The 461,373-nt window shown below is 38.2% G+C and carries 412 protein-coding genes, 1 tRNA gene and 5 pseudogenes (2 of these 418 only partly in view); 236 read left to right on the top strand and 182 right to left on the bottom strand.

Features of this window, described 5'->3' with window-relative positions; genetic code table 11:
• Window positions 1-897, bottom strand: the 5' end (the start) of a protein-coding gene (locus AC0L7T_RS02585; protein WP_473340913.1) for a TonB-dependent receptor domain-containing protein. 1,356 nt of this gene lie to the left of the window's left edge; only the first 897 of its 2,253 coding nucleotides appear in the window; its start codon is at window positions 895-897; its stop codon lies off the left edge, out of view.
• A 149-nt stretch (window positions 898-1,046) separates the two neighbouring features.
• Between AC0L7T_RS02585 and AC0L7T_RS02580 the strand changes: the two genes are divergently transcribed.
• Entirely contained in the window at window positions 1,047-1,589 is a 543-nt protein-coding gene (locus AC0L7T_RS02580) for a gluconate 2-dehydrogenase subunit 3 family protein (protein ID WP_473340912.1), read from the top strand.
• A gap of 14 nt (window positions 1,590-1,603) precedes the next feature.
• Window positions 1,604-3,307, top strand: a complete 1,704-nt coding sequence (locus tag AC0L7T_RS02575) for a GMC oxidoreductase (protein ID WP_473340911.1) — start codon at window positions 1,604-1,606, stop codon at window positions 3,305-3,307.
• 1,708 nt (window positions 3,308-5,015) lie between these two features.
• Here AC0L7T_RS02575 and AC0L7T_RS02570 read toward each other — a convergent pair.
• Window positions 5,016-5,765, bottom strand: a complete 750-nt coding sequence (locus AC0L7T_RS02570) for a helix-turn-helix domain-containing protein (protein ID WP_473340910.1) — start codon at window positions 5,763-5,765, stop codon at window positions 5,016-5,018.
• A 242-nt stretch (window positions 5,766-6,007) separates the two neighbouring features.
• Between AC0L7T_RS02570 and AC0L7T_RS02565 the strand changes: the two genes are divergently transcribed.
• From AC0L7T_RS02565 to AC0L7T_RS02545, 5 genes are all read left to right on the top strand, one after another.
• The gene (locus tag AC0L7T_RS02565; RefSeq protein WP_040417113.1) at window positions 6,008-6,403 is read left to right on the top strand and encodes a type III secretion system chaperone family protein; all 396 of its coding nucleotides are present in this window, start codon (window positions 6,008-6,010) and stop codon (window positions 6,401-6,403) included.
• A gap of 12 nt (window positions 6,404-6,415) precedes the next feature.
• Complete coding sequence (locus AC0L7T_RS02560; RefSeq protein ID WP_473340909.1) at window positions 6,416-7,129, top strand: PspA/IM30 family protein; 714 nt, start codon at window positions 6,416-6,418, stop codon at window positions 7,127-7,129.
• 3 nt (window positions 7,130-7,132) lie between these two features.
• Window positions 7,133-7,837 (top strand): hypothetical protein, encoded by a 705-nt coding sequence (locus AC0L7T_RS02555; RefSeq protein WP_473340908.1) that lies wholly within the window; start codon window positions 7,133-7,135, stop codon window positions 7,835-7,837.
• 9 nt (window positions 7,838-7,846) lie between these two features.
• Window positions 7,847-9,913, top strand: a complete 2,067-nt coding sequence (locus AC0L7T_RS02550; RefSeq protein WP_473340907.1) for an SPFH domain-containing protein — start codon at window positions 7,847-7,849, stop codon at window positions 9,911-9,913.
• A gap of 163 nt (window positions 9,914-10,076) precedes the next feature.
• Window positions 10,077-14,945, top strand: coding sequence for a DNA repair ATPase (locus AC0L7T_RS02545; protein WP_473340906.1), 4,869 nt, complete (start codon window positions 10,077-10,079; stop codon window positions 14,943-14,945).
• A 442-nt stretch (window positions 14,946-15,387) separates the two neighbouring features.
• On the opposite strand, the gene AC0L7T_RS02540 is transcribed toward AC0L7T_RS02545, so the two are convergent.
• The 7 genes from AC0L7T_RS02540 to AC0L7T_RS02510 all read right to left on the bottom strand — a co-directional run bounded on the left by AC0L7T_RS02540 (window position 15,388) and on the right by AC0L7T_RS02510 (window position 28,476).
• Complete coding sequence (locus AC0L7T_RS02540) at window positions 15,388-16,032, bottom strand: lipoprotein signal peptidase (RefSeq protein WP_473340905.1); 645 nt, start codon at window positions 16,030-16,032, stop codon at window positions 15,388-15,390.
• A gap of 3 nt (window positions 16,033-16,035) precedes the next feature.
• Window positions 16,036-19,410, bottom strand: a complete 3,375-nt coding sequence (gene ileS, locus AC0L7T_RS02535; protein ID WP_473340904.1) for an isoleucine--tRNA ligase — start codon at window positions 19,408-19,410, stop codon at window positions 16,036-16,038.
• 662 nt (window positions 19,411-20,072) lie between these two features.
• A complete protein-coding gene (locus tag AC0L7T_RS02530; RefSeq protein WP_473340903.1) occupies window positions 20,073-20,468 on the bottom strand; it encodes an endonuclease domain-containing protein in 396 nt (131 codons plus the stop codon).
• An 827-nt stretch (window positions 20,469-21,295) separates the two neighbouring features.
• Window positions 21,296-22,624 (bottom strand): dGTP triphosphohydrolase, encoded by a 1,329-nt coding sequence (gene dgt / locus AC0L7T_RS02525; protein ID WP_473340902.1) that lies wholly within the window; start codon window positions 22,622-22,624, stop codon window positions 21,296-21,298.
• Window positions 22,625-22,675: 51 nt separating this feature from the next.
• Window positions 22,676-24,097 carry a TolC family protein gene (locus tag AC0L7T_RS02520; RefSeq protein ID WP_473340901.1) on the bottom strand — a complete coding sequence of 474 codons (1,422 nt, stop codon included), beginning with the start codon at window positions 24,095-24,097 and terminating at the stop codon, window positions 22,676-22,678.
• Between the two features lie 11 nt (window positions 24,098-24,108).
• Window positions 24,109-27,288 (bottom strand): efflux RND transporter permease subunit, encoded by a 3,180-nt coding sequence (locus AC0L7T_RS02515; RefSeq protein WP_473340900.1) that lies wholly within the window; start codon window positions 27,286-27,288, stop codon window positions 24,109-24,111.
• 3 nt (window positions 27,289-27,291) lie between these two features.
• On the bottom strand, window positions 27,292-28,476 hold the full coding sequence (locus tag AC0L7T_RS02510; protein WP_473340899.1) for an efflux RND transporter periplasmic adaptor subunit: 1,185 nt from the start codon (window positions 28,474-28,476) through the stop codon (window positions 27,292-27,294).
• A 257-nt stretch (window positions 28,477-28,733) separates the two neighbouring features.
• Here AC0L7T_RS02510 and AC0L7T_RS02505 point away from each other — a divergent pair, with 257 nt between their 5' ends.
• The 7 genes from AC0L7T_RS02505 (at window position 28,734) to AC0L7T_RS02475 (ending at window position 34,261) form a co-directional block, all read left to right on the top strand.
• Window positions 28,734-29,795: a carbohydrate-binding family 9-like protein gene (locus AC0L7T_RS02505; protein ID WP_473340898.1), complete on the top strand. Its 1,062-nt coding sequence runs from the start codon at window positions 28,734-28,736 to the stop codon at window positions 29,793-29,795.
• Between the two features lie 61 nt (window positions 29,796-29,856).
• Window positions 29,857-30,657: a DUF4382 domain-containing protein gene (locus AC0L7T_RS02500; RefSeq protein ID WP_473340897.1), complete on the top strand. Its 801-nt coding sequence runs from the start codon at window positions 29,857-29,859 to the stop codon at window positions 30,655-30,657.
• A gap of 16 nt (window positions 30,658-30,673) precedes the next feature.
• A complete protein-coding gene (ribD, locus tag AC0L7T_RS02495; protein WP_473340896.1) occupies window positions 30,674-31,708 on the top strand; it encodes a bifunctional diaminohydroxyphosphoribosylaminopyrimidine deaminase/5-amino-6-(5-phosphoribosylamino)uracil reductase RibD in 1,035 nt (344 codons plus the stop codon).
• Window positions 31,701-32,171, top strand: a complete 471-nt coding sequence (locus AC0L7T_RS02490) for a GAF domain-containing protein (protein ID WP_473340895.1) — start codon at window positions 31,701-31,703, stop codon at window positions 32,169-32,171. Before ribD ends, AC0L7T_RS02490 begins: the two co-directional genes overlap by 8 nt.
• A 248-nt stretch (window positions 32,172-32,419) precedes the next feature.
• Window positions 32,420-33,193, top strand: a complete 774-nt coding sequence (locus tag AC0L7T_RS02485) for a hypothetical protein (RefSeq protein WP_473340894.1) — start codon at window positions 32,420-32,422, stop codon at window positions 33,191-33,193.
• Window positions 33,190-33,486 (top strand): radical SAM protein, encoded by a 297-nt coding sequence (locus AC0L7T_RS02480; RefSeq protein WP_473340893.1) that lies wholly within the window; start codon window positions 33,190-33,192, stop codon window positions 33,484-33,486. The genes AC0L7T_RS02485 and AC0L7T_RS02480 overlap by 4 nt, the downstream gene beginning before the upstream one ends.
• A complete protein-coding gene (locus AC0L7T_RS02475) occupies window positions 33,443-34,261 on the top strand; it encodes a radical SAM protein (RefSeq protein WP_473343412.1) in 819 nt (272 codons plus the stop codon). Before AC0L7T_RS02480 ends, AC0L7T_RS02475 begins: the two co-directional genes overlap by 44 nt.
• A 443-nt stretch (window positions 34,262-34,704) precedes the next feature.
• Here the strand turns inward: AC0L7T_RS02475 and AC0L7T_RS02470 are convergent.
• From AC0L7T_RS02470 to AC0L7T_RS02460, 3 genes and pseudogenes are all read right to left on the bottom strand, one after another.
• Window positions 34,705-35,907: pseudogene (locus AC0L7T_RS02470) on the bottom strand (IS91 family transposase).
• 17 nt (window positions 35,908-35,924) lie between these two features.
• Window positions 35,925-36,455, bottom strand: a pseudogene (locus AC0L7T_RS02465) (tyrosine-type recombinase/integrase).
• A gap of 51 nt (window positions 36,456-36,506) precedes the next feature.
• Complete coding sequence (locus AC0L7T_RS02460) at window positions 36,507-36,782, bottom strand: hypothetical protein (RefSeq protein WP_473343411.1); 276 nt, start codon at window positions 36,780-36,782, stop codon at window positions 36,507-36,509.
• Between the two features lie 377 nt (window positions 36,783-37,159).
• On the opposite strand from AC0L7T_RS02460, the gene AC0L7T_RS02455 reads away from it, so the two are divergent.
• From AC0L7T_RS02455 to AC0L7T_RS02390, 14 genes are all read left to right on the top strand, one after another.
• Entirely contained in the window at window positions 37,160-37,453 is a 294-nt protein-coding gene (locus AC0L7T_RS02455) for a type II toxin-antitoxin system HigB family toxin (protein ID WP_473340892.1), read from the top strand.
• Between the two features lie 2 nt (window positions 37,454-37,455).
• Complete coding sequence (locus AC0L7T_RS02450; RefSeq protein WP_072766087.1) at window positions 37,456-37,812, top strand: helix-turn-helix domain-containing protein; 357 nt, start codon at window positions 37,456-37,458, stop codon at window positions 37,810-37,812.
• Between the two features lie 244 nt (window positions 37,813-38,056).
• Window positions 38,057-38,206, top strand: a complete 150-nt coding sequence (locus tag AC0L7T_RS02445) for a hypothetical protein (RefSeq protein WP_473340891.1) — start codon at window positions 38,057-38,059, stop codon at window positions 38,204-38,206.
• Window positions 38,207-38,321: 115 nt separating this feature from the next.
• A complete protein-coding gene (locus AC0L7T_RS02440) occupies window positions 38,322-38,957 on the top strand; it encodes a hypothetical protein (protein WP_473340890.1) in 636 nt (211 codons plus the stop codon).
• Between the two features lie 667 nt (window positions 38,958-39,624).
• Window positions 39,625-41,208, top strand: coding sequence for an IS21 family transposase (istA, locus tag AC0L7T_RS02435; RefSeq protein ID WP_473340889.1), 1,584 nt, complete (start codon window positions 39,625-39,627; stop codon window positions 41,206-41,208).
• Complete coding sequence (gene istB, locus AC0L7T_RS02430; RefSeq protein WP_473340888.1) at window positions 41,195-41,914, top strand: IS21-like element helper ATPase IstB; 720 nt, start codon at window positions 41,195-41,197, stop codon at window positions 41,912-41,914. The genes istA and istB overlap by 14 nt, the downstream gene beginning before the upstream one ends.
• 429 nt (window positions 41,915-42,343) lie before the next feature.
• Window positions 42,344-42,934 (top strand): TetR/AcrR family transcriptional regulator, encoded by a 591-nt coding sequence (locus AC0L7T_RS02425; protein ID WP_473340887.1) that lies wholly within the window; start codon window positions 42,344-42,346, stop codon window positions 42,932-42,934.
• Window positions 42,935-42,983: 49 nt separating this feature from the next.
• Window positions 42,984-44,231: a beta-ketoacyl-ACP synthase II gene (gene fabF / locus AC0L7T_RS02420; RefSeq protein ID WP_473340886.1), complete on the top strand. Its 1,248-nt coding sequence runs from the start codon at window positions 42,984-42,986 to the stop codon at window positions 44,229-44,231.
• 448 nt (window positions 44,232-44,679) lie between these two features.
• Window positions 44,680-45,555, top strand: a complete 876-nt coding sequence (locus tag AC0L7T_RS02415) for a hypothetical protein (protein ID WP_473340885.1) — start codon at window positions 44,680-44,682, stop codon at window positions 45,553-45,555.
• A gap of 113 nt (window positions 45,556-45,668) precedes the next feature.
• Window positions 45,669-46,406, top strand: a complete 738-nt coding sequence (locus AC0L7T_RS02410) for a hypothetical protein (RefSeq protein ID WP_473340884.1) — start codon at window positions 45,669-45,671, stop codon at window positions 46,404-46,406.
• 204 nt (window positions 46,407-46,610) lie between these two features.
• Window positions 46,611-47,447: a helix-turn-helix domain-containing protein gene (locus AC0L7T_RS02405; RefSeq protein WP_473340883.1), complete on the top strand. Its 837-nt coding sequence runs from the start codon at window positions 46,611-46,613 to the stop codon at window positions 47,445-47,447.
• A gap of 76 nt (window positions 47,448-47,523) precedes the next feature.
• Window positions 47,524-48,171, top strand: coding sequence for a class I SAM-dependent methyltransferase (locus tag AC0L7T_RS02400; protein ID WP_473340882.1), 648 nt, complete (start codon window positions 47,524-47,526; stop codon window positions 48,169-48,171).
• Window positions 48,172-48,957: 786 nt separating this feature from the next.
• Entirely contained in the window at window positions 48,958-51,900 is a 2,943-nt protein-coding gene (locus AC0L7T_RS02395; protein WP_473340881.1) for a hypothetical protein, read from the top strand.
• Window positions 51,901-52,452: 552 nt separating this feature from the next.
• Window positions 52,453-53,643 carry a patatin-like phospholipase family protein gene (locus tag AC0L7T_RS02390; RefSeq protein ID WP_473340880.1) on the top strand — a complete coding sequence of 397 codons (1,191 nt, stop codon included), beginning with the start codon at window positions 52,453-52,455 and terminating at the stop codon, window positions 53,641-53,643.
• Window positions 53,644-54,180: 537 nt separating this feature from the next.
• On the opposite strand, the gene AC0L7T_RS02385 is transcribed toward AC0L7T_RS02390, so the two are convergent.
• From AC0L7T_RS02385 to AC0L7T_RS02370, 4 genes are all read right to left on the bottom strand, one after another.
• Entirely contained in the window at window positions 54,181-54,318 is a 138-nt protein-coding gene (locus tag AC0L7T_RS02385; RefSeq protein ID WP_473340879.1) for a group II intron maturase-specific domain-containing protein, read from the bottom strand.
• Window positions 54,319-54,380: 62 nt separating this feature from the next.
• Entirely contained in the window at window positions 54,381-54,941 is a 561-nt protein-coding gene (locus tag AC0L7T_RS02380; protein WP_473340878.1) for a reverse transcriptase domain-containing protein, read from the bottom strand.
• Complete coding sequence (locus AC0L7T_RS02375; protein WP_473340877.1) at window positions 54,931-55,119, bottom strand: hypothetical protein; 189 nt, start codon at window positions 55,117-55,119, stop codon at window positions 54,931-54,933. Before AC0L7T_RS02375 ends, AC0L7T_RS02380 begins: the two co-directional genes overlap by 11 nt.
• The gene (locus tag AC0L7T_RS02370; protein WP_473340876.1) at window positions 55,116-55,361 is read right to left on the bottom strand and encodes a hypothetical protein; all 246 of its coding nucleotides are present in this window, start codon (window positions 55,359-55,361) and stop codon (window positions 55,116-55,118) included. The genes AC0L7T_RS02375 and AC0L7T_RS02370 overlap by 4 nt, the downstream gene beginning before the upstream one ends.
• A gap of 720 nt (window positions 55,362-56,081) precedes the next feature.
• Between AC0L7T_RS02370 and AC0L7T_RS02365 the strand changes: the two genes are divergently transcribed.
• The 4 genes from AC0L7T_RS02365 (at window position 56,082) to AC0L7T_RS02350 (ending at window position 63,362) form a co-directional block, all read left to right on the top strand.
• Window positions 56,082-57,305 carry a PIN-like domain-containing protein gene (locus AC0L7T_RS02365; RefSeq protein ID WP_473340875.1) on the top strand — a complete coding sequence of 408 codons (1,224 nt, stop codon included), beginning with the start codon at window positions 56,082-56,084 and terminating at the stop codon, window positions 57,303-57,305.
• Window positions 57,306-57,706: 401 nt separating this feature from the next.
• Complete coding sequence (locus AC0L7T_RS02360) at window positions 57,707-59,650, top strand: hypothetical protein (RefSeq protein WP_473340874.1); 1,944 nt, start codon at window positions 57,707-57,709, stop codon at window positions 59,648-59,650.
• 776 nt (window positions 59,651-60,426) lie between these two features.
• Window positions 60,427-62,214 carry an eCIS core domain-containing protein gene (locus tag AC0L7T_RS02355; protein WP_473340873.1) on the top strand — a complete coding sequence of 596 codons (1,788 nt, stop codon included), beginning with the start codon at window positions 60,427-60,429 and terminating at the stop codon, window positions 62,212-62,214.
• A 65-nt stretch (window positions 62,215-62,279) separates the two neighbouring features.
• Window positions 62,280-63,362 (top strand): ligand-binding sensor domain-containing protein, encoded by a 1,083-nt coding sequence (locus AC0L7T_RS02350; RefSeq protein ID WP_473340872.1) that lies wholly within the window; start codon window positions 62,280-62,282, stop codon window positions 63,360-63,362.
• 527 nt (window positions 63,363-63,889) lie between these two features.
• Here the strand turns inward: AC0L7T_RS02350 and AC0L7T_RS02345 are convergent.
• On the bottom strand, window positions 63,890-64,033 hold the full coding sequence (locus tag AC0L7T_RS02345; RefSeq protein WP_473340871.1) for a hypothetical protein: 144 nt from the start codon (window positions 64,031-64,033) through the stop codon (window positions 63,890-63,892).
• Between the two features lie 261 nt (window positions 64,034-64,294).
• On the opposite strand from AC0L7T_RS02345, the gene AC0L7T_RS02340 reads away from it, so the two are divergent.
• The 9 genes from AC0L7T_RS02340 (at window position 64,295) to AC0L7T_RS02300 (ending at window position 76,460) form a co-directional block, all read left to right on the top strand.
• Window positions 64,295-65,254: a hypothetical protein gene (locus AC0L7T_RS02340; protein WP_473340870.1), complete on the top strand. Its 960-nt coding sequence runs from the start codon at window positions 64,295-64,297 to the stop codon at window positions 65,252-65,254.
• Window positions 65,255-65,897: 643 nt separating this feature from the next.
• A complete protein-coding gene (locus AC0L7T_RS02335; RefSeq protein ID WP_473340869.1) occupies window positions 65,898-66,845 on the top strand; it encodes a hypothetical protein in 948 nt (315 codons plus the stop codon).
• Between the two features lie 102 nt (window positions 66,846-66,947).
• Window positions 66,948-67,160 carry a hypothetical protein gene (locus tag AC0L7T_RS02330; RefSeq protein ID WP_473340868.1) on the top strand — a complete coding sequence of 71 codons (213 nt, stop codon included), beginning with the start codon at window positions 66,948-66,950 and terminating at the stop codon, window positions 67,158-67,160.
• 292 nt (window positions 67,161-67,452) lie between these two features.
• Complete coding sequence (locus tag AC0L7T_RS02325; protein WP_473340867.1) at window positions 67,453-68,577, top strand: Fic family protein; 1,125 nt, start codon at window positions 67,453-67,455, stop codon at window positions 68,575-68,577.
• Window positions 68,578-69,210: 633 nt separating this feature from the next.
• Window positions 69,211-71,430, top strand: coding sequence for a M28 family metallopeptidase (locus AC0L7T_RS02320; protein WP_473340866.1), 2,220 nt, complete (start codon window positions 69,211-69,213; stop codon window positions 71,428-71,430).
• 105 nt (window positions 71,431-71,535) lie between these two features.
• Window positions 71,536-71,925 (top strand): VOC family protein, encoded by a 390-nt coding sequence (locus tag AC0L7T_RS02315; RefSeq protein ID WP_473340865.1) that lies wholly within the window; start codon window positions 71,536-71,538, stop codon window positions 71,923-71,925.
• An 845-nt stretch (window positions 71,926-72,770) separates the two neighbouring features.
• Window positions 72,771-74,255 carry a BNR-4 repeat-containing protein gene (locus tag AC0L7T_RS02310; RefSeq protein WP_473340864.1) on the top strand — a complete coding sequence of 495 codons (1,485 nt, stop codon included), beginning with the start codon at window positions 72,771-72,773 and terminating at the stop codon, window positions 74,253-74,255.
• A gap of 490 nt (window positions 74,256-74,745) precedes the next feature.
• Window positions 74,746-75,132: an OmpH/Skp family outer membrane protein gene (locus AC0L7T_RS02305; RefSeq protein WP_473340863.1), complete on the top strand. Its 387-nt coding sequence runs from the start codon at window positions 74,746-74,748 to the stop codon at window positions 75,130-75,132.
• Window positions 75,133-75,272: 140 nt separating this feature from the next.
• Window positions 75,273-76,460: a hypothetical protein gene (locus tag AC0L7T_RS02300; protein ID WP_473340862.1), complete on the top strand. Its 1,188-nt coding sequence runs from the start codon at window positions 75,273-75,275 to the stop codon at window positions 76,458-76,460.
• Window positions 76,461-76,591: 131 nt separating this feature from the next.
• On the opposite strand, the gene AC0L7T_RS02295 is transcribed toward AC0L7T_RS02300, so the two are convergent.
• A complete protein-coding gene (locus AC0L7T_RS02295; RefSeq protein ID WP_473340861.1) occupies window positions 76,592-77,851 on the bottom strand; it encodes an agmatine deiminase family protein in 1,260 nt (419 codons plus the stop codon).
• 489 nt (window positions 77,852-78,340) lie between these two features.
• On the opposite strand from AC0L7T_RS02295, the gene AC0L7T_RS02290 reads away from it, so the two are divergent.
• The 27 genes and pseudogenes from AC0L7T_RS02290 (at window position 78,341) to AC0L7T_RS02160 (ending at window position 104,540) form a co-directional block, all read left to right on the top strand.
• Entirely contained in the window at window positions 78,341-78,922 is a 582-nt protein-coding gene (locus tag AC0L7T_RS02290; protein ID WP_473340860.1) for a Crp/Fnr family transcriptional regulator, read from the top strand.
• Window positions 78,923-79,004: 82 nt separating this feature from the next.
• Complete coding sequence (locus AC0L7T_RS02285) at window positions 79,005-79,895, top strand: MBL fold metallo-hydrolase (RefSeq protein WP_473340859.1); 891 nt, start codon at window positions 79,005-79,007, stop codon at window positions 79,893-79,895.
• Between the two features lie 67 nt (window positions 79,896-79,962).
• A complete protein-coding gene (locus tag AC0L7T_RS02280; protein WP_473340858.1) occupies window positions 79,963-80,352 on the top strand; it encodes a nuclear transport factor 2 family protein in 390 nt (129 codons plus the stop codon).
• Between the two features lie 664 nt (window positions 80,353-81,016).
• A complete protein-coding gene (locus tag AC0L7T_RS02275; protein WP_473340857.1) occupies window positions 81,017-81,253 on the top strand; it encodes a DUF4160 domain-containing protein in 237 nt (78 codons plus the stop codon).
• The gene (locus tag AC0L7T_RS02270; protein ID WP_473340856.1) at window positions 81,250-81,771 is read left to right on the top strand and encodes a helix-turn-helix domain-containing protein; all 522 of its coding nucleotides are present in this window, start codon (window positions 81,250-81,252) and stop codon (window positions 81,769-81,771) included. The genes AC0L7T_RS02275 and AC0L7T_RS02270 overlap by 4 nt, the downstream gene beginning before the upstream one ends.
• A 727-nt stretch (window positions 81,772-82,498) precedes the next feature.
• Window positions 82,499-83,110, top strand: a complete 612-nt coding sequence (locus AC0L7T_RS02265) for an acyltransferase (RefSeq protein WP_473340855.1) — start codon at window positions 82,499-82,501, stop codon at window positions 83,108-83,110.
• A gap of 491 nt (window positions 83,111-83,601) precedes the next feature.
• A complete protein-coding gene (locus AC0L7T_RS02260) occupies window positions 83,602-85,155 on the top strand; it encodes an outer membrane protein assembly factor BamB family protein (protein WP_473340854.1) in 1,554 nt (517 codons plus the stop codon).
• Between the two features lie 323 nt (window positions 85,156-85,478).
• On the top strand, window positions 85,479-86,321 hold the full coding sequence (gene blaOXA / locus AC0L7T_RS02255) for a class D beta-lactamase (protein ID WP_473340853.1): 843 nt from the start codon (window positions 85,479-85,481) through the stop codon (window positions 86,319-86,321).
• 70 nt (window positions 86,322-86,391) lie between these two features.
• On the top strand, window positions 86,392-87,366 hold the full coding sequence (locus AC0L7T_RS02250) for a polysaccharide deacetylase family protein (RefSeq protein ID WP_473340852.1): 975 nt from the start codon (window positions 86,392-86,394) through the stop codon (window positions 87,364-87,366).
• Window positions 87,367-88,242: 876 nt separating this feature from the next.
• Window positions 88,243-89,259 (top strand): hypothetical protein, encoded by a 1,017-nt coding sequence (locus AC0L7T_RS02245; RefSeq protein ID WP_473340850.1) that lies wholly within the window; start codon window positions 88,243-88,245, stop codon window positions 89,257-89,259.
• 189 nt (window positions 89,260-89,448) lie between these two features.
• The gene (locus AC0L7T_RS02240) at window positions 89,449-89,874 is read left to right on the top strand and encodes a MarR family winged helix-turn-helix transcriptional regulator (protein ID WP_473340849.1); all 426 of its coding nucleotides are present in this window, start codon (window positions 89,449-89,451) and stop codon (window positions 89,872-89,874) included.
• A 29-nt stretch (window positions 89,875-89,903) separates the two neighbouring features.
• Window positions 89,904-90,167, top strand: coding sequence for a hypothetical protein (locus AC0L7T_RS02235; RefSeq protein WP_473340848.1), 264 nt, complete (start codon window positions 89,904-89,906; stop codon window positions 90,165-90,167).
• Window positions 90,168-90,218: 51 nt separating this feature from the next.
• On the top strand, window positions 90,219-90,716 hold the full coding sequence (locus tag AC0L7T_RS02230; protein WP_473340846.1) for a DOMON domain-containing protein: 498 nt from the start codon (window positions 90,219-90,221) through the stop codon (window positions 90,714-90,716).
• Between the two features lie 92 nt (window positions 90,717-90,808).
• The gene (locus AC0L7T_RS02225) at window positions 90,809-91,234 is read left to right on the top strand and encodes a nuclear transport factor 2 family protein (protein WP_473340844.1); all 426 of its coding nucleotides are present in this window, start codon (window positions 90,809-90,811) and stop codon (window positions 91,232-91,234) included.
• A gap of 469 nt (window positions 91,235-91,703) precedes the next feature.
• Window positions 91,704-92,113 (top strand): annotated as a pseudogene (locus AC0L7T_RS02220) (immunity 70 family protein).
• 21 nt (window positions 92,114-92,134) lie between these two features.
• The gene (rhuM, locus tag AC0L7T_RS02215; RefSeq protein ID WP_473340843.1) at window positions 92,135-93,136 is read left to right on the top strand and encodes a RhuM family protein; all 1,002 of its coding nucleotides are present in this window, start codon (window positions 92,135-92,137) and stop codon (window positions 93,134-93,136) included.
• Between the two features lie 346 nt (window positions 93,137-93,482).
• Entirely contained in the window at window positions 93,483-94,538 is a 1,056-nt protein-coding gene (locus AC0L7T_RS02210; RefSeq protein WP_473340842.1) for a metallophosphoesterase, read from the top strand.
• Between the two features lie 528 nt (window positions 94,539-95,066).
• The gene (locus AC0L7T_RS02205; protein WP_473340840.1) at window positions 95,067-96,245 is read left to right on the top strand and encodes a C45 family autoproteolytic acyltransferase/hydolase; all 1,179 of its coding nucleotides are present in this window, start codon (window positions 95,067-95,069) and stop codon (window positions 96,243-96,245) included.
• Between the two features lie 84 nt (window positions 96,246-96,329).
• Window positions 96,330-96,767 carry a nucleoside deaminase gene (locus AC0L7T_RS02200; protein WP_473340839.1) on the top strand — a complete coding sequence of 146 codons (438 nt, stop codon included), beginning with the start codon at window positions 96,330-96,332 and terminating at the stop codon, window positions 96,765-96,767.
• A gap of 78 nt (window positions 96,768-96,845) precedes the next feature.
• Window positions 96,846-97,709 (top strand): GNAT family N-acetyltransferase, encoded by an 864-nt coding sequence (locus AC0L7T_RS02195; RefSeq protein WP_473340838.1) that lies wholly within the window; start codon window positions 96,846-96,848, stop codon window positions 97,707-97,709.
• Between the two features lie 494 nt (window positions 97,710-98,203).
• Window positions 98,204-99,589, top strand: coding sequence for a serine hydrolase (locus tag AC0L7T_RS02190; RefSeq protein ID WP_473340837.1), 1,386 nt, complete (start codon window positions 98,204-98,206; stop codon window positions 99,587-99,589).
• A gap of 177 nt (window positions 99,590-99,766) precedes the next feature.
• Window positions 99,767-100,243, top strand: a complete 477-nt coding sequence (locus AC0L7T_RS02185; protein ID WP_473340835.1) for a hypothetical protein — start codon at window positions 99,767-99,769, stop codon at window positions 100,241-100,243.
• Window positions 100,244-100,809: 566 nt separating this feature from the next.
• The gene (locus AC0L7T_RS02180) at window positions 100,810-100,896 is read left to right on the top strand and encodes a hypothetical protein (RefSeq protein ID WP_473343410.1); all 87 of its coding nucleotides are present in this window, start codon (window positions 100,810-100,812) and stop codon (window positions 100,894-100,896) included.
• Window positions 100,897-100,914: 18 nt separating this feature from the next.
• Complete coding sequence (locus AC0L7T_RS02175; protein ID WP_473340833.1) at window positions 100,915-101,205, top strand: helix-turn-helix domain-containing protein; 291 nt, start codon at window positions 100,915-100,917, stop codon at window positions 101,203-101,205.
• 836 nt (window positions 101,206-102,041) lie between these two features.
• A complete protein-coding gene (locus tag AC0L7T_RS02170; protein WP_473340832.1) occupies window positions 102,042-102,692 on the top strand; it encodes a class I SAM-dependent methyltransferase in 651 nt (216 codons plus the stop codon).
• Between the two features lie 517 nt (window positions 102,693-103,209).
• The gene (locus tag AC0L7T_RS02165) at window positions 103,210-103,746 is read left to right on the top strand and encodes a TetR/AcrR family transcriptional regulator (RefSeq protein ID WP_473340831.1); all 537 of its coding nucleotides are present in this window, start codon (window positions 103,210-103,212) and stop codon (window positions 103,744-103,746) included.
• Window positions 103,747-103,748: 2 nt separating this feature from the next.
• Window positions 103,749-104,540: a GNAT family N-acetyltransferase gene (locus tag AC0L7T_RS02160; RefSeq protein WP_473340829.1), complete on the top strand. Its 792-nt coding sequence runs from the start codon at window positions 103,749-103,751 to the stop codon at window positions 104,538-104,540.
• A gap of 246 nt (window positions 104,541-104,786) precedes the next feature.
• On the opposite strand, the gene AC0L7T_RS02155 is transcribed toward AC0L7T_RS02160, so the two are convergent.
• On the bottom strand, window positions 104,787-105,371 hold the full coding sequence (locus AC0L7T_RS02155; protein ID WP_473343409.1) for an LOG family protein: 585 nt from the start codon (window positions 105,369-105,371) through the stop codon (window positions 104,787-104,789).
• A 302-nt stretch (window positions 105,372-105,673) separates the two neighbouring features.
• Between AC0L7T_RS02155 and AC0L7T_RS02150 the strand changes: the two genes are divergently transcribed.
• The 8 genes from AC0L7T_RS02150 to AC0L7T_RS02115 all read left to right on the top strand — a co-directional run bounded on the left by AC0L7T_RS02150 (window position 105,674) and on the right by AC0L7T_RS02115 (window position 114,761).
• Entirely contained in the window at window positions 105,674-106,255 is a 582-nt protein-coding gene (locus tag AC0L7T_RS02150) for a non-canonical purine NTP diphosphatase (RefSeq protein WP_473340828.1), read from the top strand.
• Between the two features lie 37 nt (window positions 106,256-106,292).
• Window positions 106,293-106,922 carry a uridine kinase gene (gene udk / locus AC0L7T_RS02145; protein ID WP_473340826.1) on the top strand — a complete coding sequence of 210 codons (630 nt, stop codon included), beginning with the start codon at window positions 106,293-106,295 and terminating at the stop codon, window positions 106,920-106,922.
• Window positions 106,923-107,084: 162 nt separating this feature from the next.
• Window positions 107,085-107,462 (top strand): hypothetical protein, encoded by a 378-nt coding sequence (locus AC0L7T_RS02140; RefSeq protein WP_473340825.1) that lies wholly within the window; start codon window positions 107,085-107,087, stop codon window positions 107,460-107,462.
• A gap of 108 nt (window positions 107,463-107,570) precedes the next feature.
• Complete coding sequence (gene secDF / locus AC0L7T_RS02135; RefSeq protein WP_473340823.1) at window positions 107,571-110,528, top strand: protein translocase subunit SecDF; 2,958 nt, start codon at window positions 107,571-107,573, stop codon at window positions 110,526-110,528.
• 754 nt (window positions 110,529-111,282) lie between these two features.
• Window positions 111,283-111,954 carry a hypothetical protein gene (locus AC0L7T_RS02130; RefSeq protein WP_473340822.1) on the top strand — a complete coding sequence of 224 codons (672 nt, stop codon included), beginning with the start codon at window positions 111,283-111,285 and terminating at the stop codon, window positions 111,952-111,954.
• Between the two features lie 80 nt (window positions 111,955-112,034).
• Window positions 112,035-113,288: a methionine adenosyltransferase gene (metK, locus tag AC0L7T_RS02125; RefSeq protein WP_473340821.1), complete on the top strand. Its 1,254-nt coding sequence runs from the start codon at window positions 112,035-112,037 to the stop codon at window positions 113,286-113,288.
• 129 nt (window positions 113,289-113,417) lie between these two features.
• Window positions 113,418-113,999: a DUF1572 family protein gene (locus tag AC0L7T_RS02120; protein ID WP_473340819.1), complete on the top strand. Its 582-nt coding sequence runs from the start codon at window positions 113,418-113,420 to the stop codon at window positions 113,997-113,999.
• 3 nt (window positions 114,000-114,002) lie between these two features.
• On the top strand, window positions 114,003-114,761 hold the full coding sequence (locus AC0L7T_RS02115) for an EcsC family protein (protein ID WP_473340818.1): 759 nt from the start codon (window positions 114,003-114,005) through the stop codon (window positions 114,759-114,761).
• A gap of 7 nt (window positions 114,762-114,768) precedes the next feature.
• Here the strand turns inward: AC0L7T_RS02115 and AC0L7T_RS02110 are convergent, their stop codons facing one another.
• Together AC0L7T_RS02110 and AC0L7T_RS02105 are read right to left on the bottom strand one after the other, a co-directional pair.
• Complete coding sequence (locus AC0L7T_RS02110) at window positions 114,769-115,857, bottom strand: Gfo/Idh/MocA family protein (RefSeq protein WP_473340816.1); 1,089 nt, start codon at window positions 115,855-115,857, stop codon at window positions 114,769-114,771.
• A gap of 2 nt (window positions 115,858-115,859) precedes the next feature.
• The gene (locus AC0L7T_RS02105; protein WP_473340815.1) at window positions 115,860-116,471 is read right to left on the bottom strand and encodes a hypothetical protein; all 612 of its coding nucleotides are present in this window, start codon (window positions 116,469-116,471) and stop codon (window positions 115,860-115,862) included.
• 315 nt (window positions 116,472-116,786) lie between these two features.
• Here AC0L7T_RS02105 and AC0L7T_RS02100 point away from each other — a divergent pair, with 315 nt between their 5' ends.
• A complete protein-coding gene (locus tag AC0L7T_RS02100) occupies window positions 116,787-117,533 on the top strand; it encodes a hypothetical protein (RefSeq protein WP_473340813.1) in 747 nt (248 codons plus the stop codon).
• A gap of 182 nt (window positions 117,534-117,715) precedes the next feature.
• Here AC0L7T_RS02100 and AC0L7T_RS02095 read toward each other — a convergent pair whose 3' ends face one another.
• Window positions 117,716-119,296, bottom strand: coding sequence for an FG-GAP repeat domain-containing protein (locus tag AC0L7T_RS02095; RefSeq protein WP_473340812.1), 1,581 nt, complete (start codon window positions 119,294-119,296; stop codon window positions 117,716-117,718).
• A 137-nt stretch (window positions 119,297-119,433) separates the two neighbouring features.
• Window positions 119,434-119,874, bottom strand: coding sequence for a response regulator (locus AC0L7T_RS02090; protein WP_473340811.1), 441 nt, complete (start codon window positions 119,872-119,874; stop codon window positions 119,434-119,436).
• Between the two features lie 770 nt (window positions 119,875-120,644).
• Between AC0L7T_RS02090 and AC0L7T_RS02085 the strand changes: the two genes are divergently transcribed.
• Together AC0L7T_RS02085 and AC0L7T_RS02080 are read left to right on the top strand one after the other, a co-directional pair.
• Window positions 120,645-121,016 carry a BlaI/MecI/CopY family transcriptional regulator gene (locus AC0L7T_RS02085; protein ID WP_020893106.1) on the top strand — a complete coding sequence of 124 codons (372 nt, stop codon included), beginning with the start codon at window positions 120,645-120,647 and terminating at the stop codon, window positions 121,014-121,016.
• Window positions 121,013-122,299 carry a TonB family protein gene (locus AC0L7T_RS02080; protein WP_473340809.1) on the top strand — a complete coding sequence of 429 codons (1,287 nt, stop codon included), beginning with the start codon at window positions 121,013-121,015 and terminating at the stop codon, window positions 122,297-122,299. Before AC0L7T_RS02085 ends, AC0L7T_RS02080 begins: the two co-directional genes overlap by 4 nt.
• 96 nt (window positions 122,300-122,395) lie before the next feature.
• Here the strand turns inward: AC0L7T_RS02080 and AC0L7T_RS02075 are convergent, their stop codons facing one another.
• Window positions 122,396-123,229: an alpha/beta fold hydrolase gene (locus AC0L7T_RS02075; protein WP_473340807.1), complete on the bottom strand. Its 834-nt coding sequence runs from the start codon at window positions 123,227-123,229 to the stop codon at window positions 122,396-122,398.
• Window positions 123,230-123,395: 166 nt separating this feature from the next.
• Complete coding sequence (locus AC0L7T_RS02070; RefSeq protein ID WP_473340806.1) at window positions 123,396-124,586, bottom strand: MFS transporter; 1,191 nt, start codon at window positions 124,584-124,586, stop codon at window positions 123,396-123,398.
• A gap of 885 nt (window positions 124,587-125,471) precedes the next feature.
• Between AC0L7T_RS02070 and AC0L7T_RS02065 the strand changes: the two genes are divergently transcribed.
• The gene (locus tag AC0L7T_RS02065) at window positions 125,472-126,704 is read left to right on the top strand and encodes a DEAD/DEAH box helicase (RefSeq protein WP_473340804.1); all 1,233 of its coding nucleotides are present in this window, start codon (window positions 125,472-125,474) and stop codon (window positions 126,702-126,704) included.
• A 287-nt stretch (window positions 126,705-126,991) separates the two neighbouring features.
• Here the strand turns inward: AC0L7T_RS02065 and AC0L7T_RS02060 are convergent, their stop codons facing one another.
• The 4 genes from AC0L7T_RS02060 to AC0L7T_RS02045 all read right to left on the bottom strand — a co-directional run bounded on the left by AC0L7T_RS02060 (window position 126,992) and on the right by AC0L7T_RS02045 (window position 130,331).
• Window positions 126,992-127,678 (bottom strand): ATP-binding cassette domain-containing protein, encoded by a 687-nt coding sequence (locus AC0L7T_RS02060; RefSeq protein WP_473340803.1) that lies wholly within the window; start codon window positions 127,676-127,678, stop codon window positions 126,992-126,994.
• Window positions 127,671-128,345 (bottom strand): molybdate ABC transporter permease subunit, encoded by a 675-nt coding sequence (gene modB / locus AC0L7T_RS02055; RefSeq protein ID WP_473343408.1) that lies wholly within the window; start codon window positions 128,343-128,345, stop codon window positions 127,671-127,673. The genes AC0L7T_RS02060 and modB overlap by 8 nt, the downstream gene beginning before the upstream one ends.
• Window positions 128,345-129,115, bottom strand: a complete 771-nt coding sequence (modA, locus tag AC0L7T_RS02050) for a molybdate ABC transporter substrate-binding protein (RefSeq protein ID WP_473340801.1) — start codon at window positions 129,113-129,115, stop codon at window positions 128,345-128,347. The genes modB and modA overlap by 1 nt, the downstream gene beginning before the upstream one ends.
• A gap of 208 nt (window positions 129,116-129,323) precedes the next feature.
• A complete protein-coding gene (locus AC0L7T_RS02045) occupies window positions 129,324-130,331 on the bottom strand; it encodes a helix-turn-helix transcriptional regulator (protein ID WP_473340800.1) in 1,008 nt (335 codons plus the stop codon).
• An 85-nt stretch (window positions 130,332-130,416) separates the two neighbouring features.
• Between AC0L7T_RS02045 and AC0L7T_RS02040 the strand changes: the two genes are divergently transcribed.
• Window positions 130,417-131,823: an RtcB family protein gene (locus AC0L7T_RS02040; RefSeq protein WP_473340799.1), complete on the top strand. Its 1,407-nt coding sequence runs from the start codon at window positions 130,417-130,419 to the stop codon at window positions 131,821-131,823.
• Window positions 131,824-131,995: 172 nt separating this feature from the next.
• On the opposite strand, the gene AC0L7T_RS02035 is transcribed toward AC0L7T_RS02040, so the two are convergent.
• The 16 genes from AC0L7T_RS02035 to AC0L7T_RS01960 all read right to left on the bottom strand — a co-directional run bounded on the left by AC0L7T_RS02035 (window position 131,996) and on the right by AC0L7T_RS01960 (window position 145,137).
• Entirely contained in the window at window positions 131,996-133,102 is a 1,107-nt protein-coding gene (locus tag AC0L7T_RS02035) for a serine hydrolase domain-containing protein (protein WP_473340798.1), read from the bottom strand.
• A gap of 18 nt (window positions 133,103-133,120) precedes the next feature.
• Complete coding sequence (locus AC0L7T_RS02030; RefSeq protein WP_473340797.1) at window positions 133,121-133,612, bottom strand: MepB family protein; 492 nt, start codon at window positions 133,610-133,612, stop codon at window positions 133,121-133,123.
• A gap of 18 nt (window positions 133,613-133,630) precedes the next feature.
• Window positions 133,631-134,182: a GNAT family N-acetyltransferase gene (locus tag AC0L7T_RS02025; protein WP_473340796.1), complete on the bottom strand. Its 552-nt coding sequence runs from the start codon at window positions 134,180-134,182 to the stop codon at window positions 133,631-133,633.
• A gap of 76 nt (window positions 134,183-134,258) precedes the next feature.
• A complete protein-coding gene (locus tag AC0L7T_RS02020) occupies window positions 134,259-135,548 on the bottom strand; it encodes an alkaline phosphatase family protein (RefSeq protein ID WP_473340795.1) in 1,290 nt (429 codons plus the stop codon).
• 189 nt (window positions 135,549-135,737) lie between these two features.
• Window positions 135,738-136,364, bottom strand: a complete 627-nt coding sequence (locus AC0L7T_RS02015) for a hypothetical protein (RefSeq protein WP_473340793.1) — start codon at window positions 136,362-136,364, stop codon at window positions 135,738-135,740.
• A gap of 376 nt (window positions 136,365-136,740) precedes the next feature.
• Entirely contained in the window at window positions 136,741-137,388 is a 648-nt protein-coding gene (locus AC0L7T_RS02010; RefSeq protein ID WP_473340792.1) for a DsbA family oxidoreductase, read from the bottom strand.
• Window positions 137,389-137,431: 43 nt separating this feature from the next.
• Window positions 137,432-138,238 (bottom strand): SDR family NAD(P)-dependent oxidoreductase, encoded by an 807-nt coding sequence (locus AC0L7T_RS02005; RefSeq protein ID WP_473340791.1) that lies wholly within the window; start codon window positions 138,236-138,238, stop codon window positions 137,432-137,434.
• A 177-nt stretch (window positions 138,239-138,415) separates the two neighbouring features.
• Entirely contained in the window at window positions 138,416-138,982 is a 567-nt protein-coding gene (locus tag AC0L7T_RS02000; RefSeq protein WP_473340790.1) for a carboxymuconolactone decarboxylase family protein, read from the bottom strand.
• A gap of 55 nt (window positions 138,983-139,037) precedes the next feature.
• On the bottom strand, window positions 139,038-139,601 hold the full coding sequence (locus AC0L7T_RS01995; RefSeq protein ID WP_473340789.1) for a TetR/AcrR family transcriptional regulator: 564 nt from the start codon (window positions 139,599-139,601) through the stop codon (window positions 139,038-139,040).
• Between the two features lie 382 nt (window positions 139,602-139,983).
• Window positions 139,984-140,109 carry a hypothetical protein gene (locus AC0L7T_RS01990; RefSeq protein WP_473340788.1) on the bottom strand — a complete coding sequence of 42 codons (126 nt, stop codon included), beginning with the start codon at window positions 140,107-140,109 and terminating at the stop codon, window positions 139,984-139,986.
• Between the two features lie 137 nt (window positions 140,110-140,246).
• Window positions 140,247-140,759 (bottom strand): lactoylglutathione lyase family protein, encoded by a 513-nt coding sequence (locus AC0L7T_RS01985; protein ID WP_473340787.1) that lies wholly within the window; start codon window positions 140,757-140,759, stop codon window positions 140,247-140,249.
• 22 nt (window positions 140,760-140,781) lie between these two features.
• Entirely contained in the window at window positions 140,782-141,417 is a 636-nt protein-coding gene (locus AC0L7T_RS01980) for a nitroreductase family protein (RefSeq protein WP_473340785.1), read from the bottom strand.
• A gap of 11 nt (window positions 141,418-141,428) precedes the next feature.
• Entirely contained in the window at window positions 141,429-141,851 is a 423-nt protein-coding gene (locus AC0L7T_RS01975) for an organic hydroperoxide resistance protein (RefSeq protein WP_473340783.1), read from the bottom strand.
• Between the two features lie 48 nt (window positions 141,852-141,899).
• Window positions 141,900-142,883 (bottom strand): NADP-dependent oxidoreductase, encoded by a 984-nt coding sequence (locus tag AC0L7T_RS01970; protein WP_473340781.1) that lies wholly within the window; start codon window positions 142,881-142,883, stop codon window positions 141,900-141,902.
• 77 nt (window positions 142,884-142,960) lie between these two features.
• A complete protein-coding gene (locus AC0L7T_RS01965) occupies window positions 142,961-143,152 on the bottom strand; it encodes a hypothetical protein (protein WP_473340779.1) in 192 nt (63 codons plus the stop codon).
• Between the two features lie 536 nt (window positions 143,153-143,688).
• A complete protein-coding gene (locus AC0L7T_RS01960) occupies window positions 143,689-145,137 on the bottom strand; it encodes a S1 family peptidase (RefSeq protein WP_473340778.1) in 1,449 nt (482 codons plus the stop codon).
• Between the two features lie 941 nt (window positions 145,138-146,078).
• Here AC0L7T_RS01960 and AC0L7T_RS01955 point away from each other — a divergent pair.
• Window positions 146,079-146,690: a DUF2202 domain-containing protein gene (locus tag AC0L7T_RS01955; RefSeq protein ID WP_473340776.1), complete on the top strand. Its 612-nt coding sequence runs from the start codon at window positions 146,079-146,081 to the stop codon at window positions 146,688-146,690.
• Between the two features lie 193 nt (window positions 146,691-146,883).
• On the opposite strand, the gene AC0L7T_RS01950 is transcribed toward AC0L7T_RS01955, so the two are convergent.
• From AC0L7T_RS01950 to AC0L7T_RS01925, 6 genes are all read right to left on the bottom strand, one after another.
• Entirely contained in the window at window positions 146,884-147,177 is a 294-nt protein-coding gene (locus AC0L7T_RS01950) for an SRPBCC family protein (protein WP_473340774.1), read from the bottom strand.
• A gap of 468 nt (window positions 147,178-147,645) precedes the next feature.
• Entirely contained in the window at window positions 147,646-150,165 is a 2,520-nt protein-coding gene (locus AC0L7T_RS01945) for a cation-translocating P-type ATPase (protein WP_473340772.1), read from the bottom strand.
• Window positions 150,166-150,489: 324 nt separating this feature from the next.
• Window positions 150,490-151,449, bottom strand: a complete 960-nt coding sequence (locus AC0L7T_RS01940) for an NAD-dependent epimerase/dehydratase family protein (RefSeq protein ID WP_473340771.1) — start codon at window positions 151,447-151,449, stop codon at window positions 150,490-150,492.
• A 243-nt stretch (window positions 151,450-151,692) separates the two neighbouring features.
• The gene (locus AC0L7T_RS01935; protein ID WP_473340769.1) at window positions 151,693-151,989 is read right to left on the bottom strand and encodes a hypothetical protein; all 297 of its coding nucleotides are present in this window, start codon (window positions 151,987-151,989) and stop codon (window positions 151,693-151,695) included.
• A 125-nt stretch (window positions 151,990-152,114) separates the two neighbouring features.
• Complete coding sequence (locus AC0L7T_RS01930; RefSeq protein ID WP_473340768.1) at window positions 152,115-152,516, bottom strand: hypothetical protein; 402 nt, start codon at window positions 152,514-152,516, stop codon at window positions 152,115-152,117.
• On the bottom strand, window positions 152,513-152,905 hold the full coding sequence (locus AC0L7T_RS01925) for a hypothetical protein (RefSeq protein ID WP_473340766.1): 393 nt from the start codon (window positions 152,903-152,905) through the stop codon (window positions 152,513-152,515). Before AC0L7T_RS01925 ends, AC0L7T_RS01930 begins: the two co-directional genes overlap by 4 nt.
• 314 nt (window positions 152,906-153,219) lie before the next feature.
• Between AC0L7T_RS01925 and AC0L7T_RS01920 the strand changes: the two genes are divergently transcribed.
• On the top strand, window positions 153,220-154,002 hold the full coding sequence (locus tag AC0L7T_RS01920; protein WP_473340764.1) for a 3-keto-disaccharide hydrolase: 783 nt from the start codon (window positions 153,220-153,222) through the stop codon (window positions 154,000-154,002).
• Window positions 153,999-155,351, top strand: coding sequence for a Gfo/Idh/MocA family oxidoreductase (locus AC0L7T_RS01915; RefSeq protein WP_473340763.1), 1,353 nt, complete (start codon window positions 153,999-154,001; stop codon window positions 155,349-155,351). Before AC0L7T_RS01920 ends, AC0L7T_RS01915 begins: the two co-directional genes overlap by 4 nt.
• Before the next feature lie 253 nt (window positions 155,352-155,604).
• Here AC0L7T_RS01915 and AC0L7T_RS01910 read toward each other — a convergent pair whose 3' ends face one another.
• The 8 genes from AC0L7T_RS01910 to AC0L7T_RS01875 form a co-directional block, all read right to left on the bottom strand.
• Window positions 155,605-156,042 carry a hypothetical protein gene (locus AC0L7T_RS01910; RefSeq protein WP_473340761.1) on the bottom strand — a complete coding sequence of 146 codons (438 nt, stop codon included), beginning with the start codon at window positions 156,040-156,042 and terminating at the stop codon, window positions 155,605-155,607.
• Window positions 156,043-156,170: 128 nt separating this feature from the next.
• Complete coding sequence (locus AC0L7T_RS01905; protein WP_473340759.1) at window positions 156,171-156,704, bottom strand: hypothetical protein; 534 nt, start codon at window positions 156,702-156,704, stop codon at window positions 156,171-156,173.
• A 181-nt stretch (window positions 156,705-156,885) separates the two neighbouring features.
• Complete coding sequence (locus AC0L7T_RS01900; RefSeq protein ID WP_473340758.1) at window positions 156,886-157,281, bottom strand: hypothetical protein; 396 nt, start codon at window positions 157,279-157,281, stop codon at window positions 156,886-156,888.
• Window positions 157,265-158,020 (bottom strand): class I SAM-dependent methyltransferase, encoded by a 756-nt coding sequence (locus AC0L7T_RS01895; RefSeq protein ID WP_473340756.1) that lies wholly within the window; start codon window positions 158,018-158,020, stop codon window positions 157,265-157,267. The genes AC0L7T_RS01900 and AC0L7T_RS01895 overlap by 17 nt, the downstream gene beginning before the upstream one ends.
• Entirely contained in the window at window positions 158,017-158,760 is a 744-nt protein-coding gene (locus AC0L7T_RS01890) for a DUF2071 domain-containing protein (RefSeq protein ID WP_473340755.1), read from the bottom strand. The genes AC0L7T_RS01895 and AC0L7T_RS01890 overlap by 4 nt, the downstream gene beginning before the upstream one ends.
• Window positions 158,761-159,174 carry a DoxX-like family protein gene (locus AC0L7T_RS01885; protein ID WP_473340753.1) on the bottom strand — a complete coding sequence of 138 codons (414 nt, stop codon included), beginning with the start codon at window positions 159,172-159,174 and terminating at the stop codon, window positions 158,761-158,763. It lies immediately after the preceding gene.
• Window positions 159,175-159,422: 248 nt separating this feature from the next.
• Complete coding sequence (locus AC0L7T_RS01880; protein ID WP_473340752.1) at window positions 159,423-160,679, bottom strand: serine hydrolase domain-containing protein; 1,257 nt, start codon at window positions 160,677-160,679, stop codon at window positions 159,423-159,425.
• Between the two features lie 229 nt (window positions 160,680-160,908).
• Window positions 160,909-161,955, bottom strand: coding sequence for a ligand-binding sensor domain-containing protein (locus tag AC0L7T_RS01875; protein ID WP_473340750.1), 1,047 nt, complete (start codon window positions 161,953-161,955; stop codon window positions 160,909-160,911).
• A gap of 352 nt (window positions 161,956-162,307) precedes the next feature.
• Between AC0L7T_RS01875 and AC0L7T_RS01870 the strand changes: the two are divergent.
• Window positions 162,308-162,460, top strand: a pseudogene (locus tag AC0L7T_RS01870) (IS91 family transposase); the annotation flags it as partial.
• Between the two features lie 234 nt (window positions 162,461-162,694).
• Here AC0L7T_RS01870 and AC0L7T_RS01865 read toward each other — a convergent pair.
• From AC0L7T_RS01865 to AC0L7T_RS01855, 3 genes are all read right to left on the bottom strand, one after another.
• Window positions 162,695-163,093 carry a hypothetical protein gene (locus tag AC0L7T_RS01865; RefSeq protein WP_473340748.1) on the bottom strand — a complete coding sequence of 133 codons (399 nt, stop codon included), beginning with the start codon at window positions 163,091-163,093 and terminating at the stop codon, window positions 162,695-162,697.
• Between the two features lie 310 nt (window positions 163,094-163,403).
• Window positions 163,404-164,243 carry an alpha/beta fold hydrolase gene (locus AC0L7T_RS01860; RefSeq protein ID WP_473340746.1) on the bottom strand — a complete coding sequence of 280 codons (840 nt, stop codon included), beginning with the start codon at window positions 164,241-164,243 and terminating at the stop codon, window positions 163,404-163,406.
• 1 nt (window position 164,244) lies between these two features.
• Window positions 164,245-165,063, bottom strand: a complete 819-nt coding sequence (locus tag AC0L7T_RS01855; protein WP_473340744.1) for an alpha/beta hydrolase — start codon at window positions 165,061-165,063, stop codon at window positions 164,245-164,247.
• A gap of 75 nt (window positions 165,064-165,138) precedes the next feature.
• Between AC0L7T_RS01855 and AC0L7T_RS01850 the strand changes: the two genes are divergently transcribed.
• Window positions 165,139-165,582, top strand: coding sequence for a winged helix-turn-helix transcriptional regulator (locus tag AC0L7T_RS01850; protein WP_473340742.1), 444 nt, complete (start codon window positions 165,139-165,141; stop codon window positions 165,580-165,582).
• Between the two features lie 929 nt (window positions 165,583-166,511).
• On the opposite strand, the gene AC0L7T_RS01845 is transcribed toward AC0L7T_RS01850, so the two are convergent.
• From AC0L7T_RS01845 to ytxJ, 24 genes are all read right to left on the bottom strand, one after another.
• Complete coding sequence (locus AC0L7T_RS01845) at window positions 166,512-167,147, bottom strand: dihydrofolate reductase family protein (protein WP_473340740.1); 636 nt, start codon at window positions 167,145-167,147, stop codon at window positions 166,512-166,514.
• A gap of 9 nt (window positions 167,148-167,156) precedes the next feature.
• Complete coding sequence (locus AC0L7T_RS01840) at window positions 167,157-167,678, bottom strand: dihydrofolate reductase family protein (protein WP_473340738.1); 522 nt, start codon at window positions 167,676-167,678, stop codon at window positions 167,157-167,159.
• A 79-nt stretch (window positions 167,679-167,757) separates the two neighbouring features.
• Complete coding sequence (locus AC0L7T_RS01835) at window positions 167,758-168,105, bottom strand: nuclear transport factor 2 family protein (protein WP_473340736.1); 348 nt, start codon at window positions 168,103-168,105, stop codon at window positions 167,758-167,760.
• A 31-nt stretch (window positions 168,106-168,136) separates the two neighbouring features.
• Window positions 168,137-168,700 (bottom strand): alpha/beta hydrolase, encoded by a 564-nt coding sequence (locus AC0L7T_RS01830; RefSeq protein WP_473340734.1) that lies wholly within the window; start codon window positions 168,698-168,700, stop codon window positions 168,137-168,139.
• 3 nt (window positions 168,701-168,703) lie between these two features.
• Window positions 168,704-169,684, bottom strand: a complete 981-nt coding sequence (locus AC0L7T_RS01825) for an SRPBCC domain-containing protein (protein WP_473340732.1) — start codon at window positions 169,682-169,684, stop codon at window positions 168,704-168,706.
• The gene (locus tag AC0L7T_RS01820) at window positions 169,681-170,001 is read right to left on the bottom strand and encodes an ArsR/SmtB family transcription factor (protein ID WP_048641304.1); all 321 of its coding nucleotides are present in this window, start codon (window positions 169,999-170,001) and stop codon (window positions 169,681-169,683) included. The genes AC0L7T_RS01825 and AC0L7T_RS01820 overlap by 4 nt, the downstream gene beginning before the upstream one ends.
• A gap of 2 nt (window positions 170,002-170,003) precedes the next feature.
• On the bottom strand, window positions 170,004-170,570 hold the full coding sequence (locus AC0L7T_RS01815) for a dihydrofolate reductase family protein (RefSeq protein ID WP_473340730.1): 567 nt from the start codon (window positions 170,568-170,570) through the stop codon (window positions 170,004-170,006).
• An 820-nt stretch (window positions 170,571-171,390) separates the two neighbouring features.
• Window positions 171,391-172,521, bottom strand: coding sequence for a serine hydrolase domain-containing protein (locus AC0L7T_RS01810; RefSeq protein WP_473340728.1), 1,131 nt, complete (start codon window positions 172,519-172,521; stop codon window positions 171,391-171,393).
• Window positions 172,522-172,798: 277 nt separating this feature from the next.
• A complete protein-coding gene (locus tag AC0L7T_RS01805) occupies window positions 172,799-172,939 on the bottom strand; it encodes a hypothetical protein (protein ID WP_473340726.1) in 141 nt (46 codons plus the stop codon).
• Between the two features lie 182 nt (window positions 172,940-173,121).
• Window positions 173,122-173,634, bottom strand: a complete 513-nt coding sequence (locus AC0L7T_RS01800) for an alpha-ketoglutarate-dependent dioxygenase AlkB (RefSeq protein WP_473340724.1) — start codon at window positions 173,632-173,634, stop codon at window positions 173,122-173,124.
• Between the two features lie 67 nt (window positions 173,635-173,701).
• Window positions 173,702-174,235, bottom strand: coding sequence for a hypothetical protein (locus AC0L7T_RS01795; protein WP_473340723.1), 534 nt, complete (start codon window positions 174,233-174,235; stop codon window positions 173,702-173,704).
• Window positions 174,236-174,807: 572 nt separating this feature from the next.
• Window positions 174,808-175,035 carry a hypothetical protein gene (locus tag AC0L7T_RS01790; protein ID WP_048641309.1) on the bottom strand — a complete coding sequence of 76 codons (228 nt, stop codon included), beginning with the start codon at window positions 175,033-175,035 and terminating at the stop codon, window positions 174,808-174,810.
• Between the two features lie 591 nt (window positions 175,036-175,626).
• Window positions 175,627-176,190, bottom strand: a complete 564-nt coding sequence (locus AC0L7T_RS01785; RefSeq protein ID WP_473340721.1) for an SLATT domain-containing protein — start codon at window positions 176,188-176,190, stop codon at window positions 175,627-175,629.
• A complete protein-coding gene (locus AC0L7T_RS01780) occupies window positions 176,168-177,046 on the bottom strand; it encodes an SMODS domain-containing nucleotidyltransferase (protein WP_473340719.1) in 879 nt (292 codons plus the stop codon). The genes AC0L7T_RS01785 and AC0L7T_RS01780 overlap by 23 nt, the downstream gene beginning before the upstream one ends.
• A 166-nt stretch (window positions 177,047-177,212) precedes the next feature.
• A complete protein-coding gene (locus AC0L7T_RS01775) occupies window positions 177,213-178,169 on the bottom strand; it encodes a hypothetical protein (RefSeq protein WP_473340718.1) in 957 nt (318 codons plus the stop codon).
• 91 nt (window positions 178,170-178,260) lie between these two features.
• Entirely contained in the window at window positions 178,261-179,484 is a 1,224-nt protein-coding gene (locus AC0L7T_RS01770; protein ID WP_473340716.1) for a hypothetical protein, read from the bottom strand.
• 42 nt (window positions 179,485-179,526) lie between these two features.
• Complete coding sequence (locus AC0L7T_RS01765; protein ID WP_473340714.1) at window positions 179,527-180,891, bottom strand: IS110 family RNA-guided transposase; 1,365 nt, start codon at window positions 180,889-180,891, stop codon at window positions 179,527-179,529.
• A gap of 446 nt (window positions 180,892-181,337) precedes the next feature.
• Window positions 181,338-182,105 (bottom strand): Imm26 family immunity protein, encoded by a 768-nt coding sequence (locus AC0L7T_RS01760; RefSeq protein WP_473340712.1) that lies wholly within the window; start codon window positions 182,103-182,105, stop codon window positions 181,338-181,340.
• A 103-nt stretch (window positions 182,106-182,208) separates the two neighbouring features.
• Window positions 182,209-183,072, bottom strand: coding sequence for a hypothetical protein (locus AC0L7T_RS01755; RefSeq protein WP_473340710.1), 864 nt, complete (start codon window positions 183,070-183,072; stop codon window positions 182,209-182,211).
• Window positions 183,065-183,394: a hypothetical protein gene (locus tag AC0L7T_RS01750; RefSeq protein WP_473340708.1), complete on the bottom strand. Its 330-nt coding sequence runs from the start codon at window positions 183,392-183,394 to the stop codon at window positions 183,065-183,067. Before AC0L7T_RS01750 ends, AC0L7T_RS01755 begins: the two co-directional genes overlap by 8 nt.
• 7 nt (window positions 183,395-183,401) lie before the next feature.
• Window positions 183,402-183,716: a hypothetical protein gene (locus AC0L7T_RS01745; protein ID WP_473340706.1), complete on the bottom strand. Its 315-nt coding sequence runs from the start codon at window positions 183,714-183,716 to the stop codon at window positions 183,402-183,404.
• Window positions 183,717-183,838: 122 nt separating this feature from the next.
• Window positions 183,839-184,714, bottom strand: coding sequence for a hypothetical protein (locus tag AC0L7T_RS01740; protein ID WP_473340705.1), 876 nt, complete (start codon window positions 184,712-184,714; stop codon window positions 183,839-183,841).
• Window positions 184,715-185,834: 1,120 nt separating this feature from the next.
• Entirely contained in the window at window positions 185,835-188,693 is a 2,859-nt protein-coding gene (locus tag AC0L7T_RS01735) for an outer membrane beta-barrel protein (protein ID WP_473340703.1), read from the bottom strand.
• A gap of 165 nt (window positions 188,694-188,858) precedes the next feature.
• Window positions 188,859-189,197, bottom strand: a complete 339-nt coding sequence (gene ytxJ / locus AC0L7T_RS01730) for a bacillithiol system redox-active protein YtxJ (protein ID WP_020893888.1) — start codon at window positions 189,195-189,197, stop codon at window positions 188,859-188,861.
• A 159-nt stretch (window positions 189,198-189,356) separates the two neighbouring features.
• On the opposite strand from ytxJ, the gene AC0L7T_RS01725 reads away from it, so the two are divergent.
• Window positions 189,357-190,751 (top strand): DUF4403 family protein, encoded by a 1,395-nt coding sequence (locus tag AC0L7T_RS01725; protein ID WP_473340701.1) that lies wholly within the window; start codon window positions 189,357-189,359, stop codon window positions 190,749-190,751.
• Window positions 190,752-190,759: 8 nt separating this feature from the next.
• Here the strand turns inward: AC0L7T_RS01725 and AC0L7T_RS01720 are convergent, their stop codons facing one another.
• The 8 genes from AC0L7T_RS01720 to AC0L7T_RS01685 all read right to left on the bottom strand — a co-directional run bounded on the left by AC0L7T_RS01720 (window position 190,760) and on the right by AC0L7T_RS01685 (window position 200,575).
• A complete protein-coding gene (locus AC0L7T_RS01720) occupies window positions 190,760-191,434 on the bottom strand; it encodes a 3'-5' exonuclease (RefSeq protein ID WP_473340699.1) in 675 nt (224 codons plus the stop codon).
• Between the two features lies 1 nt (window position 191,435).
• On the bottom strand, window positions 191,436-193,382 hold the full coding sequence (locus tag AC0L7T_RS01715) for a DUF294 nucleotidyltransferase-like domain-containing protein (RefSeq protein ID WP_473340697.1): 1,947 nt from the start codon (window positions 193,380-193,382) through the stop codon (window positions 191,436-191,438).
• A gap of 86 nt (window positions 193,383-193,468) precedes the next feature.
• Entirely contained in the window at window positions 193,469-195,367 is a 1,899-nt protein-coding gene (gene acs, locus AC0L7T_RS01710; protein ID WP_473340695.1) for an acetate--CoA ligase, read from the bottom strand.
• An 88-nt stretch (window positions 195,368-195,455) separates the two neighbouring features.
• The gene (locus AC0L7T_RS01705; protein ID WP_473340693.1) at window positions 195,456-197,141 is read right to left on the bottom strand and encodes a sodium:solute symporter family protein; all 1,686 of its coding nucleotides are present in this window, start codon (window positions 197,139-197,141) and stop codon (window positions 195,456-195,458) included.
• A 23-nt stretch (window positions 197,142-197,164) separates the two neighbouring features.
• Window positions 197,165-197,428 (bottom strand): DUF4212 domain-containing protein, encoded by a 264-nt coding sequence (locus AC0L7T_RS01700; protein WP_473340691.1) that lies wholly within the window; start codon window positions 197,426-197,428, stop codon window positions 197,165-197,167.
• Between the two features lie 163 nt (window positions 197,429-197,591).
• The gene (locus tag AC0L7T_RS01695) at window positions 197,592-198,119 is read right to left on the bottom strand and encodes an AAA family ATPase (protein WP_473340689.1); all 528 of its coding nucleotides are present in this window, start codon (window positions 198,117-198,119) and stop codon (window positions 197,592-197,594) included.
• On the bottom strand, window positions 198,112-198,735 hold the full coding sequence (pnuC, locus tag AC0L7T_RS01690; RefSeq protein ID WP_473340687.1) for a nicotinamide riboside transporter PnuC: 624 nt from the start codon (window positions 198,733-198,735) through the stop codon (window positions 198,112-198,114). The genes AC0L7T_RS01695 and pnuC overlap by 8 nt, the downstream gene beginning before the upstream one ends.
• Before the next feature lie 97 nt (window positions 198,736-198,832).
• Window positions 198,833-200,575 carry a GMC family oxidoreductase gene (locus AC0L7T_RS01685; RefSeq protein ID WP_473340686.1) on the bottom strand — a complete coding sequence of 581 codons (1,743 nt, stop codon included), beginning with the start codon at window positions 200,573-200,575 and terminating at the stop codon, window positions 198,833-198,835.
• 387 nt (window positions 200,576-200,962) lie between these two features.
• Here AC0L7T_RS01685 and AC0L7T_RS01680 point away from each other — a divergent pair, with 387 nt between their 5' ends.
• From AC0L7T_RS01680 to AC0L7T_RS01660, 5 genes are all read left to right on the top strand, one after another.
• Window positions 200,963-202,681, top strand: coding sequence for an IlvD/Edd family dehydratase (locus tag AC0L7T_RS01680; RefSeq protein WP_473340684.1), 1,719 nt, complete (start codon window positions 200,963-200,965; stop codon window positions 202,679-202,681).
• A 65-nt stretch (window positions 202,682-202,746) separates the two neighbouring features.
• A complete protein-coding gene (locus tag AC0L7T_RS01675; RefSeq protein ID WP_473340682.1) occupies window positions 202,747-203,523 on the top strand; it encodes an SDR family NAD(P)-dependent oxidoreductase in 777 nt (258 codons plus the stop codon).
• A 52-nt stretch (window positions 203,524-203,575) separates the two neighbouring features.
• Window positions 203,576-203,929: a transposase gene (locus AC0L7T_RS01670; RefSeq protein ID WP_473340680.1), complete on the top strand. Its 354-nt coding sequence runs from the start codon at window positions 203,576-203,578 to the stop codon at window positions 203,927-203,929.
• A 746-nt stretch (window positions 203,930-204,675) separates the two neighbouring features.
• Window positions 204,676-206,046, top strand: coding sequence for a dGTP triphosphohydrolase (gene dgt / locus AC0L7T_RS01665; RefSeq protein ID WP_473340679.1), 1,371 nt, complete (start codon window positions 204,676-204,678; stop codon window positions 206,044-206,046).
• A 3-nt stretch (window positions 206,047-206,049) separates the two neighbouring features.
• Window positions 206,050-206,820, top strand: a complete 771-nt coding sequence (locus AC0L7T_RS01660) for a hypothetical protein (protein WP_473340677.1) — start codon at window positions 206,050-206,052, stop codon at window positions 206,818-206,820.
• Between the two features lie 239 nt (window positions 206,821-207,059).
• Here the strand turns inward: AC0L7T_RS01660 and AC0L7T_RS01655 are convergent, their stop codons facing one another.
• Window positions 207,060-207,947: an IS1595 family transposase gene (locus AC0L7T_RS01655; RefSeq protein ID WP_473340675.1), complete on the bottom strand. Its 888-nt coding sequence runs from the start codon at window positions 207,945-207,947 to the stop codon at window positions 207,060-207,062.
• A 638-nt stretch (window positions 207,948-208,585) separates the two neighbouring features.
• Here AC0L7T_RS01655 and AC0L7T_RS01650 point away from each other — a divergent pair.
• From AC0L7T_RS01650 to AC0L7T_RS01505, 30 genes are all read left to right on the top strand, one after another.
• Window positions 208,586-209,158, top strand: coding sequence for a hypothetical protein (locus AC0L7T_RS01650; RefSeq protein WP_473340673.1), 573 nt, complete (start codon window positions 208,586-208,588; stop codon window positions 209,156-209,158).
• A gap of 362 nt (window positions 209,159-209,520) precedes the next feature.
• A complete protein-coding gene (locus AC0L7T_RS01645) occupies window positions 209,521-210,219 on the top strand; it encodes a DUF1826 domain-containing protein (RefSeq protein ID WP_473340671.1) in 699 nt (232 codons plus the stop codon).
• A 444-nt stretch (window positions 210,220-210,663) separates the two neighbouring features.
• Window positions 210,664-211,533 (top strand): helix-turn-helix domain-containing protein, encoded by an 870-nt coding sequence (locus AC0L7T_RS01640; protein ID WP_473340668.1) that lies wholly within the window; start codon window positions 210,664-210,666, stop codon window positions 211,531-211,533.
• A 284-nt stretch (window positions 211,534-211,817) separates the two neighbouring features.
• The gene (locus tag AC0L7T_RS01635) at window positions 211,818-212,372 is read left to right on the top strand and encodes an OsmC family protein (protein WP_473340666.1); all 555 of its coding nucleotides are present in this window, start codon (window positions 211,818-211,820) and stop codon (window positions 212,370-212,372) included.
• Between the two features lie 296 nt (window positions 212,373-212,668).
• Window positions 212,669-212,821, top strand: coding sequence for a hypothetical protein (locus tag AC0L7T_RS01630; protein WP_473340664.1), 153 nt, complete (start codon window positions 212,669-212,671; stop codon window positions 212,819-212,821).
• Between the two features lie 324 nt (window positions 212,822-213,145).
• Window positions 213,146-213,700: an OsmC family protein gene (locus tag AC0L7T_RS01625; protein WP_473340661.1), complete on the top strand. Its 555-nt coding sequence runs from the start codon at window positions 213,146-213,148 to the stop codon at window positions 213,698-213,700.
• An 81-nt stretch (window positions 213,701-213,781) separates the two neighbouring features.
• Window positions 213,782-217,171, top strand: a complete 3,390-nt coding sequence (locus tag AC0L7T_RS01620; RefSeq protein ID WP_473340658.1) for a thiamine pyrophosphate-dependent enzyme — start codon at window positions 213,782-213,784, stop codon at window positions 217,169-217,171.
• A gap of 732 nt (window positions 217,172-217,903) precedes the next feature.
• Entirely contained in the window at window positions 217,904-218,365 is a 462-nt protein-coding gene (locus AC0L7T_RS01615) for a mobile mystery protein A (RefSeq protein WP_473340655.1), read from the top strand.
• Complete coding sequence (locus AC0L7T_RS01610) at window positions 218,356-218,952, top strand: mobile mystery protein B (protein ID WP_473340653.1); 597 nt, start codon at window positions 218,356-218,358, stop codon at window positions 218,950-218,952. The genes AC0L7T_RS01615 and AC0L7T_RS01610 overlap by 10 nt, the downstream gene beginning before the upstream one ends.
• A 254-nt stretch (window positions 218,953-219,206) precedes the next feature.
• Window positions 219,207-220,526: a tetratricopeptide repeat protein gene (locus tag AC0L7T_RS01605; protein WP_473340651.1), complete on the top strand. Its 1,320-nt coding sequence runs from the start codon at window positions 219,207-219,209 to the stop codon at window positions 220,524-220,526.
• Window positions 220,527-221,660, top strand: coding sequence for an FAD-dependent monooxygenase (locus AC0L7T_RS01600; protein WP_473340649.1), 1,134 nt, complete (start codon window positions 220,527-220,529; stop codon window positions 221,658-221,660).
• A 144-nt stretch (window positions 221,661-221,804) separates the two neighbouring features.
• A complete protein-coding gene (locus tag AC0L7T_RS01595) occupies window positions 221,805-222,224 on the top strand; it encodes a nuclear transport factor 2 family protein (RefSeq protein WP_473340647.1) in 420 nt (139 codons plus the stop codon).
• A gap of 376 nt (window positions 222,225-222,600) precedes the next feature.
• Window positions 222,601-222,735, top strand: a complete 135-nt coding sequence (locus AC0L7T_RS01590; RefSeq protein WP_473340645.1) for a hypothetical protein — start codon at window positions 222,601-222,603, stop codon at window positions 222,733-222,735.
• 73 nt (window positions 222,736-222,808) lie between these two features.
• Entirely contained in the window at window positions 222,809-223,456 is a 648-nt protein-coding gene (locus AC0L7T_RS01585) for a response regulator transcription factor (RefSeq protein ID WP_473340642.1), read from the top strand.
• A gap of 234 nt (window positions 223,457-223,690) precedes the next feature.
• Window positions 223,691-224,263 (top strand): nuclear transport factor 2 family protein, encoded by a 573-nt coding sequence (locus tag AC0L7T_RS01580; protein ID WP_473340639.1) that lies wholly within the window; start codon window positions 223,691-223,693, stop codon window positions 224,261-224,263.
• A 454-nt stretch (window positions 224,264-224,717) separates the two neighbouring features.
• On the top strand, window positions 224,718-225,482 hold the full coding sequence (locus AC0L7T_RS01575; RefSeq protein ID WP_473340637.1) for an endonuclease/exonuclease/phosphatase family protein: 765 nt from the start codon (window positions 224,718-224,720) through the stop codon (window positions 225,480-225,482).
• Between the two features lie 196 nt (window positions 225,483-225,678).
• The gene (locus AC0L7T_RS01570) at window positions 225,679-226,572 is read left to right on the top strand and encodes a tetratricopeptide repeat protein (RefSeq protein ID WP_473340634.1); all 894 of its coding nucleotides are present in this window, start codon (window positions 225,679-225,681) and stop codon (window positions 226,570-226,572) included.
• Window positions 226,573-226,810: 238 nt separating this feature from the next.
• A complete protein-coding gene (locus AC0L7T_RS01565; protein WP_473340632.1) occupies window positions 226,811-227,200 on the top strand; it encodes a tautomerase family protein in 390 nt (129 codons plus the stop codon).
• Window positions 227,201-227,716: 516 nt separating this feature from the next.
• Entirely contained in the window at window positions 227,717-228,754 is a 1,038-nt protein-coding gene (locus AC0L7T_RS01560) for a methyltransferase (RefSeq protein WP_473340630.1), read from the top strand.
• Window positions 228,755-229,145: 391 nt separating this feature from the next.
• Window positions 229,146-229,547: an ACT domain-containing protein gene (locus AC0L7T_RS01555; protein ID WP_473340628.1), complete on the top strand. Its 402-nt coding sequence runs from the start codon at window positions 229,146-229,148 to the stop codon at window positions 229,545-229,547.
• Window positions 229,548-230,041: 494 nt separating this feature from the next.
• A complete protein-coding gene (locus AC0L7T_RS01550) occupies window positions 230,042-230,593 on the top strand; it encodes a thioredoxin family protein (protein ID WP_473340626.1) in 552 nt (183 codons plus the stop codon).
• 21 nt (window positions 230,594-230,614) lie between these two features.
• Window positions 230,615-231,409 (top strand): SDR family NAD(P)-dependent oxidoreductase, encoded by a 795-nt coding sequence (locus AC0L7T_RS01545; RefSeq protein ID WP_473340625.1) that lies wholly within the window; start codon window positions 230,615-230,617, stop codon window positions 231,407-231,409.
• Between the two features lie 120 nt (window positions 231,410-231,529).
• Window positions 231,530-232,543: a zinc-binding alcohol dehydrogenase family protein gene (locus AC0L7T_RS01540; protein WP_473340623.1), complete on the top strand. Its 1,014-nt coding sequence runs from the start codon at window positions 231,530-231,532 to the stop codon at window positions 232,541-232,543.
• A gap of 713 nt (window positions 232,544-233,256) precedes the next feature.
• Complete coding sequence (locus tag AC0L7T_RS01535; RefSeq protein ID WP_473340621.1) at window positions 233,257-233,757, top strand: hypothetical protein; 501 nt, start codon at window positions 233,257-233,259, stop codon at window positions 233,755-233,757.
• A gap of 33 nt (window positions 233,758-233,790) precedes the next feature.
• Window positions 233,791-234,462 (top strand): YiaD family glycine zipper/OmpA-like lipoprotein, encoded by a 672-nt coding sequence (locus AC0L7T_RS01530; RefSeq protein ID WP_473340619.1) that lies wholly within the window; start codon window positions 233,791-233,793, stop codon window positions 234,460-234,462.
• Window positions 234,463-234,993: 531 nt separating this feature from the next.
• Window positions 234,994-237,102 carry a bifunctional aldolase/short-chain dehydrogenase gene (locus AC0L7T_RS01525; RefSeq protein ID WP_473340617.1) on the top strand — a complete coding sequence of 703 codons (2,109 nt, stop codon included), beginning with the start codon at window positions 234,994-234,996 and terminating at the stop codon, window positions 237,100-237,102.
• Between the two features lie 9 nt (window positions 237,103-237,111).
• Window positions 237,112-238,395, top strand: coding sequence for a sugar isomerase (locus AC0L7T_RS01520; RefSeq protein WP_473340615.1), 1,284 nt, complete (start codon window positions 237,112-237,114; stop codon window positions 238,393-238,395).
• Window positions 238,396-238,431: 36 nt separating this feature from the next.
• Window positions 238,432-239,763 carry an FGGY-family carbohydrate kinase gene (locus AC0L7T_RS01515; RefSeq protein WP_473340613.1) on the top strand — a complete coding sequence of 444 codons (1,332 nt, stop codon included), beginning with the start codon at window positions 238,432-238,434 and terminating at the stop codon, window positions 239,761-239,763.
• A gap of 58 nt (window positions 239,764-239,821) precedes the next feature.
• On the top strand, window positions 239,822-240,703 hold the full coding sequence (locus tag AC0L7T_RS01510) for an alpha/beta hydrolase (RefSeq protein WP_473340611.1): 882 nt from the start codon (window positions 239,822-239,824) through the stop codon (window positions 240,701-240,703).
• Window positions 240,703-242,010, top strand: a complete 1,308-nt coding sequence (locus tag AC0L7T_RS01505; protein WP_473340609.1) for a glycoside hydrolase family 140 protein — start codon at window positions 240,703-240,705, stop codon at window positions 242,008-242,010. Before AC0L7T_RS01510 ends, AC0L7T_RS01505 begins: the two co-directional genes overlap by 1 nt.
• Before the next feature lie 87 nt (window positions 242,011-242,097).
• On the opposite strand, the gene AC0L7T_RS01500 is transcribed toward AC0L7T_RS01505, so the two are convergent.
• A complete protein-coding gene (locus AC0L7T_RS01500; protein ID WP_473340607.1) occupies window positions 242,098-242,520 on the bottom strand; it encodes a secondary thiamine-phosphate synthase enzyme YjbQ in 423 nt (140 codons plus the stop codon).
• Between the two features lie 103 nt (window positions 242,521-242,623).
• On the opposite strand from AC0L7T_RS01500, the gene AC0L7T_RS01495 reads away from it, so the two are divergent.
• The 3 genes from AC0L7T_RS01495 to AC0L7T_RS01485 are packed head-to-tail and all read left to right on the top strand — an operon-like array spanning window position 242,624 to window position 245,238.
• Complete coding sequence (locus AC0L7T_RS01495; protein WP_473340605.1) at window positions 242,624-243,091, top strand: GlcG/HbpS family heme-binding protein; 468 nt, start codon at window positions 242,624-242,626, stop codon at window positions 243,089-243,091.
• A gap of 47 nt (window positions 243,092-243,138) precedes the next feature.
• Window positions 243,139-244,293 carry a methionine aminotransferase gene (locus tag AC0L7T_RS01490; protein ID WP_473340603.1) on the top strand — a complete coding sequence of 385 codons (1,155 nt, stop codon included), beginning with the start codon at window positions 243,139-243,141 and terminating at the stop codon, window positions 244,291-244,293.
• A 15-nt stretch (window positions 244,294-244,308) separates the two neighbouring features.
• Window positions 244,309-245,238, top strand: coding sequence for a sugar phosphate isomerase/epimerase family protein (locus AC0L7T_RS01485; protein WP_473340601.1), 930 nt, complete (start codon window positions 244,309-244,311; stop codon window positions 245,236-245,238).
• A 165-nt stretch (window positions 245,239-245,403) separates the two neighbouring features.
• Here the strand turns inward: AC0L7T_RS01485 and AC0L7T_RS01480 are convergent, their stop codons facing one another.
• Complete coding sequence (locus AC0L7T_RS01480) at window positions 245,404-246,483, bottom strand: endonuclease/exonuclease/phosphatase family protein (protein ID WP_473340599.1); 1,080 nt, start codon at window positions 246,481-246,483, stop codon at window positions 245,404-245,406.
• 123 nt (window positions 246,484-246,606) lie between these two features.
• Between AC0L7T_RS01480 and AC0L7T_RS01475 the strand changes: the two genes are divergently transcribed.
• From AC0L7T_RS01475 to AC0L7T_RS01440, 8 genes are all read left to right on the top strand, one after another.
• Window positions 246,607-248,184, top strand: coding sequence for an ATP-dependent DNA helicase (locus AC0L7T_RS01475; RefSeq protein ID WP_473340597.1), 1,578 nt, complete (start codon window positions 246,607-246,609; stop codon window positions 248,182-248,184).
• Between the two features lie 130 nt (window positions 248,185-248,314).
• Entirely contained in the window at window positions 248,315-250,486 is a 2,172-nt protein-coding gene (locus AC0L7T_RS01470; protein ID WP_473340595.1) for a PA14 domain-containing protein, read from the top strand.
• Between the two features lie 154 nt (window positions 250,487-250,640).
• On the top strand, window positions 250,641-253,460 hold the full coding sequence (uvrA, locus tag AC0L7T_RS01465) for an excinuclease ABC subunit UvrA (RefSeq protein WP_473340594.1): 2,820 nt from the start codon (window positions 250,641-250,643) through the stop codon (window positions 253,458-253,460).
• Between the two features lie 165 nt (window positions 253,461-253,625).
• The gene (locus AC0L7T_RS01460) at window positions 253,626-255,086 is read left to right on the top strand and encodes an MBOAT family O-acyltransferase (RefSeq protein WP_473340593.1); all 1,461 of its coding nucleotides are present in this window, start codon (window positions 253,626-253,628) and stop codon (window positions 255,084-255,086) included.
• Window positions 255,087-255,091: 5 nt separating this feature from the next.
• Entirely contained in the window at window positions 255,092-256,012 is a 921-nt protein-coding gene (locus tag AC0L7T_RS01455; protein WP_473340591.1) for a hypothetical protein, read from the top strand.
• A 528-nt stretch (window positions 256,013-256,540) separates the two neighbouring features.
• Window positions 256,541-257,521: a formylglycine-generating enzyme family protein gene (locus AC0L7T_RS01450; protein WP_473340589.1), complete on the top strand. Its 981-nt coding sequence runs from the start codon at window positions 256,541-256,543 to the stop codon at window positions 257,519-257,521.
• A gap of 17 nt (window positions 257,522-257,538) precedes the next feature.
• Window positions 257,539-258,858: a Gfo/Idh/MocA family protein gene (locus AC0L7T_RS01445; protein WP_473340587.1), complete on the top strand. Its 1,320-nt coding sequence runs from the start codon at window positions 257,539-257,541 to the stop codon at window positions 258,856-258,858.
• Between the two features lie 4 nt (window positions 258,859-258,862).
• A complete protein-coding gene (locus AC0L7T_RS01440; protein WP_473340585.1) occupies window positions 258,863-259,783 on the top strand; it encodes a hydroxypyruvate isomerase family protein in 921 nt (306 codons plus the stop codon).
• Between the two features lie 81 nt (window positions 259,784-259,864).
• Here AC0L7T_RS01440 and AC0L7T_RS01435 read toward each other — a convergent pair whose 3' ends face one another.
• Entirely contained in the window at window positions 259,865-260,338 is a 474-nt protein-coding gene (locus AC0L7T_RS01435) for a YcxB family protein (protein WP_473340584.1), read from the bottom strand.
• Between the two features lie 443 nt (window positions 260,339-260,781).
• Here AC0L7T_RS01435 and AC0L7T_RS01430 point away from each other — a divergent pair, with 443 nt between their 5' ends.
• Window positions 260,782-261,003: a hypothetical protein gene (locus tag AC0L7T_RS01430; protein WP_473343407.1), complete on the top strand. Its 222-nt coding sequence runs from the start codon at window positions 260,782-260,784 to the stop codon at window positions 261,001-261,003.
• Here AC0L7T_RS01430 and AC0L7T_RS01425 read toward each other — a convergent pair.
• Window positions 261,000-261,425 carry a Fur family transcriptional regulator gene (locus tag AC0L7T_RS01425; protein ID WP_473340583.1) on the bottom strand — a complete coding sequence of 142 codons (426 nt, stop codon included), beginning with the start codon at window positions 261,423-261,425 and terminating at the stop codon, window positions 261,000-261,002. The genes AC0L7T_RS01430 and AC0L7T_RS01425 overlap by 4 nt on opposite strands.
• Before the next feature lie 112 nt (window positions 261,426-261,537).
• Window positions 261,538-263,319 carry a sodium:solute symporter family protein gene (locus AC0L7T_RS01420; protein WP_473340580.1) on the bottom strand — a complete coding sequence of 594 codons (1,782 nt, stop codon included), beginning with the start codon at window positions 263,317-263,319 and terminating at the stop codon, window positions 261,538-261,540.
• A 299-nt stretch (window positions 263,320-263,618) separates the two neighbouring features.
• Here AC0L7T_RS01420 and AC0L7T_RS01415 point away from each other — a divergent pair, with 299 nt between their 5' ends.
• The 8 genes from AC0L7T_RS01415 (at window position 263,619) to AC0L7T_RS01380 (ending at window position 272,150) form a co-directional block, all read left to right on the top strand.
• Window positions 263,619-264,689, top strand: a complete 1,071-nt coding sequence (locus AC0L7T_RS01415; RefSeq protein ID WP_473340578.1) for a phosphotransferase enzyme family protein — start codon at window positions 263,619-263,621, stop codon at window positions 264,687-264,689.
• A gap of 18 nt (window positions 264,690-264,707) precedes the next feature.
• Window positions 264,708-266,801, top strand: coding sequence for an ATP-dependent DNA helicase RecG (recG, locus tag AC0L7T_RS01410; RefSeq protein WP_473340576.1), 2,094 nt, complete (start codon window positions 264,708-264,710; stop codon window positions 266,799-266,801).
• A gap of 86 nt (window positions 266,802-266,887) precedes the next feature.
• Window positions 266,888-267,724: an OmpA/MotB family protein gene (locus AC0L7T_RS01405; protein WP_473340574.1), complete on the top strand. Its 837-nt coding sequence runs from the start codon at window positions 266,888-266,890 to the stop codon at window positions 267,722-267,724.
• A gap of 9 nt (window positions 267,725-267,733) precedes the next feature.
• Entirely contained in the window at window positions 267,734-268,390 is a 657-nt protein-coding gene (locus AC0L7T_RS01400; protein ID WP_473340571.1) for a pseudouridine synthase, read from the top strand.
• A 76-nt stretch (window positions 268,391-268,466) separates the two neighbouring features.
• Window positions 268,467-269,438 carry an AAA family ATPase gene (locus tag AC0L7T_RS01395; protein WP_473340568.1) on the top strand — a complete coding sequence of 324 codons (972 nt, stop codon included), beginning with the start codon at window positions 268,467-268,469 and terminating at the stop codon, window positions 269,436-269,438.
• A gap of 32 nt (window positions 269,439-269,470) precedes the next feature.
• Window positions 269,471-270,511 (top strand): sensor histidine kinase, encoded by a 1,041-nt coding sequence (locus AC0L7T_RS01390; RefSeq protein WP_473340565.1) that lies wholly within the window; start codon window positions 269,471-269,473, stop codon window positions 270,509-270,511.
• A 22-nt stretch (window positions 270,512-270,533) separates the two neighbouring features.
• The gene (locus AC0L7T_RS01385; RefSeq protein ID WP_473340564.1) at window positions 270,534-271,268 is read left to right on the top strand and encodes a LytR/AlgR family response regulator transcription factor; all 735 of its coding nucleotides are present in this window, start codon (window positions 270,534-270,536) and stop codon (window positions 271,266-271,268) included.
• 126 nt (window positions 271,269-271,394) lie between these two features.
• Window positions 271,395-272,150 (top strand): LytR/AlgR family response regulator transcription factor, encoded by a 756-nt coding sequence (locus tag AC0L7T_RS01380; protein WP_020889996.1) that lies wholly within the window; start codon window positions 271,395-271,397, stop codon window positions 272,148-272,150.
• Window positions 272,151-272,160: 10 nt separating this feature from the next.
• Here the strand turns inward: AC0L7T_RS01380 and AC0L7T_RS01375 are convergent, their stop codons facing one another.
• Entirely contained in the window at window positions 272,161-273,522 is a 1,362-nt protein-coding gene (locus AC0L7T_RS01375) for a PhoH family protein (RefSeq protein ID WP_473340562.1), read from the bottom strand.
• Between the two features lie 913 nt (window positions 273,523-274,435).
• Here AC0L7T_RS01375 and AC0L7T_RS01370 point away from each other — a divergent pair.
• Window positions 274,436-274,906: a pyrophosphohydrolase domain-containing protein gene (locus AC0L7T_RS01370; RefSeq protein ID WP_473340559.1), complete on the top strand. Its 471-nt coding sequence runs from the start codon at window positions 274,436-274,438 to the stop codon at window positions 274,904-274,906.
• Window positions 274,907-275,095: 189 nt separating this feature from the next.
• Here AC0L7T_RS01370 and AC0L7T_RS01365 read toward each other — a convergent pair whose 3' ends face one another.
• Window positions 275,096-275,920 (bottom strand): helix-turn-helix domain-containing protein, encoded by an 825-nt coding sequence (locus AC0L7T_RS01365; RefSeq protein ID WP_473340557.1) that lies wholly within the window; start codon window positions 275,918-275,920, stop codon window positions 275,096-275,098.
• Window positions 275,921-276,243: 323 nt separating this feature from the next.
• Window positions 276,244-276,477, bottom strand: a complete 234-nt coding sequence (locus tag AC0L7T_RS01360; RefSeq protein ID WP_473340555.1) for a hypothetical protein — start codon at window positions 276,475-276,477, stop codon at window positions 276,244-276,246.
• A 225-nt stretch (window positions 276,478-276,702) separates the two neighbouring features.
• Here AC0L7T_RS01360 and AC0L7T_RS01355 point away from each other — a divergent pair, with 225 nt between their 5' ends.
• Both AC0L7T_RS01355 and AC0L7T_RS01350 read left to right on the top strand, forming a co-directional pair.
• The gene (locus AC0L7T_RS01355; protein ID WP_473340553.1) at window positions 276,703-276,912 is read left to right on the top strand and encodes a hypothetical protein; all 210 of its coding nucleotides are present in this window, start codon (window positions 276,703-276,705) and stop codon (window positions 276,910-276,912) included.
• Window positions 276,902-277,231: a type II toxin-antitoxin system RelE/ParE family toxin gene (locus AC0L7T_RS01350; protein ID WP_473340552.1), complete on the top strand. Its 330-nt coding sequence runs from the start codon at window positions 276,902-276,904 to the stop codon at window positions 277,229-277,231. Before AC0L7T_RS01355 ends, AC0L7T_RS01350 begins: the two co-directional genes overlap by 11 nt.
• 431 nt (window positions 277,232-277,662) lie before the next feature.
• Here AC0L7T_RS01350 and AC0L7T_RS01345 read toward each other — a convergent pair whose 3' ends face one another.
• The 3 genes from AC0L7T_RS01345 to AC0L7T_RS01335 form a co-directional block, all read right to left on the bottom strand.
• Window positions 277,663-278,283 (bottom strand): hypothetical protein, encoded by a 621-nt coding sequence (locus AC0L7T_RS01345; protein WP_473340550.1) that lies wholly within the window; start codon window positions 278,281-278,283, stop codon window positions 277,663-277,665.
• Window positions 278,284-278,453: 170 nt separating this feature from the next.
• Entirely contained in the window at window positions 278,454-278,690 is a 237-nt protein-coding gene (locus AC0L7T_RS01340; protein ID WP_473340549.1) for an addiction module protein, read from the bottom strand.
• A 136-nt stretch (window positions 278,691-278,826) separates the two neighbouring features.
• Window positions 278,827-281,010: a S9 family peptidase gene (locus AC0L7T_RS01335; RefSeq protein WP_473340547.1), complete on the bottom strand. Its 2,184-nt coding sequence runs from the start codon at window positions 281,008-281,010 to the stop codon at window positions 278,827-278,829.
• A 310-nt stretch (window positions 281,011-281,320) separates the two neighbouring features.
• Between AC0L7T_RS01335 and AC0L7T_RS01330 the strand changes: the two genes are divergently transcribed.
• Entirely contained in the window at window positions 281,321-282,424 is a 1,104-nt protein-coding gene (locus tag AC0L7T_RS01330; RefSeq protein ID WP_473340546.1) for a serine hydrolase domain-containing protein, read from the top strand.
• 44 nt (window positions 282,425-282,468) lie between these two features.
• Here AC0L7T_RS01330 and AC0L7T_RS01325 read toward each other — a convergent pair whose 3' ends face one another.
• On the bottom strand, window positions 282,469-283,257 hold the full coding sequence (locus tag AC0L7T_RS01325) for a type III pantothenate kinase (protein WP_473340543.1): 789 nt from the start codon (window positions 283,255-283,257) through the stop codon (window positions 282,469-282,471).
• 129 nt (window positions 283,258-283,386) lie between these two features.
• On the opposite strand from AC0L7T_RS01325, the gene AC0L7T_RS01320 reads away from it, so the two are divergent.
• The 3 genes from AC0L7T_RS01320 to AC0L7T_RS01310 all read left to right on the top strand — a co-directional run bounded on the left by AC0L7T_RS01320 (window position 283,387) and on the right by AC0L7T_RS01310 (window position 286,712).
• A complete protein-coding gene (locus tag AC0L7T_RS01320) occupies window positions 283,387-283,860 on the top strand; it encodes a GNAT family N-acetyltransferase (protein ID WP_473340542.1) in 474 nt (157 codons plus the stop codon).
• A gap of 218 nt (window positions 283,861-284,078) precedes the next feature.
• Complete coding sequence (locus AC0L7T_RS01315) at window positions 284,079-285,179, top strand: vWA domain-containing protein (protein ID WP_473340540.1); 1,101 nt, start codon at window positions 284,079-284,081, stop codon at window positions 285,177-285,179.
• Between the two features lie 3 nt (window positions 285,180-285,182).
• Window positions 285,183-286,712, top strand: a complete 1,530-nt coding sequence (locus AC0L7T_RS01310) for a magnesium chelatase (RefSeq protein WP_473340537.1) — start codon at window positions 285,183-285,185, stop codon at window positions 286,710-286,712.
• Window positions 286,713-286,908: 196 nt separating this feature from the next.
• On the opposite strand, the gene AC0L7T_RS01305 is transcribed toward AC0L7T_RS01310, so the two are convergent.
• Window positions 286,909-287,106, bottom strand: coding sequence for a YgaP family membrane protein (locus AC0L7T_RS01305; RefSeq protein WP_473340535.1), 198 nt, complete (start codon window positions 287,104-287,106; stop codon window positions 286,909-286,911).
• Between the two features lie 248 nt (window positions 287,107-287,354).
• A complete protein-coding gene (locus AC0L7T_RS01300) occupies window positions 287,355-288,203 on the bottom strand; it encodes an alpha/beta fold hydrolase (RefSeq protein WP_473340533.1) in 849 nt (282 codons plus the stop codon).
• A gap of 202 nt (window positions 288,204-288,405) precedes the next feature.
• On the opposite strand from AC0L7T_RS01300, the gene AC0L7T_RS01295 reads away from it, so the two are divergent.
• The 4 genes from AC0L7T_RS01295 to AC0L7T_RS01280 all read left to right on the top strand — a co-directional run bounded on the left by AC0L7T_RS01295 (window position 288,406) and on the right by AC0L7T_RS01280 (window position 291,011).
• A complete protein-coding gene (locus tag AC0L7T_RS01295) occupies window positions 288,406-288,933 on the top strand; it encodes a DinB family protein (protein ID WP_473340531.1) in 528 nt (175 codons plus the stop codon).
• 78 nt (window positions 288,934-289,011) lie between these two features.
• The gene (locus AC0L7T_RS01290; protein WP_473340530.1) at window positions 289,012-289,512 is read left to right on the top strand and encodes a rhodanese-like domain-containing protein; all 501 of its coding nucleotides are present in this window, start codon (window positions 289,012-289,014) and stop codon (window positions 289,510-289,512) included.
• Between the two features lie 54 nt (window positions 289,513-289,566).
• Entirely contained in the window at window positions 289,567-290,238 is a 672-nt protein-coding gene (locus AC0L7T_RS01285; RefSeq protein WP_473340528.1) for a haloacid dehalogenase type II, read from the top strand.
• 14 nt (window positions 290,239-290,252) lie between these two features.
• Entirely contained in the window at window positions 290,253-291,011 is a 759-nt protein-coding gene (locus AC0L7T_RS01280) for a DUF547 domain-containing protein (RefSeq protein ID WP_473340526.1), read from the top strand.
• Window positions 291,012-291,031: 20 nt separating this feature from the next.
• On the opposite strand, the gene AC0L7T_RS01275 is transcribed toward AC0L7T_RS01280, so the two are convergent.
• From AC0L7T_RS01275 to AC0L7T_RS01235, 9 genes are all read right to left on the bottom strand, one after another.
• A complete protein-coding gene (locus AC0L7T_RS01275; protein ID WP_473340525.1) occupies window positions 291,032-291,544 on the bottom strand; it encodes a DinB family protein in 513 nt (170 codons plus the stop codon).
• A gap of 288 nt (window positions 291,545-291,832) precedes the next feature.
• The gene (locus AC0L7T_RS01270) at window positions 291,833-292,867 is read right to left on the bottom strand and encodes an ATP-grasp domain-containing protein (protein ID WP_473340522.1); all 1,035 of its coding nucleotides are present in this window, start codon (window positions 292,865-292,867) and stop codon (window positions 291,833-291,835) included.
• A gap of 5 nt (window positions 292,868-292,872) precedes the next feature.
• Window positions 292,873-293,955 carry a BamA/TamA family outer membrane protein gene (locus AC0L7T_RS01265; protein WP_473340520.1) on the bottom strand — a complete coding sequence of 361 codons (1,083 nt, stop codon included), beginning with the start codon at window positions 293,953-293,955 and terminating at the stop codon, window positions 292,873-292,875.
• 154 nt (window positions 293,956-294,109) lie between these two features.
• Window positions 294,110-294,649: a YceI family protein gene (locus AC0L7T_RS01260; protein WP_473340518.1), complete on the bottom strand. Its 540-nt coding sequence runs from the start codon at window positions 294,647-294,649 to the stop codon at window positions 294,110-294,112.
• Between the two features lie 5 nt (window positions 294,650-294,654).
• Window positions 294,655-295,368 carry a hypothetical protein gene (locus AC0L7T_RS01255; protein ID WP_473340516.1) on the bottom strand — a complete coding sequence of 238 codons (714 nt, stop codon included), beginning with the start codon at window positions 295,366-295,368 and terminating at the stop codon, window positions 294,655-294,657.
• A 206-nt stretch (window positions 295,369-295,574) separates the two neighbouring features.
• Entirely contained in the window at window positions 295,575-296,318 is a 744-nt protein-coding gene (locus AC0L7T_RS01250; RefSeq protein WP_473340514.1) for a flavodoxin family protein, read from the bottom strand.
• 131 nt (window positions 296,319-296,449) lie between these two features.
• Complete coding sequence (locus AC0L7T_RS01245) at window positions 296,450-296,719, bottom strand: hypothetical protein (RefSeq protein ID WP_473340512.1); 270 nt, start codon at window positions 296,717-296,719, stop codon at window positions 296,450-296,452.
• Window positions 296,720-296,724: 5 nt separating this feature from the next.
• Window positions 296,725-297,312: a sigma-70 family RNA polymerase sigma factor gene (locus tag AC0L7T_RS01240; protein ID WP_473340511.1), complete on the bottom strand. Its 588-nt coding sequence runs from the start codon at window positions 297,310-297,312 to the stop codon at window positions 296,725-296,727.
• A 251-nt stretch (window positions 297,313-297,563) separates the two neighbouring features.
• Complete coding sequence (locus tag AC0L7T_RS01235; protein WP_473340509.1) at window positions 297,564-297,983, bottom strand: META domain-containing protein; 420 nt, start codon at window positions 297,981-297,983, stop codon at window positions 297,564-297,566.
• Window positions 297,984-298,518: 535 nt separating this feature from the next.
• Between AC0L7T_RS01235 and AC0L7T_RS01230 the strand changes: the two genes are divergently transcribed.
• The gene (locus tag AC0L7T_RS01230; protein WP_473340507.1) at window positions 298,519-299,277 is read left to right on the top strand and encodes an SDR family NAD(P)-dependent oxidoreductase; all 759 of its coding nucleotides are present in this window, start codon (window positions 298,519-298,521) and stop codon (window positions 299,275-299,277) included.
• Here the strand turns inward: AC0L7T_RS01230 and AC0L7T_RS01225 are convergent.
• The 3 genes and pseudogenes from AC0L7T_RS01225 to dxs all read right to left on the bottom strand — a co-directional run bounded on the left by AC0L7T_RS01225 (window position 299,274) and on the right by dxs (window position 303,227).
• Complete coding sequence (locus AC0L7T_RS01225) at window positions 299,274-300,044, bottom strand: alpha/beta fold hydrolase (RefSeq protein ID WP_473340505.1); 771 nt, start codon at window positions 300,042-300,044, stop codon at window positions 299,274-299,276. The genes AC0L7T_RS01230 and AC0L7T_RS01225 overlap by 4 nt on opposite strands.
• Window positions 300,037-301,191 (bottom strand): glycoside hydrolase family 5 protein, encoded by a 1,155-nt coding sequence (locus AC0L7T_RS01220; protein WP_473340503.1) that lies wholly within the window; start codon window positions 301,189-301,191, stop codon window positions 300,037-300,039. The genes AC0L7T_RS01225 and AC0L7T_RS01220 overlap by 8 nt, the downstream gene beginning before the upstream one ends.
• A 111-nt stretch (window positions 301,192-301,302) precedes the next feature.
• Window positions 301,303-303,227 (bottom strand): annotated as a pseudogene (gene dxs / locus AC0L7T_RS01215) (1-deoxy-D-xylulose-5-phosphate synthase).
• Between the two features lie 183 nt (window positions 303,228-303,410).
• Here dxs and AC0L7T_RS01210 point away from each other — a divergent pair.
• Together AC0L7T_RS01210 and AC0L7T_RS01205 are read left to right on the top strand one after the other, a co-directional pair.
• Window positions 303,411-304,166, top strand: coding sequence for a segregation and condensation protein A (locus tag AC0L7T_RS01210; protein ID WP_473340501.1), 756 nt, complete (start codon window positions 303,411-303,413; stop codon window positions 304,164-304,166).
• The gene (locus AC0L7T_RS01205) at window positions 304,163-305,224 is read left to right on the top strand and encodes a lysylphosphatidylglycerol synthase transmembrane domain-containing protein (RefSeq protein WP_473340500.1); all 1,062 of its coding nucleotides are present in this window, start codon (window positions 304,163-304,165) and stop codon (window positions 305,222-305,224) included. Before AC0L7T_RS01210 ends, AC0L7T_RS01205 begins: the two co-directional genes overlap by 4 nt.
• 438 nt (window positions 305,225-305,662) lie before the next feature.
• Here AC0L7T_RS01205 and AC0L7T_RS01200 read toward each other — a convergent pair whose 3' ends face one another.
• Window positions 305,663-306,085 carry a nucleoside-diphosphate kinase gene (locus tag AC0L7T_RS01200; RefSeq protein WP_473340498.1) on the bottom strand — a complete coding sequence of 141 codons (423 nt, stop codon included), beginning with the start codon at window positions 306,083-306,085 and terminating at the stop codon, window positions 305,663-305,665.
• 181 nt (window positions 306,086-306,266) lie between these two features.
• Between AC0L7T_RS01200 and AC0L7T_RS01195 the strand changes: the two genes are divergently transcribed.
• From AC0L7T_RS01195 to AC0L7T_RS01180, 4 genes are read left to right on the top strand one after another with little or no spacing between them, the layout of a single operon-like run.
• Window positions 306,267-307,316 (top strand): DHH family phosphoesterase, encoded by a 1,050-nt coding sequence (locus tag AC0L7T_RS01195; protein ID WP_473340497.1) that lies wholly within the window; start codon window positions 306,267-306,269, stop codon window positions 307,314-307,316.
• On the top strand, window positions 307,300-308,229 hold the full coding sequence (locus AC0L7T_RS01190; RefSeq protein WP_473340495.1) for an FKBP-type peptidyl-prolyl cis-trans isomerase: 930 nt from the start codon (window positions 307,300-307,302) through the stop codon (window positions 308,227-308,229). Before AC0L7T_RS01195 ends, AC0L7T_RS01190 begins: the two co-directional genes overlap by 17 nt.
• Before the next feature lie 44 nt (window positions 308,230-308,273).
• Window positions 308,274-308,819, top strand: coding sequence for an FKBP-type peptidyl-prolyl cis-trans isomerase (locus tag AC0L7T_RS01185; RefSeq protein ID WP_473340493.1), 546 nt, complete (start codon window positions 308,274-308,276; stop codon window positions 308,817-308,819).
• Between the two features lie 19 nt (window positions 308,820-308,838).
• Window positions 308,839-309,399, top strand: a complete 561-nt coding sequence (locus tag AC0L7T_RS01180; RefSeq protein WP_473340491.1) for an FKBP-type peptidyl-prolyl cis-trans isomerase — start codon at window positions 308,839-308,841, stop codon at window positions 309,397-309,399.
• A 119-nt stretch (window positions 309,400-309,518) separates the two neighbouring features.
• Here the strand turns inward: AC0L7T_RS01180 and guaB are convergent, their stop codons facing one another.
• From guaB to AC0L7T_RS01165, 3 genes are all read right to left on the bottom strand, one after another.
• Window positions 309,519-310,997, bottom strand: a complete 1,479-nt coding sequence (guaB, locus tag AC0L7T_RS01175; protein WP_473340489.1) for an IMP dehydrogenase — start codon at window positions 310,995-310,997, stop codon at window positions 309,519-309,521.
• A gap of 174 nt (window positions 310,998-311,171) precedes the next feature.
• Window positions 311,172-311,480 carry a hypothetical protein gene (locus AC0L7T_RS01170; protein WP_473340487.1) on the bottom strand — a complete coding sequence of 103 codons (309 nt, stop codon included), beginning with the start codon at window positions 311,478-311,480 and terminating at the stop codon, window positions 311,172-311,174.
• Window positions 311,481-311,590: 110 nt separating this feature from the next.
• Window positions 311,591-312,781, bottom strand: a complete 1,191-nt coding sequence (locus tag AC0L7T_RS01165; RefSeq protein ID WP_473340485.1) for an RsmB/NOP family class I SAM-dependent RNA methyltransferase — start codon at window positions 312,779-312,781, stop codon at window positions 311,591-311,593.
• Window positions 312,782-312,889: 108 nt separating this feature from the next.
• On the opposite strand from AC0L7T_RS01165, the gene AC0L7T_RS01160 reads away from it, so the two are divergent.
• Together AC0L7T_RS01160 and prmC are read left to right on the top strand one after the other, a co-directional pair.
• Window positions 312,890-313,174 carry a hypothetical protein gene (locus AC0L7T_RS01160; protein WP_473340483.1) on the top strand — a complete coding sequence of 95 codons (285 nt, stop codon included), beginning with the start codon at window positions 312,890-312,892 and terminating at the stop codon, window positions 313,172-313,174.
• 373 nt (window positions 313,175-313,547) lie between these two features.
• Window positions 313,548-314,387: a peptide chain release factor N(5)-glutamine methyltransferase gene (gene prmC / locus AC0L7T_RS01155; RefSeq protein ID WP_473340481.1), complete on the top strand. Its 840-nt coding sequence runs from the start codon at window positions 313,548-313,550 to the stop codon at window positions 314,385-314,387.
• A gap of 7 nt (window positions 314,388-314,394) precedes the next feature.
• Here the strand turns inward: prmC and AC0L7T_RS01150 are convergent, their stop codons facing one another.
• Window positions 314,395-315,003 carry a thiamine pyrophosphokinase gene (locus tag AC0L7T_RS01150; RefSeq protein WP_473340479.1) on the bottom strand — a complete coding sequence of 203 codons (609 nt, stop codon included), beginning with the start codon at window positions 315,001-315,003 and terminating at the stop codon, window positions 314,395-314,397.
• 321 nt (window positions 315,004-315,324) lie between these two features.
• Between AC0L7T_RS01150 and AC0L7T_RS01145 the strand changes: the two genes are divergently transcribed.
• The 3 genes from AC0L7T_RS01145 to AC0L7T_RS01135 are packed head-to-tail and all read left to right on the top strand — an operon-like array spanning window position 315,325 to window position 318,557.
• Entirely contained in the window at window positions 315,325-315,837 is a 513-nt protein-coding gene (locus tag AC0L7T_RS01145) for a 3-hydroxyanthranilate 3,4-dioxygenase (protein ID WP_473340477.1), read from the top strand.
• Window positions 315,838-315,896: 59 nt separating this feature from the next.
• Entirely contained in the window at window positions 315,897-317,177 is a 1,281-nt protein-coding gene (gene kynU / locus AC0L7T_RS01140) for a kynureninase (protein ID WP_473340475.1), read from the top strand.
• Between the two features lie 27 nt (window positions 317,178-317,204).
• On the top strand, window positions 317,205-318,557 hold the full coding sequence (locus tag AC0L7T_RS01135; protein WP_473340472.1) for an FAD-dependent oxidoreductase: 1,353 nt from the start codon (window positions 317,205-317,207) through the stop codon (window positions 318,555-318,557).
• 32 nt (window positions 318,558-318,589) lie between these two features.
• Here the strand turns inward: AC0L7T_RS01135 and AC0L7T_RS01130 are convergent, their stop codons facing one another.
• Window positions 318,590-319,513, bottom strand: a complete 924-nt coding sequence (locus tag AC0L7T_RS01130) for a 1-aminocyclopropane-1-carboxylate deaminase/D-cysteine desulfhydrase (protein ID WP_473340471.1) — start codon at window positions 319,511-319,513, stop codon at window positions 318,590-318,592.
• A gap of 52 nt (window positions 319,514-319,565) precedes the next feature.
• Between AC0L7T_RS01130 and AC0L7T_RS01125 the strand changes: the two genes are divergently transcribed.
• Window positions 319,566-320,600, top strand: coding sequence for an RluA family pseudouridine synthase (locus tag AC0L7T_RS01125; RefSeq protein WP_473340468.1), 1,035 nt, complete (start codon window positions 319,566-319,568; stop codon window positions 320,598-320,600).
• Window positions 320,601-321,087: 487 nt separating this feature from the next.
• Entirely contained in the window at window positions 321,088-325,413 is a 4,326-nt protein-coding gene (locus tag AC0L7T_RS01120; protein ID WP_473340466.1) for a hypothetical protein, read from the top strand.
• A gap of 181 nt (window positions 325,414-325,594) precedes the next feature.
• Here AC0L7T_RS01120 and AC0L7T_RS01115 read toward each other — a convergent pair whose 3' ends face one another.
• A complete protein-coding gene (locus AC0L7T_RS01115) occupies window positions 325,595-326,167 on the bottom strand; it encodes a hypothetical protein (RefSeq protein ID WP_339714369.1) in 573 nt (190 codons plus the stop codon).
• 633 nt (window positions 326,168-326,800) lie between these two features.
• On the opposite strand from AC0L7T_RS01115, the gene pheS reads away from it, so the two are divergent.
• The 5 genes from pheS to AC0L7T_RS01090 all read left to right on the top strand — a co-directional run bounded on the left by pheS (window position 326,801) and on the right by AC0L7T_RS01090 (window position 331,285).
• Window positions 326,801-327,829: a phenylalanine--tRNA ligase subunit alpha gene (gene pheS / locus AC0L7T_RS01110; RefSeq protein ID WP_473340464.1), complete on the top strand. Its 1,029-nt coding sequence runs from the start codon at window positions 326,801-326,803 to the stop codon at window positions 327,827-327,829.
• Window positions 327,830-327,913: 84 nt separating this feature from the next.
• Complete coding sequence (locus AC0L7T_RS01105; protein ID WP_473340463.1) at window positions 327,914-328,753, top strand: FkbM family methyltransferase; 840 nt, start codon at window positions 327,914-327,916, stop codon at window positions 328,751-328,753.
• Window positions 328,753-329,532 carry a glycosyltransferase family 2 protein gene (locus tag AC0L7T_RS01100; protein ID WP_473340462.1) on the top strand — a complete coding sequence of 260 codons (780 nt, stop codon included), beginning with the start codon at window positions 328,753-328,755 and terminating at the stop codon, window positions 329,530-329,532. The genes AC0L7T_RS01105 and AC0L7T_RS01100 overlap by 1 nt, the downstream gene beginning before the upstream one ends.
• Window positions 329,533-329,792: 260 nt before the next feature.
• On the top strand, window positions 329,793-330,167 hold the full coding sequence (locus AC0L7T_RS01095) for a hypothetical protein (protein WP_473340460.1): 375 nt from the start codon (window positions 329,793-329,795) through the stop codon (window positions 330,165-330,167).
• A gap of 551 nt (window positions 330,168-330,718) precedes the next feature.
• Window positions 330,719-331,285 (top strand): DUF3244 domain-containing protein, encoded by a 567-nt coding sequence (locus AC0L7T_RS01090; RefSeq protein WP_473340458.1) that lies wholly within the window; start codon window positions 330,719-330,721, stop codon window positions 331,283-331,285.
• 120 nt (window positions 331,286-331,405) lie between these two features.
• Here the strand turns inward: AC0L7T_RS01090 and AC0L7T_RS01085 are convergent, their stop codons facing one another.
• The 3 genes from AC0L7T_RS01085 to AC0L7T_RS01075 all read right to left on the bottom strand — a co-directional run bounded on the left by AC0L7T_RS01085 (window position 331,406) and on the right by AC0L7T_RS01075 (window position 333,191).
• A complete protein-coding gene (locus AC0L7T_RS01085; protein ID WP_473340456.1) occupies window positions 331,406-331,873 on the bottom strand; it encodes a TlpA family protein disulfide reductase in 468 nt (155 codons plus the stop codon).
• Between the two features lie 26 nt (window positions 331,874-331,899).
• Entirely contained in the window at window positions 331,900-332,736 is an 837-nt protein-coding gene (locus tag AC0L7T_RS01080) for a sugar phosphate isomerase/epimerase family protein (RefSeq protein ID WP_473340454.1), read from the bottom strand.
• Window positions 332,737-332,828: 92 nt separating this feature from the next.
• Window positions 332,829-333,191 carry a hypothetical protein gene (locus AC0L7T_RS01075; protein WP_473340453.1) on the bottom strand — a complete coding sequence of 121 codons (363 nt, stop codon included), beginning with the start codon at window positions 333,189-333,191 and terminating at the stop codon, window positions 332,829-332,831.
• A 216-nt stretch (window positions 333,192-333,407) separates the two neighbouring features.
• Here AC0L7T_RS01075 and AC0L7T_RS01070 point away from each other — a divergent pair, with 216 nt between their 5' ends.
• The 3 genes from AC0L7T_RS01070 (at window position 333,408) to AC0L7T_RS01060 (ending at window position 338,343) form a co-directional block, all read left to right on the top strand.
• A complete protein-coding gene (locus tag AC0L7T_RS01070) occupies window positions 333,408-335,882 on the top strand; it encodes a bifunctional UDP-N-acetylmuramoyl-tripeptide:D-alanyl-D-alanine ligase/alanine racemase (protein WP_473340450.1) in 2,475 nt (824 codons plus the stop codon).
• A gap of 180 nt (window positions 335,883-336,062) precedes the next feature.
• Complete coding sequence (locus AC0L7T_RS01065; protein WP_473340448.1) at window positions 336,063-336,626, top strand: hypothetical protein; 564 nt, start codon at window positions 336,063-336,065, stop codon at window positions 336,624-336,626.
• 7 nt (window positions 336,627-336,633) lie between these two features.
• On the top strand, window positions 336,634-338,343 hold the full coding sequence (locus tag AC0L7T_RS01060; RefSeq protein ID WP_473340446.1) for a capsule assembly Wzi family protein: 1,710 nt from the start codon (window positions 336,634-336,636) through the stop codon (window positions 338,341-338,343).
• A 188-nt stretch (window positions 338,344-338,531) separates the two neighbouring features.
• Here AC0L7T_RS01060 and AC0L7T_RS01055 read toward each other — a convergent pair whose 3' ends face one another.
• Entirely contained in the window at window positions 338,532-339,428 is an 897-nt protein-coding gene (locus tag AC0L7T_RS01055) for a M28 family peptidase (RefSeq protein WP_473340444.1), read from the bottom strand.
• A 74-nt stretch (window positions 339,429-339,502) separates the two neighbouring features.
• On the opposite strand from AC0L7T_RS01055, the gene AC0L7T_RS01050 reads away from it, so the two are divergent.
• Window positions 339,503-340,492 (top strand): NTPase, encoded by a 990-nt coding sequence (locus AC0L7T_RS01050; RefSeq protein WP_473340442.1) that lies wholly within the window; start codon window positions 339,503-339,505, stop codon window positions 340,490-340,492.
• 156 nt (window positions 340,493-340,648) lie between these two features.
• On the opposite strand, the gene AC0L7T_RS01045 is transcribed toward AC0L7T_RS01050, so the two are convergent.
• The 4 genes from AC0L7T_RS01045 to AC0L7T_RS01030 form a co-directional block, all read right to left on the bottom strand.
• Complete coding sequence (locus tag AC0L7T_RS01045; RefSeq protein ID WP_048641431.1) at window positions 340,649-340,909, bottom strand: DUF6952 family protein; 261 nt, start codon at window positions 340,907-340,909, stop codon at window positions 340,649-340,651.
• Entirely contained in the window at window positions 340,890-341,204 is a 315-nt protein-coding gene (locus AC0L7T_RS01040; protein ID WP_473340440.1) for a thioredoxin family protein, read from the bottom strand. The genes AC0L7T_RS01045 and AC0L7T_RS01040 overlap by 20 nt, the downstream gene beginning before the upstream one ends.
• Before the next feature lie 85 nt (window positions 341,205-341,289).
• The gene (yjjX, locus tag AC0L7T_RS01035; protein WP_473340439.1) at window positions 341,290-341,859 is read right to left on the bottom strand and encodes an inosine/xanthosine triphosphatase; all 570 of its coding nucleotides are present in this window, start codon (window positions 341,857-341,859) and stop codon (window positions 341,290-341,292) included.
• Between the two features lie 27 nt (window positions 341,860-341,886).
• Window positions 341,887-342,594, bottom strand: coding sequence for a YebC/PmpR family DNA-binding transcriptional regulator (locus tag AC0L7T_RS01030; protein ID WP_473340437.1), 708 nt, complete (start codon window positions 342,592-342,594; stop codon window positions 341,887-341,889).
• A gap of 173 nt (window positions 342,595-342,767) precedes the next feature.
• Between AC0L7T_RS01030 and AC0L7T_RS01025 the strand changes: the two genes are divergently transcribed.
• The 4 genes from AC0L7T_RS01025 to AC0L7T_RS01010 all read left to right on the top strand — a co-directional run bounded on the left by AC0L7T_RS01025 (window position 342,768) and on the right by AC0L7T_RS01010 (window position 345,839).
• Window positions 342,768-344,090, top strand: a complete 1,323-nt coding sequence (locus AC0L7T_RS01025) for an NAD(P)/FAD-dependent oxidoreductase (protein WP_473340435.1) — start codon at window positions 342,768-342,770, stop codon at window positions 344,088-344,090.
• A 97-nt stretch (window positions 344,091-344,187) separates the two neighbouring features.
• Window positions 344,188-344,559, top strand: coding sequence for a DUF4890 domain-containing protein (locus AC0L7T_RS01020; protein WP_473340434.1), 372 nt, complete (start codon window positions 344,188-344,190; stop codon window positions 344,557-344,559).
• Window positions 344,560-344,733: 174 nt separating this feature from the next.
• Window positions 344,734-345,339 carry a TIGR04282 family arsenosugar biosynthesis glycosyltransferase gene (locus tag AC0L7T_RS01015; protein WP_473340432.1) on the top strand — a complete coding sequence of 202 codons (606 nt, stop codon included), beginning with the start codon at window positions 344,734-344,736 and terminating at the stop codon, window positions 345,337-345,339.
• Window positions 345,340-345,362: 23 nt separating this feature from the next.
• Complete coding sequence (locus tag AC0L7T_RS01010) at window positions 345,363-345,839, top strand: GyrI-like domain-containing protein (RefSeq protein ID WP_473340430.1); 477 nt, start codon at window positions 345,363-345,365, stop codon at window positions 345,837-345,839.
• Window positions 345,840-345,980: 141 nt separating this feature from the next.
• Here the strand turns inward: AC0L7T_RS01010 and AC0L7T_RS01005 are convergent, their stop codons facing one another.
• The 3 genes from AC0L7T_RS01005 to AC0L7T_RS00995 all read right to left on the bottom strand — a co-directional run bounded on the left by AC0L7T_RS01005 (window position 345,981) and on the right by AC0L7T_RS00995 (window position 349,940).
• Complete coding sequence (locus AC0L7T_RS01005) at window positions 345,981-346,478, bottom strand: hypothetical protein (protein ID WP_473340428.1); 498 nt, start codon at window positions 346,476-346,478, stop codon at window positions 345,981-345,983.
• Window positions 346,479-347,442: 964 nt separating this feature from the next.
• Window positions 347,443-348,684, bottom strand: a complete 1,242-nt coding sequence (locus tag AC0L7T_RS01000) for a PepSY-associated TM helix domain-containing protein (RefSeq protein ID WP_473340426.1) — start codon at window positions 348,682-348,684, stop codon at window positions 347,443-347,445.
• A gap of 590 nt (window positions 348,685-349,274) precedes the next feature.
• Entirely contained in the window at window positions 349,275-349,940 is a 666-nt protein-coding gene (locus AC0L7T_RS00995) for a TonB family protein (RefSeq protein ID WP_473340424.1), read from the bottom strand.
• A gap of 304 nt (window positions 349,941-350,244) precedes the next feature.
• Here AC0L7T_RS00995 and AC0L7T_RS00990 point away from each other — a divergent pair, with 304 nt between their 5' ends.
• The 5 genes from AC0L7T_RS00990 (at window position 350,245) to hemH (ending at window position 356,878) form a co-directional block, all read left to right on the top strand.
• Window positions 350,245-351,180 (top strand): hydrogen peroxide-inducible genes activator, encoded by a 936-nt coding sequence (locus AC0L7T_RS00990; protein WP_473340422.1) that lies wholly within the window; start codon window positions 350,245-350,247, stop codon window positions 351,178-351,180.
• 215 nt (window positions 351,181-351,395) lie between these two features.
• Window positions 351,396-352,787: a dipeptidase gene (locus AC0L7T_RS00985; RefSeq protein WP_473340420.1), complete on the top strand. Its 1,392-nt coding sequence runs from the start codon at window positions 351,396-351,398 to the stop codon at window positions 352,785-352,787.
• A 97-nt stretch (window positions 352,788-352,884) separates the two neighbouring features.
• Window positions 352,885-354,858 (top strand): protein-disulfide reductase DsbD family protein, encoded by a 1,974-nt coding sequence (locus AC0L7T_RS00980; protein ID WP_473340418.1) that lies wholly within the window; start codon window positions 352,885-352,887, stop codon window positions 354,856-354,858.
• A gap of 137 nt (window positions 354,859-354,995) precedes the next feature.
• Window positions 354,996-355,625, top strand: coding sequence for an HPP family protein (locus tag AC0L7T_RS00975; RefSeq protein ID WP_473340416.1), 630 nt, complete (start codon window positions 354,996-354,998; stop codon window positions 355,623-355,625).
• Window positions 355,626-355,843: 218 nt separating this feature from the next.
• Window positions 355,844-356,878, top strand: coding sequence for a ferrochelatase (hemH, locus tag AC0L7T_RS00970; RefSeq protein WP_473340414.1), 1,035 nt, complete (start codon window positions 355,844-355,846; stop codon window positions 356,876-356,878).
• A gap of 21 nt (window positions 356,879-356,899) precedes the next feature.
• Here the strand turns inward: hemH and AC0L7T_RS00965 are convergent, their stop codons facing one another.
• Complete coding sequence (locus AC0L7T_RS00965; protein WP_473340412.1) at window positions 356,900-357,466, bottom strand: phosphonate degradation HD-domain oxygenase; 567 nt, start codon at window positions 357,464-357,466, stop codon at window positions 356,900-356,902.
• A 166-nt stretch (window positions 357,467-357,632) separates the two neighbouring features.
• On the opposite strand from AC0L7T_RS00965, the gene AC0L7T_RS00960 reads away from it, so the two are divergent.
• Both AC0L7T_RS00960 and AC0L7T_RS00955 read left to right on the top strand, forming a co-directional pair.
• Window positions 357,633-358,349, top strand: coding sequence for an HAD-IA family hydrolase (locus tag AC0L7T_RS00960; protein ID WP_473340411.1), 717 nt, complete (start codon window positions 357,633-357,635; stop codon window positions 358,347-358,349).
• 59 nt (window positions 358,350-358,408) lie between these two features.
• Entirely contained in the window at window positions 358,409-359,701 is a 1,293-nt protein-coding gene (locus AC0L7T_RS00955; protein WP_473340410.1) for a DUF5690 family protein, read from the top strand.
• Between the two features lie 210 nt (window positions 359,702-359,911).
• Here AC0L7T_RS00955 and AC0L7T_RS00950 read toward each other — a convergent pair whose 3' ends face one another.
• Entirely contained in the window at window positions 359,912-360,499 is a 588-nt protein-coding gene (locus AC0L7T_RS00950; protein ID WP_473340409.1) for a methyltransferase family protein, read from the bottom strand.
• Between the two features lie 32 nt (window positions 360,500-360,531).
• Between AC0L7T_RS00950 and deoC the strand changes: the two genes are divergently transcribed.
• Window positions 360,532-361,197, top strand: a complete 666-nt coding sequence (gene deoC / locus AC0L7T_RS00945) for a deoxyribose-phosphate aldolase (RefSeq protein WP_473340407.1) — start codon at window positions 360,532-360,534, stop codon at window positions 361,195-361,197.
• On the opposite strand, the gene AC0L7T_RS00940 is transcribed toward deoC, so the two are convergent.
• Window positions 361,163-362,365 (bottom strand): Na/Pi symporter, encoded by a 1,203-nt coding sequence (locus tag AC0L7T_RS00940; RefSeq protein ID WP_473340405.1) that lies wholly within the window; start codon window positions 362,363-362,365, stop codon window positions 361,163-361,165. The two genes, deoC and AC0L7T_RS00940, sit on opposite strands and share 35 nt — an antisense overlap.
• A 312-nt stretch (window positions 362,366-362,677) precedes the next feature.
• Between AC0L7T_RS00940 and AC0L7T_RS00935 the strand changes: the two genes are divergently transcribed.
• The 4 genes from AC0L7T_RS00935 (at window position 362,678) to AC0L7T_RS00920 (ending at window position 367,626) form a co-directional block, all read left to right on the top strand.
• Entirely contained in the window at window positions 362,678-363,808 is a 1,131-nt protein-coding gene (locus AC0L7T_RS00935) for a hypothetical protein (RefSeq protein WP_473340404.1), read from the top strand.
• Window positions 363,809-363,818: 10 nt separating this feature from the next.
• On the top strand, window positions 363,819-364,262 hold the full coding sequence (locus AC0L7T_RS00930) for a nucleoside deaminase (protein ID WP_473340402.1): 444 nt from the start codon (window positions 363,819-363,821) through the stop codon (window positions 364,260-364,262).
• A 116-nt stretch (window positions 364,263-364,378) separates the two neighbouring features.
• Window positions 364,379-364,984 carry a superoxide dismutase gene (locus AC0L7T_RS00925; protein ID WP_473340400.1) on the top strand — a complete coding sequence of 202 codons (606 nt, stop codon included), beginning with the start codon at window positions 364,379-364,381 and terminating at the stop codon, window positions 364,982-364,984.
• A 212-nt stretch (window positions 364,985-365,196) separates the two neighbouring features.
• Entirely contained in the window at window positions 365,197-367,626 is a 2,430-nt protein-coding gene (locus AC0L7T_RS00920; protein WP_473340399.1) for a TonB-dependent receptor, read from the top strand.
• A gap of 210 nt (window positions 367,627-367,836) precedes the next feature.
• On the opposite strand, the gene AC0L7T_RS00915 is transcribed toward AC0L7T_RS00920, so the two are convergent.
• The 3 genes from AC0L7T_RS00915 to xerD form a co-directional block, all read right to left on the bottom strand.
• Entirely contained in the window at window positions 367,837-368,301 is a 465-nt protein-coding gene (locus AC0L7T_RS00915) for a MaoC family dehydratase (RefSeq protein WP_473340397.1), read from the bottom strand.
• 96 nt (window positions 368,302-368,397) lie between these two features.
• Entirely contained in the window at window positions 368,398-368,898 is a 501-nt protein-coding gene (locus AC0L7T_RS00910) for a Clp protease ClpB (RefSeq protein ID WP_473340395.1), read from the bottom strand.
• 229 nt (window positions 368,899-369,127) lie between these two features.
• Window positions 369,128-370,030: a site-specific tyrosine recombinase XerD gene (gene xerD / locus AC0L7T_RS00905; protein ID WP_473340393.1), complete on the bottom strand. Its 903-nt coding sequence runs from the start codon at window positions 370,028-370,030 to the stop codon at window positions 369,128-369,130.
• A 127-nt stretch (window positions 370,031-370,157) separates the two neighbouring features.
• Between xerD and aroQ the strand changes: the two genes are divergently transcribed.
• From aroQ to AC0L7T_RS00840, 13 genes are all read left to right on the top strand, one after another.
• Window positions 370,158-370,592 carry a type II 3-dehydroquinate dehydratase gene (aroQ, locus tag AC0L7T_RS00900; RefSeq protein ID WP_040417280.1) on the top strand — a complete coding sequence of 145 codons (435 nt, stop codon included), beginning with the start codon at window positions 370,158-370,160 and terminating at the stop codon, window positions 370,590-370,592.
• The gene (locus AC0L7T_RS00895) at window positions 370,592-371,653 is read left to right on the top strand and encodes an aminotransferase class V-fold PLP-dependent enzyme (protein ID WP_473340391.1); all 1,062 of its coding nucleotides are present in this window, start codon (window positions 370,592-370,594) and stop codon (window positions 371,651-371,653) included. Before aroQ ends, AC0L7T_RS00895 begins: the two co-directional genes overlap by 1 nt.
• 12 nt (window positions 371,654-371,665) lie before the next feature.
• Complete coding sequence (locus AC0L7T_RS00890; protein WP_473340389.1) at window positions 371,666-372,241, top strand: MarC family protein; 576 nt, start codon at window positions 371,666-371,668, stop codon at window positions 372,239-372,241.
• A gap of 293 nt (window positions 372,242-372,534) precedes the next feature.
• Window positions 372,535-372,609: transfer RNA gene (locus AC0L7T_RS00885), tRNA-Pro, on the top strand.
• Between the two features lie 1,305 nt (window positions 372,610-373,914).
• Window positions 373,915-376,731 (top strand): outer membrane beta-barrel protein, encoded by a 2,817-nt coding sequence (locus tag AC0L7T_RS00880; protein WP_473340387.1) that lies wholly within the window; start codon window positions 373,915-373,917, stop codon window positions 376,729-376,731.
• Between the two features lie 293 nt (window positions 376,732-377,024).
• Window positions 377,025-377,768 (top strand): GLPGLI family protein, encoded by a 744-nt coding sequence (locus tag AC0L7T_RS00875; RefSeq protein WP_473340385.1) that lies wholly within the window; start codon window positions 377,025-377,027, stop codon window positions 377,766-377,768.
• Window positions 377,769-378,132: 364 nt separating this feature from the next.
• Window positions 378,133-378,594: a large conductance mechanosensitive channel protein MscL gene (gene mscL / locus AC0L7T_RS00870; protein ID WP_473340383.1), complete on the top strand. Its 462-nt coding sequence runs from the start codon at window positions 378,133-378,135 to the stop codon at window positions 378,592-378,594.
• A 412-nt stretch (window positions 378,595-379,006) separates the two neighbouring features.
• Entirely contained in the window at window positions 379,007-379,537 is a 531-nt protein-coding gene (locus tag AC0L7T_RS00865; protein WP_473340381.1) for a PRC-barrel domain-containing protein, read from the top strand.
• Between the two features lie 180 nt (window positions 379,538-379,717).
• On the top strand, window positions 379,718-380,470 hold the full coding sequence (locus AC0L7T_RS00860; protein ID WP_473340380.1) for a patatin-like phospholipase family protein: 753 nt from the start codon (window positions 379,718-379,720) through the stop codon (window positions 380,468-380,470).
• 111 nt (window positions 380,471-380,581) lie between these two features.
• Window positions 380,582-381,217 (top strand): hypothetical protein, encoded by a 636-nt coding sequence (locus tag AC0L7T_RS00855; RefSeq protein ID WP_473340378.1) that lies wholly within the window; start codon window positions 380,582-380,584, stop codon window positions 381,215-381,217.
• Between the two features lie 147 nt (window positions 381,218-381,364).
• The gene (locus AC0L7T_RS00850) at window positions 381,365-384,283 is read left to right on the top strand and encodes a PAS domain-containing sensor histidine kinase (protein WP_473340376.1); all 2,919 of its coding nucleotides are present in this window, start codon (window positions 381,365-381,367) and stop codon (window positions 384,281-384,283) included.
• Window positions 384,261-385,331, top strand: coding sequence for a response regulator (locus AC0L7T_RS00845; protein WP_473340375.1), 1,071 nt, complete (start codon window positions 384,261-384,263; stop codon window positions 385,329-385,331). The genes AC0L7T_RS00850 and AC0L7T_RS00845 overlap by 23 nt, the downstream gene beginning before the upstream one ends.
• A 262-nt stretch (window positions 385,332-385,593) precedes the next feature.
• The gene (locus AC0L7T_RS00840; RefSeq protein WP_473340373.1) at window positions 385,594-386,100 is read left to right on the top strand and encodes a hypothetical protein; all 507 of its coding nucleotides are present in this window, start codon (window positions 385,594-385,596) and stop codon (window positions 386,098-386,100) included.
• 141 nt (window positions 386,101-386,241) lie between these two features.
• Here AC0L7T_RS00840 and AC0L7T_RS00835 read toward each other — a convergent pair whose 3' ends face one another.
• Complete coding sequence (locus AC0L7T_RS00835; RefSeq protein WP_473340372.1) at window positions 386,242-387,282, bottom strand: zinc-dependent alcohol dehydrogenase family protein; 1,041 nt, start codon at window positions 387,280-387,282, stop codon at window positions 386,242-386,244.
• Window positions 387,283-387,518: 236 nt separating this feature from the next.
• Window positions 387,519-388,091, bottom strand: coding sequence for an HdeD family acid-resistance protein (locus AC0L7T_RS00830; protein WP_473340371.1), 573 nt, complete (start codon window positions 388,089-388,091; stop codon window positions 387,519-387,521).
• Window positions 388,092-388,470: 379 nt separating this feature from the next.
• On the opposite strand from AC0L7T_RS00830, the gene AC0L7T_RS00825 reads away from it, so the two are divergent.
• Window positions 388,471-389,241, top strand: a complete 771-nt coding sequence (locus AC0L7T_RS00825) for a sigma-70 RNA polymerase sigma factor region 4 domain-containing protein (protein WP_473340370.1) — start codon at window positions 388,471-388,473, stop codon at window positions 389,239-389,241.
• A 75-nt stretch (window positions 389,242-389,316) separates the two neighbouring features.
• Window positions 389,317-389,685: a hypothetical protein gene (locus tag AC0L7T_RS00820; RefSeq protein WP_473340368.1), complete on the top strand. Its 369-nt coding sequence runs from the start codon at window positions 389,317-389,319 to the stop codon at window positions 389,683-389,685.
• Between the two features lie 524 nt (window positions 389,686-390,209).
• Here the strand turns inward: AC0L7T_RS00820 and AC0L7T_RS00815 are convergent.
• From AC0L7T_RS00815 to ppsA, 10 genes are all read right to left on the bottom strand, one after another.
• Entirely contained in the window at window positions 390,210-390,686 is a 477-nt protein-coding gene (locus tag AC0L7T_RS00815; RefSeq protein ID WP_473340366.1) for a Dps family protein, read from the bottom strand.
• 514 nt (window positions 390,687-391,200) lie between these two features.
• On the bottom strand, window positions 391,201-391,554 hold the full coding sequence (locus tag AC0L7T_RS00810) for a carboxymuconolactone decarboxylase family protein (RefSeq protein WP_473340364.1): 354 nt from the start codon (window positions 391,552-391,554) through the stop codon (window positions 391,201-391,203).
• Between the two features lie 175 nt (window positions 391,555-391,729).
• On the bottom strand, window positions 391,730-392,803 hold the full coding sequence (glk, locus tag AC0L7T_RS00805; RefSeq protein WP_473340362.1) for a glucokinase: 1,074 nt from the start codon (window positions 392,801-392,803) through the stop codon (window positions 391,730-391,732).
• 12 nt (window positions 392,804-392,815) lie between these two features.
• Window positions 392,816-393,862 carry a class I fructose-bisphosphate aldolase gene (locus AC0L7T_RS00800; RefSeq protein ID WP_473340360.1) on the bottom strand — a complete coding sequence of 349 codons (1,047 nt, stop codon included), beginning with the start codon at window positions 393,860-393,862 and terminating at the stop codon, window positions 392,816-392,818.
• 31 nt (window positions 393,863-393,893) lie between these two features.
• Window positions 393,894-394,826: a 1-phosphofructokinase family hexose kinase gene (locus AC0L7T_RS00795; protein ID WP_473340358.1), complete on the bottom strand. Its 933-nt coding sequence runs from the start codon at window positions 394,824-394,826 to the stop codon at window positions 393,894-393,896.
• A 30-nt stretch (window positions 394,827-394,856) separates the two neighbouring features.
• The gene (locus AC0L7T_RS00790) at window positions 394,857-395,546 is read right to left on the bottom strand and encodes a 2,3-bisphosphoglycerate-dependent phosphoglycerate mutase (protein WP_473340356.1); all 690 of its coding nucleotides are present in this window, start codon (window positions 395,544-395,546) and stop codon (window positions 394,857-394,859) included.
• Window positions 395,547-395,588: 42 nt separating this feature from the next.
• Complete coding sequence (locus AC0L7T_RS00785; RefSeq protein WP_473340355.1) at window positions 395,589-395,984, bottom strand: SpoIIAA family protein; 396 nt, start codon at window positions 395,982-395,984, stop codon at window positions 395,589-395,591.
• A gap of 76 nt (window positions 395,985-396,060) precedes the next feature.
• Entirely contained in the window at window positions 396,061-397,050 is a 990-nt protein-coding gene (locus AC0L7T_RS00780) for a 2-hydroxyacid dehydrogenase (RefSeq protein ID WP_473340354.1), read from the bottom strand.
• A 40-nt stretch (window positions 397,051-397,090) separates the two neighbouring features.
• Complete coding sequence (locus AC0L7T_RS00775) at window positions 397,091-397,351, bottom strand: hypothetical protein (RefSeq protein ID WP_473340353.1); 261 nt, start codon at window positions 397,349-397,351, stop codon at window positions 397,091-397,093.
• 53 nt (window positions 397,352-397,404) lie between these two features.
• Window positions 397,405-399,789, bottom strand: a complete 2,385-nt coding sequence (gene ppsA, locus AC0L7T_RS00770) for a phosphoenolpyruvate synthase (protein ID WP_473340351.1) — start codon at window positions 399,787-399,789, stop codon at window positions 397,405-397,407.
• A 176-nt stretch (window positions 399,790-399,965) separates the two neighbouring features.
• On the opposite strand from ppsA, the gene atpD reads away from it, so the two are divergent.
• From atpD to clcA, 10 genes are read left to right on the top strand one after another with little or no spacing between them, the layout of a single operon-like run.
• Window positions 399,966-401,444: a F0F1 ATP synthase subunit beta gene (gene atpD / locus AC0L7T_RS00765; RefSeq protein WP_473340350.1), complete on the top strand. Its 1,479-nt coding sequence runs from the start codon at window positions 399,966-399,968 to the stop codon at window positions 401,442-401,444.
• A 17-nt stretch (window positions 401,445-401,461) separates the two neighbouring features.
• Window positions 401,462-401,851 (top strand): F0F1 ATP synthase subunit epsilon, encoded by a 390-nt coding sequence (locus tag AC0L7T_RS00760; protein WP_473340348.1) that lies wholly within the window; start codon window positions 401,462-401,464, stop codon window positions 401,849-401,851.
• On the top strand, window positions 401,848-402,180 hold the full coding sequence (locus AC0L7T_RS00755) for an AtpZ/AtpI family protein (RefSeq protein ID WP_473340347.1): 333 nt from the start codon (window positions 401,848-401,850) through the stop codon (window positions 402,178-402,180). The genes AC0L7T_RS00760 and AC0L7T_RS00755 overlap by 4 nt, the downstream gene beginning before the upstream one ends.
• Window positions 402,173-402,475, top strand: a complete 303-nt coding sequence (locus AC0L7T_RS00750; protein WP_473340345.1) for an N-ATPase subunit AtpR — start codon at window positions 402,173-402,175, stop codon at window positions 402,473-402,475. Before AC0L7T_RS00755 ends, AC0L7T_RS00750 begins: the two co-directional genes overlap by 8 nt.
• A 1-nt stretch (window position 402,476) precedes the next feature.
• Window positions 402,477-403,217, top strand: coding sequence for a F0F1 ATP synthase subunit A (locus AC0L7T_RS00745; RefSeq protein WP_473340344.1), 741 nt, complete (start codon window positions 402,477-402,479; stop codon window positions 403,215-403,217).
• Between the two features lie 56 nt (window positions 403,218-403,273).
• Window positions 403,274-403,543: a F0F1 ATP synthase subunit C gene (locus tag AC0L7T_RS00740; protein ID WP_473340343.1), complete on the top strand. Its 270-nt coding sequence runs from the start codon at window positions 403,274-403,276 to the stop codon at window positions 403,541-403,543.
• A gap of 7 nt (window positions 403,544-403,550) precedes the next feature.
• Window positions 403,551-404,327: a F0F1 ATP synthase subunit B family protein gene (locus AC0L7T_RS00735; protein ID WP_473340342.1), complete on the top strand. Its 777-nt coding sequence runs from the start codon at window positions 403,551-403,553 to the stop codon at window positions 404,325-404,327.
• 1 nt (window position 404,328) lies between these two features.
• Window positions 404,329-405,870 carry an alternate F1F0 ATPase, F1 subunit alpha gene (locus tag AC0L7T_RS00730; RefSeq protein ID WP_473340340.1) on the top strand — a complete coding sequence of 514 codons (1,542 nt, stop codon included), beginning with the start codon at window positions 404,329-404,331 and terminating at the stop codon, window positions 405,868-405,870.
• A 7-nt stretch (window positions 405,871-405,877) separates the two neighbouring features.
• A complete protein-coding gene (locus AC0L7T_RS00725) occupies window positions 405,878-406,777 on the top strand; it encodes a F0F1 ATP synthase subunit gamma (protein ID WP_473340339.1) in 900 nt (299 codons plus the stop codon).
• Between the two features lie 8 nt (window positions 406,778-406,785).
• Complete coding sequence (gene clcA, locus AC0L7T_RS00720) at window positions 406,786-408,099, top strand: H(+)/Cl(-) exchange transporter ClcA (RefSeq protein WP_473340338.1); 1,314 nt, start codon at window positions 406,786-406,788, stop codon at window positions 408,097-408,099.
• Window positions 408,100-408,404: 305 nt separating this feature from the next.
• Here clcA and AC0L7T_RS00715 read toward each other — a convergent pair whose 3' ends face one another.
• Window positions 408,405-410,561, bottom strand: a complete 2,157-nt coding sequence (locus AC0L7T_RS00715) for a glycoside hydrolase family 15 protein (RefSeq protein ID WP_473340337.1) — start codon at window positions 410,559-410,561, stop codon at window positions 408,405-408,407.
• 569 nt (window positions 410,562-411,130) lie between these two features.
• Between AC0L7T_RS00715 and AC0L7T_RS00710 the strand changes: the two genes are divergently transcribed.
• The 6 genes from AC0L7T_RS00710 to AC0L7T_RS00685 all read left to right on the top strand — a co-directional run bounded on the left by AC0L7T_RS00710 (window position 411,131) and on the right by AC0L7T_RS00685 (window position 417,711).
• Window positions 411,131-411,676 (top strand): carboxymuconolactone decarboxylase family protein, encoded by a 546-nt coding sequence (locus AC0L7T_RS00710; protein ID WP_473340336.1) that lies wholly within the window; start codon window positions 411,131-411,133, stop codon window positions 411,674-411,676.
• Window positions 411,677-411,747: 71 nt separating this feature from the next.
• A complete protein-coding gene (locus AC0L7T_RS00705; protein ID WP_473340335.1) occupies window positions 411,748-412,194 on the top strand; it encodes a DUF417 family protein in 447 nt (148 codons plus the stop codon).
• Between the two features lie 11 nt (window positions 412,195-412,205).
• A complete protein-coding gene (locus AC0L7T_RS00700; RefSeq protein ID WP_473340334.1) occupies window positions 412,206-413,615 on the top strand; it encodes an FAD-dependent oxidoreductase in 1,410 nt (469 codons plus the stop codon).
• A 68-nt stretch (window positions 413,616-413,683) separates the two neighbouring features.
• Window positions 413,684-414,343: a peroxiredoxin-like family protein gene (locus AC0L7T_RS00695; RefSeq protein WP_473340333.1), complete on the top strand. Its 660-nt coding sequence runs from the start codon at window positions 413,684-413,686 to the stop codon at window positions 414,341-414,343.
• A gap of 603 nt (window positions 414,344-414,946) precedes the next feature.
• Window positions 414,947-415,861 (top strand): DUF302 domain-containing protein, encoded by a 915-nt coding sequence (locus AC0L7T_RS00690; protein ID WP_473340331.1) that lies wholly within the window; start codon window positions 414,947-414,949, stop codon window positions 415,859-415,861.
• Between the two features lie 404 nt (window positions 415,862-416,265).
• Entirely contained in the window at window positions 416,266-417,711 is a 1,446-nt protein-coding gene (locus AC0L7T_RS00685; RefSeq protein WP_473340330.1) for a DUF1593 domain-containing protein, read from the top strand.
• Between the two features lie 83 nt (window positions 417,712-417,794).
• On the opposite strand, the gene AC0L7T_RS00680 is transcribed toward AC0L7T_RS00685, so the two are convergent.
• The gene (locus tag AC0L7T_RS00680; protein WP_473340328.1) at window positions 417,795-418,583 is read right to left on the bottom strand and encodes an NIPSNAP family protein; all 789 of its coding nucleotides are present in this window, start codon (window positions 418,581-418,583) and stop codon (window positions 417,795-417,797) included.
• A 334-nt stretch (window positions 418,584-418,917) separates the two neighbouring features.
• On the opposite strand from AC0L7T_RS00680, the gene AC0L7T_RS00675 reads away from it, so the two are divergent.
• Window positions 418,918-421,650: an outer membrane beta-barrel protein gene (locus AC0L7T_RS00675; protein ID WP_473340326.1), complete on the top strand. Its 2,733-nt coding sequence runs from the start codon at window positions 418,918-418,920 to the stop codon at window positions 421,648-421,650.
• 69 nt (window positions 421,651-421,719) lie between these two features.
• Here AC0L7T_RS00675 and AC0L7T_RS00670 read toward each other — a convergent pair whose 3' ends face one another.
• The 6 genes from AC0L7T_RS00670 to AC0L7T_RS00645 all read right to left on the bottom strand — a co-directional run bounded on the left by AC0L7T_RS00670 (window position 421,720) and on the right by AC0L7T_RS00645 (window position 428,094).
• The gene (locus tag AC0L7T_RS00670) at window positions 421,720-422,406 is read right to left on the bottom strand and encodes a response regulator transcription factor (protein WP_473340324.1); all 687 of its coding nucleotides are present in this window, start codon (window positions 422,404-422,406) and stop codon (window positions 421,720-421,722) included.
• Complete coding sequence (locus AC0L7T_RS00665) at window positions 422,406-423,743, bottom strand: sensor histidine kinase (RefSeq protein WP_473340323.1); 1,338 nt, start codon at window positions 423,741-423,743, stop codon at window positions 422,406-422,408. The genes AC0L7T_RS00670 and AC0L7T_RS00665 overlap by 1 nt, the downstream gene beginning before the upstream one ends.
• Before the next feature lie 275 nt (window positions 423,744-424,018).
• Entirely contained in the window at window positions 424,019-424,687 is a 669-nt protein-coding gene (locus AC0L7T_RS00660) for a class I SAM-dependent methyltransferase (protein WP_473340321.1), read from the bottom strand.
• Between the two features lie 509 nt (window positions 424,688-425,196).
• Window positions 425,197-426,768 (bottom strand): Rne/Rng family ribonuclease, encoded by a 1,572-nt coding sequence (locus AC0L7T_RS00655; protein ID WP_473340319.1) that lies wholly within the window; start codon window positions 426,766-426,768, stop codon window positions 425,197-425,199.
• A gap of 176 nt (window positions 426,769-426,944) precedes the next feature.
• Window positions 426,945-427,766, bottom strand: coding sequence for a tetratricopeptide repeat protein (locus AC0L7T_RS00650; protein WP_473340318.1), 822 nt, complete (start codon window positions 427,764-427,766; stop codon window positions 426,945-426,947).
• Window positions 427,767-427,785: 19 nt separating this feature from the next.
• Window positions 427,786-428,094, bottom strand: coding sequence for an HU family DNA-binding protein (locus AC0L7T_RS00645; protein ID WP_146947539.1), 309 nt, complete (start codon window positions 428,092-428,094; stop codon window positions 427,786-427,788).
• A 161-nt stretch (window positions 428,095-428,255) separates the two neighbouring features.
• Here AC0L7T_RS00645 and mutY point away from each other — a divergent pair, with 161 nt between their 5' ends.
• The 9 genes from mutY (at window position 428,256) to msrA (ending at window position 442,449) form a co-directional block, all read left to right on the top strand.
• Window positions 428,256-429,332 carry an A/G-specific adenine glycosylase gene (gene mutY / locus AC0L7T_RS00640; protein ID WP_473340316.1) on the top strand — a complete coding sequence of 359 codons (1,077 nt, stop codon included), beginning with the start codon at window positions 428,256-428,258 and terminating at the stop codon, window positions 429,330-429,332.
• A gap of 52 nt (window positions 429,333-429,384) precedes the next feature.
• Window positions 429,385-429,852, top strand: a complete 468-nt coding sequence (gene ssb, locus AC0L7T_RS00635) for a single-stranded DNA-binding protein (protein WP_473340315.1) — start codon at window positions 429,385-429,387, stop codon at window positions 429,850-429,852.
• A gap of 56 nt (window positions 429,853-429,908) precedes the next feature.
• On the top strand, window positions 429,909-431,258 hold the full coding sequence (gene gldE / locus AC0L7T_RS00630) for a gliding motility-associated protein GldE (protein ID WP_473340313.1): 1,350 nt from the start codon (window positions 429,909-429,911) through the stop codon (window positions 431,256-431,258).
• A 369-nt stretch (window positions 431,259-431,627) separates the two neighbouring features.
• On the top strand, window positions 431,628-436,121 hold the full coding sequence (gene gltB, locus AC0L7T_RS00625) for a glutamate synthase large subunit (protein ID WP_473340312.1): 4,494 nt from the start codon (window positions 431,628-431,630) through the stop codon (window positions 436,119-436,121).
• Window position 436,122: 1 nt separating this feature from the next.
• On the top strand, window positions 436,123-437,589 hold the full coding sequence (locus AC0L7T_RS00620) for a glutamate synthase subunit beta (protein ID WP_473340311.1): 1,467 nt from the start codon (window positions 436,123-436,125) through the stop codon (window positions 437,587-437,589).
• A gap of 976 nt (window positions 437,590-438,565) precedes the next feature.
• Complete coding sequence (locus AC0L7T_RS00615) at window positions 438,566-440,074, top strand: IS1634 family transposase (RefSeq protein ID WP_473338654.1); 1,509 nt, start codon at window positions 438,566-438,568, stop codon at window positions 440,072-440,074.
• Window positions 440,075-440,464: 390 nt separating this feature from the next.
• On the top strand, window positions 440,465-441,679 hold the full coding sequence (locus AC0L7T_RS00610) for a bifunctional alpha/beta hydrolase/OsmC family protein (RefSeq protein ID WP_473340310.1): 1,215 nt from the start codon (window positions 440,465-440,467) through the stop codon (window positions 441,677-441,679).
• Window positions 441,657-441,938, top strand: coding sequence for a GNAT family N-acetyltransferase (locus AC0L7T_RS00605; RefSeq protein WP_473340309.1), 282 nt, complete (start codon window positions 441,657-441,659; stop codon window positions 441,936-441,938). Before AC0L7T_RS00610 ends, AC0L7T_RS00605 begins: the two co-directional genes overlap by 23 nt.
• Window positions 441,939-441,951: 13 nt before the next feature.
• The gene (gene msrA / locus AC0L7T_RS00600) at window positions 441,952-442,449 is read left to right on the top strand and encodes a peptide-methionine (S)-S-oxide reductase MsrA (protein WP_473340308.1); all 498 of its coding nucleotides are present in this window, start codon (window positions 441,952-441,954) and stop codon (window positions 442,447-442,449) included.
• Between the two features lie 250 nt (window positions 442,450-442,699).
• Here the strand turns inward: msrA and AC0L7T_RS00595 are convergent, their stop codons facing one another.
• The 4 genes from AC0L7T_RS00595 to AC0L7T_RS00580 all read right to left on the bottom strand — a co-directional run bounded on the left by AC0L7T_RS00595 (window position 442,700) and on the right by AC0L7T_RS00580 (window position 447,929).
• Window positions 442,700-443,107, bottom strand: a complete 408-nt coding sequence (locus AC0L7T_RS00595; protein WP_473340306.1) for a response regulator — start codon at window positions 443,105-443,107, stop codon at window positions 442,700-442,702.
• Window positions 443,104-444,897: a PAS domain S-box protein gene (locus tag AC0L7T_RS00590; protein ID WP_473340304.1), complete on the bottom strand. Its 1,794-nt coding sequence runs from the start codon at window positions 444,895-444,897 to the stop codon at window positions 443,104-443,106. The genes AC0L7T_RS00595 and AC0L7T_RS00590 overlap by 4 nt, the downstream gene beginning before the upstream one ends.
• A 446-nt stretch (window positions 444,898-445,343) precedes the next feature.
• Window positions 445,344-445,916 carry a sugar O-acetyltransferase gene (locus AC0L7T_RS00585; protein WP_473340303.1) on the bottom strand — a complete coding sequence of 191 codons (573 nt, stop codon included), beginning with the start codon at window positions 445,914-445,916 and terminating at the stop codon, window positions 445,344-445,346.
• Window positions 445,917-446,036: 120 nt separating this feature from the next.
• Window positions 446,037-447,929, bottom strand: coding sequence for a mechanosensitive ion channel family protein (locus tag AC0L7T_RS00580; protein ID WP_473340301.1), 1,893 nt, complete (start codon window positions 447,927-447,929; stop codon window positions 446,037-446,039).
• A 299-nt stretch (window positions 447,930-448,228) separates the two neighbouring features.
• Between AC0L7T_RS00580 and AC0L7T_RS00575 the strand changes: the two genes are divergently transcribed.
• Both AC0L7T_RS00575 and AC0L7T_RS00570 read left to right on the top strand, forming a co-directional pair.
• Window positions 448,229-448,726, top strand: coding sequence for a ClbS/DfsB family four-helix bundle protein (locus tag AC0L7T_RS00575; RefSeq protein ID WP_473340300.1), 498 nt, complete (start codon window positions 448,229-448,231; stop codon window positions 448,724-448,726).
• A complete protein-coding gene (locus AC0L7T_RS00570; RefSeq protein ID WP_473340299.1) occupies window positions 448,723-449,118 on the top strand; it encodes a VOC family protein in 396 nt (131 codons plus the stop codon). The genes AC0L7T_RS00575 and AC0L7T_RS00570 overlap by 4 nt, the downstream gene beginning before the upstream one ends.
• A gap of 49 nt (window positions 449,119-449,167) precedes the next feature.
• Here the strand turns inward: AC0L7T_RS00570 and AC0L7T_RS00565 are convergent, their stop codons facing one another.
• The 3 genes from AC0L7T_RS00565 to AC0L7T_RS00555 form a co-directional block, all read right to left on the bottom strand.
• On the bottom strand, window positions 449,168-450,964 hold the full coding sequence (locus AC0L7T_RS00565) for a hypothetical protein (RefSeq protein ID WP_473340297.1): 1,797 nt from the start codon (window positions 450,962-450,964) through the stop codon (window positions 449,168-449,170).
• An 82-nt stretch (window positions 450,965-451,046) separates the two neighbouring features.
• A complete protein-coding gene (locus AC0L7T_RS00560) occupies window positions 451,047-451,316 on the bottom strand; it encodes an MBL fold metallo-hydrolase (RefSeq protein WP_473340295.1) in 270 nt (89 codons plus the stop codon).
• Window positions 451,317-451,348: 32 nt separating this feature from the next.
• Entirely contained in the window at window positions 451,349-452,149 is an 801-nt protein-coding gene (locus AC0L7T_RS00555) for an MBL fold metallo-hydrolase (RefSeq protein ID WP_473340294.1), read from the bottom strand.
• 437 nt (window positions 452,150-452,586) lie between these two features.
• On the opposite strand from AC0L7T_RS00555, the gene AC0L7T_RS00550 reads away from it, so the two are divergent.
• Window positions 452,587-452,946: a DUF3127 domain-containing protein gene (locus AC0L7T_RS00550; RefSeq protein WP_473340291.1), complete on the top strand. Its 360-nt coding sequence runs from the start codon at window positions 452,587-452,589 to the stop codon at window positions 452,944-452,946.
• 182 nt (window positions 452,947-453,128) lie between these two features.
• Here AC0L7T_RS00550 and purE read toward each other — a convergent pair whose 3' ends face one another.
• The 10 genes from purE to AC0L7T_RS00500 form a co-directional block, all read right to left on the bottom strand.
• Entirely contained in the window at window positions 453,129-453,647 is a 519-nt protein-coding gene (gene purE, locus AC0L7T_RS00545) for a 5-(carboxyamino)imidazole ribonucleotide mutase (RefSeq protein ID WP_473340289.1), read from the bottom strand.
• Entirely contained in the window at window positions 453,644-454,783 is a 1,140-nt protein-coding gene (locus AC0L7T_RS00540; RefSeq protein ID WP_473340287.1) for a 5-(carboxyamino)imidazole ribonucleotide synthase, read from the bottom strand. The genes purE and AC0L7T_RS00540 overlap by 4 nt, the downstream gene beginning before the upstream one ends.
• Before the next feature lie 300 nt (window positions 454,784-455,083).
• The gene (locus AC0L7T_RS00535) at window positions 455,084-455,236 is read right to left on the bottom strand and encodes a lmo0937 family membrane protein (RefSeq protein WP_473340286.1); all 153 of its coding nucleotides are present in this window, start codon (window positions 455,234-455,236) and stop codon (window positions 455,084-455,086) included.
• Window positions 455,237-455,315: 79 nt separating this feature from the next.
• Window positions 455,316-457,094, bottom strand: coding sequence for a MutS-related protein (locus AC0L7T_RS00530; RefSeq protein WP_473340285.1), 1,779 nt, complete (start codon window positions 457,092-457,094; stop codon window positions 455,316-455,318).
• Window positions 457,095-457,370: 276 nt separating this feature from the next.
• Window positions 457,371-458,984 carry a PepSY-associated TM helix domain-containing protein gene (locus tag AC0L7T_RS00525; protein WP_473340283.1) on the bottom strand — a complete coding sequence of 538 codons (1,614 nt, stop codon included), beginning with the start codon at window positions 458,982-458,984 and terminating at the stop codon, window positions 457,371-457,373.
• Between the two features lie 10 nt (window positions 458,985-458,994).
• Complete coding sequence (locus tag AC0L7T_RS00520) at window positions 458,995-459,288, bottom strand: hypothetical protein (protein ID WP_473340282.1); 294 nt, start codon at window positions 459,286-459,288, stop codon at window positions 458,995-458,997.
• 2 nt (window positions 459,289-459,290) lie between these two features.
• Entirely contained in the window at window positions 459,291-459,617 is a 327-nt protein-coding gene (locus AC0L7T_RS00515) for a hypothetical protein (protein WP_473340280.1), read from the bottom strand.
• 230 nt (window positions 459,618-459,847) lie between these two features.
• Entirely contained in the window at window positions 459,848-460,540 is a 693-nt protein-coding gene (locus AC0L7T_RS00510) for a hypothetical protein (protein ID WP_473340279.1), read from the bottom strand.
• A gap of 13 nt (window positions 460,541-460,553) precedes the next feature.
• Window positions 460,554-460,883, bottom strand: a complete 330-nt coding sequence (locus AC0L7T_RS00505; protein ID WP_473340278.1) for a DUF6686 family protein — start codon at window positions 460,881-460,883, stop codon at window positions 460,554-460,556.
• A 222-nt stretch (window positions 460,884-461,105) separates the two neighbouring features.
• Window positions 461,106-461,373 carry the end of a DUF4374 domain-containing protein gene (locus tag AC0L7T_RS00500; protein ID WP_473340276.1) on the bottom strand. The gene runs 971 nt beyond the window's last position, so the window shows 268 of its 1,239 coding nt (coding positions 972-1,239); its start codon lies off the right edge, out of view; the stop codon is at window positions 461,106-461,108.

Genomic DNA, 461,373 nt, shown 5'->3' with positions numbered 1-461,373 from the left:
TTGGGTAGTTAGTTTCTGCTTCTTAGATGGTTGAAAATACCCGGTAACCTGCAGCACTTCTCTGTCCATGGCAGTATGGTCTCTGTACCCGTCCGACTTTTGTTTGGCATAAGAAACGCTAATGCCTCCATTTTCCAGTTTTTGGTCGATGCCCATACGGTAGCGAACCAAACCAAAGGCTCCAACAGAAAGGTCTGCCCCAATCCTATTTTCATCCACCGTTTCTTTGCTGGTAAAGCTAATCACCCCTCCATTTCCAGCACCATAGATACTACCTGCAGGGCCTTTAATAATTTCCGTATTTTGAATATTGGACAGGTCAAGCATATTCAAAGGCGTAGTGCCATCTGGCGCGGTAAAAGGCATACCGTTCCAATAAACCTTAACATTTCTCACGCCAAAGGGGGAGCGCAATGAACTACCACGGATAGACACTCTATAACTGGCAGGTGCCCGTTCTTCAATTCGAATTCCAGGTTTGGTATTAAACGCCTGAACAATGGATGTTTCATTGAACCGGTACAAATCTGCTTCAGATACACGCGCTATACCAGCTGCCTGTTCCAACAATGGACGCTCTGATTCAAAAGAACTTACCAATACTTCGGTAAGTGCATTTTCCCCCCTTACCATAAAAACAGTAATCTCGCCTGATGAGGGCACCAATACAGCTTGCTCTTCAAAGGCTATGTGTGAAAAAAGCAAGTTTGAAGGCTCGCTCAGGCTTACCGTCAATTCTCCGTTTGCATTGGCTGTTATGGCTTTTTTTGTATTTACCTTAACCGTGACAAAGGCTACTGGCTCTCGGGATTCGGCATCCAATACCTTGATGTTCGTTTGTGCCCAAAGCCCCAGCGGAAGAAGGCATAATATTAATAGGTATAATTTTAATTTCATTTTGTAAATTTTATAATAGTTGTGGTTAAGTTTCAAAGCCAAAATTACGGCATTTTTGTAGTAATGCACCACCGATGAAAAAAACCTTGCTCACTTAATCAAAATTTTGATAACTTGTTCGTGTATTTTCATTTTACCCAAAAAAGATTATGGATAGAAGATCAGCTATGAAGCAATTAGCGATTCTAACCGGAGGGGCGGTATTGATACCTGCCTGCGACTTCAGCGAGGAATCCATTTTGCAAGCCTATCAAAACCTAAACATCACCCAGAGTGATAAAGTTTTACTCACTCAGGTAACAAATACCATTTTTCCAGGCACTACACTAAAGAAGGCTGAAGAATTAATGATTCAGGACTTTGTACTTGTAATGAGCAACGACTGCCTGGGCACTGAACAGCAAGCAGGTTTCGTAAAAGGGCTTAAAGGCTGGGAGGAATTTTCAAAGAAAACCTTTGGCAAGGCATTTTCAAAAATGGACCAAAAAGAAGCAGAAGAGGCGATTGTGAAAGGAATGGCATTGGAAGGCGAAAATGAAAGTGAAGCCGGCCATGCCCGCCAATTTCTAAATACCACCAAACGTTTCGCACTTCAGGGCTACCTCAATTCTGAGTATTTCATGACTGAAATAAAGCCCTACGAACTGGTTCCTGCCCGATTTTATGGCAGCAAATTAATTGAAAACGCATAAATAGAACGGACGCAATGGCCAATTTGAATATAAAAAGCAAAAAAGAAAACAGCTATGATGCCATCGTCATCGGCTCTGGAATAAGTGGCGGATGGGCAGCGAAAGAATTTTGCGAAAAAGGATTAAACACGCTGGTACTTGAAAGAGGCCGCGATGTAAAACACGTCAAAGACTACCCCACCACCAACAGCATGCCTTGGGAACTTGAGCACAGAGGTGGAATACTCCAAAGTGTAAAAGAAGAAAACCCGGTAGTGAGCAGGTGTTATGCTTATAAAGAAGACACAAAGCACTTTTTCGTAAAAGATACCGAACATCCCTATGTACAAGAAAAGCCTTTTGACTGGATTCGTGGCTACCAAACCGGAGGCAAGTCCCTACTTTGGGCAAGGCAAGTACAACGTTGGAGCGATTTCGATTTTGAAGGCCCTGCAAGAGATGGGTTTGCCGTGGACTGGCCCATTCGCTACAAGGACCTGGCACCCTGGTACAGCCATGTAGAAAAATTCGTCGGCGTTTCCGGTAACAAAGATGGCAAAGCCAACTTGCCAGATGGAGAGTTTTTACCTCCATTTGAATTGACAGCTGGAGAAAAATATTTTAAGGAGTTTTTGAAAAACAATTACCCTGAAAGGGAAATTGTAGTTGCACGTTGTGCGCATATCACTGGAAACCAGGAATTCTATGCCAAACAAGGCAGAACCTTGTGTCAAAACAGGACTCTTTGCCAGCGAGGATGTCCATTTGGCGGATATTTCAGCAGCAACTCCTCAACATTGCCATGGGCTGCTCAAACCGGAAACCTTACCATGCACCACCATGCAGTGGTACACTCTATCATATATGATGATGCCAAAGGAAAGGCCACGGGAGTAAGGGTGATCGATGCCCAAACCAAAGAAATGAAGGAGTTTTATGCAGACATTATCTTTGTCAATGCAAGTGCGCTGAATACCAATTTGATTCTACTTAATTCTACTTCCAGCCGTTTTCCGAATGGCTTGGGAAATGACAGTGGTACCCTGGGAAAATACGTAGCCTTCCACAACTACCGTGCAGGCATCTCTGCTGAATACGACGGATTGAAGGAGTACACTACCGAGGGCAGAAGGCCTACCTCAGGTTACTTCCCAAGATTTAGGAACCTACACAAGCAGGAAACAAACTTCCTTAGAGGCTATGCGGCAGGTTTTAGCTCTGGAAGAAGCACCCAAAGTGACTATTCAGGCATAGGCGATGAATTGGAACAGTCCATGGCCAAGGCACCGGAATACGGTCCCTGGAGAATGGGCTCTCACATGATGGGGGAAACCATCCCTAAAGAAGAAAGCCAGGTTAGCCTTGACCCTACGCTAAAAGACGAGTGGGGCATTCCACAACTGAAAATCTCCATGGATTATGATGACAATGATGAAGCCATGATAAAGGATTACCTGGAGCAAATGTCGGAGATGTTTGAGGCGGCAGGTTTTACCAATATTCGTACACGGGATGACAAACGTGCCCCAGGCCTGGACATCCATGAAATGGGAGGTGCCAGAATGGGAAAAGACCCAAAAACATCGGTACTCAATGAATGGAATCAGGTACATGCCTGTCCTAATGTATACGTTACAGATGGCGCCTGCATGACCTCCACCAGTACCCAAAACCCTTCCCTTACCTATATGGCATTTACCGCAAGGGCGGTAGACCATGCAGTGAAGAATCGGGGATAATTATAAAATAATAGTTGATTACGACCTTTAAAGTCAATTCAATAGGCCGGGAAATTGTTCCGGCCTATTTTTTTTTTTGGTTTAATAATATCGTATTGCCCCCAACAAATCGTCACTGCGAACCCTTTTTTTTGGGGGGGTGGTGTGGAAAAGGGTGTGACAGTCTCGTTTTGCTGCGGATGATCATTTTTTGATGATTACATCGACTTCAAGTTTTAGCTAAAATTGAGCAAATCGATAGGAGATTTTGTCAGCATTGTTGCTAAAAACAGGCAACAATACCGCCAAAATCGTGACGTATTTATCACCTTACCACGGGCTGCACCCGTGGCTAAGTTATTTCGGCCTTTCAGGCCTTTTACGTAATTGTACCATTTCATGGAAGTGTTTACTATCTAAGAATCATAAAGGATTGAATGGATTGATTCAATAAGATCTATTAACCCATCGAGTTGAGAGCTGCGGTCTTAAAAATATAACGATTGAGTATTTTTGTATTAACAATATTTATAGATAAATAATCTCAAAAAAACCAACCTAACCGTCACTGCGAACCCTTTTTTTGGGGGGGGCTTGGCGTGGAAAAGGGTGTGGCAGTCTCACTTTGATACCTATACACTACACACTAATTTAGACCCCCTTGCTGAAGTTGATCCCTGAGTGGCCCCTGAGCTTGTCGAAGGGGTCGAAGGGACCGATCAGGGATCTAAAATCTGAAAAAATGATCGATAACATTTGATGTACAATGCACGAGATTTTGTCAGCATTGTTGCTATAAACAGGCAACAATACCGCCAAAATCGTGACGTATATATCACCATACCACGGGCTGCATCCGTGGCTAAGTTATTTCAGCCTTTCAGGCCTTTTGTGATTTTACCGCTCTATGAGAATTACCATCAGAAGGTTTACATAATAGTTGAACAGAAAATTCGCAAAACCTACATTAATATTATTTTCCTTTTGGCTAAAACCAGAATGTTGAGCTGAGAAACTTTCAATAGGAAAACAAGCTAGAAAGGGAATTGCAAATTCCCTGTGATAGGAAGGTGTAGATTAAATCAACACCTAGATTGGGTAAATACAGAAACCTGTTTTTATAAAAACCCACACTTAAAAAACTTATTTCTCACCTATAATATTGACAATGTATCAGCTATTCAATAACTTATAACAAATAAAACCCTAAAGCCATGAACATAGTTTGGATTGTTATTTTGCTTATTGCTGCAGCCCTGGGAGGGGCATTTGTTTACCTAATGGTAAATAAGATAAAGAAAAGTAAAAATCTTGGAGACAACTAAAACGTAGTTCGATAAGATTTTGTTAGCAATGTCGCAAAAAAAGAGCAACAATACCGCCAAAATCGTGACCTACATTTTACCTTACCACGGGCTACACCCATGGCTCAATTATTTCAGCCTTTCAGGTCTTCTATGATAGCCCATTTAAAGAAAACTTCTTCCCGTTTAAAACCTTTAAAAGGAAAGATGAAATTCTTACCCTAATATCCTAACCTATCTCATGAAAGGAAGCCAACATACGGATATTATGATTTAAACCCCAAGCATAAAAAAAGCGGTAAAAACCCTTCAGGGAATTTTACCGCTTTTTACTTTTCAATCATTTGAAGAAGTATTAAACTCGAAATATAAGTTTTCCTTAAAAAATGGATTATTTACAAAGGACAATATAACAACAGGCTGTTTTACTTTTTTAATTTCTCAATTTCCATCCTTAAAAGGTTAATCTGATCCGATATTTCGCCAGAAGTTTCAGGAATTCTCTTATAAAACACATAGCGAATACGCCAAAGTTCATGGATCTGTTTGGCGTTAAAAATTTGATCATCAATTCCTTTATGATCAGCCCTTAGCACATAACCTTTATCTGTGGTGATAAATCGCCTTACTAAAATATCGGTATCGGTAATTACAAATACAGGCGTTCGGTTATTGAGTTTTTTATAGGCTGATTTTGGTACTAGTTCACCCACCACCACATCATTGGGATAGAAACCCACATCCTGATTGGCCATTTCCAAATCAGTAATGGTGTAAGCCCTAAATATTTTTTCATTATTTATGGGCAAGCTCATTACCGGCAAATCTGCAATAAAGTTTTTCTTTGAATGATGATTAAGGTATTCCGCAACATACTCAGGTAAAATTATCGGCACCTTGGTCAATGCTGTAACCTCCATCCTGCCTGCATCCGTAGTTAAATTGGTATTGAATTTTAATAATTGGTTTATGGTTAATTCCTTTGTTAGCAGATCGTCAATAGGAATGCTAAAATAATTTGCAATCTTAATGATGGTATCTATTTTAGGTTCACTTCTTTCTTCCTCATAAGCACCTAATGTAGCTCTTTTAAGGTCAAACACCTCAGCAAACGCTTGCTGAGACAGCAACTTTAAACTTCGTATTTTTTTAATATTCCTCCCAAAAAAAGACATATATTGCTAATTTAATTTGCAAAAATATAATTTATTACTATATTTGCTCTAACAAAATTAGTTAAAAGCAATGAAACTGCAAATTATTTTAGCTAGTTGTTCTGGATTTAGCCGAAGCCTAAGTTGTTAATTACAGGAGATTTTACTTGTATTCATCAGCAAAAAAATTAAATTTACTTCGGCTATAAATTCTTTTTTCAGATTGTCATAAGCAAAATTGTTACTTAAGCAAACAATAAATTATGGATAACTATTATAATCGTATCATAGAATTTTTATTAAAACTGGATGTTGACATTACCAGAGAAAATCCTGAAGAAGGTATCCTGGTCATCCAGAAAGAGGACAACGGTATCAAGAATCTTATTGTTGGGATTGCACCCCCGGTTTTAATTTTAGAACAGTATATCTTTAAAATTAAAAACAATAACAACTCGATTTACAAAAGTTTATTGCAAAAAAACAGAGACATTATTCACGGAGCATTTGTACTGGATGACGATGGCGATAAAGTAATATTTAGGGACACACTTCAAATAGAAAATCTGGATTTAAATGAAATAGAAGCTTCCCTAAACTCCCTAAGTCTCTTACTGAGTGAATACTCGGAGCAAATCATTAAGTTTTCTAAATACTAAAATTAAATAACAATGAACTTCTTGAAACGAATATTTAAAATAGGACAAGCAGAAGCAAATGCTGCGATAGATAATATGGAAGATCCCATAAAATTGACCGAACAAGGCATTCGAGACTTAAAATTGGATTTAAATAAAAATTTAGAGTCTCTGGCGCAAGTTAAAGCTTTGGCAATACGTGCAAAAAATGACAAAAAAGAGATGGATAATTCGGCTGAAGAATACTACAATAAAGCCGTTATAATTTTAAAGAAAGCCAAATCGGGAGAATTAGCTGCAGAAGAAGCGGATCGTTTGGCCAAGCAGGCATTGCTAAAAAAGGAAGAAGCTTCTGAGAAAGCTACCCAATATGCTAACGAAGCTAGCAAGTTGCAGGAATCTGTTAATCAACTTGATGGAAACATTCAAGAATTAAAAAACACAATTAATAATTGGGAAAATGAGCTAAAAACACTTAAGGCCAGGGTAAAGGTGAGCAACGCAAAAAATAGCTTGAACAAACAAATGGCTCAGTTGGACAGTACAGGAACCGTATCTATGCTGGAGCGAATGAAAGAAAAAGTAAACCAGGAAGAAGCACTGGCCGAAGCTTATGGCGAAATAGCCAATAAGAATCAAAGCATAGACAGCGAGCTGGATAAGGCCGCGAATGTCAGTGAAGCAAATGCCGACAATGAGCTGGACGAATTAAAGAAAAACCTCGGCCTAACTGATAAAAACACTTAAAAATTGGAAAACATTATTGACATTATATTTTCGAGTGTAAATCTACCATTGAGTATTTTTACCATTATTTTGATCCTCTACTGGTTATTAACCATGATTAGCGGAATTGATTTTGACTTAGATATAGATGTTGATGTGGATGCAGGATTTCAAGCCGATACCGGTTTAGAAAGTGGCAATATTGATTTTGAAGATGTATCAAATGCAGAATTCAACGAGAAAGATGTAGCGGGAAATAGACGCACGCAATTGAAATGGTGGCAAGTATTTTTGATTTATTTCAATTTTGTGGGCTTACCCTTTATGTTTACTTTCACAAGTTTTGTATTTGCCTGGTGGTTTATCACTTTGACTGTGACGACGCTGACCCATACGTATTCAAACAGTTTGGGCTTTATTTTTATGATGGCCGGTTTTATACCAGCACTTATTTTCACAAAAATTTTTACAAGTCCATTTAAAAGGTTTTTCAAGAGTTTTAATAAAAACGGAGATAAGGCCATAGATTTTATCGGAAGAAAAGGCACATGTTTATCCAGTATTGAAAAGGATAAATTAGGCAATGCCGAATTCATCATCGACGGCAACCCCATGTCTGTTTACATTAAATCTTTAAATGGAGAAAAAATCAGTTTTAGAGAAATTGTTCTCATTATCAAAGAGTCAGAAGACAAAAGTTTTTATTACGCACAAGCATATAACGACTAATTAACAACTATGACAGAGATTCCATCATTACTGGCAATAGGAATAGCGTTAATCGTATTCCTCATCATTATTTTCTTTGCAATTATAGCATTGTTCTATAAGAAGGTTCGCCAGGGCGAAGCCTTAATCCGCACCGGTTTTGGAGGGATCCAAATCGCCACCGATAAGGGGATGTATGTGGTTCCTTTATTTCACAAGTTAGAAATCATGGATATTTCTGTAAAGAAAATCCAGATCGAAAGACTAGGGTCTGAAGGCTTGGTATGTAAAGACAACATGCGAGCGGACATTAAAGTAGCCTTTTTTGTTCGTGTCAACAACGACATAGAATTTATCAAAAGAGTAGCACAGACAATTGGTGCGGAGCGGGCTTCAAAAATTGAAACCCTTGAAGACTTGTTTGAGGCCAAATTTTCCGAAGCCTTAAAAACAGTAGGAAAAAAGTTTGATTTCATTGAATTGTATGAAGCCAGACGGGAGTTTAGGGATGAGATTGTAGATATAATTGGGACAGACCTAAACGGATATACCCTTGAAGATTGTGCGATAGATTTTTTAGAGCAGACTCCGGTAAATTATTTAAGGGCTGACAATATTTTAGATGCAGAAGGAATTAAGAAAATTACTGAACTGACAGCAGAGCAAAACAAAAAAGCTAACTTCATTAAACGTGATGAGGAAAAAGTTATACGAAAGCAAGATGTGGAGGCACGAGAAGCTATCCTGGAATTAGACCGTCAATTGGCGGAAAAGGAGGAGTCCCAACGCAGAGAGATTGCCAACATTAAAGCTCGGGAGCATGCGGATATTTTAAAAGTAGCTGAGGAAGAGCGATTAAAATCCGAAACGGCCAGAATAGCCACTGAGGAAAAAGTAAAGGTAGCCGAAGAAAATATGCAACGTCAGATTATTGTTGCAGAAAAGAACAAGGAACGTACCGAGGCTGTTGAAACCGAGCGAGTTGAAAAGGACAGAATGCTTGAGGCAACTGAGAGAGAACGTATAGTAACGCTTGCTCAAATTGAAAAGGAAAAAGTTGTTGAAGTTGAAAAGAAAAACATCCAAGATGTTATCAGGGACCGCGTTGCCCTTGAAAAGGGCGTAGTTCAGGAACAAGAGAACATGAAGGATATTGAGGCCTTTAAAACAGCAGACCGGGATAAAAAAGTAAAAATTACTATTGCAGAAGGGGAAGCAGAGGAAGAGCTTATTAAAGTAATTAAGCAAGCGGAATCCAAAAAGGAAGCCATGAAGCAACATGCCGAGGAGATCAATATTGAGGCGCAGGCAAAAAAAGAAGCAAGTTCCAAGGAGGCCGAAGGAAGAAAAATTCTGGCAGAAGCTACTGCCAAAGAAGAAGCCACCATTGGATTGTCGGAGGCCCAGGTGATGCATGCCAAAGCGGAAGCAAATGAGCGCCAAGGAATTGTAGAGGCTTTAATAATTGAGAAAAAGGCCATGGCAGAGGCCAAAGGAATTGAGGCTAACGCAGAAGCGAAACGTAAAGATGGATTGGCTGAAGCAGACGTTATTAAAGAAAAAGCCCTGGCCGATGCAGCCGGAATTGAAGAGAAGGCCAACGCCATGAAGAAATTAGATGGTGTAGGCAAAGAGCACGAAGAGTACAAACTTAAACTGGATAAAGAATTACAGGTTGATTTGGCGGAAATCAATATTCAAAAAGCAATTGCAGATGCCCAGGCACAAGTGATTGGAGATGCCTTAAAAGCTTCCAAAATTGACATCGTGGGCGGAGAAACAATGTTTTTTGAGCAAATTATAGGTCAAATCACTAAAGCCAAAGGCTTTGATAGAATGGTAAATAACAGCACAAACATCCAGGAAATTAAGCAAGCCTTACTAGGTGACGGCAGTGGTAATGAGGGAGAATTATTGTCACGGATAAAGGATTTTGCAGAAAAGTATAACATCTCAAGTGAGGATATCAAAAACGTCTCGATTGCCAATTTATTGATGACCATGCAAAATCAGGCTACAGATAAAAGCGAGCAAAACGTGATTGGCAACCTTCTGAGTTTAGCGAAAGGCCTAGGAATTTCCGGAAATAAATTGTAATACTTATAGCGTTCAATGTTTTCGGAGAAAGCTTAATGAGTGCATTGAACGCATTTTTCTATTGCAAAAAGTTATTCTTAATACGACACGCAAGTGTTAGCATTGAGCAGCTCATGTGTAAATTATTCACGTAAGTTACGCACACCTATATAGCACAACTCCAATGACTGAACCTAATAAAACGGAACAAAAGCAAATTTTAGATGGTGGCACATATGAAATCATTAGAAACAGGTTACAAAAGCATAAACAAGATCTTCAAAATCGGTTAAACCAACTAAATGAGGATCGTAAAGCTGTTTTTGGTGCTTTAGAAACAAAACTAATTACTAATGATAGAATTTCCACGGAAAATAATTGTATCGCACGTGATATCGTTTCTTTTGGGAATACTTGTGTGTTTGGCTATAATGTGCATTTTGGCTTACGTACAGATATAAAGCTCAATGACGTATTTAGCGTATACAGTTTTACCAATAACAGGTTTGAAGCCATAGGGCTAGATTTCATAGAAGACGTTCAGTTTCAAGCAGATTTTGATAATCTATACAAATACTACCGAAATACCATCTTTGCGAGATTTGCCAAAATAGGCAATTTTCTATACATGATTTTTCAATTGAGTGAGAGTGTCACTGATATAAAGGCATTTAAATGGCTTATCAAGGATGAAAAATTGGTATATGTAGACAATAGAAGCGATCATGAATACAAGTTCCCTGCCCAATATGAGTTTAAATGGCAAGAGGTTACACGTGATATGCACAGGTATGGGGTGCATTCGCATGTATCAATATTGGACAAGGTATTTGTAGAGGCAATAGGAGGAGATCTTACCATTAAAATAGAGGACAATACAGAAGATGGTAAAGGGGTCTATGACGAACCTGTAGATTACCCAGATCAAACGCTAGACGATGCACAGTACAAATATGCAGATTTAGGAAACCTTATTCTTATTGATATAAAACCATTTCAAGAAGATTCCAGATTTTTTGTATACAACCACAAGGTTCAGGAAGTGCAAAAAATTGACAGTTTACGAGAAGCTGCGGTACTTCTACCTGATGACCAAGGAATTATTTTTCCAACAGGTTACTATTTGCAAACCGGAGAATACCATGTTTTCGATAACAGCATCCCTAATGTAAAGTTTGTTTCGCGAATTGCTTCCCCAAATGGTGAAGATTATATGTTCGGGTTCTATTCCCCCTCGGAAGGTTTGTATATTCTAATGAGTTATAATGTGATCACTCAACAGATTGTCACGCCTATTATTTGTAATGGATACACCATTTTACAAAATGGAGAACTTAGTTACTTTAAGGGTGAGGGAGAGCAAACCAAGCACCATGTGGTACAAATTTGGCAAACTCCCTATTTAAAAGGTGATTTCATCCCAAGTAAACACACGGACTCGCTTTTGTATAAAATTGGAAATAAAGACATTGTCAAGGCCATGGCCGAAAGCAATGCCCTGATCAATTTACTTAACAAGGATGATAATTATGAGGGCCTGTATGAGGATGTTTCCAAGGCAGCAAAAGACATATTGGACGCGTATTATTGGATCAGGGAACCGGATACACAGGATCTTTCTGCACCGCTAAATGAAATTAGTGATGCTGCCAATACTGCTATAGATGAATTTACAAAGGTTGTTCAATTAAAAAAATCGGCTACAAGCCAATCAAAGGCTTTGCAAAATAAAGCGGATGAACTTTTTGTTTTAATAAAAAGCACCTCTTTTAATAGCATCAATGATTTTGTATCGATGTTAACCCAGCTGCGTGGCTTACGGGGCGAGACCATTGAATTAAACGATGTTCGCTATGTAAATACCGACTACACCAAGGAACTTGAAAATACGATTGCCGAGTATTCCGACAATATTGCTCAGCAATGTGTTGCATTTTTACTTAATGAAGATGCATTGGCACCCTATAAGTTGCAAGTTGAGGAGAGGAAAAGGGCTTTGGAAAAAGTCACTAAAGTAATTGAAGCCAGGCAGCTTGAGGAAGAGGTGAATCAAATTGCAAGGGATTTAGAGTTATTGATTGAGATTGTAACCAATTTAGAAATTGAGGACACATCCCAATCAACTAAAATAATCGATCATATTTCCTTGATTTTTGCCACTTTAAATCAGCTTAAAGCCGCAATAAAAAACAAACGCAAATCTCTGGGTAGTAAAGAAGCCATTGCTGATTTTTCTGCGCAAATAAAATTGGTGGACCAAAGCATTATTAACTATTTAGATATTGCCGATACTCCCGAGAAATGTGATGAATACCAGACCAAAGTCTCTATTCAACTGGAAGAACTGGAAGGTAAATTTGCAGATTATGACGCATTTATTCCCAAAATAATTGAAAAAAGGGAGGAGGTTCATGCCGCTTTTGACAATAAAAAAACGGGCCTAATTGAGCGTCGCAATAAAAAATCAATTGCTTTAAAAACTGCAACAGCGCGCATTTTAAAAGGAGTTGCCAAAAAAGCAGAAACCTTAAAATCCACTGCAGAAATAAATGGTTATTTCGCATCCGACTTAATGATCAACAAGGTCCGTGACATCATCGATCAGCTAAACGAATTGGATGAAAGTGGGAATGCAGAAGAAGTAGCCACTTCTTTAAAGGTTGCCAAGGAAGATGCCTTACGCAAATTAAAGGACAAGCAGGAGCTGTATGAAGATGGCGAAAACGTCATTAAACTGGGCAAATTCAAGTTTGGTGTAAATAAACAGCCCCTAGATTTAACCATCGTTTTCAAAGACAATCACCTTAATTATCATTTAACAGGCACCGATTTTTATCAAAAACTGACCAACAAAGTACTGGTAAACAGCCAGAAATATTGGGATCAAGAATACCCTTCTGAAAATGCCAAAGTGTATAGAGGTTGTTATTTAGCTTTTACACTATTTAAGGAAACACCCTGGGACCAACTGGCGGAGGCATCACAGGAAGATCTGGTTCAATTGGTAAAAAAGGCAAGCAGTGCCAACTACAATGAAGGGTATACAAAAGGGGTTCACGATGAGGATGCAGCAAAAATTTTACTAATATTAGTAAATACCCATAAAGACTTGGGTTTACTGCGTTATGCCCCAGCCATAAGGGCCCATGCACAATACAGTTGGTATTCATTTACTGAAAAGGAACGCCTGCATTTTAATCGTATGATAAAAGCAGCTGGATCTGTTTTGGAAGTATTCCCCTACTCCAAGGAGTTTAATTACTTGATAGATGAATTGCAGCAAAAAATCCATATGCTTGTTTCTGAAACTCGGCTATTTTCAAGTGCAGAAATTAATGTTATATCAAATTATTTATTTGAAGAATTGCAGGGTAATGATGCCTTTGAAGTAAGTTCAGAGGCAGAGGAATTAAGGCAAGCCTTCAATAGCGTCATGAAAGCAAAAAATGCTGATTTACGCTTTAAGGAAGCCATTGACAATACCAGTACATTTCATGAGAAAATAAAGCTCGTAAGGCAATGGGTTGCTGCTTTCATTAATCAGGAGCACCCACAAAATGCCCGCTATATTGATGAGATAGTTTGTAATTGTTTGTTTGATCAACCCATTACAAAAAAGAAAATGATTTCGCCCAACGCTGTCATTCATAATTTAGCTGGAGACCACCCTACCATTATTGAAGGAGAATTTCGTTTTAATTATCATGATTTTATGGCTACTTTAACTCATTTCATAAATGAGGAGGTACCCGCTTACCAAGCCTTTAAAAAGGCAAAAACCGATATTACCCTTCAGTTAAAAGAGCAGTTAAAATTGGAAGAGTATAAACCTCAGGTTCTGACTTCCTTTGTGCGTAACAAACTAATCGATCAGGTTTATTTGCCATTATTTGGAGAAAACCTGTCCAAACAGCTGGGTACCGTGGGGGACAATAGTCGGACAGATAGAATGGGGCTTTTGCTTTTGATTTCGCCTCCAGGCTATGGTAAAACCACTTTGATGGAATATATTGCCAACCGTTTGGGCTTGGTGTTTATGAAAATTAACGGGCCAGCCATAGGGCATGAGGTTACCTCGGTAGACCCTGAAGCAGCCACAAATAGTGCGGCAAAAGAGGAGTTAAAAAAGCTGAATTTAGCCTTTGAAATGGGGAATAACGTTATGTTGTATTTAGACGATATTCAACATTGCCATCCAGAGTTTTTACAAAAATTCATATCCCTTTCCGATGGTACTAGAAAAATCGAAGGAATATATAACGGAAAACCACGTACCTATGACCTTCGGGGTAAAAAGTTTTGTGTAATAATGGCCGGAAACCCTTATACAGAGCGTGGGGCAAAATTCCAGGTTCCGGACATGCTATCCAACCGAGCAGATATCTATAATCTGGGGGACATTATAGGCGACACAGCCCATCAGTTTAACCTCAGCTTAATAGAAAATTCATTAACGAGCAATCCTGTCTTGAATCAACTAAGGAACAAATATCTTGAAGATGTTTATACATTGTTGAATCGGGTTGAAAACGAAACTCAGGACGGCGTACTTCACGGAAATCACACCAATCAAGAAATCCAGGATTACATAAGCGTAATCCAAAAGGTTTTAAAAGTAAGAGACACTGTACTTAAAGTGAACCTGGCCTATATAGATAGCGCAGCTAAGGATGATGCCTATAGGATTGAGCCCCCATTTAAACTGCAAGGTTCTTATAGAGACATGAATAAACTAGTGTCCAAAGTGGTCCCTATTATGAACAATAAGGAGTTACAAAGCCTTTTGTTGTCCCATTACGAAAGTGAGGCACAAACGCTCACAAGTTCCGCCGAAGCCAACCTATTAAAATTCAAAGAACTAACTGGCACAATTACACCAATAGAACAAACTAGATGGGATGAAATAAAAAACACTTTTTTAAAAAATAACAAGTTAAGAGGCTTGGGAAATCAAGATGAAATGGCACAAATTGTACTCCAAATGGTCAATTTCAGTGATAACCTGGAAGGCATAAAAGAAGTACTAGAACGTGCCATTAAGGCGAAGGAGTAAAATAAGACTGTCACATAAGTTAATCCAAAAGTACTTCCCAGGGGGTGTCGTAATTTGAGAGAATTAAATGCACTCTTTACCTATGATAGCAACAGTTTGGTAAATGATTAACGGCTTCTATCGCTTTCTTCGGTATCGCGGAATCGCATCCAAAACAACTTACTTTTTAACTCGCTTTATTTCCAAATTAGTGGAAAGAGGATAGCCATCCTCCAGCAGCTACTCACCATCCCGGCGGCTGAGCGGATTCGAAGTCATAGGGTAACGAGCACGCAAAACCTACTCCTTTGGCTCCGCTCAGGTACCGGTTTGTAATACCCCCATCTACCTTCAGAAATCCATAACCATAATACTAAAGCTGAAATAACTTAGATACAATAAAAAAAAGCGGTAATGCCCTTTTAGAACTTTACCGCCTCCTTATTACCTATGGTGAAAATCTTTACTTTTCATCTATAAATTGCTTTTGCACTTCATCTTCTGCTTCTTCTTTGTTCTTGTCTTCACTATGTTCTTCATCAAAGAAACGCTTCTGGAAAATGAGAATTATGCCTACGCCTACAAAAATAGAAGCATCCGCTATATTGAATATTGGCCATAGCGCTGTATATCCTCCACCAAATAATGGGATCCATTCTGGAATAAAACCTTCCCAAATATCAACATAAAACATGTCTACAACCTGACCGTGAAACCAAGGTGTAGTGGATTCGAAAGGGGCGTTCCCCAACCAAACGCCATAAAATACACTGTCAATAAGGTTGCCTACGGCCCCTCCAAGGATCATGGCAATGCAGACAATGTATCCAGGATGTGCTTTTTTAGCGATCAAGGTATATAGGTAATACCCAATACCAAACATGGCTATCAATCGAAAACTGGTCAACAATAGTTTACCATATTCTGAGCCAAGTTGCATCCCAAATGCCATTCCGGGATTGGTGGTATAATGAAGCTTGAACCAATCTCCAAAAACTTTGATCTGCCCTGCTGTACCAAAATCCATTCCGTAATGAACCATCATCTTCACCGCCTGATCAATCACAATCACCAATAAGGTGATGCCAAAATACTTCCAATATTTCATATGTTATACTTTCTCTACTTTAACGGCGAGTTCAAACTCATCCATGTCCAATACGGTGGAATTATTACTTTCCCCATCTAGGGTTAACGCAAGGGCTTGCGTCTCTGTTTTGATATAGTCAGAGAAATGATTCAATGCATTGTCCACTGTTTCATTAAGCGGAACGATCTGAATGCGGATCTTGTCCTGAACTTCAAGCCCCATATCCTTACGCAGATTCTGTACCCTGTTTACAAAATCTCTGGCAATACCTTCTTCCTTCAGCGCTGTAGTCAAAGTGACATCCAAGGCCACGGTGATTCCATTGTCTGTGGCTACAGACCATCCTGGAATATCCTGCGACTGGATCAGCACTTCTTCCAATTGTAGTAGGACAGTTTCTCCATCTATAGTGATGTTGGCCTGTCCTTCGCTTTCAATTTGAGTAATTTCTTCCTTGCCCCATTGCTGAATAATTTGACTGACGGCTTTCATTTTTGGGCCAAACCGCTTGCCCAACAAGGCAAAATTAGGTTTGATACTTTTTACCAAAAGGTCAGAGGTATCGTCAATGTATTCGATTGATTTTATATTGACTTCTGATTTGATAAGGTCTTCAACATGCTCGATCAAACCTTTGATATCTTCCTTCAAGACCGGAATGAGCACTTTCTCAAGGGGCTGCCTTACCTTTAGTTTTTCCTTTTTTCTTAAGGAATGCACCAGGGAGGAGATGTCCTGCGCCAATTGCATGCTATTTTCGAGAGACAAATTAATCATGTTCTCCTCTGATGAGATCCAATCTGTCAAATGAACAGATAAAGGCTTGCTTTCCAGGCTTGCCGTAAGGTTCTGGAACAACCAATCTGCATAAAAAGGAGCTACAGGGGACATCAACCTGGCAATGACTTCAAGACACTCATACAAGGTCTCGTAAGCTGCTTGCTTGTCGGCATTCATGTCTCCTCTCCAGAATCGCTTTCTGGCCAACCGTACATACCAGTTGGACAATTGATCGACAGTGAAACTCATGATGGCCCTGGAGGCTGGTGTTACATCATAATTTTCGTAGGCAGTTTCTGTTTCTTTTATCAGCGATTGAAGCTTGGAAAGAATCCACTGGTCAAGTTCCGGCCGTTCGTTTACAGGTATTTTGTTTGATGCGTCGTATGCAAAGGCATCCAAATTGGCATAAAGGGCAAAGAAATTGTAGGTGTTTTGAAGCGTACCAAAGAATCTTCTTTGCACTTCCACTATGCCTTCTTTATTGAATTTAAGGTTGTCCCATGGATTGGCATTGCTTAGCATGTACCAGCGCAAAGCATCAGGACCAAACTCCTTCAGCGTTTTGAATGGATCTACTGCATTGCCCAAACGTTTGGACATTTTATTGCCTTTTTTATCCAATACCAAGCCGTTGGCGATTACATTTTTAAAGGCCACACTATCAAAGAGCATTACTGCCAAAGTATGAAGCGTGAAAAACCAACCTCTTGTTTGGTCTACTCCTTCGGCTATAAAGTCAGCAGGATAATTTGCTTTGAACTTTTCCTCGTTTTCAAATGGGTAATGCCATTGGGCATAAGGCATGGCTCCGGAATCAAACCAAACATCAATAAGGTCTGGCTCACGGAACATCTTGTCACCATTGTCCGCTACCAATATTATGTCATCCACATAAGGTCGGTGCAGGTCCACTTCTTTCCCTTTATAGGGAGATTCTTTCATAAAACCTTTGGCTATCGATTCTTCTATTGCGGCTTCCAATTCGGCCACAGACCCGATGCATTTGGTTTCAGTTCCTTCTTTATTTCGCCAGATAGGCAATGGTGTTCCCCAAAACCTTGAGCGACTTAAATTCCAGTCTACAAGATTTTCGAGCCAATTGCCAAACCTGCCGGTTCCTGTTGATTCGGGCTTCCAATTGATTGTTTTATTAAAAGCAACCAGTTTATCCTTGTAAGCAGTGGTTTTAATAAACCAGCTTTCCATCGGATAATATAAGATAGGCATGTCCGTACGCCAGCAATGAGGGTAGCTGTGTTCGTACTTCTCTACTTTAAATGCTTTGTTTTCATTCTTCAGAATGATGGAGATGATGACATCTGTGCTTTTGAAAGCCTTGTCACTTTCGTCATCATGGGTATAATTTTTAACATAGAAATCATCCGCAGTAAAGGTCTTGTGAACTGGAATGGCATGCTCCTCCATTTTGGATAGCAAATACTCGCCCACCACAGGAAGGAACTTGCCCTTCTTGTCAACGATAGGTATTTCCAGTCCTTTCTCGTCTTTAAGGAATATGCCAGGGACATCTTGCTGAACAAGTGTTCTAAAGTCATCTGCTCCAAAAGCCTTGGCCAGGTGAACAACCCCTGTTCCATCTTCAGTTGTTACATAATCTGCCGAAATAACCGTAAAGGCAGGTTCTGGAAGTGCTAGTGCATCAATAGGGAATAATTGTTCGTATTTCATCCCCATCAGGTCCTTGCCCTTCATTTCCTCCACAACCTGATAAGGGATAACCTTATCACCAGGCTTGTAGCTGGCTAAATCAACCGATGCTCCTTTGGGATTAAAATAAGCCGACATTCTGGCTTTGGCCAATAATACCGTTTCCGGATCAAAGGTGTAAGGATTAAATGTCTTTACTTTTACGTAATCCAACTTCTCACCAATGGCAAGGGCTGAATTAGAAGGCAGGGTCCAGGGAGTAGTGGTCCAAGCCAATATATACAAGTCTTCCTCACCTATCACCTTAAATTGAGCGGTGATAGAGGTGTCTTTTACATCCCGGTAGCTACCAGGCTGATTGAGTTCATGCGAACTTAGACCCGTTCCTGCTGCTGGAGAATAAGGCTGAATGGTATAGCCTTTGTAGATAAGGTCCTTTTCATATAATTTCTTTAGCAGGTGCCAAAGGCTCTCTATATAATTCACATCAAAGGTGATGTATGGATCTTCAAGATCTACCCAATAGCCAATTTTTTCAGTCATGTCATCCCACTCATTCTTGTAGCGCATGACTGTTTCCCTACATTTTTGATTGTATTCGGCTACGGAGATTTTTTTACCTATGTCTTCCTTTGTGATGCCTAGCTCTTTTTCAACTTGCAACTCCACTGGCAAGCCATGGGTATCCCAGCCTCCTTTTCTTTTTACCTGAAAACCTTTTAGGGTTTTGTAGCGACAGAAAACATCTTTAATTGCCCTGGCCATTACATGGTGGATTCCCGGGGTGCCATTCGCAGAAGGAGGACCCTCATAAAAAGTATAGGTAGGTGCTCCCTCCCTATTGCTCATGGATTTCTCGAAAATCTCGTTGCTTTTCCAAAAAGCCAATACATCTTCCCCAATTTTGGGATAATCTACCTGTTTAAACTCCTGATATTTCTTCACTGTAATTATAAAATATAATCTGTGTATTGTTGCGTCTTGTAATATAGGACAATTGAAAGCTGCCCAAAATGAAGGCGTAAAGTTAATAGAAAACAAGGGTATATGTATGGCAAATGAAGAAAAACTATACCGTTAGCCTATTGAACAGCAACTGTAACAACAATTAAGAAGTTCAATTACATGCTCTTAGTCGCTATTACTGCCTTTGGGCAGCGTAAATGGCCGTTTTACTCCTTCTTAAAAAAGCACGTATAGCAATGTTATTTGTCATGAGGGACCTGCCTTATGCTTAATAATTGGTGGATTCTGCCTGCTACCCAAGTATTCTCCTAATTTAAGTCAGGTTATGGCCTTCATAAAACAGGACAAATCGTTACTGGGAGTCTTTTTTTGTATGGAATGTTTACGAAAGAATCCCCCTTTGTCCCCCTTTGAAAAGGGGGATTTTGGTTTTTCAGGACTTACGAGTGCGTTATTGGCTTTAAATTAACTCAGCCCATTTCAATGATACCAATTCAGCAATAAAATATTTTTTGCCGCAAATCCCCCTTATCCAAGGGGGATTTATGCAGAAGTGTAAACCTTTACCAGTATTTAAATAATAATCGGTAAACTTTTTTAGGACCATTCAGTAGGGTGCCTAATAACTGAACATTTCATAGCTAAAAACTAGTTTTTGGTAGGTGATTTTCAAGTTCCCAATCATCTATAAACGCTCCAATTTCCTGAAGGACAAATGGCATAGATTTCTTGACCTCTTTGTCCGAAAACCTCACAAAAGAAAGATTCATTTTCTCCAATATCAATTGTCTTCTCCGGTCTTTAACAACAGATTCAGCATAATAATGGCTGTCGCCATCAATTTCGATGACCAATTGTAGTTTTTTACAATAAAAATCCACAATAAAGTTCCCTAAAGGCTTTTGCCTGTTGAATGCATAGCATCTAAATTGACTTGCTTTTAGCTTTTGCCAAAGCAAAACTTCAGATAAGGTTGAGTGATTTCTTAATATCCGAGAATATTCCTTTAAATTTCTTTTGTATGGCACATAATACATACTAAAATTTAAAAAAAATTTGGAGAAGTTTTTAAATACCTTCTATTAAAATTGACTATTGACTATGTGTTTTGATTTTCTAGGTAATAATCGTCTAGTCAAAAATCCCCATTGGTCCCCCTTTGAAAAGGGGGATTTTGTACTTTCAAGACTGACGAGTGCGTTACTGGCTCTACATTTGATCAGCCCATTTCAATGATACAAAACCAGCTTTAAATTTACATTTCTGCAAATCCCCCTTGACTAGGGGGCTAGGGGGATTTATACGGGAATGTCATACTATTTCAAGCTTATATTTCAGAGTGATTACGAAAAATCCCCCTTGGTCCCCCTTTGAAAAGGGGGATTTTGTACTTTCGGGACTTACGAGTGCGTTACTGGCTCTACATTTGATCAGCCCATTTCAATGATACAAAACCAGCTTTAAATTTACATTTCTGCAAATCCCCCTTGACTAGGGGGCTAGGGGGATTTATACGGGAATGTCATACTATTTCAAGCTTGTATTTTAGAGTGTTTACGAAAAAATCCCCCTTTGTCCCCCTTTGAAAAGGGGGATTTTATACTTTCGGGACTTACGAGGGCGTTACTGGCTCTACATTTGATCAGCCCATTTCAATGATACAAAACCAGCTTTAAATTTACATTTCTGCAAATCCCCCTTGACTAGGGGGCTAGGGGGATTTATACGGGAATGTCATACTATTTCAAGCTTAAATTTCAGAGTGATTACGAAAAATCCCCCTTGGTCCCCCTTTGAAAAGGGGGATTTTGTACTTTCAAGACTTACGAGTGCGTTACTGATTTCATATTTCTCTCTCGCAAAATCAGGTACCAGGGATGGTGATGCCTTTTACCCTTCTATAAAGTGAAAGGGCGTGTTTATCCGTCATTCCTGAAATAAAATCCAGCATTCCTCTCATTAGAAAATAAGCCTCATGGTTTGCTTGTAGCTCATATTCTTCAGGCAAAAGGCGTAGAATGCTTTTATTGTGGCCAGAAAATCTTACCTTATCGAAATGATAATTGTAAAGCGCTTCGGAAAAGGTTGACAATAGACCTTCCAAGACCTGGTAACCAGCTGCTTCTTTTTCCAGTACGGGTTGCGACCGGTAGATTTTTTTAACTGAAAGCTCCGTGATGGCTTTTAAACTATTGGCCGATGGGATGATCTCCGTCAAGGCCTCGTCGAATTCTCCCGTCAAAATGGCGGTTTCATTTTCTTTAAAGGCCTTGGCCGTTTCATTAATAAGCTGACTAATGGCCATTGCACGCATGATGGCCAATTTCTGCTTTGGACTATTGTATTTTTGAAGCTTCTCAGGGTCGTATCGCTCACCTATAATATCGGCCATCAAAGCAATGGTTTTGTCAAGAGAAACCAAACCAAGGGTACAACCATCCTCCAAATCAATGATGCTGTAGCAAATGTCATCGGCGGCTTCTACCAGAAATGCCAATGGATGTCTCATCCAGCAGTTTTCTGCCAGTTGGGGAATCCCCATTTTTTCAGTCAGTGAATGATAATCTGAAAGGTTATTGGTGTAAAACCCGAATTTTTTCTGACTTCTTCGCTTTTTGTCTGACGACTTACTCCATGCAGGTCTGGGGTATTTGGTAAAGGCCGCCAAGGTGGCTGGCGAAATATTCATTCCATTTCTGGTGTCTACCAACATGCGAAATCCTTGTGCGTTTCCCTCAAAATTGATAAGGTCCTGCCATTCGTTTGGCTGGCACTTGCCCTCCCACTTTCTGCCAATGGCATGAAATTTAAAAAAATCTGAGATGGCTTCCTCTCCTGCATGTCCAAAAGGAGGGTTGCCAATGTCATGCGCCAATGCTGCAGTTGCTACAATCCCTCCTATATCAAAAGGTTGAATATTTTTTGAGGCCAGTTCGGGATATTTGTCCAACAGGAACTTGCCTGTGGTCTTCCCCAATGACCTGCCTACGCTGGAAACCTCAAGACTGTGCGTCAACCGGGTATGCACAAAATCATTTTCCGGAAGGGGGAAAACCTGCGTTTTGTCCTGAAGGTTTCTGAAAGGCGCAGAAAAGATAATCCGATCAAAGTCCCTTTCAAATTGACTTCTTTGAAGGTCGGTATCTGAAGGTTTCAGCCCTTCAAGCAAAAGTAATTTTTCCCAGTTCATCATATCACCTCAAAAATACGAAGTGTAGGCTTAGGTAAAAAAGAAATGGCTGGACTATTTCCAACCACCTCCTAATGCACGGTATAAATCCACCACGGCAAGAAACATTTCGATCCTCGTATTGGTTTTATTCAGTTCTGCTTCCAAAACCCTGGACTGAGCTGTAATCACCTCAAGGTAGGTTGCATAACCTCCCCGGAACAATTCGTTAGCTGTAGAAACCGCGTTAAGCAATATAGCCGTTTCTTCGTCTCTCAAGCTATATACATTTCTAAGGTTACCTATGCGCTGAAGTTTTCCTGAAACTTCCTGATAACCATCCAGGATACTTCTATGGTAATTGTACAAGGCAATTTTATTGGTGGCGATGGCCTGATCGTAACCTGCCCTAATTCGGTTCTGTGCAAAAATAGGAGCTGTCAATCCCCCCAGTATACCAATGGTCAACCCTCCTGGCATTTTTAGGGCATCGGGTAGACTTTTATCGTTTAGGCCTACATAAGGTGTAAGGCTAAAAGAAGGAAGAAACTCTTTCCTCGCAGCATCTACGTTGAAATTACCTGCACGAAGCTCGTGTTCCGCTTGAAGGATGTCTGGTCTACGAAGCAGCATTTCGGAAGGCAAGCCTGCTTCCATACCGTAAGGCAGTTTGATTTCCAATAATGAAGAGGCCCTTTCAATGGGCTGTGGAAACCTTCCAATAATAAAGTTCAGTCGATTTTCTGTTTCTATGATTTCCTGCTGCTTTTCATAGGAAAGACTTTTGGTGGAAAGCAGTTGAGCAGAAAATTGCTGCACGGCCAACTCTGTTGCTCTACCTGCCATTTTCTGAATTTTGATCAACTCTAGTGCCAAGGCCTGGAATTCAATGTTCCGGTTGATGGTTTCCAGCTGAATGTCCATACCCAATAATTGATAGTAGATTTTGGATATTTCGGCCACCATGCTCGTCACCACCAGGTGCCTTCCCATGCCTGTGGCTAAGAATTTTTCGTAATCTGCTTCTTTTCTGTTCCTGATTTTTCCCCAAACATCTATTTCCCAGGTACTTTGAAAACCGATAAAATTGTTTTCCGTTCTATTGACAACATTCCTATCGCCGTTAATGGTGCCACTAAACAGATTAGGGCGAATATCCCCAGACCGATAACGGACCATCCCATTTAAAGTGGGATACATGGCTCCTTTAGAAATTCTATATTGGGCCCTGGCTATTTCAATCCTTTCCAATGCGGTAAGAATGTCAAGGTTATTTTCAAGTCCTTCTTCGATTAGGAACACCAAATTGGGATCATTGAAGAATGCTTCCCAGGAAATATCACCAATACTGGCCGAATCTTCTATATCCAGGAAGGTAGTAGGCAGTGGCTCCATTTCTGGCATTACCGGAGCCTCTATACTTTTACAGGCATACATCGATACCATCGCAAGAATGCCCATTGAAAGACGAAGGATCAATTTATTTTTTAAAAACATGTAGTATTAGTTCAATTATTTGAAAAAGATACTTGAGAATTATCTTTCTTTTCAGAAGTGGGATCATCATTTTTCTCCACTTTCGCAAAGGTCCAATGAGCGAAAATCACATACAAACCTGGTATTATTATCAACCCAAATATAGTCCCGATTAACATCCCTCCTGCTGCTGCAGTACCAATGGACCGGTTACCTAAAGCACCTGCTCCAGTTGCCATGGCCAGTGGTAATAATCCTGCAATAAAGGCAAACGAAGTCATTAATATAGGACGAAGTCTGGTCACAGATCCCTCCACAGCCGCTTGAATAACAGAGTGGCCCGCCTCTCTTTTCTGAATGGCAAATTCCACGATCAAAATAGCATTTTTACCCAGTAGTCCTATAAGCATAATTAGGGCCACCTGCGCATATATATTGTTCTGTAAGCCTAGCAAATAAAGCGAAATGAAAGCGCCGAATATCCCCACAGGCAGTGAAAGAATCACTGGTAGTGGCAAGAGAAAGCTTTCATATTGAGCCGAAAGAATTAAATAAACAAACAACAAACAGATAAGGAAAATAACGATGGCCTGGTTTCCAGAGGTAACCTCTTCACGGGACATCCCATACCAATCATGGTTGTACCCTTGAGGCAGTTTTTCAGCAGTGACTCTTTCTATGGCAGCAATAACATCCCCACTACTATAGCCAGGAGCTGCAGAACCTTTCACGGTAGCAGAATTGTACATGTTGAATCGTGTCAACTGTTCTGGTCCGTAGGCTTTTTCCATGGTAAGGAAAGCAGAGATGGGTACCATTTCTCCTACATTGTTTTTGACTTGAAGCGCCATTACATCCTCAGGTTTTGCCCTGTACTCAGGTCCTGCCTGGAGCATCACATCGTACATTTGCTCAAAACGAACAAAATCCGAAACAAATTGACCTCCAAGTAAAACCTGCATGGTGCCAAGTGCTTTTGCAATCGTCACCCCATTCTTAGCGGCCTGATCCTGATCAATCCTAAGTAAAAACTGAGGGAAAGTAGGGTCAAAATCTGTAAATGCATAGCCTATTTCAGGGCTTGCCATCAAATCTTCCACAAGGTCATTGGTCACTGTGGCCAAACGGTTCAGATTACCTGTACCCGTCTGGTCAAGAACTTTCATTTGGAACCCACTGGAGTTACCAAAACCCGATACGGTAGGAGGCAGGAAGAAATCAATTTTCGCATCAGAAATTTCATCCCCCAGTGCTCCAAATTCATCCAGGGTTTGCTGAATAGGTAAGTCCTTCCTTTCATCCCAGGATTTCAAATTCACCATGGCCATACCATAAGAGGCTCCTGAGAGTCCATTACCCAATGAATAGCCAGCCAAACTGGAAACACCAGCAACAGCCTCATTCCCTTCTAATTTTTGGACAAGTTCATCCAATACCTTTTCTGTTCTTTCTACTGTCGCTCCTACCGGAGTGGTGACATTTACATAAACCATACTTTGGTCTTCTGTAGGAATAAAGCCAGTCGGTAAGATTTTACTTACTCCCCATGTGGCTACAAAGAAAAACAACAAGATTAGGGTAGTAACTCCTTTTCTAGGCACCAAGTAGGTGATGTATTGAAGGTATTTGTTTTCGAAGAAATTATAATAATGATTGAACTTGTTAAAGAACCGCTGTAAAAGCGTTTGTTTCCGCTCCTCCCCATAATGGTTTTTAAGCAAGATGGCACAAAGTGCGGGGGTTAATGTCAATGCATTGACACCAGAAATAAAGATGGCTACTGCGAGCGTCAATGAAAACTGCCGGTAAAATACACCTACCGGACCGGACATAAATGCTACCGGCACAAACACTGCGGACATCACCATGGTAATGGCAATAATTGCCCCACTGATTTCTTTCATTGCAGCAAAGGTGGCTGCCCGAGGAGCAAGTCCCTCTTTCTCCATTTTGGCATGGACTGCTTCCACCACTACGATGGCATTATCGACCACAATTCCTATGGCCAGAACCAGGGCGAAAAGGGTAAGCAGATTTATGGAGAAGCCCAACCACTGCATGAAAAACATGGTACCAATCAAGGCTACCGGAACGGCCAAGGTTGGAATCAAGGTAGAACGGAAATCCTGAAGGAAAATAAACACGACAATGAAAACAAGAATAAATGCCTCTGCCAATGTCACCAATACTTCCTTTATAGAGGCATCCAAAAACCTGGATACATCATAAGAGATATTGTAATCCATTCCAGAAGGGAAGTTATCCTGCTTGATCTGTTCAATCTTCTTCTTCACATTGGCGATCACCTCACTGGCATTGGATCCTGGTCGCTGGATAACCATTACTGAAGCGGCTGGTTTACCATCCATTTTGGCGATTCTACCATAGTTCAGGTTACCAAACTCCACATCAGCGATGTCCTTTAACCTTAAGATGGACCCGTCAGGGTTGGCTCTAATGACTAAGTTTTCATATTGCTTGGGCTCATAAAATTTACCCGTATACTTTAATACATACTGAAGCACTTGCATGTCTTTACCAGAACTAATCCCGAGTTGACCTGGTGCTGCTTCAACGTTTTGGTTGTTTATGGCCTCAATTACATCATCAGTAGCCACTTTATAGGCAGTCATTCGGTCAGGCTTAAGCCATATCCTCATGGAGTAATCTTTCGTACTCATTATTTCTGCCAAACCTACACCATCCACCCGCTGCAATTCCTGGAGCACATTAAGGTCGGTGTAATTGTAAATGAATGCTTCGTCCAGTGAGGGGTCATCACTGGCAATATTAATGTACATGAGAAGTCCTTCGACTTGTTTTTCTACCGTTACACCGGCTTTGGTCACAATCTCTGGTAAGTCATTGACTACTGTCGAAACCCGGTTCTGAATCTCCACAGCAGCAAGATCTGGATCTACGCCTGCCTGAAAATACACTTTGATAACTACAGTACCTCTATTACTACTTACTGAAGTCATGTAAGTCATTCCTGGCACACCATTGATTACCTTCTCAAGAGGAGTGGCCACCGTTTTCGCTGCTACCTCTGCATTCGCACCTCTATATTTGGCACGGATAGAAACAGATGGAGGAGCAATGTCAGGAAATAGCTCTACTGGTAAGGTGAAAAAAGACAATAATCCCAGTAATACAAAGAATAGGGAAATAACCAGTGATAAAACTGGTCTTTTAATAAATAAATCAAACATAGCTTATTGTTCTGTACTGGTAGGCATTACTTCTGCAATGGTATCGTCTTTTTCTGGCAATGAAACACCAGCATTATCAGCTACCATTTTAGGCTGAATAATCATTCCGTCTTTCACATTTTGGATGCCTTCGTATATAAAGTGCTCTCCTACTTCCAATCCAGACTCGACAATATAGTAATGGGAAAACCTTGCTCGAGGAATAATACTGCGCATCTCCACTTTGTTGTCCTTGCCAACAACATAAACAAAACTTCTGTCCTGAATTTCAAAGACTGCTTTCTGAGGGATGATGATGGCATTTCTTACCTTATTGGTAAGGATTATCTTGCCAGTAGCTCCATGCTTTAGTATTTTACTTGGGTTGGGAAATAAAGCCCTGAAAGCAATCGATCCTGTATTGGCATTAAATTCTCCCTGCATGGTTTCAATGATGCCTTCATAAGGATAAGGAGCGCCATCTGCGAGCACCAACTGCACTACATTATTGTCCTTGGTTTCATCTTTGGATTTGATGTATTCAAGGTATTCTTTTTCTGATACATTGAAATAAACATGTACAGAACTAATATTTGAAACAGTAGTAAACAAACTCCCTTGCTCGACCAAACTACCAGTCCTTAAAGGTATTCTATCAATAATCCCATCAAACGGAGCCCTAATGTTGGTATAAGACAATTGCACTGCTGCATTGTCCATAGCGGATTTGGCTTCTTCAATTTTAGCTAGTACAGCATCATATTTGGCCTTTGTTAGGTTTAACTCAGATTCTGATATGACGTTTTTATCTACCATTATCTTCAAGCGTTCCACCTCGAACTCTATTACCTTGGCTTCTGCTTTGGCACTTTGAAGATTGGCCTTCGCCTTGGCCAATTCCGCTTTATATTCTTGCTCGTTGGTTTTAAATAGAATCTGGCCTTTTTTTACCTCCTGCCCTTCATCTACGTTTACCTTCTCGAGAAATCCTTGCACCCTGGCTCTAAGTTCCACATTCTGAATGGCTTTGATATCTGCCACGTAATCCCTGTGCATAATGGTATCCGATGCCACTACTTCCAATACGGGGAACTCCTTGATTGACTGGGCCTTTTTCCCTCCTTCTTTGCCACTATTACATGAAAAAATGACAACCATCGGAATAAAAAATGCAAATATCCCGACTCTGTTTAATTTTATTCTGCTCATATTCAATACCAAACCTGTTTTTACCCTTATACAAAACTTAAAGTGATGTAATTTTTACACTTTAATGCAACAACAAATAATACAATAATTTTGGTGAAATCCTGATAGATTTTGCCAAAGTTACCTTTACCTCCTATCAACGGGCTATATCTTGTATAAATAAGCAGCCGACTATTTTTGAAGAAGTCGCTGTGTTTACAACCTTTTGATTCTATTACTTGTTGTATATTTGTGCCCATACCAAGCAAGAATACAATATGTTCAAGAAACCAATACTATTGATAGGGCTATCAATGATTCAATGCCATGTGTTTTCCCAAGAAACGCCCCAGCCGAAAGGATACGTGGCATATCAGTCCGCCAATCAGCTTACCATAGATGGTAAATTGGAGGAGGAGAACTGGCTTGCTGCAAATTGGTCTACTCCTTTTATGGACATACAGGGAGCGGATTTTCCTGCGCCTGATCAATTGACCCAAATGAAAATGCTTTGGGACGAGCAATTTTTATTTATAGGTATTAAGCTAAATGAGAAAAATATCTGGGCCACCTACTCAGAAAGAGAATCTGTAATATTCCATGAAAATGATATTGAAATATTTATAGATCCCGATGGTGACACCCATAATTATTATGAGGTGGAGATCAATGCTATGGGAACGCTTTGGGATTTGTTACTTACCAAGCCCTATAAAAATGGAGGCAAGCCTATCAATGGCTGGAACATCAACGATTTTGAATATGCCATCCATCTAGAGGGCACCCTAAATGACCCAAGCGATGAAGACAACTTCTGGTCCATAGAAATGGCCATTCCCTGGAAAAGCCTCTCTCAATCAGGCCCATCCTTTAAGGCTCCTGAGGATGGTGATCAATGGCGCATCAATTTTTCAAGGGTGCAATGGCAAATTGAACCTACAGAAAAGGGTTATCAGAAAAAAATCAACCCACAAACCGGTAAATCCTACCCAGAAGACAATTGGGTTTGGTCTCCCATGGGACTGATCAATATGCACCTGCCGGAAAGATGGGGTTATGTACAGTTTTCTGACACCCAAGTAGGAGTGAGCAATAAATTATTTGTTACACATCCAAACGAGCAGATAAAGAATGAATTAAGAAAGCTATACGATGCAGAAAAGGCGTTTTTCGCTATCCATGGTCACTATACCGACCAATTGGCTGCATTAAATAGCAATACTCCCCTGTCAGATGTGGCCATAGAAGCTACTAAATCCTGGTTTAAAATATCCTGTCCGGCAACTTCTACTGGCGAATACTGGTTTATAACAGAAGACAGCAGGGTATGGAAAAAATAATCTGCGTATTAAAAGTTTTCAAAATTATCGTGCCCGCCTCTAAAGCAAAATCGATCAAATCATGAAAAAAAACAAAACCTACTTTTTTGGATTATGGCTACTTGCCCTTTCCTGCATTGGCTGTACCGAAGCAACAGAAACACGTTCATTGGTCAATTTACTGCTTATAGATGCCCCTGGGGATTTTGATGAAGTTTGGGTAGAGGTCAATGGGGTGGAAATTCTACCTGCAGGCATTCGCGGTAGTGAGGAGAATGCCAACTGGGTGAGTATCCCCTACCAGGCAGCCAGCAATATGGTTTTGGTAAGTGCATTGGTCGACGACACACAGCTTCTAATAGGCAGAACAGAAATTCCAGCAGGAGACATTTCGAAAATCAGGTTTCTCTTAGGGGATGTAGTCTACTTGATCAGCGACGATGTCAGAACGGATATGACAATCTCCCCAGACAGCGAAGCCCTCTTGGAAATAGAGGTAGACATTAGCACCCAAAGTGGTTTCTCCTATGATATCATTCTGGATCTTGACCTAGTACAATCTGTGGTCGCCAACCAAAGTGGTGGTTTTGATTTTATCCCTCATCTTAGGGTTTTTGTAAGCACTGGTTTATCAGAAATCACTGGAACAATCCTCCCCGTCAGCATTGCCCCACATGTCATGGCGATCTCTGCAACGGACACCTTCAGCACCCTCACCGCCGATGATGGTGGATTCTTGCTTAGTGGCTTGCCTGAAGATGAATATGAATTCAAAATAGCCGCCCCTACAGGATATCAGGACACTACTTTTACCCTTCTGACCTATCCTGACAGCACATTGACACTGGAATCCATCACCCTACAAGCATCCACCTCGCCCTGATATATTTGACAAGCTTATGACCGAAGATCAGCATAAAAAGTACATGTTAAGGGCCATAGAATTGGCTGAATTAGGCAGGGGAAGTGTCAGCCCCAATCCCATGGTGGGCTGTGTGATCGTACATGATGGATTGATTATAGGGGAAGGGTATCACGAAGAATATGGGCAAGCCCATGCAGAGGTGAACGCCATCGCTTCAGTTAAGGACAAATCCCTTTTGAAAGAGGCCACCCTTTATGTTAGCCTGGAACCCTGTGCTCATTTTGGAAAAACGCCCCCCTGCGCAGACTTAATTGTCAAGCACCAATTAAAGGAAGTCATCATCGCTGCGGTAGACAGCAATCCTTTGGTAGAGAAAAAAGGAATTCAGAAGTTAGAGCAGGCAGGAATAGCAGTAACTACAGGAGTGATGGAGCAGGAGGTTAGAAAGCAGAATGTGCGGTTTTTTACCCAGATGGAGAAAAAGCGCCCCTATATTATTCTAAAATGGGCCCAGACAAAAGATGGCTTTGTAGCGCGTACCAATTTTGACAGCAAGTGGATAAGCAATTCACTTAGCAGGCAGCAGGTACACCGCTGGCGTACAGAAGAGGATGCCATTTTGGTGGGCACCAATACCGCACGCTATGACAATCCCCGACTGAATGCCAGAGATTGGTATGGAAAAGACCCACTAAGGTTGGTTGTGGACAGGGAATTGAAATTGGAGGAAAGCTTACATTTGTTTGATGAGCAGCAAGACACCATCATCTACAATAACCAACTCAATAAGACAGTAGGAAAGACCGAATGGGCAAAAATGGATGTTCGCATCGATGCCAAAGAAATCGTAGCAGACCTTTATGCCAGAAACATTCAGAGTCTGATTGTCGAAGGTGGAGCAGCGGTTTTGGGGGATTTTATAGCGAATGCCTTATGGGATGAGGCAAGAGTTTTTACCGGAAATACCGAGTTTGGCTTGGGCATTCCTGCCCCTGTTTTGACAACTATTCCCATAGCCCAATATACTTTTAAGGAGGATTTACTAGCAATTTACAGGAACCATGACTGAGGAAATCAATCTACCCAAAAATGCCAACAAGGAGGAAATATACAAAGCCCTTCTGCCACAAGTAAAGGCCTTGATTTCCGGAGAGGAAGATTTGGTCGCCAATATGGCCAATATGTCTGCGGTACTAAAGGAGGCCTTTGGCTTTTTTTGGGTGGGCTTTTATATAATCAAGAAGGGTGAATTGGTTTTGGGCCCTTTTCAGGGACCAGTAGCCTGTACCCGGATCCAAAAAGGAAAAGGCGTATGTGGCAAAGCTTGGGAAACCAGAGAAACACAGGTAGTACCTGATGTCAATGCCTTTCCAGGTCATATAGCCTGCAGCGCCTCCTCCCAATCAGAGATAGTGGTCCCCGTATCCAAAAAAAAAGAAATTATCGCTGTGCTGGACATTGATTCCGATCAGCTGGATACTTTTGATGCGGTGGATCGGAAGTATTTGGAGGAAATGGTGGGGTGGTTTTGAGGTTTCTTGATTCGGTATTTTTTTATATAAAATGGATATGGCGTCCTGCATTTCCATTACAAATGGGATTTACAGACCAATTTTAGCTATTTCCAATAAAAATGTGGTCTCACCCCTAGATTCTTTGTCCGAAATCCTTAATTTAACAGGGGAAAACAAAGTAAAGTAGCTGAGTGCATAGTCTCAATTTTCGCAACTCCACTTGTAAAACATGTTTTTATATAAATGTTGTGCATAATATAACCAAAATGCTAGAAGACTTAAAGACATTACTTAATAAAAACTACCCTGTAATTGCATCATTGATGTCTATAATTTTCGGAATGGCATCAGTGTTAATTTCATTAAACAATAATCTATCAATAGTCTATATTATATTAGCATCAATTATTGGAGCTATTTTTATAACAATCATTTTGGTCTATATATTACACAAATTACTATTGAATAGAAGTAATCCAGACTACAGAACGATTGGTTCAGTTGACACGTTAGAAATACTAGACACTTCTGGGAAGATATGTAAATATAGTAGAAAGTTGTCACTAGATTTTAAAAAAGATTTAAGCTCATTTTATATCTTTTTACCAAGAGTAACAGGTCAAATAAAAAACGTAAGATGCTACATTTCGGATAACAAAGATTTTTCCAATCAAAAAGAATGTGAACTAACTATCCATAATTATTTGGATAGAAATGCAGCTTTCATATACATTCCTTTTACAAAAAAAGACAAAAAATTTATTGAATTTAGATGGGATTTAATAGATGCTTTTGAGGATAAATTTGACAGTTTTGCGGTATATCCCGAACCGAATCAGGAATTTTGTAAATTAACTCTTATTTCTCCAAAAATTTTAACTGCTAATTGGTTGGTTTATCATGCAGAAAATTTGAAACCACTTCACTCGGGTTCTAATACTGTTTTCGGAACTAGAAATAAAGGAACAGTTGAATTTGATTTTACACCTTATTTAAATAAGGTTTACTATAAATGTTCACTTAGTTGGGAAAGAGAATGAAAATAGAGCAATTCATCAATAAAGTGATAATCCAACCTACAGGACAGTGCAATTTAAATTGCTCCTACTGCTATGTTCCGAACAGAAGAAGAAAAAGAGAAATTGAATATAAGACATTACAAAATATTAAGTACTTTATAGAATCTTTACAGAAAAAAGATTTATTTGATATAATTTGGCATTCTGGTGAGCCATTAATAATTGGTATAGATTACTTTCGGAAAATTTTAAACCTATTTAAACCATTAAATATTCGGCATAAAAATACAAACCAATGCAACTCTACTAAATAATGAATGGTGTGACTTAATCGATGAATATAAAATTAATGTAACAGTCAGCCTTGACGGTAATCAAAAACAAAATAGTAAAAGAGTAAATTGGAGTGAAAAAGAAACTTTTAATAGAACTTTAAAAAAAATCAACTTACTAAAGAAAAGAAATATTCAATTCAATTTAATATGTGTCGTTCACGAAAAAAATTATTTAGAACCTGAAGAATTATTCAAATTTATTAAAGAGATAGGGCCAAATGAAGTTGGATTTAGCATCGTTGAAAAAGAGAACTTTAATAAATTTAATAATGACCTATCCGAAAGAGAAATCGAAAATTTCTGGACAGTTCTCTTCAATATTTGGAAAAAAGATAACTCAATACAAATAAGAGAGTTCAATCTTATTTTCTCAAATTTAATTAATAAGAAAAATTTTAATAATGATATCAAATACTTAGATCTTAATATTACTTTCGGAAGCAATGGTAACTTGGTCATATTATCTCCAGAATTCCTTGACGCAAATTCTAATTCTTATAATAACTTCATTATTGGTAACATTAATAACAACAGTAATGAAGAAATAATGAAGGCCATAAAAAATTCTTTATATCTTAGAGATCATATTCTTGGTATAAAAAAATGTAATTCCGAATGTTTATATTTCAATTTTTGTGAAGGCGGAAATGCCAGTAACAAATATTATGAAAATGATTTAATAAACTCGACTGAAACGATTCATTGTTATCAATCAAAACAAATTTTAGTGGATTCAATAATTAAAAACTTATAGAATGAAAAACATCAAAAATGCCTTAAAGGCAAAAAAATATAAGATTGAAAAAATTATAGAAAATAAGAATTTCAACAAAATTGACTCAGAAATAAAGAATGAGAAATATTTTGCTTCGAATTCTTTTTCGTCGTCAAATTAGGATACTATGCACAACATTTAGCCCACTAGGGAAAAGCCCCTAAAAAAAAGCCCTGATTGATGCACACATCTTTCAGGGCTTTTTGCTAGTGGCTGTTGACTGACATCCGCAGGGTGAAACGTTTGCTAGGTGGAACAGTAGGGATATTTTGTTTTCATGGTCATTGTTGGTTTTTTTATTTGGGGGAACCGTGGCGATATTATTGGTTTTTGGACATAAATTCCCCTACCCGGATTTCCGGTCGGGTAAAATTTGGACATGTCCTGGACCGGGCCTGTGTTTTCCCCGTTCTGGTGGTGCATCATGAAGGGGCAGGCATTTTGGGGCCGATTGCTATCGGGATGGGTTTTGGTTTTCTGTTGGCCCTTTCTCTGGTGTCGAATACGACCGACATCCTTCCTGTTTCGCAGCAGGGGCATCTGAAGATATCCTTTCCGAACTTTTCCAACATTCGGATCTGAAAGGGAACCAGGACTTTTTCTTTTTGGGGTTCCAGGTTGAGGGCAGACCTGATCCCGGCAAGCCTTTTCCACTTGCCCTGCAGGCGGAGGAATCCGAAGTGCCTGATCTTGACAAACCTTTTTGGTAAAACATGCTGCTCAAACCTTCTGAGGAATTCGGGATGGGTAAGCAGCATCTGCTTGGTTTTGGAACCGTCAGCGTAGTCCTTATAGCTGAATCTGATGTGGGAGTCATTGACTTCAAGTATCTTGTGTCTGGTGATGGCTATTTTCTGGGTATACCTTCCAAGGTATTCAATGACCTGTTTGGGGCCGAAGAATGGTTTTTTGCAGTAGATGACCCATTTCTTGGAGAACAATTGCCTTGCAGTGTTTGGGTCTAACAACTTCTTTTCCTTAGTTCCTGCACCATTCTTGCCCTGAAGACAGTAGACATTTTCTTTACCGGAAAAAGGAAACGTCCCTTGGATAGAGAAGCTTTCCATTTACCGGAAGGTGTCAGTCCACCAGCAGGAACAATGCAGTGCAGATGAGGATGTAGGCTTAGGTTCTGGCCCCATAGCCTGTCCCGAAGCGAAGCGTATCGGGATATGTAAAACACTTACCATTCCAGTCTTTGCACCTAGCAACTTGGGGTTGGCAGCAAAGTCCCTGACGACTAACCAAGCTGTTTGAAAGAGCAGATGGTAAAGCTCAGCAGGTTTGCTCAATGCTAATTCATTGAGCGTATCAGGCAGGGTGAACACGACATGAAAGTAAGAAGCATTTAACAGATCTTTTTCTCTGTTCTGTATCCAGCGTTCACGTAGGTGTCCCTGGCAGCGTGGCCAGTGCATATTTCTGCAACTGTTATAACTCAGATGTAGCTTGTTACAATCAGTATTGTCACAACGATCGATATGTCCTCCCATCTCAGCGGTTCTGCAGCGCATTAGCGCGTAGAGGGTACGTGCTTTCCATGTATTGGAGGCTATCGTAGGAATATCTTTATGGAAGGCTCTGATAATGTCAGCAAGCTGACAGGCAGGGTGCTTATTCCTCATAAAGTTTCTCCAGTGGACTAAAAGGAGCCTGCCTGCCGACCCTTGCCATCCCGAGAACGGGACAGGCTATGCAGATAAATCAGAGTGGTATTAATGTCTACATGGCCAAGGAGTTCTTTGAGTGTAAAGATGTCAGTGCCCATCTCGAGCAGGTGGGTGGCATAGCTGTGACGAAGAGCATGAGCGGTGACTTGTTTTTGTACACCGCTGGCTCGTCGGGCTTCACGGGTTGCCCACTGTACGCCTCGGGCACTAATGGGAACAGGTTCACCTTCACTGTTCTTACCGTTAAAGAGATAATCGACAGGTCTTTCTACTTCCAAATAAGTTTTAATTCCTCTTGCCAGAAGATCGCAGAGAGGAACATATCGGTCTTTTCGGCCCCACCCGCAGCCTGGCCCCTTACTAAAACTGTCCACAGGACAGTTTCTTTACGTTCGGTCCTCTTCCCGGATATGGAGCATTTTTCGATCCAGATCGATATCCGTTATTTTGAGTTTACAACATTCAAAGTTCCGTAGTCCACAGCCATAAAGTAAAGCAAGGATTAGGCGATGTTTGAGTAGCTTTGGGGCTTCTAATAGCTCCTTAACCTCCTGCTAGCTAAGAACGACAGGGAGTTTTTTGGGTCGTTCGATGGAGGGCAGAATGACGCTGCTTTCTTTTCGGTCAAAGATTCGAAAAAGGTAGCGCAGTCCGTAAACGGTGTGTTTAAAGAAACTGTCGGAGGGAGTATTGTGCTTACGCTTGAGGAAATGGAGGTAGTCCTGTATGACTTCGTCGTCAAGTTCAAGCAGATTAGAGTTGAGATGCAGTCCCATATGGGCCAAACATCGGGCATAGTTGGTGAGGGTGCTTTGACTTTTACCGGAAATGGTTATCGATCTTCGGAGCCTTTTGAGCTGTAAATCAAAGCCTTCGCATTTTCACAGGGTTTTTCAATGATAGATTGCTTTTTTTTTCATAGCTTAAAGTGTTGAATATTAACGATAAGTCTAATGTAGGAAGAAACGGCATAAACTTCCGGCTTCCTGCCTTAGAAGGATTCGTTCAACAACGCATATATCTTATAGCGGGTGAACGGCTGCCAGCAAGGTTTTCGCTCCGAAGCTCGCTTTGGTTTCGGTGGACAGGAAAGTGCTTCGAAACCGCCACAAGCCATTTATGCAAACCGTTGGGCAACAAGCTGAAAAAAGAAAACTTATTACCAATTTGGTAACTTTTTATTATATTTGCGACAAATAAGTATAATGTGAGAGTAATAGCGAAACGAACTTTACGAGATTTTTGGGAAAAACACGCTGACTGTGAAGAACAATTAAAATCTTGGTTTGGAGAAACTGAAAAATCCGAATGGAAAAATATTAATGAATTAAAAAATGATTATCCAAGTGCAAGTATTCTAAAGGACAATCGAATTGTTTACAATATTAAAGGTAATAACTATAGATTGATTGTAAAATTCAACTTTGAATATCAAATATGCTGGATAAGATTCATCGGAACTCACGCAGAATATGACAAAATAGACGCAAATAATATCTGATTATGAAAATAACACCAATAAGAAACGAAAAAGACTATCAAAACGCTCTAAACAGACTTGAAGAGATTTTTGATGCAAAAAAAGGAACTGAACAAGGAGATGAATTGGAAATCCTTTCAATTTTAATTGACAGATATGAAAATGAGAACTTTCCAATTGGAATGCCTGACCCAATTGAGGCTATAAAATTCCGAATGGAACAAATGGGAATGAAACAAAAGGACTTAGCGGAAGTTGTTGGATTTAAAAGTAGAGTTAGCGAAATTTTAAGTAAAAAACGTAAACTGACTTTAGGAATGATAAGAAAACTGAATTCAACACTTCACATTCCGACGGAGGTGTTAGTTCAGGATTATTAACAAAAAAGACAGTTGCCAATAACATAGCATTCTGACGGCTGGCCCTTCGGCACCCTTCGACAGGCTCAGGGACCATGCTCAAGGTCCACTTCAATGCATTGGGAATTAGGCTTACTATAGGGAATGGTTTTCTCCGTTGTTTTTTTTAGCATTGGGAGATTGAAAATTTACTGATTTTATTTGTTCTCTGACCTAGGGTGTCTATTTTTACCTTTTGGACATACCTGTCCCTTAATGCTAATTGATGCATAGTGTTTTATTTCTAAACCACTATAAAAACCAAAAAGCCATAACGGCCAAGTCCTTTTTGGCTCTTTCCAATAAAAATGTGGCCTTTCAACTGGATTCATTGACCGAAATCCTTAATTTGACAGGGAAAAAGAAAGCAAAGTAGCTGGGTACATAGTCGATATACACGCAACTCCCCAGCAAAACATAGCTTTATACAAATGTTGTACGCAACCAAAAGAAACATTGTGCATTGATTTAACCTGATACTAATATTGACAATGGGATTATTTTCATGTAAATCTGATAGTAAAAATGATTCGGCAATTAAAACTGTCCTTTATGATAAATTCATTGACAACTCAAATGATTGGGTGGATTTAGATTATTACAAATTACCACTTTTGCAACGGATTGAAAATGGAATGCTGTACCTTGAATCATCTTCTGATGAGATGGGTGTGATAAGTTATACTAATTTCAAACTTGATGATTCACGCGATTTTAACTTGGAAGCAAAAGTCAAAATCCAAAGTGATTATGAGGATAGTTATATGACATTTGATTTCGGGATTAGTAAAAGAAAAAATGCCATGAGAAATGTAAGTGGTTTAGATATTTCGACAACTTATGGTCAGATTAATTACTATTTTGGGTTTAGTGATTCGAAAGAAGTTCTGATTACTAAATGGACTAAAGGGAAAGAGAAATATTATTACCGAGATTACTGCGACCAAATTGATTTAGATGAATTTAATGTATTAAGGATTTCTAAGATTGGTACGGTGATTTCATTTTTTGTTAATAACAAGTTAGTTCACAGCCAGAAATATAGGGGATTGCCAGGTGATGGATTTGGATTTTCGACTTCACCGAATGGAAAACTTTGGGTAGATTACTTCAAGATTGAAAACTAAGGAATATGGCAGCGTACAATAACTAAGCATTCTGACGGCTGGAACAGCCTAGTCTGAATGCAGTGTTGAACCCTGAGAAAGTTTCAGGGTAAACTTCAATGAAACATTGAAGGGGTGTTGGGAACTTGGTTTACTATGGGGAATGATTTTCTCCATTTGTTTTTTTAGAGATGTGAGAATGAAAATTTACTGCTTTTATTTGTTCTTTGGCCTAGGGTTCCTTTTTTTAGTAGACTATTATTCAATAGGTAAACGGTTTTGGAGTGAATTTTAGGCTGTTATTTCCATTTGGACATACCTGTCCCGTTAAGCTAATAGATGCATATTATTTTGTTTCTTGATTTTGTTAAACCAGTTGCCTGGAGGCCTTCTTTGGTCGAAGCATGCCACTGTATGTACATCTCCGGTTTTGCAATAAGAACTGGATATTCCGGACTATGTTGACCCCCTTAAGCAGTGATCCAGAAAGGGATGTTTTAATGTGACATTCTGGCGGATACTGACCCCTTTATTTTAGAATAGCGTCAAAGTTTAGCTCTTGAATTAAAATAAAACGGAGCATATTGACCCCTATTTGTAGCTTCTGTTTGTTAAAAAACGGAGCATGTTGACCCCTTGGATTTAGGTTTTATTAATTAGTAGTCTAAACTACTAATTAATACTGATTATGGCAGGTAAACCTAAAAGAATGAGTCAGGTAAAGCAAATAATACAACTACACAATCAAGGTTATGGGAATAAGACCATTGCCCGGGATTTGGGTATCAGCAAGAATACCGTCAAAAGTTATCTTGAAAAATACCGTAAGTCTAAAATAAGGCTTTCCACCTTGTTGAAAATGGAGGATCACGCTCTTGAAAAAGTGTTCCACCCAGGAAATCCCGCATATAAAGACAATCGATTTGAAGTGTTAAAAAGCAGGTTGGACGGGTATGTAGAAGAGCTCAAAAAAACCGGAGTAACCAAGCAGCTTTTATGGGAAGAATACCGAATGTCTCAGCCCACAGGATACAGCCTGAGCCAATTCAGCTATCACTTGTCCCAGCATGTTAAGGTCAAGAGTCCGTCCATGGTTTTAACTCACCAACCGGGTGAGAAGTTATTTGTTGACTTTGCAGGTAAGCCACTTTCATACATAGACCAAAGTACAGGAGAGATAATGAATTGTCAGGTGTTTGTTGCCTGTCTTCCCTATTCAGATTACGGCTTCTGCTTGGCTGTTCCCAGTCAGCGCATCGATGATTTTATTTATTCACTTACCTGCTGTTTGGAAAGCCTTGGAGGTGTACCTAAGGTACTGGTGCCGGATAATCTGAAATCTGCGGTTATAAAGGCCAATAAATATGAACCTACTCTTAATCGTGTTCTTGAGGATTTTGCTAACCACTACAACATGGCAGTGGTTCCTGCACGTGCAAGAAAACCAAAAGACAAGGCGCTGGTAGAAAATCAGGTCAAGCTTATCTACAATCGGGTTTATGCACGTATCCGGCAACAACAGTTTTTCTCCTTGCAACAACTTAATGATGCCATTAAGCACCATATGATCAATCACAACCAAACTCGCATGCAAAGGCGTGATTACTGTAGAGAAGAACACTTCCTGTCTAACGAAAAACCTTTGCTTAAGGAACTGCCCGCAAAATCTTTTGAGATCAAGTACTACAAAGAGTACAAGCTTGCACCGAACAACCATATCTACCTGAGTGAGGACAAGCATTATTACAGTGCTCCTTATCAATATATCGGGCAAAAACTAAAAGTAGTGTACACGCGTTCTTTGGTGCGTATTTTTCATCAGCATGACTTGATAGCTGTACACAAACGAAAATCAGGTATTGGCAGGTATACGACCAATAAAGAGCACTTGTGCTCGACCCATCAACACTACCTGAACCGCAGTCCTGAATATTACAAGAAGCAAGCAGGGAAGCTATCGAAAACCTTGGAGGAGCTTGTGGAGCTCGTCTTTGCCCAAAACAGATACCCGGAACAGCTCTATAAAAGCTGTGATGGGCTGTTCAGCCTGTATAAAAGCACATCTCTGAAAACCTTTGAAAAAGCATGTCAAATGGCTATTGATTACCAAAATTACAGTTACCTATTTGTCCAGAACGTTATCAAAAATAAAACAACCGAATATGTAGAAGAACAACCCAAGAAGAAATTGCCGGAACACCACAATATCAGAGGAAAAGAATATTACGATAATCAATTATCACTTAAACTAAAATACGATGGAGAACATTGAGAATCAACTCTCACAATTACGCTTGTATGGGTTTAAATCAAGCTGGAGTGCGCTTATGGAGACAAGAAGGTCAAGCGAGCTCTCGCTCAATGAAGGCCTGGAGATACTCTTGCAGGCAGAACTTCAGGACAGAGCTAACCGCCGTTTTGAAAGATTACGAAAAACCGCCAAATTTAGGTATCAGGCCTCACTGGAAGAATTAAAATACGATAACTCTCGAGGCCTGGACAAAGGACTTATAGCTTCTTTGGCTACAGGCAGTTATATAAACAACGGAGAGTCTGTATTGATAACAGGGTCCACCGGATGTGGAAAAAGCTTTACAGCCTCAGCATTGGGACATCATGCTTGTGCACAGGGGTACAAGGTAGCCTATTTCAATGTTCAGAAACTCATGCAACATACAAAAATGGCGCGTTTGGAAGGAACCATATATCAACTCTTAAACAAAATATCCAAGACCAGTTTGCTTGTCCTGGACGATTTTGGGCTGACCCATCTGGAAAAACAACACCAAATGGATCTAATGGAAATAATAGAGGACAGGCATGCCAGAACAGCTACAATAATAGTCAGTCAATTACCGGTAGGAAGTTGGTTTGATATTATAGGTGAAGCCACTATTGCAGATGCAATTTTGGATCGATTGGTGCATACCTCTCACAGAATCGAACTCAAAGGAGAGAGTCTTAGAAAATTAATGTAATTTTGTCATAGTAGCCTTTTTTAGTTACCAAAATCCAAGGGGGGTCAATATCACCGTTGGAGGGGTCAACATCACCGGTATTTCCAAGAACAATTCTGAACAGGGAAGCCGGTTTTTCTCCTACTTCTAAAAGTTATCGATCTTCGGAGCCTTTTGAGCTGTAAATCATATCCTGGCACATTTTAACAGGCTTTTTCAATGATAGATTGCTTTTTTTCATAGCTTAAAATGTTGAATAATTGAATAATAATGATAAGTCTAATGTAGGAAGAAACGGCAATAAAGCCGGCTTCCTGCATTAGCAGGATTCGTTTAACAATGCATATACACAAGTATTAGCCAACATATCAGGTAAACAACCAAAATCATAGATAAACAAAATCAATACAAAAATTTGGAAACTGATATACCGTAAGGTATATTTGTATTATGGTAAGGTCAGAAAAAACTAGACAATTAATAATTGAAAAAACTGCTTCTCTATTCAATAAAAAGGGATATACAGGAACTTATATTTCCGATTTGACCAATGCTACTGGATTGACAAAAGGCAGTATTTATGGCAACTTCAAAGATAAAAACGAAGTCGCTTTAGAAGCTTTTAAATTCAATTATAAATTTCAGACTCGTCAAATAATTGACAAAATTGATAAAGAAAATAATTCAGCTAATAAATTAATAGCATTTCTAAATCATTATAAAACTTCGTTTAAACCGATTTTTAAAAATGGAGGTTGCGCAATATTAAACACTGCTGTTGATACTGATGATGGAAATGAATTATTAAAAGAAGCAGTTGTAAAAACAATTCATAACTGGCATAAAAAAATTGTGTCGATCTTAATTGAAGGAGTTAATAAAAATGAACTCAAAGAAATTGACATCGACTTATTTTCCTATCGAATGATTGCTATAATTGAGGGCAGCATTTTATTGGCAAAAACATTGAACAAACCAGAGATTTTATTAAATAACATAGAACAACTAGAGACCGAAATTTTACAATTAAAACAGGAGTAAAAAAAATTTAAGCATTCATATACCTTACGGTATATTAAAACATATAAATATGAAAAGAGTAGTAATAACAGGATTAGGGGCAATTACGCCAATTGGAAAAAATGTGAAACAGTATTGGGAAAATCTATTGAAAGGCGTTTCGGGAGCAAATAAAATAAGCCGTTTTGACGCAAGCAAATTCAAAACTCAATTCGCTTGTGAAATAAAAGGCTATGACGCCTTGGATTATTTTGACCGCAAGGAAGCTAAAAAATTGGATAGGTTTAGTCAATATGGATTAATTTCAGCTGAAGAAGCCATAAAAGATGCTAATCTTGATTTTTCAAATTTGGATACCAATAGAATTGGTGTAATTTTTTCGAGTGGCATTGGTGGCTTTGAAACTTTTGAAAAGGAAATAATTGATTATACAAATGGGAATTTTAACCCTCGTTTTAATCCGTTTTTTATACCAAAAATAATATCCAATGGTTTGTCTGGTATAATTTCAATTAACCACGGATTAAGAGGTGTAAATTATTGCCCTGTCACTGCTTGTGCTTCATCAACACAAAGCATAATTCAATCCTTTAATTATATCAGATTAGGTAAGGCAGATATAATTATCGCTGGTGGTTCAGAAGCACCAATAACAGAATCATCAATTGGAGGTTTCAACGCTATGAAAGCAATGTCCACCAATAATGAAAATTACAGTTCAGCTTCAAAACCATTTGATACCAATAGAGATGGATTTGTTGTTGGAGAAGGTGCAGGAACTTTAATTATAGAAAGTCTTGATTCGGCATTGGAAAGAAATGCGAAAATTTATGCCGAAATCATTGGTGGTGGAGAAAGTTCAGATGCTTATCATATAACTGGAACCCACCCCGAAGGACTTGGAGCATATTTAGCAATGGAAAACGGCATAAAAGAAGCCAAAATAACACCAAATGAAATTGATTATATAAATGCACACGCAACATCAACTGGTTTAGGAGATTTATCTGAAATTAAAGCAATCACAAAACTATTTGAATCAAATATTGACCAAGTACAAATTAGTGCGTCTAAATCTATGACTGGACATTTATTAGGCGGAACAGGTGCGATAGAAGCAATATCGACTTGTTTATCCGTGAAAACAGATTTGATACCACCAACAATCAATACAACAGAAATTGATAAAAATATTCTGAAGGAATTAAACCTTTCATTAGGAGAAAAGTCTTCGAAAAAAGTTAATTATGCTTTAAGTAACAGTTTTGGATTTGGAGGTCATTGTTCGGCAATGATTATCAAAAAATACGTTGACTAATAACTAAGCATTCTGACGGCTGGCCCTTCGGCCCTTCGACAGGCTCAGGGACCGGTTCAGGGTGTTGGGAATTAGGCTTACAATGGGGAATGGTATTCTCCGTTGTTTTTTTTAGCGTTGGTAGATTGAAAAATCTACTGATTTTCAGTTATTCTCTGTCCTAGGGTTCCTTTTTTTAGCGGCTATTTTTACCTTTTGGACATACCTGTCCCGTAATGCTAATTGATGCTTAGTGTTTTATTTCTAAACCACTATTAAAACCAAAATGCCCTAACTGCCAAGTCCTTTTTGGCTATTTCCAATAAAAATGTCATCTCTCCCTTAGATTCTTTAACCGAAACCCTTAATTTAACAGGGAAAAACAAAGCAAGGGAGCTGGACACATAGTCGATATATACGCAATTCCCCAGCGAAACATTTATATATACAATTGTTGGCTGTAATTAAAATGAGACTCTCAAGACCAGACATATTATCAAGACCACTGTTCATTTTGGCTTTGGGGTTGTTGCTTTTAAATGACTTTTATCTGAAATATGAGTTCTCGAACTTTTTGACAGGTAAACTCTCTGACATAGCAGGACTTTTCCTTTTTCCATATTTCTTATCAAGTCTTCGAATTAAATGGACTAAAACAATCTATATCGGAACAGCTGCTCTATTCGTGTTTTGGAAATCACCATTTTCACAAGAAGTAATCAATTTGGCTCAGAACATTGGAATTGGATTTAACCGAGTAGTTGACTACACTGACTTATTCGCTTTATTCATTCTTCCACTGTCATTTGGTTACTTTCAAAGGCAGATTTCAACAGAGCAAAAAATTAGCAGGTATTTGAAAATACCGATAGGAATTCTTACTCTGTTTGCAATTTGGGCAACAACATTACCGAGAGAAAAAGTCGATTTGAACTTAACTGTGAATGAGGAATACGAGCTGCAAATAAGCAAGGCAGACCTTTTCAATTTAATTCGGCCAGGACATGCGTACAGTGATACTTTAGAGAAAAATCTATCGGACAGCCTTTTTTACTTGCACTTTGACATATCTAAGGGTAGAATTGATGTGACAGCCGTGGCGACCATTACTGCCATTGATTCGAAAACAACCAGAGTCAATCTAGATAAAATTGAGCATGGATATATTACAGGCAGCCTTTTCGGTGGAGTAGATAAAGATGATATTGAGGATTTCAAATCCATTTCGGTGGAAGAGTTCGAATCTCGATTCAAATACGGTTTTATAAAACCAATAGAAAACAGAACTCCTGAACATATTTACTATGACAACAAAGAAATTCATGACGCAAATCAAAACGAATAAATAAAAACTACCGCCAACAAGATATAAGAATGCATAGCTTCCTATCGTCAGCTACGGCATCTTATACTGAGCGTGTGTGCTATGAAAAGATGACTACCAATAAAAGAAATTGAATGACTAAGTTTTTTAGATGTTGTTTTGACAAATGGTGGAGACCTTTGATTTTTTTCGGGTTGACAGCTATTGTTTTTGGACTTAGTGAAATTATACCAAGCCATACCCTCAATGACTATTCATTCTACCTTTTTACCGTTGGACTACTTGGACTTCTAATTTCAATTATTTATCAACTGAAAAAGAAAAAATGGCTGTTTGCCTTTTTAACATTAATGACTTTTGGACTTGGTGTGTTTGGCTTTTTCCTTTTGGCAATTGCTCAATTTTTTACTGACCAAATGCTGCCTGATCATTATGCCGATAATTTAGTAATTCCTACCAATATTACGATTTATGAACCAGTTGATGACGCGTGGAGTAATAGACGAGACAGCACTTTACAAGTAGATAGAAAAAAGTTTGATTTTGAACTTTATAAATCGTTTCAACCTGGTCTTTATGAGTATGACTTATGGATGGGGAAAATTGATAGCGGTAATGTTTTCTTGAAAGTTTATGAAATAACTCAGAACGACAGATTATCTAAAGAGCGATTAACAGAAAGTAGTTCTATTAGAGTTGGAAACTTGACTGATGATGTCAAAAGATATAGTACTAAAGACCATTTTACGATTTATGAAGGAGATTTTGGAAAACCATATGCGGCAAGATTTGAAGTTTGGTATTTTTCCGATATGGGAAAAGAAAGAAAACTGATTGAAAAAAATTATAAGATTGAAGGTTGGCAACATTGAAATGAAAAGAACACAGCACACAACATTTTATATACGTAATGCGGGCTTCACGTCTAAAAATGAATATCTTTCAAACAAGAACCTTTACGATGAATTGGAAGTAAGTGCTTCGAAATCCCGCACTACGCTTATATTGCCATTAGCACCAATTAAAGAGAAAGCCTAAAAGAAATGAGCACATAGAGAAACGACATGCCCAATGAAATGAATCAAATTGCTCTCTTTGAAAAACCATTGTTTACATGGTATAAGTTACCCTTGTCGATTGATAGGGAATTGGATTTACCTGCCGAGTCTTGTTTTGCTTATATTCTTGAGGGGGATAATCAAGACTTAACAGATTCAGGTTTTTTAGCTGAAAAAGGAAGCGTTATACTTTCTCTATGCGGAAAAACAGTAGGTAATTCCCTTTCAAAAATAGAAACAGCTTTTATAAGTACAATTATTGTTCATTTTGATAGAGAGGTTCTAAAAAAGGTTTTCAACTACGAAAAACCTAAATTTTGGAAAGAACTCAAACACCCATTAAAAAAAGACATTGCTCAACAAGACGCCTCAGCTTTAGTGAGCGCTTATTTTTTGAATGTAGCTGACTTATTCAATCACAAAAATGCACTCAACGAAGACATTTTATCAGTTAAACTAAAAGAGATCGTCTTATTACTTCTGCAAACTCAGGAATCTTCCAATCTAAATGCAATCGCAAGGAGTTTATTTTCAGATAGAATTTTTTCATTTCAAGAAGTTATCGAAGCCAACTTATATGAACCTTTAAATTTGAACCGTTTGGCTGCCATGACAAATAATAGTCTTGCTTCCTTTAAAAGAAAATTCAGGGAAATATACAACAACTCTCCTGCGAACTATATAAAAGAGAAGAAATTAGAACGAGGGAAAAAACTACTCATTCATTCTCAAAAACCAATAGGTGAAATTTGCTACGAATGTGGCTACGCTGATCCCTCCAGTTTTGCGAGATCGTTCAAAAATAGGTTTGGTATTTCGCCTTTAGATTTCAGGTTGAGCCAAAATGAACATTAATTGAGCCCTTGTGTAGGACGCTTGTCCCAAACCCTTAGGAACTTTGCTGAAACATTAATTTTTAAACACAAGAAGAATGAGTAAGACGAAAAGTTTTTGGGACAATGCATCAAAAAATTACGATAAAACAGAAGAACGGTTTGAGTACATCCATCAAAAATCAAGGGAAAATACTAAAAAACATATAGAAAGCGCTAATGTAGTATTGGATTATGGTTGTGGAACAGGCACAACGGCTTGCGAGATTGCCAATGCCGTTAAAGAGATTTATGCCATCGATATATCATCGAAAATGATCGAAATTTCCAAAGGAAAAGCAGCTGAAAAAAACATCAAAAATGTAACATTCGCTCAAGGGGATATTTTCGATGAAAACCTGAGAAAAGAGTCTTTTGATAGAGTATTAGCATTCAATATGCTGCATACTATCCCTAATCCTGAAAAGGTGACGAAAAGAATAAACGAATTACTTAAACCTGATGGATTATTTATTTCAGTGACCCCCAGTCTAGGAGACAAATTGTCATTTGTAGTGGGCTTGCAGATTCGACTTGTTCAGGTACTTTGTAAAATTGGAATAATCCCCATTCCGATTAGAATACTGAAAAGCGCCGACATAGATCATTTAATGGCCAAAGGAAATTTTCAGACAGTTGATTCCGAGAAAATTTATAAAGGTGCCTCCAGCTATTTTATAGTAGCTAAGAAAAAAACTGAAATGTAACTGCTGCTAACCGAGTGGTTGTCCGCAGGCCATAAGTCTAAAGCCTGTCCCTACCCTTCGAAAGAGACCCCCTCACAGTACGGCAAAGCTTGGCGAAGTACCCTCCCGGTCGACCCCTGTGAAAAACAGGGCAGGCTGCACGAGTCTTGTACATTCCCTGCATTTCGGCTATTTACTGAAATTTAAACACCTGATTGATCCTGGAATATTTACAGAGAATACAGCTCGTGATTATTTAATCAAGTCATGTGAAGCGAGTATCTAAGAGAAGAATAAAATGGCTGGCCATCTTAACTACCTAGAACTATATAGAATACAATCCGAATAATAACTATTAATAAAACTAAGCAATCTGAGGCATCAAACTCTTCGACAAGCTTAGGAAACCTCAATGAAACATTCACAGACTCAGTATCCTCATAGAGGGTTGGTTAATGTTACTACGGAAAATAGTTTACCCCATTTTATTTTTTAACCGTCAAAATATTAATGAAGTAACGGTCCTTATTTCCAATGTATAGGTTTTATTTTTTGTGCCTCATTTCCATTAGAAAAAGAATTTTAGAGCGGATTTTAGACACTTTTTTAAGTTTATAGATTGCTTTACATTTAAGTAAATAGAATAATCATCTATCATTAAAACTTAATATAAGATAATAAATACCGTCACAAAACACAATTTTAAAATTTTCTTTAAAAAACTTCCGACGTTACTGTGTATTTATTAAACATTTTTATTAAGTTGAAATACATTAATAAACCATAGTAAATTAATACTTTACAATAATGCTAGAAAATAGTTACAAACTTGTATTGATGAGCTCAGATGAGCAAAAGCAACTTTTAAGTTTAACTAATAGCCAAGAAAGGGAAGAATATGTAAACACTATAAAACCTAAACTGGGCGAGCATTATTTCGACACATATCTCTCAGTAAAACTATATTTATCTAATAACAACTACGAATACGCAACTATATCTATTAAAGAGTTTCTGGAACTTCATTCTCATATAGAATTCCGTAGTTCTTTAAAAGAAATAACAGACCTTGAAAATATTCCAGAGGTTTTAGGTCAATTAGATATAGAGGAACAGGAAAAAGAATTAACAATATTAGGGCTCATTATGTGTAAACTAAATGAACGGGGTATCGGTCTTGAAAATTTAGATTTAATCACAGACTTAGGAGGCACAAGATGGGTCAATCCTATATATAAAACAATTTTAATCAAATCAGAAGATGATGCGTGCAATGGAATGATAATTCAAGATGGATACTGTGCTCTAAAATACGATGTAACATTATTAAAAAATAGTTATAAAGAACTACTTGAAAACAAAAAATACATTGAGTTTTATGTAAAAAGTACAGATATGGAGAGAAATGATGAAAATCTGGCAGAAAGAATTTTTTTTTTAAACAAGCTAGCAAGTCATATTTCAAATCCTAACATAAAACGAGTTTTTGTTGAGGAAACAGGAAGACTTAATTTTGATCAAAGTGTAAACCCTAAACAAGGTGATTTTAGAAAATTTTTAGTGAGAAAATTGAAAGGTGATAATAAAAATTATATTCTGAATGAATTGATTTTTAAGCTATCAGGAAATTCTCCATATAGTATAGATATCTATCAAGAAGAGGTAGATATTTTTTATACTAAGGAAATAGAAAACATAAGTAAGGTGAGAGAGTATTTCATTAAAACTTATAAAAATCTTGAAGAGCTTGATAGGAAAATTGCTAAAAAAGACACTGTTGAGAAACACTTAAAGCTGTTGAAGTTACTTGATACTGCACATAATCACAGCGAATACTGGGAAAATATGTACGACAAAACAGAGAATAAGGATCTCAAAAAAGAGATGGATTATCATGGAGGTCGAGACTTAAACAATGTTTACAAAAATTCATTTTTTGGTGACGTAAATAATCGTAATACACTTAGCGAAAGGCTTGAAAGAAGTATAGAAGGTTATTTAAAAACTAAAGAAAGACTATTTCTTACCTTAAAAAGAAAGAAGGAACTTTTTAATGATATTACTGATGAAAACATTTTTTCAATATTTAAAAATGAAGGGACACTTTTTGACAAGGTAAGTGGTAAAGACCTGATGTCAAAAGGAATAAGTTCCTCTTATTTACAAAGCATTAATGGTATTTCTGAAATTGATGAGCTACCTAATGTTTTATCTGCTTATAATTCTCTTGATAGACAGTATTTAAGAGATATAAGGAATAATAGAGTTAATGATATTCAAGCAATAGTAAAACGGTTTGAAGCAATAGAATATCAACATATTTCTATTGAGGAAGAATCAAATACCAAAGGCTTGGGATTTAGGATTAAAATAAACCCGATCAAAATTCCTAATCCAAGTGATATCGCAAGAGAATTAGGAGGTGTATTCGATTCGGCTGGAAATGTTATCAATGAAGCTGGCAAGCCTGTAGTCAATATTTTTGATGCGGTACGAACAGGAGGAGAAGACCTTTTTAATACTATCGGAGATGGATTAAATAAGATAAATCTCTATTTAGAAGAAGAAGCTCCGGAGTTTGAGAAGTATATGAGAAGAGATTTCGGGTCTGACTTGGATAAAGCTATAAATAACATAATTTTAAAACCCATAAACTGGATTGCTTGCGGTGGGAAACAACCACCAGAAAATCCTTCGGAAGATGATGACTGTGTTGAAGGAGGGTTGGAGTGTACAAAAGGACCTGACGAAACTAAATGTAGATTAACAGATTCACAAGGAAACCCTTCAGGAATTCCGACTTCAGAAGAAATTGTGACTGAGGAGCAACTTCAATGGATGAGAGATATGGAATTACAAGACATGATTAACTCCATAGACTTTTCAGAGGATATGAAAGCTTGGATTTATAATTCAGAAAATCTAACAGTACTGCAGAGGATGCTAAGCATTAAACAAAAAGAGCTTTATGAAAAAGTTAAAAATGGTGTACCTATCGATCCAAATGAAGAAGCAAAACTAGCAGCTGAGATAAGTGCCCAACAAAACATAATCGATTTAATAAGAGCAGGAACGGACTCTGCTGTTACCAATGTAATTCAAACATTCAAAGATTTAATTAATATAGTTCAAACAATTGATGAGCTGAAGGCCACCATAAATTTTGTGGCTGAAAATGGTTTTGGTAATTTAATGTACGCAATTGGAGAAGGGTTTGTAACATATTGGAATGATTTCAAGAATGCAAATGATATAGGTAAAGCTGAAATTATAGGAATAGTTGCATCTGATACTATTATGTGGTTTGTCCCAGCCGGAGCTGCTCTGAAGCTCGGAAAAGGCACAATAAGAACTGCAGCGGCAACATCTCCTGTTCGTAAACTTTCACAAAAGTTTTCAGAAAGTGTATACAAACATTTAGGAGTAATAAGTGGACCTGAACTTGGGAAATTGATAGGAGAATTTAGAATGGGTGCTAAAACAATTGGAGTTTTTGACTTTGAACCTGGATCGCTTGCCAAATCTAAATTTATTGGAGAGAATTGGGTAGGCCCAAATCCAACAAGGAAACCTTACGATAAACACCCAGGCTATTTTGAATTCACAAGTAAAGATGGGACCCGAAAGTATAGAGAAGCAGTGTATAAGCCTAAACGTGATGTAGTTCAGGCTAATTTTGAATGGAGAAACCCTGGTACTAAAAAAACCTATATCGGGAATGCTCATATGGATATAATTACTGACGATTAGGTTAAAAAGAAGTGGCTATAATAGAGTAGGCGGCCGTGAGCCTTAGGCCAGTGTAGTGTCTCTCACAGTTCTGCTGAACTTGTCAAAGTACCATCTTGGGAGACCGGAAGTCTCGTAGCTACCCTGCATTCTGGCTCTTCACTAAAATGATCTTAAGAGGTCATTTCTTAACGCTCAGTCCTTCTAAGCATATACTTGTCCCAGTTCTACTCCCAACTTAATAAGGTTTTTACGTTTTTGCTCATGCTTCTTCTCCAGGTGAACCTAGACCAAATGAAAACATCAAATTAACCAATGAAACTCGGCACAGGATAATGCCATGCTTGGGCCAGCGCTTAGCAGCTCTGCTACGACGGAGATTTGCAGTCATATTATGGCCGTTTCCAATAAAAATGTAGTCTCCCCTTAGATTCTTTAACCGAATCCTTAATTTGACAGGAAAAAACAAAGCAAAGGAGCTAGGTACATAGTTCATATATACGAAACTCGCTTGATAGAACATAGCTTTATAAAAATGTTGGCAACAATTTTTGAACATTGAACATAGGAATTATGACATACAAAATTTTATCTTTAGATGGTGGTGGAAGTTGGGCTATTCTTCAATTACTTACATTAAGATACAAATATGGGAATGCTAACGGTCATGAAATCCTACGCAATTTCGATATGATAATTGCCAATTCTGGAGGAAGTATAGCTCTTGCAGCCCTTGCAGAAAACTGGACAATAGACAAAGCTCTTACTCTGTTTGACAAACGAGAAGTTAGAGAACAAGTGTTTGACAAAAATAGGTTTAAAGACAGATTTTTCCCTATTGATTATATAAGACTATTCAAAGAATTTGGGCCAAAATATAGTTCACCAAAAAAAGGTAATGCTTTTAAAAAATTATTTCCAGAACTGGATAAAAGACAGATGAGCGAATTACCTAAATTCATTGGAAAAGAGTCTTTAAAATTAATTGTTTGCACCTATGATGCTCTAAATAATAGAGCTAAGTTTTTTAACTCATATGGCAAAGGAAAAATGTATGATTCAATTAGAATGACTCAAGCAATTCATGGGTCATCAAATGCACCAGTTCAGTACTTTGATTTTCCAGCTAGGTTCAAGGCCAAAAACTCAGGAATATTTTATGAACTATGGGATGGTGCTTTAGGAGGTTTTAATAACCCTGTAACCGCAGGAGTAATTGAAGCAGTTAAGGAAGGAATAAATTTAAATGACATTAAGGTGATTTCTATTGGTACTGGTAATAAACTAATGTCAGACGATGATAAAAAGCGGTTTTTTCAAATAAAACAAATAACCCAAAAAGAGAGAAGAAAGAAATTAAAGTTTTGGAGACTAAAACATCAGTTAGAGTTTTTCTCAAAAACCATATTAAATCAAGCTACTACCATTTTGTATGAACCACCTGATTGGGCAAATTATGTAGCTTATATGTTTTTGCTAAAAGATGATGTTAAGGATATTGATAAACGATTTATTAGATTGTCACCTATGATTCATTCTTATCGTGAAGCCACACCCGAAATTAAAGGCCTTTTACAAAAACTGTACAAACTTGACATGGACTTAACAGAAGATTCAGATATTGAACTCTTGAAGAAATGTTTTAACAGTTGGTCAAATGATGAAATTTTGAACCAGCCAATAGATTTCAGAGTTGAAAGAAATAATGATTTAGTTTATTTACAAGGAGACAAATATTTTAGTGAAGCTATTAAAAAATGGTAAATTGTTGCTAATCGAGTAGACGGCCGTGAGCCATAAGCCCACAGCCTGTCCCGAAACCCTTCGGGAATGCACCTCTTACACAGTCGACTGGGGGCCTCGTACCTGCCCTGCATTCCGGCACTTCACTAAAATGATCATAAAAGATCATTTATTTACGGTTATCCCCAGTTCCCGGATTATTAGGTTGCGTTTTGAGGTAATAGGAAAGCATGGATTCATATCCTTTTCTTCTTAGGCGTGACAAAGTGATCGTAGTAATCAGAATCGGACTCTGAGCTTCTGCCTATCCGCCTTTTCTACCCTCCCGCCATCTGGCCTCTCACTAAAATGACCTAAAGAGGTCATTTCTTTACACTCGGTCCTTCCATGCGTAAGCATGGTCTTGGTAAACCCCAAGTCGAATCAGATTTTTACGTTTTCGCTCCGGATTTTTCTCCCGGTCGACCGGGACAAGAGACAATATCGAAGTCGGTTTCTATGCCATTCATCAATGGCTTTCAGCTTGGCGTGGATACTGGCAAGCCTGTCCTGAGATAGTCAGGGGCGGTAATTATTCACCCATCCCCGCCAGACCTCAGCCAGCTTTTTCAACCTTTCCTCGAAGCTGTAAGGTTTGGTTTTCTTGGTGATCTGCTTGAGCTTACGTTTGAGCGACTCCCAACTGTTCTTTTTCACCACCAAAGCCCCCCGCAGCCTGGCCCTTCGCTAAAATCTTTCACGGAAAGATTTCTTTACGCTCAATCCTCCTTTGTCCCCTTTATTATATGTAGGAACAAATGCATGTCCCAACAACTCGAAGTTAGAGGGTCTTCGGATGCCACAGCACTCCGTGCGCCCACTTCGCACTCACGTGCTCGTGCGTCTTTGTTGATAGGTAGTCTGAGCTTGTCCCTTAAGTAAAGATAAATCTCGTTTCCCACTTTTCTGGCCTCCGTCTTTGACTTGGTGTAGATGCTGAAATCGTCAGCATATCGAACATATTTCAGGTTTCTCCTGTCCAGTTCCTTGTCCAGAACATCCAGCAGGATGTTGCTTAGTAAGGGGCTGATCGGGGAGCCCTGTGGTACGCCTTTTCTACGTTTGTGCAGTTTTCCGTCAATTTGGATGGGTGCACGTAGCCATTTTCGAATAAGCCGGAGAGTTGTCGGGCATTTTACCCGTTGATAGATGAACTGTAGTAGGATGGAATGGTTTACTTCATCATCCCGATTGACCGGGATCAAGTCAATGTCCACGATGTCCTGATAGCCATGCCCCCTGCGGCCTGGCCCCTTCGCTAAAATTGTCTTAAAAGACAATTTCTTTACGCTCGGTCCTATATTTCAGGGCTTGTGTTACTGCTTTGTGGATGTTCTTCTGCGGACGGAAACCATAGCTGTATTCCTCAAACGTAAGTTCATACTTGGTCATCAGCACACGGCTAACCGCCTGTTGGATCCACCTGTCCGCTACCGTAGGAATCCCCAGTAGTCTCATCTTTCCGTTTTCCTTCGCCCACCCCGAAACCTGGCCCGAAGCTCCTGCATCGTCCTCCCCTCGATAGGTTTAGGTACATACGTATGGTTGAGGATGGATGTGGCGATTCTGTCCCTGTTGTTTTCCATATAGGAAAACAAACCGGAGACCTCCATGCCGTCTACCCCTGCCGAACCTTTGTTCTGCACTACCTTTCGGTAGGCTTTGTAGAGGTTCTTACGGTTGAGTACTTTTTCTATCATATTCAATTTTGATCCTCCCCTACATTCCGGCCCTTCACTAAAAATACCCTCAGGGGAATTTTCTTAACGCTCAGTCCTGCTTAAGATGAGGCTGCACCAAAGAGGTACTCCTCATCGAATTAGGACGTAATCCAATGTTCAGTCCTTCACTGTTCTGTGAGACCATCAGGGGTATGGTTAAAGCAATCCCTGCTCGTTTCTCCAGCTACTACGACGTACCGTTCGGACGGCACAGGTCGGCTGACTTCTTGGCTCATAGAAACCGAGTCTATTCCAAGACCTCCCTCGGTAAGGTGAATATCCTTGTGCCTATCCCTGCCATATCTACCATTTCGGTGCTTCCTCCCTAACGGGGGCTTGGACTTTAGCGTGATGTGGCACCTCATCCGACCTCATGGCCTCAGTATATGGTTTCTGTTCGTCAGTACAGACACCGCAGTCTGGCTTACTTCACTGCATGCCTCACGGCAAACCAGCTTGCCACTTGCTTGGCTTCGGGTAACGACTCCCGCGCTTAAGGGACTTTCACCCGTAGGAACGGTCAACTTTTTGACCTATATTCACCATTCAAGGCACACACACCGTGTATAGTTAATTGCTTTGGTCGTCGCTTATTTGTAAAATTTATTCTGAATTTTCTTGCATTCGTTTTTGTTTACTAAATTAGTTGCTTAAACACGAAACTAACCATACATAATACCGTTAGGCACAATTATAAAAATGAAAAACATATTTCCTGGATATTGCAAAAAATCAGAAACCGAAATTAAAAAAATTTGGGAAGATGGTTTAATTATTTTTGATACAAATGTATTGTTAAATTTATATAGATATTCTGATTCTACTAGAGACACAATAATTGACTTGATTGGTAAATTCTCAAAACAAATATGGTTACCAAATCAAGCTGCTTTAGAATATAATAGGAATAGATATGAAGTAATAGCAGAACAAGAAAAAGCTTATAAAGAATTTCTGGAAAAGATATCGCAAATTCAAAAAGATCTTCAATCAACCAATAAACCTCCTTTTTTATCAAATAATGTTGACAAAAATCTAAATATCGTTTTTGAAGATGTTAGTACAGAAGTACAAGAAAGTATAAAAAAATATAGTGATTTTCTCAAAGATGATCCAATTTATAATAAATTATCAAATCTATTTAATAACCGAATAACTGAGCCTTATACAAAAGAAAAGCTTCAAGAAATATACAAAGAAGGGGAAGAAAGATTCAAATCAAAAATTCCTCCAGGTTTTGAAGACGAGAAAAACAAAGAAGGTGTTAGAAAATTTGGGGATTTGGTTTTATGGAAACAAATTATTGATAAAGCAAAAGAACAGGCTAAAGATATTATTTTAATTACTGATGAGCGTAAAATTGATTGGTGGTGGAAAATAAAAGATGGCAGAAATATGGGCCCCAGACAAGAACTTGTAGAAGAAATAAAAACAGAAGCAAATGTAGATTTTCACATGTATTCGTCTGAAAGATTTCTAAGTTATGGTCAAAGTTTTCTAAAAGAGCAAGTAAATCAAAAAGCATTAGAAGAGATTCAAGCAATGAAAAAAGCTGAAATGGAAGAACTAAGAAGATTTAAAAACTCAAGAGAAAACAAACTGAACGATGAAGCAAAACTGAACGATGAAAATAAATATTTGCATGATAGATTAAACGAGATTAGTGAAAGAATATATGACGTAGAAAAGCAAAAAGATGACCTTTTTAATGATTCTTTAAGTAATAATGAATCTCAAGAATACATTCATAATTTAAGTATTCATAAATCAGAATTGGAAGAAGAACGTAATGATTTAGTAAAAAGAATTGAATTTATTCATAAACATCTTTACCATGATAGGGAACGATTTTTAGATGATGAAAATAAAAATGAGTTTATTAAAAAATATTTTAAAAGTAAATATATTTATAAAAACAAATAACTGTGCCTAATAACTAAGCATTCTGACGGCTGGAACAGCCTAGTCTGAATGCAGTGTTGAACCCTGAGAAATGTTCAGGGTAAACTTCAATGTCCCTTCGACAGGCTCAGGGCCCAGATCACCTTATTAGGAATTAGGCTTACTATGAAGAATGGTCTTCCCTCTTTTTTTTAGCGTTGGAAGAATTAAAAATTTACTGATTTTAAGTTGTTCTTTGGCTTAGGGTTCCTTTTTGCCTAATTAGTAATATCTATAAATACCGGAGATTCGTGGCTAAACCAATACTAATTGCAATATCACTCAATAAGAATGTTATTTTTGATTCAGGAAGATCATTTTATTCTTTTAAGGGCTAAGTAGAGTTTCAGCCTTAAACAAAAACCCAATTTAATTAAGTCATTATGAAAATACCTAAGGCCTTAACAATTCTATTGATACTAGTGAACTTTTCAGCTTTTGCCCAGACTTTTGACGCATCAATGGGTAAAGTTGGTGATCTATCCTTACTAAAGGAGCTTCCAATGCCTACCAAAAGTGGTAAAATAATGGCTCCGGTTGTTGATATTATGCCGCATCTAAGGGGTTTTCATGGTTATAAGGAGGTTAGAGATGAAATGATATTTCTGAAAAAATTAGGCTTCAAGAGGGTTTACTTTATTTTGAGTCAGCCAGGTTATTCTGCTTTTTCCGATCCAACCATCTCTGTGATGTCACCTGATAAGGGCACCGGAAATCATACCCTCGAATCTATATTGGCGCTTGGAGATCCGAATTATGTGTATTTATACGAAGCCCAAAGATTGGGTATGGAAGCCTGGGCAATTATAAAGCCATATGAGTCAGGAACAGGTTTTACCATTCCACACGGCGCCTCTACCGCGCTTAGCAAACAAATCCCGACCATCGGAGGACAACACATCAATTTTGATAATTTAATAGCCAACAATCCTGAATTAAGAATCAAAAGAAAGCCTGAACAAGATTCTATCTTACTTAGGTTAAAGGAGCCTATTCAATCCTTGGAAGTTGCTTTTAGTCTAGATGCTTTCAGAGATAAAACATCGGCTAAGAAATATTTTGAATTTAAAGGGCTGTCGGAGGCAGCAATTCAAATACCTGAAATTACGCTTTGGCATAGCAAGGACAATGGCAGGTACACTAAATATGAGGGGGAAATAAAGGTAGCGTCAAAATTTGAACACCGTAAGGTAAAAGATGCCAACGGATTTTTAGTTGAAGATTTACCAAAGCGATTGTTGGTTTTAACACTAGAAGATTTTACCATACCTGAGCAAGATTCGTATTTGGCAATAACTTTTGGACAGCACAAGGATTTTTACACCATACCTTATTCAATGATACGCGCATTTACCGCTTCAGGAGAAATCCCAATTACTACTGGTATTCATGTAAGAAGTCCATTAAGTAAAGAAGAAGCAATGAAATCTCCGGAAGACAGAGAATGGGGGCTGGAGGACAAAACGGTTAAAGGTGAAAAGGCTGCAAACTCGTTTATGGACTGGGGTTTTGAATTTGAATTTCAAGGGGCAGGTTTTTGGGGTGATGGTTGGACTAGTAGTCCCGTGTATGGAATAGCGAAAGGCAAGCGAGAATACATGGGAGGAACCCCTTGTGAAGCTTACCCTGAAGTGCAGGAGTACTGGCTGGACCAAGTAGAGCGCGTGACGAAAATGGGATTTGACGGAATTGATTTTCGACTTCAAAATCATTCTGGAATGGTGACTGATTATGTGAATTATGGGTATAATGAACCCATTGTAAAACGTTACAAGGAAAAATATGGTATTAATATACTAGAGGCAGAAGCAGATCCATTGAAAATTATGGAAATAAGAGGGGAATATTTCATGTCGTTTTTAGAAAAAGCTGCAGATGTGCTACACGCATCAGGTAAAAAAATGCAGGTTCACTTGCGTCAAGCTCATGAGGAGCCTCTATTGTCCGATGATTTCAATGAATTGGGGTTCTGGGCAATGCCTAAGGTCCTTATTGATTGGAAAAAAGCAATTGATTTGGCCGATGAGGTAACCCTTAAACATTACTATCGTGGAGATTACCAACCTTCGATGGCAGATAGCATTAAAACATATGCCAATAATCAAGGGAAACGGGTTTGGGTGCATAATTACTTCACTCAAGGTGATGGTGTGGAATACGATTTTTTAAATGACATAGAAAAAGACCAAAGAGTAGGTGGAATTCTATTGTACGAAGTAAATAGAGGCCTTTTATATACTGGCTTCCCTGATGACAAGTGGGGACAAAATGAAGCGAATATTAATAAATTACAGGAGGTGTTGCAAAAATTAAGTGCTGATGAATAATGGCATATTAATTTAAATTTTAGCTTTGTTGGGCCAGCTATTGAGCCATCAGTAATAAAGTAATAGTAGTGATCTGCATCGGACTTAGAGCCACTGTCCAACCGACTTTCCTGCCAGGTCACATGGCCCTTCAATTCGAACCATCCCCGTGAGAAATCAGGGAAAGAATCGCGACTTGCTAATACTGGGGGACATAGCTTGTCCCTAATTTAATCAGGAACTCCCTTACATAAGGGATACCGATAAAACTCGGCAAAGACTACCGACATGCTTCGGCACAGGTTTTCACCCTTTGAAATAATTTGGTATCTTCAATGTCAGATGCCCATGCTGGGTACATACAATATGTATAGTGCATAGCACCCTTCGGGACACTAAGACACCATACACGGAACGTTATGCACAATGTACCCAGTGCAGGTGAGGCTCGAATATTCCAGGCTTGACTCACAAAATAGCGTTTTATTGAAAACAATGCGCGAAAGATCTTGCGTTTTACAAAGTTCATCAAACCGCAAATTTGGTCTTGACCACTCCTCATCTTTGACTAAAAAAACGCAAAAGTAGTAATCCTCTTGCTCGAACATGAGTGGGTATCACTAGCGTATGGAATGAACCTGAACCAATTTTGGAATTGCCGGCCCCGCAAAAAATTGTCGGATTTACAATGATTAGCTATTCGTCGAATTGGCAGTTACCGATTGTAAACTTCATTTATTTTTAATAAATTGTATATGTACGCATTTTACACAAAATTAAAATGAGAGCAAATTAAAATGACCAAAATTCAAAACTGCTTCTCTACAGATTCACGTTCTCACTCTTCAAAGCCATTTTTTAATAAAAAAGGAGAAGGTGATGTTTTTTCACCCATTCAGGAAAAGCAAACACCATTCTTTAGTCCGAATACTTTTCAGGCAAAATTGAATATTGGACAACCTGACGATATGGCTCACAAGGAGACTAATACCGTATCAAGAAAGGCGACAGATCAAATCCAACCTTCAAAATCTACTCCTTCTATTCAAGCAAATTGTGAATCGTGCAAGGAGGAAGAAGGACTTAAGGAAAACCAGGAAAAGGACTTTTCCGAAGTTATGAGGAAGCCAATTTCTGGAGGCAGTGCTTCGAATAATGATGGGGCTTCTATCTCAAAGAAACCCCAAATATTTTTACGAAATCATCCTGTTTCACAAAATTTGGAATTAGGTAGCGCCGAATCCTCTGAGGAGCAGAGCGCCGACCAGTTCGCAGCCGATATAATGAGATCAACGTCTTCAGAAAAACCAATTTTGGAAAACACATCAAGAATGTACTCTGGAGGAAATGCTGTAAGCAGAAAAGCCTCAAAGACTGATTCCCAAAGCGAAGTACCTAATATTGTTGGGGAGGTACTGTCCACATCTGGCAGGCCAATGGAGAAGGATAATCAGCAGTTTTTTGAAAACCGAATAGGTGCCGACCTTAGTAACATTCGTATTTACACCGGAGAGAAGGCTGCAAAATCAGCTGACTCGATTGGAGCCGACGCCTATACAGTTGACAATCGAATAGTATTTGGAAATGAAAAATATCAACCTGATACTGAGAATGGAAAAAAGCTTTTAGCGCATGAATTGGGGCATTCGGTTTCCTCAGAATTATCTGGAGGCTCCTCCAATGCTCAGAGGAAAATGATTCATCGCTCGATTCAAGCAGGTGGAATCCGCACAAGTGTTGAGGTCCTCGAAAAAGTACGAAGAACTGTTACTAACGCTACGCGGGAATATTATGATATTGCGCATGGTGGTGGCTTTCTTTTTACTGCTTTATTCCCTTCCGGTCATCATGCTCGAAAAATTATCATACTCTATAGATTAGCAGAGGCATTTCATCCGGGAGGCGGGGTAGATTTACCCTCAAATAATTTTGTTTACACCTGTACTTGCGGATGGCTCGATATGGGCCATTTCTTTTTCACATCAGTAGCGGGATATCTCGAATCATTGGGGATACAAGCGAGACCTGAAAATCAAAGTTTATCTACAGTTTTGCAACTTTATGGAGAATTAAATATACCAACGATCAGACCTGGAGGAGGACGGAGAGCGTATGAAACAAGTCTTCGTATTGAGGAACAGCAGCAACAACTCCGTGAACGATTGGAGGCTGGTGAATCATTAACTCCTGGTGAAATTGGAACGGCTCAGAGTGCTTATACCTTGGAGGATTTACGTTCGAATTGGGAAGGTGCACATTTCGGTGAAAATGCAACTGACAGCAGCTTTGATATTGTGTCGAGTCTTCAGGCGGTATTTGACAACTGTCGTCCCGCTAATTTACCTTTGCCTCCTATTGCACAACGTAGTGACACTCAGAATTTCCATCCATCTGTTCAAAGGCTCATTAGAGAGACAATTGGAGATGAGCAGGTAACAATAAATGGAACATCTCACGCTTTACCTCGGCAACAGTTCGTACGAGACGAAGATCGTGCTAATCGTCCGCAACCAGTTGTTGATACAAATTTTTGTCATGGTCCAGGTGATTACAACTTACCAAATCAAGATGAAAGACCAGTTTAGGATATATCCAGTGCTCTAAAAAATAAATCTTTATCCAACGTAAATAGGCATAAATAAATGAAACAATGAGTGCAATGAAACAGGTGAAAATATTCCTTTGTAAAACGAACTTATTGTTAGCAATAACCCTGTCAATTGTCATATCATCTTGTAATGGACAGGCAAACAAAGGTGATTTACAGCATCTAAATTCATCAAGGGAAATAATTTCTCAAAATTCAACGCTACAAAATGACCATTTAAACAAGCAGATAAGTCAAGTTGTGAGGACGATATTTCAAGACAGCAGAGGGGACATTTGGTTTGGAACTCAAAATGGAGCCTTTAAACTTAGCGGTAAATCATTGGTTCACATTGACAGTATTAAAAGTGGATCAGGAAAAGGTGTAACAATAAAAGGCATTACTGAAGACAAAAATGGGACAATATGGTTAGGACATACAGATGGCATTAGCAGAATTGATGGTGAAACAGTAACAAATTATTATGAAACAGATGGCTTAATAAGCAATGATGTTTGGTGCATTACAGCAGACACTAATGGAAAAATTTGGATTGGAACGATTGAGGGTATTAGTGTATTTAATGGACAAGGTTTTACTAATTTCGATTTACCCGAAGGAAAGATTGACCCAACGCTCGGAGTATCCAGTACCAAGATTGTTCATAGTATAATGGAGGATAGTAAGGGGACTTTATGGTTCAGCACCAATGCTGGGCTTTTCTCCTATTCAAATAATATATTAATTAATGTATCGGATAAAGTTGGTATTCCAACAACCTTCGTAAATGAAATATATGAAGACCATAAAAGTGAATTTTGGATTTCGACAAAGCAGGATTTATATCATCTGAAAGATAATAAGCTAAAAAACATAACTAAAGATAAAATTGAAGTTGGCAAAGGCATAGGAAGTATTGCTGAAGATAGCGACGGAAATATCTGGTTTGCTTCGAATCTACACTCTTTATATACTTTTGATGGAAAAGAACTCAGCGAATACCAAAAAACAGAAACTAATAATGACCCGGTAGTATTTCAAATTTTCAAAGATCAGGACGATAGACTCTGGTTCGTTGGATATGGTGGTGCCTACCGATTGGAAAAAGGAAAATTTGTTAATATTACACAGAATGGTCCTTGGTAAAAACAATACGAACGCAGAATCGAATAGCCCGACCTGAGCCAAATGACCTGGTTGAAACTCTCACACAGTCGACGGGATTATCGCACCTGCCCTGCATTCCGGCGCTTCACTAAAATAATCTAAGAGATCATTTTTTTATGATCAGCCCAAATTCGCCGGTTTATGGGTTGCGTTTTGAAGTAATAGGAAAACATAGCTTCATATCCCTTTCTTCTCAGGCGTGACAGAGTAATAGTAAATCAGAATTTGATTTTGAGCCATTGCCGAATAGCCTTTCCTGCTAAACCTTCACCTGGCCCCTCATAGCAAACCACCTCTTTGAAAAATCAAGGAAAGAATTGCGACTTACTTATGTTTCGCACAGATTTTCCCCCGCTGGAATAATTTGGTATCTTAGATACCAGATCACCATGCTGAGCACACACAAAGGCTAAAAAATCATTGCTACCCTAGCGACAGAAATGATTTTTGGCCGAGACGTTATAGCATACTAAAGAAAGTCAATCAAATGCCATCCGTTAAAATTATTACATGAAGTTTTTAAGGACACTATCATTAAGAGAGGTGTTATCCTCATTTTTATCTGCCATAATGATGGTTTCTTTTTTCTTTTTCTTTAAGCTAACCGATTTACTTGATTCGTATTCCATCTTACTTGGACTGATTATCATCTTTCCGATTTTTCTTACGCATAGACTTTATTTTTTAGAACATAAAAGAAGAAATCGACTTCTTGGAAGACTCTTGCATGATGGCATTACACTAATTTGTATCGTAATTATTGCAAGTTTAAGTCTGAATATTGTCGGTAAATTTTATAGAATTGGAAGTTATACAAACCTAATTATAGCCACATTAACTGTCGTTATAATAGCTGAAATAACATTTTCATTTTTAAATCAGTTTTTGCTCAGAGTTTTAAAAATTCGGGTATGTTAAAGAAACAGAAATTACTAGGGATATTAATTTGTTTTGTATTTTTGTTGATATCCCTTTCAATAGAAATTTTTAACAGGAATTCAAATCCAGAACGATATAAAGTTTGGAATAAAGATTCTGTTCTAGGAGCTGAAGATTTCCTTGGGCAACCACCTTTTTATGGAGGACGACATGCAGAAATTTTCTATCGAGCTAGAGTAATCACCAACCCAGATATCAGGGTTGTTACTGAAATGGACAAATTCCAATCTTACATTAAAAAGAACCGAATTTCTGAAAAGTTAATTAAACATGAAGCATATCATCTTAAGCTTGCCTATGCATTTTTAGCTGAAGTAAATCAACAAATTTCGCAACAAAATTTGAGTGTTGATGAAGCAAATCAATTGACTATAAGGATGTTTCATAGAATGGAGCAATATCAAAAGTTGTATGATAAAAAGGCCGATCACAGTTTGATAGAAGCCCAACAAAATTATTGGGAATACAAGATTGATTCTATCCAGAATAAATCTATTGATTTTCAATTATTTAAAGAGACAGAAAAGATTAAGGTTTACTTTCCAGATAAACCCAAAGATTTTGTACTTTCCTTTAACGATGAAAATTTTAAAGGATATAAGCTTGAACAATATGATGTAAAATTGTGGATTGTGGATATGGAGATGTTTACTACCGATACATTCGCAATAGAGGACTATTGGATTTATACTCTTGTTGGCGAAGGTCATTCTAATATAATAGTAAATCGAAATTATCCTCACAAAAGGTCCATATTTGAATCATATAGTAAAGATACTGTTGCAAAACAGATTGTTCTGGATAAATTACTCTTGGGGAAAAACACTACCTATTGGTTAAGAAACAGATATCCAATAGTTGAGGAAAATGAAGAACTTTACAAAAGAATTGGAGACCAATTTTTCAATTCATTTAGAGTGTTTGATGAATGAAAAATAAACGTTCTTTAATTGTGTAGACGACCGCGTTAGATTCCTCTGACACAGAGTGCCACACACACAATCGACTTGGATTATCGTACCTGCCCTACCTTCCGGCGCTTCACTATTATAAAATTAAGAGATCATTTTTCCCTAGTTCCCCGGTTTGGGTGGCGTTTTGAGGTAATAGGAAAACATAGGTTCATATCCTAGTCTTCTCAGGAGTGACAAAGCAATAGTAGCAATCAGAATTAAACTTTGAGCCATTGCCGAATAGCCTTTCCTGCTAAACCTTCACCTGGCCCCTCATAGTATACCACCTCTTTGAAAAATCAAGGAAAGAATTGCGACTTGCTAATGCTTCGTACAGGTTTTCCCCCTCTTGAGTAATTTGGTGTCTTCAATGTCAGATCCCCATCCTGGGCACACACAAAGGCTGAAATGTTCATAGCGGCTATGCCCCACAACGCCATTTAGCCAGAACGTTAGGTCCCAAAACCAAATAAATCGTCCTGTTCTAGAAATAGTAGTGGAATAAATACTTTTGACCGAGATATATCCGCTAAATTAAAAGATCTAAGTAGTTCTGGTATTCTCTCCCCAATCGCTTACCTTGCTAGTAGGCCTATTTTTGAGTATCACAATCCTAAAAAAAATGAAACTATACAGCTACCTCCTTTTACTATCAGGCATACTTTTTTCTGCCTGTAGTTCTCCGAAAAACAATTCGTCCGAATCTGTAAAACAAGCAATTGCGGCACAAATCACCCATTCCTTTTTTATTGCAGGCCCCGACTTTACGGGTATTTTGGACGAGGCAGGAGAAATCCTTTGGGATGCTGAACGTGCAGGTGCGAGAGATGGTTATGTTTTGGACAATGGACATGTATTGATTTGCTGGTCAGAAGAAGTACTAGGGTTTGACAAGGATAAAAAGGTCGTATTTCGATATGAAAAGTCAGCCTTAAACAAGGAATTGGGTACAGCTGTTCGCCTCGATAATGGCAATACCCTCATTACAGAATTAGGAGATAAGCCTCAAATATTGGAGGTAAATCAAGCGGGAGAGATAGCTGTTGCCGTTCCTTTACAACCTGAAACCGACAATGCACATATGCAAACCCGTATGGCCCGAAAATTAGCCAACGGAAACTATCTTGTCCCCCACCTATTGGCCTTTGCGGTTAAAGAATACAGCCCTTCAGGCGAGATACTACAGACTTTCCCTACAGATTTACCCGAATTAGGTGGTCGAGAAGCTAAAAACTGGCCATTTACAGCAATTCGTCTTGCCAACGGGAATACCCTGATCAATTTAACGAATGGGAATAAAACAGTTGAGGTGGATGCTGCTGGAAAGGTAGTTTGGAAAGTTAGCAATGAAGATTTTGAAGGAAGCCCTTTTCAAGATCCTTGTGGTGCCCAGCGATTGCCCAATGGTAATACGGTGATTGCCAGCTATGGAGCGAAAGAGGGGATCAAACTTTTTGAGTTAACCCCTGAAAAAGAAATGGTCTGGAAGTACGAAGGAGTGAACAGAGTGCATCATTTTCAGGTATTAACAACAAATGGAATAGCCCTGAAAGGAACCCCTTTGAAATAAGAGGCAGAGAAGGTCCTGGAGCATTTTGATCTGTAAATCAAATCCTTACTCATTTTAACAGGCTTTTACAATGATAGATTGTTTTCTTTTTCATAGCATAAAATGTTGACTATTAACGATAGGTCTAATTTAGGAAGAAACGGCAATAACTGCCGGCTTCCTGCTATAGAAGGATTCGTTCAACAAGACATACAGCTTATGGTGGAGGAACGGTTGCCAGCAAGGTTTCCGCGGCCTAGTCAGGTTCTCGCACTGCGGGCAGAAAAGTGCTTCGAAACCGCTAAAAGACCTAGGCAAACCGTTGGGCAACGTTAAATAGCACCTATAACCCGAAATATGCAATAGACAATCTATTACGTGCTGAAATCGCTTCAAAATCAGCCACTTCGTTGCTGTTTTCAATTTCACCATAGCGGTGCTATGCTAAAATCTCCAAACAGCCTGATTTTCTTGCGATTGCAACACTCATCACGAATCCTATTACATAATCCGGGTTTAAATAATAAAGAATTTAGATATAAACTTAATTTAAACCTTTTCTTATTTAATATTTTTGTGATATTCTTAACTAATAAGCATCTTTGTTTAAGTTTATACTCAAACAAAGATGAAAACATTCAAATCTGGTAATTATATAAATCAAGGAACTTATAAGAGTTTTCAACCTACGAAAATAAATCGAAAATGGACAATTGACGACATGGAAGTATTAAACCTTTTAAGTCAGGCTGACAGACAACTTGGAAGACTTGATATGTATTCCGAGTACATTCCCAACATTGATTTATTTATCAGCATGCATGTCTTGAAAGAAGCTACTCAATCAAGTAAAATAGAGGGAACAAAGACTAATATTGAAGAGGCTTTACTAGATAAAAAAGATGTAAATGATGAAAAAAGAGATGATTGGGAAGAAGTACATAACTATATAGAAGCATTAAACGCTGCTATTAAAAGTTTAGAAAAATTACCCTTTTCTTCAAGGTTACTACGAGAAACGCACAAAATTTTACTCCAAGGGGTAAGAGGAAAACACAAACTTCCTGGAGAGTTCAGAAGCAGTCAAAACTGGATAGGTGGAGCCAGTATTAATGACGCTACATTTATCCCGCCCATTCCCACAAGTGTACATGAATTCATGAGTGATTTAGAGAATTTTGCTCACAATACTGAATCATTTTTTCCAGATTTACTTAAAATTGCTTTAATACATTATCAATTTGAAACAATTCATCCTTTTCTGGATGGTAATGGAAGGGTTGGCCGATTAATGATCACACTCTATTTGGTTGAAAAAGGCATATTAAAAAAACCGATTCTCTATCTATCTGATTTTTTTGAAAGAAACAGAATGTTATATTATGACAATCTTACAAGAGTTAGGGAGAAAAACGATTTAAGGCAATGGTTCAAATTTTTTTTAGTTGGTGTAATTGAAACTGCAAAAAACGGAATAAATACATTTGATAGTATATTAAAACTACAAAAAGAAGTCGAAGTTAAACTCCAAGCTTTAGGAAGTCGCTCGTATAATGCACAATTGGTTTTAAACCATCTTTACCAACGACCAATTGTAGATGCGCAAAAAGTTAAAGCACTGACAGGATTATCGGCCCCATCTGTATACAAATTAATTGAAGCACTTGAAAAGGTCGAAATATTGTCCGAAATAACAGGGGCAAAAAGAGGTAAAATTTATTTATTCAAAGAATACACGAAACTATTTAAATAAAACTGCACCTAATTACCAAGCATTTTGAAGGCTGGAACCCTTCGACAGGCTCAGGGACCGTGCTCAGGGTACACTTAGAGGGTTGTTTATTAAGGTTACTACGGGAATGATTTTCCCTGTTTTATTTTTTAACGTTGGTTGATTGAAAAAGTAGGTGGTTATAGGCTGTACCTTCGCGTTATTTTGTTTTTTTGGGAGACTAAGCCTGCTTTTCGGATGGTTTAGCATGAGATTCAGGCTGTTACTGAAAAAGCCTGAAAGCCTTAAATAATTAAGCAGGGAGTGCACCCGTGGCTAGAGAATCCAAATTAAATTATTTTAGCGGAATCGTCTCTTTTTTCTGCAATAGTGCTGACTGACATAGCCACACCCCATATTATCTTCAAAAGTCTATCTATACCATATATTTAATTTATATTTTATATATATAGTTATATAGGATTTCAAAAAATAATAAATGTATTTTAATAAACTCTTTCATAGTAAAAAAATGGTAGATTGATATATTGTTGTAAGGGGAATAAAGTGTAGGCTGCACTTTATTCGTACTTTATGTATAAAATAATTAGGATAAAGCGATGTATGTTTGGCATAAGAGGTGCTTTTTTTACGAACCCATTTAAAACAATAGATATGAAATTTAAACATTTAATTTTACTCCTTTTGATCGCTGGTTTTTTAAATGGTTTTTCAGTGACTGCTCAATCCCATAAAATTCTGGGATTTTCAGAAGAAACTACTACTACTCAACTCACACTGGAAGCTGAGTTTGATCAGTTAGTGCAGGCTGAATATCTTGATAACTGGATGAAATATATGAGTGCTGAACCGCATCATGTAGGTTCGGTGTATGATAAAAAAGTGGTAGATTTTATTGCAGGTAAATTTATGGAGTGGGGCTATGAAGTAAAGGTCGAGAAATTTGATATACTCTTCCCAACACCTAAAATTAGACTACTGGAAATGACAGAACCATTGTTATTCAAAGCTACTCTAAAGGAGCCGGCTGTTGAAGGGGACTCATCTTCAGCCCAAATTGATGAAGCATTACCTGGCTATAATAGTTTCTCTATAGATGGTGATGTGACAGCCGAACTCGTGTTTGTAAATTATGGGCTGCCGGCCGATTATGAAGAATTAGAAAAGCGGGGTATAGATGTAAAAGGTAAAATAGTCATTGCCAAGTATTATGGCTCCTGGAGAGGTATAAAACCTAAAGTGGCAGCCGAAAAAGGCGCGATCGGTTGTATCATCTACTCAGATCCCAAGGATGATGGATATTATCGGGGTGACGTATATCCTAAGGGCCCTTTTAAAAATGAATATGGTGTGCAGCGAGGAGCAGTCATGGATTTACCTTTGGCACCTGGCGATGTACTGACACCCGGTTATGGGGCTACAGATGATGCCGAACGACTTAAAATAGAGGATGCGCCTTCTTTGACAAAAATCCCTGTTTTACCAATTTCCTATCATGATGCATTACCACTTTTGAAAGCATTAGAGGGCCCTGTAGCACCTGATGACTGGAAAGGAGCACTACCAATCACCTATCATATCGGCCCTGGTCCGGCCAAAGTACATTTGAAGCTGGAATTTAACTGGGACATGAAACCTGCTTATGATGTGATTGCCACCTTGAAAGGGAGTAGCTACCCTGATGAGTGGATCCTTCGTGGCAACCACCATGATGCATGGGTTCATGGAGCAAATGACCCCATTAGTGGATTAGTAACCATGATGGAAGAAGCAAGAGCAGTTAGCGAACTTGTGAAGAAAGGAAATCGTCCAAAAAGGACCATGGTTTATTGTGCTTGGGGAGCAGAAGAACCTGGCTTAATTGGTTCAACGGAATGGGTTGAAACGCATGCGGAAGAATTAAAACAAAAAGCGGTTGCGTATATCAATACTGATGGAAGTGGAGCCGGATTTTTATTTGCAGGGGGCTCTCATACATTGGAGAAATTTTTTAGTGAAATCACTAAAGTGGTTTCAGATCCGCAAAAAAATGTTTCCGTATTTGAAAGAAGAAATGCCATTGAATTGATAGAAGGAAGGCCTGGGTGGACGGATTATAAATTAGGCGCATTGGGTTCCGGCTCTGATTATTCGCCTTTTTTGCAACATTTAGGTATTGCATCTTTCAATCTGGGTTTTAGTGGAGAAAGTCATGGTGGGGAATATCATACCATGTATGATTCCTATGAACTCTATAAAAGGTTTAAAGACCCTACCTTTCAATATGGTACTGCACTGGTTAAAGTGGCAGGACGTATCAGTTTGCGATTGGCAAATGCTGATGTTTTACCTTTTGAATTTCAGCATTTTGCTTCAACTATCTCTAAATATGTGGATGAAGTGACTAAACTGACTGAAGATTTAAGAGCGGAAACAGAAAAAGAGAATAAACTAATTAATGATGGAGTGTATGCGTTAGTGTCCGATCCAAACGAGATTAACATTATTCCAAAGTCAAAAGAAAAGGTTCCTCATTTAAATTTTGCTCCTTTAGAAAATGCATTAGCTGAATTGAAAACAAAAGCGTCTGCCTTTGAGAAGGCGTACGAGAATTTTGATGTTTCCGGGAAAGAAACAGTAAATCTCAATCAAATATTAAAAGATATGGAACAATCATTAATCAGAGAGCATGGTTTGCCGAGACGCCCTTGGTTTAGAAACCAAATTTATGCTCCGGGTTTTTATACTGGTTATGGTGTCAAAACATTACCTGGGGTACGAGAAGCCATTGAACAAAGGGAATTTAAAGAAGCCAATGAGCAAATTGAAATTCTAAGTGAGGTCTTGATTCTATTTAGCAAAAACATTGAGAAAGCTGTGCTTATCATGAACTAAGATTCCTAGCTTAGAAGGGATTCATCAATACACATAACAGTTAATTAGATTTCGACTGAAAAATAGAACAAGAAAGCATTGGTAATTCAATTATTTAAGGGAACAATGAAAGACATCAAATTTAATGGCGGAATTAATATCGCAATAAAAATCCCCAAATGTAAATATCAGGAAACTGTGAAGTTTTATAAAGAAATCCTGAAATTGGAAGTGACCGAAAAAAAAATAAAAAACCCAACAGTTTCTAAAACTCACGAAGTGAAATTTGGCAATAATATTATCTGGTTGGATTGCGTGGACAATTATACACATTCGGAAACTTGGCTGGAGCTGAAAACGCAAAATGTAGAAAAGGCAACAAAATATTTGAAATCCAACGGAATTGAAACTTGCGATGAATTGGAGCAAATACCAAAAGAAAACCACTGGATAATGGACCCGGCAGGAAGTGTATTTATAATCGGAAAAGACAATTCGGATTATTCACTCGATTGAAAAAAGCAACCATTTTATAACCATGCATTTGAAGGCTTGAACCCTTAGCCACCCTTCGACAGGCTCAGGGACCGTGCTCAGGGTCCGCATCAGTACATTGGGTATTAGTGTTACTATGGGGAATGGTTTTCCCTGTTTTGTTTTTTTAACGTTGGTTGATTGAAAAAGTAGGTGGTTATAGGCTGTACCTTCGCGTTATTTTGTTTTTTTGGGAGACTAAGCCCGCTTTTCTGATGGTTTAAGCATGAGATTCAGGCTGTTTTTTCCATTAAGACCTACCTACCCCATTAAGCTATCTGGTACTCATTGTTTTGCTTTCTGATTTTGTTAAGCCCGTTGGCTGGTAGTCCTTTTTGGTCTAAGCATGCCACAATATGCAGTTCTCCCCTTTTGCAACAAGTACAATTTCTGAGCAGAGAAGCTGTTGTTTTCCACACTTTTAATGGTTATCAATTTACAGAGCCTTAGGAGCCGTAAATCAAAGCCTATCGTATTTTAACCCAAAATTTGCAATAGACCTTCCTTTAAGTGATGAAATCACTTAAAAATCAGTCACCTCGTTGCGATTTTCGACTTCACCATAGCGATGCTATGACTCAGTTTCCAAGTAGCCTGATTTTCTTGTGATTACAACCCTTCCCGTAAACACGGGAAATCCTATTGCATAATCCGGGTTTAACAGACTTTTTCAATGAAAATTATTTTTTTTTTCATAGCTTAAAGTGTTAAATATTAACGGTACTTCTAATGTGTAAATCCCGGTATTAACTGCTGGCTTCCTTCCTTATTAGAATTTGTTCAATGAAGATATGTATCAAATAACTCAAAATAGACTATAATAAATTATGGAAGTCATTAAAAAGACAATCCTTATATCATTCTGGTTGGTTTTAGGGCTTAATTCGGTAAAAGCACAAAGCGATATTTACGGTGAAGCCAGATTGATAAATAAGCAAGCTGAAGGGTACAAAGGAATTTGGTATTATATCAATACTGCCGGACAGGCAGGAAAGGTCACCAACCAGTACAAGTATAAATATAGCGGGGGGCTGGGAACTTATGGTGCTACGCAATACCCTTTCTCAGTTTATGTGGAAGAAGTTAACAAAACCTTTTTCTGCTACGGTGGAACCGACCAAAGTGGAAAAACGCTGCTACACATGGTCTCCTATTTTGATCACAAAACAGGACAAGTACCTCGTCCAACCATAGTTCTCGACAAAGCCACCGAGGATGCCCATGACAACCCCGTGCTACAAGTGGACAAAGAGGGTTACATATGGCTTTTTTCGACCGCCCACGGAGTCGAACGGCCTGCTTTTATTCATAGGAGTGTAAAACCCTACGACATTTCAAAATTTGAGTTGATGCCAGCTACCAAAACTGTGGATGGCAAAAAAGTGCCCCTGAACAACTTTTCTTACATGCAAATATACTACTCTGATTCAGAGGGTTTTATTGGACTTTTCACACATTATGAACAAATTGGTGGTCGTGTAATTTCCTGGATGAAGAGTGAAGACGGAATAAATTGGTCTGAGTGGAAAGACTTGTCCCTATTGGGGAGTGGGCACTACCAAACAAGTGCCAATCAGGGAAAGCGAATCGGTACTACCTTCATGTACCACCCCGACAGAAAAGTAAGAGGCGGTTTGGACTTCCGAACCAACCTGTATTATCTTCAGTCGGATGATTTTGGGAAAACCTGGAAAACTGTCGACGGTTCCGCTATAGATTTGCCACTTACTGAGGTATCCAATAAGGCTTTGATACACGATTATGACACAGAAGATCGTAATGTTTATATTGATGATTTAAATTTCGATAAACAAGGAAGACCCATCATCCTGTACAAAACAAGTAACGGCCCCTTACCGGGACCCGTTCATGGCCCCAGAATGTGGCATACTGCCTGGTGGAATGGGAGACAGTGGGAAATCCAATATTTCACTCCAGCAGGAAATAACTATGATGGAGGTTCCATCTATGTAGATGAGGATGGAAGCTGGAGAGTAATCGCCCCCACAGCAATGGGACCACAAGATTACAATACTGGCGGGGAAATGGAAATGTGGGACAGCAAAAACCAGGGTAAAACCTGGACAAAACTGAAAATGTTAACCTGGAATAGCAAGTACAATCATAGTTATGCCAGGCGTCCTGTAGATGTGAATCCCGACTTCTACGCTTTCTGGGCAGACGGACACGGGCGCGAACCTTCAGAATCAAGATTATATTTCTGTGATAGGGAGGGCAATGTTTACCGTCTTCCTCAACAAATGGATGGTGATTTTGCCAAACCTGAATTGTATACGTTTAACATGAAATAAACACTAAAACTTCCCTTTTGCAGCAAGTACAATTTATGAGCAGGGAAACTGTTTTACCCAGAAATTGATGAGTCAGAAAACACATTTAGAATCCTTTATAATTTTGAATTTACTTCCTTAAAGGTGACATGAGGTTTACAAAATTATTATTAGAATTATGTTTTACCACAATAAGGATGTTTGGAACGAAGTAGATTATGCTTTGATCGATATTGAAAGTGCAATTAAATTAGCTTGGATTGAAGAACCAATTTTATTCATGCTGCTAAAATTATAACACCTCTTGGCGGACAAGCTAATTTAGAACCACAAGTGACATCTGAATCCAATAAAAATGTATATTTAACCAAACTCAAAAACTTAAAAGACCTATGCTTCAATTTAAACTATCCTTTGCAGTCATTGGATTTTGGCTCTTAACAGCAACATCTATCAATGCCCAATCTTTTGCCTATGTAAATTCTTCAGAAATTTTGGCCGAACACCGGCTTTGGAACAAGCAGAAAGAAATTTGGAGGCGTTTCAGAAACAGCTTCAAGAAAGAGGTCAGGTTATGGTGGAAATTTTTCAAACTAAGGTTGCCGACTTGGAAGATAAAATTGCGAAAGGTGAAATAACTCCGGTTGAAAAGCAAAACCAATCCGAACTCCTCCAAAAAGAACAAGAGAATATTGGAAAATTCGAGCAGGAAATGGTATCTACCCTACAGGATAAACGCAATGAGCTCATAAAACCAATTTATGACCGAATAAATGAAGCGATTAAATTAGTAGCCCAAGAACAGGGTTATAATGCCATTTTTGACCAACAGAGTCTACTATTTGCAGGAGAAAGTATTGATGTTACAGCAATGGTGAAAGCCAAACTTGGTATTTGATATTATAATAGTCTGTTTAACGATTCAATATTGACCAAGTTTAAGCCCTTAGGTGTATATTAGCCCTCCTACAAAATCTTTTGTGGCAAATCTCCAAATATTTTTTAATAGCTTAATTTTGTTGCCAACTTATAACAATCATGAAACCAAAAAGTACTTTGCCCTATTTCCTGGCCCTTATTTGTGTTCTGCTATTCAGTCATCAGACCTATTCTCAAGAAACAAAAACCCCTGAACTTTATCTAGCCCCTATTTATAAGGTTGATTATGGGGATGCCACGGCAGACAAACCCCAATCAAAATCCTGGACCAATAAATATGGTGAATGGCTAATAGTAGGTGATAAAGACGGACCTAAACTATTGAAAAAAGAGGCTTTAGGATGGACCAGTCAATCGAAGGTTAACCAAGCATTAAAGGGTTTACCACCCAGGGCTGATGTATTGAGCAAAGGCGATGAGACGCATATGGTCTTGGTAGACGAGTGTGCCTTGACAGTAGTTAAATTAACTTATGTTCCCGCTACCAAGCAATACGAACATCAGTGGAAGGTTAATCTTCCCATTCCAAAGTACTGTAACGCTATAGAGACGGCAACCATTACCCAAGATTCAAAAAATCAATTTTGGGTTAGTGCTGATATGAATGAAAATATAATGGTTTGGCATTCGCTAAACGCACAGGATTGGTCCGAGCCCTTTACGCTTGCGGATGACATTAACGCCGATGACATCTCATTAATAGTTGGGCTAAAAGGACAAGTATCTGTGATTTGGTCTAACCAAAACACGCAATCTATTATTGAGAGAATTCACCATGATGGAGATGCCTTTGATCAATGGTCACAACCTATAATTGTTCAACAGGGAGACAATAACGCAGACGATCACTTAAATGCTACGGTGTTTGAAAATGGAGAGATGATTTTGGTCACGAAGAACAGTGTGGACAATATGAATCAACCGCAATTTGTATTGCGAGAAAGGGATAGCAAGGGCAAATGGACCAACATTCCGTATGAGAACCTAACCCAACAAAGAAGCCCTAGCCGCCCTATAATTAACCATGTGGCATCAGGGGAGATTTTTGAAATACATGCGGTGAGAAATCGGGAAGACAATCGGTATTTTATTTCTGTAAATGAAATAATTAAGGAGAATGACCGCTGGCAGTTTAGAGAATTAATTCAACTTAAAACCGATATCCAGGGAAAAAATGGAGATGTTACTTCAAGCAAGTCTCGTTTTTTACCGGATGAACCTAAACTTATATTTTTCTCTGATGAAATGGGCAATATTTATTCTTTTGACCTCGATACTTTATTGTAAGTTTACCGCTAATTTCTTTGAATAATAATGGGACATTTTTGAAAAAATAGGGCTGTTTTTTCTACAGAGAATGTAAGAAAGACAATGAGATGAAGAATCCTGGAGGATTGGGTATCTTTAAGGATGCCAGTTTATCCTTTCAATCTTTTAAGGGCCTTATTGATTTTAAACCTGAGCTTGGATCCTTGATTTACTTTAGGCTTATGCATGGTAATACAGTGCAGTCCACCACCATTGTAATTAAGTTCAGTAGCATTGAGCACCACCACTTGTCTGCTTTTAAAAACTTCCTGAAAAGCTTTTCTAGCCTCTTCATCCTTTTGCCGGATAAAATCAGGATCACCCGGATTGTAATAGGCGGGTATCACCACCAAATTATTGGTTAAGACAAAGTTTAAATAGCTGGTAACGGGCGTATAAAAGATTGGCTGGCCGTTATAGTTTCCCTGATCAAAAATAATAGGTGCCTGGGGTACCCTGATGATCTTAAAAGGTTTTCCATCCTGATCCCTTGCAGTTTTCAGGATCTGATAGCTTTCTTCCAACCTATCATGCACCACCTGGTAAAATGGATCCAAAGAAAGAGCTGCCGGGTCTACCTCAGCCAGCAAGATGGTTTGGAAATCCGCAAAGCGGCAGAATTCATCCACATGCCAATGAACGCCATTGCCATAAATATTGTCAATCACTGGTCCATTATCAAACAAATCGTCTTGCGGAATGCCCTTTTTAAGCCAGATGACGTTTTTTTGATTCAGCCGTTGTTTGTATTCGTTCTCAATTTCTTCCAGGCTAAAGTCTGGGTTAATGTATTTTTCATGTCCTTCGATTAGAATAATGGTTCCCCTGCCATTGATCTCCCTACCTCCTCCGGCACTGTACAACCTGCTCTTCATGAAAGGGATTCTCATTTTGGCTGCATACTGCTCATTGAAGAGATTGTATTCCTGGTTTTCTTCATGGTGGTATTGAAAATTAACCATTTCCTCCTGCCCTTCCTCATCCTGCATTAATATTGGGCCGAAATCCCTGATCCAGATATTGTCCTTTTCCAATTTAAAAGGGGTCAAGGTGATATTTTTTAAATTAATATCGCTTTGCTCAAATAAATATTGCAAATTTTCAGGCAAGTGATTGCTCTGGTTATAGAATAGCGTGACATGATCTACTTTGGAGATCTCCTGAATAAGCTTGAGGGTTATCTCCTGGAATTGGGGTGTCCAGCAGATAAAGGTGCTCTCTTGTGGGTCAAATTCGGCCACAGGATTGGCTGAAATTTTTACTTCAGGACTTAGTCTACAAGCATTGACAAAGAAAAAAATGCAAGACAGTAATACAAACAGACAGATACGCAAACCTTGCGTCCTTGTCAATCCGGCCGTGAATCTCATTTCAGGCCGATGCTTGATATCGTTTTTTATACATAAGCGAATAAACCGGTCTTACCCACCAGATTTCAGAAAGCAATTTACAATAAGATTCTGATTAATATCTGAATTTTATTGGTACTCGGGAGAGATTAGACATGTTCGAAAAAAACAACCCGCAAAAATCGTTATTCTTTGACCGCGGAATGCCTTTGCATCATCAGTAACCTATCTTTTCAAAATTGGTAAAGTCTTGCTTAAAAGAGCGTACCGTTAGGCCGATGTGTTAGCCTACCGACGTGTTTCAGGACAGGCTTTCTCTCTCTGGAATAATTTGGTATCTTCGAAAACAGATGCCCATGCTGGCACACACTATCGCTATAAGCAAGCGGGCAGACAGTGATAAAACAAAAAAACTATAAACTAACTTACGGCTAGGTTGAAAGAAAAGTGCTTTTAAAGCCCACCTTTTTATAGTCAGAACGTTGGGCGTAATGTAGACATCCCTCTAATATGACAGAGTTACTAAAACAAAACATACTAAACCATATTACTCTTTCAAATAAAGAGATAGAAAGTTTTTGCAACTTATTCAACAAAAATGAACTTCAGAAAAAACATTTCCTTATGCGTGAAGGGGAGATATGTAAGTTTGAAGGCTTTGTTACTAAAGGACTTTTTAGAATCTACCATATAGATAAAAATGGTTTTGAACAAGTACTCTATTTTGCTCAAGAAAATTGGTGGATTACGGACATAGACAGTTTTACCAATGAGAAACCATCACATCTTTATATACAGGCTCTAGAAAATAGTGAAGTATTGTTAATTTCAAAAAAAGATAAAGAGTTTGCTTATAATAACATTCCTAAAATAGAAAAACTGTTCAGAATCATGACTCAAAAAACACATATCGCGTTACAGCGAAGAATGATAGATAATTTGAGTAAAACAGCCGACCAACGGTATTCAGACTTTATTGAAAAATACCCTAAACTCTTTCAACGATTAACCAACGTTCAGATTTCCGCTTACTTGGGCATAAGCCATGAGTTTTTGAGTAAAATTAGAAGAAAAATTGCTGGTAAAAAATAGTTGAAAATTCACTTATTGAACTTGTTCAATGTTTTGTGGCAGGTAGTATCCCATCTTTGTAACATAATTTAAAACAAGCAAAATGAGATCGATTATTTCAACAGTATTATTAACAATTTTAATTTTATTCAAAATGGAAGCACATGCTCAAAATTTCAAAAAAATAGAAACAAACAAATTTAAATTTCAAATTTACAACGCCTCAGAAAATAGTTTTGGAGTTGCATCAGTAATTATTTCTGGCAAGCAAGATGCGGTATTAATAGATGCGCAATTTACTTTAGCAGATGCTGAAAAAGTTGCACAAGAAATAAAAAACTCTGGAAAAAAATTAACCACAATTTATGTTTCTCACGGAGACCCTGATTTTTATTTCGGGTTAGAAGTTTTCAAAAAATATTTCCCAGAAGTTACAGTTTATGCTTCGCCAGCAACAGTAGAGCACATTAAAGCAACAGCTCAAAAAAAATTAGAAGTTTGGGGAGAAAAATTAGGTGACAACATTACATCTAATGTTATTTTACCTCAGGTTCTAAAAGGAAATTCTATTGTTTTAGAAGGCGAAAAACTGGAAATCATTGGGTTAAAAGATTTTCCAAAAAGAACCTATGTATGGATTCCTTCCATTAAAACAGTTATAGGTGGTATTAATGTTTTTGGTACAACTTTTAATGTTTGGATGGCGGATGCCCAAACCACTGAGGTACGTAACAATTGGATCTCAATCCTAAATACAATAAGTGACTTAAAACCTGAAATAGTCATCCCAGCACACGCAAATACGAATTCAGATTTCACTATTGATGCGGTAAACCACACTAGAAATTATATTCAATTTTATGAAGATGCTTTAAAAAGCAATAAAACTTCAGAAGCGTTAATAGCAACTATAAAATCAAAATATCCAAATTTAACTTTTGAAACAGCCTTAATGCTAGGAGCGAAAGTGAACACAGGAGAAATGAAATGGTAAGACCTCCAATAATCATAAACTTGACAATGCTTTAAGTGTTGTCAAGTTGTTCTTTAAACCACATGCTATGACAAATTTAGAAATAATAAAAAGTACCTATGAAGGTAAAACTTCGGAAGAAAACGGCAAGAATTTAGCCAACCATGTTGCCGAGAATATCAGTTGGACAGAAGCCAAAGGCTTTCCCTATGCAGGCAAATATATTGGTTTAGAAAACGTTACTAAAAACGTTTTTAAGCGCTTGGGTAGCGAGTGGATTGATTATGAATTTACACCCGAAGGTTATATTGCAAATGAATGCAAAGTTGTTGCTTATGGCACTTATTCGGGAACATATAAAAAAACGAACAAGTATTTTGAAGCAAGGGTTGCCCATATTTGGAAACTAAACAATGGTAAGATTATCAGTTTTGAACAGTTTGTGGATAGTAAGGCGGTTGACGAAGCAATACGTTAAAATATTACGCCCAATTAGCTATCATTCTGACGGCTGGAAGCCATCGACACCCTTCGACAGGCTCAGGGAACATGCTCAGGAACCATGCCCGGAACCCACTTAGGGGATTTGGGATTACTTTGGGGAATGGTTTTCCCCCTTTGATATTAAAGCATTGAAAAATTGAAAAAGTAACGGTTCTTATTTGGTCCATGGGCTACAGTTCTCTTTTTTAATAGTTGGTACCTGTTAGATTAAGGGTTTTGGCGCGAATTTTAGGCAGTTTTTACACCAGATGCGTAATTGATAAGTCTATGCTTGCAGTTACCAGAAATGGTTATCGAGGTCCGGAGCCTTTTAAGCTGTAAATCAAAGCCTGGCACATTTTCACAGTTTTTTTCAATAGCTTAAAATGTTGAATATTAACGATAAGTCTACTGGAGGATAAAACAGCAATTACTGAATCCTGCCTACCTGGGCAGGACTCGTTCAACATCGTGCAAAAATCACTGCCTATTTTAGTTAAATCCTTAGGTCGTTACATTGATTACTTACTTATTTTGCCACAGAAAATACACCCAGGAATTCACACAACTATTGCTATACGAGACTATTACGGCCAAATTTAAGCATACTAGCGTTAATTATAATTGTATCTAATTAGATACTTTTTTATATTTGTGGAATGCCTACAATTGACAGGTTTGAAGGAATTAAAATCAATGTTTACAATGGGGACCACAGACCAGCGCACATCCATGTTTTATACAATGAATATGAGGTTTTATTGGTCATTGAAACATTTGAAGTTTATGCTGGAGATCTACCCTCAAAACAAATGAAGAAAGCAATGGATTGGTTAGCTGGTAATTCAGATTGGGCACTAGAAGTATTTTACGAACTAAACCCAAACTTGAGATGAGAAAAACGATTAAAATTCCAAGAATATTAAAGATTAACAAAATTGAAAATCATTCAATAAATGTAACTTTCAATAATGGGGAATCAAGAATAATAGATTTTAGGAAAGTATTGAAAACAATAGGAGTTGATGAAACATCACCTGCTTATATTCTTTATGAAGACGAGGAATTAAAAAAAGCTGTTTTAAGGAATAATACACTGTCTTTTGATAATGTTAACCAGTATATAACAATGAGAAATGGTCAGAAAGAAAAAGTGCCATTTGAAATTGGAGCTGATATTTTATTGAAACATAGTCTTCCTGAAAAGTCTGAAATAATGCTTCGAATAGGAAAACTTATACGAGAAGCAAGACGAAAGGCTGGTTTAACTCAACAAGAACTTGCAATAATGAGTGGAACTTCAAGAACGTATATTTCGAAAATTGAAAACGACAGGTCAGACATTGAGTTAGCAACTTTGAAAAAAATCATAGAAGTTGGACTTGGTCGACAATTAGAAATAAAAATTAAATAAATTTCCTGAAATAGAACTCAAGCTTTGAATAACCTACCCTAAAAACCAAGCATTCTGACGGCTGGAAGCCATCGACACCCTTCGGCAGGCTCAGGGAACATGCCCGGGATCCACTTAGGGGCCTTGGGATTTATGATTATTTTGGGGAATGGTTTTCCTCCTTTGATTTTAAAGCATTGAGAAATTGAAAAAGTAACGGTTCTTATTGGTCCATGGGCTACAGTTCCTTTTTTTATGAGGTGGTATCTGTTAGGTAATGGGTTATGGAGAAAATTTTAGGCTGTTTTTACACCAGACGCGTAATTGATAAGTCTATGCTGGCAGTTACCAGAAATGGTTATCGAGGTCCGGAGCCTTTAAAGCTGTAAATCAAAACCTGCCACATTTTCACATGTTTTTTTTCAATTGCTTAAAATGTTGAATATTAACGATAATTCTACTGGAGGATAAAACGGCAATTACTGAATCCTGCCTACCTGGGCAGGACTCGTTCAACATCGGTAAAGCAAATAAGGCATTCAGTGTTTACGAAAATTCAATGCTATTACCAACGCCGCCAAATCGTTAATTTGTTTATATTTAGGAAAGAAAATTTAACATAAATATTAAAAATTCTGCTTTTACTAATTCCGAAAAGTTGGTGTTTATTTATACCCTACGTTTCATCCACAACAACATTGGCAGTAATTAGCGCTTAAGGAAATACAACTTTAATTAAGTATAATCTATGCAAGAGAAGATTAGTCTACTAATGAAAATAAAAAAGGTTAAACTTCTACCTTTATTTATGGTGAGTAGAAAATTTTTAGTTTTTAGAAATTCAGAATTAGAATTAGCTAAAACTTCTAAAATAACGATAGAAAAGGGCTTTGAATTTAATGCAAAATGGACAAGAAATGACCCTTTTCCATCTATTCTTGCAATGAGAGAAAATTCAAAGCTGATAGTAAAAGGTTACTTTCAAATTTATTCAGGAAGCAGGGTTTATATAAACAATGGTGCAAGTTTAATCTTAGGAAGCGGATACATAAATAATAATTTTAATTTGTCATGCTTTGAGCGAATTGAAATTGGGAATAACGTTGCAATTTCTGAAAATGTTTGCATCAGAGATTCTGACAATCATACTATTTTGCCTTCAGGGCATAAAAATACTCAACCAATAAAAATAGGAAACCATGTTTGGATTGGAATGAATGTTACAATTTTAAAGGGGGTTACAATTGGAGATGGTTGTATAATAGCTGCTGGAGCCGTTGTAAATAAAAATATTCCTGGCAATTGTTTGGCTGGTGGAATTCCTGCAAAAATACTAAAACACAATGTAGAATGGGAGTAGGATTAAGCCCAATAACCAAGCATTCTGACGGCTGGCCCTTCGACACCCTTCGACAGGCTCAGGGGCCATGATCAGGGTTCACTTAGGTGACTGGTAATTGGGGTGACTTTTTGGAATGGTTTTCCCTTTTTGTTTTTTAAGCGTTGGAGGATGAAAAGTAGGTGCTTTTAGGTTGTTCTTTGGCCTTACTGAGGGCCGATTTTGTCGAAAGATGCTACAATATTAAGTTCTCCGGTTTTACAACGAGAGAAATTATAAGCCGGTTTTCCTCCTAATACTAATACTTATTTTTCTACGGACCTTTTTCAATGAAAGATTGCATTTTTTCATAGCTTAAAATGTTGAATATTATCGATAAGTCTAATGTGGGAAGAAACGGCAATAGCTGCCGGCTTCCTGCCTAAGCAGGGTTCGTTCAACAATGGGTAAAAATAATACGACTGATGGTTAACAGAATGAAAATATTTACTTTTAAAAATCAATAACCTAAAATGAAGAAAATAAATCTAATTTTTGCTTTATTATTTCTGACCTCACTTAATGGGTTTGCTCAAAAAGAGATTACGGTTTTAACAAACTCCACAGTTGTTGGGAAAAATTTGTTAACTGGTGAATCTATTCTGGCGAAAGAATATACGTTTCCTGAACGAGTCCACGACTTTGAAATAGACACCATCAATAATGATCTGATAATTCAACTTAGAGGCTTAAGAAAAGAAAAATGGCTTGCCAACAAGGGCAAAGTGATTAGGTATGATATTGACAACAACAAAGTACGATGGTTCAATAAAATTGCTTACCTGGTTGAGAGTATAGAACAATATGGAGGCTTTACCCTTCATACTACCGGAGGAAAGAGTTACTGTTTGGACAACCTTACTGGACAACAACTTTGGGAAGTAAAGAACTCACTGATCTTTGCCGATCCTGTTAATAAAATTGGAATTGGCTATAAAATCCAAGCGCTAAAAGGTAATGAAAACATACTAGAAGGTATTGACCTTACGAATGGGCAACCTATTTGGCAAAGAGAAATCAGTCGTGAATACAGCTGGAATGAGACATTTTATTTAAATGATTCAACCCTACTTATTGGTGCATCTGGACTCCATACCTTGAACATCTTTGATGGAACGGGCTGGGATTTCAATACTATTACGGGCAAAAAAGACTATACAGCTTCAGCGGTAGGAACTGGACTTGGAATTGCAGCTGGGGTATTAACAGGCATGTATTCAGTATCCACTGGTCACAATTTTGTTAGGGATGTGGTTTCAAATGTGTTAGTTGATAGTCTTAATATTTATCTCGCATCGAAGGAGCATTTGGCCAATCTCAGCAAAGAAGGAGAAGTGCTTTGGCAGAAACCTCTCCCAGGTGATTTAACAAGCAGGTCGTGGATTTTTCTTTCAGGTGAAAACATTGTGATGGTAAACAGAGGATATGCATACATGGGTAATCGTCAACTTGATTTTGGGAGACCTTTTATAGCCTCTTTTGACATAAAAACCGGGGAGCAAAAATATCTAGTCACCGTATCTGAGGAGAAAAAGGAGATCATCAAAGGACTGGATCAAACTGATGACGAATTACTCTTGGTATATAATGACCATGTATCAAAATACTCAATCAACAATGGACAACTGATTATTGATAAGCCATTCAATATCAAAGAGCAGGGAGAACTTAACTATTTCCTTGGTGACCAGGTTTTTGTCCAAAGAGATTCTTTATTTCTCCGTTTGCCCCAATTGGACCCTACCAAGCACTACCTGTATACCAAAAACGGAACCGTGTTAATCTTAAATTCGGACTTAGGAATAGAGAACAAGATTGAAGCTGAAGATTTGTACATCTACTATTTGAACAGGAATGATAAGAAGTTTATCGCTAAAGACAATCAAACTTATGTGATTGACACTGATGGAAATAAAATTGCTGAATTTTCAGCTACGAGCAAGTCAATTTTCTTAAACGGAAAACTCTATAATGCACAGGATATGAGTTTTTTAGAGATAAACCTAGAAAACATACTCAACGAATAAAGCAGCCTAATAAATGCTAAAAATGATTATGTGAACTGAGCACTTTAAAAGGTATTTGGAACAGAAACTCCCGCACATAAGGGATACCGATAAAATCGGCACAGGCTACCGACATGCTTCGGCACAGGTTTTCACCCTCTGAATAATTTGGTATCTTCGATATCAGATGATGCTGGGCACATACAACACCTAAGAAAACATGGAGCGAAAATTACTGCAATCTAGCAGAGTGCTTCGTAGTTAAGTATCGTCACGGTAGGCGGAAATTTGCACCGAAAATGCCCACGTTTCATAGCCAAACCACAAGCATACATTTCAAGAAGATGAAAACAAGTCATTTGGTACCCCTATTAATGCTCCTATTCTTATCATGCAATGCCAGGAAGGACTTGTCTGAAAAAAAGCAATATGAGGCATTGGAACATGAAATTGTTGTTCCAGGATTTCAAACAATTATTGATTCTGCAAATATCAGAGGTTCAATTTTAATCTACGACCTGAAAGAGGACAAGTACTATTCTAACAACTTTGAATGGGCTACAGAAGGAAAATTACCAGCTTCTACATTTAAAATTCCTAATTCAATTATAGCAATTGAGACGGAAGTAGTTGAAAACGACAGTACTCTTTTCAAGTGGGACGGAGAAAAAAGAATGCTTAAAAACTGGGAACAGGATTTAATATTCAAAGAAGCCTTTCATTTTTCGTGTGTACCTTGCTATCAACAAGTAGCAAGAAATATTGGAATCGAAAGAATGACCAAATACCTAGATAAACTTGAATATGGAAGTATGAAAGTTGATTCAGCCAATATAGATTTATTCTGGCTTGAAGGAAAATCCCGAATTAATCAATTTCAACAAGTAGCCTTTTTAAAGAGATTCTATAATTCTGAATTACCGATTACCCGGCGAACGGAAACGATAATGAAAAGGATGATGGTAATTGAAGAGAATGAAGAATTTAAACTTAGCGGAAAAACAGGTTGGTCAATCAGTGATGGAAATAATAATGGGTGGTTTGTGGGGTACATTGAATCTCAAAATAACACCTATTTTTTCGCTACGAATGTTGAGCCCAAAGAACAATTTGATATGGAAAAGTTTCCTATGATTAGAAAAAAGGTGACTTACAGCGCTTTTGAACAAATGAAAATAAAAAAATAAAGGTATTACTAATGTATGGCATCAAAAATCTCCATTTACTACACGTTAGCCTACATTTTATAATAAACAAATGAACAAAATTCAACCAGTAATCTTCTTGCTATTAACAATCATTTTTGGATGCAAAAATTCAACATCCGACAAACCGAAAAATGCCCTGGAAAAACCAACCAAAATTGTCTCAAAAGGCCCCATGGTAAGTTTTACATTCGACGATGGAAACACTTCCGATGTAGCAGGTTTCGCATTTGAGGAATGGAACAATAGGATATTATCACATCTTGCAGCAGAAAATTTAAAAGCCATTTTTTTTGTTACCGGCAGGAACAAATCTGATGATAAGGGTGAATTTTTACTCAAAAGCTGGAACGATAGCGGACATAAAATCGCAAATCATTCCTTTTCCCATCCCAATTTTAGTCTGGAAAAAAACACCATAAATCTTTTTGAAAATCAGTTAAAAAGAACAGACTCAATTATTTCAAAACTTAGCAACTTTGTAAAGCTTTTTCGCTTTCCTTACTTAAAGGAGGGACAGACACCATCAAAAGTTGACAGTATTCGGAAAATTCTCGCAGACAACAACTACACCAACGGTTATGTAACCATCGATGCGTCCGACTGGTACATCAACCAACGCCTAATAGGAAGAATTAAAGAAGTAAGCCTGGAAAAAACTGAAATCGACCAATTCAAGGCCTTTTATGTTGAACATATAATGGACAGGGCAAATTATTATGAAAAGCTTTCGTACGAGATGAACGGAAGACACATCAACCATACCCTTTTACTTCATCATAATCTAACATCCGCCCTATTTTTAGATGACCTCATTAGGGAGTTCAAAGAAAACGGTTGGCAATTAGTAAATGCTGAAACAGCATATAAGGACAAAATATTTGAAGAGATACCTGATCCTAAATTTGCGGGCGAAGGTTTGATCTATTCCATGGCTAAACAATCTGGAAAATATGGCAATTCATTGAGATATCCAGCCGAAGACAGTCGATATGAAAAGAAGAGAATGAATGAACTCGGTCTATAAACCGAAAAAAAAACCGTTTGCTAAAAACCAGGCATTCTGCCAGCTGGCCCTTCGACAAGCTCAGGGTCCACTACAGGGGGCTAGTTTTTAGGATTGATATGGGGGATGGTTTTCCATTTTTGTTTGCTAAGCGTTGGAGAATAAAAAAATAGGTGGTTATAGGTTGTTCTTTGGCCTAGGATTCCATTTTTTCGCAAATGTTGTTTATTAGGTAAAGGGTTTTGGATGGAATTTTGGCTTTTTTACCAATTGGGCATAACTGCCTCAACAGCTAACTGGCGCTTATTATTTTACTTCCTGATTTTATTAAACAAGTTGGCTGGTGCCTCCCCTTTGGTCTAAACATGTTAGCAGCTTTCCGGTCTTGCAACTACAACATTTTCTTAGCAGGAGAACTTAGCTTTCCCCTACTTCTAATGGTTATCGATCTTCGGAGCCTCTTGAGCTGCAAATCAAAGCCTAATACATTTTCACTGGCATTTTCAATGAAAGATTGCTTATTTTATTAGCTTAATATGTTGAATATTAACAATAAGTCTAATGGAGGAATAAACATCAATAGCTGTTGGCTTCCTGCATTAACAGGATTGGACAACAAGGCATATAATTTATTCTTAGCTTGGTCATCTCTTAAAAATACTTCTGATTTTCAGTTAGTTATAATAATTTTTTGTAACTTAATTATTTAAACACATTGCTCCCTACCTGAAACCGTTGTGTGCAATTCCGAGTCAAAAAATGAAAAGACAAGGCCTAAAAACTCACTCAAAATATATAAGGGGTTTACCTTAATTTATAGCAGGTATTTATAGGCTAAAAATCGATTTGATTAATTTAAAAGTTTAAGTAAACTAATCCATTTTAAAATTCACAATTATGAAAAAGATTTCACCTAATCACGTCCCAGCCAGAGGTTGGAAAGGTGGTTTTATAGAGAAACATCCAGAATTGCAATATAAAAATGGCATTGCTGATTTAAGCACATTAGAATTTAATGACAACCTAGAACGCATCCATTGTATTAAACGTCAACAACGTGTATTATGGCCAGAATTTACATGGTTGACTGTACATAATGAACCTAAATCACGGTGTTTTCAAATGTTTGCACCAGACATATCTAGAGCAGGTTATGGTAATACAGGGCAAAATTGGGCTGTAATCTGTCCACAACAAGGCACATATATAAAAGGTTTTGGAACAATAAATGTTGAAGTCACTGTCGTAAAACAACGTGGTTGGGTCAATGAAACAGATAAAAGCTTGGCTATTGATATGGTGGTTAAGCCAAAAATATGGTTTAGTAAGGATGCTAATCAGTCCTGTTATGGAAAACTATTTTGGGGAGCCTTTGAGTTATTAAATAAACTTCATCATTTACCTATTTGTAAAGATCAAGCCATTAAAGTCCATACACACCGTACTGAAAAGATGGAACATGTAGAAGACCCTGAAGTTATTTTTACAAGAGATAAGTTATATACACCTAAAGCCTTAGACCATTTACCGTCATTCACATTGCATAATAATGAAGCTTGGAATTATGCTAATCTAGAAGTTGGTATTGGCAACATTGCTAAAACAGGAGATACTTTTGTGGACTCGTTCAATCAACTTGTAATGAATCTTTTCAATGTAGGTTCTGGAAACTTATTACAACAAGGAGGTGTACTGGCTTGGAATGTTTGGGTAGATGCCCCAACAAAAGTGAACCAAACCGAATGGAGAAAACATGCTCAATACTGGCGTAGATCAATAGATGTGAATCACTGTAGTCCTGATGGCAATGGTTCCAAGGTTAAGTATGCAGATGGTAAGGTGTTTTCTGTTGCAGAAGAATTAACAACGGAAGCTTTAGACGCTATTTGGAAGTTTATTAAAAAGCATATCTAGAAATAAGACGAGTAATTACTAGTCCTTTGGATAAACAAAGAACAACCTACGGAATTTATTATTTTGAGATCGGTAATTATGATAGATCTTTCCCCCATTTTTCTAAGGCTTAAAAAAAAATAAGTCCAGAAATTTAAAGCAATTAAACTATTATTCTTTATATTGCAATATCAACAATTGATCAATCAAATGAATTTAGAAAACATAGTCCTTTTCCAAATTGACAAAACCAGTAAAATCTCAAAACTATATTCACAAAGAGCGTTTGACAAATTGGGGATGGGTATCACTGTTGAACAATGGATATTACTAAAGATTATTGAAGAAAATGATGGCCTTACACAAAAGGAATTGGCTGATAAATCACTAAGAGACCCTGCTTCTATTACAAGGACTTTAGACTTGTTGACCAATAAAAATTTTGTGGAAAGAAGACCAGTTGAAAATAACAGGAGGCAATATAGTATTTGCCTTAAAAAGGAGGGAAATGCTTTTATAAAGAAATATTTGCCTGTTATCAGTCGCCACCGGTTAAAAAGTATTGAAGGCATTACAGCGACCGAATTAGAAGTGTTGACCCAGCTTTTACTAAAAATTCAAAAGAATATGCGCTAAATTTTTTTACCCTTTTAATTGATATGTCAATGATTGATATCAAAATAAATAGACCAATAATTATGGTGCTGGATACAACCTTAGCTTTATGTGGTATAAATACCTCTTCAATTGAAAGTACTGCCTTATATGCAACTCCTGACTTTGGCCTTTCTCAAGCAGAAATTTTCAATGATGTGATAAATGCCTCGGTTCAAGTCGGGTGGAACAAAGACTATAAACTACCCTCAAGCCCTGATGTTAACCATCAATTGATGCACCTGCCACCATCCTACTTGTTATACCGGCTTTAGCCAGAAAAATATTCTTATCGAAATTGAATTCACCACTAAAATCAAACAAGAATGAAATCACTAATCATATGTATGGCAATATTGGCCTCCACTCAGTTCCATAAAAAGGATACCATGAAAGAGGTTTTTAAGAACAACATGAAAGTACAGTGGAATATTGAAGCCGAATACATTCACTTTGAAATGGAAGCACCCACAGATGGTTGGCTTGCCATAGGGTTCAACGAAACAACATCTTTGGCAGGCACTTACCTGCTCATGGGGCGCATTAGAAATGGAAAAGCTGAAGTTGTGGAACATTATACCGAAAAGCCAGGCCATTATAAACCTATCGCCAACTATGGAATATCCAGCCAAACAATTGCTATCTCAGGGGATGAAAAAGGGAATAGGACCAGATTGCAATTTTCAATACCGATAAAAAAAGCAAGTAAATATCATAGACAACTTGCACCAGGCACCAATTGGACTTTGCTAATGGCTTACAGCTTAGCTGATGATTTTAAGCATCATTCAATTATGCGAACCTCAACAGAAATAACACTTTAAATCATGGATACAAAGACAATCAGGCCACCGTAAAAAAGCAATGCATCATCACAAATTCAGTAATTTTATTTAAAACGCTAAACAAAATTAAGATGAACAAAATAATTCTAATAAGCATTTTTGCTCTTTTTATGACAGCAAGTTGCATGGCACAATCATCTGAGGAGAAAGCGATTGAAGAAACTATATTGGGCTTTTCAAAAGCAGGAGATAAAAATGATGCAGACAAATTAGCGACCTATTTGGACGCTAATTATCGCATCGTAATGAACCGGCTATTTGGTAGCAGCGACGTTTCGGTAATGACCAGGGATATTTATTTGGACAAAATCAGAACCAAAGAGTATGGCGGAGATATTAGAAAGGTCAAAATAGAATCCATTGTACTAAATGGTTCGACTGCAAGTGCCAAAGTATCCTTTGTAGGTTCTAAAATGACATTTGTTTCCATCGTAATTCTAATAAAAGACGGTAATGGCGAATGGAAACTAGTAAGCGAGGTACCAGTAGTGGAGTAGGCAGTCCACAATTGAGTAGGCGCACCCTGAGCTTATTACTCACGGTGCGCCTTACACATTTTTAAGCTGAAATCTTACACCTTACCTTCATTCCGCCTTTTCCCTTACTCCCTGAGAATTTTTTAATGAATGGTCGGGTCTGGCAAACCATCCCTGTAAAAAAACTGGGTGATTTGCTAATACTTCGCGGGCCAGTCTGTCCTGATTTTTATCAGGAATTCCAGATCATAATGCATACCACCAAATACGGTACATGCTTAATCTCCGGGTTTCACCCTTTGGAATTATTTGTTATATTAGATACCAAGTATCCATGGTAAATACAAACCTAGGTTAAGCAAACATGTTGATGAAAAATAAACATTCATGTATTATCTTTCAACCCAAATTCATCTTGGCAATGAGATTTACAGTTCGAAACCCGCACGTTTTTTAGCCAAAACCGGTATAAGCAATTTGAGAAAACTAAATGGAGGTACATTTAAGAACAAGTCATTTTATCTACGAAGTCGGTTCGAGTGACTTTCTCATTTCTTTTTTTGATACAATTGAAATTCGACTAACAAAAGGACTCTTGGGAAAAAAAATCCAGTCGTACTGACAGACTTTTATAATGGAAAGCTTTCATTCGATAAATTAGATAAAGCTGAAAAAGAAATAACTGAAATCCTAAAAAGGCTGAAAAAGTTTAAACCTTCGAAAGTTATTTGGGACAAAAAAGACTTGACAAAACAGCCACCATGGGGTGAAAATATAAGCCAAGAAATAACAAACCTTTCAAATTATTTTGTTACCTCGGATGGACGCGATTTATTTGGAGTTATTTTCAGAGCGATTGAAATGGCAAAAAAAGAAAAAAGCGAACTGATAATTGAATAAAAAACTTCATATTAAAAAGAAATGAAGAAGAATAGCCAAATTGAAATCTACCAAAGTTCCGATGGGCAAACAAAGGTTCAAGTTACTTTTGATAATGACACAGTTTGGCTGAATCAAGAGCAACTTGGTAAGTTATTTGATCGGGACAGAACAGTTGTTGGCCGCCATATAAAAAACATCTTCAAGGAAGGAGAATTAAATAAAAATAAGGTATGTGCAGATTATGCACACACCACACAACATGGTGCTATTGAAGGAAAAGTTCAGACCAAAACAACCAAATACTATAATCTTGATGTGATAATATCAGTCGGATACAGAGTCAAGTCAATTAGAGGAACACAATTTCGTCAGTGGGCAAGCAATCGACTAAAAGACTATTTGATTCAAGGATATTCAATTAATGAAAAGCGACTAGAGCAAAAGAATCAAGAGATCAAAGTATTGAAATCTGGGTTACAAATACTTGGAAGAGCTATAGAAGAAACAGCACAAGAAGAGGGACTTGGCTGGCTAACCAAATTTACAAAAGGACTTACACTTTTGGATGACTATGACCATGAGAGACTCGACACCAAAGGACTTTCTCTAGCAACCCCCAAATTTCCGACAAGAGAAGAGTATCAATCTTTGATAAATCAAATGAAATTAGAATTCGAATCTGATGTATTCGGACTTGAAAAGGACAAAAGCTTCGAAAGTGCAATAGCTCAGATATCGAAAGGATTTGGAGAGCAAGATTTTTACCCAAGTATAGAAGAAAAAGCTGCAACACTATTATATCTGATAATTAAGAATCATGCATTTACTGATGGAAACAAGAGAATAGCGGCAGCTTGCTTTCTTTTATTCCTTGAAAGCAACAATGCCCTTTCAAAGAATGATGGAAACATGATAATTAGTAATGAGGCATTAGCAAGTATAACACTCTTTGCTGCCGTGAGTAAACCTGACGAAATGGAAACTGTTAAAAACCTCATAGTGAGCATACTGAATAGAAATAAAAGTATCCAAGTCGAGTAGGTAAAGGGGAATCTTACCCCTATACCGCTCCTCCAGTCGGTAGAAATTTACGATTGCTAACGCATTTTATACTTCACTTATTGTGCAATAGGTACTACCCAATAGACCAGGTCCATTTGTCGTCCTATACCGAATGATCGGACAGGTGAGGGAATGACTTTGTGATTTTTTTATGCCATTTTCAGCTTTGACATCCCCCTTTAAAGCCCGTGTATTAGTTCAAAACCGACCTGATCCGGCAATGGCGCCGTCATGGGAAATTGACCTCAAAGAATTTAACAAAAAAACCGAACGTATTCGGTATAATTATTTCAAATTTGTTGGCAAAGAATTAATCATGCTACTTATGAAGTATACTAATTTGGCTAGAGGAATGCGCTTGCTTTTGTCACTAGGGTTCATCGCTATTTTTGGTTTAATTAATGGTTGTGCTTCCCTAAGCAAAAGTGCCACTAGCCAACCATTTACGATTGTAGTTCTACCTGACACCCAAGGCTATGCGGACACCAGGCATAAGGAGACGCAGAAGCACTGGCCGGGTATAGGTGATCAGCGTACCAGTTTCTTTACGCAGACGGAGTGGATCAAAAAGAACCGGAAAAAGCTGAATATTGCCTTGGTGGCTCATGTCGGCGACATCACGCAGACAGGACACGATGAAGAATGGAAGATAGCAGATACCGCATTCAAGACCCTTGACAACACCGTACCCTATATATTATCTCCAGGAAATCATGATATGGGATACTCAGCAAAAGACCATAAAACAAGTCATTCCCGGGAAAGCCTTCTCAGCAGCTACTTCAAACCTTCACGTTTCACCAAGAACTCTTTGTACAAACCGCTTTTTGGCAGTAATAAAAAGCTGCATTTTAAAGAAGATGGGAAAACTGAAAACTACTACCTCTTTCTAAAAGAAGGAGAGATGAAGTTTCTTGTACTCAGTCTGGAATTTAAACCCCGAGACGAAACCCTTGCATGGGCGAATAATGTCGTTGCACAGCACCCTGAATACAGAACCATCATCGTCACACACAGTTATCTAACCAGAAAAAAGGGTGAACGAACAAGTGCTGACAACTATTTGGTAAAAGGCAACTCAGGGGAAGAGATGTGGGAGAAATTTGTCAGCCAACACAAGAACATCTTTATGGTTCTTTCCGGACATGCCATGGAGAATTTACTCAGTAGCAAAGGCAAGCTTGGTAATACTGTGCATCAGGTTCAGGCAGATTATTGGTATTGGGACGAGCCTGAGATCAAGGCAGGAAGTGGCTTCTTACGCATCATGTCTTTCTACCCTGAGAAAAACAGCATTGAAGTTCAGACCTATTCGCCTGTATCGGATAAATTCCTGACACGTCCTACAAGCAATTTCTCTTTGGATTACCCCATGCAGTAAAAGGGTAAGTAGGATCTCGACAATAGGTATCAACCTAAGTAAAATACCTCAGCAGTAGGCACAATGCCTTCCCTATGGACAATTGTAATGGACAGGTAAACCGTTTGGAGAATCTAAGGATTAATATAATAGCTAGCCATAATACCTGGCATTCAGGCAATCGTTAGGGGCTTTTCTGAATCTAATGCCCCTTCGACAGGCTCAGGATCCAAATAATAATACCGTAGCTGAAGTTTACTAAAGGACACCGTTCCCAGATTAAGCTAACAAGCACTTATTTTAATCCTAAACCTCTATTTAAATCAAAAAACCATAGCAGCAAGGTCCTATTTTGGCCATTCCCAATAAAAATGTAGTCTATCCCTTAGATTCTTTGTCTGAAATCCTTAATTTGATAAAGAAAAACGAACCGTAGGAACCTGATACATAGTGTATATATTCGCAAGTCCTCTGGTAAAATAGGAATTTTTATAGATTTTAGTAGCAATAGAGTGACAAAATTCCCTGATAAGGGTAGAAATTCTAAATATGAAAAAATACACTTTTCTATTTGTTCTTTTACTAAGTGTTAGCTATTCGGCATCATCACAAATAAAGGAAATAAAAATACCTACTGTCGAGTTCAGACAAGGGATATACTATTTAGAATTGGATGGTAATACTGCATACGAAAGAGGCTTTCAACATGGAAGAGCTCTTGCGTTTGTTATCAAAAGATCTTTGAAGAATTTCGAAAACTGGATAGAGGAAAATACAACTGTAAAAGTTCCTAAAGAAGCCATTTCTGATTTTGCGACTGGTAAGGGATATATTCAATCGGTCAAAGACCAATTACCTGAATTGTTCAATGAATTTCAAGGAATTGTTGATGGCGCTCAAGTTGATTTTGATAAACTTTTTTCTTATCAAAGTTTTGATGAGTTTTATTCTTATTTAGAAGCTGGTAATCATTTTAAGTCAAATGAAGGACATTGCACAACAATAGGTGTTTTTGGTAGAGAAAACCAAGCAAATTTCCTTACACATAATAATGACCTTCCTGCTTATCATGAAGGTGCAGTAACTGTCTTAAAAATTAAGTATCCAAATTCAGATTTAATTATACTCCAACAAACTTTTGCGGGTCAGATTGGTCAAAATGGCGTTAACAGTTATGGTGTTGCGGTAGGAATAAATACAATAATAGATTTGCCTGTATCTAATAAAGGAATTCCTGTTTCATTTAATGTACGAAAAATACTGGAGTCAAAGAACATTACTGAATCTCTTGAATATCTCAAAAAGGTAGATTTTGGAACCTCAATGAATTACTTAATTACCGATAGAGAAACTGCCATTGCAGTAGAAACTTGGGAAGACAATATTGAAGTTATTGAAAATAAGAAACAGCAATATATAGCGCATACTAATCATACACTTCAAGAAAATGCTCCTGTTATTTACGAGATCGATGAAGACCTAAACGATAGTAGCTTTGGCCATACACATGAAAGGTTAAAGCTAGCCAATCAAATTTTAGGCGACAGTGCTAATAATATAGCTTTTGAAGGATTGAGAGAATTAAAATCAACTCGACCTATTCTTAACAGTAGTACCATCATGGGTACCATTATAAGTATTCCGAAAACGGGATTTCCTGTTTTATGGACTACTCCAGGTTCCCCCAATTTGTTTGGCCATGTGAAGTTTACATTTGATGAAAAATAAAGCTACTAACAATTTATATGAAATCGGACTTCCCATTCGGTCGGTACGCTTCATAAACGAGCCAATAACCATAATTAGAAAACAATGAATGAATTTCTTTTAGAGGCAATTAAAGAAGCTAAAACGGGTCTGGCCGAAGGAGGCATACCTATTGGGTCTGTCCTTGTTCATGACGGGAAAATTATAGGTCGCGGACATAATCGTCGAGTACAAAATAGCAGTGTAATCCTTCATGGAGAAATGGATGCGCTTGAGAATGCTGGGAGGCAATCTGCCAGTGTTTATAGCGAATGTGTTATATATACAACCTTGTCTCCTTGTTCCATGTGTTCTGGTACTATTTTGCTCTATGGAATCCCTAAAGTTGTTATTGGCGAGAATGAGACGTTTTTAGGAGAGGAAAAATTGTTAAAAGAAAGAGGTGTTGAGGTTGTTGTCATCAATGATCCTACCTGTAAAGAAATGATGAGATCCTTTATTGAAGCCAATGAGGATTTATGGAATGAAGACATAGGCGTTTGATAAATTGTTACTGAGTTAATACAAACAATAGAATGAATTCTATATGAATAGGGTATTGGGTAAAATAAAAAATTGCTTGTGGTAAATATAGATCAATTACAATTTCAGAAATTAGATTTTGAAGGCTTAAAAACTTTATTGAAATGGGCTGAAGAAGAGGGATGGAATCCTGGTCCAAATGATGCTGATGCGTATTGGGCAACAGATCCAGAAGGCTTTTATGGGTATTTTTACAATGGTGATCTGATTGCTGGCGGATCGATTGTCTCATACAATATGGAATTCGGGTTTATGGGCTTTTTTATTGTTAAGCCACCGTATAGATCCTTTGGGATTGGGAGGAAACTATGGTATCAAAGACGAGATGCATTGTTGTCAAGATTAAATAAGGGCGCATCAATAGGAATGGATGGCGTTTTGGCTTTGCAACCATTCTATCAAAAAGGCGGCTTTAAAATTGCCTTTAGAGATATTCGCTATGAAAAGGAAGGAATGGCATTCAAGATTGATAAAAATATTTCCCAAATAGTCGAGGAGGATATATCCTCCATTTTAGCCTATGATAAACAATGTTTTGGATTTTCACGTCCACAGTTTATTATTCCCTGGTTAAATCTACCAGACAATAAGACATTTAAGTATGTTGAGGATGGTCAAATTAAGGGATTTTCCATTCTAAGGAAAGCGAATACAGGATATAAAATCTGCCCCTTATTTGCAGATTCTGAACTCATTGCTGAAGCGCTATATAAGGCTTGTTTAAATTCAGTGATTGGTGCGCCCCTGTATATTGATATTCCTACCATAAATCAAGGGGCATTAAATCTTATTAAAGCACATGATGCAAAGTATATATTTGAGTGCGCAAGAATGTATTACGGCAAATCTCCAAATATGAGGATTGACAAGGTTTATGGGTTAACTACATTTGAATTGGGATAAGCTTTCTAATGGATTGGTTTTAGGTAGTAATTGAAAAAATAAATCGACAAAATACGCTAGGCAATAACCAAGCAATGGGACCGCTGGAACCCTTCGGCAGGCTCAGGGTACAGCTCGATTAATCACTCAAGGAGTCCTGGGAATTAGACCTTTTTTTTGTAGTTCTTATCCTTTAGGTAAAGGGTTTTTGAGCGAAATTCGGTTTGCTTTTATTATTTATACATACCTGATCCCTCAAGCTCACTGTCGCATTTTTTTTAGTCCCAATATTCTTTATAAATCTTACAGGAATAGCAGCAAAGTCCTATTATGCCCTTTCCTTTAAAAAAGGTGACCGCTTTACTGGATTTCTTGTCTGAAACCCTTAATTTGAAAAAGAAAAAAAGCCATAGTAGCCTGGTAAACAGTATATATACCAGGCTACTCTGCTAAAACATGAGTATTTAAAGATATTAGGATTCTATAAGGATCATGAAATTTTAAATAAACGATATATGAAAAACCATATAATTTCATTGCTATTTCTTCTTGTAGCATTTGTCAGCTGCCAATCCGCAAAAAGTTCAAAAAACCAGAATGAATCAGGCTCAGGTTTACCTACTGAATTGGTAGAGACTATTGAAAAACGTATTGCTGAAGGTGTAACTCCCAGTATTGCTTTATCTATAATTGATTCATCAGGGATTCATTACTATAATTTTGGCAACACTGCCAAAAACGGTAAAGAAATAGACGAGAATACTATCTATGAAATAGGATCAATCTCAAAAGCTTTTACCGGAATAATGCTGGCCAATCAAGTTTTAGATGGTAATCTGAAACTTGAAAATAAAATAAATGACTTTCTTCCTGATAGTATAAACGTTCCAGTAGTAGGTGATACCGAAATTACTTTCGGAAATCTTACGGATCATACTTCCGGTCTTCCACGAATGCCCGATAACTTTGCCCCTGCAAATCCGAACAACCCTTATGCTGACTATACAGTAGAACAAATGTATGCGTTCATCTCTAATTATCAACCTGTTCGAGCGGTAGGTGCTGAATATGAATATTCCAATCTTGCGCAAGGACTATTAGGTCATCTCCTTGCTCTGAATAGGAATACTACTTATGAAGAATTAATGATTCAGACCATTGCAGATCCCTTGGAAATGAATAACACAAGAATTGAACTTTCTAAGGAAATGAAAGAAAACCTGGCTTTAGGCCATAGTGATGGTAAGGTCGTTGAGAATTGGGACATTCCAACACTTGCAGGCGCTGGAGCCATCAGAAGTTCTACTTCTGATATGTCCAAGTTTATTTCCGCCAATCTAGGTTATATAAACAGGCCAGTATTAGAAGCGATGAAGTTATCTCACCAGGTCAGACATAATAAAGCTGGTGAAATGTCAGTGGCAATGGCATGGCATATCAAAAATGGAGAGGATGGGGATGTAATCTGGCACAATGGAGGAACAGGTGGATACAGGTCTTTTGTCGGATTTGTAAAGGAGACTGGAAAAGGGGTGGTAGTTCTTTCAAATTCCTCAACAAGTGTAGATGATATTGGTTTTTATTTACTTGATCCTGGCGCAAAATTAGCGAGCATAAAATTTAAAAGTGACGCTGTTGAAGTACCAGAGTCTACCCTTGAACAATATATTGGTGTATACGAGTTGCAACCCGAATTCAAAATTACCATTACAAAAGAAGGGACACAGTTATTTGGACAGGCTACAGGGCAAGGAAAATTCGAGATGTATCCAGAAAATGACACCCGCTTTTTTATTACAGTGGTAAAAGCTGAAATTACTTTTCAACTTAAAGAAGGAAATGTCGAGAGCTTAACCCTTCATCAAGGTGGACAAAAGACAATAGGAAAGAAAATTGAATAGTAAACGGATCCTACCAATATAAATATAAAACAGGCAAATTAGAGGTAAATTCGAAGGTTCTATTTTCTTTCAAAATCATCCGGCATGTTAGGTTTAAAGCCCGAAGGCGTCTACTTTAAATATATTTAACGTTGGCATTCAATTGTCAGAACTATGAAATATGTAAAGATATCAGCAATGAAAAAATGGATAGCATACCTAACAATTCTTGCATTTACCACTTATTGGGCTTCAAATCTTATGTTGTGGTTTCCCTGGAGCTATAGTGCCACATTAGGAATAACATTAATGCTGACTTTAGGGGTTGCATTATGGGCTTTTGTTACTTTTTTAGCATTAAAAACCTACCCAAAAACGGAATTAATAAAAGGTGCTTTTATAATTGCTTTGGTTTTTCTTCTCCTATCTGTAATTATGGATTACCTATTTTTTGGACTTCTAAGAAACGCAATGGAGGAATTGTATCAGCCCACTACATTTTATGGATATGGATTTTTGTTAGTCTGGCCTATAATTTTGGCGCTGTTATTTAAAAAGGAAATTTATAAAAGGAAAAAAAAGGCAACAAATACAGCCATAATAAAAGCTGGAATAATCGGATTGATTTGCATTGGTGCATTGACTTTAATAATTTTTCTTAGAATTGAAATTTAAATTAAAAAAACCGTAACTGAAGTTTACTATAGCACACGGTTTCAACCTTAAGCTACCAAGCACTTTTTTTAATCCTAATCCACTATTAAACCAAACAAGGGTAGCAGCAAAGTCCTAGTTTGGCCTTTTCCAATAATAATGTGGTCGTTCCAATGGATTCCTTGTCCGAAATCCTTAATTTGATGAAGAAAACATGCTTTAGTAGATTGATATATAAAATATTTATACGTAATCATTAGGTTAAACATGGCTAGATAAAAAGGGGCGCAAAAACCAAACCTAAACATCTCATGACAATTTTGACTTGGTTCACTAATTGGTTAACTTTATAACCGTGATGCGAAAGATTATCGCTTATAAAAATCATTTTGTTGACTTCTATAAATCACAAGACAATAAAGTTCATCTCAAAATTGAATACGTTCTGGATTTAGTGAGGTTTGAAAAACGGGTTCCAATTAAATTTTTCAAAAAACTTGAAAACACGGATGGTATTTATGAAGTAAGGGTAATTACGTCCTCCAAGTATTTGGATACTTTGCCTCTATGGTGCTGGAGATTTAATCGTGCTCACAAACTGTTTTGTAAATAAGACTCAAAAGAAACCAAAAAAAAAAATTAAAATAGCCAAAAAACTAAAAAGAAATATTTAAAGGAAAAAAACGAATGACGTGAAGAATATAACAGACTTTGAAGATTTATTGGTTGGTAAATACGGTCAAAAAGAAACTGAATCAAGAGACCAATATGACTCAGGTTCACTAGCTTTTCGACTTGGTGTTATGCTAAAAGAAGCTAGACAGCAGGCCAATATGACACAAGAACAACTTGCAGAAAAAACTGGGACTAAAAAAAGCTATATTTCAAGAATAGAGAGAGGCTTAAGTGATATTCAAATCTCAACCTATAACAAACTGATTGAAAAAGGCTTAGGCAAACACCTAAACATTTCAATTGGGTAAAAAAGTACTGTTTGCAGACGAGAAGTCCGAGCTAAAAATTTCGGACAGAAACATGCACTCCATCCCAGTTGATATAGGTTTGCTGTCTCCCTTTTAATACTTCTAGGCTTTACCCAAGCAGCATCCTGGCCCCTTACCCAATGTCCATAAAACCTCTACTATACTTATTCTTAGCGGTAAATCTAGTTACCGCATGTAATTGGGATACTTATGGACCTGAAAAAATTGTTTCGAATTTTTGGCTAATGTCAATAGATAGTTGGGAGCATCCACATATTTTTTACGCTGAAGATCCTTTAAATCGTACCAATAGTAATATGTTAGTCCCATTTACTGTTAAAAATATTTATCTGAGTAAATCACATATGGTAGTTATTCAAATCCCTGATCTGCTCTTTGAAAATGAACGTAATGAAGTTTATCACATAATTGAGCTCGCAAATCCTGAAAACCACCTAAAGTTCAATTCAAAAAATGAACTAGACAGTGCGTTAGAATTAAATAACATGCTTAATATTCTACAAAATGAATACAAAAGGTAATTATGATACATACCAAAAGGAATGATCCAGCCCCTTCGACACCCTTCGGCAGGCTCAGGGACCACTTTGGTTCCAAGGCCCATAAAAAAATACTGGAACTGATATTTACTTTAGGACACGGTTCCAACTTAAAGCTACCGGCAACTACCAAAATGCCAACATCTCCCCACATTTAAAGCGCATATATTAATGATAGTTACCACAAGGATTGCAACAGCTTCAAAAAGGTATTAAAACGATCTTTTTTCCTAACCGTTATATATTAGTTAGACGGATATTATATTGAATTCAAAAATGGACGAAAAAACAAAAAACAGATTAGGAGTAGCAGAGAATAAACCGACCGAGTGGTTTGAGAAACTTTATTCTGAGGCCAATGAAGAAGGCCAAGGTGTTCCCTGGGCAAATATGGCTCCCCATCCGGTTTTTAAAAGTTGGATTAGTAAAAACCCAAATACGCATAAAGGAAAAACAGCATTGGTAATTGGTTGTGGAATGGGTGACGATGCCATTGAACTTGAATCACAAGGATTTAAGGTAACAGCATTTGATGTTTCAAACAGCGCTATTGAACTTTGTAAAACCAGGTTTCCAAATGCTAAGGTTGAATTTATTCAAGCCGATTTGTTAGAAGGAATCCCAGACTGGAACCGGAAATTTGACTTTGTATTGGAAATCTACACTATTCAAGCCTTACCCCCTAAGTATGAAAAAACTTTGATAAAGCACATTTCAGACTTTGTAGCAGATAAGGGCAAATTATTGGTTATCACTGAAACACAACAAGGTAAAAGAGCTTTTGAAAATGGACCACCATGGCTTTTAAATCAGGAGTACATTAAATCATTTGAAAGCTGTGGTTTAAAGCAAATTTTTCATTCAAGCAGTGCTGAAGCTGAAATGGGTGAAGCAACCCATCTTACCCTATTTCAAAGACAGCCCTAACAACAAGGTCCTATTTAACCATTCCATTAAAGATGAAATCACCCCACTTGATTCCTTGTATGAAAGCTTTTATTTGACAAAGAATACCAATTCAAACCCGAAATAGGCATTAGACTTTTCTTTTACCTGATGTAATCATGCCCTACGAACCCTATTGCCTATTTCCATTTAACGTCTTCAAGAAACAACGATATCATCAATAGCCATGGGTTTTATCCCATGAATTAGAGAAATAATTAACACACGATTTTGGCGGTATTGTTGCTTTTTTTTCTGCAACAATGCTGACAAAATCGCTTATATTAACATCATTACATTTTTTCATGTCTTTGAATCTGGATTTAAAAAGCTTGGCGCATAGTCCGTAAATACGAAAGTCATGCTCAATACAAAGGAATACTTCACTATTCAAAAATTTTCCCGATAAAAAACCATTCTCTTGCTCATTAAATAAATGTGTCTACATTTGTACTGACTGCACGTTCGGTCAATCAATTCGAAGGAAGATTTAATTTATATGGACAAGAGAGAACAATTGATTGAGATAGCCACTAGATTATTCTCTGAAAGAGGGTATGAGAATACGCCACTTTCGGCAGTGTGCGAAAAGGCAAATGTATCCAAAGGATTAATTTCTCACCACTTTAAGTCCAAGGATGGATTATTGAGAGAAATTTTCCTGAAAACAACCAAGCTAATTGTAGATATAAATACAATTGACACGAAAAATCAAAACCCTAATGAACAGCTAGTTGAATTATTGGAATCCTTCTTTTCCCAACTAGAATCTGATAAGCTATTCTTTCAGTTTAACATGAATGTCATAGTTCAACCCACCACAAGAGAAGTGTTGGAGGACTTAATTAAAGAAAGGTCATCCTTTATCTTGAAAAGGACCACAGAGATTTTCGAAAAAATAGACTCAAAAGATTATTTGATTAAGAGTCATCTATTTATTGCTGAACTAGATGGAATTGCGTTAAACTATTTAGGGATTTACAAAGATTTCCCTTTAAACCAAATTAAAGAACTTTTAATAAAAAAATACGCCTAGCGATGAATTTTATAAAGACAAAAAATACCGATACAATTAATATATTAAGGAAACAGTTATACCTTTCGTTAACAGCTCCAATTGACGCAATGTGGGAACAGCTTTACATTGACTCTTCTCAGCATTATCTTATTGAGGACAATAACAGCACCATAGGATATTGTTGCATTAACGAAGAGGACTGCTTAACTCAGATTTTTCTTAAAAAGGAATATTTATCCATAATGGATACGGTAATTGACAGATTAATTAAAACAGAACTGATTAAATCTGCAAGCTTAAGTTCAAATGAAACAACAGCGTTTAACTCTTGCCTGATTCATTCAAATTCGATAAAAGCCAATACTTTTTGCTTTGAGCATTTGAACGTAAAAGTCGAAGAAGATTTCGTATTAAATATGAAATTGGTTACTACAGATGATATTCCAGGTATTAAAACTTTCCTGAAAGAGCAAGTTGGCATGGATGACACATTTGGGTATACACAAAATCTCGTTTCCAGAAAAGAAATCTTTCTGGTAAAAGAATCTGATGTAATTATTGCCACAAGCGAATGTAGAATGAGCGATACCCAACCTGAAATTGCAGATATCGGAATGATCGTGAATAAAGATTATCAAGGCAAAGGCATTGCAACTCAAATGATGAAATTGCACGTAAATAGCGTCTTGAATGCTGGTAGAAAACCCATTACTTCAACTACTCTCGACAATATTGCTTCAAGAAAAGTCATAGAAAAATCAGGGTTTTATTGTTCTAATATCATTTTTGACATTACGTTTAAAGCACTGTAAATAAACGCTAAGGGCAATATTCCTTACCATTAATGGTTGTCAAAATCCACCACAATAATAAGCCATTCCAGCACATAGAATAACTTTTGTGACGGTGATCGTGAAATCACAGCTTTAACAAAGCCCCGGTAAGGATAAAATTTTGTGGACAGAGGCTTGAACGCATAACAAAAACCTTTGGTACCCCAGGGTTATGGGTTATTGTTACTTTTTCCTGCATCAATATCCCTAAAATCAGGATGCCTATTAGCTATTGCTTTTCTTCCGAAGCCAATCAGGAGTACCGGAAGGTTCGTATGCTTCCATTTTGTCCAGTAAGGCTACAGGATCAGAAGCAACAATTAAACTATCCATATGGTGGGCTTTCAAAAATCCCTGTTCACCGACATGGGTTAAAAAGTCCAATAACTTGTCATAATAGCCAGACACATTGTACAGCGCCAGTGGTTTCTGAATGTACATCAGCTGATTAAGTGTCATGATTTCAAACAACTCCTCCAAGGTTCCTATCCCCCCGGGCATGGCAATAAAACCATCGCCTTTTTCGGCCATTAGCCATTTCCTATCCCTCATCGTTTCCACTACGATCAAGTCCGTGCAGCCTTGATGCGCAACTTCTATGTCCACTAATTTTTGAGGGATTATCCCATAGACAGGACTTTTAGACCCAATCATCTCATCGGCAATCACCCCCATTAGCCCTACATTCCCAGCCCCATATACCAGCCCCAGCTTCCTATTGACCATCTCTTTGGCCAATGCTTTGGCCTGTTTGGTGTATTCTGGAAGTATTCCAGTACTTGATCCGCAGTAGACGGTGATATTTTTCAGTGGAAACATATATAATATATTTTTTATACCTCAAACCAAGGTAAATTTGGCTATCTTAAAAAAGCAGAAATCTTCACAATGTCCTCCATTTGGGATGTGAGCCTAAATACAAGATCTTTTTATTTTCTCCCTTATTTAAGGTTCAAAGCTAAAAAGAAATAAATAAAACCTGTAAAATTTATGAACGATTGGTTCAGTGAAAAATGAATCCAAAGAAAAGGATTAAAGCCAAATTGTTTCTTTTTAATCAAAAAAGTAGGTTTTAGAGAAGGTTTTTGAAAAAGCTAAAGTAATTTCACGTTATGAAAATCTGTTTTGCCACAAATAATTTAAAGAAACTAAAAGAAGTAAGGGCTGTTTTGGGCAATGAATTTGAAATTGTCTCCCTTGAAGAAATCGGATGTAGGGATGAATTACCTGAAACAGGTGACAAGCTAGAAGACAATGCTTTTCAAAAAGCCCGTTACGTCAAAACTCATTACGGTGTGGATTGTTTCGCTGATGATACAGGATTGGAAGTAGACGCATTGGGCGGCGCTCCAGGTGTTTATTCTGGCAGGTATGCTGGAGAGCCGAGAAGTGATGACCGGAATGTTGACTTGCTATTGAAAAACATGGCTGGGAAAAACAATCGAAAAGCTGCTTTCAGAACCGTTATTGCTTTGATTATCGGAGAAAAGGAGTGGGCGTTTGATGGCAAAGCCGAAGGAGAATTGATCACAGCTAGATCTGGGGAAGGTGGTTTTGGCTATGACCCTATTTTCAAACCCCTGGGTTATGACAAAACATTCGCAGAATTATCCCTTGAGGAGAAAAACACCATCAGCCATAGAGGTAAAGCTGTAAGGTTATTGGCTACATTCTTAAAAGAAAAAGCTTCGTAATTGCTACGCAACGATTGAATCCTGAAATTATCAATATATGACCAAACCATTTATCATAGGAATTACTGGTGGAAGTGCTTCTGGTAAAACACACTTTTTGGACAAGCTTTTACATTCTTTTGAGCCTGGACAGGTATGCTTGATTTCTCAGGACAACTATTATAAACCCAGGCATCAGCAACCAATGGATGATAGGGGCATACATAATTTTGATACGCCGGACTCAATTGACTTCGAACAATATGCTGAAGATATCCGGAAAATACAGGATGGTCAAACCATCACCCGCCAAGAGTACACCTTTAACAACCCCAATAAAAAACCAAAAATGTTGACCTTCGAACCTGCGCCTGTGGTCGTGGTCGAAGGAATTTTTGTTTTGTACTACCCTGAGCTTGCCAATCTATTAGACTTGAAGGTTTATATAGATGCCAAGGAACACATCAAGCTAAAAAGAAGAATTGTAAGAGACAAGGTCGAGCGTGGTTATGATCTTGACGACGTGCTTTACCGCTATGAAAGGCATGTTATGCCTACTTACGAAAAGTATATAGCCCCATTTAAACACGATGCAGACCTGATCGTCCCTAATAACAGCGATTTCGAAAAGGCTTTAGAGGTTATAAAAACATTTTTACGATTCAAAATAGGTGACGAACTGGGTTAATCTCTTCTTTGGTTAGTCCCCTTTTAGCCCTATTAGTGGCCCTAATTCCTGTCCTCTTCAGGATACAATAATATAAACACCTGTTTTACAGTAGGTTTACTGTTTAAAATTAAAAAGGACAGCCATGCCTTAATTGAAAAAACTTTTTTATATTTGCAACCCATGAAACTGAATAGGAAAAATAAAGGATTAATGCGCCAAAGGCTTACATTACTGATAGTAATGCTTTTTTGCGTATTTGTTTCCAGTTCAGAGTTATTATTAAGTATAGATTCCAAAGAAAATTCTTTGGAAGTACAATTGGATTTATCTTCTGACAGTGAAGACGGAGAATCTGAGGATACCCAGACTTTTATTCACACTGGAATAGATGCCGTAGTTCCATTTGTAATGTATGCCCTTGATTTTGCATACCACTTTATCTATGAAATCATTATTGCCGACAGGCAACAAACCAATTTCCTTTTAGGTACTGATCTTGAATACAATCAATTATTCAAAATACTTTTTGAGCAGATTATTTCTGTGAATGCACCCTGAGTAACACCTATCTTTAAATTTTTCATTTACTGCCAACATTGAATCTTTGATTCAAATGAAAAATTCTATTCAAAATCAAATACAACATTTAATATCTAATCAACGAACATGAAAAACAAAGGGATAATCGTTTTTTTTACGGTGGTCATTACAGCCCTATGTCTGTACTACTTATCTTTCACATTGGTTTCCAACAATGTACATGAGAAAGCCACCACCTATGCAACTGACCAATCTGGTAATGTCGATTTTGACAAAAGACAAACCTATCTGGATTCTATCTGGAGAGAGCCCGTTTACAATTTCTTAGGTATACCATTTACTTATCAGGAAGTTAAAAATACTGAACTTGGTTTAGGACTTGACCTTCAGGGAGGAATGCATGTAACGCTGGAAGTTTCACCAGTGGAAATTGTAAAAGGTCTTGCTGGAGGAAGTAAAGATCAAATTTTCAATGAATCAGTAGAAATTGCCAGAGAGCGCGCCAAAACAGTTAATGATAAATTTGTAAACATCTTTTATCAGGCCTGGCAGGAAAAAGCTGGCGATAAGTCATTGAATACTATTTTCGCCACAGCTGCCAATAGAGGAAGAATTTCTTTGGAGACCTCTGATACTGATATCTTAAATATCATTGACAGTGAAGTTGAAAATGCGATTGACAGGTCTTTCAATATTTTAAGAACCAGAATTGACCGATTTGGTACTTCACAACCAAACATTCAAAGAATTCAAAATACCGGAAGAATTCAAATTGAACTTCCTGGTGTAGACAATGCTGAAAGGGTAAGAAACCTTCTTCAGGGAGTTGCCAAGCTACAGTTCTGGCAAGTGGCAGAGATGGATGAATATGGTGATGCTTTGCAGCAGATCAATGCTTTCTTGGTAGAAGAAGCAAGAAGCCAAAAGGCAGCAAATGTATCCTCTGAAACTTCAGCTGCTACAGATACTACAGGTTTAGAAAGTGACCTCGCCAGACAACTTGCGGAAGGGGCTACAGATGCAGATTCTTTAGGAACAGAAGCTTCTCCTCTTTTTGCTTTGCTAAAAGCAAATTATGGATTGGTTTATGAATTAAGAGATACCATTGCCATCAACAGGGTAATGAAAAGAGATGATGTAAAAGCATTGTTACCACGAGATGTAAAATTCATGTGGTCTGTCAAGCCTCAGGTTCAGGACGGAATGGAATTATTGGAATTGCATGCTATCAAAGCCCCAAGAGGGACTGATCAAGCTCCTTTAGAAGGGGATGTAATTACGGATGCCAGACAATCGCTGGATCAAGCTTCAAGACCAGCGGTAAGCATGCAAATGAATGCTGAAGGTGCAAGAAACTGGAGAAAGTTAACTTCAGAAAACATCGGCAAAAGGATTGCGGTAGTATTGGACAATTATGTATACACCGCTCCAACAGTACAAGGAGAGATTCCTTCTGGACAATCAGAAATTACTGGAAACTTCACAATGGAGGAAGCCAAAGATTTGGCCAATATCTTAAAATCAGGTACCCTTCCTGCTCCTACCAATATCGTAGAAGAAGCCATAGTAGGTCCTACTTTGGGTGTTGAAGCCAGAAATCAAGGAATCAATTCTATGATTGCGGGTCTTGTTTTGGTGGTCTTATTTATGATCGCTTATTACTCCAAAGGTGGTTTTGTGGCCATTGCTGCTTTGCTATTTAATATCTTCTTTATTCTAGGTATTTTGGCCCAACTAGGTGCTGCGCTTACCTTACCCGGTATTGCAGGTATCGTACTTACGATAGGTATGTCCATTGATGCAAACGTTCTGATATTTGAAAGGATAAAAGAAGAGCTTAAAAATGGAGCTGGCATTCTACAGGCAATTAGCAGTGGGTATGACAAGGCTTTCAGTGCCATTCTGGATTCAAACGTTACAACTTTCCTTACAGGAGCAATCTTGTACGCATTGGGTCAAGGTCCGGTTAAAGGATTTGCTATCGTCCTTATGATTGGTATAGCATCCTCTTTCTTCTCTTCTGTATTTATCACTAGAGTAATTGTCTATTGGATGAGTAAGAAAGGTGACAAAAGCAATATTTCTTTCGCCACACCTTTTGCCAAAAACCTATTCAGCGACCTCAATATTGACTTTTTGGGCAAGCGAAAAGTAGCCTACCTGATTTCTACTGGTATCATTGTAATTGGTATGGTACTGGCGCTAACGTCTGGAATCAAATTCGGTGTTGATTTTACAGGAGGACGCTATTACATAGTAGAATTCAGCGAATCAGTACCTGCTTCAGAATTAAAAGTGGGACTTGACAGTGAATTTGATGGTGCTGTGGAAGTCAAGACCTATGGTGCTAATAATGTGCTGAAAGTGACTACCTCCTATTTGGTAAACGAAGACAATGACGAAGCGAATAGAGAAGTAGAAGATAAAGTGAAAAGCGGTATCGCTGCTGTCACAGGATTTACTTTCCTTGATGATGCTACCAAGCTTTCCGGTGGAGACTTCTCCATAACAGGATCAAACAAAGTGGGTGCTACTGTGGCAGATGACATCAAAAATTCCTCTTTGGAAGCGATGTTCTTCTCTCTTGTTGCCATTTTCCTTTATATCCTACTAAGGTTTAGAAAATGGCAATTCTCACTTGCTTCTATTATTGCATTGATTCATGATACCTTCTTTGTAATAGCTGCTTTCGCCATCGCAAGTGCATTTGGTGCTACCTTTGAAATTGACCAGGTATTTATTGCTGCTATGTTGACAGTGATTGGTTATTCCATTAATGATACAGTAATTGTATTTGACAGGATCAGAGAAAATATAGCCAACAGAGGTACAAGTAAAATGGTCCAAATGTTCAATGACGCAATCAATCAAACAATGGCCAGAACACTTATAACTTCTGCTACTACCTTAATCGTAGTCTTGGTATTACTTGTGTTTGGTGGAGAAGTATTAAGAGGCTTTTCTTTCGCCTTGTTGATTGGTGTTTTAGTGGGTACCTACTCTTCTATTTATATTGCTACTCCAGTGGTAGTCGATTTAATGAAGAGAGAGATCGACAATGAAAACGAAGTACCGGTTAAATAAACCAGAAAATTATACTTGATTTTTATAAAAAGAGCCATCCCTAAAAAGGATGGCTCTTTTTTCTTCCTGCCAGGTTAATGAAACCTTAAACCCGGATTATGTAATAGGATTTCTCCGCCCTGACAATAGTCAGGGGTAAAGCCTGCCCCGTGTTTACGGGAAGTGTAGTATTCTCAGGAAAATCAGGCTGTTTGGAGATTTCAGCACGTAATAGATTTCCTATTGCATATTTGTTTAACTATCATGTATAGGGATTTTGTCAGGATTGCTTATTCTGCCGAGGTCGATTATAAAATAGTATTAATTGTGGACGCTAATTTTTTTCGAAGCAAATGGGCATTACCTGTTAACGCAATCCATTTAAGAATCCAGCCTAATTTCATTTCCAAACACTCCTCCTTAATATTAGAGCGCCCTAGGAAATTTACTTGGTCTACTTTTTTTATGTCTATTTAAAATTGGGTTTCAATTGATCGATTAAAGGTCAACCTCTAAATCGAATTAAATCTTCAGGAAGTCGAATTCATGCCATGTAGAGGATTCCCACGGCTTTCTCAGCATGTCCCGATTTTTCTTTATAGGAAGTGTTTCAATCACAGAAAAATAGCAACAATTGACTGATCTCAACGTCATTTCAGGCTATAACAGCCTATCTATCTGTCATTTCTGGGTGAAAATGCAAATAAAATACCCTGAACAGGGTATTGCCTGAAATTTCAGTAATTGATAAATTGCATCTTTATAATTTAACCTTATGCAATTGTCCTTTTATTCTATAGCGCTCTTACTTGGGATTTTGTTTGCAACACTATTCTTACTGTTGGGATTCAATCCTAAAGAATATAGAAAAATAAATTTTCTAGTATTACTTATTTTATTTACAGAATTACTTTCTGTAATAATTTGGTCCAATTCTGGAGCAACTGTAGGGGAAAATGTCTATTTATTTAACCTGCTGTATGTCTATATCAGACCTACTGCTATGTTGCTATTATTCAGTCAGCTACCCTTTAGTTGTCACCTTCAAAAAACAGTGCTTCCTGCCATTGGTGGATTTTTAATCGTTGGTATTTTAATCAGTCTTTATGTCCAACCGCTCAATCTTTCCATACAATCCTATACTTACCTTTTAGGACATGCGCTGGTATTGTCTTACAGCGTGATCTTTTTTAAAGACATATTGAAGCAAAGCAAATTTAGAGACGTCAACCTTCTATCATTACCTTATTTTTGGATGGCCACCCTAATATTATTCTCTTATGGGGAGCGATACATATTTTTTATTCTAACACACTATTATCCTTCCATTGGCAATTATGGTGTAGGGCATGTTTTTATATGGGTACAGTTCCTGGCAGGAATAATGTACCTGTCATTGGGACTTTCCTTTTTTGCGCCTAGGGTTTTCAATAAATACTATACCTAAATAATGCTGCGTTTTGAAAATATAGTTTTTAAATTTCACCATTAAATGTAAATTTAAACTTTAATCAAAAAACGCAATGTATGTCCTATTTATTCACCTCGGAATCTGTCTCCGAAGGTCACCCAGATAAAATATCTGATCAAATATCAGATGCAATTATTGATAACTTTTTGGCTTTTGATCCCAATGCTAAAGTGGCTTGTGAAACTTTGGTAACAACAGGTCAGGTAATCCTTGCTGGTGAAGTCAATTCTTCAACTTATTTGGATGTTCAAAAAATTGCACGAGATGTAATCAATAGGGTTGGCTACACCAAAAGTGAGTACATGTTTGATGGCAGCTCATGTGGTGTACTTTCTGCCATACATGAGCAATCACCAGATATAAACCAAGGAGTTGACCGTATTGATCCAGAAGACCAGGGAGCGGGAGACCAGGGAATGATGTTCGGTTATGCTACCAAAGAAACCAGTAATTATATCCCTTTAGGACTTGATTTGTCCCACAGATTATTGAAAGAGCTGGCAGCATTGCGAAGAGAAGACAGTGAGATCAAATACCTTCGACCTGATTCTAAAGCCCAGGTGACGATCCAGTACAGTGATGACAATACCCCTGAAAAAATAGATACCATCGTAGTATCAACACAGCATGATGAGTTTGACGAAGAAAAACCCATGCTGGAAAAAATTCAAAAAGACATCGTTGAAATTCTTATTCCAAGGGTAAAAGCCCAGCTTCCGGAAGCCATACAAAAACTCTTCACCGAAGAGATCAAGTATCATATCAACCCAACAGGTAAATTTGTGATTGGTGGCCCTCATGGGGATACCGGCTTAACTGGCCGAAAAATCATCGTAGATACCTATGGTGGAAAAGGTGCCCACGGTGGTGGCGCATTCTCAGGAAAAGACCCCTCCAAAGTGGATCGCTCTGCAGCCTATGCAACAAGGCATATTGCCAAAAACATGGTGGCAGCAGGGATAGCTGATGAGGTATTGGTACAGGTTTCCTATGCCATTGGTGTTGCCAAGCCGATGGGACTATATGTCAACACTTATGGAACAGCCAATGTCGCTTTATCGGATGGAGAAATCGCTCGAAAAATTGAGACCCTATTTGATATGCGCCCTTTTGCCATCGAAAACAGGCTTAAACTAAGAAATCCTATCTACGAAGAAACTGCTGCTTACGGTCATATGGGTAGAGAAAATGAGGTAGTTACCAAAACTTTTATCGCTCCTGATAGAGCGTCCATTACCCTGGATGTAGAATTATTTACCTGGGAAAAACTGGATCAGGTATCGGCCATTAAGCAAGCCTTTGGCATTTAATCCTTTACTAAGAAAACAATCAAAAGACAGTCTTTATGGCTGTCTTTTTTTATTTAAAGCTCACCTAAAATCGACCCTTCAATTAGTAGGGATTAACCTAAACAAGTTGATTCCGTTAAAACAATTGATATGAAAAGCCATCCACAAGTATTTCTCGAAAGCAGCCTTCACCTGTTCTCTTATTATAAAGACCTGGGAGAGAAAGCACTACAACAAATACCTGAAGAAAAGCTCTTTTGGCAATTCAATGAGGACAGCAATAGTGCCGCCATGATTGTCAAACATTTGTCTGGAAACATGCTTTCCAGGTGGACAGATTTCCTCACTTCTGATGGAGAAAAGCCTTGGCGCAATAGAGAGGCTGAATTTGAAAATGACTTCAAAACCAGAGATGAAATGATGAAGGCTTGGGAAATTGGATGGGAAACTCTATTTCAAGCTTTAGAGGGGTGTGAGGATACCGATTTTGACAAAAAGGTTTATATCAGAAACCAATCCCACAGCTTAATAGAAGCTATTAGTCGCCAACTCACCCACTATTCCGCACATATTGGTCAATTGATCTACCTCTCGAAAATACTACATCTGGGTGCCTGGGAAAGCCTCAGCATTCCCAAAGGGCAATCCAATTCATTCAACAAAGAAAGATTTGATCAGCCTAAAAACGACGGTAAATTTTCGGATGACTATTTAAAAAAAGACAGGAAGTAAAACATGTCGATAAATAAAGAATACATAGACCAACAATATGAATCCTTGGTTCAAAAGGACCTTAAAGGTTGGTTGGAAAAAAACCATAAAAGCCCTTCGATAATCAATCGAATGACCAGTGGCACTCAACAGTCCATCAATAAAATCATACCTGGTAAAATCCATCAGGCAGTAACTTATGCCATAGAAAAAATGGTTAGGGGAGTGCTACTAGGCAATACATTTATCGCTCCTAAACCTTTCATTGGTCACCAACTAAGAGTCAAAGAATTTAAGGCGCGAAAAAGCATAAAAATTTATACCAGAACAGCATCCATTGAAGGCGCAGTTACTGGTGCCGGAGGCATTTTGATGGGATTTGCAGACCTGCCAGCCTTTCTTGCCATTAAGATGAAGATGCTTTTCGATATTGCTGCTGCCTTTGGGCATGATACCAAAGATTTTAAGGAACGGTTATTTATGCTGCATATTTTCAAACTCACCTTTTCTACGCAGAAAACAAGAAATGAAACCATTGGTATTCTTGAAAACTGGGACAAATACTCCAGCACCCTGCCTGATAATCTGGATGAATTTGATTGGAAAAAATTCCAGTTGGAATACAGAGATTATATGGATTTAGCAAAATTGGCACAAATGATTCCAATAATAGGCGCAGGTATAGGCGCTGTAGCCAATTATAAGCTAAGTCAATTGCTCGGAAAAAATGCCATCCAAGCTTACCGGTTAAGGTATCTCCAAAAGACAAAGAAACTAAATTGAGTGTAGCTTACTTCAAGTAAACTCGTTTTCCTTCTTTGGCACTTTCCTTGGCAGCATCCAGAATCTCCACTACTACCAGATTATTTTCCAGAGAAGACAAGTCTTCAGCTTCTACTTGAATTTCCCCCTTCACAACAGCTGCCAAAAAAGCAAAAGGGTCGTTGTAAGGATTTCCTCTTTTGGACAGGTTCTCGGATTTTTCTTGCTTTTGACCTTCGGTTCTACTTAGTAGCAGGGTACTGTTTTTGGCTACCATGTATCCTGTTTTGCCATAAACCTCCATGTCTTTACGGCTAAATGGCCAGTTCCATGATGCCTGAATCACCCCTTGAGCATTGGGATACTCCAGTAAAATAGTTGCCTCATCATCCACTTTTGGGTAAATATCGGGTTTGATTTGTTTCAGTTCCGCAGTTACAGAGATAGGTTTCTGCCCATCCATAAGCCATGTCATCAGATTAGCCCCATAACAACCGAAATCAATAACCGCTCCTCCTCCATTCAATACAGGATCGGTCAGCCAATCCAAAAACTCCTGGTTTACACCAATCTCCATGGGTCCTTTATGACCATCGTTGACAATTACCCTTCTCACCGGGCCTATTGCCATCTCTTTTAATCGCTTTCTCAACTCGTGGTTACTCGCATACCAGGTGGTCTCATAATTGGTTAGCAAATGAATTTGATGCTTTCTCGCCAGGTCAGCCATTTTTTTGGCATGTTCCATACTAACTGCCAGGGGTTTTTCCACCATCACATGAATGCCACGAGGAGCACAGGCCTCCACTACTTCCAAATGTTCGTAAATGGAACCAAATGCGGTGACAGCTTCCGGTCTTATAACCGCAAAAAGGCTCTCCATATCTGGGTAGAGTAGCTCCTCACCTAAATTATGTTGGGACATTAATCGCCTGGCCAATGATTTGTTGGGTTCTACAATCCCCACAATCTCGACATCTCCCATGTCCCCTCTGCCGAGTATCCAGTTTACATGCGAATGGGTAAGGCCTACCACGGCTATTTTCACAGGAGATTGTGCCAATAGAAGTTGAATGGGTAGTAGTAAAGCAAAACATGCAAATATTAACTTTCTCATGGTTATTTATTTTTAATGGATTCTATCAAGTTATGAAAAAAACCATCCTGGTTTTCCCTTCTCTTTTGTCTGGTCCTTTGTCTTTTTTTCTTGTTCTGTTTTTTTCCTTTGACAAGAACAGACCTGGCAGAGATCCCTACTTGTCCACTGTACCATGGCTGTCTGCCAACGATATTGATATTGGGTTTGTAATCTAATGAGAAATTAATTCCCAGCAAAGTAAGTTCCACTCCTCCAATCAAATCCACCCCCAAGGTTCCATTGCCATAGGTTTGAATGATTTGCATGCTTTCGGGCACTTTTTGACGGCTTTCTTCAATTCCCATTGAAACACCTGCACCATAGTAATAATTTAACCTTTTCGTTAGCAAAGGCCGATGCCGTTCCAGGATGGCATGAATGGTGGTATTGTAACTAAAGTCAGATTGAATAATCCCCTCAATTGTAAGGCCTTTTTGGATACGCTGTTGCACCGTAAACCCGAACATTCGACCTTGATCGTTATTGGCCAGTCTTAATCCGCCACTTGTACCATAACTCTGCCCGATAGCCTTGTGATGCTGTCCAGCAATTAAAAAAGTTATCAGAACAAATAGTAAAATGGTTTTTTGCATTATAATAAATTAAATATCAGTTATAGGTACCAAAAAGCCAGCCAAAATTCATTGCTATTGTTTCCCAAAATTCTTTTATTAAAAGCAAAACGCAAAAAATATAGCTCACAAGAATTTATAAAACTCAATAATGAGCATGCTCACAGCCCCTATTTCCCTAATAACAAGGATTTGATAGGCTGCCACTCAAAAAAACAAATATGGCTCCTAATAACATAACCGGAAAATCTATTTCTTAGTTGGGAATTTTATCAATGCCTTGTGATATTGTATCAATAAATAATTAAATTTAGATCTAACAATAAAGCCTGAGTTATGAAATCGATCCTTTTTATTATCTGCTTTACCTTTAGTTCAGTGGTTATGTCCCAGGAATTGGAAGGTGCATGGATTTTGACCCACCAAAATGGAGCAGCGATCACCGACAAAGAATTTGTAAAGATCTATCAGGATGGTTACTTTGCTTTTGGAGCAAAAGAATTAAAAGGCGATAAATTTCTATATGCAGGGGGAGGGCAATACAAATTGGATGGAAATGTTTATGATGAGCACCTGGATTTTTTAACCCTTGACCCTGAGCAAATTGGAACCACCAATCGATTTACATTGGATTTTGCCAATGACCGACTGGTCATTTCTACCAAAATAAAGGGAGAAGACCTTATAGAAATCTGGGAGAGGGTATCGAAAGAAAGCGATGACCTTACCAGAAATTGGGTAATTACAGGAAGAAAGAGGGGAGAAAAGATGTCAGAAATGACTCCCGGAGCTAGAAGAACGGTGAAAATTTTAAGTGGTGGCAGGTTTCAGTGGATTGCTTTCAATTCTGAAACAAAGGAATTTGGCGGTACGGGAGGTGGAGAGTATGAAGCAAAAGACGGGAAATACACAGAGAAAATCACTTTCTTTTCCAAGGACGATAGCAGAGTAGGTGCCAATCTGGAATTTGACTATAAGGTTATCGATGGGAAATGGCACCATTCAGGTTTGAGCTCAAAAGGGGATCCTATTTACGAAATTTGGTCACCTTACGAAGAAGCCTATAAAATCGATGAAAAGTAATGGCCCTATTTCTCCTCCGATCCCACGGCTTGAAACCAGTGGAATATGAATTTACAACTCCTTAATACTGTTATGCCTGCAATGCGTTAGGTTGAATCAAACCATAGGATTCGTAATGGCCAGACCTATATAGAAAAATCCCCTTTAGCAATTGGCCTTCTACTACTTGTTTTATTTTAACGCTAATCATTACTGGTATTTTCAAGCCATGCAAATGGCAAGGTACCTGCAGACCATTTCTCAAAGAACCGGGTATGGTCCGTCCCAAAGATCATAGAGCCTAAAAGAATGTCCAGGTCTCCGTCACCATCCATATCCCCAACATCCATTGCCATCCATCTACCATCCGAACTCCCGGGAAAAGTTTGTACCTCAAAATTCATCTCCCCCTTGTTTTCCAAATAAACAAAACTCTCTTCTGGACTTTTTTCATAATCAGGAAAAAAACTAATCGCTGCAATGTCTATGTCTCCATCCTTGTCAAAATCAGAAGCAATTGCTTTGTATGCACCATTAAGCGGATAGAAAAAAGATTCTTTAAAATGATTGGTCCCATCATTGAGGAAGATTCTAATCCCATGATAAGACTTGGCTATAGGATCGTAATCGGCATTATCCCCAGCAGTATAAATAATGTCTTCTTTACCGTCACCATTGAAGTCGAATAACTCAAAATAACTGGAGCCATAGGTAGGAGGAAACCTTAAGAGCGGTTCCTCTGCGAATTTCCCATTTCCTTGATTGTGATAAATAAATATACCCTCATCTCCCTGACCAAAAAGTGCAATAATGTCCTGTTTGCCATTGTTATTTAAGTCGCGAATATAGGCTTTGGTTGCGCCAGGCCTGTTTCTTAACATGAATTTTTGATAGTTCCCTGAGGGATCTTGTTTCCACCAGGCAAGACTTCCTGTATTTTTCCCATACTCAGAAATAACCATGTCCTCTAGTCCATCCCCATCAAGGTCTCCTATGTCCATGTGCACTGGTCTTTGCAGGTTTTTAGCAATTATTCTGGTTGTTTGTCCTGGAGCGTTTGGCAAACGCATGACAAAACCAAGGTCCATATCTGTAGGATTAAAAGTGCCTATAACCAGCGCAAAAGTATGCTCATTCCCCTGATGAACCCATACCGTACCTTCAGGACTAGAAGCTGTTTTTTGAACTTTAAACTGGTTGTCCATGATAGAAAAAGAAGACCTTCCAGCATCGCTAATGTACCATTGATCCCGACCAATAATCTTGACCATCAGATGCATTGGGTTCTTTGTTTTACTAGCAGGTTTGTGAAGTTTAAAATAGCTTAATCCTTCTTTTATTTCCTTAGTTGGGGCATCAGGAAGTCGCTCTGGCGCCTCCTCCAGATAAAAAGCTTTTATTTTATTGAAAATCAAAGAATCTATGGTTGGCCCTTTTGGAAATACATTCCCACGCTCCACTATTTCTCCAGCCCTTCCACCTTCAAGCAGTCCGGATCTGGTGGTATCTGTTGCATAGATCCCTAAAAAATGACCCATCCTGGGGAGAATTGTTTCCCAGGTTGCTTTATCCAATAGCCGGGGTTCTGGATACAAATGACATCCTGTACAATAGGTCTTCGCCAGTACATTTGCAGGTTTGTCCAGTGGGTTTTGAAGTGCCTCCTTTTTTATTCCGTCTGTAGGCGAGGCTTTGTCTTCCTTTTGATTTTGATGGTCTCCACTATTACAGGCTTGTCCCAACACAATTACAATTAAAACAAAGAGGTAACGAACTATCGACATGAACAATCAAGGGTTTGGATCTAATAGACAATGAATAACCAAAGATAAACAAGGTCTCTTAAAATAAACCCTTTTATTTTGTTTCAACGCTAAATACCTGCGAAACGAACCCTTGGAAAATACATGAAAGCTAGTATTTAGCTCAATTTTGCACTTAAATTCAATTCTGAAAACAAACACCTGTGAATTGCCGAATGCAGGGAATCATCATTAAATGGCTTGGTCAAAACATTGTCCATAATTTTTGTCTGTGCTTGTGCTATTTCAGAAAGGTCAGCTGTAACAGCGATGATTGGTATGTTTCTATAAAACTCCCCACATACTCCTTCTCGGATGGCTTTGGCCGTTTGGTAACCATTTAGAACTGGCATATTTAGGTCCATGATGACAAGGTCAAAATAAGACTGTTTTAATTTTTCTAATGCCTGAGCCCCATCATTGGCCGTCTCAATTGAAGTATTTTGCCATTTTTTAAACATGGAACTCATTACCATTCTTATAATGGGATCATCATCCACGATTAAAAATTGTTTACCCTTTAAGTTAAAAGTAGGATTCGTTGGGTTCCTGTAGTTCATTGAAAAAAGTAGGATTTAAGCTTGTTAAAAGCATAATAGTAAAAAAATAATATTTAATTACCAAATAATTACTTTCAACAACATAATTATAGAATTCAAATTCAATTTTCAGTTTATAATTTTTTCGCCGTTTGTGAAAATGGATAAAACATCAAAATAAAGGACACCCTTAATTATAAAACAAATTAAATATTCAGTCCTTTGGATAGGTTATAATTTTAATTCAAAATAGGAGTGAAAGCGTTTCTAAAAAGACCTAAATATGCCTGAGAAGCTTTAACCATAAAAACCACCAGGATCACATTCCTTGGATTTATAAAACAATAAATCTGGATTTTGGCAGCGCCTTAAACCCGAAAGGAAGGGTTCTTACAAGTAACCTTCAATGGCCTGGCTGATGAGCTAAATCAATAAAACTACATGGACAAATCCCGAGAACTAACATCCGCTTCTTTGTCCATTGAAATAGATTGACTTCCTAAAAGCTTCCTGTTGGGTCCAAATTATGCCGTAAGTCTTTGTGCCGTTAAACCACTCATTTCTATTCGTTTTTTTACTACTGATAGTTGCTACCATCATGAAGAAAATGTGGGAATAGCACTCTGTCGCCAAACCTACCTATTGCCAAGTTAGGCCAAATATTTCTCCAGACCTTATATAGAAAAACAAATTTAATAGCTGGGAGTATGATTAAAGCCTATTTTACGTATTTTTCGTAGATTTACGAATTTTACGTAGGTAAACTAAATTTAATTTATTACATTTAAGTCATGGAAGCACTAACAAACAACGAAGAGCAGGTGATGCAGATCATTTGGGAACTAGAAAAAGCGCTGGTTAGAGATGTTCTGAATCAATTTCCTGAACCGAAACCTCCTTACACTACCCTTGCTTCAGTAATAAAACAGCTGGAGAACAAAGGGTACCTGGATCACAAGACTTATGGCAATACGCATGAGTATTTTCCACTGATAAATAAAAAGGCCTATCAACACAGTAGTTTTAATCTATTGGTTAAAAACTACTTTGAAGGATCTGCCAAAAATGTTTTGTCCTTTATGGTGAAGGAGGATAAACTATCAGAAAAAGATATTCAAGACTTAGAAAAAATGGTCGAGAACTTTAAAAAGAAATCATCATGACAAATCTTATAAATTACTTGTGGGAGGGAGCCCTATGCTTGACCTTACTCTGGCTATTTTACAAAGTCTTTCTTGAAAACAAGACGTTTTTTGCTTGGAACAGGGCATTTTTACTTTGTGCACTAATTGTTGCATTGGTTTTCCCTGCCTTAAACTTTACGGGTATTAGTAGCCTTAATTTAGGAAATGAATCCTTTGTAATGCAATTGCCACAGTTTGAAATAAATGGGTCAAATCAAGTGCAAAATTCCCCTTCGCCATTTTCATTTTCAAATTTGGTTTTCGGAGTATACATCACTGGCATGCTGTTTACATTGAGCAGGTTTATAATAGGAATGGTTTCCTTAATGGTACAGACACGGAAAGCCAAAGCTTTTTACAGCGGAAGGTATACCATTTTGGAGCACCCTACCTTTGAGCCATCTTCTTTTTTCCATTTAATTTTCTTGCCTGAAGGCGCCCTTCAGCTGCAGCAAAAGGTGGATTGGATTATTGCACATGAAACCACACACGCTGATTTCCGACATAGCCTGGACAAATTACTGATACAAGTAGTGAAAATAGTATTCTGGTTTTACCCTATTCATCGGATGTATGAGAAAGCATTGGAGGTACTTCATGAATACCAGGTGGATGAGAAAATGACTCAAACCTATCCTTTGGAAGAATATGCAAGGCTTTTGCTTAACCTTGCAAAACCTAAAAACTCAAGCTTATTAGTTCATAATTTCAATCAATTTCAAATCAAAAAAAGACTAACAATGATGACACAACCCAAATCAAAATGGATGGCCAGGGGCATGTATGCTTTTGCGCTACCACTTTTCGCCAGCTTGTTTGTATTAATTTCTTGCACGCCAAATGAGGACATGCCAATAATGGATGCTCAGGAAGAGGATGAAATTAAAATTAATCAGATGATAATTAAAGAAAGTGTTTGGGATGTGGTAGAAGACATGCCATCTCCACTAGGTGGCATGGAAGGTTGGAACAATTACCTGAGCGCTAACCTTGAATACCCAGAAGCTGCCAGAGATGCCCAAATACAAGGTACCGTATACCTTGTTTTCACGGTCACAGATGAGGGGAATATAGTAAATGCATCGGTTCTAAGGGGAATAGGCGCTGGGGAAGAGGATGAAGCGCGTAAGGCAATAGCCGCTAGCCTAAATGAAGAAGCGCTTAGGGTAGTAAGAAACGCACCCAATTGGATACCCGGACAACAAGATGAAAAAAATGTAAATGTCAAAATGCGCTTGCCTATAAGGTTTAAGCTGAATTAAATGAAAGTGGATTATTTGTAGTTGATTTTCCCGGTCGATAGTAATTTATTACCATCGGCCGGGAATCTTACTTAAAGCCGAGTATACTTACAAGTCTTACTTAATAAAATCTAAAACGGCATTTACTACTTCGGGAGACCGTAAACGGTGGCCTATACCAGTAGTGGTCATGAGCTCAGCCTGAGGCCAGTGTTGATTAAGAAGACGAGCATTGCTAAAATCAGTTAACCCATCTTTTTGATCATGAACAATAAGTCCAGGAATAGATAAATTCTTGGCCAAATAAGGCAAACTAATTTTATCCAAATCATCCTCAGCTATATTCTGAAACTCTTCCGTTATACTTTTTACCGTTTCATGGTTTAGTTTCAATGAATTTCTATAAAAACCAATAAATTCAGTGGCACTACCAGGCGTTGACAAGGCAATAAGTTTATTAATAACTGGTAATTTATGCTTGGCCTGCGCATAAATAAATGAAAAACTACCGATAGAATGGGTAACTACAGCATGAACGGCCCCATATTCCTCAAATAGCTTATAAATAAGGGAGGCATAATCAGGAACAGTAAACAATTTTCCTTCACTCTGTCCATGTGCAGGCGCATCAAAGGCCAATAAAGTATATTCAGGATCTTTAGAAAGCAATTCAATATACTGTTTCCACCTGAAAGAAGAACTTTGCCATCCATGAATAAATACTATTTTTTTTGGCCCGTCTCCCCAGCGGTATTGACGAATTAATTTGCCATTAAACTTAAAATCAGTCTCTTCCGCTGTTCGAAAAAACGCATATTGGGATTTAGTAATCTTGCGACGAGAGGGTGAACAAAAAAACTTAAATCCTAATTTGCCACTTTTAGAGGGCGCAACACTATTCAAGGTATTCAGGAATATTCCTAAACCCCGATAGAAAAATCTTTCGGTCATTTTATTTAATAATATAGGTGATCTGTTAATTGGGTGATTAAAAATAGATGCGAGTACCCATTTAGTAAAAGTAAAATATTATTGCCAATGAATCAATTAATTCAATAGAAAATTACTGTTTTTCTAACGTAACAAACTTTTAACTAAAATAAACTCACTCCTTCGTTTAGGTGTCTACAACCTTAATTCTCCTAATAAGTGGAATACATAATAAGCTGAGGGTGATCGCAATATAACCGATATAGCCAAAGTTCTGAAGTTCACCAGCAGCATTTTCAGCCAATATCATCCCCCCTAAAAAAGAAGCAAGCCCCGCAGACAATTGTTGCACCGATGAGTTAAAACTTAGGAAGCTGCCACGGTTTTCGGATTTGGCAGTACCAGTAATCAAAGCTGCAGCAGGTACCATCCGCCCATTGGAGGTGACAAAAAGAAAAGTAGAAACAACCAAGGCCAGCAAAATTGGCGTTGGCCCCAAATGGGTAATAATGGCTATCGGGATAACATTTAAGCTCATAAATATGGTGAATATTTTAACTTTACCATATTTGTCCGTAAGCCTACCTACCCACGGTGAAGTGAAAACAGTGAAAAATCCGCCTGCCATATAAATATAGGTCAATTGAAGTTCAGAAAACCCCACATTAGCCACCATAAAAGGACTTAAAAATGGAATAATCATAAACTGACCAAGCATCATCAACACTGTTAGTGAAATGGCACGCATCTGATTTGCGTTTCCAGTTACCCGCATGATTACTTGTTTAGGACTTGGCATGTCCTTTTCTTCTTTCTTCGGAACTGTTATGGAAGGAATGAATTTATATATGAGGAATAGAATAACCAGGGCAAGAAATGCCAGGAAGAAAAAAGGGGCATGCCAGCTAGACATGCTAGCAATAAAAAGACTGAACGGCACCCCTACTACGGATGCAACTGAAAATGCTGCCATTACCAAGCCCATAGCACTTCCTCTTCTATGGTCAGGTATGGCATCACCTATTATAGCAAAAATCAGTGCAGAAGTCAGTCCTCCAAAAAGGCCAGATAAAATTCTTGAGAACAATAAAAAGGGATAATTAGGTGACAATGCACATGCCAATGTACCTACAAAAAAGCCTAAAAATACCCACATTAAAATGGTTCTCCGATCATATTTATCCAAGATAAAGGCCCCGAAAAAACTACTGACACCGGCACTAAAAGTATAGGAAGAAACCAATAGCCCAAATTCCTGTGGAGATATTTCAAAAATGCGCATCAATTGAGGACCTAATGGCATCAAAATCATGAAATCCACTATGTGGGTAAAATTGATGGCTGCCAAAGTCCAAAGCAGTAATTTTTCCTTTTGCATTCTTTAGAAATTATCCTCTTAAAACCCACAAAGGCTACTGAAAGTTCTTAAGAATTCTATTAATCCGAAATAGATAAAAGATAATCTATTACCCGTTGAAATCAGGTTACAGTTACTGATATTTTGGGATGTCAAACTCTTCTGAGATTGGTCAGCATAATTCTATGGTACAATTCCACCTAACCCTTTTAAAGTATCAATGGAAGGGTTTAGAATCTTTGTATGCACTTATTAGCTCCCTCCCTATAAGCGAGTAATATTTGTAGACATTGTATAGAAGCATGACAAAAATAAGGGGGCCATGATTTTGGCTTTATTATTGCATTTATTCTACAAGGACAAATCCAAGCCCCACTTTATAGAAGCTAGACAACAAAACATGTTTTCCTATGTCATAGGTTCTTCCTTCAATGAAAATCAAGACACAATTAAACATTCCTTCCAAATTTCAATTCAAGTTGGCCTAAAAATACCTCGACAATCGCTTGCTATTAAACGCCATTTGGGTGATTCCCATATAAGAAATATTAACATTGACACGGTCAAGTTAGCTTGTTATTGATTTAAAACGGTTTAAGACTCCTTCAATCCAATAAATCTAGCTACCTTTACGAACTTTATTTAGTCCCTAAATAGAATTGCTTTTATAGAGACAGTTGAAATTTCTAAAGAATAAGGCGAGTTGGGAGTCCGGAAAAGGAATTCCTATTGTGAAGTCGGAGCTGACCACCATCTACTGGTCTTGATTTTATTTCAAACTTATAAGAATAACAATTGAAAATAGGGATAAAACCGGCCTATGGGCCACTTATTTATTTGCACTTTATGAAAACGATTTAAAAAGTGCAAAATACAGGCACTAAATGCCATCATAAAAAGCTAAGCATGACATTCGAACAATTAGAACTTATATCCCCTATCCTGAAAGCACTTCAGGAAAGAAATTACAAAGAACCAACCGCTATACAAGAACAGGCCATACCGAAAATCCTGGCTAAAAGAGATATTTTGGGGAGTGCACAAACAGGTACTGGTAAGACCGCTGCCTTTGCGCTTCCTATCATCCAATTGCTCCATACGGAAAAAAACCATGACAAAGGAAGAGTAGCGATCAGATCCTTGATCGTAACGCCTACCAGAGAATTGGCAATTCAAATAGATGAAAACCTGGAGTTTTATGGTAAATATACCAAACTAAGACATGCCGTTATTTTTGGAGGCGTAAAACAAGGCGCTCAAGTAAACGAAATCCGAAGAGGTGTAGACATACTAGTGGCTACCCCGGGTAGGTTACTTGACCTCATCAACCAAGGCTTTATAAAATTAGACCAGGTCAAAATATTTGTGCTTGATGAAGCGGACCGCATGTTGGACATGGGCTTTATCAATGACATCAAAAAGCTTCTAAAGCTTTTGCCACGAAAAAGACAGTCCTTGTTTTTCTCAGCCACCATGCCAGACAATATCGTTTCATTGGCAGATAATATACTAACGGACCCTATTAAGATAGAGGTTAACCCTGTTTCTTCTGCTGCTGAAACCGTTCAACAGAAGGTATATTATACCAATAAGGAGTCCAAGAAAGATTTGCTATTCCATATTTTGGAAAACAAAGATATCGATCAGGTCTTGTTGTTCTCTAGAACCAAACACGGTGCCGATAAGATTACCCGGAACTTGAAAAGCAAAAACATCAATGCCGCAGCCATTCATGGCAATAAAGCCCAAAACCATCGTCAGAAGGTATTGAGCCAATTCAAGGAAGGAGCAATCCGTGTACTTGTGGCCACTGACATCGCTGCCCGTGGAATAGATATTGACAAGCTTCAGTATGTTATCAATTATGATGTGCCTGAAGATCCTGAAACCTATGTTCACCGAATAGGTAGGTCTGGAAGAGCTGGAGAGTCAGGTACTGCGATAGCCCTATGCGAGCCAGAAGAAAACGCATATGTTCGCTTGATCGAAAGGTTAATCAACCAAAAAATAACTGAAGTAGAAGACAACCCTTTTCCTCAGACTGAAAAACCAATGTCTGCGATGGAGAAGAAAGAATTTAACAAAGAGAAAATGCGTAAAAAGCAGGCCTTTTTCAACAATAGAAAAAAGTCAAGATAAACACTTCCTGTACAAATGCTATTGTCTTGAATGAGGCAATAGCATTTTTTTTTATGTCTTCTTCAGTTCAACCCGGATATGCAACGAGTTCGTAGTAGCATGTACTTCATAACGGGATGTGATTTCATCAAACAAAAGAAGGACTATTGCTTATTTCAGGTTCTACCATATTGAATAATAATCCTCCTTGGTAGACTTAGACTGGCGGGCTGAGGAATTCAGGAAAGGGAGACTGCCACACCCTTTCTTACCCCAAAGCTCCCAAAAAAGGGTTCGCAGTGACGAGTTTAAATCGAATTAAGACCCTTAAAAAACGCTTCCGGCTTTCCATCAAAGCTGAATTGGCCATTTTCCAGAACCAGTACACGCTGGGCCATGCGGGAAATTTCAGAGGCATCATGACTGACAAGCAAAGTGGTCAGCCCATACTCCCGATGGAATTTTACGATGTATTCCTGTAAATTTCGTCTCATCTCCATGTCCAAGGCAGAAAGGGGTTCATCCAAAAGCAATATTTTTGGCTTCCGGACCATTGCCCTGGCCAAAGCAACCCGTTGTTTTTGACCCCCTGACAATTTCATGGGACTTTGATCAGCCATTTTTTCCATTCCTATGCTGTTCAACAACTCATCTACGAAACTTTTGTCCTGTCCTTTGTCTAAGGCGAACACAAGATTTTCATACACAGTCATATTGGGGAAAATAGAATACTCCTGAAAGATCATTCCTATATTTCTCTTCTCAGGTTTTAAAAAGACTTTGTTTTCAGTGTCTATCCATGTTTCATTTCCAACAGCCAATACGCCATGATCAGGACGCATCAAGCCCGCAATCATTCTGAGAACGCTGGATTTCCCTGCACCTGAAGGCCCGTACAGGCCTACCAATTCTCCCGGTTGAATTTGACAGGTAATGTCCAGGGCTATTTTTCCTTCAGCTCCGGCAAGTGCTTTCTTAAGCGATAAATCAATCATAAGAGAGCATGTGGTTTTTACGGTGATTGATCAGGTAGGTTAATAAAAGGACAGTAAATGAAAAGGCGATTAATAACAAACTGTATTGATTGGCCATGGCATAATTCATGCCTTCTACTTCATTGTAAATAGCAACAGAGATCACCCTGGTCTCTTCAGGAATATTGCCACCGACCATTAATACAACACCAAATTCTCCAATAGTATGGGCAAATGTGAGCACCCCAGCAGTGATCAGCGCATTCTTCATATTGGGCAATAGAATACGGAAAAGGGTGGCCCAGGAGCTTTTCCCCATCGTCTTTGCAGCATCAAGCCATGCATTGGGTATTCCTGAAAATCCTGAACGTAGTGGCTGAACCATAAAAGGAAGGCTGTAAATGACCGAGGCCAAAACCAAGCCATGAAAGGTAAAAACCAGGCGCAAATCAAAATACTGATCTAGAAATTTACCCAATTGATTTTCTGGACTGAAAGCCAATAAAAGATAAAAACCCAACACCGTAGGAGGCAGAACCAATGGCATACTTACCAAAGCCTCCACAACATATTTGATTCGGTATTTACTATAGGCAAGCCAGTAAGCAAGAGGTATCCCTACCATAAATAGCAAGCAGGTAGTCAAAGTAGCAAGCTTTAAGGTCAATATAAAGGGCTCGAAATTCATCATTTTACCGCTTGAGTAAAGCCATACCTCTCGAATATCGCTACTGCACTTTCCGATTTCAGGAATTCAAAAAAAGAAACTGCATCGGCATTCCCTTTACCAAAAGCTGTAATCATCGCTCCCTGAAGCAGGGGATTGTGGCTATTTTCCGGCAAAAGGTAATAAGCTTTCCCGTATTGCTTCATGGTCGGAGATAGGGCTAGTGACAAGGCAATAATCCCAATGTCTGCGGCTCCAGTGGATAGAAATTGAGCCGTTTGAGAGATGTTTTCCCCCAATACCAACTTGGAACTGATCCCCTCATACTGCCCATAAAACTGAAGGCTTTCCTTCGCTCGTTTTCCATAAGGTGCATGATTGGGATTGGCAATGGCTATTTTTTTTAATTCTAAACTACTGAGGCTATCCATAGTGGATGCATTACAATCCATCTTTCTGCTCCAAAGCACCAACCTGCCTTCACCATAAACATGAAGATCCGAACCTGACATTCCTTTTGCTATCAACATTTTTGGATAAGCTACATCTGCAGACATATAGAGGTGAAAGGGGGCCTTATTAGAAAGTTGCTCAAAGAGTTTACCGGAAGAGCCATAAATCGGCACCACTTCTTCTCCAGTATTACTAGTGTAGACATCAATGATTTCATCCAAGGCAAATTTCAAGTCGGAGGCGGCAGCAACTCGTATGGCATCCTGACCATTTACAGGGTAAAGACCTAGTAAAGAGCACAAAAAAAAGGAAGTAAGGAGAAGGCAAACACTTTTCATTTTATAAGGTCAGGGATTAACCCCAGTATGCTTTAGCTTGGTTGATTCGATATTAGTTTAAAGATATACCGAATGCCTTTCTTTTCCAATCCGACCCTATCTTTTCCGGTCAATTCGATAAATGCCAGGAAATTGAAAGCTAGCCGACAACAGAAAAAAAGGACCACTTTAGCTCTTAAACCAAACAATAGACAAACAATTGGATTACTTAATATTGGCTTGCCGCTGCCATTAGTTTTCTTTTAATACGATTTCTTAAAATTTTAGGCTTCAATACCTCTATCGATTCTCCAAACCCAAGAATTAACCTATCAAACTCCAAATTAAGATGAACCTTCAATTGAATAATTACACTTCCATTAGGCCATCGTTCGATTACTTTTTGAGAATGATGAAATGGCTTTGTTAATACATAGGGAGCATTGTTTTTTTCAAGTTTAAGTTCCACCTCTTGTATTTGATTATCATTTAAGACGGTTACACCGATTGTATCTTTATAATATTCATCCCCATCAAAGTCTTCATTTAGGCAAGGTATATCAAGGTTTTTGTCAAGGGACAAAATTCTATCCAAAGCTAAAGTTAGGATGGGCTCCTTTGCATTTTTTCGCCCTACCACAAACCAACGGTTATTAAATTGCTTCAAAATAAATGGGTGGAAAGTAAACTTAGAGGGATCCCTTGCTTTAAAGGATTGGTATGTAATCCATAAACAAACCTTTTTCACAATAGCCTGATACAAAACATCTAAGTTCTCCAGCCCTTTTAAATGCTCATTTTTGTCTAAATGAATGATGGAAGTTTGATGCGTTTTTTCGGAATAGACCTTGTCTTCTAAACGTTGGATGATCCCATCCAGCTCTGCGAACAATGAAAAATCTTTAAATTGTTTGAGCATCTCCACTGTTTCAGAAAGTATGCCCATATCATTTTCTGTTAATGGTATATTTGTAATCGAATAGTTTTCTTCTTCATATCGATAGTATTTTTTATCGTAAACGACTATGGGCGCATTGTATCCAAGTTTATCACTTCGCATTAACTGTAAATCTAATTGAATGCACCTTTTGCTTACATTGAAATCTCTTCCTTCGTATTCATTCAATGCATCGGAACATGCTTCAATGAGATTTTCAAGCGTCCATTTACGGTACTTGTTCTGCAAACATTTGTCAATGGTCTTGTACCGAATAAGGGCATTTTTATTTTGTGCCATTCTACTAAAGTATTTATTTTTTTAAACTACGCAAAATGAATGCGCAGTTTAAAAAAACCTTTGTTAGGTAATAAAAAAACAAATCATGTCGGATAGAATCAACGTCAACGGAAACACCCTAATAAAATTAGGATTTAAGCCAAAGAAATGGTTTAGTACTGCAATTAATCATATCAATGAAACCCAATTGTGTGAAGGAGATATGATGATTTATCTTGAGCAATTCAAGTCTCAACCAATGATCCAATTGCATGCTGAAGCCATTCCATTTGTTATCAACATTAAAGCTGAAAATGAACTGGAAGAAAAAAATATTCAAACAGTGATTGAATCCATGAAAGCTGTAATGAAAACACCAACAGTAGTTGCTGGATCCATTATGCCTGATGCTTGTCCTACAGGAGCCATTGGAACAATTCCCGTGGGAGCTGTAGTTGTCACAAAAAATGCTATCCATCCAGGCATGCACAGTGCGGATATCTGTTGTTCAGTAATGTTAACCGATTTTGGAGAAGTTGATCCTAGAAAGTTAATGGATGCCGCGCATGCATCCACTCATTTCGGAGGTGGCGGTAGAGAGAGAAATGAGCAATACAGGTTTCCCGAATCCTTATTAAAGGCCTTTGAAGGGAATAAATTCTTGAATGACAACCACCTAATTCAAGTGGCGAGAAAACACTTGGGTACTCAAGGTGATGGGAATCACTTCCTTTTTATTGGAAAATCAAAAAAGACAGGAAACACCATGATGGTAACACATCACGGTTCAAGAGGTGTGGGAGCTAAATTATATGGTAAAGGCATGAAAATAGCTGAAAGGTTTAGAAATGAAATTTCTAAAGAGACCTTGAAACAAAATGCCTGGATTCCTTTCGATACAGAGGAAGGTCGGGAATACTGGAGTGCATTGCAAATTATTAGAGAATGGACAAAACAAAATCACAATTGTATTCACGATGCAACCGCTCAAAAAATGGGAGCAACAATAAAAAATAGCTATTGGAATGAACATAACTTTGTATTTAAAGAAGGGGACCTGTTCTACCACGCCAAAGGTGCGACCCCATTGGATGATAAGTTCATGCCGGACATTACGGGACCAAGACTGATTCCTTTGAACATGGCTGAACCTGTATTAATCGTTGAAGGGAGATCAACTGAAAATAATTTAGGTTTTGCTCCGCACGGAGCAGGAAGGAACTTAAGTAGGACAGCCCATAAAAAAGACAAAGGCGATACCCCTGTTGCAGAAATATTTGCAGAAGAAACCAAGGGGCTGGATGTTCGCTTTTTCTCCAATGAGATTGATATTTCGGAATTGCCATCTGCCTATAAAAACGCTGAGAGCGTAAGAAGTCAAATGGAAGAGTATGGATTGGGCACCGTAATTGATGAAGTGATACCATATGGCTCAATTATGGCTGGAAATTGGGACAAGAATGCCCCTTGGAAATTAAAGGCGAGAAATAAACGGGCAGGAAAAGGCAAATAACCGCCTTTTTTTGGCCACTAGTATGAAGAAGGATAAACAACTTGGTTAACAAAAACAGGCATCTCTTTAGGGAGATGTCTGTTTTTGTTAAGTTTAAGTCAATGCTGCCAATACAGGAGATGAAAAAAATCCTCAAGCCTATTGGTATTTCTGAATTGACCACAAAGTAAAGCTAATCTTTAATTAACGCATTTATCTTTTCCCACATTTCGTCGTGGAATTCTATGGGGACTAGAGCATCATTGGGTGCTTCACCCATTCTTATCACCACCAGGTTTTGACTAGGGACAATTTCAACAAACTGACCATTTTTGCCCATTCCAGCGAATAAATCATCCGGGGCATTGCTGGACAAATCTCTATCAAAGACTGTGGCAATAGTTGGGAAAATCACCTTGCTTTTCCCATTCAACCACCACAAATAACCATACGAGGGGTTGAGGTTTTGGGAACTGTTTACCATCTGCTGATAGTAGTTTTCGGTATAAATTGCAGGTTTATCCTGCCACTTTCCCATGTTTAAGGTTAGCAAACCAAATCTTGCCATGTCTCTTGCAGTACTCCAATACACATTGTTATAACCCAAAGGTATCCAACGCCCATTCATCCCTGTGATGGCTTCAATTTTTTGGTCAGTGTAAATATTATAATCAATGCCCGTAGCACTACTCACTACTTGTTCAAGCAAAGTATACGCCGCATTGTGATAATACCATTGTGCGCCAGCATCAGCCCCATACTCCAAACAGGAAGGTTCTGTACAATCCAAATCAGACACCTGATACGCTAAACCAGTGGTCATGGTCAATTGATGTTTAATGGTAATTAGGTTTTCTTTTTCAAGGCTTAAGGAAGTCCAGCCAGTCCCTAAATAGTCCGAGCTTTTATCCTCAATAGCCAAATCTCCCTCTTGTTCTGCTATTCCCACTAATGATGCGGTCAACGTTTTTCCTGAAGAAGCCCAATACCAAAGGCTATTGGCTTCAAAGGCGCCCGTATTTAAGATATTATTCCCCCAATATTTTTCTACCGCAATTTTACCGTCCTTTAGGACGATAAACGCCCTTGTATCATTGCTTTCCAGGTAAGTGTATAAATCATCCAAGGCATTTTCATTCCAGTCAAGAGCATTAAAATCAATGGTCTCCCATTCATTCCCGCTGTTCGGCGGAAAATACAATTCGGCCTCTGGTTCTTTGTCATCAGAAATCATATCCGTATTGTCGCATGAAAAGCAGGCAATAATTACAATTAAAAATAGAACGGCATTTTTCATCATTAATAAGTATTACTGTCATTAAACCCCATACAAATCTAAAACGGTCTTAAAATCCATATCAGAGGTAATTTCGTAAAAATAATTCAATTGCCATTTCTGGGTTAGCTTCGCTTGATTGCTTGTCGTCTCATCCCAACTTGGATAAACCCGAAAGGCTCTCTTTCCTCCCTTCATATCGGTTGAAAGGATTCCTTTATTTACAAGCAGCAATTTCGGAAATACAAATTGTCCAAATCTGCTTTCAGCCCTAACGTTGACGATGAAAAAGTCAATTTTATCCCTTTCATTAAATGGCTCAATTGGCCCTTTCCCGTCTCGTTTCCAAAAAGTGACAAATTGCCCTTGCTTTTTGGGTGTTTTCTTAGCCCTTCTGCTTATTACCTGACACCCGTTTAGTTTAAATTGGCAGGCAATATACTCCTGACTTTCAGGCTCCATTTTTAAGTCAGCTAATTCAAGGCCACATTTATTGTAAACCTCTTTTTCTATATAGGCTATAGTATTGTCCATTTCAATTTTATAGGTATTTCAGATTTTAACTTTATACAAATACATCTGTTCCGGCATTTCTTCATTAGACCTGTAAAAACCATTTTTCTCCAAGACCCGAATTGATGCCAGGTTCACTTTTTCAACTCCCCCAGCAATTGACCCAATTAACTTTGTCTGTCTGGCCCATTCCACCAATCCATTGATTAACTCAGTCCCGATTCCCTTGCCCCACACTTCCTCGCGCAATAAATAGCCAAGTCTTAATTCCCCTAAATCTTTGGAATCTTTTACAATGTATAAAAATAAAAAACCAATGATATCAGTTGTTTCAGAAAGTACAATACCATAAAAACCCCCTTCACTTTTCCGTTGTTGGATCCAATCTTCCGCTTTGTCAATGCTGTCTATATTTTGCCAACCATCAGGAACAGCCTTGGTGACATTGGGCGTCAAAATCTCCAATACACTGTGGATTCGAGATTGCTCAAATTCTGAGGACCATTCAATACAATCCCAATGCAAAACGGAAACCCGTTTGCTTGTGAACAAACAATTTTGACTTAATATTTCAGTTAAGGATTTAGACATATCGTACTTAAAGTTATACGCAATACTATAGTAGATTCGTCAGTTTCAATACACTGATTTCCTGATCAATATTTATTTATTCGCTTTTTAAAACGCTTTTAATCTTATTGAGTTTGCCATCAATATGTTTTGGAATAGGCAGGCCTAAAATCTCGCACATTAATGGGTAAATATGAATGTTTTCTAATGAAGGGATGCTGTATCCATTTTTAAAGGCAGGGCCATTGGCATAAAAAACGCCATGCATTTCCCTGTAGCTGGCATCATAACCATGAACACCTATACGCTTGACCTCCCTTTTTATAAAGGATTCTTTACGCGCTTTTGGTAAAAAATAATAGCCGTAGTCTGCTACCAATTGGATCGCTCCCCAATCTTTATTCTTGGGTTTATATTCAAAACCTGGTGTATTTTTAGTTTTATAAACTTTAAAATGAGCTTTTTTTGGCTTTAAATACGCGATCACTTCTTCTATTTCAACCCCTTCATTTGGATGAATATTTACAATAGTACCATTGTCTAAAAAGGAGTATAAACTGTCGTTTATAATGGTTTCTGTGGGAATAATTTTGGAGGTAGATAGATCTGACATCCCATGATCAGAAACAAGCAGAATATTTACAGGAAGACCAGTAGCTTCAACTCCTTTAAATAAATCACCAAGGCTTTTATCCAGTGCAAATAGCGCTTCTTTTATTTTCTCTTCATTCCCTGGACCATAATCATGGCCAGTTTTGTCCATGTCACCAAAGTACATTAAAATTAAATGTGGCTTCTTTTCTCCAGGCAATTCCAGCCAATTTAAAGCCTGATCCACCCGATCCTCATTTTTTATACTGGGATCAAATGTATGGTAATAGGTAGGATAGACACCTTGTATAGCTGCTTCTGTGCCTACGAAAAAGTAACTGGCAGTAACCATATTGGCTTTATTTGCCTCCAGCCAAATTGGGGAGCCTTTATAAAAGCGCCCGTCTGTAGCCGTTGTTTTATTCTTATAACTAAAATTCACGCCATTTTCATAGCTCTTAAAGACATTACCCAATATACCATGGTTTTCAGGGTACATACCTGTTGCGATGGAATAATGGTTAGGAAAGGTTTTTGAAGGAAAAGTTGGGACTAGTGATTCCGCTTTCACTCCCTTATCCACAAAGGCACTCAGGTTTGGGGGCCGGTATTTCTCTACATAATCCCATCGAAAGCCATCCAAAGAAACCAATAGCAAATAAGGCTTATTTTGGGCGGTCTCCGCATTTATGGTCGTAAGGGATAATGTTGAACTTACCATCTTTTTATTGCAGGAAACGAAGAATAGCATTCCCGCTAAAAAAATCCAACCAATACCTGTAATTCGTTTTTTCATGTTCAATTCTGCTATTTGCGCTATTCCTGGGGACAGGTTAAAAACCCTCTTTTCAACACATACTGAAAAGAGCCCAATGGTTTTGTAAATTTATCCCTAAAAGGCAAAAGTCCATGCGTATCACCCATTAAATCACTGAATATGCATAAAGCTTAGTGGTTCTCTAGTGCTAGTGTCACCAAGCAGCTTTTATTCATTAATTTTTTTAAAAACATAACCTGAAGGACTTTTTGTATAGGCTATTCCCCTCATTGATTTAAGCAATTCTTCCCTACTGGGTAAAGTGCCCTTCTTAGGTATCAGGAAATCTTCCAGGTTTTTCTCTGAAATGCTGAATTTGTTGTCCGCATATCTTCTATAGACAGCGACCAATTCAAAATCAGGGTCCAAGGAAGCCATTGAGGCATCTCCATGGGAATTGTTACAAACCAAAAGGCCACCTTTTTTGAGATAGGCCTTTACTGCCTGCCCTACAAATCCGGCATATTGGGAAATTACAAGATCAAACTCTTTGTTAAGTTCCTTAAACGGACTGTTGTAGTCTTGCTGGTAAAACCGAAAAATCGGCGGTTCTGAATACTTTTTATTTTTCTCGATGAAAGCAATCGTCTCTTTTTCCTGAAAAAATTTATCTGTGCCCCTAAAAGAATCCGCGTAAATCACCTCCCGAAAAATCAATGAAGGGGTAATGTGAACATGGGAACCTGGATAGAAGACTTTACTAATCTTGTACCTTTTGTCAAGTGCTTCAAAAAGGCCAATGGAAGTATGTTCCTTATCTACATGGTATTTTTTATATAGCTGGGGTAGTGGCATAGTACTGGAAACTTATTATAAGCTACCGGTATCGGATCGAATAGCCCATTGTTTTGCAGGACTAATCTAGAGGCTTTTTAGTGGTTTAAAAAGTCTTGTCCATTAATCATAAAAATAACAAAGAGGACCTGTAGTAACAAGATCCTCCCTGACTCGATCCGAAAGTGTCTGCATTACTTAATGGAAGGTCCTATCTATAATGCTATCTGATTCTTTCAAAAGACAACTGAAAAATCAATAGTCATGGGTTGAAAACCATGGAAAAGTAAAAGACAAGCAACAGATTTTGGCGGTACTGTTGCTTTTTTTTCTGCAACAATACCGCCAAAATCACTACCTATCGTTATTTATTAATGTCTTCGAATCCGGAATAAAGCTATGAGGTCACTAACATCTCTGTTAATACTTTTTTAAATACATCAACAGGCTGCGCTCCTGTTACGGCACTTTTCCCATCAAACACGATTGTTGGAACTGATCTAACACCAATATTTTGCCAATACGCTTCTTTTCTTTTTACCTCATCCTTCGCTTCACTATCATCTAATGTAGCAATTGCTTCTTCAGCATTTAAACCTACATCCAATAAAGCTTCTTTTAACACAGTTCTATCAGACACATCTTTCCGATCACTAAAAAAGGCTTTGGTAAGTCGCATTTTTAACTCGGTTTGCTTGCCGAATTCTCTGGCATACTCCAATAAAACATGCGCTTCCAAGGTGTTGGCCATTCGCATTCCTTCAAAATAATCGAATGTAAATCCTAATTCAGCTCCTGCATCTGTCATGGTTTCCTGGGACTCCTTCTGTTGTTCCATTGTACTGCCATATTTTTCAGCAATATGCTCATGCAGGTCCTGTCCATCAGCAGGCATGTTGGGATTTAATTCAAAGGGTTGCCATTCCAGATCAATCTGATCCTCAATCCCCAATTCAGTAATGGCTTTTTCTAAGCGCTTAAAGCCGATGGTACACCAAGGGCACACCACATCTGAAACAATGTCTATTTTCAATTTATCTTTCATTTCTTTGCTTATTTTTAAGTCCTTTAGGAAGCTTGTGACTCGATTAAAGCTTTTCAGATTTAATCGCCTTTTTCATCAACATCCCATTAATGGCACCAAAGCTTTTGATAGAAAAAAGTCTTTTGGCCATCATCACCATCATTTTATTCATCCTACCTGGAATGATCGTTCCCTTTTTTCCAATATTATTCAACGAAATCTGAGCAACTTCTGAAGGCTCCATGCTCGACATCGGAACTTTGGACCAATCCACACCATTGTCTGCCGTCATATTGGTTTCTGTTAGGCCGGGAGCCAGGACGCTAATGTCTACATTATTGGCTTTGAGTTCATTATTCAATGAAAGCCCCAACTGATGCACATAGGCTTTTGTTGCCGAGTAATTACTAAAGTAAGGGGTGGCCATTAAACCTGCTATACTAGAAACCAAAAGTATGCCTCCTTTTTTAACGGCCGACATCTTCTTAGCAAAATGTTTGGTTAACAAGTACGTTGAGGTAATGTTAAGCTTGATCATTGAAAGCTCTTTTTCAGAAGAGATCTTAATAAAACTCCCATTGTTCTCCATCCCCGCACAATGGATAAACATGCCAATTTCTTGATTTTCAATCTCGCTTATAAAATTCAAAATTGCCACTTCATCAGATAAATCCACAGAAATTGTCTGTGCTTTTATATCATATTGAGTCCAAATGTCTAACGCTAGTGCATTTAATTTTTCCTTATCCCTAGCAACCAAAATAGGAGCAATACCCTGTTTGGCTAATTCTATTGCGAATGCTTTACCAATCCCTGAAGAACCTCCAGTGACCAAAGCCTTATTCCCGTATTTTGCTTTTAAATTTTGCATAATTGCTACTTTTTTTAGTCCCGGATTATCCAATAGGATTTTTTGGCCTGTCTAAGCCTATCCTGATTTTTCTTCAGGGATTGGTTTAACACCTAATAGAAGGTCTAGTGAATCTTTAGTGTTATTCAACCTTTCGCACAAAATGCGAAAGGTTGTTAAGGATTAAGAATTATAAAATTAATTGGCTTCAACAGTCTCTTTTTCCCAAGCAAATTTCTGGAAAGGAGCATCTACAGGTGTATTTGCAATATGGTTGGTATAGTTACTGATCACCTTTTGAGACAATCCCAGTATGATTTCTAATACTTGTCTTTCTCCATAACCCGCCGCATAAAATGTTTTCAAATCTTCAGGGCTTACGTGACCACGGTTGCGTACGATGGTTAAAGTCATGTTGCGTAATGCTTCCAATTTGGGATTTTCAAGAGGCGTTTCGTTGCGCAATGCATCTGTAATAGCATCGTCTACTTTCATCATTTTGGCAATACCCGTATGCGCAGGTACGCAATAATGACAGGCGTGCTCTACGTTAATCGCTTGCCAAACCACTGTTAATTCTTCTTTATCAAAAGAAGAGTCCACGAACAATTTGTGAATGGTTTGGTAGGCCTCAAGTATTCCTGGTGCTCCTGCCAATACCCCATGTAGCCCTGGAATCATTCCGTTTGCTTTAAGGGATTTCTCTAATAGGTCTTTGCTACCTTCTGGTGCCGTTTCAATGTTGTGAATTTTCAAAGTTGTCATATTTTCAATTGTTATTTTTTCTAAACGATTGTTTAGTTATTATTCAAAAAAAAGGTTAAAATTTATTAAATGTCATTTCGATATAGTCTTCTATTTCTTTTGGACTGTTAACTCTTGTCGCAGCCGCAAGCCCATGTTTTGCTACTACCAAAAAGTTAGCCTCCTTTAGTAGGGTTTCCTCATCTTTGGAGGAATTCATTCTTAATTTTTCGATAAACAACGCTTTAAGGTTATCCATAAAGGAAAGCACCTGGTCTTTTACCGCTGGATCCTCACTGTCCGAAAATTCATTGTAAGTATTGGTTAGCAAACATCCTTTTTCATTTCCATCTTCGGCACAAATTGAAGCAGAGTCATAAAAAAACTGTTTAATGTCTTCAACCCCATTTCTCGCTGCTTGAAATTTCTCAAATATGGCTTTTACTTTTAATTTGTAACAATTTAGGCTTTCAATGAAAACACCATGTTTGCTCCCAAAACTAGAATATATGGAAAACTTATTGATGCCCATTTCTTTTTCAAGCATCTGCATAGAGGTACTTTCATAGCCATTCCGCCAGAACAAGCGCATCGCTTTTTCAATAACCTCTTCTTCTTTATATTCTTTTTTCCTTGCCATTATATCTTATCATTCCACAAAGCTAACCAATCGTTTAGAAATAAAAAAGATATTCATCCTTTTATTTCTAAACGATTGCTGGAGTGCTCATTCACTAGTAGTCTAATTGAGTAGAATTGTCTTAAAAAAACTGGTTAATCGTAACTGAAACCCCTATTATAAGGTCGTTGGCTCAATCCTGTGATCGGCCCACGATTATGAGCAATCTCTAGACTTCCTCCACTTAAAACCATCCCTAAGCCTATCGATATTTTTTATAGAAACTTGTCTACCATTTATAGGCTTTCATTCGGTTGCCGAATAATTTTACGGTGATTCCTAACCTATTTATCAAATATTATAGCTCATAAAAAAGCACTTTGGTCAAGCTGTAATCCGGATACTATTCAAAGTAAGGCATATAGCCCCTGTATTCATTCCAAAAAACCAAGGAAGTGAAATTTTTGTAGCCATGGTTGTAGCGTATTTCAACAAAATCGCAGGCTATGGCAGCTGCATTGCGTTTCATTTTTCCATGTCTTAGAATTGGGATTAAAAAAGGGGAAAACCATTCCCCTTTTTTCAAATCCCCGTAAATACTTCTTCGACAGTGCATTCAAACTATTTTATTTTAGCTGTCGGTATGCTCAGCTATTGCTTGCTGTTTTACCCTGAGTAAGCACCAGAAGAATAAGTCAATTCATAGCTATGGGTATAGATTTCAAAAACAATTCCGAATGGATCTTCTACATAGCACATTTTATAAGGTTTGTCATTTGGATAGTATTCCCTAATCGGCATACGTTGTTTTCCACCTAAGGAAACAATCTTTTCTACAAGCTCCTCAATATTAGGATCCTGAATACAGAAATGGAAAAGTCCGGTGTTAAAAGGATTAAACTCCGGCGCTTCTTTTACTCCATGAGAAAAGGAGAATAACTCAATCCCAATTCCATCTGAAGTGGACATATGGGCAATTTCAAATTCTTCCCAATCGTCACCAAACACATCTAAACACATGATTCCAATGGCAGTATCCTTTTCTTTTTTAACGACAGATGGCTGCATGATGACATACCACCCCATAACCTCTTCGTAAAATTTTACTGCTTTTTTAATGTCTGGTACCGTAATGCCAATATGCGAAAATGACTTTGGGTAAGTTTCCTTGTCTTTCATAATTCCTTATTTTAAACCCTCATTATTTGTACTCAATCGCAAATTCATCCATATTATTGCGGACTTTTTTCATAGATGCCAACCAATCCCCTTCTGCATCTCGATAACCCAAATACAATAGCGTAACACTTTTTAAACCTTTGGATTTAAGACCAAGAACTTCATCGACCAAAGCAGGGTCGAAACCTTCAGCAGGTGTAGCATCTACTTTAAGTTCAGCCGCCTCCGCAATCGCCATCGCAAATCCAATATACGATTGACGAGCAGTATGTGCAAAGTTCTCCTCTGCTGTCTGATTGAGGTACATTTCTTTCAATTTATCCGTGTAGCTTTTGAATCGGCCATGAGGAAGGCTTCTTTCTTCTGTTGTACGGTCAAAGATCGTGTCTATTCGATCAGCGGTATATCTGTCCCAGGCAGCAAAAACCAAAACATGGGAGCAATCAACCATTACCTCAGGATTGAGTACTTTTGTGCTCAATTTTTCTTTGATTTCCTGATTGCTTACCACCATTACCCTAAATTGTTGGAGTCCCGAAGAAGTCGGTGCCAACCTGGCAGCCTCAACAATTTTGTCTATGTTTTCCTGACTAACTTTTTTGGAGGGATCGTATTTTTTTGTAGCATAACGCCACTTCAAATCTTCTAATAATGCCATTACTATCTTTTTTAATTATTTGTTACGGTTAACTTAACCTCAATGTTACCTCGTGTAGCATTGGAATAAGGACACACCTGGTGTGCTTGTTCTACCAATTCCTGTGCTTGTTCCAGGCTTACTTCTGGAATATTTACGTTTAATTCTGCGCCTAAACCAAAACCGCCATTTTCGATTTGACCAATGCTTATTTTTGCATTAACGCTTGTTTCTCCGGTTTTTATTTTGGCTTTTTTAATAACCAGGTTTAAAGCATTATCGAAACATGCTGAATATCCTGCTGCAAAGAGCATTTCAGGATTGGCAAAATCGTCATTTGCTCCGCCCATGGCTCTTGGCATTCTTACTTGTACGTCTATAACGCCATTGTCACTTTTTACATGACCATTTCTGCCACCTGTCGCAGTTGCATCTGCTGTATACATTGCTTTCATTATTGTTTTTTTATCTGCTTCGTTTTTCAGTTCTCCGCAATCAACCATTTAGGACATCCTTATAATCACTTTCCCTTTTGCTCTTCCTGTCGCTAGATATAAATAGGCTTCAATGCTATCCTCGAAAGCATATACCTTATCGATTACAGGTTTGATTTTCCCATCTTTCACCATGGCTGAAATGGAATCCAGTTGCTTACCATTAGGCTGCATCCATGTAAGTTTATAGTTGGCTGACTTTTCATCAATCAGCTTGGAAAAATTTTCAGGCAATTTATAGCCTTTCATTCCCATCATTGCCGCCGTTTCCTCATCGGGGACACCCGCAATACTACTTACTTTGCCGCCTTGTTTTATCACCTTGAATGCATCTAGTGTGTAATCCCCACCTAGGGTATCAAAAACAAGATTCAGATCAGCCACTATGGACTTGTAATCTTCCTTTTTGTAGTCGATCACACGATCGGCGCCAAGCGCCTTCACCCAGTCTACATTATCGGTGCTGGTAGTTGTATACACATAGGCTCCCTTGGCCTTGGCATATTGAATAGCAAAACTGCCTACGCCTCCAGACCCTGCATGGATAAGAATTCTATCGTTTTGTTTCAGGCCAACACGTTCCAAAGCTTGTATAGCAGTAAGGCCGATTAAAGGCAAACTAGCCGCTTCCCCAAACGAAATGTTTTCGGGTTTTTTGGAAACCACTGTGCTGTCAACCGCAACATATTGTGCTACGGTTCCCATCTGATTTTGCGGAACGCGGGAATAGACTGCATCACCTACTTCCAAGCCCTTTACTTCTGCGCCTTTCTCGATAATTATACCACTTACATCAAAGCCAATGGTACTGGGGAAATTCAAGGGCACCATGTCCTTTAAGCCTCCACTGACCATTTTGTAATCAATAGGATTAAGCGATGCTGCTATGGTTTCAATAAGTATATCCGTAGCCTTGATTGTCGGTTTTGCGGTTTCGTTGATAGACAATCCATCTTTAAGTTCACCGTATTTTATTATTTGTAATGCTTTCATAATTCGTTTTAATCTAAAATTAATTGAAGCAGCGGAGCTTACCTCTGGCTGCTTGTGTTATTCATTTTGTCAATTACTCAGATTGAAGGATTGCTGTCCATATCCTGAGTCTTGTTAGAGAGTATCTTTATCCATTCACTCAGCATATCTTTCAACTGCAAAACATCAGACAATTGGACATTTTCAGTCAGTAGTTCGTTGAGAAGCTTTTCAGGAATAGGCCTGGCTTCACTTTTTAATTGCTTCCCTTTTTCGGTTAGTTGTACCACTACACTGCGTTCGTCTTCACTAGAGCGCCAGTAGAATGCGGAATAGGTTTGGTACTAGTGTTGTTTTTATAAAAGTCTTCAAAGAATTATTAATATCGCTTACGTTTATATCGTACACGATGCAAATATACAAAAATTAAGAAGAAGACCAAACTTTATCTTAATACACCGGGAAAACAACAGTTAAGCGCCAAATAGGTAACTGTGTCTACGCAGCAGAGAGCAAGGTATTCACCCCATACGTTCGGATTTAAAAAATGTGCAATACCTACAAAATTGCACAGGGCTAACCTAAAAATTGGGAAAATCGTTATAATCACTAACTATTTGGTTTTAAGATATGAAGAGAATACTACCTACAACGAAAACCTTTGACCTAAAGTTAAAACCCATGATAATTCACTTTTTCAACCTCCATAACAAAAGGGGAAAAACTATCCCCCTCCTAATTATCAAATTCAAGAAAATTCAAGATCTAAAGATTCAGACAAAACTGTTATCGACATATGAATACTAAATTATTAGGACGATTATTTTTATTCAATTTCATAAGTCTCAATTACCTTTCCATTTGAGTCAAATAAAAATCTTACTGTACTGTTTACGCTAAATTCTTTCTTTTTTCTCTCATTATAATATTTGTAGTTTGTGTTTAAATCATAGGTATAATCATTGATTTTATCAATTGACTTAATGTAATTTTTAGAATCAGAAACAAAACCCCATAAATATTCATACCGTTTTTTCAGATTTGAATAGGTAGGATTATTAATATCATAATATCTACTGACTTTTGGCGATAATAAAGAATAAATTTTATCAAAATCTCTCTCTTCTTCTGCTAGTAAAAAATCCTTTATTATATTCTCATAATTTATAGAAATAATATTACTTTCAGAGATTCCACTTTCAATTGAACCGCTATAATCTGATGTTACAATATTGGATTTATCATTGTATAGAGCTGTTAATGCAAGAGAGGGAATACCGAAACTAAAACCCTGAAAATCTCCAGTTTTTGCAAAATTTACGGCAATCAAATTTCCCCATTTATCAATAATGGGACTTCCGCTCGACCCAGGTAATGTTGGTATTGAATATAAAACCCTATTTTTATCTGGATCTTGAGTTATTGTTCCTTGAGTAAATTGAGATTTAATTCCATTATCAGTATTGGCTAAAGAAATCCCGTGATTAAAACCAATCATATATACATTATCATTAAGATTAGGGGCTTCAAAGACAACCTGATCCACTAAAGAAAATACATTCTCAATGTTCCCTGGTGTTCTTTTATCCTTAAGTTGAATGATTGCTAAATCAATTGCTTCTTCATTTGCCTTTTTAATGGCAACACATTCTCTAAAATCGTTAATTGATGTGACATGCGTATCATCAAATGCAATACCTAAAAAAACTCTTATTAATTCGGTCTTAGTATTTTTCGGGTTAAAATCTAAATCACCGAGTAATTTTTCGAGTTCTAAAATTTTATTCTCCTTAGATGAATAATTTTCTTTAATTTCAATTTTTCTGTCATATTTTAAAACATCATAATACTCATTATAAAAATCAGCAATTTTACTTTTCTCTAATCTATTTTTACTAATCTGTTTTTTTATTTCGTATTTATACTCAATTAAATACTCACTTATCCCTTCGCCAACTAGCGAATTCTTTTTATCAGGGTATACTACGTGTCTGTTTGTTGCCAACTCCCCAAAGTTAGAAATAAAAAAGCCTGTCCCATAACTTATTCCAGCATTTTCAATAGCCTCTTCCTCTTTATCAAAAAAAACAGGTTCATTATTCTGTATGACATAAAAGAACTCAAGCCCATTATCTAATGAGGTTTTGAAATAATACGAGTTTTGGATCAGTGCAACACTATTCCTGTATCTGTCGTATAATTCAGTTGGGTCAGGAGGACTACTTTTGCAACTATATATAAAAAGAATCAATGAAAACATTAATAATTGTTTCATAATTAATCGTTTTAAAATTCAACCATAGTTTCATTATAATATATTTCATCCATATATTATGGTATGTTGAAAGGTTTAAAATTAAATATTATTTCTTCTTAGTCTAATACTGAAAAAATTTAATATCTTTTCCATCTATCAGTCAGTGTAAGTACGGTACTTTTTATAAATTATATTTGATGAAACTGTTTATCTTGAGTAGGAAAAGAATTCCTTACTCCCCTCCTTTCTTAGAAGAATAGGTGACAGTTCCCTTTCTTACTGATCTTTTCATACAATCTATCTCATTACTTGACTATTCAACTGGGAAGTGTTGCAAGTCTTGGATATTGTAAAATACCTCATATAATCCATAAATGGGATTTCGTTGGGAAAATTCTCTGTTTTTTATGACAATACCTAATCAATTCTATACCTAATATATAAAACAATTTGGAAAAATTATAACCCAGTTATTTTTCAACAAAAAGTATTCACCCTATACGTTCGAATTTAAATAATATGTAATACCTACAAAATTGCTGAGGACTTACTTAAAAATTGGGGAAATCGGCTTGTGTATTTATCAAAAACCTTAAGCCCATTCAAATCTGAAGTTTGAAGCCTAGCAATAATTGGGTGCTTCAGAGGAAGCATTTTTCATCCTAACCATCCGGATACAAACAAAGCCTTGGCCTAGCACAATAACCCCCTAAAAATCTCAATGCATTAGAGGACAAACATTTATATAGCATATCACTTATGTTTCAATTTCTGCATTGGACTAGTTTAATCAATAAAAAAAAAAGAAAAGCATTATTTGAAATGATATTAATCCAATGTAATAAAGGTTACCAACTTTTATCAAATTATTTAGTCTATTTGGAATAGACAATTGTAAACGAGCCATGAAAACTATATATGTTGCGTTATTAGGAGTAATATTTACAACTGCATCTTGTGTGGACACTGTTAATCCGAATGTTCCAACGGAAAACAATCAGTTAATCACACAAATTGATGCGACACCAATGGAATCACTTAATGATGGTGAAAAGGAAGCCATCGTGTTTATGCGCGAGGAGGAGAAGTTAGCTCGTGACGTATACGACAATCTTTTTATTAAATGGAATTCAAATTCATTTGACAATATTTCTGCAAGTGAGCAAAGTCATATGGACGCAGTCCTCGCACTCATTAATAAATATGGATTAGTAGATCCTGCTGCCAATGACATACCTGGTAACTTCGTTAATCCAGACCTTCAAAATTTATACAATGAATTAATCGAAACGGGCGCTTTAAGTCTAGAGGATGCTTTTAAAGTCGGGGCAGCAATTGAAGAAATAGATATCTTGGACTTAATGACTGCCTTAGAAACGAATGTTGATAATGAAGACATCACATTGGTTTTTAATAATCTATTGAGAGGATCAAGAAATCACCTCAGATCGTTTGTTTTAAGTCTATCAAAATTAGGGATCACTTACTCCCCACAATACATGCCTCAAGAGGCATATGATGAAATTATTAATACAGAAATGGAACGGGGAAGCGGATTTTCAAAGGGCTAACACATGAAATTACAAAAAAGAAGGCTACCAATAATAGAGACGCATTTATTGATTTGATGTCAAGCTTTGTTAATATTCCCAGCGAAGATTTATCCTTAATGAAGGGGCCAATAGTTTCCTGCAAAAACATAAACCATGCCTCTTGTGTCTGGATCATTTTCTTTGCTTACAGCTTTTATTATTTTGATTCTACCTATTTTTTGAAGGTGTCGAGAATAGCTTGCCAACCCGCTCCCTGTTGTTCATAGGCATTTGTTCCTTCTGCTTCAAGACTTTCCAAAAGGTTGACTTCATCTCCTGAGACTATAAATCTAATTTCCTCTTTTCTACCATCAGACATCTTATAGGCAATTGATTCGTTTTCTTTCACTTGGCAATAGACACCAGAAAAATAAAACCCCATACTTCCATTTTTAGCTTCCATCCTCCAAATAAAAGGGGTCATTTGGTTGGAGGTCATTTGTTGCTGAAGGACAAATCCATTCATTAGAGGCAAAATTCCAATGTATTATATATTCGGGTTAAGTCCAGAATTCCCATACTTTTTCAATAGGTGCTGTAAGGGACGTTTTAACTGTAATGCAGAATTCCATGAAATTGTAAGCTCCTCCAGCCAAATACCCCCAGCACTTTCATCATCCGAAATATTTCCTGGCCACCAGGATCCGATAAAATGGTCTGACTGGACTTTATTAATTTATTTGGCTTAAATACCAAACAGCGATTTATTGGTTAAAGGACATACCAAGAAACGCTTTGGTCAAGGCATCATTTTTTGTCACTGTGAATGGTCACATTACATTGATAGCTATCGATTATTCACTGATGCTTAATACTTATCCCCTCTTAAGTAATGAGAATAGATAACAATTGCACCCTCATCACCAAACCGCTTCAAGTTAATACAGGACAAGCTGAGAACCTCCTTTTTACAGGTTAAAACACATGACAAATCTTAACTATCATCCCTTGACCTGTGATTGCTTTTTAACCTTGTTTTTAATTTTACCAACTCGTACCAGGTAACAGATACGAATCCTATACCAATACAAATTGCTAACTGAACAAAACCAAGGGGCTCAAATTGAAAGAAACTGGTTAAAGGAGCGACAAAGAGCAATAAAGCCGTAATGCCTACTGTGATGGAAATTATCAGTAAAACCAAATTGTTTTTGTACTTCAATGTGGTCAGGATGGAATAGTAAAAAGACCGGTTTACTAAGGTCAAAAAGACATTCGCCGTTATCAAAACAGTAAATACCATCGTCCTCGTCAGGGCTTCGTCATAGGACATATAGACCGAATATTGATAGACTGCCAAAGTTCCAACCGTAATGGCCAGCCCTTGAATGATGCTAGTGGTCAACTCATTCCAGTTGAAAAAAGTAGTGGTAAAGGATCGTGGTTTTGAAGACATGGTGTTTTTTTCCATGGGTTCATTCTCAAAAATGATGGAGCAGGTTGGCCCCATAATTAATTCTAGAAATATAATGTGCACTGGCGAAAGGATATTTGGGTAAATCCATCCTAAAGCAAGCGGTATGAAAACAGTCAGTATTATCGGAATATGGATTGAAATAACGTATTGAATGGCTTTTTTTAGGTTGGCATAGATTTTTCTACCCATGGCTACCGCATCAACCATTTTTGATAAATCATCATCCATCAATACAAGCGAAGCCGCTTGTTTGGCTATTTCTGTCCCTTTTTTTCCCATGGCAATGCCAATATGGGCGGCCTTCAAAGCAGGTCCATCATTTACACCATCCCCTGTCATGGCTACAATCTGACTTTTTGCTTTTAATGCATTGATAATTCTCAGTTTTGCATCAGGAAACATCCTTGTGAAAATATTGGTGTTCATAACACTTTCCTCCAGCTCTTTTTCTGACAACTTCATCAATTCATCACCGGTAATACTCTTTTCAAAGCCTTTAAATGCAACTTCCTCAGCAATGGCCTTGGTCGTTTCTGCATTGTCGCCAGTTATGATTTTGACTGAAATCCCAGCAGCGTAGAAGTCTTCGAAGACTTTGTTGATGTTCTTTTTCGGAGGATCATAAAAGGCAATTATACCTTTAAAGTTGAACTTAAACTCTTGCTGTGTCTTGGGGAAATCATTTCCTTCAAAATCACATTGACCAACTCCTAAAACCCTGTATCCTTGAAGGGTAATGGCTTCAATCGCATTTTCAATCTCCTTCTTTTGGGCAGTAGTCAGGTTAGAAACAGCCATCAATGCTTCCGGAGCACCTTTTGCTGCTATGATTCTTTTACCTGCACTATTTTCAAAAATATGGGTCATCATAGGTGGTTTCCCTCCCAATGGATACTCGTGTATAAGCTTAAAATACGGCCTTTCATCTTTGACATTCAAATCTTCATAAGCCTGATGCAACGATACTTCCATTGCATCAAATGGAATGGGTTCACTGCCCCACATCGCTATTCTTATCAAGGCTTTTTCATCCTCATTGGCTTCTTTAGGAGAGGCTATTCGCTGTGAGTTCAGCGAAAACACCTTTGCCAAACTCATTTTATTTTCGGTGATGGTTCCTGTTTTGTCTGTGCAGATTACGGTAGCACTCCCTAATGTTTCAACTGTTTTCATCTGCTTTACCACAATCCCCATTTTCATCAAACGCCAGGCTCCAATTGCCATAAATGAAGTAAAAGCCATTGGGATCTCTTCCGGTAAGATACTCATTGCCAAAGTCAGTGCTTTGAGTAAACTGTCTAGTAAATCGTAAGACCTAAAATAATTGAGTCCCCAAACCACCAAAAAAACAATTACGCCTACTATAACCATTGTCTTTACAAAATTGGTTATCTGCAACTCCAGCGGTGTTTTTTCTTCTTTTATACTTTCCAGGCTTTTGCCTATTTTACCTAATTTGGTTTCATTTCCTATTTGGGTAATGACTACAATCGCAAGACCACTAGCCACTGTTGTCCCTTTAAAAATCAGGTTATCGGCTTTGTCCTTGTCTTTGAAAACCGGCATAGACTCCCCTGTAAGGATGGATTCATTGACTGAAAAATCATTGGAATGAACAATGATACCATCAGCAGTAATGGAAGTTCCCTCCTCGACTATTAAGCTATCACCAACGACCAGGTCTTCGCTTTTAATCTCTTCCACGAGGCCATTTCTAATCACTTTGCAATTGGGTTGTGAAAGCTTTTTTAGCTTTTGTAAGGCGTCCCTGCTTCTTGAATCCTGGTACAAGGAAATAATGGAAACAAGAATGATGGCGGAAGCAAGAAAAATAGCATCACCCGTTTTTCCACTAATAAAATAAATAAGGGCTGCCGCAAACAACAGAATAACCATTGGCTCTTTTGCCAATTTTTTTATAGCATCTAAGACATTGTTTTCCTGCTTATAGTCCAGGGTGTTTTTACCAAGTTTCTCCCTTGAACGGATTACCTGATCATTGGTCAATCCTTTAATATTAAAATTTTTTGCTTCCATTGATAAATTTTGATTTAGAAGAGGAGCCTGTCTTATAATATGCTGCCTTACGTTTGTTTTCAATTTTCAACTTACTTGATCTAGTCCCAGGCATCTTCAAATCAGCTTGTATCAATTTTGTGATTAAGCCCTATTCACAAACCACCATTTACAGCATTTTTACTTCTAGAAGCAGTGCATTCAACACCGTTCATAAGCTGCCCCCCTGTCCAAAACCTTTATAACAATTAAAAAGGAAACTATTAGCTCCCACTATTAATGCTTCCAGAATAGCATGCCTAAAATCCCGGAAATCGGGACCACAATAATCCAAAGCTATAATGCTTAGCCATTGGTCTGCATTCCTTCCTTCTCGAAATAATGGGCTACTGCCTCCTGAACAGCCTCCAGGGAACTGTATTTTGGTTGGTAATGGATTAACTCCTTTGCTTTAGCGATACTCCCACAAGGGCTGTGAGCGATATGGTCATAGGTCAATTCCTTATCTGTAGTATTAACAGTCTTCTGCCATTCTTCCCAGGGGAGAAATTTCAATTTTGGTTCCTGTTTAAACGTTCTTGCCATCGCTTCAGCATAGCCTCTCAAAGTGAGTGCTTGTTCAGAAACGACGTGAAAACTTTCACCGATGGCATTTTCTCTGTTTTCAATGGCCTTGATAAAAGCTTGTGCAACATCATCCGCATGCACATGGTGCACTGTTTCCATCCCAAAATTTGGCAATACAATTTCTTCTCCTTTGGCCAGTCGAACAAAGGTTTCCGGATTGAAATTTCCAGTAGGATTCACCGGTAGCCAGCCAGGCCCCACAATATGACCAGGGTGTAAAATGGTAACTGGGAAACCACTTTCTTGGTGATAGGTATGTAGATAAGCTTCAATATTTGCCTTATCTATTCCATAATCTCCAAAAGGTTTTCGCTTTTGGCTTTCTGTGGTGGGTACTTGTTCAGTATAGCCATGCACCCACATGCTTCCACAATGCAGGAAGTGTTTTATTTTGCCATTTAGCGCTTCTGAAAGTTTACGGGCACTTTCAGGCGTGAAACAAATTAAGTCTATCACAACATCTGCCTTGAGCGCTACAATTTGAGAACAAAAATCTCCATTTTCTTCCGCTTTTAACCGATCAATGGTAACATGTTCCACAGATTTCCAAGCCTCATTATTACTATAAGGATTGGCTTGTTGCCGACTTACGCATACTACATTATGCCCTGCCTCAACTAGGCGTGGAACCAAATAGGTCCCAATATGACCTGTACCACCTATAATTATTACTTTCATTCTATATTTATTCAATTAATTGTTAAGGATAATAATATACGGACTGGGTATTGGTTAGTACTAGCCTTGCCAGCAACTCAAAGCCATACTATTGTTATTTTAAATTATAATAAATTTACAATTTGCGGTGGACTTTCCAACTACTTCAAAAATCGCATTGCCTGAATAGCTAACAGCGCATGCCCTAAACAGCAATTGAATGGGATTACTAAGAATAAAGACTTTACCAGCCATCTTTAACGCTTACTGGCTATGAGGGCTTACTTTTATTAATTTATCAAATAATTCAGATTTGGTAATGTATTTTTCCCCATTTGAATAGCCACCTGTAGACGCTACTATTATCAATCCAAAATATTCTAAAAACCTATCAAAAGTGCGCAATGAATAACAGCTTTGAGCTTGCTTTTCTTGTGTCTCAAATCTTGAAGGAGCCTCTTGTTCGAGTACATCAGGGAATGCCTTAAAATATTTAATCGCACTATTGTCGTTTTCATTAATTGATTTTGAAATATCTTCTTGAAGGTCTTTTAAATTCATATTACTTGAATCATTGCTGCATGTCTTCTTTAAGCTCCCTATGTCTAAAGATACAAAATTTCTATTTCAAGAATAATGGCTTTTACCACCCCCATTGCTATTTCTATTTAATCGAACTATTAAAGTTATTTGTATTGCGGCCATACCCTATAAGCCAGCAGGCCTCCTGTTAGCAATAATAAAATCTGTAGAAACAAACTTGGCACTGTTTCAAGGGATCTCCCAATGACGAAGAGCAAAAGCACTATTGAGAAAAAAGCAAGCATTCCGGTAACTTCCTTTTTGATATCACCGGTCTTTCTGTTGTAAAAAATCTTGGCCATCAATCCTCCATAAAGAAAGGTAAACCAAATCAAACGATGTCTTAAGGTTTTGACCACCAGACTAAAAGTAGGATAATCTTTTCCTTCCATAGTCACCAACACAATATCGACAAGCACCATCAAGGCCAGCATTGAAGCCACAATAATTTTGATGGTTCGAATTTCAGACAAATGCCTTTTTAAAAACCTTTTAAATTTGCTCATGGCTTTATCAGATAATTCATGGACCAAAAAAAGTGTCCAAATAAGACACCCGCTATTAAAATAGCTGTTAAGAAGGTTTTGGTTTTTTTAAAGGGTATTTTAAACCCTATTAGAACCATGATTATCGTCAGGCCAAAGATTATTAAAACCGGAAACATGCCATTTGAAAATTTAAAGGCATCATTCGAGGTACCCAAAAACAGGTGCCCGCCAATCGCGCCCAAGGCAAAGGGAATAAAGAAAGACCTGCCTTTTGACCACTCAAGTAACAATACATTGGAAGTGTCATTGTCAACATCATTGAGAAGCAGCAGGATTTCAATGATAAAGTAAGCCACAGCCAAACCAATCATAATACTTACAACCACTGTATACTCGGTACCTTCCATATCCATTAAGAAAAATCACATCAATTTAAACGATTTTCAGGCAAAATGAAATAGAAATACAATTTATTTTAACCAAATAAGATATGGCTACAATAGGTTAATAGAAGCAGTATAGCTGTTTACTTTTGGTTTTAACCGACATCTTCTCTTTCATGTTAAGACCAAGGTCTTCCTCCACTTTTTCAACCCGAAAAAATACCTTATATAAAGGAAGGAAGGGCGTTTAAAAGAGAATCACCTGCTCAGGGTCTTCAATTCTTGCTGAAGCAGACAATTCGGATTATATTTATGCCTGAAAAATTTAAGTCTACAATATGAAACAATTCATTTATTCCCTGGTGGCTTTGATAGCCTTCAATGCTTGCGAAAGCAAAAAAACAACCGAAAGCGAAAGTAAAGAGCAAGAAGAAGACTGGATAGTCCTTTTTGATGGTACTACTACAGACGGCTGGCGAGCCTACAACGGCGATGAACTCCCTCCCGGCTGGGTAATAAAAGACGGGGAATTAACCTATGATACCGAAATGGGTTTAGAACAAGATTACACGGGTGGAAAAGACATTATTTATGGTGCGGAAGAGTTTGAAAACTTTGAATTGTACTTAGAATGGAAATTACCTAAAGGTGGTAACAGTGGCATATTCTATCACATACCTGAAGTAAAAGAAAGTTCTGGACCTTCAGGATTGGCACCGGAATATCAACTTATTGATGACGAAAATTATGCTTCCATACATGATTTGACTTCCTATAATAAAAAAATGGGAGAAACCGAAAATTTGGACCAACTGCAAGATTGGCAAAAAACTGCCTCTGATTATGCAATGTATCCTGCCGATCAATCACAAGTAGATTTAAATCCTGTCGGTGAATGGAACAGCTCCAAAATAGTTTATACAACTGAAAAAGTAGAATATTGGCTTAACGGAAAGGTTGTGGTTTCCTTTGTCCCTGGGTCAGAAGATTGGGAAACAAGGAAAAACTCTGGAAAATGGAGCGACGCACCTGATTACGCAAAAGCCAAAAAAGGATACATTGGCCTTCAGGATCACGCAAGTCCGATATGGTTTAGAAATATTAAAATCAAAAAATTATGAATCAGAAAATAATTAATAGAAGAGATTTATTGAAAGGCGGAGCTACCGTGGCTATCGCCTCTATGCTCCCTTCATGGGCATGGGCTACGAGTAAAAATGGTCGCCTAAGAACTGCACACGTGGGTTTAGGTGGCATGGGTAAAGCCGACTTGGATGCAATTTCTTCTCACGAGAAAGTAGATGTTGTAGCACTTTGCGACGTTGACGCAAACATGCTGGCACCGTTAAAAAAGGAATTCCCTAAGGCCAAACTCTATTCAGATTACAGGACAATGATGGAAGAAATGGCGGACGATATCGATGCCGTGGTTGTTTCTACTCCTGATCATACCCACGCACCAGCTTCCATGTTGGCAATGGACCATGGTAAGGCTGTTTACTGTCAAAAACCGCTTACCCATCATGTGTCTGAGGCGAGAGCCATGAATAAAAAGGCAGCAGAAAAGAAATTGGTAACCCAAATGGGCATCCAGGTGCACTCTTTTTATGACTACAAATTGGCTACGCTACTGATACAATCAGGTATCATTGGTAAAGTAAAAGAAGTAAGGGCCTGGTCTCCTAAAAACTGGGGAACTGACGATCCCAAGCCACAAGGAGCTGACCCAGTACCAGAAGGTCTTGATTGGAACCTATGGCTAGGTACTGCAGCGGATAGGCCTTATAAAGAAGGGCTATATCACCCTGGAAACTGGCGTAAAGTACTGGACTTTGGTTGCGGTACCTTAGGCGATATGGGTGTTCATATTTTTGACACGCCTTACAATGCTTTGGCGCTGGATGTACCAAAGACCATTAAAAACGAGTGCAGAAAGCCTACAGGTTTTGGCTTCCCCGAAGAGAATACAGTAACCTACGAATTCCCAGGAACGAAGTACACCACCAAAAATTTTAAATGGGTATGGTATGACGGCGTAAACGCACCAGGAAAAGATAAAAACCTTATACTCCCCAATAATGAGGAGCTTCCAGACCAGGGAGCCATGTTTGTGGGTGAAAAAGGCAATTTATTATTGCCGCACTTTATGCAATTACCAAAACACATTGTAGATGGAAAGTATAAAGAACTAGACCTCAGCAAACTCAAGAAGTCAGGAAAAATAGGTGAAGTAATCAGGGATTATGATGTAGAAGGCAAACGCCACTACCACCAATTCGTAGATGCTTGTTTAGGAAAAGACGAATGTTCTGCTCCTTTCTCCTACGCTTCCAGATTAACGGAAACGATACTATTGGGCGTAATAGCAGGAAGGTTCCCAAATAAAACCTTGCACTGGGACAATGCCACAGCACGTTTTGAAGAAGACGAAGCCAACCAATTCCTGGATGGCACCTATAGAGCATTTTAATAATTGCTGAAAAGCGGTTAAAGTAATAAATTAATTAAAGCCGTTCAGGAAAAATGGGCTAACGCTCAGTTTTCCTGAACGGCTTTTTTATAACACCGGACTAATTTTGACTAAGCGCTGAAAAGGCCTCAAATATTAACATCACTGCTCAATAATTACCCAGTCCTTGACTGGGCCCTGAGCATGGTCCCTGAGCCTGTCGAAGGGTCATTGAGTTGAACTCTACCCATATTTTTTTTAGGTTTTGTTGTAGTTATTTTTTCCTTTTTATTGTCCAAATTCTCGAGCTCAATTTTGATATTTCGAATTGTGATTCATATATGCTCATAATGAACGAGTCATTCTGAGTCCATTTGTCTAATTTGACATTTGAAACTTCACCAATTATACCAAATTCATAGAAAACTTCCATGTCTAACTTTTTTCTCCATGCTAGTTTTTTCGAGCCGACTTCCATCCCATAAATCACCTTTTCAAGGTAGACTTGGTCGTAAATTTCATCTGTTGTCAGTATAAAGCGATAGGCAAAGTCATATTCTTCATCTTCATCGTAAAAGTATTGACTTTCCTGAAGGTAAGTCAATTCGAGATAGATGTCCTTGGTCGTTAGTTCAGGTTGAGTATTTAATGACTGTGTCCAAGCATTCGTAGCAACGGATAACACAATCAGAAATAAGAGAATTCTTTTCATTTGGTTAATTTACCATAACATCTGTATATCCCCATATTAATCTTAATTCCCAGTACTCTGAGTGGTCCCTGAGCCTGTCGAAGGATGGCGAAGGCCCAGCCGTCAGAAAGATTGGTTATTGTAGGGCGTTATTCTATATTATATATTTGTTTTGCTATTATGGAGTCAATATTTTGTGCTATCCATGAGCGTCGTTGAGTAATTGAATATTTATTCAATAGAGAGTCAAATCTATTATTCCGAATTATCGATTCTCCTAATAATGAGTAATACAGGAACTCCTCATTATTTGTCAGTATTAGAGTTTCTAGCTCATAGGCACACCTGTCTTTTACTAGATTAAATATATGCAATGCTTTAGTCTTTTGACCAAGATTAAAATTGATAAATCCAAGCTTTAACAGTAAGTCAGTTCTTGACGTGTCTTTTTTATAAAGCTTTAAGGTATAGGCATGTAATTTTTCATAGTCTTTTTTGAGGGTCAAAAATGAAATTGAGTCAAGTTCAGCAAAGTGTTTATCTCTTCTTTGAGCATTAGCTTCAATTTCTTTATATTTCTTTTCCCATTTGAGTCTACTTTTAAAATAATATCCAATGTCATAAATTCTGTATAATGCGAATGCTCCAATCAATACAAGTAATATAATAGCAATCTTTTTCATGTTATTTTAATGTCCTTTAAGGTTCAAGGCGTTACGATGTCGGGGTTTATTGGGACTTTATTTCATTCGGTGAACTGAACTTCCTCCTTGCACAAAAGTGCATGGGAAGCACATCAGCCCCGCTATCGAAAACCCTTTGTATCGGCTTTTCTTCAATCGCCTGTCATGTTTGTCGGTAGTGTCATAATGTATATGCAAAAATGAAGATTCCAGTAACATAAGTCCAAAAAATTGAAAACAAAACATGAACTGTCGTTTCCAATGCTTTCCCTTTCCAAGTTTTTGATGAGAAACCAAAAAACTGGACGAGAAGTCTCAATAAAAAGAATATCCCAAGACCTAAAGAAACTCGTTTACCAAAAGTTGTGCTGATTAAGCCTGTCGCTGATGTCAGGCATAAAAGTCCTACAAGAAATAATGTTAATGCTATAAAGAAAGTATGAATATAAATCATTTCTCTATTCACTATACTTAAAGAACTGAGTTCTTGTTTCCAATTGAATTTTCTTGGAAAGATTGCGTGAACTAAGCCCAACCCAATTAAACAAAAGCCTATTATTTTAAGATGCAGTTCCATTTTTGTCAAGTATAAAAGTCGTAATAAATGGTGTAATTTTTATTTCACTTGCAACACTAAGTCCTGCACTCTCAAATGTGTTGAGCCAAGTAGTCCTGGAATGAAAGTGAAAGAACCCAATGTTGTAGGCTAAAAAATTTGTTGTGTCCCGTAAATGTTCCGTTACAATTATTTGCCCAGTCGCTGTTAATACTCTGCGAAGTTCTCTGAAAAAAGAGTTTCTTTCCTCATGGTTACGTATTTCATGTGCTGATAATATTGCAAATATTTTGTCGGTTGAATTGTCTTGTAAAGGCAAATGATTTGTTTTTACTTTTTGAGTATTGGGAAACAGGGGGTAAGCTTTTCTTGCTCTTTTTATTGAAACCTCTGAGTGTTTTGCAGGGTTGTAGAAGTCAAACACCACTAATTCTGAATTGGAAAACTTGTTTTTAAGTAGGTAGCTTGTTTCATCAAAGCCAGCATTGATGTTTACGATTTTTCCGTTGCTGTTGAGTAGAAGATTGTCTAACCATGAAAATTTATAAAGATTAGAGAAGTCGTAGATGTAACAAGAAATTATTAATGAAATTACAGTTGAGCCAATAATTCCAACCACCAAAACATCAGATACTGCACGAAGTACCGTATTTAAATTGTTGCGGAGCAAAAAGAGAACAACAGTTGAGACGATTGCTATAGCATAGAATTGCCAATTAAAACGAATGATGTTCCAAACTCCTTGAAATGGTTTTCTCATTTTATCCATAGTTCAATTTTACCCTTTTTCCAGTAGTAAGGAATGTTTTTAATGATGAAAGCATTTGCCAGTTTAGCATCGGTCAGTTTCATCTTGTCTATGAATGAAAAGTTATAATCAATAACCTTTACAGGCCTTGGCTTCCAGTTTTCTCTAACGCCTTCAATGATTAAAACTTCTTTGTCGGCTTGGTTGTAAGTAAATGTAAATGGCAATGGTCCTGAAAATCTTCTTGCTTCTTTCCAGTCGGAAAATGGGGAACCAGTCGGCAAAGAAATGTTTTCGTTGTATGAATTGTCAATTAGTATTTTGAAGTCTGATTGTTTTGAATTAATTTCTGTTGTTCCGTTTTGTATGTGTTGATTGATGTCGGTTGTTGTGTAGTTATAGTGAGTGAAAATATTACCTAAAAACCCCATTCTTTTTTTATCTGTTTCTGTTTTTATAATATACAAACCTCTTAAACTTTTTCCTTCGTTGTTTGTAAATCGCACAAACACACGATAACCAATTAAGAAAAAGTCGTTGCCTAACACTTTTGGAAAACCTTTTGGTCGTAATGCCTGTGTCTGAACCATAGCAACTGCAATGAAAGCCCACTTGTCGTTGAAAGTGTCTAACTGTAAACACTCTGGTATTAGATATTGAATTTCCTCCTTTGGAATTGCAAAAGTGAAAACAAGCGAATTTTCAAAAAACGCTTCAACTGCAAAAGGATGCTCTTTTAAAAATGAAAGCATCTAAGACTTTTTATTAAGGTGAAATTCATTGTAGTAAATTAAAAAAATAAACAGAAAGGCGAAAATTGAATTTGCTTTACCCCACATTAGCAAGTCAGGAACAAGCACAAACTCCAAAATATTCATTGTCGCAATGACAAGAATTTGTATTACAGCATTAAGGCGTGTACACAAACCGCTTAAAATCCATATTGCCATACCAATTTCTGAAAGTCCGATTAGAATTGTCAAAGGTCGTGAGTAGTCGTCCCCTAAAATTTGTCCAACAATTTGTTGATGTCGAGGCACCATGTTAAGCACCTTACAGAAAAGTCCGTTGGCAATCCAAACAGTCGCTATAAAGTAGTTTAAAAATCTGTGTCTTGTCATGTCAGTTGGGTTAGGCGCTGTCGCCGGTAAAATAGTCGCTAACATCCGTATATAACCCTATTTCACCTCCAATTTGCGTATATACAGACTATCTGCCTAATAATCTCCTCTGTCAAATTAAGCATTTAGCATAAGAAAACCAGTCCTGCCATTACTTTTTCAATCTATTTCAACGTTTGAAAATAAATTAGGAAAAACCATTCTTCATTGTAAATTCCAAAGGCCCTAGAGCTTACCCTGAGCATGGTCCCTGAGCCTGTCGAAGGGTGTCGAAGGGTCCTGCAGTAATCATACTAATTCATTTCCCCCATTCCTTCTTTGTTCTTTTCTCGAATTATCACAACCGATAAGAAAACGATAATTAGGTAACCAATTACCAATAAAGACAATAAGAAAGGTTTACTTCGCTGAATCACAACGTAATCCGCAATTCCAGTTTTCCAAAAAATCCACTCATCCCCTAATTTTGTAGCAAGGCCTGGGTTGCCGGTTTCAAGTATGATGATTCCATCCTTACTCTTGAGGTTTATTCTGGCTGCTGTATTGATCGCAGGTCGGTTACCGCCATCATGACCCACGATATAGTCTCCTGAATCATTTCTCCCAAATATCATTGGCCCTAATCCATGGGTGTTCTGATTGGCTGGTGTATGAATTTTATTCATTGTTGCTATTGTTTCAGGTCGCAACACACCATTATCAGCAAAATTTGCTTTAAGGAACAAGCTCAGGTCTTCGGCACAGGTATACAAGGAGGCAGCGGCCAATGCCGTATAGCGATAGTGCGGAGCAATCGTTGAATCGCTATTATAAAAGGTCACCAAATCTGAACCCAGAGAATCAGACCAATTAAACGTTGAATGAGCCATTTTAAGCGGCTTAAAAACGGCTTCAGCCATGTATTCTTCAAATGATTGACCAGTAACTTCTTCGATAATTAATTGGAGTATGGTATAGCCAGCACCTGAGTACCTGTATAGACTATTGGGTGGATTACCCACTTTCGCAACACCCTCAGACCAAAACCCATCACTCGCTTTTGTCAAGGACTCCTCTATGCTCTGAACCGAGTCTTTGTCTACAAATCCTCCATATCCCAGACCATCAACTAGTCCTGAAGTATGACTCAGTAGATTGCGAACAGTAACTTCCTGATTGTTGAAATCACTTTCTGGTAAACGCCATCTTGTAAAGTAATTGTCGATTGGCGCATCAAGATTTATTTTGCCTTCTTCCACCAAAGCAAAAATTCCCCAGGAAGTAATCCATTTACTTACCGAGGCCATTTGAAAAACAGTATGCTTATTAACAGGTTTGTCGATAGAATAAAAGAAATCCTTTGAAGCGGCTCCGTTTTCTATTAGCACCATTGCCATATTTCCAACAAACTCATTTTCAATCCTCTCTTCTGTCGCCTCAATAAACGATGCCGAACTGCTTCCTTTTGTAATTGGCTGCAACAAGAAACCACTAAAAGAACCGTATCCCACAAAGGCTGTCCATGCCAATATTAAGGCGATTATTAAAAGTAGGTATTTAAAGGTTTTCATCTAATTGGTAGAGTAGAGCCTGATAGGCTACTTTATTAATCCCTATAAAGATAATAATAAGAAGCGAAGGGGATTTTATTTCAAAATCCCCCAGAGAATTTGAGGAGCCCCCGGCAGGGATAATAAAATTAAACATTTAAATAGCAAGCTAAACTCTTTGTCCAGATTATTGTTGCAAATCCAAGCCTTAATCGGATCATTGTAGCTTAGTTATTGTGCGTTCGTATTTTTATTCCCAAGGTCCGTTTATCGTTACATTTACTATTCCAATTGAATTTAGGCGAAATAAACCGCCAGCACATCCTAACCACAAATTTCCGTTTTTATCTTCGGTCATACTCATTGTAGAATTCGGTACATTGTAGTTTTTAAATCCATTGTTTTCATATTTATAGATTCCGTTGCTTGTTGTACTAATCCACAAATTATTGGAATTGTCTTTATATATTTCAAATACGTCATTTCCGTTAAAGCCAGTTGTCTCGGGAAAATGAACTATGTTTTTGCCATCGTATTTGTTTAATCCACCTTTTCCATTTCGTTTATTTGGGTCAGGATTATCTCTTTCCGCTACACGTGTTCCAATCCAAATATTTCCTTCAATACTTTCTGTTATGGTTTGCACGTTATTAGAATAAAGCCCTTCTTTTTTTGTTATGTGTGTAAAATCATTTCCGTCATATTTACTTGCTCCATAGCCATCACGACCAAACCAAATATTTCCTTTCGAATCTTCAAAAATTGCAGTAGTCCAATCTTTTGTGCCTTCATTTGGTTTAGTGTCCATTACTGGATATGGAATACTAAATTTTTTAAAGTTTGTTCCATCGAATTGGGATACACCAGCCCAAGTTCCAATCCAAAATACACCTTTACTGTCTATGTATTGAATACTGACCATATTGCTTATAAGTCCGTTTTTTTCTGAAAATTGCGTAAAGTTTTTGCCATCATATTTTGAAATTCCTTCGTCAGTACCAAACCATAAATTACCCGTCTTATCTTCGATTATGCTAACAATTCTATTACTTGGCAATCCATCAGTTTTAGTAAGATATTTAAGTGTTGTTCCATCATATTTTGCAACACCTTTTTCTAATGTTCCAAACCAGAGATTTCCTCTTGAATCTTCAAATGTTTCTACCACATATTCTCCAATTTGCGAAGCGTTTTTTTGTTCAGTCGGATTTTCGATTTCGGCAGTTTCAATTTTTTTTCCCTGAGAGTTGCACGAAACTGATAAAATTGTCAATAATGATAATAGTAAAATTTTCATTTGGTATTCGATTTTAATATGACGCACAAAGGCCAGCTATGATGAGTGGGGATTAGAAAGTTCTAACCTCTCGTCCCGCACATAGCCGCGCCTTGATTTAAATTTAAAACTTGTGGCGGACTTTCCAATCCCCACTAAAATATCCTGACCGATAAAACCCCATTCATAGCATTTGTTGAACGAATCCTGCTAAGGCAGGAAGCCGGCTTTATTGCCGTTTCTTCCTACATTAGACTTATCGTTAATATTCAACACTTTAAGCTATGAAAAAAAAAGCAATCTATCATTGAGAAAGCCTGTGAAAATGTTCCGGGATTTGATTTACAGCTCAAAGGGCTCCAAAGATCGATAACTATTAGAAGTAAGAGAAAAACCGGCTTCTCTGTTCAGACAGTGTTCTTATTGCAAAACCGGAGAACTACATACAGTGGCGTGCTTCGACCAAAGAGGGCCACCAGCCAACTGGTTTAATGGAATCAGGAAGCAAAATAAAAAGCGCCAGTAAGCTTAATTGCATTGGGTATGCCCTAATGGCAAAATCAGTAAATTTTCAATCTCCCAACGCTAAAAAAATAAATGGAGAAAATCATTCCCCATAATAACCCTAATTCTCAAGGCGCCGAAGTGGATCCTGAGCCTAGCCCCTAAGCACGGTCCCTGAGCACGGTCACTGAGCCTGCCGAAGGGTGCCGAAGGGCCCGCCGTCAGAATGCTTAGTTATTGTAATGCAGTTTTTTTATTATCCATAAATCAATGCTAATACAAATGGAATGGTAATAATGACTGATATTATCGCTGGCTTTATCCAACTTCTTTTTCGATATTTTATTTCCATTCCAAGTTGTTTGTTCCAAAAGAATTCTGTCAAAATCGCAGCACCACCAAGATTTAGAACGATAGTTAAATTCGCTTGAATATTGAGTGCATTGATAATTAAAATTGAAGCTATAGTATATAAAACTCCAAAGACTAATACTTGATTTCTTGCTTTGTAATTACCAACCTCTTTAAAGTTATGCATCATCAGAACTGTACCAAAAATTGTAGAAAATATGGCAGCAAACATTATTATTACTCTTTTTGAGTGTAATTCAGGTGCATCAGGGTCATCCGTTACAAAATTTTTCCTTTTTCTCATATATACAAGTAACGAAAAAGTCCACTTAAAACGAACCCAAATTCAGTAGGAATTTGTCCTTCTCTGATAAAATTTGACTTTCTTTCAAATGTTTTAATTCGGGCAATTTTAGTGAATTCAGTAATTTCTGATTCTGTCAAATCGGTTAATTGTCCTATCGAATGTTCAATGTCTGAGGTCATTTTTTTAAATTACTGGCAACGGTAGTGTACCTGCTGGCCGACGTTAAGGAAGCTTGTCAGGTATACAGTGTAGTATGCCGTTTTTATCTTTTAAAATAGGTTCATCAATTCAAAGATAGTAGATTTCACTACTTTATGTATAAGAAATCCTCTACTGCCTGCCCGGATATATTTGGCAATTGATGATGAAAGGCATGGGCAGCATTAGAATACAATAGTAGTTGACTATTAGGGATTTGTTTGTATAGGAGAAAAGAATTTTTATCAGAAAATGCAATATCTTCCTTTGACCCAGCTACCAAAACAGGGTGAAGAATTTCTTTAATTTTTGTAAAATAATTTTTATCACTTGAGAAGAAATTTTTGGTAGCCATTCCTTGGGCTGCCCAAGTTGGGGGTTGGGTGGGTTGAACTTTGGTCTTATATTTTTCTATGCGAGAAAGTGAGGCTATTGCGTTTTCAATACCTTTTTGATTCTCCGTAAAAAATACAATCTGATGATGTTCAGGGTTCATGTCATAGACTTTTGTAGCAACAGCCAAAAAACGTTCCGTTGGATATTCCGTTTGATCACTTCCTCCAGGTCCAGTACCAACTAATATTGCTTTATTGACCAAGTCAGGATAATTCAAAAGAAAAACCTGCGCAATAAGTCCTCCCATACTCCAACCCAAGATATTGACTTTTTCGAAGCCTAATTGATTGATAAAATCGAAAGCAATAGAAGCCATTCCTTCTATCGAATCTTCACTTTTGCCATTAGTAGCTCCAACACCAAAATTATCAAAGACAACAACTTTATTTTTCTTAGCTAAAGAAGAGATAAAAGCTGGGTCCCAATCATTGATAGTCCCTCTAAAGCGATTGAAAAGAATTAGTGGAACTCCATCCCCAATAATGCGGTGGGCGACTTGAATGCCGCGAACCTCTATAAAATTGACATCACTATTAATTACTTCCTTCAACATATTAATTTTTTACTTTTTTATTTATAATATTTTTCAATTCATCAGACCACAAGATTTTGTAGTGTCCAATATTTTTTAGTTTAATAAGCTCGCTATCATCTATGCACTTTGATGTTCGTTCTGCATCATGATAAGATAAAACTTGGTCATCTTCAGAATGAACAATGACAACCGAATCTATTGAATTCATTTTCGGAGAAAGTGTTTTCATATTGATTTCCTCCAAAGGGAAATTGGCATCTTTTTCAATCAGACCAGATAATTTTTGAAGTGTTTTTTGAGACATTCCCAACTTTCTATTGATAGAAAGAATAAACTCTTTAAAACTAAAAGGGGTAGTTACAATTATCCATTGATTTAATTTGAAAGCTGGATTTTTCAATAAACCAAGTTGTGTAGAAACTGTCCCAAAAGAGTGGCTAATAATTAGTTTTGGTTGATGTGTTTTAATTCTTGTAGAAATGAAATCAGCATATTCAAACATATTGGTAGACTTGCGACTACTTTCGCCATGGGCGGGTCCATCATAAGCAACTACGTGATAGTTCTTCTCTAATAAAATGGATACTAATGCTCCAAAATTCCCAGCATGACCTTCCCAGCCATGTGTCATCAATGCGATAGGATTTTCTTTCTTTCCCCATGAATACCCTTTGAGTTTGAAGTCGCGAAAGTCTATGGATAGTTTTTCTGATTTGGCAAGAACTCTTTCTTCCACTTCACGAAGTTTGCGTTTTTGAGGTTGAGAAATTCGATTATAAATTAGTCGAGCGGCAAAGTGTGGGGCTAACTTATCTAGTATTTTTAATAAATTTTCCATACCTTAGTTCTAAATTGAAACTCAAGGTACTTATTCTGAGTTCTGTTTCCAAACCCAAGTTAAAATATTATGCAATTGTATAAAAAAATAGAGACTAATAGATTGAATTGTCCTATCCATTTAACCAGCCATATATTAGGAGATAAATGGATTTTATTAATATTAAGAGAGTTGTTTTTGGGCAATACCAAATTTGATGAATTTGAAAGAAACTTGGCTATCTCAAAATCAGTTCTTACTGTTAAGCTGAAGTTATTAGTAGCGTATGAACTAATAATAAAAACGGATTATAAAGAAGAAAAAAAGAGAACAAGAAGCAAATATCAATTATCAAAAAGGGGAAGTGAGCTTATATTTTTAATGGGTGCTATAATGGACTGGGGTAATATGAATTTGGTAAATAGGGAAGAAACTTTTTTAAAAATAATCGATAAATCTGGTGCTCCTGTTAAATTGGTTTTCGCAAATCAGAGTAATAACATTCTTTCTTTAGAAGACTTGCGTTTTGAGTTGTCTTGAATGGCATAGTAGAGTAGAGCCTGATAGCCTACTTTGTCAGTACCTCTAAAGATACTAATAACAAGTAAACTATCAGCGCCCCCTTCATCAAACCGTACCCCGAAAAAACGGGGCAGGCTCCGAATAAAAACGGGGTAAACAGTGAACTTTTCACTCATACAGCTTACCATAGCCTTCTATATTTGCTTTTCACATGAATCTACCCAGCATTTGTATAAACCATGAGCAAAATGAATCACCCCTATGACTCCGGTAGACCATTGCACTTCACATTGCTGTTAATCCATGTAATGTTTCTGGGTTTTCCCTAAAAATCGGGATCAAAACGCTCCCCATCTACAGATAAACTTCTCGAAGCTACTATGGGGTCACGCTTATGTATTTAAGCTTGCACATTTGAGCATACCGAGCTTCAGCGAAACCCTCACGAGTGAAGCTCTTCAAAATGAACAGCAAATTATTTAGGTAGGATTTACACCTACTGGATTACCACAGCTTCGTGGCACACCAACGGCCTAGTGTCGAGTAGGAAAAGGGAGTTTCACCCCGAGCCTCTCATCCCGGTTGACCAGGATCCGAGATAGTATCCCATCATACGGCGCTTCTTATACAATCTTTACTTCCTAATTAGAATACCCCACAGGCCAGTGATAAAACAGACTTGGATATTGTTTCCGAACCCTGTCCAACCATTTATAATCTTTTGTAAGGTTGTTTCTATACCTTTTGTAGCGATACCTTGCCCATCTTATAAACAGTTGCATAACGATTTTTTAGCCTATCGTTACTCTCGCCACACATATGAAAAGTTGGCGATTTCGAAGCACTAAACTTTCCGTTAAGCACAAAGTTTGATGCGAACCAAAACCCTTGAATTTATCACAATTTCGCCTATTTTTATATACATTGTTTTGTGCTGGCTTTATTACTTAATTCGTTTTCGGTTTATAATAAAGTAAGATTGTTCCACTTTTAAAAACTTTGCTTTTTGTCAGTTCGAGTTTTATATTATTTTTCAGATTGTCCAAAATCGGTTCTCCTTTTTCAATGAATATTGGGTCTATCATAATTTGATATTCATCCACTAAATTCGCATTCGTAAGTTGTGCTAAAATCTTTCCGCTCCCTAAAAGTGTAATGTTCTTATTACTCGTTTTTTTTAATTCCGTTATTCTATCTATTAGGTTTTCGTTGATAATTTGAGTGTTTTTCCAATCAGTTGATTCTAATGTTTTAGAAACGACAATTTTTTCTGAATTATTCATTCCATCTGCAACTTCGGGAAAAGAGTCATAAGCCATTTGAGTTGGCCAAAAACTTTTCATCATTTCGTAGGTTACTCTGCCGAATAGAAGAGTGTCGTTCGATTTTAAGCTCTCAACTGAATATTGGGCCTCTTCTCCTCCGTGTTGGTGCCAATTTATATCCTCGTTAATTCCTTTATAAAATCCGTTTAAAGAAATGAATGTGAATGATGTCAATTTTGCCATAATTTTATTAATATCTTGTCTTTTTATTTTATACACCGTTAGCGGATCGTTTTCATCTTGTATTGATTTTCGCATGGAAAATTTCTATCCAATAACTCGAAACCGGATACTTGTAATTTGGGTTGTTGAAATAATTTCTATCCGTTCAAGATCAATAGGTTGACAGCCCAATTGATCAATAAGTCTTAACCCATTCCCAAAAATGACAGGATAAACATGAAGGACCAATTCATCCACAAGACCTAACTCAAGACCTTGTTGAGCAATGCTATGCCCCAATATTGCAACATTTTTTGTTCCTGCTGCCTTCTTGGCTTTTTGAATTACTTTTTCTACTCCGCCAGTAACAAAGTTAAATGTCAATGGCCCTACAGAAAGTGGTTCAGGGGCATTGTGGGTTACAACGAATTGTGGTATTTGTAGTCCCCCATACGGAAGAGCATCAGCTGTAACTTTGTTGTTTCTAAAGTCCTTGTTACCAAGAACTACAGCTCCTAACTCGCGCATAACTCGATTTCCCATATCATCAGAGTCGTCAGCCGCATGCTTGAAAATCCAATCCCAATCGTCTTCATTAGGTTTTGCAATAAATCCGTCAAGTGACATTGTTAGGTGTATTAAAACTTTTCCCATAAAATTTAATTTTTCAATTTTCCATAACTGTTATTGTCATCTATTACCTTTTTTATTTTGATTGAATACAATAAGAGGTAACGGTTTTAATATTGTCCTGGTCATTAAATTCATAAACATCACATGCTGAAACAAACGAAATCCGTTTGCCATCCCTTAAAAACTCAGCTGTTCCATTAATTACAACTATATTTCCATCTGCAATGGTGTTGAGGGTTTTGAAGTCTGTTGTTACTGACTTGAAGTAGTTTCCAACTTGTTCACAATTATCAATAATGGCTTGTTTACCTGTAAATTTGTCTTCTTCGATTACAATCCATTCTGCATTTTCAGCTATAAAATCGTAGGTCTTTTCAAATTCCCCGTTAGAGAATGCCTTTGCAATTTCTTTTTTTGTCATGCTGTCAAGATTCATTTTGTATGGTTGTCTTCTATACACCAATGTTTATTTTAATATCGTCAACTAATTCAGGTAGTCCGTTTGCAAAAGCGTGGTCTGTTCCGTTCAAAACTCTTACGGTTGCATTGGGCATGGCCTTTTTATAGAAATTAAAATGTTTAAAAGGGACGATTGTATCGTCTTTACATTGATAGAGGAAGATTCTATTCACTTGTTTGAGATCGTTTTCAAAATTATCCTTGAGTACAAATTCGTCCACATCCCAACCGTTTTTCCCCCATAATGGTGTGGCAACTAAATACATTGCTGAAATCAAAATATTTGGCTTTTCTTCTGAAATGTACTTAAGCAGCATTGAAGCTCCCAAAGAATGTCCAATAAGGATTGTAGGCTGGTTCGCTATCTTAAACTCTTTTGTAAAAAGATTTTTCCACATTTGATACGTTGGCGCTTCTGGGTCATCAATTATTGGGTAAAGAACTTCAAATTCGTTTCCCAATTCATATTTCAAGTAGGTTACAAAATCAAAACTTCCTTGTCCTACGCTACCTTGCCCACCACCACTATGAGCGAATAAAATTTTTATTGGTTTCATCGTTTACTTTACTTGGTAGTTAATCATCCAATTGATGCCATATCTATCGGAGAACTCACCGAAGTAGGCTCCAAAGAACATATCAGCCATTGGCATTGTGATTTCACCACCGGCAGAGAGTTCATTAAATAGTCTGTCAGCTTCTTCTCTTGTTTCGGGTTCCAGACAGATATGCATATTATTTCCACTTGTTAGTGTAAAACCCATTTCTTTTGGTGCGTCTGTACCCATTAATATATGCCCACCAACTATTGGCAATTCAACGTGCAAAACCATTTTCTTTACTTCATCCGCAACAGGAGGCCAATTTTCTGTACTTGCAGGCACATCTTCAAATCGTTCAATGCCTTTACCTATAAATTCAGTTTTGAAAACCGATTTGTAGAAATTGAATGCTTCTTCTGTGTTTCCCGGAAAATTCACATAGGTTGATACTCTTGCCCTGTTGTTTGTTTTATTTTGTTTGCGAAGTTTGAATTGTGCTTCAATGTACTGGTCTAGATTTTCCATAGCCATGGTAAAGCCTTCTTTAAAACCCATTTCAATAATTTTTTCTAAGTCAGAAAGACTATCGTACTTGGCTGTTATGGTTACAAGGGTTTTTTCTCCATTTTCATTGAATTCGTTTGTCCATTGAGTTCTGGGCATTTCAGGGTTAACTATCCCGTTTTCATCACAGAATGCATCTAACCCCGAAAACATGGCTTGATGTACAATTTTGATGTAATCATTTTTACACCAATGACATTCTTGCGGGTTTTCACCTTCGGTATTGTACATTTCATAAAGCCACATTCCGCCTTCACGAAAATCCATTGATTTCGTTCTTGTTTTATAGGGTTTAGGTGCCCACCATAGGTCAAGAATTTCGGGATTTGTCCAAGCTTCCCAAACCAATTCAAGGTTTGCGGCAAATTCACGTTCTACATTAACAGTGTTGTTTTCTTTATTGACTATGAAGTCAAATTTTAAGTTAGGGTTCATTTTCCTTTTGATTTTAATTGTTCTAAAACGGTATCCAATTGGTCAAAGCGTTTTGCCATTAGCATTTTAAATTGTTCCAGCCATTTTTCCACGTCTTTCATTTTATCGGCATTTAGGTGATAATGAATTTCTCTGCCTTGTTGCTCCTGAGTAAGTATTTCACACTCCGTAAGTATTCGCAAATGTTTTGAAACAGCTTGTCTGCTTGAATCAAAATGATCGGCTATGGCATTTGGTGTCAAAGCACCAACAGCCAAAAGCATAATAATGGCTCGTCTTGTTGGGTCTGCAATTGCTTGAAAAACGTCTCTACGCATAATTATATGGGTTTATAAACCATTACAGCAATGCCACAATCGAACTTTTGCACATCATCAAGATTAAATTTTTGCATTTCGGACAACTCTTTAAAAATGGGCATTCCGTTTCCAATAGCAGCGGGGTTTACAAATAAATGTAATTCGTCAATGAGTTTGTTTTTAATAAGTGAGGAAACAAACTCACCACCACCATAAGCAATAATGTCTTTGCCTTGTTGACTCTTTAAGTTGGTAATTTCTTCAATCAATTCGCCCTTTGAAATTTCAGTATTTTCCCAAATTGATTTGTCAAGTGTTTTGGTAAATACAATTTTTTGTGTGGTAGCATACTTAACACCGCCTTCGTATTCAGGGTTGCTAGGGTCTTTGGCAACATTTGCCCAATGCGGAATAAAACCTTCTGCTAATTTTCTGCCTAAAACAATTGTATCCACAGGTTCAGTAATCTCTCGTACATAGTTTAAAATGTCTTCTGTCCAGGGAAATTTCATCCAATCCATTTCTCCGTTTTGACCTGAAATAAAACCGTCAATGGTCATTTGGACTTGTAATTTTAATTTTCTCATATTCTATTTTAATTAAATAATGAAACCAATCAGTTGCAAATATATATGCAATCAATCGGTTTCTCAAATATTTTATTAAAAAAATGATTTATGTTGTGGATTTAGCGTTTGAAAGGTGTCGGTTTTCAATGACCGCTAACAACGGGTATCTAATGTTGTTGTAAAACTGATGAAAACTGTATAAGCCAATCCCTTCGCTCAGTTTCTATTACAGAAATTTCAACACTACTACGGATTGGTCAGTCCCTGAACCAAACATCGCTATTCTACCTCTAAGTTGATCTTATTGTGCGTTTCACTTTGCATCTTGATCCAGGTTCCCGAGTTCCGTAAATAAGCCCGAAAAAAGGTTCCCGTAAATACGGGACAGGCTATGCCTCCTAAATGACGCCGAGGCATCGGGACCGTCCAGTCAATAAACAGGTAACCACTGAACTCGTAATGTTTGTCATACTTCAAACACTCCTGCCTGCCGGTAGGCAAGTTTGACAGAATGTAGCACTTTCTCAGCCTGCCCTGAGTATCAGGGACACTTCATCAGAGGTTCATTTGCATTCATCTCCTTTATCCTTACCTGACCACGCTCTTGACGTGGCCTTTTCCATAACGCTCAATACCTTGACGCTGCCACCAAAGCACCTTATGGTGGTTTGATGCTCTCCCCTGTAGGACAACACCGGTGGGTCGGTTCCACCATCTTATAAACAGTTACGTAACGATTTTCAGCCGTTCGTTACTCTCGGCACACGTATGAATCTGTAGCATTGGTTTGTGGGTTTGCCTGGAGCGGCTATGATTTCATACATAATGTTGCCCGCTATTATTGATTTATGAGATCTTTTTTAATTCCACTGACTATGTCTCCAACTTTTTGTAAGTCATTTGTATCATTCACAAAAACGATCATTCCCAGTTTTAATTCAGGGTAAAACAAACACATTGAGTTGTAACCCAGCCGAGTGTTTCCGCTATGATAAATGTATTTATCTCCATCACTATCATAGTCAATCATCCAGCCTAAGCCCATTCCAAATCCATTTTCATTCCCCCAAGTCAATTGTTGAACAAGTTGAATAGCTTCCAATTTTGCACTAAGCTGTGCATCAAGATATTTTAACATATCATTTACAGTTGAAATCACAGTGTAGCCAATAAAGAATCCTTTAAAATTTTGAAAATCTTGAGGCTCATTTCTGAAATAACCTGTGGACGTTCTTTTCATTTCATCCAGAGATAATTCTACTTTGGTATAAGACATTGAAAGATTATCAACGAGATACTTAGGTATAATATTTTGATACGAATCTTCATAAATGAATTCTAATAATAGTGTCAATACCTTAATATCATTGTTGTTATACTGAAAAATTGTACCTGGAATGGTGTCCAACTTAATCCTGTGTAAATCTGACATTAAACTATCTCGGTTATATTTGCCAAAAAAGTCTACCTCTTTGGCAAAACCAAGTGCACGCACACTATCCTGAACATTTTTAGGATAAACTTTAATGAACCTGGGTAATCCGGAAGTGTGATTGGCAAGATTTGTAAAAGTAATAGGTACCTTCTCTAAAGAGAGGTTTGGGTATTCTTCAGGCAAATACATTCTAATATCATCATCCAGACTCACTTTTTTCTCAAATACGGCATTCGCCAATAATAATGTAGCAAAGGTTTTATCAATTGAGCCAATACCGTAGAAGTTATCAGAAGTGGGCAACATTTCAGCACCTCTCTTTATTTCTCCATAATTATAGCTGTGTTTTTTATTGTTTGATATAATACCAATCGACAGTCCAATGGTATTTTCTTCTGACAAGTATTTTAATACGTGCTTGTGTACTGAAGAATCGATTTTGTTACGACGTACATTGTCATTTTTGATATCAGATATCTGGGCAGATGACAAAAAAGACATTAATAGAATATAGATCAGAAATAAAACTTTCATGTATTTCCTTGTGTTTAGATTGATTTCATCTTTTTAAGATTGCTGGGTAGAGTAGAGCCTGATAGTCTACTTTATTACTAACTATAAAGACAATAAGAAGTAGACTATCAGCGCCCCCTTCATCAAACCGTACCCCGAAAATACGGGGCAGGCTCCGAATAAAAACGGGGTAAACAGTGAAGTTTTCCCTCATACGGCTTACTGATAGCCTTCTATATTTGCTTTACACATGAATCTACCCTGCAGTTGTATAATCCATGAGCTATAAGAATCACCCCTATGACTCCGGTAGACCATTGCACTTCACATTGCTGTTAATCCATGCAATGTTCCAGGGTTTTCCCGAAAAATCGGGATCAAAACGCTTCCCATCTACAGAAACACTTCTCGAAGCTACTATGGCTTCACGCTTATGCATTTTAGCTTGCACATTTGAGCATACCGAGCTTCAGCGAAATCCTCACGGGTGAAGCTCTTCTAAATGAACAGCAAATTATTTAGGTAGGATTTACACCTACTGGATTACCACAGCTTCGTGGCACACCAACGGTTAGTGTAAAATGCGTTTTAATGCATTTTTACATAGTGTTATCTACTTTTTTATTTCATTTTTCTAAAGGTCAAACTCATTCTTCCTTTACTTGTATCTGACTTGGGAATAGAATGTTGCCATTCGTCTTGAATTTCATTAGTCATATAGATTAGTGAGCCAGAAGGTAAATCATAATCTCTTATCAGTTCTTTATTTTCAATATTTCTAAATCTCAAAGTTCGAGTATCTCCAATTGACACAATAGCGACACCAGTTTCATCAAACAGAATATCAGTTTGGTCAGAATGAAATCCCATTTTCGATTTTCCGTCCAAGTAGTAATTTATTAAACAGTTATTAGGTTCAAAACTCAATGTCTTGTCAATTAAACCAATGATGGATTTCAATTCATTTGTAAACTCTTGAAACGGATAACTTATTTGAGAATAATTATATGCTTTTCCAAAACTGGCAGTTTTACGAGCAGACATTCTTTCGTCCCACACAACCTTTGTTTTCAAAAAGTCGAATAGTTGAACAGGATTACTAATAAAATTCTCAATAAAGGTTATTCCATTCATTTTTCGTAATTGTAGTTAACGGTTTGGCTATTCGCAGTGTCCCGAAGGGCATTGGGTATAGGTGTTATTAGGCACTGTTTTTTATTTTTAAAATTAAACTTGAGACTTTGTAGTTATCGTTCACTTCTATTTCTTTATCGTCCTTCTTGTAATAAAGCGAGTTATCTGATCGTCTTTCAACCCAATCCAAAACTGAGGTTCTCAGATATGCAACATTTTCATTCAAGTTAGGAGTGAAGACAACTTCTGTCGTCTCGTCATAAATAATATTTTGAATCTTAAAATCCCCAAAAAGAGTCTTGAGTTCTCCAAGAGTTATTAATTCTGATTTATCTCTGTCCATAAACCAAACAATAGACTCTATGTACTTTGAGACGTTATAATTCAAATAGATTTCTCTGAATCTTTTATCAGTCGGTTTGACATAGTATCTCTTAATCGCTTTAGATTCATCCGTTCCTTCATTCGACTTTCCTTGACCAAACAAAGGAAGTGCAGACTCCACCTTCCAATCTGTTTCAGCATTTTCATAAATGAATTTGAAATAGTCGGTCAATTGGTCTTTTTTTCCTATCGTTATGTTTAGTTGATCAAGTTTCATTTTCAATAGTGCCGTAGAGTAAAGCCTGATAGCCTACTTTATTTCTAACTATAAAGATAATAAAAAGTAAACTATCAGCGCCCCCTTCATCAAACCGTACCCCGAAAATACGGGGCAGGCTCCGAATAAAAACGGGGTAAACAGTGAAGTTTCCCCTCAGAAACACTTCTCGAAGCTACTATGGGTTCACGCTTATGCATTTTAGCTTGCACATTTGAGCATACCGAGCTTCAGCGAAACCCTCACGAGTGAAGCTCTTCAAAATGAACAGCAAATTATTTAGGTAGGATTTACACCTACTGCATTACCACAGCTTGGTGGCACACTAACGTTTGACAATATGAAACGGTTGGATATTCGGAGCGCGTTCGTATCCACCGAGGAAAAAGTTGATTTGAAAAACAAAAACCTCACAAACCACTGAACCCCAACTGTTTTATATTGTATGTTGTGCTGTCCTGCATTATTTGATCTTATCGATATCCTTTTTGTTAATATGTAGATAAGTTAAATAAACAATATCATCAAGTATATCCTCCAGATTTTTAATAGATTCGTCTGACCATCGTAGCTTATAGCCCATACCTACTTTTTACTTCCTCGTGAGAAATTGTCCGACCGTTTTTAATATCATTTAATCCTCTCTCAATCCCCCGTTTTTGTAAGTCAGATAAATCATCCCACCAGTCATTATCATTAGATTTTGAGTCTTTCACAATTTTCAAATATTCAATTGTCTCACTGTCATCCAGCTTAGTAAGCCACTCAATAAGTTCTAATTTAATCGCTTCGTACCCCATGATTTATTTTTTATCAAAGTTACAAAATTTATCAATATAGTTCGTTTTTCCAGCATGCTGCAGTAGAGTAGAGCCTGATAGCCTACCCTATTTAATTACCTATAAAGATAATAATAAGCAGTAAAGAATCAGCAACCCTTCATCAAACCGTACCCCGAAAAAACGGGGCAGGCTCCGAATAAAAACGGGGTAAACAGTGAACTTTTCACTCATACGGCTTACCATAGCCTTCTATATTTGCTTTACACATGAATCTACCCTACAGTTATTAAATTCATATATTACTACGCCACCCCTTATGGCTTCGGTAGCTTAGCTCATTGCACTTCACATTCCTGTTAATCCATATGATGTTCCACTAAAAATAAATCAAAAAACTATGTGGCTGGTATACAAGTGCTACTAAACAATCAATTCGTCCACTTTTTAATAATTTTAAAACCACCTAATTTCCTGAATTACCCAACAAAACCAATCCAATCCCCATAGAAGAAAGCTACCGGAGGCTGAGTCCAATCCCGATCGATCGGGACTACAATGAACCGAAGTCTTACTTCGCATCATTGTAGCTTAATTGTTGCCAGTAGTGCTTTATTTCCTTCTTAATTCCATTGGTAACAAGTTGTTAATTTCCTCTTTTGAAAAAGTTAGTTCTTCATTCATTTTCAATGCTTCTGTAGCTTTTTTATATGCTTTACTTAATGTTCTTGGTGCTCCTTTATAAACATTAAATAAATCATTTTGTAATTCATCACGTTTTTGACTTACTTGTTCTAAATTCAATATTCCAGAATTTAGGTCTGTCAATACCGAAAGATATTGTTCCCGAATATTCCAAATATCAGAAGCTGATTCGGAATGTTTTTGTGCAATTTCTCCCAAATCATATTTTTGGAAATATGCGTTTAGTGTAAATAGAATAGCTGATAAAATTGCTGAAATAATTCCAATTACTCTGTTGTCTCCAAAAACAGTTATTAAAATTCCTGTTGTTGTGAGTGCAGAAAGTATAATTTGAAATATTTTCATATTATGATTTCTCGCTCTTAATATGTCTGCACATTTTTCTTGTGTTTTATGAGTCCATACAGTTCGTCCGTAAAGTTCTCGTAATTGTGCTTCTAACACAGTTTTAGCTTGGGAATCTGTTGCCATATATTTCTATCCATTTTTGTTTCGCTGACCAACTCTTATTGTCTGTTTCTAATTGAATTGCTTCCAATGATTTATTATAAGCCACAGTAGCTTTATATCTGAAATTTTCAGAGTTGTATATATTTTGTAAACTTCCAACAGCATACCAAACTGTTTGGTCAGATTTCTGTTCCTTTAAATATTTAAAAAAATCTCTACTCATAAAGTCATAGTAAAGATACGATTGATTTTTATGAGCGTAATCAATTAAGAATCTATAAGCTAAAGTGTCTATCAATAATCCTTTTATTGGAACACTACAATATCCTTTCCAAGAGCGAGCCATTTTACAAAGTCTTTTCAGGTTGTTGTTTGTTAAAGAATCTCCATTGTTAATTGCATTTATTTCTGAAATCGGATTTGTATTTTTCCAGCTACCTCCTGAATTAGAATCCGCAAAAGTGAAACTGTCATCACTATTTTTAAATGCTGGTAAAACTTCAAAGGAAATTCCGTCTGAAAAGGTTATTTCTACAATTTGTCCATTTCCTTTAAGATGTGAGGTTGGGTAAGTTTTTGCTAATGAGTTTTTTACGGATTGTAAAAACGCAGATTGTCCATTCCCAATATAATTGTCGTAAGTGTTTTTTAAACTACTTGGCATTTCAAAAATCATATCAATATCACTAACCCAACCATTTGCCGTATTTCTGCCATAAGAACCAACATATCTTCCTCCGTGTGTTGTGTCCATATTCCAAAAATCTTTGTTCAATCTTGTGCAAATGGAATTGTATCGAGACGAAATTGTAGACCTTTTATCGCTCGAAATTTTTAAATCATCACAGAAAGTATTAAAGTTTGTCGCTACACTCATTTATCTCGGTTAGTTTTTTTTCGCGCATTACTGGCAACGTTTAGTATAAATTTTGAAGCGGACTGCGAGTGATTTCCTGTCAAGATACACCGATTTACGAACGGATTACCAAACCTCGAAAACCACGAAAACCGCTTTTGAATTTATACATTGTTGGCAACCGTACTTATTCTAATTCGTCTAGCACGTTGTTAATTGCATATGTGCTATTCCTTGACAAAGTGTTAAAAGATTCTATAATTATTTGCTTGTCAATACTTAAGCGTTCATAAGTTTTAATTATTTCAGGAAACAGATTAATATAATCTGCGATAAAAACAGCTAGAAAAAAGAAACAATACTTAAGATTAAATGCTGTTAAAGATTTAAATTCTTCATTTTGATGAGAAAACATTTGCTCAAATTGAAAAACAGCAACTTGCGAAGGATGTGTGTACAATGAAAAGTATGTATAGCAATTTTCCGCTATTTCTTCTTTTATTCCCATTACATTACACAGTTCTTGCCATGACGTGTAGCATTTAATTTTATTTCCATTAAATACTATGCGAAAATCTTTTTGCTCAATACGAGAATCAATTTTTTCTTTACTCTTTTGTTCTAAGTTTTTGTATGTCTCAAATTCTTTAATTTGTGCTGTTAAAGCATTAATTTCTTTTTTTTCTTCATCAAGTCTTGCTATACCTTCTTCTCCTTTAATGCTAGATTCAAACCGCTGTCTATAGTTAAGTCCAGAGATTGACCATAGGTTATAAATAATTACCATTTCTTCAGACGACTTAGTTTGTCTAAACATTAGATTAAACAAAGCAGTTGTCTCAAATATATTCCTAACCAATGATGATAATATTGTTGGGTCAACTATTTCATTTAATTTACCTCCTTCTGGAGAAGTATAACCGACACCTCCTAATAGTTTTTTCAAATGTGTCAGTTTAGTAAACATCATCTGATTTATCATAAATGCATCTTTTTCTGCATATGTGGATACTTGCTTGTTGATATGGTCATTAATAATATTCCATAAATGCTCAAGGAAGATTTCTGCAACCTCAATTCCATCTTCAATTGTCTTTAGAAATGTTAGTCTTGCTTGCTTAATTCTTAATTCCTCTTTGGTCATAGTGTATTGCTATTTTGTATGGTTGCCAACGTTTTGGCTATGCGCAGTGTCCCGAAGGGCATTGCGTATAGGTGTTGTTGCCTGCAGTTTTTTATTTTGGTATATGATATAGCATGATTGCAACTTTAATTTCTCTATTCGAGTCTCCATTCAAATGAAATCGGAAATTGAACCAATTTTCAGCTGTGTTTGCTTTTGAGCCTAAATGATTTGGATGCTCAGATGTTTTGTTAGAAACTGTTTCAAGAACGCTTGAAATATCCTTGTTCGGGACAAAAAATATTATCGCGGATTTAGTGTCTCTCCAAGTTGAATAACCCAATAATTGGTCTATTGTCGCATGAAGTTGTTTTTCACCTTTCCAAACTTTGCATTCTCCAATAAATACGTTAGAAGATTCATGACGAAGCAAAATATCGGTTTTACCTTTTTTGTTAAATGTTTCACCTGTTGCCGTGGCGTTTTCAAAGTTAGGTTGAAGAAATAGAAGGATATGGTCTCGTAAATCTTCTTCGCCTTTGCCCGAATATGTCGAAGGATACTTCTCAAAGTTTAAGCCCACATCATTTATAATCTCAAGGATTCTATGATAGTTATCTTCATCTAATGTAGGTTCAGGCTTGTATCCTTTCTCAGTTACAACTGGTTTAACTGAAATCTTTTGTCTCATTTTAGGGGCAGGAACACTAAAAGTATTTGAAACTCCTTTTTTCTGCTTGATTGGAACACCTAAACCTGATAACAAGTCATTTTTTCGAAAATGCTGTTGTTTTCTTTGTTCAAAAATCGAATTAGCGAAACTTAAAAGTGAGTTGTTAAAATTTTCGCAGTCGACTTTGAGGTAATTATAATTAGACATCATTCGGTTGACATCTTGGTCATATTCACGCTTTATTTCTTCTGGCTTGTTGTTAAAGTTTATATACTCAAACAGCAATGCCCCATTTGAAGTATTAATGTCCATCCCACCCGATAGGGTGAACCTAGAAGCAGGTCTATATTTTAAGAGACTTATGTCACCTGTATAAGGAATATGAAATCTTACAATATCTTTTTTATAAGTCTTACCCGCATAGACGTGAAATGACATAGGAAACCTTTCAGCAGGAATATCTTTTTCGTAGCTGTCTGCACTTACTTGGTCAAAATGTAATTCTGGAAATTCAATTATGTACTTAGAAGCTAAATGTTCACAGTACTCCGTTTGATTAACATTTAAAATGTAATCTTCAGACTCGTGTTCGATCTGACTCTTAATTGATTGTTTTGAATTTTCAAATACTTGTTCTATGACTCCTTCTACGAACATTCTCATTCCGTCTTATTTTTAATTCTGACTAACGTTACAAAAAAACCTTCAAATTGGCTCAATTTCGAGCCCAAGGTCCTCATTAGTCAGACCGAATTTATCGATTTGTTTCTTTATCCGTTTAACTAAACCCAATTTTCTTTTCTGATCTAGGAAGAGATAGCCTTCCGGATTAATATAGGGAACTCCCTTCACCACCATATTCCAGATGATAACCGCCAGCTTACGGGCAGTGGCACTTATAGCCGAAACCCTTCCTTTTCTAAAGCTTATTCTATGGAAGAAGTCTCGTAGTGGTGTAGAATCCTTCAGGTTCCCAATGGCATTGGCAGCATTCCGTAATGCGATTTTCAGTCTGTTGCTTCCTTTTGGAACTTTACTGGAAAGTACTTTTCCCCCACTTACTTTATTGTTAGGTGCAAGCCTCAGCCATGATGTAAAATGCTTGGCTGTTTTGAATTTCCTAATTCCTTCAAGGCCAACCTCACTCATTAGTGCCAGAACAGTAGAATAACTCATCCCTTCAATTGCAAGCAGGTCAGTACCTTCAAACATTTGATAGGACTTCAAATTAAGATCAATGTCCTTTGGGGTATTTTTGTTGACTCTTTTGTGGGGCTTCGCATCGATAAAATGCTGTCGCTTATTGTCATCGGAATTGATGATTTCATTTAGCATCTTATCAATTTCCATATCGCACTCATTGATTTTATTTTGGAGGTGGTCGTAGGTATCCAGTTCCTGCTGGAGTGCGAAAAGGTAATCTTTCCTGCCATTGGTCTGCAAGGCTTTGGCTATCTCTTCTTCACTTTTCCGGCAGTTTCCGTGCCTGAAAGAGGCCAGTTTTTCTGGATCAGTTTCACCATCACAAATAGCCCTAATAATCAACAGACCAGTCAGCCCACAGATATCCTTGACCACTACGTCCAATCTTAAGTTGAGCAACCTAAGGTTCTTTTGCATCTTCTTGGATGTAGAGGCGGCTAATTGAAGTAGATTAGCCCTTTGCCTGCAGTAGGTCCGGAGTTCTTCTGTCTTACCATCAGGCAGAAAACTACTGGTCAAAAGCCCTAGCGTATGCAGTTTCTGAATCCACTGACAGTCCTTTATATCTGTTTTCTTACCTTTGATGTTTTTGGTAAACTTTCCATTACAAAGCACCACATGAAGCCCTTTGGAAATCAAAACCGCATACAAGTTTTGCCAGTAAGTACCGGTACTCTCCATGGCCACTGTTTTGACATCTTTTTCTTTTAACCAATCTGCCAAAGCGAACAGATCCTGATTAAAGACTCCATATTCACGCACATCCTTTTCGGATTGCCCCACAGCCACCCAATGGGAGCGACTGCCTACATCGATACCCGCAGCCTGCGGATTAATGACTTGCATTGATACAAATTCCTGTTCCATAATGAGACAACTTAGGCTCTAAGGGGATGTGCTTTTGGCAAGAAAATATTCTGAACGGGGTTTCCGGTAAAAACCGGAACCGCCACTAAAGTAATCGCAAGCATCCCAACCAGGATTGCGCCCGTGCTTTCCGAATAATCAGAAGCAACAGTTTAAAAATCGGCCTTACAAAGAGCCTTACTAATTTAAGAAAATGTCGGGATGATGCAACACCCCGTTAGCTTTGAAAGTAAATGTGTTTCATATATGGAGGATTGCAGGCAACGTATTCGGCTATGAATAGTGCGGAACAACGGTTGGTAGAGCGGCTGATTTCGGACTAAAGACAAGCCAAACATGGTTTGAGCTTGTAATATAGCTAAAGCAAGCTAGGAACCATTTTTGGCGGCAAGCGAGTTCATTCGTTTAGAGTCCATAAACACCTCCCGCATTATTTATAGCCATTGTTACCACCAGTTTATTATTTTATTTACTAGCCCGTTATTTCTAATTATTAGCTCTTTTAGGTCGTTTTCATTTTTCCATTTGCATTCACCAAACCAATAGTAATTTGCAACACTTTCTAAATGATTGTCTGAGCCAGTTCTCCCATAATTTTTTCCCCAGGGTCCTTTATCTGGATTAGCGAGCTTTGAATCCAAATGTCCAATTACTTTCCAGCTTTTGTCATTTAATTTCATTCCTATTAAATGAAGAATGGTTAATGGTTTAGATTTTTTTAACTGCTTTAAGTCGATTTGTTCTGTTTCAGATTTTAAGTCAAAAAGAGCGAACGTTTTATTGTGTTTTCCTTTTGTTAAAACTTGTCCAAAAGCAAAGGAAGAGTCTTTTAGTTTAAACGAAAAGATGTCGTTTTCTTTCCATTCTTGTGGTTTTGGTCTTTTCCAGTTTTTAAGTCGTTCTTCAATTTCTTCCCAGTCTTTAGTGTCAAGTATTTTTTTGGTAGGGTCAATTGAATTTTTATGAATCAATTTAGCAACTTCAATAATTGTCTTGAAATTACTTGTCCGTATTGAAGTTTTATCGGCTTCGTAATCTATTGAAGGTTTTCGTTTCAGGTCAATTTCTTTTAACCATTTTCTTAGTTTAGAAACTGAATCACTTTGGTATTCATCAGCGAATAATTCAGCTAAATCACAGAAGATATAAAACTGTTTAGAGTTTTCATCGGGTAAATAAATTTGGAAGTTTCCAATATCTTCTGTCGTTCTCATTTTTTAAATTGGTGGTAACGTGAGCATACCCGCAGGCTGCCCGCTTAGGGCAGCTTGACGGGTATGCATTGTTCGCCGCTGCTTTCCTGTTTATTTCCTAAATTCAATCTGAATCAACTCTTCTTTTCCAAACCGCATTTAACCTCTCACCATGCTTTTTATATAATGAATTTGAAGTAGGAAAGGCATCATATAGAATACAATTATATTCAGCAAAATTGATGAACAAATTATCTAATTCAGGTTTATTCTTTAAGCTTTCAAGTTTAGTATCTATAGCTTTCAATTGTTTAGATTTCTTAACAAATGAATTATGGTATGTTAAAATATTGAATGCAAAAACAGTATTAACTAATAATGCTAAATACTGAGATACATTTAGGCTAAGCCCTAATTCGTTTCCTTTATATTCACTTAACACATACATACCTCCTATAATTGACCCAATTATGACTATAAACATCGCTACCATAATTCGTCTTACGGTCTTTCCATGTAATTCCATTAGTGAAGACGCCCAAAATGAATTCTCTTGAATGTGTTCTGACAAAATTTCAAATTTTTCTTCTCTATCGGAGTAATATTCAGTTTCCTTTTTTGGATTCTTATTGGCGTATTCAATTACGTTTTGCTCGATTTGTGAAATCAAATAAGCCTCTTCTGCTTTGTTATTAGCAGAAGGAAATACTTTTCTTATTAAGTCTAATTTTCTTATTCTTTCTCCAACATCGTATGAATACCTAAACTTATCTTGATAATTATTATCTAAAAGAATCGCAAAAACAGAGATGATAAACACTCCCCAAATTGCAGCATTGTTATCTGTCAAATTTGGTAAAAAAATTACTACCAGATTTATTAGAAAAATGATTCCTTTAATCCAAAACCCTCTTTTAAGGTAGCTATTTGCTATCTCGTACTGAGCATACATAAGAGAAGGTATATTTGGCATTTCGTTTTTAGTCATTAGAAATGGTTTCTTTGATTGTTAAGCAATTTTGTTTAAACATTTCATACTCGTTTTTAGTCATCGAAGTATTTATATCCCACTCAATTAATATTGAAGAAGTATAGACATTATAGATACTGCACTTGACATCAATTGAATCTTGATTTGAAATAAATAAAAGTATGGCTTCTTGGGTGCTGTTGAAATCTATTCGTTTTTCTTCAAGATAATAAAATATTAAACTCCTTATGCTTACCCACATGATTTGTGTAGCAGGAGAGTATAACTCTTGTTCATCAAGCAATGTAATCGCTCTTTGAAGTTCTTTTTGTCTATTCACGTATTTGCTATATTTCAATACCTTTTTTTTGAACACTTCTTATAAAAGCATTTGATTCAGAATTAAAGTCAAAATCATGAATTGGGAAAAATTGAAACATGAATTTGTAATTGCTAATATATTGAATAGCTAAACTTTCAGTTTGCTTTACAAATTCAAATTTATTAGTATCATCTTTAATCACAACAACAAAATCTAACTCTTTATTAGATGAAACTAATCTTTGAAATTTTCCGATTAAAATTAGTTTCTCAAACTTGATTATTTCTTGCAAGTCACTTTTAATTTTTCGTGTTAAATCCAAAGTATCTTCGATATTCATTTTTTTAGTTTAGTTGCGGCGAACGGCTCGGGTATGAAACGTAGGGCATTTCGAAGCACTTAACTGTCCACCCGAAATGAGCTTGGTTAAGAGCCATAAACTTGCAGAAACCACTGTCCGCCCTATGTTTTATACCCATTGTTAGCCACTGTATTTTTTATTTTATTTCTCGTTCGATTAACTGCTTGTTCAAGATCATTGTCTGCCGTTGAACCATTAAAGATACTTTCTCCTTTTTGCCAAAATGAGTCAAGGTCGTAGTCCTTTTTGTCCAATATGTAAACCGACAAATACTGGTCTCTCAAGTCGACTGATAATCCTACTACTTTGTTGTTGTTGGAATAGACCAAACTGCCGCCTAAATCTTGTTCAAATGGTGGCAAGTCATTGTAATTGTGGATTATAATGAAGTTAAATTCCGTGGTTAAGAATTGGAATTTTTCAATAAGTCTGCTGAAAAGCGAATTTTCTCCATCAGGTGCTTCATATCCCTTTTGAGATAAATACATTTCATTCAGCTTTTCATAGTCAACCCACTTTTCGCCATTGATTATTGGAACATTATTAAGAAGTGTTTCCTTTCCATATTTTAAAATCGCCAATTCATAGTCTGGCGGATTGTATGGGTTAGACCTGTTGTGGTCGTCAATTCCATTGTAAAAGTCAATTTGATAAAGTGGGATACAATTTTCGTAGTCTTTATAGCTTAATTCTATTCCGCCATTTAGCTTTTTTAAATATCGATAGACAACAGTGCTATTTCGGTGTAGCACAATTTCGACTTGACGGTCAATGTCCTTGTTGGTATACTTTATAAAATAGAATTTTGGTCCGCCTGGATATTTGTCGGTCCGTGTTGTAAGTTCAAGTTGATAACCAAAATCGTCAATCAAGAATTTGTAGAGCTTTTCAATTTGTCGGATTGTATTCAAACGCTCTGCTTGAAGTCCTTTTGGCTTCTCCCTGAACAAGTCTTTTATGTTATCGAGCAGTGTCATTTTATATAGTGGCTAACAATTGTATAAAGCTATGTTTTGCTGGGGAGTTGCGTATATATCTATTATAACCCCCTAAACTAACTAAATACTTCTAAAGAAAAAACCCTTTATGGCCTTTAAAAAGGGGTTTTTAGAAAAATGATAGGTTTAATATACATTTTGCTCTAACCGTTTGGTAACCGTTTACAAACATTTAACAAACGGAAAATGCCGGAAACCTATATGTTTTCTTATACCCATGATTTACCCCCAAATAGTCAATTGCCTCTTGTAATCTCTTAACTGCTGATTTTATAGTGATTTCAACCTTGCATAAGAGAGCACAGGAAATCCTTTTTCTTGATCCGAGTTTAATTCAAAAACCCAATGCAAACCATCATTTCACTGAAATACTTTGCTTTAAACCTTCTCTCTTGTCAGTTTTTGGTCAAATGCTTTGGTTAAAACTTAAAAAATACTGCCAAAAAGGCGGAAATTTTCGGTTAAAAGGTTCGATTACCCACTTCTGAACTGGAATTTTGAAGTAAATAACTGCAATGGGTAGGTTCCGAAGTACCCCTCCCCACTTCTGAACCTCGAAAATTTGACCTTATCCAAAGACTTTTCCTGAAATTTTGTCCTATTTTCCAATTTTCACCCTGTTATTTGTCAGTTTTTGGTCGAATTTTTCAGGTTTGAGGTGAAAAATATTAGTTCTGAACCGGAAAATTCGAGTTAAAAGGTTCAAGCTTGTCAGTTTTAGGTACCCCACCCCTGTTTTAAGGTGGGTAATTGAGGTTTTAAACTCCAATGGGTAGGTTCTGAAGCACCCTACCCCACTTCCGAAGTACCCCTCTTTGGTTCCTCCGACTTCGACAGGCTCAGCCTCCAGTACCACTGGTCCACGTTTAACGTAGTGTAAATTGGACCCATAATACTGAAAGTTTCCAACTTTATTAAATAAATCCTGAATTCAATCCGGATAGAAATAGTCGGGTGGTTTCTAACGTTCTTCGACTCCTACAGCTTCGACAAGCTCAGCCTCCGGTTAACATATGAAAAAAACCGAACAGTATTGAATTGTTCGGTTTTTAGCATTTTCTGTCAATCAACCCCTAAATGGGGCACGCATTGGCATTTCTTACCAGCTTCTAGCACCACCTGGTCTTCTGCCTGGGTACCCTCCTCCTGGTCGGCCTCCTCGGTCATTGTCTGATTCTTCTTGTTTCTTGAACTTACCAATGATATAGGTAAAGGACACCATTGCATAACGGGTCATTACATTGGAGTAAACATCAGAAACGGATACATCAGAAATGGTCCTTGACACACTGTTGTTTTGTTTCAACAAGTCAAAAACATATACCTTAAGTTCTCCCTTGTTGTTTTTCAAGAAGCGATAACCTGCCTCTATGTTCCACAACCATATCGATTGGTCAAAACCTTCTGAAAGCCCACTGTAAAGCACATGACTCACATTATTGGAGATAAAGGTCTTTCCGTCATTGGGAGAATAATAGAACTGCAAATTACTCGTCTGGGTGTAATAGTTATTATCCAAAGCAGTTTGCAGACTACTGTTCACGATAGAATAACTCCCTCTGGTGGTCAAATTAAAATCCACATCCTTGCTGATATTACTGGCAAAGGTTACGCCCTGGGTAATGTCTATGCTTTCGTTGATATTGGTTTGACCATTGATGATCCCTGGGGTCCTGCTATAACTTACCCCTGGATTAAGGTTAACCTTTGTTTTCCACTTCGGAATGCTGGTACCATAGTTCATAAACAGCCGGGTACTCATTTGGCCGCTTAGGTTAACTGGAGTAGTGATCTGTCCACCTCTGCTTAGCAATACCTCATTGTTGATCAGTGTATCCTGAGGCGCCACAAATGTGCTTGTACCTATGTAATCGTTGGTAAAGGAGCCCAATAAAAACATGAAGAAAGTTTTATTGGTTTCCATGTCGAACTTCGAAATATTGGCAAAAATACTGTTATTATAACTTTGACCCAGCGTTGGGTTACCGATGGACAAGTTCAATGGATTGGTGTTATCAATTACGTTTTGCAACTGGTTCACACTAGGCTCATCCGTTCTGGTCCTGTACCTGAACCTGAAGCGGGTGCCAGATTCATTTCGGTAGTTCATGGTCACTGTTGGTAGGATGTTCCTAAAATCTCTGTTAAAAACCCCTTCTGTAGGATACACACTTTCATTGTTGAGTTTTGCGTACTGATAGTCAAGGTTCATGTTGATGTTCAGCCCCTCGTTATTGTAACGATAACCCAAGCCTGTTTTCTGGGTAAGGAATTTGTTGTCAAATTCATTACTCAAAGCGGTATCCAATACCATGATGCCTTGCTCATTGGCCAGCTGAAAAGTCTTCTGGTCAGCAGCACTTTTGTTGTTTCCAACCTGATAGGAAGCTGTTGCTACCGATCTTTCACTGATAGGCTCAGTATAGGTAATGTTGGCCCTATAGTTAAATCCATCAGACAAGGCATTGGTTTGCTGCACAAGGGTGTCGAATGAATTTCTTACATAATCCTTGTTGGCAGATATCAAATCTGTAAGCTGATCTCTTTTGTTCCAGGAAGTACTTAGGTCCGTGGAGATGGTCCTGCCTTTTTTATCGAATTTGTACCTGTAAGTCAGGTTATTTGAAATGGAATAGCCATTGGTATTCATCCCTGTTTCGTTTCGTGTATCACTCAAACTGTCCAGGTTTTGATCCAGGTTTAAACCTTGAAGATTAGAAAAACTGCTGTTGTCCTGGAAATTAATACTTGGGCTGATGATCAACGCATTCTTTTCATTGATATCGTATTCAATTCTTGCGTTTGCCCTATGGTTGTTATTGGTAATATTGCTGATTTGACTTTCCTGATAGACCTGGCTATTGTCTTCGGAAATAACTGTTTGCCTGTTGGTATTGTCTATAATTGCATTTTCGGTAGCATTGTAAAAGTAACTTCCGGTAACATTGATTTTATCACCCCATTTGTCACTGTAATTAATTCCCAGTGAATTGGTAGTAACGATCCCATTGTTTTGAGACACACCAAAATTACCTCCACCACCTTGACCGCCTCTTCTTCGGCCACCACCTAAACCTCCACTCACTCCCAGCATATCGTCTGAGGAGAAATTTTGTTGGTTGACATTGTTGGCCATGCCTATTATGGAAACCCTACGTGCTCCATTGAAGAAGTTTATATTTCCTCCTACTGAATACCTGTCATCTGTACCATAACCCCCATAGACTCTTCCAAAGTAGCTGTTACGCATGTTTCCTTTGGTGATAATGTTGATGGTTTTGGCATAGTTGCCATCGTCCAGACCAGTCAACCTGGATTGGTCAGATTTTTGATCCAATACTTCTACACTGGAAATAGCATCCGCTGGTAAATTCTTTAGGGCAATGGAAGGATCACTTCCAAAAAACTCCCTACCATCGACCAATATTTTTTGGACATCCTCTCCCTGGGCTTGAACCTTTCCATTTTCAATGGTCACGCCGGGAAGTTTGCCTATAAGGTCTTCGGCCATTGCATTTTCCTTTGTTTTAAAGGCATTGGCATTGAACACAGCCGTGTCTCCCCTCATTTCTCCTACAACATTTTCGCCTTCGATAGTCACTTCACCGAGCAATTGACTGTCTTCGCCTATAGCGATTTCACCAAGATCCAATGGCATTCCGCGACGAAATTCCTTGGTGACTTTTTCGAATCCGATATAAGTGATTTCCAGTTTAAAAACGGGAAGCCGGGGATAGGCAATAGAAAAACTTCCATTTGCCCCTGTGGTGGTATTGCTGATAAGCGAATCCTGTTGATTCTTCAGCAATATATTCGCCCCAATCATGGGTTCCTTGCTGGTTTTATCGACTATGGTTCCTCGAATCATCGGTGGACCATCCTGCCGGTTTTGTTGCGCCAAAAGTGGGGTAAGTGCCAGACTTAGGGCAAAGAAGGTAAGAAAAGTAAAAATCCTCATATTGTATCCTGTTTAAACATGTGCGTTAGACCATGCCTTTTAGCAAAGGTTTAATGGGTCTTGCAAAAATGTTTAAAAGGAAATTTCACCTATCCAACGGTAAATTTAAGGGATTAATAGCACCAGCCCTCCAAGGGTTTTAAACCCTTGGAGGGCTATACAGGTTTAAACCTCTAAAGAAACAATCTCATTGTAATTGATCCCCATATGGCTATTGTTATAGACCGCTTTCCCGTCTTTGACAACAATCACTTGTGGAGAAGCATGCGTTACACCAAATTCATCTGCAATGGCGCTTGACAATGCCCTATTGGCCAAAAGATCGAGATAATAAGGGGTAAATTTATCACTATCGGCAGCTTTCCAGTTTCTCTGCACCCTGTTCCAGGCCATTCCACTTATAGAACAACTTGTGGAGTGTTTAAAAATAACCACCGGTTTTTCATTGCTCTCTTCTTTGATTTTATTCAGCTGAGCAACGTCCTCTAATTTTATCCAACTCATAATTTTTTATCGACTTATATTGAAACCAATAACCCAAATCCAAGGCTTTAAAGTTCAAAGGCCCGCTATTTTTTTTGATTTCTGCTATATTTCCCTTACCTCTGCATTAAAATCCTTTTGCTTCACCTCTAGTCTTTCCATTAAGACGTTATAGTCAACATGCCAAGATATTCACCCTTTATAGTATTCCTCTTATTCGCAGCTTTCACAAGTTGTAGCAGTCTCAAGTTAAATGGACCAGAGGCGCAAGCCCCTCCACCAGCACTGCCCAAAGCAGAAATGGCCATACACCTTGGTCTCGAGATACCTTTGTCCTATTTGCAAGGGAAAATAAATGAGAGTCTCAACGAAAAGTTATTCATAGAGGAAGGACTGGATCTGGGCAATGGCCTATTTGCGGATGTAGATTTACAAAAAAACGGCATGCTAAGCCTTGCGGCTACGGATGAGGGAAAACTGCTGGTTGGCTTACCCGTGTTTTTGGATGGCAAAGTAAGGCTGGAGAAAAGGATTTTTGGACAGAAAATCTCCTCAGCAATCCCTTTTCAGGAAAACATTTCCCCGCAGATAAGTTTCATCCCACAAATCAATAGTGACTACAGTTTCGGAATAGAAGAACTGGATATCCTTTCCTGGGGGAAAACCCTAAAGTATGATTTACTAGGTTTTAACATTGACTTCGAACCTCTGGTGAAGAAGAAAATGATAGGCCTAATGGAAGACCAGTTGTTGACTGGCGCTTTAAAATCGGTGGACATTAAAAGTATCGCCAATGATTTCTGGTCTACTTTTGGCAAGCCAAGGTATTTGGACAATGGCCTTTCAGCAAGCTATTTGTTTAGCCATCCGGAAAAAATAGCCATTCAGGAGGAATTTACTAAGGACCAAAAGCTTATGCTGAACATAGGACTGGAAGGGGAAATACTACGGCAAACAGACCGTCCACTGGCCACACAATTGGCTTCACTTCCACCAGTTACACATGAGAATGTGGAAGGAAATGATTTCAGCTTAACCTTACCCATTTACGTTGGTTTTGAGGAAATGGCCGCTTACCTTGAAAAGCAACTTAAAGACAGCCTGATCAAAGTAGACAAGCAAACAATGCTGCTGCCGCAGAAATTTAGCCTGCGCCATTTTGGAGAAAGGACGATGATAACGATGGAATTTATCGGAAAAAGAGCTGGCAAAAAAGATTTAAATGGCACTTTTTACCTGGCAGGAAAGCCAGTATATGATGCGCAATCACAAGCCATCGTACTTGACGATGTGGACTTTAAACTCGTCACAAAAAGTTTCCTGGCAAATACCACAAATTGGATGAAGCGGAGAAAAATATTGAAGGCCATTCAGAAAAAGGCCGTATTTCCAGTGGGTGACCAATTGGAGAAAGCAAGGGCTACACTGTTCAAGGAAAGTCAGGTGGATTTAAGCTTGTTTGCCATTTCCTTACAATCTCCCGAAATCTTTATTGATGGCATTTACCCCTCCACCACCGGACTGGACATTTATGTACGTACAGCGGCAGGAGTGAATGTACAATGGAATCCTTAATACAGCTATTAGGCCATAAGATCGCCGAAAGTTTTTATTCCTTTTCTCTCTGCAATTTTCAAAAGCTTTAATAAGAGTTGCGCCGTCAATAAGGCATCTCCAGCTGCCGTATGCCGGTCATCCAGTTGGATTTTGTACCGTTCACAAAGTTTGTCCAGGGAATAATCCTGAGCAGCGATGGTATGCGGATCATGGTATTTCCCATTTTCCAGTCTGACAGCCAATTCATACGTATCCAGGCAAGGTTGCTTGATTTTTTTCAAGCCCAGGGTTTTCCCCAGTTTTTCCAGCATGGCAAGATCAAAACCCAAATGATGTCCCACCAGGATTTTATTGGAAGCATCCTCAAGAAAACTCCTAATCAATTGTTCTCTACTGATATATGGCCTAACCTGAATCAATCCATGGACTTTTACCGCTTCTTTGCTACGTTTTTTGGGACGCATATAAAACTCTTTCGAATCAGAGATTTTCATCCTGCTATTCCTGACATGCACTGCACCATAAGAAAGCACGTAGTCTTTTCTAACATCCAAACCGGTGGTTTCTGTATCCAAAACCAAAAAGTCCAATTCCCGGATTGGTTTTGCTTTCGAAGTCTTTTTTAATAAAGTCTGTTCGTAAGCCTTGATGTAGCTGGGCGTAGGTAACGTATGTAGTCCAAAAATTGATTTCCAGTCCATATCATTTACCAAAATAATCCAGTTGAAACCTCACCCTTAAAATCTTTTGGATTTCATCAATGGGGAAAAATGCATTTTTAAGTAGCTGGCGTTGGAGTTTCCCAAGAGAGTCGGGTTGAATAAACCTCCCTGAGCTGGAAGCAGAAAGACCTTCCAAGGCCCTAATCCTCATAAATATCTCATAAGCCTTACCCGCATCCTTGTAAAGCTCCGCCTGATTGGGCTCAAGTTCAGCTAGTTTTTCATACCGTTTGAAAGTATTGTTGACACCTACCACCTGATGATTGAGCACTAGCACCCTTGCTGCATCAGCCAATGGCATCATGGCCCTTAGTTTAATGTCAAATTTTTCGGCATGCTCCCCTGATTTTTCAACCATAAAATTTCTAAAAAACCCTAGTGGTGGGGGATTCAGCAAAGCATTTTTAGCAAAGAAATTAAGGAAAATTCGCTCTTTACCAATTTCTTTATACACATGCTCGGTCAGCGCCTCTGCCAAGGGAACTTTGCCTGCAATGGCTCTGAAATCAAAGAAAATGGAGGCCATTAAAAGTGATTGCTGGTCAGGTTTACTGATCCAATGACTGAAATAACGCTTCCATTGTGACAATGGCTGACACCATTCAGGATTATTGGCCATCATCTCTGCGGGGCAGGAGTGAAAACCGCAGGCAAATAAAATATCCATAATGTCCCTGGCCATAAGGTGCATAAATCTTCTGGTCTTTTCTTCCAGCTCGGCAGGCACATCTTCATAGACGATGGCGTTGTCCAGGTCAGTTCTTAACAACTGCTCTCCCCGGCCTTCTGATCCTAGACCTAAGAAGCAAAATGGCGTTTCACACACTTCCGGAAAGTCTTCCGAATGCCTTGATTTTGCAATAAGTATGGCCCGCTGAATAATGGTGTCGTTGATCTCTGTAATGATCCCTGCAATAAAATCAATGGCCAACTCATTTTCCAGAAAGTAGATCAACATTCCTTCAGCCTGATTTCTCAATTTAGCGATCTCATGTACGTCAGTACTGTCCTGTAATGCTTTGATGAGTACTGCCGGACTGTTCCCCTGGGAAAGTAAAATGTCATGGTCAGAAATAATCCCTATCAACTTGGATTGATCGCTCCCATCCTCGGTAAATACAAGGTGATGCAACCTGTTTTTCACCATGTTAAGGTAGATCTGAGAAAATTCAAGGTCTTTTTTTGCCGTGATGACCGGATGACTCATGATATGTTCTACAAGCGTATCATAGGGCAGGCCTTTGGCTATCAATCGATTTCTCAGGTCTTTGTCTGTAATGATCCCCTGTGGGTGATTGTTGTCATCCACGATGATGATAGAGCCTACTTTATCAGCACTCATTTTCGTCACCGCTTTGGAGACGCTGTCTCCGATGCGACATTGGACAACGGGATGGGAATAACTGATAGAGGCCTGACCCGGAAAAAGCAAAAGGCCATTTTGGTGGGAATTACTCCCCAGGAGGGAACGTACTTTCTGGGTTTGAGAAAGGTCTGAACGCACCACTACCTGACCGGAGGCGAATCCTGAAGCAAAATACAAACTTACCTGGCTGTTTTCCTTTAGAATCTTATCAAAAACCCCAACCGGTACAGCCATAATAAGGCTATTTTCATTGGCTTTGGCACTGAGAATATAAGGCCGTTTCCCCAACAAAGCCAGCACTCCAAAGACATCTCCTTCATCACAAAATTCTATGGTCTGCTCCGCGCCATCAATGAAATCAGTCAGTTTGACTGCTCCTTCTTTGACCACGAAAAAATAATTTTTGGCAGGTTCTCCTTTTTGAAACAGAAACTCATCTTTTTCAAAATAAATGAGGTCTACCTCCTTCGCTACTTGAGTGAGTAGTTCGGAAGACAAAAAACTGAAGGGAGGAAATTTTTTCAGGAAATCAATAACCCTATTAACGATGACATTGCTCATATGGGAATTGGGTCTGGGGAAGGTAAATGTAAGGTATGGAAACCCATACCTTACACTTTGTTATGATTCACGGGAAAGGAAATATTCTATTCTTTTCTCCCGGCTATGATCTTATCTACGATCTCTGGATCCAGTAAAGTGGAAGTATCACCCAAATTATCCATGCTGCCTTCGGCAATCTTTCTTAGGATTCTTCTCATTATTTTACCAGAACGTGTTTTAGGTAGTCCCGGCACAATCTGAATCTTATCAGGTTTTGCAATCGGACCGATCATATTGGTAACAGATGCCTTGATCTCATTGATAAGATTTGCTTCCGTTCTATTGGACATGTCACAGATGACATAAGCATAGATCCCCTGTCCTTTTACTGTGTGTGGATAACCTACTACGGCAGATTCCACTACCAATGGATGTTCGTTGATGGCATTTTCTACTTCGGCCGTTCCCATTCTATGTCCGGAAACGTTGATGACATCATCTACACGTCCTAAAATACGGTAATATCCGTCATGGTCTCTTTTTACGCCATCACCTGTAAAGTACATGCCTTTATAGGCAGCAAAATAGGTTTGTTTACATCTGTCATGGTCTCCATAAGTGGTACGGATCATTCCAGGCCAAGGAAATTTGATACAAAGGTTGCCCTCCACAGAGTTGCCTTTAAGCTCTTTTCCTTCTGGATCCATTATGGCCAATTGTACACCAGGCAATGGAAGCGTGGCGAATGCCGGCTTGTTAGGGGTAATTCCCGCCAAAGGCGAAACCATAATTCCACCAGTTTCGGTTTGCCACCAGGTATCTACTATTGGGCATCTTGTCTTGCCAATATGGGTATGGTACCAGTGCCATGCCTCTTCATTGATAGGCTCACCTACTGACCCCAAAACTTTAAGCGAATCAAGCTTATACGGTGCGATAGGCTCAGTACCATGTACCTGCAATGCACGAATGGCTGTTGGGGCAGTATAAAATTGATTGACTTTATACTTGTCTACAATTTCCCAGAACCTTCCTGGATTTGGATAGGTAGGAACACCTTCAAACATAATGGTGGTAGCACCTGTCAATAAAGGACCATACACGATATAAGAATGTCCTGTAATCCAACCAACGTCAGCAGTACACCAGTAAACATCTCCAGGAGTATATTGAAAGACGTTCTCAAAGGTATATTTGGAGTAAACCATATAGCCACCACAAGTATGGACCACACCTTTAGGTTTTCCTGTGGACCCTGAGGTATATAGAATGAATAGTTCATCCTCACTGTCCATTTCCATGGCTTCATGGCTGGTGCTTTTTCCTTCAATGGCTTCATGCCACCAAAAGTCCCTTCCCTCTTTCATGGTTACTTCCTGACCAGTCCTTTGAAAAACGATCATCGTTTCGACCAGGTCTGTACTTTCGAGGGCCTCATCTACTACTGCTTTTACAGGGATTTTTTTCTTGCCTCTGAAATTTCCATCTGAGGTAAGTACTACCTTGGCTTTACAATCTTCAATTCTATCTGCCAATGCATTACTAGAGAATCCAGCAAATACAACAGAGTGAACCGCTCCCACACGAGCACAGGCAAGCATTGCGATAGCTGCCTCTGGGACCATCGGCATATAAATGATGACTTTATCCCCTTTTCCTACGCCTTTTTCTACCAAGACATTTGAAAAACGACATACTTCTTCGTACAATTCCTTGTAGGAAAGTATCCTGTTCGGATCTCCGGGCTCATTGGGTTCCCATATAATGGCGGGCTTGTCTCCCATGGTGTAGAGATGCCTTTCTAAGATGTTTTCGGTAATGTTAAGCTTACCGTTCAAAAACCACTTGACATCAGGTCCTTCAAAATCCCACTCCAGGGTCTTGTCCCAGCGTTTTTTCCAATGAAAAGAATCTGCAATTCTAGCCCAGAAATTTTCTGGATCTGCAACACTTTTTTGGTATTCGTGGAAATAACCGCTTAGCGTATGAATTCTATCGCTCATATTATCGATATTTTAGGTTGTATTAAACGTAAAGTTAATTAAACATGCAAAGGATTTAATGTTTCATAAACCCTTTGCATTCATTGATTTAATGCTCGTGGGCCTCGCCTGCTCCTCTAGGGATTCTGATTTCTTGAATCATTGCCTGCACATCAGCAGGTGGTGCTGGTGTAAGTTTGGAAACAACATAGCAGACAACAAAATTGATAACCATACCTATGGTACCAATTCCTTCAGGGGAAATGCCAAACAACCAATTGTCCAAAGAATTGGATTCAGGCGAAATAAATTTGAAATAAGTTATGTAGGCCAAAGTAAATACCAGCCCGGAAATCATTCCGGAAATGGCACCTTCTTTATTCATTCGAGTAGAGAATATACCCATAATAATTACAGGAAAAAAGGAGGCTGCTGCCAGACCAAAGGCGAAAGCAACTACCTCTGCTACAAATCCCGGCGGGTTGATACCAAAGTACCCTGCAATGATCACTGCAAATGCTGCAGAAACCCTTGCGATGATTAGTTCTGTTTTTTCTGTCATCGAAGGCACAAAAGTTCGGAACAAATCCCTGGAAACCGATGTGGAAATCACCAATAAAAGTCCTGCAGCAGTGGATAAAGCCGCAGCCATACCTCCGGCGGCTACAAGTCCTACCACCCAATTGGGCAATTTGGCAATCTCAGGAGCTGCTAAAACCATGATGTCCTTGTCAATTCTAAGCTCATTGGTTTCAGGGTTGGGCGTATATTGTACGATTCCATCCTTGTTAATGTCTTCAACGACTATAAGATTGGTTTTCTCCCAGTTTTCTACCCAAACAGGCAATTCATCTACTGATTTGTCTGCAACAGTATCTATGGCATTGTATATTCCAAAAGCAGCAATGGCTGGAGCAGTGGTGTACAAGATGGCAATAAATATCAGGGCATAACCAGCAGAAAGCCTTGCGTCTTTAACCCTAGGGACAGTGAAAAACCGCACAATAACGTGTGGCAATCCTGCAGTCCCCACCATTAATGCCAAGGTGATGGCAAAAATATCCGTCATTGACTTTCTTCCAGAGGTGTATTCCTGAAATCCCATGTCCAATAAAATCCCATCCAATTTATCCAATAGATAGCTTCCATCCTGTACGGTTCCACCTAAACCTAATTGAGGAATAGGGTTTCCAGTCAACTGGATAGAAATAAATATTGCAGGTACCATAAAGGCGAAAATCAGCACACAATATTGGGCTACTTGCGTATAGGTGATCCCTTTCATACCACCCAATACCGCATAGAAAAACACAATCGTCATTCCTATTAGCACTCCTGTTTCAATATCCACTTCCAGGTACCTAGAGAAAACGATACCGACACCACGCATTTGACCTGCCACGTAAGTGAAGGAAATAAAGAGGGCGCAAAATACAGCTACTACACGTGCTTTGTTACTGTAATACCGGTCTCCAACGAAATCAGGAACAGTGAATTTACCGAATTTACGAAGGTAAGGGGCCAATAAAAGGGCCAAAAGCACATATCCACCGGTCCAACCCATAAGGTAAACCGAGCCATCATAGCCAGAAAAAGCAATTATTCCGGCCATGGAAATAAAAGAAGCGGCTGACATCCAATCAGCAGCGGTAGCCATACCGTTGGCTAGCGGAGAAACGCCCCCGCCTGCCGTATAAAATTCTTTAGTTGATCCAGCTCTTGTGTATATGGCGATACCGATATACAAGGCGAAGGACAGACCTACTAGGATGTAGGTCCAGGTTAAAATTTCCATAGAAAGGTGATTATTTTAAAGGGTTATTTTTCGTTGACATCAAATTCTTCATCAAGCTTGTTCATCCGATATACGTAAACGAAAATCAATATTACGAATGAAAATATGGAGCCTTGCTGTGCAAACCAGAAGCCCAATTTGTACCCTCCAATTTTAATGGCATTGAGGGGCTCTACAAGCAAAATTCCAAAGCCAAAAGAGACAATAAACCAAACCGCCAGAAGAATCAATAAGGTTCTAATATTGCGCTTCCAGTATTGTTGCATTTTTTGTTTATGGTTATCCATATAATAATATGTTTGAGTTTATTGGTTAAAATAATCCTGAAATTATTTAAAAATTCCGTAACTATCAGCAAGATTTCGTTAATCTACCAAAAATAAGACAGTTTCGGTTTGAGCCGTAGATGATTGGTTTGGCTAAAATAGCTAAAATGGGCTAAAATTATAATTAAACCTTTTCAATTAAGTATTTGTCAATACATTCTATGGCCGATTTTAAGCGGTTTTCCTCCGTACCGGAAATTTTTTTCCATGGCACTCCCGAAGCTTTCATCTCATTTTCATAAACCTGCATAAAATATTTACGCATGGCCGGATCTGCATGCTCTCGCTGGGGATCCTCCGTCCAGGGAATGTCTATTTCAGTGAGTAGGTACATTGAATATTCCCGGGTTTGAATTTGCTGTTTTATCCATTCATTCGTTTGATTGAACTTGTGCTCGCTCCACACTTTAATGACCCGAAGATCTGTATCACAAAACAGTTTATCAACAGCCCTTTTCGCTCCTTCATCTTCCAATTTCACCTGCCCCCGGGCGATGGCCTCTAAATCTTCATAAATATAAGGCCGATCCAATTGCTCAATGTATTCCCTGGCATATTCCGGCACCCAAGGGGCGTCAAAATGCGCCGCCAATTGCCGGCTTAAGGTACTCTTGCCTGTTGATTCTGGCCCAATGATCACGATCTTATGCATTGTCTTTCGCATAATTTTTGGCAGCTTTGATCCAGGCGATTAGTCCAATGATAGCCAAAACAGTGAAAACGAAGAACTGAAAAGAGGTAAGCACCAATCCCTTATAAAAATAGAGCGGAATGGAAACCAAATCTGTAACAATCCAGGCAATCCAATTTTCCACTTTCTTTTTTGCCATCAGCCACATTCCTACAAATGCAGAGGAAGTGGTAAATGAATCCCAATAGGGAACGTCACTGTCTGTAAAGCTAATCAAAACATAATACAAAGCCAGATAGGAGAAAAACCATAGTGCCAGAGATTGAAGAATCCCAGCTTTACTTAACCAGGTGATCGGAACAGTCACTTTCCCAGGCTTAGGATTGGACCAGATGTACCATCCATAGATGGACATGGAAAAATAATAGGCATTGATGCCCATATCCGCATACAATTTGACCTGCAGGCAAATCCAGACATAAATCAATGTACTGACGATCCCCGTTGGAAACACCAATATATTTTCCTTTATGGAATAGTAGACTGAGCCAAGGCCGAAAACAACAGCTATGCCTTCTAACCAGCTCATCGCTGCGATTCCACTTTCTATACCTTCTATTATATATTGCCAGTCCACGGGCCGAAATTGCGATATATTTTTAACAAAAAAAAAATCAGCACCGAAGTTTAGTCTAAAACTCCAGTGCTGATCTCGTTAGCAAATAATATGTTTATTAACCTATATTTTTCTTTTTCATCTGATCTACTATGTATTCAGAAGTACGGATAGAAAGGGCCAAAATGGTCCATGTTGGATTTTTATCCGCCTGAGAAACAAATGGTCCTGCATCAACTACAAACAGATTATCACATTCATGCGCCTGAGAATATTTGTTTAGAACAGAAGTTTTTGGATCATTTCCCATTCTGGTAGTACCTACCTCATGTATGATTCGCCCTGGAGCCTCTAAACCATATTTGGTGTCTGCTCCTGGCTTTTTGCCCATTACTTTGGCACCCATGGAATCAAACATTTCTTCAAAGGTTTCCTGCATGTGTTTGGCTTGTTTCACCTCATGTTCGGTCCAGTTGTAGTTGAATCGAAGCACAGGAATACCAAATTTATCCACTACAGTAGGGTCAATTTCACAGTAATTGTCATACTGAGGAACAGATTCTCCTCTACCTGCAATGCCTACAGTGGCACCATAAATATTTCTAATGTCTCTTTTTAGTCCTTCTCCATAACCACCGTTTGGCCTTGGTTTGCCAAATTCATCCTGCATGTATTTTCGCATGGACTCCATTCCAAAACCAAAACCATAATTTGGTTGACGCATACCTCCTCCAAATTCAAGGTGATATCCCCTAGGGAAATCCAGTTTTTTGTTGTCCAACCACCAAGGGGTGTAAACGTGCAAGGAACCTACGCCGTCTTCATTGTATTTGTCTCTTGCTATAAAGTCTGTCATTAATGCTGACCTGCTCGCTCCAGTAGAGTCATGCAGGTACCTGCCTAGGGTTCCGCTACTGTTAGACAATCCATTAGGATGTTTGGTAGAGGATGAATTCATCATGATCCTTGCTGTTTCACCCGCAGAAGCACCCAATACAACAACCCTTGCATTCAGTTTGTATTCCTGCATGTCCACCTTGCTCACATAAGAAACACCAGTAGCTTCTCCTTTGTCATTGGTGGTAACTTTACGCACCATTGCATAGGTATACAGATCTACATTTCCTTTTTTGATCGCAGGTTTCACCAATACCGTTCCTGCAGAGAAATCGCCATAAACCTGGCAACCTCTGTTACACTGGGCACAGAAAAAACAAGCGCCTCTTTCGTTATTAACCGGACGGGTTAAAACAGAAACCCTGGAAGGCAATACTGGTAGGTTGATTTTCTTTCCTGCCTTGGTAAAGGCCGCTTCGTGCAATCTTGGCTTTGGCGGAGGAAGAAAGTTTCCATCAGGCTCATTTCTAATGCCTTCTTTGGAACCGAAGACACCTATCATTTTATCTACTCTATCATAGAAAGGTTTTACGTCATCATAGCCAATCGGCCAATCATCCCCTAAACCATCAATACTTCTTCTTTTAAAATCATCAGGGCCAAATCGTAGTGAGATCCTTCCCCAGTGATTGGTTCTTCCTCCAACCATTCTGGAACGAAACCAGTCAAATTCAGTTCCGTCTTTTCGGGTGTAAGGTTCTCCATCTATTTCCCATCCACCATAGGCAGCATCAAAATCGCCAAAAGCACGCACAGTATTGGCGCCTCTTCTTGGAGATTCCCAAGGAAATCGCAATTGGGTCCTGTACTCTTCCTTTGCAGGATCAAAGTCACTTCCCGCTTCAACTACTGCTACGCTTAAACCGGCTTCGGATAGAATTTTACTTGCCATTCCACCGCCGGCGCCTGATCCTACAATTATCACATCGTAGGTATCCATGGATGATTTTATTTCAAGGCTCATTGATATATTTTTTGAGTTTATTTTTAATTCAATCCCCAAAATAGGGGTTTAAAGCTGATTTTTCATCATTACCAAAATCAGCCATGTGCCGATTTCACAGTTTTTTCACACCAAGTCAAAATATAATTTGACCATTTACATCTATCCCAATTATATTACCGATACAACGGCGTTTTTTTAACAAATACCAATGAATATTTTTATCATTAATTTCATTTAAAAGGCTGCTTAAATTCACATTCATTTAATGCAACTTGCAATTGAGGTTTTTAGATGTTAAAATTTTATATTGCCCAAACATTTACTATCCTTATACTTTGAATTGAATAGAAAGTACTACCCTTGCCGGGTTAAGCACTTTTTTGTATTATTAATATAACCCAAAAAATGGAGAAAAAGGAAAGAAGAAGCCAAGGCTGGTTCGGAAAAACTGGCAAGGATGGTCTTATTTATAGGTCGTGGTTTAGGAAGCAGGGCATCCCTACACATGAACTAACTGGTGACAAACCAATCATTGGAATTTGCAACACCTGGTCTGAATTAACCCCATGTAATTCTCACTTTAGGGAATTGGCAGAATTCGTGAAAAAAGGCATTCTAGAAGCAGGTGGTTATCCTGTAGAATTTCCGGTAATGTCACTTGGGGAAACTGTGATGAAACCCACGGCCATGCTCTATAGAAATCTGGCAAGCATGGATACGGAAGAGTCCATTCGTGCCAACCCGCTGGATGGTGTAGTATTGCTCTGTGGCTGTGACAAAACCACTCCCTCCCTTGTAATGGGAGCGGCAAGTGTAAACTTACCCACCATTGTCGTTTCGGGTGGCCCAATGCTCACAGGTAGGTACAGAGGTGGTGAAATAAGCACCAGTGACATTTGGCGCTTTAGCGAAGACTCCAGATCAGGAAAAATCAACCAAGCAGAACTGTACATTGCTGAATCCGGGCTTTGCCGAAGTGATGGACATTGTGGCGTAATGGGTACAGCTTCTACGATGGCTTGTATGGTAGAATCCCTCGGTTTGTCACTTCCCGGAAATGCAGCCATTCCTGCCCCTGATACTGGCAGAAAGATAATGGCCCACATGTCAGGAATGGAAATCGTGAAAATGGTTGAGAATGACCTGAAGCTATCTGACATCCTTACCAGAGAGGCTTTTGAAAATGCCATCATGGTCAATGCTGCTATAGGCGGTTCCACCAATTTTGTTATTCACCTCCTGGCCATTGCTGGGAGAATAGGAATCGATCTTGACTTATCCGATTTTGATAAATATTCTGCCAATATCCCACTTTTGGCCAATCTTCAGCCATCAGGAAAATACTTTATGGAGGATTTTTATTATGCAGGTGGTCTGCCTCCAATTATCCGTCAGTTAAGAGATCGGCTACACAATGAAGCCATGACTGTGACCGGTTTGAGTATAGGCAAGAACAATGAAAAATTTGAAAACTACAATCCTGAAGTAATTGCTTCAATAGATGCTCCTTTCAATCCCTTGTCCGGAATAGTGGTTTTACAAGGAAACCTATGCGAAACAGGCGCTATTATCAAACCCTCCGCAGCAAGTCCTGAATTATTGAAACATACAGGAAAAGCGGTGGTTTTTGAAGACATCGATGATTACAAAAATAAAATTGATGACCCTGATCTGGATATAGATGAAAACTCCATCATGGTACTTAAAAATGTAGGGCCAAAAGGCTACCCCGGAATGCCAGAAGTAGGCAATATGGGCCTCCCTACCAAAGTATTGGCCAAAGGCATCAAGGACATGGTCAGGATTTCTGATGGCAGAATGAGCGGTACTGGTTTTGGTACAGTGATCTTACATGCCACCCCGGAAGCAGCAGAAGGCGGAAATTTTGCCGTCGTTCAAACTGGAGATCAAATTGAACTAGATGTAGAAGCCAGAAAGCTGAACTTATTGGTATCAGACGAAGAGCTGACCAAAAGAAAAGCAGCCTGGAAAAAACCTCCTACCTTGACAGAAAGAGGTTATGTAAGCCTTTATGTGAAGACCGTTGAACAAGCCAATTTAGGAGCCGATCTGGATTTCCTTAAAGGCAATTCAGGAAGTGAAGTCACCAAAGACTCTCATTAATCCATTCCCATTATTACCGGAAAGCAATGCTGTTTTCCGGTAATCTTTAAACTTTACTAAACCCAATGAATAATACCAACACGGAAGCTGCTCCAGTAGCCTTAGTTACAGGAGCGGGTGTAGGAATAGGCTTTGAAATTGTTTTTTTGCTGGCTTCCAAGGGTTATAAGGTCATGTTGAATGACCTGGATGAAGCCGTCACCACCAAAGCCTGTGAAAAGATAAACGCCACTTTCCCCCATACCTGTAAAGGAATTTCCGGAGATGTTTCGGACATCCGTTTTATTGAACAAATGGTGCAGCACACAGTCGAAGCATTTGGTGCAGTAAACGTGGCCGTGGCCAATGCAGGCATCACTGTTTTTGGCGATTTCCTCACCTACAAGGAAGCGGATTTCCATAAAGTAATGCAACTGAATCTGGCAGGTAGCTTTTTTCTTGCCCAGCAGGTATCCCTGCAAATGATCAAACAGCAGACAGGAGGCAGTCTGCTTTTTATGTCTTCAGTCACCGGCCATCAGGCCCACAAAAACCTGGCAGCCTACGGCATGAGCAAAGCCGCCTTAGAAATGCTCGCCAAAACCCTGGTCGTAGAACTTTCCCCTTATAAAATCAATGTAAACGCAGTGGCTCCTGGCGCCACCATGACCGAACGTACCGCTTCGGAAGAAGGCTATGAAAAAACCTGGTCAGAAATAACCCCCATGGGTAGGCCTGCCTATCCCAAAGACATTGCCGAGGCCGTAGCCTTCCTGGTCTCCCCAGCCGCAAGGCACATCACAGGCCAGAGTTTGGTAATCGACGGCGGATGGACTTCTACCAGTCCCTCGCCTTATCGTTAAGAAGACCTATAAGGTTTTTAAAACCTTATAGGTTTATTAAAATGTAACAACTATGAAAGGGCTAGTAAAATTTGAACCGAGTAGCTACTATCATGTAATAAACCATGCGGTAGGTAGCGAAAACCTTTTCAGATGTGATGAAAACTACCGGTATTTTCTAAGAAAATATGCGCAGTACATGCCTTCGGTGTGCAGTACCTTCTGCTATTGCCTTATGCCCAATCACATTCATTTTTTAATCAGAACGATCGATGAAGAAGCTGCTCTAAAACATCCAAAATTCAAGAATGAATATCATAAGTTGGTCATGCAGGAATTGAGCAATCTATTAAATGCCTATGCAAAAGCATACAATAAAAAATACGAACGTAAAGGTGCGCTTTGGATAGACTATACGAAGCGATAAAACCCGAAATATGCAATAGACAATCTATTACGTGCTGAAATCGCTTTAAAATCAGCCACTTCGTTGCTGTTTTCAATTTCACCATAGCGGTGCTATGCTAAAATCTCCAAACAGCCTGATTTTCTTGCGATTGCAACACTCATCACGAATTCTATTACATAATCCGGGTTAAAAATTGAATCAGACAGTTACCTTACTTCGGTCATTAATTACATTCACCAAAACCCTGTAAAACATAGATTTACAAAAGACATACTTGATTGGAGTTACAGTTCTTACTGGTCTCATCTTTCAGAAAAGCCTTCATTGCTCGCAAGAAAGGAAGTAATAAGTTGGTTTGGGGGAGCAAAAGAGTATGCTAATTTTCATACCACCAACACTCCGGGCCTACTCGAAGAATGTGAATATTAAATTAATTAGTCTAAAATAATGAATGCACAAATTTTCTAACACTCAAAAAGAGGAAAGCCGAAATGAAAATCCGGATTGTAGAAGCAAAGTACCAATGGGAAATTTGTCAGCACAATAACCAAATACTCTGACATCTAGGGCAGCTTGGTCTACCACTTCGACGGGATCAAAATCAACCTTAATGAATTTTTGTATGGATTTGACCATCTGTATTAGAACGTTATTTTGACACTTAACGTTAAAAATACGGTTTCTATAATAGATTTCTTGTTCGTAATTCTTACTTTAAGGAAAAATAAAGACCCCGAAGACCTTATCTACGTAATAATAAAAATATGACCTATAAAAAAAATTGGGGCCTCTTACTCGGAGAAAAAAGATTCCGAGAAAAATCAACTACTATTGAAAGTGATGGTCGAAATACTTTTGAGAATGATTATGGTCGCCTTATTTCTAGTGCGCCAATTAGAAGATTACAAGATAAAACACAGGTCTTTCCACTAGAGGAAAGCGATTATATCAGAACAAGATTAACTCATTCGTTAGAAGTTTCATATTTAGGAAGTTCTATAGGACAGAGTATAGAAAACTTATTATTGGAAAAAGGAGAACTTGATAATGAATTAAAAGGATATTTAAGTTCCCTTTTAAGGGTTGCTGGTCTCGTTCACGATTTAGGTAATCCGCCATTTGGGCATTTTGGAGAAGAAGCCATTAAAAAATTCTTTAAAGGATATTTTAAAAACAACTCTAGAACAAGCCTATCTAATCTCGAAAAAGCTGATTTCGAAAACTTTGATGGAAATGTCCAAACATTGAGAATACTATCAAAACTATATTATTTTGGTGATCAATATGGGTATAACTTGAACTATTCAAGTTTGGCTTCAATAATTAAATATCCATCAAATTCATTAGAAGGAAATAAGAAACCAACTACTGAAATTGCCAAGAAAAAATTCGGGTATTTTGTAACTGAAACAGAGACTTACAAGAATATAAATGATTATTTAAAATTAGGAAACAGAAGACATCCTGTGGTATACCTTTTAGAATCTGCTGATGATATTGCGTACAGCGCAGCAGACATTGAAGATGGAGTAAAATTGGGAATTATTGATTTAGACGATATCGAAAGAATTTTTTCAAGAAATTTAGATAAAAATAAAGACATTGTTTTAGAAAAACTAAAGGTGTTAAAAGACAAATATGCTGATGAAAAAAATGTTGATACTTCTTTAGTGATTCAAAAATTCCGAATTTTCACTCAAAAAATAATGATAGAAAGTATCGTCAAATCATTTGATGAGAATTATGAAGAAATAATGGAGGGGAAATTAGAAAATGAAATTATAGATATTTCAGACGCTAAAGACATAAGAAAAGCCTATAAAAATCTTCAATATATTGTTTTTGACGATAAAAATATTCTCAAAAAGGAAATTGCTGGATGGGAAGCAATTTACGGTTTGTTAGAAATATTTGTTACAGCATCACAAAGTGAATCGTTCAAATCTTCAGGCAATAATTTAGAAGCTCGTTTATATAAGATAATTTCAACAAGCCATAGAAAGGTTTTTGAGGATGTGGAGAAATATTCTAATTCAGAATATAAAAAAATACAATTAATTGTTGATTTTGTCAGTGGCATGACAGACAGGTATGCAATTAGATTATTTCAACAATTGAAAGGCATAAAAATATAAATTTTGGATTATAATAATTTCAAATCTAAATTCAAAACACATTTTGATTCAGAGTTACAAAAAAATACTGAATTCAAACATCTACTTTACAATATATTTGTTTTTGGAAGTGCATATGTTGTAGGCGGCTATTTAAGAGATTTTTTGAACTCAAAAAAATCTAGAGATTTGGATATAATTATAGATTTAGAAAACAATAAATTACTCGACATAATTAGTCAATCTAATTGCCAATATTCAACAAATAGACATGAAGGTATAAAAATACAGTTTGAAGATTTAGTTGTAGACATGTGGAGTATTGAGAATAATTGGGCTTTTAAGAATGAATTAGTCAAATTAAATGAAAAAGACAAGCTCAATAGTATTGCAAAAGGCTGTTTCTATAACTATGATTCATTAGTTATTAATTTACACACCTATAACCTACATATGCAGAATTATATGTCCTATGTGGAAAATAACAAACTGGATATTTTACTAAAATCGCCTATTTATAAAAATCTCAACCCAACCACAGAAGCTAATATTTTAAGAGCTTTTTATCTAAAAAAGAAGGAAAAAATACAATTTTCATCAAACACAAAAAAATACTTAATTGACAAAATTGGGCAAATTAAAGACAATGGATTTGAACCAATTGAGATTTTAGAAGAAACAAAATCAAGGTATCCCAAATACCAAAATTATCTTAAAAAGAATGAGATTGATAAAATGATTTGCGAATTGTATTCAGCAAACAAATTTGATAACCAATTTTATATTAACTTTTAATAAACTCTGAAAGATAGAATATCCTTGTCTGAAAATATTATTGAATCCTTCGATTGTATTTTCTACAATAAATAAAGTTTTGAAAGGGTGTTAGGAATTAGGATTAATATGGAAACGATTTTCCTTTAATTTGTGGCCAGCTATTGTCCATTATGGAAATATTTAGTTAGTTTTCACTTTTTATTCCTACCTCATTAAACTAATTGGTTTACATTTAACCTTTTTGAATAAGGCACTTATCAAATAAAGGATTTGTATGGATAAGGTGGCTTTGCCACCATCCTTTGCATTAGGTTTTCAAAAATCCCTTCTTTCATTTTGTGCCTATTGTATCTGTAGGTATACTCATTGATATAAGGTTGAAGGTTCCTAACAGAATGATGAGTTCCCCTCAGCCAGGCCTTGAACATCATTATCACCCGATGCATCTGTTTAAAATTTTCGCCCTTTTTTCCAGATTTTTCACGTACAAGTTTCGGGAAATGTTCCTCCATACCCTTGTAGCCACTCCAGCAGTCAGTCTTAACTTCGGCGTCCTTATCGATGTAATCTTTCATAAATCCTCCAAGATTGACCTTTGAGGCGGTTTCTACAACTCTTCCGTACCAACGAGAAACACCGCCTAATCCCCTTTCTATGCCCACCACCATGATTTTCTTTTTCCCCTCGTTTCTTCCCAATGCTTTGTCGTCCTGACCGCCTACGTATGATTCGTCTACTTCTACTTTCCCCATCATCGGGAAGTTCTGGCTGCTTTCCATCGCCTTCATCACTTTCTGCTTAAAGAACCAGCAGGTCTTTTGCCTAAGCTCAAGCCTACGGCTTAATTCACCGCTACTGACACCATTCTTGTCTGTAGAAACATAATAAACGATATAGAATGCTTTAAGAAGTGAGAACTTACATTTATGAAAAAGGGTACCAGCCTTTGGAGACTCTAGCCGGCCACATTTAGTACATTGCCTATCAAACTCATTAATCCCCTTGCAATAGTGGTTATGGTTACACTTTTTACAAACATATCCATCCTTCCACTTCATATCTGCCAAATATTCATAACATGACCTGTCATCAGGGAACCGCTTCTGAAATTCAAATATTGATAGACTCTTATATCTTTTTTCCATAAAATCAGTGTTTAAAGGAAATATAGCCCTATTTTTATCATTTAACAAACGCCTTATTCAATAACCTTTAACCTGATTTGGAAAAATCAAGTTAAATTATTTGCCTTTTCTAATAAAAATGCTACATTTTTCATCTCCACTAGATTTACCCCCCTAAAACCCTTAATTTGTCAGTGATAATTAAGCCAAAGGAGATTGGAGCCCTGCACGTAATAATTCAACACCGATGAAAAAAAAAGAGCATACACTAATATCACAGCTCACTTAACACAGTGACATTAGAAAGGTTCCCAAAAGCTAATAGCGAGTATATAGGTAATTGGACTAATGAAAAAAAGTATTGGTTATTTTATTTAAATCAAGTAGTAATATAAAAAAAGCATTAAAAAACTCTCCATAATAAAAAAAATTACACTTTACAAAGTTATGAATATCATTTTTTATTAAAATAACATTCATAACTTTGTAGACAAAATATTGAAAACTTATTAAGATCCGGAGAGATTGACACCCATTTCTTAAAATTATATTTAGATAGCATAACGGAAATACTCGTATTTAGTAAAAATAATTGAATTGCAGGAATTAAAACCAATTCAAAATAAATTAAATGAAACTTATAATACAGAAAAAATAAAATGAACATAGTAGAAAAAGAAGCCACTATATTTTATAATAAACTTTATTTCAATGGAAAAATTAACAACCTTGAAAACCTAAAAGGACATATAAATTTAAAATTATATAATTTCAACAGAGATAGGGACAAATTAGATTTTCTAAAAACAATAAGACAAAAAAGTGTTGAAGACAGGGATGAACATATAAAAATTTGTAAAGGTTGTAGTTATGAAGAGGAACGAAACATTGGAATTTTTGCAATTGATCAAGAGATAGATGAATTAAATCGATTTTATTCATCTGAACCTAAAAGAGAAGATAAGTTTAGCGCTAAAGAGGAATCAGAATTACACAACAAACTCAACAATATACTTGAAAAACTAGAAAAACAAGGTTTAGGGCAACAAATAATTTTTGAAGAAATTGAAGATTTAAAAAATCACTTTGACCTTGGAAAGAAAAATTGGTTCCAGCTTTTAAAGGGGAAAGTTGTTGATCTTACTTTCAAAAAAGTACTTGACAAAACAATCGTTCAAGAAATTTACAATCAATTGAGCGAAGGTTTTGAACATGTAATAAAAATAATTTAATAAAACCGCACTACAATAACTAAACATGCTGACGGCTCAAAGGCTTAATCTGAGGATGCTGTCATACCCTTCGACAGGCTCAGGGTCCAATTCATTTAATTCTTCCAAAGGTGTTAAGAATCTTGGGGAACTTTTACCTCTTTTTTTAGGCCTGTAATATTGAAAAAGCAAAGACTTTTAGAGCTAGCAGAACTGCTTTTAAGCAAATATTATTCATTCAATAAAAGCTTAAGGAGCAGATCTTTAGATTACTTGAGCCAAATGAAATGAAGAAGCCGATGATTTGAAAAATAAATTCCCGAAATTTGGAAGGCAATTCTACTTTTTTCAAAGAATCAAGATTTAGTCTTTTACTACCTGTTATGATCAATTTATCTACCGCTGAGCAGCAAATTCAATACGTAACTAATTTTCAAGACTTTCTTTCCACACCTTTTCATGGTAATAGCAATGCAATTTGTTGGACACGTAAGCTTATAGGTGATTTTTCTGAAATTGTTAACCTAGTAGCACATAATGAAAACATGGCCGAACTTCATCGGGATGAGCTTCTTGAACTTCAGTTGACTGAACAAGGACAGCTTGCGCGTGAAATTCTTCTACATGATTTGAAGGTCTTGAAAGCGCATGGTACCTCTCCCACACTTAATGTGATTCAGTCCTATGAAAGGGATGATAGCTACCCGTTTTTTCCCACCGATGTTTATTCTTTTCATGTAGATCGCGCGCCTATACCTGTCGACACCTTTTTATGCACTTACTATGGAGAGTCAAGTGAAATATTGCCCAATTCACAAGCCGAACAAAAAGTGCTTGTTCCTGAAATACGGGATGAACTTAAAAAATTACATGACGGCGCAGAGGATTCTTTTGAATCCTTTTTGACTGAACAGTTCTTTGACCTCCACTATCTGGCCAAACCCAATGCACAACCAATAAGCTTAGGCCTGGGGCATTTATGCAGGTTGGCCACGGATCACCCTAATAGTAAAGTTCCCCCTTGTATTCATCGTGCCCCACAGGAAAAAAATGGACAGAAAAGGTTGTTGTTAATCTGTTAAGTAACAAAAGGAATAAAAAAAGGCTGGATGAATTGAATAAAAAAAACCAACGCCTTCTCAGGCCTGGCAAAGCAATAGTTTTATTAAGAATATCCCCACCCACCTTTCAGGCCCAATAGCTACCCCATCTCACCAAAACTCCTCTGTTGGATATAAGCAAAGGGCTTCTGATTGTTACAGATGCCAGCCTGTCCTGATTTTCCATGTACTTCCAAACATAGGGGAGACCGATGTAACCCGGCATTGTTATCTAAATGCATCTCCACAGGTTTTCACCCTTTGTATCAATTGGGTATTTTGGATAATTGATAAGCATGATAGCAGAAGCTTTCCTCGGTCTTGGTAAGGGCTAGAATAATTCTATGCAGATATTAATTATTGTATGACTTTTCATTATTAAATAGGGTCACTGGAAAAATTTAATTTTTTTGTTAACTTTAGAATATGGCTTTAGACTTAAAGAAGTTTTTCCTAAAGAACAAACATTTTAACAAACTTGTTAGTGACGACTATATGTTTGTTGAATTTAATTGTCCAATAGAAATGGAAAATTTCAAGTTATGGACTGAGATCCCTTTTTTAGCATATATCGTTAGTGGAAGAAAGGATTGGACGACCTTAGACAAAACTTATTGTTTAAAAGAAGGAGATGCTGTGTTTGTTAGAAAAGGCGTTTTTAAAACCAAGCAATATTTTGAAGAAGATTATTGTAGCTTGCTTTTCTTTATAACTGACGATTTTATTAGACGATTTTGTAAAGAAAATCACGAGGCAGTACCTAAAGCATCAATAGATTTCTCTGAAAATCAAATTTATAAGATCAACGTTAATGACCCTCTAAGTTCGCTTTTTTTAACCGTTTTCAATTATTTAAAAGCTGGAAAAGATATTCCTAAAGGTCTCGTAGAAATGAAATTCAAAGAGCTTTTATTTAATATATTAATTGATCCATTAAATAGAGAATTAATAGCGCTTTTCAATTCGATTCAACAAGTCGAGAAAGCAAACCTCTATGACATCATGATGAAAAACTTCCAAAGTGATCTGTCATTGGAAGAGTATGCACGTTTATGCGGGAGAAGTTTGTCAACTTTTAAAAGAGATTTCCAAAATCATTTTAATGAAACACCCGGCAAGTGGTTGAATAATAAACGTCTTGAATACGCCAAAATGTTACTTCAAAACCAAAATTTAAATATCAATGATGTCTGTTGGGAAAGTGGTTTTAAAAACACTTCCCACTTTAATAGTGCTTTCAAAAACAAATACCAATTACCCCCTAATCAATTCAGAAAAGAGCATTACCATCTTTAAAATACACCACAAATAAAAAACTTAAGTATTGTGGAATTCCTACCAATATTCTACCAACCGTTGAAACAACATTTTAAGGTATAAAAAAAACGGCCTCAAATAACTATCGCAATTCAAATAAACTTCACGTTTAAGCAGCTATAAATCAAGCCCATCCTAAAAAAAATGGTCTTTTTTATGCCTTGAACTTTTTACCAAATAATTTGAACTTCAGAGGAAATCCAACCTTTAGCAATTGCTATACATTTGTTTCAAACAAAGTTTAACAATTAAATTCTAAAAAAATGGAAACTACAGTAAACATCAAAAACGGAGTAAATGTTGATCAATTAGTAGAAACAATTGGTCATATTCAAGCTCAACCAGAATTAGCCAAATTTGAATTCAGAGCTAAAAACAGTTGGATTGATGGAGGACATTGCGTGTCTAGTATCAAAGAATTCTATGGCGCAGGTCAGGAAGACTCCACCCGGGAAGAAACTTTTAAATTGGCATGTAGCCACCCACATGTATTATTAGGAGCAAACGAAGCTGCCACCCCACCAGAAGTAGTTCTTCATGCCTTAAGCTCTTGTTTAACTGCTGCCATGGTTTATCATGCTGCTGCAAACGGCATTGATATTGGAGGTGCAGAATCTGACATTGAAGGCACTGCAGATTTACATGGATTTTTAGGATTAGATCCTGAAGTGCGCAAAGGCTTTAACGGCATTCACTTTAAACTTAAAGTGAAATCCGACGCTACTGTTGAACAGCTAGAGAATTTAGCGAAATTTTCACCTGTTTTCGATATGATAACCAACCCAACACCGGTTACCATAGAAATTGTAAAGGAATAATTTCTTCATTCACAAAATATGCAATAGACCTGCTATTACGTGATGAAAATTACTTCCCATTGGGGCTGGACAGGTTATGGACAAACCCTATTGCAGCATACAGATTTAAAAAGACTACTCTATAAAATTAGGGTAGTCTTTTTTATTTAAAATAAAAACAACAAGCCTTTCACTTCACTACAATACAAACTAAAAAACACATAACCGTTTGTGGTAATACAGCAGCAGCAGGAATAGTCTACAAAGCCAAAGAGGTTTATGCTATTTATCCTCATCCCATTACGCCATCTTCAAAATTGCAAGAATTAATAGCACAATGGAGTGCAAAAAAACAAGAAAGGGTTGCTGTCCTTTCGGTTTTCGAAATACAAAGTGTAACAGGAATGGCTGTTGCCATGCATGGTGCTTTATTTCAAGTATCCTTACAGCCACACAAGGCTTCTTATTAATAATCCCAAATAGTACATATGATTACTGGGGAATTAGCGTCAAAAATATTTAAGAAGTTCTATTGTTGATATTTGAATTCCAAAAAGGAAATTGAAGTATTAATTTATAGGGTTATTTAGGAAGATAAAAAAGTCAATAAATAACTATCGCAATTCAAATAAACTTCACGTTTAAGCAGCTATAAATCAAGCCCATCCTAAAAAAATGGTCTTTTTTATGCCTTGAACTTTTTACCAAATAATTTGAACTTCAGAGGAAATCCAACCTTTAGCAATTGCTATACATTTGTTTCAAACAAAGTTTAACAATTAAATTCTAAAAAAATGGAAACTACAGTAAACATCAAAAACGGAGTAAATGTTGATCAATTAGTAGAAACAATTGGTCATATTCAAGCACAGCCAGAATTAGCCAAATTTGAATTCAGAGCTAAAAACAGTTGGATTGATGGAGGACATTGCGTGTCTAGTATTAAAGAATTCTATGGCGTAGGCCAGGAAGACTCCACCCGAGAAGAAACTTTTAAATTGGCATGTAGCCACCCACATGTATTATTAGGAGCAAACGAAGCTGCCACCCCACCAGAAGTAGTTCTTCATGCCTTAAGCTCTTGTTTAACTGCTGCCATGGTTTATCATGCTGCTGCAAACGGCATTGATATTGGAGGTGCAGAATCTGACATTGAAGGCACTGCAGATTTACATGGATTTTTAGGATTAGATCCTGAAGTGCGCAAAGGCTTTAACGGCATTCACTTTAAACTAAAAGTGAAATCCGACGCTACTGTTGAACAGTTAGAAAATTTAGCGAAATTTTCACCTGTATTCGATATGATAACCAACCCAACACCGGTTACCATAGAAATTGTAAAGGAATAATTTCTTTAAAAAAGACTACCCTACAAAGTTAGAGTAGTCTTTTTTTAAACTTAAAAACAACAGGACTTTCACTTCACTACAATGAAAACTAAAAAACACATAACCGTTTGTGGTAATACAGCAGTAGCAAGAATAGCCTATAAAACCAACGAGGTTTGCGCTATCTATCCCATTACGCCTTCGTCTAAAATGTCCGAATTAGTAGAACAATGGAGTGCAGCCAAACAAGAAAATATATTTGAAACTGTCCCTACGGTTTTCGAAATGCAAAGCGAAGCAGGAGTGGCTGGCGCCATGCATGGTGCTTTACAAACTGGCTCTTTATCAACTACCTTTACAGCATCACAAGGCTTGTTATTAATGCTCCCAAATATGTATAAGATTGCAGGGGAATTAACGCCAAATGTCATTCATGTTGCAACGAGAAGTATAGCAACTCACGCCTTATCGGTTTTTGGTGACCATAGTGATATTATGGCTGTTAGAAGTTCTGGTTATGCAATGTTGGGCGCAGCTTCAGTACAAGAAGCACAGGATTTCGCATTAATATCTCAAGCGGCAACCTTACAATCCAGAATTCCATTTGTACACTTTTTTGATGGGTTTAGAACATCACATGAAACTTCTAAAATTGAAGAAATTTCAGATTTAACCATCAAAAAAATGATGGATTTGGAGTGTATTCACAATCATAGAAAAAGAGCATTAAATCCAAACAATCCTACAATTAGAGGAACAGCACAAGGCGCAGAGGTGTTTTTTCAAAGTAGAGAAGCAGTGAATACCTTCTATAATTCGTGTCCTGATATTGTCCAAAACAAAATGGATGTTTTCGCAGAATTAACTGGAAGACCGTACCGCCTATTCGATTATGTTGGAGCAAAAAATGCTGAACATATTATTATTTCAATGGCTTCCTCTACTGAAACTGTGGAAGCAACTATTAACCATTTAAATGCCAGGGGTGAAAAGTACGGATTGATAAAAGTGCGATTGTTTAGGCCTTTTAGTAAAAAACACCTTATTAAAGCCTTACCAGATACCGCAATATCAATTGCAGTATTAGACCGGACAAAAGAACCTGGCGCAACAGGAGAACCTTTGTATTTGGACGTAATGCAATCCTTTCATGAAGCCTTTCAAAATAAGGAAATATCAAGGTTACCAAAAATCATTGGAGGTCGTTACGGTTTGTCATCAAAAGAGTTTACACCAGCTATGGTGAAATCCGTGTTTGATAATTTAAAATCCATTCAACCAATAAACAATTTCACTATAGGTATTTTCGACGATGTAACTAACCTAAGTTTATCTTACTTTGAAGAATTTAAAGTCGATACAGAACCATATAAGGCATTATTCTATAAAAATCAATCTTCAAATAATAAAAGCAAGTTTAGTTGTGTATCAAAATTGATTGGTAACACAACTAATCAATATGTACAATCCTATTCCGAATGTGATTATAAAAAATCGGAATCCAGAATTGTGACTCATTTAAGATTCGATTCAAAACCCATAAAAGCACCTTATTTAATTGATAATGCAGATTTTATTGTTTGCGAGAATGTGCACTTCATTATAAAAGACAATGTGCTAAATAAAATAAAACCAAACGGAACACTTTTGGTTGCTACCTCACTTGAGTCTAATACCTTTTGGCATTCCCTTTCAGCAAAAGCTCAGGAACAAATTATTGAAAAAGGAATTTCGCTTTTTATTGTGAACAATGATAATTTAAAAGGAAGTTATGGCATAGAGAATTACCCTATTTCTCCTCTTCAAGCTTGTTTTCTTTCATTGAACAATGATTTAATGGAGAATTCTACTTTAACCGAAGTAAAAGAACTACTCATTAAAATTGATACATCAATACAGACCAATTTTGAAAAGATTCCATTGGTAGCAGATGAAGATTTTGCATCAACACTTTTAGGTAAATTATTAGTAAATAATGGAAATAAAATTTCTGTAAGTGAATTGCCTGTAGATGGTACATATGAAACGAATACTTCAATTTATAATCCAAATAAAAACAGGAGAATGATTCCTGAATGGGATCCAGATAGTTGTACACAATGTGGTGCATGTAGTATGGCCTGCCCACAAAGTGCCATAAGAATGAAAGTATTTGAAGATAAATTTTTAGAAAAAGAACCGCAAAGCTTTAAATCTGTTGACTCTAACAATTTTGATCCATTGCGCTTTACTATTCAAGTTAATTTTGACCAATGCAATGCATGTAATAATTGTGTTGATTCCTGTTCAGAAAATGCATTAACTATGGCAGATAAGGCAAATTCAAACAATGAAAAATGGAATTTTTTTGAAAGCCTTCCAGAATTAGATCGGACAAAAATTGATGCTTCTAAAGTTAGCCAACAACAACTACAAGAACCATTATTTAAATATTCAACTGCTGATGAAGGTTGTGCTGAAGCAGCCTATTTTAAATTATTATCTCAATTATTTGGAGACAGATTGCTAGTTGCCAATGCAACAGGTTCAAGTTCTATTTTTGGTGGAGCATTACCAACAACACCTTGGGCAAAAAACAAAGAAGGAAAAGGACCAGCATGGTCAAATTCATTGTTTGAGGACAATGCAGAATTTGGTTTAGGGTATAGATTATCTCTAGACCAACAAAAATCCGAAGCAGCAATTTTGCTTAAAAAATTAATGCATGTCCTTGATTTTGATTTGGTGCATGACATTATCACAGCAAAACAAAATTCAGAAATTGAAATTATCCAACAACAGAATAGAGTGACTCATCTAAAAGAAGTCTTAAATAAAATAAATACTAGTGATGCAGATAGGCTTACCCGGTGTGCAGATGCATTAGTTAAGAAAAGTGTTTGGTGTGTTGGTGGAGATGGATGGGCATACGATATTGGTTTTGGAGGTTTGGACCATGTGATTGCATCTGGTAAAAATGTAAACATTCTAATTTTAGATAACGAAGTGTATTCCAATACAGGTGGACAAATGTCTAAAGCCACCCCATTTGGGGCAGCAGCAAAATTTGCCCATTTAGGCAAAACAAAGCAAAAAAAGGATTTAGGACGCATGGCAATGACTTATGAGGATGTTTATGTGGCCTCCGTTGCAATGTATGCCAACCAAGAGCAAACATTAAAGGCTTTTAAAGAAGCCGAAAGTTTTGATGGTCCATCAGTAATCATAGCCTATTGTCATAGTAATTCTCATGGCATTGATATGAAAAAACCTAGTCAGTACCATAAAGCAGCTGTTGCATCTGGTCAATGGTTATTGTACAGAAATGACCCAAGAAAATTGAAAGCTTTCCAATTGGATTTAAATGAACCAATCATGAAAGTTGAAAACTATTTAAAAATGGAAAAACGATTTGATAGTTTATTCAAACCAACAAATAATATATTAAAACATAAGCTACAGCATGATGTTGACAAGCGTTTTCAAAAATACAAATCCTTGGTACAATCTTGAGAAAAACGACTCAGCCCTTTAACCCGAAATATGCAATAGACATTCTATTACGTGCTGAAATCGCTTTAAAATCAGCCACTTCGTTGCTGTTTTCAATTCTACCTGACGGTAGACAGGTTCACCATAGCGGTGCTATGCTAAAATCTCCAAACAGTCTGATTTTCTTGCGATTGCAACACTCATTACGAATCCTATTACATAATCCGGGTTTAAAATAGGGGACAAAACTTATGTGCAATTTTTTGGTATTCAGGTATCAGAAAGCAATGTGGAAGATTATTTAAATGCCTGGTTTCGAAATAAAATTGAAACAATTAAAAGCAAGTTGCCAATAACCAAGCATTTTGACGGCGGGCCCTTCGACACCCTTCGGCAGGCTCAGGAACCGTGCTCAGGGTCCAATTCAATGATTAATTGAAAGGCTGCTGGGTTTAAGGTTAAAGTCTTTTTTTGATCCTAATCTTTAAAATGTGGTTCCTCCACTAGAATACTTGTTCTTATTTTAAGCGAAGATAATTAACCGTAATTCCCATAAATTAGACCGCATATACGCAAACAAGAGATTTAACATTAGTATGTGCTATTGTTGGCTTTAATTTTAAAGAACACCCATAGGTAACCTACCTGTTTACTTTTTTACAATTTTGTAAACTTATCTGTTGACTTTTACATATATTTGTAAACGCAAAGGTTTACATCTAATTTATTATGTAAGCTTATAAATTTACAAAAATGAGAAACAAGCAAAAACTTTTAATTGAGCAGTTGGACCAAAAGCTTCAACCATTCTTTGCCGCCAGAAAAGTTTTGGTACCAGAACGTGGATGGATAAATACAATCCGGACTACACTCAACATGACAATGGCCCAACTAGGAGTCAAGTTAAACATAACAAGACAAGGTGTGAAAAGAATTGAAGAAAGTGAAGCTAATGGAACAATTACACTCAATGCCTTAAAAAATACAGCCAAGGCTATGGACTTAAAACTTGTTTATGCATTGTTGCCCAAAAATGGGACTATTGATGATTTGATAGAAAAAAAAGCCGAAGAACTGGCAAAAAAAATAGTATTGAGGACCAATAACAATATGAAATTAGAGGGCCAGGGAATTGGAGATGAAAAGATGGGCAGTACTATAAAGGAACTCGCTAATGAAATAAAACGAGAGATGAGAAAGTCGTTATGGGATTAGTATTGGATTATAAAGATGGACAAACACCTTTGGCCGAAGAAGAAAAGGAAGGTCTTAAAATAAAGTCAATTACTACGCAAGGAGAACTGGATGAATTTGAGCAATTGAACATTGAAAAAGCAGTTGAATGGACGATTCGTGCAAAGTGGAAACCTGAAAATATTTTGACTGAAAAATTTATAAAAGGCCTACACAAAAGAATGTATGGAGACCTATGGAAATGGGCAGGTGAATTTAGAAGGACCGAAAAAAACATTGGAATTCACTGGACACAAATTGGAATCGAATTAAAGGTTTTACTTGACGACTCAAAATATTGGATTGAAAACAACACCTTTTCACCTGAAGAAATAGCTATTAGGTTTAAACACAGAATAGTATCCATCCATTGTTTTCCAAATGGCAATGGACGCCATTCCAGAATGATGGCTGACATAATTATGGAATCGATATTTGGAAAAGAAATATTTACTTGGCATCAATCAAATATGGTTCAGGCCAACGAGGTAAGAAAAGACTATATTAAAGCTTTACAAGAAGCTGACAATGGACACGTTGAACCATTAATTAAATTTGCAAAAGGGTAAATATTCTCATGACCGACACCCCTCGACAGCCTCAGGGGCCATGCTCAGGGTCCACTTTAATGAATTATTATAAGGGTGATGGGGATCAGGATACAGTTTTTTAACCCTAACCTTTAAAAATGTAGTTCCTGCACTAGATCTCTTGTCTAAAATCCTTATTTTGACATGTAGAAATAAGCGCTAAGCCTCTGCAAAGTAAGCCATATGCAATTCCATAGGCATATACATACAAAACATTTTGGCTAATTAGAAAAATGAAATTATTCGGGTTCAATAAAAAAGAAAATACGTTTCGGATAACCAACCCTGATAGAGAATGGGTTGAGGATAATTTTAAATGGTTGATTAAGTTTTTTGGGTATCCTAATAGACAAAGTGAGCAAATTATTATTACGGAGAAATTCTTTCCAAATGCCTTTTCTAATAGGGGGTTATTAATCCAAAACGTTATAAAAGACTTGAGCAACTTGCTAGGTCTGCATTCTAGCAAAATCAAATTTGAAATCCACGAAGATTTACGAGATGTTTATGGAATGCCATTTGAAATACAGGGAAAGCCATTTGAAACAGAAACAGAATTTACAGATGACAATTATACTATCCACATTGCTAAAACAATTGCCGATCGACCAAATCGGCTCATTTTTAGCCTGATTAATGAATTCATTAAAATTCGGTTAACTGAAAACAAACTACAATTTGACACAGGAGATGACACTTCCCTGTTCATTTTTATAGCAGGAATCTATTTCGGCTTTGGGATTCCACTCTGTCAAAACTTAACCGATAGAGGAAGAATTGATGACGGGTTTTGGGAAACCAAATGGGACTATGTCTCTGAAATGCCAACCGAAGTCATGGCATTTGGCTTAGCAACCTATTCAAAGCTAATAGAACAGGATAATCCGGACTGGAAAAATGAATTACCTCAAGAACATCGAGTACAATTTGAACGTGCTATTACTTTTCTAAATAATTCTCCCTCTAAAGTTTTCAGTAAAGCTGAGTTAGATGCAAATGACTTGTTCAATCAAGCAACCAAAGAATACCAAAACGGAGATTTTGAATCTGCAACTACTACGCTACAAAAAATCTTATTTTTAACTGAAGATGAAATGTTAAAAGCGGAAGTTTTTAACAATATTGGTTACCACCAGCTCAGATGTCAAGATTATGAAAAGAGTATTTCTAATTTTCAAAAGGCACTTAACATAGACAGTAGTAATGGCTTTACTTATGACAATTTAGGCTATGCCTTGATCCAAACAGGTAAAATCGAAGAAGGTAAAAAACAACTTGTTCAGGCTTTGGAAACAGGCAACCATGACATTGCTTACTCCTATAGAAACCTAGCTTTATATTACTCTGCTAAAAATGAAATAGCAAAAGCTGAAACCAATTTTAAATTAGCTTTTGAATCCGAAACCGAACCAGTGGACCTCCTAGAATTACATTACGCTAATTTCCTTATCAAACAGAGTAAAACAGAAAAAGGGATGGAATACTTGAGAAAAGCCGTTAAAAAAGGTGAGCCGGAGGCAAGGAGAAGAATGAATGAAATAACAAAAAACTAAATGAAACAAAAAGTCGCAGTAATCGGAGGAGGTATAGCGGGACTTACCTTTGCACGTTGCCTTTCCACCAATCAGTATGAAGTCCACATTTTTGAACAAAAACAAGAATTCGGAGAAGTAGGCGCTGCTATCAGTGTCTTTCCAAACGCTCTATCTGTGATGGATGAAATTGGACTACTTGATCCAATACTGAAAACAAGCGGAAAATTTGAAAATGTCTACCTCAAAACGAAAAAAGGAAATATCCTTAGTAAGTCTTCACCCAAGAGTGATTATCCTGTCGTTTGTATTCACCGAGCCGACTTACACAGAATTTTGCTAACCGGTATTAATGCTCAACTGCATAAGGCTAAAAGTGTAAAGCAATTAGCGAATTTAGATAATGGTCAGGCGGAAGTGACTTTTGAAAATGGTGAGTGCTCAAATTTTGATGCAGTAATCGGAGCAGATGGCATACATTCTGTAGTTCGAAAACACATCATCAACGACGGAGATCCCATATATAGAGGTTACAACGTTTGGCGTGGTGTGGTTGAAACCAATTTTGACATTGGTTATGCAAGTGAAACCTATGGAGAAGGTCAGCGAGTGGGAATAGTACCTATTAAAGATGGGGTATATGGTTGGTGGGCAACTTGCAATGAAGCATTTTTGCAAGATGATGTTCCAGAAGGAACAAAAAACAAGCTGAAACGTCTTTTTGGAGATTGGCATCAGCCCATTCCAGAGCTAATTGAAAACACTGAAAAAATTCTAAAAAACAGTTTGTCTGATCGAGTGCCGCATAAAGGCTGGACCAAGGGCAATATAACTTTAATCGGAGATGCAGCCCATCCAACCACTCCAAACTTAGGGCAAGGAGGATGTATGGCAATTGAAGGAGCATATCTTTTGGCCCAATGCGTAAACAAATATGGACTTTCCCCTAAAGCATATGCCCTTTACGAAAAACATCAATTTCCACGATCCAAAGAAATCGTAAATGAAAGTTTGACACTTGGAAAAATAGGGCAAATTTCAAACCCCGTCTTAATAGCTTTAAGGAACTTTCTTTTCAAAATAACCCCGTCAAGTGTCGCAATGAAAATGATAGCAAAATACTTTTCCTATAGAGTAACGGAATTAAAAATATAAAGGCCAGCTGCCAATAAAATCTATAAGCAAAATCACTATCTTAAAGCAACTAATATATACCCAGAATTAAAAACACCAACAAAGGCACCTAAAAGCTTATTGTATCCTCTTGCTGGACGGTGGCATTCATAAACGAAATTCAATATGAATAATACAGTCCTTACTAAATTTAAAAATTATTTTGCCAAAATGGATTTCGATAATGATTCTATTTTAGACGACATCTATTCAAAAAACGTGGTTTTTAAAGACCCCATTCACGAAATAAATGGAATTGAAAACCTCAGTAAGTACTTTAAAAAGTTAAATGACAATTTAATTGAAGGATCATTTCAATTTATAGATGAATCTACCATTGGCAATAAGGCTTTTATAAGTTGGGAAATGAACCTTCGTTTAAAAAAGCCTAACAAAAACGTAAAAGCATCTGGGATATCTGTACTAACAATTGAAGAAAAGATAGTTAGCCAAAGGGATTACTTTGATGCGGGAGAGTTATTCTATGAAAATATCCCAGTTTTGGGTGGTATAATCCGATTCTTAAAAAAGAAAATAGCGGATTAATGTCAATTAAACCTGCCTTCTACCTTTTATAATTTTAGAAATAGTTTAATCTGATTTAAAGACTTTAGCTACTGCTTATTGTTATCTCTTACTGTTCACTTTAACTCAAGCCGGAATAATTGAAATGATTAAAGAAGGAACCTATAAAAATTGATACCTTTCTGCTGCACAACCACAGGCTAAAAAATTACCGCACGGGTCCTCACTTTCCTAAACTTTATGTATTTTAGTCAGCGGATTTTCCTAATTGAGAGCCTTGTGTTTTCACGCACAAACCTTTACACTACCCGTAATGCGCTACCAAAGAAAATCACCCCAAGTGCATATTAAGGCGACAAACATAAAGGGAGTTAATTATGGAAACAAAACGCATTAAATGAAGCAATTGGACGAATTAAAGCTGCAAATACTGAAAATTCACAATCTCTATTGGGACAGTTATTTGAAAGGTGATATTCAAACAATGGCTGATTTATTAGCTGAGGAATATTCACAAATTGGTAGTGCCTAGCAAGAAGTTTTTTTCAATAAAAAAAAGGCCTTTCAATTTTTGTATGAAACCATTGACCAGGTAGCTGGAAAACTTGAAATGCGAAACAGGCATAAAACCTGATTTAATTATTTCAGATGTAATGATGCCCGTAATGGATGATTTCAAAATGTTGAAAGCCATAAAAACCGATAAAAATTTATGGTCCATCCCCATTGTTATGCTCACCGCAAGGGCTGAATCTGATGATAGGCTTACCGCTTTACAAATCGGTGTAGATGATTATTTGACAAAACCTTTTGAAGAAGCTGAATTGTTTGCCCGCATAAAAAACTTATTGCAAAATGCCAAAATACGCAATCAAATGGCCAATGAGAATTCAGTCGAGGTGGGCGAAATAGAAAAGGCTAACCTCAATAGCACTGACAAAGAATGGCTTGTAAAATTAGAGGGAAAGGTCAAAACAAATATGGGTAATTTCGATTTATCGGTGGATTATCTTGCCGATGAATTGTATCTAAGCCGAGCCCAATTTTTTCGAAGACTTCAAAGCCTCATTGGTCTAACCCCTTTACAATACATTCAGGAAATCAGGTACCACTATGCAAGGCAAATGCTCGAAAACAAAAGCATAAGCAGTGTAAAAGCTGTTTCCTATGCCATAGGAATAAAGAAAGTACAGTACTTTTCAGAAAAATTTAAAGATCGTTTCGGAAAATCTCCCTCCGAATACTTGGTATAAGAAACCAAATCCAAGCTTCTATTTTCACTTTTTAGTCTATAAGCCTATGCTTATTATTTGTCCCTTTTGGATGAATGAGACAAATAAGGTGTGAAAATGAAACAATTGAGGGCTATGCCATACAAATGGGTAGGATAAATGAGATTTTTGGGTAAATCCTTTGATCCAACTTTGTGATGTTACTATTGGGGATCGCCGAAAACCAGTTGAGAGTTGGCACAATTCAATGACATCATGAAAAAATTAACACTAACCCGAATGGCCCTTTTAATGGGTATAATTTTATTTACGGCATGTAACAGTAATCCAAAAATGGAGCAGGCAAGCACTGACGAGCTTGCTAAAATGAACCGCGATTTTGTACAAGCCCTAAATGACAAAGCACTTGCTACAAACCAAAATGAGTCGGGTGATGAGGAGGCTGTAAAACATGCAGTAGATGCCTTTCTATATGAAGCCGGCAATCATAACTATGAAGCCATAATACCCATGTTCCTGTCCAATGCTAATATTGGGTTTATATACGAAAAAGATGGGCAATGGTCTTCGCCAAAAACCATCAGTTTTAAAGAATGGGTAGAAGGAAAGCAAAAGAAGACTAACCTGAAAAAATTTGAAGAGCCCGTGTCAAAGTATACGGTTCAAATTTCCAATGGTAATTTGGCTTTTGTTTTGGCAGAAGCTATAGAATCTGTAAATGGTGTAGCCAAAACGCACAATAGGGATCATTTTGTACTTATGAAAGAAGATGGAAACTGGAAATTTTTAAGCGGTTCTTATTCAGCCGTTCCAGTGAATAAAAAATAAGCTTCTTCTTGAATATCCGATAAGTGGTTTGCCTTTACGAAAAGGCAAACCTTTTTTTTTGAATAGATCAGGACCTTATTAAATGGAGAAAGTGAATTTTAAACTCACTGGCTCATCTTTATACCCTTTCCAACATAAAATGGTTCCAAACTTGATTTCTTGTCCTAAATCCTTAATTTGACAAAAAATCAACTGAAGGTTTTGGATACACGTTTCGTATATACGCATTAAAGAATAAAAACACGGGTATATGCAAATGCTGTATCCAATTATAAATAGGTCAATCTGAATGAAGAAATTAATCTACCACACGCTTATAATGGTCCTTATTTTTACCTCCATTGCGACAATTATTGGGTATTTCGGAACTGACAATTGGTTTTTTGATTTATTCAGCCACTTTAAATTACAGTACTTCATTCTATTGGTGTTTGGCATAATAATTCTGCTCTTGATGAAATACAGAATTGCCTTGTTTTTCCTGCCTTTTGCCTTTCTAACAGGATTTGAAATAGTGCCTCTGTATTTTGGAGGAACCAAGAATGTTGACATTCAAGATACCCTCAAAATTGTATGCATAAACTTGCTAAGTTCAAACAGAGAATTTGAATCCGTTGAAAAGTTTATAATTACAGAGTCTCCTGATATTCTGGTATTACAAGAATTGACTGAGTTATGGCAAACCATGCTTGAACCAACTTTATCGACCTACCAGTATCAGACTGTTAATCCACGTACTGATAATTTTGGAATAGCACTTTACAGTCGAGTCGATCTTGCTTCATCTGATGTTATCAATGTCGGTAGTTCTGGATTACCATCCATTGTAACCCAGATGAAATATGGAAAAGACAGTATAACAATTTTAGCAACTCATCCATTACCACCAGTTGGAAGGGAGTCCTTTGATCGTAGAAATGAACAGTTGATGGCTATATCAAATTTTGCTAATTCAATGAAAAATGAACTTGTTATAATAGGCGATTTGAACTGTTCCTCTTTTTCTAACCATTTTAAAAACCTCATTAAGAGAACTGACTTAATTGACTCACGAAAGGGTTTTGGAATTTTATCAACCTGGCCAACATGGTTTAGTATGGCAAAAACAACGCTGGATCATTGTTTAGTTTCAGATGGGTTAACGGTTAAATCCCGTAAAGTAGGAAAATCCATAGGTTCTGATCATTTACCAATAATTGTTGAACTGGGAATAAAATAAAGGCTAAAATCAGCTAATATAGGGATGTAAGAAGGTTAAATTTGATATTTCAAAAGTGGCACAGTTTGACCGAAAAGGGTGGCACAAATCAAACCGTTATATCCACATATTTTATGTTTAATTAGTAGGAGAAAATAATACAACATTAATTCCACAAGCCATATCGAGTCGTTTGAAACCATTAAAAGACAAATTTGTGAAAGAAATAATAAGCATTATAGCATTTTCCATTCTGAGTAATCTCTGCTTTAGCCAGGACTATAAAGAACAATTTGACCAATTATTCCAAGAAGGTGACACTACTAAACAAATCAAACTTTTGACAAAATGGGAATCAGAAGACCCTGAAAACCCAGAATTATTTACAAGTTTTTTCAATTATTACTTTCTAAAATCAAAACAGGAAATTGTTTCAATGTCCACCAGTCAACCTGATGGTGAAAGCCTTCAACTACAAGACAGTACGGGACGGGTCGCAGGATTTTTAGGAAGTGAGATAGTTTACAATCCTGAAATTTTAAAGAAAGCATCTAATAAAATTGACGAAGGAATTAAAATTTATCCAAATAGACTTGATATGCGATTTGGTAAAATCTACGCCCTAGGACAAGCAGAAGATTGGGACACCTTCACAAAGGAGATCGTTAAGACTATTCAGTATTCAAAGAAAAACAACAATGAATGGACTTGGACATTCAATGAAAAAAAAGAAAATGGAAAAGAATTTTTTCTCAGTTCAATTCAAAATTACCAACTTAATCTCTACGAAACTGAAAATGATGACTTACTAAAAAATATGAGGACAATTGCTGAGGAAATTTTAAAAATATACCCTGATCATATTGAAAGTTTATCAAATATCTCCATTACTTACTTGCTTACAGGTGAATATGATAAAGGAATTGTAGCCCTTTTAAAGGCAGAAAAAATTGACCCGACTGATGGAATTGTATTGAGCAATATTGCTCATGGGTATAAGCTAAAAGGCGACACTGACAACTCAATAAAATATTATGAGAAAATGTTAAAATTGGATGATCCAAAAGCAGTTGAATTTGCCAAACAACAAATTGAAGCCTTGAAAAAATAAAAACAGGCTATCAATAACTGTGCATTTATACGACTACAACAGCTTGGTCTGAAATACCTTCAGATTTCTCCCTTAGCAAAATCATTGGACATCAATAAGGCGTCATGTGGCCTTTTTGCATTCCGTAGAAAGGCAAACATATTACAATAATAGCCTCAGTTGTTCAGGCATTTGCGAAAATCCCTAATACCTTTAGCACAACAATGAAAGCACTTCCGAAAACTAACACATCTAGAAAATGTCACAAATAAAGATTTACGGATTAAGGAGCAATTTGAAAGACATAAAACCGAAACTATCGGACGTCATTCACCATTGTATAGTTGAAGCCTTAGTTTACCCTAAAGACAAAAGAGCCCATCGATTCATTAATTTAGAAAAAGAAGACTTCTATTATCCAGAAGGGCGAACGGATGCCTATATCATCATTGAAATCATGATGATTACTGGCAGAACTGCTGAAACAAAAAAGAAGCTTATCAAGATGCTGTTTAAAGAAATTAGTAGTCAACTTAATATATCTACCACCGATATTGAAATTTCAATTATTGAAAGCCCTGCATCAAATTGGGGATTTAGAGGTATGACTGGAGATGAGGTTTCTTTGAATTACAAAATTGAAGTATAAAAAGGCATTTGCATTTAGTACTATTGCCTCAATAAAACTACTTAGCTAAAAGCTGAAACGGCGTGGTTTAAATGTAGTGATGAACCCTTCGACAGGCTCAGGGTACAAATTTAATGCATCATTGAATGGATGCTGGGAATCAGTTGCGCTATGTGGGATGATTTACCTTTTTTTAATATGTGGGAATAGAAAAATGTTGGAAACACCATTACAATAAACCCTCACATCAAACCTGACAGGCCTCCACTTTCAATTTCCCACAAGCTGAAATAGGTTAATCCCAACCATAACTGCCCGAGTTAGGGATAGTTAGGGACAAAAGAAAAACAAAACAGCCTTTCTCCCTGATTATTAATTCGTTATATTAGATATTAGAAAACTATACAAGCATACCACTACCCTACATTATCATAAGAACAACCTTTAATAGTTACTACCAATATCTACTTATAACAATAGAAAACCTGTTGTAAGTAAAAATTAAATTATTTAATTATTTACTTAACCAAACCCATCATGGACATAACCAATGAAAATCAAATCGACCCTTCTAAAATAATGCAAATTGGAATGGGTTTTTGGGCATCAAAAACTTTGCTTACAGCTGTAAACATGGGGCTGTTTACACATCTCTCCTTTGGTGCCTTATCAGGTGAAGAAATTCGAAATAAATTAGGGCTTAATCCCAGGTCATTATTCGATTTTCTTGATACTTTAGTCGCACTAGGATTTCTGAATCGTTCTGGAATTAAAGATAGTGGATCCTACAGTAATTCCGAAGACTCCAATTTATTTTTAGACAAAAATAAACCAAGCTATATAGGGGGTATACTAGAGATGTCAAACAATAGACTGTATCCTTTTTGGAATGATTTAGAGGAGGGGTTAAAAACAGGTAAACCCCAAAACGAAACAAAAAATGGTGGTGAACCCGTATTTGAAGCGATTTATGCCAATCAAGATAGGCTTCGAGAATTTATACATGGCATGGGAGGTGTTCAAGCGGGAAATTTTATAAAACTTGCCCATGATTTTGATTTTTCTAAATACAATACACTTTGTGATGTGGGTGGCTCAGGTGCTAATTTATCCATACAGATTGCAAGCAATAACAGTCATATGAAGTGCATTACTTTTGATCTCCCACCGGTAGGACCAATTGCACAAGAAAATGTGGACGGTGCAGGATTAAGTGACAGAATAAAGGTAATATCAGGAGATTTTTTTACAGATGAATTACCCCATGCAGATGTCATCACAATGGGGAACATTCTTCACGACTGGGGTTCTATAGATAAATTAATGCTGATAAAAAAAGCCTATAATTCCTTACCTGAGGGAGGAGCCTTTATTGTTATTGAGAATATTATTGACGATGAAAGAAGTAAGAATGCTTTCGGTTTAATGATGTCATTAAACATGGCAATCGAGACAGATCAAGGTTTTGATTTTACAGCGTCAGATTTTAACCAATGGGCAAAAGAAGTAGGGTTTAGCGAAACGGAAGTGATGCCCTTGGCTGGTCCATCAAGTGCTATAGTGGCAATAAAGTAAAAACTATTGTCATTTATGAGACGGCCCCGCCAGATTTCTCTGACGGGGAGCGCCTTACGTAAAGTCCACCGGGAGTCAGACATTTACCCTACATTTCAATCCTCCACTGAAATGAACTTAAGTAATCATTCTTTTTACCAATTCCTTCCCTGCATTTCTTTGGACTTGCTTTACAGCCAATCTGATCAGGTTTATAAATCCGAAATAGGCAATAGCACCCCTATTCTATGTTAAAAACACATAATAAGAACCCTATTGCATCATGTGGCATAAACTGATTGAATTGTTTTCCAATGGTGTTCATGAATTTCTTAAAAAACGAACATTGCTGTGCTGGAGCACAGTTTTTAATGAAAGTTCGTACATTTAATTAAAATAAGGAAAGAATTAAATGGGAGGAGAAACAAATTTATCTCAATTAATAAAAGGCATGACGCCAAAGCTGAACCAAGGAGAATATGTCTTTTCAACTGTCAAAGACCTTAGTAAGGTCGACCGAAAACATACCATCTGCGAATTCAAAGAAAAGGAAGGTACCACCATCGTTATTGAAAAAGCCAAAGCAGACGAGCTAAATTTGAGCTATGAGTACATTGCTTCCTGGATTACACTTATGATTCACTCCTCTCTTGATGCAGTAGGTTTGACAGCCATATTTTCTACGGAATTAGCAAAAAATGACATAAGCTGTAATGTAATTGCAGGATATTATCACGATCATATTTTTGTTGACAAAAAAGACGCCGAGAAAGCAATTAAGGTTTTGGTAGCATTAGCAGAAAACCATCAATAAAACCTACTGCCAGCCCTAAAGGCTCCCCAGACTCCTCTGGGAACGTAGACTGGGTATCTCAAAGCTACCTTCCAATTCTTCTCCAAGTTGATTCTCCGAGTTCAATATTTAACCTTAATCCTCAGGATTGTAGGTTGTAATTTTGCAGAAAAAACCCTGTAATCCGTATCCAAGAAGAATGGCCTCCCTTTTTATTTATCTTAACAGCCAAAAAATGAATTCGCATTGTCATAAAAATTAACTTTAAGACAACCTTTTCACATGCCAGGTCTCAGTACAGATAATCATTTTTTTAAATTCTCAATGGGCCTGATTGAAGACTTCGTTGAAATGCCATTATGGCAATTCGGAAACAGCCAAGAAGCAACTGATTTTAAATCGATTCCATTGCATAATAGTAGGACTCATTCCCGTCTCGGATTAAACTATCCTTTTTGACCGTTATTGCAATGGTAAAATACTATACTTACATTTGTAACTATAAAAAATATAGTATGTCTTTAACCTATTCAAATTTGATGGAATTGGGGTCAAAAGCACCTGATTTCACTTTACCCGATACCGTATCTGGCAAAACAGTATCCCTGTCCGAAGTAAAATCGGATACCGCAACAGTGGTTGTTTTTATTTGTAATCACTGTCCATTTGTGCATCACATAAATTCAAAATTGGTAGAAATCGCAAATATTTACCAAGCTAAAGGCGTTCAATTTATTGCTATAAGCAGCAATGATATTGATTACAGTCCTGAAGATGGACCTAAATACATGACCAAAATAGCAAAAATGATAGGGTATACTTTTCCGTATTTGTATGATGCCACGCAAGAAGTAGCCAAAGCCTACAATGCTGAATGTACACCAGATTTTTTTGTGTTCAATGGTAATTTAGAATGTGCCTATCGAGGTCGTTTTGATGAAACCAGACCAGGAGTGGGCCGACCAACGGGAAAAGACTTATCCAGTGCATTGGATGCTCTATTGGCCGGTGAAAAAGTGACTATAGACCAACACCCAAGTATGGGATGTAGTATTAAATGGAAATAAAAAAGCTTAAAATAATATAAAATGGACTTAAAAATTAAAGGTAAAGTTGCATTAATCAGTGGTTCTACTGCAGGTATAGGATTCGCAACCGCAGAACGTTTTTTAAACGAAGGTGCTACGGTTATTATTAATGGAAGAACAGAAGAAAGAGTAAAGGAAGCTGTCACTCAATTAAAAGCAAATACTAAAAACGAAAACGTTTCTGGTATTGCAGCTGATTTCTCTAAGGTTGAAGACATTAATAGACTGTTAAAAGAGGTTCCCGAAGTAGATATTTTAGTGAATAACACTGGGATTTTTGAGCCAAAGGCATTTGTGAATATTCCAGATGAAGATTGGTTTCGGTTTTTTGAAGTCAATGTAATGAGTGGTATTCGCTTGGCACGACATTATTTCCCTAAAATGCTGAAGAAAAACTGGGGACGCATCCTCTTTATTTCCAGTGAATCTGCTGTATTTATTCCCGATGAAATGATTCATTATGGAATGACTAAAACCGCCCAATTGGCCGTGAGTAGAGGCTTGGCAGAACTAACTAAAGGGACAAATGTTACGGTGAACGCTATTTTGCCTGGTCCCACAAAATCTGAAGGTGTTACCGGGTTTATTAAAGATCTGGCCAAAGCAGATAATCTCACAGAAGAAGAGGTAGAGGCCAATTTCTTTAAAGACATGCGTCCAAGCTCTTTAATAGTGCGATTTGCTTCTGTAGAGGAGATAGCAAACACCATTGTGTATTACTCGAGTAATTTGGCCTCTGCTACGAACGGGGCAGCCATTCGGGTAGAAGGTGGATTAATTCGTTCTATTTTATAAGGCAAACCTAGCGCAGGCCTTTTCATGCTTAGGCATAGACCAATAAAATTGATTTCAATAAAGCAAAAGTAGACTAACCAAAAGCTGGTTATACAATCACAACTAAAAACAAATAATAATATGAAAGCTATAGGATTTAAACAATCATTACCGATAAATGAACAAAACAGTTTTATTTCATTTGAAACTGAAAAACCAAGTCCTAAAGGATTTGATTTGCTGGTAAAAGTGCAGGCAAATTCTGTAAACCCAGTAGATTTTAAAATAAGACAGAATGCTGCCAAGGATGAAGTTTTGGAAACCCCAAAAATTATTGGTTGGGATGCAGTAGGAATTGTCGAGGCAGTTGGAGAAAAAGCTACACGATTTAAAGTAGGCGACGCAGTATATTATGCTGGCGATATCACTAGAAGTGGGAGCAACACAGCATTTCAATTGGTAGACGAACGCATTGTAGGCCATAAACCAAAAAACCTAACCATTGCTGAAGCTGCTGCAATGCCATTGACAAGCTTAACTGCTTACGAAGCCATTTTTGATAGAATAAAATTTAACCCTGAAAAAGACAAGGGCAAAACCATATTAATTTTAGCAGGTGCTGGTGGTGTTGGTTCAATTGCCATTCAATTGGCCAAAAAACTTTCGGATCTAACAGTTATAGCGACCGCCTCAAGACCAGATTCAATTCAATGGTGCAAAGATTTAGGTGCAGACTTTGTGGTAAATCACCATCACTTAAAAGAAGAATTGGATAAAATAGGTCACTCTCAGGTCAATTACATTTTAGACTTCGTTGACTTGGAAGGCTATTGGGAAACAGCTGCAGAAATCATAAAACCTCAAGGACACATTGTTTCTATTACTGAAAGCAGTAAGCCTTTATATTTAAACATCATGAAAGCTAAGAGTATCACTTTTTCCTGGGAATTAATGTACACCCGCTCCATGTTCAACACGGAAGACATGGATAGGCAACACGAAATTTTAAATCATGTTGCAGAATTATTAGACAATGGAACGATAAAATCAACCTTAGCTACAACGCTAGAAGGATTTACCGTAGAGAATTTAAAGAAGGCCCATGAATTACAAGAATCAAGTAAATCTATAGGCAAAACTGTTATTCTATTCTAGTGGAATTAAGTGTTTAAATAAGGAGCGCATATTCCGTAGCACGGACAACCGAACGAACAAATAACCTACATCAGGGCTGGTAAGGTTAAAATCAAGACGATTATAGATGGTAAGGAGGAGTTTGTTATTGTTTCAGCGGGCGAAGTCATTGTGTTTCCGGAAATCGTACCACACGAGTTTTGGACTTTGGAAAAAACCATCGATTTAGATGTACATGTACCAGTTCGAAGATTGGTTGTCTGTAGAACTCCTGGATTATTTAAAAATGAGTAAATCAAAATGAAAAATTAAATAATCACGTTAAGTACCTATCAAAATGTCACTAGGAACCTTTTTAAGGGCTGAGTAGGAAAAGGGTGTGGCGGTCCCATTGTATTGGGACTACCACACCCTTTCTCCTCTCAAACTACCTCTAAGTTTTAGAAAAAGGTTTTTTATAAATTAAGACGTACTCAGTTTAGTCGCGAAAAATGGCTTTTCACCTGTATTTTTTAAAGTATTATTGGGTGAAATAGTTATCCAATTATTAGCCTTAGTTTCCGCAATAAAACAAGCATTTTAAAAGCCGGGGTCGAAGACATTGTTAAATACCCTTAGTTTGCAAACTGGCCTGTAATTTTGAAGGGATTACCTCATGAAATAGATTGTCTATTGCATAATTCGAGTTAAATTTGGAAAATTCTGGGTTTAGTAATGAATTAAAGATAGCTATTATGAAAAAACTTATCACACTTGGTCTAATTTTGATACTTGTAAGCTGCGGATCAACAAAGGACTTTAACGGTGTTGCAGGCAAAAAAGCATTAAAAGGTGAATGGCAGGTGGATCAATTGGAATTTTTTGGAGCAGAAGGTACTTATAAAGCATTCATGTTCGACATAGCAGACTCTTATTGTTTTAAAAATAGTATATGGATGTTCATCCCTAACAATTATACCGGGAAATTCACTACAACATCGAATTCCTCAAATTGCGAATCAACAACAGCGCGTATACGATGGTCCTTTTTTGATTCAGATACACAACGCTACATCCAGTTCAAATATACTGACGACAAAAATAAATCGCTAGATCCAATGAATAGCGGTTATCGAATGAAAGTTAAAAGTTTAAATCAAAACAATATGAAAATTGAATTGGACGTGGAGTATCAAGGGAAACCTTTTACTGTCGAAATGAGTATGTCAAAGATCTCAGACAATGTAGTACTTTAATCAAATAACAATTACAAAACTAAATCGCTAGACATGAAAGGAAAAATGAGATCGACCATAGCAATTGCTTTTGCTTTGCTTTTATTTAACTGTAATGCGGTAAAAAATGCAAATAGCACGCAAAAAGGCGCTGGTATTGGTGTAGCGGCAGGTGCAATTGCAGGTGGAATCATTCAGGGAAATCTAAAAGGAGCGCTCATTGGGGCAGCAATTGGTGGCGCCAGCGGAGGAATTATTGGGAACGTAATGGACAAACAAGCCAGGAAAATAGAAGAGGCGATCCCAGGAGCAGAAGTAGAGCGTGTAGGTGAAGGAATTCATGTGATTTTTGGTGAAAATAGTGGTGTAAACTTTGCAACAAACAAATCGGATTTAACGGCTACTTCCAAGCAAAACCTAGACGGTGTTGCCAAAATTTTAATGGAATTCCCTGATACAAATATTTCTATACAAGGCCATACAGACAATACCGGAAAGGAAGACTATAACCTACAGTTATCCCAAAAACGAGCAGATTCAGTAGCTCAATACTTAAGCGATAAAGGTGTATCCTATTCGAGATTTAATATTGAAGCATTTGGGCAAAGCACCCCAAGATATGACAACAGTACAGCTGAAGGGAGAGCACAAAATAGAAGAGTAGAAATGGCTATCAGTGCAAACCAAGAAATGATCCAAGATGCTCAGGCAAAAAGTCAAAATTAAGCACAAAATGATGCATTGAAATCAGTTGAAAAACTGCATTAGCCAAATTGGGCAATCCCTACGATCTTGTATAAGATCTTATGAACCAAGGAGGTCAAAATATTAGAGTAGCTACGGAACAAACAAAAGAATTACGGCAAAATGGTGAAAGACTTTTTCCCTAGCTCCATTTTTTTAAGCTGATTTCCGCTTGTTTTCTGATTTTAGTAGTATAGTATTCTGGCCTTTTTAATAAAATTAGAGACAATTCTTATGCCTGGCATAGCTACTTACCGTTACTTTTTCAACGCATTAGATTTCGAGTTAAATAATGATTAACAAAAAACAATAATATCTTATCATTGTCTGATTTTAACACCAAATTATTCTAATCAATGGTTTTATAAGTGGAAAAACATAGTTTTTTGGCTTATTCCCGATTCATTTCCAAAGGAATTGCACTCCAAACAGCATAGAACAGGACAGTTAATTTCATTGAATGAAGTATATTCGCTAAATATTACTAAGAATTTAAATTTATTAAATAACAATATGGCAATTACAAAAGACACTTTTAAGCACGTAGATTATCTATGGGATGATGAAAAAGCGAAAGCTTTAGGAGACGATCAAGTAGCACTATTGCTTTATCGCTCAAATATTTTGGGAGCAGATCTGAGAATCACCAATTACGGAGGTGGAAACACAAGCTGTAAGACTATAGAAAAAGACCCACTTACAAAAGAAGACACCGAAATAATGTGGATCAAGGGTTCTGGTGGAGACATCGGAACATTGAAAAGAAGCGGACTTGCGGGATTGTATATGGACAAGTTACTTGCACTTAAAAATGTGTACAGAGGTTTGGAATTTGAAGATGAAATGGTGGCCCTTTTCAACCATTGCATCTATGACCTGGACTCCAAAGCTCCTTCCATAGATACTCCTTTGCATGCTGTATTGCCTTTCAAACACATTGATCACCTCCACCCTGATTCCGCCATTGCCATTGCAGCAGCTAAGGATGGAGAAAAAATTACAAACGAATTATTCGGAGGCCAAATTGCTTGGGTTCCCTGGCAAAGACCAGGTTTCGACTTGGCACTACAACTAGACAAAGCGCTTAAGGCCAATCCTGGAATTCGAGGCATTATGCTCGGAGGACATGGTCTTTTCACTTGGGGAGATACTGCTTACGAATGCTATATCAATAGCCTTCAGGTAATCGACAAAGCTTCTCAATATTTAGAAGACAACTATGGCAAAAGCCGTCCGGTATTTGGTGGCCAGAAAGTTACTTCTTTGCCAGCTGAAGAAAGAAAAGAACAAGCTTCTATCATTGCTCCTCACTTAAGAGGTCTTGCCTCAGGTTTTAACCGCATGGTTGGACATTTCTCTGATGATGAAAGGGTATTAGAGTTTATCAATAGCAATGACCTTGAGAAACTTGCTCCTCTTGGAACAAGCTGTCCTGATCACTTCTTAAGAACCAAAATCAGACCTTTGGTATTGGAAATAGCTGCTGACACGGATCTTTCGGACATGACAGAGATAAAAGCCTATCTCGAAAAAGAATTTGAAGCTTACAGGCAATATTATACCAAGTATTACAATGACCACAAGCGTGACAACAGTCCTGGTATAAGGGATTCTAATCCAGTGGTTATTTTATGGCCTGGCGTAGGTATGTTCTCTTACGCCAAAAACAAACAAACGGCTAGAGTAGCTAGCGAATTTTACACCAATGCCATCAATGTGATGAAAGGTGCGGAAGCCGTTTCTTCTTATGTATCCTTGCCATTGCAAGAAGCATTTGACATTGAGTATTGGCTATTGGAAGAAGCAAAGCTTCAAAGAATGCCTAAGGAACAACCCCTTTCCAGAAAAGTGGCCTTTGTTACAGGTGGAGCCGGTGGAATTGGTAAAGCAATTGCCGATAAAATGGCGCAAGAAGGTGCATGTGTATTTATCACAGACATCAACAAAGACAACCTTGACAAAGCCCTTGCTACCTATGGCAAAGACACTGGCTCAGGAGCCTTAATGGATGTAACCAAAATGGAGGACATAGAAGTAGCCCTTAAAGCGGCTTGTCTTAAATTTGGTGGCGTTGACATCATTGTCAACTGTGCAGGTCTTGCCATCTCTAAACCAATCGCACAAACCACTGAGAAGGATTGGGACATTCTTCAAGCTGTATTGGTAAAAGGTCAATTTGCTGTTTCTAAAACTGCTGTTGCGATCTTGAGAGCTCAAAATAAGGGTGGAGACATCGTAAATATTGCGAGTAAAAACGCTTTGGTTTCCGGACCAAATAACGTGGGTTATGGTACTGCTAAAGCCGCTCAAGTACACATGAGTAGATTGCTTGCAGCTGAACTTGGACCTGACAAGATCCGTGTGAATGTTGTCAATCCTGATGCAGTGATTGAAGGCAGTAAAATATGGGAAGGCGAGTGGGCCAAAGGCAGAGCCAAAGCTTACGGAATTTCTGTAGAAGAGCTACCTGCTTTCTATGCCAAGCGTACGATCATGAATGAAATTATATCTGTAGATGATATTGCAAATGGCGTTTTTGCATTTGTAGGAGGTCATTTGAGCAAGAGTACCGGAAATATTTTAAACGTTGACGGTGGAGTTGCTGCTGCCTTTGTCAGATAATGCATTCCCATGAGAATTGATAAAAATCAAATCAATACTATCAATAACAACGCTCTCCCGGACCACCGGGAGAGTTTTGAGTATCTAAGCAATAAATTAACCACCAAAGGACTGGATCCTGATCAACTTATTCAAAAGATCCAGGAATTTCAAATCGCCATTCCTAGCTGGGCCCTTGGGACAGGAGGCACACGATTTGCCAGATTCCCCGGCGGTGGTGAACCCAGATCGCTTGAAGAAAAAATTGATGATGTAGGCCTTATTCATGCATTGAATGCTGGATCTGGTGCTATTTCTCTTCATATTCCCTGGGACATACCTGGCGATATTGAAGCGGTAAAGGCTCACGCAGCCTCCCACAATTTACTGTTCGATGCCGTCAATTCCAATACTTTCCAAGATCAACCCGATCAGGAGCATTCTTATAAGTTTGGCTCTTTGTGTCACACAGACAGCAAGGTAAGGCAACAAGCCATTGACCATAATCTGGAAGTGATTAAGTATGGAGATAAACTTGGATCCAAAGCTTTAACGGTTTGGTTGGCAGATGGCTCTTCCTTTCCTGGACAGATGAATTTCCGAAAAGCACTACAAAGAACCCTAAATTCTCTAAAAGACATCTATCAGGGAATGCCTTCGGATTGGAAAATGTTTGTGGAATACAAACCTTATGAACCTTACTTTTACCATACCGTCATTCAAGATTGGGGAACCTCTCATTTACTGGCTTCCCAACTTGGTGATAGGGCTTTTACTTTGGTAGATTTGGGTCACCACCTGCCCAATACGAATATTGAGCAAATAGTGGCTACCCTAATGATGCAAGGTAAACTGGGAGGATTTCACTTCAATGATTCCAAGTTTGGTGATGATGACCTGACCGTAGGTGCCATGAAACCTTACCAATTGTTTCTGATATTTAACGAACTGGTAGAAGGCATGGAAGACAAGGCTTCTAAAAACCCTTCACCTGCCTGGATGATAGATGCTAGTCACAACCTGAAAGACCCCATGGAAGACTTGCTACAATCAGTAGAAGCCATCCAATTGGCCTATGCGCAGGCCTTGACAGTAGATCGGGTTGCATTGGAAAATGCAAGGGAAGAAAATGATGCCGTATTGGCACAGGAAATCTTGCAAAATGCCTTCCGAACAGATTTGAGACCATTGATCGCAGAAGCCAGATTACAGGCAGACGCTGCCCTATCCCCAGTAGAAGTATACAGGGACCTGGCTGTCAGAAAGCAACTGGTCAAAGAAAGAGGAGCCAAAACACTTGCTACCGGTTTATAAGTTAAATCAATACATTCAATAAAATACAAGACGACAATGCCCATTCCGGTAACCGCCATTTTTGATATAGGAAAAACAAACAAGAAATTTTTCCTCTTTGATGAAAATCTAAATGAGATCAAAGAAGAATATGTACAGTTTCCGACCATTAAAGATGACGACGGGTTTGAGTGTGATGATTTAGAAAAAATCACCACATGGGCAAAGGAAACTGTGGAGAAATTATGCCAAGACCCTCAATATGAGATAAAGGCATTGAATTTCTCCACTTATGGGGCCACCTTCGTCTCTATTGGAGAAGATGGCAAGCCTGTTACCCCAATTTACAACTACCTCAAGGATTTCCCTGAGGATGTTCACAAAGAATTCTACGAGAAATACCCTGAAGAAAGCATCAATCAGATTACAGCCTCCCCTACACTAGGCATGCTTAATTCTGGTCTGCAGTTGTACTGGCTAAAAAGGAAAAAGCCGGAGGTATTCAAAAAAATCAAATACGCCTTACATCTCCCTCAATACATTTCCTATCTATTTACTGGTGAAGCCGTAACTGAACCTACCTCAATCGGCTGCCACACCAAAATGTGGGATTTCCCCAAGGGAGACTATCATAAATGGGTGTATGAAGAAGGAATTGCTGAGAAATTACCCCGTCAAGTACCTACTAACCATAGTTTTGAAAAAGAAATCTGTGGTCAGAAAGTGAAAATAGGCGTTGGTATTCATGACTCTTCCTCTGCGCTGGCCTCTTATTTGATCAAAATCAAAGAACCATTTCTACTGATTTCCACAGGTACCTGGAGCATATCTCTTAACCCTTTCCCTAAAAGAGAGTTGACCTTCAAAGAACTACAAAATGATTGCTTGAATTTTCTATCCATCCATGGCAAGACTGTTAAAGCCAGTCGTTTTTTCCTTGGTTATGAATTGGACAATCAGCTGAGTAAAATGAACAAGGCTTTCGGCAAAGAGCCAAAATATTACAAAGACATAGTGCCCAATGAAACGTTAGTCAATAAGCTTTTAAGCGGTGAGATCTCGGGAACGTTTTATCCTGAAGCAATTGCAAGAACACCATTGGTAGCCGAAATATTCCCTGAGAACAATTGGGACATTTCTTCCTTTTCCGATTTTGAACAAGCCTATCATCACTTGATATTTGGTCTGGTCAGGATGCAAGTGGCCTCATTGATGCTTGCTAAAGGTGCTACACCTACAAAAAAGGTGTATATTGATGGCGGTTTTGTCCATAATAAGGTGTTTATCCGTTTTCTAAATGCCCTACTGGAAGGATATGAACTCGAATTTTCTGATTTTCCATTAGGATCCGCCTATGGGGCAGCCCTGATGCTAAACGCTTTTAAATAAATTAAACCATACCCTCTCAATGAACCAGCTTTTTCTAATTTTTAGTTTCGTTTTCATAATGGGATCATTAAGTGCCCAAAATCAATCTATAATAATGGACATTTACCCGGGAGAAATACCTTTCCAAAAGGTCTCACAGGCAAAAGAAGTAGCAAAGGTTGATGGAATTATTCGCATCAGTAATGTTCAAACTCCTCAAATACAAGTCTTTTTACCCTCCAAAAGCTCGGCTAATGGTCAGGCAGTAATTATCTGTCCAGGTGGTGGATATGGTATTTTGGCCTATGATTGGGAAGGGACTGATATTGCCAAATGGCTAAACAGTCATGGCATTGCTGGTATCGTTTTGAAATACAGGTTGCCTTCTGATAAAACACAAACAAGTCCCCATCTGGTACCTATGTCCGACGGACAACAGGCCATCAGATTGGTTAGACTTCATGCAGAAGAGTGGAATATAGCTCCAGATAAAATTGGCATAATGGGCTTTTCGGCTGGAGGACACCTGGCATCCACTTTAGGAACTCACTTTGATTCCGGTAATCCTGGATCAGATGACCCCATTTTGCAGCAATCTTGCCGTCCCGATTTCATGATCCTGGGCTATCCCGTAATCTCATTTAATGAAGAATTCACGCATATCGGTTCCAGAAATAGCCTGATAGGCAAAAATCCTGAAGCCAAATGGGTCAAATTTTTCAGCAATGAAGAACAAATAAGAGCAGATTCACCCCCTACTTTTCTTTTTCATTCTCAAGATGACACAGGAGTACCTGTTAAACACAGTCTCATGTTTTATGAAGGTCTTGTCTCCAAGCAAATCCCTACAGAGATGCATTTGTACCCTGTAGGACAGCATGGTTATTCTCTCTCTCTCAACAAAGAAGGCACTCAAAAAGGATGGCCAAATAGCTGCATTAATTGGATGCAACATTTGTAATGAAAACGAATCTTCCTGCCCTTAAGATCAGCGAAAATGGACGCTACTTAACCAAGCAGAATGGAGACCCTTTCTTCTGGCTGGGAGATACAGCCTGGGAACTTATCCACAGGCTAACCTTGGCCGAAACCCAATTCTATTTTCAAAACCGGGTGGCAAAGGGTTTTACCATCATTCAAACTGTTATATTGGCTGAATTGGACGGCCTGACCGTGCCAAATGCCAATGGCGATCTTCCGTTAAAAGATTTAGATCCCAGTCAACCAAACGAAGCTTATTTCAGCCATGTAGATCAGGTAATAGACCTGGCCAAAGAAATGGGTTTGTACCTTGCCCTATTGCCTACCTGGGGAGATAAGTACAATAAAAAATGGGGTATTGGCCCTGAGGTTTTTACGCCTGAAAATGCAAGGGGTTTTGGTTCTGCTTTGGCCAGGCGTTATGCAAAGCACCAGCACATCGTCTGGGTTTTGGGTGGAGACAGAATTCCCCAAGACAAAGAAGACGAAGCCATTATTCATCAAATGGCGGAAGGAATTCGTGAATTTGACAAGGATAGCCTGATCACTTACCATCCCAACGGAGGTGTAATAGCCAGTGATGTTTTTGGTAAAGCCCCTTGGTTGCAAGTGGACATGTTCCAATCCAGACACCAGAAAAACTTCCGGGAATACACTGTTGTGAACAAGGCCAGAAACAGGCAACCTGTGAGACCCGTTATCAATGGGGAACCAGGTTATGAAAACATACCCAATTTATTGAACAAGTGGAATTTTCAAAGACTAGATGCATCAGATGTAAGATTATCTGCTTATTGGAGCATGCTGTCTGGTGCTGCGGGATATACCTATGGCTGCAATGAAGTCTGGCAAATGCATGCTGCCAATACTACCCCTTTATTTGGTGCCCATCTTTCCTGGAAAGATGCACTTGATCTCCCCGGGGCCAGGCAGATGAAAATCCTACGGCTGGTATTTGAGAGTCTACCTTGGCAACAAATGCTTAGCTCTCGAAAAATATTCGCTGGGATTAATTGGCCATTGAAGCCAAAAAAAATGGCCTTGACAACTACAGATCAAAGTTGTATACTCCTGTACCAGCCCAATGGCAATAAAATAAAATTGAGGTTAAAAAAGGCCGTATTAAATGATTCTGTTGCCTATTGGATCAATCCCCAAGATGGTGACGTTACCCCCATTAAAAGCAAGCTCTCCAACACATTTCAGTCTCCTAACAGACTACAGGATTGGCTGCTTTTAATTTTATCAAACAGTCAGAACGCACACTGGCACTATCCAAGATCTTGAAATTTAATCAGTTGGCAATTTTTTGGGGATAAAATTGTGGATAAGGTAAAAAAAAGCCGTTCACTACGTATTTTTTATTAAGAATGGTCATTCTCCCATGACAGTAAGCACCAGGCTTCGCTCTCCCCCATGGTTCCGAAATTCTCCAAGGTAAATTCCTTGCCATATACCAAGATTCAATTTTCCTCGGGTAACAGGAATCTGAACGGAAACGCCAAAAATACTTGATTTTAAGTGTGCAGGCATATCATCAGGCCCTTCCATGGTATGAATAAAGTGGGGATAATCCTCAGGTACAAGGTAATTGGTAAAAGTTTCAAAGTCCATTCTTACCGATGGATCCGCATTCTCATTAATCGTTAAGCCTGCCGAAGTATGCTTTATCCAAACCTGGAGCAATCCTTTGTCTATTTTTTTTAATTCTTGAAAGTTATCCACAATATGTCTGGTTATAAGGTGAAAACCCCTTCTATAGGCTGGCAATATGATTTCTTTTTGATAGGTTTTCATGATTTTAAAGGCTTTAAATCCATCGGCAAATATAAAAAATTTAGGATTTGCAGTTTATTAATTATATTTAAGATTAAACGTTTTAGAACTTAAATTTTCAAACATGCAGAAACTAACATTTTCAATTTTATTATTGTTATTCACCGTAGTCAGTTATTCTGCGAATGCACAAGAAACCACCAGAGTGCTAACTTTAAAAGATGCGCAAATTATTGCAGATGCTGCAGAAGCCAAAGCCAAAGCAAACGATTGGTCTGTCGTGATTTCAATTGTTGATGCAGGAGGTCACCTTGTAACCTTAAGAAGAATGGATAGTACCCAAACCGGTAGTATAGATGTGGCACTAGAGAAAAGTGAAACAGCCATGAGTTTCAAAAGATCAACCAAGGAATTTGAAGACATGGTAGCGGAGGGTAGATTAAATATCCAAAGCCTGCCAGGAGTATTGGCAATGGAAGGCGGCCTTCCAATAATTTCAGGAGACCAGGTCATCGGCGCTATTGGCGTGAGTGGAGCAGCCCCTCCAGAAGATGGAATTATTGCTGGAGCAGGTGTTGCTGCTTTTAAATAAATCTAATCTATCAATTAAAAATATTCTTTATTTCCCTTTTAATAATTATGGTAAAAGGAAAAAAACTACCTTCCAAATTGCCTTATGTTGGCACTACCATTTTTACGGTAATGTCCAAACTGGCTACAGATGAGGGTGCTTATAATTTATCTCAAGGATTTCCAAGTTTTGACTGTTCTCCCAAACTAAGCGAACTGGTATGCCACTACCTAAAAAATGGCTACAATCAGTATGCTCCCATGTCTGGTGTTCCTGCTTTTAGGGAAAGTATAGCGGAGAAAACAAGTAAGGTTTATGGAATATCCTTCGATCCTGAAACAGAAGTTACCGTCACTTCAGGAGCCACAGAAGCCATATTTTGTGCTGTCACTGCGGTAGTTTACCCAGGGGATGAGGTCATCGTATTGGAGCCAGCCTATGACAGTTATGTTCCTGCCATTGACCTTAATGGTGGCATTCCAGTATTTGTAACCTTGGACGCACCTGATTTTAAAATCGATTGGGAAAAAGTAAAGGACAAGGTATCTCCTAAAACAAAGGCAATTATTGTCAATTCGCCTCACAATCCTGTGGGAACAGTTTTTAGCAGGGAGGACCTCGACAGTCTAGCGGAAATTGTTCGTAACAAAGACATTTATATTATCAGTGATGAAGTTTACGAACACATTGTTTTTGATGGAGAAATTCATCATTCCATGATGAGCCATCCTGAATTAAAGGAGAAATCTTTTATTTGTAATTCGGTGGGTAAAACCTACCATGTCACAGGATGGAAAATTGGCTATTGCCTGGCTCCAGCCGCCCTTACCAAAGAATTCCAACGCATACACCAATACATCACTTTCTGTACGGTATCACCAATGCAGTATGCGCTGGCGGACTTCCTGAGGTTACCGGAACATTATGAACAGTTGTCTGATTTCTATCAGCGGAAAAGAGACCGATTCAATGAAGCCTTAAGTGGGTCCAGGTTTACCTTAAAACCTTCAAAAGGCAGCTTTTTTCAAATCGCTTCTTATGAAAGAATTACCGATGAATACGATTACAATTTGGCCATTAGACTGACCAAAGAGATCAAGGTAGCATCTGTTCCCGTTTCTGTTTTTTATAAGGAAAAAAGAGATGATAAATTGCTACGCTTTTGTTTTGCAAAGGATGATGACATCTTGGACAAAGCAGCAGAATTATTGTGTAAATTATAAACCATCTATAAACGAATGCTTGAATTAGGTTTTGTAAGTGCCATTTTGGCTGATAAAAGTTTTGAAGAAGTAATTGATTTTGCCGCCAAAGAACAATTTTCTTGTGTAGAAATTATGTGTTGGCCAAAAGGAAAAGCAGAACGACGTTATGCTGGGGTAACACATATTGATGTGGCCAACTTGGATGAAAAAACGATCCAGCATATCAAAGATTACCAAAAGGAAAAGAAGGTATATGTTTCCGGATTAGGTTATTACCCCAATCCTCTGGATCCTGATGAAAAGGTAGCAGAAAATGCATTGTCCCATATCATGGATGTAATCGATGGTGCTGAAAAGTTGGGGATTCCGGTAGTCAATACTTTTATTGGTAGAAACCCGTCTTTGAATGTGTCGGACAACTTAATGCTTTTTGAAGAACGGTTCCCACAAATCATTCGTCACGCCTCCTCTAAAGGCATTAAAATAGCAATTGAAAATTGCCCCATGCTCTTTACGGACGATGAATGGCCTGGGGGAAAGAATCTTGCCATTTCTCCGGCAATTTGGGACAAGATGTTTACCATTATTCCAGATGAAAACTTTGGCTTAAACTATGATCCTTCCCATCTGGTATGGATGCAGATGGATCCTGTCCAGCCCATTTACGATTACAAAGATCGACTTCACCACATTCACCTTAAAGATGTAAAGGTTTACCAGGACAAATTAACTAGAGTAGGCATACTTGCCAATCCATTGGAATACCATTCTCCCAAAATTCCTGGCTTGGGAGATGTTCCCTGGGGTCGGTTTTTTGCTGCGCTTACAGATGTGGGCTACAGAGGTCCTTGTTGCATAGAAGTAGAAGACAAGGCCTATGAAAAATCTGAAGCCGATGTCAATATGGCCATTTTAACCTCTCGGAATTATTTGAGGCAATACATCCCCTTTAGAGAAGCATAGCTCTCGTAGCCCACGCAGGTTAAACCTGCGAGGGCTACTATTTATAGCTAAACATTCTTTCCTTTTAAATGTTGACTGTGAAATTCTTGTAGCCTGGAGCGAAAGCCCTTGGCAAAAACAATGAGCACAACCCGATTTTACTATCCCCCTGTCCTAGAATCAAGCTTAGATCGTTAAAATATTTGGGTTGGCTTTTCCTATCGTTTCTTCTGTCCAGTTTTTTTCTTCTTTGTCAAGCGCCTCTTTTTGATCTTCCTGGTCATTTTCAGGCTTCAGCTTCAACTTAATAAAAATAGGAAAGTGGTCAGAGGATATGGAAGGTAGTCTTTTTATTTCTCTTAGTAGAAAATCCTCAGAGTGAAAGATATGGTCCAAAGGCCAGCGAAAGGGCAGGTATTTTGCATTGTAGGTATTAAAAAAACCCCTTCCTTTTCTGGGATCTAAAAGCCCACTAATTTTCTGAAATAACCGTGTCGTTCTAGACCAGGCCACATCATTGAGGTCTCCAAAAACCAATGTTGGAAGGTCTGCATCCTTTACATTTTTGCCAACAATTAGAAGTTCCGCATCTCGTGAAAGCGAAGTATCGCTTTCTGTAGGACTTGGTGGTTCGGGATGTATGCAGTGGATTTGTATGGGTTTTCCTGAGGGAAGAATTACCGACGTATGAATGGATGGGATATCGTCCTCTACTAAAAAAAGAACCTTGGTATCCTCCAATTCCAAATTGGAGTACAAGTGCATCCCGTAAAGATTGTCCAATGGTATTTTAACCTGGTATTTATACTCTTTCTCCAAAACTGACAATTCATTCTCCCACCTTTTATCTGATTCTAAGGTCAGCACAAGGTTGGGTTGATGCTTATTTACCAGATGGATTAATTTTTCAACATGTCGATTTGGCGTAAGCACATTGCTTACCAATATCCCAATCTCATTCTCAGGCGAGCTCTTCTTGTCTCGTTTGACTTCTTTTTTGGCCACAACGGTATAAGGGAAAATTTTTCTTGCCTGATAAAACCAGGAAAAAACCACCAATGCTAAAAAACCAAGATTAAAGGTATTAAATGCAGAAAAAGGCAATAGAAAAAGCACAATGGCTATGGTTGCCATTACTAATAATTGAATCCGTGGAAAATCAAAAACACGAACCCACCAATTACTAACCTTCAACTTTGACGCTATTACAGCCAAAATACTGATGATACTTAATATTATTTTAAAAATATTTAATACCAGATCCATCGCGACATGAGGTTTAATTTGAAACTTAACAAGTATTTTAGTTTTGTCATTAATTTACAATATATACGAAACCGATAAAATTATTAATAATTTTAGGTGTCTATTTAACAAACATTTTACCTCATGTCCTATTTAAAATCGTTTTTTCGTCAGGAATTTGAAGCCAAAGGACTGGACATGACCAATGAGCCCTTTATCCAGGCCCTTGAAATTGCCTTGCATACCAATAAATCACTTTTCCTGACAGGCCGGGCAGGAACAGGTAAAACTACTTTTCTACATACCCTTAGAAAATTTAACCCTACCAAAAACATGGTAGTCGTTGCGCCAACGGGAGTTGCTGCCATAAACGCAAAAGGCAAAACCATCCATAGCTTTTTTAAAATTGACCCCAGGCAAATTTTTCTTCCAGATGACCCCAGGCTTAAAGCCAGTGGCTCCAAACAAAATATCTTTGACACCTTCAAATACACCAACAGCAGGTTAGCAGTCATGCGAAAACTGGATATTCTCGTAATTGATGAGATTTCAATGGTTAGGGTGGAAATACTGGACATACTTGATCAAATTTTGCGTGTATTTAGAAGGAAAATGCACCTGCCCTTTGGAGGGGTTCAGCTAATATTGATTGGCGATCCATTTCAGTTACCTCCCATAGTAAAAGACAAAGACTGGTCCTTATTGTCCAGTAAATATGAGACACGCTTTTTCTTTAGTTCTTATGGTTTCAAAGAATTAATGCCTTTTCATATTGAATTACAAAAAATATACCGCCAAAAGGATACTGTATTCAAAGACCTTTTGAACAGAATAAGGGAAAGCAAACACACCTACGAAGACATCAATTTTTTAAATAAGCGAGCAGCCGACTATCATTTTGACCTGTTGGATCAAGGCTATATCATTCTGGGAACCCATAATTTCAATATCCATAAAATTAACAAGCAGAAATTAGAGCTTATAAAAAGCGAGGAAAAGATTTTCAAAGCGGATATCGAAGATGATTTTCCCTCTTCCATGGCCCCTTTTGATCCCATGGACATCACACTCAAAGTTGGAGCGCAAGTAATTTTCATGCGAAACAATCCCGAAAAAAAATACTACAATGGTATGATTGGGAAAGTCGTAGAAATGCACAAGAATAAAATCCTGGTAGAAGCAAATAATGGGACATTTTATGAAGTTGAGAGAGAGGTTTGGGAAAACGTAGACTTTCAATACAATGAGCAGGAAAAAAAAGTAGATGCAAAAGTTATTGGCAGATTCACTCAGTTCCCACTGAAGCTTGCCTGGGCCATCACAGTACATAAAAGTCAAGGACTTACCTTCGAAAAATGTATAGTGGAAATAGACAGATCATTTGAAGCAGGACAAGTCTATGTGGCCCTTAGTCGCTGCACTGATCTGGAGGGATTGGTGTTAAAAAAAGCAATCGGCATGCAAAGTGTATTGGTAAGTCAGGATAGTTTGAATTTTAGTTTGCAGCGGCAGGGGGAATCGCAGGTGGAAGAAGATTTAAAGGTGCAAAGAGCATTTGCTTCCCTACCTTACGCTTTGGACGCCTACCGAAAAGGGGACTTAAATAAAGCCAAGGCCATTTTTGATGAAGTTCAAAGCATCCATGACATCACCTATTATGCAAAATTCAAACAGTTTATGATGCTAAAACCTTACTTAGACTACAAAAATAAACGCAGATAAATGAATTTTAAATAACTTTTTTAGCATTTTATCAAAAATAAATGCCTGATTCCCTTGCGTTTTAATCTCAAATGCATAAATTTGTATTTAACAGCAGAATAAAAGCATTTCAATTTTAATTATTTTTCAAATGCAGGGGATATCGAGAGGAGTAAATCAGGAAAAGAATTATTTTAACAGCGTAGTTTTATCCTTCCTATTATTTTTAGCTATTTCAGTACATAGTTATGGTCAATTAGCCTGTACCAATACTGAGCCAGCATCTGTTACTTCCCCTTGGAGTAGTGGATGGCAGTCTGGCTATCCAACAAACACCTGGAACGCCCATGTTTATCAGTTAACGAGTTCTTATAACCCGTATGGCGCATTTGCCGGTTATAACGAGCCAAGACAGTTTAAGGACGATGGCGGACAATACAAAGGAATGTTGTTGAGAGATGGTGTTAACTTTTTACCTGTTACAGGAGTTAACTTCGAAACGCATTTCAACGATCCCGATCCTACGCCGGGCAATGGTTTTGGTTCTGACTTTCTTTTTTTTGAAACAGGTATCAGTCCTACTGTAGCAGGAGGATGTGACACGCAGTTGCAATCATTTGGTGTGTCAATGAGAGGCAGATACATTCCACAGGAAAATGGCATCTATCGTATTCGTATAGGTGGTGACGATGGCTCTTATTTTCGCATGTTTTCAGATGTTGGAACTTCTAATGATTTAAACAGCGTAGCAAAAGATGTGAATGGAAACGATTTAGTTCATGACAATTGGATAAAAAAAGCTTCTGATCCAGATTTTGATGGTGTGTATAACTTTGTTTACGAAGACAATATCAGAAATTATTATGTAGAGTTAGAAGCCTTTGATGAGTGGTTCATGCAATTAAACTATTATGAAAAGAATGGTAACAATAGGTTTTCTTTTGATATCGAACTCTATTTTGGTCCAGGTGAGATAAGAATGGGTAGTAATGCTACTGATATTGCTTCTTTTTGTGGCATAAATCCTGATCCAACCATAATTAACTCTATAGGTCCAGCTGTATTCGAAGATGGAGAAGTTAGCGAATATTTTTGGCAATATGCTACCACTAACGATGAAACGACTACTTGGACAACTATTCCTGGAGCAACAGACGAATTCTATAAAATCCCAACTTATGATGAAAATGTTGCTGAAAATAGCTGGACAGGAACAAGGTATTATAGAAGAGGGGCTACCAATACAATTGTCAATCCGGATGATGGAACGAGTACAGATGTAAATGTATTCGCCAATGTATTGGAAGTTACTGTTAACCCAATTGCAGACATGGATCAAAGCGAATTTGGTACCAATGAGTGGGTTGGACATATTTATGGAGCGTTAAGGGATTTTTCTTCCTCCAATTATATTGGAAGAGTCAATCAAACTGAAATATTCAACCAAAATTTCCCAAGTGGTGCTTCTTCTGGTCCACAATTTTTTACTCCTGATTATGGTTGTGCTTTCCAAACAGATAATTTTACGGTCAGGTATAAAATGCTTTTGGATGTGGCCCCAGGAACCTATGATTTTTATGTAAATGGAGATGATGGTTACAGGTTGTATATAAATGGCAATCCCGTTATTAACGAGTGGACCAAAGCAAGTGGAGTAAAAGCAGTCGACGATACTTACCAAATGGAAATCGTTGAAGAGGGTGTTTTAGAGTTAATATTAGAATATTATGAGATTGGTGGAGGCCAGTCCATATCATTTGATTATAGTGAAGAGTTACTAATACTTCCTTTGGAATGGGGCGATTTTCTTGGCCAGTCCTGTGGTGACAACAATTGCCTTAAATGGAGCACTTTACAGGAAAAAAATACCAGTCATTTTATCTTAGAAAGATCAAATGATGGATTCAACTGGAAAGAATTTGGTGAAGAAATTGGAGCCCAGGGAAATAGCAACAGAGAAGTACAATATCAGTTTGAAGACGATTCTTTTGAAAACAAAATCTCCTTTTACAGAATAAAACAAGTTGATTTGGATGCCACTTTCAGTTACTCTGATGTAATCAGGGTTGAAAACTACTCACTTAGCAATAAGTTGATGCCTTTCCCTAACCCAACCATGGATTTACTCTTTTTGGATTCAGAAGATGGAATTTTGAATGTGGAGCTTATGAGTCAAGATCAAAGAGTAAGGGCTCAACCTTTAGTTGAGAAAGTTGGTGATAAGAGATACCAGATTGATATGCGTCAATTTCCTAGCAACCATTATTTGGTAACCATCCAAACAACAACATCGAAAAAGACTTACAAAATAATGAAAAGATAAAATCGTATTATAGCTCATTCCCTGCTCATAAGACGAGTAAAACATAAATTAATGCAAGCGATATACGAGACCGACAGTCACCTTTATGACTGCCGGTCTTTTTTTTCAATGACATTTTATCATTTATAGGTTTGGGTTGGTATCTTTGCATATTATGGGTAGTACTACTGTCAAAAAAAGCACATCTCTCGAAGACCTGGATCCAAAATCCTTTATTATAATAAAGAATGCCCGGGTAAATAATCTTAAAAGTCTTAGTATCGCCATTCCCAGGAATAAGCTGATAATCATTACAGGCTTATCCGGTTCAGGAAAATCTTCCCTGGCTTTCGATACTCTTTTTGCTGAGGGACAGCGGATGTATGTAGAAAGCTTAAGCTCCTACGCCAGGCAATTTTTAGGGCGTATGGAAAAACCTGAGGTGGAATACATTAAAGGGGTATCACCAGCCATCGCCATCCAGCAAGGGGTAAACACAAAAAACCCCAGATCAACTGTAGGTACCACTACTGAAATTTACGATTACCTTAAGCTCTTATTCAGTAGGATAGGCAGGACCATCTCTCCCATAAGCGGTGAGGAAGTAAAGCACCATACCGTAACTGATGTAGTCGCTTATATACATGGCTTCGAGGAAGGTGATAAGGTCATGATAAGTTGTCCTTTACATTTCAGTGCAGACAGAGCCAGAGAAAAGGAATTGGAAGTCTTGTTGCAAAAAGGTTTTACCCGCGTACTAGTAGATGGTGAGGTATCCTTCGTTGAAGACCTGTTGGAAGTAGATAAATTACCGGAAGGCACCTTCGAGATCCTTATTGATAGGGTATCGGTATTGAAAGAAGACGAAGGAAATCAATTTAGAATCGCAGATAGTATTCAGACTGCTTTTTTTGAAGGATTGGGAGAGTGCAAAATCGTTGTTCCGAACAAAGACGTTAGAACCTTTAGCGATAAATTTGAGCTGGATGGCATTCATTTCGAATTGCCGACAGTGAATTTTTTTAGTTTTAACAACCCTTATGGAGCTTGCAGGACTTGTGAAGGCTTTGGCTCAGTCCTGGGAATAGATCCTGATCTGGTAATTCCTGACAAAACCATTTCCATTTTTGAGGGAGCCATTGCACCCTGGCGTGGAGAAACAAGTAAAAAATGGTTAGCACCACTTTTAAAGGATGGAATTAAATTTGACTTCCCCATACACAGACCTTACGAAGACCTTGATGAGAAAGACAAGGCTGTCCTATGGACAGGAAATAAGTATTTTAAAGGCTTAAATGATTTTTTTGCTTTTCTGGAAAGCAAACTCCATAAAATTCAGTATCGGGTAATGCTTTCCAGGTTTAGGGGAAGAACTGTATGTCCAGATTGTAAAGGGACAAGGATTAGAAAAGATGCTTCCTATGTCAAAATAGCGGATAGATCCATTACGGATATGGTATTACTGCCAATAGACAAGGCACTCCCCTTCTTTGAAAAGTTGGCACTTACCGAGACGGAGAAAAACGTATCCAAAAGATTGCTACAAGAAATTATCAATAGGCTTGAATACCTCGATCAGGTAGGGCTTGGTTATTTAACCCTCAACAGACTGACTTCTTCCTTGTCAGGTGGAGAGTTTCAACGTATAAAACTGGCCACTTCACTAGGCAGCGCATTGGTAGGGTCTATGTACATACTGGATGAGCCTAGCATAGGATTACATCCCAGAGATACAGAACGGTTAATTACTGTATTGAAGGCACTGAGGGATCTAGGCAACACGGTGATCGTAGTGGAGCATGAGGAGAAAATCATCCTTACTGCAGATCAGGTAATCGACATTGGACCAGACGCAGGTGTTCATGGCGGTGAACTGGTTTTCCAGGGCACGCTGAAAGAATTGATGGAAGCAGGCAATACCCATACCTCCAGGTACCTGAGTGGTGAAGAGTCTATAAGTGCCAAAATCCATAACCGAGAATGGTCGGAATACATTTTAATTAAAGGTGCAACCGAAAATAACCTTAAAAATATAACGGTTAAAATCCCTTTAGAGATATTAACCGTGGTTACAGGAGTAAGTGGTTCAGGAAAATCTACTTTGGTCAAAAAAGTATTGTACCCTGCAATCGGCAAAATCCTCGGAACCGTAAACGACGAGTCAGGGCGATTCGACAAAATAGAAGGGCATTATAGAAATATCAACAGGGTGGAATTTGTTGATCAGAACCCTATAGGCAAATCTTCCAGATCCAACCCCGTGACCTATGTCAAAGCTTATGACGGAATCCGGGCACTTTATGCAGACCTTCCAATATCCAAGCAGAGAGGGTATAAGCCAGCCTTTTTTAGTTTCAATGTAGATGGAGGCAGATGTGAAGCTTGCCAGGGAGAAGGCACCCAAAAGATTGAGATGCAGTTTATGGCAGACATTTACCTTACCTGCGAATCGTGCAAAGGGAAGCGTTTTAAAAATGAGATATTGGATGCCAAATACAATGGAAAAGACATTTCAGAGGTTTTGGACTTAACCATTGATGAAGCGATGGACTTCTTTAGCGAAAAACAGGCAATTATCCAGAAGCTGAGACCTCTACAAGAAGTAGGTCTTGGTTATATTGGCCTTGGCCAATCCTCCAATACCCTAAGTGGTGGAGAAGCCCAAAGGGTAAAGTTAGCCTCCTTTTTAGGGAAAAATGATAGCAAAAAACAGGAAAGAATATTGTTCATTTTTGATGAACCAACCACTGGCCTACATTTTCATGACATAAAAAAATTACTCTTCTCCATTAACTCGCTTATTGATCAGGGACATACAGTACTTATAATTGAGCACAACACAGAAGTAATAATGGCTGCGGACTGGGTAATAGATCTGGGACCTGAAGGAGGAGAAAAAGGTGGCCATGTAATTTTTGAGGGAGTCCCGGAAGATTTAATGAAGGAGCCAAATAATTATACGGGAAAATATTTATTAGAATTAAAAAAGGGGTAGATACAATTAATTTTCTGTAAAAAATATTTTTTTTTGCGTAAAGCAGTGATATAAATGATTTTAATATATATTTTTGCACCCTATATAAACTTAGAATAGGTGGGTATTCAGAAGCAACCTATACTAACTTAAACATTTTTAACTTACTTAATTACTTATTTTTTCATGTTGTTCAATTCCATTGAATTCCTGATTTTCCTTCCGGTTGTATTTTTAATATACTGGTTTGTCTTTAACAAGAATTTAAAGCTTCAAAATTCTTGGATTTTGATTGCCAGTTATGTTTTTTATGGGTGGTGGGATTATAGGTTTTTATCCTTAATATTTTTCAGTTCACTAGTTGATTTCTTAATAGGAATGCAACTGGGAAAAAGCGAGAATAAGACTCATCGAAAATGGTTATTGTTTATAAGCTTGTGCGTAAATATTGGGTTTTTAGGCTTTTTTAAATATTACAACTTTTTTGCAGAGAGTTTTGCAGATGCCTTTACATTGTTTGGAAGCTCAATGGATCCAGCAAGGTTAAACATTATATTGCCGGTTGGGATTAGTTTTTACACCTTCCAGACGATGAGTTATACCATCGATGTATACCGGAAACAATTGGCACCTGTATCAGAGCCTATCGCCTTTTTTACATATGTTAGTTTCTTCCCACAACTTGTCGCAGGACCTATAGAAAGGGCCACAAACCTCTTGCCGCAATTCTTCAAAAAAAGAACATTCAATTATGCCCAGGCAAGTGATGGATTGCGTCAGATGCTATGGGGCTTATTTAAAAAAATCGTCATTGCAGACAATTGCGCCATCTACGTAAATGATATTTTCAATGATTATCAATCCTTTTCAGGCTTTACTTTATTACTTGGAGGCGTATTGTTTGCCTTTCAGATATACGGTGATTTTTCAGGCTATTCTGACATCGCCATAGGTACTTCCAGATTATTTGGTTTTGACTTAAAACGAAATTTCGCATTCCCTTATTTTTCCAGAGACATTGCCGAGTTTTGGCGGAGATGGCACATTTCTCTTTCTACCTGGTTTAGGGATTACTTATACATTCCCTTGGGTGGCAGTAAAGGAGGGCATGCGATAAGAAACATATTTATAATTTTCATTGTGAGTGGGTTTTGGCATGGAGCCAATTGGACTTTTATTTTTTGGGGAGCATTGAATGCTGCTTTTTACCTGCCTTTGTTGTTGACAAAAAGAAACAGAAAAAACACCTCCGATACAGTAGCCGCTGGAAAATACCTGCCGAGTCTAAAAGAGACTTTTCAAATGTCCACTACTTTTCTGCTAACTGTATTTGCCTGGATTTTCTTTAGGGCAGACAGCTTGGCCATGGCTTTTGACTATATCTCTATTATATTTTCATTAAAATTCTTCGTGTTACCCATACAGGATTTCTGGAGCATGAATACCGGCAACCATTTGATTTACTTATTCTTTTTGTTAATAGGCTTTATTATCGTTGAATGGTTACAACGAGAAAAGACTCATGGCCTGGATCTAGACCCTCTAAGAACACCAAAAACAATTAGGTGGACATTCTATTATGTAATTATCATCTTCTGTTTCATAATGAATGGGGTTCAACAAGAGTTTATATATTTTCAATTTTAAGCGTCATGAAAAAATTCTTAGGGAATAGTCTGTATTTTGTAATCCCTTTTGTTGTATACAGCCTGTTAATAGCATTTATAGATCCATTCAATTATTTAAATGGTTTTGGTATAACCAGTGAAGAAAAGAGGAAGACAATAGCCCAGAATGTTGAACCTCACTTGTACAAAATTATTGCATTTGAGAATGACCCAAAAAAGAATTGGGTTTTAGGAGATTCTAGAAGCAATGGGCTTTACGATGCAATGGATGAAAAGACATGGTCCAATCTAGCCTATGGTGGAGCGAGTTTAAAAGAAGTGGTTCAATCCTTTTGGTGGGCCACAGAAATAGTAAAGCCTGATACCGTTTTGATTGGGATCAACCTCAATTTATACAATAAATTAAACCGGCGTTTTTGGGTGGAAGAAACCCTTTCCAGAAAAGGAAATTATTTTACGTATGCCTTTAATAAATACACCTTCAATGCTACAGTAGCATTGGCAGAATCATTAGTGGTTCCCGAAAAAGATGCTTCATCAGAAGTTGATGATCCAGCAGCCAAAGAATACTACTGGAACAAGAAACTTGAAGAAACAGATAAATTTTTCAAAAACATTACCTACCCGGATGGGTATAAAAAACAGCTTACCGAAATAGCGGAATATTGCGAAAATGAAGGCGTAAAGTTAATCTTTTGGATACCCCCATTGCATAAAGATTACCATGATGCCCTAATAAAATATGAATTAAAGGAATATACAGATAGATTCCGAAGTGATTTACACTCTTTCGGTGATGTTTTTGATTTCAATTATGACTCCGAGTTAATTCTCGATGAAAATAACTTTCGGGATCCCGTACATTTTAACCTACAGGTAGCTGGGGAAATTGAAAAGGAAATAAGAAGCTATTCCCCAAACCATTCAACGCTTTACACCAAATAAAACAAAGCGTCAAAGAAAGAGAAGTACCCAGGACAAATCGAAAACACAAGCCTTATTACATCTTGTTCTGGCAAACAGTGCATTCTTGATTAAATCCGAAATTAAGCAATAAACCTCCTATTGCGTAAGAAACCACTTCACAATCAGCTACTGCGTTGACATTACCTAAGCAATGTATTTTCGCCTGGCTCTAATGAATACTTCATCCCGAATTAGGCTGATTTTCTATCGATCGTAGCACTTATTGATGGGGCCAGGACAGACCATCACGAATTCCATTACGTAATCCATGTTTTAATGATGGCTAAGGCAATCGCCAATCCACTGCTATTAACACCCCAACATTTTTATTCCATTTTTTGCTATTTCTATTTCTTTGGAACCGTGTATAGAAAATGAAACTACCGTCCCAATAACAGAAACTTTCAATATTTAAAAAATTAAGGTAATTTAAGCATTCAATTATTTTTTATTAAAAATTGAAGTAAATTACTAATAGTTAATAAAAAGAATACCTAAGCCTTATCCATGTTAAAATTATTAAAAAGAACTTTATTCGTAAGTTCTGTTTCATCCGTCTTGTTTTTAGCAAGTGCCTATCATTTTAATAAGACCTTTGAGCCTTATTCACAAGAGATTCCAGGAACAGGAATCTCATTTGATATGGTCCCCATTCCTGAAGGAACCTTTAAAATGGGAAGTAAAGATGGCGCTTCAGATGAAGCTCCGGTTCACAAAGTCAAAATAGATCCGTTTTGGATGGCATCCCACGAAGTCACCTGGGATCTTTACGAATTGTTTTTAGACAAAAGTTTTGAAGCCTCCTCCAGTGAAGGCCCTCTAAGTCCAAAAATAGACGGACTAACCAGACCATCCATACCCTATCTGGACATGACCTTCGGAATGGGAAAAGAACATAAACCAGCAATTGCAATGACCCAATATGGCGCCATTCAGTTTTGCAGGTGGTTGTACCTAAAAACAGGTGTCTTTTTTAGATTGCCTACAGAAGCCGAATGGGAATATGCCGCCCGGGCAGGGACAACTACGAAATATTTTTTCGGAGATGATCCATCTAAAATAGGGGATTTTGCCTGGTATGACGAAAATAGTGACGGAACCACTCATGAAATAGGCCAGAAGAAATCAAACCCTTGGGGTCTGTATGACATCTTGGGGAATGTAAATGAATGGACCATGGATCATTATGAAGCAGATGCCTACGCAAACAGAGGGGCCTCCACAGACAATCCTCTAAACTTGTCTGAAGAGCTTTACCCTAAGGTAATCAGAGGAGGAAGTTATGATAGTAGTCCAGAAGAAATGACCAGCAGCAAACGTGCTGCCAGTACTCCAGAATGGAAAAGAATAGATCCCCAAATCCCAAAAAGTCAATGGTGGTTTCCAGAGGCACCATTTTTAGGCATGAGAGTAGTAAGACCCCTTACTACCCCAAGTCCTGAATTCATAGAAAAATATTACGGCAGTGAGCCGATGGAAGATTATTAAAATAAACTCAACAAATAATGAAAGAAAATAATAGTAACGAAAGAAGGAATTTCATCAAAACTTCGGCGATAATAACTGGAGGTGCCATGTTAAGCCCATTCACACTTCCTGGAGCGCACGCTGCAGGAGATGACGCCATTAAGATAGCCGTCATTGGCTGTGGTGGTAGAGGCACAGGCGCAGTCTTCCAGGCCTTTGAAACCGGACAGAACATCAAGTTGGTGGCAATGGCCGATGCCTTCAAAGATCGTCTGGATCAAAGTCACGAGCGCATACTAAAAAAATACGGAAAAGATAAAGTAGTCGTTCCGGAAGAGAAGAAATTTGTAGGATTTGATGGTTACAAACATGCCATGAAAGATGCGGATGTGGTAATTATTGCTACTCCTCCAGGTTTCAGACCTGACCACTTTGAAGAAGCTGTCCGCCTTGAAAAGCAGATTTTTATGGAAAAACCTGTCGCTACAGATGCCATTGGTATCCGCAGGATTTTGGCAGCAGCCAAGATCGCTAAAGCCAAGAAGCTAAATGTAGTAGTAGGCCTTCAACGACACTATCAAGACAATTATATTCAGACCATTGATCGCATCCATAATGGTGAAATTGGTGATATCATAGGAGGCCAGGTATTCTGGAATGATGGCGGTGTATGGGTAAGAGAGCGCCAGCCAGGACAAACTGAGATGGAATACCAAATGAGAAACTGGTACTATTTCAACTGGCTATGTGGTGACCATATCACAGAACAGCATGTACACAACCTTGATGTTGCCAACTGGGTCAAGAATGCTTACCCGGTAAAAGCAGAGGGAACAGGGGGAAGAACAGTTAGAAGAGGTAAAGAGAATGGAGAGATTTTTGACCATCACGTGATATTGTTTACTTATGAAGATGGTACAGTAATCCATAGTGAATGCCGACATTTCCCAGGTGCTTATAACAGAGTGGATGAAAGCTTCCAAGGCACGAAAGGTAAAGCATATATGAATGCGGGACATACTGGTAAATTGACTGACCTTAAAGGAAACAGCCTTTATGACCATGATGGAACAAACAATGCAAACCCTTATCAGGTGGAGCATGACATGTTATTTGACGCGGTTGTAAAAGGTGAGTACAAGTTTGCCGATGCAGAGAATGCAGCCAAAAGTACCATGACTTCAATTCTTGGTCGTTATGCAACTTATTCTGGAAAACCTGTCACTTGGGATGAGGGTATAAATTCAAATGTGAACCTTAGACCTGATAAGTTAGCTTGGGATGCCCTACCAAAGGTTCTTCCAAATGAAGATGGTTATTATCCTTATGCAATTCCTGGTCAAACTAAAGTAGTATAAGCTGATGGAAAGAAGAAAATTTATTAAAAACGTATCCCTTGGAACAGCTGCGGCTGGCATAGCCGGGGTAAGTACCAGTCAGGCTGCTCAGACAAGCAATTTTGATGCAGATGCAACTTTCAACCTGGACTACGCGCCACATTTTGGCATGTTCAAAAATCTAGCTGGAGAAGACCTCTTAGATCAGATAACCTATATGCACGAACGTGGATTTAGAAGTCTGGAGGACAATGGCATGATGAAAAGGACTCCTGAAATGCAGGAGAAAATAGGCAACCACCTGGCAAAGCTAGGGATGACGATGGGCGTCTTTGTATTGGACAAAGGAGGAAATGGTGCCAACACGCTTGCTGCTGGAAAGCAGGAGTATGTAGACATCTTTTTGGCGGCTTGTAAAAAAGCAGTTGAAACATCCAAACGGGTAAATGCAAAGTGGACTACTGTAGTTCCGGGCGATTTTCAGAGAAATTTACCCCTAGATATCCAAAATGCAAATGTTATAGAAGCACTTCGAAAAGGTGCAGCTATTCTGGAACCACATGGGCTAACAATGGTATTGGAGCCTCTCAGTGACAATCCAAACCTATATTTACGCTATTCTCCTCAAACTTACCTTGTTTGTAAGGGAGTTGATAGCCCTAGCTGTAAGATTTTGTATGACATCTACCATCAGCAAAAAAATGAAGGTCACCTCATTACATTGATGGAAATGTGTTGGGAAGAGATCGCCTATATACAAATTGGAGACAATCCTGGCAGAAAAGAACCTGGCACTGGAGAGATCAACTTCAAAAATGTTTTTAAATACATTTATGAAAAAGGATACAAAGGTGTGTGCGGCATGGAACATGGAAATTTCAGTTCTGGTAAAGAAGGTGAAGAAGCGGTTATTCAGGCTTATAGAGAAGCAGATAGTTTCCGCTAGGCTGAGATTGCACTAATAAATACGAAAAAAGGGCAGCTATTTTAAATAGCTGCCCTTTTTTCTGTCCAATTTGTAAACAAATTAGGCTAAAAACCCTTTGCGCTTCAATATCGTCTCAACAAATTTGACTTCGTTTTGGGTATTGAAAATTCTAAAAGGAAGATGAATGAACTGAGCCTTAGACAAAACAAGAATATAGGCATCATCTTTAACCTGAGCCTCTTTTATCATTTCCCATTTAATAGGCATTCCTTGTTTGCTATTGATTTTCATAAGCACCTGTCGACTGTCAATTTCATAAGATAGCCGCTCAAACATTACCTTATTCTGTTCCATTTGGGTTACACCTGCAAACTGTATTACCCAAAAAAGCCAATACAATGCATAGGCCAATAATGCCATGCTTATCCACCACCATGAGGGTATCCAAAAATAACCACAAGCGATGGCTACAGCGATCAACGCCACCCACCATTGCTGTTTTAATATGTTTTTTAATCCCTGTTTGATATAGGTACCTGTCTCCAGTTTATATTTTTTTGTTTTTACGATCATTATTAAATATTCATTTTGCTGCGCAAATATCTTACCTTATCCATTAGATAGCAAGTTTATTCCCTATCCCTTTTTATTTTTTTATGATTTTTGATCCCAATAAAGCCCCTGTCTAATGACTCCAAAACAACTCTTTCCCCTTTCAAAGCCAAGAAAATTAAACCCTAATAGGGCAGTCTCCATGCTATTCTTTTATAAAACCCCTCAAAACCATCCTTAAAATGGAGACAAGAACTTATGAATAAAACGTCCCTTATTCTTTTTCCCTCAAAAGCACTATAACACTATTGCCAAAAACTTGATGAGGTCTTTAGAAGCCTGACAAATTCCTTGTAAGATAAACCTACTTTTATTTCACAAATAATATAACCAGCTTACCCTCAGACCAACAAGTTGATTTATTCAAATTATTATTGTAACTTATTGACTAAACATTTGATATGATGAATAGCCTGGTGATAGATTTGACTTTATGCGGTATAGCCTATGTTGTATTGATATACTTTGTAGCCACGCTTACTAGTTCTAAAATCAAAAGAAACCGGAAGAACAATGATGAAGATGATGATGGTGGAGTAGAAAACAATACCCCACCAGTTATAGATTTACCTCCCGGTATCATTTGGCCTTCCGATGAGAAGGATAAGAAACCCATTGCTTTTTAATTATTTTGTTTGCATTTGTTGCAAACTCCCTGTATTAATAAATTCATTTCTCGTAATTCATAGCCCTTCGGTAGCGATACTTTTGGTAGGGAAATTTCGTCTAAACAACTGGTATTCCCACAAATCTCACATTTAAAATGTACATGCTCATGATCATGGTGAGGCACCTCGGAGCTATGGTTGCACAAAGCGTATTTGGCAGCACCTGTATCGTCAAGTACCTTATGAACAAGATCATTCTCCAAAAACGTCTTCAGCGTTCTGTAAATAGTAACCCTATCAAAATTATCCTTTAATGCATCTTCAAGATCAGCGTGAGAAAGCGCTACCTTCCTGTTAAGGAAGGTTGAAAGCACATCTCTTCTGCAGCTGGTTACTCTTAGGTTATTCTCTTTTAATATTTCAGCCGTTTTATTAGCCATAAGTTTACTTTTGGAATGACTTAATTAATCAACTGCTCTCAGGGTGCTTCAACCAATAATAAGCAGAAACACCCTTTACTTTCTAGTCTAAGTCGCTAAAAAAGCAGTCGTTTTAGGTTGTCCTCATCTTTTTCCACCCTTTATAGACAAGAAAACCTCCGGCCAACGTAATTATTGTAGCAATGATTGCAGGGATTGTTTCGCCGTAGATCCAGAATCCCACACCAAATAATGCCGAAAAGACCATAATGGAAGCAATTAGCATCAATCCAATTTCCATTGGCAGTTGACCAACTTCTTCTTTTACCTCAGGGTGTTTGACCAATAATTTTTTCCAACCATAAGATGCTGGCCTAACTTTTTTATAGAAAGCGATCAATACTTTATCATCCTCAGGCCTGGTCAATAAGGTAACAGACACCCAGGTAATCGTGGTGATAGTGACGCCTAAAAGTAATTTTAGGTAAATCATATCTTCCGGTATTGGCCAAAATCCTAATTTATTGTGAATTGACTCAAAATAAATTGCCACTATAAAGGATACGATCATGGCAGAAATTTCGGTATAAGCGTTGATTCTCCACCAAAACCAGCGCAAGATAAAAATCAAGCCAGTACCCGCACCAATCTGTAACAATATATTGAACGCTTCAAGCGCATTGGATAGTACAGTAGCTAATAATGCAGCAAGCAGCATAAGCCCAACTGTTGAAATTCTTCCAACGGCTACAAGTTCTTTGTCAGTAGCTTCTGGCTTAATAAATCTAGCGTAAAAATCGTTAACTACATAGGATGAGCCCCAATTGAGGTGGGTAGACAAGGTGGACATTACTGCAGCTATCAACGATGCAAGTACGATCCCTATCAGTCCTTTTGGAAGGAAGGTAAGCATGGCAGAATAAGCCAAATCATCTCCTAGTTTGCTGGCTTCTATATGAGGAAAAGCCTCTTGCATATCACTCAACTGAGGGAAAAGTATTAGGGAAGACAAAGCAATAATAATCCAAGGCCAGGGACGAATAGCGTAATGCGTGATGTTGAACAACAATGTTGCACCAATCGCATTTTTCTCATCTTTGGCTGATAACATTCGCTGAGCGATATACCCCCCACCACCTGGCTCTGCACCTGGGTACCATGTGGCCCACCACTGTATCGCCAAAGGCATAATAAATAAAGGTATCAATACGTTCCAGTCACTAAAGTCTGGAATGATGTTTAGTTTTCCCACTACATTTGGGTGTGTCAACAATGCATCAAGACTTCCTATTTCAGGTAAAGTAACAATATAAATGGCTGCTCCGAAGGCACCAGCCATGGCAATGAAAAACTGAAAGAAATCAGTTAGTAAAACGCCTTTCAGTCCACCCAATGAACTATAAAACACAGTAACGACAGAAACGATTAAAAGCGTTTGTATAGAACTAAAACCAAGCATAACGCCAAAGATCTTAATCGCTGCCAGGGAAACTGTTGCCATGATCACTACATTGAAAAACACCCCTAGGTACAGTGCCCTAAAGGCTCTTAAAAAAGCGGCGGCTTTGCCTCCGTACCTAAGTTCATAGAATTCCAAATCTGTAGTAACCTCAGACCGTCTCCAAAGTTTTGCGTAAACAAAGACGGTCAACATCCCTGTCAACAGAAATGCCCACCAAACCCAGTTACCTGAAACACCATTCTTTCTTACAATATCAGTTACCAAATTGGGGGTATCCGCAGAAAAGGTAGTGGCAACCATACTAACCCCCAACAACCACCATGGCATATTTCTTCCGGAAAGGAAGAATTCTTTAGCGTTTTTACCCGCTGTTTTAGAGGCGTATACCCCTATTAACATGGAAATAACAAAAAATGCAATGATTATTGCCCAATCAAGGATTGAAATATTCATGATGAAGTATTTATATTTTAATTTTTTCGAATAATGGCTATTAACTAATTTTTCAACCTTCGAGTAAGAAGAAAATTTTTCTAAATAAATAAAACTTTTTCAATTATTTTAATTAATTCCTTTAAATATTTGTTGAACGAGAAGTAATTAGCCTTTTAAGGTGTTTCAAAAGACTACAAAGGTAAATATAAACCCTTTCAATAATATATAATTTAAAAGTATTGTAAATTTACCATTTGAAAATGCCCAAGGTGTCAAATTAAATCCCTTTGGCATTCTAAGAACTAGGAATTATTACTATGAAAGAAACAATTTTGGATGCGCTCAAAGCTGCCTATAAGTTAGAGGCAGAAAACCTGGTTGCCAGTAGATTTGGCTCAGGACATATCCATAAAACGTTCAAGGTGGAAAGCAGCACCCAGTCCTATATATTACAGGAATTTAATGATACCGTTTTTAAATATCCGGAACGCATTTCTAACAATCTGGGCTACCTACTTGATAATTTTGATCCTACAAACATCCCTTTTGTATTGCCACTGCCTATACCGAACCAGGATGGTGGTCTGTTTACCGAATTGGATGGAGGCCTATATAGACTTTTCCCTTTTGTCAATGGAGTGACAAGAGATGATATTGATTATAAAGAGCAAGCAAGCAAAGCCGCAGAAGCTTTTGCTTATTTTGTACTGGTATTTCTACCTACTGATTCTGACAAACTTCAGGATACCATTCAGGATTTTCATCACCTTGAATGGCGCTATAGTCAATTTGATGAGGCATTAAAAGCACCCGCCATTGAAATAAATGAGGAAACCAGGGAGATGATTGCCTATTATGAATCCCGTAAGGATTTACTCGAACAATATGGAGCTTACCGAAGCCAACTACCCCTTAGGGCGACCCATAATGATACCAAGATAAACAACCTGATCTTTAGTGAAGACTTAAAGAAAGTCAATGCCGTAATAGACTTGGATACCATTATGGCAGGTTTCGTGTTTTATGATTTTGGAGACCTTGCCCGAACAGTTGCCTGTACAAGGGATGAATCCTCATTGGATTGGGGACAAATAAAGGTCGACATGGTCAAATATGAAGGGCTACTTGAAGGTTTTTATACCGTTCTTGCCGGACATATTACAGAGGAGGAGTTAGACTCTCTCCCATTTGGTGCCGAAATGATGACACTTATCATGGGCCTTCGTTTTCTAACTGACCACCTCAAGGGAAACATTTATTATCAAGTGGATTACGTGGAACAAAACCTTCACCGATCCAAAAATCAAGCGGAGTTGCTGACGGCATTCATGGAAAAAAGACAGGAAATCAAGACGCTTGAAACGAACCTTAAGAGAAAATTTCTGTGAAGCATTAAATAGTAAAACTTGTCCGGATTCTTTGATACTAAAATTGAATACCTGAAAGGAGTAGGCCCTCAAAAAGCAACTTTGATCAATAAGGAGTTGGACATTTTTACCTTCGGTGAAATGCTCCAACACTATCCTTTCAGGTATGAGGACAGAACTAAATTTTATAAGATTAGCGACATCCGATCAGATATGCAGCAAGTGCAGTTGATCGGCTCCATTTACTCCATGGAGACTATCGGTGATGGCAGAAAAAAACGTCTTGTGGCCCAGTTTAGAGATGAAACCGGAGCGATAGAACTCACCTGGTTCAAAGGAATACAATGGGTAGCCAAAAGATTGGTAAAAGGTGCTCCAATGGTGGTTTTTGGGAAACCCCAGCAGTTTGGAAGGAAAATCAGCATTGCCCATCCAGAACTCGAGCCGCTCACCAATAAACAAGAAAAAGACGCCAATTTTCAGCCAGTTTATCCTACCACCGAGAAATTGAGGAGCAGGTACCTTGACAGCAAAGGTTTGTCCAAAATATTAGAGACCTTGCTTCCATTGGTTCTTCCAAAGGTGCCCGAGACCCTGCCTTATTCACTTTGCCAATCTCTGAGATTAGACCCCAAACCGCTAGCCTTAAAAGAGATTCACTTTCCCTCCGGCCATCAGGCATTAAAAAAAGCCCTCCACCGACTGAAGTTTGAAGAATTTTTCTTCCTACAATTGCGATTACTTAAAATGAACCTGACCAGAACCGAAACATTCAGGGGAAAAGTTTTAGACAAGACAGGACTATTAACAAAGTTTTACAAGGAGTTTTTACCTTTTGACCTCACCAATGCTCAAAAAAGGGTAATTAGAGAAATCTACACCAATCTCAAGTCTGGCTTACAAATGAACCGTTTGGTCCAGGGAGATGTAGGTTCAGGCAAAACCATTGTAGCATTTATTTGTCTCTTGGTAGCAGTGGATTCAGGTTTTCAAACCTGTCTTATGGCTCCAACTGAAATCCTGGCCACACAGCACTACGAAGGGTTAAAAGAATTTTCCGAAAAAATGGGGCTAAAAATTGCCCTTCTGACGGGGTCTACCAGTAAAAAAAACCGACTAATTATTCATGAAGCTTTAAAGTCTGGAGAACTAAATCTACTAGTAGGAACCCATGCCCTTTTAGAGGATGTGGTGGTATTTAAACAGCTAGGCCTGGCTATAATTGATGAACAGCATCGATTTGGAGTTGCCCAAAGGGCAAAGTTATGGGGAAAGAACAGTGATTTTTATCCGCACGTGCTTGTAATGACCGCTACTCCTATTCCAAGGACACTTGCGATGACGGTATACGGAGACCTGGATATTTCTGTGATTGATGAAATGCCTGCGGGAAGAAAGCCCATCCAAACAGTGCACAGATATGACAAGGACAGGCTTAAGGTTTTTGGTTTTTTGAAAAAAGAAATTGAAAAAGGCCGTCAGGTATATATTGTGTACCCATTGATTGAAGATTCTGAAAAGATGGACCTCAAAAGTTTAATGGATGGATACGAAAGCATCTGTCGGGCATTTCCAAATCTCCCTATCGGCATATTGCATGGCAACATGAAGCCCGCAGACAAAGATTTTGAGATGAATAGGTTTGTAAAAAACGAGACGAAAATAATGGTGGCAACCACTGTCATAGAAGTTGGCGTAAATGTGCCAAATGCCTCGGTTATGGTAATAGAGAACGCTGAAAGATTTGGCCTTTCGCAATTACACCAATTGAGAGGAAGAGTAGGCAGAGGCTCAGACCAATCTTACTGTGTATTAATGAGTAAATACGAATTGAGTAAAGACAGTAGGGTCCGCTTAGATACCATGGTAAGAACCAATGATGGGTTTGAGATCGCAGATGTAGACCTCAGACTAAGAGGTCCTGGTGATTTGGCCGGCACCCAACAATCAGGCATTACGGATTTAAAAATTGCGGATATAGGAAAAGACAGTGCAATCCTCGTTCAGGCGCGAGCGTCTGCCCAATCCATTTTAGAAAAAGACCCTCACCTTAACAGTCAGGAAAATAAGCCAATAGCAGATCAGTTGTCCCGGCTAAAGAAGAATGAAATGAATTGGAGCAGGATTTCTTGAACTAATTGGGGTAAAAAGCGAAGTTTTAAGTAGAAGCCCTTAAATTGGTATGTTTTTCGTTGCAGGTTTCTTAAAACAAGACAATTATGTGGAACAAGATAATTTTTCGAAGTATAGTACTGCTAATACCTTTATGGTATTCTTGCGTACCCCAAAAGAAATACAACGAAGTAAATATAAGGAATGCAGAAATGATGCGTTCATTGAGAGAGACGGAAAATAATCTGGACAGCACCAAAAATAGTCTGGATAAATTTAAGGCAAAGGCCAATATGTTGGAAGAGGTAGTAGCTGCGTTTAAAAGCAAAAATGCTGCCTTGGAAGCCAAGCTTGACAGGGCTATTGCTACTTCATCCTCAGTACAACAAGAGCTTTCTACAAAAGAGCAACGCATGGTGGAGCAACAGGAAAGGTTAGATCTTTTACAAAGTCTGCTGGATGAACAAAAAGCGGTGATGGAAGGCTTAAAGACCACTATTGACAAAGCTTTGGTTCAATACCGATCAGATGAGTTGCAAGTATATGAACAGGATGGAAAATTATATGTTTCTTTGCAAGACAAGCTATTGTTTCCCTCAGGGAGTGCTACAGTAAACAAAGATGGCAAAGAGGCACTCAGTAAATTGGCAGTAGTGATCAATAACAGTCCTGACATACAAATATTAGTTGAAGGGCATACTGACAATGTTCCTATCCGAGGTAAATTCGAAGACAATTGGGCTTTGAGTACCGCCAGAGCAACTGCGATTGTGCGTATTCTGACCAACGCCTATGATGTAGTTCCGGAGCGGGTAACCGCTGCAGGAAGAAGTTTTTACTATCCAAAGACCTCAAATGATACAGCTGAAGGAAGAGCAAAAAACAGGAGGACTGAAATCATTCTTACCCCTCAATTAAACGAACTATTCCAATTGTTGCGGTAAAAGATTATTATGGCATTTAGTTATTACATTATTTATAAGCCTTTTGGTGTTTTGAGTCAGTTCAGTGGGGAAGGGAATACGTTAGGCATGCTTAGTGATTTCCCTTCTGATGTTTACCCTGTGGGCAGATTGGACAAAGACAGCGAAGGTTTATTGTTGTTAACCAATGACACGCGGCTAAACCATTTATTGTTGGACCCGAATTATTCACATGAACGCACCTATTGGGTTCAAGTAGAAGGAGAAATAACGGATAGAGCCTTGAAGGATCTCGAAACTGGAGTAGAAATATCTGTTAACAAAAAAATTCACAAGACCCTAAAGGCAAAGGCAAAACGACTTCAGGATGAAGCGGGCTTATTGCCTGAACGAGATCCACCCATTCGGTTTAGAAAAAATGTGCCTGATTCCTGGATAGCCATCACCCTTAAAGAAGGGAAAAATAGACAGGTAAGAAAAATGACTGCGGCAGTAGGCTTTCCCACCCTTCGCCTGGTGAGGTGGTCTGTAGAAGGATTAAGCATGAAAGGGTTTGGGGTAGGTGAAGTTAGGCTTCTGGATGGTGCTTCCCTTTACCCTACTTTGGGTATTTCAGGTAAAATACAAACCGGTGAGGGCATTAAAAAGCCTGCATATCAAAAAACGAAAAAGAAGAAAAGGTACTAAATTGCGATAAAGAATGATTTGTTCTAATTTAGGCTTCTTATAGGCAAAAAATCAATAGAAATTTCAAATATCCATTATGCATCAGGAGAAGATAAAGGAAGTAATTAATGAAGTAAAAAAAGTGGTAGTTGGCCAGGAAAAAATGGTCAACAGGCTCTTAATTGGATTATTTACAAACGGCCACATTTTATTGGAGGGGGTGCCCGGCCTAGCCAAAACTTTGACCGTAAATACCCTATCCAAGGTACTTCACCTGGATTTTAAGCGGATTCAGTTTACCCCGGATCTATTACCAGCTGATCTGATCGGGACCATGATATACAATCAATTGAATGCTAATTTTGAGGTAAAGAAAGGGCCTATCTTTTCCAATATCGTTTTAGCTGATGAGATCAACAGGTCTCCTGCTAAAGTACAATCCGCTTTACTTGAAGCCATGCAGGAAAAACAAGTCACCATCGGTGAGACTACTTTTCCACTTGACAGACCATTTTTGGTTTTGGCTACTCAAAACCCAGTAGATCAGGAAGGAACCTACCCATTGCCGGAGGCACAGGTAGATAGGTTTATGATGAAGGTTAACATCGATTATCCTTCCAAATCCGATGAGTTAGAAGTCATGAGAAGAATGACCAATGCCAACTTTATATCCGAGGTCAACCCAATTTTGGGAAAAGAAGACATTTTTGCCATAAGAAATGCCATTAATGGAGTGCAGATAGCAGAAGCATTGGAAAACTATATCATCGAGATGGTCTTTTCTACAAGATATCCTGAAAAATATGGCATGCATGAAGAAGCGAAATACATTCAGTTTGGTGCTTCTCCGAGAGCATCAATAAACCTAAACCTTGCAGCCAAAGCAAATGCTTTTATGCAAGGCAGAGATTATGTATTGCCGGAAGACATCAAAGAAATTGCCGAAGATGTCCTTAACCACAGAATAATCTTAAATTATGAGGCTGAGGCGGACGGTGTCAGCACCCGTGATTTGATCAATAAAATCCTTGACAAAATACCTCTGAATAAAACAGCCGCAATTCAGTAATGGCAAAAGGGCAGGGGGAAGAAGGGCATTGAATGAATAAATACAAGTTATATTGGTTGTTACAAATTTTTGGTTGGCTAAGCTTTGCTTTGGTCAACCTGTTTTTTGTATCTATGGCACGAGGTATAACGCCGATTCAAATTGGGGCCTATTTTTCTTTGGCAATATTCTATTTTGTATCCACCCATTTTTTTCGGTACTTAATCAAAAATAAAAGTTGGCTTGAGTTTCCCATTACCAAACTTATAAGCCATGTCTTGATTGCCGTTTTGATTCTCGGTGTCCTAAATACTGTATCCCAAATTCTAATCAACTGGATTTTTGGCACTTTGCATGTTCCACAGGATTTCAGCCCTTTGGTTTTAATAGTCAATTTATTTACCAGCTTTCTTTATTACTCCTTATGGGCCTTGTTGTATTTTCTGTTTTACTTTCTGGACAATTACAACTCCAGTCTGCAGTATCAAGCAAGGATCAATGAGATTAAGCTTATCCACTTACGCAATCAGCTAAACCCACATTTTATTTTCAATGCCCTCAATAGTGTCCGGGCCTTGGTAGATGAAGATCCAATTAAAGCTAAATCAGCGATCACCCAATTGTCTAATATTTTGAGGTATTCATTAGTGGTAGACAAGCACAAGACCATCTCCTTATCAGATGAAATGAAGACGGTAAAAGACTATTTAAATCTAGAATCAATTAGATTTGAGGAGAGGTTAAAGGTAATATATGATGTGGAGCCTAAAACCTACCAATACAGAATCCCTCCTATGATGCTTCAGACGATCGTAGAAAATGCCATCAAACATGGAATATCAAATTTAATGAAAGGTGGACTAATTGAGATAAAATGTACAGTGGGCTTACTGGATGATTTATACATATGGGTAAGGAACAGTGGGCAGTTAAAACCATCAGGATCTACCAAGAAAAAAGGCGAAGGCCACGGTATTGCCAATACAATTCAACGGTTAAAACTTATTTTTGGCAACAAGGCCTCATTCAAGATTTTCAATTATGGAAATGAATTTGTGGTGACAGAAATAAAAATACCGAAACAAAAAGGTTAATTTAGAGGAAAATATAAATATTATGCGCGTATTAGTAGTAGATGATGAAAGATTGGCCAGAAAAGAGCTTATCGGCTTACTGAGCCAAAATGACAACATAGAAATTCTGGGCGAAGCCCCAAATGTAGATGAAGCCAAGGAAAAGATTGAAAGCCTACAGCCAGATGTAGTATTTTTGGACATACAAATGCCAGAGAAAACGGGTTTTGACCTTCTTGAGGAATTGGATTATGTTCCTTTGGTTGTGTTTATTACTGCATATGATGAATTTGCGCTACAGGCTTTCCAGGTAAATGCGCTTGACTATTTGTTAAAGCCAATAGAACCGGAAAGACTAACTGAGACCTTAAAAAAGCTTGAGAAAAAGCTTGAGGAATTAAAAAAGGAAGACGAATTCACAACGGACGCACCTAAGGATAAGTTGGCTTTAAACGACCAGGTTTTTGTTAAAGATGGAGACAAATGTTGGTTTGTAAAATTAGCGAATGTCCGACTTTTTGAATCTGATGGTAATTATATAAAGGTATATTTTGAGAAAAATAAGCCAATGATTCACAAGTCACTTAATGCACTTGATGAAAGATTGGATGAAAAATCTTTCTTTAGAGCAAGTAGGAAACACATTATAAATTTAAGCTGGGTGGAAACAATAGAGCCATGGTTCAATGGAGGTTTGGTAGTAACACTCAAAGGTGGAGAGCGAATAGAGGTCAGTCGAAGACAGGCTGCCAGGTTCAAAGATTTAATGAGTCTGTAGCAATAAAACCTAAATAGTTTATTTAAATGATCAGTTAATTGTTTATTCTGTACTTTTATTTGTATTTTAATTGTAAATTTCGTCACAGCACCAATAATAGAATTTTTCAATTAAAACAGTTTAGAAATGAAAGAAGAACGGATACTGATCGTTGAGGATGATGTAAATATTTCTGAAAACATCGAAGAAATTTTGCAACTTTTAGGTTATGTAAACATAGACATTGCCAATTCTGCAAATCAGGCTATCAAAGTGGTAAAAAAATACCGTCCTGACATGGTATTCATGGATATCAAGTTAAAAGGAGATAAAGATGGAATTGAACTGGGCGAAATAATTCAGCAAATGGTGGATGCCCCTATTGTTTATGTTACTTCTTATAGTGATCCTGCCATTATAGAAAGAGCCAAAAGAACACATCCTGCCGGATTTATTGTTAAGCCTTTCAATAGCAATGACATCCATGCAATGGTAGAAATTGTGCTTTACAATCAAAGAACAAGACCTACTACCTCTGAAGGAGCCTCTTCCAAAATAGCAGAAAGCCCTTACCTTGTAGTGGATGCTGTTTATATCAAAGCAGACAATAGTTTTGAAAGGGTAGATTACAGCGATATATATTATGTTGAAGCCAATGGAAACATGGTGACAATCTTCTCCAAAAATAGAAATTTCACGATTCGAAAATCGATGAAGGATATGGAGGAGAAATTACCCTCCAACTTATTTTTAAGGGTTCAGAAATCGTATATCGTTCAATTGGCTCAAATAGAAAGCTTCAACACCAAAGAAATCAATTTGAGGACAGGTGATATTGTGCAGGTAGGAAGGCAATATTACAACAGCTTCCTGGCAAAACTCAATACCATAACTGAGAGTTAAGCCATTTGGCTTAAAGCAATTCATTGGCGAGATTGGCTAATTCAGATCTTTCTCCCTTTTCTAGCTTAATATGGGCATAAAGTGGATGGTTTCTTGCTCTATCTATAAGATAGGACAACCCATTACTCTGACTGTCCAAATAAGGCGTATCGATTTGAAAAACATCTCCGGTGAAAATTATTTTCGTGTTTTCACCGGCCCTGCTGATAATGGTTTTTACTTCATGAGGTGTTAAATTCTGGGCTTCGTCCACTATAAAGAAAATATTGGATAATGAACGGCCACGTATATAAGCAAGTGGCTGAATGACCAGTTTTTCCTGGTTGATCATATCCGTGATGCGTTGGTATTCTTTATCACTTTCCTGGTATTGGTTTTGAATGAACTTCAAATTATCCCAAAGTGGTTCCATATAGGGGTTTAACTTTGATTTGATGTCTCCAGGTAAATATCCAATGTCCTTGTTGCTTAAAGGAACAATTGGTCTCGCTAAAAAGATCTGCTTGTATTCTTTGCGCTGTTCCAAAGCCCCTGCAAGGGCTAAAAGCGTTTTTCCTGTTCCTGCCACACCCTGAACAGTCAAAAGCTTAATTTTTGGATCCAAAATGGCATGAAGCGCAAAAGCCTGTTCCGCATTTTTTGGACTGATATTATACGCTACTGATTTAGAAATCCTGGAAAAGAGGTTTTTTTCGGCTTCATAGAATGCAAGTATGGAAGCATTGCTTTCCACACCTTTAAGAATATAAAAAGTATTGTTTTCTGGAAGGTTTTTTCTTCTCTTACCAAAAACCTCCCTGCACTCAAGACTGCCTTTTTCGTAAAGGTCATTTATAATGTCATTGTTCAAATTTTCAATTAATCCTTTCCCCGTATTTTCTATTTCACTTATGTTCTTGATTTTGCCTGTTTCATAGTCTTCAGCAGCAATTTCCAATGATTTAGCTTTCAGTCTAAGGTTGATGTCCTTGCTGACAAGGACGACTTTTCTGTTTTTCTCGGTCTGCTTTAAACTTAATGCAGCATTTAGAATCCGGTGGTCATTTTTTTCCTCCCCAAATATTTCATTGGCGTTGAATTTATTGTCCGGATTCATCATGATTTTAAAGGCCCCTTTATTCTTCCCATTCAAAGGGGTCCATTTGTGAATCATTTGATCTTCGGAGAGCTTGTCCAAAAGCCGAATAAATTCTCTGGACTCAAAGTTTTTAGTATCGTTTCCTTTTTTAAACTGATCCAACTCTTCCAATACTGTAATGGGGATGACCACATCATGCTCAGCAAAATTCAAAATGGAGTGATGGTCATATAAAATGACTGATGTATCTAGCACAAAAATTTTCGAGGCACTACTTGTTGTTTTTTTCAACATAAGGAATATCTGAAAGTAAAAGTCTGCTAATAATAAATATTTTATTTTACAATGCTTCAATAATGGCACCGAAAATTCGTAGCTGAATAAAGGATTATTGTAGCCCAAATCATAAGGGACTAATAAACTGTTGTTTATGAATAATTGGTGCCAAAAAAAAATTAACACTCAATCAAAATGCTACCTTTTATCAGGATCAATGGTAAAATAGCCAAAAATCGAATACCCTTCTTTAACTGGAACAGCCCTAAAATAGTTTATTTAAGAAAATTTAGGGAACAATTCAAGCGGCTCGTTTTTGCACTTAATTGCTTGCCAAGTACTAAAACGTTAATTTTTACTTTGTAAATTTTTTCCTTTTCCTGTAATATTCCCGCTTTTGCAATCCCATAAAAAATTATATAAGGTTACATTCCAGTTAAACCTAAAATATTCAATAGACCTTCTAATGACTGATGGAATCTTGAACCCTTATGTGCAATTCCATCTAACTCTTTTACCGGATCGTTTAGTTTATTATGTTTAAAATCAATTCCCATAGGATTAAGTCTTAAAATTGAGGGTTTTACACCTGCGATTACTGTCCTACTTTCCTTTTACCCAGGTCTTAGCATTCCATTTTACTCCTTGTTGAAACAACGATATAATCAATCGCCAAGAGTTTTAATCCATGGATTTGAAAAATACATAAGACACGATTTTGGCGATATTGTTGCTTTTGTGTGCCACAATGCTGACAAAATCTCAAGCTATGTTGGCTTCAAAACGTCACTTTTTCCCAATGCCTTCGAATCCGGATTATAATTCGAGTGTAAGCTGATGTACAAATTGCTATTTATATTCATTTTATCTTGAATTGATTGGTTTCATAAGCAGACATTTTTTTTCTTTGGTGCTGAAAAACAATTTTATCATGAAAGATCCGCAAACCTTAACAGCTGTAGCTCGTTTTCACCAAACTTTCAAACATCCTATACTTCCCTCTCCGGTAATACCAGAGGCCAATAGGTGTAAACTTCGGGTATCCTTAATAGCTGAGGAATTAAAGGAACTTGAAGAAGCAATTGCCAATGATGACTTGGTAGAAGTCGCTGATGCACTATGTGATATTCAGTATGTATTGTCCGGTGCCGTATTGGAATTTGGCCTGGCAGATAAATTCAAGACCTTATTTGACGAGGTGCAACGTTCCAACATGAGCAAGGCCTGTGAAAATGAAAAAGAAGCCATGGACACGGTTGCGCATTACCAAAGTAAGGGTACAGAATGTTATTACGTTAAATCTGACGATGTATTTCTCGTCTATCGAAAGGAAGACAATAAAACCCTTAAATCAATTAACTATTCCCCTGCTGATTTAAGCTCTATTCTAAAAAAACCTTAACCGTTTACCTTTTATTGAACCGGCAATAGTTTCCATACTGTTGTCGGGATTTTGTACTTGCTATTTTTTTCACGACTGGTCGAAGTTTGAGCGATAGCGGTAACTTCGTCCTATCTTGTCGAAAGTTTTCAACTTGAGTGGGTCTATTTACGCTCCGCTAAACTAAGACCAGAAAAGGTAAATCCTGTATTATTTTTTATCCCTAAAATCTGTAGGAGACAGTCCCTCTTGATTTTTGAAGAACCTACTAAAGGATTGTATGTCCTGAAATCCCAATTCATAGCCAATCTCAGAAACATCCTTATCCGTGTAAAACAACAACCTTCGTGCTTCCAGCACAATTCTTTCCTGAATCACCTGTAAAGGTGTTTTTTCACATAACTTTTTGAAGGTATTGGAGATGGTTTTAGGCGCTTTAAATAGCAGTTCTGAATATTCGGCCACAGTATGTTTTTCCCTAAAATGCGTTTCTACCAAATAGTTAAACTCCCTAAACAAATCATTTTGTTTGGGCGTAGGGCTTTCATGAAATTTTTGCCTCTTGAAAATACGGGTACATAGAATAAGTATCCTTTTGAGCATCATTTGAAGCATCTCAAGCTGAAGATCATCCTTCATTTCAAATTCCAGAACTGCCATTTTCCAAGCAGTTTCCAATATTTCCAGTTCCTTGTCGGCTGCCTTTATAATGGGAGGAGTGGCGGCTCCATAATACAACACCCCCTTGCAACTGACCTCACTGTCATGATCCAAAATGCAATAAAACTGCCGATTAAACCTTAGTAGGTTAATTGAATTGATTTTTTCATATTCCAGCTTATTGAGCTGGGACAAGCTCAGTAGCTCATTTTTATTGAAAGTATAAGGAATCCCATCTATTAGTAGTTTATTATTGTGCGAGGTAAACCAGATCAATTTCAAAACCTCCGGCTGACTTTCTAACAGGTGTTTACAATTAGAAGAGTCAATGGATTGAATTTCAAAATATTCGTTTTGCTTGCCTGTATATATCATCTTTAATAAATAACCCTACATTATCCTTTACTGGTCGAAGTTACGATTTGCTAAAATTCTTTACTGGTCGAAGTTTGAGCGAGAGCGGTAACTTCGTCCCATCATAACGAAAGTTTTCAACTTGAGTGGGTCTAAAACATACTTATCACTCCAAATAAAAATACTGAATTAAACCTTATAATTTACCACCTGAGGCTAGTTTATGAAAGTTGAAAACTTTCGTCATATTAGGTCTAAGTTACGCTCCGCTAAACTTAGATCAGACGGCAATTCCATTTCTTCTTGCCTGGCACGGAAAAAATAGCGGATTGATATTCTCAAATCTAAAAATTAAACCGTTTTTTGATTTCATCACGAACAGCTTCTTGAGACAAAAACTGGCCTTTATCCAGTTGCGCCAATCCTTCATCGATGGCCGCACGGTCATCCGTACTTAACTCTTCCCAAAAATCCACTTCATCATCAATTTTTAAAAGCGATTTGACCGCATTCAAAACATGCTCATCATTACTATTGGTGATTTCCGATATGATCTTGTATTTTACCGCAATATCCATTGGATTATTTTTTATTATCTCTTAAAGTTAACGATTTTTAAATTTAGACCGGACAATAGAACCTAATCTTGCAAACCTTCATCAGTCTATTCTTTTGCCCAAATAATTTGCTTATTTTTGTATAGTGAATTGATAATGGTAAAGTTATGTTTAAAACAGCTGCTTTATTAAATCAATTCGGAACTGTATAAACACCAAGGCTTCTGCCTAATAAAAAAATTGATAATGAAGATACTTCTGGACATCCAAGATAGCAAAGCAGCATTTTTTATGGAACTGCTCAAAAACTTCACTTTTATCAAAAAAGCCACACAAATATCTGAAAATAAAGCTGAGCTTATTCTAGATATTAAGGAAGCAGTAGAGGAGTTAAAGCTGGTAAAAGAAGGTAAAATGGAAGCACGAAATGCTGAAGACCTGATCGATGAATTATAGTGTTAAAGCTATTCCAAAGTTTGAAAAGAACTTAAAAAAACTAGCTAAAAAGTATCCTTCTCTAAAAAAGGAATACCCTGCATTGATTCAAAGCCTTAGGGTAAACCCTCAAAAGGGAACTTTGATAGGTCATAATTGCTACAAAATTCGATTATCGATATCTTCCAAAGGTAAAGGTAAATCTGGTGGTGCCAGAGTGATCACCAATTTTGCCATAGCTAATGATATCGTGTATTTGCTCACCATTTACGATAAATCAGACAAGGAAAGCCTCACCGACAAAGAACTTGAAGAGCTCCTGAAATATGTCTCAGAATAAAAACTTTTAAAAGACAGACAGATCAATTTTCAGTAAAAAAGTGGTCTTTTCCCCTGTGGGTAATAGGGTTGCGTCAATATTTATTGACAGTTTAATTCTGCTCATCCCCGCTTACCTTATTACCGCTGTTCTTCCGGACAAGTGGGGAGACTTTCAAGGATTGAAAAACTCAGTTGCAATGCTTCTTTTTTTAGTTTCCCTTTACTCCAACTTCTCAATGTTTAAGCGATAGCAGCAACTTCGTCCCATCATAACGAAAGTTTTAAACTTGAGTGGGTTTACAACATACTTATCACTCCAAATAAAAAAACTGAATTAAACCTTATAATTTACCACCTTAGGCTAGTTTATGAAAGTTGAAAACTTTCTCATTTTAGATCTAAGTTACGCTTTGCTAAACTTAGACCAAAAGAGCGATAATTGTACTCCCATTAAGGCTCTATATAGTAAGGATTTAAATCAAGATACTCCTTAAAATCCATTGACTTATCGTAGGTTTGGTCACCATATTCTTCTTCTAAAACTCCTTTAATTCTTTTAACCTCTACGTTTTCTGGGTATAATGCATGAAGATTATCAATTAAAAAATGGGATAACCCCAAATATCCTTCCATATATCTCAATTTAGCAAGTTCATAATTAGCTACTAAATTGGTGGTGTCCTTTTCCATATATATTTTTAGCATATCATCGTACAGCTTTGAGGTCACATGATTATTATCATAAAGAAACGTAGCCAATAAAAGAAATTCCTTTATATCCTCATTTTCGATATAGTAAATAATATCATCGGTTAAAACTGGTAATTTACCGATATCATTTCCATGTTCCTCCACATATTTTAAATAATCGATATTTTCAAAATGACTATAATTATCTAAGCATGAATCACTATTTTTCAATTTCATGCACTTATGAAGAGAGGTAAAGCTGTCCGTTCCATCAATAGACATATAAAAAGATCTATCATTAAATACCCCATCTCCAATTTTACAACTTAAAGCCCCTATTAAAATAGTAATCAATTTACAAAATAGAAGTGTATAATTCATTTGTCAATTTTTATTTAAGGAAGCTTATCAGAATTTTCCCCACTAGTCGAATTTTAAGCGACAGCGGTAACTTCGTCCCATCATGTCGCAAGTTTTCAACTTGAGGGAGTTTAAATATCACTAGATTATAATGGATGAAAAATGAATTAAATATTTAAGATACAAGTTTCTTAATTTTGGACCAGACGACTTTTTATTCTCTCTCTTACTTGCTCCCAAGGAGAAAACTTCATTTCCCCATTTTCATATTTTTCAAGCCTGCTATCCAGTTCCTTCGTCTGTTCGGGATTTAATTTCAAAGAACTTTCTTGTTTCGCTTTCATGCCTTGAAGTTGCTCAAGGACAGACAAATCTTGAAGCTCGGTGAGCCAATGGATAAGGTCGACTTTGATTGATTGAATATCCATACGAATCATTTTTTTATGTTCCATAAAGTTAACGATTTCATATTACAATTTGAATTACAGCAATGGTTTATGAAAGTTGAAAAATTTCCTCATTTTAGGTCTAAGTTACGCTCCGCTAAACTTTGACCAGAAGCCATTACAATTTTTCCTTCACGTAATTGGTCAGCATTTTATACAAATGCCAGGTGGTATTTCCACCGTGTATCCCGTGATTTCTATTGGGATAGTAAAAATTGTCAAACTGCTTGTCTGCAGCGATAAGTGCATCCACCAAAGCAACACTGTTTTGAAAGTGAACATTGTCATCGCCCGTTCCATGTACCAACAGAAAGTTGCCATTGAGCTTGTTTACATGATTGATAGGGCTGAAGTCATCGTATCCGGCAGGGTTTAATTGAGGTGTCTGTAAAAAGCGCTCGGTATAAATGGTGTCATAGTACCTCCAGCTGGTTACTGGTGCTACTGCCATGGCTGTTTTGAAAGTTTCATTGCCGATCATCAGTGCCAGAGAAGACATATAGCCTCCATAAGACCATCCCCATATACCAATACGGCTTGCATCTACATAAGGCAGTTCAGCGAGGTATTTCGCGCCTGCAATTTGGTCTTCTGTTTCCAGTTTTCCCAACTGATTGTAAGTGCTGTGCTTGAAGTCTCTTCCTCTTCCTCCGGTACCTCTATTGTCTATACCCACCACGATATATCCCTCAGCCGCCAGGTGCTGGTGCCACCAATCACGGGTACTTCCCCAGTTGTTCATTACATTCTGAGATCCCGGGCCACCATACACGTACATAAGCACAGGATAGGTTTTTGACGGATCGAAAGCTGCAGGCTTTATCATATAGCCATTCAAGCGGGTACCATCTAAGGTTTGGAAGTCAAAAAACTCTTTAGGGAGATAGCCATATTCCTTCATTTTCTCCTGAAGTGCATTATTGTCTTCCAATACCTTAATCTCCCTACCTTCTTTATCACTCAAAACAACTTGCAAAGGTTGCGTAACGGTGCTGTAAGCGTCGATATAATACTGCTGATCAGGACTCATATTAATAGAATGGGTGCCTTCCTGAGGTGTAAGTAGTTTTTTCTTTTTTCCATTTAGATTGATGGAATAAAAATGTCTTTCCAATGGAGACTGTTCGGTAGAAACATAGTATACTTTTCCAGTTTTGGCATCCACAGCCACCAACTCGATCACTTCCCATTCTCCTTTGGTAATTTGGCGGATTAGCTTTCCTTCCAGGTCATATTGATAGACATGCTTGAAACCATCTTTTTCAGAGGTGCCAATGAACCCCTCTCCATCAGGAAGGAAAAGAAAATTGTCATTGTAATCCATGTCCACATAGGTGTCTGCTGTTTCAGAAAGGATGTTTTTTGTTTGACCAGTTTGACTGTCTGCAAACAAAATGTCCATCTGATTTTGCAGCCTGTTTAAACGTATAACAGCAAGGGTATTGTTGTCTTCCGCCCAATACATTCTGGGCAGATAAATGTCTGTATCTGTACCAGTATCTACAGTTTGTGTGTGCCCCTTTTCAAGGCTATAGATTTGAATACTTACGATTGCATTTTTCTCCCCTGCCTTAGGATACTTAAAATGCTCATCTTCCGGATACAAAGCTCCCCATTTTTGCATGTTAAAGACAGGCACTTCTCTTTCGTCAAAGCGTATATAGGCCAGTTTATTGCCATCATTGGACCAGAAAAAGGCCTTGGACATAGAGAATTCCTCTTCATAAACCCAATCCGCAGCCCCATTGATAATTTCATTTTTTGCTCCATCCCTGGTCACCTGAACCTTATTATTGGTTTTTAGATCCAAGTAGTAGAGGTTATTCTCCTTTACATAGGCGACTTTCTGATTGTCAGGAGACAGGGTGGCATAGGAGATTTTATCCCCGTTTTCCAATTCTTTTAAGCTGCCTGTTTTCAAGTCAAGCAAATGATAGATCGCTTTGGTGGATCGCCTATAGATCGGTTCTACTTCAGATGTAAGTAAGGCCATGCTTTCCTCCGGATTGAAGGCGTAATTGCTAAAATTGAGGCCCAATTCCCTACCATCAATCAACACTTCACTTTCCTCACCTGTAGATACATTAATTCTTACTACCTGGGTAAAACCGGCTATAGTTTTTAAACTACTGTAGTATTTCCCATCCTTCATCCAATTGATGCCTTGAACGGTTTTAGGTTCAAAAACCTGGTCTTTAATGACTGCTTCAAGTGTTAATTTTTTATTATCCTGTGCCAATCCACTAGTTGTAAAGAGTACGACAAAAACCAAAAAGGCCTGTATTTTAAGGTATCGTTTCATATTTTTTTCCTTTTCGCCAGATGCACAAAAGACCTTCCAGCTGATATGATGACCAAAGGTAATTAAACGGTGATTACTTTAAAAATCGCCAACATTCCAATCCGGTCTTCTGGTGAATATGAGCCGTCATCCTAGTTACTTCCTGAAACAAACACATTGGTCAATTGACAAAATACAATGGCTTTCTTTTAAAACTAAACCCTAGTAAGCAACTGATGTTTAAACATTTACCATGCGTGTTTTTTTTTCAATTCTCAGACAATCAGGAATTATTTTATTATCTTAAAAACCCAACACACAATAAGCCCTCATGTTGAAATTTAAAATATTTGTTCTAATAGTACTTATTGGTTTTGGCTGCGAGGAAAAACCAGTAGCTGTTAACTTTCAGCAAGCTTATGAAGGGAAAATTACGGAAGGGCAGTCGAAGTTGATTTATGCTGAATCGAAAGGATTTTTTAACCAAACCCAGTTGTCCATAGCCATAATAAAAAATGGAAAGTCGGAATTTTATGGCGTAAAAATAGAAAATGACACCTTGTTCTCAGTAGAAAACCAAGACCTAGTTTTTGAAATAGGATCTATCTCAAAGGTCTTTACTGCCACTTTATTGGCAGACTTAAACCTCGAAGGCAAGCTAAATCTCAATGACCCTGCCAGCAAATATTTACCCTGGAAACTGAAAAATGAGCCGAAATTCACCTTGCAACAACTTTCCAACCACAGCTCAGGTTTGCCGAGGCTGCCAGACAATCTAATACCCTCTGAAGTGGATATTAGCAATCCCTACAAAGATTATGGTGAAGAAAAATTGGGCTTTTATCTCACAGAACAACTAGAACTAAAGCAGGAGCCAGGACTACAATTTGACTATTCAAATCTTGGGGTTGGTCTATTGGGTTACATGCTCACCAGGATAGATTCCTCAAGCTATGAAGAAATGATCCAAAATAGGATTGCAATTCCATTTCAAATGGAATCCACGACCGTCAATAGAGAAAAGGTAATGCCTCAGCTTGTCAAAGGTCTGGATGTGGAAGGTAAAGAAACGCCCAATTGGGATTTAAATGTTTTGCAAGGCGCTGGTGCCATCTTATCTAATACCCAAGACCTGACGAAGTTTGCCCTTGCACAATTCAATCCGAACAATCAAGTACTTGCACTCACTCAAAAGAAAACCTTTTCCATCACACCCTATGAAAAGTCCATTGGATTAGGATGGATGATTGAAAATAAAAAAGATGGTAAATGGTTGTGGCATGGTGGTGGAACTGGTGGCTATTCTTCTTCTTTTACCTTGGATTTAGAAAAGAAAAATGCCGTTATCATTTTATCCAATGTCTCTGGTTTTTCAAAGAATGTGGTAAACATTTCAAATCTAGGTTCTCGGTTAATGGAAATCATCGAAGATTGACTCCTTTCCACCATGCCTACTAAGTTTTCTCTAACAGGGCGTTATTAAGAAATGGACTTATTTGTTAAATTTAGCTTTGTGATATGGTAAATGCCTTTCAATGTCAAATTCCCATCAACAGTTTTAAACCGCTCTCCCAAATTATTCATTAAAGAAGACATTCCTCCAGTCAGCATCACTTGATAGTTACAATTGGTTTCCTGTTCAATGGTTTCAATCATGCCTCTGACCAATCCTGAATAACCATAAAAAATACCTGCCTGAATGGCATGAACGGTATCTTTACCCAAGGCTGATTCAGGCATTTTTAATTCCACTTTAGGCAGTTTGGCCGTATTGGTAAACAAAGAATTAATAGCCGTCTTGATGCCAGGAAAAATATTGACACCTATTACATTACCACCTTGATCTACCACACTAAAGGTAAGGGCCGTTCCAAAATCGACGATGATACAGCTGGAGCTAAATCGCAAATAAGCAGCAGTAATGTTGGCCATTAGATCCGTTCCTATTTCTGTCGGGTTCATTGCCTTAACAGGAAGCAAACCATAACTACTTTCATTGATCACATAAGGTGCTTTTCGAAAGAAACCAAGGCACAAGCGCGTCAATACTGGCAACAAATCTGGAACAACAGTACTCAATCCGATTTGATCTATTTTATCTGCAGTCCAATTTTTCTCTAGAAAAAAGAGGGCAAGGTTTTTTTCCAGGTCATATACTTTCATCCCTTTCTTGGTGGGAATACGTAGCTCTTCTTGCCAGGAATTATCTGCTTCCTGATAGAAGCCAAATACAATATTAGAATTGCCTGCATCGATGGATAAAAACATAGGTCGTTGGATTTAGGATCAAAGATAAAAATAGTAAGTAAAGCAGTAATAATGAACTGGTCAATAATATTTTACAGAAAGGCCGGACTGGTTAAAGGTAAAGTTGCTCAATTTTATTAATTTCAAGTTATGTATACTGTAAGAAAAGGAAAAAAGGAAGACTTGCCAGCCATTCTTGAATTGATCAATGAACTGGCTGTTTATGAGAAAGCACCGGATGAGGTGACCAATACACTTGAAATGATGGAAAAAGACGGGTTTGGCCCGGAACCTGTCTTTGGCTTTTTCGTTGTCGAGAAAGGTGAAGAGAAAACCATAATAGGTACAGCCATATATTATTACCGCTACAGCACCTGGAAAGGCAAACGTTTGTATTTGGAAGATTACATTATTACCGAAAAAGAGCGTGGCAAAGGTGCTGGCAAACTGCTCTTCGAAAGGGTACTGGCAAAATCATTAGAAGACGGATGTACCGGAATGATGTGGCAAGTTCTGGATTGGAATGAACCGGCTATAAATTTTTACAAAAAATATGGTGCAAGTATGGAAGAGGAGTGGATCAACTGCAACCTTCAGTCTGAAGAAATTCGAGAGCTTATTTAATTAAGTATTCTCCAAATAGTCGGTTTTACTGGCACAATCATTGACAATAAAAGAGGACGCCATTGGACTGCTATGCTGGCACTAAAACATCAGTATCTAACTGGTTTTTATGTGATTGCAACGACAAATAGTAGTGCTAAAGACTGTTTCAAGTATAATTTTTCCAAAGGTATTTGGTCAAGTTTAAACCTCATGCCCCTAATTCTTGTTAACCTACTATGAAAGGATTTAGATTCAGCAAATTTGTCCCTGAAAAGGACGAAGATAAAAATACTTTTGAGCAGCTTTTGGATATCTTTCTTCAGTTGGTCACCATGACAGGTGGAGATGCAGCTGATGCACTTAGCTGGCTCACCGATTTGGACAAGCAATACAATATGACCAAACCAGGCTATGGTATTGGGGACTTTATTGAGGACCTTAAGAGCAAAGGCTACTTGGATGAGAAACCGGGAAACGGAGGTTTTAAAATCACCGGAAAAGCGGAACAGTCCATTCGAAAAAGCGCCCTTGAAGAAATATTCGGAAAACTTAAGAGAGGAAAAGGCGGGCAACACAAGACCAACCATACAGGGCCCGGAGAAGAAAGGGGCACAGATCGCAGGCCCTTTGCCTTTGGGGACAATCTGGATCAGATAGCCCTCACCGATTCTTTGAGAAATGCCCAGATCAACCATGGTTTTTCTGGTGACTTCCTCTTAACGGAGGATGACTTGGAAGTGGTGGAGAGTGAAGCCAGTACACAGACCTCCACTGTGTTGATGATAGACATTTCTCACAGCATGATCTTATACGGTGAAGACCGTATTACTCCTGCCAAAAAAGTGGCAATGGCTCTGGCGGAATTGGTCAAAACCCGATATCCTAAAGACACGCTGGACGTAATTGTATTTGGCAATGATGCCTGGCAAATTGAAATAAAAGACCTCCCTTACCTTCAGGTAGGCCCTTACCATACCAATACTGTAGCAGGATTGGAACTGGCCATGGACCTGCTCCGAAGAAGAAAGAATCCTAACAAGCAAATATTTATGATCACTGATGGTAAACCTACCTGCTTGAAGGTAGGCATCAAATATTATAAAAACAGCTTTGGTATAGACAGCAAAATCCTCAAGGAAACGTTAAAACTCGCTGCGCAATGCAGAAAAATGAAGATCCCTGTAACCACCTTTATGATCGCCTCTGATCCCTATCTGAAGGAGTTTGTAAAAGAATTTACCACCGTGAATAACGGCAATGCGTATTATAGCAATCTCCAGGGGCTTGGACATTTAATTTTTGAAGATTACAGAAGAAATAGAACGAAACGTTTTTAAAACATGGAATACACAGAAATGAGCAATAAAGATTTATTGAAAATAAAGACCTTAGGACAATTAAAAGCAGTTGGTTACAGTCCCAAAACCATCAAAGAAGAACTTAGAAGCAACCTTATTCAAAAAATCAAGAACAAAGAAAATGTTTTCGAGGGGGTATGGGGTTATGAAGACACAGTAATACCAGATATAGAAAGGGCCATTCTCTCCAAGCACAATATCAACCTATTGGGTTTACGGGGTCAGGCCAAAACCAGAATTGCGAGGATGATGACCATGCTATTGGACGATTATGTCCCTGTTGTCGAAGGAGCAGAACTGAATGATGATCCTTTGAGTCCTATTTCTACCTTTGCCAAAGCTTTGATCGCAGAGAAAGGTGATGACACCCCTGTTTCCTGGTGGGCAAAAGAAGACCGTTATACTGAAAAACTGGCCACACCAGATGTATCCGTAGCAGATTTGATAGGTGATGTGGATCCCATCAAAGCAGCAACGATGAAACTGTCTTACAACGACGAAAAAGTCATTCACTTTGGCTTGGTACCACGATCCAACCGCTCCATTTTTGTCATCAATGAATTGCCCGATTTGCAGGCAAGAATCCAGGTGGCATTGTTTAATATTCTTCAGGAGGGTGACATACAAATCAGGGGTTTTAAATTAAGGCTTCCTTTGGACCTTCAATTTGTCTTTACAGCCAATCCAGAGGATTATACCAATAGAGGGAGCATTGTAACGCCTCTTAAAGACAGGATCGAAAGCCAGATCATTACTCATTATCCAAAAAGCATCGCGATTGGTAGAAAAATAACCGAACAGGAAGCCAAAATCAAGGACAGGCCCATGGCGAAAATCCATGTTCCTGAGCTAATGAAGGACCTGATCGAACAAATAGCGGTAGAAGCAAGAGAAAGCGAATACGTGGATGAAAAGAGTGGCGTTTCTGCCAGGCTGACCATTTCCGCATATGAAAACCTCATTTCAGCTGCTGAACGCAGGTTGTACCTCAACGATGAAGAAAACACAATTGTAAGGATTGTGGACCTCATTGGTGTAATTCCAGCAATTACCGGCAAGGTAGAACTTGTTTATGAAGGAGAACAGGAAGGAGCAGGAATTGTAGCATACAACCTTATTGGAAAGGCCATTCGCACCATGTTTGCCCAAAACTTCCCTTCACCAGAGCAAAAAAAGAAAGCCAAAGTAGGCAATCCTTATGTACTTCCCTTGTCTTGGTTTGGTGAGGGAAATAGCCTGGATATACTCGCTTCCCAAAGCGATAAAGAATACAAAAAACTACTTCATGACGTGCCTGGTTTAGAGAAGATTACTACTCAATTTGTAAAAGAACTTCCTGAGAAGGAAAAAGAATTTTACATGGAGTTTGCCCTGCATGGTTTAGCGGAACACAGCCAACTGAGCAAAAAGTTACTGGATACAGGTATGCAGTTCAATGACCTGTTCAGCAGCATGTTTGACCTGGGTGCACCAGGTGAAGAAGAAGATGATGATGACTTTGACGGGCAATAGGGACTGATTGATTGAGGCCTACGGTTTTTACCAAGCCACCTCTTCAATAGCTCCTTTTATAAAATCAGGAACAGTTACCCTACGGAATTGTTCCTGATTTTTTTATGCCTTGTTTTGATCGAACCTTTCGATAAATTATTCCTAAAGTGCTGAAATAGGATTTCTGGAAGTGTAGGCGTTTAATAGCATAAGCTGATTAAGCTTTATCTGTTTTGCAGGTTTTCACGCCAAATATTTTGTAAAGTGGGCAGAAACTTATCAGACTGGTTAATAAAAAGATTGCAGAAATAACGATTAATAGTATACCAACTCCTCCCGTTACGGTCCCTGAAAAATAGAGATATATTGCAACTATCGCAATCAACGTTCTTACAATTCTGTCGGTTGAACTCATGTTTTTTGTCATGATTTTTTCGGTTTTATATTGAAGTTTGGAGAACAAAATATAGTGTAAACGAGCACACTTTTACTTACAATAAAAATAGACGTTAAAAACCAGAAAAATAGTGACTTAAATCACCTTAAGGCTAAATAATTCATAAACAGTTTTTAATATTTAACACAATTCTAAATCTTCCCTTTCGTAGTCATATTACCCTTAAAGTTATCCTATCCGGTCAAACTTCTTTACAGCCTAGTAAATTAATGTTGCTTAACAAATTTAAGCATCTCACTTACCATCAACTCTTTTTCGGTAAAAGGGATCAAATGTCCTTTTCCAGGTATGGTTTTGATTTCCAACCATTTCTCAGGAATTTTTTCTTTCGAAAATTTTACATTTCCATAGGGTACCAAACCATCCTTGTCACCATGAATATGGAGGATTGGAGAACTTATTTTATTCCAGCTGTTAACAAAAGTCCGAAGTTCTTCTTCATGGGAATACTTTTCATCGGCAGCTACTCTCAGGGATTTGGAAACCATCCATCGGGTACTTTTATACAAAGCCAGTTTGCCGAACCATAGGTATTTTTCCTGATCAGGATCTAGGGCAGGAGCGATCATTATCGTACCAGTCAACCAATCCGGATTCTGAATGGCTGTAAAACCAGCAATGGTTGCGCCGAAGGAATGCCCTATGGTAAAAACCGCTCGATTCTCCCGCACATCTTTTACCAAGTCATCTATTGCGCTATATTGATCTGGGATGGGTTGGTAATTTCCATAATCAGAATAACCATAGCCTAGTCGGTCGATGATGAGAATGGAAAATTGCTCTCTCAAAGTATCTTCCTGAATATATGGCAGGAAAGCTGAAGAAGAACCCGGCGCACCATGGATGAAAAGCAAAATTGGTGCTTCTTTGTTCGGGTTTTCGTACCAAAGCCACCTCAAAGAATGCTTTTCTAAATAATTGATGTCAAAAAAAACATGCTCTTTTTCCATCAATTTATTGAGCTTTTTATCACTGTCTCTGAAAGAGAAGCAACTTGAAAAAAGGGGTAGTAATAAAAAAGACAATAGAAGAAACCTAATGGTATTTTGAAGCATAAAGGTGGGTTTAGTATTGAAAACGAAAACCAGCTACTACTAGTTTTCAATTTGAAGTAAATAACTGATACTTCAGTCAGTTATCTAATTCTTCCCAACCAGGCGACTGCTTTCTTCAACCCAAGGAAACCAGTTCAAAATCAGCCACTCAACCATTTTACTATTGGTTTTTACCGCTAAGATGTTTTTATTGCTCTCAATTATGAAAGCATTTATATATATTCAATTGATAATAATGGTTTTGATCATGGGGAGTAACAGTTTAAAGGCTCAAACGTATTTTTATGATCAATTTCCCGATGTTTGGCAACGTAATATGGACTATTCCCGAGCATTGGCGGAGGCCATGCCTGCCAATTTATACGATTATCAACCAACTCCTGAAGCCATGTCCTTTGGAGATCAGTTATTACATATCGCAAGTAATATCAGCTATCTTACTGCCATCGTCAATGGAGAAAGAAAGTCTTTTTATGAAAAGGAAGACAGGCAATCTTTAGACAAGGATTCGATAATTGAAATACTTGATGCAGCCAACAGCTACGTGCTTGAATTAATAAAAGAAACAGAGAAAAGCCAATTAGACGAAGAGATTGTCTTTGCTAACGAGAACATGACCAAGGAGAATATTTTTTATTTACTCCGCGGACATCAAACACATCACCGTGCCCAGGCTTTGGTTTACCTTCGGTTAAATGGAATAGAAGCCCCTGCCTATGTGGGCTGGTAAAATGTAAAAAAGTCTATTCTAATTTCACTTAATTTACGTTTCTAGAAATTATTGGTGTTGAAATTTTGTTCTAACACCATGAAATCCTTTTACATACTTTCCATATTTATTGCCACTTCTGTTTTTTCAGGACAGGTAAGTCATGGACAAAGCCTTCCTTTTAAAGCCCTTTTAGGTAGTACCTATGACAAAGATTTTCCTTTGGTCTATCCCGATCAAAAAGAATTGATCAATGGTGCGATTCTGTTGGATACCCGTGAGGAAAATGAATTCAATGTAAGTCATTTGAAAGGGGCCCAATGGGTAGGTTTTGAAACTTTTGACATTTCTAGCGTCAAAGATATCCCCAAAGATCAACCCATAGTAGTTTACTGCTCTATAGGCGCCAGAAGTCAGGAGATCGGCAAGAAATTAAAACAAAGTGGCTACAGTGAAGTTTATAATCTTTATGGAGGAATTTTCCATTGGGTAAATGAAAACAATCCTGTATACCATTTAGACAGCCTACCTACTACTAAAGTCCACACCTACAATAAAATGTGGGGAGTATGGTTAAATAAAGGTGAAAAAGTGCATTAGTTACCCCTCAAAGACCTGCACTCCGAATTATGTCCCCAACTAAATCAACGAACTATGTCTACCTCACCACAATTATTAATATTTGATGTAAATGAAACCCTGCTCGATACAAAAGCAGTAACAACGGCAATCAATAAAGTAATAGGAGATCCTGAAGCAGCAGACAAATGGTTCCAATCCTTATTGCATTATTCATTGGTAGAAACGGTATCTGCTGGTACAGATGATTTTTCAAAGATCGCTGATGCTTGTTTGGAAATGATTGCAAAAAACTATGGAAAAGACCTTGACTTTGAGACGAGGCAGACAATTTTAAGCAAATTCAAACACTTGTCTCCGCACCCTGATGTAGCAAAAGGCCTTCATCGCTTAAAAAATGCTGGTTTTTTAATCGTTGCACTTAGCAATGGAACGCTAGAAACTGTTAATGAACAGTTGAATTCAGCAGGAATCAATCGGTTTTTTGAGCGTATTTTTAGCATTCAAAGTGTGGGCAAATTTAAACCGCACCCTTCCACCTACGCCTATGTTCTGGATAAAATGGAAATTTCATCAGATAAGGCAATGATGGTCGCTGCCCACCCTTGGGATTTAGTAGGCGCTGCCAGAGCAGGTTTGCAGACAGCCTTTATCAAGAGGTCAGGAAAATCAAATTATTCGCTGTCTCCAAAAAATGAGCTAGTTGCAGAAGATTTAATCCAATTTTCTGATCAACTTATCCACTAACACCAAATTCATAAATGACAAATTTATTTATTTATTTCAGCATTTTGTTGATAAACCTTTCTTGCGGAAGCTCCAGTTTGGGCCAGGAAGGCACTATCCCTCCCAGTCATTCTTCCTTTGACGCCTTGCTGAGAATGTACGTATCTGAGCAGGGAAAGGTAGACTATAAAGGGTTTATAACAGATGCGGATAAACTAAATGCCTATTTAGCTTTGCTCAGCAATAATGCACCGGATAGAAATACCTGGACCGAAGCTGAACAACTCGCTTACTGGATCAATGCCTACAATGCTTTTACCATTAAATTGATCCTCAACCATTATCCAGTTGAGAGTATTAGGGACATTGGTCCCAAATTAAGCATACCTCTTGTCAACACCGTTTGGCATTTGGAGTTCTTCGAAATTGGGGGGAAGCCTGCTAGTCTGGATGAAATAGAACATAAAATACTTAGAAAGGAATTTGATGAGCCAAGAATTCATTTTGCAATCAATTGTGCCTCTATTTCCTGTCCACGATTGTGGAATCATGCTTATTCGGCTAAAAATTTGGACGCTGAATTGGAACAAGCAGCTCGTTCATTTATTAATGACCCCAAGTACAATGATTTGGCAGGTAACCATGCTGCGGTTTCCAGCTTGTTTTCATGGTTTTCCTCCGACTTTACAAAGGATGGAAGTTTAGTGGATTTTATAAACCAATACGCGACTAAGCCTCTGGAGAAAGACGCTGAAATTAGCTACAAAGATTACAATTGGAATTTGAACGAATAAGGTTTCTTAATTGCAAATGGCTATTTAACAACCTTAGTATGACAAGCTTTTGTAGTAGATGGCGCCACACCAAAATTTTCCTCCACAAGATGGTGCAAACCCTGGTCTAACAAAGCGATTTTTATCAATGCCTGGTGATGAATGCTATGTTCGAGACAATAAGCAAGCTCTCTCCTGTAGGAGGATGGGATAATGCAATCGTGGTCGTTCTCAAGGGAGAAATTGGCTACTAAGTTAGCATTCCCTATAATTTTTTCCTCATTCAAAAAATCAATCACTTTATCAATAGCGAGTATTGCATTTTTGGCTTCTTGCTCTATTGACCGATCGCGTTTTCTTTTGTCATAATTGATCTGAGTTAGCTTTAAATAAAAAGACTCGCTAAGACATGTATAAAACTCAATTATATGACGAATATGTTGGCCAATGGAAGCGCCTGACAATAATTCAGATTTGTAATTGTATTGCTCTGTAGACAAGCTTTCCAATAGCAAAGAAAGTTGATTTAGATTCTGTTTACATTCCGCTTGCATGATTCTTTTTTTGGGTGATTTATTACTTGATAATGCATAAACCCGGAATACACAATAGACCTTCTATTACGTGATACAATCACTTTAGAATCATTCACCAGGTTGCTTTTTTCGACTTCCCTATAGCAAACCATGACTCAGCCACCAAATGGCCTGATTTTCTTGCGATTACACCACTCCCGGAAAAGGGTCAGGACAGACACTACTAGCCCTATTGCATAATACAGGTTAAAGGAAAACTTCCATTTTTATAAAAATAGACGTGGGACATCAACCATCCTGACAATTTCAGGTAATTTTTTTTATTTTTTTCCATTTTTTGTAATGGTTCCAGGCTTCTTTTAATGAAACAGGTGAAAAGGCTCTATTCTTATTTTCTCTACTGATTTTAAAGATAATGCTCCAGTGTTTCAAAAGTGTCACAATCCCATCAGATAACTTTGCATCAGGATCATAAATATGAGCAGGCTCAGCGTTTACACCATTAATTTCTAAAATCTTGATTCCTTTTCCTTGGATAAAGTCTTCCAATGAGGGTGCTTTTAAATCCACACGCCCATAAAAAAAGGTGCCCAATTGATGGCTTATCCTGTCAAAAACCTCTATTAGCTCAGCATTGGAAAGGTGTGTTCCATCCAGAAATTTTGTTCCTCTATTGTGGTTCCCAATAGGTTCAAGTAACTTTTCTTTACCAAAAGGCAATACTTCTTCCGGATTCAAACGTCCATCTTTGAACAACTCTTTGCTAACAAGTCGCCCTCTGGGAATTTCATTCACCAAATCATTTAGACTTGATTGCCCATCTCCAATAACCTTCAAAAAATCTTTCAACACAATGGATGGAATGTCTCCTGAACTTTCGTTGGGCAGCCTATAGTAAAACACCCCGGCTTCGAAAGAGCTTTGGATAAACTCTTGCAAAAGGACATCCGATTGACTTTCCTGCAAATAAAAGTCAAGTTGATGACTCCCTGCAATCAACTTGACAGCTGTGCCCCTTTCCCCCCTGTCTGGTTTAGCTATAATGGGATAGTTAATTCCGTGAAGTATTAACGCCTTACTGGCAGATTCAAGGGAAGAACCAGTTTTAAGAAAAACAGTTTTCGGTATTAAAGCATCAGGAAGTTTACTAAGCTGACGGTATTTACTACAATTGTAAAGGCCTCCCATCTCCATATCTGGATTGGCAAGGGTGAAAAAAAAGAAGGATCTTGCCCTTAAAGTAAGCAGTAAATAATAAAAACCCACGGGCAAATATACCAGCCAGGTAGGCCAATATTCCCAATGGGTCAATTTGGTAAAGAAATTACTCTTATAGCTCATGTTTTTTAAAACGCCTCTGCAAAATAAATATAAAAACCCCTGGAATCAGGAGTGAAGCTGTAGTCCAACCTAACATTTGTTCTATCATTTTTGCTTATCCGAAACCTAAGGCCTCCACCAGCAGCAAGGTGTATTTGTTTGAACAAATCCTTTCTTAAGGTATTGTATACTCTCCCTGCGGAGCCAAAAACTGCAAAGCCAAACCTTCCGATTACATGCTGTCGATATTCCGTTTGTAAAACAGCCAAATGCCTATCCCTAAATCTTCCTTGGTAATACCCCCGATGAAAGAAGGGCCCACCCAAGGTTGGTAATACCCGAAAAGGTACATCTCCATAAGAAAGCTGCGTCAATAGCTGATTGGCCCAGGTAATCTTTTCAGAAATTGGCCAATAATGCCTGAAATCAAGGCTTATCATCCCAAAATTAAAAGCAGCTCCTGCTGTTTTACCTAAAGCAATCAAAGGCGTAAATTCTATAAAGCTTCCTGATGAAGGAGATAAAATATGATCCCGGCGATCCCACATTAAAGAAGGGCCAAAGCCTATATAACCGTATCCACCTCTTCCATTTTCTGTTACTATATCATCAAAAACAGGTTCAGTTTCCGAAAACTCAGGATGCAATCTTTGTCCTTGAACCGCCAGACCAAAATAGGTATTCCTTTTTACTTTTTTATAGCTTTTGCTCTTTATAGTAAGCGCTTTAAATTCATAAAGTGCCCTGGAACCCTCATTGGTACCATTCCCCAACCCGTAATAATATTCGGGGAATTTGCGGTAATCGATGCTCCCATTCAGGAAATATTGATCATTTGAAGTGTAAACTTGCCATGGAAGTGTGAACAAGTATTGCATGTTTTGTGTGAAGGTGATAAAGAGTCGCAAATTCGACTTTCTCTGGCTATTCCTGGCATAAAAGCTGTAAAAGGCAAAGCCCTCTACTGCGATCCTCGTTTCGGGAGTAAAATAAGCCAGTGGCAAAGCTTTAAAAACAGTACTGTCTTCTTTGGTTTGCCTGGCCACTACACCTGAGAATATCCCAAATAATAGTATAGCAATAATGAGAAATTTGACATAATTGAACACCTACTATTTAATTTTTACTTGAAGCCAAAATAGGCAATCGTTCTTCCAGGTAATTAAATCAGGAAAAGCTATGACAAAGCCTATTAATAATCTGGGTTAAATTGTATGACTCTTACAATTGGCCTATCAATAGATTACGTTTGTGGGTGAAGCTTTATTTCACTATTAGAAGATCCAGGTACACATCGTCCGACATGACCCAACTACTTCCCCCAACTTTATAATCTCTCCTGTCGAGTTCTCCTTTGATTGTAAATTGTGTTGCCGAACCTGCGGCTGACAATGCTACGGCTAAAGTTACCGGAAGCGTCTTGCCTTTGATGGTAAGGTTCCCAAGCACTTTAAGTCCAGTCTCGCCTACAGCAGTAACTTTTGTGGATTCAAACTTTATGATTGGATATTTATCTACATGAAAATATTCTTCCTTCTTTAAGTGACTGTCCCTTTTGTTAATTCCTGTATCAATAGAATTTGTTTGAATTTCAGCCGAAAAGCGACTTTTTTCAGGTTGAGACTTATCGTATTCTACCTTGGTTTTAAAGGACTTGAAGGTTCCCTCCACATTTAATCCCAAGTTTCTAATATTGAATTTTATATAGGATTGTTCTTGTTTGCTCTCTAAATCAGGCGAATGATCTACCACTTCGGGTGTTAATACCCAATAAAACAGAAGGACTAATAGGGAAGTTTTCATGAGGATCAATTAAAAGGATTGTAAGAAACAGCCACAAAAAACAACATGGCCTTGTTTCTAAACCTGTCATTTTCATTGCTTAAGTTTTGTTCCGTTTTGTATTCCGAAAATGTCATGTCAAACCCAGCCCTCAGCCATGTTTTTTGCGACAGAGCATAAGCCAAATAAAACTCTGATTTGAGTTGGCCAAGGTCATTGTCTCCCCCTAATAGCGCATTAAACGAGGTAGGGCTAGCAGAAACGCTTTGAGGAAACTGTCCAGTATTTTCGGAGCTGATAAAATTGGCGTTTTTTTCACCCCCAAATCCTAGCCCCAAAGCATCGATATTAAAACCAGCCTTAATTTTTGGATGAAACTGGTATTGAATATTGATCATGGCATTCAGTGCCATGGTATTGGCCTTACTCATAAATAGGGAATCAATAGTCGCATCATCTCCCGTCAGATCAGCTGGGGCAGTAATGTAATTAAGCTCTTTGCCACTAAGTCCTGAAAAGCGAATGCCATATCCTAACCTTAGTTTTTTGGAAGAAAACAATCCATAATTTTTATTCCATGAGAGGGAATAACTAGTAAGGCTATTGCTACCAAGTCCCAAAGCCAAATCAAAATTTTGGTCTGTTTCCGGGAGGCTGCTTTGTTGCGCTTGTACACAGTTTATTGCCAGAAAAAAGGTGGCAAAGAATAGGTAAAATTTAAGTAAATGTAGATTTCCCATGATTATCGAAGATGTTTAACTTAATAAATAGTACGACTTATTTTAGTTAAGGTGAAGTTGGCTAGATAAAGGTGAATAGGCATAGTTCTACTATTAAGTGATAGAATCACTTTTCGAAAAGGGTTTGGAAAGCTTACGCTACAATACCAGATTTAATATTCACCAACCCTTTTTACCTTCCCTTAAGTAAAATATATTCTGATGAATTATCTGTATTCGGGATTGGGATGGTCTTTGGTTTCCCGCTTATCCCATTTGTCTCTTTGGTTGCCATAGGCCGGTATACCATTTTTTTGGAGCATATGGGCCATATGCATTAAATTCCACGTCATAAATGCTGTGTTACGATTGGTGAAATCATTTTCAATCCCGCCAGAATTCTTGTCTAAATAAGATGGTCCAGGCCCCGCTTCGCCTATCCAACCAGCATCTGCCTGAGGAGGAATTACATAGCCAAGATGCTGAAGGCTGTATAAAAGGTTCATGGCGCAGTGTTTGATTCCATCTTCATTTCCAGTAATCAGACAACCTCCGGTTTTTCCATAATAGGCATACTGCCCCTGCTTGTTCATAACTCCTGAAAAACCATACAATCTTTCTATGACGAGCGTGGCTATGGAAGATTTTTCCCCCAACCAAATGGGACTTCCTATGACCAAAATATCTGCCGCCATCACTTTTTCCTGGATGGCAGGCCAATCATCCCTATCCCAGCCATGTTCCTTCATGTCAGGATAAACACCAAAAGCAATCTGATGATCAACAGGGCGAATTATATCAGTGGAAATACCATTTGCCCGCATAATGGCATCACTCATTTTAATCAAACCCTCAGTGTGAGAAAATTCGGGTGATTTTTTAAGGGTACAATTAAGAAAAACCGCCTTTAAAGCTGAAAAATCGTAGGGATTGTCTTTATTCAAGCCCTTCTGAAAAGTACTTAGTTCCATAATGTGTCTATTTGATACTATATAAAATGAGCAGAAAAGAAACTAAGTTTTCTCTACTCTTAAATTGAGTTCATCTGAATAATCAATTAAATAGACGCTAACAGGTCAAAAGCCTGACAAAAAAGTTAAAATTATTTTCGATTTATTTTTTGCAAGATATCTGATTTAATTTTTGAAGGTAAGGTTTTGGAGAGCGCACCCTCCTTCACCCACTTCTCCAAGGCTTTATTTATGGTTTTACTTTGGCTCTCATAAGCATTACAAACCTTACAAAGTTTTAAATGCACCCCAAGTCTTAGCTTTTCAATAAAAGTCAGTTCACTGACCATTTGTTTATCTATTAAGAAAGTAGCTTCCTTACATGAAAGAAGCATTTTATTCATTATTTTCTCTAAAAACATCACTATTAATTATTTTTCACAAACCAGTTGACTTCCAAGCATTTTTTAAGAAGTAACTTGGCCCTATGCAACACTTGCCAATAATTAGACTCCGTAATTTCTAGTTCCTGACAGATCTCTACAGATTCTTTTTGCAGAAGATATTTCGAGAGAATTGCAAGTCGCCATTTCGTAGGGAGATCGTCAATACACACCTCCATGACCTCATTAAAAGCCGGGTCGTCAAGCAAATGGCTTTCCTTTGTCCAGGCTTGCTCCAGGCCATTGGCCTTCCAGTTATCCGCAGCGTTAAAAAATGAATCGGTAAACTGTGAAGCAGTATCATCCTGATTGGCTAGTTTCTTGGATGATTTGCGGTAGTGATCAATAATTTTGTTGTTTAAAATTTTCAATAACCAGGTCTTGGGACTACTTCTTCCTTCAAATCTTTCATAATTTTTAACGGCCGCCATAAAAACTTCCTGAACCAAGTCTTCAGCGGTTTCATTGCTACTTGTTTTGTGATACGCCCAACTATAAAGGTAATCACCGAAGGAATTAACCCATTCACTGATAACTTTTTGTTTTGACGGGGAATTGGTCTTTTTTTCCATGGTGACAAATGTAGTAAGGTATAAAGGTGGATAATAAAATAGGCTTTTTATTGACAAATGCAGTATTTTCTACCCATTAACCCCTGCATGAATCGAATTCATACTTACCCCCATATTGTATAAATATTAACTCGGGTGACAAACGGCAGATAAATATCCCAACAAGAAATCTGGTTCTTATTTCGGTCCAATAGAGACCTTATATTGCTTCTAAGTGATAAATAATGGTTTATTATACTAAAATTTACCAGCTAATTTTCAGGGATAAAGCTCAATAGTTCAGTAGCGCCATCCAATAAGGTCAATTTGTTTTTAACCACCTTAAAATCCTTCACTTTGGAAAGTGCTGCTAGAAATTCATTTTCCCCCGTTCCAGGGCAGGCTTTTTTAGTTAGCGCACCTGGGTTTAAAGAAATATTCTTTCCTTCAAGATTAAAGTCTCCGGAAAAATTATTGCACCCTGTAAAACCGCTTAGTTTGCCGCCCTCCATAAAACTTAGGAGTGGCAAAGCATCAGCAAATTTCCCTACATCTAATGCTTTGCCCATCATTCCAGCTAGCTTCCACTTATTTCCAGTAAGCAAGCTTAATGGGCTCAAGTTGTTAAGTGAACTACAAGAGGTAAAACAAAAGAGTAAGAAAAAGATAAAAATTAGTTTGGACTGTTTCATGATGGTTTGCGTTTTGGGTTTTCTGAAAACAATTTTGCTACTAAAAGATTGAATAATTGATAAATAATATTCAACCTTTTAATTATAAATAACAGTGGCCAACTATGATTTTAACGCTTGACACCCCGTTTTAATAGAACATTGCTTCAAGCATTCTCAAGGATAACTCAATGAAACTGGTTTTGGTTTAAAATAGGCAGTTACCAAGATGATAAATACGAAATTATTTCAAAACAGGTTCCTTCTTTTTTTATCCAATTTAGCACGACCTTACAAAAGCTCAATTACCCCTTGTTTGAGATTTAAGGAATTTAACACCCCCTAAAAAACGAATTCCCTATTAAGAAAGGAGCTATTTCCTAATAATACAGAATATTTACCTTAGTAATTTATAATTAATTGTTGTAAATACCGCCATAGAATTACAAAAACTGAAAAACTGTCGGGTTAGATTTTAAGAATTTTATCACAACAATGTTCACTATTTATCAGCACTTTCTTAATTTTAGGAGTGGATAACCCAAAAATCATTTCAATGACTGAATCAAGGTATAATAATAGAGTGGCAGTAATAACCGGAGCTGCAGATGGAATTGGCAAAGGAATCGCCAAAAAGCTAGCAGATGAAGGCGCAAGTGTTGCCCTATGGGACTTCAACAAAGAAAAGCTGATGGCCTTAGAAAGTGAATGGCAAAAAGAAGGTCTTCCGGTAAAAGCATTTGTCGTAGATATTTCAAATGAAGAAGCTGTAAAGAATGGCTATCAGGAGACAATAAGTCATTTCGGGAAACTTGATATCTTGGTCAACTCTGCTGGAATAGTGGGCCCCACACAAATAAAAATAACAGATTATTCTACAGAGGATTTTGATAAGATTTACAATGTAAATTTAAAAGGATCTTTCTTGACTGCTAAGTATGCGCTTAAGTATATGGAAAAAGCACAGTACGGTAGAATTCTTTTAATTGCCTCCATAGCAGGTAAAGAAGGGAATCCAAATATGGTAGGTTATTCCACTACCAAAGCAGGAGTAATAGGCTTGGTAAAAGCCTTGGGAAAAGAATATGCTACTTCTGGGATAACAGTAAATGGATTGGCACCTGCAGTTATTCTGACGGCCATGAATAAAGACACTGATCCTGCACAATTGGAGTATATGGTATCAAAAATTCCTATGCAACGTCTTGGCACCGTAGATGAGGCAGCCTCCATTGCAAGTTGGATTCTATCCGAGGAAGCAAGCTTTAATACAGGATTTATATTTGACTTATCCGGCGGAAGGGCTACCTATTAAGTAGGTAGACTTTCTATAAATGAACGGATGGCTTTTTGGGTATTTTGGGTTTGTTCAAACATCCCCATGTGTCCACAATTTGTCAATTGACAGAAGTGGTCTACTGCATCCCTATGGTTAAGGCTATCCGCTATGGGTACAGCAGTATCCTCATTTCCACAAATCATCAAAGTAGGCTTTTGAAATTCAGCAAGCGTTTTCATGTGGTCCTTTCGATCCCGCATGGCATATAAATAAGCAAGGATACTTTCCAAAGGTAATTGGCTTGCATGGTAGATCAGGGAGGCAATGTCCTCCTTACACCTTTGCCTGTTTTCTTTCCTAAAAAGTAATGGCAATGAAGATTGAATAAAGGTGTTCACACCATGTTTGTTTATAAATTCTGCGGTTCTTTCCCTATTGTTTTTTTTGTCTTCACTGTCAGCAAAAGCAGTAGAATGAAACAATCCCAAGCCACTCAAATCAAGTTTTTGATTTTGGGCCATTTCCAAAGCCAAATAGCCCCCCAAGGAATGACCTATTAAAACAGCCTCTCCAATATTATTGGCCAACATCCAATCGGCCAAATAATCGCCAATATCTGCAAGAGAAAATCGATCAGTAGCCGCTGGACTGTTTCCAAAACCCGGTAAATCCGGACACCAAATTTCACAGGTGCTTAAAAGGGGATGAACGAAATTTTTCCACATCTCCTTAGTTTCACAAAACCCAGGTAATAACACTACAGGTTTGCCAGATCCTTGCTTCCAGAATGATATATCAGGCATTTTTCATCAAAAGTTTTAATAGTTTTCTATCTAATTTCTCTCCATACCAATCTTCGTAGTCGATATCTGTTCTACCCGAGTTGAGCACACCAAAAGTGCCAGAAAACTCCCACAGGCCAAACCCTATTCCATTGTCGTCCAGTATCTCTAATATATCACCAAACCAGGATAAAAAGACCTCATGGGGTGTCTTGTTATAACAGCCTAATTCTCCACAATGAACGCCCACCCCCTGCTCCAACAGTGCAATCCATGGCGCATAATGCTTTTCCAAATCTTCCTTTCCAAAATAACGATCATTGTGCATACCCGGCCAACTTGGTGTGGGCAGGCTTTCGGGATCCTTGAAAGCCCATGAAGCTTTGTGATGGGAAATATGCATGGGAAAATAACCCCTGCAACTTTGATGTAAGTCAAGGTCCGCAAATTCAGGAATGGCTATGCCTCCTCCACCGTTTCCATCTGCAATGACCAATCGCTTTTTGTTGACTCCTTTGATCGTGGCCAGAGCTGCTTCAGCTACTTTTCTGTATTCATTTACCGGTACTGCTCCTCCAGGAGAGTGTTGATCGTTGGGATCAAGTCTTTTAAAAGGTTCATTTACCAGATCAAAGCTCAATTTTTTAGAAGAGACATTTTCATAGCGCTTAGCCCACATCTCCCAATGTGCACAAAAGGCGGCCAAGGCCTCTTCGTCTTCCCATAAATTATAAGGCTCTTTAAAACCCGCGTTGATACAGAATCCTGGTGCCCGGTGTAAGTTCAAACTGACATGTATTTTTTGATCGTGACAGTTATCAATTATTTGATCAATTTCATCCAGAACCTTATTGTTGAATTGCACCACTTCATCAGGTCGGATGGGTTTGCTGCGGTCAAAATCCAAATAACTTGGATAAGAAATAGGAATTCGGACAAAATCAAAGCCCCAATCCGACATGTATTTAAAGTATTCGGGTTTGGTTTTTCGCCCATTTTCGGGTACAGGGTTAAAGAAATCCAGTAAGTTAAACCCCCTCCATTTTGGCAGTTTATTTTTTTTCTTTGGAGCGGTAGTTGAGAAAGGGGTCTGATTCAAAGACAAGGCCATAGATGCAACTGTCGCCTTTTTCAAAAAATCTCTTCTGGGATTGAGTATTTGAGACATAATAGTAAGGGGTTAAAATCACTATTCCTGCTAATCAATAAGATTACTCAATTTAAAAAATTAGTAAGGAAATCTGTTAGATTCCCTTACTATAAAGTCTCCTAATACTATTTAAATATTGATTTCATCAGAAACTTTGAGGTCCATCATGTCTTTTACGGTCTGTAAGATTCCTGAGGCATCGAAACCACATTCGTGATGTAATTCTCCTTGTTCTCCATGTTCTACCACTTCATCAGGAATGCCTAGACGCCTCACCTTGGAATAATAATCATGATCCATCATCCATTCAAGCACTGCACTTCCAAATCCTCCCATCAAGCAACCATCCTCTACAGTGATCACTTTGTCAAATTTACCAAATACTTCATGCAGCAGGGATTCGTCAAGGGGTTTGACAAATCGCATGTCATAATGTGCTACACTGAGTCCTAGTTCCTTAAACTTTTTACTGTTGTCCAGTACATAATTGCCTATATGGCCGATACTCAAAATGGCAATATCTTTTCCTTCTGTGATTATTCTTCCTTGACCGGTTGGTATTTTTCTAAATGGTGTTCTCCAATCAGGCATCACACCTTGACCTCTTGGATACCTGATAGCATAAGGCGCTTGGTGTTCCGCTCCTGAAAACATCAGGTTCCTCAACTCTTCCTCATTCATCGGTGCACTAACCACCAGGTTGGGCACACAACGAAGAAAAGCCAAATCATAAGCCCCATGATGCGTCGGGCCATCCGCACCGGCAAATCCAGCCCTATCTAAACAAAGAACAACTGGTAGGTCTTGCAGACAAACATCATGAATCACCTGATCATAAGCCCTCTGCATAAAGGTGCTGTATATATTACAGAAAGGGACCAGGCCTTGAGTAGCCAAACCAGCCGAAAAAGTAACGGCATGTTGTTCCGCTATTCCAACGTCATAGGATCTTTCAGGGAAAGCCTTCATCATTATATTCATGGAAGACCCTGAGGGCATTGCAGGAGTAACCCCTACGATATTTTTATTTTTCTCAGCCAGCTCCACAAGGGTATGACCAAAAACATCCTGGTACTTGGGTGCTTGAGGACTGGTAGGTATTTTTTTGGCTATCTCGCCGGTTATTTTATCAAATTTACCCGGCGCATGCCATTTTGTTTGGTCTTTTTCTGCTGGGGCAAATCCTTTTCCTTTCACTGTTATGCAGTGAAGGATTTTTGGTCCGGGAATATCTTTAAGGTCATTGAGCACCTCAACGAGATGATTCACATCATGCCCGTCTACAGGCCCAAAATAGCGTAGATTTAAGGATTCGAAGAGGTTGCTTTGTTTTAGCATGGCCGATTTAATCGCGCCTTCTACCTTCGAAACTACATCCTGAGCACTAAAACCAAACTTGCTGATTTTACCAAGAAGATTCCATACTTCATCTTTAACCTTATTATAGGTGTGCGAAGTAGTAATATCAGTAAGGTAATCTTTGAGGGCGCCAACGTTCGGATCAATGGACATGCAGTTGTCATTGAGAATGATCAGCAAATTGCAATCTGAGACCCCAGCATGATTCATTGCCTCAAAGGCCATCCCACCAGTCATCGCACCATCACCTATTACAGCTACATGTTGTCTATGTGTTTCTCCTTTGTATTTAGAAGCCATGGCCATTCCAAGGGCAGCAGATATGGAAGTGCTGGAGTGCCCTACTCCAAAGGCATCATAGGGGCTTTCTTTTCTTTTGGAAATCCTGACAGGCCTCTGTATAACCTATTGGTATGGAAGTCGTTTCTACGACCAGTAAGGATTTTATGACCATAAGCCTGATGCCCTACATCCCAAATCAATTGATCATCAGGGGTATTGAGAACATAATGCAAAGCCACTGTCAATTCCACAACGCCTAAGCCAGCTCCAAAATGCCCTCCATATACTGAAACATGGTCAATGATAAACTGTCTGAGTTCATCACAGATTTGAACCAATTGGTCTTTACTGAGGTTTTTTAGCTCCTCCGGATGATGGATTCCTCGAAGTAATTCTCCAGGTTCTATTTGCATATGCTAATCTTCTATGTAAAAATCTATAACCTTTCCAAAGGTTATAATGTTTAATATTACCAATAATTATTCAGGCCTCCATGGCTTTAGGGAAATTATTGACATGCCTATTGATTTAACCAGATATGTGATATCTTTGAACGCAATAAGAAATACAAAAATAACAAAAAATAATCTTATCCAGTGAGTTTCGAAATCAAATTACCTTTATTTGAAGGGCCATTTGACCTTATGCTGTTTTTCATAGAACGTGATGAACTGGATATTTATGATATTCCTATTTCTAAAATCACCCATGACTTTCTGGATTATATCCACCATTTAGAAAAAATGGAAATAGAAGTGGCAAGTGAATTTATTCTCTTTGCTGCCACCCTTATGAAAGTCAAGTCGAAAATGCTGCTCCCAAGACCTGAATTCAATGAAGATGGCGAGGAGGTAGATCCACGGGAAGACCTAATTAAGCATTTATTGGAATATAAAAAGTACAAATCTGTTGTAGGCGAACTCTCCAGTATGGAGGGCGATAGAATGTCCCGATTTGCCAGAGGTAATGTTGTGGAAGAGCTTAGGCAAATCAATCAAATTGACAAAGTAGATGCCGAACTTCAAGATCTTGACCTTTACCGATTGCTGAAGGTTTATCAAAAAGTATTGACTAAATATTCACATTATAAGGATGACACAAAACATACGGTCATCCAATACCCATATTCAATAGAACAGCAAAAAACGTTGGTTTTAGACCGCCTGGACGAAAACCCCAGAATCCCATTCTCTGACTTTATTGTCATCAACCCCGATAAAATCTTTATCATTTATACTTTTCTGGCCATTTTAGAGCTTCTTCAGCTTACCATGGTCACAATAAAAATCGGAGAGGGTTTTAACAATTTTTGGGTAGAACGATTAAAAGCTATACCTGTAGAAAACTTATGAAATTAGACAATAGGGAAATTTTTAAAACCTTAAATCCAAATAAGGTTTGGGTTCCTGTGTTGATAGGAATCGGAATTGTATTTGCGATGTTTTACATGGACCCGACTGTAAATGCGCAAACCTTAAATGGTGTTTTTGATGCTTCACTCTGGTCAATTTTTATTGCGTTAATTTTTATATTTCTTAGAGATGCCGGTTATGTATTTCGAATCAGGGAGATAACCAATCAGCACCTTACCTGGACTAGAGCGATCTATGTAATCATATTATGGGAATTTGCTTCTGCTGTCACTCCCTCCATAGTAGGTGGCACGGCAGTAGCGGTATTTATTTTGAACAAAGAAGGAATACCTTTGGGAAAAGCACTGGCATTTACCATGTTGACAGCCATCATGGATAATTTGTTTTTTGTAATAGGTGCCCCTATCATACTGTACCTTGCTCAAGGCTACATTTTCCCTGAAAGCAGAGTCCTTGAGGTGAGATTAGGCTCTAGTCTGGAATACCTTTTTTGGGGCAGTTATTCATTGTATACCTTGTATTCAGTGCTTATGGCCCTGGCATTGTTTTACCGTCCCAGGGTCTTTAAGTGGATAATGCTCAAATTGTTTTCCATCAAATGGTTGAAAAAATGGAAATACCAGGCCAATAATTATGGTGACCAAATTATAGAAGCAAGTAAAGAACTAAAAGGTAAAAATGCTCGGTATTGGTTTGTTATTATCCTTACCACCATTTTTATTTGGTCCTCTAGGTACTTAATGCTCAATGCCCTGATTTCCGCTTATGAAACACTTTCAGTATTTGAACATGTGGTGGTCTTTGCACGACAGATTATTATGTGGATCGTTATGATGATCAGCCCGACACCTGGAAGTAGTGGAACAGCAGAGTTCTTCTTTACGCAGTTTTTCAATGAGTTTCTTACAGGCTACACTTTCGTAACCAGTATTCTTTGGAGGATGTTCTCCTATTACCCTTACCTACTCCTTGGTGCAATATTTCTACCAAGATGGGTTAAACATGTCTTTTTTAAGAAAGGTAAAGAATTGAAGTAATATTATTGAAACGTGAAGAAGGAGGCAATATCCTTATCTTATACCGCATTCTTTCTTCAGAGCTTGGAATGGTATAAGCTGGATTTAGTAAGTCATTGACATATATACAAAGTCTGGCAACTGGTTACTTCCTTCTCAATAAATTGTATTCACCTGCCGTCCAAATAAAAGGTTGAAGGTCACCATTAACCAACCACATTTAATCATTTGTACTTAGCTTAAGGGTAGAAGGTAGCAAATGTCAGAAGTGGCGCCTTTAAAAATGACCTGAATAAAAAAGTGTAAGGTCAAATTTCTACTTATCCACATCAGGTTTTTGGTCAAAAATTTAGAATTTCCACTAAAAACCAAACGGTTGTACCTGATGAATAAAGTCAAATGTTAAAAAATGCTAAATTTTTCTATCCCTCTCAATTTAAAAGAGGGATAGAAAAACGACTAATCTATCTTTTCGAAAGCATTAAAAAAGAAGCTTCCTTCAATTTCAGCATTTTCATCTGAATCGGAACCATGCACAGCATTGGCTTCGATAGATGTTGCATATAACTTTCTAATCGTCCCCTCTTCTGCATCGGCAGGGTTGGTGGCACCGATCAATTTTCTGAAATCTACAATAGCATTTTCCTTTTCAAGGATTACAGCAATTATAGGTCCTGAAGACATATACTTGCACAAATCATTGTAAAAGGGTCTTTCCTCATGTACTTTGTAAAAATTTCCCGCCAGCTTTTCATCTAGCTTGGTGGTTTTCAATGCAATAATTTTGAAACCTGCCTCTTCGATCATTTTCAAGATTGCTCCTGAATTCCCTGCACTGAATGCATCAGGCTTGATCATGGTGAACGTTCTATTGGTAGCCATAAAGTTTTATTAGGATTAATAGTTAAGGGTGTAAAATTAATCCTTTTAAGTTAAAGTCCGAAAGTTAAAAGGAGATAATAAATAAAGTCTATATTTCGATAAATTGGGAATTGGGAATTTCAGAAAATTATATGGAACTTTGTAACCTGTGTTTTTTAAATACGGTACTCAAATATTACACATGCAGAATATAGATCTATTTAAAGAACAGATTTCTTCAGCTTCGTCCAAAAAGATCGTAATCACCACCCATCATAAACCTGACGCCGATGCACTTGGATCTTCATTAGCTTTAGCAGGCTATTTAAAAAAGAAAGGTCATCAAGTAAATGTGATAACGCCGTCAGATTATCCTGTATTCCTTCATTGGATGAAAGGAAATGATGAAGTGATTAACTATGAAGATCCTGGACAGGTTGAAAAAGCTGAAAAATTGATTGCTGAGGCAGATATTATATTCTGTCTAGACTTCTCTAATCTTAGCCGACTCCAAAAAATGGAAGGAGCAGTACGTCAATCCAAGGCTTTTATGGTCAATATTGACCATCATCAGGAACCAGAGGATTTCGCTGACTTTAGCTATTGCAGTACTGATGCAGCAGCTACCTGTGAGTTATTGTATGACTTAATGGTAAAAGTAGGCGATAGGGATCTGATCGATAAGGACATTGCTGAATGCCTTTATTCCGGAATAATGACGGATACAGGCGGTTTTAGACATCCTAATACCACTAAAAATGTTCATTTAGTTACGGCTGAATTAATTGATCTTGGGGCTGATAACTCTAAGATTGCCAGATTGATATATGATACCTATTCAGTTAACAGGTTAAAATTCCTAGGTTTTGCCCTTACAAGAAGGTTGACTATTTTACCTGAACTCAATACTGCTTATATTGCAATAAGTAAAAAAGACTTGCGGAAATACCATTCACAAACAGGTGATACTGAAGGGCTTGTAAACTATGCCCTTTCTTTGGATGGAATTAAAATTGCAGCCTTATTTACTGAAAGGAAAGATGGCGTTAAAATTTCTTTTCGATCTGCAGAGGATGTCTCAGTAAATAAGTTTGCTGCCAAGTATTTCAATGGTGGGGGCCATAAGAATGCATCGGGTGGAATATCCAATGTGCCTTTGGAAGAAACCATTGAAAGGTTTAAAGAATTAATAAAAGAAAACAAACAAATCTTATTTAATCAATTAGAATTAGTCGATGAAAAAAATCAATAATTTAGTTCTTGGCGCCCTGGTGTTGGCATCTAGCTCACTTTTATTTTCTTGTGAGAAGACACAAACTACTACCGACGGCATAGAATACCGTTATGTTTCAAAAGGTGACAAAGTGACCAAAGACGGAGAATTTGTCGTGTATCATTTTACTGCTAAAACAGGCAGTGACTCATTATTCATCTCCAGTTACGATCAACCAATGCCTCCTTATCTACAGCATTTGGATACGGCAACTGCAAGAACTGGTGTGGATGAAATTTTTCTTAACCTAAACAATGGTGATAGTATTGTTATCACTTCTACTGCTGAAAAAATCTTTACTCCTGAAGGGGTACCTCCTTTCATGACAAATGATGAAAATGTCACTATCAGCATCGGTGTCATAAACGTGCTGGAAGAAGAAGTTTTTCAGGATTACTTCAATGACCTTGCCGCTGAAAACCAGAAAAAACAAATTGAAGAAGCTGCAGGTCAACTGAATGAAGACATCAAATCCATTGAAAGTTATATTTCTGAAAATAATTTGAAGGCGGACAAGACAGAATCAGGTGTATACTACGTCATAGAAGAAGAGGGATCTGGTGCACAAATAACTCAAGGCGACGAAATTTCTGTTAATTATACAGGATACGTTTTGGACGGCACTGTATTCGACACAAGCATTGAGAGCAAAGCAAAAGAATCTGGAACATTTAACGAAGGTAGACCTTACGAACCATTTACATTCAGTGTAGGCCAAGGAATGGTTATTCCTGGTTGGGATGAAGGTCTTCAGTTGTTGAAAAAGGGTTCTAAAGCGAAGTTATTGATTCCTTCTCCACTAGCCTACGGGCCTAGTCAAAGAGGTGAAGTGATCGTTGCCAACTCTATTTTGATATTTGATGTAGAAGTAACAGACGTAAATAAGCAGTAAACCTTTCGCTTCTGCGAAGTAGCAATTATTATTAAATACCTACCATGAAAAGAAACATTAAGTATTGGGCTTTATTGCCTCTAGTGGCCTTCTTGGGGTCCTGTATCTCTGACGATGAGAATGTAGATGTGATTTTTGAGCAAGATCTCAAAAAAATTGAAACCTACGTTCAAAACTTCCCTACAGAATACATGAGAAGTGAAACCGTTGGTGAAACAGGTATTGTACTATTGTTTACGGAAGAAGTAGAGGAAGGCGAATTGGCGCAAGTTGGCGACACGCTGGCAGTGGATTACACAGGTATGCTATTGGATGGGACTGTTTTTGACACTTCCATTGAGCAAACAGCCATTGACAATGGAGTCTACAATGAAAGCCGTACTTATGAGCCTTATGGCATCATTCAAGGTTATTCTAGCGTTATCCAGGGATGGCATTGGTCACTCTCTCGCATGAAAGAAGGAGAGAAAGCTATCGCAATAATCCCTTCTGCTTACGGATATGGATCTCAGGGTCAAGGCCCAATTCCAGCTAATTCGGTATTGGTTTTTGAGTTAGAGATCACTGAAAATCGGCCCGCCCAGCCTTAATCACATGAATAATTAAAGGATGAGATTTACACAAATAATTGTTGTTTTTTTAGTGGCTTTCATGGGATTCTCCTGTGACGATCAACTCAGTGGTTATGGGTATCCAACCTATGACAACGAAGGTAATCTTGCCATTGACAGAGAAAAAATAGACGAGTACTTAAAAACTGCCCAATACGATAGCCTATATCGCATACACGATCCTTCGGGAGTAGTCATTATTGTAGAAGAGGAAGGCGATGGGTCAAGACCAGTATCAGGAAATGTGGTGTATACCAATTATACTGGTTATTTGTTGGATGGATCTGTTTTTGACTCAAATCTGGAAGATGTGGCCATTGCCAACGACATCTATGATGAGGAAAGAACCTACGCTATTTTCAACTTTTTCCTTGGGCTAAGCTCTACACAAGGCGGGGCTATTCAGGGCTTCACGCTGGGTTTCCAAAGACTAAGAAGTGGTGCCAAAGCGACCATCATTATTCCGTCACCTTATGGCTACCAGGACAATGAGTCCGTAGAAAGAATACCCGCCAATTCGGTATTGGTTTTTGATGTGGAATTTCTAGGAATGGACTAAGCATAATCTAAGAAACAGTAAATAGTAAAAGCCAGCGGAAACATTTCCGCTGGCTTTTTTTGATTCCATTTTAAAAAAATTGATTAGGCCAATTCAATTTACAACTACTGCTTAAAACACTACATTTTAGCACTGTAATTCGGCGCTTCTCTTGTTATGCTTATATCGTGCGGATGTGATTCCCTCACCCCCGCAGTTGTGATTTTGACAAATTTACTTTTTTCTCTAAGCGCATCAATAGTAGCTGTACCACAATATCCCATTCCCGCCTGCAAACCTCCTACCAGCTGGTAAAGCACTTCTGATACCAAACCTTTAAAGGCAACTCTTCCAACAATACCTTCTGGAACCAGTTTTTTAACATTTTCTTCAGCATCCTGAAAATATCGATCTTTAGATCCAGATTCCATGGCCTCAAGGGAGCCCATTCCTCTGTAAGACTTGAATTTCCTGCCTTCAAAAATAATGATCTCTCCAGGAGCCTCTTCTGTACCTGCCAGGATTGATCCGATCATAACAGAACCTGCACCAGCCGCCAAAGCTTTAACCACGTCTCCTGAATACCTTATACCTCCATCTGCTATCACTGGCACATTCCTTCCCTTAAGTGCATTTGAACACTCCATAACAGCAGATAATTGGGGCATCCCAACTCCGGCAATCACCCTGGTTGTACAAATACTTCCAGGTCCAACTCCTACCTTGACTGCATCCGCTCCAGCATCAGCTAATGCTATCGCTGCTTCAGCAGTTGCAATATTTCCCACGATGACTTCAAGCTTAGGAAACAGCGCTTTGATTTTCTTACAGGTTTCGATGACCCCTTTGGAATGTCCATGAGCCGTGTCTATACTTACTACATCCACTCCTGCCTTCACCAATGCACCTACCCGCTCTGCGATGTCTGCGGTAACGCCTACAGCAGCACCTACACGCAAGCGACCAAATTCATCTTTACAGGCATGAGGCTTATCTCTCCGCTTAAGTATGTCCTTATAGGTAATCAATCCCGTAAGCTTGTACTCCTCATCAATGATTGGTAATTTTTCGATTTTGTATTCCTGCAAGACCTCTTCTGCCTCTTCCAGCGTAATCCCTGCTTTTGCAGTGATTAGATTCTCAGTGGTCATGATTTCCTTGATAGGTCGAGTCAAATCCTTAATGAAACGAAGATCTCTATTGGTAATAATCCCTTTAAGAAAGCGATTTTCATCCACTACTGGAATGCCACCAATATTGTATTCAATCATGATGGCTACCGCATTTTTTACCTTAGCATCGATGTTTAATGTTATCGGATCCAGTATCATCCCGCTTTGGGACCTTTTTACTTTGCGAACCTGTGCGGCCTGCTTTTCAATGGTCATGTTTTTGTGAATAAACCCAAGCCCGCCTTCTAAGGCGATGGCTATGGCCAATTCAGTTTCCGTAACGGTGTCCATAGCAGCAGAAACCAATGGAATCTCCAATTGAATGTTTCTGGTAAGTTGCGAAGAAGTATTTGTATCACGGGGGAGTACTTCGGAATATCCTGGTACTAAAAGCACGTCATCGTATGTTAGTGCTTCGAAGAGAAATTTATCTGTGTTTGGATTCATGGCAAATGGTTAGTAACCCTATTTGCCCGTCAAAGATACAATGTTTTTAATATGTGAATCAATACTTTCCTGAAAAAAAAAGTTAAAATAATTAAAAATGGCTCCCTTTAAAGGAATAATCTTTGGAGTACGACTATAACGCTAAGTTCAATAGAACAGTTGACAGAGCCCTACTTATCGTATCTCTCCCAAGAACTCTGGACAGGACACAACCCCCCATAGGCTTAAATAGGAAACTTTTAGCAATTCCTTGTTTACTAGCTGTCTTACTGCGGGAAAAAATGCCTTGGTTCGGACCAGTAGCAACCCTTCTCCACAACCATTCCAAATTATGGAATGGTCTGCTGGAAAGCTGGTAATTAACCTGATTTCGACCTTTCGTATAACAAAATCCATCCAGGGATGAGAGAAGGCTTTGAATGGAGAAAGCCCGGAGTATACCACAGCCTTTCCTTCCACAGCCTCCCCAAAAAAGGGTTTCAATGATGATTAGTAAGATTTTTAAGATGATTCTACCTTTAGAAGATAGTAGTCCTTAGTCTGAGGAGAGAACAATACAGTAGCTAAACTATTGAAGAGCAGCAACCAATCCTTTATCCCTTCTTTTTCAATTTAGCAATATAAAACCCATCAAATCCACTTTCATGTGAGAGCACTTGCGTTTCTTCCAAAAGTTCGAATTTCTGCCCTTCTTCACTTTCTAGGAAAGCCGCAACTTGCATGTGATTTTCGGAGGGAAGAATGCTACAGGTTGCATAAACCAATATGCCTCCTGGCTTAAGCATAGACGGATATTGAGACAATATCTCTTTCTGGAGCACTTGTACCTTGGCGATAGATTCCTCGCTAAGTTTCCATTTTGTATCAGGGTTCCTTTTTAAAACCCCCATGCCAGAACAAGGAACATCTAACAAAAGTCTGTCCGCACTTTCATGAAGGCGCTTGATGGTTTTGTTGCTTTCTATGGGCTTTGTTTCCAAAATTGAAATACCTGCTCTTCTAGCCCTTAATTTGGCATTTTGTAGCTTCCAGGCTTCGGTGTCCATTGCCAGGATTCTTCCTTTATTTTGCATCAATGCAGCAAGGTGTAAGGATTTCCCACCAGCACCAGCACAGGCATCAATTACCCTCATGCCAGGCTCAACCTCCAAGGCAGCCGCAACCATTTGGGAAGAAGCATCTTGTACTTCAAATAGGCCTTCCTTGAAAAGTGGTGTTCTAAAAACATTTTTACGCTTGAGTAACACCAAGGCATCAGGATATTCTCTTGGAATATAAGCATTGATCTCCAACTCTTCGAGTTTGATTTTCAAATCGGTTCTAACCGTTTTGAGGGTATTTGCCCGCAAGACCACCTGCGCCTGTTCGTTAAGGCTGTTTAATTCCTCATCCCATTTGTCCCCTAACTGTGAGGAACCCATTTCCTCCATCCAGTCTGGAATGGATTGCAAAACAGCGCGGTCGGTAATTTTTCTTCGATGTTGCCTGATTTTTTCACCATTGATTCCTTTAAATTCCCTCCAGTCAGGCAATGTCCTGTCTTGCAAAACCCAATAGGTACCGAACCAAAGGTAGTAATCATGTGACGGACTGAGTTTTTCGATCAACCTTTTCCAACGGACGATCTCATAAACACTTTCAGCAATAAATGCCCTGTCTCTAGCACCCCACTTAGGGTTTGATCTTAAAACTTTCTCGATTACTTTGTCAGCATAGCGATTATTGTCAAATATTTCCTCCAATGCTTTGACAACTGCATTGACTGTATTTGGAAAGAGCTTCATATAGGCATTTTTGATTAAGCTACAAATATAGAGAATATGTACGTGGAATATTACCATGAAGCATAAGTCGAGTTGGCTTAGTTTGTATATTTTGGTATTTTTGCCATTATGGGAGAAAAAAAATGCCCAAATTGTGGTAAGTGGTCCAATTGGAATCAAAATTTCAGAGATACCTGTGAACATTGTGGCGAAATCCTCAGTAAGGTGGAGGTGGAATTCGAAGAAAAAAGAGCTGCTCAAAAAAAAATAAATGAAGAACAGTGGATTTTCCATATAAAAGAAGCCGACAGTGATTTTGTAAAGAAATCTAAAAAAGTCGGTCAATTCTTTTACAGTATTTACATTACCATCATCACAATTATTGCTTGGTTGATCGCCGCATTACCTGGATAATGTCAGTGCTCAGAAACCCCTACTTCTGGTCACCGTGCCTAATATTCTGGGTCAATCAATACCTTGAAAGGATTCAAAAGTTGTTCTTGCCATTTGTGCACAGCTATTTAGATGACCTTTTGGCTATTCCAGTAGTATTGGGCATTACCCTTCAGGCTTTTCGGTGGATGAATAATACAAATAAACAACTGGTTTTTTCCAGAAATCAGGTCATCGTAGGCCTTGTATATTTCGGTTTTTTGTTCGAAGGTCTTTTGCCTGCCTGGTCTATCACTTATGTTCGCGATCCCCTTGACCTGCTCTGTTATGGTATCGGTACTGTATATTTTTGGGTTTTTATTAATAATAGAGGAATAGGAAAATTAATAACACAATGAATCTAAGGACCCTTTACAAGCATTATGTCGGCGAACTGTCCTCCATTTATCCAGATTCAGAAGCACGAACGCTAGTAATGTGGGTTTTTGAAGCTTATTTATCAGTGAGCAGAAAAGATGTGCTGAAAAATACACCTATAAGCACAATTCCTGAGGCATTAGAAAAAGCATTCACCAAATTAATGGCAGGTGAACCCATTCAATATGTTCTCGGAAAGGCCCCCTTTTATGGCAGGTATTTTAAAGTAGGGCCAGGGGTATTGATCCCCCGCAACGAAACAGAAGAATTGGTACAGCTGATCGCACAAAACCACAAGGGGAAATTGAAAGTCCTTGATCTTGGAACGGGATCTGGCTGTATTGCCATAACTTTGGCACTGGAATGCCCCAAAGCTGAACTTACCGCCATTGACGTAAGTGAGCAGGCTTTGGCAATTGCAAAGCTTAATGCTTCTGAGCTAAAAGCAAAACTTAACCTGGTCCAAAAAGACATACTAGCGGGTGATTTGCAAATGGGTAATTTTGACCTAATGGTAAGTAATCCACCTTATGTCTTGGAAAAAGAACGCTCCTTAATGCAAAACAATGTATTGGACCATGAGCCCCGTTTGGCTTTGTTTGTACCCGATAGCGATCCTTTACGCTTTTACAAAGCCATCGTATTGCATGCCAAGCAAAACTTGAATGCAAATGGATATTTGTATTTTGAAATCAATGAGGCCTTTGGCCTGGAGGTTATGGCCTTGATGCAACTTGAAGGGTTTTCAGAAGTACAGCTCATTCAAGACATCAATGGAAAAGACCGGATCGTTTATGGGAAAAAACAGCTCAATTAAACCCGGATTAAACAAAGGTGCCGAGCCAAAATAATCCATTGCTACTAAAGGTCTGCATGCCTTCTTCTACTTCCAAAAAAGTGGCATACGTAATCGGAAACACATCAGATCCAGAAGCAGCCTGATGTTCTACAAATTGCCCTTCCTTCCCATGAACCTGGATGGAACAATTGGGCAACCACTTTTTTATTTTACCATTTTTAGCTGGAAAATACCGAATCCCATTGTTAAAAAACACAATGTCCAGTTCAGGCAAATACGGATCTAGTTTATCCGAAGACAGAGGATCGAATGACAAGATATTTACCGCCTTGTAATTTTTCTGCGTCAGATACTTCAATCCAACCGCTAAAAAAGAAGCTTCATCGACTGTGATAAAAATTACCGGATATTGCTCCTCAAGCAATATTGCATTGGTTTCCTGAAATTCCTTGTCTGCGATTATTCCATCTATTTTGATCCCCAGTGACATGATTTTATGCACATTGTGCTGGGTCACCAATACTGTCGGCACCCATTCTAGAAGTCCTGGGAGTAAGTTTGTGGTTTCTGTTTCATCGGTCAAAACAAGTAGGGCAGGTTCTTGTTGGTCTTTTACAAAATGATGGGAGGACATAAGGCTTTTGAAAAGGGCTCAGTAAATAAATATTTGAGTAAAATTACGAAGGATTACTGCTGAAAAAAGCCATCCGTTTAAAACTTACTTATTTACTGATTCCAGTAAATCATAGAATAGCCTTTATTAATAGGGACTTCATCAAAATCAAGCAAAAAAACCTTTTCTGAGGTCATTTTCACCTATTTACCAATGCGCTGGTCTATATAGCTAATTACTAGGATTTTTTTTATAATTTTGGACTTCCACACTTTGCCTGTTGTTCATGCCATTCAAAGAACCTGCAGACAAAGAGACCTTACCATTAAATCAATTTATATTATGGCCATTTCTCAACCAATCAACTTCACCAAATGGATAAATGATAACCGCCATTTGTTAAAACCACCAGTTGGAAATCAGCAAATGTACCTCGAGAATGATGATTTTATCGTCATGGTAGTTGGGGGGCCAAATTCCAGAAAGGATTATCACTACAATGAAGGAGAAGAGTTTTTCTATCAGGTAGAGGGAGACATTACCTTAAAAGTGGTGGATGATGGTGAAATGAAAGACATTTCAATCAAAGAGGGAGAGATTTTCCTATTGCCTCCAAAAGTGCCTCATAGCCCCAGAAGGCCTGCCAATACCGTAGGACTGGTGATAGAAAGGTATAGAAAGCCAGGAGAAGAAGATGGATTCTTGTGGTTTTGTGAGAAGTGTGACCACAAACTCTACGAAGAATATGCCACCATAACGGATATAGTTAACCAACTGCCTCCAATTATGGATCACTTCTGGGCCAATCCAGAAAATACCCATTGTAAGAAATGTGGTACAGTGATGGAGAAATAAACCAAGTACCATCAGCTGAATTTAGATCGATTAAGTACACTCCCTTTATCCATCCTCCTATGGACAATATTGAATTTAGATTGACCCCTGAATTTGCACGTATGATGGATCAGGACGATCCTTTGCACGATTTTCGGGAAAAATTTTATATCCCAGAGAAAAATGGCAAGTCCCTTATCTACTTTTGCGGCAATTCCCTCGGTTTACAGCCACGGTCAGTTAAGTCCTACTTGACAAAATATTTGGAAAAGTGGGCCACTAAAGGAGTGGATGGGCATTTTGAAGGAGAAGTACCCTGGGTAGATGCCAGAAAACCATCTAAAAGCCTTTTGGCACCATTGGTAGGAGCAAGTGAACTGGAAGTGGTGGCCATGAATAGCCTCAGTGTAAACCTCCACTTACTTATGGTGTCATTTTACCGTCCCCAAGGAAAAAAAAACAAGATATTAACCGAGGCAGGAGCTTTCCCTTCCGACCAGTATATTTTGGAATCTCAGGTAAAATACCATGGTTTAACTCCAGACGATGCCATCCTTGAAGTGAAGCCAAGGCCTAATGAGCATGTACTTCGTACAGAGGACATTCTCGAGCAAATAAAAAGACACAAAGATGAACTGGCATTAATTATGTTCTCCGGTGTACAGTATTATACCGGTCAGTTATTTGACATGAAAGCGATCAGCAAGGAAGCCAGGCATCATGGTATTTGTGTCGGTTTTGATCTTGCTCATGCCGTTGGCAATGTGCCTCTTCAATTGCATGATTGGGGGGTCGATTTTGCCACCTGGTGTAGCTACAAATACCTCAACTCAGGACCGGGAAATGTTTCAGGGATATTTGTTCATCAAAAACACAGTGACGATGGTCAGTTGCCTAGGTTTGCCGGATGGTGGGGATTCAAAGAAGAGGATCGTTTCAAAATGGAAAAGGGATTTAAACATATGCCTGGTGCTGATGGTTGGTTATTGAGCAATGACAATGTGTTAGGGTTGGCAGCCCATCAAGCTGCTCTTGAACAATTTGAGAAGGCTGGCATAGAAAATTTAAGAAAAAAAAGCATACTATTGACAAGTTATTTGGAATTTGCAATTCGTGAAACGATTAATGGCTCAGAAGCGTTAGAAATTATAACTCCTTTAAAATCAACAGAAAGAGGGTGCCAACTCTCTTTATTAATCCATAAAAAAGGAAAAAGCGTTTTTGATTCATGGATCGAAAACGGTGTCGTAGCTGACTGGAGAAACCCAAACGTAATAAGGTTAGCCCCCACACCAATGTACAACAGTTTTCAGGATGTCTTTGACTTTAGTCAAATTCTCAAAAACTCCCTGAGCGATTGAAGCCTAAGCATAAAATTTATTAAAATAATGAAAGAGAAAATAGACCTATTGGGCGCAGGACTCATTGGATCCTTGTTTGCCATATACCTCAAAAATAGAGGATTGGATGTAAATATATTCGAAAAACGCGAAGACTGGCGCAAGTCAAAAAAGTATGGAGAAGGGCGATCGATCAACATGGCCTTAAGTGAGAGAGGATGGAAAGCATTGGAAAAAGCAGGCATAAAAGATAAAGTATTGCCATTTACCCTTCCAATGTCGGGTAGAAGAATTCATGATGAACATGGGAACACTTATTTTCAACCCTATGGCAAGGAAAATCAAGCCATTTATTCCATCAGTAGAAATATTTTTAACGAGATTCTCCTCAATGAGGCAGAAGCACTCGGGGCAAAAATTCACTTTAACCACAAAGTTGAACGTGTAAATGTTTCGAAACGGGAAGTAGAATTTAGTCTTAAGAATGGGTCAGAAAAGTACTTGACTTCTGATATTTTGATAGGCTCTGATGGCTCATTTTCAGCCCTCAGAAATGCCTTTCAAAGCCAATTGAGGTTTGACTTTTACCAAAAATTTATCTCACATGGGTACAAAGAGCTCCATATACCTCCAACTCCTTCAGGAGAGTTTGCCATGGACCCCAAGGCACTGCATATATGGCCAAGGGGAAAGTTCATGCTTATAGCATTGCCCAACTTGGACAAATCCTTTACCTGCACCTTATTTTTACCCTTCGAGGGGTACAAGGTAAGTTTTGAAAACATCTATGATGATCAGGATATCCTTCAAATCTTTAAAACCCATTTTAATGATGCATTAGATTTGATGCCAAATCTTCTCGCAGATTTCAAAAACAACCCTACCTCTGCACTAATTAATACAGAATGCTACCCTTGGACAGAAAATAATACCCTCTTGATTGGAGATGCGGCACATGCCATGGTTCCATTTTACGGGCAAGGCATGAACTGCGGGTTTGAAGACTGTTTTATTCTGGATAATTTAATAGAGAAATATGGAACCTCTTCCTGGGATTTGGTATTTGAAAAATTTCAGAAAAACAGGAAACCCGATACGGATGCCATTTGCCAGCTCGCCATGGATAATTTTGTGGAAATGAGTGAAAATTTAGCCGACCCCAACTTCTTGATCAGAAAGAAAATAGAGGCTAAACTCCACGAATTGTACCCCAATGAATGGCAGCCATTGTACACTATGGTGACCTTTACAGACATGCGGTATTCCGAGGCATACGCCATAGGTAAGTTACAAGCCAAAATTATGGATGATGTGATGAAGGATCCCAACGTAACCAAAAACTGGAACAACCTGGACTATGAAGCCATTTTGGCGAAAGTCGAAACTTTTGGTGCCGTTTAAGCAGAAAAATATAAAAGCTATTCTAATTTGGTTTAGAGTTGGATGCCCAGTCTTTGTTCAAAGCCACGAAGGCCCTGCAATCCGCCAGTATGTAACACCAATATTTTACTTCCCTTGGTGAAGTAATCTTTCTGAATTAAATCGAAGAGGCCAAACATCATCTTACCTGTATACACCGGGTCGAGTGGTAGGTTGGCCTTTTCCTTCAGCTCTTTCATAAACTGTATCAAAGGTGGTTTGTGTTTGGCGTATCCTCCAAAATGATAAGCTGTCTGAATATTATAGGTACATTTAGGAATGATTTTATGCTTTTGGAGTAAATCGTCTATTTCGGAAAAGATAAAATCTCCTTTTAAAGCAGAAAAACCTATCACTTGTTGCTTTTGCATTGCGCTACCCAAAAGCCCCGCAAAAGTTCCTCCGGTGCCAATAGGGGTGGTGATATAATCCATGTTTAGATCCTGCTCCGTCAGAATTTCTTTGGTGCCTTTAATGGCCATGGCATTGGTACCGCCTTCGGGAATAAGGTAAAAATCCCCAAACAGGCCTTTCAATTCCTCAAGAATTGAAGGACTGTCCTTTTGCCTGTAATCCGTTCTGCTCATGGGGTGAAGTAGCATCCCCTGATTTTGGGCATCTTCTAAGGTAGGATTAAGTGGAGCAATGACCTCCCCTCTGATCACACCAATGGATTCCAGCCCATTTGCTGCCGCAGCAAAGGCAGTGGCGTGGATATGGTTGGAATAAGCTCCACCAAAGGTTAAGACTTTGGTGAGACCAAGGTCTTTAGCGGCTTTAAGATTATAATGTAATTTGTAGAATTTATTACCTTGGACGTCTGGATGAAGAAGGTCCAGTCTTTTTACAGTTACATCTAATTGCCTTTCACTAAATAAAGGGTTATATATTTGTTGATAGATAAGCGGTTTATTTGGAGCCAAAATAAAATAATCCAATGATTTAAGGTCAAAACTCTAATTGTTTTTGATCAAATCCTAATTTTGCACCATGACAGAGATCACAAATGAAGAATTACCTGAGGAGGAAAGCTATTTTGATCATTATGAACTTAGCGTAGATCCAGGTCAACGGCCAATAAGAATAGATAAATTTATTACTGATAAAATGGCCTATACTACTAGAAGTAAGGTTCAGAACAGTATTGCATCAGGCATTGTTAAAGTCAATGGGGAAATAATCAAGGCAAATTACAAAACCAAAGCTGGTGATGTGATCACCTTTGCTATGGAAAAGACGCGCAAAGAGTCCGATGTGATGCCAGAAGAAATCCCTTTGGATATAAGGTATGAAGATGATCATCTTATGGTGGTTTATAAGCCCGCAGGCATGGTTGTTCACCCAGCGCATGGGAACTGGACAGGCACCTTGGTCAACGCTCTGGCCTATTATTTTAAGAACCTACCTGAATTGCCTGGAAATTCAGGGCGTCCGGGTTTGGTCCATAGAATTGATAAAGACACGAGCGGCTTGTTGGTAATTGCCAAATCTGAGCGGGCGATGAGCCATCTTGCAAAGCAATTTTTTGACCATTCCATAGCAAGGTCTTATGTGGCAATGATCTGGGGAGAACCTGAAGAGGATGAAGGAACGATCAATGTTAACATAGGGAGAGGGATAAAAGATCGGAAAGTCATGCAAGCCTATCCTGAAGGTGATGATGGCAAATCAGCAATTACGCATTGGAAAGTGATAAAAAGATTGCGCTATGTGACATTAGTAAGTTGCGAGCTTGAGACTGGCAGAACGCATCAGATCAGGGCACATATGAAATACATAGGCCACCCATTGTTCAATGATGCCGTCTATGGCGGTGATCAAATTCGAAAAGGCACGCAATTCTCAAAGTATAAAACCTACATTCAAAATTGTTTCCAAATATTACCAAGGCAGGCACTTCATGCCAAATCTCTTGGCTTTATTCATCCTATTACTGAGGGACAATTATATTTCGAAGGAGAAATGCCCCAGGATATGTTAAGCGTTATTGAGAAGTGGGAAAATTACGTAAAGTTTGAAAAATAGTCAATTATCGAATCTCTAATCTCTGCAATAATTTAGGATAGTAAATTGCCATATTCACTTTATTACCGGTCAATATTTTTCATTATAATAATTATTTAATATTTTCATTAAAAATATTTTCTTAATCTCGATGTTTTATTACATTTGTTACATCAAAATAAAATTTGGTTTCTATTCTTAGGCTCCATAAATTTTTTGATAATGTTCTAAAACATTGTAGGGTGTTGAAATTGGCAGACATGCCCTCCTGTCTCGGGGGTGAGGAATCCGGTTTATCCGGCGTATTGGATAAAGCACGCATAGAGCTCAATGTGTTGCCTAACAACCTCGTGGAGGTTCGAGTCCTTCTCCTACAGCTTTAATACAAAAGCCGGTGAATATATCAAAGCATATATTCACCGGCTTTTTCATTTTCCAGCACTATATTTTTCTTTTAGCATTCTTTCTTAAATTATTTCCTCTTTATTTTGTATTCTTGATCTGAAAAATGAGTGAAGAGCAAATAGATATCAAAAAATCTGGTAAGAAGAAAAAGCGATTTCTGAAAATCTTTTCAGTCTTTGCCCTGGTAGTTGTTTCAATTCATTTTATGTTATTTTTTGGAGCGGATTTGCTCTTTAGGAAATACATAAAACAACAAGTTGAAAAAGTATCCAATGGCAAATACCTGGTGGAGTTTGACAGGGTTTACCTTTCTCTGTTTCAGCGAGGTCTTTTTGTGGAAAATTTTCAACTTCTTCCTGTTGATCCAGCCATTTTTGATGCGGAAAAGATTCCTTATTACAAGATTTCAGTTGATCAATTGGATATTTTGGGCCTGAGCTTCAATCGAGAAGAAGGCAAACTTTCCGCTAAGGAGTTACGATTAACGGCTCCCGTAGTTCAGTCAAGGCAACAAGTAGGAATTACTGAAAATGAGAACTACAGCCCACTAAATCAACTTGAAATTGAAATAAAAAAATCACTGAACGGTTCTTTAAAAGAAATTTTTATAAGTGATTTCTATATAGATCAGGCCAATCTTTTGATCGAAAATTTTATAAGCCAAAAATCCATTTCTGCTGCCAATACCAATTTGTATCTGAAAAACGTCCACTTGAAAGGGGATGAAAAAGGAGATACTCCATTTGGGATAGAAGGTTTTCGTTTGGACTTTGACGACTTTTTGGTATCTCTTTCAGACAGCATTCACAAAGTGACGGCTCAAAAGGTAGCCGTTTCTTCTTTGGAGAAACAAATTCTGGCCAGTAAAATCAAAGTTTCTCCGGACCTTGCAAAACCTGCCGATGTATATTATGAGATTTCCCTGGAAAATCTTGCCTTAGGAGATGCTGACATCACGGAAATGTTTCTGACTTCCAAAGTAGACATAGGAAATTTAACACTTGAGGCGCCTCATTTTGTGCTCTATACGGATAGAAACGCAGTGGATGAGGAGGCAAGAACCTCTGACTTGTATGAATTGGTCAAAGACATGTTGGAGTCAATCTCCATAAAATCACTCACCATAGACAATGGGCAGTTTCTACAAAGAGGCGTACTTAACCCAAACAAGAACAGGATAGAAGCAGATGATATCCAATTCTCTATGGAAGAAGTTTACCTGGGACAAGATGAAGCTTTGAAGAAGGATAATTTTTTATATGCCAGGAATGCAACTTTGACGATTGACAGGGCCCGGATAGCTTTGGCAGATGAAATCCACTGGATTTCGGGGCATAAAATATACCTTTCTACCTATGATGATAAGGTAAAGATTAACGAAATAGAACTCAAACCTGAGGTGGATGAAGACAGCCTATCCGATGCCTCATTGTTTGAAATAAAAGTTCCTTTATTGGAATTTGCCAATGCCAACCTGAGAAAAGTTTACAATGAGAACATCATTGATATCGGTGAATTGATGATAGACTCCCCAGATGTAGTGATCAAGGATATCCTTGGGAGCTCTTCTGAAGAAGACAAGCCTTCACAGATGACCGACCTGCAGCAGCTTACCAAAGGTTTTTTCAAAGCTGTATATGTGAAAAAATTACAAGTGGAAAGTGGAAGCCTTGTACTGGACAATCACCTTAGAATTAGGCAAGACAGTCTGGCTTTTGGAAAAATTAATTTCCTTTTGGAGAATTTTCAGCTGGATGACAAGCACATGTCCGACACCTCTGCTAGGATTTTTCTGGCCGATAACCTCATCCTGGAAATTGATGACTATGCCCTTAAATTATCGGATAACCTCCACCTTTTCGTAGCGGATAAAATCCTTATTGATACCAAAAAGGATTTATTACATGTAGATGGATTCAAATTAAAACCATTTTCTCCAGAAGCGGTTCTCCCTTTGCTGGATAAATATGGGAGAACTACGGTTTTGGATATTGAAATTCCCGAATTTTCTGCCACCGGAGTGGATATCAATCAGGCCTATTTCCAAGAAAAATTATTTATCCGTCACATTGATATTCCTAGCCCATCCATTCATTGGACAAAATACATTTCAAAGGATAAACCCAATCAAGAAAAATTAGAGCGCGGAGATATCCTTGAATTGGTAACCAATTACTTTAAAGTGATCAGTGTAGATTCTTTAAGCACCGAAAATGGCACTTTTACCTATGAAAACTTTGCCAATGGGCGCTTTAGGTCCTTTGCTGAAAATGACATTTCGGTCAAAGTCAAAAACTTTTACCTGGATGAAAACATTGACCCTTCTGCGAATCGCACCTTGTTTTCAGATGAAGTAGATGTCAACCTCAACAATTATCTTTTTAATATAGCCAACGGAAAATACAGTATAGTTGCCGGCCGGATAGGCTTTAACTCTGCCCGAGAAGAAATCAATACCTTCAATGTAAAATTAATGCCAAATAAGGACCTGAAAGCCAAGGTCAGTATCGAGGCCAGTTTCCCAGACCTAAGCTTTAGCGGGGTTGATCTGGAAGCCTTTCTATTTGACAATACACTCGCACTCACCAAGCTTAAGTTTTCTGATGCTGAGGTCAGTCTATCCATAAACAGGGATTTCAGCAAAGGAAAGGTGAATACGGACACTACCAGGAAGAAAAGTAGAAACTTGCCAAAAACAATAGATGTAATAAAGATTGACTCCATTCTAGCAACCAATGGATCCTTTAACATCGCCAATTATCAGGAAGGAAATGACCTGCAACTCATCAATACCGGAATAAATATTGCCATAGCTGATTTTCTTCTTGACTCCACCAGGCTATCTCAAGGAGACATTGCAAGTTTCTTTTCTACCATGGCACTGGATGTGGATGATTTTTCACTTGCATTAAAGGACAGTATCCATACCGTTACGTTTTCAAAAATCGAACTTGACTCAAGGGAGGAGGAAATTTTGATAGAAAATGTCAATGTGATCCCTAAGGATGAACCGGGAAAATTGAAAGGCCCAATAATAAATGCCCATATTCCTAAAATCACAATTAGCACACGTTCCCTGACCAGTTTTCAAAAAACAGGCGTACTGGACATCTCCCTATTACAACTTACCGATCCGTCTGTAAAGCTATACCTGAACAAGGATGAACCAGCCATTGTATTGCCACCCAAGGAAGAAAAAGAAGTGACCCGGAAAATACTGGAGAGTATTCTGGTAAGAAACTTTAAACTCAAAGGCGGTAGTTTTGCATTAATCGACAAGACCGACACGACTTCTCAAAGAGCTTTTAATAATCTCCGACTAATTTTGAGTGACTTAAATTTTGACTTCACCCAAAAGCAGACATTTAATTCTGATTTCTTCTTTAATGATGATTTTCGCTTTGAGTTTAAGGATTACGTCTTGAATCTACCCGACAGCATGAACCAGGTAAGCATTGGAAAGTTGATGGTTTCAACTGACAAGCTTGTGCTTGACGAAGTCCGCTTCTCTCCAAGGGTAGGTAGATTTGCTTATGCCAGAGTAAAAGGAAAACAAACGGACGCCATAGAATTATTTGTTCCAAAAATAATTATCGATGGATTTAATCTGCAAAAATTCATCTCAGAAGAAAAGCTCGAGGCCGTAACCATGAAGCTCGAAAGGCCACAATTGGAAGTGTTCAGAGACAAAAGGGTTGAAGAAGACACCACGGTTGTTAAGATGATGCCACAGCAACTGATGGAATTGTCTTCTCAGGTAATCGAAATGGATACTTTGATTGTAGAAGATGGGATAGTGACCTACAGGGAATTCCCTATAAAAGGAATGATTCCCGGGGCAATAACTTTCGATCAGTTCAATGCTAAAATGTACCCTTTTAGGTTAGGGAAATTTGGTGAAGATAGAGGAAACCCAAAAGTAGAAGCCACATTGAGGTTAAACCAGGAAGCGATGCTAAAGGCTTCTTTGTCCATGGGTTTTAAAGATCCCTATCCCATTTCTATCGATGCAAGTGTTGGATCATTCGAACTGTCAGCCATCAATTCTATATTGGCAACAAATGCCTTTGTGACCGTAAAAAGAGGTACAATTAAGGATGGAGAGTGGCACTTTGTCGCAGACAAGCACCATGCAATTGGTGAGATGACGCTTAAATACAACAATCTTAAAGTGCAGCTACTCGAAGAGAGAACGCTTGAGGATGCAGGAGGTAAAAAAGGAATTTTGACCTTTGTCATCAATACTTTGGCACTCCGGAAAAACAATCCCCGCCCACTGTTCAATAGACTGGTATCTTCACCTATTTACGTAGAAAGATTACACCATAAGTTTGTTTTTAACTATATGTGGAAAGCCACCTTTTCCGGTTTGATGGGTAGTTCTGGACTTATGAAACCCAAAATTCCCAAAAAAGAGGAGGAAGAATAGAAGAAAAAATTTGCGCCATGCAAAATCAACGAAATACTAAAAAGACGGGGGCTCATTAGAATTATGAGGCAATCACTTTTACAAAACTATATTCCACCAAATATTCAACAAAAAACCAAAAGAGCCTCGGTCAGTACTGACCGAGGCTCTTTTGCATTCATTGTATTTTTAAATCTATTTATCAAAAAGAATAGGCCAGTCCAGCCCGTAACCAATAGCTTGTATATTGACTTCTGAACCTTATTCCATAGGCAACGGCAGGCACAAACTGCAAATTATCAGTCAAGAAAACTCTGGCTTTAAGCTGCAATCTTGGTGCATGCGTCACAAGATTACCAGTTTCTCTAAAAGTCACACCTTGGCTGGTCAATTCACCTAAAAGTTCGTGGGTTGTTTGTCGCAAATAAGCCAATTCACCTGATAGGATTACCCTTTCAGACTGGTGGAAGTCATAGCCCAAGCCCAATGTAAAGGTGGACATATTGAAGTAATCCATTTCTTCAGGTTCCAAAAAAAAGCTATTACCTTTACCTTCGAAATTAAATTTTCCATAGGTAATATCTCCATAAAATCGATCATTAATGTATCGTGAATAGCCAATTTCAAATCCTTTTGCAGATAAATTCCCACCTGTAAACCTATCAGCTTCAATAAAAGAATAACCTAAATAAATGGTATTTTTGGTATTTGTCTGAGCATCGCTGGTACGCACAAACAAAAAGACTGTTAACGCTAATAATAATAGATGTTTCATTATATAATTAATTTTCTTCTAGTGTAAAATAAGCCCTTATTCTGTTAAACCTATAAACAGGACAGTTTGCGCTATAACTATATGGTTTGCATTTTATTACGAGATAGTAGTGTTAATCCTTTTTTCATTTGATTTAGAATTTTAATAGTTTAAAATAATACATTTGTTTTAAAATTTTAAAGAATAATGCGGTTAAAAATATGGTTTAAAAAAACAACTAAAATAAAAATATTTAATGTTTTTATATAAATATTTACAACGGTATTAATTATATATTAAATAATAACTGCAAATGTATTAATAATAATTTTAATAATAAAATAATAGTTCAAATTGTTTAACCAAGAATAAAGTAGCGTAAGATTTTGCAAAAAATTTCTTATCCTACCAGCATTAAAAACATATAATGGAAAATAAAGTGTTATTAAGTAATCTAGATTTTACAAATATCCAGACCAAAAACATTCTTTAAAAAGAGTTTAATTACATACTAGATAATGATGGCCTTGAAATGGTGGTGTCAAATTGGGATGGGTACAGCCCGTCAAAATCAAATAACCTTTACTCTTTTAAAAGATAGGTGACCTCAAATATTTATTTTAGATTTGTGGTCTTACAAAGATCAATTCCCACATGCAAAGTGAAAAAATAAACCAGATTAAAGCCGAAATAGCATCAGCTACAGCTACAAATGCAGAAGAACTTGAAGCTTACAGGATGCGGTTTATAAGTAAAAAGAGTGTAATAGGTGCTCTTTTTGCCGAAATGAGGAACATTCCAAATGAACACAAGAAAGCATTTGGTCAGGAAGTCAATGAAGTAAAACAACTTGCTGAAGAAAAATTTCAGGACCTCATCGCTCAATCTGAAAGCGGAAACCAACAAAAGGCAAGTCTTGATCAAGACCTTACCCTACCTCCTACTGTGTGGCCTGTTGGTGGAATACATCCGTTAACTGCCGTCCGTCAGCGTATCGTTACCATTTTTGAGCGAATCGGTTTCAACCTATCCGAAGGCCCAGAAATTGAAGATGACTGGCATAACTTTACTGCTTTAAATTTTCCTGAAAACCATCCTGCACGGGAAATGCAGGACACCTTTTTCATAGAAAAACATCCGGACATTGCCTTAAGAACACATACCTCTTCTGTGCAAGTAAGGGTGATGGAATATGAAGAACCACCTATCCGTACCCTTTCTCCCGGCAGAGTTTTTAGAAACGAAGCCATCTCTGCCAGGGCCCATTGTATTTTCCACCAAGTGGAAGGGCTTTACGTAGATGAGAATGTGAGTTTTGCGGATTTGAAACAGACCCTTTTCCATTTTGCCAAAGAGATGTTTGGGAAAGACACCAAGGTGAGGTTTAGACCTTCTTTTTTCCCATTTACAGAGCCAAGTGCTGAGATAGACATCTCTTGCCAACTTTGCGGAGGCAAAGGCTGCAACATCTGTAAAGGCAGTGGTTGGGTAGAAATAGGTGGATCAGGAATGGTCGACCCTAATGTCCTTAAAAATTGTGGCATTGATCCCGAAAAATACACTGGATTTGCCTTTGGTATGGGCATTGAACGAATCGCCATGCTAAAATATCAAATCAACGACCTTAGGCTTTTCACAGAAAATGACATAAGGTTCCTTAGTCAATTTAGAGGTTTGTTATAAATAATCCTGATACACTAACTGACTTCGAAACTTTTGCCTGTTTTGCAAATTTGCAAAACAGGCAAATTTTAATATCTTTGATTGATGCACAAAAAACTATCAATTATTTCCCTTAAGCGGAAATTACAAGGAAAATGGAAAGCTTTTCGCTTCGATTTAAGTGCATCAAATAATCCTGCCTTTATAGGGTTTTACAAATACTTCTACAATCCGAAAGAGGGAAGCCTGAGTGATTTTTTGAGTCTTTACTCTCTTTCAAAAAAAGGTGATTTTACTGTTATTCAGATCGGTGCCAATGATGGCATAACCCATGACCCCATTCATAAATTTATAAAACGAGACGATTGGAAAGGTGTATTGCTCGAACCGCTTCCCGGCGTATTTCATCAATACCTTAAAAAGATTTATGTTAAAAATAGGGGCATAAAAACAATCTGCGCTGCTATAGGTGAAGAGGATGGTACCCAAGCCATGTATAAAATTGGTTTTTCTGACATGCGCTGGGCAACTGGCCTTACCTCCTTTTCCAAGGAGAAAGTTTTAAAGGCCTTTGAAGACGGGATAGTAGTTTCCAATTGTTCAAAGTTTGGTGTTGAAATCCCTGAGGACAAAGAGAAGTGGGTTGCGAATGAAGAAGTGGAGGTAATCTCCCCGAAAAGCCTTATAAACAAATACAAAATAGCTAAAATAGATCTGCTACAGATCGATGCCGAAGGTTATGATTTGGAAGTCATTCGAATTTTTGACATCCCTCAAACAAAACCTGAAGCCATAATCTTTGAGAATGTTGGTCTAAATGCTCAGGATTACGAGTCTTGTCTACTTTTATTAAAAGAAAACCAATATTCTACGCGGAAATTTGGCCCCAATACCCTGGCGCTTAAAATGCCAATCGATAACGCCTTTCAAAAATTCTTTGCCTAATGAAAAATGCATTGGTATCCATTGTGATCCCCTGCTACAATCAGGGCAATTATCTCGACGAAACAGTACAATCCGTTTTAGCCTCCAGCTACAGGCCTATTGAGATTATCATCGTTAATGATGGATCCAAGGACGATTCTTTGAAAATTGCCCATCAACTACAAGAAAAACACCCTGAAATATTCGTATTGGACCAACCTAACAGTGGAGTCGCCAAAGCGCGAAATTCTGGGGTTAAGGCTGCAACAGGTGCCTACATTCTACCCTTAGATGGAGACGACCTTATTTCACCGGATTATTTGGAAAAAAGTGTAGCAATATTGGCCCAGCAACCAAAGGTCAAGGTGGTTTACTGTCAGGCAGTAAAATTCAATTCCAGCAGGCAAAAACCCTGGAAACTTAAGCCCTTTAGTCGCAATAATCTGGCAAGAGACAATATGATCTTTGTAGCAGCCTTGTTTAGAAAATCAGATTATATTGAAATAGGAGGATTCTCTGAAGACATGACAATGGGTCGTGAGGATTGGGAATTCTGGATAAAGATGTTGAAAGATGGAGGAGAAGTAATCCAGCTACCATTTATTGGATTCTATTATAGGCTGACCCAGCAAAGCAAAAGAAAAAGAACGGGCACCAACCAAAAAAAGCGAGAAAGGATCGCCTATTTGAATGCGCATCATTTGCCTTTCTTCGAAAGGGAATTAAATGGCCCGCTTAGGTTCCAACGTACCTGGTCAAAGCCATATAATACCTTATTGAAATGGTTGGGTAAACTATAGAAAAAAGGACCTACAATCGAATAAATATTCCCCTACTGGAAAAACAAGCATTGCACAGGTAGTCTTTGCACCAAACCTCCTAAGTCAGACCAAGTTACAATTCTCAAGGTTCAGCAACATTATGAACAGAGGAATATTTGGAACTTTCACCAACATACGAATCATTAAATTACAAATTTATAAGTTTGTAATTATGCCATGAGATTTTTTGGATTCAAGGGAAATAATCTTATATTCATAATCATAATATTTACTTTAATATGAAAGAAAAAATCAATTTTAGCCTTCACAGCTTAAGCTTAATAGTAGTTATCGGTCTCCTTGCCTGGTATTTTGTTAGTACTGGTATAACCGCATCTACTGTATTTACCTACATGATCGTAGTTTTGATCATTGTAGAAATCACGAGCTTAATATTGGTCAGTGGCATATATCCTGAGAGTCACACTTCTTTCAAAATTGGGATCATCGCTTCTCTTTTAATTCTTTTGGGTATTAAAATCATGATGCCCTCGTTTTTCGTACCAATTTCAGTTGCATTAATCGCCGTCAATTTTTTATATAATTTCTACTCCAATAATAAACGTCGAAAGGGTGCTTTTAGAAGAACGAAAAAAAAGACCGCACGTTTTTAACCTTATATATCTTTAGTCAAAGTCAATCCATTTTTTGAATTTTCCCAGAGTAGACCAAGGCTATTCTATGATAGAATAACCTCATGGACAATCCTTTATCTCAGAAATGAAGGAATTTCCGTTGCATGCAAGTACAATAGTATCTAAGATTGCTAGTTTTATAAGCCGTGTTTTCTGTAATAAGTTAACGACTAATGATAGTAGATTTCCTAAATATTGCCCGTTTTTAAAACAGGACTTGTTCATTTACGGACACTGATAAGATTTCATTCCGCTTATTTTCAGAGACTTACAATTTTATAAAAAATAATTCAGAATAAATTACTTTTTCGAAAAGCCTCCAAAAACCGATAATTTCTGTTCGATAAAAAAGCAGATAACTGTACGATTGTTCGGATATGATACACTTCTGTTATATCAAGACTCTTTTAAAGGTTACATCTGTGTCAAAAAAAAAAATTATGGACTTTCCAAAATGATTCCCACCATGATTTGGTACGCGCTTGGCAATAACTGTTGTAAATAAAATTAAATCCAAACAGTCCAAAATCATGAAAACTATAGCATTATTAATTCTCGCAATCGGCTTATCATTCTCAAGCTACGCATCAGACAAAAGGTTAATGGAAGTTTCTTCTGTTGAAATTCAAGAACAAAGGTTCGCAATAAAATTAAGTGAGGCCATAGGAAAAGTTCGGATTACCATCTTCAATCCAAAAGGGCATATTATAAACAGGACTTTCTTTGAGATAACTTCCCCCCAAAACATCCCTTTTAATTTAAGCGATATACCTGAAGGCCTGTATAAGGTAAAACTCGAGACTAAAGACGATTCTCAGACCTTCAATGTTAAAAGTTATCGAAAACCAGAAACGAAATTGATGGCTTATGCAAAAACAGTTGATAAAAATACTTTCAATCTAAGAGTACTTGGAGTATCGGATCCAGGTACGGTGGTAACCATTTTCAGTAACAACCACAAGGTACTCTTGAAGGATAAAATCCAGGAAACCGGTGGATTTTCAAAAAATTATCACTTGGAAAATTTAATATTAAATCAGGTTTATCTTAAGGTGGAAGATGCCAAAGGGAAAAGCAAGTATTTGTATTTCAATTGATCTTTAGGCCAATGCTAAACTAGGATTAAACCCAAAATACACAATCTATGCTATTTCATTCCTTGTTTCATACAAGGTTATAAAGCCTCCCTGAATTCAAGGAGGCTTTATAATTTTGTTCTATTGGTACATCTCAATAAGCTCTTTAAGCTTCTCTTTACTTATTTGACCTGTATGGAAATGTTTTTTACCATCTGCTGTTACAAACAAAGTGGCCGGGATGGCGCCTGACCAATCTTTTTTCAATTTTTGCTTCCAATCCTTTTGTTCTTTTTCACTGAGCAACCATATTGGAGAGCTAAATCCCTTTTTCTCTACAAAGGCTTTCACCCTTTCAGGTCTTCTATCATCATCCAAAGACACAAATACCAAACTAGTCCCCTTGGTATTCTTAACGATGGATTCAAAATAGGGCATTTCATCAATACAAGGCGCACACCAGGTAGCCCAGAAATTATATATTCTCAATTCATCGGAGGGTGCCTCAACTTTATTCATAAAATCCCCAAAATCCAAGGTGACCATAGGATCAGTATTGACAAAGCCCAGACTTAGAAAGAGAAATATAACTTTAATTTTTAACAACATTTATTTTAAATTTTATGCAATTAGCACTAATTATCTAATACCTGATTAATAAAATATACAGACTGAGGAATCTGGGCAACTGACTTGGAGGATTCATCTTCAATGATAAAATAAGCTGTTCCTCCCTTTTTAGCTTGCTCGATAATCTCTTTTATACCTACATCTCCTTTACCAAGGACCACATTTGACTCAACATCTCCTGTACCATCTCCCGTTCCTTGGGTGCCTCTTTTTCGATCCTTTAAATGTAACAGCGGAAATTTATCCGGGTGGGCTTTCAATAAAGCCAAAGGATCACCACCACCCATTTTTATCCAAAAGACATCCATTTCAAAATTAAAATCAGTGGCATTGTCCAACATATAATCAAACAAGGTACCATTGCCATAGGGCTTAAATTCATACCCATGAGGATGGTAGCAAAAAGTTATTCCTGCTTCTTTGGCTAGTTTACCCGCTTGATTAAATACCTGGACAGCGTCTTTGGCGTTTTGCTCTCCAAATTCTCCTGTATGAGGAATCCAAAAGGTCACAATATACTTTGCTCCAAAAGCCTTGGCCTTTTCTATTACAGCCTCCGGATCGGTACTCATCTCCTCATAACTACCACCGACACTAATCATTTGGAGGGCATACTTAGCCAATAAGGCCTTGTATTTTTTATCGCTCATGCCATAAGTACTTCCACCTTCAATATAGCGAATGCCCCACTGACTAATGATTTCATGGTACTTTTCAGGGTCCAACTTCATTTGCTCTCTGAGACTATAAAGTTGCAAACCAATCTCCTGCGCTTTTATGGTGGAGACAAATGAAAAAGTCATCACCAAGGCAATGACAAATAAAATACAGTTATTTTTCATTGGATTTATCGTTAAGGAGTAAAATAACGAAATCCCTGCATACAAACAAAAAAATAAAACTTTAAGAGCTTGGGTTTAAGTCCTCTGCTAAACTACTCTTCTTTAAATTTATCCAAAACGTATAAAAACACATTCAGCGACAGCGTAGAAGTTTCTTCCGTTTCAGGCGCAATTTGAGGCGAAGTGGGGGATTTTTCACTAAGTAGCACTTCTTTGGTTTTTGAAGGTTTAGAGCTTATGCTGTTCGAATAACCAATAAATCGATTTTTCTTGCCTTCAGAATTTTCATCCGCAATTATCTCCGTGTTTGCCTGTTGCGTTTTTTGCTGAATATAATTGTAAACGTTACCGGAATTATCTTGAGAAAAAGTTTCCCCTGATAAAAAACACAAAAACAAAACCCCAAGAATAAATGGAATATTGAAAAGGATCCGAATATTATTTTGAAAACTCATGATTTTGTTAGTTAAAACGAGTGTTAATCCTATTATTAACCGTTAATGAATCAATTATACACAAAATTTTACTCTTTTACAACTTCTAGTTCGCACATCCTCGCAAGAATTTATCGCCTTTTATGGCATTTATTTTTAATTCCTTCCAAAAAATAATAGCTATGGATATTCCTTTTAAATTTGTTTTAACTCCAATTGCTTAACCTATTCTTAAAGATGATGCAGGCCATCCATTTTCCTCAATTTGCTTCGAAATTTGCAAAGCTTTTTACCAATGGTTCGAATGAAACAATGATCTTGAATGTAGTCATCGATTCAAGAAAAATTCAATCCGGAAACAATACCCTTTTTGTAGCCCTGGATGGCTCCAGATATGCCGGTTGGGAATTTGCAGGAGATGCTTATTCCAAAGGTGTTCGAAATTTTATCCTTCCGAGAAATTGCCCTACATCCCTTTTAAAAATTCTGGAGAACAGCAATATCCTTTTATCCATGTCTCCTTTAAAAGACCTGCAGCAATTGGCGCAGCTAAATCGGGAGAATTTTAAAGGTCCTGTAATCGGGATAACCGGCAGTAATGGAAAAACCATAGTGAAAGAATGGCTGGCCCAGATACTCTCGGCTAAATATAATGTATGGAAAAATCCTAAAAGTTACAATAGCCAGATAGGTGTTGCCCTTTCTGCATTGGGAATGAGCCAACAACATCAGGTTGCCTTACTTGAAGCAGGAATTTCAGCGCCAAATGAAATGGCTGCTTTGTCCCAGATCATTCAGCCCGAATTGGGTATTTTTACCAATATTGGGAGTGCTCATGATGAGTACTTTAAAGATACAACAGCTAAAATTCGAGAAAAATGCAAGCTCTTCGATGGTGTCAAATACCTTATCTATAGGAAAGATCAAAACCAGGTTAGTCAATATCTGGAGGAAAATTTTGATCCTTCTGTACGCATTAGTTGGTCGGATAAGGCCGGAGGAGATTATATTTTATCCGTAAAACGGCATAACAATGGCTCCAAGATCTATTTGATTGGCAAGGACTTTCAAACCTACACTTTTTTAACTTCTTTCAGGGATCAGGCCTCTCTGGAAAACATTCGGCATGTGATCACAGCAGCCCTAAGCCTGGGAATGAAACCTGAAATTATTCAACAAGGTCTTAAACTGCTTCATGCCGTGGACATGAGGTTAACCCTTAAATCGGGCAGCAAAGGTTGCAAGTTGATAGATGACAGCTATAACAATGATCTTGCAGGCTTGGAACTAGCGCTTGAATTTATGAGCCAACAAATCACTGCAACTGGAAGGAAAATCCTCATTTTGTCCGAAATGCAACAGGAAGGAAAAGAGGAGCTTGTTTTTCAGAAAATAGCCTGGCTTTTAAAACACTACAGCATCGACCTTTTTGTAGGTGTTGGAAAGGGATTTGCTGATTTTAAACAGCTATTTCCTACGGAAAGTCAATTTTTTGATTCCACAAAAGTACTTTTAGGAAGTTTAGAGCATTTATCCCTTTCAAATGATCTCGTCCTTATCAAAGGGGCCAGGGCATTTGGTTTCGAAAGCGTCGTTCAAAAACTAGAGGCACTTGCGCATGAAACCATTCTAGAAATTAATCTCAACGCCCTTCGACACAATTTCATCCATTACCGCCAAAAAATTAAACCTGGGACTAAAATGATGGTCATGGTTAAGGCATTTGCCTACGGTGGCGGAGCTGCTGAAATCGCAAATTACTTACAGGAAATTGGTGCAGACTACCTATCCGTAGCCTATACTGATGAAGGCGTTTTCTTGAGAAATAATGGCATCACATTACCTATTATGGTCATGAATTCAGGAAGTTACCATTTGGATTTGCTACAAGAATATGCTTTGGAACCTGTTGTATATAACCTGGATCAATTAAAATCATTGTCCGAAGAGCTTAATGGCCATTCGGGAATATTAGCTGTTCATTTGGAATTGGACACAGGCATGAGGAGGCTTGGCATGTCTGAGAAAGATCTCGATGAGGCCATCTTGATTCTTCAACAATCCAGTAATTTAAAAGTAGCAGGAATCTTTACACACCTGGCAGGAGCAGACGAGGCAGTGCACAAGGATTTTACTTTATTGCAGCTAAGCTCGTTTGAAAGTGCTAGTACCAAAATAATTCAGGAGACTGGTTGTAAACCAATAAGGCATTGCCTGAATTCGGCCGGAATTATCCGTTATCCTGAGTTCGCATATGATATGGTTCGATTGGGCATTGGCTTGTATGGCATAGAAGTCAATCAGCTAGAACAAGACAAACTCCAGCCTGCAATGACCTTAAAAACAGTTGTATCCCAGGTAAGGACATTGCAAAAAGGAGAAACCATTGGATATGGCAGAAAAGGAGAAATGAAAAGTGATGGAGAAGTGGCCACTTTGGCCATTGGCTATGCGGACGGGTATGACCGTCGCTTTAGCAATGGTACGGCAACCGTTTTGATTAAGGGCCATATGGCTCCAATAATAGGCAATGTCTGCATGGACATGTGCATGGCAGATGTTACTGGCCTAAATGTATGCGAGGGCGACGAAGCCATACTCTTTGGCACCAAGCCTTCGATCGTGGACCTGGCAGCGAAGATTGGAACAATACCCTACGAACTGTTAACTGGGATAGGGCCGAGAGTAAAACGACAATACATCCTGGATTGAGCCTTAAGTCAAAATCAGACTAAACCCGCCTGAATTTGGATAATATTTTGTTTATTTGTCATTTATATTGAAGGTGCCTGTACCATGTATTTAATGAACCATATCTCATTGAAATCAACCTTTCTGTTTTTTCTAGTGCTTTGTAGCTTTTCTTGTGAAGATAGGCTCGAAGATGAAATCATGATCTATAACAACGATTTCTCTACAGCGGATCTTAGTAATATAGAAAACGCTAGACTATTTGTATTCAATGGAGACACGGTGCTAGGCTATTACAATGACGAAGAGGTCTTATTGAACCTAACGGATTTGCCTAAGCACAATACCGTTAAGGTCACCATAGACCTTTTGCTTCATGACAGTTGGGATGGCAATCCAGAAAATGTTGGAGGCCCAGATTTCTGGTATTTAGAATTGGATGGTCAATCGGTTCTCAACACAACGTTTTCGAACTCTCCATGCGAATCCACATTCTGCCTCTACCAGTCTTACCCAGCCAATTACCCCAGATTTAACGATCCAAAAACCGAAGCTTTGAGAGCTGACTTGCCAGGCAGGTGCCAACATAAAAACCGCAATGGCTGGACGAGTCTCTACCGAATCACTAAAATAATCAACCATAAGCGTAATCAACTTTCCATCACTTTAGGAGACGACCTTAAACAAGAAAATACGCCTGAACCGATTTGTGATGAAAGTTGGTCTGTATCAAGCATACAGGTTAGCACCTTGACATTAAATTGAACCCGGCATGAACAAGAAGCAACCTTTTTATATACAGATTATCTTTTGGGCATGTTTTATATGTTTGGCTACCCAAACAAAAGTTCTGGCGCAAAGCATAGGATTGAATTATCCCATTTATGACGATTATATGCGCAGGCAGCAGCTCCTCGGTAACCTACCAGAGGAAACTAGCTTCATGATTCGTCCCCTTTACCCTACCGAAGCATTTAATAAAAGCAATCCATTCGGTTTGGATGAGAATAGCGAGGATTCAGACTTAAGTAAGCCAGCGTTCTCAAATTTCGAAAAACTGCATTTTAAGGCCCTTCCGCCAATGATAAAAAGCAGGTACAATAGTGACCTCCCTTTTGGAATAAATGATGGGCAGATGATTCCCAATAAAGGACTTCAGGTAAATGCCAGTGTCGGTATATATTTTGAATATGGACCTTTGACCCTTCAGCTTCAACCCGAAATATTGCATGCTGGTAACCAAGATTTCATTGGGTTTCCTTTGGATCATTGGGGAAGCACCTGGTTACAGTATTTTGAATGGATCAATACCTCAGATATTCCAGAGCGATTTGACCGTGGTCCGATCACTCAATTATCTCTAGGACAATCCAGTATCCGTTTCAATTATAAAGAATACTCCATCGGGATTTCTAACGAAAACTTATGGTGGGGTCCTGGAAGAAAAGCCTCATTGCTGATGAGTAACAACGCCCCAGGCTTTTTACACCTAACCTTAAATTCCCGAAAACCTGTTCAAACGGTTATCGGTAGCTTTGAAGGTCAGTTGATTGCCGGCCAGCTTAGGTCTTCGGGAGTAAATCCTGTCAATTACGATTATATTTATACAAATACACCTCTCTATGTGGCTAAAAGGCCCGATGAAGATTGGCGTTACCTATCTGGATTGGCGTTTAGTTATCAACCCAAATGGCTTTCTGGGTTATTTCTGGGTTTCAGCAGTGTCTCTCAAATGTATCATACAGACATGAATCAACTTGCTGACTACCTCCCAGTATTTAATGGAGAGAAAGGTCCTGAAAGCATAAGCAAGCCTAATGTAGACAAAAGAAATCAGCTTAGTTCAGGTTATTTCAGATGGATAAACACCAATGGTCATTTTGAATTCTATGGCGAATATGGCAGCAATGGAAATAGCCGAACGTTCCACGATTTCCTTATTAACCCAGATAAAAACAGGGCTTTTATTCTTGGCTTTACAAACTTAACGCCATTGAAGAACAAAGATGAATTTTTGCAAATGGGAATGGAAATTACCCAAACAGGACAAACTGTCCGAGAGGTAATTCTTGATAGGAACAGCTGGTATACCCACCCTTATGTAAGACACGGCTATACCCACAATGGACAAGTTTTAGGATTCGGTTATGGGCCTGGAAGCAATGCCCTTACCATTGATATGGCCTGGGTTAAAAACTTTAATCGCCTGGGCTTTGAGTTCGAATACATCAATCACAATAACGACTTTTATTATAAACGCTTTGAAGTAATCAAAGATCTTCGTCGGAAATATGTCGACATAGCACCCTCGCTCATTGGAGAATGGCGCTTCGATAACCTACTATTGTCAGCCAACTTTAAATACGTTAGTTCCTTGAACTATAAATGGTACCTGGAAAATGATCCTAATGATTATTTTATTCCTGGACTTGACAAAAATACTTTCGTTGGAAATATTGGCCTTACTTACCTCATTAAATAAATTCCTGGAGTTCTCTTTGGGTCAATGAAATGACCCAAATTAAAATAGGCAATCGCAATTTTATTGTGTCATAGCTGGAAGCTCTAGCAGGAAAAATAATAATAACTCCAGATTTACTACGCAAGAAATCAGGTGAGTTGGTATAGCACTCCAGGCAAAGCCATCGCCTACCGATTTTATTTACCGAATTACTCAATTGAAGCATCGATTTCTAAAACTGAATTTAATATGAGTTCACTGGCTTGTAAATAAAATGTCTGTTGGATGTTTTCGAAAGTATCAGTTGGCTTATGATAATCTTCATGGTCTGCCACCCCAAAATAGATGAATGGGATTCCTTTTTTATGAAAAGGCCCATGGTCTGAGGCGTTGGTCCAATCATGCTCTCCCTTTCCTCCCTCGTTTCCGAAAACCAACTGCAGGGGAGATCGCTTGCCTGCTTTTTCCAGATAGCGCTTGAATTGGGGATAAAAGGTTGTACCTACAGCATACAGCGTATTGTCTTCACTTCGGCTTATCATGTCCATATTTACCACTAATTTGATCTGCTTTAAAGGAAAAGGGAAGTCCTGAAGCAAAGCCTTGGCTCCCAAAAGGCCCATTTCCTCTGCATCAGTAACTGCAAAGAGAATGGAATGCAAGGGTTTGTTTTCCATAAAATAAGCCGCCATATTCAGTAAAGTGGCCGTTCCTGAAGCATTGTCATCCGCACCATTGTATATTTTATTGTCCTTCTTCCCCAAATGGTCATAGTGGGCCATTAGCAAAATAATTTTCGATGAGGAAGTACCTGGTATAAAACCAATTATATTTCTGCCTTCGCTTAGGCTTTCAGCGCTTTCATTTAAAGTGAAATTTTGGGTATATCCTGGATATTGACTGGTTAATTCTAAGTCTTCAAACCGGTTAATAACATAGTTAGCGGCCAATTCGTTGCCCTCAGTAGTTGTTGCTCTCCCTTCTAACCGGTCTGAAGAAAGATACTGTATATCCTCCAACAAGGTCTGCTCATCTATCTTTTGAGACCATGACAAGAATGGTAAACAATAAAAAAGTAATAAAATTAAGTAGGTAATCGTTTTCATAACGAAAGATTTTACGATGGCTTGTGTATATTCGTGAAAATACTAAACTTTCAGATGTGGATTTGACTTTGTTTATGAAATATATTTCTTTGACAGGGCTGATGTGTTTTTTTTCTCTGGTAAGCATTGCCCAACCAACACCTGTAGATCAATTTTTAGACGGTAAGTCGGTGGTTCTTGTTTCGGCAGCGACCTCTCCACTCCCTCCAATAAGTTGGCAAGATTTGGCGGCAGAAATTCATCCTTCCTTGGTAGCTGCTGGAGGAGATCCGGTTGCCTACTTTGACCTGGAAGAAGTAATCCTATCTGATGCGATTAAAAATGCCTATGCAAATCACTTTGTTACAAGGCAGATTAAAAACATCGTATTACTGATCAGGAAAGGTGATGGACGTTTGTTTTGTCATATATTTCCTTTCTCAGGCAATGGCAATATAATCGCGCCAGGAAATAACTGGTCTACAAATGCAACTAACAAAGATGAACTTAAGGAAAATATCCAATCCATCGGGTTAAACAAACGAAGTGAAAATTTCTTGGTAATAGAAGTGCCGGAATACCCTACTATTCCGGGCTTGGAAAACAACTCAGTAAATAGCGGATACATACAAGCTGCGCCTTTAAACCTGGATGTATTCAAGCTAGGTATACTACTCACAGGTGCCGCTGGTAATGAAAGCTTTCTGAACACCTTTCGCCATGACATTTATGGTAAGGAACAAAATCAAGTTGAGGCAGAACAACGCGCTCAAAGAGAAGGATTAGAACAAATATTCGAAGCTGAGTATCCCTTTCAAACTGAATTCCTGACCACTTCTAAATCTAATGAACAACTCATTAGCGAAAAAGTCCAGTTTATCCTCATGAAACAAGAAGGTCGGGAAGCTGATCTTATGAGAAGTATGGGGGTACCATTGGAAGAAGGTAAAAACCCAGACAAAATAGTAGTGAAATATTACATCCGGTTTTTGGTAAGGAATGAATTGTACATCGGTGAAAAATGGGATGCCTCAACTGATTGGAGACAAGCGCTTAAAGATTTCCTGGATCAAATCACCCCTTGAAATTTTACGCTGGACCCCATCAAAACCTCACATGTTAAGCTTTTTCACTAAAAAGAGAAACAAAAAAAAGGCAGATCCAAAGGATCTACCCACACTTAGATATAGCAGATTTTATTTAGGGTGATAAACAACTTTTCTACTTCTCCATTGTGATTTTTACTTATCTATGGATCCCATTACTCTTTTCAAAAACGCATTCATGGCCTCTTTTTTATCCATTCCTTCTTCTTTGATCATTTTCTGGACTTCCAAAGAACCATATAAATTGGAGAGTAATTCACCCATCACGTCCAATTCCTCATCTTTCAGCGTGCTTATCTCCGTCATTGACTCCAGAAGTTCTATGGTTTCTACCACCCAATCCTCATCGTTCTCTTCTATAAAACCCAGTACATGTTTAATTATTGGCAACCTCATTGATAAGTGTTTTTAAAGCCTCTTCCTTATTTGTTTGTATTTGATTTATGAGTGATCCGCCTTTGAAGACCGCAAAAGTAGGTAAGTTATTTACTTCAGCTAGTTTTCTGGATTCCGGTAGTTTCTCTGCATCAACATACAAAAATGTGATCCCCTCATAGTCCTTACTTAACCTCTTCATTTTTGGCTTCATTATCCTGCAGTTGCCACACCAGGTAGCACCATATTGAACCACCACTTTTTCGTTGTCCTTAACGACTTGTCCTAAATTATCTGATTCTAATTCTTGTAGCATAAAACGTTTGGTTTAATTAAAGCTCAAAGATAAATACTATTATTAAATAAATCCAATTGAAAAAATCTATGAGCCATTGCGTTTCTTAATAAAACTCCTTTTGAAGAAAGGGGATAAGTGCCAAAGACAATGCCTGCTGATAATAATCAGACCGACTGATCACGCCATTGGTAAGAATCCCTACTGCTCCTCCACTCTCTTTTGAATTGGTTCGATTAAACAACTTGTCATCTGCTTCACCGAGTTCCATTCCATCACTGACCATTTTGTTTAAAGCTTCAGGTAAAAAAAACGTAGCGGTCTTGGCTTTCCCAATCGTATTTTCATTATTTAATACAACCATCCATGCAAAAGAGACCATTTGCTCCCCAACATTGTCTACACCACCTTCTATTCCCACCCAGAAATCTCCTTCAGGAAAGGCATTTTTTGAGGCAAAAGCCCTGTTGTAGGCACCCGTATAAGTTTCTACATCTCCTTTGGGTTGAGGACTTACTTTTGAGTCAACATTCAATCCCTGAACGATAAAACTGTCATCAAAAATGGTAGAAAATGCATTTTCGGTACTTTTAATTTTTACAGGATTTTTACTGCCGACAATCACTAATTTTTGTCTTTTTTGATCTTGTAAGTTTCTTCTTTTCGGGAATGCCATTAGGTAAATTAATTTTAAATACTTGTTTTAGGACATGTTGTGGTAAACATGGTTTACATCATCATCCTCTTCCATCCGCTCAATCATTTTGTTTATATCGGCTTCTTGCTCTTCTGTGATTTCAGTAGTAGACATTGGGAAACGTTGCATTTCTGCGCTTATTACTTCTATACCTTTATCTTCGAGTGCTTTTTGCATGTTTCCAAAGTCCTCAAAAGCAGTATAGACAAAGATTTCCCCCTCATTCTCATCAATATCATCCAAACCAAAATCAATTAATTCAAGTTCAAGTTCTTCTAGATCATAGTCTGCTTTTAGAAAGCGAAAAACCGCTTTATGTTCAAACATAAAACTTACAGAACCACTCGTACCTAAAGAACCGCCTGCTTTGGTGAAATAATGCCTGACATTGGCCACTGTTCTGTTGATATTGTCAGTAGAAGTCTCAATAAGCACAGCAATGCCGTGGGGACCATATCCCTCATAGACTACTTCTTCATAATCCTTTTCATCCTTATTGCTGGCTCTGGTAATCGCCGCTTCTATTCTATCCTTGGGCATGGATGCGCCCTTGGCATTCTGAATGATGGTCTTTAGTCTGGTGTTGTTCGCCGGGTCAGGTCCTCCGGCCTTCACCGCCATCACTATTTCTTTGCCAAGGCGTGTAAACACCTTGGACATTAGATTCCATCTTTTGAATTTTCTTTCTTTTCTAAATTCAAATGCTCTTCCCATAAGTTTTTATTTTTCTGGATTGTAAAAATAAATAAATTTTTCGATAGCACTAACATCCTACCGAAACTAAGCATGCCTAATCTAGTTACAAGGTTTTGGGTATTTGTTGAACTATGGCTCACGATATACGTTTTATTTCTAGGTAATACAACCTCATTTAAAAGTTTTTAGTAATGGACCAACCTCTTCCAAACCTCCCCGAATTGTCTCTACCAAGAATCGTTGTCATTGGTGCAGGATTTGCTGGCCTTAAACTGGCCAGGGAATTAAAAAATAAAAACTACCAGGTGATCTTACTGGATAAAAACAACTATCACCAATTTCAACCACTTTTCTATCAGGTAGCCACTGCAGGTCTTGAGCCAAGTGCCATTTCCTTTCCTTTAAGGAAGGTATTTCACAATACACCTAATGTAACTTTCCGAATGGCGGAAGCCCATAAAATCGATCAAAACCAAAACCGCCTGTATACGGATATTGGCTATATCGATTATGATTACCTCATCCTGGCAATGGGTGCGGACACCAATTATTTTGGAATGAAAAATATTATGGAGAACAGCATACCCATGAAGTCTGTCTCTGAAGCACTGTTTATCCGGAATAAAATCATCTCTAACTATGAAAGAGCCATAAACATTGCTGATCTAGAAAAGAGAAAGGCACTAATGAATGTGGTGATAGTAGGAGGAGGACCCACTGGCGTAGAATTGGCCGGGGCAATGGCAGAACTTAGAAATGAGGTTTTCCCAAAGGACTATCCACAACTTAACTTTGAAAACATGAAGGTGGTGCTCATAGAAGCAGGGCCTTCTCTTCTGGCCGGAATGTCAGCAACTTCAGGCCTAAAAGCAAAAGAGTACCTCGAAAGTCTAAAAGTAGAAGTAATGCTTCAAACAGCTGTTGAAGATTATGACGGCCTGAATGTAATTATCAAAGGTGAAGCAGGTATTCAAACAAATACCTTGCTTTGGGCTGCAGGAATTAAGCCCAACGCCATTGAAGGTCTTCTAGATGTACAAAAGTTCAAGAACGGCCGCCTACTTGTAAATGAATACAATCTCGTTAAAGATACCAATAACATTTATGCGCTGGGAGATCTTTGTTTGCAACAACTGCCTGATTACCCAAAAGGGCACCCTCAGGTGGCACAAGTGGCCATTCAGCAAGCGGATAACCTTTCCAAAAACTTTCTGGCCAAACTAAAAAACAAACCCTCAAAAGCCTTTAAGTACAAGGACCTGGGCAGTATGGCTACAGTGGGCAGGAAACTTGCAGTGGTTGATTTACCTTTTATGAAACTTCAGGGAGTCCTGGCTTGGCTCATTTGGCTCTTTGTTCACCTAATGGCCATCCTTGGTGTCAAAAACAGGATATTTATCTTTCTTGATTGGTCTTGGAACTACCTGGCCTTTGATCCTTCATTAAGGTTGCTTATCAGACCTACCTACGTGAAACCCAAGGATAGAGAAGAGTTAGTAGAAGACAAAAATTAAATCGTTTAACATTTTTAACATTCCTTAACACCTGGACATTAAACTTGTACCTTTTCTTCTGGTCTAACAGCTATACAATCTAAAAATAGAAACAAATATGAAAAAGGTAATAATGATTTGTGCACTGGTAGTAGCTACCGTGGTGCACGTACAAGCTCAAAGACAAGGGGACAGAGAAATTAATCCGGAGAAAATGGCCGAAAAGATGACCCAAAGGATGGATGAGAAACTGGACCTGACCGAAGAACAGGAGAAACAAATCAACGCGGTATTTCTTGAGCAAGCCAATAGTCGAAAAGAATCCCAAAAAGCAAATAGAGAAGAAATGAAAGCGGCAAGGGAAGCACAGGAGCAAAAACTGGCGGCCATCCTTACCCCTGAGCAGAAAGAAAAATGGGATGCTGAACAAAAAGAGGGAAGGTCCCAAATGCGTAAAAGAAGAGGAGGAAGGCAAGGAGGCGGTGAGTAATTTTCCTTAAAGGGAAACCATACCGGAGTTTTATCCTCCATTGCTAGAAACACAAATTAATAAAAAGCCAAGGTTCTACCTGGAGTACCCAATAGTCACTATTGGTTATTTAAGGAAAAGATGCCTTGGCTTTTTTTATGCCTTTACCCATTTTACTGTAATTTTGCCTCATCTATGAAACAGGCTATTATTGTTTTTCAAAAGTTCCCAGCGCCGGGAAAAGTAAAAACCAGACTTGCTGCTACTATCGGTGATGAAAAGGCAGTTTACGTTTACTCCTACTTGTTAAATTACACCCATCAGTTGTTGGCAAGGACAAAAGCAGATGTATTGGTCTTTCATGAAGGTCCTATCAATAAAGAGCAATATCCAAGCGACAATTATTTGTTTTACCCACAGGAAGGAGATAGTCTTGGAGAAAAAATGCACAATGCATTTGAACAAGCCTTCAAAGAGAATTATGATCAAGTTTTAATTATTGGCACGGATTGTTTAGAGCTTCAAACAAGCCATATTGAGGAAGCCCTCAGCAGTCTGGATAAAAATGACCTGGTCTTGGGTCCAGCCAATGACGGAGGCTATTACCTGATGGGCTTAAATAAAAATCAGCCCCGTTTGTTTAACAACATCCAATGGAGCACCCAGTCCGTATTCGCTGAGACCATGGCCATTGCCAAAGAAATACAGCTTAAAACACATCTATTGGAAAGCCTAAATGACATTGATGAATTCAAGGACCTCAATGAAGATTTAAAAATGCTTGTTTCAAAGGTGCTATAATTTTAAAAATCATACCCTGATAAATGCAACCACGATTAGTAAATATCAAAGACAAACAGCTGGTCGGTAAAAGCTGTCGGATGAGTTTGGCTAATAATCGGACGGCTGAGTTATGGAAGCGCTTTATGACAGTTAAAAGAACTATTCCAAACCAGCCATTTAAAGAATTGATCGCTTTGCAAGTATATGATGTGGGCCATTTCACTTCCTTTGATCCAACAAAAGCGTTCGATCAATGGGCTTGTATGGAGGTCGAAAATAGTAAAGAGATACATCAGGAACTAACACCTTTTCTATTAACAGGAGGTTTATTCGCTGTCTTTAATTATAAAGGTCGCAGCACAGACCATAGCATCTTTGAATACATCTATGGCACCTGGGTTCCCCAATCCAAATTCCAATTGGATGACAGGCCTCACTTTCAGGTGATGGGAAAAAAATACAGCAACAACTCCCCTTTTTCAGAGGAGGAAATTTGGATACCCCTTCGAAGCAAATAATACTTTTTCAGGTAAGATGAACAGGGATTACACAATAGAACTTCACGATTCCACAGGGAAATTTTGCAAACAAAAGTCAATTAGTGAACCTGTAATGATAGCGTCTTGCTATCTAAGTTTTAATGCATCTTTCGATTTAAATTAAAAAGAAATCAAGTTATATTCTTTTCGATTATAGCTGGTAACAGGAATACAAATACTGGATAACAATGGATTACAGGTTTTGGTTATTTCCAAAATTTGCCTGCTACTTTTAAATGCCAAACTTACCGTTGTATTTTCTACAACATCTAGTTCTGAAAGACCATCAATGTCTTCATAAAGGTCTTCCCCTAAGTTAAAAAGCCTACTTTCTTCATTCAATACCAATTCATTCCCTTCCAAAATATAATTTCCCATCAAATACATGGAATAACCCAAAGTTTGATTGGTTTCAGGGTCTTTAAAAGCAATGCTTCTATAAAACTTTCCGTTTAAATCAAACACATATGTATCTACCTTATTCAAGTCCTGATTTTCAAGATAAAAAAAGTTTTCCCAATTGCCATAAAGGTTTTGGGACTCGATGACCTCCTCCTCTACACAGCTCATCAATAAGAGAAATAAAGGTAACATTAGAAATACGTGGTTCTTTTTCATAATATATTAGCTGCTTTCATTGTTTAGGACGCACTACTAATTCATTTTGTCTCAGAATAAATCAAAAATATTAACTTAATTGTGAATAAAATGCCTCAACCTAATTTTTACAATCTAAAAGCTAACTTTCAATTCAAATTAAATTTCTTACATTCAAACATTGACAAAAGCTTTTTGCCAGGCCCTATTCGCTAAAAAACATGACCTTTCTATACATTGTATATGTCCTATTTGTAATTCATGTAATTGTTGGGTTCAAGATTTATTTTAAAGTTAGTTCACTTTTAAGGAAACACAAATTGTCCATTAATAAACAAAGCATTTCGCTACGATACTCTGTAAAAGAACTGTCCGAACTTTTTGACCAAATCGAGACCGAAGAGGTTAACCTTAAAATCAATCAACTAATCCGCTGGACCAAGCTCAATTATTGGCTAGGTAGAATTTCCTTTTTGCTTTTTGTTGGGATTGTTTATTATCTTTTTTTCTAGGAGAAAGGACAAGAAGCATAACCCTAAAACAAAACAGTGCAGGCATTCGTCAGGTCATTACTAACTGTTGCAAAAAATATCTTTTCTCCTTCGTGCTTTATAAAAAATCAAATGTTTGAAATGGTTATACCTGACTTTTCATAAGAAGGCTGCAAAAACAAAGACATATATTTCTATCCTATGGCAGCCTTTACATATAAAATGCCCACCCTATTCCATAATGCTATTTAAAACTTTTTAGCTTAAATATAATTTTGTTGTTGACTGAGAGATTTCATGAATCCCAAAAACCCCAGAAGAGGTGAAATTATTGTAGCCAGGGCTGTGAGCGCCTGGTGAAAACAAAAGATACAACACGATTTTGCCGGTATTGTTACTTTTTTTCTGCAAAATACTGACAAAATCCCTATATAAGCTTAGCTTTAAAATGTCCTTATCAATGGCTTCAAATTGGACTTAAAAGCCTCAATTCATCAAACCGATGCTGCTTTTCTTTCCTTCTTTTTCTTAGGTTTCTTCATCTTATTGATCCAAATCAGGGTGCCTGTAACAGGAAGACTAGTGGCAATCAAACAAGAAATAAAGTAGAGTAATTTAGAGAATGACCCATAAACGTCCCCTAAGTGCAAAGCCTTAATAGAACCGGAAACCCGCTCATTGAAAGGCTTGTCTCTAAAAATGTCCGCTTCCAACACCTCAGCAGTTGCCACATCCAAAACTAACTTATCAGCTGCTGCCGGGGCAAAAAAACCTGCACGTCTCTTACTGATATTAACTTTCGAAGCACCTGGACTTGGTAAGCTAACAGTGTATTCACCTACATAGTCAAGCGTTTGATCCACGCTATACAAATAATCTTCCAAAGGCAACATTTCAATTTTGGCAAGGTCTTTATCAGTGCCCTTTTTTCCCTCACCGGCACTCGGTCCCGGGCCTCTAACACTACGCTCCTTATAGGTTCCCAATGACTTCTGTAGCGCTTCTCTATACCAAGGAAATGAAAAGAATGGTCCCGTCACCCCCATTAAAAATAAAATAATCGCGGAATAGAAGGCAAGAGAATTGTGAAGGTCATGATTGATACGCTTCCAATTGCTATTAAATTTAATCTTCAAACCTTGACGCCAATACTTCGCTTTGCGTGGCACCCAGATGACCAAACCAGTTAAAACACCTATGGTGAAAAGGATAGTACTGGCTCCAGTGATATAACTACCAAGCTTTCTATTTTCTAAGCCATCAAAAATCGGGGCTTCAATTTTGTCCAACAATAACCAGCGGTGTAAGCTGAACATATACCCCATAAATGTAGCTGCCGAATTTTCTTCTTTGCTATTTCCTAGCAGTTCACCAGTATATTGATTAAAGAAATAGGTGGTTCCAGATCGACTTTTATCTCCCTCTGCCCTTGCATTTATCTGAACGCTTCTATTTTCATCTGAGGAAATTTTCACAGCGGTGATATTCCCTTCGATTACTTCTCTACCTATAGAAAGCAATTCATCAGAAGTTAGCGCTGCCTTGCCCTCACTATTGCTTACTTTATAAAGATGGGAAGCATTCCACTCACGGATTTCCGTATTGTAAACATATACAGTACCTGTTAAGCAGACCACCAATAATACTATCCCACTTATCAACCCTGCCCATAAGTGGATATCATTAAAGAACTTCCTGGTTTTGGCCCATGCTTTAGATTTTTTCTGCTTTGTCATATACTTGGTAGAATTGATTTATAATCAACAATGAGAATTAACCGATTAGGGAAAATTCCATGCTTAAATTTTATCTTATTGGTTTACTTGCGCTGCTCTTTCAAAAGGTCAACACAGTCTATTTTCTATTACTTATTATTGACTCCACTTTCTATTCCCAGGTACCTTAATTCCTTGACCCTACAGGAATTACCAGTAACAACCCTAAGAATCTTTTACGGTTCAATAAAGTTAAACATTATTTAGATTTAATCTAAGAAAGGTTTAATAGCCGTGCAAAGATAAAAAAACCTTTAAATTGTAAGTAAAGAATTGGAAAAATATTTTCAAGGATAACGGAATACCTAGTAAAGAGGACTTTAGATCCGTCTTGAAAGATTTTAAGTGGAATAAAAATGGCTGTTTTCGTTCCATTTCCTATGTACCTGCTTGGAGTTCCACCTTTGATTCAAGGAATTGGGAGGACTAGATGTTAGTTGGTGCAAATTAAAAGATAAATCATTACTCCCCACACCTACAGGACCTTATCGCAATTCTCAACTGCTTAAAAAAAACAAGGCAAGGCATCAAAAGAATTAGATAATGATAAACTATCCCAATTGAAAATTGAAATGGAATAACACCAAACTATCGGTAGCTTTCCCTTCAAGATATAATGGAATCCAGTCGTTCGGCATTAAGGACACCACCCTTAAGGCCTCAGCATCTAAGGCCTTGTCTCCTGCTTTCGGAATAAATGGACGCTCCATTTTCCCTTCTTTGGTAATGGTTACCATCACTCCTATTGTACCTGTAACACCTTTTGCCCTTGCCGCATGTGGATATTGTACATTATTGGCCAGGAAATAGAAAAACTTAGCATCACCTCCCAGTAAAACTGGCATGGCTCCTGTTTTTACCTCCACTAAATCTTTGCCTTTTAGAATATAAACGGCCTTAACTGATTTGAAATCTTGTAGGTATTCAAAGGATTGGGTAGAAAAATTATACTGTTGAATTAAAGTATTGTCAGCATCAAAAAAATCCCAGGTTCCTGACTTATTTCCTTGACTATATTGACCTTTGACCCGGAAACCCAAATTTCCTTTGTACTTAATTTCAGCAGCTCCTTCTTTGGTTTGTTGCCCATCAAGCACATGGTAAGTAAAAATTGTGTTAGGGTTTTTACTGGTCTCTTTAACCTTTTTAAGCGTTTGAGAATTGGCTGAAAAAAGTGAAACACCACATAAAATTACGATAATTAAGGCTCTAACCATTTTACTAAATCTGAAGTTTATCTGGATAAAGCTATTCATTTTATCGAAAAACTAAAAGATAAAACCTAAATATTGAAGATTTAGTTTAAAAAATAAAATAAGTAATGTCTCAAGCAAAAATAATTGCCGCACAGTACCAATCAACTTAGCTACTAAAGGTTATTATCAACCTCTTGGAATACGCATTAAATCCAATGTAATTTGAGTCAATCATTTAAATTCATTGGTACAAAATTGATTAAATGCTTTCTATATTTATTCTTTGGCTGGAGAAATTGGTATCTAAATTAGCGTAAATTAGCATATGACAATACAACAACTGGAATACATATTGGCTGTAGAGAAGTTTCGGCATTTTGGACATGCTGCTGAAGCTTGTTTTGTCACCCAGCCTACCCTAAGTGCTCAAGTGAGTAAACTGGAAAGGGAATTGGGCATCATTTTGTTTGACAGGTCCAAAATGCCTGTAATACCCACAGAAATTGGAGAAAGGATCGTTGTGCAGGCCAAAAGAGTGGTTGCGGAGAGTAAGGGCATTTTTGAGCTGGTAGCGGAAATCAAAGGAGAAGTTAGCGGGACAATTAAAATAGGGATAATACCTACCTTAGCACCATACCTATTGCCCCTTTTTATTCGAAACTTTATTGAAAAGTACCCAAATGTACTTCTAGAAGTACAGGAAATGGTTACTGAAGACATCATAAGTCGACTTAAGAATGATGAACTTGATTTGGGTTTAGTAGTGAGTCCTCTTCATGAAAACGGAATTGTAGAAAAGGCGATATTCTATGAAAAATTTTATGTCTACCTATCCAATGCCCACCCACTTTTGGATCGGAAAGAAATTCCGGTAGAAAACCTCCCTGCGGAAGATCTATGGGTTTTGCAGCAAGGCCATTGTTTCCGGGATCAAGTCCTCAACCTTTGTGACAAAAGTAAATTTCAGCGCAAAAATTTTCATTATGAAAGTGGCTCCCTGGAAGGGCTAAAAAATATGGTAGACCGCTATACGGGCATTACATTACTTCCAGAACTTGCAACAGAAAACCTTTCAGAAGAAGAAAAAAATAGGCTAAGGCCTTTTGCAGGAGATCCTCCTGTTAGAGAGATAAGCCTAATTCGTACCCGTAGCTTTTTGAAACAAAAACTGGTGACTTTGCTATTTGAAGAAATTCAAGCTGCTATCCCTCCCCATATGCATTCCAATAAGGAAGGACGCCTGGTAAATTTTAAATTATAAGACAGTTGTCTTTAAAATGTCTTAATTTTAGGGTTCAACTCGGATTTGGAGGCATGGAAAAATATACCGATAAAACCAAAGTTGAAACCTGGGACTATATAGCTTTCAACCTAAATAAGGCTGAAACAAGAGAAAGTAACAATTGACTGATTTTAAATCGGTCTAAGCAGCTGATAAATTGCCTATAACAGGCGCATAAAAACAATAAAAGCATCATGGAATTGAAAAAATACATTGAATCCAACTCGAAAAGATTTTTAGATGAGTTATTGGACTTGTTGCGTATCCCCTCCGTTAGTGCTGACCCAGCCTATGAAAAAGATGTATTTAAGGCAGCAGAATTTGTAAAAGCCAGCCTTGGAACCGCAGGTGTGGATCATGCTGAAATATGTCCTACGGATGGTTATCCTATCGTTTACGGAGAAAAAATAATTGACCCGGCTGCTCCTACAGTGCTGGTTTATGGACATTATGATGTGCAACCTGCAGATCCGCTTGACTTATGGGATTCACCTCCTTTTGAGCCAGTGATCAAAAAAACAAGCAGTCATCCCAACGGAGCCATTTTTGCCAGGGGTTCTGCAGATGACAAAGGCCAATTTTACATGCATGTCAAAGCTTTTGAATCCATGCTGGCTAGCGGACAACTCAATTGCAACATTAAATTCATGATTGAAGGGGAAGAGGAAGTAGGATCTGAAAATCTGGATATTTTTGTGCGGGACAATCAGGAAAAGTTAAAGGCTGATGTTGTACTAATTTCTGATACTTCCATGATTTCATTGGAGCATCCATCCGTAACAGTAGGCCTTCGAGGACTTGCTTATATGCAGGTAGAAGTTACTGGTCCCAAAATGGATTTGCACAGTGGCACTTTTGGTGGTGGAGTAGCCAATCCTATCAATGTCCTTTGCAAGATGATCAGCTCTCTTCACGATGAAAACAACCACATCACCATCCCTGGCTTTTACGACAATGTAGAAGAATATGGCAAGGAATACCGCCAGCAATTGAATAAAGCACCATTTGATGAAGGGGAGTACAAGAAAAAACTAGACATCAAGGAAACTTATGGTGAAAAAGGATACACCACTATCGAAAGAGTAGGCATTCGTCCTACCCTGGACGTAAATGGCATTTGGGGTGGCTATATAGGCGAAGGCGCTAAAACGGTGCTTCCTTCCAAAGCCAATGCAAAGATTTCAATGCGCCTGGTACCTAATCAAGACCATAAAGCCATTGCCAAACTATTTGAAGAACACTTCAAAAGCATTGCACCTCCTGCTGTAAAAGTAAAAGTGGTGCCTCACCATGGTGGACAAGCTGCAGTCATTCCTATTGACTCGATTGGGTATAAGGCAGCTGAAGCAGCCATAGACGAGGCCTTTGGCAAAAAAGCCATCCCCACAAGAGAGGGAGGATCTATACCTATTACCGCTTTGTTCCAACAAGTTCTGGGCTTGGATCCTATTTTGCTTGGTTTTGGACTGGACACAGATGCCATCCACTCTCCCAATGAGCATTACGGGGTAGACAATTATTTTAAAGGCATAGAAACCATCGCCTTGTTTTTCAAACATTATCACCGCCTTTCAAATAAAGATTAAGGTCTGGTTAAAAAAGTGAGGGGACAATACGGAACTTATCATTGCCGTTTTAAATTACTATTGGGTGTGAATCCTAAATGGATATAAAAAAACGGTAATGAATTACAATAAGGTTTTATATTTAGCAGTCTCCTTTCTTTTCCTGAGCCTCACTTTAAATGCTCAGATAATCTCTCCACCAAAATGGGACATCCAACTTGACCAAAAAGATCCGGCGGTTGGAGATACAGTTACGCTTATATTAAAGGCCACTATTCCTACGAACTGGTACATTTATTCCAATGAATTCGATCCGGAATTGGGGCCTTTATTGACAGAAATCAAACTTGAAGAGGCCAAAGGAATCAGCCTTAAAGGAGGGTTGCAAGCCATCAACTCAAAGAAAAAGTTTGACGACACCTGGCAGGGAGACATCACTTATTTCGTAAAAGAGGGTGAGTTTCGTCAAAAGTTAGTCATCACTGAAGAAAATGCAGTCATTCAGGGCACAGTGGAATACCAAATGTGTTCAGATGTCACCAATCAGTGCATAAACTATCAGGAAGATTTCAAAATCTCATTGGGAGAAGAAGTTTCTAATGTGGTCAGTAAAGCTCCAGTTGGCGAGAAAATTACACTGGAGCAACGTGAAGAGTCCTTGATCGGTTTTATGCTCATTGCTTTTCTGGCTGGATTGGCTGCATTATTGACTCCCTGTGTATTTCCAATGATCCCTATGACCGTTACCTTCTTCACAGGAAGAGGTAAGTCCAAAATGATAGGCTACCGAAATGCCTTTATATATGGTTTTTCCATTATCGCCATCTACACCCTTGCAGGTACTGTTTTAGCAGCAGTGCAAGGACCTGAGTTTATCAATTGGCTGTCCACACATTGGCTACCCAATGTATTTTTCTTTGCTGTATTCATCTTCTTTGCCCTGGCTTTTTTAGGTCTGTTTGAAATCACTCTTCCATCGGGTTTGGTCAATAAGATGGATGCCAAAGCCGATAAAGGTGGCATTATGGGCATCTTTTTCATGGCATTTACACTCGTTTTGGTTTCTTTTTCTTGTACTGGCCCTATCGTAGGGTCTTTATTAATCAGCTCTGCAGGTGGAGCCCTCCTCAAACCTATATTGGGTATGTTGGCTTTTTCTATGGCTTTTGCCTTGCCTTTCACCTTATTTGCTATTTTCCCCGGCTGGCTAAACTCATTGCCTAAATCAGGTGGCTGGCTTAATTCAGTAAAAGTAGTTCTTGGATTTTTAGAACTTGCCCTTGCCTTCAAATTCCTAAGCATTGCCGATCAGGTATACCATTGGGGCATTCTTGACAGGGACATTTACCTTGCCATCTGGATAGTGATCTTTACCATGATGGGCTTGTACTTGCTGGGTAAAATTAGGTTACCACATGACAGTCCAATGGAATACCTCGGTGTTCCTAGACTAATGCTTGCCATAGCTACCTTCGTAATGGTGATCTATATGATTCCTGGAATGTGGGGAGCACCATTAAAAGGACTTAGTGGCTATTTACCACCTCTTTCTTCACATGATTTTGACTTGACCAAAATCAGCCGGCAAACCTCGGACAATGAACTGGATGAATCACCCAAGTATGCCGATTTCCTTCATTTCCCTCATGGAATTCAAGGATATTTTGACTACGACCAGGCACTCAGGGCATCCAAAAGACAAAACAAACCGTTGTTTATTGATTTTACAGGACATGGCTGTGTGAATTGTCGGGAAATGGAAGCAAGGGTATGGTCGGATTCCAGAGTCTTGAAACGCTTAAAAGAAGATTTTGTAATGGTCGCCCTGTATATAGACGAAAGGCATACCTTGCCTGAAGCCCAATGGTACACCTCCACTTATGACAACAAAGTCAAAAAAACCATAGGCAAGCAAAATGCGGATTTTCAAATTACCCGATTTGAAAACAATGCGCAACCTTATTATGTAATACTAGACAATCAGGAAGAATTACTTGTAAGTCCAATAGCCTACGAGACGGACATCCAAAAATTCATTGATTTTCTGGATGCTGCCAGCAAAGCCTTTCAGCTCAGGACCAATCAAGAATAAGTACATTCTACCTTCCAGCATTTGAAGCCATCCATCATTCGGATGGCTTTTTCGTTTAGTGAATAATTTCGCATCAATCTTTGGTGAGATTGTTGCAAATGGCCAACTTTGCAGGCTAAAAATCATTTCGCAAGCCAATGAAAAAATTAAAACAGGGGATTAAAAAGGTGAAAATGATTGCCTACAAGGAAACCAGCCATCAACCCATTGATAATCTTTGGTCTTTTTGCGGTGCTTTTATTGGTATTGCGGCCATTGGCTTGATTCAGCAATATTTCTATCATCTCGAAAGGGAGGACCAGTTGTTTCTTATAGGTGCTTTTGGAGCTTCCTCAGTATTGCTATTCAGTGCCTCCAACAGTCCGCTGGCGCAACCCCGAAACATGTTGTTTGGTGGACTTCTTTCTGCAATAATTGGTGTTTTGACCTACAAGATTTTTTACATGGAGGATCATATTTGGCTATCTCCAGCCTTGTCTGTAGCCTTGGCCATATTAGTCATGCAATATACCAAGACCCTACATCCTCCTGGAGGAGCCATTGCATTAATTGCCAATATTGGCACAGATGACATTAAAGAAATGGGCTTTTTTTACGTTTTCAACCCAATTTTCACAGGCCTATCGATTTTGCTTGTGGTGGCGTTGCTCTTCAATAATATTTCAAAAAATAGAATTTATCCTTATAGAGACGTAGAAATACGAAAACTAAAGTATTTTGAAAAGTTGTTTTTATGGAACATAAAAAGTTCAAATTTGAAAGAGTAGGTATGAACCAAAAGGATAGGGGAAATTGATAGGAAAATATCCAACTAATGGCCCAAAAAGCCTTTGGCAGATATTTTTCAATGAAAACATTTCAAACACATTGAAGCCCCATATTTCTGGTTCATTTCTATTCTAAATAAAGCCAAAGTTGAATTCTATTGGTATTTTCTAACAATAGCCTGTATTTTTGGTTAGCAAAACGGACAATCAAATAAAGCATGAATAAAAGCAAATCCAAAACTGGCATTTTGTTGGTCAATCTGGGAACCCCCGATAGCCCTGAAACGGCTGATGTGAGGAAGTACCTCAAAGAATTTTTGATGGATGAGAGGGTGCTGGACATCCCTTTTCTATCAAGATGGATGTTGGTCAATTTCATTATTGCACCATTCCGATCTCCAAAGTCAGCCAAGGAATACCGCAAACTATGGACAGAGCGAGGCTCTCCTTTGCTTTTTCATACCCAAGACCTGAAGGACAAGCTTATTCCTTTGCTGGACCAGGAAAAATATCAGGTAGAAATAGCCATGAGATATCAAAGCCCTAGTATTGAAGATGGTCTCAAGGCTTTGAATAAAGCGAATGTAAAGGAAATTGTAGTTTTGCCGCTATTTCCTCAATATGCCTCTGCAAGCAATGGCTCTGTCATTGAAAAAGTCATGGCACTGGCCAGAGAATGGCAAATAATTCCTGGCATAAAGTTTATCAGTAATTTTGTAGACCACCCCTTGTTTTTGGAGGCTTGGGCAGAATTGGGAAGGAAATTGATGAATGAAGGGGATTATGACCGATACCTTTTTTCCTATCATGGCCTTCCGGAAAGACAGATTCTCAAAGGTTCTGTCGACGGATATTGTCAGCTAAATGGAAAATGCTGTGCGACTTACCATAAGAAAAACCAGTATTGTTACCGGGCACAAAGCTTTCATACAACGCGTTTGATTTCGGAAAAACTTCAGTTACCCAAGGAGAAAGTCCTGACTTCCTTTCAATCCAGATTGGGAAAAGATCCTTGGATCAAACCTTATACCGATGAGCTTATAAAAGAAATGGCGGCCGATGGAGTGAAAAAAGTAATGGTTTTCTCGCCGGCTTTTGTAGCAGATTGTTTGGAAACCACTGTGGAAGTAGGGCAGGAATACCGAGATCTCTTTTTGGAGTTGGGAGGTGAAAAGTGGGACTTGGTACCAAGCCTGAATTCAGAAGACACCTGGGTCAATTGTGTAAAAGACCTGGTTACATCGGAGAAATAAAACGAATAAACCCTGGAAGGATTAAGTCAATAATTCCAGGGCCATTTTTTTATAGGCATCCAATTTGGGAACAGGCACACCTGTTTCTTTGGCTCTCTCGTCCCATTCACGCATTTTGAGGATGAGTTTGTGCTGTGGGTCGGCTTCAAATGCCCTGGCTTCCTCAGCTGTCATTACTCCTCCTTGAAAAGTGAGGGTTTTTTTGCTCGCTTCAGACAATTTTTTAAAATAGACGGGATTTTTGAAAGTAAGGTACCGCTTGGCCTCCACATGACTCTCTACCAATCGGGCTACTGTTTCAGGAAAACCCAACTTGCGAAGGTAATCTGCGCCCAACTTTTCATGATCCATGACCCCATAACCTGCCATTTGCTCCAATTCCTCCCTTTGGGAAAATAAATGGCCAAGGTCATGAAAAAATGCTGCCAATATCACTTCACTTCCATATCCCTCTTCAGCTGCCATCTGAGCCGCTTGACTCATGTGCTCAATTTGAGAAACTGGTTCACCTATATAATCTGCATTTCCATAGGATTCATACAAGGAAAAAACTTCATTGATCTTGTTTTCAGGAGTAAGTTCGGACATGGTCTTTTTATTTAAGATGGAAATTAAAAACAATCTTCTATTAAAGACAATTTTAGTAAAAAAAAATTATTAACCTAAACCTAATCGACTCTAGTTTTAAGTTAAGGATATTTTTGATTATTTTGAAATGTTGAAACTGCATTGTATCCTACAGAAAGATAAAAACATGAAAACTCCAATCAAATTGGCAGTCTTTGATATGGCTGGAACTGCTATAAAAAATGATGCTGTGGTACCCCAGTTATTATTTAATGGCTTTCTTCAACATGATTTTGACGAAGTAAGCGTGGAGGCAATCAATGAAAAAATGGGCTATGCCATCCCCGATGCCATCAGGCAGATTTTAATTTCTCATCCAGCTTATCAACAAACATCATCTGAGACAATGGTGGAAAAGATTTATACCACTTTCAAGGCAGAGATAAAAAAACATTATCACTCTAACCCAGAAATTGCTCCTGTCGAAGATGCATTTGAAGTTTTTGAAGCATTGCAACAGCTGGGGATAAAGATAGGGCTTACTACTAATCTGGATCGTGACACTGCAAATTTACTTTTAAAGCGTGTTGGATGGATGGAACATCCACTAATTGACATTACTGTATGCAGTGATGAAGTTGCTAAAGGCAGACCTAATCCAGACATGATCTTGCAAATGATGGCTGCTTTAGGAATTGGCAGTCCATCTGAAATAATTAAAATCGGTGATACCATCGCCGATATACTGGAAGGCCAGCAGTCGGGCTGTCTGATGTGTATTGGGATTACTAGCCCAAGTTTCAATTATAACGAACTGTTGACCGCCCAACCTACCCATATCCTGAATTCTCTTTCCGAAATCATCCCAATTGTAGAAAGGGAACTTACAAAAATCCCTGAATAAAATTCATGATCCATTTCCCTTCCCTTTCCAAAAGGCTTTCGGAAGCAAATCCGTTGCTGATGAGCACATTTGTCGCTCTTATGGCTTTTTTGACCTATAGCAGCATGTATGCATTTCGAAAACCATTTGCCGCCGCCACCTTTACTGGAGAAGAATGGTTGGGGATTGACATTAAAGTCTGGTTAATCCTAATGCAGACTTTCGGTTACATGGCCAGTAAGTTTTATGGCATCAAACTGATTGCGGAGTTAAGTGGCAAAAAACGGGGCCTTTTAATCCTTTTACTTGTAGGATTTTCCTGGATGGCCCTACTTGGCTTTGCTATATTACCAGCTCCCTTCAATATTTTTTGTTTTTTGTTAAATGGCTTTCCACTTGGGCTGATATGGGGCTTGGTCTTTCATTACCTTGAAGGGCGCAAATTCACCGAAATGATGGGCAGTATTCTGGCCGTTAGTTTTGTCTTTTCTTCGGGTTTTGTAAAGTCTATTGGCAGGTATTTATTAGTGGACTGGGCAATTGACCCGTATTGGATGCCTTTTGTTACAGGTGCCTTTTTTATTCCGCTTCTGATCACAGCGGTGTTTTTTTTGGACCATACCCCTCCTCCAAGTGATGGAGATATAGCCCTTAAAACGCAGCGGAAATCCATGAACAAACCCGAACGTCAGGCCTTCTTTCGAAATTTCAGTTTCGGTATCGTGTTATTGGTGCTGGTCTATATGGCTTTGACAGCCTTTAGGGACATGAGGGACAACTTCGTGGTAGAAATCTGGAAAGAATTAAAAGTAGGAATAGCCCCTGAACTCCTTACCCAAACTGAAATTCCTATAACGCTGGTTTTGCTCCTAATGATGGGCTTGATGGTTTTAGTGAAAAATAATTATAAAGCCTTATTTCTCTACCACCTGATTATAATTTCAGGATTGCTATTGGCGGTTATTTCCACCATTTTTCTTCAAAATGGGTGGATGAACCCTTTCTATTGGACAGTTGCTACCGGTACTGGCATTTACATGGCCTATATCCCATTCAATTGCCTTCTCTTTGACCGGCTTTTGGCAGCATTCAAATATGTTGGAAATGTTGGCTTTCTGATGTATTTGGTAGATAGTTTTGGCTATTTGGGTTCATGTGGAATTCTTATTTTCAAGCAATTTGGTGACTGGGAGGCAATGAGCTGGTTTACCTTCTATTCCGAAGGATTACTTCTGGTCATGTCAATAAGTGCTGTATTGATGTTTATTAATGGTGTTTATTTCTACAAAAAGTTGAAACAACATTCACCTATTGTACCCGTAACCATGCCCATAGGTAGCGAACCTATTCAACCTTTACCACTAAAAAAGTAAGATAAAAAAGCTACGACTTTTCATTTTTTTTTATTCGTTTTTTAAATAAAAACCAATACCCGATAGGGAAAATCAGGGCCTTTAGGCGCCAGTCGTTCTTTTCATGAAAAGACAAAAATTTATTTTTGCTAATCTGTCTGTAAAAGAGACTTGCCATAACCAAATGACCCAATACTAAAAACAACAATACACTATAAAAGATCAGCTCATTCATTTTTTTAAGCGAGGGATTAGAGGTGGAACCGTTTTTTGATAATCAACATAGGCTTCACCATAAATTGATAATAGCTTTTTCTCCTCAAAATAAATACCAAAAGGTAAATAGCACAACAAAGCCAATAAATGAATCAGTGAGGACAGGTTAGGTACATAGAGGAAAAACCCCAGGAAAATAAGGATTAAGCCAGCATATAGAGGGTGACGCATATACTTGTACCAACCTTCTCTAATCAATTCTTCCTTGACGCTCAGGTCATCATAAAGCCGCCAACCAATAAATCTTCCTGCAGAAATTCCCTTCATACTTTTGACCGATATGATGGTGCCAAAAGTAGCCATCATAAATCCCAAATAGGTACTGCCATCTCCAGGGTTAAATATCCATTGCGGTACTATAGTAGCAGCAAAAAAAAATAAGCCAAAGAAAAACAGGGTCGAGTACAAACTATAAGTCAGCCTGTACCATTTGTAACTGCCTTTCATCCAAAGCCTGAATTTTCTTTTTATATTGAGATTTGCCAGAAGGGTATGGCTCGCATAAAACACAATCCATCCCAGAGCTAAAATGATATATTCCATAAAGTTCCGAATATCCACAATTTGACTGAGTAATGAAAAATTTAAACCGATATATTGAGCATACTGCTTTGCAGCCAACTGTAGATGAGCACGCTATTGATATCGCCTTGGATCAAGCAAGGCAATATTCATTTAGAGGAGTATGTATACCACCATTTTGGGTGAAGAAGGCCAAAAGGTACTTAGGAGATCTGGACATCCAGCTGGTGACGGTTGTAGGTTTCCCCCTTGGCTACTCCATGACCCAGACCAAAGTTTTTGAAGCCAAACAAGCCATTGCAGACGGCGCAGATGAATTGGATGTGGTCTGGTCTATTTCAGCCTTCAAATCAGGTATGAATTGGCCTAAAATAGAATTGGCTCAACTTGCTAAGGTTTGTCATGATGCTGAAAAGTTGTTAAAAGTAATCATAGAAACAGCCTATTTGACTGAAGATGAGTTATTACTTGCCTGTAATATCTGTAAAGATGCAGGGGCTGATTTTGTAAAAACGTCTACCGGTTTTGCTGGAAAAGGGGCAGAAACGGATACCATAAAACGTATGAGAGAAATGCTACCAAGCCAGGTAGGCATTAAGGCAAGTGGTGGAATTAAAACACTCGATCAGGCATTGGCCATGATAAATGCTGGAGCAGACAGAATTGGCACCAGTAGCGGCCACCTTATAATGGAGGCTTGGTTGGATAAAAACCCTTGATAAAAGCTACTTCCTCTCTTTTTTCTATGGTTACCTGAGGCGGTTCGGGCTTCACCTCTGCTTGATTAAAATAAATTAGAAAGAAAGGGATCACAAAAAACGTCAGTAAGATATAGGCAAAACCAATCGATTTATTTTTAGCGGTTTGCCTACCAAAACTTTTGGCCAATCGGACAGGAATTTCTCTCAACCTTGGAAATGGAAGAAAAATAAGGTTACCTATCAGGTTAAAAAGTACATGAACGATGGCTACACTGATGGCCGCTTCCGTTTTATACAAGGCTGCGATTACAGCCGTGATCGTCGTCCCCAGATTCGCTCCCATTATAAATGGAAAGACTTTGCGAAGCGCTACTTTTCCTGTAGCTACTGCTGTCACCATCAATGAAGTGGTCACCGTACTGGATTGTACCGCAGCAGTGAAGAAAACGCCATAGGCAAAAGAGCGAAAGGGGAAATTAAAAATATGTTTCCTTACTTTTTTGAAATTCGGTGTGATCAGAGATTTATAGGCAAGTGAGGAAAGTATTTTAATAGAGCCTATCATCAAAAGAATTCCTGTAGCCAAGGCAAGTAAAGGCCAGCTTAAAAAAGAATACAGTTGATAGCTAAAGGACCTGAGAAAAAAACCCTTCAAGTCAATTTCCCCAAGGTCTACCGGCTCATCCCAAATAAACCAATGAGTAAGCCATGCAGACAAATGACTTAAAATACCAAAATAAACCTCCAACGGTAGCAGAATGATAACCGTACTGATATTAAAAATATCATGAAGGACTCCGGCAGATAGTGCCTTGCGGAAAGTCTTCTTTTTTAAAATATAGCCAAAAGCTACAAGCGTACTGGTTAAGGTGGTGCCAATATTTGCCCCCATTATGACGGGGACAGCTTGTGAGAGACTGAGGTTTCCTGAAGCCACCAATACTACTACCATGGCAGAAATGGTTGAACTGGACTGAATCAGGGCAGTAGTGAGTAGTCCGATAAAGAGTCCTACAAATGGGTTACTCGTCGCTGTAAACAATGCATTAGCAGCTTCATTATTTAATTCAGTTAAGGAAATGGTCAAAAAATCAATAGAAAACATGAAAATCAATAGACCTATAATTATAGTAACTATTGTTATCAGGTTTTTATAATAGGCATTTCCTTCAAGTGCTTTGGTCATTCAAACGAGGCTGTAATTAATCCAGAAAATATAAGTGCAAAATACGGTTAGAGTAAAGAGAATTACACGCTTTTTAGATAAAACTTATGTTAATATTGAAAAACAACAACTCACTCATAAAGAATTGATTAAAAATCCCCATTTAGCCCAATAGGAACTAAAATATTTATATTTTTGAGAAAAAAGAAACAGTGAAAACACTTTACAGGGGCTGACTTTACTATAATTTAAACAGGGACTTAACAATTTGGTAACATTATCCTTAAAATTTCTTGTTTAATTTGCACCTCATTTCTAAGCCAAAATCAAATTATGGCCAAACTAAAAGATCAAAACATTAACCAGGCTACACTATCTAAGGCAGCCTATTCACTTTTTGATTTCACTAAAAAGGAGAAACCCTTTCTTTTGATTATCTGTATTTTGGTCTCAATTGCTGGGATCATTACGCCTTATACCTATGCCGCCATGTGGTTTGGCTTTGCTTTGGCCGCTTATTCAGCGATCGCCAATGACAGTATCCAAACGATAGGGACTTTTATCGCCTCTAACCAGAAACAAAAATGGTATTTCCTTTGGTTGTTTATGGGATTGATCTTTGTCGGTACGGTAACCTTCAGCTGGTTTTATTACAATGGTGATGTAAGTTATCAACGTTTGCGAGTAGACGGGCTTGACCAGGCACCCACAAACTTTGTTTTCCTCCAAATAGCGGCGCCTATAGTTTTATTGGTAATGACGCGTTTGAGGATGCCAGTCTCTACCACCTTTCTATTGCTTAATGTATTTACCTACAAAGCAGGAACCATCATAGGGGTGATGCAAAAAAGTTTCATTGGGTATTTTGTAGCCTTTTTTCTTGCCATAATCGTGTGGTTTGTTTTAGAAAAATTTGTTACCAACTACCTTAAAGGCAAGCCAAGTAAATTTTGGTACCCTCTGCAATGGATTATTTCTGGCTGCCTTTGGGCTGTTTGGATCATGCAGGATGCCGCCAATATAGCAGTGTTTCTACCAAGAGAGCTGAACCTCTGGGAATTTTGTGCCTATACCGGCTTTGTATTTTTGGGGCTTGGCGTTCTTTTCTATATGAAAGGTGACAAAATACAGGGAATTGTAAATGAAAAAACCAGGGTTACTGATGTCAGGGCAGCGACTATTGTAGATTTGGTATACGCTGTGATTCTTTTCTACTTTAAAGCATATAGTCAGATGCCTATGAGTACCACTTGGGTATTTATTGGTCTTCTTGGCGGTAGAGAGCTCTCCATTGCATTGGCAAAATCAAAAAAACTGAAAAAACGAAAAGCAAGATTGGTAAGGGCTTATCGCATGGCTTCCAATGACCTGCTAAAAGCAGGCATAGGTTTGATCGTATCACTGATTTTGACATTGATTATCAATGAAGGTGTAAGAGAAGAAGTATTTGCCCTCATTTTTTAATCGCGACACATTGGAATTATTTTCAGACGAATACTGGATGAATGAGGCCCTAAAGCAAGCAAGAATTGCTGCAGAGGAGGGAGAAATTCCTGTTGGGGCCGTGATAGTGGTTAAAAACAGGGTCATTGCCAAAGCCTATAACCAAACGGAAAAATTAACCGATGTAACTGCACATGCAGAAATCCTGGCCATAACGGCAGCCTCTAATGCGCTCGGTGCCAAGTACCTGCCTGAATGCAAATTGTACGTGACCTTAGAACCTTGTGTCATGTGTGCTGGCGCTTGTTTTTGGGCGCAACTAGGTGAATTGCATTATGCTGCGGCAGATCCTAATCGGGGATTTTCAAAGACAGATATTTCCATCATCCACCCCAAAACCAAATTACATAGCGGAATATTGCAGGAAGAATCCAAGGATTTATTGCAAACATTTTTTAAAAATCTAAGAAATTAGAGATTCAAAGGAATAAAAGAACCTTTTTTGAAGTTTAATGGTTAGTAGGATAGGTTTTTAATAGGGACCCACAACCATCAACTTAATAAAATGTTTAACCTAAAATAGAAAAAAAAATGGCTTTTGAACTTCCTAGCTTACCTTATGAAAAAAATGCATTAGAGCCGAATATTGATGCAAAAACCATGGAAATACACCATGACAAACATCATAACGCCTATGTAACCAAATTAAACGATGCGATTAAAGGCACTGAATTTGAATCAAAAAGCTTAGAAGAGCTAATGAAAAATGTGTCTTCTGCACCTGCAGGTGTTAGAAACAACGGAGGAGGACACTTTAATCATTCTCTTTTCTGGACTATTCTTTCTCCTAATGGAGGAGGCAAACCTAGTGGCGATCTAGCTGCTGCCATTGACAAAAAGTTTGGCTCTTTTGATAAATTCAAAGCAGAATTTTCAAATGCCGCTGCTACTAGATTTGGTTCTGGTTGGGCTTGGCTAAGCGTAAGCAATGGTGAATTGGTTGTTAGCTCTACGCCAAATCAGGACAACCCTGTAATGGATGTAGCAGAAAGCAAAGGAACACCAATCTTAGGCTTGGATGTTTGGGAGCATGCATACTACTTACACTACCAAAACAGAAGACCTGACTACATTGCTGCTTTTTGGAATGTTGTCAATTGGGATGAAGTAGCTAAAAGATTTGCTGCAGCCAAATAAATATTAGTTATTAAAAAATTGATTAAGCCTCCTTTGTTTATACATTGGAGGCTTTTTTGTGTCCAATCCGAACACAAAAAGTGTTCACTTTTGATACAGTCCATTACACACTGTATTTTTTATTTATCTCATTATCAGCTACTTAAATTCCATTTCTGGCTTTGGCATATTTTTCCCTTTGAATTGACCTGAACAATTCAATAAATAAAATCATGTATTTCTCAAAGTTAATTTTTGCCACTTCATTTTTCTTTTTACTTGGCTTAAGCCATCTGGCAGCTCAAGACAGTCAAGTGATTGTAAGTGGCACCGTAATCGATCATGAAGACAATCCATTGCCTTTTGCTAATGTGGTACTATTGGGTATCGACTCTCAGGATTTAATCACAGGAACAATTACAGATGAGGCTGGAAGTTTTTCAATAAAATTAGTTAGCAACAAAGAACTTCAACTCAAGGTTTCTTCTATTGGACACGAATCTTTTACCAGCAAGGGATTCTTTCTTGAAAAAAACGAAAAGAAATTCGGCCAAATAAAATTAAATGCGGAGTTAGGTGCATTGGATGCCGTGGAAGTTAGAGCAGCAAGACCGGATGTACTCATTCAGGCTGACAAGACAATAGTGAACGTAGAAGGCACCGTCATGGCTGAAGGCAATAATGCACTGGACGTATTAGGTAGGTCCCCGGGAGTATATGTGGACGCAGATGGCAATATTAACCTAAATGGTAAATCCGGAGTGGTTGTGCTATTGGACGATAGGCAAACGTATATGTCTGCTGAAGATTTGGCAAATTTTCTAAGGGCCATGCCTGCAGACAATATAAAAAGCATAGAGGTAATCAATAACCCTCCTGCCAAATATGACGCAGAAGGGGCAGCAGGAGTAATCAACCTCGTGTTAAAAAAGAACACTTACAATGGTATAAATGGAAACCTTCATGTTGGCAATCAGTACAATGGCGCCCATTTACCCTCTATCGGAGGAACGGTAAATTTTAAAAGAAATAAATGGACCACCAATGCCAGTTTAAATTACAACCATTGGGGAAGATTAATGGAACTGGATCTACTTAGAAGGTTTCAACTTGAAAATGTCCTTTCAGAGTTTGATCAAAGGGCAAAAATGAAAATGCTCAACAAAAATGTGTTTTTCTCTGGTGGAACAGACTATCAGATCAGTGAGATGCATAGCGTGGGGATTAATATTCAGACCTCTACACAAAATGGAGACGAAAGTGGGAATTCATTCACCACCATTAGTAATCCTGATAATGATGCTATCAATTATATCAATGCGCTAAATACCACCAATTATAAGAACACCCGGATATTTGGAAACCTCCACTATACAGGAAAACTTGATACACTGGGCACCAAAATCTCTGCAGATTTCGATTATTCCAATATGGATGCAAGTAGCCTGATTTTATTGGACAATAGCTATTGGATAAATGAAGATCGACAAGAAGCAAGCTTAAATAAACTCAGAACCGGCAATGCCATGGTTTATTCTATCTATACTGCCAAAGCTGATTTCACGAAACCAATTGGCGAAAACAAAACATTGGAATTAGGCCTTAAGGGAAGCTGGGTAAAATCAGATAACCTTCTGGAAATTGCTAAAAGTGAAGAAGAGGGCCCCTTTGTACCTGACGGCAATAGCAATCATTTTATCTATAAAGAGAAAGTGATGGCCGCCTATGCTTCTTTCAAAGGTCCCTTGGGTAAAAAGCTTGAATACCAAACAGGTTTGAGAGCAGAATATGCTGATATTGAAGGCAATTCCATAACCTCCAATCAGGTAAATACACAACAATACGTCAACTTTTTCCCTAGTGTGTACCTGCAGCACAAGTTGAATGACAATTACCAAATCGTCTATAATGTAAACCGGAGAATCACCCGTCCGCATTACCGTCAGCTCAACCCTTTTATCTTCTATATAGACCCATTAACAACTGAAGAAGGAAACCCTAACCTTAAGCCACAATATGCCAATAATTTTGAGATGAATCATATCTTCAAAGGATCCTACCAGGTTGCTTTGACCTATTCCCAAACAGAAAATGCTTTCGGTCAAATCTTGACCCAGGATGAAGCCAGCAGGACCACACTCATCCAAATGAGAAACCTTGATCAAACTCAAAATTTAGGCCTAAGGGCCACTATTCCTGTGGCATTTACTGAGTGGTACAATACAAGCAATATGCTACAATTCAATGGCAATTCTTTCCAATCCCAAATTGGAGAAGACTTGCTTGATGTGAAGCAATTTTCTTATATGTTTCGTAGCCAGCACAATATTATTTTACCCAAAGGTTTTAAAGTGGAACTGGTAGGGATTTATAGAAGCCCTTTCCAAGATGGCCAGATCAAAATAAATAGTATGAGCTGGTTGGATGCTGGGATAACAAAAACCTTTAAGGATGAAAAATTAAGCCTGACAGTAAACGGTTCAGATATATTTAGAACAATGAAAGTTAGAGGAGGTATCGATTTTTACAATATCAATACGGATGTCCGACAATACGGCAGCATGCAAAGTGTTCGTTTTACCCTTCGCTGGAAGTTTTCTCAAGGGGAGAAGTTTAGCGTATCCCAGCGAAGCGGAAGCACTGAAGAAAGAAATAGACTTTAATAGGTAAAGATTAGGTTTTTTATAATGGAAAAGACAGCATCCTTTGGATGTTGTTTTTATTTTTAACCCAATGATAAAATACCTTCCTTTCTAATATTTATAAAACTTTAAACTAACGAAAATTAGTGATCAAACTAATTACCAGGAGATTGAGGACTTCTAATAAGACTATAAGCTTAGGCTATAAGATTTGCAAGAATTGGATAAAGTTTACTGGAAGTGGTAAAGGAAAATTAACTGGGCAGCAAGCGCAGGTTTTCTCTCCCCTTTAATTTCAATTTTAACTTTCATTTCCGTCTTTATGGTTCCTCTTAGGTCACTGATATTGGCTAGGGTAGCATGCATCCGAATTTCATCGTTTACTTTGACTGGATTGGCAAAGCGTAAGTTTTCGATCCCATAATTAACCATCATTTTCAAGTTATTCACCTCCACAATCTGGTTCCAAAGAAATGGTACCAATGAAAGCGTTAGGTAGCCGTGTGCGATGGTTCCACCAAAGGCACCGTCGGCTTTTGCTTTTTCGGGATCTGTATGAATCCATTGGTGATCAATGGTGGCATCGGCAAAAAGATTAATCTGATCTTGGGTTACTTTGTGGTACTCAGAAACGCCCAATTCTTTTCCTATGTATTCTTGAAAGTCTTCAAAGCTATTAATAATTAGTTTACTCATAATCGTTTTAGGTTTTAAAAAATGAAATTATCAAAACCCAGTGGATAATAAAACAAAAATTAAAGAAAACCGTAATACTTCTAATTTTTAAACCTCCTAAATGGTTCTTTTTCGGTAATACATAAACCCCAAAACCATGCTGCTTACAAAGAAAATAAGCGTGGTCCATTCGTAGGTACGCTTTTCCTTAATCCCCATTTGGATTTTCTCATCCCTAATATCAAGGGCTCTTTTAAGCTTCACAATGTCTTGCTCAGCTTTTTGAGCAATGTATTTGTAATCTTCTTTTTCATACCCAATTTCGGTAGTTTCTATATCCTTCAATAATTCGAGTTCTTCAATTATATAATTGTCTTTCTGTAAGATACGGATCAACCACTCATTGGTAGCGGCCATATCCTTTTTTGTTCTATTGCCGAAAATTCCTGATTTTTTGGATTCTGATTCTTGCCATTCCTTATGCAACCGCTCTCTTTCACCAATCAATTTCTTGAGCTTCTCCTGACCGTTGACCTCCATAGGCAAAGTCATTAGCCAAATTATTAGTCCTAAAAAGTAGGTGGTTTTCATTGTTCTGAAGAAAGTTATTGTAAACATTTTTTAAAAAAGCCAATAGTTCAAAAAACATGCCTAATGCAAACTCAGGCTATGAGATTTCCAATTAAGTCCACATTTGATTTCATCGAGGCCAACTTAGCATGGCTTTATGAAGTTCCTTTGACTGATATTTCCACCGGCTCAGTAAGCTTATCTATTTGAGGAAAGCTTCATTATTGCTCGCGCAGGACCTGTAAAAGACTTTATTCTGAAATCCTTGCTGCTGAATTCAAGCTTTTCCAGGAAGAAATTCATTCAATACTTGTCTTAGGTAATCCCGATCAAGGTGGGTGTAAATCTCCGTGGTGGTGATACTTTCATGACCCAACATTTCTTGAACGGCTCTCAAATCTGCCCCTCCCTCCACAAGATGGGTAGCAAAACTGTGTCGAAAAGTATGGGGACTTACTTTTTTACGTATTCCTGCTTTTTCAACCATTTTTTTTATGATTAAAAAAACCATCACCCTGGAAAGTTTTTTTCCTCTCCGGTTTAGAAACACGTAGTCTTCATGCCCTGCGACAATCACCTGATGCGCCCTGACTTCGTTTAAGTAAATGGCCAGGTATTTGGCGGCAGATTTTCCTATAGGTACCAAACGTTCTTTGTTTCCTTTTCCAAGAATCCTCAAAAAACCAATGTCTTCATAGTATTGACTTAATTTCAGGTTTGTCAATTCGGAGACCCTAAGTCCACTGCTATAAAGCATTTCCATCATGGCCCTGTTTCTATGCCCTTCAGGTTCACCCAAAGGAACCACGTCAAACAATTGTTCTATTTCTGCATAACTTAAAGTATCAGGTAATGTTCGAGTCAGTTTGGGTGCCTCGAGCAAGACGGCAGGATTTTCAGTGATTTTATCTTCATACATCATGAATTTAAAAAAGGCTTTGATCCCTGAAATTATTCGCGCCTGTGAAAATTCGGAAATAGACAATTCTGCCAGAACTTGGACAAACTGCCGAAGATGATACAATTGCACATTATTGGGCATTGTTTCTGGGAAGTTTTTCTCCAAAAAACGGGCAAGCTTATCTATATCTTGTCTATAAGCCAAAATTGAATTTTCACTTAGTGAACGTTCAATTTTCAGGTAATAACCAAAAGCTTTTATTTCTTTTTCCCAGGACACAAAGTAAAATTAACTTAATGCGGGTATTAAATAATAGTTTTTCTAAAAACATATCAATATACATTTAAGTTGTTTTCCGAATGCTTAACTTTACACCTGTTTAGTAGTTAATTAAATCCTTCATACATTGAAAATCACGATCATTAACGGACCCAATTTGAATTTATTAGGTAAGCGAGAGCCGGAAATTTATGGCAGTCGCTCATTTGAAGATTATTTTGAAACCCTCGTTCAGAAGTATCCTGACCTGGAATTGACCTATTACCAAAGTAATGTAGAAGGCGAGCTGGTAAATAAGCTTCATGAGGTAGGTTTTGAACATGATGCCATCCTTATCAATGCTGGAGCATATACCCATACTTCAGTTGCACTTTCTGATGCTATTGCTGGTATCAGCAGTCCAGTTCTGGAAGTACACATTTCAAATATTTACAAAAGAGAAACTTTCCGCCACAAGAGCATTATCTCCAAGGAATGTGTGGGCATGATTGCGGGCTTGGGATTGAAAGGCTACGAATTGGGGTTGAATTATTTTATTGACAATAAGAAAGAAAACGCATAATGGCATTACTCACTTTTGCACCGGGTCCCTCTAAGGTACATGACAAACTACCGGACTATTTTCAGGAGGCTTTTCAACAAGGAATCTTAAGTGCCAATCACCGCAGTGCGGTTTTCATGGACCTTTATAAAGATACCGAAAGGCTATTCAAGGAAAAGTTGGGCGTTCCCAATGATTACAAGTTGCTCTTTACTTCCTCTGCTACAGAAAACTGGGAAATCATTACTCAGTCTTTGGTTTTAAAGTCCTCCTTCCATATTTATTCCGGCTCATTTGGTAAAAAGTGGTTCGGCTTTGCCCAGCACATCAATCCTGATACTGCTGCCTTGGTATTGGACAAAAACACCGCATTGGCAGTAGATGACCTGGAAATCGGACCTGATTTTGATATCATAGCTGTCACACAAAACGAAACGGCCAATGCTACCCAGGTCACCAATGAAACCATAGCTGCCATTGGAGAAAAGTATCCTGACAAAATGTTGGCAATAGATACCACTTCCTCTATGGCGGGAATCTATCTTGATTTTAATCTAGCAGATATCTGGTATGCATCTGTTCAGAAGTGTTTTGGTTTACCAGCAGGGCTAGGCGTATTGATACTTTCCCCAAAAGCCATAGAAAGGGCCAAGGAAAAAGGGGAAACTGGAAGATACAACAGCCTTAATTTCATGTTGGAAAATGCAGCCAATTATCAAACACATTATACCCCAAATGTTCTTGGTATATTTCTATTGAATAGGGTATTGGCTGATATGCCAAACATCAAGGAGGTACATGAAAAAACAGAGGCAAGGATGAAGACTTTGGAGAACATCGTTGAAAATTCCTCAGCCTTGGATTTCCTGGTTAGCAATGCGGCGACCAGAAGTAGAACCGTATTGGGCGTAGGTGGAGCCGAAAGCTTTATTAAACGCATTAAATCTGAAGCTGAAGCCAATGGAATGCAAATGGGTAGCGGTTATGGCCCATTAAAGCCAACCAGCTTTAGAATTGCTAATTTCCCCGCCTTGAATGATTTGGAGTTTGACAAATTGACTGTCTTTCTCAAAGCCTATTAAAACGAAGTTGTAGTGTTTGACTTAAAGGAAATATTATCTGTTACCCTTATTTTGTTTTCTGTGATTGATATTTTTGGTTCTATACCAATAGTAATCAATCTTAGGAAGAAAGTAGGCCATATCCAAAGTGGTAAGGCCACCATTGTAGCAGGTATATTGATGGTAACCTTTCTTTTGGTAGGAAAATCAATTTTAAGTCTATTTGGAATAGGCGTGGAGGATTTTGCCATTGCCGGAGCATTGATCATCTTTGCCATAGGGGCAGAGATGATCCTTGGCATTGAAATATTTAAAACCGATCCTGAAGCAAGTTCTACCAGTACCTCTATAGTACCCATAGCCTTTCCTTTAATAGCAGGTGCTGGTACCCTGACCACAATCCTAACACTTAAGGCAGAATATGGGCAGGCAAATATTGCTATAGGAATTGTCTTAAACCTGATCATCATTTATGTGGTATTGAAAAGCACCCATTTCCTGGAACAAAAACTAGGGAAGACAGGCTTGGATATTTTACGGAGAATATTTGGCATCATTTTGCTTTCAATTGCCATAAAGATATTCAAGACAAACGTTTTTCCTGCGTAGAATTAAACCCAACATGTGCAATAGACCATCTATCACCTGAAATCGCTTCAGAAGTCATCCGCTTTATTGCAGTTTTCGACCTTACTTGCCTGTTAAGAAGTTTCACCATATCGGGGTATTGCTAAATTCTCTAAACCACCTGATTATCTTGCAATTGCGAATTCTACTGCCTATTCTGGGTTTAAACACAGATTAGATAGAAATAAAAAAATGAAAATATTTTCAAAATAATGGGCAAACCTTTTTGATTTACTCAAATTTTATTTACTTTTGTCCTCCCAATAGGGAATAAACGGGGTGTAGCGTAGCCCGGTCATCGCGCCTCGTTTGGGACGAGGAGGTCGCAAGTTCGAATCTTGCCACCCCGACAAAGCCAGTTCATTGCGAACTGGCTTTTGTTTTTTCCAGCCTTTTTTTTTTTAAAATCTCCTAATTCTTCTTGCTGTTATAAATACTAATCTGAAGGTTTAGTCCTTCGCTTGATAAAAAGTGAAAGGTTAAATCGTGAAAATTTTGCCTCTCCACATCTCTTCCGGTCACAAAATTTTTATAGAATCCTCTTCAAAATAGCTATCCTTAACTAAACAAGATTGACTACTCAACCACCACTAACTTGCCCTGTTATAAAACGCTCGGATTTCATATTCAACTCTTCCAATATAATGAATCCTCATCTCCTTCACCGATAAAGCAATCGAGCTCTTTAAATTGGTATCATTGAGATGCTTTATGCGAAATAATGATAGCTCTTTCGGGATTTTCCGTGACCAGAATAATCCTGAATTCAAAAGGCTCTTCGGAACTGTTTTCCTGAATCATTAATTCCAGCTTGTCTAGTCCAACACGGCCAATAACAAACCCTTTATAAGCCTTAAAGCTTCCAGTCTTCCCACACCTTCGAGTTCTAAAAGCACATTGTCATTTTTTTTTGAAGGGAATAAATATCACCAATGATTTAACATCACTGATTACATTTTCTATTATGGCTATTTCCCATTCAGCCGTGGAAAAATCAGTTTCTTGTATCCCACCTTCCGCTTCCATCTTTACGCGATCAATTGAAGGAGAAATATTAGGTCTCTCATGTTTATCGGTACAAGAAAATAAACAGCTGATGCTGACTAAGAAAAATAACCGGTATTTCTCTTTTCCACTTGGGTGAAATCAATTTTTAGACAATTCACATTTTAATAGGATGTGTTTGTCACTTTTTAAATTAGTATTATTTCCATGCCTTTTCACAAAAAATAACATTATTTAACAAATTAGTTTTATGTTTTTAGTTGAATTATTACTATACTTGTAGTAGTATGATAGTCAATAGTATAGAACAGTATTTCAGTGTTTGTCGATTTTCAATTGAATGGCACTACTTGAAAGAATGAATTCTTGATTTGTTTAAAAAGATAACTATACGAAGAAGAAAAGTGAAGGGGCATATACTATTTGAATTTGAAGCTCAGGAGTAATAATTAAAAAGGTCGATTAAGCGTTGCAAAAAATTAAATTCGCTCAACTTCAACTTTTTTAATTGGATTCATAAATAGCGCATTCAATCCTGAGCCTGTCTTCTGACGCTACCAATTCAACTTGTAAAGGTGAGCTGATAGTGATAAATGGAGTGATCGTTTTTAGTCAAAGAAATTATTGTTAAAACATAAAACTGAAAAAAAATGAAATTGCTCATTTCATACCTTCTTCTGGCCTTCATCACTTTTGCCTCCCATGCCCAATCCAAACTTTCTATTCGGGGAGTGGTGAAAGATACCACGAATATCCCGCTCGATTATACCTCTGTACTACTTCTTAGCCCAAAAGACTCGGCCTTGGTGGCATACACCCTGACCAATAAAGACGGAGAGTACCAATTCAAAAACGTAGACAAACAACCGCTGCTCATCAAAGCAACTTATATGGGCTACCTTCCCGTACAAAAGGAACTGGTTCTCCCTGAAACAGGTGACTTGGAAGTCGATGAGATTCAGTTGATGCCAATCTTACAGGAACTCTATGAGGTAGTAGTGAAAGCCGCCAAAGCGCCGTTGATGATGCGGGGAGACACGCTTGAGTATGATGCAAGCAAATTCAAAGTGCCCCCTGGAGCGACCCTGGAAGAATTGCTCCGCAAGCTGCCTGGGATACAAATCGACAAGGATGGAAATATAGTTGCACAGGGGGAACAAGTACAGAAAGTAACAGTGGATGGAAGGCGCTTTTTTGGAGGTAATACAAAAATGGCCACGCAAAACTTAAATGCAGAGTCAGTAAGCAAGCTTCAGTTATTCGATGACAAGTCAGAACAGTCCAAGTTAACAGGCGTGGAAGATGGAGTGAAGGAAAAAACCTTAAACGTTGAGCTGAAGGAGGAAGCCAAAAAAGGAGGTTTTGGTAAGCTTTCTGCAGCACTGGGCACAGACGGAAGATGGTCTGCAAATGCCTCCTTCAATAAATTTGACAAAGTAAACCAATTTTCGGTGATCGGCTACGGCAATAATGTCAACCAATCCGGTCTGAGCTGGGACGACATACAGGAGTTTAAAGGGAGCGGTGCTTTCCAATTTGGCGATACTGGGGACTTTGGTTTTAATGGTAGGGGTGGGTCGAATTATATTTCGTTTTCAGGTGGAGACAATGAAGAGTCTTTCGAAATCCCCTTCAATAACCTCAACTCTGGCTACTCAAACAACCAAGCCATTGGCGTCAATTATAACTACCTGAAGGATAAGAAGGATTTTAATAGCAACTACTTCTATAGCCGCAGTGATCAGGCGCTAGAGAGTTTCAATAGCAGGACCAATTTCTTGCAGGACAATACCTCCTTCACTTCCACAGACCAAAGCAATCAAAATAACATGGCAGGTCACCATCGGGTAAACCTTCGTTTTCAAAACGAATTAGACAGTGCCAACACCATCACCATTAACGCAAAAGGAAGGCTAAGTTCACTTACTACCTACTTGGCCAGCCATCAAGAGCTGATTCGCAGTAGCACGGAGCAAAGCCAAATGGATAGGAACAACCAATCGGATAAATGGTCAGGGGCCTTTCAGGGCACAGCAATTTATAGGCATAAATTCAAAAAAAACGGACGAAATTTTGCTGCCAGTATCAGTGATACGTATAGTAAGGCAGACCAAAATGGCATACAAAAATCCGTCGTAGATCTCATGAACTCAACAGACCCAAACACCTATTTCCGAAACTTGGATCAATTGAACCAGGCACTGAATGGCTCTAACCTTATCAAGTCAAGCCTACTCTTTGTCGAACCAATCAAAAAAATATTTTTCTGGGAGACTTTCTACAATTTCAGCCAGTCACAGAGCGAAACAGACCGACAAGTATACGATGTGGAATCGAGCGACACCCAAGAGCTAAATCCGGACCTCAGTCGACTTTTTGAAAATACAATTACCTACAACAGATTTGGTTCTAGCATCCGATATGCCAACAAAGGCAATAACTTAAGCGTGGGTTTAGCTGCCTCCAACTATCGATTAAATGGACAATTTTCAGTCGTAAAAGGTAGTGAGATATTAGGCCGAGTGAACAAGAACTACCTCAATTTCACCCCTAATGTGACTTACTCGAAAACAATGAAAGGGAACAAGCGTATCAACGCAGGCTATACCATGGGCGTCAATCCCCCAAATATCACCGACCTACAGCCATACAAGGACATATCTAATCCATTGTATATACGGGAAGGAAATCCTGATTTAGAGCCTGAAGTATCCCATACTTTCAATACAGGATATAGCATGTATGATCCTGCCACGTTTATAAATTTGAGGATTTCATTCAATTCAACATTCTATCAGAATCAAGTAGTTCAAAATCAAACCATAGACCCAGGAACCTTTGTCACTACCTACAAGGCAGGAAATGTTTCAGGGGGGCAGCGTTATAACCCATATCTAGGTTTTGGTTTTCCCATCGTAAAAACCAAGGCTTCCGCCTACTTATCTGCAAATCCCTCCTATTCTAAAAGCCTCTCCCTCATCAACTCAATCGAGACAGAGACCAATACTTTTAGCAATAACTTTGGGGTAAATTTAAATCTGACACCTTTAGAATGGCTCAGCCTGTATACCGGGTCATCCTTCCGACTTAGCAAAACCAAATACGAACAAAATCCTTCCCAAAACCAGGACATAATAAATTGGAGCGCTTATAGTAATATGAACATAAAATTTCCCAAAGATTTTTACCTAGATGTAAAATTCAACTACAACCGATATGAAAACGAAAGTTTTGGATTTGATCAGGAAGTACCTATCCTCAATGCATTCGCCTATAAACTACTCGGCAAGGCTAAAAAATGGGAAGTCAGGCTATCCGCATACGACATCTTCAAGCAAAATCAAACCATCAGCCAGTTTGCAGGCCAAAACTACGTTTCCACTGGAAGGATTGAAACGCTATCAAGGTATTTCCTACTCGGACTGACTTATAATATGCGGGGAGTAGAAGTGAAAAAATATAGATAAGTAAGTTGTAAAGTGGGGAAGTGCTACAGTCACAAAATCACCAAGAGGCAAGTTTCTTAACTGGTAAATTACTTTCTTCCCCCGCTTAACCGTTTGGGCATAACCAATAAGCGTAATGATATAATTTATATCTGCATTTTAAGAAACAAACCACCTAGTTTCCCAGTAAAAAAAATTGATTTCTCATAATTTATCATGGCATATGTAGTTAACTAGACAGGTTTCAATGTTGGTATATTTTGCAAATCAATTCCACCTATTCTGATTCAGCCAATTCTTAAATCATTAAAACAATGAAATTAAAATACCTAAAGATCCTTATTCTATTATTAATTTCCACAGGAGTAAGAGCCCAAAATATGGTGGGTGAGGTAGAATACCGATACCGCATATTCTATGATAAAATCTATTCCAACCTCCCTCACATTACCGCGCAGGAAAAGGATAGAATCCTACTCTCCTGGAGTAATCCTGATGGCTACAGCACTCGGATGAAACTTCAGTTTTGGCCAGAAAAAAGTGTTTATACTTTCGGAGAACCCTATCAAGTCCAAAGCTACTCTTGGCAAGTAAATGACTATCTCATTGAAAACAATTTAGAAGACCAGACCTATCTGAAATACATGGACCAAATGGGCAAAACTTACATCGTCCGTGACAGCCTAAATGCTCCAAAATGGAGAGTAATGAACGAAATACGGGATATTCTGGGACACATGTGTATGAAAGCTGTGTCTGAAGACAGCATTAAAGGCCAAAAGATCACTGCTTGGTTCGCCTCAGATATTCCTGTCCCAACAGGTCCAGAGGAGCAATTCGGGCTTCCAGGTTTGATTTTGGCTTATGACATCAACGACGGCATGCTCATCGTGGAAGCCGAGAAAATCACTTTTGGAGAACCGGAAGAAATCATCACCCTGCCAAAAAAAATGAAAGGGAGAGAAGTATCTGGCACTAAATATCAAGACATGGTCCGAGAGTTTATCCAATCTTCCATCAAAAGCAAGCGAGCTTGGATGTGGACAATAAGATATTGAGAAGGCTGTAGAAATTTCAAAGTCGGAAAGTAAGGAGGTTAATTATCTGCTTCTTTCAAGGAGCATAATTATATCAACAGGAGAATGGATTTGGTCGGTTAAAAGCCACTGGGATTGTCTATACCAGACTTCAGTACTGGTATAGACAATCCTGGAGCGATCCGCTCTTCCTTTTTTTTCTTACAAGGAAACATGTACTTATTTTTTTTACACATCGGTAAAGTGGATTAACAAGGAATTGGCCTAATCATTCAAAATTTTACCTTCAGGTACTTTTTACACACTCCGCTAAGGCTTATCCGCCACCTGACTTTGATTTGGCATTCCAATTGATTGCAAGTCTTAAAACTTTTAAGAAATAGATATGAAAATCAAGTTGATTCAGGAGTTTAAAGAATTTGCCGTAAAGGGAAATATGATTGACATCGCAATAGGTGTAATTATAGGTGCGGCTTTCAACAAAGTAGTTGATGTTTTGGTAAAGGAAATTTTTTTGCCGCCTCTATCTTTTTTGACCAATGGAATAAATTGGGAGAACAAAAAAATAGTCCTGAGGGAGGAAGTGATACTAGATGGTGTCACCCATCCTGAAGAAATTTCAATTGGGTATGGGAATCTAGTGGAAGCAAGCGTAGATTTTTTGATCATTGGACTGACCGTTTTTTTCATCGTAAAGCTAATGAACTCCATACAAAAGAAAGCAGAAGACCCTCAAAACAACACCGTAATCACACCTAAGAACATTGAACTACTAAGCAGAATGACAGCATTGATGGAAAGGCAAGTAGAACTCCTGGAAGGGAAAAGCACTAAAAATTCTAAATAGTAAAGCTGGTATACCTCTAAGTAGCCCAATCCCACTACCTAAGCTTTGGGAGATAAATGCCTTTAGAAATGCGGGCAAAACTAGATAATTTGACGCTTTTGAGATTTTGGATACCACATCTTTAACAATTGGCATTGCCCGCACAAATTTATAAAGCACCTGTTAAAACCAATATTACTATCCATTTTGTGGTATAAACTAGGCCAATTTCGAAAGGTTATTAATAAATTTTAAGAAAGAAAAACGACTCTATTAAATAAATTATTAACTGATTAAATATATTTTTTATATATTATAGAGCTGATTAAAACAATTTTATAAAGATTAAATAGTATTTTACGTTTATAGTGATTTTGGCACAAATCTTGAGAAATACTAGTTAAATGATTTTCTCATTTAACCAACTATTAAAATGAAAAATGAAAATAATTTTCAGTTAAGAGGAACGGATTTAATTTCGCGTAAGGTAAAAACAGCGAGAGATGAGTCTGTAGGTTCCATCAAAGACATCGTTCTTAACACCACCACGTCTCAGGTAGATTATGTTGTGTTGAAAGTAGACGAAGGATTTTTGAATCTTGGTTCAAAACTTCTTGCGCTACCTTTTGAATCCTTTGGTTTCAATCCTTCCTATGATGATGCCATATTTGTGAGAGAGACCAAAGAAACATTGGAAAATGCTCCAGGTTTCGATAGTGACAATTGGCCGACTGGTCCACAAGGGGAGTTCCTACACACCATGCGTACCTATTATAGTCAAGAAGATCGTAGTCTAAACGGACGATATGACTTTGAAAACAGAACCATTTTCAATCAACAGGATACTTTAGATGTAAGTGCAGATAGAATTAAAGAAAAGAATTCCGGTAGCGGTTTTTTAGAAAAAGACCGAAGAGGTGACAGGCAATCTCACGCCAGAAGAGGAGGGGATCCCATAATATAAATTTAAATTAAGTTTCGGAAAGCTAATCCATTTAATGGGTTAGCTTTTTTTTCTATACAGAATAGGTTGCCTTGTTTTTTAGTGGGGCATAAAGAGCTAACCATCTCAAGTAGATGACTAAGATCATATTGTAGGAATATTATCCTTTGTAAATTTACAGGACTATAAGTAAATCAATTTATGAATACAGGTCTTGTACTTTCTGGCGGTGGAATGAGAGGTGTTGCACACATAGGAGTGATAAAAGCACTGGAAGAATATGGAATCTATCCTACTCACATTTCTGGTGCCAGCGCAGGAGCTGTTGTAGGGGCACTTTATGCCGGCGGTGTTGCTTGGCCCGAAATGTTGAATTTCTTCAAAACCATTCCAATTTTTCATACCAATAGATATGCGCTCAGTAAACCTGGATTTATAGATAGTGAAAAATTTTATGATAATTTCAAGGCTTTTTTTCCTGAGGACGACTTCAGTGTTTTAAAAAAACCGCTTTATATAACTGCCACTGATATCATTAAAGGAACCCTTAAAATTTTTCACAAAGGACAACTCATCAGACCAATACTCGCCTCAGCATCCGTTCCAGGGATGTTCACTCCTATAAAAATTAAGGCTAGCTACTATGTGGATGGCGGGGTTTTGAACAATTTTCCAACTGAACCACTTCAAAAAGATTGCGAAAAAATTATAGGTGTATATGTAAATCCATTAAAAAAAATTAAAATTGGCGACTTGAAACATGCATATACTGTAGCTGAGAGGGCATACAGAATAAAATCTGCCTCAGAATCCATCATAAAATTCGCAGCATGTGATTTAGTAATATCGCCTTCAGGTTTGTCTGGATACAAAACGTTTGACATGAATGGAATAGATGAAATCTTTGAGTTGGGCTACTCAGCTGCTAAAAAAATTCTGGAAGAACAGAAGTAATCCTTTTAAGTTGCCCCATTAGGTTGGACCTCAACCATCTTTATTATAATTAATCCTGATCTATATCATACCTAAGTACATTTGGCAATTATATATTTGTCAAAACAGTACATGAACACCACAACCTTACCCTATATTGGTGAAAAATCTTGGCTAAGCTACTTAGTGGTATTTTTAGCCTACCTAATGTTTGGCTTAGCCTTGCAATGGGCAATTTATGCCTTGTTAAAAGTAGGCCATACAAGAAGGCCGACGGTTTTAAAAGCCCAGCTGCTGGAGTACCTTAAAAAGCCTACCAAGTTTTTAGTCCCGATAATCCTTATTATCATCTATACCAACTTTTTAGAATTGACTGTTATTTGGTATAGGCTTATTGAGGCCATAATCCTTATTAACTGTATGTGGCTCCTAATTGAATTTCTTCGATGGTTAGAAAAAGATATAAAACATAAATTTGAGAAAGCTGACAACCAAAATTCGAAAGACCGAAAAATACTTACCCAAATCCGGTTTATCAAAAACATGGCCTTTATCATCATCCTCACACATGCCATCACCCTTATTCTATGGAATATCCCAACAACCAAAAGAATAGGTCAGTCAATACTCACTTCTTCAGGTGTTATAGGGGTTAATACAGGGCATTCAGTCCAAAAGCCGGAGGTCAATATATTGGTAACAGAAATGAATGAACCGGCCTTGAAACCTCGGGTTTCTGTTAGCTTAAAGACTGCAATGGATAAATGAAATATAATATGTATTTTGGAGGAGCAATCGATCGGTTTTACGAAAGGAAACATCCTGATCACTCCCGAAACCCTATAATTGGTTTCTCAATTATTTTCAAACCTTTAAAATTATGAGGAATATAATACTTGCAATAACCTGTATAGAATGGCAGAGGAATTAAAAGACAACGAACTCTTTAAAGGCATTTTTGAATCCTCAGTAGAAGGAATATTGGTCGTAGACCACCAGGGCAATATAATCAGAGCAAACCCTTCGGTGGAGAAAATGTTTGGTTACCAACCTGGGGAATTGATTAGGAGAAAAGTAGAAGACCTTATTCCGGATAATTTTAAAAAAAACCACCAAAACCATAGAATAAAATTTGCCAAGAAACCTAAAAGTAGGGCTATGGGCAAAGGAATTGACTTATGGGGTCTTAGAAAGGATAACAGCCAATTCCCATTGGAAATAAGCCTTAGTCCAACAAAAATAAAGGAGAAAAAAGTAGTCATCGCTTTTATAATAGACATCACTACCCGCTTTTCAGCATTAAAGGAGGCTGCCATCAATTTGGAAAGGATGGATGAAGCCCAAAGTTTGGCCCATGTCGGTAGCTATGTTTGGAATCTGCAGACCAATGAAAGAAATTGGTCTGATGAATACTATAAAATATGTGGCCTCCTTCCAGGAGACGGACGACTTACCGCTGAAACTGCCAGTCAATTTATCCATCCTGATGACAGGGAAAGCACTTTAGCGGCCATTGATTTCGCCATTAAAAACAATACACCCTATTCTACAAACACAAGATTTGTTAGAACCGATGGTACGGTAAGGTATATAATGGCCAAGGGAAAGGCCTCCTATGACAGCGATGGCAATCCCTTAGAATGGTTCGGTACCATACAGGACATAACAGCCGAGAGAACCATTGAGAACAATCTTTATATTAGAAACCGCGCTCTAGCCGTAACCTCAAGTGGCATTGTTATTTGCGATGCCCAGCAAGCAGATTACCCCATTATCTATGGCAATGAGGCCTTTTCAAAGACCACAGGCTACAATTACGAAGATTTTATCGGTAAAAACTGTCGGTTTTTACAAGGTCAAGACAAAAACCAGAAAGAGATTAAGATCATGGCCACTGCAGTAAAACAGGGCAAAAGTTGCCGTGTAATATTGCGCAATTATCGAAAAGATGCTTCTTTGTTTTGGAACGAGATTGCCATCACGCCCATATACAACAACAATAACGTTTTGACCCATTTTGTAGGTGTACAGAATGATGTAACGGCACGTAAGGTTGAAGAATATTTCAAAATTGGTCAATCTCATGTGATGGACATGATCATCCAGCATGAACCATTAAAACACATTACAGATAAAATTGTAGAAACAATAGAAACGGCTATTCCCAATTGCATCGGTTCTATTTTATTGCTGAACAAAGAAAAGGGATCCTTGCATAAATTGACCGTAACCAATCTTCCACCTGAATTCACCGATGCAATTGAAGGGATTACTATTGGTGCTAAAAAGGGTTCTTGTGGCACTGCTGCATTTTTAAAGGAGGAGGTGATTGTTACCGAGATTACAAGCGACCCCCTGTGGGAGCATTACAGAGAGCTAGCTTTGACAAATAACCTCAAAGCATGCTGGTCTTTCCCTATATTTTCTTCAAACAAGGAGCTACTGGGAACCTTTGCAGTTTACTTCAATACCGAAAGGAAGCCACTTGCCGTTGAAAAGGAAATAATATTCAATATAACCCAAGCAACAAGTGTGGCCATTGAACAACACAATGTAAGAACGGCTTTATATAAGAGTAGAGAAGAACTGGCTGCCTATGCAGAAGTACTAGAAAACAGGGTATCTGAACGCACTACCGAGTTAAAGGATATCGTCCAAAAATTGGTGGAATCAAATTTAAGCCTTGAAGACCAAATACAGGATACTAAAGCCGCCGAAAATAGGGCCCTCAGCAGCCAGGAATTATTGGGGAATATTTCTAAAAATTTTCCCAAGGGCTTTGTCGCCGTTGTTAATTCAAAACATGAATTGATATTTTTAGGAGGCGAAGAATTGGGCGAATTGGGATTTAAAGACATATTGGACACTACTATCACAATAAGTGAAGTCAAGGGTGTACCAGAAGAGGTAAAGAAAAAGGTAACCACAAATGTTCAGAAAACATTTGCAGGACAACACTGTTCGTTTGAAATAAATTTTCAAAGTAGATCCTATTTGGTCAATACCACACCTTTATTTGATAAGGACAAAAATATAGTCCAGGTCTTGTTGGTACACAATAATATCACTGATCAAAAAAAGATAGAAATTGAGATTCGAAATACCCTACGGAAAGAAAAAGAGCTCAATGAACTGAGATCTCGCTTTATCTCAATGGCCTCTCACGAATTTAGAACTCCTTTGAGCGTTATTCTTTCTGCTACCAACCTGATAGAACGGCAGAATGAGCCAGGCAAAGAGGATAAGCGGATAAAATATGTAGGCAGCATAAAATCGAGTATAAAAAACCTAGTGGCCATACTCAATGATTTCCTTTCACTTAGCAAGCTGGAAGAAGGAAAAGTGGTGGCTGAGCCAATTTTATTCGAATTTATAGAATTCTCAAAATCATTGGTCGAAGAAATTCAGGGAATCAAAAAGAAAGGTCAGGAAATCAATTTAGTATCGAATCAGACGAGTATTGAAGTAGGCCTTGATCCCAAATTGACACGACATATTTTACACAATTTATTGTCGAATGCCATTAAATATTCCGAAGAAAACACGACGATTTCCTATAAGATTGAGTGTAACGATGAAAATCTATTGTTAACCTTTACTGATCAAGGCATTGGCATACCAGAAGAGGAGGTAAATCAATTGTTTCAACGCTTTTTTCGTGCCAGGAATGTTACAAATATCCAAGGAACAGGCCTTGGTTTGAATATCGTAAAACAGTATACTGAATTGATGGGGGGGAACGTAAGGTTTGAGAGTAAACTTAATGTAGGAACCACTTTTACCGTTGAACTACCTTTAAATTTAATGAAAAATGAAAAAAATACTGCTAATTGAAGACAATCGGGAAGTTCTCGAAATGACCGCAGAAATTCTTGAACTTGAGAACTATGAGGTATCCACTGCTGAAAATGGGAAAATTGGCATTGAAAAAGCCCAGCAATTCAAACCAGACCTTATTTTATGTGATATAATGATGCCCATAATCGATGGCTATGGCGTATTTCAGCACTTAAGCAAAGACCCTACAACGGCAAGTATCCCTTTTATTTTCTTAACAGCAAGATCGGAGAAATCGGATTTACGTAAAGGTATGACAATGGGAGCCGATGATTACCTGACCAAACCTTTTGAAGCACACGAATTGCTAGAAGCAATTGAAGTTCGACTAAACAAAAACATGTTCTTGCGGAAAGTATTTGCCAGAAACGTTGAAGGAATCAATGCATTTATCAAAGAAGCCACAAAGTATCAAAATCTAAAAGAGCTTTCTGAAGACAGAAATCTCACTAAATTGAATCCCAAAGAAGTGATTTTCTCGGAGGGAAGCACCGCCCACAATCTGTATTTCATTCAACACGGAGAGGTTAAAACCTTCAAGCACAACGAAAATGGAAAGGAATATGTTACAGGCATGTTCAGCCGTGGCGATTTTATCGGACAGCTTTCAATATTGGGAACTTCGGGACGCTATACCGAAACAGCCATTGCACTCAACAAAGTTGAAATTTGCAGTATTCCCAAAGAAGACTTTACCCAATTACTCTTCAACAATAAGGATGTTTCGAACAAGTTCATCAGTATGATTTCGAATAATGTTCTTCATATTCAGGATCAATTAATGAGCATGGCATTCGATTCGGTGCGAAAAAGGGCTGCTACTATACTCTTGGAATTATTTGAAAAAGGGCTTATCAAAGACACTAAAGAGGATGGGCTTAGTGTGTCCAGGGAAGATTTTGCAGGTCTTATTGGTACAGCAACAGAAACGGCTATTCGGGTACTTTCTAATTTCAAAGAGGAAGGTTTGATTCAATTGGGTGAATCCCGCAGAGTAATCATTTGTGATAAAAAACAATTGCAACAGGTGGCCAACTTTGGTTAAAAAATTGGCTAGGTCCTACAATACTTTAGCCAATCCCAACGATCAAACATCAATTAAAGCATTCATACACAGGTCCTCACCATTGCCGCAATGCCATTGTCCCTACCAAAAAGCCAATTCCATTTTTTACAAAATGTTTAAGGTTGCCAATAAAATTATTAACAACATGATCTAAATCAGATAAATTAAAAGCGTGTAAATGTAAATTAGCATATAGAGAATGTCCCAACCATAAAAATGCAATCTCTAAAAAGTAATTCACATGCACGACCCAGAAACAGAACACAAACAGGTTCTTATTAAATCATTTGATCAAATAAAAGAGCTTGAAAAGGTTTTAAAAGCGATTCATGAAATTGATTCCGATAAAATAGCACTTTCAATTATCGGTAATCTAGGGGATACCAATGTAAATAACCCAAAGCAATTGACTGAAGAAAAAAAGCAATTACAAACCTTTTTTGAGGAATTCTTGGGTAATGATATCAATTTTGACACCTTTTATAACCCAGAGATAGGCTACCTGTTTGTAGTCGGTTTTTTAGTGCTCACATTTCTTAATCCAGTAGGAGGACGAACAATTGGCGCATTGTCTGGTGGTCCTTATGGGATATTAAGAGGATTGGGGCTAAGTGAGTCCGAAGCCAATCTAAGTGTCAAAAAACTTAGCATTGGTATTTATTTACTATTGGCCAGAGGGGAAAGAGGGGAGATCAGCAAATTAGAGAATATTATAACAAACTTAGAAAAGTCGCATCCTTCAAAATAATTGGAAATAGCTATTTTATTACGCCTAAAAGCCAGCATAACTAAATAAACCCACCACCGAAATAAAAGTCAAAACCAGTAGGGGAATGCCTTACTGGTTTTGACTTTTAATATATGGTAGCACTTATCGGTACAATAGTAATCAGTTGTTTTCTATTATTATTTTTAGCGCCTTCTCTTCTTCCCCGTTTAAAAAGACCTTATAAGCATGTTCTAAATCGGAAAGTGGAAAACGATGAGTAATCAATTTTTTCAAATCCAATCGATTGATAGACACTGCTTTTAAAAGCATAGGTGTTGTGTTTGTGTTTACTAGTCCAGTAGTAATCGTGAGGTTTTTTATCCATAGCTTTTGGATATTAAAATCAACTTTTTCCCCATGAACACCTACGTTGGCAATATGTCCACCAGGTTTAACAATTTCCTGACAAATATTCCATGTCGCTGGAATGCCTACTGCTTCGATAGCAACATCAACACCCGCTTCTCCAACAATGGCCACCACCTTAGCTGCTACATTTTCCGTTCCGGAGTTTATGGTATGTGTTGCTCCCAATTCTTTTGCCAATGAAAGTCTATTGTCATCCAAATCAATCATGATTATTTTTGATGGAGAATAAAACTGGGCTGTCAATAGTACAGACATTCCTACAGGTCCAGCACCAACTATGGCAACTTCATCTCCTGGTTTTACATTTCCGTATTGCACCCCTATCTCATGACCTGTAGGCAAAATATCACTTAAGAGTACAGCCACCTCATCATCAATAGTTTCAGGTATGCGATGAAGGCTATTGTCAGCATATGGGATCCTTACGTATTCCGCCTGGACACCATCGATCATATAACCTAAAATCCAGCCACCATCCTTACAATGCGCATACATTTGTTTCTTACAATATTCACAGGAGCCACAAGAAGTAATACAGGAAATTAAAACCTTGTCACCAACTTTAAATTGAGTAACACCACTCCCAATTTCCTCGATGATTCCCACACCTTCATGACCAAGAATACGCCCACGCTCAATCTCTGGATTTTTGCCTTTATAAATCCCTAAGTCAGTTCCACAGATGGTTGTCTTTAGCACTTTAACCATTACATCTGTGGGTTTTTGAATCGTAGGTTTTGGTCTTTCCTCTAAGGCTATGTTATGATCACCATAATAAACCAATGCTTTCATTTTGAGTAATTTTAGGTTTAAAATAAATTCCCTTTAATAGGAAATAGAGCTTAAGGTCAATAGAATAAGAGAAAAAAGCAGCGAAATCATGGCTTAGGTATTTTTAATTGAACAAATCGATAGTGCCAATCAATGCATTCACCCTTGCCATGGCAAACAAGAAACAGAAATAACCAACCAACCATTTTTTTCTTGTTCTTTCGCTGCCTTTAAAAGTCAAATACTCCTACTCCCAATTATTTATTGAAAGCTTTATTAATCTTTTTAAGATCGAAGCCCAAGAATATTCGGAAGACACCTGCTGTAATGAAGGCAAAGGCTGTCATGTATACAATGCTCAATCCAGCGAATATAGGATTTGCCAATAGTAGAAATGAAAACAGCAAGGTTATGATACTCAAAAACAAAAGCCAGCCCCATTGAGAAATATTGTTGGATTTCAATTGAAAAGATATGCCTATAGACATTACACTTTGAAACATTAACCAAAAACCAATATACAGTGGTAAAATAGCCATCGTCATCAATGGATGTGACAATAACAATATACCAATAGCAAGGTCTAAAATACCCCCTGCCAAATGCCAGCCCCAGACTGTATCTTCTTTTCTATTGGATATTGAAAAAGCGACTTGAAATATCCCTGAGACAAAAATGAAAATACTAAAAATAATACTCAAGGATATGTAGCTTTCCACTGGCGTTTTCATCACCCAAAAACCAGCAACGAGATACAGAATACCTAATAAGATTGAAAGCCACCAGTTCTTTACGGCGCTATGAGCAGAATCTAAAATTGAAGTTGTCATTTTCTTCGTGTTTTTTATAAATGTCTTTTTTGAGGTCATAATTAAATGATCCATTCTCAAAAGTATACGCTAGTTGATTGGCTTACCATGATTTGGATCAGCCTGATAAAAAATATTTAAGTACCTTTTTTCTAAGTAATTCAGCTCAGGCGAAAAGGCTAAATGAAAGCAGCTCTTTTCTCTTGGACAGGACTGGTTGCTTAGATTGAGAAAAATACTTATTCCATACCATACCGACGCATTTCGGCTACCTGGAGAGCCAAATAATTGATCTAGAATTCTTTACCCGAAGCTATATTTTTTTGAAGCTGATCTAAGTCATGGTATTCTATTTCCTGTTTCTGCATTTTTAGGTCTCTTTAAACCTAAAGGAAATAACATGGACAGTAAAAAGTATTACGAAAGCAAATCAGGATTTAATGTATTCGTTGCCAGTACATTTTCAGATTTAAAGCAGTATAAACAGCAAAATGAACAAGCATTGTTCAACAATTTATTGTTGAAGGACTTATACCAGGTAAAACGTTATATCGCCCAGAGAATGGTTACTGCATTGTCCAAAGGGAATTTACCAAAAGGAAAGTATAAAATTGATGATTTTATTGATCAGCTATTTATTGAAATCTATGACAATTTTAGTGAGGTACATAACGAAGAGAACCTGCATCCATGGATATTTATGAAAGCCGATAAGTTATTGGAGGAAACGCTCGTAAATGAAGAATTTAACGAGTATTTTTTTAAAAACATTGATGACTATTCCCGTCCAGAGTGGGATGAGATGGAAGAAAAATTTAGTGTTGATGCTGGGGGTGATTTGGTAATGATTGATGAGTTAAACGACATTTCATACCCCAAAAACGACTATGTTTTGAACCATGTTTTTATAGAAGACGACAAAAAAGAATTAATGGATCAGCTCGATAAAGATTTGGGCAAAGAGAGAATTAAAAGGCACACTGATATGGTATTGCATTATTTGCCATTGCGCATGCGAACTGTATTTGAATTGGCTACCGAATATCAATTTTCGATGAGTGAAATCGCCATCATTCGCAACCAAAGCCAGGACGAGGTAAAGCAGCTTTTGGAAAATGCGCGCCAGAGTCTCGAAACCAGTCTTCTCAAAAGGTTCGAAGTAGGGCAATAAGTGTTTGTTCAACAAATATTTACATTTTGATTTTGGCTTTTTTCTATTCAACCTTAAATTAAAAATGATTCAATTATGCAAGTCTCCATTTATAAAATAGAACAGCAAACGGCAGAAAGCATCGATAATTTTATGGATTATTATTATAATCTGCGTATGCCTTTTCTTGCCAGTGACCTTTTGTACAAAGGTTTATCACCTCAACAAATTCATGATGCCGTAGTAAAGGCAATGAATGTGGCGAAGACTTCAAAAATGAATATCCGTGAACATTTTAAACCTGTTTTTAGCAGTATCAACAAGGAGGTCATTAGCGATTGTAAACTGTCTCGTTTAGGGTATGGGCTCGTGCTGATGAATGCAGAAACCAACCTTTCGGTAGTCGGTGAGTGGCAACGTATAGTATTGGAAAAATTTCTGAATACTACTTCTGAACACAACTGAAAAGTCTCCAGACCTGATGCGTTTTACGGAGGTAAAAGACCCAGTTAAATAGGGCCACTTTTCGCGGAATTTCTTTTACTGCCTTGATTGGTTTCACCATTTAAAATTCAATTAAGAACCTGTTGCAAGCAAACCTTTTAGTGAAAAAATCAGCGCTGTTTAATCCGAGTCCCATGAAACAGGAACAGGAGTACTTTTGAAAGCATATATCTGAGTTTCCCCAGGTTTTACATTGTCATTTTGATGAAGTGCTGGAGGTAGGTCTTTTGGTTCTGCTTTTTGATCTTTTGCTTACCTTGAGGCGGTAGTTGTAATCAAAATCCATACAAGTAACTTTTTCTATTTATTGTTCATTTACAATTTTATAATGAATAGACTTTCAACCCGAAATTGACAATCTATTACGAGGTGAAATCGCTTCAAAATTACATCAATAACCAACTTCAAACAATTAAAAAACCCAAACAGGATTTATTCTGATTGGGTTTTTTAATTGAGTTATTCAATACGTTTAAAAACTTACTTTACTTCAAATGTGAGCGTAACATCCATGCGGTTTTCTCATGCTGCTCCATCAATCCAGTAATATAGTCGCTAATGCCGTTGGCCTGCCATTTATCAGCTATAGGCTTTATTTCTTCTCTAAGAAATATAATGATGCTCTCATGGTCTTCCAATAATTCTGCGTATATACTTTGGCTGTCATTACCACCTTTTGTTTTTTCGGTAAGATGAGTCAATTGGGAATAGTCCTTTAACGTTGCAGGCACATAATGACCTACTGCGCGTATTTTCTCCGCTACAGTATCAACAACTTCTTGTTGCTCCTCGTACAACGTTTCAAGATAAAGGTGTACTCCATGAAAATCTGGACCTTCAATGTTCCAGTGGAAATTTAGCGTTTTTGAATAAAGAACGAATTCGTCAGCCAAAATTTTTGACAATTGGTAGGCGATAGCTTGTCTGTTCTCTTCGGAAATTCCTATGTTTGGCGCTTTCATATTTTGAGGTTTTACAATTAATAATTACATAAAGATATCGTGATTCAAAATCGATTGTACTGATATAGATCATGTAGCTACTTTTTATTATGCATTAATTATTAAGGCTTTTTGACTGAAAAAGAGAAGATCAATAAAAAAGCACACCTTGGATCTATCAATACGCTAAATGTTGATTTTCTACTTTTTGTAATGGTTTAGGTTCAAAGAAATAGGGGCAATTCCACAATTTCATTACGATTACTACAAGTCCATTTGGAGGCAGAGAGCAGCGCAGTGGTGAACCTGTCCAGCCATAAGGTAGCGTTGAAAATAGGATCTCATGACTGATTTGAAGCAATTTTATCAGCTATTAAATGAGCTGTTTATTAAACGATTAACCCGAAATATGCAATAGAACATCTATTACATATTTCGGGTTATATAAAAGTTTCTTCAGACTTGCATCTATGATGTTTAAAAAGGAGGTTGAAATTTAGCCTATTGCTCTATAGCACAATTATTTGCTCAACACTTATCCTTTCTTCACTTCTCCAAATTGTCTTAATGCCTCCAATGCCTCGCAACCATACATGAGTGCCGGACCACCCCCCATCATTATGGCCACACCAATAGTCTCCAAAACTTCTTCGGAACTGGCTCCAGATTCAAGCGCATCGTGCACATGAAAAGCAATACAACCATCACACCTTACGGTAATGGCAATTCCCAAAGAAATAAGTTCTTTGGTTTTGGTAGAAAGCACCCCTTCGGCAATGCCGGCTGCATGTAGCTTATTGAAACCTGCTATAGTATCGGGTATTTTAGACCCCAGTTCTCCAATTAATGCAATAAGATCGGCGTAGTGTTTTGAATAGTCCTTGATCATCGTTTTTACATTTAAGCGTTAAAAATATTGAGAGATAAACTTAAAGTTATTCGAAATCAAAAAGCTATATCCTGATATAGATCAGGAGCCGAAAAAAAAGCGAAAAAATAGAGTAAAAGGATGCTATAAACCATAAACCCAATTAACCCTTGCCTAATAGTAGGTTTTTTAAACCTTATTCTATTGACATTGCAGCATAATAGCCCGCTCCGAGCAAAGCTGTATTGTCATTCAGAATAACGTTTACAGGAACCATTTGTAGAAGTGAATTCAAACGACCCGACTGCATAAAATTGTCGTTAAATACTTCTCGGTTCATTCCTTTAATAATTTTTGGTAGGATTCCCCCACCAATGTAAATTCCACCAGTTGCTTTGAATTTCAACGCCAATTGAGACGCCTCAATCGCTAAAAACCGAACAAAAAGGTCCAGGGTTTCCCTACAAACAGCATCTATACCCTCCATCGCTGTCTTCGTAATGACAGCTGCGGGATCTTCTTTTTTCATTTTTGCTTTAAAGGCATCCGTTTCATTTCCTCCCCTAACTTCCCGCATCAATTGATACATATCACGTATTCCTTGGCCGGATAGCAAACGCTCCCAACTTACATGTCCATATTTTTGTTGAAAATACTTCCAGATTTCAAGGTCAAAATCATTTCTTGGACTAAAATCGCAATGGCCTCCCTCAGTGGCGAAAGGGTGATAGGCTGTACCATCCCAATACAGACCGGCTTCCCCAAGACCTGTACCAGGCGAAATAATAGCGGCATTCCCTTCAATTTTAGCTCCATATTTTAAACAGTCCAGCTCTCTTTCTTCAAGTGCTGCCAATCCATAAGCATTGGCCTGCATATCATTTATCAGGGCAATACATTCAAGACCAATCGCTTTGATAAGTTCATCAGTATCAATATGCCATGGGAAATTTGTACCATGTACTTTTCCGTTGGTTACTGGTCCAGCAACCCCAAAGCAAATACTGTCTAATTCGGAGATTTCCTTTACTTCAAATTCTTGTATAATCTCTAGCAATGACCCATAATCTTTTGTTTTATATGCGTTTTGTTTTAGCAGAAAAAGGTGGCCATCCTTGAATTCAAAATGTGCAAGACTTGTTTTAGTTCCACCTACATCCCCAGCTAACACTTTTCCATTTCTATGACCCAAATTCTTTTTTGAACCCACTGCCAATGGAATCATAGGTTCATGAATAATAGGCAAAGTAAGTCCTTCCGGCATTCTCATAATGGTGCGGTTTTAGGCAATAGTGATAGAAGAATCCAAATAAACATCTTGTATAAGGTTCAATAGTTTGACGCCTTCCTTCATCGGCCTTTGAAACGCCTTTCTACCTGATATCAAACCCATACCTCCGGCCCTTTTGTTTATCACGGCAGTCCGAACTGCAGCAGCAAAATCATCTTTGCCCGAAGCGCCACCGGAATTAATCAACCCTGCTCGGCCCATATAACAATTTGCGACCTGGTATCGGGTCAAATCAATGGGGTGATCGGTATTCAGCTTACTATAAACGAGATCACTCGTCTTTCCAAAATTTTCAAGGGAAAGATAACCACCATTGTTTGTTGGCTGTTTTTGCTTAATGATATCCGCTTCAATGGTCACACCTAAGTGGTTGGCTTGTCCAGTTAAATCAGCACTGACGGAATAATCCTTGTCCGATTTGAATGCATCATTCCGGAGGTAGCACCATAGAATTGTGGCCATGCCCAATTCATGGGCACGCTTGAATGCCTTACTGGTTTCTTGTATTTGTCGATCAGACTCCGGGGAGCCAAAATAAATTGTAGCCCCTACAGCTACAGCACCCATGTTCCATGCCTGTTCCACTTGAGCGAAATAGATTTGATCAAATGTATTGGGATAGGAAAGCAATTCATTGTGGTTCAATTTTACCAGGAAAGGAATTTTATGGGCATACTTCCTCGAAACTGCACCAAGTACCCCAAGGGTAGAGGCCACTGCATTACAACCGCCCTCTATGGCCAGTCTAACAATATTCTCTGGATCAAAATATTCTGGGTTTGGGGCAAAACTGGCTCCTGCGGAGTGTTCTACACCTTGATCAACAGGCAACAGTGATAAATGGCCTGTACCTCCTAGTCTGCCATTATCAAATAACTGTTGCATACTTCCCAAAACCCTATTTGATCGATCGGTAGGTGCCATGATCCTATAGGTAAAATCAGGCCCTGGTAGGTTGATTTTATCTTTTGAAATGGTAGTGCATTCGTGGTCTAATAGGTAAGAAGTTTCTTCTCTTAAATATTTTTCAAGTTCCATTGCTCTTAATTAAATTCGTTTCAAAAATTGGCTATTGCGCTTTTATCCAATCGCATAACTTGTCCGCATCTTCTTTATTGCATAACTGCGTACCGTGGTGCATAGTGGCCGCCGTGCCACAAGCTACGCCATACATGACCATATCAATTAAAGATTTGCCTCCTACCAAACGCATAACCATGCCGGCAACCATACTGTCACCCGCGCCGATGGTGCTTTTTTGGTGAACAACAGGTGCAGGAACCTGTACCATTTCATTTTTAGTAGCCAGTAAGGCCCCTTTCGGACCTAGGGAAACTACAAGAATTTCGCAATCATGTGTTTCTAAAAATTGTTTGGCCAGAGACTTAAGATCTAAATCGGTAATGGAAGGGACTCCACATAGTGTTCCCAATTCAGCTAGATTGGGTTTTAGCATATACACCTGAGATTTGGCAGCTTCCATTAGTGCTTCACCTGAAGCATCAAGGATAAACAATGCTCCTTTCTTTTTTGTCAGGTCTCCAACTTGTGCATAAAAATCATTGGGTACACCTGGAGGAAGTTTTCCACTTGCTACTAAATAATCTCCTTGGTTGAGCTGCATTTCCAATTGCTTTAGTGCTTTTTGCCATTCTGCTTCTTTCACCATTGGCCCGGGCATTCCAAATCTATATTGCTGATTGTTAGAAGTGTCGGTTACTGCAAAGTTTTCTCGGGTCCAACCTTCAATGGCAAACACCTCTTGCTCAATTTGTTGTTCGTCCAAAAGTTGCTTCAAAAATACTCCTGTAGGACCACCGGCAAAGTAATTGCAAAGTGAGCTCCCTCCTAATTTATGAATGGCTCTGGATACGTTTATACCTCCACCCCCAGCATCGTAGGTTGGTTCCGTACAGCGTAATTTTGTATTAGGGCCAATTCCTGCGACTGTCGTGCTTTTGTCGATTGCCGGGTTTAGGGTAAGTGTGATGATTCGGGTCATTTTTAAATTTTTAATAATAGTTTGTTCACCTTATTTTAATTGGTAATGCGATGTTACATTTAATTTTCCATCGAATTCATACATATGAGGTACGCCCGTTGCTACTTCAACTTTGGCAATCTCCTCAGACGAAATATGTTCCAGATACTCAATAAGCGCACGCAATGAATTTCCATGAGCCGATATCAATACGTTCCGGCCTTTCGCCAGTTCTGGAGCAATGGCTTCGAAAAAGTAATTGACCACTCTTTTAGAGGTATCTTTTAGTGACTCACCCAAGGGTAGGTCTGATGCATCCAAAGCTTTATAATTTGGATCGAATTTCGGATTTCGTTCATCATTGGTGGAAAGGCTTGGAGGAGCAGTATCGTAGCCTCTTCGAATGCTTAAAAAGTATTCTTCCCCTACGGCTTTAAGTACCTCATCCTTATTCTTTCCTTGCCAATCTCCATAATGTCTTTCGTTTAGCTTCCAGCTATAGTGGCAGTCAACATGCATCATTTCCGCTGCTTCCAAAAGAATCCAAGCCGTTCGAATCGCCCTTTTTAGATAAGACGAGAAGCAAATATCAATGTTAATAAGGTTCGATTTGATGAGTTCCCCTGCATTTTTAGCCTCTTCGATACCTTCCTTTGCCAAATCGATATCTGTCCAACCTGTGAATACGTTTTTGACGTTCCAAAGGCTTTTACCGTGCCTTACCAAGATTAGTTTTCCCATAACTTTGTCCTAAAATTTTTATTCGATCACTTGACCAAAAACCTAAGCCTTCTCTTTGCCTGAATTGACAAAAGCTTTGGCTTCCTCCATTTGCGAGACATCAAAATAGCGTTCATGCCTTCCTTTACTTGCTCTGGCGAAAAACAAATTATCAATAGGAATTAATGCCTTTAGGATATTGGTATGCGCAACAATAGCCAAATGCCCTAATTTTTTATAGTTCCTAAGGGCCCAAAGGCTGTCCTCAAAAAAAGCTTTCGTGCTACTATGTGATACTTTCATCTCATCCAGCTTCACCAACACGTTAACCTGCTCAAAGCCTTGTTCGATTTTTTCATCAAAGAACTTTTGACAAAGCTTTTCATCATTTTTTGAAAATCCATCGATAACCTCAATGGACAATACATTGTTGTCGAATTTTTCAAGTTGTTCTATCATAATAGCTTTAATTATCTATAATTTTTCCACTATGAATTAGGGTATAGACATGGCTAAGCACTTTCTAAATCCAAATTCATTTAATTTCATTTGAACAGACCTTGCCATTTTCAAAGCAAGCCAGGTTATCAAAGGTGACCCTGGCTATATTTTTGAGTGCGGTGTCGGTCAGGAAAGCCTGATGACTACTTACCATCACGTTTCTAAGCGTCATCAAACGGGCAATGGAATCGTCTTGAAGAATGTCTTCAGAATGATCTTCGAAATAGAGTCCTTTTTCCCCCTCATACACATCCATTCCGAAATAGCCAATTTGTCCAGATTTGATTCCATTGATGACATCTTGTGTCTTCACCAAGCCTCCACGACCAGCATTGATCAACATAACTCCTTTTTTCATTTGAGCAATTTTATCTTCATTGATCAGATGGTGCGTCTCCTTGGTTAAGGGGGCATGCAGGGTTATAATATCAGATTGACGGCAAAGCTCATCCATGCTGGTATATGTAAGCCCATACTGTTCTATTAGATCTGGATCTTCCACTACATCATAGGCCAATAGTTTACATCCGAAACCATGTAAAATCTTGGCTACCACGCGACCAATTTTACCAATCCCGATAATTCCAACCGTTTTTCCATTCATGTCAAAACCGACTAGCCCGCCCAAAGAAAAATTCATTTCCATGATCCTATAATGCGTGCGAATCAATTTTCGATTGAGCGCAAGCATTACCCCCACCGTAAACTCGGCAATGGCATAGGGCGAATACTCAAGTACCCGCGCCATGCGAATACCCAATTTTTGTGCATGTGGGACATCAATATTATTGAAACCGGCACAACGCAAAGCCACAAAACGAACGCCGAGCTCATACAACCTATCTAAAACCGGAGCCGATGCATTGTCTTCTGTGAAAATACATACGGCATTACAACCATGTGCCAAATCTACCGTATCGGAAGACAGGTAGGTCTCCAGCATTTTTAAGGTATGCTGGCCATTATTTGCGTTTTGTAAATACTCCTTTTCCCAATTATGGACATTAAATACTGCTACCTTCATTTTTCAATTTGTTAATTACACTGATCTCCCTGAGACTGGTTCAAAGACCCATAAGCGTTTTTCGCAAGGCATGAAAACGATGTGGTATCAATGCTTTTTGAAATTCCCCAATCGCCAACACTTTTTTAGTGCTTACAGTGATTTCATTCGGGTACACGGCACTATTAAATTCCACCTTTTCAATTTCAGGCATTGCTGACAATATCTGTTTCACTTTCGCCCGGTCTATCTCATTTTCTGTATTGATAGTGAAGACCATACCATGAATATTCGGTATTAAATTATTTTCTAAAAATCCCATCTTTTTGGTTTTATCCTACTCTAAGTTAGTTCAGGTACTACTGTCGGCCATTCCTAGTTGTTTTGGCTTTTCTCTGCATCGTTGATGTTCTTGATTCCTGATATGAGGGCATCAGGATTAAAGGATATAGAATTGATACCTTTTTCTACAAGAAACTGAGCAAACTCAGGATAATCACTAGGTGCCTGACCGCAAAGCCCAATTTTGGTCTGTGTCTTATGGGCAGATTCTATGACCATAGCAATCATTTTTTTAACCCCAGGGTCATTGATATCAAAAATATCACTCAACAATTCAGAATCCCTGTCTACACCCAAGGTCAATTGGGTGAGGTCATTGGAGCCAATGGAAAATCCGTCAAAGAATTTAGCGAATTGTTCTGCCAAGATGATATTATTGGGTATTTCAGTCATCATATATAGCTGAAGTCCATGCTCACCACGTTTCAGACTGTTTTTTTCCATAACCTCTACTACCTTGGCGGCTTCTTTTAGTGTTCGGCAAAAGGGAATCATAATTTTAACGTTGTCTAGTCCCATGGTTTCCCTTACCCTTTTAATTGCTTTACATTCTAAAGCAAAAGCTTCCTGATATTTGGGACTATAGTATCGTGAAGCACCTCTAAAACCGAGCATCGGATTTGATTCTACAGGTTCGAATTCGGTACCTCCAATTAAGTTGGCATATTCATTCGATTTAAAATCACTGGTTCGAACGATAACGTCTTTTGGATAAAAGGCGGCTGCGATGGTGGCAATACCCTCTGCTAGTTTGTGCACAAAGTAATCCGCCTTGTCAGGATAGTGGTGGGTCAATTTCTCAATTTTCTCCTTAACTGCAGCATCTTTTAGGTCATCAAAATGTTTCAAGGCCATGGGGTGAATTTGGATGGAGTTGTTGATAACAAATTCCAATCGCATCAATCCAACGCCTTCAGATGGATAAAACGAAAATTTAAATGCTTGTTCAGGATCTGCCAAAATCAGCATAGGCTGTGTCTTAGGCTTTTCCAGAGCGGCAATGTCTACTTCTTTTTCATCCCATTCTAAAAGACCCTCGTAAACGATGCCTGTATCACCATCTGCACAAGAAATTGTAATGTCTTGTCCGTCTTTAATCACCTTTGTGGCATTGTTACTTCCAACTATAGCCGCAGCCCCCACTTCACGGGCAACGATGGCGGCATGGCTGGTACGCCCACCCTGATCTGTAATGATTCCTGCTGCTTTTTTAAGAATAGGATCCCAATCGGGATTGGTACGTTCTGTAACCAATATCTCACCTTCCTGAAGTTTGTCAGATTCTTCAGGACTATGCAATATGCGGGCCTTTCCAGATGATATTTTGTTGCCCAAACCCATTCCATGGGTAATTTCCTTACCCTTTTTCAATAAGGTATAGGTATTGATTTTCAGCTTGTTCTTTTTAGCACTCTGTACCGTTTCTGGTCTGGCTTGTACGATAAATAGTTCATTGGACAAACCGTCCTTTGCCCATTCAATGTCCATAGGACGTTTGTAGTGGTCTTCAATAATCAATGACCACAGGGCCAGTTTTATTACCTCGGCATCGGTCAGTACAAATAATTCTTGCTTCTCTACAGGTGTGTTAAGGTTAATGGTGCCACTTCCTGATTCGTCATAAACCATGGTCTTTTCTTTACTGCCCAGGTTTCTAGAAACAATGGGTTGTGGAACACCCTTTTTTAAGCTTGGCTTGAAGACAAAATAGTCATCGGGATTGATGCTGCCCTGAACAATATTCTCACCTAGGCCATAAATACTAGAAACCAGTACAACCTGGTCAAAACCAGTATCAGGATCCAGCGTAAAATTTACTCCAGAAGCTGCCAAATCTGAACGTACCATCATTTGCACACCAATAGACAGGGCCACTTTGGTATGGTCAAAACCATTGTCCTGTCTATATTTAATGGCCCGGTCGGTAAAAAGTGATGCATAACATCTTTTGCAGGCGTCAATAAGTTCTTCTTTTCCTTTTACATTAAGATAACTTTCTTGTTGGCCCGCAAAACTTGCATTGGGCAAATCTTCGGCTGTAGCACTGCTTCGTACAGCCAATGAAATATCACCTTTGTATTTTTTTACCAAGGCATCGTATCCTTCTCCAGCAGCCTCTTTAATGTCTTCTGGAAGTTCTGAATCGAGAATAAGCTTTCTAACGGTCGCTCCAATTTCCCTTAAATTCGAAAACGCTTTGGTATCCAATTTTGCCAAATGTCCGAAGATTTTATCCTTTATATTTTCTTCATCTAAGAAGTGCCAGTATGCCTCTGAAGTTGTCGCAAAGCCATCGGGAACTTGCACTCCCTTAGGAGTCAACTTTTGAAACATTTCTCCAAGAGAAGCATTTTTTCCTCCTACAATGGGCACATCGTTAATATCAATTTCGTTAAAATGGCGTATGTAATTTTTCATCACTGTATGTTTAAAAGGTCGTTTCCGATCAAGATTTTATAAAACGAATGTCCGATGATTCCGTGCCAAACGAAATGACCTGAGTCATAGAAGAAAAAATAATTAGCATGACCTAGATCATTTCCCTTGTCCTATCAGTGGTATACTTTTACTTCTTCATTTACAAGCACAGAAGTATGTCTACGGTATTAAAAAACAACAATAAGTCTTTTTTGGGAAAAGTAGTTGCCGTGCAGGGTAGTGTGGTAGACATTTGGTTCGACAGTAAATTGCCTTCTATAAACACCTTAATACACACTGGCCGTAATAATTCCATTGCCATAGAGGTTTTGGCACAATTAGACGACCATAGAGTTCGCGGAATTGCTTTGACCCCTACGCAAGGTTTGGCCAGGGGCATGAAGGCCGAAACAAATGGCCGTCAATTAACTGTTCCTGTGGGTAAAGAAATAATGGGGCGTATGTTCGATGTCTTTGGTAATACCATTGACCATGGAGAAGCTTTACCTGAAATGCCACGTAAAAGTGTTCATCAACTGCCTCCTCCTTTATCAAAACGCGCTACAAAATCAGAGATTTTCGAAACAGGAATTAAGGCCATTGATGTAATGGTACCCTTACAGCATGGTGGTAATGCAGGTCTATTTGGAGGTGCAGGAGTAGGGAAAACCGTATTGCTTACCGAGATGATTCATAATATGGTGGGCTACCACCAGGGAATAAGCATGTTTTGTGGTATAGGTGAACGCTGTCGTGAGGGTCATGAACTTTACCATGACATGAAAAAGGCCGATGTATTGAAGGACATGGTGATGATGTTCGGTCAAATGAACGAACCCCCTGGGGCTCGTTTTCGGGTAGGGCATGCCGCTTTGACCATGGCCGAATATTTTAGAGACGATGAACATCGGGATGTGCTTTTGCTTATCGACAATGTATTTCGTTTTATTCAAGCGGGAATGGAAGTTTCTGGCCTTATGGGGCAAATGCCATCAAGATTGGGCTATCAGCCTACTTTGGGCACGGAACTTTCAAAGCTGGAAGAGCGCATTGCCAATACTGATACTGGAGCCATTACCAGCATACAGGCAGTTTACGTACCTGCTGATGACCTTACAGACCCTGCGGCTGTGCATACTTTCTCTCATCTTTCCGCCTCTATTACTTTATCTCGAAAAAGGGCTGGTGAGGGACTTTTCCCAGCAATAGATCTATTACAGTCCAGCTCAAAAATGGCGACTCCGAGTATTATCGGTGATAGGCACTATCATATATTACAGCAAATCCGGCAAACATTGGCCCAATATGAAGAGCTAAAAGATATCATTGCCATGTTAGGACTTGAACAGCTTTCCGTTGCAGACCGCACTATTGTGAACCGGGCAAGACGTTTAGAAAGGTTTTTTACCCAACCTTTCTTTACAACGGAACAGTTCAGCGGACTTAAAGGAAAAGGAGTACGGCTATCGGATGCGCTTGATGGCTGCGAAAGAATTCTTAACGATGAATTCAAAGATTTGCCAGAGCGTGCTTTCTATATGGTTGGCACAATTGAAGAAGCAATGGAAAAGGCTAAAAAAGAACCCTCGAAAGAAGATAAAAAAACTGAGGTAGAGGAATCAAACACTACTTCTAAAGATACTACTAAGGTATAGACCTGAAAACCAATACAATGGACCTACATATATTACTTCCGTTTAAAGTATTTCTGAAAATTTCGGGAGTACGGCGTATTGTGGTTGATACCAATGCCGGTTCCTACGGTTTTTTACCTCAGCGATTAGATTGCGTTGCCGCTTTAGTACCTGGCATCTTGGTCTATGAATCAAAGGAAGGTGTAGAACACTATGTAGCGATGGACGAGGGGATATTGACTAAAAAGGGTGAATATGTAGAAATATCTGTAAGAAATGCAATTGCCGGGGCCAATCTGGGAAAACTTAGAGAAGCTGTGGAAAAGGAGTTTGTGAACCTGGACGAAACAGAAAGGGATGTGCGGAAGGCCGTCGCCAAATTGGAAACCGAATTTATGCAAGGTATGAAAAAACTACGTCAATCATGAAGACTAACGCTGAAGGTAAAAAAAGGGTAAAGGGCTTCATAGAAGAAGTTGAAAGCAAAGAGCGACAAATGATGAATGCCCGGGAGGAGGAAAAAAAGAGTGTTTGGGCTGGCTTTGGCACCTTTGGCATGGTGGGTTGGTCGGTAGCAGTTCCCACAATATTGGGTGCCATGTTAGGAATGTGGTTGGATGTTAGGTATCCACAGACTTTTTCATGGACCTTGACCTTATTAATTGCTGGTCTTTTCATTGGTTGTGCAATTGCCTGGCAATGGATAGACAAAGAAAATACATCAATGCACGAACATAAAAAGAAAAAAAATGAATGATTTAGTGATGTACTTACTGGTTTTCTTTGGCGGCGCTTGCCTGGGATTTCTGTTTTTTGGAGGACTTTGGTTCACTTCAAAAAAAATGTTGACCTCCAAAAAGGTGGTATTATGGTATTTAGGTAGTTTATTTATAAGGGTAGGGATTACTCTTTTAGGTTTCTATTACCTGGGCCAAAACAGTCTGGAGTATATGCTGATCTGCCTCTTCGGTTTTATAATTGCTCGTTTTATTGTCATTAAAATGACCAAGTCAAAAGAGGTAGTCCCAATGAAACTAGAAAAAGATTATTAAGATGGAACTGAGTCCTGACCAAACGATTTTCTGGCAAAACGGCTTTATAACCATCAACCTTACATTGGTAACCACCTGGATATTAATGTTTGTATTGGTAATGGCGTCCTTTTTGGTAACTAGAAAACTACGTACCGATTTAAAAATATCACGCTGGCAGTGTATTTTAGAAATGCTTGTTACTGGCATGAACCAACAGATTAAGGAAGTGGGGCTAAAGAAGTCTGAAAAGTTTTTAAGTTTTATCGGTACCCTGTTCATTTTCATTGCCTTTGCTAACTTATGTATCATTTTCCCAGGCTACGAACCTCCCACCAGTTCGCTATCCACAACGGCAGCACTGGCGATATGCGTTTTTCTTGCAACGCCTCTTTTTGGCATTGCCGAAAGCGGTGTTCTTGGGTATTTGAAAACCTATATTGAACCGACATTTATAATGCTTCCCTTTAATATTATAAGTGAACTGTCCCGGACCTTGGCACTCGCGGTTCGTCTCTTTGGTAATATCATGAGTGGAGGACTAATTGTTACTATTTTATTGAGTATAGCACCATTGTTCTTTCCTGTCATGATGACAGTATTAGGGCTCATCACGGGAATTATACAAGCCTATATATTTAGCATTTTGGCAACCGTTTATATTGCTGCGGCTACCGAAGAATCAGATAGAAAGAAGGTCAAAAAAAAGAAAATGAACAAGCAACCTGAAATCGTAACTGAAGCTAAACTAGTAGCAAAATAACCCCATATTAAAATTTAATTCAAAAATAAAATTGGTATAACAAAAAATACAATATTATGGATAGTACAACAATAATCGCTTTGGTCTCGATCATTACCGCAGGATTAACTACAGGTATTGGCTGTATGATACCTGCGCTTGGACAGGGAAAATCTATTTCAACTGCACTAAGTGCAATGGCACAACAACCAGATGCAAGTCAAACCGTTACACGTACTTTATTTGTGGGTTTGGCTATGCTTGAATCATTGGCAATCTACTGTTTTGTGATTTCGATGATCCTAATTTTTGCCAATCCTTTCTGGAACCATTTCATCGCTAACTAATTTCAAAATGAATATCGACTGGTTTACGCTCATCGCCCAAATCATCAATTTTATATTGTTGATGTGGTTACTTAAACGCTTTCTTTATAAGCCTATTTTAGCTGCAATCGATAAAAGAGAAACGAATATAAAGAATCAACTTTTGGATGCAGCGGTACAAAAAAAGGAAGCTGCAAAAGCTCAGGATGAATTCAACCAAAAGAAGGAAGCTTTTGATAAACAGAAAGCTGAATTGATGCAGAAGGCTTTTTCTGAAGCAAAAGCGGAGAGTGAGAAACTAAAAGAAACAGCTAGAAATGAAGCCAATGAGCTCAAGGAAAAATTAGAAAAAGCTTTTACTGAGGATCAAGCTAGTAAAAACAATAATATAGCAAAAAGGATAGGAGATGAAGTGCTAAACATTACAAGAAAAACCTTAACGGATCTTTCTTCTGCAAGTTTGGAAGAGCAAACGCTGAAGGTCTTATTGCTAAAATTGGATAACTTAAATGAGGAAGAAAAAATAAAATTTGCTGCAGCGCTGAAAGAAAGCAATAAACCTATAGTGGTGCAAAGTGCTTTTGAATTATCTACCGATCAACAAGCTGCGGTACAAAAATCAGTAAATGCTGTGCTAAATACCGAAACCACCTACGAATTTGTGATCCGACCAGAACTAATAAATGGCATTGAAATGCTAACGAATGGTTACAAACTATCGTGGAGTGTTTCTGATTACTTAGAATCTTTTCAAGACCAATATGAAGCTGGAAAAAAGGTGGAAATAGAAACGAAAACTAAATGAAATGGGCGTAACAGATTATAATGGTTTATTGGATGATACGTTTGATGCTTTTGCAAAACAAAGGGAGAAGCACTCGTTTAATTTAGCCCCAAAAGAAGTAGGTCATGTTACCAGTGTTTCCGCTGGTGTGGTAAAAGTATCGGGTCTTCCCAATGTAGGATATGAGGAATTACTAAAATTTCCCGGGAATTTATACGGTATAGCCTTTAATATTGATGAAGACGAAATCGGAGCCATCCTTTTAGGAGAAGATTCTGACCTAAATACTGGTGACCTTGTCGAACGGACAAATCGAGTAATGGATGTCCCAGTGGGAAAAGCCCTTATCGGAAGGGTGATTGGGCCTTTGGGTCAACCTATGGATGATAAAGGGCCCATTTCCTATGAAAAAAGACTGCCTATTGAACGGGATGCTGCAGCAATTATGGATCGTTCGGCGGTAAGCATGCCCTTGCAAACGGGAATTAAGGTGATTGATGCGCTTATTCCAATTGGGCGAGGCCAGCGGGAATTGATTCTAGGTGACCGGCAAACAGGTAAGACCGCCATTGCTCTAGATACGATTGTGAACCAAAAAGACAAAGAGGTTATCTGTGTCTACTGTGCCATCGGGCAACGGGCTTCTTCTGTTGCTAAAGTCATCGCAGACTTAAAAGAAAATGGGGCCATGGCCTATACCATTGTCTTGGTTACAGAGGGCAACAATTCTCCTGGATTGCAATACATTGCGCCCTATGCTGCCACCAGTATCGCTGAGTATTTTATGCAAAATGGTAAGGATGTACTCATCGTCTATGATGATCTAACGAACCATGCCAGGGCCTATCGTGAGCTTTCCCTTTTGCTAAAAAGACCACCGGGAAGGGAGGCCTTTCCTGGCGATATTTTCTACATCCATTCCAGGTTATTAGAACGTTCTACGCATTTGAGCGATGAACTTGGTGGGGGATCATTAACCGCCCTTCCTATCATTGAAACTGAAGCACAAAACATTGCGGCCTATATTCCTACCAATCTTATTTCGATTACCGATGGGCAGATTTACCTTTCACCCAAACAATTTGAATTGGGTATTTTACCTGCAGTTGAGGTTGGTAAATCAGTTTCTCGTGTGGGAGGAAAAGCGCAATTGCCGGCTTACAGAGCAATTGCCGGTGATTTAAAACTTGGGTTTTCGCAATTTGAAGAATTGGAAACTTTTGCCCGTTTTGGCTCCCATTTGGATGAAGAAACACGAAGTATCATTGAACATGGCAAGCGCATTAGAGAGATTCTCAAACAAAATGAATTACAACCTTTATCCGTAGCGGAACAGATAGCTGTACTTCTGGCACTGACCAATGGCCTTTTTGATACCATTTCACTTGAAAATATGCGGGAGGCTGAAATGGCGGTTATAAAAAGTATAGCAACTTTGCCCGAAGAGGTTCTAAAAAGCTTTTACTCCAGTAAAGGAGTAGATGAAAATGGCCAGGAAAGTATGTTAACCGCTTCAAAAACTGCACTTAAAGCATTTCAAGAGACAGAACAACTACCTAAATAAATTCCCAATGGATTCGCTGGAAAGCTTAACAAGACAGATCAAAGGAGCCAAAGAGCTAAACACCATCGTGCGAACCATGAAGGCTATGGCAGGTGCCAATATTGGCCAGTATGAACTGGCCATGGAATCGTTGGGTGATTACTGGACCAATGTTTCTTTGGGGCTTGTTGCCTATTTAAAGCATATTGGACTTGGAAATCCAGGCACAAAACAGAAAACTAAAGCTATTAAAGGGGAAAAATCTAATTGTGCGATTGTTTTTGGGTCAGATCAAGGATTTGTTGGGCAGTTTAACGATGCCCTTTCGGAATATGTTTCAAAGTCATTATCAACTCATGAGGGTAATTTGGAAATCTGGACCGTTGGTGTTCGCGTCCCCTTGTTGTTGACGGATATGGGATTGACGGTAACCAAGCAATTCAACCTTCCAAATTCCATTAACGCGATCACCACTCTAATCGGATCAATTCTGGTTCAATTGGAGGAAAATTGGGAAAATGGAAACATAGATGAGTTTTATCTTTTTCATAACCATTTGGTAAAAGAAGGGGCTTACCAGCAGGAAAAATTACGTTTATTCCCCCTGGATGAAAAATGGCTCCAGGATAAAGGGCTGTTAAAATGGCCTACCCAGAAACTACCTGAAGTTATTGGAGATAGCGATAAACTAATACATCGTTTAATAAGGGAATACCTTTTTGTTACCCTGTATAAAACCTGTACTGAATCATTGGCCAGTGAAAACTTCAGCCGATTGAATGCCATGCAACGTGCAGAAAAAAATATTGAAGAATTGCTTGATAATATTGGGCATACATATCATCGGTTAAGACAGAGTTCAATAGACGAAGAACTTTTTGATGTGGTCTCTGGCTTTACTGCCTTAAAGAAGGAAAAAAATAGTTGAGACTGCCCATGAGGATAAAAAAAACATCCAGATTAAGGGAGGTCGATACACGCAATTACAAGCTTTTGTTTTATGCACTTTTGGTTGGTTTGATTTCAGGATTATTGAGTTCTTTATTTCGACTGATACTTTCTTATCTAAATACGCTTAAAGTCGCCTTTTCCCCTGACCAACTGAATTTTGATTGGTTAAATTGGTTATGGCCGTTTTTTTTCTCATTTCTAGCGATATGGTTTTCCATATTCCTGGTAAAGAAATTTGCCCCTGAAGCTGCGGGAAGTGGTATTCAGGAAATTGAAGGCGCATTGGACGGCATTAGGCCTATACGTTGGAGAAAGGTTTTACCGGTTAAATTTTTTGGTTCAATATTCTCGCTCAGTAGTGGTTTATTATTGGGTAGAGAGGGACCCACAGTTCAAATGGGAGCCAATGTTGGTAAGATGGTTGATGATGTTTTCAAACAACCTAAAGAAGAAAATAACGCCCTGATTTCTACAGGTGCAGCGGCAGGACTTGCAAGCGCTTTCAATGCACCATTTGCTGGAATCATTTTCGTTATCGAAGAGATGAACGGCCATTTTAAATTCAATTTTTATTCTGTCGCTGCCCTTATGATAGGAGCCGGTTCAGCTGACATGATCGTAAGGTTATTGGTTGGTGGTGGACCTATTATAAAAATAACAATATTTACTTTTGAGCATTTATCCGGGATCTGGCTTTTTGTTCTTCTTGGGCTTCTTTTGGGTTTTATAGGAATTGTTTTCAATAAACTGCTGATCAAAAGTCTGGATTTCTTCGACAAAACCAAACTGAATTATGTTACGGTTGCAATATTGTTGGCCTTTGTAATTACCGTAGTTGGAAGGTTTTGGCCAGATATGATTGGGGCTGGATATAATACGATATTCAACGTGACCAAGAATTCATTTACCCTACAATTCCTTTTGTTACTTTTTTTAGTACGATTGGTTTTGTCAATTGTCAGTTATGGTTCAGGCGTGCCAGGAGGCATCTTTACCCCATTGATTACCTTAGGAGTAATTTCAGGAATGCTCTTTGGAGGGCTGGCACAATATTTTTACCCAGACCTGGTTCAAGATCCAGCTATTTTCGCAGTGGCGGGTATGGCAGGTATTTTTGCCTCTACGATTAGAGCTCCTCTCACAGGTTTAGCGCTAAGTGTTGAAATGACTGCGAACTATGAATTGATTCTTCCCTTAATGTTTACGGCGGTAACCGCATCTGTATGCACTGCAGTATTAGGGAATGGCCCTATTTACTCCATTTTGCTAAAACGAATTTTAATCCAAAATAGGCAATAGACTTTCTATTAAAGGCCAGAATTGCTGACCCCAAAAGATCAGGAAGCCTTTTCACATATTCCAGGTTAAATGCTTTATGTCAGGATTTTAGAATTATTCACGTTCTATCATTACGGAAAAATTTCTTCCTTCCCATTTGTCCGTTTCATTCCAATGAAAGGTAAATTCGATTTTAACCGATTTTTTATTTGCCTTAATGTCTGTGGTGAAAATTCCAGCACCATTTTCATTGGGTTCTGTTATGTGCTGGTCTTTCCAATCATTATCAGTCCAATGAACAGTACATTCTGCGAAGGTCTCAATTCTTAATATCTTTTCTTTTGGCAGTATTTTAATCCCATTGTCAAAACGCCATACCTGATAAACGGCTTTCTTTTTTTTTGTAGATAGCGCTCTTGTGTGTGCTCGGGCATGTCAAACACTTTTTTATGGTCAATTGAAATACAAAGTTTGATATATTCGGCATGGGCCCACGATAACGGCATGGCGGATCCTGTGTGCGATCCAAAGTATAAACCTTTTTCTGGAATATCTGCCTTGTCCCATATTTGTTCGGGTAACAAGCCATTGTTGGCAAAGGCATCCATGGCTTTTAAAAGTTTATTTGCTTTATCGATATTGCCTGCCGCTATTTCATAATGACCCCTTTCCCCTGACAATAACGGCCATGCTCGACCTATGCCTGTACCTGTGTAAGGATCGCCGTTTTCTTGTTCGCCATAGCCATCATTATTATAGCGGTACCAGCAACTACCTTTGGGAGTGTCGACCTTTAATTCAGCATCTATTACTTTTAAGGTATTCAGGATTTTGGGATCATCGGGAGCCCTAAGGCCAAACCTAACCAAAGCCAATGCATCCACGCTAACAAGCTCGCTTATTTTGGTTTTACCTTGGTCCGCATGATGGTTTATTAAATTGATTGTCCGATTACCCAATTCTGATGCAGGAATTTCAGAAAATGGATTTATGCGGATGTAGTATCCCTCCACATTGTGCTTTTGCGCAAGGGGAGTACCGGTAACATAGGTACGGTATTCTATGGTATCGTTCCAACTGTCAGCAGTTTCCCTGCAATATGTAGCAAGGTCATCTTCTCCGTTTATTTTCGCAAGTTCAGCCCCTGCAAGCATTGCTGCAACTTCTGTTGCCATTGTAAACGGAGAAAAACCACTTTCCTCTTCCCAACGGTCTTGTTCAGTATGAGGTCCATTTTTCAAAAGGAAAATAATGGCTTTTTTGGCCAAGGGCCAATACCTGTGCATCCGGTGTTTACCCATGGTATTCCGCATGTAGCCTTTTAAAATCTCTATAATTGGCAGGGCAATTTGGTCCATTTGTAATCCAATCCAGTTAGGTTCTCCCTGAAGCCACATGTTTTGAGGCCAACTGCCGTCGGCATTTTGTGTGGACATAAGATAATTAACAATCCGGGATACATCTGCCTTAGTCTCCAAAGCGTTAAACCCACCAGCACTTTCTACCAGATCTCGTGGCCATACCACATGGTAACCACTTTTTTCTGTGTCCCCTTTAGTCTCTCCCCAGGGAATGGAAAGGCTTGCGATAATACCGCCAGGAAAGTTTTTGGCCTCATGCATACGCAAAATAGCAGCACTTATCTTAAAATTTTTTGCCGCAATTTTGGGTAGGGTTTTTTGCCAGTTTTGCCATTCTTCTATATACCTTTTTTTGGCCTTATCGAAACCATCCAGTATACTTGCGCGCGCATGATTGGCCGCCTCTAAATGGGTCCTACCAAAACTCAACGCCAATACAAATTCTTGCTCTGTAAGATCAATTTCTCCAGTTAGGGCAATATTCCCCCCTTTGGCATGGTCGAATTCCCAGGTTAATTTTCCGTGTTGCCTTATATCGGTCCATCCATCAGATGTACCAACATAACCGATAGACCGTTTCAGCCATTTTTTAGAACAGGCCATGGCCAGGGCAATGTCTCCATTCTGAGCAAATAACATTTCTGAACCTTTATATTCACCTACCCAACCAGTGTTATTGCCTCCCTCATTGTTTAAATGAGGTGCAAGTAATGCAAAAAGTTGTAAAGGAAGATTGGAGTCTTTTTGTTCGAATACTACATGTTGTAAAACCGTATTTCTAAAAGGATCAACAATAATTTCTTTGGTAATCTGAAATTTCCCAAATGGGTCAGTATTGATTACCCGATAGGCAGGGACACCCTCTTTGATGGTTTTTGTCAAATGTTCCGTATTTCTTTTCTCTTCTGAAAAGGACTTGTGACCGTCAGAAATGATAAAACCCATATCCCGTATACAAGCGATATCTTCTCTCGGATAGTACACTTCGTTAAGAATGCCGTGACTAAGGGTGAAAGTTACATCGGACGCCGAGTTGAGCGCCTTACCTATTCCTGATTTTCTGCTAGAAGTCCATCGGGCCTCTAGTCCGGGTGCGCCTGGCGCCTCTGATTGTTGAGACATATTTTAAAAGATAATTTCTAAGATAAAATTCGATTTTTTGAATTTCCATATCCCGTTTCTATTAAAACTAATGATATGGTTTTGATAGGCGAATAATTTTTAGCCTCAAAAAGCGAAGTTACTTTATGTAGATGGCTTGAAACATGATCTGCATCAGTTTAAAATTTTACTTCAAGGAATAAAGTTCACTGCAATAAGTAAGGAATAATTATAATGGGTTTCCTCGTTTATGATAAGAGAGATGCATAACCTAAATCAAACTATGCAAGCCGATTTGTTTATAATTCTGATTTCATTGAACTGATAAACTTTTCTAATAGGGATTAAAAGGAACGGGTGACAAATTATCGGCTTTTGGGTTTTCACTAAACAAATTTTCTTGCGATGGCATCTTGTTAAAAGCTCTTTCTGGCCAATTTCCACCTTCCAATCGCTTACTTTAATAACTAATTTTTTGCTTTGGGAAGAATTGCCAAGTAGCAAGGCAATTTCACCTAACCCTATCTGCTGTAAATGCTGAATCTTTGCATTGTAATTAATCAACAAACAAAAATTAAAGACATTTTATTATGACAACTACAGCAACAGCATTTAACGTACCTACAAAATCTGAAGTATCTGAAAGCAACCAAGCTATTTTCGAACAAGTAGGAAAACAAATTGGCTTTGTCCCAAACCTCTACGCCTTTTTTGCCAAAAATGAAACAGCTTTACCTGATTACCTGGCCCTTCAAGGTAGAAAAACAACACTCAAAGCCAAAGAGAAAGAAGTGGTTAACCTGGTTACTAGTCAAATCAACGGATGTAGGTACTGCCAGTCAGCCCATACCGCGCTAGGCAAAATGAACGGATTTACAGACGAGCAAATTCTTGAAATTCGTGGTGGGTCGGCAAGTTTTGATGAAAAGCTTGATGCCTTGGCAAAATTTACTGCAGCTACGGTAAGCAACCATGGTAAAGTAGAAGAAAATGTAAAGGAAGTATTTTTTGCAGCTGGCTACAATGAAGCAAATTTGATAGATGTGGTCATTCTTATAGGTGACAAAATCATGAGCAACTATATTCATAACCTTACAGGTTTTGAAATTGATTTTCCAGTAGCTCCAGAGCTATAAATTTCAACATGGGTTTTGCAATAGGTATTCATTTGGAATATTGTTGCAAAACCTACTTTTAAACCCAAATTATGCAAAACATAATTTCAACACTAGCTTATAAAATAGGAGTATTTGGCACAGCCCTCATACTAATATGGATAGGATTGTTTAAATTTACGCCTACAGAGGCCGCAGCTATAAAGCCATTGGTGGAAAATCATTTCGCCATGAATTGGCTTTACAGTCTCTTGTCCTTACAGGCAGTTTCCAACCTTTTAGGTTTTTCAGAAATTGTCATCGGGGCATTATTATTTGGCTCATTGCATTGGCCACAGTTAGGAAAAATTGCCGGAATAGTTTCCGCTGTCATTTTTATTACCACGCTTAGTTTTCTGATTACCACTCCAGGTATTTGGAAATTAGTTGATGGCTTTCCAGTTACAGATTTCTTTTTGATCAAAGACATCCCATACCTAGCCATATCATTAATGGTTTGGGGAAAATACTCAAACGCTATAGTTGATACTGAATTATAAATTACGCAACAATGAACGAGATAACACTTTACGGTGCCGACTGGTGTCCTGATTGTCGAAGAGCAAAAGCTTTCTTAATTGAAAATAATGTGGACTTTACTTTTGTAGATGTGGATCTTGATAAAGCCGCTACCAAAAAAGTAGAAGCAATAAACAAGGGCAAGCGTATCATTCCAACCTTGATAATCAATGGAAAAAGTTATACCAATCCGGATAATGCAGCACTTTCCAGTATCCTAGGGATAAATGAACAAGGTAGGATTATACTTTACGGTGCTGATTGGTGTCCGGACTGTATCAAGTCAAAATCTTTTTTGGTAGACAATAAAATTAACTTTCAATACATCAATATTGATGAAAACGAATGGGCAATACCGATTATTGAAAAAATCAACAATGGGAAAAGGAAAATTCCTACCATTCTCATTAATGAAGACATCTTGGTGGAGCCTGAAAACGAAGCCCTGAGAATTGCTCTCAAACTTGACGAGGAAAAAATCACCAAGGTATTTGATAGCATCATCATAGGTGCAGGTGCGGCAGGCTTGACCACCTCCATTTATGCCCAAAGAGATCGCTTCAGCACTTTAATTCTGGAGAAAAAAACGGTTGGTGGAAATGCCTTTTTAACCGAAAAAATTGAAAACTATCCCGGTTTTACATCCATTTCAGGTCCTGACCTTATGGATAAAATGGAAGAACAAGCACGAGTATATGGTGCGACCATAAAGACAGGCGAAGAGGTGGTAAGCATAGAGAAGGTCAACAACCTGTTTAACGTAAGAACCAAAACGAACCTCTTTTTAGGACGCTCCGTAGTGCTCTCAACAGGCTCTACTTACGAAAAGCTTAACATACCAGGCGAAAGCGAGTTATTGGGAGCCAGCGTGCACTTTTGCGCTACCTGTGATGGCGCATTTTACAGAGATCGGGAAGTGATTGTAATAGGTGGTGGAAACTCAGCTTTAGAAGAAGGTATCTTTCTTTCTGGATTTACGAAGAAAGTAAAAATCGTTAACCGAAGAGCAGCCTTTAAGGCATCCCAAACTTATATCGATAAACTGCCTGAGCTTGACAATGTAGAAACCCATTACAATAAAGATTCCATTGCACTGGACATTGATCCCGATGGAAAATTTTCGGGATTGCGGGTAAGGGATTCGATAACGGGGGAAGAAGAAGTGATCACAGCTGATGGCGTTTTCATTTTTGTGGGCCTAAAACCCAACAATGCGAGTTTTAAAGGTTTGGTGGAAATGAATGAACGTGGTTTTATAACCACCACAGGTTTGGCGAAAACTTCTATCAATGGAATTTTTGCGGCTGGTGATAACCGTGAAGGAGCCATAGCTCAGGTAGCTGCTGCTACTGGCGAAGGGGTTTTGGCAAGCTACGGATTGAGGGAATTTTTAAAAAATTAATTTATAATCCTTGGCATCCTTTTTGGCGGACTTGGGTATAGTAATTTGAATTAAAAGCAATAAGTACTATGAATGATCAAGCAAAAGTGACATTACAGGAAGAATTACAACAGCAAAAAGACAAGTTCAATGAAACTGCTCCTGACGAAACTAAAATCACCTATAAAAAAGGCATAGATGAAGTTGTCCAAAGTGGTATTGTTGAAAAAGCCCGACAAGTAGGGGAAGTGGCTCCGGATTTTGTATTGAGCAATGCAAAAGGAGAAAAGGTAAAGCTTTCTGATCAGTTAAAAAATGGTCCTGTAGTACTAACCTGGTACCGGGGAGGCTGGTGTCCTTATTGCAACCTTACTTTGCATCATTTACAAGAAGCCCTACCCGAGTTCAAAGCACTTGGAGCCCAACTACTGGCATTAACACCAGAACTCCCAGACAAATCACTAAGCACTTCAGAAAAGCACAATTTAGCATTTGAAGTTTTGAGTGACCTTGATAACAAAGTGGGTAAAGAATATGGCATCGTCTTTCAACTTTTCGAAGGAGTGGCAAAAATATATGGGGAGAAGTTTAATCTCAGTGCTTACAATGGCAATGAAGAAAATGAGCTCCCACTTGCTGCAACCTATATTATTGGTCAGGACGGCGTTATAGAATATGCATTTTTGGATGCTGATTATAGAAACAGAGCAAATCCAGAGGATTTAGTAGCCTTCTTAAAAAACAGGTAGTAAGAAGCATTATAGGCTTCGATAATATTCACGAGTGCTAACATGCGGACCAGAAATATTCGGTAAATAATTTTGGCGGCATTGTTGCTTTTTTTTCCGCAACAATGATGACAAAATCTAACCCATCGAGATATATTTCAAATTTAATATGGTTTGATGTGTCGTAAGAGAAGCTTTATCCATCCAAAAAATTCGATTCAGCTTAAGCTTTTGAGATAATAAACTTCCTAAATACTTTAGCTTTAGTAGCTATAAAGGAAATCTTTAGTTTTTCCAGAAAAAACTCAATCTCACAACTTTTCCCGAAAGAAGCCTGAAAGGCTTCAACAATAATAACCACGGGTGCTTAACCCGTGGACAAGGTAAAACATGTGGATGATTTTGGCGGCATTGTTGCCTTTTTTTTCCGCAACAATGATGACAAAATCTAACCGAAGTAGGCTCAATTAAAACGTAAAAAAGGGCACCAACTAACGTTATATTACTACCTATACAAACGCCCCAACTTACCGGAAAAGTGAAATTAAATATTGGAACAGTTATTGAAGCACAAATAGTAGCTTAAAAAGTATCATCTAAGGTATCTATTTAAAGAAATTTGAAATGTATAAAATAATCTCAATTTTCAGTTGTGTGCTATTAATGTTTTCCTGCGTTAATGCTGACAATGAACCGGATAAAGACATTAACCCTAAAGTTACCGGCACAAAATATGGGATAAGTAAAGTCCCCATGGAGGAAGCTTACACCGCATTAAAAACGGCTCTGAATAACAACGATCAAATCGGAATAGTGGCAGAAGTAGATCATGCACAAAACGCTACATCTGTCGGTAAAGACTTAGGGCCAACCAAGATTATCTTTTTCGGAAACCCTAATCTTGGCACCCCTTTGATGCAGAAAAATCAGCTTGCTGGTTTAGACCTCCCTCAAAAAGTGTTGTTTTACTCAATGGAAGATTCCGTTTTTGCCCTCTACAATAGCACAGAATATTTGGCATCACGCCATGCCTTGGGAGGAGAAGCGAGCCTCACTCAAATTTCCGCCGCACTGGAAAACCTAGTAGGTGGAGCAATACAAAATGACCTAAGCAGTAGTGTTTCTCAATCTGTCACTGCGAATGAAGGGATAGAAACAGTAACGAGCTCCCAGGATTTCGAAGCAACCTACCAAAATTTAAAAACCATCGTTTCCGGAAATGAAAACCTCTCCATCCTGGCCGAGTTAGACCATCAGGCAAATGCCCAAAGCAAAGGACTTGAATTGAGGCCTACAAAAATCATGATTTTCGGGAATCCCAATTTAGGAACCCCATTAATGCAGAAATCTCAAACCATTGGTTTGGATTTACCCCAAAAAATTCTTGTGTGGGAAGATGCTGATGGTAAAGTCCACCTTTCTTACAATGATCCTGAATTTTTAAGACAGCGTCATCAGATTACTGGAAGTGATACGGAAGTTGGGCAGATCAGCAATGCCCTTCAAAATATAACCAATGCCGCAGCTGGGAACAATTGATTTTTGCAGCCGCTCTCTTAGCTGGTTTTAGGCTAAAACTGCAATATGCTTTTATAAGAATCTTCACTTGATCTACTGGTCAGGTGAAGATTTTACTTTTAGACGAAACCTATTCGTTCTATAAAGTATTGGCTTCCCCAGAGAATTTATTTGGTTTAGTGGCTTGTTTTAGGCAACACTTTTTGATAGATTAAACAGATCAAAATTAGCCTAACCTATTTAACCCGAAATATGCAATAAACATTCTATTACGTGCTGAAATCGCTTTAAAATCAGCCACTTCGTTGCTGTTTTCAATTTCACCATAGCGGTGCTATGCTAAAATCTCCAAACAGCCTGATTTTCTTGCGATTGCAACACTCATCACGAATCCTATTACATAATCCGGGTTTAACATTAAACCTATGAAACCATTCAAACATTTTTCGCCCCAACTGCTAATCTTACTCCTAATAAGTTGCCTCTGTGGGGAGATCTCTGCCCAGGAAAAACCATTTAAGCCAAGGGTCATCGTCACGAGTGATGGAGAAATAGATGATGAATGCTCTATGGTTCGATTCCTGCTTTATGCCAATGAATGGGACATAGAAGGGATCATTACCTCGAGTTCTCAGTACCATTGGCATGGACACAAATGGGCAGGAGACGACTGGGCGGTTCCTTACCTGGAAGCTTATGCAAAGGTACAATCCAATCTCCTCAAACACGACAAAGAGTATCCTACCGCAGCCTACCTCAGAGAACGCACTTTTCTCGGTAATGTAGAGACCGAAGGAGAAATGGAAAAAATAACTGCCGGTTCTCAACATATCGTTAAAGTCCTTTTGGATGAATCTGATGATCGCCCGATTTGGATTCAGGCCTGGGGCGGAACCAATACCATCGCACGGGCTTTGAAAACAATAGAAGAAGACCATGCAGACAAGATGGAAACGGTAGCCAGTAAAATCCGATTCTATTTTATCTGGGAACAAGACGATACCTACCAAAAATACATTCGGCCGGTCTGGGGAAAATACAACATCCCAACCATCATCTCAGATCAGTTTATTGCCATTTTCTATCATTGGAAAAAGTATCTTCCTGCTGAACAACAAAAATACCTGGATGGGGATTGGATGAAGAAAAACATTCTGGAAGGCCACGGCCCATTGTTATCCATGTATCCTGCGCATAATTCAGGAGACAAGGGTTTCGAAGAAGGAGACTTTAGATCCGAAGGAGATTCTCCTGCCTTTCTCCATACCATTCCTACAGGCTTACGAAGCATGGAGTCTCCGGACTTTGGAGGCTGGGGTGGAAGGTATGTAAAGGTGCGGGAAAATACCTGGCTAGACCCTGTCGCTGATCCTTCTTACAAATACCCTGAAGGAAGGTGGTATGGAAACTCTGCCTGGGGAAGAGAACGGCTTAAAGAAGCCATTCCCAATGACCAGGAGTTGACGGATTATTTGGAACCGCTTTGGCGTTGGACCGCAGCAATGCAAAACGATTTTGCTGCACGTGCCGATTGGACCATTAAGTCCTACCAGGAGGCCAACCACGAGCCTACCGTTGTACTGGCACATCCTCAGGACCTATCCCTTAAAGCAGGGGCAAAAGTAAAGCTAAGTGCAGCAGGCTCTCATGATCCTGATGGTGATGAACTTAAGTATTCCTGGTGGCAGTACAAAGATCCTGGAACGTATAAAGGAGAGGTATTGATCCAGAAAGCAGCAAACCAAAAGGCTACGCTAACAGTACCTAAAGATGCCAAACCAGGTCAAACGATCCATATCATCTGTGAAGTGACTGACAATGGAATCCCTCAATTGACCAGATACAGGCGTGTGATAGTCACTATAATTTAAGGTGGAGAGAATTAAAAAGTATACTTGTAAAAAGGTGATAATTTATGACTGGAAAATGAATTTCCAGTCATAAATCTACATTATCAAATGTCCGAATAATCGGTAGGATATAGGAAAAGCGTTACATTTTTTGAGACATTGTTCTGGTATTGTGGCAGTGAAGACAACTCTTTCCAATAGGCATCGGCTCGAAATGTATCCCAATGGGCATCACGGTCGGCTTTATTTTCAAAAGTTGTCATGTACATCAGATTCGGCATGGTTGGCCCCGAAATAACCTCACCATAAAAAACAGCATTGAATCCTAATCTTTTAAAAAGACCAACCTCGTCGCCATCATTGAACATCTTGATCTTGTTTTCTGAAATCTTCTCAGTATGGCCTTCATAGCTGCGCAATTCATAAATCCTGTCTTTATTTGGCCCACTCAAATCAGGAACACCGTATTTTGGATTCTTCTCGAAGGCGTTCAATAAAATTGATTCGATTCTATCGTAAGGAGGATTGGTATATGGTGCATTTAGGTAATTGGCACCTGCCGATTGGAATTGTTGGTCCTTAGCAAGCTTGGAATCTATTTTAGAAAACTCCTTCTGAGAACTAAACGGTATTAGCACATAAATCAACTTTTCAGTGGGTTTATTTCCCTCAGTAGAAGCAACAGGTTTGAATACCCCAATATGCTCAATTCCTGCCCTATGCATGGCTGGAAGGTATGCTTTCTCAAGGTATTCATCAATAACCTTTTCCTGATCACTGGAGGAGAAGTGATAAATTTTTATCTGGTAAAAATCTCCTTTTCCGGCGAAGGAAAAAGCGGTAGTAAGCAATAAAATGGCTACCGCAGAAAATAACATCATGGCGTCTTTCATACTATTTTGGAATTATTTGTAAACTATTCAAAACGAAAGGGTAGCAAAAGGAAAATACCTAAATTACCTTCTCACTTTTTGCTATTTTAAAGATTAGAGAGGCCTTATTTTCTTACCCTTGTTACAAGTTATCTAAAAAAACAGACAAGCCAAAACTACTGATAAGTCAATAATAAAAGTGAAGTACATTTGATCCAAACCCCATTAATTCAACTACTATTCCTACAAATTAACATTTGCTTAACCCTTTTAACTATTCAGTAAGGGTAATTAACTTTTGGTTCTCCCAAGCGCATTCAAAAATTTAAGTCATTTGGACTTATAAACTATCCTTATGAAATCGCTGCGCTATTTATTCTTTCTAATTGTACTTTCTTTGCCTTTGTTTTCAAATGCACAATCTATCACGGGTAAAATTCTGGATGAAAAGGAAAACTTATCCATTCCCGGAGTAAGCATTGTGGTATTAAACAAGGCCGATTCATCATTGGCATCCGGTGCCATTACCGATCTGGATGGCAAGTTTGATATTTCTGATATAAAAGCTGGCGACTACCTGATCGAGGCAAGGTATTTAGGCTACCAAAGTTTCGTCAAACCAATCAGCTTACAAAATACCAGGATAGACTTAGGTAACATTAAAATAGCTGAAGCACTGACAGAACTAAATGAGGTGACGGTCTCTGCCAGAAGATCCCTTGGTACCCAAAAAGGCGACACTACTCAATTCAATGCAAATGCCTTCAAGACCCTTAGTGATGCCACTTCCCAGCAATTACTTGAAAAAATGCCGGGAATCAATATGATGGATGGAGTACTGCAGGCGCAAGGCGAATCCATCGTTCAAATATTTGTGGACGGAAAGCCATTCTTTGGAACGGATGTAAAGGCCGCCTTGCAAAATCTTCCAGCTGAAGCGGTAGAAAGCATACAAGTCTTCGATAAGCTAAGCGACAAAGCTTCGTTTAGTGGATTTGACGACGGAGAAAGGGAAAAAACGATAAATATAATTACAAACCCAGCTTACAGAACCGGGCAGTTTGGTAAAATGACAACCGGATATGGGAGCAATGACCGGTACCTATTGGGTATGGGATTGAATGCATTCCAAAATGACCAAAGGATTACCATAACTGGATTAAGCAATAATATAAACGCGCTGAATTATTCCGGTGATGTCAATACTATGGGTGAATCCAGACCTCAGGATGGTATCATTAAATACAATGCGCTAGGGATTAACTACAGTGACCTTATAACAAACAAATTGCAGTTAAACACCAGCTATCAATACCGGGACAGAACAAATAATGGCTATTCTTCTTTGGTAAGGGATTATAATTTGAATACTGAGGACGAGCAGCGCTACAGCGAAGAAAATTCAAATGTGAGAAGAAACAAAGAACATGCATTCGATTTGAGGTTGACTTATGACATAGATAGTAGCAATCACTTATTGGTTGTCACAAAGGTCTCGGCAGAAACAGATATGGAAAGGTCTAATTTCTTTGGAAAAACAGAGCAGCTAGAAAAAATCATCAATCAAACCACCAATACCAGTAATGTTAACAGTACGAATTTTGATTTCACCAACGATATTTATTATAGTAAGCGATTTCAAAAGGTGGGCAGAACAGCAACCATTGGCATTGAATCCGGAAACCACCTGGATGAGGACTTTGGTGTACGTGAAGCGGAAAATATTTTTTATGACCCTGAGGAAGAAATAGAAAACCTGGATCAAAAAACTGTTAGGCAAAGAAAAGGGCTTTCCTGGGAAGCTGACTTTTCTTACACTGAGCCTTTAGGCAAAATGGGCAGGTTGAAGTTTGAATACGAGATTGGTAATCGTATCGAAGATTCTGATCAAAGGCTTTCAGATCTAATCTCAGAGGAAAATAGCGATGACTACATTTCCATACTAGACACTGCGTTAAGCAATAAGTTTAACAGCACTTACTTGAAACAAGAATCAGAATTAGGTTATCAGTATTCTGGAAAAAAAATTAAGCTACAGGCTGAAATGAGTTATGAGTCAGCTTCTTTAAAAAACAGGCAACACTTTCCCAATGAAGATTATTTGACAAGAACTTTTCAGAACTACTTGCCTACGTTAAGGGTAGATTACAAACCCAAACCAACTCAAATATTAGAATTTGACTATGACACGAATACCGATGCACCATCAGTGGGTGAACTACAGAAGGTAATTAACAATACCAATCCAATCCAGTTAAAAAGTGGGAACCCGAATTTAGTTCAGAGCTATTCAAATCGATTTAGGCTTAGGTATAAAAGCACAAATATTGACACGGATAGGTCTTTTATCGCCTATGTACAATCAAGCTTTGAAAACGACAGGATTTCTTCAAGCACCTTAATCGCAGAGGAGAAAATGGATCTTGGGGATGGGATTGTATTAGAAAAAGGTGCTCAGTTATCCAAACCAGTCAATCTAAATGGGTATTGGAAGATAAAGACCTATTTCAATTATGGTTTACCAATAGATAAAATCAAATCCAATGTGGGCCTTTATGGAGGTGTTGAACTTAGCAAAAGCCCAGGTATGATCAATGAAATTGTAAGCTTCACCAATGCTACTAAATTAAGGGCCGGACTCTCAAGCAGTAGCAACATCAGTGAAAAAGTGGATTTTAATATCTCCACAAAGGCCACTTACACCATGGTAAACAATACCTTAAGGCAAAATATCAACAATAACTATTTTAACCTAAACACCAGAGTAAACTACAATTGGATATTTGGCAATGGGTTGGTTTACCGAATGGAACTTAACCACCAATTAAATACAGGATTGGCCAAAAGCATTGGCCAAAGCTTTGTGCTGCTAAACATGAGTGTCGGTAAAAAAATATTTAGAAATCAGAGAGGCGAATTAAGTTTGAATGTTTTTGACTTACTCAATCAAAATACAAATGTGAAAAGGACGGTCAATGAACTCTATATTGAAGACAGGCAGAGCAATGTATTGAACCGGTATTTTATGATGACGTTTACTTATAATTTACGGCACTTCTCTCTTGGAGCCTCCAATTCAGATTTTTAATCTGAGATCAAAGGCATGAAAGGTTATAAGGTAGCGTTTTTGAAGGCAGCAGTTTGGGTTAAAAAGGAATTACTCGGTTTTATCCTCCAGGATATAGCCTTTTCCATGGATATTGATGATACTAATGCTGGGGTCCATTTGCAAGTGCTTTCTCAGCTTGGCCATATGTACATCCATGCTTCTTCGGTTAAAGTAATCTACCTTTCCCCACAATTCTTTTAGCACGAACTTTCTGTCTAGCAACTGATTTTTCTTTTCACAGAGAAGTCGTAAAATAGCTGCTTCTTTCTCAGTGAGCACAATGGTTTCTTTGCTGTTGTTTAACCTTCGACTGTTCCAATCAAAGGTCAATTGGCCAATGGCGTAACTATTTGTTTGTGTTGGAGTAGTGGAAACCCTTCGCAATACTGCTTTAATTCGCGCAATTAGCTCTTCTTCATCTACGGGTTTAACGATGTAGTCATCGGCTCCTTTTTGGAAAGCCTGAAGCTTATCAATTTTCATGGACCTGGCCGTAAGGAAAATCAGGGGTATAGCAGGGTTTATTTTTTTGATTTCACCTGCTAGAGTAAAGCCATCCATTATCGGCATCATTACATCTATCAGGCAGAGATCAAAAGGCTGCTCAATAAATGCTTCCTTGCCCTGAAGCCCATCTGTTTGCCAGGAGACCACAAATTGGTGCATTTCAAGATAGGTTTTTAACGCATAACCTAAAATTTTGTCATCCTCAACTAATAATATCCTTGGATCCATTATTGCTCTTTATTGGTTTCAACAACTGGAAACTTCAGAATCACGGAAGTTCCTTGTCCCAGGCTGCTTTTCACTTCGATCTCTCCTCCATGTAAATTTACCATCATTTTTACATAACTAAGCCCTAAGCCAAAACCTTTGATTTTGTGCAAATTGCCATGGCTTACCCTATAAAATTTATCAAAAACAAAGGCCAAATTATCAGGTTCTATTCCTATACCATGGTCCACCACTTTTACAAACAATTGATTGTTTCGGTTGTATGTTTTCACTAATACCTCTGGAGAGGTGTCGGAATATTTAATCGCATTGTCCAATAAATTTTCCAATATATTGCCCAAATGCATTTCATCTCCATAAATCAAAGGCTCAGTAGCTTCAAACAAAAAGTGCAAAGAACCTTGCTGGGATTCAATGAGCACTTTATAGACATCTGCCTTTCTTTTAATTATAGCATGAATATCGATCTGCTCGAAATTTAATCCGGGATTGCCATTTTCAAGCACACTTAGCTCCAGCACTTTTTCCACCTTGTTTTTAAGGAGCTGGTTTTCATTTTCTAGTAACTGCAAATGATAATCCAGTTCTTCATCGGTAAAAACCTTTCGCTTTTCCCTAATAATTTTATAGATAATCGAAGAGGCAAAAATGGGCGTTTTAAGCTCATGCGTCAGGTTATTGATAAAATCATTTTTGAGTTGAGAAATCAATTTCTGACGTTTTAGGACAAGAAAAGTACTTAAAAAACTCCCAAGTAAAAGCAGTACAAAAAAAGCAGTAATGAATAAAGTAGGGGCAATCCTATAGGCGATAAAAAGGGATTGGTTATGAAAAAACAATCCAAATTTGAATTTACCCTTCCCAAATTCCTTGCGAATTTGGTCACCAGGTGTAAAGGAATATTTTTGAAAATGGGGTTGGTACAAGTTTACTGCCGAACTAAAAGCAATGGTATCTTTGAGGCGTTGGTAAAAGGCAAACTCATATTCAAGATAACCCAACTCGTGTTTCATTAGCAGGCTATCCGTAAGGTCTTTTATGCTAACCTCAAGGATTTTTTCGGTAGAATCCCTTTTCTCTTTTGGGTGCACCTTATCTCCAATCAATTCAATGACTTGATTGGTCAATTCATCGTCTTCTTTTAAAACGTTTTCTAAGTCTTCCAGTATGGAATCTATTTCCTTCTCAAAGATTTTTCTTTGGACATCAATATCGATTTTGATTAAACTGTATTGAATAAAGAGGAGCCCCACCATTGCAATAGAGATTAGGATGGTAATCACATATATATGATCCCTGACATAGTCGAGCCATTTTCCTAATAATTGCTTAATCATTTCTACTAGTTAGTGGGTAATCCCGATAAAAGCTGAGGAATTAACATTTCCTTAACTTTTTTAACCTTTACTTTAGAAGTAAAAATACATGAAAAAAGCAAATCTATTATCAGGCAGCCGCAAAACCCGAGAATAGCAGCCGTAGGAATAATACTTGTCCCATCAATTTTTAAGGGTGCTGTTGGTATAATTCCTTTGCCTACTTAGCTGATTAGCGACACTATTCAAATGAAGATTTCATCTCGAAAAAAAATTTCATTCAGCCTAGCATTTTACTACAAAGCACTATCTGAGGTACCTACCACAATTATAAAGGAGGTAGTCATTTCACTCCCATCTATTGCTATCACATTACCTTTTAATTCCAGGCAGGTAATACTATGAAACCCAGCGCCACGCATTAAACTTATTACTTCCTCTTTTTTGTAAAAGGTAAAGCCTTGTTTGGCAAAGGGAAGTTGCTCACCAAATTCTTTTTCTATAAAAGTTAAAGCTAATCTTCCTCCTTTTTTCAGCACGCGAGCGATTTTCTGAAACTGTTTTGGAACATTTTCCCAAAAGTATAGGGTATTACAACTGAAGCAAACATCGAAGGCATTGTCTTTGTAAAGAAAGTCGGTTCGAGGATTTATAAGATGAAAAGCTGCTTTCCTTTCTTCTACCAGGTGAGCATTATTATCCCTTGACAAAGCCACCATTCTTTCAGAAATCTCCAACCCATGATACCTCAGCCCTTCTGCTTGGTTAAACAATTGGTCTATATGCATACCATTACCAAAACCAATTTCCATAATAGATTCACCTTCTACCAACTTCAAAGCCTGAATGGTCTGATAAATCATATACTTGTTGGACTGAAACATGGCTTCGCCCAATTGTGTGGCAAATTCACCGGTGGGACAACGAAGCTGCTTCGCAAGCATATTCATTTCATCTTCCATCATAATTGTAACTAATAGTAGCTAAAGGTTTCTTGAACAAACCTTATAAAATTGAGTGTAGGGGTTTCTAACATTAATCTAACTCCTTTCCATCCCTGATTGTTTAATTCATCAATAGAAAAAAGCAGTATTTAGACTTTCTAAAGTTGTTGGACACTTTAAAAGGCCTAATAAATAACAATTACGAAAGAAAAAGCAATACTCATTCTGATTAAACCCGGATTATGTAAAAGGACTTCCCGTGTTTACGGGAAGTGTTGTAATCGCAATAAAATCAAGCTGTTTGGAGATTTTAGCATAGCAGCGCTATAGTAAACCTATTGCCGACAGGCAGGGTTGAAAACAGCAAGGAATTGGCTGATTTTGAAGCGATTTAAGCACCCAATAGATTTTCTATTCCATATTTCGGGTTAAACTCAGCTTCGAAGACTTCAGCAAAAAATAATCTAGGCAGCTAACCTGAGAGATGTTGTCAGCATCACTATAAAAAAAGGGCATAAAAAAAGCGAGTCTTATTCAGACTCGCTTTTTATAATTATTTCTAAAGGTTCTCCTGAATTGTCCAGGAATTTATACTCCGTCACCGGTAATGAAGAATCTTTGACCAGGTTGATCCATTTATAATATTTAAAAAACCAATGCATCCTTTGAGAGAATATGCCATGTGTAAAATAGGCATGTAAATAGGGGTGCAGTGCAATTTTAATCTTTGATTCGTTTTGGTGAATTGCAATATGCTCTAAATCTTTTACCAGTTTATCTGCCACAAGTATGGAGGCTTGTATTTTGCCTGTACCATTACAAGAAGGACAAATTTCTTTGGTTACTATGTTCATTTCAGGTCTAACGCGTTGTCTGGTGATTTGCATCAATCCAAACTTAGTAAGGGGAAGTACCGTATTTTTTGATCGGTCATCTCTCATTGCATCTTTCATCGCTTCGAAAATGGCCCTTTTATTATCGGCCTTTTTCATATCGATAAAATCGATCACAATAATTCCACCCATATCGCGAAGCCTTAGCTGCCTTGCAATTTCTTTTACGGCCACCATATTGGTTTTTAGGCCTGTATTTTCTTGATCACTTTCCTGATTTGATTTGTTACCACTATTAACATCCACTACATGCAAGGCTTCTGTATGCTCAATAATGAGATAACCGCCCTGGGGGAGACTAATTGTGGTTCCAAACAGGCTTTTGATCTGTTTTTCTATACCAAAACTTTCAAAGAGCTTCGCTTTTCCGTTGTAAAGCTTAACAATTTTTTCTTTTTCTGGAGCAATGGATCTTATATAAGACCGCATCTGATCATAAATTACTTCATCCTCTACCGTGATTGCGTCGAAAGATTCATTGAGCAGGTCTCTAATAATAGAGGAGGCCAAACTCATTTCTCCGATGATTTTGTCTTTAACTTTGGCTTTTTGAAGCTTTCTCATTCCATCTTCCCAGGACTCTAATAGAGACCTAAGATCTTTATCCAATTCGGTGACAGATTGTCCTTCTGCCACTGTCCGGATAATTACACCGAAATTAACCGGTTTGATGGAGGTGATAAGCCGTGATAACCTTTTCCTTTCATCGGCACTACGTATTTTTTTGGATACGTTTACCGTGTTAGAAAATGGCACCAATACCAAGTATCGACCAGCAAGGGAGAGCTCACACGATAGTCTAGGCCCTTTCGTAGAAATCGGTTCTTTAACAACCTGTACCAACACCTGATTATTTTTAGACAAGACTTGGCTTATTTTTCCAAGCTTGTCTATTTCAGGTTCGTTTTCAAAACCTTTAAGGTCTAAACCTTTATGTGTTTTATTGCGGGTTAATTTTACCAGCTTACTTAAGCTGTTAACCTGTGGTCCCAGATCTTGATAATGTAAAAAAGCATCTTTTTCGTATCCTACATCTATGAAGGCGGCATTTAAGCCATTTACGATTTTCTTTACAGCACCAAGATAAATGTCTCCGACTTTAAACTTGTTGTCTTCTTCTTCAACATGAAGCTCAATCAAGCTCTTGTCTTTAAGAAGGGCTATTCGACTACCATTTTGAGAGGAATCAATTAATAATTCTGAACTCAAATTGTGTCTCTGTTATGAAATAAAAGAACGTGTTAATTCCACAGAAATAAGATTATTTCTTATTCTTGTGTCTGTTTTTTCTCAATCTTTTTTTACGCTTGTGTGTAGCGATTTTATGTCTCTTCCTTTTTTTTCCGCAAGGCATAATTTTATAGTTTTAGTTTAACAATTTTTTATTATAATCTATCTAAATAATTCTCGATTCCTGAAAGAATCTGAGGATCTGTAGTTTTATTACGTAATCCCTCTAATTGAGTTTTGGCTTGCTTCTTCTGATTGGATTCATACAAACTAACCCCCAAATAAAATTGCCCCTGAATATTCTCGGGGTGATACTCGACAAGTTTTTCAAAACGCTCAACAGCCCTTTTGTACTGACCACTCTGCATAGACAAAATGCCCATGTTAAACAGTGCCTCCTCATTTTCAGGGTCCTCTTCCAAAACACCCCTTAGCATGGTAATACCCTGCATAGGATTGGCTGAGGAAACATAAGTCATCGCTACTTTTGTTTTTAAATCAAGCCTCTCCGGTGAAGTCTCCAAAACTTTGCCCAAATAAAAGCGCGTTTTGTCTCCTAACCTTTTCGTCTTGATTTCTTCCATGGAAAAACCAAATGCCTCATAATATGCATTCCCAGCTTTCTCCCAATTCTCAGGAGCTGGAGCTTTTTCGGCAATTAAGCCATAATAAAAAGCTGCACTATCCAATTTTCCTCCGCTTTGATAAACTTTAGCAATTGAATCAGCGAATATAACAAATTTTTCGGTACCAGCCTCGCCTTCTAAATCAGCCATCAATTTGTCGATGACCTCAAGATCGCTACTACTTAAGGAGCTTCCATGATTGTTTTCTTCGATTTCTGAATCAGAACCCAAACTACTTCCGCCTTCAGTAAGCCCCTTGTCTTCATTGTCAACTACCACCATGGGCAAGCTATACAACAAATAAGAAACAATAATACCTGCAACAACGAAAATAATTTGGGATCTTTTCATAGTCTAGTCTTCCAAGAATTTAGTCCTGTGGAGCCAATTCTTTAACGCTTTGACTGTTTTTAATTTTTTCAATAAATGATTTTGAAGGCTTAAAAGCCGGAACATAATGTTCATCAATTACAATGGCCGTGTTTTTAGAGATATTCCTTGCGATTTTTTTAGCCCTTTTTTTGTTTATAAAACTGCCAAAACCTCTAACATAGATATTTTCTCCTTCTGCCATTGAATCTTTTACAACCTTGAAAAACGCCTCAACGGTCTGTGTAACATCATCCTTTTGGATTCCTGTCTTCTCCGAAATCTTTGTGATTACCTCTGCTTTAGTCACTGTCTTAATATTTTTTTGTGTAATTCAATTGAGGCTTAACCTCCTATTAACCAACTAATTTTGGGAGTGCAAATTTACAATAACCATTCCAATTAAAAAATTAAATCGATAAAATTACCTTCATTTGTTCAATTATTTAAGAATAATAAAATTTTAAAATTTTGAGTTTCAACTATTTCACTGAGAATCTGCTCCGTTGGTATCCCCTTCATCGTCGTGATCTGCCTTGGAGAGAGACTAGGAATCCATATATCATTTGGTTATCCGAAATCATCCTTCAGCAAACCCGCGTGGCACAAGGCTTACCCTATTTCCAAGCTTTTATAGAAAAATTCCCAACGGTGGTCGATCTCGCCAAAGCACCCGAAGAAGAAATTTTAAGGACCTGGCAAGGCTTGGGTTATTATAGTAGAGCAAGAAACCTACATGCCTGTGCCCGATCCATTGTTAATGATAACAATGGGGAATTTCCGGACAATTATGCCGCATTACTAAAATTAAAAGGAGTGGGGCCTTATACAGCAGCAGCGATAGCCTCCTTTGCCTTTAAAGAAGCAGTGGCAGTACTCGATGGAAATGTTTTCCGGGTTTTGGCTCGGTATTTTGGCATGGATATGGATATTTCATCCCCCAAAGGAAAAAAAGAGTTTGAAAAGTTAGCCAATAAACTTATTCCTAAAGAAACGCCCGACCAATACAATCAGGCGATAATGGAATTTGGGGCCCTGCAATGTGTTCCGAAAAACCCTGATTGCCATCAATGTCCAATAAGCAGCGGATGCTATGCCCTAAATTATGATCTTGTGAATACCCTGCCGGTCAATGAAAAAAAAGTGAAAATAAAATCGAGGTATTTTTTATACTTTCACATACATATTGGGAATTACACCGTTGTCAGGAAGCGAAAAGAAAAAGACATCTGGCAAGGCCTGATAGACTTCCCATTAGAGGAATACACATTACTGGATAGTATCATAAATATTGAGCCTGATAAACTTAATTTACCCGCAACACTCCATTCTATGGACCCTCTTTACAGCATCAGTTCTGAAAAACCCTTCAAACACCTACTCACACATCAAAGAATTTTTGCTTCCTTTGTAAACATAGAATTGAAAGCAAAGTACAAAGAGGCACTTGAGAAATGGGCAAGAGCAAACGAATTTGATCTTGTAGATGAAGTGGTGCTCGAATCGCTAGGCAAACCCAAATTGATCGTCCGGTACTTGAATCAATAATATTAATTGTTTATATTTAATCAGCTTTTTAAATAACCTTAAAAATCTAGTAATGGCAGGAGTTAATAAAGTAATTTTACTGGGAAATCTAGGTGCAGATCCCGAAGTGAAACACCTGGAAGGAGATAAAGTAGTCGCCAATCTTCGACTAGCCACCACTGAATCTTACAAAGACCGTTCTGGAAATCGCGTTGAAAACACAGAATGGCATGACTTGGAACTGTGGGATGGACAGGCAAAAGTAGCCGAACAATACTTGAAAAAAGGCAGCCAGATATATGTTGAGGGTAAAATTAAATCTGACACGTGGCAGGATGATCAAGGTAACAATCGCAAAAGAACCAGGATTAGGGTACAGAGTTTCACCATGCTCGGAGGAAAGAGTAGCGGACAGGACAATGGTCAAGGTGGAAGCCAGGGAACACCTGCTCAAAACCCCAATTCAAATACAAATATGAACGCACCTTCAGGCAAAGCCTATGATGGTGATGACAATGAAGCAGATGATTTACCATTTTAATTGTAATGGAATTCGGTAAAATCATTAGTTTTGCATAAAATTATATTCATAAATTAATGGACGACCCCTATCCGAGTTTGCTGCTCCTGACAGATGTCATAGCTGTATCACCGGTTTATTTGGTGGGTAATGCGGTATTATTTATCGCATTATTGATTGTATCAGCTTTGGTTTCCGGTTCAGAAGTAGCGTTTTTTTCTCTGAATCATGAGGATATAGAAGAAATCAGGGTGGCTTCGGACACGAGGTCAGGCAAGATTATTACCCTGATAGAGAATCCTCAAAAACTACTGAGTACAATATTGATTCTTAATAACCTTATTAATATCAGTATTGTTACCCTTACTACCTTCTTCACCTGGAGTATATTCGGTACTGACGCCACAGGAATTGTAATCATACTATTTCAAACCATAGGCGTTACATTCTCCATCGTTTTTATCGGAGAGATTGTTCCCAAGGTATATGCCAATGCAGCCAGGGTTAGTTTTTCAAAACTGACTGCGGGCTTTCTGTATTTCTTCTTTGTGATTCTTGGTCCTGTGTCTTACTTATTAATGGCCATCAGTGATGTTATCGAAAAACGTATTGAGAAAAAAGGCTATTCTTTGTCTGTAAATGAATTGCACCATGCCTTAGAGATAACTTCGGTAGATACAAGTAATAATGAACGTGACATCCTCAAGGGAATAGTGAATTTTGGCACACTGTCTGTAAAGCAGGTCATGCGGTCAAGAATGGACCTTACAGCCGTAGATGTAGACATGGACTTCCATGAGCTGATGGACAAAATCAATAAAAGCGGTTTCTCCAGGATCCCTGTTTATGAAGGCACAATAGATCAAATCAAAGGTATCCTATATATAAAAGACCTTTTGGATCATATCGAGAAGGATGAGCATTTTAATTGGAAAGACCTGATCCGAAAAGGGTATTTTATTCCAGAGAACAAAAAATTAGCTGACCTGCTAAAGGACTTCAAAAATAAAAGGGTGCATATGGCCATTGTGGTGGATGAATATGGTGGCACCTCAGGCCTGGTTACTTTGGAAGACCTTATTGAAGAAATCATAGGTGACATCAATGATGAATTTGACGAAATAGAGGAATACTTATTCAAAAAAATAGATGACAAGACTTTCGTTTTCGAAGGAAAAATATCCTTGAATGATTTTTGTAAAAAACTTGATTTGGATATTCAATTATTTGATGATGTTAAGGGGGAAAGTGAATCTCTAGGTGGCTTACTACTTGAGTTAAACTCCAACCTTCCTAAAAATGGGACCAAAATTAAATTCGATAATTTTGAATTTACCATAATGGCAGTGGATACCAGAAAAATTAAAAAGGTTAAAGTCTATTTAGATGGTCCTGTAGATAAAAATGTCCCAGATCAATTTGATTGAATTTAATAGGTGGTTAATCACCTAAATTAGAAAATTGAATTTAATTTTTAGAAGTTGGTGCTTATTTTTTTCTTTTTTTTTCGTAATTTTAAAATTGGCAATTTTAGACTTGTAAGCGTAATCCAAGGGGCTGTCTTTCTCAAATCAAGGTATCCTTTAGACTGAAACAATATACTTTCGCAAAATTTTATATTTTTCCAGTAAGGATATTAAGGTGTTCCTACATTGACTTAATTATAATTTTTTAATTCTTATTCAGCTATTCTTTCATTTTTGTTTTACCTTTATTGTCTAGAATTTAATAATTGAAAAATTTATTGTGAATTTTTCAAAGTGAGTTCAGTACCAAATACAATTAAATTTAACAGAATGAATCAAGGTTTATATCGTTCACAGTTTGAGCATGATGCCTGCGGAATCGGGTCAGTTGTTAATGTGAAAGGCCTTAAAAGCCACGAAACTATAAGTGATGCTTTGCTTATGCTTAGCAATATGGAGCATAGAGGAGGACGAGGCAGCGACCCAAAGACAGGTGACGGTGCTGGTATTCTGATACAATTGCCCCATACATTCCTGAAAGAGGTTACTCAAAGGTTAGGCTTTGGATTACCAGAGGAAGGATTTTATGGTGTTGGTATGGTATTTTTCCCAAACAACAAGCAACTATACAAAAAGTGCAAATCAAACTTAAATAAGATAATCAACGAATTGGGCTTTAAGCTCATCGGATACAGAGCTGTACCTACAGATGATACTGTGCCCGGCTCAGGAGCATTAGAAGTAATGCCTAATATAGAGCAAGTGTTTGTCCAACATCAGGACAATCTTTCAGGTCTTGATTTGGAGAGGAAACTCTTTGTACTTAGAAATTATGCTACAAGTATCCTAAACTCCACAATACCTGGCGTTAATAGTGCCTTTTACTTTGCCAGTTTTAGTAGTCAAACACTGATCTATAAAGGACAACTCCGCACAGATCAGGTTTTGACCTTTTACAAAGACTTGCAAAACAACAAGCTTAAATCGGCCATTGCTTTAGTTCACTCAAGGTTTTCTACAAATACCTTTCCGAACTGGAGACTGGCACAGCCTTTCCGATTTTTATCACACAATGGTGAAATCAATACCATCCGGGGAAATCTGAATAAAATGCGCTCCAAGGAGACATTGATGAAATCCATTCATTTTACGGATGAAGAGCTTCAAATGCTTCTGCCAATTACCAACTCCAAAAATTCAGATTCTGCAAACCTGGATGCAATGGTGGAGTTACTTGCGCTAAGCGGGAGAAGTCTTCCTCATGTCCTTATGATGCTTGTTCCTGAAGCTTGGCAGGACAATAAGACAATGGATAAAAAGAAAAAAGCTTTTTATAAATTCCATGCCTCATTGGTAGAGCCATGGGATGGTCCAGCAGCACTATTGTTTACTGATGGCAAATCATTAGGCGCAACATTGGATAGAAATGGTCTTCGACCACTAAGATACTTTATAACCTCTGATGATCGACTTATTCTTTCTTCTGAGGCTGGTGCCTTACCTATTAGAGAGTCCACCATTATAGAAAAGGGACGTATCAGTCCTGGAAGAATGTTATTGGCTGACCTATCAAAAGGAAAAATATCCTTTGATGAAGAAGTTAAGGATGAAGTAGTCAATAGAAAGCCTTATGATTCATGGATCAAAAAAGAAAGGCTTAAACTAAGAATGATACCTGCTCCTACGGAACTTTCTTTTCCATATAGCACGGAAAACATCAAGAAAAAACAAACCATCTTTGGTTACAGCCAGGAGGATTTAAAAGTAATTTTGTCACCAATGGGAGATACGGCTTACGAGCCTATAGGGTCTATGGGTGCCGATACTCCTTTGGCAGTACTTTCCAAACAAAGTCAACATATCTCCAACTACTTTAAGCAATTGTTTGCTCAGGTAAGTAATCCTCCTATTGACCCAATAAGAGAGCGTTTGGTAATGTCTTTGTTTACCAGAATTGGTGAAAGCTTTAATATACTTGAAGAAAGTGCCAAGCATACCCGTCAAGTTCATATTTCCCAGCCGGTTTTACTCAATGAAGACCTTGAAAAATTAAGGACTCTTGAGGAGAAAGGTTACCATTCAGCCACTCTAAATGCACATTTTGAAGCGGATGGAAAGCCCGGTCGTTTATTGGAAGCCTTAAATAAATTATGCCAGGCTGCAGAAGATGCGATTGGAGAGGGAAAAAACATTATTATAATTTCCGATAGAAATTCTCAACAGGATACCGCACCTATTCCATCATTATTGGCTGTAGGAGCTGTACACCATCACTTGGTGAACCAAAAATTGAGAACAAAAGCAGGGTTGGTTGTAGAAGCTGGTGATATTCGGGAAACCCATCACTTTGCCACAGCAATTGGTTATGGTGCAAGTGCCATCAATCCTTACCTGGCTTTGGAAACACTTCTTTCACTCAATGAAACTGGCATGTTGAGCAAGAAAATTGCTCAGAAGAAATTATTTGAGAACTATAAAGAAGCGATTGGTAAAGGATTACTTAAGGTACTTTCAAAAATGGGTATCAGTACGCTTCAGTCTTACCAGAGTGCCCAGATATTTGAAGCCATTGGCCTTGGAGCTGAAGTAATCGACAGATGCTTTAAAGGTACGGTCAGCAGGATCAGCGGTGTTTCATTTGATGAATTGGCCGATGAAGTTCTTGTAAGACACCATACTGCTTACAAAACCAAAAGTCCTTTACTGGAAGCAGGCGGAATCTATCAGTGGAAACGTAGAGGTGAAAAACACCTTTTCAACCCAGAGACCATCCATCTTTTACAGAAATCTACCCAATTGGGGGACTACAATTTGTACAAGAAGTTTGCACAGAAGATCAATGATCAAACCAAAGATGCAATGACATTGAGGGGATTGTTGGAGTTCAAAAAGAGGATCGCAGTTCCGATAGATGAAGTTGAGCCAGTAGAGAAGATTCTGAAGCGATTCGCAACAGGAGCCATGTCTTTTGGATCGATATCTCACGAAGCGCACAGCACTTTGGCCATTGCGATGAACCGCATAGGTGCAAAAAGCAATAGTGGAGAAGGTGGAGAAGACGAAGTTAGATTTGAGAAAAAAGAAAATGGTGACTGGCAAAGATCGGCTATAAAGCAGGTGGCTTCCGGAAGGTTTGGGGTAACGAGTAATTACCTGACCAACGCCGCAGAATTACAGATTAAGATGGCACAGGGGGCCAAGCCAGGAGAAGGTGGTCAGCTTCCAGGTCATAAAGTCGATGATTGGATAGGTAGAGTTAGACACTCCACACCAGGAGTAGGTTTGATTTCACCTCCACCTCACCACGATATTTATTCGATCGAGGATTTGGCTCAGTTAATCTATGACCTCAAAAATGCCAATAGAAAAGCAAGGATTAATGTTAAACTAGTATCTCAAGCTGGTGTAGGTACTGTAGCTGCAGGGGTAGCTAAAGCACAATCTGACGTGATCCTGATTTCAGGAGCGGACGGTGGTACTGGTGCTTCTCCTCTTAGTTCTATCAGACATGCAGGATTGCCATGGGAGCTAGGCTTATCTGAAGCACATCAAACCCTGGTCATTAATAACCTCCGAAGCAGAGTAACCCTACAAACAGATGGGCAACTCAGAACAGGAAGAGATTTGGCGATAGCAGTCCTATTAGGTGCTGAAGAGTGGGGCATTTCTACTGGTGCATTGGTAGTAGAAGGATGTATCATGATGAGAAAATGCCACCTGAACACTTGTCCAGTGGGTATAGCTACCCAAAACCCTGAATTAAGGAAACTATTCACGGGTAACCCGGATCATGTAGTGAACTTCTTTACATTCCTAGCCCAGGACCTTAGAGAAATCATGGCTTCCTTAGGCTTTAGGACAGTAAATGAAATGGTTGGTCAAAGCAATATTTTAAAAGAGGCCAATGGTCAAATGAACCATTGGAAATGGGATAAATTAGATTTGAGCCCAATTTTCCATAAAGTGGAAGTTCCGGACCATGTAGGAATTCACAAGCAAATTGATCAGGATTTCAGACTGAAAAAAGTGCTTGACAGAAAACTTATTGAAGCCGCTACTCCAGCACTTGAGCAAGCAAATAACGTAACCGGAACTTTTGACATCATCAATGTGGACCGATCAGTCGGTGCCATGTTATCAAATGAAGTTTCAAAATTCTTTGGAAGTCCTGGGCTACCAGACAATACCATACACTTTAAATTCAAAGGATCTGCCGGACAGACATTCGGTGGCTTTTTGGCCAAAGGGATCACCTTTGAATTGGAAGGTGAAGCCAATGATTACTTCGGTAAAGGGCTTTCAGGTGGTAAATTGATTGTTTACCCTAATCGAAATGCCAACTTTGTCGCAGAGGACAATATCATTATTGGTAATGTGGCCTTTTATGGTGCTACTTCTGGTCAGTCCTATATTAAAGGAAAGGCTGGAGAACGTTTTTGTGTAAGAAACTCAGGAGTAGAGGCTGTAGTAGAAGGCATCGGTGACCACGGTTGTGAATACATGACAGGTGGCTTGGTGGTCATTCTTGGTGAAATTGGTAGAAACTTTGCTGCTGGTATGAGTGGTGGAATTGCCTATATCTTTAAAGAGAATCTGGGCAATATCAATAAAGAAATGGTTGACATTGATCCCCTTAATGAGGATGATTTTGCAACTATCAAAAACGCTATAACGAGTCACGTAGAACTTACTTCCAGTAATACCGGAACTAGACTATTAGAAGATTGGGAAGCCGGTAAAGAACGGTTTATTAAGGTAATTCCAAAGGATTACAAAGAAGTATTGAGAAAAAGAGCATTAGAAAATTCTAAAACATTAGTATAAGATGGCGGATAAAGAAGGTTTCTTAAAATATAAAAGACAACTACCTGGATCCAGATCACCTGAAGAAAGGAAAAAGGATTACCAGGAGATATACAAGCCTTTGGATCCCAAAGTGCTCAATCACCAGGCTGCAAGATGCATGGATTGTGGTGTCCCTTTTTGTCACAATGGTTGTCCTCTAGGCAATGTTATCCCGGACTTTAATGACGCCGTTTACCAAAATGAGTGGGATCTGGCATATCAAATACTCCGTGGAACAAACAACTTCCCTGAGTTTACCGGGAGAATCTGTCCAGCACCCTGTGAAGCAAGTTGTGTATTGGGTATCAACAAAGACCCTGTAGCAATCGAATTGATTGAAAAAAGCATAGCTGAAAAAGCTTACGAGCTAAACCTTGTGAAGCCAAACATCCCTACAGAAAGAACGGGTAAAAAAGTGGCCGTGATAGGCTCTGGTCCTTCAGGACTTGCAGCAGCTGATCAAATAAATCAGGCTGGCCACGAGGTAACCGTGTTTGAAAAAGACAAAGAAGTAGGTGGTTTATTAAGGTACGGTATCCCTGATTTTAAACTGGAGAAATGGGTAATCGACCGCAGGGTTGATGTCATGAATGCAGAGGGAGTAATTTTCAGCAAGAATACTGAAGTAGGTTTTAATATCAAAGCCGAAAGTATTCTACATAATTTCGATGCTGTAGTGCTTTCAACAGGTGCACAACACCCTAGAGATTTGAAAATCAATAACCGAGATGCCAAAGGCGTACATTTCGCAATGGAATTTCTCGGCAGACAAAATCAAGTGAATTCTGGTGAATTGGAAAGCAATCCAATCCATGCCAAAGGAAAACATGTAATTGTCATAGGAGGAGGAGATACAGGAAGTGATTGTATTGGTACTTCTAATCGACATGGTGCAGCGTCAATTACCCAGCTGGAATTATTGCCTAAACCACCACAGGTTAGAAATACGCTAAACCCCTGGCCAGAATGGCCAATGACCTTGAGAACATCAAGTTCTCATGACGAGGGAGCCGAGAGGGTATGGTCTGTGCTTACCAAAGAGTTTACAAAAGACGAAAATGGTACTGTTACAGGACTTACCGTAGTAGACATAGAGTGGAAAGAAGAAAACGGCAGAATGCAGTTTTTTGAAATCGAAGGTACGGAAAGAACACTTCCTTGTGACCTTGCATTCCTAGCCATAGGCTACTTGGGACCAAAATCTGGACTGCTAGAAGCATTTGATGTAGAACTACTGGAAAATGGCCTTCCAAAGGCTAAGAACTACCACAGTTCAGTTCCAAAGGTATTTCTTGCAGGTGACATGAGAAGAGGACAGTCCTTGGTCGTATGGGCCATTGCCGAAGGACGTGAGTGTGCTGTCGAAGTGGATAAATTCTTGCAAGGCGAATCCTCTCTTGCAAGAAGAGACCAGTCCTTCTATTCTTATGAAGAAGCACATGACTAAGCAGGTCTAATTAAAAATTCATAAATTAAAAACAGGCAATCCAATATGGATTGCCTGTTTTTTTTGACCATTTCTTACGACTGAAGGGGTTTGGCTCAATAGCAAAAAGCGTCAAACAAACATTCATAAAACCTCGGCTAAACAACTGCACTTGCGCATGTTTATTGATTTTTATCCATTTTCTTTACTATTTCTCGAAGCAGGTCATTCTGCTCTATTTTTAGAGATATAAATTTATTGACCCAGGTATATATCAAATAAAATACGCCTATTATTATTACCAAATAAAAGACAAAAAAAAGTATTGGAACAAACGGAACGAGGCTCATAGAATTAAAGTTTAAAGTGAATACTGCAATTTTATGTACCAATATAATAAAATAACAGTTTATAACTAAAATTCTACCCAATAATCCACTACCATAATTTTAATCCTGCATATACTTGATAAACAGCAGTATAACTTCAATTAATATCAGGTAACCAAAAATTTAACCCAACTTGGCTCTACGCATCATATTTTCATGAATTTTCAGAGGTGTAAGTGCCTTTATTGCGTTTAAAGGCCGATTATTTTGGCTTTTTTCATTTGTAGTGATGTACGGTTGTTGTTTGTTTATTTTACATTTCCTATATTTGTGTCATGTTCATCAGGGAAGTCAAAAAACAGCGAAGCAAAGACAGCAAAACTTTTTTCCAGTACAATCTGGTTCAAACCTCCAGGATTGAAGGAAAAGTCAAACAGAACGTCATACTGTACCTGGGCTCAGACCCCCTTCTGGCAGACAAGGATAACCGGAAAATTGTCCTGAGCATGCTTAAATCGAAGATTTTCATGCAACCCGACATCTTTCCCCATGATGCCCCCGAATATTTGCACACACTGGCTTTGTCTCTTTACGAAAAGTACCTTATCAAATACGGCGAGCCAGAACCGGACCAGGTCTCCATCCCCCCGGCACCCGAGAGGGCCGAGATGCACCATGTCGATATCAAAGGACTTCAAGTGGCCGATGTGAAGAGCTTTGGCGGCGAACATTTGTGCAGGCAGGTATTGGACAAGCTTAAGCTAAGGGAATGCCTGCTCAACCTGGGTTTTGAGGGTAAGCAGGCTGATAAGGCACTGATAGCCATCGCCTCACGGGCTGTTTTTTCCAGTTCCGAGTACAAAACCGCACAGCTGCTGGAGATGAACAGCGAACTGGCAGGATGTTTCGGATACCGCTCTTCGATCACCCATAAACAGCTTTATGCAGTTTCCGATCAACTTTACGCCCACAAAGAGAAGATTGACAGTTTCTTATATGACCATATCACCGATATGTTTGACATTGAGGACAAGCTGGTCATCTTCGATATCAGCAATACTTATTTTGAGACAGGCAAAAAGGGCAGTAAGTTAGCCTTCCATGGAAGAAGCAAGGAAAAGAGGAGCGACTGTCCGTTGGTGGTCTTTACCGGGGTTATCAATGCCCAGGGATTTATCCGGCACTCCCGTATCTACGAAGGCAACAAGCCTGATACCAACACACTCTCCGATATGGTGGAAGACCTGGAAAGACACAGTGGCAAGGCCCATAAAAAGACCATCGTGATGGATGCCGGGATTGCCACGGAGGACAACTTGGCCCTGATTAGGGAAAAGGGCTATGACTATGTCTGCGTATCACGCAAAAGGCTTCGGAATTATTCGGCGGCAACAACCGTCAGCCAGTTTACCGACAGGGACAAGAACAAAGTGAAGCTGGCCATTTTCCACCCTAAAGGCTATTCAGACACCTGGATGTACGTGCAGAGTGCTGCCAAAAGGAAGAAGGAAGAATCAATGGCCGGAAAACTGGCAGGGCGTTTTGAAGAAGAGCTGCAAGGCATCAGAGCGGCCCTCAACAAAAAGGGAGGCACCAAAAAGGTTGAAAAAGTATGGGAGCGGATCGGCAGGGCAAAGCAAAAACACAATCGGGCATCCGGCAGATATCAGGTCAACGTAGAGCAGTCCAAAGGGACAGCCACCGACATAAAATGGGAACGCAGGGCCGACTCGGTACGAGATGAGAAGGAAAAGGGGGTATATTTTATCCGTACCAGTTATAAGGATCCTGGGGAAAAAGAGCTTTGGGATATTTACAACACCATAAGAGAGGTGGAATCTACCTTCAGATGCCTGAAGTCTGACCTGAGCATCAGACCAGTTTTCCATCAAAATGACGAAAGGATCGAAGCACACATCTACCTGACCATATTGGCCTATCAACTGGTAAATACCATCCGGTACATGCTCCGGAAAAAAGGCATCCGTCATGACTGGAAGAATATCCTGCGCATCATGGCCACACAGACCATCCAGACCATAGAACTGCCAACCGATAAAAAGGATATCCACATAAGAAAACCCTCAAAGCCAATCAGGGAAGTCCAACAGATCTACAAGGCCACTGGCTGTACGGATACACAAAAGGCAGTGAAAAAATATGTAGTGTACCACTGATTTTGTAAAACACTAATAATCAAAATGTTAATTTACTCAATAGCCAAGTTGGGTTAAGCTTAGTACAATTGCCAATCCCAGTAAATTGAACACGAGTTCCCACTTTCCCTTTTTGAAAATCAACAATGGGAAATTATGCCAACACATAGGGAATTTCAACCTAACTTGAAGGACTAAAACATAGTTAGTTTTGTAGTGTTAAGCACAATAAATAAATCTTTGTTTAGTTTCGGTTGGAAAATTGCTACCCCAAACATAGATAGACGTAGAAAAATAGGGTGAAAGCAAATAAATTAGGTGAAACACCATAATAGATGTTTGTATCACAATAATTTTTAAAGTTTTTTATCTCCATACTGATTTGCTACAAAATTTTTAATACCCAATAAAATGAATACCGATAGGATTAAAATTATAAATGACAAAGGAAATGAATTGGCCACGTCCATCGATTTCCCTAACCATCAAAAACCAAAACAATTTGCTTTATTTGCACATTGTTTTACCTGCACAAGTCAGCTCAATGCCGTCAGGAACATTAGCCAAGCGCTTAATAACAAAGGAATAGCTGTAGTACGCTTTGACTTTACAGGATTGGGCAAAAGTGAAGGAAATTTTGCCAATAGCCACTTTGAGGCCAATGTGAAAGATTTACTAGTGGTTAATAAATACATTACCGAGCATTATCAGGCGCCAACATTAATGATCGGTCATTCATTGGGTGGTGCTGCCGCTATTGTTGCCGCATCTAAACTCGACAATATACAGGCAATAGTAACGATAGGTACGCCCTCTGATGTACAACACGTCACTAGACAATTTGAAGAACAGGCGAAAGACTTGGGAATAGATGAAGAGGCAGAGGTAGTAATTGGTGGAAGACCATTTAAGATAAGCGGTGAATTTGTCAATGGATTCAAACAACACGATTTACCCGAAACCATTAAAAACTTTAGAAAGCCTATTTTGGTAATGCATTCGCCAATTGATGAAATCGTGGGAATCAATAATGCCCATGAAATATACCACAAAGCCAGGCATCCAAAAAGCTTTGTTTCACTGGACAATGCAGACCATCTGCTTACTAAAAAAGAGGATAGCATATACGTAGGTGACATAATAGCCTCATGGGTTTCTCGGTATATCGACCTAAGCCCGTTTGAAACCCCTAACCCTAACAATCATCAGTTAGTGGCCCATTTAAATTTAGTGGAAAACAATTTCACAACTTTCATTAATACTAAAAATCATGGTATTATAGCCGATGAACCAAAAAGCGTGGGAGGTTTTGATTTTGGAATGTCACCTTTTGAATTGGTTTCAGCAGGTTTGTCTGCCTGTACGGTAATGACGATAAAACTTTATGCAGAACGTAAAAAATGGGATTTAAAAGAGGTCTATACCTATGTAAACCATAGTAAAGAAGTAATTGACGGAGAAAACAAGGATGTTTTTGCCAAATCCCTTGAGTTTGTTGGCAATTTGGATGAAACCCAAAGAGAGCGGTTAAGAGTTATTGCCTCCAAATGCCCCGTTCACAAAACTTTGCAGCAATCTTCAACAATTAAAACTGAGATGAATAATGAACACATCCCTAAAACATAAACCGACACAAAACCGTTTTGAACTTGAATTAGAAAATGGGCTAACTGCCTACATTTCGTATACACGAAAAAATGATCATCTGGATTTAGTTCACTCTGAAGTACCACAATCGCTAAGGGGGCAGGGCATAGGAAAAACATTGGTTCTTAAAACCTTAGAACAAATAGAAAAAGAAGGCCTTACAGCCACAGCCTACTGCCCTTTTATAAAAGCAATTGTCAGGGACAGTGAAAAATGGAAAAATATTATCAAACATTAAACAAAGAGCGCACATGGATAATTTAAAAAAAGCATATCTTGCAGGAGGCTGTTTCTGGGGAATGGAAGATTTATTCCGTACACAAACAGGCGTAAAAGATACTGAAGTGGGATACATCGGTGGAGAAAATCAAAATCCAACCTACAGAAATCATCCTGGACACGCAGAAGGAATAGAAATCACTTACGATCCCAATGAGACTTCTTTTAGAAATATATTGGACTATTTTTTCCGAATCCATAATCCTACTACGGTAAACCGTCAAGGCAATGACATAGGTTCAAGTTATCGATCAGCTATTTTCATCCAAAATGAAGAAGAGAAAACCGTGGCCGAAGAAGTAATTGAAATCGTAAATGAATCGAAAAAATGGGAAGGAAAAGTAGCTACAACTTTGGAACCTATTTCCAAATTCTGGGTGGCAGAGCCAGAACACCAAGACTACTTAAAAAGATATCCTAATGGCTATACTTGTCATTTTGAAAGGTTTGAAGAAAGTTTTCTTAAGTAGAAAGCATACAATAGACATTCCATAAATCTATCAGGAATGAAATTTAGCCCCATATTAGGTAATGGAACATCTGTTATTTAATATGGGGTTTAAAGTATGACCTACCTGGGTTTTATACTCAAAACCTCAAAAAATTTAGGCAGAAGCAGGAAAAAAGCAATCTTCAGAAAAATGAAGTACTTAAATCCTGAGACCAGGTACCCAAACAAGTGGAACCTTAACTATGACAAAACAATAGACAAAAATTTCCTTATTCTTTCTTGAAATAGGTTCCCATAATATTATTAATGGTGTCAACCGTTAGCGGTTTTTGCCTAAAACCAGCTATTTCCTCTATCTTTTTTGCCCTTAGCTCATCATCTGGATTTAGTGATGTAGTGAGCATTATGATAACCATACTACCACATTTCGAAAATTCCAATTCTCTGTATTTTTCCAGAAATTCCCATGCATTCATAACTGGCATATTAATATCCAATAAAATAAGGTCTGGATGTGGAAATTCTCCACCACTACACTCTTGGATAAATTCTACTGCTTCCAAACCGTTTTCAACGACATGAATATTTCCTTTATAACCTGTTCTCTTTATAACTATTTTGTGAAAAAAGTTGGTGGCTGAGTCATCATCAACCAACAAAATATTTTTAAGCTTCATAATCCTTTATCGTAAATAGTAAAATAAAAGCTACTTCCTTTCCCAAATTTTGATTCTACCCAAATTTTCCCCCCATGCAAATCAACAATTTTCATACAATGGGCAAGTCCTATACCTGTTCCTTTGTATTCTTTTTTGGAATGTAGCTGTTGAAAAATTACAAAAATCTTTTCTTGGTATTCCTTAGAAATACCAATACCGTTATCGGCAACACAAAACTTCCAGTAATCCTTTTCTCGGCTAGCGAACACTTTAATTTCTGGAGCCTTAATTGGATTCCTGAATTTGATTGCATTACTTATCAAGTTCTGAAATAAAAGTCGAATTTCTACCTCAAATCCATGAATTTCAGGCAATTTATCTACTTTGAAAGAGGTGTTGGTTTCCGCAATAAGCGACTCAAATTCTTCCTGAACCTCTTTTAAGATAACGTTACAATCAATCGTTTTTAATTCGGTATTTGTGCCAATTCGCGAATAGTCTAACAAGCCTTTAATCAATTGACTCATTTGGTTAGATGCATCCATAATAAAAGTCAAGCATTTTTTCCCAGTATCATCAAATCCCTGACCGTAGTTTTTCGTTAAGAGGCTAGAAAAACTCATAACAGTCCTTAAGGGCTCCTGTAAATCATGCGAAGCAATATATGCAAATTGCTCAAGCTCTTTATTTTTATTCTGTAATTGTTGATTAAAGGTTTCAAGTGCCCTCTCAGCCTTCTTTCTATCCGTTATGTCTCGAATGGCGGCACTCACAAGTACACCTTCCATGGTTTCCAATGGGCTTAAGGATATTTCAACTGGAAATTCCTCCCCATTTTTCCTTAGACCTAAAAGTTCTAAACCAGCTCCCATAGGTCGCATTTTAGGATTATCAAAAAAACTGTTTCTATGACCAGGATGGGCATTATGAAATCGATTTGGCAGTAATACTTCTACCTTTTGTCCAATAAGTTCATCTCTGGTATATCCGAAAATATTCTCTGTTTGGGTATTAATTAAATTAATTTTACCCTCTTTACCTACTATAACCATGGCATCTGGCGCACTTTCCAAAAGCCCTTTAAATTTGTTTTCAGCTTTTTTTCTATCCGTTATATCTCGAATGGCTGCAGAGATAAAAATATCTGTTTCAGTATGAAGTGGACTCAATGAGATTTCAACTGGGAATTTATTTCCCAATTTATTTTTTCCATACAATTCCATTCCCTGACCCATATTCCTTACTTTAGGGTTAGAAGCGTATTTGGTCCGGTTAGTACTATGATGTTTAAGAAACTCGTCAGGTATCAATAATTCAACTTCTTTACCTAAGAGCTCTTCCTTTTTATATCCAAAAAGCCTTTCAGTCTGTGCATTAATAAGAACGATTTGCCCTAATTTATTCACAATGACCATCGCATCCGGAGCAGTTTCTAATAATGCTTGGGCCTTATTAGTGGCCTTCTCGTATTGGCTTACAAGGCGGATAATACTCGAGATACCAACAATCTTTTCTTTTTGATCTATAATTGGTGAATATTGAATCGAAACAGATTGTTTTTTTTTGCTACTGTTAATACAATCGGTGCGAATTGAACTTACCGCCTCATTGAATAATAAGGCCTCAATAATCTCTTCAAATTTATGACTTGTACTACTTTTGAAAAATTCAGTGTATTTTCTACCTTGTAATTCCGCTTCCGAATAGCCAAACAAATCACATCCTGCCCTATTGCAATAGTTAATTTCCCACGCCAGGTTCAAACCAAATACGGCATCACTTGTACTGTCTAAAATGTGATTCTTCATCAAATGATATAATTACAAAGCGTTAAAAGTAAAACCTGATCCTTTCTATAATCAAATGAACACTGCCTTAATAGCCAATCCTATCTGAAATTATCAAGACCATTTCTTCAACATATAATTATTAAAGGACATAAGGAAATCCAGTTTTGGTATTTTCGGCCAAATATTCTTTTTTTTTTACCAAGGTAGTTTAATGTACTCTTTTTATTGCTAAATCCTCGTCATTTTCTTAATTGCCATCATTAAGAAACTTGGCTCAAGACCAAATTAAGAATTAACACTTAGTTAAGTGTCCCTAATTCGATATTTCTTTGCAAGAAGGTAAACTTTTATACGTGCCAATAAAGCAATTTTTCTCCTTTGGATCAGCTTTTCGCAAATGGAAGTTCCACATAGACCAGCAAACTTAAAGCCCATTTTCGGAAAGGGCCATTATATTTTTTGTATCAAATACTCTTTATCACTGCGCAAGGATTTCCAAAGGCCAAAACATTATCGGAAATGTTCTTTGTTACCACACTGCCCGACCCAATAGTCACATTATCTCCAATATTTACGCCTGGTAAAATGACAGTGTTCCCACCAATCCACACATTGTCTCCAATGGAAACGGGTTTCGATGAAGTTAAGTAACGGGAACCACTGCCTGCTTCGACAATTCTTTCAGCTGCACGCAAAGGATGCACGGAGGTATAAATTTGCACATAAGGACCAATCAATCCATTCTTTCCTATTGTGATGGTATTGTTGTCGAGAAACATACAATTAAGGTTAACAAATGTGTTTTGACCAATTGAAATATTCGCTCCATAATCCCAATAAAAGGGGGCCTCTATCCAAACACCTGAGCCAGTATTTGCCAGCAAATCTGACAAAATATGACTCCGTTCGTTTAATTCTTCTGAATCGAGGTTATTGTAAAGTTTTATTAGCTTTCTTGCCTTATAGTACATTGCTAATAATTCCGGATCTCTGGAATTGTATAGCGCTCCACTTAACATTTTTTGCTTCTCTGTCATATCCTGTCACAAATGATTATGTATTTTACTTTGAATTTAAGACTTGCAAAACGTCTGAATTCAAGCAATGGAATAATAATCTATGTCTTAAATTGCAATTCTTCCTCCCAAAATTCCTTATCATTTTGATGGCTCATCCCTTCCTTTGTTAACCCTAACATTAAAATGGGGAACCTTATAATCTTCGGGTAGGTAGTCAGCCGGTATGGTGGTCATGTTACCGTCCCTGGCTGCCCGGTAATGAGGAGATAAAATTTCGATGTCACTTTCATTGCAGGCATCCTGAATATGCTGGTGCAAACTAGAATATATGAGGGCCTGCTTGCTTGCCTCCCGTGTGTAGGCATTGATCTGATAGGCTACATAAAAATCTTCCAAACTGGTTTGTAAAACATAGGGTGCCGGTTCATCCATGATCATGTCAGTCCTTCTAGCAGCTTCAATCAAAACCTTATGGACTTTTGGCCAGGGAACATCATATCCAATCGTAACTGTAGTATGAACGATTAAGCCTTTGCCTTTGGCCTCAATACTGTAGTTGGTGGTGTTTTCTGTAAGCACAGAAGAATTTGGAATGGTAATAACTTCATTCTTAATCGTCCTCACACGGGTCACCAACAAGGTTTTTTCAATTATATCCCCAGTCACATTGTCAATCTTAATCCGGTCTCCAATTTTAAATGGACGCATATAGGTAATCACTAAACCAGCCACCATATTGGAGATAGCAGAAGATGAACCCAGCGAAAATAAGACGCCTACGAATACAGAAACTCCCTTAAAAATATCTGATTCCGATCCCGGTAAGTGAGGGAATATTAAAACAAACATAAAAGCGTACAATAAAAATTGGACAATGCTAAATGTTGGCATGGCCCAATCGGAATGAAAATCGGACAAGACTAGTTTCTCTGCCTCGATTTCCTGAAAAATATACTTCACAAATTTAATGACATACTTCATCACAAAGTAGATCACTAGAATGCTGAAAAGCTTAGGTAAATAACTCCAAATGGACACTAAAAGCCCTTTGAATGGAGACCAAATGAGATAAAATAGTGCATTGGCCCAATCACGGGAAAATGGAAAAATACTGAAAATGATGGGCAAGGTGATGTAAAGCAATAGAAAATAAACAAACCAACGCAAAACCTTAATTAAAAAAAGTAAGATTTGCGTTTCCTGATCCACCGTAAGAAAGGTATAATCCTTATAGGACAAATCTTGAAGCCATTTTCCCTTATTGACTTCAAAATTTATCACCAACTTTGTGTAACCTTTTCCTATAAGCCCAATGAATATCCAGGCCACTAGCATTACAAACACCACTAAGCCTATTCTTGATAATAGCTTTAACCAGCTGTTTTCGTCTTTCGCTTCAACTATAGCTAGCTTTATTGTTTGCTGGAAGTTTTCAGCAAGCTCATCCTTGCTTTTTCCATACCAAAGGGCATCATTCTCCGAAATACTTGTAATGATCAAATCCTTGTAGACTATGTCATAAGTGTCCTCAGCCTTTATTACCTGAATAGAATCACTGACTAAAAAATCATCTTCATAAAGCTGATTAATTTTATTCGCAATGCTTAATGCCCTTTCTCTGGGAGATGAAGCACCCATTTTAGTATAAATATAAAATAAGGTGTCCTTCTTGAAACCCAGTACAGGATATCCTTTGGCTGTATTTCTTAAGGAATCGATTTGAGCGATTTTATTGGCAATTCTCTTTTTCTCGTTTTCCTTAATTGTTTCCAGCTGTTGGATCAAATCTATTTTTTGAAGGTTATCAGTCGTTTTAAGCTTTAGAAGTTGGGCTTCAAGTTCCGCCTTTTTCAAAGAGTCAGCTACCCGCTCTTTTTCTACTTCAGCTAATTTTCTGTCGTATTCGAGTAAATTCGCATTATTAATTGAGTCGTTTTTTAAGGTCAAACTATCTGTCTGTCCATAGGATACCCAAGTCAAACCAATCAATAGTATTAAACCTGGTAATGCGTTTCGAAAAATCTTCAACATAGTAATATTATAAGCTATAAATATAGTAAAAGAAGGCTAAAAAAAAAGATGGTTTCAATAGCCTGCACAAAAGCAAAAAATGCGTTTAATTTAATTCGGTGTTGTTTCACCGCAGTTTGGTAGTTAAAAGAATAAAATATATCTTAACCATAGCCAAAACAGGCATAAGCCTGGCAGTGTAAGAATCCACTTAGGATTTAGGATCAGTTATTTTGAATTGATTGTTGCAGATTTTGATAAGAAAAACAGCCGAAGAAGTGTGTTTCTTAAATTTATAATGCCGTTCTAAATACAGATTAATGCCCAGACCAAAATCAAAGGAAGCCCTCTTAGCTTTAAGTCAAAGAAATTTTGACAAGCTTATTGAAATGGTAAATAAGTATCCCGAGAAAAAAGTAGATCAGGAATTTCCTATGGGGACATTAAACCGGAACATAAAAGATGTCCTGGCCCATTTGCATATATGGCATTTGATGATGTTGGAATGGTACAGGGTAGGCATGAAAGGAGACAAGCCAGCTATTCCTTCACCTGGATATACCTGGAAAACACTTCCAGAACTCAACAGGAAGATTCAAAAAGAAAATAAAGCCCTCCCCCTATCCAAGGCAATCAATTTGTTACATCAGTCTCATGAAGAAATTCACAAGATAATAGACAAACATACCGAGGAGGAGTTATTTGAGAAAAAAAGATACCATTGGACAGGTACCACTTCGCTGGCTGCTTACCTGATTTCTAATACCTCTAGTCATTATGATTGGGCAATAAAACTTATAAAAAAAGCACTAAAATGAAATACGGTTATACGATATTCTATGTTAATAACGTCCAGGAAACGATTGCCTTTTATGAAAAAGCATTTGGGTTTCAAAAGAAATTTGTGACCCCTGAAAATGACTACGGGGAATTAATCTCAGGAGAGACCACCATATCCTTTGCCTCCATAGCATTGGGCAATTCTAATTATAGTAAAGGATTTAACCCTATGATCAAAAGTGAAAAGCCTGTTGGAATGGAAATGGCCTTTGTATCTGAAAATATAGCAGAAGACTTTAAAAGGGCAATTGATGCCGGAGCCAGCGAATTTGAAAGTATCAAAGAAAAACCCTGGGGGCAAAAAGTGGGCTACCTTAGGGACTTGAACGGAATTATTATTGAAATTTGCACGCCAATTGAAAACAAATAAGTGGAGAGATTTAATTAATTCTAATCCACTAACTGCTAATTTTCTTCCTTCACTCCTCAGGATCGGGGTCAGGAGCAAGTTCATAACAGCCTATGGTAGGGAAATTACGCATTTCATTTCCTTCAAGATCATAAGCTTGATTCAATTCTGTAGCGGCACCGATCAATGGCGAGCCTGGAGCTGGTCGGTAATTTCCACCAACCATATCCACAAAATAGGAAGGCTTCAAAGGAGTAACTGAAGTAATTATTTTTCCTCCACCAGCACCAATCAATCTACCATATACAGTGTTAATAATAGTCGCTTCAGCCCTTCTATCTATTTTACCAGGAACTGTGCAACTCCTTATTACCGTACCAGAAGTGTCAGGAAAAACCACTATTCCGGGCGAATCACCAAGGTTACACATTTCTATAAGGGTGTCTGCTGCACCCTGAGCGATGGTAAGTCCTGCTTTGGCACAAGATGAATTCATCACATCAATGTTTTTAAAGTATATACCTGTCGGTTGTTTATCGGTAGCGCCATTGTTGGCTGATTGACATATAAACCGAGTACACCCATCTACCAAGATATGCTGATATCCTGAATTTTTAATCGCAAAACTTTCATCTAATCCATTGTGGCCTACATGCCTAAAGGGATTCATCGCATCCTGATAGCCTTTCAAGTAAAACCATTCATAGGTATGCGCTTCGGCTCTAATTTGAATCCCTAAACCTCTTTTGTTGTCCACACATTGTAGGTCAGCATACTTTAGCTCCACAAAAGGAGCGTTAGCAGCAGACAAAGGGGTTTCCGAATCCATTACAGATGTATAACATCGAAAATTCCGACCTTTGATAGCTCCACCTTCAAATTTTATCGCCCTGTATTTGCTGTCATAAGTCTCAATATCCTGAAACAGTGCCTCCAGATAGCCCGACCCTTCTGCCCCAGGGTGATTTTTGACCCAGAAAAAACCATCCTCCCATTCAAGTACAGTACTGCATTTTAAGCGGATAAATCGGTTGCCTTTGCCGTACATGCCTACTTGGTAAGGATACCATCTTCCATCACCGTTAAAATCGGTTTCAATGTCCATAATACAGATATTGTGTGCAACACCTTCCGGATTAGTGGCCATTGTTAAGGATGTACCATTCAACTTAGCATTACCTACATCACAAAATCGCTCAGAGTTTTTATTGTTACTCCCGTCAATGATTGGTCGGGCACCTTTTCCCCAGGCCCCTAGGGTGATGTATTCTGGTCTTTTACCGCCAACAAGGGGATTTTGGACTTTGGTCCAATCTTCTATTCGTTGCCCTCTTTTCCACAAATAAAAATTACCTGCCTTTCCTGTAGCAATTGCAGGTGCACTTCCATAAAAATGATCCTTCCAGGCCTTATAAGGGTCCTTCCTGCTCCCCGTCCCTTTACCAATTGCTTCAAAGTCAAAATAAACACAATTTTTAACGGGTATTCTATAAACCTTGCAGATCGTCTCCTCAAAGTACGTTTCAAATAACTTTACCCTTACCGTTAGGTATCTTGTTGACTCAAAAAGAGAAGCTTTATCAATTACCAGCTCACCATCGGAGGAAATAGAGAACGCATTGTCAGCATTTCCTTTACCAATTTCAAAGGTGTAGGATGAGTCATCGATGGAAGTTCCCCACCTTCTGTTGAAAAACTTTTGATGGCTCCATAAAAAATTAACCTTGCCAATTCGATCCCCGTTTTCACAATCCTGGGGCAAAATATAGTATTGATTGTAAACCGGTTCCTTAGAAGCAATTTCAGAAACCGTTCTAATGTCTTCAGTATGCGTAATTGGATGCTGGAATGAGGAATAGTCTGTCATAGTACTCGCTATCTTGCCTTCTGGATTTATTTACCTGCTCATTTATTTAATGGGTTCTACTCTTAAAAACCTTCAAACCAAGCTACTCTTGCCACCAATTGGGTTCAGACATAATAAGGCTATCCAACAGTATCGGTTCACCAATTCTAGGTGTAATTAAACCTATCCCTAATTCCGCAGCTTTCTGAGTAACTCTCTCCACCGGGTCTGTCCAGGTGTGGTGAGACAATTTAAAAGCTCCCCAATGAATTGGCATTATTGTTTTTGCCTTAACATCTACTCCAGCCATCGCCGTTTCTTCAGGAAACATATGCACTGTTGGCCATAATTCATTGTATTGCCCACATTCCATCAAAGCAAGGTCAAAAGGCCCATATCGCTCTCCTATTTCTTTGAATGAGGGGCATAACCACTGTCTCCACTAAAGAATAAATTTTCCTTCGGAGATTGAATAATCCAGGAACTCCATAAAGTTTGGGCCCTATCAGAAATACCCCTTCCAGAAAAATGCTGAGCAGGCGTACAACGAATGGTCAATTCCTCAAAATCCACTTCCTGCCACCAATCCAGTTCGACTATATTTGCTTTATCAACTCCCCAGGCCTCTAAATGTGCCCCTACCCCCAAAGGGGTATAGAAAGTTTTTACTTTGTCTTTTAATTTTTGAATAGAGCCATAATCCAAATGGTCATAGTGATCATGTGAAATGATCACTGCATCAATCGACGGGATCTTCTCAATGGCAATTGGAAGTTCACTGCTAAACCGCTTGGTGCCTAGCATCGGATGAGGAGCAGGTACATTGCCAAACATCGGATCTATAAGGATGGTTTTATTGCTCATCTGCAAAAGGAATGCGGAATGACCAAACCAAACCAACCTCGTTTTTGGTCCATATTGTACAATATCTAAAGAATCAATTTTAAGCGTTTCAATGTTTTCATCAGGAACCGAGTGAGGAATAGGTTTTATCATCCCTGCAATGGCTTTGAGCATATCTCCTCCACTCAAGTCCATATTTACCTCTTCATTATTGACAAATTTTCCCTTCTTAAAATGGTCTGATTTGGCATAAAGCGCTCTTTGCTTTTCGCTGGCCTTCCCTCCAAACTCAGGACTAAAATGTAAGAACAAAAATCCGCCAATGGCGATTAAGGCAATTGTTCCTATCAGTAATGCTATCATACTATATATAATCTTTTTAAATGTTTTCATTTATTGAAATTGGGATGATTAACTTTTATTTTAAAAAAGGGATTTTTAGATTTTACCTTAAAACTAATTTTTTGCCACTAGTTATAAAAAATAAAGCAGAAAAATCAAATTACTACATCGGGCTGTCGAAAAAATAATGTTTTCATACGGATTTAACATTTATTCCAAAGTTTACGGTCAAATGATAGTTGTGGTTTGACATATTTCCTAAGGTAGAAATAGCCATTCAAATTAATAAACCATCTATAAACTCAGCTTTTGCAATAGACAATCCAACTACATAATTTGGGATAAAAGAGTTTCTTCTGCTGAATTTACGAATAGTATTTTCTAAAGGCCTTTCTTACACGTTTTAAAATACAACAGGTTTTAATTACCTTCGTTTTTTCATCAAAATAGTATAGAAAATGGAAATATCAGGAAAAATCATACAAGCACTTGAGGAACAATCCGGAAACGGCAGAAACGGCACTTGGAAAAAAAGGGACTATATTCTGGAAACAGGAGGTCAATATCCAAAAAAAGTGTGTCTAACAGTCTGGGGAGACAAAATTGATCAATTTAATATTCAGCAAGGACAAGAATTGACTGCAAGTATAGAAGTTGAAAGCAGGGAATTCAACAGTCGCTGGTATACCGATGTTAAAATTTGGAAAGTAAATACTTCAGGTTCTAGTAATGCTGCGCCTGCTCCAGCCCAAAACAATGATATGCCTGACGTAACCACGTTTAATGATGAAAATGACGGTGATGTTTTGCCTTTCTAATTGCTAATTCAAACCCTCAGAAAAAAAGTACTATCTGGCTAACCTGGAAAGGCAGCAAACCAATATGATCTATGGCCTCTTTTAAATGTACTTGGAAAGACAATCTCAAGTAAAGGCATAAAAATTAGTGGACAAAAAAAGGCGGGCACTTTACCAGTACCCGCCTTTTTTTTTTATTCTATTTAACCGTTTAACACCTTTTTCCAACCTAGCTCTTCCACATTTTTCGCAGACTCTTCTACTTTATCAGAAAGGGATTGTTTAAATTTTTCCAGATTTTGTGAGACCTCCTCATCAAAGGCCCCAATAATGGAAGTGGCAAGTATTCCAGCATTCTTACCGCCATTCAGTGCCACAGTTGCCACCGGAATCCCTGAGGGCATTTGTAAAATGGAAAGGATACTGTCCCAACCGTCTATTGAGTTGGAGGATTTTACGGGTACACCGATTACCGGCAAACTGGTAAGGGAAGCCACCATTCCTGGCAAATGAGCTGCTCCTCCTGCTCCTGCTATAATTACTTTCAGGCCCCTTTTTTTAGCTTCATGCGCATAGTTGATCATACGAACTGGTGTTCTATGTGCCGAAACTATTGTCAATTCATAACCGACATTCATCTCTTCAAGAAATTTAGCTGCTTCAGACATTATGTGAAGGTCTGATTGACTGCCCATGATGATCCCTACTCTTATCTCACTCATGCTTTTATTTTTATAAGTTCTTTTATTCTTTCTGCTTTCTCTTTTAGTAAACCAGCATCATCAGCTAAAAGCGTTACATGTCCCATTTTCCTAAAAGGTTTGGTTATCTTTTTACCATATAGGTGAAGGTATACGCCTTTCTCCATTATGGCTTCATCCAAGCCCTCCACTATGGCATCACCTGTATAACCATCTTCTCCCAACAAGTTAATCATGGCTGCAGGGCATCTCAGTCCTGTCTCACCCAATGGCATTCCCATTACCGACCTCAAGTGCTGTTCAAATTGAGAAGTAAAATTGGCCTCTATGGTATGGTGCCCACTATTATGAGGCCGAGGCGCTATTTCATTAACGAGTAACTCACCAGACTTGGTCAAAAATAGCTCTACGGCCAATAAGCCCACCATGTCGAGTTTTTGAATAACCTCCTCAGCCAATTCTCTGGCTTTGGCGTCCACTTCCCTACTAATATCGGCAGGAGAAAACAAAAATTCTACCAAGTTGTGCTCTGGGTGAAAGGCACATTCTACAGAAGGGAAACTTTTCACTTCCCCCGCTTCATTTCTGGACACTATCACCGCCAACTCTTTGTCGAAGTCTATTAATTTTTCTAATAAACCTGGCGCATCAAAAGCCTTTTCCAGATCTTCGGCTTTTCTCATCATTTGCACACCTCTTCCATCATAGCCTTCTTTTCCAAGTTTATTTACAGCCGGCAAGAAATCGGCATTTTGCCGTACATCCGCTTTAGTATCTGTTAAAATAAATGGAGCCGTAGGAATCCCCTGGTCTAAATAAAATTGCTTTTGGGTCCTTTTATCTTGAATAAGGGCAATAATATGCGGTTGTGGAAAAACTTTTTTTCCCTCTTTCTCAAGTTGAAAAAGGGCTTCGGTATTTACGTGTTCTATTTCGATTGAAATAACATCGCATTCCTTTCCGAAGGCATAAACAGCATCGTAATCCTTCAAATCCCCATTTACAAATTTATTGCTAAGGTATTTGCAGGGGGCATTCGGGTCGGGGTCCAAAATATGAACCTCAAGATTGTAATTGATGGCAGATTGGATAAGCATCCTTCCCAATTGACCTCCACCCAAAATACCAAGGGTTTGTTGCTGATAGTTTTTCTGCACAGTGTGGTGATTTTACGTTTTATACTTCAAAATTAAGGATTATCCGGGATTAAGTTGCAGTGAAGACCGGAAGCAAGTGAAATTTATCTGCTTAGACCAATTCAAACTTACAAATTCTTGTTTTCTTTCTGAAAAAATAAAGGGGCTTGCTAGTGATAGAAAGTTGGAACTAGAAAAAATTACTTTTTCGGCACGTAATCAAAAGCTTTGTTTTTGAATGTGAAGTTCCTGAAAGAAATAAAAAAAATGGGCTACCCAATAGGGTAACCCTGAATATTCCGTAATAATTTAATGTGCGTGCTAAACTGCTCTCCCGCTAATTAGACGGAACAATACAGCTATTACAGCCAAAACAAGTAATATATGGATTAGACCACCTACGCTATAAACAAAGGCACCTAATATCCATCCGATTACAAGGATAATTGCGATTATATACAGTAATGAACTCATGGTTGTTTGGATTAAAAATGGTTAAAAATTTTAATGATATAATACCAATTTTTATGCCAAAACTAATTCCCCACTTTCTTCAAGCTACATTTTCTATTTTAATACCCATAAGTTCCATAAGCTTTTGGGCATTAAAATTAGGGCAGGACCCCTTCTTTATGGTGTAGTCAAAAACGATCTCATCCTTTTTTATGTCATGATGAAAACTATAATTCACTAGAAATGGAAGCTCCTTTTCTAAAGCACTTAACTCAATGTCATGAGTGGAAATGATACCCTTTGCTTGTGTTTTCGCCAACTGTCTGATCAAGGCCTCACTTCCCAGCACCCTGTCTGCAGTGTTGGTTCCTTTTAATATTTCATCCAATAGATAAAATACTGGTTCACCTGCAGCAGCCTTTTCCAATACCCCTTTAATTCTAGCCAATTCAGCATAAAATGAACTAACACTCTCACCTAGACTATCGGTATTTCTCATACTTGTATACAATAAAAACGGACCAGTGCTGAAAGATTTTGCAAAAGGAGGGACACCCATTCCTGCCAAAACCAAATTTATACCAAGGGTCCGCATAAAGGTTGTTTTTCCAGACATATTGGAGCCGGTTAGCAGTACTACCTTCTCCTTTTCTTTCAAACTAAAATCATTGGCTACGCAGGTCTTAGGGGCTATTAGCGGATGCCTGATACCTTCCCCTGAAAATGAAAATCGGTCTGTCCAGTCCACTTTGGTAGAAAGCTGTTCCTCTTCTATGAATGAAGCCAAAGAAACCAAGGCCTCCCAGTTTTCAAATGTTTCTTCCCATTCCTTCATGTTCTCACCAGCAAGCTTATTCCATTTCTTTAGGCGGTATAAAACATAAAAATCTACCCAGAAAAGAAGATTGAAAATGAGGTACAACATATTGGTCCTGTTCTCTACCAAAAAGGTGAGGCTTTCCAATTGTTTGATGGCCTTTGAGGCCAGGAAATTCTTTTGTTTGAGAGGCGTTTGGTGTTTTATAAGCAGGGAGTTTTCAAACTGTTCCTTTTCAAGAAGCTTGGCCCAGGCTTGTAAAGTCTTGAGATCATTGTCATTAGGCAAGGCTTTCATGGCCTCCATCAAAGGCTTGAAAATCAAACTTAAAAGACCCATTCCAACCAAGATAAATATACTCAAATATAGGGTTGAGAAAACACTATACAATGCACCAAAAAGAACAATTAAGCCTACAATTGGGCCCAAAACCATGGGAAGGAAATAAAATGAATGCCAGGGTTGACTATTTTTAAGCCAGGCATAAAATCTAGCCTTTCCATCTTTAGCATTGTCTTTTTTCATAAAAGCCTTCCCAAATGCTTCAAAAATAAAAATGAAGTCTTTCTTTCCACTCAACTCAAATAAAGCTTGTTGCTTTTCAGCAGCATTTTTTGGAGCAAGGGGTGTTTTCAACCAATTGGCCAATAGGGCTTTTCCTCCCCGGCTAACGGTATGGTTGATCATTTGAAACAGTGAGTGCGTTCCAAATAAATCCAAGTCACTAGAAAAAGGATGCGAGGAATCTATAAATTCCAACCCAGCATCAAACTCCTTCAATTCCCGGTTTTTACGCTTTACCCTGTTTTCGTTCATTTCCTTTACTGCCTTGTAAAAGGCCTCGCGGTCCTTTTCCTTATTAAACTTCAAGATCAAGGATACAAACACAAAGGTTACTGGGAAAAAAAGAATTAGCAGCCAGTGTATTTCAGAAATTCCCACAACAAGCAGTACGAGCATTAACAAGAAAAGCCCTAGCCGTCCAAAGGACAAAAGGAGCACTTTGTCCCGAATGGATTCTAGTTTTTTATCAGGATCGGAAAGGTCAAATTCGGTATTCATGAATTAGAGGATGTTTTGTCAAAAGGCGGAAACATGAAAATAAACGCTGGCTTTCTTAAAGGCCGCTAAATCTATTGCTCAATCCAGGCTTATTAAAATATAAATGTAGTATAAAAAGTTAAAAGAATTGGAGCAATTCTGATTGGCCTAAGGGTAAACCCTATCCCAAATCCATATTATACTGAAATTATATGCCCAAAGCTATGGCATCAACCCTTTTTAAGACTACACCATAGGGGTGCTATGGTGTAGTCAAATCAAATACAATTCTATATTCTAAACTTTAGCAGGCGTCAAATGCTCCACCTTAGCAGAGACCGTTTTATCAGTCTTTATTTTCAACCCAATAAGCAAGGCGCTGATAGAGGTGATCAACCAAAAAGCGTCGATTAAAAAGATATCCGAATAACCCCTTGCCAAACTTACCCAAAGCCAGTTGCCAGTTACCATTCCATTCGCAATCGGAACCATCAGTCCTAAAACAGCTCCCAATACCAATGTCCACTTATTGGTCAAGGCATTGTTTTTAATGAAAATGAAAATCAAAGTAAGCAGAAGCCAGGACCAGAAAAATACCTGAAAAATAAATGCAACCCGGTCAGCGGAAGGGTCCTGAAGTCCTAGTTTCACCATCAGAAAACTGAAAGCTGTAACAGGGTACATGCTTAGACATCCAGCCAGATAAAACCATACAAGCCAGGCATTAAACTTTCGCTTGGCAGGGGATACATGTTTTTTATCCCGAGCTACCAACCATATCATCACGCCAGAAATAATCACAAAGCAGGTGACAATTCCCAAAACAAAATATATCAATTTGACGCCAATGCCCCCAAAATCCCCAAAATGAAGGCGCTGCAATACTGCCCTCGAACCATCAATATAAGAAACCGCTTCAAAAGGGTTTTCTTCGCTGACAATCTCTCCCGTAGAAACCTTATAAGTAATGCTTCCTGAGCTGGCGAATTTACGATCAAAGTCTGATTTACCTTCAAACTTAACATGCATGTTTTCATCCCCATAATTGAAAATATTAGCGGAGCGTATGTCAAAATCTGGCCATTTCTCCTTGGTCTGCTTTAGAAATGGATAGATAGAAAAATCGGCTTGCAAAGTTTCTCCAGAAAGGGCATACTTGGCTTCGTTAAAGCCAAAATCATCATAGGCCTTTTCTGTATCGTCATCATAAATAAATTTCACAATTGCTGGAGACATTATCGTAGTCCCAACAATTAAATATACACCAGTAAGTGCAAATATGAACTGGTAAGGCAAACCCAATATCCCAAGTGCAGTATGAGCATCAGTCCAAAGATTTTTAACACTGGCTTTAAGACGAAACATGAAAAAGTTGCTTATAATTTTTTTCCAATGAACCAATACGCCAGTAATGACTGCGAACAGAAAAAAGAATGCCACAATCCCTGCCAACAGATAACCAGATCGACCATAAAAGTTAAGCTGTGCAAAAAAGTGTAAACGATAGAGAAACTCTCCCAGAGAATAGGAGCTTTTATAATCATAGGTTTTCAAATCCTGGGTATTCATGTACATGAAAGTTCCTCTTCGGCGTCTTTTGGGGCCCTTTTCTTCCACGTTTTTTGCTGGGGAGATGCTCAATGACAAACGCTGTTCATCATAATATTGACTAAAACTAATGTCCCTATTTACCAGAGTATCATTGGTTTTTAGGGAGTCAATAACCCTATCAAAATCCATTTCTCCCATTTTCCATCCTTCAGACAGTGGCTCATTCCTTTCCCAACTGTTGATCTCATCACGGAAGAAAGAAAAGGATCCGGCAAAGAAAATAACATACAAGGCCAGGCTGATGAAAATGCCTGAAATGGTGTGGGTGTGGAAAAGAATATTGTATATCCTGTTGCTCATAAGTAGAAAATTAAATGGATGGGGATTGACAGAAATAGACGATCGAGGAAAAACCAAGGGTGAGCAACAAATAAATTGCCCAAACTTTCCACCCATTCTTTGCAATAAATGCTAGAATCAGTAGGGTTACCCAAAGTATAAACCCACCAAATACCAGGGTATAAAGTACAGATGCCTTATCCCATAGGAAGGAAAGGGCAAGAAAAAAGGACGCTGTAACTAAATAGCCTCCTACGAGACCAGCTGTAATCCTTGAAAAGCGATGAAGAAAATTGGGTGATAGGTGTTTTTTATTGGCTGGCATGACTATAGTAATTCAAGGATAAACAATGCAACAAAACCAGTAAAAAGCCATCCAGTTTTAATCCAGCCTAGCGGAGAAATTATTACTACCAGACTCCCTATCATCATTAGGATACATGTGAATGCGAAGCTACCTGAGCCTATTCCCAAAGCGAGAATCGACAATACAAGCCCAATGGCTAATAGAACAGAACCTAAAACTTTCGCCAATTTTTCATTGGATTTAAACCATGTTTCCAATAAAGCAGGCCGTACAAGAGAGGCCTTGTGAGACGTTTGGTAAAAAAATTCAAACCCTGCAAGGGTAAAAATTGTGCTTAATGTTATCATTATATTTATCTTTCTCTGATGCTATATTTAACCTGTACCAAGCAAGAGGATTTGTGATCGCTATTGCCAATTATTTATTCGTTTACTCAACTGTTCCAAATTCAATGAATAGAAACATCAGAGCGACCACGAAGCAATAATGGTCGCCCTAATGAAAAAAATCAGCAATAAAAATATAGGATCAAAGCTTAAAAATCACGTTAAAAAGTACCCACTGTCATTTTCGGAAATCACTCCACCTCAATCACTTGAGTAGCACATCTCCAAATTGCCTTTAACCCTGAAGGGTCGCCAGCTTTCAATTTGTCTGTATAGGTTACTTCTGCGAAATATTTTCCATTGCCCTCCATCGTTGCTTTGGCTTGGCCTTTTTTCCCCGTAAGAATTTCCTGATTTTCCTTATCTGGTCCCAAGACTTTGATGGAAGCATCAGATAGGGCATTCCCTTTATAGTTTACCAGGAAAGTCGATGATTTTGGTTTTCTTGACAGTGAAAGATCTGCTTGCTGATTTGAAACCTTTTTCCCTTTTCCTGACCATACCTGAGCGAAAGCATTGAACTGATAGGCTGTGGTCCCCTTTAATACCTTGGCCGTGTGGCTTATTTGCAATTGGTACTGGCCTTTTTCTTTCACTTCAAAACTCCCTTCAAAATGAGCTGCTTTTGCTATCGGCTCCAGTTTGATTTTCTTCCCTGATGGGCTGATTAACCAAAGCTCAAAATCCTCCACATCTGAATACCAATCTGCTACAGCTTCGATGGCATTTTCATGGTAATCCGCATAATACACCTTGAAGTCATGCGTCTTTCCAATTTCTGTGCTGGACGAAGTATGTATCCACAATGCATGCGCTTGAGTACCAAAAGCGAGCAGGGAAAGCAATAGGGTCAGGTAAACTGTCTTTGTTGTTAACTTTTTCATTTTTTTATTTGCCTTAAAGTTTTCGAATCATTTCTATTAATTGAAGCTGTTCATTGGCTTCAATGGCACCAGCCTTTAGTGTGTAAAACTCCTCTTCCGAAAATGTAAATTGAATGTCATGGTGATAGGTTTCGATGAAAACCCTATCAACTCCATCAAGGCAAGGGAATTTGTAGAGATCAAAATCCAACTGTTTCAAATACCTGATGAAAGCCGCAAAGTTTATCTCGTCGAAGCCAATCATTACTTGATGGTACATCAGTCCCATTCTGCAACAATCCACACATTTGGTGAAAATGAAATCCTTGTTTTGATAGATTATTTCGGTTTTACATACTGACATTTTCGGTTGTTTAGAGTTTGATAATTCTCTTATTACTGATTATGCAATATTTTTGCTCATGCGTTCAGCCAATATCATGAAGACAAAAAGATCGTGGAAAACAGTTTTTATGGCTAGCATGCTACATTTCTAATGAATTGGGGCCTGGGGTTAATTGCCACATCTGCTGGCCGGAACATCGCGACAATTCACCCAGGACTTAAAATTTTTCTTTAGGAGAAGTTAATCTGCAGGATCCAGATAGCTGATGGCAGTAATTTTACCACCTTCTACTTTCAAACCTTCTTTGGCCGTAGCGGTATTGGCATTGAATTCATACACCCAACTTCCATCCTCGGTAGTGATCCCTATATAGGCCAGGCCGTCCTTTGCAGAATAATTATTGATCGTCACATTTACGATCGAAGCTTCTGCAGGAGTGCCAGTCACCCAAGTGAAAGTCTTGTTATATACATCAGCTACACCGAAGCGCTTGCCAACAGTATAAGCA

This window comes from Cyclobacterium sp. 10D3-21 (assembly GCF_055809755.1).
This window is presented reverse-complemented; position numbering and strand designations above follow the sequence as displayed.

Bases quoted from the DNA above. Each gene is read 5' to 3' on its own strand.
- AC0L7T_RS01020 (WP_473340434.1), top strand. From the start codon at position 344,188: ATGAAAAAGGTAATAATGATTTGTGCACTGGTAGTAGCTACCGTGGTG.
- AC0L7T_RS01960 (WP_473340778.1), bottom strand. From the start codon at position 145,137: ATGAAACAATTATTAATGTTTTCATTGATTCTTTTTATATATAGTTGC.
- pheS (WP_473340464.1), top strand. From the start codon at position 326,801: ATGCAAAGTGAAAAAATAAACCAGATTAAAGCCGAAATAGCATCAGCT.
- AC0L7T_RS02200 (WP_473340839.1), top strand. From the start codon at position 96,330: ATGAATGAATTTCTTTTAGAGGCAATTAAAGAAGCTAAAACGGGTCTG.
- AC0L7T_RS01320 (WP_473340542.1), top strand. From the start codon at position 283,387: ATGTATACTGTAAGAAAAGGAAAAAAGGAAGACTTGCCAGCCATTCTT.
- AC0L7T_RS00925 (WP_473340400.1), top strand. From the start codon at position 364,379: ATGGCTTTTGAACTTCCTAGCTTACCTTATGAAAAAAATGCATTAGAG.
- AC0L7T_RS01285 (WP_473340528.1), top strand. From the start codon at position 289,567: ATGTCTACCTCACCACAATTATTAATATTTGATGTAAATGAAACCCTG.
- AC0L7T_RS02265 (WP_473340855.1), top strand. From the start codon at position 82,499: ATGCAAGAGAAGATTAGTCTACTAATGAAAATAAAAAAGGTTAAACTT.
- AC0L7T_RS01705 (WP_473340693.1), bottom strand. From the start codon at position 197,141: ATGGAAATTTTAACCTGGACCTACATCCTAGTAGGTCTGTCCTTCGCC.
- AC0L7T_RS01775 (WP_473340718.1), bottom strand. From the start codon at position 178,169: ATGACCAAAGAGGAATTAAGAATTAAGCAAGCAAGACTAACATTTCTA.
- AC0L7T_RS00575 (WP_473340300.1), top strand. From the start codon at position 448,229: ATGCCCAGACCAAAATCAAAGGAAGCCCTCTTAGCTTTAAGTCAAAGA.
- AC0L7T_RS01010 (WP_473340430.1), top strand. From the start codon at position 345,363: ATGCAACCACGATTAGTAAATATCAAAGACAAACAGCTGGTCGGTAAA.
- AC0L7T_RS02275 (WP_473340857.1), top strand. From the start codon at position 81,017: ATGCCTACAATTGACAGGTTTGAAGGAATTAAAATCAATGTTTACAAT.
- dgt (WP_473340902.1), bottom strand. From the start codon at position 22,624: ATGATGAACTGGGAAAAATTACTTTTGCTTGAAGGGCTGAAACCTTCA.
- AC0L7T_RS01625 (WP_473340661.1), top strand. From the start codon at position 213,146: ATGGAAACTACAGTAAACATCAAAAACGGAGTAAATGTTGATCAATTA.
- AC0L7T_RS02570 (WP_473340910.1), bottom strand. From the start codon at position 5,765: ATGTCTTTTTTTGGGAGGAATATTAAAAAAATACGAAGTTTAAAGTTG.
- AC0L7T_RS02045 (WP_473340800.1), bottom strand. From the start codon at position 130,331: ATGGCACAAAATAAAAATGCCCTTATTCGGTACAAGACCATTGACAAA.
- AC0L7T_RS00810 (WP_473340364.1), bottom strand. From the start codon at position 391,554: ATGATCAAGGACTATTCAAAACACTACGCCGATCTTATTGCATTAATT.
- AC0L7T_RS00780 (WP_473340354.1), bottom strand. From the start codon at position 397,050: ATGAAGGTAGCAGTATTTAATGTCCATAATTGGGAAAAGGAGTATTTA.
- AC0L7T_RS01865 (WP_473340748.1), bottom strand. From the start codon at position 163,093: ATGAGAAAAAGGAAAAATTTTGTAACGGATGACCCTGATGCACCTGAA.
- AC0L7T_RS01370 (WP_473340559.1), top strand. From the start codon at position 274,436: ATGAAAGATCCGCAAACCTTAACAGCTGTAGCTCGTTTTCACCAAACT.
- AC0L7T_RS01105 (WP_473340463.1), top strand. From the start codon at position 327,914: ATGCACAAAAAACTATCAATTATTTCCCTTAAGCGGAAATTACAAGGA.
- AC0L7T_RS02250 (WP_473340852.1), top strand. From the start codon at position 86,392: ATGAACAAAATTCAACCAGTAATCTTCTTGCTATTAACAATCATTTTT.
- AC0L7T_RS00725 (WP_473340339.1), top strand. From the start codon at position 405,878: ATGGATTCGCTGGAAAGCTTAACAAGACAGATCAAAGGAGCCAAAGAG.
- AC0L7T_RS01220 (WP_473340503.1), bottom strand. From the start codon at position 301,191: ATGTCTCAAATACTCAATCCCAGAAGAGATTTTTTGAAAAAGGCGACA.
- AC0L7T_RS01245 (WP_473340512.1), bottom strand. From the start codon at position 296,719: ATGTTTTTAGAGAAAATAATGAATAAAATGCTTCTTTCATGTAAGGAA.
- AC0L7T_RS00665 (WP_473340323.1), bottom strand. From the start codon at position 423,743: ATGATTAAGCAATTATTAGGAAAATGGCTCGACTATGTCAGGGATCAT.
- AC0L7T_RS01760 (WP_473340712.1), bottom strand. From the start codon at position 182,105: ATGAGAACGACAGAAGATATTGGAAACTTCCAAATTTATTTACCCGAT.
- AC0L7T_RS00865 (WP_473340381.1), top strand. From the start codon at position 379,007: ATGAAAAATGAAAATAATTTTCAGTTAAGAGGAACGGATTTAATTTCG.
- AC0L7T_RS00690 (WP_473340331.1), top strand. From the start codon at position 414,947: ATGTATAAAATAATCTCAATTTTCAGTTGTGTGCTATTAATGTTTTCC.
- AC0L7T_RS01535 (WP_473340621.1), top strand. From the start codon at position 233,257: ATGAAAAAACTTATCACACTTGGTCTAATTTTGATACTTGTAAGCTGC.
- AC0L7T_RS01430 (WP_473343407.1), top strand. From the start codon at position 260,782: ATGAATAGCCTGGTGATAGATTTGACTTTATGCGGTATAGCCTATGTT.
- AC0L7T_RS02130 (WP_473340822.1), top strand. From the start codon at position 111,283: ATGCAATTGTCCTTTTATTCTATAGCGCTCTTACTTGGGATTTTGTTT.
- AC0L7T_RS01150 (WP_473340479.1), bottom strand. From the start codon at position 315,003: ATGTCCTCCCATCATTTTGTAAAAGACCAACAAGAACCTGCCCTACTT.
- AC0L7T_RS00705 (WP_473340335.1), top strand. From the start codon at position 411,748: ATGCAAAACATAATTTCAACACTAGCTTATAAAATAGGAGTATTTGGC.
- AC0L7T_RS02320 (WP_473340866.1), top strand. From the start codon at position 69,211: ATGAAATTTAAACATTTAATTTTACTCCTTTTGATCGCTGGTTTTTTA.
- AC0L7T_RS00590 (WP_473340304.1), bottom strand. From the start codon at position 444,897: ATGAAGAATCACATTTTAGACAGTACAAGTGATGCCGTATTTGGTTTG.
- AC0L7T_RS02505 (WP_473340898.1), top strand. From the start codon at position 28,734: ATGTTCAAGAAACCAATACTATTGATAGGGCTATCAATGATTCAATGC.
- AC0L7T_RS01490 (WP_473340603.1), top strand. From the start codon at position 243,139: ATGGTAAAAGGAAAAAAACTACCTTCCAAATTGCCTTATGTTGGCACT.
- AC0L7T_RS02150 (WP_473340828.1), top strand. From the start codon at position 105,674: ATGAAAATCTGTTTTGCCACAAATAATTTAAAGAAACTAAAAGAAGTA.
- AC0L7T_RS01190 (WP_473340495.1), top strand. From the start codon at position 307,300: ATGAAAAAAATCAATAATTTAGTTCTTGGCGCCCTGGTGTTGGCATCT.
- AC0L7T_RS01420 (WP_473340580.1), bottom strand. From the start codon at position 263,319: ATGAATATTTCAATCCTTGATTGGGCAATAATCATTGCATTTTTTGTT.
- AC0L7T_RS01360 (WP_473340555.1), bottom strand. From the start codon at position 276,477: ATGGATATTGCGGTAAAATACAAGATCATATCGGAAATCACCAATAGT.
- AC0L7T_RS00790 (WP_473340356.1), bottom strand. From the start codon at position 395,546: ATGGGAAAACTAATCTTGGTAAGGCACGGTAAAAGCCTTTGGAACGTC.
- AC0L7T_RS01695 (WP_473340689.1), bottom strand. From the start codon at position 198,119: ATGCATAAGATCGTGATCATTGGGCCAGAATCAACAGGCAAGAGTACC.
- AC0L7T_RS00525 (WP_473340283.1), bottom strand. From the start codon at position 458,984: ATGAGCAACAGGATATACAATATTCTTTTCCACACCCACACCATTTCA.
- AC0L7T_RS00850 (WP_473340376.1), top strand. From the start codon at position 381,365: ATGGCAGAGGAATTAAAAGACAACGAACTCTTTAAAGGCATTTTTGAA.
- AC0L7T_RS00580 (WP_473340301.1), bottom strand. From the start codon at position 447,929: ATGTTGAAGATTTTTCGAAACGCATTACCAGGTTTAATACTATTGATT.
- AC0L7T_RS00755 (WP_473340347.1), top strand. From the start codon at position 401,848: ATGAAGACTAACGCTGAAGGTAAAAAAAGGGTAAAGGGCTTCATAGAA.
- AC0L7T_RS00830 (WP_473340371.1), bottom strand. From the start codon at position 388,091: ATGACAACTTCAATTTTAGATTCTGCTCATAGCGCCGTAAAGAACTGG.
- AC0L7T_RS01855 (WP_473340744.1), bottom strand. From the start codon at position 165,063: ATGGAAAATTTATTAAAAATACTAGATAAGTTAGCCCCACACTTTGCC.
- AC0L7T_RS01910 (WP_473340761.1), bottom strand. From the start codon at position 156,042: ATGAAAAGAATTCTCTTATTTCTGATTGTGTTATCCGTTGCTACGAAT.
- msrA (WP_473340308.1), top strand. From the start codon at position 441,952: ATGGATAATTTAAAAAAAGCATATCTTGCAGGAGGCTGTTTCTGGGGA.
- AC0L7T_RS01755 (WP_473340710.1), bottom strand. From the start codon at position 183,072: ATGACTAAAAACGAAATGCCAAATATACCTTCTCTTATGTATGCTCAG.
- AC0L7T_RS01030 (WP_473340437.1), bottom strand. From the start codon at position 342,594: ATGGGAAGAGCATTTGAATTTAGAAAAGAAAGAAAATTCAAAAGATGG.
- AC0L7T_RS01470 (WP_473340595.1), top strand. From the start codon at position 248,315: ATGCAGGGGATATCGAGAGGAGTAAATCAGGAAAAGAATTATTTTAAC.
- AC0L7T_RS00610 (WP_473340310.1), top strand. From the start codon at position 440,465: ATGAATACCGATAGGATTAAAATTATAAATGACAAAGGAAATGAATTG.
- AC0L7T_RS01610 (WP_473340653.1), top strand. From the start codon at position 218,356: ATGGGATTAGTATTGGATTATAAAGATGGACAAACACCTTTGGCCGAA.
- AC0L7T_RS02025 (WP_473340796.1), bottom strand. From the start codon at position 134,182: ATGTCTAAATCCTTAACTGAAATATTAAGTCAAAATTGTTTGTTCACA.
- prmC (WP_473340481.1), top strand. From the start codon at position 313,548: ATGAATCTAAGGACCCTTTACAAGCATTATGTCGGCGAACTGTCCTCC.
- AC0L7T_RS02310 (WP_473340864.1), top strand. From the start codon at position 72,771: ATGGAAGTCATTAAAAAGACAATCCTTATATCATTCTGGTTGGTTTTA.
- guaB (WP_473340489.1), bottom strand. From the start codon at position 310,997: ATGAATCCAAACACAGATAAATTTCTCTTCGAAGCACTAACATACGAT.
- AC0L7T_RS00795 (WP_473340358.1), bottom strand. From the start codon at position 394,826: ATGACCCGAATCATCACACTTACCCTAAACCCGGCAATCGACAAAAGC.
- AC0L7T_RS01425 (WP_473340583.1), bottom strand. From the start codon at position 261,425: ATGGCTAATAAAACGGCTGAAATATTAAAAGAGAATAACCTAAGAGTA.
- atpD (WP_473340350.1), top strand. From the start codon at position 399,966: ATGTCTACGGTATTAAAAAACAACAATAAGTCTTTTTTGGGAAAAGTA.
- AC0L7T_RS01860 (WP_473340746.1), bottom strand. From the start codon at position 164,243: ATGTTGAAGGAAGTAATTAATAGTGATGTCAATTTTATAGAGGTTCGC.
- AC0L7T_RS02415 (WP_473340885.1), top strand. From the start codon at position 44,680: ATGAGACTCTCAAGACCAGACATATTATCAAGACCACTGTTCATTTTG.
- AC0L7T_RS00735 (WP_473340342.1), top strand. From the start codon at position 403,551: ATGAATATCGACTGGTTTACGCTCATCGCCCAAATCATCAATTTTATA.
- AC0L7T_RS01990 (WP_473340788.1), bottom strand. From the start codon at position 140,109: ATGAAACGCAATGCAGCTGCCATAGCCTGCGATTTTGTTGAAATACGC.
- AC0L7T_RS01505 (WP_473340609.1), top strand. From the start codon at position 240,703: ATGAAAACGAATCTTCCTGCCCTTAAGATCAGCGAAAATGGACGCTAC.
- hemH (WP_473340414.1), top strand. From the start codon at position 355,844: ATGAATAAAAGCAAATCCAAAACTGGCATTTTGTTGGTCAATCTGGGA.
- ytxJ (WP_020893888.1), bottom strand. From the start codon at position 189,197: ATGAGTTGGATAAAATTAGAGGACGTTGCTCAGCTGAATAAAATCAAA.
- AC0L7T_RS01435 (WP_473340584.1), bottom strand. From the start codon at position 260,338: ATGATCGTAAAAACAAAAAAATATAAACTGGAGACAGGTACCTATATC.
- AC0L7T_RS00825 (WP_473340370.1), top strand. From the start codon at position 388,471: ATGGACAGTAAAAAGTATTACGAAAGCAAATCAGGATTTAATGTATTC.
- AC0L7T_RS02235 (WP_473340848.1), top strand. From the start codon at position 89,904: ATGATTGATATCAAAATAAATAGACCAATAATTATGGTGCTGGATACA.
- AC0L7T_RS02270 (WP_473340856.1), top strand. From the start codon at position 81,250: ATGAGAAAAACGATTAAAATTCCAAGAATATTAAAGATTAACAAAATT.
- AC0L7T_RS02080 (WP_473340809.1), top strand. From the start codon at position 121,013: ATGACAAATCTTATAAATTACTTGTGGGAGGGAGCCCTATGCTTGACC.
- AC0L7T_RS00605 (WP_473340309.1), top strand. From the start codon at position 441,657: ATGAACACATCCCTAAAACATAAACCGACACAAAACCGTTTTGAACTT.
- AC0L7T_RS01880 (WP_473340752.1), bottom strand. From the start codon at position 160,679: ATGAAAACCTTTAAATACCTACTTTTAATAATCGCCTTAATATTGGCA.
- AC0L7T_RS00840 (WP_473340373.1), top strand. From the start codon at position 385,594: ATGCACGACCCAGAAACAGAACACAAACAGGTTCTTATTAAATCATTT.
- AC0L7T_RS01905 (WP_473340759.1), bottom strand. From the start codon at position 156,704: ATGAAAAAGATTGCTATTATATTACTTGTATTGATTGGAGCATTCGCA.
- AC0L7T_RS01185 (WP_473340493.1), top strand. From the start codon at position 308,274: ATGAAAAGAAACATTAAGTATTGGGCTTTATTGCCTCTAGTGGCCTTC.
- AC0L7T_RS01970 (WP_473340781.1), bottom strand. From the start codon at position 142,883: ATGAAAGCATTACAAATAATAAAATACGGTGAACTTAAAGATGGATTG.
- ssb (WP_473340315.1), top strand. From the start codon at position 429,385: ATGGCAGGAGTTAATAAAGTAATTTTACTGGGAAATCTAGGTGCAGAT.
- AC0L7T_RS00595 (WP_473340306.1), bottom strand. From the start codon at position 443,107: ATGAAGCTTAAAAATATTTTGTTGGTTGATGATGACTCAGCCACCAAC.
- AC0L7T_RS00585 (WP_473340303.1), bottom strand. From the start codon at position 445,916: ATGACAGAGAAGCAAAAAATGTTAAGTGGAGCGCTATACAATTCCAGA.
- AC0L7T_RS02545 (WP_473340906.1), top strand. From the start codon at position 10,077: ATGACTGAACCTAATAAAACGGAACAAAAGCAAATTTTAGATGGTGGC.
- AC0L7T_RS00980 (WP_473340418.1), top strand. From the start codon at position 352,885: ATGAATTACAATAAGGTTTTATATTTAGCAGTCTCCTTTCTTTTCCTG.
- AC0L7T_RS01345 (WP_473340550.1), bottom strand. From the start codon at position 278,283: ATGAATTATACACTTCTATTTTGTAAATTGATTACTATTTTAATAGGG.
- AC0L7T_RS02395 (WP_473340881.1), top strand. From the start codon at position 48,958: ATGCTAGAAAATAGTTACAAACTTGTATTGATGAGCTCAGATGAGCAA.
- AC0L7T_RS01895 (WP_473340756.1), bottom strand. From the start codon at position 158,020: ATGAGAAAACCATTTCAAGGAGTTTGGAACATCATTCGTTTTAATTGG.
- AC0L7T_RS01075 (WP_473340453.1), bottom strand. From the start codon at position 333,191: ATGAGTTTTCAAAATAATATTCGGATCCTTTTCAATATTCCATTTATT.
- AC0L7T_RS01620 (WP_473340658.1), top strand. From the start codon at position 213,782: ATGAAAACTAAAAAACACATAACCGTTTGTGGTAATACAGCAGTAGCA.
- AC0L7T_RS02325 (WP_473340867.1), top strand. From the start codon at position 67,453: ATGAAAACATTCAAATCTGGTAATTATATAAATCAAGGAACTTATAAG.
- AC0L7T_RS02355 (WP_473340873.1), top strand. From the start codon at position 60,427: ATGACCAAAATTCAAAACTGCTTCTCTACAGATTCACGTTCTCACTCT.
- AC0L7T_RS02580 (WP_473340912.1), top strand. From the start codon at position 1,047: ATGGATAGAAGATCAGCTATGAAGCAATTAGCGATTCTAACCGGAGGG.
- AC0L7T_RS01135 (WP_473340472.1), top strand. From the start codon at position 317,205: ATGAAAGAGAAAATAGACCTATTGGGCGCAGGACTCATTGGATCCTTG.
- AC0L7T_RS01235 (WP_473340509.1), bottom strand. From the start codon at position 297,983: ATGAAACAGTCCAAACTAATTTTTATCTTTTTCTTACTCTTTTGTTTT.
- AC0L7T_RS02120 (WP_473340819.1), top strand. From the start codon at position 113,418: ATGAAAAGCCATCCACAAGTATTTCTCGAAAGCAGCCTTCACCTGTTC.
- AC0L7T_RS01310 (WP_473340537.1), top strand. From the start codon at position 285,183: ATGGAATACACAGAAATGAGCAATAAAGATTTATTGAAAATAAAGACC.
- AC0L7T_RS02165 (WP_473340831.1), top strand. From the start codon at position 103,210: ATGGACAAGAGAGAACAATTGATTGAGATAGCCACTAGATTATTCTCT.
- AC0L7T_RS02400 (WP_473340882.1), top strand. From the start codon at position 47,524: ATGAGTAAGACGAAAAGTTTTTGGGACAATGCATCAAAAAATTACGAT.
- AC0L7T_RS01560 (WP_473340630.1), top strand. From the start codon at position 227,717: ATGGACATAACCAATGAAAATCAAATCGACCCTTCTAAAATAATGCAA.
- AC0L7T_RS02010 (WP_473340792.1), bottom strand. From the start codon at position 137,388: ATGAAAGATAAATTGAAAATAGACATTGTTTCAGATGTGGTGTGCCCT.
- AC0L7T_RS02095 (WP_473340812.1), bottom strand. From the start codon at position 119,296: ATGTCGATAGTTCGTTACCTCTTTGTTTTAATTGTAATTGTGTTGGGA.
- AC0L7T_RS02410 (WP_473340884.1), top strand. From the start codon at position 45,669: ATGACTAAGTTTTTTAGATGTTGTTTTGACAAATGGTGGAGACCTTTG.
- AC0L7T_RS01115 (WP_339714369.1), bottom strand. From the start codon at position 326,167: ATGAAACATCTATTATTATTAGCGTTAACAGTCTTTTTGTTTGTGCGT.
- AC0L7T_RS01950 (WP_473340774.1), bottom strand. From the start codon at position 147,177: ATGAATGGATTTGTCCTTCAGCAACAAATGACCTCCAACCAAATGACC.
- AC0L7T_RS01460 (WP_473340593.1), top strand. From the start codon at position 253,626: ATGTTGTTCAATTCCATTGAATTCCTGATTTTCCTTCCGGTTGTATTT.
- AC0L7T_RS01120 (WP_473340466.1), top strand. From the start codon at position 321,088: ATGAGTGAAGAGCAAATAGATATCAAAAAATCTGGTAAGAAGAAAAAG.
- AC0L7T_RS00695 (WP_473340333.1), top strand. From the start codon at position 413,684: ATGAATGATCAAGCAAAAGTGACATTACAGGAAGAATTACAACAGCAA.
- AC0L7T_RS01040 (WP_473340440.1), bottom strand. From the start codon at position 341,204: ATGCTACAAGAATTAGAATCAGATAATTTAGGACAAGTCGTTAAGGAC.
- AC0L7T_RS02230 (WP_473340846.1), top strand. From the start codon at position 90,219: ATGAAATCACTAATCATATGTATGGCAATATTGGCCTCCACTCAGTTC.
- AC0L7T_RS01915 (WP_473340763.1), top strand. From the start codon at position 153,999: ATGAATCAGAAAATAATTAATAGAAGAGATTTATTGAAAGGCGGAGCT.
- AC0L7T_RS01985 (WP_473340787.1), bottom strand. From the start codon at position 140,759: ATGAAAGACAAGGAAACTTACCCAAAGTCATTTTCGCATATTGGCATT.
- AC0L7T_RS00510 (WP_473340279.1), bottom strand. From the start codon at position 460,540: ATGAAAAAGTTAACAACAAAGACAGTTTACCTGACCCTATTGCTTTCC.
- AC0L7T_RS01715 (WP_473340697.1), bottom strand. From the start codon at position 193,382: ATGAGCAATGTCATCGTTAATAGGGTTATTGATTTCCTGAAAAAATTT.
- AC0L7T_RS01890 (WP_473340755.1), bottom strand. From the start codon at position 158,760: ATGCTTTCATTTTTAAAAGAGCATCCTTTTGCAGTTGAAGCGTTTTTT.
- AC0L7T_RS00560 (WP_473340295.1), bottom strand. From the start codon at position 451,316: ATGGAATGTGGGCAATACAATGAATTATGGCCAACAGTGCATATGTTT.
- AC0L7T_RS02360 (WP_473340874.1), top strand. From the start codon at position 57,707: ATGAAAATACCTAAGGCCTTAACAATTCTATTGATACTAGTGAACTTT.
- AC0L7T_RS00550 (WP_473340291.1), top strand. From the start codon at position 452,587: ATGGAAATATCAGGAAAAATCATACAAGCACTTGAGGAACAATCCGGA.
- AC0L7T_RS01740 (WP_473340705.1), bottom strand. From the start codon at position 184,714: ATGACACTGCTCGATAACATAAAAGACTTGTTCAGGGAGAAGCCAAAA.
- AC0L7T_RS02100 (WP_473340813.1), top strand. From the start codon at position 116,787: ATGAAATCGATCCTTTTTATTATCTGCTTTACCTTTAGTTCAGTGGTT.
- AC0L7T_RS01000 (WP_473340426.1), bottom strand. From the start codon at position 348,684: ATGACAAAGCAGAAAAAATCTAAAGCATGGGCCAAAACCAGGAAGTTC.
- AC0L7T_RS01935 (WP_473340769.1), bottom strand. From the start codon at position 151,989: ATGAATTTAAAAGACCTTCAAGAAGATATTTCAAAATCAATTAATGAA.
- AC0L7T_RS01270 (WP_473340522.1), bottom strand. From the start codon at position 292,867: ATGAGCTATAAGAGTAATTTCTTTACCAAATTGACCCATTGGGAATAT.
- AC0L7T_RS00700 (WP_473340334.1), top strand. From the start codon at position 412,206: ATGAACGAGATAACACTTTACGGTGCCGACTGGTGTCCTGATTGTCGA.
- AC0L7T_RS01800 (WP_473340724.1), bottom strand. From the start codon at position 173,634: ATGAATGGAATAACCTTTATTGAGAATTTTATTAGTAATCCTGTTCAA.
- AC0L7T_RS00660 (WP_473340321.1), bottom strand. From the start codon at position 424,687: ATGATGGAAGATGAAATGAATATGCTTGCGAAGCAGCTTCGTTGTCCC.
- AC0L7T_RS02425 (WP_473340887.1), top strand. From the start codon at position 42,344: ATGGTAAGGTCAGAAAAAACTAGACAATTAATAATTGAAAAAACTGCT.
- AC0L7T_RS01595 (WP_473340647.1), top strand. From the start codon at position 221,805: ATGAATAATACAGTCCTTACTAAATTTAAAAATTATTTTGCCAAAATG.
- AC0L7T_RS02365 (WP_473340875.1), top strand. From the start codon at position 56,082: ATGAAAAACATATTTCCTGGATATTGCAAAAAATCAGAAACCGAAATT.
- AC0L7T_RS01045 (WP_048641431.1), bottom strand. From the start codon at position 340,909: ATGAGGTTGCCAATAATTAAACATGTACTGGGTTTTATAGAAGAGAAC.
- AC0L7T_RS02340 (WP_473340870.1), top strand. From the start codon at position 64,295: ATGTTAAAGAAACAGAAATTACTAGGGATATTAATTTGTTTTGTATTT.
- AC0L7T_RS01415 (WP_473340578.1), top strand. From the start codon at position 263,619: ATGAAAGAAACAATTTTGGATGCGCTCAAAGCTGCCTATAAGTTAGAG.
- AC0L7T_RS01580 (WP_473340639.1), top strand. From the start codon at position 223,691: ATGAAAAAATTAACACTAACCCGAATGGCCCTTTTAATGGGTATAATT.
- AC0L7T_RS01495 (WP_473340605.1), top strand. From the start codon at position 242,624: ATGCAGAAACTAACATTTTCAATTTTATTATTGTTATTCACCGTAGTC.
- AC0L7T_RS01485 (WP_473340601.1), top strand. From the start codon at position 244,309: ATGCTTGAATTAGGTTTTGTAAGTGCCATTTTGGCTGATAAAAGTTTT.
- AC0L7T_RS01615 (WP_473340655.1), top strand. From the start codon at position 217,904: ATGAGAAACAAGCAAAAACTTTTAATTGAGCAGTTGGACCAAAAGCTT.
- AC0L7T_RS02185 (WP_473340835.1), top strand. From the start codon at position 99,767: ATGAAAAAATGGATAGCATACCTAACAATTCTTGCATTTACCACTTAT.
- AC0L7T_RS01325 (WP_473340543.1), bottom strand. From the start codon at position 283,257: ATGTTTTTATCCATCGATGCAGGCAATTCTAATATTGTATTTGGCTTC.
- AC0L7T_RS02300 (WP_473340862.1), top strand. From the start codon at position 75,273: ATGAAACCAAAAAGTACTTTGCCCTATTTCCTGGCCCTTATTTGTGTT.
- AC0L7T_RS02530 (WP_473340903.1), bottom strand. From the start codon at position 20,468: ATGTATTATGTGCCATACAAAAGAAATTTAAAGGAATATTCTCGGATA.
- AC0L7T_RS02540 (WP_473340905.1), bottom strand. From the start codon at position 16,032: ATGAAATATTGGAAGTATTTTGGCATCACCTTATTGGTGATTGTGATT.
- AC0L7T_RS01255 (WP_473340516.1), bottom strand. From the start codon at position 295,368: ATGGGAAATCTACATTTACTTAAATTTTACCTATTCTTTGCCACCTTT.
- AC0L7T_RS02105 (WP_473340815.1), bottom strand. From the start codon at position 116,471: ATGCAAAAAACCATTTTACTATTTGTTCTGATAACTTTTTTAATTGCT.
- AC0L7T_RS02350 (WP_473340872.1), top strand. From the start codon at position 62,280: ATGAGTGCAATGAAACAGGTGAAAATATTCCTTTGTAAAACGAACTTA.
- AC0L7T_RS00715 (WP_473340337.1), bottom strand. From the start codon at position 410,561: ATGTCTCAACAATCAGAGGCGCCAGGCGCACCCGGACTAGAGGCCCGA.
- istA (WP_473340889.1), top strand. From the start codon at position 39,625: ATGGCAGGTAAACCTAAAAGAATGAGTCAGGTAAAGCAAATAATACAA.
- yjjX (WP_473340439.1), bottom strand. From the start codon at position 341,859: ATGGCATTCCCGAAAAGAAGAAACTTACAAGATCAAAAAAGACAAAAA.
- AC0L7T_RS01200 (WP_473340498.1), bottom strand. From the start codon at position 306,085: ATGGCTACCAATAGAACGTTCACCATGATCAAGCCTGATGCATTCAGT.
- AC0L7T_RS02315 (WP_473340865.1), top strand. From the start codon at position 71,536: ATGAAAGACATCAAATTTAATGGCGGAATTAATATCGCAATAAAAATC.
- AC0L7T_RS01590 (WP_473340645.1), top strand. From the start codon at position 222,601: ATGAAGCAATTGGACGAATTAAAGCTGCAAATACTGAAAATTCACAAT.
- AC0L7T_RS00910 (WP_473340395.1), bottom strand. From the start codon at position 368,898: ATGTTTACAATAACTTTCTTCAGAACAATGAAAACCACCTACTTTTTA.
- AC0L7T_RS01065 (WP_473340448.1), top strand. From the start codon at position 336,063: ATGATCTATAACAACGATTTCTCTACAGCGGATCTTAGTAATATAGAA.
- AC0L7T_RS00975 (WP_473340416.1), top strand. From the start codon at position 354,996: ATGAAAAAATTAAAACAGGGGATTAAAAAGGTGAAAATGATTGCCTAC.
- AC0L7T_RS01885 (WP_473340753.1), bottom strand. From the start codon at position 159,174: ATGTTAGCGACTATTTTACCGGCGACAGCGCCTAACCCAACTGACATG.
- AC0L7T_RS01925 (WP_473340766.1), bottom strand. From the start codon at position 152,905: ATGGAAGGTACCGAGTATACAGTGGTTGTAAGTATTATGATTGGTTTG.
- AC0L7T_RS01945 (WP_473340772.1), bottom strand. From the start codon at position 150,165: ATGGAAGCAAAAAATTTTAATATTAAAGGATTGACCAATGATCAGGTA.
- AC0L7T_RS00950 (WP_473340409.1), bottom strand. From the start codon at position 360,499: ATGGAATATATCATTTTAGCTCTGGGATGGATTGTGTTTTATGCGAGC.
- AC0L7T_RS01820 (WP_048641304.1), bottom strand. From the start codon at position 170,001: ATGCGTAGAGACGTTTTTCAAGCAATTGCAGACCCAACAAGACGAGCC.
- AC0L7T_RS02335 (WP_473340869.1), top strand. From the start codon at position 65,898: ATGAAACTATACAGCTACCTCCTTTTACTATCAGGCATACTTTTTTCT.
- AC0L7T_RS02160 (WP_473340829.1), top strand. From the start codon at position 103,749: ATGAATTTTATAAAGACAAAAAATACCGATACAATTAATATATTAAGG.
- fabF (WP_473340886.1), top strand. From the start codon at position 42,984: ATGAAAAGAGTAGTAATAACAGGATTAGGGGCAATTACGCCAATTGGA.
- AC0L7T_RS01575 (WP_473340637.1), top strand. From the start codon at position 224,718: ATGAAATACAGAATTGCCTTGTTTTTCCTGCCTTTTGCCTTTCTAACA.
- AC0L7T_RS01290 (WP_473340530.1), top strand. From the start codon at position 289,012: ATGAAATCCTTTTACATACTTTCCATATTTATTGCCACTTCTGTTTTT.
- AC0L7T_RS00555 (WP_473340294.1), bottom strand. From the start codon at position 452,149: ATGATAGCATTACTGATAGGAACAATTGCCTTAATCGCCATTGGCGGA.
- AC0L7T_RS01395 (WP_473340568.1), top strand. From the start codon at position 268,467: ATGCATCAGGAGAAGATAAAGGAAGTAATTAATGAAGTAAAAAAAGTG.
- AC0L7T_RS00880 (WP_473340387.1), top strand. From the start codon at position 373,915: ATGAAATTGCTCATTTCATACCTTCTTCTGGCCTTCATCACTTTTGCC.
- AC0L7T_RS01355 (WP_473340553.1), top strand. From the start codon at position 276,703: ATGAAGATACTTCTGGACATCCAAGATAGCAAAGCAGCATTTTTTATG.
- AC0L7T_RS02115 (WP_473340818.1), top strand. From the start codon at position 114,003: ATGTCGATAAATAAAGAATACATAGACCAACAATATGAATCCTTGGTT.
- AC0L7T_RS00815 (WP_473340366.1), bottom strand. From the start codon at position 390,686: ATGAAAGCGCCAAACATAGGAATTTCCGAAGAGAACAGACAAGCTATC.
- AC0L7T_RS02550 (WP_473340907.1), top strand. From the start codon at position 7,847: ATGACAGAGATTCCATCATTACTGGCAATAGGAATAGCGTTAATCGTA.
- AC0L7T_RS00895 (WP_473340391.1), top strand. From the start codon at position 370,592: ATGGCATTACTCACTTTTGCACCGGGTCCCTCTAAGGTACATGACAAA.
- AC0L7T_RS01250 (WP_473340514.1), bottom strand. From the start codon at position 296,318: ATGGAACTAAGTACTTTTCAGAAGGGCTTGAATAAAGACAATCCCTAC.
- AC0L7T_RS01450 (WP_473340589.1), top strand. From the start codon at position 256,541: ATGTTAAAATTATTAAAAAGAACTTTATTCGTAAGTTCTGTTTCATCC.
- AC0L7T_RS01525 (WP_473340617.1), top strand. From the start codon at position 234,994: ATGGCAATTACAAAAGACACTTTTAAGCACGTAGATTATCTATGGGAT.
- AC0L7T_RS01440 (WP_473340585.1), top strand. From the start codon at position 258,863: ATGGAAAGAAGAAAATTTATTAAAAACGTATCCCTTGGAACAGCTGCG.
- AC0L7T_RS01805 (WP_473340726.1), bottom strand. From the start codon at position 172,939: ATGCATAAGCGTGAAGCCATAGTAGCTTCGAGAAGTGTTTCTGTAGAT.
- AC0L7T_RS00845 (WP_473340375.1), top strand. From the start codon at position 384,261: ATGAAAAAAATACTGCTAATTGAAGACAATCGGGAAGTTCTCGAAATG.
- AC0L7T_RS00785 (WP_473340355.1), bottom strand. From the start codon at position 395,984: ATGATAGAACAACTTGAAAAATTCGACAACAATGTATTGTCCATTGAG.
- AC0L7T_RS02575 (WP_473340911.1), top strand. From the start codon at position 1,604: ATGGCCAATTTGAATATAAAAAGCAAAAAAGAAAACAGCTATGATGCC.
- AC0L7T_RS01940 (WP_473340771.1), bottom strand. From the start codon at position 151,449: ATGAAAGTAATAATTATAGGTGGTACAGGTCATATTGGGACCTATTTG.
- AC0L7T_RS01930 (WP_473340768.1), bottom strand. From the start codon at position 152,516: ATGAGCAAATTTAAAAGGTTTTTAAAAAGGCATTTGTCTGAAATTCGA.
- secDF (WP_473340823.1), top strand. From the start codon at position 107,571: ATGAAAAACAAAGGGATAATCGTTTTTTTTACGGTGGTCATTACAGCC.
- AC0L7T_RS02260 (WP_473340854.1), top strand. From the start codon at position 83,602: ATGAAGAAAATAAATCTAATTTTTGCTTTATTATTTCTGACCTCACTT.
- AC0L7T_RS01300 (WP_473340533.1), bottom strand. From the start codon at position 288,203: ATGCTTCAAAATACCATTAGGTTTCTTCTATTGTCTTTTTTATTACTA.
- AC0L7T_RS02280 (WP_473340858.1), top strand. From the start codon at position 79,963: ATGACAAATTTAGAAATAATAAAAAGTACCTATGAAGGTAAAACTTCG.
- AC0L7T_RS01515 (WP_473340613.1), top strand. From the start codon at position 238,432: ATGCCCATTCCGGTAACCGCCATTTTTGATATAGGAAAAACAAACAAG.
- AC0L7T_RS00920 (WP_473340399.1), top strand. From the start codon at position 365,197: ATGTATTTCTCAAAGTTAATTTTTGCCACTTCATTTTTCTTTTTACTT.
- AC0L7T_RS02445 (WP_473340891.1), top strand. From the start codon at position 38,057: ATGCATAGTGTTTTATTTCTAAACCACTATAAAAACCAAAAAGCCATA.
- AC0L7T_RS00740 (WP_473340343.1), top strand. From the start codon at position 403,274: ATGGATAGTACAACAATAATCGCTTTGGTCTCGATCATTACCGCAGGA.
- AC0L7T_RS01700 (WP_473340691.1), bottom strand. From the start codon at position 197,428: ATGGATAACCATAAACAAAAAATGCAACAATACTGGAAGCGCAATATT.
- AC0L7T_RS01025 (WP_473340435.1), top strand. From the start codon at position 342,768: ATGGACCAACCTCTTCCAAACCTCCCCGAATTGTCTCTACCAAGAATC.
- AC0L7T_RS02440 (WP_473340890.1), top strand. From the start codon at position 38,322: ATGGGATTATTTTCATGTAAATCTGATAGTAAAAATGATTCGGCAATT.
- AC0L7T_RS01195 (WP_473340497.1), top strand. From the start codon at position 306,267: ATGCAGAATATAGATCTATTTAAAGAACAGATTTCTTCAGCTTCGTCC.
- AC0L7T_RS01835 (WP_473340736.1), bottom strand. From the start codon at position 168,105: ATGACAAAAAAAGAAATTGCAAAGGCATTCTCTAACGGGGAATTTGAA.
- AC0L7T_RS01480 (WP_473340599.1), bottom strand. From the start codon at position 246,483: ATGGATCTGGTATTAAATATTTTTAAAATAATATTAAGTATCATCAGT.
- AC0L7T_RS00775 (WP_473340353.1), bottom strand. From the start codon at position 397,351: ATGGGATTTTTAGAAAATAATTTAATACCGAATATTCATGGTATGGTC.
- AC0L7T_RS02170 (WP_473340832.1), top strand. From the start codon at position 102,042: ATGGACGAAAAAACAAAAAACAGATTAGGAGTAGCAGAGAATAAACCG.
- ribD (WP_473340896.1), top strand. From the start codon at position 30,674: ATGACCGAAGATCAGCATAAAAAGTACATGTTAAGGGCCATAGAATTG.
- AC0L7T_RS00760 (WP_473340348.1), top strand. From the start codon at position 401,462: ATGGACCTACATATATTACTTCCGTTTAAAGTATTTCTGAAAATTTCG.
- deoC (WP_473340407.1), top strand. From the start codon at position 360,532: ATGAAAAATTTAAACCGATATATTGAGCATACTGCTTTGCAGCCAACT.
- AC0L7T_RS02330 (WP_473340868.1), top strand. From the start codon at position 66,948: ATGTTGACTATTAACGATAGGTCTAATTTAGGAAGAAACGGCAATAAC.
- AC0L7T_RS02190 (WP_473340837.1), top strand. From the start codon at position 98,204: ATGAAAAACCATATAATTTCATTGCTATTTCTTCTTGTAGCATTTGTC.
- AC0L7T_RS02090 (WP_473340811.1), bottom strand. From the start codon at position 119,874: ATGAACTACAGGAACCCAACGAATCCTACTTTTAACTTAAAGGGTAAA.
- AC0L7T_RS02140 (WP_473340825.1), top strand. From the start codon at position 107,085: ATGAAACTGAATAGGAAAAATAAAGGATTAATGCGCCAAAGGCTTACA.
- AC0L7T_RS02070 (WP_473340806.1), bottom strand. From the start codon at position 124,586: ATGCAAAAGGAAAAATTACTGCTTTGGACTTTGGCAGCCATCAATTTT.
- AC0L7T_RS01720 (WP_473340699.1), bottom strand. From the start codon at position 191,434: ATGGACTGGAAATCAATTTTTGGACTACATACGTTACCTACGCCCAGC.
- AC0L7T_RS00680 (WP_473340328.1), bottom strand. From the start codon at position 418,583: ATGAAAGACGCCATGATGTTATTTTCTGCGGTAGCCATTTTATTGCTT.
- AC0L7T_RS02345 (WP_473340871.1), bottom strand. From the start codon at position 64,033: ATGATAATCAGTCCAAGTAAGATGGAATACGAATCAAGTAAATCGGTT.
- AC0L7T_RS01530 (WP_473340619.1), top strand. From the start codon at position 233,791: ATGAAAGGAAAAATGAGATCGACCATAGCAATTGCTTTTGCTTTGCTT.
- AC0L7T_RS00520 (WP_473340282.1), bottom strand. From the start codon at position 459,288: ATGCCAGCCAATAAAAAACACCTATCACCCAATTTTCTTCATCGCTTT.
- modB (WP_473343408.1), bottom strand. From the start codon at position 128,345: ATGAATTTCGAGCCCTTTATATTGACCTTAAAGCTTGCTACTTTGACT.
- AC0L7T_RS02375 (WP_473340877.1), bottom strand. From the start codon at position 55,119: ATGAGACTACTGGGGATTCCTACGGTAGCGGACAGGTGGATCCAACAG.
- AC0L7T_RS02240 (WP_473340849.1), top strand. From the start codon at position 89,449: ATGAATTTAGAAAACATAGTCCTTTTCCAAATTGACAAAACCAGTAAA.
- AC0L7T_RS01725 (WP_473340701.1), top strand. From the start codon at position 189,357: ATGCCAAGATATTCACCCTTTATAGTATTCCTCTTATTCGCAGCTTTC.
- AC0L7T_RS01845 (WP_473340740.1), bottom strand. From the start codon at position 167,147: ATGCGAAAATCAATACAAGATGAAAACGATCCGCTAACGGTGTATAAA.
- AC0L7T_RS00570 (WP_473340299.1), top strand. From the start codon at position 448,723: ATGAAATACGGTTATACGATATTCTATGTTAATAACGTCCAGGAAACG.
- AC0L7T_RS01675 (WP_473340682.1), top strand. From the start codon at position 202,747: ATGAATAATACCAACACGGAAGCTGCTCCAGTAGCCTTAGTTACAGGA.
- rhuM (WP_473340843.1), top strand. From the start codon at position 92,135: ATGAAGAAGAATAGCCAAATTGAAATCTACCAAAGTTCCGATGGGCAA.
- AC0L7T_RS01375 (WP_473340562.1), bottom strand. From the start codon at position 273,522: ATGTTGAAAAAAACAACAAGTAGTGCCTCGAAAATTTTTGTGCTAGAT.
- AC0L7T_RS01565 (WP_473340632.1), top strand. From the start codon at position 226,811: ATGTCACAAATAAAGATTTACGGATTAAGGAGCAATTTGAAAGACATA.
- AC0L7T_RS01385 (WP_473340564.1), top strand. From the start codon at position 270,534: ATGCGCGTATTAGTAGTAGATGATGAAAGATTGGCCAGAAAAGAGCTT.
- AC0L7T_RS00960 (WP_473340411.1), top strand. From the start codon at position 357,633: ATGAAAACTCCAATCAAATTGGCAGTCTTTGATATGGCTGGAACTGCT.
- AC0L7T_RS01405 (WP_473340574.1), top strand. From the start codon at position 266,888: ATGTGGAACAAGATAATTTTTCGAAGTATAGTACTGCTAATACCTTTA.
- AC0L7T_RS00985 (WP_473340420.1), top strand. From the start codon at position 351,396: ATGGAATTGAAAAAATACATTGAATCCAACTCGAAAAGATTTTTAGAT.
- uvrA (WP_473340594.1), top strand. From the start codon at position 250,641: ATGGGTAGTACTACTGTCAAAAAAAGCACATCTCTCGAAGACCTGGAT.
- AC0L7T_RS00505 (WP_473340278.1), bottom strand. From the start codon at position 460,883: ATGTCAGTATGTAAAACCGAAATAATCTATCAAAACAAGGATTTCATT.
- AC0L7T_RS01795 (WP_473340723.1), bottom strand. From the start codon at position 174,235: ATGAAACTTGATCAACTAAACATAACGATAGGAAAAAAAGACCAATTG.
- AC0L7T_RS01070 (WP_473340450.1), top strand. From the start codon at position 333,408: ATGATGCAGGCCATCCATTTTCCTCAATTTGCTTCGAAATTTGCAAAG.
- AC0L7T_RS00915 (WP_473340397.1), bottom strand. From the start codon at position 368,301: ATGAGTAAACTAATTATTAATAGCTTTGAAGACTTTCAAGAATACATA.
- AC0L7T_RS01540 (WP_473340623.1), top strand. From the start codon at position 231,530: ATGAAAGCTATAGGATTTAAACAATCATTACCGATAAATGAACAAAAC.
- istB (WP_473340888.1), top strand. From the start codon at position 41,195: ATGGAGAACATTGAGAATCAACTCTCACAATTACGCTTGTATGGGTTT.
- dgt (WP_473340679.1), top strand. From the start codon at position 204,676: ATGACCTATAAAAAAAATTGGGGCCTCTTACTCGGAGAAAAAAGATTC.
- AC0L7T_RS01380 (WP_020889996.1), top strand. From the start codon at position 271,395: ATGAAAGAAGAACGGATACTGATCGTTGAGGATGATGTAAATATTTCT.
- AC0L7T_RS00940 (WP_473340405.1), bottom strand. From the start codon at position 362,365: ATGACCAAAGCACTTGAAGGAAATGCCTATTATAAAAACCTGATAACA.
- AC0L7T_RS02285 (WP_473340859.1), top strand. From the start codon at position 79,005: ATGAGATCGATTATTTCAACAGTATTATTAACAATTTTAATTTTATTC.
- AC0L7T_RS01875 (WP_473340750.1), bottom strand. From the start codon at position 161,955: ATGAAAATTTTACTATTATCATTATTGACAATTTTATCAGTTTCGTGC.
- AC0L7T_RS00820 (WP_473340368.1), top strand. From the start codon at position 389,317: ATGCAAGTCTCCATTTATAAAATAGAACAGCAAACGGCAGAAAGCATC.
- mscL (WP_473340383.1), top strand. From the start codon at position 378,133: ATGAAAATCAAGTTGATTCAGGAGTTTAAAGAATTTGCCGTAAAGGGA.
- kynU (WP_473340475.1), top strand. From the start codon at position 315,897: ATGGACAATATTGAATTTAGATTGACCCCTGAATTTGCACGTATGATG.
- AC0L7T_RS01160 (WP_473340483.1), top strand. From the start codon at position 312,890: ATGGGAGAAAAAAAATGCCCAAATTGTGGTAAGTGGTCCAATTGGAAT.
- AC0L7T_RS01735 (WP_473340703.1), bottom strand. From the start codon at position 188,693: ATGAGGATTTTTACTTTTCTTACCTTCTTTGCCCTAAGTCTGGCACTT.
- udk (WP_473340826.1), top strand. From the start codon at position 106,293: ATGACCAAACCATTTATCATAGGAATTACTGGTGGAAGTGCTTCTGGT.
- AC0L7T_RS01680 (WP_473340684.1), top strand. From the start codon at position 200,963: ATGGAGAAAAAGGAAAGAAGAAGCCAAGGCTGGTTCGGAAAAACTGGC.
- AC0L7T_RS01770 (WP_473340716.1), bottom strand. From the start codon at position 179,484: ATGAGAATGTTCGTAGAAGGAGTCATAGAACAAGTATTTGAAAATTCA.
- AC0L7T_RS01500 (WP_473340607.1), bottom strand. From the start codon at position 242,520: ATGAAAACCTATCAAAAAGAAATCATATTGCCAGCCTATAGAAGGGGT.
- AC0L7T_RS01295 (WP_473340531.1), top strand. From the start codon at position 288,406: ATGAAAGCATTTATATATATTCAATTGATAATAATGGTTTTGATCATG.
- metK (WP_473340821.1), top strand. From the start codon at position 112,035: ATGTCCTATTTATTCACCTCGGAATCTGTCTCCGAAGGTCACCCAGAT.
- AC0L7T_RS00955 (WP_473340410.1), top strand. From the start codon at position 358,409: ATGAGCACATTTGTCGCTCTTATGGCTTTTTTGACCTATAGCAGCATG.
- acs (WP_473340695.1), bottom strand. From the start codon at position 195,367: ATGAGCGATAGAATTCATACGCTAAGCGGTTATTTCCACGAATACCAA.
- purE (WP_473340289.1), bottom strand. From the start codon at position 453,647: ATGAGTGAGATAAGAGTAGGGATCATCATGGGCAGTCAATCAGACCTT.
- AC0L7T_RS01455 (WP_473340591.1), top strand. From the start codon at position 255,092: ATGAAAAAATTCTTAGGGAATAGTCTGTATTTTGTAATCCCTTTTGTT.
- AC0L7T_RS01335 (WP_473340547.1), bottom strand. From the start codon at position 281,010: ATGAAACGATACCTTAAAATACAGGCCTTTTTGGTTTTTGTCGTACTC.
- AC0L7T_RS01280 (WP_473340526.1), top strand. From the start codon at position 290,253: ATGACAAATTTATTTATTTATTTCAGCATTTTGTTGATAAACCTTTCT.
- AC0L7T_RS02480 (WP_473340893.1), top strand. From the start codon at position 33,190: ATGAAAATAGAGCAATTCATCAATAAAGTGATAATCCAACCTACAGGA.
- AC0L7T_RS01475 (WP_473340597.1), top strand. From the start codon at position 246,607: ATGTCCTATTTAAAATCGTTTTTTCGTCAGGAATTTGAAGCCAAAGGA.
- AC0L7T_RS00995 (WP_473340424.1), bottom strand. From the start codon at position 349,940: ATGGTTAGAGCCTTAATTATCGTAATTTTATGTGGTGTTTCACTTTTT.
- AC0L7T_RS01600 (WP_473340649.1), top strand. From the start codon at position 220,527: ATGAAACAAAAAGTCGCAGTAATCGGAGGAGGTATAGCGGGACTTACC.
- AC0L7T_RS01060 (WP_473340446.1), top strand. From the start codon at position 336,634: ATGAACAAGAAGCAACCTTTTTATATACAGATTATCTTTTGGGCATGT.
- AC0L7T_RS00855 (WP_473340378.1), top strand. From the start codon at position 380,582: ATGAACACCACAACCTTACCCTATATTGGTGAAAAATCTTGGCTAAGC.
- modA (WP_473340801.1), bottom strand. From the start codon at position 129,115: ATGAAAAGTGTTTGCCTTCTCCTTACTTCCTTTTTTTTGTGCTCTTTA.
- AC0L7T_RS00800 (WP_473340360.1), bottom strand. From the start codon at position 393,862: ATGGAACTTGAAAAATATTTAAGAGAAGAAACTTCTTACCTATTAGAC.
- AC0L7T_RS01550 (WP_473340626.1), top strand. From the start codon at position 230,042: ATGTCTTTAACCTATTCAAATTTGATGGAATTGGGGTCAAAAGCACCT.
- AC0L7T_RS00965 (WP_473340412.1), bottom strand. From the start codon at position 357,466: ATGTCCGAACTTACTCCTGAAAACAAGATCAATGAAGTTTTTTCCTTG.
- AC0L7T_RS00565 (WP_473340297.1), bottom strand. From the start codon at position 450,964: ATGACAGACTATTCCTCATTCCAGCATCCAATTACGCATACTGAAGAC.
- AC0L7T_RS00750 (WP_473340345.1), top strand. From the start codon at position 402,173: ATGAATGATTTAGTGATGTACTTACTGGTTTTCTTTGGCGGCGCTTGC.
- AC0L7T_RS01225 (WP_473340505.1), bottom strand. From the start codon at position 300,044: ATGCCTGATATATCATTCTGGAAGCAAGGATCTGGCAAACCTGTAGTG.
- AC0L7T_RS01785 (WP_473340721.1), bottom strand. From the start codon at position 176,190: ATGGCAACAGATTCCCAAGCTAAAACTGTGTTAGAAGCACAATTACGA.
- AC0L7T_RS02390 (WP_473340880.1), top strand. From the start codon at position 52,453: ATGACATACAAAATTTTATCTTTAGATGGTGGTGGAAGTTGGGCTATT.
- AC0L7T_RS01975 (WP_473340783.1), bottom strand. From the start codon at position 141,851: ATGAAAGCAATGTATACAGCAGATGCAACTGCGACAGGTGGCAGAAAT.
- AC0L7T_RS01005 (WP_473340428.1), bottom strand. From the start codon at position 346,478: ATGAAAAAGAACCACGTATTTCTAATGTTACCTTTATTTCTCTTATTG.
- AC0L7T_RS01100 (WP_473340462.1), top strand. From the start codon at position 328,753: ATGAAAAATGCATTGGTATCCATTGTGATCCCCTGCTACAATCAGGGC.
- AC0L7T_RS00685 (WP_473340330.1), top strand. From the start codon at position 416,266: ATGAAACCATTCAAACATTTTTCGCCCCAACTGCTAATCTTACTCCTA.
- AC0L7T_RS02290 (WP_473340860.1), top strand. From the start codon at position 78,341: ATGACAGAGTTACTAAAACAAAACATACTAAACCATATTACTCTTTCA.
- AC0L7T_RS01445 (WP_473340587.1), top strand. From the start codon at position 257,539: ATGAAAGAAAATAATAGTAACGAAAGAAGGAATTTCATCAAAACTTCG.
- AC0L7T_RS01765 (WP_473340714.1), bottom strand. From the start codon at position 180,891: ATGGAACAGGAATTTGTATCAATGCAAGTCATTAATCCGCAGGCTGCG.
- AC0L7T_RS01365 (WP_473340557.1), bottom strand. From the start codon at position 275,920: ATGATATATACAGGCAAGCAAAACGAATATTTTGAAATTCAATCCATT.
- AC0L7T_RS02295 (WP_473340861.1), bottom strand. From the start codon at position 77,851: ATGAGATTCACGGCCGGATTGACAAGGACGCAAGGTTTGCGTATCTGT.
- AC0L7T_RS01305 (WP_473340535.1), bottom strand. From the start codon at position 287,106: ATGAGTTCAACCGACAGAATTGTAAGAACGTTGATTGCGATAGTTGCA.
- AC0L7T_RS01315 (WP_473340540.1), top strand. From the start codon at position 284,079: ATGAAAGGATTTAGATTCAGCAAATTTGTCCCTGAAAAGGACGAAGAT.
- AC0L7T_RS02110 (WP_473340816.1), bottom strand. From the start codon at position 115,857: ATGAGAAAGTTAATATTTGCATGTTTTGCTTTACTACTACCCATTCAA.
- AC0L7T_RS00835 (WP_473340372.1), bottom strand. From the start codon at position 387,282: ATGAAAGCATTGGTTTATTATGGTGATCATAACATAGCCTTAGAGGAA.
- AC0L7T_RS00620 (WP_473340311.1), top strand. From the start codon at position 436,123: ATGGCGGATAAAGAAGGTTTCTTAAAATATAAAAGACAACTACCTGGA.
- AC0L7T_RS01055 (WP_473340444.1), bottom strand. From the start codon at position 339,428: ATGAAAACGATTACCTACTTAATTTTATTACTTTTTTATTGTTTACCA.
- AC0L7T_RS00710 (WP_473340336.1), top strand. From the start codon at position 411,131: ATGACAACTACAGCAACAGCATTTAACGTACCTACAAAATCTGAAGTA.
- AC0L7T_RS01995 (WP_473340789.1), bottom strand. From the start codon at position 139,601: ATGGCAAGGAAAAAAGAATATAAAGAAGAAGAGGTTATTGAAAAAGCG.
- AC0L7T_RS01810 (WP_473340728.1), bottom strand. From the start codon at position 172,521: ATGAAAGTTTTATTTCTGATCTATATTCTATTAATGTCTTTTTTGTCA.
- AC0L7T_RS01330 (WP_473340546.1), top strand. From the start codon at position 281,321: ATGTTGAAATTTAAAATATTTGTTCTAATAGTACTTATTGGTTTTGGC.
- AC0L7T_RS00730 (WP_473340340.1), top strand. From the start codon at position 404,329: ATGGGCGTAACAGATTATAATGGTTTATTGGATGATACGTTTGATGCT.
- AC0L7T_RS00515 (WP_473340280.1), bottom strand. From the start codon at position 459,617: ATGATAACATTAAGCACAATTTTTACCCTTGCAGGGTTTGAATTTTTT.
- AC0L7T_RS00535 (WP_473340286.1), bottom strand. From the start codon at position 455,236: ATGAGTTCATTACTGTATATAATCGCAATTATCCTTGTAATCGGATGG.
- AC0L7T_RS00935 (WP_473340404.1), top strand. From the start codon at position 362,678: ATGGCCAAACTAAAAGATCAAAACATTAACCAGGCTACACTATCTAAG.
- AC0L7T_RS01260 (WP_473340518.1), bottom strand. From the start codon at position 294,649: ATGAAAACTTCCCTATTAGTCCTTCTGTTTTATTGGGTATTAACACCC.
- AC0L7T_RS02245 (WP_473340850.1), top strand. From the start codon at position 88,243: ATGAAAAAGATTTCACCTAATCACGTCCCAGCCAGAGGTTGGAAAGGT.
- AC0L7T_RS01340 (WP_473340549.1), bottom strand. From the start codon at position 278,690: ATGGATATTCAATCAATCAAAGTCGACCTTATCCATTGGCTCACCGAG.
- AC0L7T_RS01520 (WP_473340615.1), top strand. From the start codon at position 237,112: ATGAGAATTGATAAAAATCAAATCAATACTATCAATAACAACGCTCTC.
- gldE (WP_473340313.1), top strand. From the start codon at position 429,909: ATGGACGACCCCTATCCGAGTTTGCTGCTCCTGACAGATGTCATAGCT.
- AC0L7T_RS01900 (WP_473340758.1), bottom strand. From the start codon at position 157,281: ATGGAACTGCATCTTAAAATAATAGGCTTTTGTTTAATTGGGTTGGGC.
- AC0L7T_RS02060 (WP_473340803.1), bottom strand. From the start codon at position 127,678: ATGATTGATTTATCGCTTAAGAAAGCACTTGCCGGAGCTGAAGGAAAA.
- AC0L7T_RS00745 (WP_473340344.1), top strand. From the start codon at position 402,477: ATGGAACTGAGTCCTGACCAAACGATTTTCTGGCAAAACGGCTTTATA.
- AC0L7T_RS02020 (WP_473340795.1), bottom strand. From the start codon at position 135,548: ATGAAAAAACGAATTACAGGTATTGGTTGGATTTTTTTAGCGGGAATG.
- AC0L7T_RS01275 (WP_473340525.1), bottom strand. From the start codon at position 291,544: ATGCAAGCGGAATGTAAACAGAATCTAAATCAACTTTCTTTGCTATTG.
- AC0L7T_RS01240 (WP_473340511.1), bottom strand. From the start codon at position 297,312: ATGGAAAAAAAGACCAATTCCCCGTCAAAACAAAAAGTTATCAGTGAA.
- AC0L7T_RS01650 (WP_473340673.1), top strand. From the start codon at position 208,586: ATGAACATAGTAGAAAAAGAAGCCACTATATTTTATAATAAACTTTAT.
- AC0L7T_RS02030 (WP_473340797.1), bottom strand. From the start codon at position 133,612: ATGGACAATACTATAGCCTATATAGAAAAAGAGGTTTACAATAAATGT.
- AC0L7T_RS02560 (WP_473340909.1), top strand. From the start codon at position 6,416: ATGAACTTCTTGAAACGAATATTTAAAATAGGACAAGCAGAAGCAAAT.
- AC0L7T_RS01670 (WP_473340680.1), top strand. From the start codon at position 203,576: ATGAAAGGGCTAGTAAAATTTGAACCGAGTAGCTACTATCATGTAATA.
- AC0L7T_RS02520 (WP_473340901.1), bottom strand. From the start codon at position 24,097: ATGTTTTTAAAAAATAAATTGATCCTTCGTCTTTCAATGGGCATTCTT.
- AC0L7T_RS01640 (WP_473340668.1), top strand. From the start codon at position 210,664: ATGGCTTTAGACTTAAAGAAGTTTTTCCTAAAGAACAAACATTTTAAC.
- AC0L7T_RS00860 (WP_473340380.1), top strand. From the start codon at position 379,718: ATGAATACAGGTCTTGTACTTTCTGGCGGTGGAATGAGAGGTGTTGCA.
- AC0L7T_RS01390 (WP_473340565.1), top strand. From the start codon at position 269,471: ATGAATAAATACAAGTTATATTGGTTGTTACAAATTTTTGGTTGGCTA.
- AC0L7T_RS02085 (WP_020893106.1), top strand. From the start codon at position 120,645: ATGGAAGCACTAACAAACAACGAAGAGCAGGTGATGCAGATCATTTGG.
- AC0L7T_RS02075 (WP_473340807.1), bottom strand. From the start codon at position 123,229: ATGACCGAAAGATTTTTCTATCGGGGTTTAGGAATATTCCTGAATACC.
- AC0L7T_RS01685 (WP_473340686.1), bottom strand. From the start codon at position 200,575: ATGAGCCTTGAAATAAAATCATCCATGGATACCTACGATGTGATAATT.
- AC0L7T_RS01230 (WP_473340507.1), top strand. From the start codon at position 298,519: ATGACTGAATCAAGGTATAATAATAGAGTGGCAGTAATAACCGGAGCT.
- AC0L7T_RS02565 (WP_040417113.1), top strand. From the start codon at position 6,008: ATGGATAACTATTATAATCGTATCATAGAATTTTTATTAAAACTGGAT.
- blaOXA (WP_473340853.1), top strand. From the start codon at position 85,479: ATGAAAACAAGTCATTTGGTACCCCTATTAATGCTCCTATTCTTATCA.
- AC0L7T_RS02015 (WP_473340793.1), bottom strand. From the start codon at position 136,364: ATGCCACTACCCCAGCTATATAAAAAATACCATGTAGATAAGGAACAT.
- AC0L7T_RS01080 (WP_473340454.1), bottom strand. From the start codon at position 332,736: ATGAAAAATAACTGTATTTTATTTGTCATTGCCTTGGTGATGACTTTT.
- AC0L7T_RS01015 (WP_473340432.1), top strand. From the start codon at position 344,734: ATGAAACAGGCTATTATTGTTTTTCAAAAGTTCCCAGCGCCGGGAAAA.
- AC0L7T_RS01085 (WP_473340456.1), bottom strand. From the start codon at position 331,873: ATGTTGTTAAAAATTAAAGTTATATTTCTCTTTCTAAGTCTGGGCTTT.
- AC0L7T_RS00990 (WP_473340422.1), top strand. From the start codon at position 350,245: ATGACAATACAACAACTGGAATACATATTGGCTGTAGAGAAGTTTCGG.
- AC0L7T_RS02450 (WP_072766087.1), top strand. From the start codon at position 37,456: ATGAAAATAACACCAATAAGAAACGAAAAAGACTATCAAAACGCTCTA.
- AC0L7T_RS00650 (WP_473340318.1), bottom strand. From the start codon at position 427,766: ATGAAAAGATCCCAAATTATTTTCGTTGTTGCAGGTATTATTGTTTCT.
- AC0L7T_RS02000 (WP_473340790.1), bottom strand. From the start codon at position 138,982: ATGACAACTTTGAAAATTCACAACATTGAAACGGCACCAGAAGGTAGC.
- AC0L7T_RS02065 (WP_473340804.1), top strand. From the start codon at position 125,472: ATGACATTCGAACAATTAGAACTTATATCCCCTATCCTGAAAGCACTT.
- AC0L7T_RS01165 (WP_473340485.1), bottom strand. From the start codon at position 312,781: ATGAAGCTCTTTCCAAATACAGTCAATGCAGTTGTCAAAGCATTGGAG.
- AC0L7T_RS01980 (WP_473340785.1), bottom strand. From the start codon at position 141,417: ATGGCATTATTAGAAGATTTGAAGTGGCGTTATGCTACAAAAAAATAC.
- AC0L7T_RS01090 (WP_473340458.1), top strand. From the start codon at position 330,719: ATGAAAACTATAGCATTATTAATTCTCGCAATCGGCTTATCATTCTCA.
- AC0L7T_RS01095 (WP_473340460.1), top strand. From the start codon at position 329,793: ATGAAAGAAAAAATCAATTTTAGCCTTCACAGCTTAAGCTTAATAGTA.
- AC0L7T_RS01655 (WP_473340675.1), bottom strand. From the start codon at position 207,947: ATGGAAAAAAGATATAAGAGTCTATCAATATTTGAATTTCAGAAGCGG.
- AC0L7T_RS01635 (WP_473340666.1), top strand. From the start codon at position 211,818: ATGGAAACTACAGTAAACATCAAAAACGGAGTAAATGTTGATCAATTA.
- AC0L7T_RS02370 (WP_473340876.1), bottom strand. From the start codon at position 55,361: ATGATAGAAAAAGTACTCAACCGTAAGAACCTCTACAAAGCCTACCGA.
- AC0L7T_RS00675 (WP_473340326.1), top strand. From the start codon at position 418,918: ATGAAATCGCTGCGCTATTTATTCTTTCTAATTGTACTTTCTTTGCCT.
- AC0L7T_RS00670 (WP_473340324.1), bottom strand. From the start codon at position 422,406: ATGGATCCAAGGATATTATTAGTTGAGGATGACAAAATTTTAGGTTAT.
- AC0L7T_RS01840 (WP_473340738.1), bottom strand. From the start codon at position 167,678: ATGTCACTTGACGGATTTATTGCAAAACCTAATGAAGACGATTGGGAT.
- AC0L7T_RS02210 (WP_473340842.1), top strand. From the start codon at position 93,483: ATGAAGTATACTAATTTGGCTAGAGGAATGCGCTTGCTTTTGTCACTA.
- AC0L7T_RS01920 (WP_473340764.1), top strand. From the start codon at position 153,220: ATGAAACAATTCATTTATTCCCTGGTGGCTTTGATAGCCTTCAATGCT.
- AC0L7T_RS01605 (WP_473340651.1), top strand. From the start codon at position 219,207: ATGAAATTATTCGGGTTCAATAAAAAAGAAAATACGTTTCGGATAACC.
- AC0L7T_RS01050 (WP_473340442.1), top strand. From the start codon at position 339,503: ATGAAATATATTTCTTTGACAGGGCTGATGTGTTTTTTTTCTCTGGTA.
- AC0L7T_RS00615 (WP_473338654.1), top strand. From the start codon at position 438,566: ATGCACCATGTCGATATCAAAGGACTTCAAGTGGCCGATGTGAAGAGC.
- AC0L7T_RS01780 (WP_473340719.1), bottom strand. From the start codon at position 177,046: ATGAGTGTAGCGACAAACTTTAATACTTTCTGTGATGATTTAAAAATT.
- AC0L7T_RS02515 (WP_473340900.1), bottom strand. From the start codon at position 27,288: ATGTTTGATTTATTTATTAAAAGACCAGTTTTATCACTGGTTATTTCC.
- AC0L7T_RS01125 (WP_473340468.1), top strand. From the start codon at position 319,566: ATGACAGAGATCACAAATGAAGAATTACCTGAGGAGGAAAGCTATTTT.
- AC0L7T_RS02005 (WP_473340791.1), bottom strand. From the start codon at position 138,238: ATGCAAAATTTAAAAGCAAAATACGGGAATAAGGCTTTGGTCACTGGA.
- AC0L7T_RS01400 (WP_473340571.1), top strand. From the start codon at position 267,734: ATGGCATTTAGTTATTACATTATTTATAAGCCTTTTGGTGTTTTGAGT.
- AC0L7T_RS02510 (WP_473340899.1), bottom strand. From the start codon at position 28,476: ATGAGCAGAATAAAATTAAACAGAGTCGGGATATTTGCATTTTTTATT.
- gltB (WP_473340312.1), top strand. From the start codon at position 431,628: ATGAATCAAGGTTTATATCGTTCACAGTTTGAGCATGATGCCTGCGGA.
- AC0L7T_RS01825 (WP_473340732.1), bottom strand. From the start codon at position 169,684: ATGAACCCTAACTTAAAATTTGACTTCATAGTCAATAAAGAAAACAAC.
- AC0L7T_RS02035 (WP_473340798.1), bottom strand. From the start codon at position 133,102: ATGATGAAAAATGCCGTTCTATTTTTAATTGTAATTATTGCCTGCTTT.
- AC0L7T_RS00875 (WP_473340385.1), top strand. From the start codon at position 377,025: ATGAAATTAAAATACCTAAAGATCCTTATTCTATTATTAATTTCCACA.
- AC0L7T_RS01205 (WP_473340500.1), top strand. From the start codon at position 304,163: ATGAAATTAGACAATAGGGAAATTTTTAAAACCTTAAATCCAAATAAG.
- AC0L7T_RS01510 (WP_473340611.1), top strand. From the start codon at position 239,822: ATGGGATCATTAAGTGCCCAAAATCAATCTATAATAATGGACATTTAC.
- AC0L7T_RS01555 (WP_473340628.1), top strand. From the start codon at position 229,146: ATGGGAGGAGAAACAAATTTATCTCAATTAATAAAAGGCATGACGCCA.
- AC0L7T_RS01180 (WP_473340491.1), top strand. From the start codon at position 308,839: ATGAGATTTACACAAATAATTGTTGTTTTTTTAGTGGCTTTCATGGGA.
- AC0L7T_RS01350 (WP_473340552.1), top strand. From the start codon at position 276,902: ATGAATTATAGTGTTAAAGCTATTCCAAAGTTTGAAAAGAACTTAAAA.
- AC0L7T_RS01815 (WP_473340730.1), bottom strand. From the start codon at position 170,570: ATGAGAAAATTAAAATTACAAGTCCAAATGACCATTGACGGTTTTATT.
- ppsA (WP_473340351.1), bottom strand. From the start codon at position 399,789: ATGAAAAATTACATACGCCATTTTAACGAAATTGATATTAACGATGTG.
- glk (WP_473340362.1), bottom strand. From the start codon at position 392,803: ATGAGAATGCCGGAAGGACTTACTTTGCCTATTATTCATGAACCTATG.
- AC0L7T_RS02225 (WP_473340844.1), top strand. From the start codon at position 90,809: ATGAACAAAATAATTCTAATAAGCATTTTTGCTCTTTTTATGACAGCA.
- AC0L7T_RS01545 (WP_473340625.1), top strand. From the start codon at position 230,615: ATGGACTTAAAAATTAAAGGTAAAGTTGCATTAATCAGTGGTTCTACT.
- AC0L7T_RS02405 (WP_473340883.1), top strand. From the start codon at position 46,611: ATGAATCAAATTGCTCTCTTTGAAAAACCATTGTTTACATGGTATAAG.
- AC0L7T_RS01745 (WP_473340706.1), bottom strand. From the start codon at position 183,716: ATGAATATCGAAGATACTTTGGATTTAACACGAAAAATTAAAAGTGAC.
- AC0L7T_RS02500 (WP_473340897.1), top strand. From the start codon at position 29,857: ATGAAAAAAAACAAAACCTACTTTTTTGGATTATGGCTACTTGCCCTT.
- AC0L7T_RS01790 (WP_048641309.1), bottom strand. From the start codon at position 175,035: ATGGGGTACGAAGCGATTAAATTAGAACTTATTGAGTGGCTTACTAAG.
- AC0L7T_RS00530 (WP_473340285.1), bottom strand. From the start codon at position 457,094: ATGAATACCGAATTTGACCTTTCCGATCCTGATAAAAAACTAGAATCC.
- AC0L7T_RS02490 (WP_473340895.1), top strand. From the start codon at position 31,701: ATGACTGAGGAAATCAATCTACCCAAAAATGCCAACAAGGAGGAAATA.
- clcA (WP_473340338.1), top strand. From the start codon at position 406,786: ATGAGGATAAAAAAAACATCCAGATTAAGGGAGGTCGATACACGCAAT.
- AC0L7T_RS02485 (WP_473340894.1), top strand. From the start codon at position 32,420: ATGCTAGAAGACTTAAAGACATTACTTAATAAAAACTACCCTGTAATT.
- AC0L7T_RS02205 (WP_473340840.1), top strand. From the start codon at position 95,067: ATGAAAAAATACACTTTTCTATTTGTTCTTTTACTAAGTGTTAGCTAT.
- AC0L7T_RS01145 (WP_473340477.1), top strand. From the start codon at position 315,325: ATGGCCATTTCTCAACCAATCAACTTCACCAAATGGATAAATGATAAC.
- AC0L7T_RS01830 (WP_473340734.1), bottom strand. From the start codon at position 168,700: ATGAAACCAATAAAAATTTTATTCGCTCATAGTGGTGGTGGGCAAGGT.
- AC0L7T_RS02040 (WP_473340799.1), top strand. From the start codon at position 130,417: ATGTCGGATAGAATCAACGTCAACGGAAACACCCTAATAAAATTAGGA.
- AC0L7T_RS01645 (WP_473340671.1), top strand. From the start codon at position 209,521: ATGATCAATTTATCTACCGCTGAGCAGCAAATTCAATACGTAACTAAT.